The sequence below is a fragment of the Brevibacterium marinum genome (genome assembly GCF_011927955.1).
GTDB classification, from domain to species: domain Bacteria; phylum Actinomycetota; class Actinomycetes; order Actinomycetales; family Brevibacteriaceae; genus Brevibacterium; species Brevibacterium marinum.
The window spans coordinates 2,819,750-3,281,122 of the sequence record NZ_JAATJN010000001.1 but is presented as its reverse complement, the minus strand read 5'-3'; the positions used below and the strand labels follow the sequence as shown (position 1 = coordinate 3,281,122).

The window sequence follows — 461,373 nt, the reverse complement described above, 5'->3', positions numbered from 1 at the left end:
TTCGCCGCCGAGGACAGGGAGCGAGTGCTGCTGTCATTCACCGACGACGTCGCAGACCGCGTGTTGGCCAACAACTACTCCCAGAACGTCGTCCTCGGAGAAGCTCGGGAACAGACCGAATCCATGTCGGGCACCTACGGTCGCATGCTCAGCTACTTGGAGAAGCACGCCGACCTCGATCGTCAGGTCGAATTCCTGCCGGATGCGCTGGAGCTGTCCAAACGCGAGTTCAGCGCCTATGTGTCCCCGGAGCTGGCGGTGCTGCTCGCCTACGCGAAGATGCACGCGGCCGATGAGATCCTCGACAGCGTCGTTCCCGACGAGGAATGGATGAAGCGGGAACTGACCTCATACTTCCCCGACTCCCTCGTCGAGAAGTACGGAGGGCTGATCCCCGAGCATCCGCTGCATCGGGAGATCGCCACGGCCAAGCTCGTCAACCGGATGATCGACCGTGGCGGTCTCACCTACGTCTACCGCATGTTGGAGGAGACGCCCGCTTCGGTTCCGCAGATCGCCCGCGTCTTCGTCGTGGTCTCGGAGATCTTCGAACTCGACGAGTACTTCGACGCGGTGTGCGCGCTCGACAACAAGGTCCCGACCGCTGTGCAGGTTCAGCTGCAGCACGCGTACGTGCGTCTGCTCGATCGGTCCTCACGCTGGCTGGTGCAGCAGGCGCCGGACACCCTCGATGTCGACTCCGGCATCGACACGTACGGCACGGTCGTGGCAGCGCTGAGGGAGAGGGTGCCCGACCTCGTCGACGGCTTCGACGCCGCGAGCATGAGGGCCACGGCGCAGGGCTATATCGACGAAGGCGTACCCAGCGACCTGGCGTGGAGGGCGGCTGCCATGCTCGACGAGTTCGTCCTCCTCGATGTCGCGCAGCTGGCAGCCCGCGCCGGGGAATCCGCCGAGGACGTCGCCGAGGTGTACTACGCCGTCAACGACAAGTTCTCCGGTTCGCAGGTGCTCACGCTCATCGGTGACCTCGACCGCAGCGACCGATGGTCGGCCCTGGCCCGCGGCTCACTGCGCGATGACTTCTACTCGGCCATCCTGTCCGTGGCCGGAACGGTCCTCGCAGCCACCGACTCGCCGATCTCCGGGACGCCGGACGAGCGTGCCGGTCAGCGACTGAGCGAATGGCTCGATCGCAATGAGACGGTTGCAGGCCGGGTGTTGGAGACGACCGAGACGATCCTCGGACTCGACGAAGTCACCCAGGCTCCGCTGTCGGTGCTGCTGCGCATGATGCGCGGAGTGGTCCGCTCCTCGGCGTGGGAATCCGAGCACGGCGTCTGAGAAGTGGCCATGCCAGATCAGTGATAGCGTCAGATGACTGACAACGTCGACAGGCTTCGCGGGCCCTGAACCTGCGGGTCTGTCGGCGTCTGGGCCGCCATCATCGGCCTGTGCCGCTGCCCATCCGGAAGAAGAACACAGTGCTCAACGAACTCCTGGCCGCTGAAGGCATCACCGACGAGACAGACGTCGAATACATTCACCTGCTGGTGGGGGACTGGCAGCTCATCGCCGACCTGTCCTTCGCCGATCTCGTCCTCTGGGTGCCGTCGGCCAGCGGGGCGTATACGGTCGTTGCGCATTCGCGGCCGACCACCGGCGTGACCCTGTTCAACCGTGACCTCATCGGCGCCCGGGCGACCGGGCTCGAACGGGAGATTCTCGACACGGCTGCCAGCTCACACGAGATGGAGACTCAGAGGGCGCAGGCGAAGCCCTTGGGCGTCAATGCCGGCACCGATGACACGGAGGTCTCCATCGAGGCGGTTCCACTCGTGCGACACAACGAGACGATCGCCATCATGATCCGGTACTCCGAAGAGGTCCGTCGCCGAGGCTCCTCACGTCTCGAGAAGTTCTACACCCAGTCGGCGATGTCCCTGCTGACCATGATCGAGCAGGGCGCCTTCCCGGATCGGGAGGCTCCCAGCGGGGCTCGGCACGGCGAACCGCGTGTCGGGGACGGCATCTTCATCCTCGACCGCGATTCGCACGTCCAATACGCGTCCCCGAACGCGGTCTCCCTCATGCACAGGATCGGACACAGCGGCGACATCGAAGGGGACTACCTCGCCGAGGTGGTCTCGAGTCTGAGCGAGGATCTGCGTCAGGTGGATGAGACCCTGCCCTTGGTGCTCACCGGTCGGGCACCGTGGCGGACCGAGCTCGAGGTCGGTCGGACGAGCGTGTCCCTGCGTGCGATTCCGCTGACCGATGAGGGCACACGGATCGGAGCCATCGTCCTGGCCCGGGACGTGTCCGAGATCAGACGGCGCAAGCGCGAGCTCCTCTCACGTGATGCCATGATCAAGGAGATGCACCACCGGGTGAAGAACAACCTGCAGACCGTTTCGGCACTGCTGCGGCTGCAGACTCGCCGCATCGACAACCCCGAGGCGAAAGGCGCGCTGACGGAGGCGATGCGACGAGTCTCGATCATCGCCGTCGTCCACGACGTGCTCAGCCAGGGAGTCGAATCCGAAGTGGACTTCGACGAGGTCGTCGACAAGGGGCTGCGACTGACCCCGGAACTGACGAGTCCGCTCGTGCAGGTGACCCTCCAACGCTGCGGCAGCTTCGGCAACATCTCCTCCGCGGACGCGACCTCTCTGGCGCTGGCGATCACCGAACTGATCACGAACGCGATCGAGCACGGCTTCCCCCTCTCGGAACAGGAGAGCCTGGCTCCCGGGGAGACGCTCAACGGCCATGTGTGGGTGTCCCCGGAGCGCGACGGCGACCACCTGCATGTCACTATCTCCGACGATGGTGTCGGCCTGGGGGAGCACCACAGCCCCGGCAACGGGCTGGGCACGCAGATCGTGAAGACCTTGGTCTCCGCCGATCTGGCGGGATCGATTCAGTGGGAGGAGCGAGAAGGCGGCGGAACCGTGGCGCTCCTCGACGTGCCGCTGCGCCCGGATTCCTACGACTGATGCTGCGTCTCAGCGGCTGATCCGCATAACGCCTACATGTGCCCGCAAATCGACTCTTTGCAGGCAGCCGATTCGGCGCTGCCGGTGCGGGGTGGGCCGGCAACGGTACGGATCGCCACCATAGGGGTGAGCAGGAGCCAGCGGTAGGAATTGCGCGCCCGCAGGTTGAATTGTGCACCTGACAAAGAGGGACAGTATGCATTGTGCGGCAGGTTGAATTGTGCGCCGCGCGGCAATATGAATTGCGCGCCGAGGTATGAGGAGCTCGGCCTTACGCAGACATGATTGAGTCCCTTGCTCGTAATACGAATGTCTCGTACTACGAGCAAGGGACTCAATGTGCGACCGAGCGTCTCTGGCCGCTGAAGGCCTCAGTCGGCGTGAAGGACTCAGCCGGCCCGACGGGCACGTGCGGCGCGGCGCTTGAGTGCGCGGCGCTCATCCTCGCTGAGCCCACCCCAGACGCCTGCATCCTGGCCGGATTCCAGTGCCCACTGCAGGCAGGTCTCGACTACTTCACAGCGGCGACAGACAGTCTTGGCCTCTTCGATCTGGAGCAGAGCGGGACCGGTGTTTCCGATCGGGAAGAACAGTTCTGGGTCCTCATTGAGGCATGCTGCACGATGTCGCCAATCCATGGTGACCTTTCGACGAATTAAGTGAACGCGGTGTGCAACGCCCGAATTCCAGACGCGCAACTCTCTTACCCAAGGTTCACATAACCGTTTTGGGCACACAAGGGTAATGCAGTGTGAAATTTCTGACAAATATTTTTCTCATTGTCCTGCTATAGGCCCAGTGACGCAAATTCGTCCACCATGCGTCCTGCACGTCGCAGCGACAGGCCTGCAGCATGGCCGGGCCACCGTCTCAAGAGGTGCGGGGTCATGGCTAGACTGACGATGAAGAGACCGGTCGCCCCGGTGTCGGTTTGCCGACGCCGGGGACCAGGTCGGTCTCGAGAACGGGAACACCACGAACCAACCACGAGAATCAATCACGAGAACCAATGGAGGGCTCATGACCACGGACAACCTTTCCCGGGCGCGCATCATCTCGGTCGGCGGGCACACCCCGCAGGTCGATCCCGGTGCTTTCATCGCCGCCGGTGCCACCTTGGTGGGCAATGTCGTCGTGAAGAAGGGCGCCAGCGTCTTCTACGGGTGTGTGCTGCGGGCAGAGACCGCTCCGATCACCATCGGCGAGGATACGAACGTGCAGGACAACACCGTGATGCACACCGACGAAGGCAAGCCCGTCGTCATCGGGTCCCGGGTCTCGGTGGGCCACCAGGCGCTGGTTCATGGAGCAGAAGTCGACGACGACGTCCTCATCGGCATGCATGCCACGGTCCTCAATGATGCCCACGTCGGCGCCGAGTCGCTCGTGGCTGCCGGCGCCATCGTCCTCGAGGGCACCGAGATTCCTCCGCGGTCGCTGGTCGCCGGGGTTCCGGCCAAGGTGCGTCGGGAGATGAACGACGAGGGCGTCGAGAAGGTGCGCCAGAACGCCCGGTCCTACCTGCGTCTCTCGGCCCTCCATCGGGACACGGCCGAGGTCCTCGACGACCTCTGACCCACGGTCTCGGCTCACAAGGACAGGGGGCGGAGCAGGGACCTGGAGCCGACGCGTCGCAGCCCCGCGCGACGGCGGATCATTCGCCCTGTCGTCTGCTATTTGAGAGGATTGCTCTGTGAACACTGATTTTGAATCCACTGCAGATCGAGTCGTCATCATCGGCGGTGGACCAGGCGGGTACGAAGCCGCACTGGTCGCTGCCCAACTGGGTGCCGACGTCATGCTCATCGAGCGCAACCGCTGCGGTGGGGCGGCTGTCCTCACCGATGTGGTTCCGTCGAAATCACTCATCGCCACGGCTGAGATGATGGATGAGATCACCCGGTCCGACGGGCTGGGCATCCGCATCTACGACAGCGAGGGCGATGACAGCGAGACCGTCGTGGCTGACCTCGAGGCTGTCAACAAGCGCATCCTCGCCCTGGCCGACGCCCAGGCCAATGACATCTACGCCTCATTGGTCCGCTCAGGCGTCAAGGTGATCCAGGGAACCGCGACCCTGGCCGACCGTGACCATGTCGACGTCGTCGAGGACGGAGGCACCGAGTACACGCTCGAGGCCTCGACGATTCTGCTGTCTGTGGGGTCGCACCCGCGTGAACTCGACTCGGCGAAGCCGGACGGCGAACGCATCCTCACGTGGACTCAGCTCTACGATCTCGATGAGCTGCCCGAGCACCTGATCGTCGTCGGGTCCGGTGTCACGGGAGCTGAGTTCGCCTCGGCATATTGCGCGCTGGGCACCGACGTCACTCTCGTCTCGTCCCGCAACAAGGTGCTGCCCGGTCAGGACGAGGACGCCGCCGATGTGCTCGAGTTCGTCTTCCGCAATAAGGGAATGAACGTCCTCTCCCGTTCTCGTGCCGACTCGGTCACTCGGACGGAGAACGGCGTCGAGGTGACCCTGTCCGACGGCCGCCGGGTCGAAGGCTCACACTGCCTCATGGCGGTCGGCTCCATCCCGAACACCGAGGAGCTGGGGTTGGAGGCCGCGAAGATCAAGGTCAGAGACTCCGGGCATATCAAGGTCGACGGCGTCTCCCGCACATCACGCTCGGGCGTCTATGCGGCCGGCGACTGCACCGGCGTGCTCCCACTGGCATCGGTAGCCGCGATGCAGGGGCGAATCGCGATGTTCCATGCCCTCGGTGATGCCGTGCAGCCCCTCAAGCTGCGTCATGTCGCATCGAACGTGTTCACGGCCCCGGAGATTGCGACCGTCGGTTTCACCCAGCAGGACTACCGGGAGAACTCGACGGACATCGACACGGTGATGCTGCCGCTGGACACAAATCCGCGCGCCAAGATGCTGGGCATCAAGGACGGCTTCGTCAAGCTCTTCGCCCGTCGAGGTTCGGGCTCGATCCTGGGTGGCGTCGTCGTCGGTCCCCGGGCCAGCGAACTCATCCTGCCGATCACGATGGCCGTGGAGAACCGTCTGACCGTCGATCAGCTCTCCGCCTCGTTCGTCGTCTACCCGTCCGTGAGCGGATCGCTGACCGAAGCGTCACGGCAGCTGCACCGCCACCTGTAGAAAAGTTTTCCGACCCAACTGTCGATATCGCTCTCGCTCACCCGTCAGTATAGTGTCAAGCGCCTTCGCTTGACGTGACCAGCACAGGCTGGCCACACCTGACGCAAGGAGAGAGAAATGAAATACGCACTTCTGCTCATGGGAAATGTCGCCGATGCCGAATGCGGTGCTGATGAGGGTCCGGATCCCAGTGATTTCATGGCCTTCGACCAGGAGATCAACGAGGCCGGAATCGTCGTCGGAGGATTCGCCCTCGACGGGGCCGAGAACGGTGTGAGGGTCAGCAATACGGGCACCGACGCGGTCGTGACATCGGGTCCGTTCGCTGAGAGCGGGGAATTCGTCGGCGGCAGCTACGTCATCGACGTCACCGATATCGATGAAGCGATCGCCTGGGCGAAGAAGAGTCCGGGCGCCTCGTTCGGGCACATCGAGATTCGGCCGGTGGCCGATTACTGATGGACTCCGACGCCGACCCGCAGGCGACCGCCCGACTCCTCCACACAATCGATGTGGAGGATGGCGGGCGTCTGCTGGCGGCTCTGGCGAACAGATTCCACGACCTCGATCTCGCCGAGGATGCTCTCCAGGAGGCCTTGGCCAGAGCCCTTGAGACGTGGACCGAACGGGGTGTGCCGAGCAACCCTCAGGCCTGGCTGATGACCGCGGCGAAGCATCGGGCACTCGACGTCCTCCGATCTGATGCCGTCAGAGCACGCCGGCTCGCCCGACTCAGAATCGAGTCCGCTTCCAGCGGCGGTGATCACATCGACCATGCGGACCGCCTCGGCGAGGAGCTGAGCACCGCGAGCATACCGGACGAACGCCTGGGTCTGTTCTTCACTTGCTCCCACCCGACGTTGGAGGAGCGCGAGAGGATTGCCCTCATCCTGCGCTGTCTGGCCGGTCTGAGCACGGTCGAGGTCGCGGCTGTCTTCCTCGTCGGCACGGCGACGATGCAGCAGCGGATCGTCAGGGCCAAGAGGCGGATCTCGGCGACGGGGATCCCCTTCGGCGCGCCCACTCACGAGCAGCTGCCCGAGCGTCTGCCCGGCGTCCTGCGCGTCGTCTACCTCATCTTCACCCAGGGATTCATTCCCACGGGTGGAGGCGAGCACAATCGGACCGATCTGCAGGAGGAGGCGGTGCGGTTGGCGCGTCTGCTCGTCGGTCTCCTGCCCGATGAGACCGAGGCCAGGGGACTGCTGTCGCTGCTCCTGCTCACGCAGGCGCGCGCAGGGGCACGCACCGACACCGATGGGACACCGGTGCCCTTGGCCGAGCAGGACCGAAGGCTGTGGGATTCGATGCTCATCGCCGAAGGGCTCGGACTGGCGCTCACCGCCGCGGGGGAAGCAGGGGCAGGCCCCTACACCGTGCAGGCGACGATAGCGGCACTGCACGCCGAGGCAGCGACCTACGCGGAAACGGACTGGAAGCAGATCCTGGCGCTCTACGGCATCCTCGCACGAATGGACCCGAGCCCCGTGGTGGCATTGAATCGGGCCGTCGCGACCGGGAAGGCGAAGGGGCCGAGGGCCGGGCTCGCCGCCCTTGACCACCTGATGACGGACCCGTGGCTGGAAGGATACCGTCCCTTCCACATCGCACGGGCCATCACGCTGCGGGAGTCAGGGATGCCCAGCGACGCCGAGGCGGCTTTCCGACAGGCTCTGGAGTGCCCGGGAAACGACGCGGAGTCGGATTACATCGAAACCCGGATCAGGGAACTCTTCACCTGAACCGGACTCCCTCCGGCCTCAGGCGGCGAAGCGGACGATCGGCTCTCCCGACCGCACGGAGGTGCCGGTGTCGACGAGCACTTCGGAGACCGTGCCGGAATGACCGGCTTTGAGAGGCTGCTCCATCTTCATCGCCTCGATCACGGCCAGGGTGTCGCCGGCCTCGACGGTGTCACCGGCGGAGACGGCTACGGACACGATCGTGCCCTGCATCGGAGCATTGAGCGAGTTCGAGTCGTCGGCCAGCTGCGCACCTCTGCGGCTGAGGCTGCGCTTTCGCCGCGGCACACTCGGGCTGGGAACATGTCCCAGGTCGGAGATGACGTCCTTGGGGACCGAAACGGTCATCCGGCGGCCATCGACCTCGACCACCACACTGAAGCTGTCGGTTGCTGTGCTCATGTGATCTCCTGATTGCGGTTCGGCGAGTGGATTGACGAAGGTGGTCTCGAGCCAGTCGGTCCAGACCTCGAAGTCTTCGGCGAAGGCCTTCTCTGCGACGAGTACGCGGTGGAGGGGGAGCAGGGTCGATACCCCCTCGATGCGATATTCGTCCAGGGCACGCCGAGCGCGCGCCAGCGCCTGGTTCCGGTCGGCTCCTGTGATGATGAGTTTGGCGAGCATCGGGTCGAAGTCGGTTCCGACGACGCTGCCCTCGCCGATTCCCGAGTCCAGGCGCACGCCGGGCCCCGCAGGAGCACGGTGGTTCTTCACGGTGCCGGTGGCAGGAAAGTAGGTGCTCGGGTCTTCGGCATTGATCCGGAACTGGATCGAGTGACCGCGCACCGGAGGGAAGGATTCCGGCAGCTGGCCTCCCGACGCGATCCGCAGCTGCCAGGCCACCAGGTCGACTCCTGTGACCTCTTCGGTCACGGTGTGCTCGACCTGGATCCGCGCGTTGGCCTCCATGAAGATGATCGTCCCGTCGGTGCCGAGGAGGAACTCACATGTGGCTGCGCCGACATACCCGACATGAGCCAGAATCCGGACGGAGGCTTCGGAGACGATGCGCTCCTGTTCGGTGCTGAGGAACGGCGCCGGCGCTTCTTCGACGATCTTCTGGTTCCGACGCTGCAGGGTGCAGTCACGGGTGGAGAGGACCCGCACATCGCCGTGGGCGTCGGCCAGGCACTGGGTCTCGATGTGGCGGGGCCGCACGATCTGCTTCTCTATGAGGCATTCGCCGCGTCCGAAGGCGCTCTGCGCCTCACGGGTCGCAGCGGTGTAGGCGCCCTCGAGGTCATCGGCCGAGGCACAGGCGCGGAAACCGCGTCCACCGCCTCCGTGGACGGCCTTGATGACGATGGGATAGCCGACCCGCTGGGCCACCTCAGCGGCCTCCGCCAGATCCGCGACGGCACCGTCGGACCCGGGGGCGACGGGAGCGGAGACGTCCTCGGCGACCTCACGTGCTCCGGACTTGTCTCCGAGGAGCTCGATCGCCGACGGGGGAGGGCCGATCCAGGTGAGCTCGGCATCGATGACCGCCTGAGCGAACAATGCGTTCTCGGCCAGATAGCCGTACCCGGGGTGGATCGCATCGGCTCCCGAGCGCTTCGCCAGGGCGAGGATCTTGTCGATGTCGAGGTAGGTCTCCCCGGGGCCGTTGCCGTCGAGGAGCCAGGCGTCATCGGCGAGGCTGACGAAATCGGCATCCGAATCCGCACGCGTGTAGATGGCGACGGCCTTGACTCCCAGGTCGTGGGCCGCGCGGATGATGCGCAGGGCGATCTCACCGCGATTGGCGATGAGGACGCGGCGCACGGCAGCCGTGGGGACACTGGTGTGCAACGGTGCTGTCGACGGTACGGGGAGAACTGTGGTCATGACGCTCCTTTGTATGATCACAGAACAATTTAGAGATCGACACCAAGCGTTTGTCGATAAGCGACAAAAACTTCGGCAGGAAACTTCAAAGGTATCGGGCGTGTCCGCTCGCCCTGATCGATTCTACTCGCGTGGAGACCACAGATCGGGCCAGAACAGGCCCGCCTCTCGAACGAGATCACGGACCACCGGCAGGCTGAGCCCGAGAACGGTGAGATGGTCGCCCTCGAGACGATCGACGAACGCTCCGCCATAGCCGTCGATCGTCAGGGCACCCGCGACGTGGAAGGGCTCCTCGGTCGCGATGTAGGCCTCGAGCTCCTCGGGCGTCGGCGTCCCGATGAGCACCGAAGTCGTCGAGCGCTTGGATCGGATGTCGACGAGCTCGAGGTTCGCCGACGGCCCGTCGGTGCGCTGGAGAACGGCCAGCGTGTGCCCCGAGTGCAGAGAGGTCCAGTCGCCGGCGATGGACGCCCAGACCTCACGGGTGCGTTCGGCGGTGCCCGGTTTACCGATCGGCCGACCGGCGTGTTCGAGCAGTGAGTCCCCGGCGAGGACGACGACTGTGTCTGCCTCGTCCAGCGTCGGCGGCGGCGAGGTGAGAGTCCGGTCGACGACCGCGCGAGCCTTGGCCTCCGACAGGTTCGTGGTGAGATCGGCGACCGTGCCGGAGAAGGCGGTTTCGATCGCGTGCTCGTCGACCTTCGAGACGACGATGAGGGGATCGATGCCGGATGCTGTGAGGATCTGTCTGCGGGCAGGCGACTGCGAGGCCAGGACGACCGGGATCACGAGGCGCCCTCGGTCTCCAGGGCGGCTGAGTGCCCGGACTCTGTTTCGGCGCCGGGTGCAAGACCTGTCTCGGGCCCGGGTGCAAGATCGGTTCTGCGGGCGCTTTCCCCCTTTTCGGGGATGTCGAGGCTGCGGTCGACCTCGACCGGGGCTTCGATGCGATCGGCGATTGCGGCCAGGACGGTCGAGGACAGCTGCGCGTAGCCGAGGGTGCTGGGGAAGCGGCCGGACTCGTTGAGCAGGGACTTCCTGGTGGTCCCGGTCAGCGCACCGGTCGCCCGCAGCGGCGTGGCGCGGGAGGACAGCGCGGCCAGCCACTGTGATCCGGCAAGCACCCGCGAAGTCCGACGCAGGGAGGTCTTGAGCGGATCCCGCAGACCCGGCAGGCCGCCGAGGTTGGGGCAGACGAGGACGAACACCGTGTACCGCCCTTCGCGCTGCAGACGATTGATCGCCTGAGTGAGTACGGGGATGCCGATGGTCCCGTGGATGGGGTGGATGATGTCGCCGGTGCCGATGGAGATGATCGCGAACCGGCGTTCATCGGTCCAGGACTCGGAGAGCTGACGGGACAGCCACGCGGAGCGCAGGATCTCGTCGACCTGGCGCGGCAGATCCTCCGACAGCGCCGAAGGCCGCGCAGTGGATTGGACCCGAACGGTAGTGCCGAGGATGCGCCCGAGCCCTCGTGCGATGAGGTTCGGAGGAGCCGAAGCGGGGTCCTCGACGTCGATTCCGCACAGCCAGGAATCGCCGATGATCGCAAGCGTGGCGGAGTCCTCATCGTCGTGATTGCGTGGGGGAGCGACCGCCTCGGCGAAGGTGGAATACGAACGCTGGGCGTCATCGTCGAACGCTCTGCGCAGAGCACCGGCCTGATGACGGAGGAGACCGACGGCCGATGCTCCGACACCCAGGGCCGTTCCGGTCATGGTGGCCAGGGTGTACAACATGCGCTTTCCCACGAAATTCCCTCCTTTTAGCGTCATCATTGCACTGATACGAGTCCCGCAACAACTATTGTTGAGTCATGTCCGACAATGAGAAGAAGCAATCCCCGAGCCGCTTCCGTGGTGCCTGGAACGCGTTCCGCAGGGGTCGTGAAGACAGCCGCCCCGAGACCTCCGACCAGACTGAGCCCAAACGGCACGCCAGCGCCGAGGAGATCGCACACAGCCGCATCGAAGCCGAAGCGGTGCCGTATGTCTCACCCGGCCTCAAACTCGCCGCCGCCTGGTCCTGGCGTTCGATTGTGGTGCTCGTCGCCATCGGCGTCGCCTTCTGGCTGCTGGCGAAGATCTCGAGCGTCGTCCTGCCGGTGCTCATCGCCCTTCTGCTCGCCGCGCTCCTGGCGCCGTTCACGAACTGGATGGCCAAGAGGGGCGTGCCGCGAGTGGTCGCCGCTCTCATCGCCTTCCTCGGATTCCTCATCATCGTCTCCGGTCTCTTCACCCTCGTCGGGCAGCAGATCTATTCCGGGATGCCGGACCTCGTCGATCAGGTGATCGCAGGCGTGTCGGGAATCAGCGATTGGTTGGCCACGAGGCCCTTCGGCCTCGACTCCACGACGCTCTCGGGCTACATGAAAGAATCGATCGATGCCGCGACGAACTTCTTCCAGAACAACAGCTCCCAACTGCTCGGCGGCGCCTGGCAGGCGACTTCATCGGTCGGCACCTTCCTCACAGGCGCAGCGGTGTGCCTGTTCGCGACCTTCTTCTTCCTCTACGACGGTGAGAAGATCTTCCGCTGGGCGATGCGCCTGCTGCCCCTCCCCGCTCAGCCCATCGCCACCGGAGCTTCGGAGCGCGGATGGACCACGCTCGTCCAGTACGTGCGTGTGCAGGTCCTCGTGGCGGCCGTCGACGCCATCGGCATCGGCATCGGTGCCGCGTTCCTCGGCATGCCGCTGGTCATCCCGATGACGGTGCTCGTGTTCCTGGCCTCGTTCGTCCCCGTCGTCGGTGCGATCGCCTCGGGCGTCGTGGCCGTGCTCGTCGCACTGGTCTCGAACGGACTGGTCAGCGCCATCATCATGCTGGCCGTGGTCATCGGCGTCCAGCAGATCGAGAGCCAGATCCTGCAGCCCTTCCTCATGGGCAAGGCCGTCTCGGTCCATCCTCTGGCAGTGATCCTGGCGGTGACCGGCGGCGGTTTCCTGTTCGGCATCGTCGGCGCCCTGTTCGCGGTCCCGATGGTCGCTGTCCTCAATACGGTCGTCACCTACGTCTCGCGGGCCAAGGGGCCGCACGGCTCGGACGACGAGGACGCGGACGAAGCCTCGGCCGTGCTGGAGCGAGCCAAGGGGAAACTCGACACCGCCATCGACGAATCGGCGGTCGAGGAGTCCGATGACTCCGCGGAGCGGGGCAGACCGGATTGATTCCGGCGCAGTGAATGACGAAGTGGGCGGGTGATGATCACCCGCCCACTTCGTCATTCATGGCTGCGACTTCGCCCCGCGCGGGGCTGGAGGATCAGCCGGAGAACGGTTCGATGTCCTTGACCTCGACCGTGATCTCCTTGCCGTTGGGCGCCTCGTAGCTCGTCTTCTCGCCGACGGAGACGCCGATCACGGCGTCACCCAACGGGGACTTCTCCGAGAAGACGTCGATGTCCGAATCGCCGGCGATCTCACGACTGCCCAGCAGGAAGCGCATCTCGTTTCCGGCGACCTTCGCGGTCACGACGGAGCCGGGGGACACGGTCTTGCCGTCGCTGTCGCTGGACCCGACCTTCGCGGAACGCAGCAGCACCTCGAGCTGGCGGATGCGTGCCTCCTGCTTGCCCTGTTCCTCGCGCGCCGCGTGGTAGCCGCCGTTCTCCTTCAAGTCACCCTCGTCCCGGGCGGCTTCGATCTTCTCAGCAATCTCTGCCCGTCCCGGTCCGGAGAGGTGTTCAAGTTCCTGCGACAGTCGGTCGAAGGCTTCCTGGGTCAACCATGTCTCTTCCTGAGTGACATCCTCGGTCATGACTTCTCCTTCTTCGGTTCGGTGCACTGACAGGCGCGTCAGGCAACGAAAAACCGGGCGTTGGGTACGCCCGGATGTTGAATGAACCTACAGTCTAACGCATCTGCACGCGAAAACGATGATCTCTGTCACGCGTGTCTACATCCGTTGTCGCCGCCGGGCTGTTCCGCCGGGCATCGTGTCGCCGGTGCAGCCTATTCGAACCAACAGGAATCGGCGTGGCCGGACGCGGCGAGCTGAGTCGTGGCCAGGTCGATGTTCATCTTCTTGGGGGAGTGGGGGTCTGCGTCCGAGTCGGCGGGCAGAGTGACCTCGGTGAAGCCGACCACGGCCTCGTACTCGTTCGTCGCCTGGACGATGCAGTGAACATCTCGATCCCGGTCGGGAAATAATGCCACTGTGACCTGTGTTGACGAAGAGTCGACAACTGAATAATCGAGGGTCTTGGGAGTCGTGGGGGTGGTCTGCGGGCGGAAGGCCACGAACGCAATCGCGACGATCAGGGCAGCGATGATGACTCCGGCGATGATCTTGGCGTTGCGACCCAGACGCCGTTTGGGTTCGCGGATCCGACCGTATCGATCATCGTGCAGTGGTCTGTCCACTGTTACCTCAGTCATTGAATTCCTCATCTACGTACATCGCGCACTAATCTAGAGTAGTCGATCCGTCTCCTGCGATCATTTCAGCCATCGTGCAGGAAGCGGAACGTCACCAGGCTGAATCGAAAGGGACATACGAAACATGACTTCGCTTCCGTACCATGGACTGCGTCTGCTGACGGTGCACGCTCATCCGGACGACGAATCCTCGAAAGGTGCGGCCACGAGCGCGAAGTACGCCTCCCTCGGGGCGCGTGTCCTCATCGCCTCCATGACCGGTGGCGAAGCCGGAGACATCCTCAACCCGGCACTTCTGCAGAGCCCGAAGGCCACCCGCGACATCGCGGGCCTGCGCCGCGAGGAGATGGCGACGGCCGCGGCCGCCCTCGGCGCCGAGCACGTGTGGGTCGGTCACGTCGATTCGGGTCTGCCGGACGGAGACTTCGACAATCAGACCCCTCCCGGATGTTTCTACCGTGTGCCCGATGAGGTCGCCATGCTGCCGCTGGTCCACATCATCCGCACCTTCCGCCCGCAGGTCGTGACGACCTATGACGAACTGGGCGGCTACCCCCATCCCGATCACATCAAGAACCATGCCGTGACCATGGCTGCGGTCGATGTCGCCGGCGATCCGGATCGGTACCCGGAACTCGGCGAACCCTGGCGCGTCGAGAAGGTCTACTACAATCAGGACCTGTCGGCGAAGAAGTGGGTGACGATCCACGAGAAGATGACCGAAGCCGGCCTCGAATCTCCCTTCGCCGACCACATCGAGGACTTCAAGAAGCGCGATGCGCAGCGAGTGAACTGGTTGAGCACGCGGATCGACTGCGGAGAGTTCTTCGCCTCCCGTGACCGTGCACTCCTGTCCCATGCCACTCAGATCGACCCCGAGGGGGGATTCTTCTCGGCTTCGCGGAAGGCCGCGAGAACGTACTGGCCGACAGAGGAGTTCGAGCTCGCGATCGACAACACCGGTCGGACTCCGCTCACGCCCGGCGTCGACTTCCAAGAGACCGATCTCTTCGCTTCGGTGACCATGGACGACGGCCGCAAGGTGCCTGCTCAGGGCATGCTGCCTGCGGCACCCGACAACGACGACGAGGGAGCGGCAGGTGAGAGCGCATGATTCTGGCAGCGGCGCAGGGTGCGACTCCGAGCGAAGGGCCCGATCCCGACCTCGTGACCCCGGGTACGATCGGCTTCTTGGCGACCCTGCTGATCGTCATCATCGTCGTCTTCCTCATCCGTGACGCTCTCAGGCGAGTGCGTCGAGTCCGTGCACGCTCTCAGGCCGATGACGCCTATCCGATCCCGCTGCGCAAGCACGCGGTGCCCAATCAGTCGAAGCTCTCGGGGGAGTCCGCGCAGAGCGGCGAAAAGACGTCGACGACATCCGAAACCGATGCCTCCGGCGCCCAGCCGGCCGAGTCCGACGCCTCCGGGTCTGTGCCCGACGACTCCGAGCAGACCGGACGGGCCCGGTCGCAGGACTGAGTCGACCCGGTCAGTAGGCGGCCACCGCCGCGACGAGGAGGGCCGCGAGGTGGCAGCCGTAGCCTCCGATGGTCAGGATATGGAAGATCTCATGGAAGCCGAGCCATTTCGGTGACGGATTCGGTTTCTTGATCCCGTAGATCACTGCTCCGGCGATGTAGAAGATACCGCCGGTCACTACGAGGATGCCCACGGCGGGGTAGCTCGCCCAGATCTGGGGGATGTATCCGACGCCTGCGATGCCGAAGCCCACGTAGATGGGAACGAAGAGCCACCTCGGCGCGGTTGTGAAGATGGTGCGGAAGGCGGCTCCCAGGATCGCCGCGCCCCAAAGCACGGACAGCAGGAGGATCGTCTGGTCCGGACGCAGGGTGAGCACGGCCAGAGGCGTATAGGTTCCCGCGGTGATGAGGAAGATGTTGGCGTGGTCGAGCCGTCGCAGAATCAGTCGGGCCCGCGTCCGCCAGCGACCGCGATGGTAGACGGCGGAGGTTCCGAAGAGCAGCATGCCTGTGACGGCGAAGATCGCTGCGGCGATCCGGGACTCGATCGTGGGTGAGATGATGACGAGCGCCAGGCCCCCGAGCATTGCGAGGGGAAAGGCAAAGGCGTGGAACCAACCACGCAGTTTGGGCTTGACCTGCCCGGCCAGTTTGCTCAGCTCGCGCCTCAGTGCGGAGCGCCTGCGGGCGATGTGGACAGGGTAGCTCGCGCGCGGTTCCGCAATCGGTTCGGAGTCGACTGACCTCTGACCTTCGGAACCGGCTGAGGATGGTTCAGTGACTGATGCATTCATGGTCTCAGGATATCGACCTCAGCTGAGGGATCATTCAAAGTGCTGTGAAATGGTGATGACAGCGATACGGGCCTGAGGCTTCGGGACGCCGCAGGCAACACGGGGTCGTCGGGATAGTACTCTGTATGGTGTTCGGACCGACCGGCAGATGAATGTGTGAAAGAGGACAGTGTGGCGCGACCGGTGAGCCTGCTCTACCGACTCTATGAGCGGCGACTCCTGCGCGAGCTCGACAAATCGGTTCCAGTGCCGCGGCACGTGGGCGTCATCACCGACGGGAACCGGCGCTGGGCGAAGGAGTTCGGGGCCACCACTGCCGACGGCCATCGCGCCGGCGCCGAGAAGATCGTCGAGTTCCTGGGCTGGTGCGATGAGATCGACGTCGACATCGTCACGCTCTACGTCCTGTCCAAGGAGAACCTTGCCAGGTCCGCCGAGGAGGTCGCTGTCCTCATCGAGATCATCTCCGACCTCGTCGAGAAGATCGCAGCCCTCAAAGGCGTTCGGGTCCAACTGGTCGGTGACCTCGACATCCTGCCTCCGGGTCTGCGGGCCCGGCTGGAAGCGGTCACGTCGGTGGGAGACTGTGCGATGCGCGTCAACGTCGCCGTCGGCTACGGGGGACGACAGGAGATCGTCAATGCCGTGAAGTCGCTGCTGCGCACACGCACCGACGACGGCACCGACCTGGAGACGATCATCTCCGAACTCTCACCGCAGCAGATCGGCGAGCATCTCTACACCAAAGGGCAGCCGGACCCCGATCTCATCATCCGCTCCTCGGGCGAGCAGCGGCTGTCGGGCTTCCTCATGTGGCAGAGCGCCTACTCGGAGTTCTACTTCTGCGAAGCGTACTGGCCGGATTTCCGGCGCACGGACTTCCTGCGCGCGGTTCGCGACTACGGACTGCGGCAGCGACGCTTCGGCAAATAGATTCACCGCTGTCGGCCATTCACACGAAGTTCACGGCGACGACTTCCCCGGACGCGCGTGCCGTTGCCCACGGCACGCTGTTTGCGGGTTAGGTTGGCAGTAGTTGGTCGACACCAACCCGAGATCGGGGGATGTCAGGACTCGGATCTCGGCGGTACTCACGCCACAGGGGTCCTCATGACCGCACATGTTCACACCTACGTTCTCGACACCTCGGTGCTTCTGTCCGATCCGGGTGCTTTGTTGAGGTTCGCAGAACACCATCTCGTCATTCCGCTGGTCGTCGTCTCGGAGCTGGAAGCCAAACGCAACCATTCGGAGCTCGGCTTCACTGCACGCAAAGCCCTCCACATCCTCGACGACTTCCGTTCCGACTACGACCGGCTCGACGAGCCGATCCCCGTCGGAAATTCCGGTGGGACGCTGCGGGTCGAGCTCAACCACGTCGACGCATCGACGATGCCGATCGGCTTCGACCGCACGGAGAATGACACGCGCATCCTCGCGGTCGCCAGGAATCTCGCCGCCGAAGGCCATGATGTGGTGGTCGTGACCAAAGATGTGCCGATGCGCGTGAAGGCGTCGGCGCTGGGGCTCCAGGCCGAGGAGTACTTGGCCGAACTCGCCACGGAATCGGGTTTCACCGGTATGAGCGAGCTGTCACTCGACGAGGAGGAGATGTCAGAGTTCTACGACCAGGGATGGGCGCGGACTTCGGCCGTGGCCGATGAGATCGTCAACACCGGAGTCGTCATCACCTCACCGCGTGGTTCGGCGCTCGGCCGTGTCCGGTCCGGCAACAGGGTGTCTCTGGTGCGCGGTGATCGGGACATCTTCGGCGTTCACGGACGGTCTGCCGAGCAGCGAGTGGCCATCGATATGCTCCTCGACGATGCGCTGGGAATCGTGTCCATGGGAGGGCGAGCCGGAACGGGGAAGTCCGCACTCGCTCTCATGGCGGGATTGCAGAAGGTGCTCGAGGAGAACAAGCACTCGAAGATCATGGTCTTCCGCCCGCTCTACGCCGTCGGCGGCCAGAACCTCGGATACCTGCCGGGCAGCGAGGGCGAGAAGATGAACCCCTGGGGCGAGGCGGTCTTCGACACCCTCGGAGCGCTGGTCAGCAAGAACGTCATCGACGAGGTGGTCGACCGGGGCCTGCTCGAGGTGCTTCCCCTCACCCACATCCGGGGCAGGTCTCTGCACGACGCGTTCGTCATCGTCGATGAGGCGCAGTCCCTGGAGCGCAATGTGCTGCTGACCGTGCTCTCACGCATCGGCATGAATTCGAAGGTAGTGCTCACACACGATGTGGCTCAGCGCGACAACCTCCGAGTGTCTCGCCACGACGGTGTCGCGGCGGTGATCGAGAAGCTCAAGGGACACGACCTCTTCGCCCATGTGACGCTGACCAGGTCGGAGCGCTCGGAGATCGCGGCGCTGGTCACCGATGTGCTCGAGGAGTTCGATCCCTTCCGTTCCTGACCCCCGCGCCATCGGCGAGAGCGAAAGGGCCCGGTCGCAGGATGATATCTCCTGCGACCGGGCCCTTCTCCGGTGAGTCTTACCTGTAGTCACCGATCATCGTGGTGACATCGAGCGCCTTGTCGAGGTCAGCCTCGGAGATGGAACCGTCCGAGACGAAGCCGAGGTCGATCGTGGCTTCCTTGACCGTCATCTTGTTGGCTACGGCGTGCTTGGCGATCTTCGCCGCCGATTCGTAGCCGATGACCTTGTTCAGCGGCGTCACGATGGAGGGGCTCGCCTCGGCGAGGAAGCGGGCACGTTCCTCATTGGCCTGGAGCCCGTCGATCATCTTCTCCGCCATCACCGTCGACGAGTTCGCGAGCAGGCGGATGGATTCGAGCAGGTTCGAGGCCATGACGGGGATGCCGACGTTGAGTTCGAAGGCGCCGTTGGTCGAGGACAGCGCCACTGTCGTGTCGTTGCCGACGACCTGCGCCGCGACCTGGATCGTGGCCTCGCAGATGACGGGGTTGACCTTGCCGGGCATGATCGAGGATCCGGGCTGCAGATCCGGAATGGCGATTTCGCCGAGGCCGGTATTCGGTCCCGAGCCCATCCATCGCAGATCGTTGCAGATCTTCATGTAGCCGTAGGCGATCGTGCGCAGCTGGCCCGAGGCCTCGATGAGCCCGTCGCGGTTGGCCTGCGCCTCGAAGTGATTGCGTGCCTCGGTGATGGGAAGGTCGGTCTCGTCGGCGAGCAGCGAGATGACGCGCCCGGAGAACCCATCCGGCGTGTTGATGCCGGTGCCGACGGCCGTCCCGCCCTGAGGTACCTCGGCCACGCGCGGCAGGGAGGCCAGGATGCGTTCGACGCCGTGGCGGACCTGCGCGGCGTAACCGCCGAATTCCTGACCCAAGGTCACGGGAGTCGCATCCATGAGGTGGGTACGACCGGACTTGACGACCGAGGAGAACTCCTCGGCCTTCTTCTCCAGCGAGGACGCCAGCGTCTCCATTGCCGGGACCAATGTGTTGACCAGGGCTTTGGTGACGGCGACGTGGACAGAGGTGGGGAAGACGTCGTTCGAGGACTGCGAGGCGTTGACATGGTCATTGGGGTGAACGTCGATGCCCTTGGCTTCGAGCGCCTGGCTCGCCAGGGAAGCGAGAACCTCATTGGTGTTCATGTTCGACGAGGTGCCCGACCCGGTCTGGAACACGTCGATGGGGAAGTGCGCATCGTATTCACCGGCGATGACGGAGTCGGCGGCGGTCTGGATGGCTTCGGCCCGGTCGGAGTCGAGGACGCCGAGTTCGTGATTGGCCTTCGCCGCGGCCTTCTTCACCTGTGCCAAGGCGGCGATGTGCGCCGACTCGAGAGTCTTGCCCGAGATCGGGAAGTTCTGCACTGCGCGCTGAGTCTGTGCGCTGTACAGGGCATCTTTGGGAACCTTGACCTCTCCCATGGTGTCGTGCTCGATGCGGAATTCTTCGCTCATGGTTGTCCTTTCCGACATGGTGTGTCTGGGGGTGTCTGTCACTGTGTCTGTGGTTGCCGCGGGAGGCGTGCCGGTGTCGGCCGAATCGGGCCGGGCTCGGGCGGCCTCGATTCAGGAGGCGTAGGTCGAGACCGCGTCCTCATCGCCTCCGTGCTGTGCGACGACCGTGGTCCGGCCGTCGTGGAGCTGGTAGGTCAGCCCGACGATGATGAGGCGGCCCTCGTCGACCGCGCGGGAGATGATGGCTGAGAGCTGCATGATCTTCTCGACAGTGTCCATCGTGTTCTGGGCGACGGTCGCATTGACGGTCGTGCGGTCGTTCTTCCGGGCTCTGGCCACGGTGGGCAGGATCCGCGCCACGACGTCGGAGATGAATCCCGGGGGCGTCTCTCCGGAGTCGTAGGAGTCGTATGCGGCAGTCACCGCTCCGCAGCTGTCGTGACCGAGCACGACCAGCAGCGGTGTGCCGAGGATCTCGACGCCGTACTCGAGTGACCCGAGCGTCACGGGATCGACGACCTGTCCGGCGTTGCGGACGACGAACATGTCGCCGAGGCCGACGTCGAAGATCATCTCCGCCGCGACTCGCGAGTCGGAGCAGCCGAAGAGCGAGACGAACGGTGTCTGGGTATTCGACAGCGCCTCACGACGGGCAGTGTCCTGGTTCGGATGGTGCGGGGTATCCTCGACGAATCGACGGTTGCCTTCCAACAGACGGTTCCATGCCTGATTGGGCATCAGCGAACTACCTACTTCCGGTTGACGAGGCCAAGGGGCCGAAATCGGCGGAATCCGAATTCGACCGCGATCGGCCGTGGCTATCAGAGGGCTGGACTCAGATGAGCCCGCGGCGGGCAGCCTCCTCAGCGGCTTCCACGTACGAATGGGTCTTCGCTGCCTGATGTTCGGCGAAGACGGAGCGCACGGTCCCGGACTTCGAGCGCATCACCAGTGAGTGAGTGGTGACGTGGCCGCCGTCGAACTTCACTCCGTGGAGCAGGTCGCCGTTGGTGATGCCCGTGGCCACGAAATAGCTGTTGTCGCCGGTGACGAGGTCGTCGGTGTTGAGCACTTGGTCGATGTCGAGTCCGGCCGCGGCTGCGGCTTCGCGTTCGGAGTCGTCCTGTGGCCACAGCCGGCCCTGGATGACGCCGCCCAGCGCCTTGATCGCGCATGCGGTGATGATGCCTTCGGGAGTGCCGCCGATGCCCATGAGCATGTCGACTCCGGTTCCGGGGCGGCAGGCGGCGATGGCACCGGCGACATCGCCGTCGGAGATGAGCTGGATGCGGGCTCCTGCGGCGCGGATCTCATCGATCATCTTCTGGTGGCGCGGGCGGTCGAGGATCATCACGGTGACAGAGGCCGGATCGTTCGTGCCCTTGCCCTTGGCGACACGGCGGATGTTCTCCGCAATGGGCAGGCGCAGATCGACAGCGTCGGCGGCAGCGGGGCCGGTGACGAGCTTCTCCATGTAGAACACTGCTGACGGGTCGTACATGGCACCGTCTTCGGTGACGGCCATGACCGAGATCGCATTCGGCATGCCGAGAGCAGTGAGGCGAGTTCCGTCGATCGGATCGACGGCGACATCGCAGTGGGGGCCTTCACCGTCGCCGATCTGCTCACCGTTGAAGAGCATCGGCGCCTCATCCTTCTCGCCTTCGCCGATGACGACTCGTCCGGCCATGCGGACGGTGGAGATGACATTGCGCATCGCTGCGACCGCCGCTCCATCGGCGGCGTTCTTGTCGCCGCGGCCGACCCATGGGGCAGCGGCGATGGCGGCCGCCTCGGTGACTCTGACGAGCTCGAGTGCAAGGTTGCGGTCGGGAGCGTCGGCTCCGACCTGCGCCTTCTGGGACCAGATATCCGTCACGGCAACGGGAGGAGCCTCGGCGTCCACTCGGCCACGGTCATGATGAGATTTCACGTCAGCAGATTCATTGGGGTCGCTCATGAGTCCAATTGTGCCACCCCGCACGTTCGGCGCGAACATCGGGACGAATCCGAGTCGTCGCGGCGTCCTGCCGCATAGCCCTGCGCCCAGGATTGGCCCTCGGAGCCAACCACGAGGACAATAGCGATGTGAATGTCCAATCCGATACCGACGTTGTGGGAACGCAGGCGCCTGTGACAGACGCGGATGCCCGTACCAAGGGAGAGCCAATGGCCGACGAGTCCGGAGTGATGCTCCCGGGATCCAGGGAAGAGATGCGCTTCCTGCGGAAGAACTCGAATTGGGTCAATATGATCATTGCGATTCTGGCCTGCCTTGCCGTCGTCGTGGTGGTTCTGCTGATCGCTCCGCAACCCGAGGTCGACTCCGAACGCGTGGTCGACTATCAGGCGATCGCGGAACAGTCCCAGGACAGCGCCGACTTCGACCTCGTCGTGCCCGAGATTCCGAGCGGGTGGACCTCCAATGAGGCGGGTCTGGACCGCGTGGGCGATTCCGACTACGTCTCCTGGTACATGTCCTTCGTCGGCACGGAACGCCAATGGGTGAGCATCGATCAGGCCAAGGCAAGCGAGAACTGGGCAGAGAACCAGGTCGACGAGGCGGTTGCTGCGGAGACAGTGACCGTCGGCGGTTCCGACTTCCAGATCTATCGCACCGAAGACGCCAAGGAATACTGGGTGACCGGAAAAGGCGACACGTTCGTCGTCATCACCGCGATCGCAACTCCTGAGGCCATCAACTCATTCGCCCAGCAGGTGGCAGAGCAGCTGAACTGACTCAGCTGACGATCGTGTCACTCCTCGTCATCTGAGGATTCGTCTCGTGCCTGATCGAGACGTTCGCGTGCGCCATCGAGCCAGCCCTGGCACCGATCGGCCAGGGCTTCGCCCCGCTCCCACATGCTCAGTGACTCTTCGAGGGGCAGGTTGCCCGCCTCGAGGCGTTTGACGATTCCGACCAGCTCTTCACGAGCCTGCTCATAGCTGAGAGAGCTGATGTCGGCTTGGTTCTGCTGGGTTGCTGGCTCTGTCATGATTGCGTCCTTAGTGAGATTGATCGAGTATGTCTGGGTCTGGAACTGGTGGAGGCCCGGCAGTCAGGCACTGTCGGTGCTGTGCTGTACTGATGTCACCTCGGCGTCGAAGCGTCCTTGAGCGACACGGATGTGGACACCGGCGCCGGTGCTGACGTCGGCCGAGTCTCTGATGGCATGACCGTCATCGCTTTGGACCACGGCATAACCACGTTCAAGGGTGCGCAGGGGAGAGAGCGAGCGGGCCTGCGACCGCAGATGGTTGATCTCGGTCTGTCCCTGCATGACGTGTGTGGTGGTGGCCTGGAGGCTGCGGCGCCGGATCAGACGGAGCTGATCCTCGTGTGCGGCCACCATGGTCTGGGGTTCGGCGAGGACGGGGCGTGATCTCACTGCGGTGAGCATTTCCTGCTCCCGGTCGATGATCCGATTGACGGCGGCCTCGAGCTCCGCGCGTGCACGCAGCACGTTCATCGACTCTTCGGCGACATCGGGCACGATGCGCTTGGCAGCGTCTGTGGGTGTCGAGGCCCGCATGTCCGCGACCTCATCGAGGATCGGACGGTCGGCTTCGTGCCCGATTGCGGAGACGACGGCTGTGTTGGCCTCGGAAACGGCTCTCACCAGTGCCTCATTGGAGAACGGCAGCAGGTCCTCCATGCTGCCGCCGCCTCGGGCGATGACGATGAGGTCGATCTGCGGATCGTCGTCGAGCTCGGCCAGTTTCTTCATCACCCCAGGAACGGCATCCGGCCCTTGGACCGCGCAATTGCGGATCTCGAAATCGGCGGCCGGCCAACGCAGGTGGACGTTGCGCACGACGTCCTTCTGCGCGTCGGAGTCCCTGCCGGTGATGAGTCCGATGCGGTTGGGCAGGAACGGCAGGCGCTTCTTGCGGCCGGGATCGAACAGACCCTCCGCACCGAGTTGCTTCTTCAGCCGTTCGAGCCGGGCGAGGAGTTCGCCGAGGCCGACAGCGCGGATATCGTTGGCGCGCATGGTCAGGCGCCCGGTCTTCGCCCAGAAATCAGCCTTGAGATTGGCCACGACATGGCTGCCTTCGGACAATGGCGCACCGGTGCGCTCGAGGACGTTCTTCCAGATCTGAACCGGCAGCGACATCTCGACGTCGGAGTCGCGCAGGGTCAGATAGCTTGCCTTGCCACGATGATTGAGCTCGACGACCTGGCCTTCGATCCAGACGCTCGACATGCGATCGATATAGGATTTCATCTTGCTCGACAGCAGGCTCAGGGGCCACGGGTTCTCCGCAGTCGTCTCCGCTGCCGTCGGGGCCAGCTCCTGAGCATCGACCGCTTCGCCGAGGGTCCCGGGAGTGCCGGAAATTCGTTGCGCCATGTTGTGTCCCCTTCCAAACCACCACCTTAACGAACGGTGGTGACATAGCATCTCATCGCCTCGCAGGTGCGTCGAACCCCAAAACTGTGCTGTGGAATGCTTCACCTTTCTAGCCGTCGTCGAGGTCTTCGGCCTAAACTGGGCCTGTGACTGCCGTATCTGTTCCCACGCCCACGATTCCGCGCAAACGTGTTGCTCCGGAGGACATCCGGACGCCCGAGGACGCTGACCAGAAGGTGCTTCTGGCCGCCCCGCGCGGATACTGCGCCGGTGTCGATCGCGCAGTGATCGCCGTCGAGCGCGCTCTCGAGCACTACGGTGCTCCCGTCTATGTGCGCAAGGAGATTGTGCACAACCGGCATGTTGTCGACACTCTGTCCGAGCGCGGTGCCGTGTTCGTCAACGAGACGGATGAAGTCCCTGAAGGCGCTCGTGTCGTGTTCTCCGCACACGGCGTGTCCCCGGCCGTCCACGCCGAGGCGGCCGCGCGTGAGCTCTCCACGATCGACGCCACCTGTCCCTTGGTGACGAAGGTCCATCGCGAGGCCGTTCGCTTCGCCCGTGACGGCTACCGGATCCTTCTCGTGGGTCACGCCGGACACGAAGAGGTCGAAGGCACGATGGGTGAGGCACCCGACGACATCACACTGATCCAGAACCCGGAGGAAGCGAAGACCGTCGAAATCGACGAGGCAGAGAGCCTGGTCTGGATCTCGCAGACAACGTTGAGCGTCGACGAAACGATGGCCACGGTCGACATTCTGCGTCAGCGATTCCCACACCTGCAGGACCCTCCGAGCGATGACATCTGCTATGCCACTTCGAACCGCCAGGCGGCTGTGAAGGAGATCGCTCCGCAGTCCGATCTGGTTCTGGTCGTGGGCTCGGCGAATTCGTCGAACTCCGTGCGTCTGGTCGAAGTTGCTCTGGAGCACGGAGCCAAGGACGCTCATCGTGTCGACTTTGCGCGTGAGGTCGATGAAACCTGGTTCCACGAAGTCTCGACGGTCGGGGTGACCTCCGGAGCCAGCGTGCCCGACGGGCTGGTCCAGGACCTCCTGCAACTGCTGGCCGATTATGGATTCGGGAGCGTCGAGGAAGTCGTCACAGCGGAGGAGGACGTCATCTTCTCCATGCCGAGTCAGCTGCGCAAGGACCTCAAAGCCGCAGGCAAGAAGACGTCGAACAAGCGCGATGGTGCCGATCGGAATCACGACCTCGTCTAGCGCGTGTCCTGTAAGTGTCATCTGAGGCGGAGGACGAGGCTGGCGATGATGATCTCACTGGTGTAATAAGCGGCACGTTTGGCATAACGAGTCGCCAGGTCACGGAACTGCTTGAACCGGTTGAAGCACCTCTCAACCAGGTTCCGACGCTTGTATTCCTCCCGGTCGAAGGCAGGTGGGCGGCCACCGGCCGGGCCTTTCGCCTGACGACGGCCGATCTGATCCGACCGCTCCGGACAGGTGAACCTCACTCTCTTTGCCCGCATCGCCGCTCTGGTCGACGGGTGCGAATACGCCTTATCGGCCAGTACCGCATCCGGGACAGTGCGTGCCCGGCCCGGACCTTGGCGGCGAACACTGATCTTGTTCAGCAACGGCAGCAGTTGCGGGTTGTCTCCGACTTGGCCGTCGGTGAGGATGATGCTCAGCGGTATCCCCGCTCCATCAACGGCCAGGTGGATCTTCGAGGTCAGTCCTCCGCGGGATCGGCCGAGGCATTCTCCGGCCACAGCGAGGGCCTCGACCGGATCAGTGCAGCCCCCTTTTTCCGGGCACCAGCCGCGTGCTGGTGTGCCCGAACGGAGGTCGAGTCCACTGACAGCACCCACTCGAGGTCGCCGGTAGCGTCGTCCTTGACGACGGCTTCGTCGAGGATCTTTGCCCAGGTGCCGTTCATGGTCCAGATCCTCAACCGCTCGTGACAGGTCTTCCACGGCCCGTACCTGTCGGGGACATCTCGCCACGGTGCTCCGGTGCGCAGTTTCCACAGGATTCCATTGATCACCTGGCGGTGGTCGCGCCACCTGCGGCCTCTACCGTTGGCCGGTAGCAGTGGAGCGATGGCCTCCCATGCCTTGTCCGTGAGTTCTCCGCGTCCAACCATGTCCTCTAGGTGAGCAGAAATCAGGACCCATGAATAGCAGCCACGCCGCCGGTCCGAACACTTACAGGACACGCGCTAGGCGGTGCCCGTATGGCGCCCTCTCAGATCGGTCGGGCTCTCCGACGTGAAGGGATCCTGACCCGCGGAGGACGGTCGTATGAGCTCTTCTGCGCTGACCCCGCGACTGCGCGAATCCAATTGCGCAACCGCATCGAGTTCGGTGTCGACGATCCCCGTGGACGGGAATTTTCGCGCAGTGACGAGGAATCGTGACTCCAAAGAGGCGACGAATCGATTGTAGTCGTCGACAGACCGGTCGAGACTCGACCCCATTCGCGTCACATGACTGACCAGAGTGCCGATGCGTTCGTAGAGTTCTGTGCCGAGCCTGAGGACTTCAGTGGCAGACGTGCTCATATCCGCCTGCCGCCAATTGAGGGCTACCGTCTTGAGCAGAACGAGAAGAGTCGCCGGGGAAGCGAGGACGACGTTCTTGCCCAAAGCATGGTCGATCATCTTCGGGTAGGTGGCCGCCGCCGACGACAGCAGTCCGTCCGTGGGCACGAAGCAGACCACGAAGTCCGGAGCCGCTTCGAACGACTTCCAATATTCCTTGGATGCGAGGGAGTCGACATGGCGCAGCAGTGCGCGAGCATGATCCTCGTCGGTGGCGTCAGCAGATTCCATCCGCGCCGACAGTGGAGTCTTGGCATCGATGATGATCGTCCCGCCGCCGGGCAGATTGACCGTCATATCCGGACGGTGACTCCTGCCGTCTCGGGTGCTGCTGACCTGAGTGTCGAAGTCGACGTGGGGGAGGAGCCCTGAGTATTCGACGATGCGTCGCAGCTGAACCTCGCCCCAGTCTCCTCGCTGAGTCGTCGAGTTGAGCGCACCGGCCAGTGAGCCCGTCTGCTCCTGCAGGCGGAGATTCTGTTGGCTGAGCTGACCGATCTGTGTGTTGAGGCGGGTGATCTGCTCCAGCTGTGTGCGGTCCTGGTCCTGAAGATTCTCCTGGAGGTGGTTGACGCTTGCGGCCAATGGCCCGATGGCGGCCGTGATCTCACCGGCCATCTGCGCATCGGCTTCCAGATCCTCGGTCCTGTCGGTGAGAATGCGAGACGTGGTTTCTGCGCGGGTGAGTCGCTCGATATAGCGGGAACGGGTGAGTGCACGCCCGAGGAGGAAGCCGAGGGCGGCGCTGATGACGATCGCCAGAATGAAGCCGGTGATGAGTCCTGCGGCGGGGAAAGAAATCATGACCCAAGCGTGACAGACGGCACTGACGTAGAGAATGTTAAAGACAGATTTCCGGTGTGACCCGGGCACTGACTGCCCCACCAATGTGGTGTCCTTCTCGTGATCAGTCCACCGGAGACTCTGTCACCCACCGAAGAGAACCAGCCGGTGGGGACATGACCTCATAGGAGCGTGACTCCGCGACCACGGAGTCTCGTCTACGTCCTGTCTGCCCGACCGACTGGCCCTCGCCCCACCAGTCCAATGGAAGAGGCAGACACCATCATGACAGCACCACGACCGAATGTGTACGCAGGCATCGACACCCACCAGAACACGAACCACGTCGGCATCATCAACGAAGTCGGCAAGAAACTCGGTGATCAGGAGTTCCCCACCACCGGCATCGGCTATCAGTCACTGCTCGACTTCGTCCTCACCTTCGGCACCATCATCGCCATCGGCATCGAAGGCACCGCCTCCTACGGGGCCGGAATCACCGCCTACCTGCGCACCCACAACATCACCGTCAAAGAAGTCATCCGCCCCAACAGGCAGACCCGACGCGGCGGGAAGTCCGACCCCATCGACGCCTATTCCGCGGCGAAGACCGTCGCTGCCGACGCCGATGACCTCCCAGTCCCGAAACTCCTCGGCGGAGCCATCGACGGCATCCGCATGCTGTTGAAGGCCCGGACGACGGCGATCAAGGCTCGCACGGCCGCCACCACGCAGATCATCCATTTCCTCACCACCGCGCCCGCTGCCGTCCGGGAGCAGTACGCCGGACTCAACAGTGATGACCTCCACGCGGCTCTCCTCGCAACCCCACCGGCAGCAGATGACCATCTCGAAATCGTCCTGCACCGACTGGCTCGTCGTATCGAGTTCCTCACCGACGAGATCGACACCGCTTACGACCAGCTCGCCGCCCTCACCAAGGACATCGCTCCAGCACTGGCAGCGGCCAAGGGCATCGGCCCGGTCTCCGCTGCGAAGCTATTGGTCACTGCGGGAGAGAACCCGGAGCGGATCACGTCGAAGGCCGCGTTCGCGGCACTCTGTGGGGCCAGCCCTTTGCAGGCATCATCGGGCAAGACGAACCGGCACAGACTCAACCGGGGTGGTGACCGACAAGCAAACAGTGCGCTCTACGACATCGTGAAAGTCCGAATGGCCCGCGATCCACGCACCAAAAGGTATGTGGCGCGTCGGACAGCAGAGGGGAAGTCGAAGAAAGAGATCATGCGGTGTTTGAAGCGTTACGTCGCCAACGAGGTGTATTCCCTGATCACCAACCCACCAGCCGTGCCTGCTATTGACGATCTACGACCTTTTCGGCAATCGAAGAAGATGACTCTCAAAACCGTTGCCGAGCATTTCAGCACATGGGTCATCACGATCTCACGACTCGAACGCGGGCTGGCTCGCAATGACGAATTCGCCGATGAGTACCGCAAATACCTGCTCGAATCCGTTTGACATCTATAGGAGCATCATGCCAATTCGAGGACCACCTCGGCGGCGGGATAGACTTGGCTACCGTGGCTCTAACTATCGGAATCGTGGGACTGCCCAACGTCGGCAAGTCGACCATGTTTAATGCATTGACCAAGAATCAAGTTCTCTCTGCGAACTACCCGTTCGCGACGATCGAACCGAACGTAGGCGTCGTGCCGCTGCCCGACGCGCGACTGACTCGGCTGGCGGAGCTCTTCAACTCCGAACGCATCCTCAACGCAACCGTCGACTTCGTCGATATCGCGGGAATCGTCCGCGGCGCCTCCGAAGGCGAGGGGTTGGGGAATCAGTTCCTCGCCAATATCCGAGAGGCAGACGCGATCTGCCAGGTCATCCGCGGATTCGTCGATGACGATGTCGTCCATGTCGACGGCAAGATCAGTCCTGCCGACGACATCGGCACGATCAACACCGAACTCATCCTCGCCGATCTTCAGACCCTGGAGAAAGCACGACCGAGGATCGAGAAAGAGGTCAAAGGCAAGCGTGCCCCTGCCGAGCAGCTGACCGCGATCGACTCAGCCGTCGAGATTCTCGAGGGCGGGAAGACCCTCTATCAGGCGATGCAGGCCGACGACTTCGACGTCACTGCGCTGCACGAACTTCAGCTGATGACCGTCAAGCCCTTCCTCTATGTCTTCAACGTCGACGACGATGTCCTCGCTGATGAGGAGAAGAAGGCTCAGATGCGCGACCTGGTGGCGCCCGTCGAAGCGATCTTCCTCGATGCCAAATTCGAATCGGAGCTCGCCGAGCTCGACGAAGAGGAGGCCCGTGAGATGTTGGAATCGACCGGCCAGGAGGAAGCGGGCCTGGACCAGTTGGCCCGGGTCGGGTTCGACACCTTGGGACTGCAGACCTACCTGACCGCCGGCCCCAAGGAATCCCGGGCGTGGACGATTCCGAAGGGCGCAACTGCCCCCGAGGCGGCCGGCGTCATCCACACCGACTTCCAGAAGGGCTTCATCAAGGCAGAGGTCGTCTCCTTCGAAGACCTGGATGTCAATGGCACCATGGCTGCCGCCAAATCCGCCGGCAAGGTCCGGATGGAAGGCAAAGAGTATGTGATGGTCGACGGCGACGTGGTGGAGTTCCGGTTCAATGTGTAAGTAGCTGGGACTTGCTCCAGGGGCCGGCGTTCCCGGTTCATGGATTCGCGACAAATGCTCGTCCTTGGTGTATCGAGAAGAATGTGTCGGGATGCCGTCGCATTGGATCTGAGCAAGATCGGTCGGGTGCGGGACCCACAAGTCTGGGCATACTGGTCAGGTGAACAAGGTTAGAAGCGGGCGTGACCGGATCCGACAGTTACTCGACGTGGTGCTTGCTGACCACGAGGGTGAAAGTGCCGTCCTTGGCCAGATGGCCGGATCGTCGTACTCCTCGCCGTTCCATTTCACACGTCAAGTGCGCAGCGCGGCGGGGGAGTCGCCCGTGGCGATCCGGCGGCGAGTGTTGTTGGAGCGAGCTGCCTGGGAGTTGCGGCGCGGAAGCTCCGTGACGGACACAGCGTTCTCGGCAGGATACGACTCGGCCGATGGGTTCTCGCGTGCGTTCTCCCGTGCGTTCGGGTGTGCTCCGAGTGCGTGGCCGACCCAGGGCGAACGGACGCACTGGTTGCCCGCACCGAACGGCATCCATTTCCATTCTCCGACGGTGCTCTATATCGACGCCGAGGAGGAACAGTTCGCAGGCGACGTGGTGGCGTTGATGATCCGGCACGATCTGGACGACACCGACGATTTGCTCGCGGCCGCGACGTCTGTCGACGACCAGGAATACCGGCGCGTACGGATGCCAGGACATCAGGTTCTGTCGTGGGTAGGGACGGAGACCACGCTCGCTGACGTACTCCGTCATCTCGCACTTGACAAGCTTCCATGGCTTGCCAGCATTGACGGCGAGGACTCGCCGGACCTCGGAGGCAGGGACGACGCGGTGACGTTACGTCGACGACATGACGAGATCGCCGCCCGGTGGCTCGCGACGACCCGAGCGATCGAACGCCGCGGCGCCTGGGGTGACCGGGTGATCGACGCGCTGTGCGACCCGCCTGAGTCCTTCTTGTTCTCTCAGATCGTCGCACATGTCCTCACGTTCTCGGCACACCGACGCCAAATCGTCCGCTGGATGCTGACGCAGTCCGGAACTGATGTCAATCATCTCGATCCCGACCCGATCATATGGCACCGCCACATGTCAGGAGGCCTGTAATGACAAACACAAATCGCTACCGCTACTACACCGCCACCACCTTGGACGGCTTCCTGGCCGACGAGCACGACTCGCTCGCCTGGCTGTTCAAACAGGATATCGACGTAGACGGCCCAGGCAGCGCCGACGCCCTCATAGCGGACGTCGGTGCGCAGGTAATGGGAGCGACGACCTATCGGTGGGTGCTCGAGAACCATCCTGATTGGTTGCCGCAGATGCCGACCTTCGTATTCACCCACCGTGGCCTGAAACCAGCGAACGAGCATGTCATATTCCTCGCCGGGGAACCGACTGATCATCGTGCGGCCATCGAGGAGGCTGCTGGCGAAAAGGACGTGTGGATGATGGGCGGCGGCAATCTGGCCGGGTCCTTCGCATCCGCCGGGATGCTGGACGAAATCAAGGTCTCCATTGCGCCAGTGATGCTCGGCTCAGGGAGACCGCTGTTCGATGGAGCATTCGATCTCTCATTACGGAACTGCGAGCGCAATCGGGACTTCTTGACGGCCACTTTTGATGTAGTCGGCCCACTGGGATCCCGCTGAGCGAAGCAGGGAGAGCCGCTCGCTGAGGCTGTTCAGCTGCAGAACGTAGTGGAGTTCAGATTCTCGGTACGACATGACTGCCCCCATGGTGCGACCAATCGTCTGACCGAAGAGGTCCTTACATCATGTCCATCAGTAACAGCAAGGTGTGCACAACCATGTTGCCGCTGATCGAGTGCGTGAACGAGGACCATGTCGCCGTCGAGGTCTACGACCTTGAATGGCAGATGAAGCACGGAGCGCAGGGTCCGTGGTCGCGGCGCATCACCGACGATCGATGGCTGGTGTACCTGTGGACGTCGATGGTCTCGTGATCCTGCAGGCGCACTACCACTGCTGAGTGAGATTGCCCCACGTGTGGGCATGTGGTGGAATTCCAGTTTAACGTCTAGCGTTATTGACGACTCGCGTTATATGCTGGTTTCGTGATCAGATCGTTCGGGAGCAAGGACACTGAACGCATCTGGCATGAGCAGTACGTCAAGCGCGTCGATCGGACGGTGCAGCGGGTGACCATGCGGAAGCTCGGGCTGATCCATGCGGCCAAGGATGTGGAGGATCTTCGGATTCCTCCGGGGAACCGGTTGGAACGGCTGGTGGGCGACCGTCGCGGCCAGCACCGCATCCGGGTGAACGCGCAATGGCGTTTCTGCTTCGTCTGGAGAGAGGGAGGTGCAGACAATGTCGAACTCGTCGACTACCCCTGAGGCCGACCTGATCGAGCCGATCCACCCGGGAGAGATCCTGATGGAGGATTTCATAGAGGGCTTCGCGATCACGCAGAACAAGCTGGCCGTGTCCATCGACGTGCCGCCGCGGCGGATCAACGAGATCGTGCACGGCAAGCGCGGTATCACCGCGGACACAGCGATCCGTCTGGCACGGTACTTCGGGACGTCCGAGGAATTCTGGATGAACCTGCAGTCGAACTATGAGCTGCGGCTCGAGCGCCGGGCGCTACGCGACAAGGTCGCCGCGATCACGCCGTTGAGCGTCGGGTGAAAGCTGCGCCCCCGGCATTGCGCCGGCTTCGTCGTGCTGATGCGCCCTCCGTTCTCGCTGCCTTCATGTCTAACCCCGACATGGCTCGCCAGGGCGACGTGTCAACGCTAGCTGAGGCTGAGCGCTATGTGAGCCGCTTGGTGAAGTCGGACTCGCGCCACGATGCGTGGGCCATCGTTGCCGACCACGCGCTGGTCGGCCTGGTGTGCGTGAGTGTTGACGACGAGAATCGCAGCGGCTGGTTCTGGTATTGGATGACCGATGCCGCTCGCGGACGCGGATGGACCGCCGCGGCTGCGGCCACCATCGCTCGGTGGGCGCTGACGACAGGCGAGCTGGCGCGCCTGGAACTCGGTCATCGGGTGAACAACCCAGCATCTGGAGCGGTAGCGAGGCGTGCGGGGTTCGTGAAAGAGGGAACCGAGCGCGAGAAGTTCCTCGTGGGCGGGCAGCGGATCGACGTGGACACCTACGGGAGGCTGAGATCCGATCCTTCACCATCGTTGGATCCCATCCCGATGATCGACGGGTAACTGTGGGGTCAGATGGCCCTACGCGCCGAAACTCGGTTGAATTCTGGTTTAACGTATAGCGGTCGGAGCGGGGAGGGGCTCCGGAACCGCCAGTTCCGGACCCCGGCGTCGTTGCTGCTGCGCTCGCGTCACCCAGCGGTCGTCATCTCCTCTCACTCGATGGCACGGCCAGCAGTATGTTGTCCCCTGCGAAACTGCGCCCTCGCGATGCTGAGATAGAACGGCGCGGGGAATGGCGGCCTGGACCCCCTGACGACTGACTTCCTTGCCGCCCGCAGCCAGTCAGTCTCACAACTGACTCCGGTAAAGAAGACGTACATCGTGCTGCGGTCTTCGTCGGTGTCGCCGTATTGGGCCGAGGGGCCCACAACGCCGTTGGCGTACCAGTCCGCGGCGGCGGAATCGACCTCGAGGATCGGGAGGGGTTCGTGTGACCAATCTGTCCGGTTGCCTGACGGAACCTGCGATGAGAGCCACCACAAGCCCTGGGTTGGGAAGGCGGATGCGCCGGAGAGGTTGCCGCTGCGGCAGGTCACCATCTCGTATCCATCGGTACTCGGATTCACGACAGCATCGAAGTATCCCTCGTCTGTGGAGAACAGCACCCGGGGCGGGCTCCAGTTGGTTATACCGTCCTCGCTTTCGACGTAACGGATCTGGTAGATCGGGGGCGTCCTCTTACCGGCCACTCGGGGTGTGGTTGCGTACCACATTCGCCACTTGCCTTGGAGATAGCGCACCTTCGGCTCGAGCACGCTCGCAAACTCGGAGGTGCCGACGAGAACCGGCCGCGGGTACCGTACCCAGCCTCGTGGAGTCTTTTCGAGGACGCCGATAGAAATCGGTTTGCTGTTGTCGATGATGCTCGGCGAGTTTCGTCCCGCGTAGTAGATGCGCTCGCAAGCATAGAATTGTCCGGAGTCATCCACCCCGGTGCCGATGGCGTAGCTTGGTGTGTGGAGACCGGTGGCATCCCAACTTCCTCGCCGGGGCTGAGCCACCAACGGAGCTGCACGTCGGGGTTTGTTCTTCTGGGTGGTGATCGCCCATTGGTCGCTGCTCAGCGGTGCACCTGCGGGCAGACTCGCACTGAACAGATTGTTCTTGAACCCGGTGTGGAAACCACCGAAGAACATCCACCATCGGTCGCCGATCTTCTGTACATCTGGGTCGCCGATACCAAGCAGGTTGGTGATCGGAGCGAAGCGTTCCCTCATGTCGAACAGCTTCCTCGGATTCGGCTCGATTGACTCGTCCAGGATCAGACTTTGCGCGGTTCCGTCAGAGTCCGGGGACATATGCTTCGGTTTCCTTTCACGGCGGAACTATCCGGACGGTCATCGATGTCCACATGGTATACGTTTCCGCGTTTCGTTTCGGGCACGAGTATGCCGTTACTCGGAAACGGAGTGAGTTGTCTCAGTCACCGGCCCTGATCGGGCATCGATGATCGGTTCGATGGCTGGTGTGCCCAGGTGAGGGCGGCGTTTCGGTTTGCACGCAGCACGTGAGTCGACCCCGTACTGGAGGCAAATGAAACAGCACGGTCGTCCACCGTGTCGAATCGATCTTCGCGGAGCACTGCGCGGCTCAGCGGTCCGCGCGGCGTGGAGCACCTCCCACAGCGCACTCCTGCATGACTGACCAGCGTGCCAGAGGCAACGCCGAGGATCTCGGACTGGTTCTCCGCTGTTGTATGTCGAATGCGGCTCAGGCCACTGCGTTATAGTGACCACTGCCGTCAGCATATGATCGCAACGACGAGATCTGATGTGGGTGGAGAGTCAACCTGGAAGATCGAAAGTTGAGGATTGAAGATGGCCGACAGCGAGAGTTCGTTACGGCATTCGGAACGAGGCGGCGTCGCGAAAGCATTCCGCGTAGTGGTGCTCATCCTCGCGCTTGGGCTGGGCGTGATTGCCGCGATCATCGGTCTCGCATCGCTCCTTCCCGGGCTTGGGCCTCTCAGCACAGGTGCGGCCAAGTTGGCGCCCACCGTGGCGCCGATAGTGGCTCTGGTGGGGCTGATCGTGCTCCTCGTCGGAATCCTCGCTGTGCGCAGGGGGCGTCGGCGCACCGGTGCAATCGCAACAGTGCTCGGCGGTATCGGCGCGGTCGCGAACATCGCTGTGGTCGTAGTTCTCGTCAGCGCCATTACCTCGGCCGGTGGCTCGGTGAATCTGTTCACCGCGACGTTCGGGCTGTCCGCAATAGACGCGGCTGCGCCCGACCGTCAGGAGGTGTACGAGAAGACGAGCTCGGGGGATGACCTCTCCCTGTCGATCTATGAACCGGCGGAGGCGAAAGGCCCGGCACCGACGATCATGTTCGTCCACGGTGGCGGTTGGATCGCGGGCGAACCAAACGCAGCGAGCTCAGAGCTTCGCACACTCGCGGACCACGGCTACGTGGTCGTGTCGGTCGAGTACGAACTTGCCACCAAGGAAAACGCGACCTGGCAGAAGGCGCCCTCCCAGGTTGCGTGCGCAGCGACCTGGATTCAGGCCCATGCCGACACGCTCGGTGCCGATATGGAGCGTCTCGCATTTTGGGGTGAGAGTTCCGGCAGCAACATGGTTGCCAACACCGCCGGTGCCGCAGCGGAGGGCACCGCCGAATCGTCGTGCGGGGGGAAAGTTCCCGCCCCGTCTGCAATTGTCGCCGACTACCCCGCGTTCGACGTGAGGAGCCTCTACGAGAACGCACCTGCAGGTCCGGGTGCGGGAACGGGTACCCGCATCTTCGCGACCAGTTACACGGGCGGCACCCCCGAGGAATTCCCGAAACGTTACGCCACAGTGAATTCCGCCACGCACCTCACTGCTTCCGCCCCGCCGACGCTTATGATGACCGCGATGCGTGATGACGTCATCACGCCCGCTGACCAGTTCGCATGGGCCGACGCGGCCCGAGGCCGCGGAGCCGACGTCCAGACGGTGCAGATTCCGCTCGCGAACCACGCCTACACGCAGGCAGCGAAGAACTCCCTCGGCAGCCAGGGACACCTCAGCATCGCAGAGGCATACCTATCCGAACGACTTCGATAACCACGCGGCAGCGGCTCGACGAGCACCTCGTCAATCGAGCGATGCCGTCGGCGGACCGCCCCGGGTCGGAGTCGGCGAGACCGCCGGTGAGCATGTCCGGGACGCGGCTGAGGTCTGCTGCCTGCAGTGCTATCGTGCCGTATGACCACTATCAGAGCCAACGGCGTCGACCTCGGTGTTGAGAGCTTCGGCCGCGAAGAAGATCCTCTCGTATTGCTCACGGGCGGAACCACGATGTTGTCATGGCCCGATTCGCTGTGCAGACGAGTGGCCGGGGGCGGCCGGAGAGTCGTTCGCTACGACCTGCGCGACTCTGGGGAATCGTCCACCGGTGACCCGGAGGATCCGACTTACAATCTTCGTGACCTCGCCGATGACGCTTCGAAACTCATCTGCGCGCTCGGTTCGGAGACCGCTCACCTCGGTGGGGTCGGAGTCGGGGGAATGGCCGCCCAGGTTGCGGCACTTGATCACCCGGAGGTCGTATCGGCACTGACGCTGGTGAGCACCAGGCCGGTCGCGCCGGGCCCAGTCGACGATGACCTGCCGGACCACGACCAGTCGGCGATGTCGGCCGTGCTCTCGCGCCCACAACCGGACTGGACCGACCGTCGAGCCGTCGCCCAATATGCCGCCGAGGGCGCGACCACTCTGGGCAACGATCCCGAACAGGCGAGAGCCACCGCCGCTCGGATCTGGGACCGAACCCCAACGCCGGAGACTTCGGTCCACCAGGCGAATCAGCTGGGCAAGGTCTTCTCTCGGATCGACTGTTCACCCCGCTGGCGAGAGCGCCTCGGCGACCTGCGCATACCAAGTCTGGTCATCCACGGTCGAGCCGACCCGTTCTTTCCCGTCGGCAATGGTGAGGTGCTTGCCGCAGAGATCCCTGACGCGCAGCTGCTGATCCAAGAGGGTATGGGAACGCAGATGCCGGAAAGGGCGACCGAAGACATCGCGACTGCAATGCTTCGCCTCTGAGCAGGTGAACGTCACAGACATCTGAGCGTGAAAGGAATCCATTGCGCGTCCTGCTTCCCGAATCGATCATCCCTGTCTATCTCAGGGTCACACGGGCCAATCGTCCGTTTATGACCGCAGAAGGTGCCCGTCAGCGTATCGGTGAGCGCTTTCTTCGGCCCGCCTCTTACGCTCCGCCCTCGAGACTGCAGGGTGTGCGTGTGGATCGTCGGCTGCCCGGCCCGAAGGGGTGGCCGGTCTATGATGTTGAACCTTCGACTCCGGCAGCCCACGGGACGCGGTCGGAGGCCGTCGTAGTCTATGTCCACGGCGGAGGCTGGGTCAACGAGATCGCACCTCAGCACTGGACGCTCATCGCCCGCATCGCTCGAGAGACCGATCAACGCGTCATCGTACCGATCTACCCGCTGCTGCCCTTCGGCACGGCTCGCGGAGCACGCGACGGCGTCATCGACCTGATTCGCACAGAACTCGGCTGCGGCCATCAGGTGCGGCTGGCAGGAGATTCCGCCGGCGGCCAGATCTCGCTTTCTGCGACCCTGCAGCTGCGAGACGAAGGCGTGCAGCTGCCGGCCACGACCCTGCTGTCGCCTGCCTTGGATCTGACCTGGACGAATCCGCAGATCGATGTCGTTCAACCCTACGACCCTTGGCTGGGCCGTCCCGGCGGTCGGTTTCTGGCCCAAGAATGGCGCGGTGAAGATGACCTGGACGATCCGGTCGTCAGCCCGCTGTTCGGCGAGATGGGAGGCCTCGGTCCGCTGACGATTCTCACCGGCACACGTGACGTGCTCAACCCCGACGCACATGTGCTGCGGGGCAGAGCCCACGACGCGGACGTATCAGTGGCGTGGCACGAAGGAGAGGGCCAGCTGCACGTCTACGCCCTCCTGCCGACGAAAGCAGGAGACCAGGCAGCGAGCACCATGGTCGATAGCCTGAGACCGAGCACCTGACGATCAGCCGACGAACCCGTATGCGGACAGAGCACGTACGGGGCAGAGGCCCTAACCGGTGACGGCACCTGCGGCATAGGCGGCCTGACCGACGTGCACGGCTGCATCGTCGATGATTGAGGTCAGTCGCACTCCGCGTGTGACCGGGGGAGACCAGTTCTCGTCGATGATCTCGCCGAGGTCGTTCTCCGACAGCTCACTGACGTAGCGCACCAGAGAGCCCAGCGTGGTTTCCAGGTAGTCGACGAGCAGACGCTGATCATCAACCTGGATCGCGGCCGCCTCCTCGGGCGTGTGACCGAGGCCGACGGTGTCGCCGAGCTGTCCCAATCCGAACCGGTCTCTGAAGCTCTCCCACAGCGCTTCGTCACCGGTGAGGTCGGACAGTTGTGCGTCGACCTCGCGTCCACTGTGCCACAGCAGCCAGGCAACCGAATTGGGGTGCTCGCCGGGATGGGCGTTGAGCTGTTCGGGTGTGAGCGCGGGAAGGCGCTTGGCTGCCTCGACAGGCCGCTGCGCCAGATCGGTGAGTATCTCAATGCTGTTCATATGGCCCATTGTGCTCTTCGTTGCCACTCATGTCATTCGTCGTCACCTCACGCGACATCACTCGCCTTACCCGAATGAAAACGTCAGTCCGGTCGAGGTCGTCGCCGATTCTGTTTGATCTCGGATCGCCGCCGCTCGGCTCTGACTCTCCGGCGCCGGGAGTTGCGTGAGGGTGTGGTCGCTTTGCGCTCCACTGGTGGAGCCAGTGCGCCTCGGAGGAGTTCGGCGATACGCGCTCTGGCGGCATTGCGATTCCTCAGCTGAGAGCGCTGTTGGTCCGAACTGACCGTGAGCACGGTACCGGAGAGCCTGGCGGCAAGTCGTGCGATGACTCGCTGTCGCTGGACCTCGTTCAGCACCGTCGTCGATCCGAGGTCGATGCTCAGCTGCACTCGCGAGTCGGAGGTGTTGACATGTTGTCCCCCGGGGCCCGAGGAGCGTGAGAACTGTTCGGACAGTTCGCTGCCCGGCACGACGAGCCCATGGGGTATCCCAGGTCCGGCAGGCACACGCAGGTCATCCACGAAATACGTCTCCTCAGCTGCAGATCAGCGGTCGTGGCCGGAGACCATCCGGTTGAGAGAGTCGACGAAGGCGCGAGCGTGCTTTTCCGCGTCGTACCCCATGCGAATGCGTCTGCCGTCGCGAGAACTGACGATGACCTTGCCGAAGAACATGTTCACCTTCAGGCTCGCGCCCGAGACATCGCCGGCGGCGATCTCGTCGAGTCTGCTCCAGAACCCGAACACGCCCCTGCGAAGAAGCAGGACGCGCCGATCGGTTGCCAGTATCAAGGGGTCGACCCACGTCCATCCGTTGCCCTCGAGTGCGAGATGAACGACTTCGTCCTTGTCGAGGAAGCGGTCGATGACCACTTTGAATGCGCTCAGAGGAGCAGGTTTCTCCCGCTGTCGGCTGAGTGCGGCAAGCAGAGTGGAGGCAGGTTCGGTCGAATCGCGCATGATCTCATTCTAGGGTCCGCATTCCTCGCGCAGTCGCGGCTCAACCTGTTTCTCAGGCCGGATACCGCACTTATCGGCGTAGAAGGTGCGGATTCGATCCATATCGGCGGAGAGGTCACCGGTGATGTCGATCGTCGGCCCGAGCCCAGTGGTCATCGTGGTCCGATCGACATAGCCGAGTGTCACCGGCATGCCGGTCTTCTGAGCAATCCGATAGAAGCCGGACTTCCAATGGGTGTGGCCACCGCGGGTGCCATCGGGGGTGACGACGAGGCCGAAGACTTCACCGGCATGGACACGGTCGATCACCTCGGCGACAATGCGGCTGGGGTCGGTTCTGTCGACAGGAATGCCGCCGAGCCCGCGCATGATCGGGCCGCGCCAACCCTCGAACAGGCTGTGTTTGCCCAGCCAATGCACCTCGATGCGCTGACTCCAGGCGATCGCGAGCATGAGTGCGAAGTCCCAGTTGGACGTATGAGGGGCACCGATGAGCACGGTGGGGCGGTTCGGGGCGGGTTGGGTGACCAACTTCCACCGTCCGAATGCCCAAAACGCGCGGGCAGCAAGGCGTCGAAGCATACTGACTACGTTAGACGACGATGGCGGCGATCGTGCACAGGGGGAATGGCAGCCTTCGCTGCATCGCCTGACTCATCAGACGTCGACCACGGTGCCGTTGCTGGGAATATTGCCGGAGAAGGACAGTCGGACCGCACGGGCAGACGCAGGTTCACGACCGTCCATGGCCTGCAGGTGGACGTGGGGTTCTGTGCTGTTCCCGGAATTTCCGCAACGGCCCAAGAGGTCGCCGATGCGCACTTCTTGTCCGTTTCTGACTGCGATGCTGTCGCGCTGCAGGTGACAGATGGCGACAACAATGCCTGAAGATTCGATCAGGACATGATTGCCGGCGGCTGACGTCCAGCTTCCACCGATTCGGCTGCGCTGGCTCAGCGCATACCGGACTGAAGGCAGGCCCCGATGAGCCGAGTGATCGGCCGCAGACTGCTGGGTGGCCACAACGATCCCGTCTATCGGCGCCAGCACCGACTGGCCAAACCCGGGGAATATGTTCGGAGATTCTGACCGGAAGACCGATGCCACAGTGTAAGGGGCCGACCGTCCGGTCCCATCGACGGGAACGAAGTCGATGGCGAGTGCAGAGGCGAACATTGTCGTTCCGTGGCTGGGTACGCGATCAGCTGGACTGTTCTGGACCAGCCAACGGCCCGTGAATGGGTAGCTGACATCGAGCGACGGTGTCTTCGGGTCCATGGTCATTCACGTCATCGGACCTGCCGCGCATAGCGCGCATGCGCGGTTGACAGGAGGTCGAACAGTTGCGGGTGTCGCAGTTCGTAACCCGTGCGGAGCATGACTCGCTGGGCGAAGGGGCCTTTGTGGCCGCGGCCCATGGTGTGCAGGGCAGCAGCGATGTGCGGAGACCTCGACATGACGATGAGAATACCCGGTGTGGAATAAAACGCAGCCATTTGGGGCTGTTGCCAATGTCAGAGCCACCAGCACACCGATGAAGGAGCAATTTATGTCTGAGGCAGACCGCGTAGTCATTCTCGGAGGTCACGGCAAGATCGCGCTCATGGCCGCGCCGAAGCTCAAGGAAGCCGGATACTCGGTGGACTCCGTCATCCGCAACCCGGATCAGACCGCCGAGGTGGAGGCTGCGGGCGCCACTCCGGTCGTCCTCGACATCGAATCGGCCGATACGGACAAGCTCGAAGAACTCTTCACCGGAGCCAAGGCCGTGGTGTTCTCGGCAGGCGCCGGTGGCGGCAACCCGGATCGGACTCGCGCCGTCGATTTCGAAGCGGCCAAGCGTTCGATCGATGCCAGTGCGAAGGCCGGTGTCGACCGCTACGTCATCGTCTCCTATGCGACCGCCGGCGTCGATCTCGACCGAGTCGATCCCGACAGTTCGTTCTACCCCTACGTGCAGGCCAAGCACGGTGCGGACGAGCACCTGCGGGCGAGCTCGCTCGATTACACGATCCTGGGACCCGGCGGACTGACGCTGGAGCCGTCGAAGGGCAGCGTGCTGTTGGCCGATGAGAACGGAGACGTCGACGGAGTGACACCCGACGGCGACACGAAGGTCACCTCGCGCGAGCTCGTCGCCGATGTCATGACCTACGTCATCGACAAGAACGCCGCAGTGCGTCAGACCGTGAACTTCTACGACGGAAGCACTCCGATCGCAGATGCCATCAAGTGATCGAAGCATTCGCGAATAGCCGAACCTGAAGAGGTCGACCGTTCGCCGGCGGTCTCTCGGCTCAACAGGATCGGGTGGGTTCAGGCCGAACCCACCCGATCCTTCCTGTTCCACAGCTGATGCGTCAGTCCGCTCGAGGAACCGATCGTTTCGATGGTGAAGCGGTCTTCGACCCCACCGATTCCCTCCCACAGGCGCGTCCCGTGCCCCAGCGTGACCGGAACGATTGCCACGTGCATGAATTCGATGAGATCAGCGGCGAGGAACTGCCGGATCGTCGATGGGCCACCGCCGATGCGGACATCCAGACCCTTCGCCGCCTCCTGGGCACGCTCCAGGACCTGCGTCGGCTCGGCATCGATGAATTCGAAGCTCGTCCCATTGGGGAAGCGCAGAGGCTCGTGGGGATGGTGTGTGAGGACGAAGCACGGTGTCTTGAATGGCGGCTCCTCGCCCCACCAGCCACGCCAACCGTCATCGGGCCACGGCCCGTGCTGCGGCCCGAACTTCTTTCGCCCCATGATCTCGGCACCGACACCCTGACCCCACATTGCGAAGAGAGCCCGGTCCACGGTCACTGGAGCTTCGACGTCACCGATGCCTTCGATGCCACGCCCGTCGAACCACCCGAAGAGTGCTTGGGCATCACCGATCGGTTTGTCGAAGGTGACATGATCGCCGGCGGAGAAGCCGTCGAGGGAAACGAACTGGCTGTGCACGCGAGCACGAAACATGATCACTCCGATGTGATTGTCAGCGATGGTTGCCTCAAGCGTAGAATGCAGTGATTGTGCAATGCAACCACTTGGGAGGAAGAAGTGAGAAATGAGCCCCGCTCCGGTTGCGCGATCAATGCCGCCGTCGAAGTGCTGGGGGACTCCTGGAGTCTCATCGTCCTCCGCGACATCGTATTCGGCGGACGGCGACATTTCCGTGAGCTTCTGACTCTCAACGACGAGGGAATCGCATCGAACATGTTGGCCGCGCGTCTGCACAGACTCGTCGACGAAGGCCTGCTCACCCGCGCGGACACGGTCAGAGGGCAGAAGGCGACCTATACCCTCACCGAGGCGGGAATCCAGGTCGTGCCGGTCATGGTCGCGCTCGGCACCTGGGGCATGAACCACCGAACCACCTCGCCGGAACTGACGGTGCGCGCCCGCATCCTCGCCGAGTCCCCTGAACTCGTCGACGACCTCATGGACGAGCTGCGAGAGACCCACCTCGGCGCGGCGCTGCGTGATCCGACGCGACCCCGAGCCTCGCAGCGACTGCAGGCCGAGTACGAGGCCGCGCTGGGCGGCACCGGCTCCGAATGATAGGTCGGTTCGATCGGCCGGCCAGCGGCTGACCGTTTTCAGGATGCTTGTCCGGCCCGGAACTCTGTGGTTGCATCGTGGGTGGTTGCAAACAGCAACTACCCACAATGCGATCACCTGGAACATTCGATTTCGAGGGAGCAATCATGTTCATCGGTCTGCTGACCGATACCGAGGACGGCAACCACAGCGTCTTCTCCGGCGGGTGAAGGGGGCTGACGATGCATCCGCTGCTCGAATTCTCTGCCGCGATGTCCTATATCTGCATCGAGGAGGGATCGTATGCGGTCTGCACCGATACCGTGTGGTCAGGCCAAGACCTGCTCGGCACGGCCCTGATCACGTGGACCTTCTCCGACGTCCCCGCGGGGACGCGGGTTTCGATCGTCGATCAGGTCGTGTCATTCGTCGGTCCGGACATGATCGAGGGCAGTCGCAACGGACACCGAATCGTCCTCGAGCAGTTAGGCGCCCTCTTCGCTGGCCCAGGGGAGGTCGGCGCCCGCGCGAGAAACCGTGACGGCGGCACGTCGTGAGGCATTCTCGCCGAGTTGATTGAGCTCGCTCTCGCTCATGGCATCGAACTGTGAGCGTGAGTCCTGCAGGTCGTGCACTAATGACGACATGAAGGAATCTCCTGCACCTATCGTGTCCGCGACGTCGACCGTGCGCACCGGAGCTCTCACCCTCGCCGAGGCGGTGGCGATGATGGCGTCCTCCGATCCGCGTGTCAGTGCCACCAGTGAGGCACCGAGGTCGAGGATCCGCTCGATCTGGGATTCGCGGTTTGACTCCGGGTAGAGCCAATCCGCATCGACATCGCTGAGTTTGACCACGTCGACTCGTGAGGCGAGGACCTCGAACCGGGTGAGGGCCGACTCGTGTGCTCCGATGATGGTCGGGCGGATGTTGGGATCGAAGCACAGGAGAGCCGAGGACGCCTGCCCCCGCTCCAGGAGAGCGTCGACGGCCGCGGCACCGGGGGACAGGAAGGCCGCGATCGAGCCGGCGTGGATCGCCGACCACTCTCCGTCGTCGACCAATGAGGCATCAGGTGCCCACCGAAGCGAGAAATCGTATTCGGCCGATCCGTCCGGCGACAGCACGGCTCGTGCCGTCGAGGTCGAACCCGTCGGCCGTGCATGCACGCTGACACCCGACTCCCGCAGGTGGGCCAGCAGAAACCCGCCGTGGAAATCATCACCGACGTCGGTGAGCAGATCGACCGTCGAGCCGAGACGCCCCAGGCCGAGGGCGACATTGGCCGGAGCCCCACCCGGCGCATAGCGATCCGGCGATCCGGCTGCACTGACGATGTCGATGAGAGCCTCACCAATGACAAGAATGCTCATGGACCCGATTCTATGCGCAACCGGATGCCGAGTGTCTGAACAGGCAGAATAGTACATATATCGGTCACATGAGCACTTTGGGATAAGTCCGTGTCAGTGCCGTCTGGAACCGTGGCCTCATGGACGAAGACATCATGGAATCAGAAGTCAGAACCGTCGTCGATGCGGCCTCCGCCCGGATCCTCACTCCGCGGGCGGGGGAGTGCTTGGTCTGCTACGTCTTCCGCCAGCTCGGCGAGTTCGGATGCGATGGAACACACCGCTTCGCGCTGACGTTCCGCGATCGAACCGCGCCGCGGGCCACCGCGCTGCTGGAGAGGTTGGGAAGCATGGGCGCCTGCTGCTGCGACTGCGAGATGTTCAGAAATGCGTATTGGGTGTCCTCTCACCCGTGGTTCACCGGGGCGGAATGGGGAGAGGTCATCGGTACGGGATTCAGATCGGAGGAGCCCATCGACCTGCGCAATGCCTTCGGAATCGACGAACCACCGGCGAAGACGATCTACCTGTGCTGCCAGTTGGTGAGACGAGGATCGACCCAGCCCTGCGGAAACTGGACACGCAAGAGCCGGTGGTGAGGAAGCGGCGCGATTCCGGCAGAATGGAGCGCATGCCATCCAGACTGCCTCTGTTCCTCGACTGCGATCCCGGAATCGACGACGCCATCGCGCTGGGATATCTGCTGTGCCAAGACGACGTGGACATCATCGGCATCGCAGCCTCAGGCGGAAACGTGCCTACAGCGCAGGTCGCGGCAAATGCCCGAGGCTGGCTCGAGCTCGCCGGGCGCGAGGACATCGCCCTCCACGCGGGCAGCGACCTGCCCACGATCTGGCAGGCGGGACGTTGCGGGAAGGACCCTGCCGACCCGCTCGCGACCGGACCCGAATATGGCGACCTCACCCACGGGCCCACTGGGGCCGGTTACGCTCGACTGCCGCGGCCGCGATCACCGATGAGCACGATCAGCGCAGCCCAGGCCTGGGTCGATGCGGCACGGGCCCATCCCGGTGAACTCATCGGCGTCGTCATCGGACCTGCGACGAACCTCGCTCTGGCACTCGATATCGAACCAGATCTGCCCAACCTGATGAGGCGGCTGTTCATCATGGGCGGGGCATTCAACTATCGCGGCAACACCCGACCGACCACCGAATGGAACGTCAGCTTCGACCCGGAGTCGACTGCGGCCGTCATCTCCGCCTTCGATCGAGCTGAGCACGAGGCCACATTGCCGCACCTGCCCGTCATCGCACCGATCGAGGCCACCGAAGCGCTCGAGATGACACCCGAACGCCTCAGCGACATCCTCACCGCCGGCCGCACGTCAGAATCTCCGTGGCCCGGCTGGCTGACCCAGATGGCCGAGGCCCTGCGGTTCTACTTCGAATTCCACGACTCGGACGGGCTTGGCTACGTCGCCCACATCCACGACCCCTTCGTCCTCGCCTGTGCAATCGAATGGGCACGCGGAGGCCGTGGAGGGCCCACCTCAGCGAGGGACGGGGTCGTCCCGAACGGAACGACGGGCATTCTGCCCTGGGCGATGACGGTGTGCGCGCCGATCGACGTCGAACTCACGGGTACACTCACACGAGGCGAAACCGTCGCCGATTGGCTGGGACGGTGGGGCAAGGACAGCAACGCTGAGATCATCCGCACGATCGATGCACGGAACTTCCTCGACCACCTCGGCGAAACACTCAACAGAGGACCACACACATCATGACAACGACACCCCGACAGTCTGGGCAGGGGCCGACGCACACCGTCGGTCCCGCACAAAACCGGAGCAATGGCAATCGAATTCCCCTCGCGCTGACCTTCCTCGGCACCCTCGTCATCCTCGGCACCTACATCGCCGTCCTGCTCACACAGCCGGCCAACCTCGGCACCGATCTCGGTCACACCACCCTGTGGGTGATGCTCGGCTACCTCGTCGGAGGAATCCTCCTCGCCGCCGGCACCCTGCCGCTCATTCCACGGCGAATCATCGCCCTCATCCCCGTCGCCCTCGCCGCCAACATCGTCATCGGACAGATCGTCGGCAATGTCACCCCCATCCCGCTCTATCTCGACTCGATCGGGACCGTGATGATCGGCGTCCTCGCCGGCCCCGCAGCCGGAGCATTCACCGGCATCATCTCCAACCTCATCTGGGGAGTGACGCTGAGCCCCAGCGTGATCGCCTTCAGCTCGGGAGCGGCATTCATCGGCGCAGCAGCCGGTTGGGCCGCACGTCTCGGCGCCTTCCGCACCCCCTGGTTCGCCATCATCACCGGAGCCGTGGCAGGGATTCCGGCCGGAGCGCTCGGCGCCCCCGTCGCCGCCTACGTCTTCGGCGGGGGCCTGGGCTCGGGCACCGGAGGAGTCGTCGCCATTCTGCAGGCGGCGGGCCTCGAAATGCTCAATGCGACCTTGGCACAGAGCCTGTTCTCCGACATCGTCGACAAGGCGCTCATCTTCGCTCTCGCCTATGTCGTGGTCAGAACCCTGCCGCGTCGCATTCTCGACCGGTACCCATTCACCGACCACAGTCTGCCCCGCAAGAAGCGCGTCGGGCCGGCCCGGATCAGCTGAATGACCACGACTGTTCTCGACCGGGAACAGCAGAGCACACGCCGTTGGCACCCAGCAACAGAGATCATCGTCCTTGCCTGCTCCCTGCTGCTCGTGTTCGGCATTCCCTCCCCGGTCGTGCCCATCGCCATCATGATCGCCACATTCGTCTCCGCGGCGGTCGCACCGACCGTGCGCCTGCGTACCTGGTTGATCGGCGTCGGTGTGCTGTGCCTGCCGACGCTGCTCGTCCTCAGCATCGTGCAGGGACTGTTCTATCCCGGCACCGAAGTCAGCGTGCTGTGGGAATTCGGACCCGCCAGACTCACCGTCGAAGGACTGGCGATCGCCGTCCAGATCTGGCTGCGAGTCAGCGCACTCGTATCCCTGTGCGCGCTCTTCGGCCTCGGAACCGACTCGGCGCGACTCTTCGACGGGCTGAGGACTCTTCGGCTGCCCTCGTCGGTCGCCTATATCTGTGCCTCGGCAATCGGACTCATCCCACTCATCCGCGCCCGCACCGGACAGATCCTCGAAGCCCGAGCCAGTCGCGGATGGAATGTCGGCAGCTGGCTGATCCGCACACGCCTGCTCCCGAGCATCGTGACGGGTCTGTTCACCTCCATCCTCATCGAGGTCGAACAGCGCCACGACGTCCTCGCCCAGCGCGGACTCGACGAATCGACTCGGCCCTCGTCGCTGCAGGACCACCGTGACGGCCGGGGACAGAGACTCCTGCGCCGAGGCGCTCCCGTCCTCACCTGCGTCCTCATCGTCTGTTCCGTGACCGGTCTTCTGCCCCTGCCCACCGCCGAACAGGTGCTCGGCGGTGCTTGAGACCATGACCCTCGAACTCGACAGAGCAGGGTTCACCTACAGAGGCGCCTCCTTCGCCGCACTCACCGAGATCGACCTCAGCCTGGCCCCGGGGCAGATGCACGCGATCCTCGGCGCATCGCAGGCCGGGACATCCACACTTGGTCGCCTGATCACAGGCCTGCTGGATGAGAGCGGAACCTCGGCCGGCACCGTCCACGTCGCGGGGACCGCGGTGATGCTCGGCGACGACCCGGAGGCTCAGCTGAGCGGAATGACGAGCCGCGTCGGCGATGAGGTGCAGCTGCCCGGACGATTGCACGGACACGAGAGCCGACTTGCCGAACACCGTGCACGGAAGGCCCTCGCATCCCTGGGAATCGCCGAGCTGTGGGACAGACGCCTCGAAACGCTCTCCGGAGGCCAACGGCAGCTCGTGGCGCTGTCAGGTCTGCTCTCCCTGCGACCGTCCCTGCTGATCCTCGACCAGCCCTCGCTGTCGCTCGACCCCGACACCAGGCGCCTCGTGGCCACGGTGCTGCTCGAATTCTGCTCGACCGGGGGCAGCGTCCTCACGACCGGACACCAGTTCGACGAAGTGGCCGCTGCCAGCCATCGACTGAGCATCCTCGCCTCCGGCCGCCTGCACCCGCGCGGCACCGACGTCTCGAGCACGGACTGGCAGCGGCACGGGATCTGGGACACTCGGCCCCGCGAGCCATTCGCCCCCGCCAGCACCGAGACGAACTCGCCCACGATCGCGGTGCCCTCGCCGACGACGCCCAGCGCACTCGCCGTCCGAGACCTCACCGTCTCCCGTGGATCGATCACCGTCATCGACGGCATCGACCTCGACGTCGGCGCCGGCGAACTCGTCACGATCATGGGGTCAAACGGAGCCGGCAAGTCCACCTTGCTGCGCAGCCTCGTCGGCCTCCTCGACACGCGCACCCAAACCCCGAACACGATCACGGTCGACGACTGTGGCGGGAGACTGGATCTCGGGGGAACTCCTGCGCACCGACGCGCACCTCACCTCGGGTGGGTGGGGCAGGACCCGGGAAGCCAACTGTTCGCAGCGACGGTCCGCGAGGAACTCACGCGAGCGGCGCCCCTGCCGCAGCATCGGCGCCGCGATCGCGCCAAGGTCCGTGCCCAGCGACAGGAGGCGGTCGCCTCGGCGATGGTGGAGACCGGGCTGAGCGCGGTGAGCGAGACGCATCCGTACGACCTGAGCATCGATCGCCGCAAAGATCTTGTGCTGGCTTCGGCACTCATTCCCGGCCCCCAAATCATCGTCCTCGACGAGCCGACACTTGGAAGGGACCACACGGCCATCCGTCGGCTGAACATGTTCATCGACGGGTTTCTCGGCCGCGGCGGGGCGATTCTGACGACCACCCACGACTGGCGGTGGGCGACAGAGAAGTCGGATCGGATCCTGCGTCTGTGCGGGGGACGGCTGTGAGTGGACCCGGAACCGTCATCGCGTAGTGAGAGCCGGCATGCCGAGGCAGTGCACCGCTTGGGCTCGACACCGGGATCGGGCGCTGTCGATCGCGGCCGCAATCACCAACCGGTCGACGGCATGAGCCGTGGTTCGTTCAGAAGTCGTATGTGGCGTCCGTGGTCGGTGTCTCAGGTCCGCGGATCCTCTGCAGATGCACGTGTCGGGCGAGGCGGATCACCGGTCGAATGAGCATCTCCACGCTGCCGATGACGAACAGGCAGGTACCCGCGAACACCCACTCGTCGGAGAAGAACATGAAGCTGCCGATGAGGAACCAGACGCCGATGAGGACGTCGTTGACGATGCTCAGCACCTGATAGCGCTGACGGATGATGAGCTCGTCATGGCCGATGCGGATAGTCAGATTGTGATTGTCATCGGTCATGTCTTCCTCCTGAGGACAGCTTGCCGGTGCGGACTGGCATCGACATTGTTCTTCGATGCTAGGCCCGCAGGGTCCACCGTGACCATTCCAGGCATCGGCGGCTATGTCAGTGCCGGGTCCTAGCGTAAGGACATGGACAAGAACGTGAACTCGTTTGACGCACTGTACGCCGAGGCCGGCAGCCACAGATCCGTGATCGCCTGGGACGAGCTGCTCGCCTTCGTTCGCCGATTCCCTCACATCGCCGCGTTCAATGCGGCGCTGCTGGCGCAACAGAACGCCGGCGCCATCTTCGTGGAGACGGAGCGCGCATGGCAGGACAAGCACGACCGTCTGCTCAATGACGATGCCGAAGTGCTTGTCGTCCTGCATCCCTTCGCGCCGGTGCGCTTCGTCTACGATGTCGCCGACACTCACGGACCACCGGTTCCGGACGCAGCGATGAACCCGTTCACAGCCGCTGGAGCGCCCACCTGGGACGGGCATCGCCTCGTCATGGACGTGCTGCGGCGAAAGGGTCTTTCCATCGCAGGACTGCCGACGACGCAGAGCCCCACGGTGATGCTGGCCCGTGTGCTCTTCGAACTGGCGCTCATCTACGCCGGGCACCGTGGGGCGCGCCCGGACCTGGGCGTAGCGGCCAGCGATGCCGATCTGGACGGCAGACAGGCTCGCTTCGAAGCGGAGTGCATCACCTGGCTGATCGCCGGTCGCATCGGTCTGAAGATGGCGGCGACCGGGTCATTGAAAGGATATCTCAAACACGGTGAACTCATGCCTCCGGTGTCCCGGGACCGAGTTCTGCACTCAGTGAATGCGATCGAGAAGCTCTTCGGCGGGGCACTGCGACTCGGAGAGACCGTGCGTGAGGACGTGCCGAGTCTGTTTCCGCTGTCCGGGCAGCTGTCCGCACCGTAGACCCGCTTTGGTCAGATGTCGAAACGAATCGTCCAATTGATAGGTACCCTTGAAGCAACCGTCTCAATGAGGAGAAGCAATGAGCCGAGCAGTGCAGATCACCTTCGACTGTCACGATCCGGTCGCGCAGGCCACCTTCTGGGCCGCGGCGCTTGGATACGTCATACCTGGCCCGCCCGGGGTGCGGCTCGAGCCCGACGATGATCCCTTCGAAGCCTGGCGGTCGTTCGTCGAGGACCTGGACATTGACATACCGGAAGAGAAGTTCCGCGCCGCGATCGAGGACCCGCAGGGTCGCGGACCGCGGCTGTTCTTCCAGATCGTGCCCGAAGGCAAGATCGTCAAGAACAGGGTGCATCTCGATGTGCGTGCGGCCCCGGGGCTGCAGGGCGAGGAGAGGATGGAGGCCCTGGAAGCCGAGTGCGATCGTCTGCTGGATGCGGGCGCACGACGACTCGAGCGAGTCGACCCGAACCCGCCGATGGAGACTTGATTCATCGTCATGGCAGACCCCGAGGGAAATGAGTTCTGTCTGGACTGATCGATGATCATCGTCGACGGTTGTGTGCTGTCGGGACCGGCCGCGGCGTAGGCTGTGAGCATGCCTGTGCATCCCCTCGCCTCGCCCCGCCCGGCGGGCCGACTCGAAGTCATCGCCGGTCCCATGTTCTCCGGGAAGTCCGAGGAGCTCATGCGTCGGGTCCGACGCGCGAAGATCGCCGGGGTCAAAGTGCTCGTGGTCAGCCACTCGCTCGACACCGGCTCCGACCTGTCCGCGATCACCTCTCACATCGGAGTCAACATTCCTTCTGTGCCCGTCGGTGATGTCGAGTCCCTCGCCGAGGTGGCCCGAGACGAGGACTGGGGCCTCGTCGCCATCGATGAGGCCCAATTCTTCGGCCCCGATCTTGTGCCGGTCGTCCTCGACCTGATGACACGCGGCACCACGGTCATCGTCGAAGGTCTGTGCGTGACATTCGACGGCGGGCCCTTTGAACCGATGCCGACATTCATGGCCGGTGCAGAGGACGTCCTCAAGCTCACTGCGGTGTGCACGATCTGCGGCAGGGACGCCGTGTTCCACCAACGAGTGGGGTCACCCGCCCGGACGAACGGGCAGATGGCTACGAACGGGCAGATGGCTACGAACGGGCAGATAGGTGATGCGGTGGACCAGACACCATTCGAACCCCGCGCCACGGACATCGACGCCAGTCATATCGGCGGTCTCGAATCCTACGTCGCACGCTGCCGCGAGCATTTCGCACCACCTCACTGAACCGTCCCCGTCCTCGGGCCGAGTGGGTCAGTCTTCGATGCTGCCCCAGACCTCGCGCCATATCCGGGCCAGGTCCGCCACCTGATAGTGGGCATTGAGGCCACTGGGCTGGGGCACGACATGGAGAGCGATGTCGTCCGGCCATCCGTCGATGAGAGACGGATCCTGCTGTCCGAGCTGGGTCTTCGGCTGTGAGTATCCGGTCCGGAACGAGGTGATACCGGCGATCGCGACCGCACGTGGCCGGATCTCGGCGAGGCGGTGCACGAGGTGAGCGGCACCGTCCTTCAGCTCCTGCTTGCCCAGCTCATCGGCACGAGTCGTCGCCCGGCCGACGAGGTTCGTGATGCCGATGCCATGTGAGAGCAGGTGCGCTTCGTCGTCGACGGAGAGCCCGAGCGAGGCATCGACGAGGTGATCGGTCAGACCCGCCTGATGCAACGAGGGCCAGAAACGATTGCCCGGCCGGGCAAAGGGCGCGTTGACCGCGGCTGTCCACAAACCCGGGTTGATCCCGACGATGAGCATCGACAGCTCACCCGGTCGCCCGGGCAGGACATCGTCGATGGCGTCGGGGTCGTCGGTGGCGAACTCGGCAAGATCGTCCTTCGTCGGCTTGCGTCCTCCCAGGGGCGAGGGTCGGCGGGAGCTGATGAAACTTTCCTCAATCACGTTCTCCACACTACCGTCGAAGCCAGGCGGTCGACTCAGCGCCCGTCACGGCTGAACCCAGGGGAGTCCCATGACGCATGAACAGGCTCATCAGCATGTGCGACCGCGATCCGATGAGTCCGCCTACTTCCACTTCGAGAACCGCTGGAGGGTCAACGCCTCGGCGGCAGACGTCTGGACCGTGCTCACCGAGATCAGATCGTGGCCGCAGTGGTGGCCCGGCCTGTCCATGGCGGTGCCCATCGATGACACGCTTGTGCCCGGCAGCCGAGCCGACATCCAGGTCGACAGCCCCATCGGTCTGAAGCTGAGGTTCGGCATCGAACTCGAGGACGCGGACCCACCGAACTCCGTGTCCTTCTTCGCCGACGGAGACCTGCGGGGGACGGGCACCTGGTCGGTTCAGCAGACGGGACCGATCACCACGATCCTCTTCGTCTGGTGTGTCACCACCCGACGCAGGTCCATCAGGATGATGCGGCCGGTGGCGTCGAGGATGCACTCAGGTGTCATGAGAGCCGGCCAGCAGGGACTGTCCAGGCGCATGAACCGTCTCGTGTCCTGACGCAGCCCAGGCGTCGATGCCACCGGCCAGAGATCGCAGACGCGAAGCCGGTGGTGCCACATCCCGGAGCAGCTTCACGGCCTGAGCGGATCGTGCCCCCGACTTGCAGTGGACGACGATGTCGAGCGATGTCGGTTCGTGCCCGGTCGGCGGCAGGTCAAGGGCCGTGTGGAGGGCGCTCCACCCCGAGGAGCGAATGGCCTCGAAGGGGACATGAACGGATTCGGGGATGCAGGAGATCTGCCGTTCCCACTCCTCCCGCACATCGACGAGAACGCTCGGCCCGGACTCGTCCAGATATTCGTCGATGCCGATCTCGTTCTCACCGACGATGCCGAGACCGCCTGCTCGGGGCCCGGCAGCGGCACAGGCCACAGCCACCTCGGCGAGGTCGGTCACCGGTGGACGGTCCGGATCCGGTGAGAATCGCAGCGTGGAGTAGTCGGAGGCCAGCGCGTCATAGCGCAGCAGCCGTCCGATCAGCGGTGTGCCGATGCCGCAGATGAGTTTCACAGCCTCGGTGGCCATCGCCGAGCCGACGGTGCCGCACAGGACCCCGAGCACACCGCCTTCGGCACAGTTCGGCACTGAATCGGCTTCGGGGATGTCGGGAAACAGGTCACGCAGCATCGGCCCGTGGCCGGGGACGAAGGTGCTCACCTGACCCGCGAAGCGGAAGATGGTGCCCCAGACCAACGGGGTGTCGGTGAGCTCGGCGGCATCGTTGGACAGGTAGCGGGTCGCGAAGTTGTCGGCACCGTCGAGGACCAGATCGTGGGAGCCGAAGAGTTCGAGCGCATTGTCGGGGCTCAGCCGTTCACTGATCGCGGCGACCTCGAGCTCGGGATCGAGTCGCAGCAGGGCATCGCGTGCGGAGTCGACCTTTGCTCGCCCGATATCGGTGTCGCGGTGGAGGACCTGACGCTGCAGGTTCGAGGCTTCGACCACGTCATCGTCGATGATCGTGATCTGGCCGATCCCGGCCGCCGCCAGGTACTGCAGGACCGGAGCACCCAGTCCTCCGGCACCGATGACCAGCGCCGAGGCGGCCCGGAGTCGGCGCTGTCCCTCGTCTTCGAAGCCCGGCAGGCTCAGGTGGCGGGCGTAGCGGCCGAGCTCCCGTGGACTCAGGGACTCGATCGGCTCGAGAAGCGGGCCAGGAGCGGTCTGCGGGCTCATGCCGGGGTCACCATCCCGTCGAACGTCGAGGAGGCCAGGGCCAGCGGTCGCTTCGGAATCCGTCCGGCGTGGGCGGCGAGGTGTCCCGATTCGACGGCCAGCGACATGGCGCGAGCCATTGCTCCGGCATCATGGGCCCGGGTGACGGCCGAGGCCAGAAGCACAGCCGTGCAGCCGAGCTCCATTGCCAGTGCCGCATCGGAGGCGGTGCCGATGCCGGCGTCGAGGATCACCGGAACCTGCGCCCGGTTCACGATCGTCTCGATGTTGTGGGGGTTGAGGATTCCCAGACCGCTGCCGATCGGTGCACCTGCCGGCATGACCGCCGCGACTCCGGCATCTTCGAGCCGCTTGGCCAGGGCCGGATCGTCGTTCGTGTAGGCGAAGACCGTGAACCCGTCGAGGACGAGCTCCTCCGTCGCTTTGAACAGTTCGATCGGGTCGGGCAGCAGGGTCTCCTCATCGGCGATGACCTCGAGCTTCACCCAGTCAGTCTCGAGGGCCTCGCGAGCCAATCGAGCGGTCAGCACCGCATCGCGGGCCGTGTAGCAGCCGGCGGTGTTGGGCAGGATCCGGATGCCCAGGCGCTGCAGGAGCGCGAACACCGAATCCTGGGCATTGCCGTCATAGCGGCGCAGAGCGACCGTCGTCAGCTCGGTGCCCGATGCCTGCAGCGCCTGGTCGAGGATGCTCAGTGAGCTGGCACCTCCGGTGCCCATGACGAGTCGGGATTGCAGGGTCACATTGTTGATCGTCCAGGTCATGTCAGCCTCCCTGCACGGCGGTGACGACGTCGACGCTGTGTCCCTGGGCCAGTGCGAACTCGGCCCACCGTCCGCGCCTGACGACCTCGCCGTCGACGGCGACGGCGAGGCCCAGACGGGTCCCGTCGACGGGGGTGCCGTCGGTTCCGATCTCCTTGTCGACGATGCCGGAGACGAGCTGCCGGGCGGTCGTGGGGTGGGCGAGTTCGCGGGCCTCGCCGTTGAGCGTGATGGTGATCGTGTCGGTCACGGATGACTCCCTGCTGGTTGCTGGATCGGTTCGGTGCGCTGGGCGTGCTGTGTGCAGCCGGGCGGGCGCTGTGCGTCGAAGCGTTCGGGCCCCACCGCAGCGAGCGTTCCGGCCGGCGCCCAGGATGATTCGCTGCCGCACGCGAGATCGGCCGTGAGACGGGACCCCAAAGGGGCGAGGAGGATGCCGTGGCGGAAGAAGCCGGTGGCCACGAGGCAGCCGGGATCGGTGCGTCCGATGATCGGCACGTCATCGGGTGAACCGGGTCGGGCGCGAGTGGTGATATCGGTGATCTCGCAATCGAGGATGGCCGGAATGATGCGCTCGGCATCCCGCAGCAGCCGGTGGACCCCACCGGCGTTGATCCCCGAGTTCCCGTCCTCGCGGATCGTGGCACCGAGGACGAGCTCACCATCGGGCCGGGCCACGATGTAGACGGGCCGAGCATTGACCAGACCACGGATCGTGTGCGTGAGCAGCGGAGCCAGGGACTCTGGGGCGCGGAGCCTGATCACTTCGCCCCAGACCTCACGCAGGGGCAGCGTCGGCACCCCTGCGATCTCATTGCAGGCACCGCCTGCCGCGACGATGACCTGATCGGCACTGATCGTCGTCCCGTCGGTGAGCTCGACCCCGACGGTTCGGCCCTGCCCGCTGAGCAGACGGGACACCCGAGCCCGGACGATGTCAACGCCGAGCACGTCGATGAGAGCGGCGGTCACCCGACGGGGATCGATCGAATGATCTCCGGGGATCGTCACACAACCGCTGACCCCCGGGGCCAGGGAGGGTTCGAGATTCCGAGCGGCGGAACCGGCGATCAGGGAGACATCGAAACCGGCCGATCGCTGCAGCTCGGTGAGTTCACGCAGCGACGCGAGATCGGCACGATCACCGGCGCAGACGAACGTCTCGGCGCTCGAGTACCCCAGATCGCGGCCGGATTCGGCGGCGAGGTCGGCGGCGAAGTCGGGGTAGAGATCTGCCGAGGCGCGCATGAGCGGATACAGAGGCGACTGCCCCCACACCACCTCGGCGGCCGGGGCCAGCATTCCAGCCGCCGCATGGGAGGCACCCGTGGCAGGATCAGGATCGACGACGCTGACCCGGACACCGCGACGGCGCAGATTCCAGGCAGTGGACAGGCCGATGATTCCTGCCCCGATGACAATGGCGTGCACGTGCTTCTCCCTCCGGCGGCATCATCCGCATCAGGTTGAACGGTCGGCACAAAGCCCTCTCAGCCTCTTTACGAGGCTCCCGCGAACTCCTCTACTCTAGGATCATGGCCGCAGATATGACAATGGACACCGCAGTTCGAGATGAGACCCGAGCCACCCGACTCGCCCGACTTCGCGATGCCGCACTGTATGTGTGCACCGATGCTCGCACCGATCAGGGCGATCTTCCCGAGTTCCTCGACGCCGCCTACGCCGGTGGCGTCGACATCATCCAACTGCGCGACAAGAGCCTCGAGGCCCGAGCCGAGATCGAAGCCCTCGAAGTGCTCAGGGACGCAGCCCACCGCCACGGCAAACTCTTCTCGGTCAACGACCGGGCCGACGTCGCCCTCCTCGTCGGAGCCGATGTCTTCCACGTCGGCCAGGGTGATCTCACGAGTGAGCAGGCACGGGCGGTGGTGGGCCCGGATGTGATCCTCGGCCGCTCGACCCACTCCATCGCACAGGCGAAGGCTGCCGAGGCAGACCCCGAGATCGACTATTTCTGCCTCGGTCCCGTGTGGGAGACCCCGACCAAACCCGGCCGCCCCGCCATCGGCCCCGAACCTCTGACCGCGCTCGCCCTCACCGGCAGAAAGCCCTGGTTCGCGATCGGCGGGATCGCCGCCGGGAGACGACTCGACGAGGTGAAAACTGCAGGCGCGCAGCGGATCGTCGTCGTGAGAGCGGTGACAGCCGCAGCCGATCCGACGGCTGCAGCCGCGGAACTCAAGAACGAATTGTGAGCACGAGCTTGGTGAAGACGGCAGCTGATCTCGGTGTGCCCACCCCGCTGCTCGACCTCACACTTGTGCAGCTGCGGGCTGGAGAGTGGCTGCGGCGGGGCTGATGGGCACCGCGGCGTCAACCGTCGACACCGAGTTGACCTCATCGACGCCGAGCCGCAGCATATTCAGATACGGCTCGCCCGGGACAGTGTGGGTGACCGAATCCGATCCGTGCGCCGAGGTGAACGTGACCATGGGGATCGAATCCCTGCGATCGAGGACCAGCAGGGTCTCATAGCCGCCGGGGCCCACCGAGTGGGAGGATCCGACGGGCAGCTGTGAGGCCAGCGTCTCCAACGGGTTCTCGGATGACGGTGCCCGGTTCATCTCCTGATCAGCGACGTCGGCGAACTGCTCAGCAGTGATGAGATAGGCCTTGGCAGGTGTCGGGCCCGGCACATGATGGTCGTAGAAGGCCATTCCTCCACCGCCCCACACTGTCGAGCTGCCGGCGAAGTAGATGGATCCGGGAAGCTCGACGCCCATCTCCGCCACGGGCGGCGCAGGATTCCTCGCGCCGGGATAGGTGACGAAGGCACCCGGGGGACGGCCGCCCTGCAGATAACAGGCGAGCCTGTCACGAAACATGTTCGAACCGTAGCTGACATACCACACAAGTGCTTGAGACATCCCTTTCATGATGCCACGCCGACGCTCCAAGCTGTCCAATTCGAACGGCCTCGGTGCGCCGCATCGATGCCCTCTGCCCGGGCCCTCCTCCTGGCCAGGGCGTTGCGCGTGATTTCAGCAACACCGGTGATCACGAGGGCGATGCCGACGCCCAGAGCCGCTGCGAGCAATGGCTGATCGTCGAAGATCACACCGCCGAGCAGACCGATCCCCGTCGAATACAGTGCCCAGGTCAGGCATCCGGCAGCGTCGAAGGCCAGGAAACGTGCGCGCGGATACCTCAAGATCCCCGAGGCGAGGGTTGCAGCCGTGCGACCACCGGGAACGAAGCGCCCGCTGATCAACATCGCCCCACCTCGGCGGGCGAAGATCTCCTCTGAACGCTCAACCATGCGCCGTACTCGCGGGGACCGGGTCCACCGATGCACCAGAGAACCCCCTCCGCGTCCCACCAGGTGCGCCGCGAAATCGCCGACCAGCGCGCCCGATGCCGCCACCAGAACGAGCCCGACCGGATTCGGGATGCCTGCGGCAGCATAGGCGGCGGCAGCGATGAGGATCGTTTCGGAGGGGACGACCGGGATCAGGGAATCGAAGCCGGCGATGACGAAGACGAGGAGATACACCCACGGGGATTCGATCGTCGTGCGGAGGATGTCAAGAACGAGGTCCATGCTCACCCACGCTATCGACGGGCATTCGACGAGGGAACGCGGTGCAGTGCACACTCGAACCCGGAGAGCCGGGCCAGATTGTGCGGAAACCCGGAAGACGGGAATGCGGTCAATCCCCAGGGCGTTCGCGTGCGGCGTTGCTACGATCGACTCATGCCCTGGCCGACATCGCTGACCGCGCGGATTCCTCGAGAATCCCGCATGTTCGCCGTCCGCTGGAGCGCCTCAGTCGTGGGAATCCTGTGGGGCGTGCTGCTGTGTGTGCCGCTCATCCTCGCCGCTGCCTTTCCTCCCGCGTCGAGCCTGCGCCGCAGAGTCCTCGGCTGGGAGCGATCTCGGCAGAAGAGGTGCTTCGGCATCCTGCTCGGCGACGATCCGCGGAGACGAGCCTTCTTCGTCCTCAACGGCGGGGTCGCGGGTCTCATCGCCATCCCCGCGGTCAATCTGGCCACGGGGTTCCTCTTCGTGACCCTCGGATCCCTCATCCAGGGCCTGTTCCTCGGCGGCAGCATCAGCATCGGCTTCGATGCCTGGACCATCACCCAGCCGACGTTGTTCGTCGGCGTGCTCTACGGTGCCGCGAACCTCATCGGAGTCATCGTCCTCGCCGAGGTGGCCAACTGGCTGACCGGCAGAATCGACTCCTCGTTCACTGAGGTCAGCCGCCCCAATGCGCCCCACACCCGAATCACCCAGCTCCTCATCACACGTCACGGAGTGGTCATGGCCATCGACGAGGAGAGACGTCGGATCGAACGCGACCTCCACGACGGGGTGCAGCAGAACGTCGTCTCCCTGTCCGTTCTCATCGCCCGTGCCCAGCGTGCGAAGGACCCGGACAAGATCAGCGGACTTCTCGAAGACGCCCTGGACCAATCACAGGACCTCATCGACGAGATGCGTGAAGTGGCGTGGCGGGTCTATCCCACGGCGCTGGACGAACACGGCTTGGGGACCGTCCTCGACCGGGTCGCCGACCACTGCCCGATTCCGGTCACACTCACCGCCGTCCCCTCTCGACGAGTTTCCCAAGCCACAGAATCGGCTGCCTACTTCGTCGTCAGGGAGGCGGTGACCAACGTCGTCAAGCATGCGAACGCCACAGGTATTCGCATCAGCGTCGTCGACGAAGACCGGGCGCTGATCGCCGAGGTGGTCGATGACGGTTCGGGCGGAGCCGACCTTTCCGGCGGTGGTCTGAAGGGACTGACCCGTCGGGTCGGAGCATTGGACGGAACCATGACAGTAGAGAGCACAGAAGCCATCGGAACCACTGTGAGAGCGGAGATCCCCTATGTCTGAGCCCACCGACATGCCCGAGTCCACCGACATGCCCGAGCCCACCGACATGCCCGAACCCACCGACGTGTCCGAACCCCGTGGTGAAGCGTCGAGCGACGATCCCATGAGAGTGGCTTTGGCCGACGACTCCGTGCTGCTGCGCGAGGGTGTCCGGAGCCTGCTCGAGGACGAGGGCATCTCCGTCGTCGCCTCGGTCGATGACGGACGGCAGCTGCTCACGGAGGTCGCCGCCAAGCGCCCGAATCTGGCGATCGTCGACGTGAGGATGCCGCCGACCCACACCACCGAAGGCCTCGAGGCCGCGCTGGCGATCAAACGGCGCTTTCCCGACATCGGGGTGCTCGTCCTCAGCCAATACGTTCTGCGCGAATACGCCACCGAGCTGCTGAGCACCGAAACCGTGGGAGTCGGCTACCTGCTCAAGAACCGGGTGACCGACATCGACCGCTTCCTCGAGTCCGTCAACCGCATCGCTGAGGGCGGGACCGTCATCGACCCGGAGGTCGTCAGACAGCTGCTGAGCACCTCCGAGCAGAGGAACTCGCTGTCGACTCTCACCCCCAGGGAGAACGAGGTGCTTGAAACCATGGCCGAGGGGCTGTCGAACCGCGGCATCGCCCAACGCCTCTATGTCTCCATCAGCTCGGTGGAGAAGGCCATCAGCACCATCTTCGACAAGCTCGGTCTGCACGCCGGGGAGACCACGAGTCGGCGCGTCGCTGCAGTGCTGCACTATCTGGACCAGTCCTGATCGTCGGCAGCATCCATTCGCCATCAGAGCTCGGAGCGAGCCCGTGCCCCGATCCGCAGGTTGAGATCCTCGAGTTCAGCCAGGACGTCGCCAGCACCCCAGATCTGATTGCGCTTCCGGCTGGTCAGCCCGCGCAGGATGCCTGCTTCGGTCAGCGCGGAGACTGCTCTGCTCGCGGAGGTGCTGGGCAGGCCCAAGGAGTCCTCGAGATCCTCGATGGTGAATACGGGGTCGGCTGCGAGAGAGCTGAGGATGCGGGCCGCGGCGCTGTTGTTCCGAGGGTGGCCGAGACTCTCGGCCCACTCGGCCGGCAGGAAGGCCAGCCGATGCGCCGTCAGCTGCGACTCCTCCGCGGCGATCATCGACGACTTCGACCACAGCGAGATGACGGGCTCGGCATCGCCCGCATGATAAGAGTTCAGTGCTGCGAAGTAGCGGCCTCGAACCTCGACGAGGGCAGCCGCGATGGGAATCGTGATTCCACTCGTGACTCCTCTCGACTGGAGGATTCCGGCCGCCAGAGCACGCCCGATGCGCCCATTGCCATCGGTGAAGGGGTGGATCGCTTCGAACTGTGAATGTGCGACGGCGGCCTGCGCGATGACGGGCAGGTCATCGCGCTGAGCGAATGCCAACAGATCATCCATGAGTTCGGGAACCGACTCCGGGGGCGGTGGAACGTAGAGCGCGCCGCGGGGCGAGTGATCAGATCCGCCGATCCAGTTCTGCATGGGCCGGTGGCGTCCGGCAAGATGGGCCTCGCTGATGTCGTCCTCGAGCAGCAGCCGATGGGCACGCGAAACGGAATCGGCGCTGATCGTGCCCGAGGTCAGCAGATCGAGTGCGCCCGTTGCGGCTGCCATCGCTGTGGCCGAAGAGTTGGATTTCGACCCGTGCAGGGCTCTGACGAAGTCATCGATCGGGGCCTCTTCCGATTCGATCTTCGACGACGCGATCGACTCGCTGCGCAGCAGCAGGTATGACAGTGGAATCAGGGTTCGACTGTGATCGGCGTCGAGACGGGAGATCGCACGGATCGCGGCTTCGGACAGTGCGGCGATCTCCGAGGGCAGGTGGAGATCGACGACTCGGATCCGGGCGGGGACGGACACCGTCACCTCGGCGAACTTTCGATCGTCGATCGTGCCTCCGCGAAACTCCTGACGCCACGGCCGGGTCTCGCTGTGCGCCGCGGGTACAGGTACGGAAGAGTTCGACATGGGAACATCGTAGGCGATACAGCCGGTTATATGAATAAGTGGGAATATCTCTCATGGTGATCCCACTTCCTAGCGAGGCTTTCGCCTCGCTAGACTCGCAGTCCAAGGAAGCCAGAGGTCCGAGTGAGTCGGACTCCGGGTTTCGAAGAGTTTCAGTGACGAACCAGAGGAGAACAATGAAGCGGCAGCTGCCCGACGTCAGAGAACTTGCCCCACTGCTGCAATTCGGTCTGCCTCGTCTCGACAGGGTCGCCGCGCGGCTCGATTCCGCGGCCGATGTCTGGGATCTGCGCCGGATCGCCAAGCGCGTCACGCCCAAAGCTCCCTTCGACTACGTCGACGGCGGCGCGCTCGATGAGCACACGCTGCGCAAGAACCGACAGGCCTTCGCCGACGTCGAGCTCCTCCCACGGATCCTTCACGGGGTCGACGCCCCGAACACATCGACGACGATTGCAGGCCAGAGCGTCTCGCTCCCATTCGGCATCGCCCCGACCGGGTATACGCGGATGATGCAGTCCGAGGGCGAGGTCGGGGGAGTCCGGGCCGCGGCGAAGGCCGACATCCCCTTCTCACTGTCGACCATGGGCACGACGTCGGTCGAAGAGGTCGCACAGGCCGCTCCCAACTCCACCCGCTGGTTCCAGCTCTACCTGTGGAAGGACCGCGAGCGCAGCCTCGATCTGCTCCAGCGCGCTCAGGCCAGCGGCTACGAAACCCTGCTGGTCACCGTCGACACCCCGATCGCCGGTCAGCGGCTGCGTGACAACCGCAACGGTCTGTCGATCCCGCCGAAGCTGACTTTGAAGACGATCCTCGATGCCTCCTACCGGCCCGGCTGGTGGTTCAACTTCATCACCACCGAGCCCCCGCGCTACGCCTCGCTGTCGAACACCTCGCAGTCTCTGGCGGAGATGACCCGGTCGATGTTCGATCCGACGCTGGATCTCGATGACCTCAAGTGGATTCGCGAACAGTGGAAGGGCCGGCTCTTCGTCAAAGGGGTGCTCACCGCCGAGGATGCCGACCGGTCACGTTCGATCGGTGCCGACGGTCTCGTGGTGTCCAACCACGGGGGTCGCCAGCTCGACAGGGCTCCCGACTCGCTGACTGCGCTGGCCGAGGTGCGCGCGGCGGTCGGTGAGGACATGGAGCTCATCCTCGACTCCGGGATCATGTCCGGCACCGATGTCGTCGCCGCACTGTGCGCCGGCGCGGACTTCGTGCTCGTCGGCCGGGCCTACCTCTATGGGCTCATGGCCGGTGGGCAGCGTGGCGTGGAGAAGGCCATCGACCTGATTCGCGCAGAGATACTGACTGCCATGGGATTGATGGGTGCGCGGAACATCTCCGACCTCGGGCCACGGCTCACGAGGGGTCTGCCGGCTGCCCCCGGCGGGCAGGCTGAACCCTCGGCCGCGTCCCTCATGCCTGGAGAAGGCGCCTGAGCAGGCGGAACTGATGGTCGGCGGAGGCCCCGAAGTCGGCAGTGCGAGGTTCGGCCTCGGTCTGACGAAGGGCCCATTCGTCGAAGACGGCCAGCAGGGTCGACGCCGCCAGTGCCTGCAGATCGGCCGGGCAGTCCTGATCGATCGCGCCCGATTCCCGTCCGTTCTCCAGCACCGCTGAGATCCATGTCTCGTAGGCGTGTGCAAGCTCGCTGACTCCGGGGTCGGCCCGGTTGGCATGAACGATCCGCCACAGCAGCCCCAGTGCCCGACTCCTCGGCCATACCCGCAGCGCGTCATCGAACACGCGTACCGCAGTGGCCCAGAAGTCCGAGGCGAATTCGTCCGGTTCCGGTGGTGTCCAGTCCCGAGCCGCGTCCTGACGCAGGTGGGAGACCACGAGTGTCAACAGGGACTCCTTGGAGTCGATGACGTGGTAGAAGGAGCTCTTGCTCATCCGGCAGCTCGCGATGATGCGGTTGAGAGACGCCTGTTCGAAGGATCGGGACGCGAACTCCTCGGCCGCGGCGGCGACGAGGGCCTGGCGTTTGGCGGCGGGCATTCGGGCGAATGCAGTCTGTGACACGATCTCTTCCCCTGCTCTCTGGACTCCCTGGTCCAGTCAATGCTACCGTCGTTGGACCAGGCGGTCCAAACGCGGTGGGCCGCAGATGACGGTCCGCAGGCAGTGGTCCGCAGGCAGTGGGCCGATTCAGGCTGTGCAGGCGATCGAAGGCGACTACGAGGCAAGGAGAAGCGATGATCACGTGGGTACCGTTCGAGCAGCAGTTCGATTCCGCCGGTTCCGACGACCTGCGCATCCTCGTCGTCGGGGCCGGCATCGCCGGAATCAGCGTCGCCCAGCTGCTGCGCCGGCAGGGCAGGCACCCCGTGCTCATCGAACGCTCGCGCGACCCGGAGACCATGACCGATGACGACCATGCCGGCTATATGCTCGCGCTCATGCCGATGGTCGACTCCGTCTTCGACGACCTGGGTGTGCGGGAGGACTACCGTGAGGCCAGCGTGCCCATCGACCGCTACGCCCTCCACTCCCACACCGGCAAGACGCTTCGCAGCGATCGCCTCGGCGCTCTCCTGGCCGAGTACGGGGAGTACAGGGGAATCTCCCGAGGAGAACTCATCACCGTGCTCTCGAGCGCACCGTGTCCCGTCACATTCGACACATCTCTCGTCGCTCTCAGCGGTGCCGGCGACGGCGCAGAATCCGGCCCGACGCGGGTGCAGGTGGCCACCGGCGTCCACAGCCGCGCACGAGTGCCTCACGAAGCCGAATTCGACCTCGTCATCATCGCCGACGGGCTCGGCTCCCACACCCGGCAGCTCGTGCCCGGCGGTGGGTCCGAAAGTTCCGTCGACACAGCCTGGGGCGGGTGGGTCGCCTGGGCGCCCGCCGATGCGGACACCGATCAGGTCGACGAACTCTGGGGCGACGGCTTCTTCCTCGGTGCCTACCCGGTCAAGGACCGGATCGGCATCTTCCTCGGCGGCCCCGACTCCAGGGAACCGCTCGGCGCCCGTCGCTTCGCCGAGGAGGTCCGCAGCAAACTCGCCACTCTGACACCGAGGATCGACGCCGCACTGACCGCCGTCTCCGAGGCGGACGATCCCTACTTCTGGGCGCTGCGAGACTTCCGCAGCTCCCAGTGGGCCACGGGCAGCACCGTCCTCCTCGGCGACGCCGCCGCAGGTTTCCTGCCCACGGCCGGCATCGGCGCCGGAATGTCGATGGAATCGGCTCGGATGCTCGCTGCCTCCCTGGAGACCGCCTCGCGCAGGCAGCTGCCCGGCGCACTGCGAGGCTTCGAGACGGCTCAGCGGCCCCGGGTTGAACAGGCTCAGACGACCTCGCGTCAGTTGGCGGAAGTCATGTTCCACTTGCCCAGGTTCCTAGTGGGCCTACGCGGAATGCTCTTTTGTCTGGTGAGCGTCAAAACGGCGCTGGGCCCGATCATCGACCTCCTCAAGCACCCTGCCAGGCCGGACGAGGTGCGCAGCCCCGAGGTCTGAGTGTGGTAAGAATGGCCGGGGCCCGAACGGGAGCCCAGCCGTACGACACGCAAGGAACACGATGGACGCAGCAGCCACCTCGGCGGGCCGGAGAGAACTCACACGAGGGCTGAAGTCACGGCACTTGCAGATGATCGCCATCGGCGGTGCCATCGGCACCGGACTCTTCCTCGGTTCCGGCGGAACGATCTCCCAGGCAGGGCCCGGCGGCGCCTTGCTGGCTTATGCCGCGATCGGGATCATGGTCCTCTTCGTCATGCAGTCCTTGGGCGAGATGTCGACCCACCTGCCCGTGGCCGGGTCCTTCCACACCTACGGCACGAAATACGTCAGCCCCTCCTTCGGCTTCGCCATGGGCTGGAACTACTGGTTCAACTGGGCCATCACCCTCGCGGCCGAACTCGTCGCGGCCGGGGTCATCATGTCCTTCTGGCTGCCCGATGTCCCGGCCTGGGTGTGGGCCGCAATCTTCCTCGCCCTGCTCACCGGGCTGAACTTCCTGTCGGCAAGGGCCTTCGGCGAGGGCGAATTCTGGTTCGCCGCCATCAAGGTCACTGCGGTCCTGGCGTTCCTCGTCCTCGGCGTGCTCATGATCGCAGGCATCATCGGCGGCGACTCACCCGGCATGAGCAACTGGACGAACGGTCAGGCGCCCTTCGTCGGCGGCTGGGTCTCGATCGTCAGCGTGTTCATGATCGCCGGGTTCTCCTTCCAGGGCACCGAACTCGTCGGAGTCACCGCAGGGGAGTCCGCCGACCCACGCCGAGACATGCCGCGGGCCATCCGCACCGTGTTCTGGCGCATCATGCTCTTCTACATCGGCGCGATCGTCATCATCGGCTTCCTCCTGCCCTATACCGATCCCTCGCTGCTGGCCTCGGCGAACGACGAGGACGTCACCGCCTCGCCCTTCACCCTCGTCTTCGAACGCGCCGGAATCGCCGTGGCGGCGTCGGTGATGAATGCCGTCATCCTCACCGCGATCCTCTCGGCCGGCAACTCCGGTCTCTACGCCTCGACCCGCATGCTCTACGCGATGGCCAAGGAGGGAACCGCGCCGAGGCTGTTCGCCCGACTCAACGACCGCGGAGTCCCGGTCATGGCACTGCTGGCCACCGCGGTCATCGGGCTCTTCGGCTTCCTCTCCGAGGTGATGGGCGACGGCGGTGCCTACACCTGGCTGATCAATGTCTCCGGCCTGTCGGGATTCATCGTCTGGGTCGGCATCTCATGGTGCCACTTCCGGTTCCGGCGCGCCTACATCAGACAGGGCGGCAAGGTCGCTGACCTGCCGTACCGGGCACCGCTGTTTCCCATCGGGCCGATCATTGCGCTCATCATGCTCGTCATCGTCATCATCGGCCAGAACGTCCAAGCCATCGCCAATGGCCATGTCCTCGAGGTGGCTTCTGCCTACATCGGACTGCCCGCCTTCCTGCTGCTGTGGCTCGGCCACCGAGCAGCCACCGGGCGTCGCTCACGCACTGTGGGTCTGGACGAGATGGATGTCGAAGGACTGACGATCACACCGCAAACTGGGCCAGCATGACCCTGTGCGGATCGAAATGATCCCGCAGGGAACGCAACCGTGTCAGATCATCGGGCTCGAACGCTGAGGCGATCTCTTTGGCGTCCAAAGACCGGAAGGTGAAATTGAGTGAGCGCCCCAGGAGCACGTCTCCGATCTCGGATGCTCCCAGCTCGCCGGCAATGGTGAGGTGGTGGGGCAGCGGAGTCTCCTCGCTCTCGTTCAAAGGCGACAATACAGAAAACAGCCATGTGGCCTCGCGATGTCCGAGTGCGTTCGCGGTCTCGGGCGCTTTGGCCATGGCGCCACCGAGCAGGCGCAGACCGATGACGGTGAAGGTTGGCACCCTGTCCGGGGTACTCGCTTCAATGAGGTCCACCATAGTCTGCTCGCCGAGCTCGGGAAGGAAGAACGCTTCACTGCCATATGAGTGGGGCTCGTCCGGTTCGGCAAAGATCTCGCCGGTCCTCGCAAAAGGCACGACATCGATGCTCGAGGCGAATTCCGCCCCGGCAGCCACCAGGGCATGCTCCAGGCGTGCGACTTCGGCCCGACCGAGTTCAGTCCCACCCGACCATGCGACCTGTATCCGCAACTGATGGATTCCGCGCAGGAAGGCAGGCAGGTCTTCGGCACTGGTCGGCGCCGAGCAGATGGCAGCGGCAGTCATCATGTCCCGGCCCTGCTGCATCGCCCACTCCCGCCAAACCTGGCCGGCTTGGGGAGAGACTCGCAGATCGATCTCGATAGAGCCACCGAGCACTTCCACAATGGGGAATACTCGCATCGTCAACGAAGTCACGACGCCGAAATTCGAACCAGCCCCGCGCAGGGCCCAGAACAGCTCCGGGTTCTCCTGTGCGGATGCCATCCTGATTTCGCCATCCGGGGTGACGATTTCTGCGCTGAGGACATTGTCGGCAGCAAATCCGTATTTTCGTGACAGAAGGCCAACGCCGCCGCTCAAGCTGTATCCGGCAATGCCGACTCCGGGAAAACTTCCCGACAACGGGGCTAGCCCATGGGGTGCGGTGGCTGCCATCACCTCTGCGAAACGGGCACCGGCTCCGGCGGTCACCGTGCAAGTGGAGGGGTCGACGGCGACATCATTCATTCTCGAGGTGTCGATGAGTGTTCCCGAACGCATCCCCGCAGTCCGGCCGTGGCCGGTCGATTGCACGGCGATCAGGGGTGAACGGGAGCTCAGCTCGGAGCGTACAGCGGCGGCCACCTCGGTGGCGGTCAGGGGGCTGGCGATGCGGTCGGGCGAGTGCGGATGGTCAATTTGGAATCCTGTGATCGAGTTCATGCCCTCACAGTAGAATTTATTGTGGACCGAACCTGACCACAATAGAATTGACTTGTGTCCAGTCGAACTCCGAGCGGCGATATGCCCGGCAGGCTGCTGCGTCTACTCTCGCTCCTCCAATCGCGAGGGTGGTGGCGGGCCGGGGAACTGAGCGAACACCTGGGTGTGGAGTCTCGTACTCTGCGCAGAGACATCGAGAGATTGAAGTCACTCGACTATCCGGTTCGCAGTCGGACCGGCCGTGATGGGGGATACAGCCTGGGGGAGTCGTCGAATCTGCCGCCCCTGCAATTCGATGACGAGGAAGCCGTGGCGATTGCAGTGAGTCTGTCGACCGCCAGTCGCCAGGGGCGCGGCCAATCCGTTTCGGGTGGTGTGCAGGTCGCAACCGACAGCGCGAGGATCAAGCTCGAACGAATGCTGCCTACGCGCCTCCGCCGTCGCTATCACCGACTGGTCCAATCGATTGAGGCCGGGCCTGATCCCGATCCCGGTGGTGAAGCCGGGCTGCCGGATACCGAGGTGTTGCTCGAACTCTCCGATGCGTGTGCTGATCATCAAGCGTTGTCATTCATACACGTCAAGCGCGATGGCTCCCGTACGCTCCGGCGTGTGCAACCGCATAAACTCGTCACGATGTCAGGGTATTGGTATCTGGTCGCTTTCGACTCCGATCGCGACGATTGGCGTTCCTTCAAGGTCGAACGCATCAGCTCGGTCAAGCACCGTCATGAACGGTTCGAGCCCCAAGCGCTCGACGCCTGGTCCTTTGTGACCCAGTCTTTCGCCGAGGCACGCTATCGGTTCAGCGCCACCGTGACTTTTGAGATCTCGGCCCAACAGCTGAGGTCGAAGCACCATGGCACGATCTTCGGTGTCGTAACGGAGCTGACGCACCAACGTTGCGAGGTGAGGCTGAGCGCTGATGCGCTCGATCTTGTCGTCGAGTACCTGTGTGCCTTGCTCAGCGTCGATGCCGACTTCCAAATTGCCGCCGATCGCGAAGTGCTCAATCGGCTCGAGGCTATTCGTGCGCGACTGGGAACTGTGGGTTAAGCTAGGCTCGCCTAATTACTTAAGAAGGAACCCATGCACCGTATTCTCGCCCCACTGCTCGCCTCCGTACTCGTTCTCTCCGCCTGCGGCGGCGGAGGAGGGACGGAGGAGTCTGCATCCGGGCCGAGCGTCGATACGAAGTTCGGCTCCGTCGAGGTCCCGCAGGATCCGCAGACGGTCGTGGCCCTGGGCTGGGGCGACGCGGAGACCGCACTGGCCCTCGGGGTGCAGCCGGTCGGAGCCTCCGACTGGGTGGAGTTCGGCGGCAAGGGCGTCGGCCCGTGGGCCGAGGACCTCTACGACCAGGCTCCGGAGATCATCTCGACGATGGAACCCGACTTCGAGAAGATCGCTGCCCTCGAACCCGACCTCATCCTCGACACGAAGAGCTCCGGAGAGCAGGAGCGCTATGACCGGCTGTCGGAGATCGCTCCGACCGTGGGTGCGCCCGAGGGCGGCGACAATTACCTGACCACGATGGACCAGCAGGTCGATCTCGTCTCCCAGGCCCTGGGCAAGGAGGACGAAGGAGAGAAGCTGCTCGAGGATCTCGATGCGAAGTACGAGGCCGCACGTGAGGCACATCCGGAGTTCGACGGAAAATCCGTGAGCGTGGCTGCCAAGACCTCCGAAGGCTGGGGCGCCTACGTCGAGGGATCCGAACGCGTCCAGTTCATGGAACAGCTCGGGTTCGAACAGTCGGAGAAGGTTGCAGCACTCGAACCTTCGGGCTTCACCGCCACCGTGTCGGAGGAGAAGCTCGACGAGCTCGACGCGGATCTGCTCGTCGCCTTCCCGATCTACATCCCCGATGCGGAGATCACCGAGAACGCCGCCTTCAAACGGATTCCGGCAGTCGAGGACGGTCACAGCCTGGTGCTGACGAAGGACCTCAACGACGTCCGACAGGCATTCTCCCTCAACTCGGTTCTCTCGGCTTCCTTCGCAGCGGAGAAGATGCCAGACCTCCTCGCCGACACTCTCAAGTAGCCGATCGGCCGCTCACGCCACCGTTCGCCACGCCTCCAGGCCGATGTCGATGATGCGCGCATGCCGGATGCCTGTCAGCGAGTCGATGGCCAGCCACTCGGCCCGATCGGTGGTGCCGTCGACTTCGAGGGTTCCGAGAATGCCCCCGGTGATGCGGGCCTGATAGACGACGCGCACGCCCTTGAACGGACGCGGTGCCGACCTGCGCCGAGAAGCATTGCTGCGGTTCTCCGTGAACGTGTGCGTCGTCAGCGGCCGCACCAGTTCTGCGTCGAAGCCCGTCTCCTCCTTGATCTCGCGGATCGTGCCGACCTCGATGCTCTCGTGGAACTCGATCCCACCACCGGGCAGAGTCCACAGCGCATGCGCCGGTTCCTTCCCGCCGTTGAACCAGCTGAGCAGGATTTCCCTGTCCTCATTGACGATCACCGCATACCCGGCGAGTCGTGTGTCGTAATCGGAGAAGTGCATGGACTCACCCTACCCGGGAGCACCTTCTGCCAGACCCTTCCCAAGCCGGACCGGTGTCAATAGGCTGATGGCATGGCTGAAGCAGCGAAGTACCCGAACGAACACATCATCCGCACACGCACGATCGATGCCCCCGCCTCGGCGATCTTCGCCGTGCTCAGCGATCCCACCCGACATCGGGACACCGAACCCACCGACTGGGTGCGAGACGCAATCGATCCCGACCCGATCACCCGCACCGGGCAGATATTCTCCATGAACATGCACGTCGACGCCGAAAACGGCGACTACCGGATCGACAACACCGTGACCACGTTCGACCCCGACCGTGCCATCGCCTGGGATCCCGGCCAAGCCGATGAGGACGGACACGTCGACCCGGGCGGCTGGCGGTGGCGCTATGACCTCGAGGAGACGACGAGCGGGACGACGGTGACGCTGACCTACGACTGGTCCCGAACGACCCAGGAGGTCCGCGAGCTCTTCGGCGGCTTCCCGGTCGTCAGCCCCGAATTCATCGATCAGTCGCTGCAGGCTCTGGAGCAGGCGGTCACCGGCGCCCGGTGAGCCGGTCATGCGTCCCGGGTAGGCTGGGAGCGTGACTGACATCGCCACCAGACTCATCGGCAGCTCCGGTGAACGCATCGTGTTCCTCCACGGCCTCTTCGGCCGCGGCAAGAACTTCACTTCGATCGCCAAGGCCCTCGAACCCGAGTTCTCGAGCCTGCTCGTCGACCTGCCCAACCACGGAGACTCCGAGTGGACCGAGGACTTCAGCTACGTGGACATGGCCGATTCCGTAGCCTCGACGATCGCCGAGGTGACCGATCCCGATGACCTGCCCGTCCACCTGGTGGGCCATTCCCTGGGCGGCAAGGTCGCCATGGTCCTGGCCCTGCGCCACCCCGAGCTCATCGACCGACTCGCCGTCGTCGACATCGCACCGACCGCGGGCGGTTCGCTCGGTGTGTTCGAACACCTGCTCTCCAGCCTCGCCGAACTCGACCTCGAGCAGATCGAATCCCGCAGCGCAGCCGACGAAGCCCTGCAGGAGAAGATCCCCGAGGACGCGATCAGAGGATTCCTGCTGCAGAATCTGCGCACCACCTCTGCGGGATACGCCTGGCAGCCGAACCTGACGCTGCTGCATGCGAGTCTGCCGACGATCGGGGACTTCCCCGCGACGGGGGAGGCGACCTTCGACGGACCCGTGCTGTGGATCGCCGGTGAGAAATCGGACTACGTCTCGCGCGAAGACCTTCCGCTCATGCGTTCTCTCTTCCCGCGCGCAACGCTGCTCACGGTCAAGGGGTCCGGCCACTGGGTGCACTCCGAGAAGCCGCAGATCTTCGTCTCCGCTCTGCAGACGTTCCTCACCCGCCGATGACGCCCCGGCTCACGTGTGATGCGCCGGGTCCCACGTGTGACGCCCCGTCGACAGTCCACCCGGTGAGAGGAATATGCTGGTGGGCAGTGTCGTTGAACCGCAACGAGGCACAATTCCACCAACCTTTGAGGAGGAGCGAGTGAGCACAGCGATCCCGGCCGATTCCACGGCCAAATTCGCCGAATACGCAGACGGATCACGACTGGTCAGCACCGAATGGGTGGCCGAGCACGCGGGTGAGCCCGGTCTGGTCATCGTCGAAAGCGATGAGGACGTCCTCCTCTACGAGACCGGGCACATCCCCGGCGCGGTGAAGGTCGACTGGCACACCGAACTCAATGACTCCGTGACCCGCGACTACGTCGACGGCGAAGGATTCGCCGCCCTCATGTCCGCCAAGGGAATCGCGCGCAATGACACGATCGTCTTCTACGGCGACAAATCCAATTGGTGGGCCGCCTACGCGCTTTGGGTCTTCTCCCTCTTCGGGCACGAGGACGTGCGCCTCATGGACGGCGGACGCGCCAAATGGCAGGCCGAAGACCGTGAGCTGAGCACCGAGAAGCCGCGCCCCGAACCGAGCGAATACCCCATCGTCGACCGCGACGACTCCACCCTGCGGGCGTTCCTGCCCGAGGTCAGGGACAGCCTCGGCAAGCGCCCGCTCATCGATGTGCGCAGCCCCGAGGAGTACACCGGAGAGCGCACCCACATGCCGGCATACCCCGAAGAGGGCGCACTGCGCGGTGGACACATCCCCAGCGCAGCATCGGTGCCGTGGGCCAAGGCCGCGAACGAGGACGGCACGTTCAAATCAGCCGATGAGCTCAAGGCCATCTACACCGACGAGGCCGGGCTCGGCCGCTCCGACGAGGTCATCGCCTACTGCCGCATCGGTGAACGCTCCAGCCACACCTGGTTCGTCCTCCAACACCTGCTCGGCTACGACAACGTCCGCAACTACGACGGTTCCTGGACCGAATGGGGCAACGTCGTCGGCGTTCCCATCACCACCGGACCCGAAGCGGGCGAGGCGCCCAAGCGCTGATGAGTGCCGACACGGACGCAGTCAGGGCCGACAACTCGGACCTGCCGCAGAGCCTGACCGAGATCATCGCCGACTTCGCGGAGACGGAACCCGGGGAACGATTGCAGGTGCTGCTCGAATTCGCCTCGGACCTGCCGGATCTGCCGGCGCGCTACAGTGACCATCCCGAGCTGCTCGAGCAGGTGCCCGAATGCCAGTCGCCGATCTTCCTCGTCACCGAGGTCGAGAACCCCGAGAAGGGCGGCGAGTCGATCGTGAAATTGCATTTCTCGGCACCGCCGGAGGCACCGACGACGCGGGGCTTCGCGGGCATCCTCCACGAGGGGCTCGATGGCCAGAGCGCCGAGGTGGTGCTCTCCATCCCGGCCGACCTGCCCCTGAGGCTGTCGATGACGGACATCGTCAGCCCGCTGCGGTTGCGCGGAATGAGTGGGATGCTGTCCCGGATTCAGCGTCAGACCTCGGAGAGGATCGGCAAGATCACAGGGAACTGACCGAAGAATCGTTTGGATGCTCGGACGATATCGACTAGATTGTGGTTAGCCTGCCCTTAATTAGCCGATACTAAGGAACCCTCCGATGACCGGTCTCGCCACCACCACCTCGGCGACTCCATCTCAGAGGAACGGACAGCAGACGACACGGGCGCTGATGATCAAGCGCGTCGTCGGACTCGTCGTCGCGATCATCGCATTGCTCGCCGTGGTGCTGGCCTCATTGGCCATCGGCGCCCGTGACATGGCGATCTCGGAGGTCCTCGGAGCCTTCTTCGCACCCAGCGGCAGCGACGACCAACTGGTCGTGTTGGACCTGCGGCTGCCCCGGACCGTGCTCGGCATCCTCGTCGGCATGGGCCTGGGGCTGGCCGGCGGGCTGATCCAAGCGCTGACCCGCAACCCCCTGGCCGACCCGGGCATCCTCGGCGTCAACGCCGGGGCCTCACTGGCCGTGGCCATCGGTGTCGGATTCTTCGGAATCACGTCGATCAACGGCTACATCTGGTTCGCCTTCCTCGGTGCCCTCGTGGCGACGACAGGCGTGTACATCATCGGTTCCTCCGGCCGGAACCACAGCGTCGACCCGATCCGACTCACCCTCGCCGGCGTCGCCGTGGCCGCAGTGCTGACGGGGCTGACGAAGGGGATCCTGCTCACGAACGAGAGGGCCTTCGACGCCTTCCGCTCCTGGGACGTCGGCGCCATCGCCGGCCGCGGCTTCGACACGATCACTGCAGTCGCACCATTCATCATCGGCGGCATCGTCCTCGCGCTGATCCTGGCTCACTCGCTCAATGCCGTCGCACTCGGCGACGATCTGGCCGCCAGTCTGGGCACCTCGGTCAACCGCACACGCATCCTCACCATCCTCACGGTCACGCTTCTGGCCGGCGGAGCCACGGCCGCGGCCGGACCGATCGGCTTCATCGGACTGATGATTCCGCATATCGCCCGCTGGATCGTCGGCCCGGACCAGAGATGGATTCTCAGCTACTCGGTCATCCTCTCGCCCATTCTGCTCCTCGTCTCCGACGTGCTCGGGCGGGTGGTGATGAAGCCCGGCGAACTGCAGGTCGGGGTCGTCACCGCCTTCGTCGGCGCACCGGTGCTCATCGCGCTCGTGCGCAGGAAGAAGGCGAGCGGACTGTGAGATCGTCGCACTCACCGATCGACGGCCCGGCCGAAACGGCGTCGGGGCACCGGGCGCTGCCGGGACGACGGGCACTGCCGGGGGAGCGGATCAACTTCGGCCGGCCCATGCTGCGCGTCTTCGGCTTCCGTATCGACCTGCGGGTGGTCATCACTTCGGGCCTCGTCGCCCTCGCGGCCCTGGGCTGCGGATTCACGGCCCTGCTGCTCGGAGAGTTCTCCCTGACACCCGGCGAGGTCTTCCAGGGGCTGTTCGGTCAGGCCGACAGGCGGATCGTCAACACCGTCGTGGCGGAGTGGCGCGCGCCGCGCGTCATCGCCGGTATCGTCCTCGGCGCGGGGCTGGGAGTCTCGGGTGCAGTGTTCCAATCGCTGACGCGCAACCCCCTGGGCAGCCCGGACATCATCGGCTTCTCCACCGGTGCCTACACCGGCGGGATCGTGACCATCATCGTCTTCGGCACGAGCTTCGTCTCCACCGCCTTCGGGGCGATCGTCGGCGGCATCCTCACCGCCCTCATCGTCTATCTCCTCACGTGGAAAGGAGGGGTCCAGGGCTTCCGTCTGATCATCGTCGGCATCGCCCTGACCGCAATGCTCAACGCCTTCAACACCTGGCTGATCATGCGCGCCGACCTCGACCTCGCCATGGCCGCAGCCACCTGGGGCGCCGGCTCGCTCAACGGAATGGGGTGGTCGACCCTGCTTCCTGCGGCCATCGGCACAGTGATCCTGGGCCTGGGCTGCGGACTCTTCTCCCGTGACCTGGGCACTCTCGAACTCGGCGACGACACGTCCAAGGCCCTCGGCGTCCGCAACGAACCCGTCCGTGCCGCACTCATCCTCGTGGCGGTGGCGCTCGTCGCCGTCGTCACCGCCGCGGCCGGGCCCATCGCCTTCGTCGCACTGGCCGCACCGCAGATCGGTCGCCGGATCGCCAAGGCTCAGGGCACCAGCCTGCTCTCGGCCGCCGCGGTCGGTGCTCTTCTGCTGGTCGCCGCCGACCTCATCGCTCAGCACGGCCTGGGCGAGACCCAACTTCCCGTCGGAGTAGTCACCGTGTGCATCGGCGGCATCTACCTGATCTGGCTCCTCATCCAAGAAGCTCGGAAGGCACAATGAGCATCTCAGCCGAAACGACCACGAACGCGACGTCGACAGCGGCTCCGCTGGCGGCCCACGATCTCGACCTCGCCTATGACCACCGGCAGGTCATCAGCGACCTCGACGTCGAGATCGCTCCGGGCAGATTCACTGTCATCGTCGGGCCCAACGCCTGCGGCAAGTCGACCCTGCTGCGCTCACTGGCGCGCCTGATGACCCCGGTCAAAGGCAGCGTGCTCCTCGACGGCGGCAACATCGCAAAGATGAAGACGAAGCACATCGCCAAGCGCTTGGGCCTGCTTCCGCAGACCTCGATCGCCCCCGACGGCATCACGGTAGGTGAGCTCGTAGCGCGGGGGCGCCACCCGCACCAGTCTTTTCTCAAGCAGTGGACGGACCAGGACGAAACCGCCGTGCTCTCGGCCCTGCGAGCCACGAACACCGAGGAGCTCTCCGCACGCCAGGTCGACGAACTCTCCGGCGGTCAGCGCCAGAGAGTCTGGGTGGCCATGGTCCTGGCGCAGGAGACGCCGCTGATGCTGCTCGACGAGCCCACAACATTCCTCGATCTGGCCTTCCAGATCGAACTGCTCGACTTGTTCTCCCAGCTCAACAGCGAACACGGACACACACTTGTCGCCGTGCTCCACGACCTCAACCAGGCATGCCGCTACGCCGATGAGATCATCGCGATGAAAGACGGCGGCATCGTGGCTCAGGGCGCGCCGGCCGAGATCGTCACCACAGAACTGGTCCATCAGGTCTTCGGCATCGACTGCACCGTCATCGACGACCCGGTCACAGGAGCACCCATGATCGTTCCCGGCAAACCGAAGAAGACCGTCGCGGATCGCTGACAGGTCAACCGACTGCACGCCTAACTGCGGTCTCCGGGACACGCGTATCCGGGGTGTGCTGCACCGATCGGGCTCAGGTCGCTGAGGAGCCTCTGCCTTCATCGGGGTCTTCTGCTGTGGCGTCGTCCTTGTGCCCGGAATTCATCAGCGCGGTGATGCCGATGGCGATTCCTGCCACGATGCTTCCCCAGATGGCACCGAGGATGAGCGAGAAGAACGTGTTGACCAGCCAGCCGAGGAAACCACCGACGGCCGGGACCGCGGCCACGGGCTGTTCCAGATGGTGGACGAAGTCGTAGAGGACGTGGAGACCGAGTTCGTCTGTGCCGACGAGGACGATGTGTCCGCCGACCCACAGCATGGCGAAAGTGCCGACGACTGCCAGCCCGCCGAGCAGCTTGGGCATCGCCTTGACGAGGAACCGGCCGAATTTCTGCGTGCCCGGCTTCTCCTTCTTCGCCATGTGCAGGCCGATGTCGTCCATCTTGACGATGAGGGCGACGGTTCCGTAGACACCGATTGTGATCGCCAGGGCGATGATGACGAGGATGATGGCGCGGGGGAGCAGAGCCTCGTTGGCCACTTCATTGAGTGAGATCACCATGATTTCGCAGCTGAGCACGAAGTCGGTGGTGATGGCGGAGCGGACGATCTTCTTCTCGTCCTTGCCGTCGTCCTTCCTGCCGTGCTTGGATTCCTTCTTCGGCTCTTCGTGGTGTTCGATCCACCCGAACTTCTCGAAGATCTTCTCCGCGCCCTCGAAGCACAGATAGGTCCCGCCGACCATGAGCAGGGGCGTCAGCAGCCACGGAAGGAATTCGCTGAGCAGCAGAATGATCGGCAGAATGATGACGATCTTGTTGAACAACGACCCGAAGGCGATGCGTTTGATGATCGGCAGTTCCCGCTTGGGGTTGACGCCTTCGACGAACTTGGGAGTGACCGCGGCATCGTCGACGACGACGCCCGCAGCCTTGACTCCTGCCCGTGATGCGCCCGCGGCGACATCATCGAGGCTGGCCGCTGAGAGCCTGACGAGAGCTGCCACATCGTCGAGGAGTGCGAAAAGACCGCCGGCCATCTATCGTCCTTCGTCGGGTTCGTCAGCATCGGCGTCCCGCATCAGGACGCCGAGGTGGTTGCCGGCTTGGTCGAAGGCCTTGAGTTCCTCGCCGTCGGCTTCGACCCGGTGTGTCCGGCCCACCCATCTCTCCATTCCCTGTACCGCGCGTTGAGTGGTGAGGAACGAATCGATGACTGCGCCTGAATCATCGGCCATCCACGTGGTGGATATGCGGTTGGCTCCATCGCTGCCCGAAACTGATCCGTCGTCCGTGAACTTGAGAAATGCGGTGGATCCGGGCTTGGAGCTGACCCAGCTGCCGTTGACTGAATTGGTCATTGGTCTTCCTTCTCCAATCCTCCGACGACGTCCCCGCCGGAGTCGGCGATCTTCATGACGTCGCCTTCGATGGTCGCCGACGACGCCTCGGACAGCCACATGTCCACTCCCGCGCAGGCCTTTTGGGTCGTGGTGAAGGGGGTGATGAGGATCTTGTCTCCGTCGACCTCCCATGTCGTCTCGATGCGGTTGCATCCGTCGGAGCCCTTGACCTGTCCGTCTTCGGAGAACTCGAGGAACGGGTCCCCGGCCTCCGGTGAGGACCAGCGGCCGGTGGGATCGGGTGCCGCAGAGTCCGCCGAATCCGAGGGAGTGCTGGGCTCCGCTGCTGTGGAGCTGGTGGGCTCGCTCGGTTCGGAACCCGTTCCACAGGCAGCGAGGGGCAGGGCAAGGCCGAGGACAGCGACTCCGAGCACACGTCTGAGCGCATTCGAAGGCCTTTTGTCAGTGTCGATAGGCATGCACCGATCATAACGGTCAGGCGTGGCAGCTTCCTGGAGAAGACAGCGTATTGCAGGCCAATTCAGGTTTTGTAAATTGTGTTCACCGGCAAGACCCATTGTGGTTGCTTCCGATCGTTGCCAAACCGTAACCTTTCACGTGGCTGAAAGACTGTTCTCAGAAACGTCCGCACAAGAGTTGCACCGCGGGTCGAAGAGAGCACAGGCAGACGCAACAGTGAATCCGATCAAGGGAACCAAAGAGTATGCAGAAGAAACTCGTTCAGAGTTCGCTGGCACTGACCGCCGCCACGGCGCTCGGTCTGGGCAGCGCGTTCGTCGCATCCCCTGCAATGGCCGACAGCGGCCCGCAGAAGCTGGATGTGCAGAACGACGCACATGTGCAGAAGGCGCTCTCCGGCCTCGAAGGCGTCAATGCCTACGGCGAGTCCGACGGAAAGCTCAACCTCGGTGTTGAGAAGAAGACCGATGAGATCAAGGACCTTGCGGAGAAGTACGACAACATCAACGTTGTCGACGGCATCAAGGAACTCAAGCCTTATGCAAAGAAGGACCTCGTCGGCGGTGCCGGCTACCTGGCTGAGGAGCCTGCGGGCAAAAGCGTTTGCTCCACCGGATTCTCCGGGTGGGACGGCGACGGCAATCCGATTGTCCTGACCGCAGGACACTGCTCGAAGGTCATCGATGACGCCTCGGGCGAGATCGACGGTGACACCAAGATCGCTGACACCGAGCAGCCGTCCACCGCAGAAGCCAATGGCGGCGAAGGATTCCAGCCCAACAACGTCGGTGCCATCGGCGAGTGGGGATACCACAGCTACGGCAGCGGCGACCTGCTTGAAGGGCCCGAAGACGACTGGACGGATCCGAAGCCCTCCGACATCGACTTCGCAGTGATCAACGTCGACAAGGACAAGTACAACGTCAAGAACGGTGTCACCGACTGGTCGAGCGCAGACTCCGACGACCTGTCGACGAGCCTCGCCACCGACATCACCGAGGTCGGCGAGCACAAAGACGGCACCGTTGAGAAGTCCGGTCGTACGACCGGACACACCGAGGGTGAAGTCATTCCCTTCGAAGAGTACCCATTCGAGTACTCGAACGTCGGCGGACGCTGGGTCCACGGCTTCGGCGTGTCCTCACCTTCGTCTGATCCGTTCTCGCAGCCGGGTGACTCGGGCGGCGCCGTCTTCCAGGGCGACACCGCAGTCGGCGTCATCTCCGGCGGTGGACCTGATTCTGACGGCGGCGAGTTCGGCTGGGTTGCCGACCTGGACTACTCCCTTGAGCAGTCCGGTGTCGACTTCAACCTCGAGAAGCCGGGCGAAGAGACTCCCGAGGCTCCGGCCGCACCGAAGGCCGAGGACCAGACCATCGAGCCCAAGGGCGACGTCACCGGCAAGGCCGAGGCCGGCGCCGAGGTCGAGGTCAAATGGGAGCCTGCCAAGGGCACCCAAGCCAAACCACAAGACGGATCCGAGACGGTCAAGGCCGACGAGGACGGCAACTTCACGGTCGAGGGCCCCGAGGCCGCAGGTGAATACGACTTCACCGCTACCGCAGCGGTTGATGGTGAAGACTCCAAGCCCGTCGAGTTCCAGGTCACGGTTGAGGAAGAAGAGACCGAGGCTCCTGCTCCCGACGAGCGCGAGATCAACGTCGACCCCAAGGAAATCGTTGCTTCCGAGTTCGTGAAGGAAGATGAGGGCGTCACGGTCTCGGTCAACGGCTTCGAAGAGGGAGAGAAGGTGACCCTCGAGGTTGCTTCCGGTCCCGAGAACGTCGAAGGCATCACCCTCGACGAGACCGCCAATGAGAACGGCGCAGCGGCCTTCTCGATCTACGGCACGAGCGAGACCGATCCCTCGGTCTACCTCGGCAAGTACGACGTGAAGGTCACCGGAGCCAACGACACCGATGAAGAGAAGGCTCTCAACGGGTCCTTCAACGTTGTCGAGGACGAAGACGGCAACGGCGGCGGCGGAAACGACGACGGCGGTAATGGCGACGACGGTAACGATGACGGAGACAACGGCAACAAGGACGATGACGGCAATGGTGCCGGTGGAGATGGCGGATCTGACCTGCCTCGCACCGGTGCTGAGCTGACCGGCCTGGCTGCCGGTGCCGGACTCCTCGTTGTCGGTGGAGCCGCAGTTGTCCTGACCATGCGTCGGAACAAGAAGAACTGAATATGACTCACACGGTCATCGAATGACTGTCTGAGAGTCCACAGAGCGCCCCTGGTCTTCGGACCAGGGGCGCTCTGCTTATCTGTGTGCAGGAACCGAGCGAATGGGCTGGCCTCCATTCCCGGTTCGTTTTAGCAACGTTTGTTGTTTCGGTCATTTAGTTCACGGTTTCATGCGCACTTTCTTGGTAGTTCCTGTATCAGCCCGTAACCTGTTCGTGACCAAGGTCATTAACTCGTTATCGACTCCTGTCCTCGGAACTCGAAGTGCCAGAGCTGTGGCGAGTGTTGTGAATCCTCCCGAATGAGAGAACAGGAAGTATGCAGAAGAAACTCGCGCAGAGTTCGCTGGCGCTTACAGCGGCAGCGGCGCTGGGATTGGGCAGCGCGTTCGTCGCCGGTCCCGCTGCCGCAGCAGATAAGCCAGACCTGAACGTACAAACCGATGCTGCTCTGCAGACCGCGGTGCACAAGAACCTCGCGGACGACAACGGCGACCTGGCTTCTGAAGTCGGCCGCTTCGGAGTCAAGGGCGACACTCTTGTGCTGGGAGTGTCGGCAAAGACAGACAAGGTCGCGGAGCTGGCCTCGAAGTATGACAACGTCGAGGTCATCGTAGACTCGAAATACAAAGAGGCTCAGCCACAGGGCGCCAAAGACCTCGTCGGAGGCGCCGGGTATCTGATGAGCGTCCCGTCGAACGCAGACTCGATCGGTGCGTGCTCGACCGGATTCGCTGGTTGGGATTCCAGCGGCAACCAGGTTGTTCTGACCGCTGGTCACTGCGCGGTCGATGCGACGACCGGTGCCGAAGACAGGATCATCGATCTTGAGAAGCCGTCCACGGCTGAAGCAGCCGGCGGCGACGGCTTCCAGCCGGCCGGCACTGGAGCTCCGGGCACCTGGGGATTCCACCAGTACGGCTCCGAGATCACCGATGACGATCAGGTTGCCGATGAGGACAAAGCCATTGACTTCGCAGTCATCGATGTGGCGGACGGCTTCACCAGCAAGGCGGAAGTGACCGACTGGACCACAGCCGAAGACGACGACCTGTCCAAGAGCACGACGAAGATCTCGCAGATCGGCACCGAAACGCCCGGAGCTTCGATCAATAAGTCCGGTCGTACGACTGGTGTCACCGAAGGCACAGTGCTGGACGACCCTGAAGCGTTCGAATACCAGAACATCGGTGGCCGTGCAGTCCACGGCTTCGAAGTGACATCGGACGCGGGTCCATTCTCCGACCATGGTGACTCGGGCGGCGCCGTCTACCAGGGAGACACCGCGGTTGGTGTCATCTCGGGTGGCCCCGAAGACCTCGCTTGGACCTGGGTCGCCGATCTGGACAATTCACTCGAAAAGTCGGGCGAGACCTTCACCTTTGAAGATCCGAATGAGGCCCCCGAGGCACCGGCTGCTCCCACAGTCGAGGACCAGGTCATCGAGCCCGAGGGTGCGATCAGCGGTAAGGCTGCGGCAAACGCCGAGGTGAAAGTTACGTGGACGGGGACGGCTGACGGTGAAGCAACCGCCACGGCCGATAACGACGGCAACTTCACAGTTGCCGGGCCTTCCGCAGAAGGCACATACGACGCAACGGCAGTTGCGACCGTCGACGGCCAGACCTCCGAAGCCGCTGCCTTCAAGTTGACCGTCGAGGCTGCTGAAGCACCAGACGCACCTGAAGAACCCACGGCTGAGGACCAGACTGTCGACGAAGGTGGACAGATCACCGGGCAGGCTGTGCCCAATGCTGACGTGAAGCTGTCGTGGGCACCTGCGGAGGACGCAGGCGCTCAGTCAGGAAACGAGGCTCAGGCCGCTACTGATGACTCGACCACCGTCACCGCCGATGACAGTGGTAAATTCACTGCCAAGGCTCCTGCTGAAACCGGCGAATACGCATACACCGCGACCACTGTCGTGGACGGTGTGGAGTCGGACGCAACCGAATTCATCGTCACCGTGCAAGAAGCCGACGACGCTGCTGAAGCCGCCGACGGCACTGATGCTGACGCCGACGGCAGCGACTCCGATGCCGCTGCAGACGCCAAGAATGCAGAGTCCAATGCTGACTCCGACGGCTCGAAGGACGGCGAGGCTCCGGACGAGCGCACGATCTCCATTGAGCCCAAGGAAGTTGCCGCATCTGACTTCGTGAAGGAGGACAAGGGCGTGCAGATCACGGTCGAGGGCTTCGATGAGGGCGAAAACGTCTCCCTGGAAGTTGTCGCCGGTCCGGAGAACGTTGAGGGCATCACCCTCGATGAGACCGCGAATGAGGACGGCGTTGCCGCCTTCTCGATCTACGGAACCAACGCATCCGACCCTTCGGCCTACCTGGGCAAGTACGACGTGCAGGTGACCGGAGCCAACGATACGGACGATGAGAAGGCGCTGACCGGGTCGTTCAGCGTTGTTGCCGATGAGGATGGCAACGGCGGCGGCGACAATGGTGACGGTGGAGACGGCGGGTCCGATCTGCCTCGCACCGGTGCTGAGTTGACCGGCCTGGCTGCCGGTGCCGGACTCCTCGTTGTCGGTGGAGCCGCAGTTGTCCTGACCATGCGTCGGAACAAGAAGAACTGAGCATAGCTCACCCGATCAGCCACTGATCTTCTGAGAGTTCACGAGAGCACCCCTGGTTTTTGGACCAGGGGTGCTCTCGTCGTCATCGGAACTTCACAAAGGCCCGAACTTCCGAGCCGTCGGACTCGGATACTTCGCTGAACCCCAACGATTGGTAGAACCGTTTCTGGCCGGGACCGGTATCCGTGAGCAGAACCTTCTGCCGGACTCCCACGAACGACTTGAGGACGCTGGTGACGAGTTCCCGACCGATACCTCGGGTCTGGTGATCGGGCCGGACGAGCACGTCCTGCAGGTACACGATCGAACCGAAGTCGCTGACAGCTCGTGCCAAGCCGATCAGCTCGCCGTCACGGCGAGCGGACACAACATGTGTCGATGACATCACGCTGGAGTGCAGTGAGGCCGGGTCCCGGGTATACGCCGTCCAACCCACTGCCCGATAGAGTTCGAGGAGCTCACCGGCCTCGGGAACAGAATTCGACGTGTATTCCACGTCTTCTTCGATCTGGGGAGGGAACATCGGGAGATCGTGCCAGTGGACATCGACGGACGCCCCGAACTTCCATTCCTCGCGCAGAATGGCATAGGCGACTGAGTCTTTGGGCGTCTGCCCCGGTACGGGCCAGGCTCGTCGATAGTGAGCTTCCTTCGACCAGCCTGCGCGGAGGAAGGTGGACCGCATAGCGATGTTGTCATCGCGGGTATGACCTTCGAAGCGGTCGACGTTCATGGTCGCGAAAACATGATCGGTGACAGCCCGCAAACATGAGGCGCCGAGTCCTCGTCCGCGATACTCCGTGGCCAAACGCAGGTCGAAGACGGGGGTGTCATCAGCGAGGTCCTCGAGTCGCACGCACCCGAGGGTGCCCAGATTGTCATCGTGGAGCCAGAAGGTGTCGTTGTCGTCACTGCGAAAGGCACCCGAGTCGATCATCTCCTCAACCTGGCTGACGGGCCATTGCTCCGAGCGCACGTGGAAAGGGAAGTCGTTGTTGGTGAAGAAACCGATGAGACTCTGACGATCGGCACCATCGGGATCGAGGCGTGACAGGGATATGCTCATGAGCACCAGGCTAATCGGAAGCAACGGGAGAGGGGAGTGGCGACGTCGAGCGTTGAATGCGAACGGCACTGACCGGACGATTGTTCAGCACTTGGTAATGTGAACCACATGAGTCAAACGAATGTGAGCGAATCACACCTGAGCGAATTTGCCTCCGCCACCGCAGTCGAACGTCAATCGGAGACCTCATTCACCGCCGAACTTCGCGAGGACTGGTCCGTCGCCGGAGCAGTGAACGGCGGATACCTCCTCAGCGTAGCGGCACAGGCTCTGCGCGCGAACAGCCCGAACGCGATCGACCCGCTGGTCCTGTCCACCCACTATCTGGGCCCCAGCCAGGGAGGCCGAGCCGACATCACCACCCGCTTGATCCGCGAAGGCCGGTCCAGCGCCACACTCGCCGTCGACCTGGCCCAGAACGGCGCACCGAAGATCACTGCATTGGCCACGATGGGCAACCTTGCAGACCTGCCGGACGATGTGGCGACGACGGCGGCTCCGCCCGATGTCCCGGATCCGGACCAGTGCATCACCATCGCCGAGGCGCCCATCGACTTCGTCGAATCCGCCCCTATCGTCCATCGCTACGACATGAGGCTCGATCCTGGCACGGCGGGTTTCGCCTCCGGTCAGCCCAGCGGTCGAGGATTGCTGCAGGGGTGGATTCGACTCGCCGACGACGCCGAACCCGACCCCCTGTCCCTGCTCGCCTTCCTCGACGCCTTCCCACCGGTGATGTTCGATCTGGGACGCTTCAACTGGGCACCGACGATGGAGCTCACAGCGCATGTGCGAGCCATCCCGGCCCCGGGCTGGATCAAGGTCAGACTCCAGACGCGCAACATCGCCGGTGGCATGTTCGAGGAGGACTGCGATCTCTGGGACTCGGAGGGCCGACTCGTCGCCCAGTCCCGACAGTTGGCGCGCCAGCCACGGGACTGACCGTCATGGTTTCAGGTGAAGACACCTGCGCGTCAGGGTGTGCGTCTAGAGTGTGAGATCAAGAAGAGACCATTACGAAAGGACCACCAGCCATGGCGTCCCTGTCATCACTGAGCATCACCTTCGACTGCAAAGACGTCGAAACCCAATCGATCTTCTGGTCCGAACTCCTCAAGGTCGACCTCGATGACGGTGCGAACGAATTCGTCGCCAGCATCGGAGGTGTCCACAACGCCGAGTCGACGACTCCTGGCATGCTCTTCCTCCAAGTCGATGAGCGCGGCGAGGGCAAGAACCCGCTGCACATCGATCTCGATGACCCGAACTATCCTGCCGATGTCGAACGTGCTGTGGCATTGGGCGCGGAAAAGGTGGCGTCCTTCGAAGAGTTCGGCATCGAATGGACCACTCTGAAAGACCCTGAGGGCAATGTCTTCGACATCGGCCGGAAGACACCGCCACCGCAGGAGTCGATCCAGTGACTTCGACCCCATTCTTGGGACATGGGAGTGTCAATCTCGTAGGCTGAAGACACTATGACGAATCCCAACTCCGAGGTGTCCGTTCGCGAAGCCTCCACCCGCTCCAGGGCACTGATTCCCCTCGATCTGCTGCGCGGTTTTCTGATCGGGGCCGCCGAACTCGTCCCCGGAGTCTCTGGCGGTACGATCGCCCTCGTGACCGGGGTCTACGACCAGCTCATCGACTCTGCCGCTCATGTCGTCAAGGCAGCCAAAACCGTGATCACCGGCCCGGACCGATGGCGAGGGGCAGTCGCAGAGCTGCGCCGGACGGATTGGCTCCTCGTCATCCCGGTCCTCCTGGGCATGGCGGCCGCGGTCCTCAGCATCGCCGGAGTGATGGAAGCCTTCGTCACCGCCAACCCCGAAATGGCTCGCGGACTGTTCTTCGGCCTCGTCGCGGCCAGCATCGCTGTTCCGTTGCGGATGCTGCCTCCACGCTCGGGACAACCGCTGCTGCTCGGCATACTCGTCTTTCTTGCCGCTGCCGCACTGGCATTCTGGATGACCGGATTGGCCGGAGGATCCGACATTGCCGATCCACCGCTGATCGCCGTCTTCTTCGTCGCCTCCATCGCCATCTGTGCCCTCGTCGTTCCCGGAGTCTCCGGGTCATTCTTCCTCCTCGCGGTCGGTCTCTACGCCACCACGCTGGGCGCGGTCAACGACCGCGACCTCGTCTACCTCGGCGTGTTCATGCTCGGCGCGATCCTCGGCCTGGCGGTCTTCGTCAACATCCTGCGCTATTTCCTGCACAACCACCGGTGGTGGACTCTGGTCGCGATGGCAGGCCTGATGCTCGGCTCTCTGCGTGCACTCTGGCCGTGGCAGTCCTCCGGGGAAGCCGGGGATCTGCTCGCTCCGTTCGATCCGATCTGGATGCCGATCGTCCTCGCCGTCGTCGGAGCGATCATCGTGGTTGTTCTCATCGTCATCGAGTCCGCGTTCGCGTCGAAGACCGCGAAGGACAACCTTCACGAGCAATAGGGCCAACACAGTTTGTGCATATTTTGCTCAGGGTTCGCTCAGATTCGGGGTATTTCGGACTAGAGTGGGAGATCTGAATCACAACGATCTCTGGAGACTCATGCGCTTGCGAACCCTGGCCTCGTCCACACTGGCACTGACGCTCATCGTTGCAGGACCAGCCGCCGCCTCGGCGACGGGGCTGGGCAGCGGGCCACCGGACGAGGAGCAGGAAGCGGACACCGGTGAACTCACCCTTCTGGCGACGACCGATGTCCATGGCCACGTCCTCAACTGGGACTACTTCGCCGATGCGCCCTATCCGGATGGGGAAGAGCTGGGCATGTCGCGGGCATCGACCCTGATCAACGGTGTGAAAGAGACGAAAGGTGAGGACTCGGTGCTCCTCGTCGACAACGGTGACACGATCCAGGGCACCCCACTGACCTACTACTACGCACAACAGGAACGCATCACCGAGACCGGTGAGACGCACCCGATGGCCAAGACCTACAACCACGTCGGCTACGACGCCCAGGTAGTGGGCAACCACGAGTTCAACTACGGTCTCGATCTGCTCGCGAAGTACACGCAGCAGGTCGACTTCCCAGTCCTGGGCGCGAACGTCATCAATGACGATGACGGCAGGGCCCACCTCGATCCCTACACGCTCGTGGAGAAGAACGTCTCCGGTCAGGAGATCACCATCGGCGTCTTGGGCGTGACGACTCCCGGCAGCCGCATCTGGGACAAGAACAACCTCTCCGGCGAGGTCCACTTCGACGATCCCGTCGAGACCGCGAAGAAGTACGTCCCGGAGATGAAGGACGCCGGCGCCGACATCGTCGTCGTACTCTCACACTCGGGCAAAGACCCCGACGGCCAGACCTGGGACCCCTCGAAGCTGCAGGAGAACGTCAGCACCTCCGTCGCGAAGGTCCCCGGCGTCGACGTCCTCGTCGCCGGGCACACCCACCAGAACGAGCCGAGCGAGGTCGTGACTCGCGCTGACGGCACGAAGGCTCTCATCACCCAGCCCAACTACTGGGCTCGGTCCGTCTCCGAGGTGGACCTGCCCATCGATGTCGCGGATATGAGCATCGACTGGGGGAGTGCCGAACCCGAAGCCATTTCCCTGGCCACGCAGGGCGATGTGGCCGAGGATCCGCAGATCGCAGACCTCATCGACTCTCAGCACCGGAAGACGATCGACTACGTCAACACGACGATCGGGTCGGTGACCGAGACCATGAGCGCCTCGACCTCGTACTATGAGGACACTGCGATCCTCGACTTCATCTCGAATGTGCAGTCCGAGACGGTCGAAGCCGCCATGGCAGACACCGAATACGAGGACGTTCCCGTCATCTCCCAAGCTTCGCCGTTCAGTCGAACTGCGGAATTCCCCGCCGGCGACATCACCATCCGCGACGTCGCCGGACTCTACGTCTTCGACAATACGCTCGGCGGAGTCGAGATCAGCGGATCACAGCTGCGTGACTACCTCGAGTACTCCGCCCGCTACTTCAAACAGACAGAAGAAGGCGCCGACTTCGACCCGGCCACCGGCACCAACGCCATCGACGAGGAACTGGACCGTCCGATACCCGACTACAACTACGACGCACTCTCGGGCATCGACTACGACATCAACGTGTCCAAACCGGTCGGAGAACGCATCGAGAACCTCACCGACGAAGACGGCAAGACGGTCGGCGACGACGATACGTTCATCCTGGCGATCAACAACTACCGGCAGTCGGGAGGCGGCGACTACCCGGTGGACGATCTGAACGAGGTCTACAACGAACAGGTCGAGGTGCGTCAGGCACTCATCGATTGGGTGAAAGACAACGAGGTTGTCGATCCCCATGACTTCTACGACGAGAACTGGCGCGTGGTCACAAGTACCCAGGGCCCCGGTGGCGATGATGAAACCGGGGCTGAAGCGCAGGCCGAAGCCGATGCTCAAGCAGAATCCGAGGCCGACGGCACATCAGACGGCGGCGACGGCGCCGACGGCGCGATGGCCGATGAGACCGCTGACGTCTCAGCCGATGCCGACGGTGGGACCACCTCGGCGAATGGATCCGACGCGTCCAACGGAGCCGACTCGGCGAACGGGTCCGACCCGTCCGACGGCAGCGGTGATGCGAACGCCGGTGGCGAGCTCCCGCGCACCGGTGAGGAACTGGCGAGCACGATCGGGATTGCGGCAGCCATCATCGCGTTGGGCGCAGGACTGGTCTGGTTCGCACGGCGTCGTCGGACCTGAACGACCGATTCTCGCGTCCGCCATCTCACGTAGGGTGGGGACCGACAGGGATGATCACGATCGAAAGTGAGAACGAAGCATGGCCAATACAGCATTCCAGGGCACGCCGGTCAAGACCGTCGGCGAGCTTCCGGACAAGGGCGCGCAGGCACCGGCGTTCAGCCTCGTGGGCAATGATCTCGGTGAAATCAATTCCGCGGACACCTCGGGCAAACGCGTTGTGCTCAACATCTTCCCGAGCCTGGACACGGGTGTGTGTGCCAATTCCGTACGCAAGTTCAATGAGCTCGCCGCGGGCCTGGAGAACACCACAGTCCTGTGCGTGTCCAATGACCTTCCCTTCGCGCAGGCGCGCTTCTGCGGGGCAGAGGGCATCGACAACGTCACCACCGCATCAGGCTTCCGCAGCGCCTTCGGCAAGGAATTCGGCGTGACGATGGTCGATGGTCCTCTCGCCGGACTGCTGGCCCGCTCCGTCGTCGTGCTCGACGAAAAGGGCACCGTGGTCCACAAACAGCTCGTCGATGATATCGGCACCGAACCCGACTACGACTCGGCAATCGCCGCACTCGGCGCCTGAACACCACGGTTCCCGGCCGCCGAGGCGGTGGACCGGGAGCTACATATCGAAGACCTGCACGGGCAGCGCGTACTTCACGCCTGCCCGTGCTCCGGCTTCAGAGGTGATGCCGGGGATCATCTCATGGGGAGCCGGGTGGTCAGAGAGTGCCTCGAGGTAGACGGTGTGAGCCTCCAAGGAGCGCACCGCCCGATCGACATGATCGTCATCGACGACCACCGCATGGGTGGCGTCGGCGCCGTTGACCAGCAGCTTCCCGGCCTTCCATGCCTCCAGCCCCTCGTCCTTGAGGTCGGTGAAGACCCACGGATTGTCGGCATCGCGGATCGCATCGACTGTGGCGATGCCGGCAGCGCGATGGTCGACGTGGTTGAGGCCCCACGGCATCCTGAGCTCCCAACTGGTGACCATGACGGCATCAGGTTCGAACCGACGGATCTTCTTCGCGATCGCGTGCCTGAGATCGAGACTCGGTTCGAGGAGCCCATCCGGGAAGTCGAGGATCTCGAGGTCGTCGACGCCGACGATGGTGCATGCTTCCCGCTGTTCGGACTCTCGCAGGGGTGCCACTCGATCGGGACTCATATCACGGATTCCCGCTTCGCCTCGGGTCAGAAGAAGGTAGGAGACCTCCTTGCCCTGGTCGGTCCATTTGGCCACGGCCGCCGAGGCGCCGTATTCCATGTCGTCTGGATGGGCGACGATGCACAGGATTCGGGTGACATCCCCGTCGTCGAAGATCGGAAGCTCAGTCATAGACCCAGGCTAAGCTCCGCCGGCGACTTGTGCCAGAGAACGACAAGACTCAGATAAGCAGCCCGGATGCCACCCTCGGTGCCTCATATACTTTTGCCCGCGAAATGGTGGATCCTCGGAAGCTATGGGGAGTGAACTGTCGATGGCGACTCGTACAGAGATCACCACGAAATACGCCAGGCAATACAAGAAGGCTTCGAAGAAGAACAAGGGAGCCGTGCTCGACGAAGTCGTGGCAGTCACGGGGTGGACCCGCGACAACGCTCGACGGCGTCTGACTCAGGCAGCTAAACATCCGCCAGGGCCCGGCCGGCAGGTCGCCAAACAGCCTCGGAAGCCGCGTGCGAGGAAATACTCCTACGACGCGGTCAAGGTTCTCCAGCGCGTGTGGGCGATCTCGGGCGGCCAGTGCGGCAAATACCTTCACGCCACGATGCGCATCCTCCTTGACCTCCTCGAAGCCCACAACGAGCTCACCACCGGCCAGGACCGCTACGACAAGCACGTGCGCAAGGAGCTATTGGCGATGAGTCCGGCCACGATCGACCGGTACCTCAAACCTATGCGAGCCAGGGACGCGATCAATGGGATCTCAACAACGAAGCCGGGTTCTTTGCTACGCTCGGCGATCACGATTCGGCGGGCCGGTGACGAGGTCGAAGACGAACCCGGGGGGATGAACCCTGAGTGGTGGACACGCTGAGACTGGCCCATAATGGGCCGGAGAATGCGAGTAGAAACCATGCCGAAGAAGAAGTACTCGGACGAGTTCAAAGCCGACGCCGTCGCGCTCTACGAGACTCATCCCGATATGTCCTATTCCCAAGTCGCGACCGACCTCGGCGTCTCGCGTGGCGCGATCAAGTCCTGGGTGCATCAGGCCCGGAAGGCCGCCGGAACAGTCCCGACAACCGCGGCAGGCCATCCGGAGTCGGCTGAGGAAGAGCTGGCGCGTCTGCGGGGCGAGAACGCTGATCTGATCGATCGGGCCAAGCGTCTGCGAGCTGAGAACGACAAGCTCGCCGAGGAGCGAGCTATCTTGCGGAAGGCCACGAAGTATTTCGCGGCCGAGACGACCTGGTGATCCGCTTCCAGTTCGTTGACGACCACCGGAACACCTATGAGGTGAAGCGGATGTGTTCCGTGCTGGGTATCCAGCGTTCGAGCTTTTACAAGTGGTGTGCCTCCCGGTCGGCACGGGCGGCCAGGCAGGCTGCTGATGATGCTCTGTGCGAGCGGATTGAGCACCACTTCGAATTCTGGGACCACACGTACGGGTACCGACGGATCACGGCCGAACTCACCGATGACCCGCACGTGGACGAACCGGTCAACCGTAAGCGGGTTGCCCGCCTGACGCGGGAGAACGGCATGGTCGGTATCCACTTGCGTAAGCCGAAGACTACGACGATCTCGGACCCAGGTGCTCAGGTGTTTGCCGACCTGGTGGGCAGGGACTTCTCGGCCGCTGAGTTGGGCACGACCTACGTCGGCGACATCACCTACTTACCCTATGGTAATGAAGGGAAGTTCTTGTATTTGGCCACGGTCATCGACTTGTACTCGCGGCGGATCGTGGGCTGGTCGATCGCCGATCACATGCGGTCCAGTCTCGTCGAGGACGCGTTGCAGAATGTAACAAACAACCGAGAAACACTGAAAGGTACGATTTTTCATAGCGACCATGGACGTCAATATACGTCCTCGTCGTTTCAGGCGATGTGTCGTCGGTTCGGGGTGGTCCAGTCGATGGGCAAGATCGGGTCGAGTGCTGATAACGCCTTGGCGGAGTCGGTTAACGCTGCATTGAAGCGGGAGACGCTGCAGGGAGCGAAACGATGGTCTTGTGAATTCCAGTGTCGGCGGGAGGTGTTTCGGTGGTTAGTTCGTTATAACTCGAGGCGTCGGCACTCGGCTTTGGGGTATCGAGCACCGGTTGACTTCGAGGTCGATTATACGTCTATGATGGATTTTGCTGCCTGATAGTACACATTGATGTGTCCACTTCACGGGGTTCACGCCCCGGCTTCTTCGAAGGCGATACCGTCGCCCACTGTGGTCCTGTCGAGTCTGGGGAATTCGCACGCACGCTCAACCTCACCGATTTCCATACCGGGTGGACGTTCTCGCGCACGGTGCGTAACAACGCGCATACGAACATTCTGGCCGGATTGAAGACTGCGGCTCGTGAGATTCCGTTTGAGATTACTGGTCTGGACTTCGATAACGGGTCGGAGTTCCTCAACCAATACGTCATCGAGTGGGCCGGATCGAAGGGTATCTACTTCACCAGGTCCAGGCCGTATAAGAAGAACGATCAGGCCACCATCGAGTCGAAGAACAATCACGTCGTGCGCCGGTACGGATTTTACTATCGCTACGACACTGATCTGGAGCGACGAGCATTGAACCGGTTATGGCATCTGGTCAATGATCGGGTGAATTATCTGATGCCCACGGTCAAACCGACTGGGTATGGGTCGACGAAGAATGGGCGGCGTAAACGGATCTATGATGCTCCGCGAACACCGTTCGACAGGCTCCTCGATGCCGGCGTGCTCTCGCCAAAACAGGTCGAGGAGATGACGGCGTATCGCGATGGTCTCAATCCGGCGAAGATCGCTGCTGAGATCGCTCGGGTCCAGGACCGGTTGCTGGTGCTATCGAGCAAGAAGACTGAGCAGCTCTATCTAGCGTCGTTCCCGTCAGCGTTGCCGGATGTGCGCAAGGGTGTGCGAGTCAAGACGGGGTAAGTTTCGCGGGCAAATCTATGTGAGGCATCGGAAACTTTTCGCGGGCATATTGACATGAGGCATTACGGAGAACGAAGACACTGAGATGGGTACGATGTGAGTATCTTGCCTGGTCAAGATCGATCCACCAGATCATGCATCGCAGTCTCCTACGGGCAGCTGTGTTGGTGCTGGGTTTGTGCCTGACCGCTTGTTCGGCGATGAAGGTCGACACGACGGAAGGCGAATCACAACCGGTCAGCGTCGAGATGGTCACCACCGCCGATGACCAGGCCACCGCCGAACTCTACGCGCAGATTCTGCCCACGGTCAGCTTCGACCATCAGGTGCTCGAATCGCCGACGCTCTCATAGGCTCGTTTGCGTATCGGATCATCTCTGCGGCGCTTGAGCAGCTCTCTGGCGGCTATTCGTCCGGCCCGGGTGGCCCCGACGGTTGAGCTCGCCGAACCGTATCCGACGAGGAAGACCCGCCTGTCGTCCTTGACCGAGACCTCCGTCTCCATCGAGATGCCACCGTCGGGTGTGCGCAGACGCAGCGGGGCCAAATGATTCAGAGCGGCACGGAACCCGGTGTTCCAGAAGATGACATCGACGTCTTCGACCCGCTCGTCGTAGAAGGGCTGCCAGGACTCTGGCAGGGCCAGATGATCGCTTGCCGAGGGACCAAGTCCCTCCGAAGTGGTCTGTTCCCGACCCGCTCGTCCGGGAAAGTGGACTCCGTGGGGCAGGATCGCATCGAACATTCCCCGCGAGACGAGCACCCCGGAGTCGACGCCGTCGCGGAAGTCCCCGCGGATCGGCAGCCCCGTGGTGCGCACGACACTGGCCGGGGCAAGGCCGGCCAAGGTGCGGGCGCGGACGGCGCGCTCGACCTCGAGACCCCAATTGCCGTCGAACTCGCGCGAAGTGAAGTTCGGAGGTCTGCGCGTGGCCCACAGAGTCTCGGTCACCTCGGCGAGTTCGAGCAGAAACTGCGTCGCGGAGATCCCACCGCCGACGACCAAGGTCCGCAGACCCCGGAAGTCCTCGACGTCACGGAAGTTCGCAGTGTGCAGCTGGCGGCCTTCGAACTCGGCGATGCCGGGGACGAACGGAACGTAGGGCTGAGTCCACGTACCGGTTGCATTGATGAGGAACCGAGCCGTCAGTTGAACACGTTCAGCATCGATTTCCGCGGTGATCTGCAGAGGTCCGGTACCAGGGACCGCAGAATCGACGGTGACCACTTCAGCGGGACGGACGACGCAGAGTTCCAGCTCGCGTTCGAACCGCGAATAATAGTCGGAGACGACCGCCGAGGCGGGCACGGAGGGATCCGGCGTGCCCAGAGGAAACCCGGGCAGGTCAGCCACATGGTTCGTCGATCCCAGCGTGAGAGAGTCCCACCGGTTGCGCCAGGCGCCACCCGGACCGGCCCCGGAGTCGAGGATGATGAAGTCCTTGCCGGGCACCAGCCCATCGCGCCAGAGATAGTGGGCGGCTGACAGGCCGGCCTGGCCTGCGCCGATGATGACGATCGGCCAATGAGAGTCGACGAGCAACTCCGAAATTCGGCACACCATACGCTCATTGTTTCAGGTTCCCGAGCTCTTCGCTTCATCGCGGTTGACCAGGCAGGTGCACGTGGCCGTCGAGACGGAACCGATGACGGTACGAGCTGAGATTCAATTGCAGTCGGGTCCTCGCGGGTTCGTGTAGCAATCCCCGTCGACGAGGTACCGATGGAAACGGTAGACATCGATCGAGATCTCGTTGCTGGCCACGTGTGCGAATCCGTCGATCGGCAACCAGGGGCCACCATCGACAGAGAACTCTCCGCTGAATGTCGCCGTCATGCCAACCGTCTTGGCACCGGTCTTCTGGTAGTCATGTCCGATCTCGGGTTCATCTCCCGGTTGCGGCTTCGAGCCGGTCTTCGACGTCGTTCCACCAGTGCCGTCGCCGAAATCCCAATAGTATTTCTCCGGGGTGACTTTCACCGTGACTGCGTAGGTCAGCAGTGTCATGTCGATATAACTGGTGTCCGCATCGGTCCAGAACGCAGCCGGCTTGCCGATGACAGCCCAATCGGTGGGCCAGGCATGGATCGTCGGAGCGGGAATGTCGAAGGTCTGGAACTGAGATTCGGGAATGCGCGTGGGCGGCTCCGGTCGAACCGGTGCTCCGCCACCGCCCGGGCCGGGTGCCGGGCCAGGACCTGGCAGGTCCGCGCAGATGTGCCCGACCTCTTCGAACACGCAATCGGGCTGACCTCCACCGCCCGAGCCTCCGCCACCGGAGCCTCCGCCGCCCGAGCCGCCTGAGCCGCCACCGGAACCCCCTTCGGAGCCACCGTCGCCACCTCCGCCGGGGTCTGGTGGGGGAGGAGCGGGTGTTGGGGGCTCGATGATCGTGCAGTTCCCGGTGTTCTTGTCTAGCCAGTAGCACGCGTGTGCTGGCGTGTCGGCAACGACTACTAGTCCAACCATCATGATGGCAGTGAAAGAAGCTAGGGTTAGGATCCTCAGGAAGCGCATTCTTCCCTTACCCAAGTCTGCTTTGCCACTTTCCACGAACTGTCTCTGAAGAGAACTTGAAACTCGAATTCGGGATTGCTCGTATCCTCGCGTATTGGAGCGGTGTCACTCGGAGTCACAAAGTGATAAGTCTCTGATGGGCTGCAGGCTCTAATGGATACAGCATTTTCCTGGCCCTCCAAATCGATTTCGCTGACCGAGCGACGTTCTACGGTAACTTGGCCGACCATGGTTTGAGATTGATCGAGCATAGTCTCAGCGGCCGCATTCACTTCTTCTAAAGATTCTCCAGCAGCTATCGTCTCTACACCTGCAATCTTCGCCCCGCCAGATTCATAAAGTCGATTTGTGAACTCGACAAACCTATCCAACGCAACCAACGCACCCTCAACAGCCTCCGTCTCCTCGGCGTTCAGGTCGAGGTCGGTCTCGTACGGGGGTATCGTCGGCTCTGCATCAGCTGGGGAGCCCGACGAATCTTTTGCTTGCCGTGTCGATGTCGGTGCAGCCACAGGGGAGTGGTCTTCGCATCCGGACAGCACAAGTGGCAGTGCAAGTGCGGCTGTCAGTGCAATGCCTGCCGTCGCACGGTGGCGAGTACGCGTGCCAAGTCCAGTCTTCATTCCACGCCTCTGTGGTCGAGAGCTGTGGCGCGGTTGGAAAAATCGCGCCCGGAATGTCTACGTTATGCGAGAACTGCGACTTTGAGAACAGGCGAAGTTGAATCTGTGGATAACCCGCCCGTGAGTGGGCGCGCTTACTTCTTGGCGGCTTTCGCTGCCGCCTTCTGCTGTTTCTTGAACGCCCGGACCTCCAGCAGGGTGTCTTCATCGACCACATCGGCGATCGAGCGACGTGCATCTTCGGCACCGTAGTCACCGGCGGCTTCGCGCCATCCATCAGCATCGAAGTGGAACTGCTTGCCGAGCAGGGCCAGAAAGATCTTGGCCTTCTGGTCACCGAACCCGGGAAGCTTCTTCAACCGTTTGAGAACCTCTGGACCAGTCGGCTCACCCGAGGTCCAGATCGCGGAGGTCTCGCCATCGTATTCATCGACGATTTCTGCTGCGAGCTTCTGCACCCGAGCCGCCATCGACTTCGGGAAACGATGCACCGCAGGCTTGATCGAGAACATCTCCAGAAACTCATCGGGATTCATTTCGGCGATCTCGGACACATCGAGCCCATCCAGACGTTCGGCCAGCTTCGCAGGACCTGCGAAGGCCACTTCCATCGGTACCTGCTGGTCGAGCAGCATCCCCATCAGCAGGGCAAAGGAGTCATCGGCAAGCAGGGCGTCGGCGTCGGCATCGCCCGAGAGGAAAACTGAACTCATGCGTCCATATTGGCATGCAAGCAGTAATCAAGCATCTCCGAGATACCATCGACTGATGATCTGCCCATGTTCTGGAAATCCACCCGGCACCGACTACGAGCATTGCTGCCAGCCCGCCCTCGACGGAGAGAGGTGGCCCTCCACCGCCGAGGCTCTGATGCGGTCCCGGTACACCGCGTTCGCCCGTAACAACGAAGACCACCTCTTCCGCACCTGGCACCCGAAGACCCGACCTGCCGACATCGGCCCCGACGCGGGCGTCACGTGGCTTGGCCTCGAAATCCTCGACACGGTCGACGGCATGGAACCGGACTCCACAGGAACGGTCCATTTCCGAACGACATTCAGAGACCACCTCGGCGAGCACACCCTTGAAGAGAACTCCTCGTTCGTACGCAGAGCCGGCAGGTGGGTCTACCTTGACGGCTGATCGGAGCAGCGACGTCCGTCATCGGCACTTTCTGGCTATACTGGTCGAAGCGGCGCATCCATCGCCCAGCCACGGTCGGGTTCCCAGCACACCGACGTTGCGGCGAAGGGGAGAAGATCCTCGGGCGAACCTGTCACGGTGAACTCCAGGCCAGGTTTCGTGCTGGGGGAGACTTGGTCGACGAGGACCGAACACCATGACCAAGAACAAGGACTTCAAGAATCTCGTCCGCGAACGCATGAGAACGACAGGCGAGAATTTCACCTCCGCCCGTGCGGCCCTGTTGGGCGACACAACACCATCTGGCCCCGAGACGACTCTCAGTCGCAAAAATGCTGTTCCAGCCCCAGCCGAATCAAAGGCCGAGGCCTTCAGAGCGAAGACGTTGAAGACCTTCATGCCGACAGGGGAAATGGTTTCCATCCCCACAAAACGCAAGGCGCTCGTCGTCATCCTGCTCGACATCCTCACCGCATTCGAAGCCGAGCGGATCTACTCGGAGAAGGACGTCAATGCAGTCCTCAGCGCCTACCACCCCGACTTCGCACGCTTGCGTCGGGAGCTCATCGACTATGGGTATCTGGCTCGAAATGCACACACCGGGCAGTACTGGGTGAACCCTTCGCGGCCCGCCCGCACCGGGAATCATATCCAAGAGGCAGGAGTCCTCGAAGCATTTCTGTGCTGAGTCGGCGACCGCGTATCCTTGAAGCTCGGGTAAACAACGGGCAGTCAAAAGGAGACTTCATGGGCCAGGCATACCACGCCGATTCGAGCGACCTCGATGACAAGGAGATCCTCACCTGGGACACATTCGGCACGTCGGCCAGGGAGATGGCGCAGACCATCGCCGACTCCGATTATGACCCTGAGATCGTCATCGCCATCGCTCGCGGCGGTCTGCTGCCGGCCGGGGCCCTCGCCTACGCACTCGGACTCAAACTCTCCGACGCGATCAACGTCGAGTTCTACACCGACGTCCACGAGACACTGCCCGACCCGATTCTCCTGGCCCCGATGCTCGACATCGACGCGATCAAGGGCAAGAACCTCCTCGTCGTCGATGACGTCGCCGACTCGGGCCGCACCCTCGCCCTCGTCCTCGAGCTGCTCAAGAAGCACGGCGCCGAGGCGCAGTCCGCTGTGATCTACGCGAAGTCTGCTTCGATCATCGACCCTGACTTCGTGTGGAAGCGCACGGATCAGTGGATCGTCTTCCCCTGGTCCGCCGAACCCCCGGTCGAGGCTGCCAAATAGGCAACTGCCGATGAATGCCTGGCAGAATGTCGATGCACCGTGCGGTCGGGTCAGAACATATGTCGACGGCAATGTGATCCGTGCCCGCGGCATCCGCTATGCCCGTGCGCAGCGATTCGCCCATCCCGTCGATGAGCCGCCCGTAGATTTCATCGATGGCGACGAACCCGGGCCTGCAAACCCGCAGCGCCGACGTGACCCGAATGCAGGAATGACCTTCGACCAGCTCGGTGGACTGCCGACCAGCGAAGACTGTCTGCGTGTGAGCGTGACGACTCCGCTCTCGGCTGCCGATCACAGTTCCTCGCTGCCGGTGCTCGTGTGGATCCACGGCGGCGCATACGTCGCGGGTGCCGGCGATGCGGAGATCTACGATCCTCACACACTCGTCGAAGAGCAGAACATCATCGTCGTCTCCGTCACGTACCGTCTCGGTGTCTTGGGCTACCTGGGCACGGGCAGCTCCGAACACTCCAACCTCGGGCTGCTCGACCAGATCTCCGCCCTGCGGTGGGTCCAACGCAATGTCGCAGCGTTCGGGGGAGACCCGGGCAATGTCACGATCGCCGGTCAGAGTGCCGGTGCCGACGCCTGTGCACATCTCATGATCGCCGAGGCGACCGATGACCTCTTCCATCGCGTGATCCTGGCATCTGCGCCACTGGGACTGGCCGGTGGCACCGAACCGATGAACTGGGCGATGGCGAAGGTCGCCGAGAAGATCGACCCCGAATCCAGCGTCGACGAGATCCTTGCGGCCCAGGAAGAGGTCCACAGAGCGGCACTGGTCGGAGGACTGCACGCGGGCATGTGCTTCGGCGTCCACTACGGCGACTACCCTCTGCCTGCGAAATCAGAGACGGACGACGCGTGGTCGCGGGCCGCACGCAGATACGACGTGCTCATGACCCGCACCGAAAGGGAGATCGCCTTCTTCGCCGGATTCGTACCGGCCTTCCGCCGTCTTCATAGTCGGCGTCTGACCTCTCCGATGCTGGAATCGCTGATCTCCGGAATCACCTCGGCGGTCTATACACGTGCATCGAAGGAGTTCTACGACCGGCACCGAATGGCAGGTGGCCAGGGCACGCGTCTGCTCATCGTCTCTCGCGGTGACGGGAGCTTCTTCGACGCGGCTCACTCAGGGGACCTTCCGCTGCTGTTTCCGGGCGACGTCTGGCACGACAGCTTCCTCGACTACGGGGCGGCCACCGCGATCGCCGGCCCCGAGCTGCGCAGAATCTGGGGGCGGTTCGCCGGCACAGGTGAGTTGCCGCGAGTGCTCGTCCCTGGGCTCATCGACATTTTGGGCTGAGCACGCCGGCCTGATGGGCCATTCCCGTGTCAGCCCTGTGGACTATCGTGAGTCCATGGACTCACTCCACGCCTCAGCTGCTCGATTGATTGCCCAAGGACTCGTCGCGTCACCGGACTCGACCATAGGCACCGCTGAGTCAGTCGTCGAACACCTCGGATGTGTGCAGGCGCAGTCCCTCGGCGGTGCACTGGTGTCGATCGCGCTGCGCACCGGGACCTCAGTTGCCGCTGTCCGGGCCGCCATGGATTCCGGTGAAATCGTCAGAACCTGGACCCAACGGGGCACCATCCACCTCACCACGGCCAAGGACCTCGGATGGATACTCAGCCTGACCGGGCAGCGAACCCTGAAATCCGTGGCCAAACGTCGCGAAGTCTTCGGCATCGACGATGCGATGGTCGACGCCGCCGCCGAACTGGCCGAGGACGCGATCCGCGACCGCGGACCGCTGACGCGTCAGGAACTGCTCGATGCCTTCGAACCTCTGCGCGCGGGCGAGGAATACGGGCACGAACGCTACCTCATCACCACCCTGGCGCTGCGGAACATCATCGTCCAAGGACCGATGGTCGAGAGCAAGGACGACATGAAATACGTTCTCACCGCCGACTGGATACCGTCACCGGTCGAGCACGATGCCGAGACCGGTCTGCACGAATGGATGCGACGCTACGTCCTCAGCCACGGTCCGGTCACGGTCGACGACGCCGCACGCTGGACCGCACTGCCTAAAACACAGGTGCGCCCCGCCATCGCCGAGGCTGCGTCCGCCGGGGAGATCATCGCGGTCAGCATCGACGGACGTGAGCACTTTCAGGCCCCCGACCTCGAGGACCGCCTGCACGAAGGACAGGCACGAGCCGGTGCGCTCATGCTGCTGCCGGGATTCGATGAGATGATCCTCGGATACAAGGACCGCAGTGCCACCTTGGATCCGGCCCATGAGAAGCGTGTGGTGCCCGGCGGCAACGGCATGTTCAAGAACACCCTCATCGACGGCTCACGGGCACGCGCGACGTGGAAGCGCTCACCGAGGAAGACAGGTCCATTGCTGACTGTGGAGCCGTTCGCCGGCGAGCCGGTCGACGTCGAACGCGCCGAGGCCGTCGCCGCCTCCCATCCTGCCTTCGCCTGAGGCCGCGATGAGGCTCGGAATCATCGTCAATCCCAGGCACGCCCGAACCACATACGCCTATGCCCATCTCGTCGAGGTCCTCAGGCGGGAGAAGATTCGCTATCGCAGCGCCACGACGACTCGAGGGTGGCCGGGTGCCCAACAGACGAACGAACTCCTCGACTGGGCCGCGGACCTCATCATCGTGCTCGGCGGAGACGGCACGCTGCGTTCGATCGCCCCGGTTCTGTCAGCCGCAGCGGTGCCGGTGCTCATCATTCCGACCGGCACCGCGAACGTCCTGTCCCGGCACATCGGAATCCGGTCGGCCGAGCACGCTCTCCGCCTGGTCGAGTCGCACCTGAGATCCCGCCCCGCGCGTATGTGCGCAGTTCCCGTCAACACAGCCGACTGCCTCACCGCCGACGGTTTCCGACGCGAACACTTCCTGTCTCTGGCCGGGATCGGTGGAGACGCGAGAGCCGTCGCAGGGCGCACCGGTCTGCCGGGATTAATGGGAGCCGAACTCCTCGGGTATGTCTGCGGTGCTGCTCGTGCACTGTTCTCCCCACTCATCAACGCGAAGGTGGAAGATGGGGGTGCGACGACGGTCCCCACAGCAATCAGTCAGGTGTGGTCGGTGATGGCATCGAAGACGGCCAAACCCGCCGGCCCGATCCCGGTCTTCCCCCCACGCCGAGGCGGCCGCCGGAGAGTTCGAGTTCCTCGCCGTCACCCTGACCACGACGAGACCCGGGGACCGCCTCGGCGAGTGGGCACGGACTGGGTGGGACTGCGTGAACCGACGTCCAAGAGCCAACCGGTCGATGTGCTACTGGCGAGGGACCGAAGCCCGCATCAGTGTCGACGAACCCGCTCCGGTCCAGCTCGACGGTGACCTCATCGGTGACTGTCGGCAGCTGGAGCTGCGCGCCGGAAGTCAGATGCTCCTCGTCTTGGGGCCCGACTAGCGACGATTCCTCGTTGCACGCTCGCCCCGAGACTGTGAAGGAATCCTTCGTGGACCCTGGCGTCGGTTCCGAGCTCGGGGTGGAAGCTTGCACCCCAGACGGTGCCCTGCCGCACCAACACAGGTGTCCCGGCGTGGGTGCCGAGCACTTCCACGCCCTCACCGAGTCCCACGATCTGTGGAGCGCGAATGAAGGTCGCCGGGAAGTCCGCGTCGTCTCCGGTCATCGCCACGGGGGCACAGAACGACTCCCGCTGTCGACCGTAGGCATTCCGGGAGACCGTGACGTCGAGTCCGCCGAGGCGGTCGAAACCTTCGAGCGAATCATCCGTGAGCCGATCGGCGAGGAGGATGAGGCCCGCGCAGGTGCCGAAGACCGGCAGACCCGTATGGATCCGTGCGCGAAGGGCGGGGAAGAGCCCGGTGCCGGCGGCGATGCGCACCATGGCAGACGATTCGCCGCCGGGCAGGATGATCGAGTCGAGACCGTCGAGGTGTTCCGGCCGAGTGACCGTTCGGGAGGCCAACCCCAGTGAGCCGAGCACGGTGAGATGCTCCCGAAATGCTCCCTGAAGACCGAGGACTCCGACGATCACCAGCCGCGCTCCGCCAGGCGGTGGGGTGCGGGAACATCGGCGACGTTGATGCCGACCATCGCGTCGCCGAGTCCACGGGAGGCCTTCGCAACGGCGGCCGGATCGTCGAAGTGGGTGGTCGCCTCGACGATGGCGGTGGCGCGGGATTCGGGATTGCCGGATTTGAAGATGCCCGAGCCGACGAAGACTCCGTCGGCGCCCAGCTGCATCATCATGGCGGCGTCGGCGGGGGAGGCGATGCCACCGGCGACGAAGGTCACGACGGGCAGGCGGCCCAGGCCGGCGACCTGCTTGATCAGGTGGTACGGAGCGGCGTGCTCCTTGGCCGCGACGTAGAGCTCGTCCTCGCTCTTGGCGCCCAGCGCCCTGATCTCGGAGTTGATCGTCCGCAGGTGCCGCATCGCCTCGGACACGTCACCGGTGCCGGCCTCACCTTTCGAGCGGATCATCGACGCGCCCTCTGTGATGCGGCGCAGAGCCTCGCCGAGGTTGGTCGCACCGCAGACGAACGGGACCTTGAAGACGGACTTGTCGATGTGGTTGACGTAGTCGGCGGGGGAGAGGACCTCGGATTCGTCGATGTAGTCGACGCCGAGGGTCTCGAGGATCTGTGCCTCGACGAAGTGCCCGATCCGGGCCTTGGCCATGACCGGGATCGACACGGCAGAGGTGATGCCGTCGATGAGGTCCGGGTCGCTCATGCGAGCGACGCCGCCCTGGGCGCGGATGTCGGCGGGGACGCGTTCGAGCGCCATGACCGCCGAGGCGCCGGACGCTTCGGCGATGCGTGCCTGCTCCTCGTTGACGACGTCCATGATGACGCCGCCCTTGAGCATCTGCGCCAGGCCGGTGTTGAGCAGGGTCTGTGTCTGTGTCATTGTCGTGCTTTCCGTTCGTGGTGAGCCCGATGGTGTGGGCGAGTTGATCGGTGAGAACGGCCGTTCACCCCAAGACTAGAACGATATGTGGCTCAAGTTCAGGGCCAGAAAAAGTGAAAAGTTTTGGGCCAGTATGATCGAGGCATGTCATCAGCACAGTCCGCAGACGAACCCGCGGCTATGGCGGGAACGACCCTGCCGCGGGCAGACGGGATCGCGCTGCCCATCGGCATCGACCGAGACGTGTCGACTCCGTTGCCCGATCAATTGGTGGCAGAGATCAGACGACTCATCGCCGCCGGGGCGATTCGTCCCGGCGAACCGGTGCCCGCCAGCAGACGTCTGGCCGCTCATCTGCAGGTATCGCGCGGGACCATCGAAACCGCATACGCCCAGCTCGTCGTCGAGGGCTTCCTCATCACCGTTGAACGCTCGGCCACCCGGGTGAACCCTGACCTGCCGAGCACACCTCGCACACGGAATCCAGGCATGCGCCCACCGCAGGCTCCACGGCGCAGGCTGCGCAGCTTCGTCGATCTGCGTCCCGGATTCGGCGGCGACAACCCTCTGCGGGAGCCCGCCTTCCGCAGAGCGTGGCGCGACTCCCTCGACATCGACCCCGGTCCGATCGATCCTCTGGGCCAGCCGCAGTCCAGATGGGCTATCGCCGATCACCTGCGATTGACGCGGGGAATGAGCGTCGACCCCGACGACATCATCCTCACCAGCGGGTCCCGTGATGGGCTGCGTCTGCTTCTGGCAGCGGGTGTCGAAGGTGCGATCGGCGTCGAGAACCCGGGGTTTCCGGGACTGCGCCAAGCCATGTCCGACCGTGAACTCATCCCCATCGACACGACGCACCTGCCCGATGTCATCTCTGACCGCCTCGGCGCCGTCGTCGTCACCCCCAACCATCAGTTCCCGCACGGGACGACCATGCCCATCGACCGGCGGGTGAAGCTCCTGGAATGGGCACAGACCGAGGGCGTCGTCGTCATCGAGGACGATTACGACAGTGAGGCCCGTTATGCTCGCACGGTGGTGCCCACCCTCTACGACCTCGCGGTCTCGACGAATGCCCCGGCACAGGTGGTCCACATCGGCACCTTCTCGACGCTGTTGACCTCCGCTGTATCGACCGGGTACATCATCGCCCACGGGGACCTCGGCCAGCGGTTGGGCACAATGCGCACGGCCCTGGGTCCGGCGTTCTCCCCGGTCATGCAGACAGCCATCGCGTCCTATCTCAACTCAGGAGGGCTGCGTCGCAGAATCTCGCGCGGACGGCGCAGACTCAGAGCCGCCGAGGCGGTCGTTGCCGATGCGGGCGAGATTCCCGGGCTCGCCCATGAAGGTCGGACCCTCGTCATCGAAACGACCGAATCCACCGCCGCCCGACTGCGCGCCGACCTGGCTGACCGGGGGATCCTCGTGGCCTCCTTGGCAGCGGGCTGGAGTGCCGACAGCGATGTCAGACACGGCATCGTCATCGCGCACTCGAACGTCGAAGCCGCTGTGCTGCATGAGGCGTTGGAGACCGTGCAGTCCCTGTTGGGCAAGACTGACCGGAGGTGATCGGACAGGGTCGATTGAGTAGGATCGGGGCATGATGAAATTCGGGTTCGTCGCCGACGGCGTCGTCAAAATGCTCGTCGCGGTCGCACTCTGCATCTTTCTTCCCGCAGCCGAATCATTCCTGCTCGCGCCCAGGTGGTTGGCGATCGCTGCCATCGTCCTGCTTTTCCTCAGCGGCGCCACGGAGATCTCCTACGGTGCCCGCAAAGGGCAGAAGAGCTACGTGAAGTACCTGGCGATCTTCGACTCGCTGTGGGTGGTCTCAACGATCGCGGCCGTGATCGTCGCCCTCGTCGGCAGTCCGGCAGCAGGCTATATCTGGTTCGGCTTCACGGGACTCGGTTCGCTGGGCATCGCCGTGATATTCACCACCGGCGCGAACGGTCCCGACTTCGCCGAGGACGAGCATTCTGACGGGGCTTCAGCAACGAGAGACTGAAGGCCGACGTTCACCGGTTGAACGCAATGGCAGCGTGGTAGCCCTCCGGCAGCCCCGACTCCAGGTCGAAGATCTCGATATCCGGATGCGGAGAATCGGGAGAAGCTCCTGTGCCGATGTAGTCCATACCGGGGTCGCGGGCCAAGCCGGTGCTCAGGGCCTTGAGGAAGGCTTCCTTCCGCGCCCAGACACGCACGAAGTCGGTGGCCAAATCGGACTGTGGGCCCTGTTCGAGTTCGGACCGCTCCTTCGGGTGCAGCAGCGACATCGCCTCGGCAGCGACGGCGTGTTCGGGCACCGCTTCGAGATCGACTCCGATCGGATCGTCGGCGACGGCCACGAGGACCAGGCGCCGGGCCCGGGTGACGGAGAATTCGCATTCGTCGACCCGCGGCTTGCCTGCCGAGTCGAGGCGGATCTCGATGTCGTCCGGCTCGCGGTCCAGGTGCGTGCCGAGGACGTGACGGAGGATGACGCGGCCCGCAGCCCAGGTGGCTGCGGCATCGGGGTCGAATTCCGTGGCATAGTTCATCTCCTGCTTCGTCAGCGAGGAGAAGTCGATGCGCGCCCATTCGGCCTCGGCATCGGTGTCGGCGAGGACGATGGTGGAATCGAGCTGAGTGGGCAGACGTGTGAAGCCGGTGTGGGACTGCATGTATCAGCGACCCAGAGCCTTCTTGATCTTCTTGAGTCGGCGGCTGAGCACGAAGATGCGCACGGATCCGATGATGCCGGCGATGAAGATGCCGCCGATCGCGGCGAAGAGCATGGCAACGCCCAAAGGCAGCTGGAACTGCCAGCCGAAGTACTGGAAGTCGGCGGGGACGTTGTTCTGCAGAATGAAGATGAGCAGGAGGACGACGATCACGGCGCCGAGGATGAGAGAGATCCACATCCCGGCGGACATCCCAGAACCGCCCTTGATCTGTGACAGCTCGGAGTCCTTGCCGGCAGGCGTCGGTTCCTGACGCTGAGCCGGGTCGGCCTGCTGCGCCGGGTCAACTCCCTGACTCGGATCGGCCTGCTGGCTCGGTTCGACTTCTCGGGTGTCCCCGGTGGCCGAATCATCGTCGCCGAGCAGGGACTGCGTCTCGGCCAGCAGCTCATCGGGCGATTGGGATTCGTCCCGGGGGTCTTGAGTAGTCATGCGCCCATCATAGTCGCTGATGGGCGCATGAGTGAGATGTTGCGGCATCTGACCTTGAGAGTTGAGATCAGATCGGTGTGTCGGCCGGATCAGACCTTCGCGCTCAGCGAGGAGATGATCTCATTGAGCGTCGATGACGGGCGCATCGCCGAGTCGAGCTTGGTCTCGTCCGGGTAGTAGTAGCCGCCGAGTTCGACAGGACTGCCCTGGACGTCGATGAGCTCGGCCGCGATCGTCTCGCCGTTGGCTTCAAGAGCCTCGGCGACCGGCGTGATGGCCTCGGCCAGCGGCTCGTCCGTGCTCTGCTGGGCCAGTTCCTGTGCCCAGTAGAGAGTGAGGTAGAAGTGGCTGCCGCGGTTGTCGATCTCGCCGACCTTGCGCGACGGCGACTTGTTCTCCTCGAGGAACTTGCCGGTGGCGGCATCGAGCGTGTCGGCGAGGACTCCTGCGCGGGCATTGCCGTGGACGTTGAACTCGTGACGGAACGATTCGGCCAGGGCGAGGAATTCGCCGAGCGAGTCCCACCGCAGGTGATTCTCCTCGATCAGCTGCTGGACGTGCTTCGGAGCAGAACCGCCGGCACCGGTTTCGAACAGTCCGCCGCCGGCGATGAGGGGAACCACGGAGAGCATCTTCGCCGAGGTGCCCAGTTCCAGGATCGGGAACAGGTCGGTGTTGTAGTCACGCAGGACGTTGCCCGTCACCGAGATGGTGTCCTTGCCCTCGCGCATGCGGTCGATCGAGAACTGGGTCGCCTCGACAGGGTTCATGATCCTGATGTCGAGGCCTTCTGTGTCATGATCGCCCAGGTACTCTTCGACCTTGGCCTTGAGGTTGCGGTCGTGGGCACGGGTCTCGTCGAGCCAGAACACTGCGGGGGTCTCGGAGAGACGGGCACGGGTGACGGCCAGTTTGACCCAGTCGCGGACCGGGACGTCCTTGGTCTGGCAGGCCCGCCAGATGTCGCCGGCGGCGACCTCGTGCGAGAGCAGGACCTCACCGGCGGAGTCGACGACCTCGACAATGCCGTCCTGCGCGATCTCGAAGGTCTTGTCGTGGCTGCCGTACTCCTCGGCCTTCTGCGCCATGAGCCCGACGTTGGGAACGGTGCCCATCGTGGTCGGGTCGAAGGCGCCCTTGGCGCGGCAGTCCTCGATCACGGTCTGGTAGACGCCGGCGTAGGAGGAGTCCGGGATCACGGCCAGGGTGTCTTGGGTCGCATCGTCCTCGTTCCACATCTTGCCGCCCACGCGGATCATGGCCGGCATCGATGCATCGACGATGACATCGGACGGCACGTGGAGGTTCGTGATGCCCTTGTGGGAGTCGACCATCGCCAGGGACGGGCCTTCTTCCAGACCCTTCTCGAATCCGGACTTCACGCCGGCGGCGACATCGGCCGGGAGGGCGTCGAGCCCGCCGAGGATGGCGGCCAGACCGTTGTCGGAGGTCAGGCCCGCCTCGGCGAGGGCTGCACCGTATTCGGCGTAGACCTCGGGGAAGAACGCCTCGATGACGTGGCCGAAGAGGATCGGGTCCGAGACCTTCATCATCGTGGCCTTGAGGTGAACGGAGAACAGGATGCCCTCGTCCTTGGCCCGGGCGATCTGGGTCTTGAGGAACTTGTGGAGCTCGGCCACATTCATCTTCGTCGCATCGACGACCTCGTCGGCGAGGACCGGCAGGGATTCCTTGAGCACGACGGTCTCACCGGCAGCGGGACGCAGGCGGATCTGCAGGGTGTCGTCGGCCGGGATGACGACGGACTTCTCATTGTCCCGGAAGTCACCGGCGGCCATGGTCGCGACGTTGGTCTTCGAGTCCGATGACCAGTCGCCCATCGAGTGGGGGTGGGCCTTGGCGAAGTTCTTCACCGCCTGAGGAGCACGACGGTCCGAGTTGCCCTCGCGCAGGACCGGGTTGACGGCCGAGCCCTTGGCCTTGTCATAGCGAGCCTTGACGTCGCGTTCGACATCGGTCGACGGCTCGTCCGGGTAATCGGGCAGCTGATAGCCCTGCGACTGGAGTTCGGCGATGGCGGCCTTGAGCTGCGGGACGGATGCCGAGATGTTGGGCAGCTTGATGATGTTGGCATCCGGGGTCTTGGCCAGCTCACCCAGCTCCGAGAGCGAATCGGGGACCTGCTGGTCGGCAGGGAGGCGATCAGTGAACTGCGCCAGAACACGCGCGGCGAGAGAGATGTCTCGGGTCTCGACATCGACGCCCGCCGAGGTGGCGAAGGCTTCGATGATCGGCTTGAGCGAGTAGGTCGCCAGAAGTGGCGCCTCATCGGTGCGCGTATAAATGATTGTGGCCATGGTGATGGACTGCTCCGCATCGTCTTGGGGTTTGACCCCACCATCCTACCGTTGCCGGTGACAGGCTCTGGTTCCCGGTAGGGTTCTGTCTCGTCACAGACAACAGGTGAATGGTCAGAATCATCACCGACGACAGAGAGAGGACGACGGTGGCCAAGCTGTACTTCCGTTACGGGGCGATGAATTCCGGAAAATCGACCGCTCTGCTCCAGGCCGCCTTCAACTACGAGGAGCGCGGCCAACGAGTGCTGCTGGCCAAACCCGACACCGACACGAAGGGCGCCGGCGAGATCGTCTCCCGTCTGGGCGTCACCCGGGCTGTCGACTTCCTCATCCCCGTCGGCTCGGACGTCGAGACCATCTACCGCGAGCACGCGGACTTCGTCGACCACGATGCCCTGCTCGAATCCATCGACACCCCCAAACCTCCCGTTGCGTGCCTGCTCATCGACGAGGCACAGTTCCTCGAACCGGCACAGGTGGAGTCCCTCATGCGGATCGCAACCGACGCCTCGGTGCCGGTGATGTGCTACGGAATCCGCACAGACTTCCGGACCAAGGCCTTTCCCGGTTCGGGACGTCTGCTGGAGATCGCTCACACCCTGGAGGAGCTCAAGACCATCTGCCGCTGCGGCCGCAAGGCCATGTTCAACGGCCGCCTCGTCGACGGCGAATTCATCTTCGACGGTGATCAGGTCGCCATCGACGGACACGCGGTCACCTATGAGTCACTGTGTGCGCGCTGTTATCTCGACTATTCGGGCGGTAGGCTGAGTGCGGTGGTGTCCTGACCTTCGACCCTTCTGAGGAGTACTCTTGCGCATCTCGGTTCACCCCCTCAACGACAATCCGGGCTCTCCGGTCATCGTGTTCGGAAACGCCCTCGGCACGAGGGTCTCGCTGTGGTCAGCGGTTGCGGGCAGACTGGCCGACGACTATCAGATCTATCTCTCCGACCTGCCCGGCCACACCCATCCATTGACCGGTGACGAGCCGGACTTCACGATCTCCGAACTCGCTGCAGGCCTCGTCACGAGTTTGGCAGAGCAGGGCGTGGAGAAGTTCACGTACTGCGGAGTCTCGATCTCCGGCGCGATCGGCCTGACCCTGGCGCTTGAGCACCCGGACTCGCTGACGGGACTCATCGCCTGCTCGACGGCGGCGAAGTTCGCCACGGCCGAAACCTGGGCGGAGCGCATCAAAGACGTCGAGGAGGACGGCACCCGCGGCCAGCTCGACGACACCGCAGATCGCTGGTTCGCCGCCGGATTCCTCACCGAGGACGTGGCGACGGGCCCCGCCATCCTCACCGACCTCGCGATGGTCGACGATTCCGCCTACATCGCGTGTGCACGGGCCCTGACCCGATACGATCTGACCGGGCGCCTGGAGGCCATCTCGACACCGACGCTGTTCCTCGCCGGAGCCCAGGACCCCAGCTGCACGCCGGAGGCGATGACGCAGCTCTCGGACCAGGTGGCGGACTCCACGATCGCCGTGATCCCCGATGCGGCCCATCTGTCGATGGCCGAGCATCCGGACATCGTCTCCGACCACATCGAAGGGTTCTTGGGTAGGCTGTAGACGCAGTCCAGCATCCCACTCTGCTCGATGAGGAGCGCAGATGACGCAGGAGAAGCACTCGCCGGCCGACCGTTCGACCGAACTCGCCGAACTGTCACCAGGTGAGAGGGAACCGGGGTTCACCAGGCAGACCGTCCGCATCCGATGGACCGGCCTCCTCCTCGGACTCATCCTCTCGGCCCTCGTCTATGCCATCATGCCCGCCGAGGTGGACCACGGAGCCAAGCTGACGGCCGCGGTCGCCGTGCTCATGGCGGTGTGGTGGATGACGGAGGCCCTGCCGATCGCCGCAACCTCCCTGCTGCCGCTCGTCGCCTTCCCCGTCTTCGGCACGGACGTCGAGATGGAAGCCGTCGGCGCCTCCTACGGAAACCCGATCATCTTCCTGTTCCTCGGCGGCTTCCTCATCGCCTTGGCGATGCAGCGATGGAACCTGCACCGTCGGATCGCCCTCATCACGCTGTCCATCATGGGCAACAAGCCCGGTCCGATGATCGCGGGCTTCATGATCGCCACCGGCTTCATCTCGATGTGGGTCTCGAACACCGCCACAGCCGTGATGATGCTGCCCATCGGGATCTCGGTGCTGATGATCGTGAGCAAGGTCGTCGGCGGAGCCATCACCGATGCTGCGGGCTCGGACACCGAGGGCACAGGCGCCGAGACCCCGGACACAGAGGAGGACGACACCGGCGCGTCCACGACCGAGGAGGACGACACCGGACTCGGAGCGGTGGTCAAATCCAACTTCGGCACCGCCCTCATGCTCGGCATCGCCTACTCCGCCTCGATCGGGTCACTCGGCACCATCATCGGCACGCCGCCCAACCTCTTCCTCGTCGGCTATCTCAAGGACAACCACGACATCTCCATCGGCTTCGCCCAATGGATGCTCGTGGGTGTGCCGCTGGCGATCGTCATGATGGTCATCGCCTGGTTCCTGCTCGTCAAGGTCCTATTCAAACCGGAGATCGACGAGATCCCCGGCGGTCGAGAACTCATCCGCGACGAACTGCAGAAACTCGGTCCGATGTCGACCGGCGAGAAGCTGGTGCTGAGCATGTTCGTCCTCGCCGCCGTCTGCTGGATCTCCCTGCCGCTGATCTTCGACGAACCGCCGATCACGGACGAAGGCATCGCTATGGCCATCGGGCTCCTGCTGTTCCTCATCCCCGGCGGCGCCAACCGCGGAGTCCGCCTCCTCGACTGGGAGACCGCGGAGAAGCTGCCGTGGGGCGTGCTGCTCCTCTTCGGCGGTGGTCTGGCGCTGTCCGCCCAGTTCTCCTCCTCGGGACTGACCGAATGGATCGGCGAATCGACGAGCGGCTTGGGTGCCCTGCCCACGATCTTCGTCGTCGCGATCTTCGCCGCGATCATCCTCTTCCTCACGGAGCTGACCTCCAACACAGCCACAGCGGCGACCTTCGTGCCCGTCGTCGGCGGCGTGGCACTGGGCCTCGACCTCGATCCGCTGCTCCTGACCATACCCGTGGCTCTGGCCGCGACCTGCGCCTTCATGCTTCCCGTCGCCACACCGCCCAATGCCGTCGCCTATGGCTCCGGGTACGTGACCGTGGCCCAGATGGTCAAGGGCGGCCTCTGGCTCAACATCATCGGAATCGTGCTCACCACGGCGACGGTCTATCTGCTGGCCGTACCAGTATTCAACATCGTGCTCTGAACGGTGACGAACCTTGGCAGACTGAGGACATGACACATCTCTTCTCACCCATGACACTGCGCGGCACCGAGATCGCCAACCGCATCTGGCTCGCCCCGATGTGCCAGTACTCCTGCGAAGCCGAGGACGGAATGCCCGGCACCTGGCATCTCGTCCACCTGGGAGCCCGGGCACAGGGCGGCTTCGGCCTCATCCTCACTGAGGCCTCCGCGGTTCTGCCCGAAGGGCGGATCTCTCCACAGGACGCCGGCATCTGGAACGACGACCAGGCCCGTGCCTGGTCGTCGGTGACCGAATTCGTCCACTCCCAGGGCAGCCGAATCGGTATGCAGTTGGCGCACGCCGGCCGCAAAGCGAGCACCTACCGCCCCTTCGAAGGCAACCCCCGCGGCAGCGTGCCCGAATCAGCGGGCGGGTGGGCCACGCTCGGGGCCAGTGCGATCGCCTATCCCGGATATGAAGCGCCGCAGGAGATGTCGAAGGCCGACATCGCCGAGGTGATCGAGGCCTTCGCCTCGGCCGCAGTCCGAGCCGTCGACGCCGGCTTCGACCTCGTCGAACTCCACGCCGCCCACGGCTACCTGCTCCATTCGTTCCTGTCTCCGCTGTCGAACGAACGCGACGACGAGTATGGCGGCGGCCTCACCGGACGCTCGCGACTGCTGACCGAGACCTACCGGGCCGTTCGCGCGGCAGTGGGGGAGGATGTGCCCGTCTTCGTCCGTCTCTCGTCCAGTGAGTGGCGCGAGGGCGGCTTCGACATCGCCGAGGCGGTCGAGGTCTCCCGTGATCTGCGCGAGCGCGGGGTCGACCTCATCGATGTCTCCTCGGGAGGGAACTTCCCCGTCAAGGTCCCCGTCGGACCCGGGTATCAGGTGCCGCTGTCGGCGGCGATCCACGCGGAGGGCGTTAACACCGGAACCGTGGGGCTCATCACCGATCCGGAGCAGGCGGAGACGATTCTGCGCTCGGAGCAGGCGGACGCGATCTTCCTGGCCCGAGCGGCGCTGCGCGAACCGGCCTGGCCGCAGCGGGCAGCCCACGATCTCGGTGTCGAACCGGGACCGTATCCACCGCAGTACACAAGAGGAGCATGGTGAACAGACAATGGTGAACACAATCGAAACCCAGCACGTCGTCGTCCGCAGCATCGCCGTGTCCGAGATGGCGAACAACGTCTACCTGATCACGGCCAAGGAATCGGGGTCCCAGGTCCTCATCGACGCCGCCGCCGACGCCGATGCCATCAAGGGCCTCATCGACTCGGGGGCCGAAGACACCTCGGCGGTCCCGAGCCTGCAGGCGATCATCACGACCCATCAGCACTGGGATCACATCCGGGCGCTGGCGGCGACCTCGGCGGCATATCCCGATGCGATGACGATCGCCGGCAGCGACGATGCGGATGCGATCACGCAGGCCGAAGGCGTGGAGATCGCTCGCGCGGTCGACCACCTCGACGTCGGAGACTTCGGCGGCTTCGTCCTGCAGGCGATCGGCCTGCGCGGGCACACCCCGGGCTCTGTCGCCCTTCTGCTGCGCGATGGGGGAGAGACCATTCTGTTCTCCGGCGATTCGCTGTTCCCCGGCGGACCCGGCAAAACCTGGAGCAAGGCGGACTTCACCTCACTCATGGACGATCTCGAGGAGCGGATCTTCGGTCAGCTGCCCGACGAAACACGCGTGTTGCCCGGACACGGTGACGGCACCACGCTGGGCGAGGAGTGTCCGAAACTGGGCGAATGGCGCGATCGCGGCTGGTGATCCTGATCAGCCCGGCAGAGCGGCGAAGCCGATGGCAGCCCAGACGGCGGCCGCCACGAGTGCGGCGATGATGCCGAGATTCCACCTGGTGGTGATGGTGCGTTCGCCGCAGGGGTTCGACAGCTCCTCATCGCCCAGGCCCGAATAGCGATCGAGCACGGTGTCCACAGCGGGATTCGGATTGTCCCTGAGCCTGCGGACGCCGTGCTCGTCCTTCTCCATCTTCTTTCCCCTGCCGGCCAGGGGCCAGGAGGAGAAGACCTTCTCATGGGTGCGGACCCCTAGCCCGAAGTGGGTGTCGAATCCATCGACGAGATTCCAGGGGATGCGCACCGACTGCAGCGGATTGATCAGTGCCAGCTCGTTGTGGGCGAGCTCGACGCGGGGAAACCGGTAGAGGACGTAGACGATCGTGACCACGGCGATCGGGATGCCCGCCACGGCGAGCCCCCGCAGGGTGAAGTCACCGACGGCGATGGACCCGACACCGACCACGCAGAGTGCTGCGATGACGAAGAAGAGCACGGTCGAGCTCGTCGTCCGCACGACCGTCGGCTGATCGTTCCCTGAATTGCGACCTATCTCACTGTTAACCACCTCAACATCCTATCCATTGAGACTGCAGGTTGTGTGCATGTTTCCTTGATCTCGAAACGGTAACGATTGTGAAATTCGCTCAGTATGTGGACTCAGTCACAGTGGCGCGTGAATTAGCTTTGAGGCATTCCATGTGACAAACATGAACGCGGTCACAGTCCCACCTGGGGAAGACGTGGCCAACTGCACTCCGGAAGTGGAATGCAAACTTGAGGGTGACTCGCCCTATGACAACAAGGAGAGAACGTGAATAAACGCTTCCTCGCAGCCGGGGCATCGGTCGCCGCGGCAGCAATGGTGCTCACCGCCTGCACCCCTCCCGGCGGTGGCGACGACAGTGAGAACAGTTCCGAAGGCTCCGTGCTCAACGTCGGCTGGAACGAGGCGTTCCGCTCGATGAACACACAGACGACGAACGGCAATGCCGTCGCGAACGCGATCGTCACCTACATGATGAACGACAATTTCGGGTTCTACGACGATGAGCTCGAGGTCCAGGACGGAGACCTCGGCAGCGTCGAGAGGGTGTCTGAGGATCCCTTCAAGGTGAAGTACACCTTCAACGACGATGCGAAGTGGTCGGACGGAACCCCTGTCGACGCAGCCGACCTCGCACTGACTTGGGCGGCGACCTCGAGCCACTTCAACACGGTGGAGTCGAACGCCAACGACGACGGAACGCTCAAGGAGAACAGCTCCGACACCGTCTACTTCGATTCCTCGGTCATCTCCAGCCAGCTCATCGAGGACTTCCCCGAGATGTCGGACGACGGCAAGTCGATCACATTCACCTATACGAAACCCTTCGCGGACTGGAAGACGGCCTTCGGCATGGGTGCCGACGGTGTTGGTCTGCCGGCGCACATCGTTGCGGAGGAGGCCCTGGGTGTCGAGGATCCTGCGAAGGCCAAGGACGCCATCGTCAAGGCTCTCAAGGACGAGGACACCGAGAAGCTGTCGAAGGTCTCGAACACGTGGAACACCGGATTCGACTTCACCTCGATGCCCAAGAACGAGGATCTCCTGGTCCACACCGGTCCGTACAAGATGACTGACTACAAGGAAGGACAGTACCTGACCCTGTCCCTCGATGAGAACTACACGGGTCCCAAGAAGCCGAAGGTCGAGACCGTGACGATTCGCTACAACGGCGATCCCATGGCCATGGTCCAGGCGATCGAGAACGGAGAGGTCGACTTCACCCAGCCGCAGGCCACTGCGGATGTGCTCTCGGCGGCCGAGGAGCTCGACGGTGTCACGGTCGACTCCGCCGATGGCGCGACCTATGAGCACGTCGACTTCACATTCGACAACGGAGGTCCCTTCGATCCCGAGAGCTACGGCGGTGACAAGGAGACGGCGAACAAGGTCCGCACGGCCTTCATGAAGACCGTGCCGAGGCAGGACATCGTCGACAAGATCATCAAACCGCTCAACCCTGACGCGGTCGTCCGCGATTCCTACAACCAGGTGCCCGGTTCGCCGATGTACGACCAGATCGTCGAAGGGTCGGGCGTCAAGGACTTCGAGGACGTCGATCTTGACGGTGCGAAGAAGCTTCTCGACGAGGCCGGGGCAGATGCTCCGACGGTGCGCATCATGTATGACAACACGAACTCGCGTCGTCAGCAGGAGGTTCAGCTGATCAAGGAATCGGCAGAGAAGGCCGGCTTCAAGATCAAGGACGTCGGCGACGTCAACTGGGGCAGCCGCCTCGGCGACGGCACCTATGACGTCTCCCTCTTCGGCTGGCAGTCGGAGTCCACGGGCATCACCGATTCGGACTCGAACTACCGGACGGGCTCGCAGAACAACTACGGTGGCTACTCGGACAAGAAGACGGAGAAGATCCTCGATCAGATCCTCGTCGCACCCGAGGACAAGCAGGCGGATCTTTCGACGAAACTCGAGAAGCAGCTGCTCGATGATGCCTTCGGTATCCCGATCTTCCAGCATCCTTCGCTCGTCATCCATCGCGATAGCCTGAAGAACGCTTCGACGACGACCGTGACGCCGACCATCTTCTGGAACTACTGGGAGTGGGAAGTCGACTGAACCGCGATTGACGCGGTCAGTCCTTCTCCACACCATCCGCTGTGGGGATCACTGTGTGATCCCCACAGCGGCGTTTTCGGAAGTTTGAAACGGACACCACACTATGATCAGATTTATCCTCAGACGGCTCCTGTCGACAGCCCTCGTGCTCCTCGTCGTCACCTTCGTCCTCTACCTGCTCCTCAATGCAGCATTGGACTTCTTCTGGGATCTGCGGGCCTCGACCTCGCCGAACATCGAGGACCTCTTCGCCTCACGGCGGCGCCTGCTCGAGCTCGACACCCCTGTCGTCATCCGCTACTTCTCTTGGCTCTCCGGCGCTGCGGGCTGCGTCATCGGACACTGTGATCTGGGCACCGCCTGGTATCAGAATCAGGAGGTCACCGACCAGCTCAAGGGCGCCATCGTCAACACGGTCAAGCTCATCACCGCGTCGACAGTGCTGGCCATCGTGCTCGGCATCGCCGTCGGCGTCGTGTCGGCCATTCGCCAGTACACGGGGTTCGACTACTTCATCACATTCCTCTCGTTCCTCCTCTATTCGCTGCCTGTGTTCTGGGTCGCGGTGCTGCTCAAACAGTTCGGCGCGATCGAGATCAACAACTTCATCAATGAACCCCAGCTGTCGAGCTGGTGGCCGATCATCGTCGCATGTCTGGCGATGGGTCTGTTCTGGATGGGGGCGATCGGCGGCGACGGGCGTCGCAGGATCATCACCTTCTCCGCCGCAACGGTGATCTCCTTCGCCACGATCTACTACATCCTTGCCAGCGGCTGGGTGCAGTCTCCGTCGATCGGCTTCATCGGCGTGGTCCTCATCGGTGCGGGCGCGGCTGTCGTCATGACCTACCTGTCGACGGGGCTGAAGAACCGGCGGGTCCTGTTGGCAAGTTTCGCCATCGTCGTCATCGGCGCCCTGCTCTATATGCCGTTGCAGTACCTCTTCTACTACCAGGAGATGAACTGGCTGTGGATGTTCGGGCTGCTCGTCTTGGCCTGCGCGGTCTGCATCGGGGTGGGACTCGCCTTCCGCGGACCCGACCCGTGGGACACCGCACGGACGACGGTCTACACCGGGCTCATCGTCTCAGTGCTCATCTTCAGTGACAGGGTGCTCCAGGAATGGGACGAGTACTCGAACCATCCGGCCATCAACGGCCGACCGATCGCGACGATCGGGGCCAGCGCCCCGAATATCGACGGCGGATTCTGGATGGGGAACCTCGACACCTTCACCCATCTGCTTCTGCCGTCGATCGCCCTCGTGCTCATCTCGTTCGCCTCCTACACCCGCTACACTCGCGGATCGATGCTCGAGGTGATGAGCCAGGACTATATCCGCACGGCGCGGGCAAAGGGCCTCAACGAGCGCACCGTTGTGATGCGTCATGCACTGCGCAACGGTCTGCTTCCACTGGCGTCGATCGTTCCGGTCGACATCATCACGATGATCGGCGGTGCCGTGATCACGGAGACCATCTTCGGCTGGAACGGCATGGGCCGACTCTTCATCGATTCGATGAACCGCGCCGAGATCGATCCGGTCATGGCCTACATCGTCATCACCGGACTGCTCGCAATCGTCGCCAACCTGGTCGCGGACTTCCTCTACGCCGTCCTCGACCCGAGAATTCGAGTCAACGCATGAGTACCAACAGAGACACCGACACCAGCGCCGATCTCGAAGAGGTGGGCGACAACGCGATCGAGGCGAAAGAGACCGAAGGACAGTCGCAGGGCAAGATCGTCTTCCGGAAGTTCCTTCGCCACAAGGGAGCGATGGGCGGACTCATCGTCCTCGTCGGGATCGCGGTCTTCGCCTTCAGTTCCCTCGGCATCTTCGGTCTGCCGGGCTGGTGGATACACAATCACACGGCTTCGGGGCAGATCGTCAATCCCGGCGGAGGGCCCACCTGGTCGCTGTCGAATCCGTTCAACCTCGGCGAACACCCCTTCGGTCAGGACGAAATCGGCCGCGACAACTTCGCCAGGGTGATGAAGGGCACCCAGATCTCGATCATGGTGATGGCCATCATCGGCGGTGTGGCTCTGGTGATCGGCACCATCGTCGGTGCCCTCGCCGGCTACTACCGCGGATGGGTCGACGCGATCCTCATGCGCGTCACCGACGGCTTCATCATTCTGCCGACCATCGTCGTCGGAGCGATTCTGGGACGTCTCGTCTCGGGCACGAACGGAGCGGTGCTCGGGCTCGTGCTCGGAGCGATTCTCTGGACGGGGCTGGCACGTCTCGTCCGCGGCGACTTCCTGTCTCTGCGTGAACGGGAGTTCGTCGATTCGGCTCGAGTCGCGGGGGCCGGCGACATCCGGATCATGTTCAAGCACATGCTGCCCAACGCGATGGGCGTCATCATCGTCAACACCACTCTGCTGATGAGCCAGGCGATCGTCCTCGAAGCCGCTCTGAGCTTCCTCGGCTTCGGCATCCAGCCGCCGGACGTATCCCTGGGCCAGCTCATCAGCGAATACCAGTCGTCCTTCGCCACACGTCCGTGGCTGTTCTGGTGGCCGGGCCTGTTCATCGTCGCCATCGCCCTGAGCATCAACTTCATCGGCGACGGTCTGCGCGATGCATTCGACCCGCGGATGAAGACGATCCCCAGCTGGCGGAAGATGAAGAAAGCCGAGCGCATGACGAAGAAAGGGGCGAAGTGATGGCAGAGAAGACTGACACAGCCAAATCACCGGTCCTCGACGTCAAGGACCTGGGAGTCAACTTCTGGGTCAACGACGAATGGTGGATGGCCGCCGAAGACCTCACCTACACGGTCAACGCCGGCGAGGTGCTGGCGATCGTCGGCGAATCCGGATCGGGCAAATCACAGTCGAGCATGTCGCTGCTCGGGCTGCTGCCCAGCAACGGTCGCGCCACGGGTTCGGCCGTCATGGGTGAGACCGAGCTCATCGGCATGCCTGTCGAGAAGATGCAGGAGGTGCGCGGCAACGAGATCTCCGTCATCTTCCAGGAGCCGATGACCGCGCTCAACCCGGTCTACACGGCAGGCTTCCAGATCGTGGAGACACTGCGCGTGCACCTGGACGTGGGCCCGAATGAGGCCAAGGAGAGGGCGCTGGAGCTGATGCGTCTGGTCGAGATCCCCGATCCCGAGGATCGCTTCCACTCGTTCCCGCACCAGCTATCGGGCGGACAGCGCCAACGCATCATGATCGCTCAGGCTCTGGCCTGTCAGCCCAAGCTGCTCATCGCCGATGAGCCGACCACTGCGCTCGACGTCACGGTTCAGGCCGAGATCCTCAAACTCATGCGCCAGCTGAAGTCGAAGCTCGATGCCGGCATCATCCTCATCACCCACGACATGGGCGTCGTCGCCGATATGGCCGACCGCATCATCGTGATGAAGGCGGGGCGAGTCGTCGAATCGGGTGACGCGAGCGAGATCTTCTACAACCCGCAGCACCCGTACACGAAACAGCTCCTCGAGGCCGTGCCCCATCTGGGCACGGGCATCGAGGGCGACGTCTTCGGTGCCGAGCTCTCCGACGTGGAGGAGGGAGCGAGACTCGAGAGGTCAGACGAGCACGTCGACCCTCACTCCGACGCCGGACGACGACCGGTCGGCACGGAGGACCCCGGGGCGGCGACCGTCGCCGAAGGCGGCGCGAATCGGACCGACGACCTCGCCGTCGAGGCCAAAGAGCTCGCCGAGTCCGAACGTGCCGGTGCCGACATCGATGTGGGCTCGACCGAGACCTACTACCATCCCGGTTCACAGGCCGACTTCTCGAAGCCCTCGGCTCTGCAGCTGCGCGATGCGGCGATCGAGTACCCGGCGGTCGGCCGGAAGAAGGCGTTCCGGGCCGCTCACCACATCAATCTCATGATCGCTCCGGGCGAGGTCGTGGGACTGGTCGGCGAGTCCGGTTCGGGCAAGACGACCATCGGCCGTGCCGCACTGGGCCTCCTGCCCACCGTCGAAGGCGATATGGTCGTCAACGGCAAGAGCATCAAGGGCCTGAAGAACAAGCAGATGCGACCGCTGCGCAGGGAGGTCGGCATCGTGTTCCAGGATCCCGGTTCCTCGCTCAACCCGCGACTGCCCGTCGGAGAGTCCATCGGCGAGCCTCTGTACCTCCATGAGGGGATGAAGGGGCCCGAACTGAGCAGACGAGTCGAAGGACTGCTCACCTCGGTCGAACTGCCCACCTCGATGCGCAACCGCTACCCGCACGAACTCTCGGGCGGTCAGCGACAGAGGATCGGCATCGCTCGGGCTCTGACCCTGCGGCCGAAGCTGCTCATCGCCGATGAGCCGACCTCGGCACTCGACGTCTCGGTGCAGGCGAAGGTCCTCGACCTGTTCGAAGGTCTGCAGCAGGAGTACGGGTTCGCCTGCCTATTCATCAGCCACGACCTCGCCGTCATCGAACGCATCGCCTCCCGGATCGCCGTGATGCGTCACGGCTACCTGGTGGAGATCGGCAAGAGCTCGCAGGTGGTGGCCAACCCGGTCCACCCCTACACGCAGCGTCTGCTTTCCGCCGTGCCGGTTCCCGATCCGCGGGAACAGCGCAAGCGGCGCGAGGCCAGGGACGCTGTCTTGGAGGCCACGACGGAGGCCTGAGCTGTTTCGGTGGTCGCTCGCGGTGGTCGAGTCCGATTCGCAGCTGATGCGCATTCGGACTCGGCCGCTGCGACCACCTTTTGCATGCCCGTGAGCATTCCATTTGCGCTTTCTTGAACACCAGCTGTCATTTCGGGCAGGCCGGTGGTGCGTATAATGGTCTGTTGGGTCCGCACCGGACCAATCTCTCTAGCTCAAAAGGTTCTTGATGACTGAAGCCATCACGCGTCGGGAAAACCGCCGCAACGTAGCAATCGTCGCCCACGTCGACCATGGCAAGACCACCCTGGTCGATGCCATGCTCCGCCAGACAGGTGTGTTCAGCGAACACGGTGATTTTGCTGAACGCGTCATGGACTCCGGAGACCTCGAACGCGAGAAGGGCATCACCATTCTCGCAAAGAACACCTCGGTCCTCTACAACGGACCGTCCGCCGGTGACGACCACATCGTCATCAATGTCATCGACACACCGGGTCACGCCGACTTCGGAGGCGAAGTCGAACGCGGCCTGTCCATGGTCGACGGCGTCGTCCTCCTCGTCGACGCCTCCGAGGGGCCGCTGCCCCAGACGCGCTTCGTGCTGCGCAAGGCTCTGGCCGCGAAGCTGCCGGTCATCCTGCTGATCAACAAGACCGACCGTGCCGATGCCCGCATCGACGGAGTCGTCGAAGAGGCCCAGGATCTGCTCCTCGGCCTGGCCTCCGATCTCGCTGAGGAGGTTCCCGACCTCGACGTCGACTCGGTGCTCAACGTACCCACCGTCTACGCCGCAGCGAAGGTCGGCGCCGCCTCCCTCGAACAGCCCCCCGACGGTGAGGCTCCGTCCAATCCGGACCTCGAGCCGCTGTTCAAGACGATCCTCGAGACCATTCCGGCCCCGGAGATCAATGACGACGACGTCCTCCAGGCACATGTGACCAACCTCGACGCCTCGCCGTTCCTCGGCCGTCTGGCCCTGCTGCGCATCTTCGGCGGCACCCTGCGCAAGGGTCAGCAGGTGGCATGGGCCCGCGGTGACGACATCAGCTCGGTCAAGATCACCGAACTCCTCGAGACCCAGGGCCTCGACCGGGTCCCGGCCACCGAAGCCTCGGCCGGTGACATCGTGGCAGTGGCGGGAATCCCCGACATCATGATCGGCGACACGCTGACCGATATCAACAACCCGAAGCCCATGCCCGCGATCGTGATCGACGACCCCGCGATCTCGATGACCGTCGGCATCAACACCTCGCCGCTGGCCGGCCGGGAGAAGGGCACCAAGGTCACAGCGCGCATGGTCAAGGACCGCCTCGACCAGGAGCTCGTCGGCAACGTCTCACTCAAGGTTCTGCCCACCGAGCGCCCCGACGCCTGGGAGGTCCAGGGACGCGGCGAGCTCGCGCTGGCCATCCTCGTCGAGCAGATGCGACGCGAGGGCTTCGAACTCACCGTCGGCAAGCCCCAGGTCGTGACGAAGGACATCGACGGCAAGATCCACGAGCCCCTCGAAGAGCTCACGATCGACGTTCCGGAGGACTACCTCGGCGCGGTCACCCAGCTCATGGCCAGCCGCAAGGGCGTCATGTCGACCATGACGAACCACGGCACCGGCTGGGTCCGGATGGAATTCACCGTCCCCGCACGTGGACTCATCGGGTTCCGCACCCAGTTCCTCACCGAAACCCGGGGCACCGGCATCGCGAACTCCTTCTCCGCCGGATACGGTCCCTGGGCCGGCAGCATCGAACTGCGCATCAGCGGATCCCTCGTTGCCGACCGCCCCGGCACCGTGACACCGTACGCAATGATCAACCTGCAGGAGCGCGGCAGCTTCTTCGTCGAGCCGACCTCCGAGGTCTATGCGGGTCAGATCGTCGGCGAGAACTCCCGCGCCGACGATATGGAGGTCAACATCACGAAGGAGAAGAAGCTGACGAACATGCGCTCAGCCTCGGCGGACTCCTTCGAGAACCTCACCCCGCCGCGCAAGCTGACCCTCGAAGAGAGCCTCGAATTCGCCCGCGAGGACGAATGCGTCGAGGTCACTCCGGGTGCAGTGCGCATCCGCAAGGTCGAACTCGATTCGAAGGAACGCGCTAAGACCACCGCCAAGCTGCGTCGCCAGAACGCGTGAGTTCGAACTCCACAGCATGACCACGAACACTCAGGACTCCATGACCGTCGTTCCCCGCATCCTCTTCGTGCACGCTCATCCCGACGATGAGACGATCACGACCGGCGGCACGATCGCCGCGCTGGTGGCGCAGGGCGCGCAGGTGACGGTCCTGAGTGCCACTCGTGGTGAGGGCGGCGAGGTCATCCCCACCGACCTCAAGGGACTCGAAGGGGACCGGGCCGGTTTCGCCCGCGTCCGTGAGGCCGAGATCGCCGAGGCGATGGCGGCCCTGGGCGTACGCGAGCACATGTTCCTCGGCGGCACCGCGCACAGATTCGAGGACTCGGGCATGGAATGGGGCCCCGACAGTCACGCCGTCGCCGCTTCGTCCATGCCGGCCAATGCCCTCTGCGCGACCGAACTGCCGACCGTGGCCCGCTACATCGCCGCGGTCATCGACGAGGTCCGCCCGCACGTGGTGATCACCTACGCCGCCAACGGCGGCTACGGTCATCCCGACCACGTTCGGGTCCATGACGCCACCGTGGCCGCCGTCGATACGGCTGCCTGGACGACCGGCCGTCTGCTGTTCGTCGATGTCCCCACCGAGGTGGCCCGCGAGATGTTCGACGCGAACCAGGCAGGGTTCTCCGAAACCGGGTTCGCAGCGGCCGAGACGATCCCCACCAAACCACCCGTGAGTGAGATCGTCGTCGCCCAGGACATCTCATCGGTACTGGCCGCCAAACGTGCGGCACTTTCGGCCCACCGGACCCAGGTCGCCGTCGCCGGGGGATTCTTCGCTCTGTCGAACGGCATCGGCCAGAAGATCGTCGACCACGAGTACTACTCCATCGGTGCCGGCGCGCCCATCTCGTCGGAGACCTTGGCCGCGGGCGCCGCACCGCACGTGCTGACCGACCTCGACATCGATGCCTGCGAATCCCAGAGTCCCGCAGCACCGTCCGCGGCCACACTGCGTCGCTCACGTCGGGAACCGAAGAAGCCCGGCTTCTTCGCCTACGCCCACGCAGTGCTGCTGGCACTGCTGATCGGCTTCCTCGGCGCAATGCAGCACATGAATGTGTCCGTCTTCGACCTGGGGGGAGCCACGGTCATCCTGCCCTGGGGCGTGGGGCTGTCGCTCCTTCTCGTCGTCTGCGGTCTCTGGCATCTCAAGACCATGTATCTGAGTTCGGCGCCGATGCTCGTCGCCGCCGTCGTCATCGTCATCGGATCCTATGTCCTCGGCCAGCCGCAGTGGTTGCCCGGCTCGGACATCATCGTGACCGGGACCTTTCGGTCGGCAGCCTGGCTGATCGGTCCCATGTTCATCGCCGCGATCTTCGCGTTCGTCAAGGTGCGGCGGCCCGAAGCAGCCCGGTAGAATCGGGAGAACCATGCCGACCCAGACCTCGTCCCACCCCTCACCGAACCCCGGCGGAGACCCGACCGGCGCCACGGAGACTCCGAAAACGCGGAGACCGTGGCTGATCGCCGTGCTCGTCCTCATGGTCCTGGCCGTCATCTACCTGGCGGTCGGCTTCCTCAGCGGACGCATGCTCAGCCCCGGGACGACGGTCGCCGGCGTCGACATCGGTGGCGAGAGCACCTCCGAGGCCAAGGTGACTCTGCGCGAGGAACTCGGCGACAAAGCGGCGGAGAAGATCGAACTCAGGGCCGGAAAGCCCACCGCAGCACTCGACCCCGAGGAAGCCGGCGTCGGCTTCGACATCCCCGAGACCATCAGCCGTGTCAGCGGCTTCACCCTCGACCCGACCGTGCTGTGGGACCGCGTCTTCGGCGATGACGAGATCGAACCGGTCATCATCATCGACGACGAGAAGTTCGAGGACGCGACGGGCAAGGTCACCGAATCCCTGGAAGTCGAACCCGTCGATGCCGAAGTCAGCTACGAGAAGTCGAAGCCCAAGCTGAAAGACGGTGCGAACGGACAGACCGTGAGCACCGAGCAGGTCCGAACGTCCGTCGAAGACTCCTGGCTGCGCGCGGACGGCGCCCTGCCGGTCAAGGCCGCCGAGGTGGAGCCCGACATCACCACCGCCGAAGCCAAGGACGTCGCCGAGGGGTTCGCCGCAGACGCCGTGGCCAAGGATCTCAGCGTCACGGCCGAACCTGCGAAGGATGTCGCATCCGATGTCGACGGCGGCGAGCTGACGATCGATCCGACGACCATCGCGAAGACCCTTACCTTCGAACCGAAGGACTCGAAGCTCGTCCCCGTCTTCGACGAAGAGGAGCTGCAGAAACGAGTGCTGGCGGTCAACGACGATGTCGGCAGACCGGCGAAGGACGCGAGCTTCACGATCAAGGACGGCAGACCCGAGGTCGTGGAGTCGAAGGCGGGAATCGGCATCGAGCAGGACGAACTGACGGAGGCCGTCACCGGCGTCATCGAGGGGAACACCGACACGCCCACCGTAACCCTCGCCTCGGTGAAACCGGACTTCACGACCAAGGACGCGAAGAAGGCCGATGTCTCGGACGTGATATCCGAGTTCTCCACCGGCTACAGCTCACAGCCCAACCGCGACACCAACCTCAAGGTCGCGGCGAAGAAGGTCTCCGGAACCGTCATCCAGCCGGGGGAGCAGTTCTCCCTCAACGAGACCATCGGGCAGCGGACAGCGGCCAACGGGTACAAACCCGCCGGAGTCATCTCCGACGGACAGATGAAGGAGGACTACGGCGGGGGAGTGTCACAGGTGTCGACGACCCTGTTCAACGCGGCCTTCTTCGCCGGATTCGACCTCGACGAGCACCAAGCCCACTCGCGCTACATCTCCCGATACCCGGAAGGGCGTGAAGCGACACTCGACTGGTCGTCGATCGACATGAAGTTCACGAACACCTCGAAGACTCCGGTCGTGCTCGACATGTATCTCTCCGGGGGAGAGGTCCATGCGAAGGTGTTCGGGGTCAAGAAGCTCAAGGTGGACTCTCATTCCTCCGGCCGGTACGACTACAGCTCGCCGGGCTCGATCACCGAATCGGGGTCCGAGTGCTCACCGCAGTCGCCCAAGAAGGGGTGGTCAATCAAGATCACCCGGACGATGGAGGACATCGAATCGGGCGCCGCCTCGAAGGACTCCTTCGTCACCGTCTATCGCCCCGTGAACGAGGTCGAATGCGAGGACTAGGTCGAGTGCGAGGTCTGGGGCGAGTGCGAGGACTGGGGCGTCTCGGACTCGAGGCACATACCGTCTATCCTCGAGTCGCGTACCAGGAGCGATGCCGGACGGTGGCGCCGAGAGATGTGAAGAGATTGAGCGAGGCCTCATTGGCGGCGTCGATGTCGACGAGGTAGGAACGCACTCCTCGGCGCGACAGGAGCACCGCCGCTGCCCGTGCCACGGACCGCCCGGCTCCTCGGCGACGCAGATCCGGATGGGTGACGAGATTCGTCACCACACCCCACTTGCTGCGTTCGACGACACGGCAGCCGGCCACCATGGACCTGCTCCCGTCGGGATGGTCGGCATAGGCCGTGACGAACTCACACGGGTCCGAAGCTTCGATGAGCCCACGGAAAGCCTCCAGTGAACCCGGGTCCCGCTCACTTGTCCACGCTGCGTAGTGCACGTCGCTCGGGTGCTCGCTCACGTCGATCGACAGGCCAGGCGCAGCCACATCACCGGGGTGCTGGGCCCCAGCGGCCGCCTCGGCGGTGGAGCCGGCCAGGAGGAGGACCGGCTGGGACGGAGTGTAGCCGCGGGCCGAGAGCAGCGGAGCGAGCCCTTCACACGCGGGGGCCAGCGAGCTGGAATCATCCGTCGAGTAGATCTGGACGCGGCTGGGCTTCTGTCTGGCCGCATACCAGGCTTCGACCGCGTCGAGGCTCTGCTCCCAGTCCATCCCGGTCTCGGTGACGGGCAGGCAGCTGTTGGCGCGTCTGTGCACGGTCTCGGAGCTGCGCAACAGCCAGCCCTTCTGCAGCAGACTCAGATCCTCATCACTATCGGCGCTCTCGTTGCGCAGATTCTCCACATGCAGCCAGGAGATGTCCTCGGGCAGCCAGGCAGCGGCCGAGATCCTGCGCAGATCGAGCGCGGAGACGATTTCGTGTGTCCGACCCGATCTGGTCGGCGCCGGAGGGACCTCGTGGACGAGCATGATCTGGTCGCGAGGGATGCGTATCGGTCCGCGTTTGGTGCCGATCTCCACCAAGGACTCGTCGGCGCTGTTGACGACGCCGAGGGCGTCCGAAGTCGAGTGCGTGTCACCGGGTGCGAGCGAATATCGTACGACCACTCTCTTGCCGGGCTGCAGATCGTTCACTTGTGGCCTTCCGCTGAAACATCTCGGGTCCTTCAGCCTCCACCCTAATCCAGGCAGCAGCACTCCCGCGGAAGGTGTGAGCGAGGACACCATCCTGAGTCCGGGATCACCTCCAGCGGGTGGGACCCCGCGACGGCATAAGGCGTAGTCTTAGGGTAGATACGTGCAATCTCGTTGAGTCTTAATAGGAGTCGAACTCGTGACGTACATCATTGCCCAGCCTTGCGTCGATCTGAAGGACAAGGCCTGCATCGACGAATGTCCGGTCGACTGCATCTACGAGGGCGAGCGGAGCCTCTACATCCACCCGGACGAATGCGTCGACTGCGGCGCCTGCGAGCCCGTCTGTCCGGTCGAGGCGATCTTCTACGAGGACGACACTCCCGAGGAGTGGGAGGAGTACTACAAGGCGAACGTCGAGTTCTTCGATGAGCTCGGCTCGCCCGGCGGTGCCGCAAAGCTGGGTAACACCGGCCGTGACCACCCGATCATCGCCGCCCTGCCTCCGCAGCAGCACGACTGATCCATGTCTGTTCGCCTCGGCCTCAACCTGCCCGACTACCCCTGGGACCGGCTCACCGAAGTTCGGAACCGGGCCGCGGAGCACCCCGACGGAGTCTGTGACCTGTCCATCGGCACCCCGGTCGACCCCACGCCACAGGTGATCCGGTCTGCGCTGGCAGCCGCCGGCGACGCCCACGGCTACCCGTCGACTGCAGGCACAGATGAGCTGCGAGAGGCGATCGCCTGGTGGTACCGGAGCTGGCACGGGGTCGTCCTCGATCCGTCCGCCGAGGTGCTGCCCACGATCGGGTCGAAGGAAATGGTCGCGTGGCTGCCCACCCTGCTCGGCCTGCGCCGGGCCGAGCTTGCCGTGGCCTGCCCGTCTGCGGCCTACCCGACCTACGAGATGGGTGCCACGATCGCCGGCGTCGAGTGCCGACGCATCGACGCCGCCGACGTCGCCGCCGGAGCTTCCCTCGATGGGATCGGTCTGCTGTGGATCAACACCCCCGGCAACCCCACGGGCGAGGTCCTCGACACCGACACCCTCGCCGAGGTCGTTCGTCGCACCAGGGCGGAGGGAGTCGTTCTCGCCTCCGACGAATGCTACGGCCTGCTCAACTGGGCCTCCGATGCCCCGGCGCCGAGCATCCTCAACGCCACCGGCGGAGACCACAGTGGTGTGCTCAGCGTGTATTCGATGTCGAAGCAGTCGAACCTCGCCGGCTATCGCGCGGCGTTCGTCACCGGCGACAGGCAGCTCATCGGCGACCTCACACGTTCGCGCAAGCATGCGGGCATGATCGTTCCGTTCCCGATTCAAGCTGCGATGATCGCCGGACTGCGTGACACTGCCCACATATTCGAGCAGAAGGAACGCTACCGCTCCCGTAGGGAACTGCTGCGTGAAGGACTCGAAGCCTACGGATTCCGCATCGACCACTCGAGCGCGGGACTCTATCTGTGGTCGAGCGCGGACGTCAACTGCTGGCAGTCGCTGTCGCAGCTGGCCGAGCTGGGCATCATCGCTGGTCCCGGCGAGTTCTATGGTGAGGCGGCCACCGACCACATTCGCATTGCACTCACCGCCGACGACGGGCGCATCGCAGCGGCAGCGGAACGGCTCCACGACGCGGCCGTCTGAGCACTCAGAGCAGGCGGTTCGGACACATTACCGTGCAGTATGTGCAGGCTGCTGTGATTTTCTGAATCTGTGAGTTATCGGTAGTCTTTGAGGGAATTGTGCAAGACGCCTCAGGAAGTTCTTGGGGTGGGTAAAGGCTGAGGAGAACATATGCCATCGGATGCGAGTCTGCGGATCGCGGACACGGAGCTGTCACTGCCCGAGGTGCCTTCGTCCGCGGGCAACAACGGATATCGCATCGGCTCTCTGCTGAATGAGACCGGCGCCGTGACCTACGACCCGGGATTCGCCAATACGGCATCGAGCTCCTCGGCGATCACCTACATCGACGGCGACGCGGGCGTCCTGCAGTATCGCGGGTACCCCATCGAGCAGCTCGCCGAACATTCCAACTTCGTCGAAGTCAGCTACCTCCTCATCCACGGTGAATTGCCGACCCAGGAGCAGTACGACGCATTCGACGCCCGACTGCGCGGACACACCATCGTCCATGAGGACCTGCGGCGCTTCTTCCGGGCGTTCCCCTACGATGCGCATCCGATGCCCATGGTGGCAGCCGCGGTCGCCGCTTTGTCGACTTTCTACCAAGATGACCTCGATGTCTTTGACGAAGGTCAGGTCGACACCTCGACGTTCCGTCTGCTTGCGAAGATGCCGACGATCGCTGCTCTGGCCCATCGCAAGAACATGGGACTGCCCGTCATCCACCCCGACAACTCCCTGAGCCTGGTCGAGAACTTCCTGCGAGTGAACTTCGGCGTTCCCGCAGAGGAGTACGAGCCGGACCCGTTGGCGGTCAGGGCCATGGACCAGCTCTTCATCCTCCACGCAGATCACGAACAGAACTGCTCGACTTCGACGGTCCGCCTCGTCGGCTCATCGCAGGCCAATCTCTTCCAGTCGATCTCCGCCGGCGTCAACGCCCTGGCCGGACCGCTGCACGGCGGTGCGAACTCCGCCGTCCTCGAGATGCTGCAGGGAATCTCCGCCTCCGACGACGGACCGGAGAAGTTCATGGAGCGCGTGAAGAACAAAGAGGACGGCGTCCGTCTCATGGGCTTCGGCCACCGCGTGTACAAGAACTACGACCCTCGAGCGAAGATCATCAAAAAGACCGCCGACGAGGTCCTGGCCCGCTCCGGCGGCGACCCGCTGCTCGAGGTCGCTCAGAAGCTCGAGGAGATCGCTCTGGCGGACGACTACTTCGTCGAGCGCAAGCTCTACCCGAACGTGGACTTCTACACGGGTCTGATCTACAAGGCCCTCGGATTCCCCACGAACATGTTCACGGTGCTCTTCTCGGTCGGACGCCTGCCCGGTTGGATCGCCCAGTGGCGCGAGATGATCAACGACCCGGAGACGAGGATCGGCCGTCCGCGCCAGATCTACACGGGCGCACACTCGCGCGACTACACGGACATCGACAACCGCTGATCGGATAGCCGGGTCGTAACTCGCTCCGCTGACTGCAACTCGCGCAGCCGAGCCGTGGCCGGCACCGCTGGGTCGCGACCGGCACCGTTGGCCGCAACTCGCACAGCCGGGCCGTAACCGGCACCGTTGGCCGCAACTCGCACCGTCGGCGATACGTCCTATACTTACAAAATACGCCCTACACGCAGCTGCTAATCACCGTTCTGCAACGGGATGAAGCAGTGCTGAGTGTAGGACGTATTTTCATCTCAGCCCGGACCGCGGGTTCCAGCAGACCATCTCGCACCCGCTGACCATTCCCACTCTCAAGCGGGCCATCCGGGGCGTTCAGACGCTGCGACACAACGAGGGCGCGTCCTCTTTCGGGGACGCGCCCTCTTGTGGCATTTGATGGCAAGCTCAGTCGACCGCCACTCAGCCGATCGTCACTCAGTGCGGACACTCAGCGCCGCCTGACGTCCAGTGCCGCCTGACGTCCAGTGCCGCCCGGGACTCAGTACCGGCCGCAGCTCAGTACCGGCTGCAGCTCAGCGCCAACCGACGTTGAGTGCCGCCCGACGCTCAGTGCAGATCGGGGTTGAGCTCGATGCCCTTGGACGAGCGTGAGATCGCCTCGACGGCGCCGGTGACCGAGTTGCGGCGGAACAGGATGTTGTTCTGTCCGCTGAGTTCGGAGGCCTTGACGACAGTCTCTTCCTCGCCGGGGACGCTGATGCGGGTGCCGGCGGTGATGTAGAGACCGGCCTCGACGATGCAGTCGTCGCCGATGGAGATGCCCACTCCCGAATTCGCGCCCAGCAGGCTGCCGTTGCCGATCGAGATGCGGTGCGTTCCGCCGCCGGAGAGGGTGCCCATGATCGAGGCACCTCCGCCGATGTCGGAGCCGTCGCCGACGACGACGCCCTGGGAGATGCGTCCCTCGATCATCGCCGATCCGAGTGTGCCGGCGTTGAAGTTGACGAATCCTTCGTGCATGACGGTCGTGCCCGCGGCGAGGTGGGCGCCGAGGCGGACCCGGTCCGCGTCGGCGATGCGCACACCGGCGGGGATGACGAAGTCGGTCATGCGAGGGAATTTGTCGAGGCCGTAGACGGCGACCGAGCCGGAGGCCAGCAGCCGTGCCCGGGTCGCTTCGAAGTCCTCGGGGGAGCAGGCGCCGGCCGAGGTCCACACGATGTTGGCGAGGTGACCGAAGATTCCGTCGAGGTTGACGTCGTTGGGGGCGACCACACGGTGGGAGAGCGCGTGCAGACGCAGGTAGGCATCGGCCGCCGAGGCGGGACCGGCGTCGAGGTCGATCGTCGTGGTCACGACCTGGGCATTTGTGCCTCGCGCCTCGTCGGGGCCGACGAGGGCATCGAGGCCGTCTTTGTGGGCCAGCGAGGTGGCGGCCGCCTCTGCGGCATCATGGGTCTCGCCTGTGCTCAGGGTCGGATACCAGACGGCGAGGACCGTGTCGGTGTGGACGGTGGCCAAGCCACGTGCGGAAACTATGCGTTCTGTCATGCCACCAAGACTAGTCGGTGGCGGCAGTACTAGGCTAAGCGGTATGACTGCCGATCCATCTGCTGAGACCGATTCCGAATTCACCCCCACGGGTGACCTCGCCGATTACCTGTTCGAGGCCCTCGACGACACGGCCGAGCTCACGGGCCGTCTCTGCGCGATCGAGTCGGTTTCGGGCAATGAGAGAACGATCACCGACGCCGTCGCCGAGGTGCTGGACCGGATCAGCGGCGGGCCCGGCCCCGACCTCGAGATCCTCAGGGACGCAGACACGATCGTGGCCCGTACCCAGCTGGGGCATGCCGAACGCATCGTCGTCGCCGGCCACCTGGACACAGTCCCGGTCGAGGACAATCTTCCGCCTCGACGCACACACCTCACCGGTGACGACTACACGGACGAGCAGGTCATCTGGGGCCGGGGAGCCTGCGATATGAAGGCAGGGGTCGCGATGGCGCTGGTCACCGCGGCGGCCGTGCGCGAACCCAACCGCGACGTCACCTGGGTCTTCTACGACCACGAGGAGGTCGACGCCTCACTCAACGGCCTCGGCCGCGTCGCCTGCAGCCATCCCGACTGGCTCAGCGGCGACTTCGCCATCCTCGGCGAACCATCGAATGCCTCCGTCGAGGGCGGATGCAACGGCACCATCCGCGTCGACGTCTCGACGACCGGGGTCCGCGCCCACTCGGCACGGGCGTTCATGGGAGTCAACGCGATCCATTCCGCCGCCGAGGTGCTCCGCCGTCTGGCCGAGCACGAAACCGGCACCGTGAGCGTCGACGGCCTCGACTACCGGGAGTCGCTGTCGGCCGTGTCGATCACCGGCGGGGTCGCCGGCAATGTCGTACCCGACGCATGCACCGTGGCCGTGAACTACCGCTTCGCCCCGACCAGATCCGCCGCCGAGGCAGAAGGGTTCCTCCGGGAATTCTTCTCCGGCTTCGACGTCGTCGTCACCGATGCCGCAGAAGGGGCCAGACCCGGTCTGGACCGAGCCATCGCCCAGGACTTCATCGACACACTCGGACTTTCGCCGGCGCCGAAGTTGGGTTGGACCGATGTCTCCCGATTCAGCGCCCTGGGGGTCCCTGCCGTGAACTTCGGTCCGGGCAACCCCCTCTACGCCCACAAGTCGGACGAGCATGTCCGGGTCACCGAAGTCGAATGGGCCACTTCGGCACTGCACAGCTACCTCGAGGGGCAGTGAGAAGCATGCCCCACGATGATCAGAGTGCTGAGACGGACTTCTACAGCAAGGGACCCCTGCGCCTGCGCGGGTCACAGGTGCCGTCGACGACCACCGACCAGCGTCTGCTGGACTCCCGGGGAACCTCCGACTGGGTTCATCAGGACCCGTGGCGCGTGCTGCGGATCCAAGCCGAATTCATCGAAGGCTTCGATTCGCTGGCGACGATCGGCCCGGCAGTGGCGATGTTCGGCTCCGCTCGACTGGGCGCCCACACTCAGGGATACCGGGATGCCTGTGAGATCTCGCGGCGCCTCGTCGATGCCGGCAATGCGATCATCACCGGCGGCGGTCCGGGCATCATGGAAGCCGGCAACCTGGGTGCCGGTGAGGCCGGGGGAGTGTCGATCGGGCTCGGCATCGAGCTGCCCTTCGAATCCGGTCTCAACGACCATGTCGAACTCGGCGTGAACTTCCGCTACTTCTTCGTGCGCAAGACGATGTTCCTCAAATACTCGCGCGGCTTCGTGGTCATGCCCGGCGGTCTGGGCACCCTCGACGAGTTCTTCGAAGCCCTCACGATGGTCCAGACCGGCAAGGTCACATCCTTCCCGATCATCCTCTTCGGCACCGCCTACTGGCAGGGCCTCATCGACTGGATGACGACGACCCTGCTCGCCGAAGGCACCATCAGCGAGCGGGATATGAGTCTATTCACCCTCACCGATGACATCGACGAGGTCGTCGACATCATCAGCACCGCGGTCGACGCCGATGAGGAGGGTGGGCTGAAGTGAGGGACGCAGCACAGCCGCAGCCCGACCTGGGCGGTTTCACACTGGCACACGCCCGACCCGGGAACCCGGCGATCATGGCCGTGGTCAATCGGACCACGGACTCCTTCTACGAATCGGCGGTGACCGCAGAACAGGCCATCGCCGCCGTCGAGACCGCGGTCGACGAGGGCGCGAACATCGTCGACATCGGCGGTGTGCGGGCCGGACGGGGTCGGGACATCTCCATCGCCGAGGAGATCGACCGTGTCTGCCCCGTCATCGAAGCCGTCGCGCGCAGTCATCCAGACGTGCTGATCAGCGTCGACACCTGGCGTCATGAGGTCGCCGAGGCGGCGTGCGCGGCCGGTGCGGGCATGCTCAACGACACCTGGGCCGGGGTCGACCCCGAACTGGCCCGCGTCGCTGCCGGTCACGACGCGGGCATCGTCTGCTCGCACACGGGGGGTCTCCCCCCGCGTACCGACGCCCACCGCAACCGCTACGGCCTGAGCGCTGGAGAAGTCGTCGACCGAACCCTGGAAGGAGTCATCGGACTGGCAGAGGCCGCACGGAACGCCGGTGTCGCGGCCGAGAAGATCATCATCGACCCGACACCCGACTTCGGCAAGAACTCCTACCAGTCGCTGCGGCTGCTGCGCGGACTCGAAGCCTTCGTCCAGACCGGCTTCCGGGTGCTGCTGGCCATCTCTCGGAAGGACTTCGTCGGAGAGGCCATCGGCGATGTGGCACCGGACGAGCGGCTCAGCGGCACGATCGCCGCCACGGCGCTGTCCGTGGCGAAAGGCGCGGCGATGATCCGCACCCACGATGTGAGGGCGACCGCGGACGCGATCGACGTGGCCCTGGCGATCACCGGTGACGCAGCACCCAAACACACCGTGCGCGGCCTGCGCTGAGCGGGCCGGTCCACTGTGAGAAAATGACGCTATGCCATTGTGGATTGTGATCGGAGTCGCCGCGGCGATCTTCGTGCTCGTGATCGTGCTGGCGGCGACCTTCAACGTCTTCTCCGCCGAGTCCGCCGAGGAGACCGAAGCCGGCTGGGACCCGCTGCCCGAGAACTTCACCGCCGAGGACCTCGACGGACTCTCCTTCCGACCGGCGCTGCGCGGCTATCGCATGGACGACGTCGATGGGACACTCGCACGCCTGCGCACCCGCATCCACGAGTTGGAAGCCGCACACAGGCAGCGATGAGCAGAACCCGCGACCTCCCCGGAATCGTCCTCGCCCCAGAAGTCTTCAACTCCTCCAGAGCCTCCCGTTGGGCAGCGCTGTTCCTCACCCTGCCCGTATGGGTGCAGGCCATCGCCGTGTACTTCGCCTCACGGGTCGTGAGCATCTCCATCTTCGCCGCCGTCCTCAAACGCCAGGACCCGGCCAACTGGTCCTCGAGCCCGGTCACCACCACCCTCAACGACTTCCTCAACTTCTGGGACGGAGGCTGGTACGGACGCGTCGCAGAAGAGGGATATCCGAGCATGCTCCCGGTCGATGAGGCGGGGGCGGTGACGGAGAATCAGTGGGCGTTCTACCCGCTGCATCCGGCCGTCGTGGGCAATCTGTCGAGTGTGACCGGGCTGAGCTATGAGGTGATCTCGCCGCTCGTATCGACTGTTGCGGCAGGTCTGGCCGCCATCGTCATCCTGGCGCTGTTCCGCAAGTACACGGAACCGGGGCAGGCCCTGACCGGACTGGCGCTGGTCATGTTCTTCCCGCCGGCTGCGATCTTCTCCACCGGGTACGCGGAGTCCCTGACGCTGCTGCTCCAGGCCACGGCCCTCTTCCTTCTGGTCGAGCGTCGCTATCTGATGGCGATCCCCGTCGTGTTCCTCATGGATCTGTCGCGGCCCATCGGCGTCGCCTTCGCCTTCTTCATGCTGCTTCACCTCATCGACCGGTTCCTCTCCCGCAGGCATGATCCGTATCCCGGCGCCGAGGTGGTCCGTTCGTGGACCTTGGGTGTTCTGTCGTGCGCCGCGGCATTGGTCCACCCCGCCCATGCGTGGCTGGTGACGGGATCGATCACCGCGTACACCGACACCGAGGCGGCCTGGCACACGGGCGAGTCGACCTACGTCGTGCAGTGGGTGGCCCAGGCGAACAGTCTGCTCGGGCCGCTGGGGCCGCTGGTCCTCCTGCTCGTCATCGCCGGAATGCTCGCGCTCATCTTCTCCCCGGCAGGGGCCAGGATGGGGCGGACCTTGCAGCACTTCTGCCTGGCCTACGGGATCTACCTGCTGATCTTCTTCACCCCGCAGACGTCGACGCTGCGACTGCTGCTGCCGTTGTTCCCGATGGCGCTGACCTTGTCCTTGGTTCGGTCGCGCGGATACCGGGCGGTGCTGCTGTGCGCATTCATCCTGCTCCAGATCGTGTGGATCGCCTACCTGTGGCACTTCACACCACCGGCCGATCTGCCACCCTAGTCGTCGGTTTCCGGTCGGGTTACCCGTCGGTGACCGGATCGTGGAATAATCGCAGGTACAACTGTCGGTCCATCGAACGTGAACCGTCTTTGCAGAATCAACGGAAGGAAGAGCCCACATGGCAGCCCAGAAACCCCGCACCGGCGATGGACCTCTGGAAGTGACCAAAGAAGGTCGAGGCATGGTGATGCGGCTTCCAGTCGAGGGCGGAGGCCGTCTCGTGATCGAACTCAGCAGTGACGAAGCCACCGACCTGCACGACACCTTGGCACAGACGCTGGGCCTCTGAGCGCAGCCGAACTTCGCCGCCGAACGAACGGCCTGGGACGTGGGACGAGCACGGCCAGCTGAACAGACAGGCCAGCTGAACAGACAGCAGAGACTTCGCAGAGTCTCTGCTGTTTCTGCATCAGCAGACGGGCTGTTTCTGCTTCGGCAGAAGGCTCAGCGCTGAGTCTTCTGCAGCAGCAACAGACCTTGGCCGATGGGCAGGAGGACTCGTTCGAGACGGTCCTGACCGGCGAGTCGGTTGAGCATTCCGCGCGCGGCCTGCGTCCGCGGGGAACGATCGACGGGATCGGCCACGCCGCCCTTGAGCAGGGTCTGATGGATGACGAGCAGACCGTGTGTGTCCAACAGACGCAGCGCCGGTTCGATCATGCGTTCGAGGTTCGTCGGCTCCGAATCGATGAACACCATGTCATAGGCACTCGGCGCCAGGCGTTGGAGAACGTCCTCGGCGCGTCCGTTCATCAGACGCAGGCGACTGTGACGGATCCCGGCCATGTCGATGAGGTCACGGGCAGCTGCCTGAGCCGTGGAATTCGTGTCGATCGAAGTCAGGATCCCCGCTGTGGGCATTCCTCGCAGCAGCGCCAGCGTCGCGGTCCCGGCACCGGTGCCGACTTCGACCGCGGCGACGGGGCTGAGCACCCGAGCCAGGAGGGTCAGCGTCGCCGCGGTCGTCTGCGACACCGGGGCCAAGCCGTTCTCATGCGACAGCGCTCGCGCCGCATCCAAGAGCGGATCGGGCCCGTTGTACTGCTCGGAGAAGGTGAGATCACCTGCATTCTCACGTGACAAACGACCCTCGCTTTCGGCTGACATGTGGTCTCAAGTCTAACGGCACTCCGGGTCGATTCCGCGGGTTTGCCACAGCGCCTGAAGCTCATCGACGTCGACGAATGCGGATCTGTGCGCCTTCTCGTGCGAATGCGGCGTGCCCTCATCGTCCCAACGTTCGCGTGCGGCGGGCAGCAGCGACTCGGGGAGCACCCCTGCGGCGTTGACGACCCTCCACCAGGTGACGTTCGAACCGAACTCCTTCATCACCCGTCCGACAAAGCGTGGTGAGCGGGAGGCCACGAGCCCGACGGTGCCGTAGCTGACGACTCGGGCCTCGGGCACGAGCTCGACGATGCGCAGCACCCGTTCGACGGTGATCTCGTCCATATCTGTCCAACTCCCCTTCGTGCCCAGCTGCCGGTCTGTGCTCGGTGACGGTTCCTGTGTCGACCGTGAGTCGAGCATACTGCCGTCCACGGTAGACTTGATCCCATGTTGGGTATCAACGGCACCGAGATGTTGATCCTGGTGGTAGTGGCACTGGTCGTCATCGGGCCCAAACGCCTGCCCGAATACGCACAGAAGCTGCGCGAGCTCGTGCGGCAGATGCGTCGAATGGCCGAAGGGGCGAAGGACACCGTGCGTCGCGACTTCGGGGACGAATTCAACGACGTCGACTGGCAGAAGCTCGATCCACGGCAGTACGACCCACGACGGATCGTGCGCGAGGCCCTCGTCGAAGAGGACTCGGCCATCCGCCAATCCAAGCGCCAGGAGCAGTCGTCTGCCGCAGATGACCAGCCAACCGGCGCGAACGACGCCGACGGTGAGGGCGCTGGTGATGCCGAGGTTCGCCCCAATGTGCTGTCACCGATCGAACGGTTCCAATCGCAGGCCGTTCTGCGTGATCGCTCCGCCACGGCGCCCTTCGACACCGAAGCGACCTGAGTCGCCGCGCCGGAGCCGACCCCGAGTCGCCGCAAGGGTGCTGATCCCCAGTCGCCGCGACGGAACCGAACATGGTCCGGGGTGGTCAGCGGCGGAACCGATCGCAACACGACCGAAGCCGGTCGTGGTCCGGAGGGCTCAGACCGGGCTGAGGCCGAGCGAACGGCCGGACAGGCCGCGCGAGCGGTGTGCCAGGCTCGATGCCAATGAGGAGAATGACTGGGCGGCGGGAGAGCCGGGATGGGCCAGCACCACCGGCATGCCGACGTCCGATCCTTCGCGCACCTGCGTGTCGAGAGGCACCTGGGCCAGGAGCTCGACCTGCGAACCGAGTGATTCGGACAGGTTCTCAGCGACCCGTGCTCCGCCTCCTGAGCCGAAGATCTCCATCTGCGTGCCATCGGGCATCTCCATCCAGGACATGTTCTCGATGACTCCGGCCAGTCGCTGATCGGTCTGCGTCGAGATCGATCCAGCCCGCTCCGCGACCTGTGCGGCCGCCTGCTGGGGGGTCGTGACGACGAGCAGCTCGGAGTTCGGCAGCAGCTGGGCAACGGAGATCGCAATGTCGCCGGTGCCCGGTGGAAGGTCGAGCAGAAGGACGTCGAGGTCGCCCCAGAAGACATCGGTGAGGAACTGCTGGAGGGCACGGTGGAGCATCGGACCACGCCACACCACGGCCTGGTTCGGGGGCACGAACATGCCGATGCTCATGACCTTCACATCATGGGCGACCTGGGGAATGATCATGTCGTCGACTCGTGTCGGTTTGCCGCTGAGCCCGAGCATTCCCGGGATCGAGAATCCGTAGATGTCGGCATCGACGACGCCGACCCGCAGCCCGCTCTGAGCCAGTGACACGGCGAGATTCGCGGTGACCGAGGACTTGCCCACACCGCCCTTGCCGGACGCGACGGCGTAGACCTTGGTGAGGGAATCCGGACGATTGAACGGAACGTCACGGCTTGTGCCGCTGCCCTGGAGCTTCTCGCGCATCGCGGTGCGCTGCTCGGGTGTCATGGTGCCCAGGATCACGGACACATCGGTGACACCGTCGACCTTGGACACCGCTTCGGTGGTGTCCCTGGTGATGGTGTCCTTGAGCGGACAGCCGGAGATCGTGAGGAGGACGGTGACGGTGACCGTCCCCCCGTCGATGCTGACTGACTCGACCATGTCGAGTTCGACGATGCTGCGGCGGATCTCCGGGTCGATGACTCCTGTGAGGGCTTCCCTGACAGCGTCCTCGGATGGACCACTCATGTTCACGTCCTTTCTCCTCCCGATCACTCGTCTCGGGGCCTCCAGCCTACCTGTTCGGGGTCGGCCCGGTCACCCCGTTCGTCCTCGTCAGCGGTCCCCTGTGCATCCTCCTCGAGTTCCTTGAGCAGGTCCTTGAGCTCGGAGCGGATGAAGTCGCGGGTGGCGACCTCTCGCATCGCAATCCGCAGTGCCGCGACCTCACGGGCCAGGTATTCGGTGTCGGCGAGGTTGCGTTCGGCCCGCTGCCTGTCATGCTCGAACTCGACCCGGTCACGGTCGGTGCTGCGGTTCTCCGCGAGCAGGATCAGCGGTGCGGCGTAGGAGGCCTGCAGGGACAGAATCAGGGTCAGAAGCGTGAAGTTCAGCGACCGAGGGTCGAACTGCCAGGATTCGGGCAGAACTGTGTTCCACAGCAGCCAGACGGCACAGAACACGGTCATGCCGACGAGGAAGGCGGGAGTGCCCATGAAGCGGGCGAACCCCTCGGCGCCGCGGCCGAAGGTCTCCGGAGACATGGCGATGTTGGGCAGCCTGCGTCGGCTCGTGCGGGGAATGTCGAAATCGTCGGTAGCCATGTTTATCTGCTCCTGTGATCATCGCGGCCGTTGACCCGCCAGTCATCGGGCAGCAGTTCGTCGAGGACGTCATCGACGGTGACCACGCCGATGAGGTGGTCGTTCTCGTCGGCGATCGGCACCGACACCAGATTGTACGCCGCCAGCAGTTTGGTGACTTCACCGAGCGGTGAGTCGGGCGGCAGCGGCTCGACCTCGGTGTCGAGCATGATGCCGACGGCTTCGTGTGGCGGATGGCGCAGCATCTCCTGGATGTGGACGATGCCCAGATACTTGCCGGTGGGGGTCTCGATCGGCTGCCGACAGACGAAGACGGCCGCCGCCAACGCTGCGGGGAGGTCCTCTCTGCGGACATGGGCGAGCGCCTCGGCGACGGTGGTCTCTGGAGTCAGGATCACCGGTTCTGTGGTCATCAGCCCGCCGGCGGTGTCATCATCGTAGGACAGCAGGGTCCGCACATCCTCGGCGTCGTCGGGTTCCATGAGCGTGAGGAACCGTTCGGCCTGCTCATCGCTGAGCTCACCGAGGAGGTCGGCCGCGTCGTCGGGCTCCATCTCTTCGAGCACGGTCACAGCGCGCTGAGTGTCGAGGGCGGTCAGTAGCTCGACCCGGGTCTCATCGGGCAGTTCCTCGAGGACATCGGCGAGGCGCTCGTCGTCGAGGGCCCGAGCGACCTGGAGACGGCGTTCGGGCTTCATCTCGAACAGGACGTCGGCCAGGTCGGCCGGCTTCGTGTCCTGGTAGGCCGCGATCAGCTGGGTGGCTTCCTGGTCGTCGTCGGAATCGACCGGGTGCTCGGTGTCGGTCCAGGAGATCTGCATCGTCTCACCGCGACGGCGGAAGGCCGAGAACGCACTGCGCTCCTGGACCCTGCGGACGAAGAGACGGGTCACCTCCCAGTCCTTGTTCACCTGCTGCTCGATCCCGACGTCCTCGATCTGGACGGGAGAGTCGTCCTCGCGCAGCCGCAGGCGACGGTCGAGGAGGTCGTTGACGACCAGAGTCTCCGAGCGCCGCTGTTCGAAGCGGCGCATGTTCACCAGCCCCGTGGTGATGACCTGACCGGAGTCGATCGACGTCACCCGGCCCATGGGGACGAAGACGCGTCGTCGGCCCGGAACTTCGACGACGAGCCCGATGACTCTGGGGAACTGCCGCATGGTGGCGCGGTAGACGATGACGGCGTCTCGGACGCGTCCGACCTGGTCTCCGAGGGGGTCGAAGACGGGGACGGCGATGAGGCGTGCGACGAAGACTCGTTTCGGTGGACCACTCATGCGCTCCAGCCTACGCGGGTCATGGTCTCCAGGGGTGGAAAGCGAGGCTGAGCGGGACGGCCGAACCCCGCCATTCCGACATCACTTGTTGTTCATTGAGGGGTCGTGCGGCTGTCACACAGCTGTCTCTCAGTCTCCCTAATGTCTCTTCTCGGCAGCACCACCGACTACCGAGAACAAGGAGACATCCATGTCCCCAAGACGACTCCGACCGAGCGCGGTGACCGGGCTGAGCGCCTGCGCCGTCCTCGCCATGATGGCCCCGTTCGCGGGAGCGAGCTCCGCACAGGCGGCCGAGGCACCCGCCGAACTCTATGAAGGTCACGTACAGGTAGACCGCGGTCAGGCGGACGATCCGCAGACCCTGCAGGGGCAGGTGTTCGACGACGTCAATGAGAACTCGAAGCTCGACGGGGACGAGACCGGTGTTCCCGGCGTCGCCGTGACCAACGGCATCGATGTCGCCCAGACCGACGGAGACGGCACCTATGAACTTCCCGTCCGCGACAATATGACGGTCTCGGTCACCCAGCCCGCGGGCTGGCAGGTGCCCGTCGACTCGGACAATTTCGCGCAGTTCAGCTACAACCACATGCCGGAGGGGTCGCCGGGCGACTTCAAGTACGGCGGCATCGAACCCACGGGCGAGACGCCCAAGGCCGTGAACTTCCCGATGATCGAGTCGGAATCGACAGCCTCGGCGAAGCAGGACTGCGCGATCGCCTCGGACACGCAGGCCTATGACAAGACCGAGATGGGCTACGCCCGTGACGGTGCCGTCGGTGATCTTGCCGACCGCAACGACTACAAGGGCTGCGGAGTCCTCCTCCTCGGCGACAACGTCGGTGATGACCTCAGCCTCAACGACGAACTACGCGACATCTACTCGAGCATGAACGGGCCTGTCAGGGCGGCCCCGGGCAACCACGACCAGGACTACGACTCGCCCGACGATGCCCACGCGCTCGACACCTTCCGTGACCAGTTCGGTCCCTCGCACTTCTCCTACGATGTCGGCAAGACCCATTTCGTCGTCCTCGACAGCATCGAGTACTCGGGCGACGAGTCGACGAAGAAGTACAAGGAGAACATCGGTGAGGAGCAGCTCGACTGGTTGGCCAATGATCTGAAGAACGTGCCGAAGAGCGCACATGTGGTCATCGCCACGCACGCTCCGATCGTCGACCACCAGCAGGTTATCGTCGATGATGCGACCGATCTCTACGACGTCATCGCCGACTACCCGAATGCGGTGACCATCGGCGGGCACACGCACACGCAGGAGAACCTCATCGCCGGCGAACAGCGTGAGGAATGGGCCGCCGAAGGCATCGACGAACTCTCTCACACCCAGATCGTCGCGGGCGCCGTCTCCGGTGACTGGTATTCGGGCGGGCTCAACGCGGACGGCCTTCCCTACGCCTTCACCCGCGACGGATCGGAGCCGGGCGTGCTCACCCTCGGCTTCGACGGTGCCGATCGCAGCGAGCGCTACACAGTCCGCAACGAATCCGCCGATCACCAGCTGCTGCTGGGGGTGAACTCACCCGCATGGCGAGAATGGGCGCAGACGGCACAGGATTGGCAGGACGCCGACAAGGCCGGCACGGAACCCGAGTCGATCTCCTCACGCGTCGTCACCCGTGAGGACCTCGAACAGGGTGATACCTGGCTGACCTCGAGCTTCCTCGCCGGCACCTCAGATGCCCGGGCCGAGGTCAGCTTCGACGGCAAGCAGAACGTCGTCGCCGAGCACACACAGCCCGGCGAGGGTGAGGCGCTGCAGAAGGGCTGGGAGTACACCGACCCGTACACGGCCTCTCAGAACCTGCGGACCTCGGGCAGCGTCGGCCAGACGAGCTCGCACCTGTGGCGCGCTCAGCTGCCTGATGACCTCGGACTCGGCACGCACAGCGCCGAGGTGACCGGCACCGACCGCTACGGCCGCGAGTACACGCAGACGCTGCGGTTCACGGTCGTCGAGGACGAGGAAGCCGCGGAGACACAGTCGGCGAAGCTGCTGAACAGCGACGGCTTCGACACCCAGCAGGAGAAGAAGGTCGAGGACCCCGAGGGACTTGACTCCGACGAGGCGCGCCAGGCCGAGTCGAACTGATCGATGTACACCTGACGGGCGCCGACATCATCGATGTCGGCGCCCGGTCTCGTCTGCGCGTGCTGCCTCAGGGCAGCGCGCTGAAAGCCTCCGCGAAGTCGGGGGAGACGTCGCGCAGCGTCGGCGGCTGACCCCATGCATCGGGAACGGGTGCGGCCGCGGCATGGGCGTCGATGATCGCCAAGCTCAGAACGTCGGCGGCGGCGGCCGTGATCGCGACCAGATCGCGTGTGGAGTCGGCGAATCCCTCCGACAGGCCCACCTCTCCGGTCGCGATGCCGAAGACGGTGTCGCCGTCGAAGAGAGTGTGCGAGGGATGGACCGCGCGGGCGATTCCGGCATGTGCGCCCGAGGCCATTCGGGTGACCTGGGCGGGGTCGAGTGCCGCGTCGGTGGCGACGACGGCGATGGTCGTGTTCTTCGCCGAGGCGGCCCGGTCCTCTGTCGCGGGCGGTGCGGGCAAGGTCGCGACCCGCGGCAGATCGAATCCGAACGAACGCAGCAGGGGATGCGCCCAGAGGCCGCCCTCTGCGGTTCCGATAGTGCCCAGAGGGTTCGCCGCCACGAGGGCGGCGACGGTGTGACCGCTGGGCAGCCGGATCGCAGAGGATCCGAGCGAGCTGCGCATACTCTGCATTCCCGAACGAGCTCCCAGACCCGCGCCGAGGCTGCCCCTGACCTCCGTCGTCTGCTCGGCTTCGCTCACGGACCGCAGCGCGGCCCGGGCCGCTGCGGCGCCGTCGTCGGCCGTGGGCGGACGGGGGATCCCATCGCCTCTGCCCAGGTCGAAGATCGCGGCGGCGGGGACGAGCGGGATGTGAGTGCCCTCGAGCCCGGCGGCGGGAAAACCACGGCCCGCCTCGGCGAGGGTGCCGACGACTCCGGTCACACTCGCCAGTCCCAGGGCGGACCCGCCGGTGAGGACGATCGCATCGGCGCCGTGGGAATGGGTCCCTGGGGCGATGACATCGGTCTCATGGGTGGCCGGGCCGCCGCCGCGGACGTCGACGCCGGCCCGTGCCCCCGATGGTGGCAGGACAGCGGTGAGTCCGGTCAGCCGATCCGAGTCGAGTCGACCGGCGTGGCCCACAGCGATCCCGGGGATCTCGAGGATCCCCCGGCCCCGGAACGGCTGCGGAGTCATCGTCGCTGCACCCAGGCCTCGACCTCGTCCCGGGTGCGGGGGAAGTCCGCGGAGAGGTTCTCCACGCCTTCGGCAGTCACGAGGACGTCGTCTTCGATGCGCACGCCGTTGCCGCGGAACTCCTCGGGCAGGAGCAGATCGTCGAGCTTGAAGTACAGGCCCGGTTCGATCGTGAAGACCATACCGGGCTCGATTACCGCATCGAGGTACATGTCCGCCCGGGCCTGCGCACAGTCGTGGACGTCGAGGCCCAGATGGTGGCTGGTGCCGTGGACCATCCAGCGGCGGTGCTGCTGCCCTTCGGGCGAGAGCGACTGGGCAGCTGAGACCGGGAGGATCCCGAACTCCTCGAGGCGAGCGGCGATGATCTCCATCGCGGCGTCGTGGACCTCGCGGAACTTCACCTGACGGTTGACGTGGTCGGCGGCGACCGCGAAGGCCGCGTCCGAGGCGTCGAGAACCGCATCGTAGATCTTCGCCTGGACATCGGTGAAGGCACCCGAGACCGGCAGGGTGCGGGTGATGTCGGCCGTGTAGAGGGAATCCGCCTCCGCCCCGGCATCGACGAGAACGAGGTCACCCTCGCGGACGACACCGTCATTGCGGATCCAGTGCAGGGTGCAGGCGTGATTGCCGGAGGCCGCGATCGTGTCATAGCCGACGCCGTTGCCGTCGGAGCGGGCCGCGGTCTCGAAGGCGGTCTCGATGACGCGTTCGCCGCGCCGGTGCGTCAGCGCGTCTGGCAGAGAGGCGACGACGTTGTCGAAGCCGGACCGGGTGATGGCCACGGCCTCGCGCAGGGCATCGATTTCGTGGTCGTCCTTGATCAGACGCAGTTCCGACAGCAGCTGAGCCAGTTCCGCATCGCCGGCCTCGGAGGTTTCAAGGTCGGCCTGCACCTGGGTGCGGGCGAGATCGATGACCGAGTCGATGCGGACATCGGCCTGACGCACGAGTCGGACCGAGATCGCCCCGAGGTCCTTGGTGACGGCGTCGTCGACGGTTGCTGAGCTCTCCGTGGCGATCCCCGTCATCGTCGACATCGCCTCAAGATCGGCGCGGGGTCCGACCCAGTACTCTCCATATCTGGAGTCGGAGAAGAACTCGACGGTGTCCGAACCGGCACGGGGACGGAAGTAGAGGGTCACACTGTGGGTGTCGTCCTCCGGTTCGAAGACGAGGACGGCGTCGGGTTCGGAATCCGTTTCGAGCCCGGTGAGGTGGATGAACGCCGAGTGGGCGCGGAACCGGTAGTCGGTGTCGTTGGACCGGACCTTGAGGCCGCCGGCGGGGATGACGAGTCGCTCACCGGGGAAGGCGGCGGAGACCTTCGCCCGTCGTGCCGGGGTGAAACCGGCTGCTGCCAGAGCCTGCGCATCGAGTGGGGTCCGGTCCCAGCCTTCGGCTACGAAATCGCGGAACGCTTGGGAGTTGGGTCGGTGAGAACGGTTATTCACGCGGTCGTCCAAGGCCTGGGTGGACTCTGAGCTGCCTGCAGTCTGGTCTGTCATAGTCCCATTCTATGCACCGGCCAGAGTCCGTACGAATATCCGAGGTGACTGCGGATAGACTGGGTGCATGGTCATAGATCTCCATGTGCACACTGCATTCTCGGACGGGACTCAGACCCCGTCCGAACTCATGTCCGAGGCGTCGATGGAAGGCATCGATGTGGTCGGCATCACGGACCATGACACCACGGCCGGGTGGGCTCCCGCGGAGGCCGCCGCCAGGGTCTACGGCCTGGGCCTGGTCCGCGGAATGGAGATCTCGTGCCGCCATGAGGGAATCAGCGTACACCTGCTGTCCTACCTCCACGACCCCTATGACACCGGCTTGGCCGAGGTGGTCGAAGAGACCCGACGCGCCCGTCTCGATCGCACGCACCTGATCATCGACCGCCTTGCGGAGGACTATCCCATCGACATGGATGCGGTCCTCGCCGTCTCCGGTGAGGACGCGACGATCGGCAGGCCCCACATCGCCGACGCGCTGGTGGCCGCGGACATCGTCGAATCACGCACCGAAGCATTCGCTTCGATCCTCTCCAGTCGCGGCAAATATCACGTGAGTCTGCCGACGATCGATCCGATCACCGCGATTGCTCTGATCAGGGAGGCCGGGGGAGTCTCGATCTTCGCCCACCCGCGTGCCGCGATGCGCGGCCTGGTGGTCCCCGACACCGCGATGACGGAGTTCATCACCGCGGGACTCGACGGACTCGAGGTCGACCATCGAGACAACCCGCCGGCGGAGCGTGAGGTCATGCGCAGGCTCGCCCATGAACACGAGCTCATCATCACGGGCTCGAGCGACTATCACGGCACAGGCAAGCCCAATCGGCTCGGTGAGCACACGACGACCGACCACATGTTCTCGCAGCTGCTCGAGCGGGCCGGCACCCGTCATGGGGGAGTCGACTTCATCCAGGGGTGAGAACGAGGTGCCTCCGCAGACGGACGAACGGCCCCGACCATCGTGGTCGGGGCCGTTCGTCCGTCTGCGCGGTGACTCACTCCGCGCTGGGCCGGCTGTCGTTGTGCGAGCGTGAGCCGCGCGTCACGGGCCGGCCACCGCGGGTGCGTCGCCGTTCGCGGTTCCGGCGGGGCTTCTTCCGGCCCTCATCACCTGTCGACGATCCTGCCGAGGAGGAACCGCCTCGGCGCTGTTCGGAACTCTTGGACCCCGAACTCTCATTCGCGTCCTCTGCCTGCTGTCGGGGCAGACGGCCCTTCGTTCCCTTCGGAATCCCGAGGTCGGCGAAGAAGTGCGGAGACGTCGAATAGGTCTCGGCCGGTTCGTCGTGGTCGAGGCCCAGAGCCTTGTTGATCAGTCGCCACCGGGGCATGTCGTCCCAGTCGACCAATGTCACGGCGATGCCCGTGTTGCCGGCACGACCGGTGCGGCCGATGCGGTGGACATAGGTCTTCTCATCGTCGGGGCACTGGTAGTTCACGACATGGGTGACGTCGTCGATGTCGATGCCGCGTGCGGCGACATCGGTGGCGACGAGGACATCGACGGCACCATCGCGGAAGGCCTTCAGCGCCTTCTCCCGCTGAACCTGACCGAGGTCGCCGTGCAGGGGCCTGACCTGGAAGCCGCGGTCGCCGAGTTCGGCGGCGAGCTTGTCTGCGGTCCGCTTGGTGCGGGTGAAGATGATGGTCCGCCCGCGTCCCTCGGCCTGCAGCATGCGTGCGACGAGCTCGCTCTTGTCCATCGAGTGTGCGCGGTAGACGAACTGAGTCGTGTTCTTGCCCAGCAGCGAGAGGTCTTCGTTGTCGTGGGCGCGAATGTGCGTGGGCCGGCTCATGTAGCGGCGGGCCAGGGTGATGACGGCACCCGGCATGGTGGCGGAGAAGAGCATCGTCTGACGGTGCGCGGGAACGGCGTTGATGATCTTCTCCACGTCGGGCAGGAACCCGAGGTCGAGCATCTCATCGGCCTCGTCGAGGACGACCGTGCGCACCTTGTGCAGTCTGAGGACCTTGCGGCCGTGAAGATCGAGGAGTCGGCCGGGGGTGCCCACGACGACATCGACACCGGACTTGAGGCGCTTGATCTGCGGGTCGAAGTCCATGCCGCCGTAGATGGTCATGACGTCGATGTCACGCTGCGATGACGCGGTGACGAGATCGGCGGCGACCTGCTTGGCCAACTCACGTGTGGGCACGACGACCAGGGCCTGTGGCAGGCGGGTCTCGCCCGTGCCGGAGACCATATCGGGGGTGGCCTCCGGATCGGCCGGTGCGGCACCGTCCTCATCCTTGCCGACGACGCGTTGGAGAAGCGGGATGCCGAAGCCCAGGGTCTTGCCCGTTCCGGTCTTCGCCTGGCCGATGATGTCGGCTCCGGACAGCGCCACGGGCAGCGTCATCGCCTGGATCGGGAAGGGATGGGTGATGCCTGAGGCGGCCAGGGAGGCCACGATCGGTCCAGCGACTCCCAGTTCAGCGAAATCTGGTTCTGTCTCCGCCATGTTTCAAACTCCTTTTAGCGCCCTCGCGCTCGTCATGGTCGTGAACCGGTACCCTTGTCGTATGCCCGATTCTGCCCCATTGGCCGGTAATGATGCTGCGACTCTCGCACTTCTGGCGTTCGGCGAGCTGACCGCTTTCGAACGAATGGCCACCAACGCGACCACCGCTGTGCACATGGACGATAAAGTCACTTTGGCGCGGTTGGCCTCTCTGTCCTTTGCGAACTTCGAAGAGCTCTCGCAGCACATCAGTCGATTGGGCCAGGATGCGGTCGAGCTCTGTCGGCATTTCGAGCCGACGTTCACCGTGCTGGCTGAACGGACGCGTCCTCGTGACTGGCACGAAAGCCTCATGAAGGGATTCGTCTTCGACGGAATCATGAATGACTTCTACCGCACGGCAGTGGAGGAGCTCAGTGAGCCCGGATACAGCCTGGCAATTACAATTCTCGATGATACACGTGCGACTGAATATGTGCGCAATCGCCTGAACGTCGACGTCTCCGATGACACCCAGCTGGCCTCACGTCTGGCACTGTGGGGACGCAAACTCGTGGCCGAGACCCTCGGCCGTGCCCGCAACCTCCTGACCGATCCGGTCCTCGGCATCGACGAAGAGCTCGTCGTAGCGGCCATCCCCGCGGTCACGGCCAACCACTCCAAGCGGATGTCGGCTCTGGGGCTCGTGGCCTGAGTCGGCCGAACGGTGCGTCAATGACCCCACTGTGAGTGACGGGCGCTGTCAGTGACGGACGTGGAAGCGGTGCGTGAATGATCTGGAGGCCCGGTCGGAAACCGGGCCTCCAGATCATTCACGACGACTGCGCCACTGGCCGACGTCCACGGATGATCACGCGATGGCGATGGCGATGGCGCGTCCGTGTCGGCGCTCTCGCTTAGGCGCCGAAGCCGACCCGACGTGCAGTCTCGGTTCCGACCTCGACATAAGCGAGGGCAGCGGCCGGGACGAACACCTGACGGCCCTTCGCATCGGTGAAGGACAGCAGTGACTCGGCCTTGACGGACTCTTCGACGCGTGCGGCGAGATCCTTGGGGGACTCATTCGAATCCATGACGATTTCGCGCTGTGACTGCTTGACGCCGATCTTGATTTCCATTGTGCTCCTTGTACGGATCGTGGTTTGAGTCGTGTTCAGCTTAACGTCAGCGCGGTGGTGATTTCTTCCCGCCCGACGGCCGTCGTCCTACCTCACTTCGTGGTGAACGATTGGAGGCCTCCCCAGCTCATCTGCGTGAGCAGCCCGACGGCCGCATCGAAATCGAGCTGCTTGGTCGAATCGAGCTGCTTGACGATCATCTCGGCGGTGCCGATGAGCGTCCGGCACAGCAGCTTCGCGTCGGTGTCGTTGAGATCGGTGAAGCTCTGCAAGGCCGCGACGATGCGGAAGGCGGAGCGATCGCGGAGACTGCGGATCCTCCGCTGAGCCTCCGGTTCGTAGACATCCGAGTTGAAGAGGATGATGAATTCCTCCCGATGGGAGATGACGAATTCGAAGTAGGAGCGATAGGTCACCCTGACCTGTTCGTGCGGATCATCGGTGGAGCCGAGCGCAGCCTCGAGGACCGAGTCGAGATGTGCGGCGGAGTCGTCGATGAGCGCGAGATAGAGGTCCTGCTTCGAGGCGAAGTGCTGGTAGAGGACCGGCTTCGACACACCGGCGGCCTCGGCGATCGTGTCCATCGAGGTGGTCCGGTATCCGCGAGTCGCGAACACCGATAGTGCCACCCCGACCAATTGGTCACGGCGCTGTTCACGGGGCAGTCTCTGTTGGGGGCTCGACATTCTTCAATGCTACGCGAAAACCAGGACGAGATTTCGTCAACGCGCTGGGCGACGGTGACTGCAGCCCCATGTCAGCGGCTCATGATGGAATACGTATATGGATGATGTGTCTGAGAGGATCTGCGCGAACCTGATCGCGGGGGAGTCGGCGACGGTCGTCGGGCGTCCCGGGTCGGGCAAGACGAGGATGCTCGAGTCCGTGTATGCCCGGCTCATGTCGGGGACCTCACCGGCCTCGGTTCTCGTGCTGACGCCCGATCGCGATCACGCCGATGTGCTGCGCAATCGGCTGGCCGTGCCGAAGGACGGCGTGCTGTCGTCGGCACCGGCGAGGAGCATCTCGTCGTTCGCCTACGGCATCGCTCGTGCGGCTCACACCACGCAGACAGGAGATGACCTCGAATTCATCTCGGGTGCCGATCAGGACGTGTTCCTCGCCGATCTCCTCGCCGGCCACGAACTCGGACACGGTCGCGGCCCTGCTTGGCCTGCGGAGATCACGGCAGAGGTGCGATCGACATCGGCATTCCGGACGGAGGTCCGCGATGTCCTCAACCGAGTGATGGAGTTCGACTTCGGCGTTCGGGTGCCGGCACCCGTCAACGGGGACGGGAACCAGCCTCCGGAGCATGTGTTCGACTTCGGACGCAGCGCACTGGCCCGCGTCCTCGACAGACATCGGGATCCCCGGTGGGAGGCCGTGGCCGAGGTCCTCGACGAATACCTCGACATCATGAGCATGCCCGGCTACGGCGGCACGGACTCGGCCACAGTCCTTGCCCGTGCGGCGTTCGAGATTCTGCGCGAACCCGCCGAGGTGACCGCCGGACGACGGTGGACCTTCGCCCCCGATGAGGTTCCTACCGTGGTCTTGGCGGATGCGGTTCAGGATTTCCCCGCCGCGAGTTGGGGGCTCCTGCAGCAGCTGCGTGAGCGTGGAAGCGCACTGGCGCTGTTCGGCAGCCCGGAGACGGTGACCGGGCGCTTCCACGGAGCCGATGCCTCGATCATCGACCGCAGCGCCGCCGACGACGACTTCGCCACCGTGGTCCTGCCTGAGGTCGGGAACACCGACCCCGAGGTCGTCGATGTCAGCGATGACTTCGGCCGACGCATCACCGCGCGCTGGGGTTTGGGCCATATGCCGCGTCCCAGCGTTGCCTTATCCCCCTCGGCCGAGGACGGCCCCGTTGAGGACGCGGTCGCGGACGAGACACAGGAGAGGGTGGAGACCCATGTGTTCGAGGGAGCTGCCTCGAGCTACCGGTATCTGGCACGCAGAGTGACGAATTTCGTCGAAGACGGGCACACCTGGTCGGATGTGGCGGTGCTGTGCAGGAACACGTCCACGGCACGGGTCGTCGCAAACGAGCTGAGGGCCTCTGGTGTGGCGACCGCGGACATCGTGCAGCCTCTGAGCATCGACCCCGCGACCGCCCCTCTGCTCGAGCTGCTCTCGCACCCCCCGAACTTCGACGATGACGAGGCGCTGGCCGCTCAGGCCCTGTCCCTGGCCGGGAGCATCTACGTCCGCCTCGACCCGGTGCAGATCCGGCGTTTCAAACGCGTGGTGAGGAAGGCCTTCCCCGCAGCCGACAGTGCGACCTCGCTGGCACGGGCGCTGCGCAGCGATGTCGATGAATCATCTCCTCCGGGGCTCGCCCCGATCTCTGCCATGCTGCACGCCGCGGCCGCGGTCGGGTCGCTCGACCCACACCAGGCGCTCTGGACGATCTGGGACGCCGCGGGAGTGGCCGCGCAGTGGCAGAGGGAGGCCCTGCGCGAGCCCGATTCGGATGCGAACACGGCTCTGGACTCGGTGCTGCGGCTGTTCACCCTGGCGGAGAAGATCTCCGACCGAGGCGGATTCACGGCTCGATCGTTCGCGGGGATCGTAGCAGAACAGGACATCGCCCAGGACTCGCTGGCCGAGCAGGCCGGCGCGGATGACCATGTGCATGTGGGAACTCCCTCTTCCCTGGCACATCTGCGGGTGCCGCTGGTCATCATCGCCGAGGTGAACGACGGCGTGTGGCCGAATCCGAAGATCCGCGGCGGCATCCTCGGGATCGACGATCTCAACGCCGTGCTGTCGACAGGGGAGACGGTGACGAACGATCCCGGATACCACACCCACGCCAAACGGAAGAACCTGCGTGAAGAGGGTGAGCTCTTCTACACGGCTCTGACCCGCGCCGAAGAGCACATCATCGTCACCGCCATCTCCGATGCGGATAGGAACCCGTCACCGTTCTTCGACGTCCTCGCAGCGCGAACGGCGCGCGGCACCGAGGATGCGGACGGCTATGCGATCACACACGAGGACGAACTCCTGCCGTTGTCCCTGTCGGAGATGGCGGCACACACTCGTGCACGACTCTTGGCAGCCGCCTCCGCTCCCGAGGCGGAGACTCCGGAGGAGGACGTGGGCGAGTGGGCACAGCTGATGGCGGCTCTGACCGCCACCGGATCCACGATCGAGAGCCCCGAGCGATGGCGTGAGGCCGAAGACATCACCTCGTCGCAGCCTCTCTACACCCCGGAGGACACGGTCAGGGTCTCACCGTCTCAGGTGGAGTCCTTCACCGACTGCGCGCTGCGCTGGTTCCTCACGCGCAATGGGGGAGATCGGCCGGGTTCGCTCGCACAGAGTCTGGGAACCATCGTCCACGCTGCAGCGGAGAACTATCCACAGGGGCCCGCGTCGGCGATCCGCGAATACGTCGACCGAGAATTCACAACACTCGAGTTCGACGCCGAATGGGAACGGGACCGCGAGCACGCGCTGGCGATGAAGATGGCCGACCGCCTCGGCGAGTACATCAAGACGGCACCGGGCGAACCCATCGGCGTCGAGGTACAGGTCTACGCCACGGGGGTCGACGAGTCCGGTCAGGAATGGAAGGTCACCGGGCGCCTCGACCGGGTCGAGCAGGGTGCAGACGGCATCCGGATCGTCGACTTCAAAACCGGAAAGAACGCGCCCACGGGCCAAGACATGCCTCGCCACGCCCAGCTCGGCGTGTATCAGGAGGCGATCAACTCCGGCACGATCACCATCGGTGACGATCAGGTGATCGAGGCCAAAGCCTACGGTGCCGAACTCGTCTTCCTGCGATACACGAAGCAGAAGAAGAGGGAGCAGTCGGCGCTCGAGATCGATGAGGATCCCGGTTGGGCCAGAGATCTCATCAATGACGTGTCCGGTCGCATGCGGGCCGCCGAATTCCAGGCACGAGTCGAACCCCAGAAATGCCTGAGCTGTCCCGTCCGTACCTCCTGCCCGGCAATCGGGCCCCAGATATTGGAAGAGTCCTGATGCGCTTCACCGCCGAACAGCTTGCCCGTCTCACCGCGGCCGACCCCGCTCAGGCATTTCCGCCGAGCGAGGAGCAGAGAGTCATCATCGAGGCCGACCCGCAGCAGTCGATGAAGGTCACCGCGGGCGCGGGCTCCGGAAAGACGACGGTGATCTCGCAGCGCGTCGTCTGGCTCGTGGCCAACGGCTTCGTCGCACCCGAGGAGATCCTGGGCCTCACCTTCACCAAGAAGGCCGTGGGTGAGCTGGGCGGACGGATCAGGGTGCTCCTGGCCCGACTGCGGCACAGTCTCGGGGTCGGTACGGAGATGATTCTGCCCGGTCTCGACAACCCGACGGTGTCCACATACAACTCCTATGCCGCATCGATCGTCAGCGAACACGGGGTGAGCATCGGCATCGAACCCGAGACGGTGCTGCTCGATGAGGCCGCCGCCCACACGATCGCCGGAGACATCATCGACTCCGCCGGACCGGAGGACATCCCCGGCGACAATGCCCGAGAGACGATGATCTCCGACATCATTTCGTTGTCCGCAGCGATGAACGACCACGGTCGTGACGTCGAAGAGGTCACCGACTATCTCGACGAGTGTCTGCGGGCGCTGGTCTCGAGCAAGGGCAAGCCCGTCGACCCCAATGGTCGCAGGGCGAAGCTCGAAGCCAAGATCAGGACAGCGAAGCTCGCCGGTGAGTACATGCTCGCCAAACGTCGCAACCTGGCCATGGACTTCTCGGACCAGGTCCGGTTCGCTCAGCGCATTCTCGACCAGGTGCCCTCGGTCCGCAGCGCCGAACAGCACAGGTGGAAGATCGTTCTCCTCGACGAGTTCCAGGACACCTCGGTTGCACAGCTGAAGCTGCTGCAAGACCTGTTCCACTCCACCGCGGTGACCGCTGTTGGCGACCCCCGACAGGCCATCTATGGCTGGCGAGGAGCCAGCGCCGACAACATGATCCGCTTCTCCGCGGACTTCCAGGACGTTTCGGCCCTGACGCTGAGCACCAGCTGGCGCAATGACCATACGATTCTCAAGGTCGCCAATCGCACGGCGAGCGGGCTGGCCGGCGGTCAGGAGAAGCCGCTGTCGGCACGTGCAGGAGCAGGCGCGGGAGACGTGATCGCCGACATCAGCTCGGGAGCCCACGACTCGGACTACCTCACCGTCGGACTCAGATCACTGACCGAATGGGTCGACGGACTCCCCGAGGGGGCGACGAAGGCGGTTCTATGCCGAAAACGAACGCATTTCGCGCCCGTGGCGGCAGCCTTGGAGACAGCCGGCTACGCCGTCCACGTCCACGGCACCTCCGGTCTCCTGAGCGATCCCTTCGTCGCCGACCTGCGCGCCGTGCTCACGACCGCAGTCGATCCGATGGCAGGGAACAGCCTCATGCGGTTGGTCAGTGGGCGTCTGCTGGGTTTGGGCGCGGCAGACATCGCCGCACTGCAGACGTTCACACGTAAGCAGAACGATTCGCGCCTGAGCGAATTCCTGGGGGAGAACCCGGGAGAGGCCGGAGTCGTCCCCGAGGCCATCGACCAGCCGACGATCGTAGAGGGACTCGATGAGCTCGTCGATCTCTCCGATGCGCTTTCGGGCAGCGCGAATCTCCCCGGGGCACGGACCATGATCAACAACTTCCGCAGCTCGGGACTGAGCACTACCGCCCTCGAACGTTTGGCGAGACTGGCCCGTGCCCTGCGCAATGTTCGCTCCGGCTCCGGCACGATCGCCTCGATCATCCGCACCGCCATGACCGAGACGGGCGTCGACACCGACATCTGGGCTCTCAACGATTCGCTGCGCAACCTTCATCGTTCTGCGATCGATTCGTTCCTCTCCGCGGCGAGCCAGTATTCGACGGGGGCCGACCAGCCGTCTGTGCCGGGATTCCTCGAATGGCTGAGTCTGATGGAGGAGAAAGACGCCCTCAGCGTGGCCGAACCGAACTCCGCCGCCGATGCCATCGACATCATGACAGTGCACGCCTCGAAGGGCCTCGAATTCGACGCAGTCGCCGTACCGTCCCTCGTGGTCAAGGACTTCCCGACGGAACCGCGGAGCAAGGAAGGATGGATGGACAGGACCTCACTGCCCTACCCGCTGCGAGGAGACCGCGCCCATCTGGTCGACTACGACCTGCGCACCGCCGAGTTCGACACCAAGAAGGAGCTCGACGATTGGGTCAACGAGTTCATCAAGCCGGCGATCGCCGAAGCACACGAGGAAGAGGAACGTCGGCTCGCCTACGTGGCGTTCACACGCGCCAAGCACCACCTGTGGCTGGGCGCCGAACTGGTGGGCGCTCGTGCCAATCCCGATGCCCCGTCCCCGTTCCTCACCGAAGCGATCGAAGCGCTCGACATGGACGTCGACATTCCCGAGCCCGCCGATGAGTCCGCCGAGGACCGGATCGAGACCAGCATCTGGCCCGTCCCGCGAACGGAGCGTGTCTCGGCCGCCCGTCGCGCGGCCGAATGGGTCGGCGCCGCCGCACCGGCCGGCCTCGACGAACTCGCACAGAGACCGAACCTCGTCGGTGAATATGCGCGTCAGGCTCTGCGCATCAGCGCACGACCGGGGTCCCGCGGCACGGGCAGCGTCCCGGAACGTCTCTCGGCCACCGCCCTCGTCTCGTGGCGTCGTGACCCGCAGGAATTCATGACCCAGACACTGCGGCCGGTTCCGCACCCACCGAGTCGGGCTGCTGAGATCGGGACCACCTTCCACTCATGGGTCGAGCAGCACTTCGGGCAGGCGAGCATCGACATCGACGGGGACCAGCAGGTCCGTGCCATCGACTCGGCGACGATCGAACGGCTGCAGCAGACGTTCATCGGCTCGGAGTTCGCGACCCGGCACGCCGACCACATCGAGATGTCGTTCGAACTCGTCCTCGGGCGCTTCAGAGTCCCCGGCAAGATCGACGCGGTCTTCATCACCGGTGACCACGCGGAGGTCGTCGACTGGAAGACGTCGAAACGGCCGGATGAGAAAACGCTGGAGGTGATGAAATGGCAGTTGGCGCTCTATCGCTTCGCCATCCGACGAGCTCACCCCGAGATCACCGAGGTGACCGGAACCTTCTACTTCGTCGGCAGTGACGACATCGTCAGGTTCGAGCATCTGCCGGAGGAGGCCGACATCATCGAGTGGCTGGAGGCCAATGACGGCACGTGAATCATTGCGCGGCCGAAGTGTGACGTCACCGACCCACCATGGTCGTCGCTGACGTCGGGGTCAGGAGCGAGTCGAAGCCGGGGTCAGGAACGAGGGGTCCCATCCGGCGGATCGTCGCTCTCGTCGGCGTTCTTATCCGGTTCAGCGTCCTCAGCCGGTTCGGAGGCTTCATTCGGTTCGGAGGCTTCATTCGGTTCGGCGGACACAGCCGGTTCGGCGGTCTCATCCGGTTCGGCGGACACAGCTGTTCCGACGGGGTCGTCCGGGACTTCGGGTGCGGTGCTGTCGGGGCGGGGATCGGCCTGCTGTGTCGTCTCCTTCGAGAAGAGGACGTCATTGAACGAGGACAGCAGATCACCGGCGTCCTGAATGGCTTCCTTGTCCCCGGAGTCCACAGCCTCGAGCAGCCAGTCGAGGACCGCGAATTCAGCCAAGAGTTCGGCGCGGGTGACCACGTGTTCATCGGCGTGTGGGCGGGAGTTCCGGTACTCGTCATAGAACGTCGACACCGCCGCCGGGTCGATGAGCGCCGAGGCAGCGGCCAGATCGATTGCCGGGTCGGCGACGCGCAGACGCTCGATTCCCGACAGTGCAAGGACACGCTCCTGATCGGTGTAGACACTCGTCTCGTCGATCGCTCCGTGGATAGGCGTGGCGAGGAAGCGCCAGAGGGAGACCTTCTCGAACTCCTCTTCCCAGTGTTGGAGCAGCGCTGCCGGCACTCGACCCGTCCCTGCGGCCTGATCGAGTCGCTCAAGGATCTGGAATTGGTACCGGGAGGGGTCATCGACGGGGAAGCCTGCCTCGGAGATCGACTCGGGTGCCGCGGAGTGAAGGGTTGCGAGAGCCTGAGCCAAGGAGCTCGCCCGAGCAGTGTCGGCGATGGGTTGGTCGCCGACCGGTGCACCCGGCAGGGGATCGATGAGAGTCACCGTGGTCGAAGAGGACGTGTCGAAGTACTCGGCGTCGACGTCGGTGATGGCGCGCAGATGAGGCCAGGCGAACCCGGCGTGCGGGTACATCGTGTCATAGATCCGGCCCGCTTCTGCTGCGGAACCGGTGTCGGCGGTCCGATCGAGGCCGGTCTGTGCCGTCGCCACCAACTGCTGCTGACCGTCACTGACGAGAACTCTGACTCCCAGCCCCAGCGAGGGAAGGGGAGCCCAGGACGTCGGGGCGAAATCCTCGAGCATCGTAGCTGCGACAGCTGCCAACTTGAGTGCCTTGGTATTCACCCTCCCCAATCTACCGTCTGCGACGGCCTCTGGCATGAGATTGGGCCATTGAGCGTGTCAGCTTCCGCACTTCCGGCGTCAGAGCCCTGCGTTATCGTGGAGGGCATGAAGCCACTGCCACCCGTGAAGCCGATCAGCCTTGCCCGTCATGGAATCGATCGGGACCACCTCTGCCGCGTTCGGGACGGTGACCTGAGCGCGCTGTGGACCGCAGGTGCCAGACCCGTCTTCGAACATCGAGGATCCCTTCTCGTCGCGGCCGGGGGGCTGCTCTTCGGCGACCGGGACATGGTGCCCGCGAAACAGACCGAAGTCTACCTCGGTCGTGATCCCGACGGCACGCAGTACATCGGTGTCTCTCTCGACGATTCCGGTCGCAGTGAGCTCGACACCGGGTTGGCGACGGCTCGGGCCCGTGACGCAACGGACCTGCTGACCGCACCTGGGGACGGCATCGACAGCGCCGAACCGGTGTGGCTGCCCCTGCGTCAGCTGGCCGAGTCCCTCGACGATGTGCAGGTGTCCCTGGCCTGCGAGGTCGTCGGACTCGGCAACTGGCACAGAGCTCACCGGTTCTCCCCGCGCACCGGAGGACCGACCCACCCCACCCTCGGCGGTTGGGTGCGAACGGACCCCGAGACCGGCAGCGAGCATTTCCCCCGCACGGATCCCGCCGTGATCGTCCTCATCATCAACACCGACGACGAGGGAATCGAACGGGTGCTGCTGGGCAACAACGCCGCCTGGGAGGCGGACCGGTTCTCTCTGCTGGCTGGATTCGTCGAGCCGGGTGAGACCTTGGAACACGCCGTCATTCGAGAGGTCTTCGAAGAGGCGCACGTCGACGTGGTCAACCCACAGTACCTCGGCTCCCAGCCGTGGCCGTTCCCGTGCTCTCTCATGCTCGGATTCTGCGCGGAGGCTCCGAGTCTCGGATTCGCGGCCGATGAGGCAGAGATCGCCTCGTTGAAGTGGTTCACCCGAGAGGAGCTGAGAGCGGCCATCGAGGGTGGGAGTGTGCGTTCCCCCGGTCTGGTCTCCATCGCGGGACAGCTGCTCCACAGCTGGTTGGACAACGGTTGATCGCGCACGCCGCACCGCTGCTCGAAGGCCTCGACGACGAACAGAGAGAGGTCGCCACACAGTTCTCCACGCCGATGATCGTCCTCGCCGGTGCCGGGACCGGCAAGACCCGGGCGATGACCCACCGCATCGCCTACGGCATCGCCACGGAGGTCTTCCCTCCCAACCATGTGCTCGCCCTGACATTCACGGCCAAAGCAGCAGGGGAGATGCGGTCGCGACTGCGCGATCTCGGAGTCCCCGCGGTACAGGCTCGGACCTTCCACTCAGCCGCACTTCGCCAACTCCGATTCTTCTGGGACCGGTTCGCTGAGGGCGATTTCCCTCGGATCATCGACAACAAGACCGGGATCCTCGGGTCCGTGCTCCAGGGGATGGGAATCGAGACGAGCCGCGAGATGAATCGCGATGTGGCCTCCGAACTCGAATTCGCCGCGGCCTCCCTCCTGGGCGTCGACGAATACGCCGCCAAAGCCGCCGCCCGCGATCTGCCGGGAGATCTGGGCGTCGAGGACATGGTGCGCATCTTCGAGGCCTACAGCGAAGCGAAGACACGCGGTCGGCTGATGGATTTCGACGATGTGCTGCTCGTTCTCGACGGGGTCCTCGCAGAGTATCCTGCCATTGCGGCCGAGATCCGCGACCAGTACAGGCACTTCGTCGTCGACGAATTCCAAGACGTGTCCCCGCTGCAGTACGACGTCCTCTCACGCTGGCTGGGCCCTCGCGACAACCTGTGCGTGGTCGGCGACCCGGCACAGACCATCTACTCGTTCGCCGGCGCCGACTCCTCACTGCTGAGCACCCTCGGAGCCTCGCTGCCGACGTCGACGACGGTCCGGCTGGTCCGCAACTACCGGTCGTCGAAGGCGATCGTCTCGACTGCCAACAACCTGCTCCGACACACGTCTCGATCCGCACTGACCCTGCGCACCGACAATGCGGAGGGTCAGCAGCCGGCGATGACCGAGTACCCGACCGACGACGCCGAGGCCACCGGCGTGGTCCGAGCGATCTCGGCCGAAATCAATGCCGGTCGTCGACCGCGCAGCATCGCTGTCCTGTTCCGGACCAACGGTCAGAGCCCCGCCTACGAGCAGGCTCTCGCAGCGGCCGACATCCCCTACGTGCTGCGCGGAGGGGAGAGGTTCTTCGCTCGCAAGGAGGTGAAAGAGGCCGTGCTCATGCTCAAAGCGGCCCGGGCCACCTCCGGCGGCAGACCCCTGCCCGAGATCGTCTCCGAAGTCCTCGTCTCCCTGGGGTACTCGAGCAAACCTCCGGCGGCGGGAGCCGGCCGGCAGAAATGGGAGTCCCTGAAGGCGCTGGTCGATCTGGCCGAGAAACTCCAATCGGGGTCCGAGCTGCCCGTCCCGCTCGAGGCGTTCCTCGCCGACCTCAATGACCGAGCCGAACACCAATTCGCCCCCGACATCGAAGGCGTGACCCTGGCGTCGTTCCACGCAGCCAAGGGCCTCGAATGGGACAGTGTGCATCTCGTCGGTCTCAGCGAAGGTCTCCTGCCGATCAGCTATGCCCAGTCGCCGCGAGCGGTCTCGGAGGAACGCCGACTGTTCTATGTGGCCCTGACCCGAGCCGGTCGAGATCTCAGCATGAGCTGGTCGCTGTCCCGTCACGAATCCAAACAGCGCCCCCGCAAACCCTCGCGATTCCTCAGCGAACTCGGGCGGGTCGAGCAGTCGACGGGGCACGGCAGTCGGACCGCGACCTCGGTGGCGATGAATCGCTGTCGCTCCTGCGGCGCGGTGCTCGTGTCCCAGGTCGACCGGGCGCTGTCCCGGTGCGCGAACTGCCCGGCGGATCTCGATCTCGATCTCCTTGACCGGCTGCGGCGATGGCGAGCACGAGTGGGCTTGGAACAGGGACTGCCGCCGTACCTGGTTCTCACCGACACCTCGATCTCTGCGATCGCGGAGATCAGGCCGAAGGACATGACGTCTTTGGCGAAGATCCCGGGCGTCGGCGCGACGAAGCTCGAACTCTACGGATCGGGTCTACTGAGCCTGCTCACCGACTAGGTCGAAGTGCGGGACGGGGACCTGGCACTGACACCGAGAGTGAAATCGGAGCGGGCCGTCCGTGCCGACTCCGGTCGCCAGCGATACGGTCCGGCGAACCGGATCGGTGTCGGGTTCGAGCAGTGCCCGTCTGAGGATCTGAACGACGTTGAGCGCGCCGAGGCTCCGCGACAGGGGGTCGGCCAGGCTCTCACGGTTGGGCAGAGCGCGAATGTGAGGATACTGGTCCAGCCAGGACGCATCGGCGTCCTTCTTCTGCAGGCAGGCGCAGATCGCGCAGGGTGTGAGACCGGGGCGGATCAGGCCGGTGGCCTCGAGTGAGTACTCGCCGATGACGACCTGGCAGTGGGCGACCTCGCGGTCGGTGAGCCAGGTTGCGGTGTGCAGGTCGGGGACGAGATATGAGGTTGTGATCACGAGCGGGGAAGACAGCAGATCGAGGTCCTCCACCCGCCTCTGACCGGTGACGGCGAAGCCGGAGGCGGACAGATGCTGCTCAGTGATCGTCTTCAACGGACCCATGACCATGATCGGAACGTCGCCGAGGCGGTTCGCGACGCGGTCCGGGGAGAGGCCGAAGATCTGCCCGGTCGCCAGCAGGGGAGAGCCGGCCGTGACCGTCGCCGTATCGGAATCATCGGGAATCATGACTCCGGCTTCGTCCAAGAGAGTGATCAGAGAACTCGCTCTGCCGAGGTCCGCGCCCAGATCCTGTGCGTGCGAATAGTACTGTGCCGAACCGATTCCCATCTGAAGGTCCTCGACGAGAGCGACGTCGGCCGATACGAGTCCGTCAATCAGAACGGGGTCGTCGACGCCGAACTGCACACATGATGCGGACCGCCATGTGATCGGCACACTGGGAAAGATTCTGAACATGTCTTCTCCACCTCGTCTCGAACAGCCAGGACTTCCACAGTAGTGAAGGTGGAGGGCATGCGCCATGGGCGAACCGAAAGTGTGGATAACCCTGTGGAAAACGATTGAGGACAAGCCGAAAGCTGTGTTCCGACGTGCCCTCAATCGCTTTGTGCCCCCAGGCGCTCGCGAAGACTCGTGCGGCTTCCCCTTCCGCACGCATCTCCGGGTTTTCCGGGGTCATCATAGAACCTATTCTCCATTTGCGGCTCCGTCAACGTCGGTTCGTGCACAGACCGATCAACAGCATGTGGATAACCTGTGGATATGTCGCGATGAGCTGTGGAGGAAAGGTGCCTTGATAGCCGTTTCGTGTGGTCCTGAGGACCTGAAACCGTAGGTCACTTCCGCTGCTGCGACGCTGAGGAGCGCGGCCGGGTCTGTGGACGACCGGCACGGTTGGAAAAAAATCGGGATACTCAGCGAACTCACAACAGATGGAGGGCGAAATGTTGTCGCCCGTGTTTCCTATGATGGGACTGTGGCAACTCAACAGGGCTGGACCGAAGATGACGTGCTGCGGGCGATCGCCCGCGGGGAGATCGAAGTGCGCCGCTCGGCGCGACGGAAGAAGACCATCTCGGTCTCGAAGGAGGTCGATACGTACGTCCTCAGCACGCCTGTGAGATACAGCGTGGAACTCAACATCCGGTCACTGACCGACCTGTTCAACCGCCTTGCCGCCAGGGATCATTCCTCTGCCGCCGACCTTGTGGGCCTGGCGGAAGAGATGAGCGAGCGATACTTCGGGGGCCGTCTGCGTCCGCAGTCGATCAGATGGGTGACGAATCAGAATGTGAGCCGCTGGGCCTCCACGACGACTTCGACGGGCGACATCCGCGTCTCCCACCGTCTGCAGACGGTGCCGCGCTGGGTCCTGGAGACCGTGGTCGTCCATGAGCTCGCACATCTGCAGATCGGCCCGCATTCCAAGGAATTCCACGCGCTGGCGGACCGGCATCCACGACAGGCAGATGCGAAACTCTATCTTGACGGCTTCAGCGCGGGGGAGCACTTCCGTCGGGATCGGTGAGGCCCCACACATCGACGCTCGTCCGGTAGAGTTCCGGCAGCCTCAGTGTGAGATCGGGCATGAGCGAGTTCGGCAGCTGGGTGAGCTGGAACCAACCCACCGCCAGCGACTCTTCGGATGCGACCGGGGTCTGTCCCACGTCCGCGACTGCCGCGTAGACGACGTCGAAGTGACGCCGACAGGCTCCGAACGACGTCGAGAGATCGTGGACGTGGAGGTCGATCGGCGCGGGAGAGAACCACCTCAGCTCCCGCAGTCCGCTCTCCTCCATTGCCTCCCGATGGGCAGCCGCGCGCAGGCTGACGTCCTCGGCCTCGAGATGGCCGCCGAATTGGCCCCAGAGCCCTGCTTTGCGGTGATGGTTGAGCAACACGGTCTCCGTGACCGGATCGACGATGAGGCAACTGGCGGTGACGTGCTCCGCACCCGCCTCGCGCCGCAGCGCTGCCTCGTCGGCAGTGAAGAAGAGCCGCTCGAACTCATCAGTGTAATCGGACCCGGCCGAAGTGCGAGCGATCTCGGCCCGGGCAGTGTCGAGAGAGATCATTCAGCTCGCGTCGCGACCGTCCACGCCGTCGCTGTCGGTCCCACCGCCGTCGTTGTCGTCGGTCTCATCGTTGTTGTCGCCGTCGGTCTCACCATCGGCGCTGTCGGCTTCGTCTTTCGACTTCGCCTCCGAGTCCGCGCCGGATTCGGTGCCTTCGAGCCCTTCGTCGAGGATGCGGCTCAGCGCCTCATCGAGCGAGGATTCGCTGGTCCATTCGGCATGCCTGCGCTCGGAATAGCCGAGGGGATCGTCGAGATCCTGTGTCGTCGGCAGGAGATCCGGGTGGGAGAAGACCTTGTCTCTGGCCTCGGTCCCTCCCTGCTTCTCGAGATAGGCGAACAGTGCCGCGGCGTCGCGCAGGCGCCGGGGATTGAACTCCAGCCCGACGAGGGTCGAGAAGGTCTTCTCTGCGGGACCGGCAGTGGCGCGGCGCCGACGCAGAGCCTCTCGGATCTGTTCGCGGCCGGGGAGATGCTCGCACGCGGAGTAGACGACGACATCGACCCATCCGGCGATGACGGCGAGAAGGTTCTCCAAGGTCGTCAGTGCCTTCTTCTGCTCATCGGTCGTCGGTGGATTGAACAGGCCCTGACGGATGTTGTCGCTGAGATCCGAGATGTTGGAGGGATCGATCTGCGAGGCCATGTCCTCGATCTGCGAGGTGTCGACCTTGAGGCCCTGCGCATAGCGGGTCAGCGCCGTCTCGACCTGAGCGCTCAGCCAGGGAGCGCGCTCGAACAGGGCCAGATGGGCAAGCTCCTGTGCGGCGAGATAGATGCGGACCTCAGAGGGATCGACATCGATCTCCGAGGCGAACGTCTCCACATTGGATTCCACTAGCACCGCGGTGTCCTGGGGGAGGAGGGGGAGGCCCACCTCGGTGCCGGTGAGCACGCTCTCCGACAGGGCACCCACGGCCTGACCGATCTGCATCGCGAACATCGAGTCGCTCATCGACCCGAACATCGACGAGGCGCCGGCGAGGATCCCCTTCATCTCTGCAGGCACCTGCGTCTCAAGGGTCTCGGTCAGAGCCGAGGACATGTTCTCCTTGATCGGCAGCACGAACTTCTGCCATCCGGGCATCGTCTCGCTGACCCACTCGGCACGGGTGATCGTGCGTGCCGAACGGTTGGCGACGGAGAGCTCGGTGGCTTCGGCCAGCCACAGTTCGGCCAGACGGAAGGCATCCGTGGTCGCCTTCGCCGATTCCTCGCTGATGGCGGGGTCGGGAGTCGGGACCGCCTTCTGGGCGATCGACGTCGCCTGCGCCTGGGCATCCCCGCCCTGACCGAAGAGACCCTGCATCTGATTCATGATGGTCGACATCATCGCCGGATCGATCTGGAACCCCTGAGGGCCGGAGCTGCCGTCCTGGCCATCGCCCTGATCGGCGCCGGGGCCGTTGGCTCCGAAGAGCATTCCGAAGATCTGCTCGAACGGATTCTGCTCGTTGTTGTTGTCATCGCTCATTTTCTCAAAGCCCCCAAGAATTGGTTTGTCTTACACGTTAACGGTTCTGTATGTGGGAAGCTTCCCAATTCCGGGAGGTTTCGCAGGATGTTCGCACCCGGCGAAAGGAGTCTGTGAAACTCACAGTCAGGTTTCAACTAGACTGGTCGGGCGGTGCAGCGAAAGGAATATATGACAGCGAATGACCCTCGGGGCGTGCCGGTGCCCGAAGCACCGTCAGGTGGCGAGAAACGACGACGCGCTCCACGTCTGACCACGACCTCAGGGGTCATGACCTACGTCCTAATCGCCCTGGCCGTTCTGCTCCCGGTGCCGTACATGCTGCAGCTGCCCGGACCGGTATTCAACACCCTCGGCGATCATGAGGGCAAGCCCATGATCGACGTCTCCGGTGCCAAGACCTATCCGACCGACGGTCGCATCGACATGCTCACCGTAGCCGTGAGCGGCGGGCCGGGGCGTGACACCTATGCCTCGCAGGCGCTCGGTGCGCTCTTCGCCGGCAAGGAAACAGTCATCCCCACCGAAGCCTATTATCCGATCGACACCACTCGGGAAGATGTGGCGGAGACCAATTCCGTTGAGATGTCGTCCAGTCAGGACGTGGCCGTGGCCGCTGCGATGGAGCAGCTGGACGAACCCTACGAGGTCCACCTCCTCGTCGACGGGGTCGTGCCCGACTCGCCCGCCGAGGGGCAGCTGCGCAAGGGCGACCGGATCATATCCGTGAACGGGGAGAAGCTGGATTCCGAACCGGACGCTGCGAAGATCCTGAGCCGGACGGTGCAGTCTTCGCAGAACGTCGATCTCGTCGTCGAGCGCGGTGACGAAGACGTCGACGTCGCACTCGACCCCGCGACTATCGAGGGACGCCACGCCATCGGAATCACCATGAAGCAGGATTTCGAGTTCCCCGTCGACGTGGCATTCAACGTCGAAGGAATCGGCGGCCCCTCCGCCGGCACCATGTTCGCTCTCGCCATCATCGACGAACTCACCCCGGGTGCCATGACCGGAGGCAAGCACGTGGCAGGAACGGGCGAGATCGACCCTGCAGGCAAAGTGGGCCCCATCGGCGGGGCTCGACAGAAGGTGGCGGCCTCGACTGCACAGGGGGCGGAGCTCTTCATGTCGCCCGCAGAGAACTGTGCAGAGGTCATCCAGGCCGCCGATCAGTCCAAGATCACGGTGGCACGCATCGACACGCTCGATGATGCGCAGAACGCCGTGGAGCAATACGCAGCCGGAGACACCTCGGACCTCAAGAAGTGTCCAGCCGGCGGCGCCGACAACAATGAGAAAGGGCAGTAGTGAGCTCTCCGTCCTCACCAACCTCAGCACGCATGCCGGCGAACCGGCCCAGACGTTCGCCCCTATTGCTCACGCTCGTGTCAGTGGCGATCCTCCTCGTCGCCTTCATCGCATTCACGCAGGTCTACACCGAAGTCCTGTGGTTCAAGCAGATCGGCGTCTCACAGGTGTTCCGCACCATGTGGTTCGCCCGCGGACTGTTGTTCCTGGCCGGATTCGTGGTCATGGCCGTCCCGGTCTGGTTGAGCCTGCATCTGGCCTTCCGCAATCGTCCGGTCTACGCACCGACGACTCCGCGCCAGGAGAACCTCGACCGTTACCGCGAGGCCATCGAACCGCTACGCAAGGTTGCGACCATCGCGATTCCCGCGGTCATCGGCTTGCTCAGCGGCATCACCGCCTCGGCGAATTGGAACACCGTCCTGGAGTGGATGAACTCGACGCCGTTCGGGTCGGATGACGCCCAGTTCGGCATGGACAAGTCGTTCTTCGTCTTCGTCCTTCCCGGCCTGCGCCTCATCGGCGATCAGATCGGCATGGCGATTCTGCTGTCGCTCATCGCAGCGCTGGTCGCCCACTACCTGTTCGGCGGCATCCGACCCGGCGAGCAGAAGGGCGTCACCCTCACCAAGACCGCTCAGTGGCAGCTGGGCATCACGATCGGGCTGCTGATCCTCGTGCAAGCCGGTCGTCTGTGGCTGGCCCGGTACGACCGGATGATGTCGACCGGCGGCATCGTCCCCGGTGTGACCTACACCGACGACAGGGCGGCACTGCCGGCGATGGCCATCGTTGCGATCGCTGCCGTGCTCGTGGCCCTGCTGTTCGTCTACACCGCGTGGAAGGGCAATTGGCGGATCTCGATCATCGCGACCATCACCCTCATCGTCCTCGGCGGCATCTCGATCATCGCCTACCCTGCGATGGTTCAGCAGTTCCAGGTCAACCCTTCGCAGCAGAGTCTGGAATCGGACTACATCCAGCACAACATCGATGCGACTCGTGATGCATTCGACTTCGAAGACATCGATGTCACTCCGTACGAACCGAGCACCAGCGGTGAGAAGGGTGCACTGCGCGAAGACGCAGAGACCACTGCATCGATCCGCCTGCTCGATCCCAATCTGGTGTCGGACACATTCCGGCAGCTGCAACAGGTCAGGCCCTACTATTCGTTCCCACAGCAGCTCGACGTCGATCGGTACAACATCGACGGGGATATGCGCGACACGGTGATCGCGGTCCGCGAGCTCAGCCCCGACTCGGTCAACAACCAGAGCTGGTACAACCGTGCGATCGTCTACACCCACGGCTTCGGCGTCGTCGCAGCCAACGGCAACCAGCGTAACCCCGACGGGGAGCCGACATTCATGGAATCGGACATCCCGCCGAATGGCGAATTCCCCGATTACGAGCCGCGCGTCTACTTCGGTGAGAGCTCACCGGACTACTCGATCGTCGGTGGTGAGGAGGGGGCGAGCCCTCGCGAACTCGACTACCCCTCGGACGAGGACAGCGGTTCCGGCCAGGTGAACAACACGTTCAGCGGCGACGGCGGTCCATCGGTCGGCGGTCTGTTCAACCGGCTCGCCTACGCGCTCAAATACCAGGACGAACAGATCCTGCTCTCCGACGCGGTCAATGAGAACTCTCAGATCCTCTACGAACGCCACCCCCGTGAGCGCGTGCAGAAGATGGCACCGTTCCTCAAGATCGACGGCGATCCGTACCCCGCAGTCGTCGACGGCAAGATCAAGTGGATCCTCGACGGCTACACCACCGCCGAAGACTATCCGTATTCGACACCGCAGGTGCTGCAGGAGGCGACTGAGGACTCGGTCACCGAATCCTCGCCGAACACGGTGGCGACTCTTCCGGACGAAGAGGTCAACTACATCCGGAACTCGGTCAAGATCACGGTCGATGCCTATGACGGCAGCGTCGACATGTACCAGTGGGACAAGGACGATCCTGTCCTCAATACGTGGATGAAGATCTTCCCCGACCTCATCAAGCCCGCATCGGAGATGTCCGGAGACCTGATGAGCCACGTGCGGTACCCGGAGGACCTGTTCAAGGTCCAGCGTGATCTGCTGACGCAGTACCATGTGACCTCCGCCAGCGAGTTCTACACCGGTCAGGACTTCTGGACGCTTCCGACGGACCCGACGAAGCAGGCCAACAGCGGACTGACTCAGCCGCCGTTCTACATGACTCTGCAGATGCCGGGGCAGAAGAACTCGTCGTTCTCACTGACGAGCTCCTACATCCCGGCGCGGTCGTCCGAGGGGCAATCGCGGAACAACCTGACCGGGTTCCTGTCGGCGGATGCGGATGCGGGCGATTCGAAGGGTGAGGTCGCAGACAGCTACGGCCAGCTTCGGCTCCTCCAACTGCCGCGCAACACGACGGTGCCCGGACCCGGGCAGGCGCAGAACAACTTCAACACCGCCCCGGACGTGCAGCGCAACCTCAACCTGCTGCGGCAGGGTGAGTCCGAGGTCCAGAACGGCAACCTGCTCACGCTGCCGGTCGGTGGCGGACTGCTCTACGTGCAGCCCGTCTATGTCCGGTCCGCCGGTGAAACGTCCTACCCGCTGCTCCAGCACGTTCTGGTGGCATTCGGCGAGGACATCGGCTTCGCGCCGACGCTGGACGAGGCACTCGACCAGGTCTTCGGCGGTGACTCCGGTGCCACGGCGGGAGACGCCGGCACAGAGGACAGCGGTGGCGGTGAGGCCGGCGGTTCGAACGGCGGCGGCGACTCAGGCTCCGGCGCTGACGATCAGTCGCTCAACGAAGCGCTGGAGGAAGCCAAGAAGGCGATGGAGGACTCCGACGCAGCGCTCAAGGAAGGTGACTTCGAGAAGTACGGCAAGGCACAGGACCGTCTGAAGAACGCTATCGAGGACGCGGTGGCAGCCGACCCCTCGATCGCCGAGGACGGATCGCAGGGCGGTGCGTCTGCTCCCGCTACGGCCCCGGCCGACGAGGGCGGAGGGAACTGACCCGGCCGCTGGTCGAACGCGAAAGAGGCGGGCCCCTGCGATCCGATCAGGATCGCAGGGGCCCGCCTCTTTGTTGGCTTCCTCGGCCGTCAGGCCACCCGGTCGTCCGGCGTGGCCCCCGGTCGTCCGGCGTGGCCGTTTTCTCGATCGCGGGCAGACACTCAAATTCTCGTGATCGCCGGTCCTCCCCATGATCGTGGATGAATGAGAAGAACCCCAGTCAGAAGAACTGACTGGGGTTCTGCCACCTTGGTGGCGGGGGGAGGATTTGAACCTCCGACCTCCGGGTTATGAGCCCGGCGAGCTACCGAACTGCTCCACCCCGCGGCGTGGTACCCACATTACACGAGGCGATTCCGGCAGACCAAATCGATATCGAGTGACCTCGACCACATGGCGGCCTGTCCCTTGCTTCGAGTCAGTCGGGGTGGAGATCGGGTTGACTTGCATATAGTTGAAAGTGAAACTATAGTGATTCTTGTACTTCAAAGTTCAACTAAAAGGAGACGCCATGACCGCTCTTCCACAGGGACTCACCACCGGTACCTGGAACATCGATCCCGTCCACTCCGAGTTCACCTTCACCGCACGCCATGCCGGCGTTTCGAAGGTCCGCGGACACTTCGAGGACATCGCGGGCAGCGTCAGCGTCGCCGAGAGTCTCGAGGACAGCACGGTGACGGCCGAGGCCGACGTCGAATCGATCACCACTCGCAACCCTCAGCGTGACGGTCACCTCAAGAGCGGTGACTTCTTCGAGTCCGAGCAGAATCCCAAGCTGACGTTCACCTCGACAGGCATCAACGCGAAGTCCGCCGATGAGTTCGAGCTCGTCGGCGACCTCACGATGCGCGGCGTGACCAAGGAAGTCGTCTTCGCCACCGAGTTCAGCGGTGTCGCCACCGATCCAAATGAGAACCAGGTCGCGGGCTTGTCGGCAGCCGCCACTGTCGACCGCAAGGACTTCGGCATGGAGTTCGACGCCGTCCTCGGCGGCGGCGAGCTGCTCGTATCCAACAAGATCAAGATCGAGCTGGAGCTCGAACTCGTCAAGGTCTGAGCCAAAGGCCCGAAACAGCAGGAGCTGGCACAACAGGGGGCGGATCGCAGACTTGCGATCCGCCCCCTGGGCTTGCCTGCTGTCCAGGCGAGATCAGCTGGGTCCAGTGCGTCGGATGAGCTCAGCTCTCGCCGCGCAGGGCATCGGGGTCCCGTCGCAGCTCTGCCGCGAGTTCGTCGAACAGCTGCGCTCCACGGTCGACGTCGGCCACCGACTTGCAGAACGAATATCGGATCGAGGATCTGTACGCCGCGTGTGCCGACGATCCTGCCCGACACAGCGCAGGAACGGGAATTCCGACGAGTGAGTACCGCCGTGCCAGGAGATCGTTGAGCTCGAACGCATCGAGGTCCGTCAGTGCGGAGAAATCCACGACGGTGAAGTACCCGGCCGCGGGCGTCGACGCGATCGCTCCGGGCAGTCCGCGGCATGCCGGGACCAGAATCTCGGCGCGTTCACGCAGAGACCGCCGGTTCTCGGCCGCGAAGTCGCCCGCGCCGTCCAGTGCGCGGGCCATGCCGATCTGCAGCGGTCCGCCGGCGGTGTAGGTGAGGAACTGCTTGACTGCCTGGACGGCCTCGCGGACCGCGGGTTCGGCGATCACCCAGCCGATCTTCCATCCGGTCGCGTTCCAGGTCTTGCCCGCCGAGGAGACTGTCACGACCCGCGCTTCGTCGTCGATGGCCGTTGCCGGTGCCACGTGCGTCGTGTCGGAGAGGACGAGCTGTTCGTAGACTTCGTCCGTGAGCACCCAGGCGTCTGCGGCGACGGCCGCGTCACCGATGTGCGCCAGATCCTCGGTGTTGAACATGAAGCCCGTGGGATTGTGCGGTGTGTTGACGAGGATGAGGGATGGGGGAGCGTCCGCATCGGCGGCCGCCGTGTCGAACCGCTCCCAATCGGGTTCGAATCCGCCCTCTGCCGTCGGGAGTATCGGCACAGTGACCAGCGATCCGCCGGCAGCGGCGATGGCGGCCGGATAGGAGTCGTAGAACGGTTCGAAGGCGAGTACGGTGCCGCCGCGTGGCAGGAGGGCGAGGATCGCGGCGGTGAGGCCCTCTGTGGCTCCACAGGTGTAGAGCACGTCGTCGGACGAAATCTCTTGGCCGAAGTCCCGCCGACGCTGCCCGGCAACGGCTTCTCGCAGCGCGGGGAATCCCTGCCCCGGAGCGTACTGATTGTACCCTTCGCGCATCGCGTCGGCCGCGGCCTCGATGAGCTCTGGGGGTGGATCGGTCCCCGGGGCGCCCTGCCCCAGGTTCACGGCTCCGGTCCGCGCGGCCAACGCGGTCATCTGACCGTAGACGGTCTCACCGATCGTCCCGTCTCCATTGATCAGCCCGGCCGCTTCGGCCATCGAATGCCACAGCTCGGCACGCATCACATCGGGCAACTGTCTGCCTCCATCGTCGAATTGGTCCGTGGTGTCTTCTTGCCTCATGCCCCGGTCCTGGCCGGAGCGACCCTGCCCAGACGATCGAGAGCAAGTTCGTGCAGTCGGGAATTGCTCGCGACGGCGTTGCCGCCGAAGGGGCCGGGAACTCCGGCCGTGTTCGTGAATGTCCCGCCCGCTTCGATGACGATCGGGACGAGGGCACCCATGTCGTAGAGCTCGAGTTCGGGCTCGCAGGCGAGGTCGACCGCGCCTTCGGCCAGCAGCATGTAGGAATAGAAGTCTCCATAGCCGCGGGTCCGCCATAGGGACGCGCACAGAGCGAGGAACCCGTCGAGGACGCCGATCTCCTTCCATCCGCTCAAAGAGGCGTACGACAAGGAGGCGTCCTCGAGCGCGTCGACGTCGGAGACGTGGATCCGTCTGGCCGGTTCCCCCAACGCCGAGGCGAACGCCCCGTGACCGGATTCGGCCCACCACCGGCGGCCGAGGGCAGGTGCGGAGACCACACCGAGAATCGGGTCCTGTCCCTCGTACAGAGAGATGAGTGTGGCCCAGATCGGTACGCCCCGGACGAAGTTCTTCGTGCCGTCGATGGGATCGACGATCCACCGCCTCGGCGAGGTTCCATGGGAGCCGAACTCCTCGCCGATCACGCTGTCCTCGGGACGGTCGCGGCGAAGCCTGTCCGCGATCGCGGATTCGACAGCACGGTCGCATTCGGTCACGGGTGTCAGGTCGGGTTTCGTCTCGACGGTGAAGTCCTGAGCCGTGAAATGACGGAAGCTGATGGAATCGGCGAGATCGGCGAGTTCGGTCGCGAGGTCGAGATCGTTCATGCCTCCACCCTATCCAGCCCCGAGCAGCAGCCTGCGCAGGGACTCCAAGCGTGAGACTCCACCGGGGCCCGCATGGCCCGCGGCCACCCAGGCGTCGAGTCGACACCCAGGAGCATCTGCGAGATGGGTGCAGCCGCGCGCGCATTCGGCGGTGGCTTCGACGAGTTCGGGGAACGCGGAGATCAGCGTCTCCCGGTCGACGTGGGCCAGTCCGAAGCTGCGGACGCCGGGAGTGTCGACGAGCCAACCGCCGCCCTCGAGGCGAAGACCGATCGCCGAGGAGGAGGTGTGCCGACCCCGTCCGGTGACGTCGTTGACGTGCCCGGTCGCTCTTTCCGCCCGAGGGACGAGAGCATTCATCAGCGTCGACTTGCCCACTCCCGAATGCCCGATGAGAACGCTCATCCGACCCCGTAGGCGGTCGAAGACCGTGGCGTCGGTCAGTCTTCCCTCGGGATCGAGTCCGGAGGAGACGATCTCGACACCGGAGAGTGAGAACCGCTCGATGATGTCGTCGGCCGGCTTGAGATCCGTCTTGGTGACGATGAGCAGGGGAGCGATGCCCGCGTCGAAGGCCGCAGCCAGGGCGCGATCGATGAGTCCGTAGGAGGGTTCGGGATCCTCGGTGGCGGTGACGATGCCCATGACATCGATGTTGGCGACGATCACGCGTTCGCTCGGATCGGTGTCATCGGCGCTGCGGCGCAGCAGGGTTCGTCTGTCCGAGATCTCGACCAGCCGGGCCAGAGAGCCCCGTTTGCCGGAGGTGTCGCCGACGAGTTTGACGATGTCGCCGGGAACTACCGCATCCTTGCGCAGGTGGGAGGCCCGGACGGCGGTGACATCGCCGAGGAAGCTGCCTGACCGGTCGGCGAGCACCACACGATACCGTCCTCGATCGACAGCGGTGACGAGGCCGTCGAGCGCGGCATCGTGGTTCGGTCTGTTCTTCGTCCGGGGTCGGGACCCGCGCTTGTTCGGGCGAGGGCGGTAGTCCTCGTCACGGTAGATGCGCGCCATCTCAGGTGCCGCGATTCAGCATGGCTTCCCAGAGCTGGGTGAATTCGGGCAGAGTCTTCGCTACGGTGTCGGCGTTCTCGATGATGAGTCCGTCGACCCTCAGCGCGAGGACAGCCCCGGCCATGACCATGCGGTGGTCGTTGTACGTGTGCCAGGTGCGGGCGCGCAGCTGTGAACCGGTGATGGTCAGAGCCGTGGCATGCTCTTCGACCTCCACACCGACCGCGCCGAGTTCGCGGCGCAGAGCCGAGAGTCGATCGGTCTCATGACCGCGGAGGTGCCCGATGCCGGTGAGAGTGGATGTGCCGTCTGCGAGTGCCGCCAGAGCGGCCACCACGGGGGTGAGTTCGCCGACCGCCGAAAGATCGAGGTCGACGGCTCGCAGAACCTCTGGCCCCTGGACTCTCAGCCCGTTCCTGTCGAGGGACACGGCGGCTCCGAAAGCCTCTGCGATGGCCCGGAAACCGTCGCCGGCCTGCGTCGTGTGGACCGGCCAATCGAGGATGGTGACATCACCGTTGGTGGCCAGCGAGGCGGCGGCGAACGCCGCGGCGTTCGACAGGTCGGGTTCGACGTGGACGTCGAGGCCGCGGGGGAGGCCCGGTTCGACGATCCAGCGCTCGGGCTCGGGCTCCGTGACGTCGACTCCCGCATCGGCGAGCACCTCGAGCGTCATATCGACGTGCGCGCGACTGGGGACGGGCTCACCGCGATTGACGAGCTCGATGCCCAGAGGCATGACGGGAGCGGTCAGCAGCAGGCCCGAGACGAATTGGCTGGATGCGCTGGCATCGACCTCGAGATGACCGCCTCGCAGCCGGGACTCCGCACGGATCGTGATCGGAAGCAGCCCGTTCTCCGCCGAAACGGAGGCGCCGAGGTCGGTCAGCGCATCGATGATGACCGACATCGGTCTCACCCGGGCCTGTTCGTCACCGTCGAGGACGACCTCTCGACCGGTCGCGGCGGCCAGTGGGGGGATGAAGCGCATGACGGTCCCGGCCAAGCCGCAGTCGATGGAGGCTGCGGCTGTGTGGTCTCCGGAAGAGAAGTCGATGGGGGTGATGCGCAGGTCGCCGTGGCTCTCCTCGATCCCGGCACCGAGGGCTCTCAGGGCCTCGACCATCAGCGCAGTGTCGCGACTGTGCAGCCATCCGCGCACCAGCGAGTCGGATTCGGCCAGCGCTGCGAGGAGGAGGTAGCGGTTGGTCAGGGACTTCGAACCGGGAACGCCGACATTCGCGGTGACGCCGCGACCGGCGACGGGCGCGAGCCAGTCACCGGTCACGGGCGCAGTGCTGCCAGGTGTGTCAGTCAACGCCGAGTGCACTCATCGCCTGTTTGGAGGTCCCTTCGACAGACGACCACAGATCTTCGGCGGCATGTTGGGTCCGCCACCACAGTCCCGGCTTGCCCGCGGTGTCGACGCTGGCCAGAAGGGCGCCTCCGAGCATCGAGGTGCGAATCAGGGTGCGCTCGGTGCGTTCGCGCTTCTCATCCTTCGACGTGGCCTTATCCGCGGCGATCCGCTCGCCGACGGTGTCAAGCAGGTAGGTGCCGACGAGGATCGTCGCGCTCACGCGGGGGAACCTGCCGATGGCCAGCAGCGAACCCGCAGCGACCTGCGCCGCTCCGGTCGCGCGGGCCAAGGTCGGGGCGTCAAGGGGCACGTCGACCTGCTTGCGTGCCATGTTCAGCAGTGGTGCGATGGAAGCGGCCGCTGCATCCGGGCGACGCAGACGGTCGACTCCGTTGGCGATGTAGCCGGCGGCCAGCATGGGCCGTGCGAGGAATCTGATTGGAGACACTGTGGTCCTTCCTACGTGTCGGGCATCTCACTGGCAAGCATAACGGTTGTCCGGGAATAGTGGGGCCTCGCCCCGGTGTTGGAATGGACAACACGTGCCGGTGGCGATGATCGACCGGTGCTGAGTCGAAAGGCAGAAGGAGAAGTCTGTGAACGCCACTGCCGTCCTCGAGAGAACGGGCGTACCATTGACGGTGATGACCGAATCAGTCAAAGAAGTCCCCGAGACGCAGGCCGAACGTTCGGCCCGTTTCGAGCGTGACGCTCTGGAGTATCTCAATCAGCTCTACGCAGCTGCCCTGCGAATGACCCGAAATCCAGCCGATGCGGAGGACCTGGTCCAAGAGGCCTATGCGAAAGCCTACGCCGCATTCCATCAGTACAAGCCGGGAACCAACCTCAAGGCGTGGCTGTACCGGATCCTGACGAACACCTTCATCAACAACTATCGGAAGAAGCAGCGCCAGCCGCAGGAGCACGGCAGCGAAGACATCGAAGACTGGCAGATCGCGCAGGCCGCGAGCCATTCGTCCTCGGGCGGTCGCTCCGCGGAGCTCGAAGCCCTCGACCACCTGCCCGACTCCGACGTCAAGGACGCTCTGTCGGCGCTGCCCGAGGATTTCCGCATGGTCGTCTACTACGCGGACGTCGAAGGTCTTCCCTACAAGGAGATCGCAGAAATCATGGATACTCCGATCGGCACCGTGATGTCACGTCTGCACCGCGGGCGCCGTCAGCTGCGCGACATGCTGGCCGATTACGCCGCGGATCGTGGCTTCTCCCAGGCTGCGGGAGGTGCGAAATGAGCGACGAATGCTGCGAGAACGTGCGCGCGGAATCCCTGACGCGCATCTACCATTACCTGGACGGGGAGTTGACGACGACGGAGATCCGCGAGATCTCGGTCCACCTCGAACACTGCCCGTCGTGCCATGACGAATACGAGATCGAAGCGCTGCTCAAGGAGCTGGTCCGCAGATCGTGCAGCCGCGAAGAGGCGCCGATGGGCCTGCGCGAGAAGATCCGCCAGAGGATCGCCACGGAACAGGCCGTCTGGCCGGGGGCCGGTGCCTGAGTCGCCGAACCGAGCGAAGGAACGACCGAGCATAGAAAAGTGGGCGGGAAGAGTATGACTCTTTCCGCCCACTTTCGTGTGCTCGCGTGATTCGAAAGAATCAGCCGAGCGGACGCTTTCCGTGGTTCGCCTTGTTGCGGCGGCGGTCGTGACGCTTACGGCTGCGTTTGCTCATGATTGCACTCCTTCGCTAGACATTCCATTCTTTCATGACCATCGTGCCGGGGCAAAGCGCCGCCGGCGGGAGAGGGTCACACGTCACCCATGACGTCCTGGACGCCCAGCCACGGGAACCACCCGCGATGCAGCACCAACCAGGCAAGGAGACCGTAGCCCTCCTGAGCGGGAAGATGGTCTCGTGACGATGCGATCTCACGCTGCCAGACGGGATGACCGAGCAGCGGGGTGAACGTGTCGACGTATGCGATGCCGCGGCGCTTGGCCACGTCCGAGAAGCTCGTATTGAGTTCGGAGATCGCACGGTTGCGATCGGAGTTGTACTCCGGAGGCGGCCCGATGACGAAGGTCGAGACCTTGCGCGCCAGTGCTTCGTCGAGCACATTCGCGACGTCGAGGCGCGCTCGAGCCACCGATCGAGCGGAGTCGAGGTCGCCCGAGCCCAGGGCCAGGACCAGTCGATTGTCACCGTCGGAGGTGAATCGCAACGATGCCTCGGTGATGGTGCGGGCATGCAGTCCGGCCGAGTCCTCATGCGGGACCGCCAGGGGGAAGACTCTCAGATCCGGCACGCTCGGAAGCGTCCTGGCGGTGACGCGCCCGACCCACCCCAGGCCACGACCATCGCCGTGGCCGGCGACCAGGGGGCCACCGACCACGGCGACGGTCATCGGGTTCACTGAGCTCACCGGCGGAGGACCCTGTCGATGAGTTCCTTCTGCTGGACTTCATGGACGTGCTTGAGGCCGGTGGCGGTCGCAGCCGAGGCGGGGCGAGTGACCGGGGTGAGCTCACGGTCGCCGAGCAGCTCAGGCATGTTCATCGCCATGAACGGCCACGCACCTTGGTTCTCCGGCTCCTCCTGTGCCCAGACCAGCTGTGCACTGGACGGGTAGCGGTCGAGGAGGGCCGCGATGGCGTCTTCGTCGAGCGGGTAGAGCTGCTCGACGCGGACGAGGGCCGTCGTGGTGTCGCCGTTCTTCTCACGCTGAGCCTTCAGCTCCCAGTAGAGCTTGCCGGAGACCAGCACGACACGGTCGACCTGATCGGGATCGACGGAGGCATCGTCGATGACGGGTTCGAATGTGCCTGTGGTGAAGTCCTCGGGCACATTCGCTGCGGCCTTGAGGCGCAGCATCGACTTCGGGGTGATGACGATGAGCGGACGTTTGTTCGTCGTCATCGCGTGTCGGCGCAGGAGGTGGAAGTATGACGCGCCGTTGGACGGCAGGGCCACCGTCATGTTCGACTCCGCGCACAGCTGCAGGTAGCGCTCGATGCGGGCCGAGGAATGGTCGGGGCCCTGACCTTCGTACCCGTGGGGGAGGAGCATGACGATGCCGGAGTTCTGCTGCCACTTCTGCTCCGAAGACGAGATGAATTCGTCGATGACGGTCTGGGCACCCTGAGCGAAGTCACCGAACTGGGCTTCCCAGGCGACCAGGGCGTCCTTGCGTTGAACGGAGTAGCCGTATTCGAAGCCGACCGCCGCGTACTCGCTCAGCAGCGAATCGTAGACCCAGAAGCGGGCCTGCTCATCGCTGAGGTTCTGCAGGGGCGTCCATTCGTTTCCGTTGACGGCGTCGATGAGCACCGAATGACGCTGCACGAAGGTTCCGCGGCGGGAATCCTGACCCGAGAGGCGAACCGGAATTCCGTCCATGAGCAGTGAACCGAAGGCGAGGAGCTCCGCGAAGGCCCAGTCGATGCCGCCGGAGAGCGCCATCTCCTTGCGCTTCTCCAGGAGCGCGCGCAGCTTCTTATGGATCGTGAAGTTCTCCGGAATCTCGGCGAAGGCCTCCCCGATGCGCTGCAACGCCTCCGTGCTGATCGCGGTTTCGGCATTGTTGAATGCTTCGATGTCGCTGGGCACGTGCGGAGCGTTGAAGGCGTCCCCATCGGAGGAGCCGGTCTCGGCTTCCTTGGTTTCGGCGAACGCCGATTCCAGCTTCGACTGGTAGTCCTTGAGCGCTTCGCTGGCTTCCTCGTCGGTGATGCACTTCCTGCCGACGAGCGATTCGGTGTAGAGCTTGCGCACCGACCCCTTCTTCTCGATGAGCGAGTACATCAGCGGCTGCGTCATCGACGGGTCGTCGCCCTCGTTGTGACCGCGGCGGCGGTAGCAGACGAGGTCGATGACGACGTCGCGGTTGAATTCCTGACGGTATTCGAAGGCGAGTCGCGCGGCCCTGACGACGGCTTCGGGGTCGTCCCCGTTGACGTGGAAGATCGGGGCGTTGATCGACTTAGCGACATCCGTGCAGTAGAACGACGAACGGGCCGAGGCCGGCGGTGTGGTGAATCCGACCTGGTTGTTGATGATGATGTGGACGGTTCCGCCGGTCCTGTAGCCGCGCAGCTCCGAGAGGTTGAGCGTCTCGGTCACGACGCCCTGCCCTGCGAATGCCGCGTCACCGTGGACGAGTACCGGCAGAACGGTGAAGCCGGCCTCACCCTGGTCGATGGAGTCCTGCTTGGCGCGCACGACGCCTTCGAGGATCGGGTTGACCGTCTCGAGGTGGCTGGGGTTGGCCGCGACGTAGACATCGGTCGAGTTGCCGGCCGGCGAGGTGAAGGACCCCTCGGTGCCCAGGTGGTACTTGACGTCGCCGGAGCCCTGGACGCTGTCCGGGGACATCGTCCCATCGAACTCACGGAACATCTGCGCATAGGACTTGCCTGCGATGTTGGTGAGCACGTTGAGGCGTCCACGGTGAGCCATGCCGATGGCAACCTGGTCCATGCCGGTGTCCGCCGACTGGTTGAGGACCTCGTCGAGGAGGACGATGGCCGACTCGCCGCCTTCGAGGCTGAAGCGCTTCTGTCCGATGTACTTCGTCTGCAGGAAGGTCTCGAAAGCCTCCGCCGCATTGAGACGACCGAGGATGTGCCCCTGCTCCGAACGTGTCAGCTCCTGATGCGGGACCTCGATCTTGGCCTGGAACCAGCGTCGCTGCAGTGGATCGGCGATGTGCATGTACTCGAAGCCGATCGTGCGGCAGTAGCTCTCACGCAGAAGTCCGAGGATATTGCGGAAGGGCATCATCGGCTTGGCGCCGAAGCCGCCGGTGGGGAACTCACGTTCGAGGTCCCACAGGGTCAGCCCGTGCTGGTTGATGTCGAGGTCCGGGTGTGAACGCTGTCGATAGACGAGCGGATCGATGTTGGCCATGAGATGGCCCCGAGTGCGGTAGGAATCGATGAGTTCGATGACGCGAGCGGTCTTGTTGACGTCGTCCTGGTCTTCGGCGGAGACGTCGGGCACCCAGCGCACGGGCTCGTAGGGCAGACGCAGCGACTCGAAGACGTCGTCGTAGAAGCCGTCCTCGCCGAGGAGGTAGCTGTGGACGAGCTTGAGGAACTCACCGGATCCTGCGCCCTGGATGACTCGGTGATCGTAGGTTGAGGTCAGTGTCAGGACCTTCGAGACCGCCAGCTTGTTGATCGTGTGCTGGCTGGCGCCCTGGAACTCGGCAGGATAGTCGAGTGCGCCGACGCCGATGATGCAGCCCTGACCCTTCGTCAGGCGCGGCACCGAGTGCACGGTGCCGATTCCGCCGGGGTTGGTCAGGGAAACCGTGGTGCCCGCGAAGTCGTCGGCCGTGAGCTTGCCCTGTCGGGCCTTGTCGACGAGTCCGTCGTAGGCATCGACGAACTGGCGGAAGGTCAGCGTGTCGGCCTTCTTGACGTTGGGCACCAGGAGTGTGCGTGATCCGTCCTTCTTCGGGACGTCGATCGCGAGTCCGAAGTTGACGTGGGCGGGCGAGATCATGACGGGTTTGCCGTCGCGGACGTCATAGGAGACGTTCTGCGAGGGGATGTTCTGCAGCGCCCGGATGACCGCGTAGCCGATCAGGTGGGTGAAGGAGACCTTTCCACCGCGGGTCCGTTTGAGATGGGAGTTGATGACGATGCGATTGTCGATGAGGGCCTTGGCGGGCAGCGCACGCACGGAGGTGGCCGTGGGAACCTCGATCGAGTCATCCATGTTCTTGGCGATGAGCTTCGCCGGTCCCCGCAGCGGGGTGACCGTCTCTTCGGGCTCCGGTTTGGGCTCGGTGTCCTTGACGGCGACCTTGGGCACTGATTTGGTCTCGGCCTTCAGCGTCTCTGACTGAGCCGAGGACGGGGAGACTCCGCGCGGACTCTCGTCCGGCTCGGAGTCCGCGCCGGACTTGTTCGTGGCCGATTTGTCCTTCGCGGCCTTGTCGGTGGACTTCGCCGGAGCCTTCGGCGCTGACTCGGTGGTGGGTTTCGCAGCCGTCTTGGAGTCGGTCTTCGCCCCCGTATTGGAGCCGGAGTTCGCGGCGGACGAGGACTCGTCGGACTTCTGTGTCGCCCCGCCCTGGTTCTTCTCGTACTTGTCGAAGAACGGCCACCACGATTTATCGACCGAGTTCTTATCGGACTTGTACTGCTCATACAATTCCTCGACCAACCACTCATTCGACCCGAAGTCGTCGATGGTGCGGTTCGGAGTATTGACGGACACGGCGTTGATCGCCTACTTCCTGATTCAAGAATTGCTGCTTAACGACACCACCAGCCTAACGCGATGTGCCCGAGTATGTCCGCATAGGGGACAATAGTGTTATGCGTTTCATCTCAAATGACCCGAATAATGATCTGACGTACTCGGATGTCTTCCTGGTTCCCAACTCTTCGGCGCTGACCTCCCGGTTCGACGTCGACCTGTCCACGACCGACCCATCGGCCTCGACCACGCCGATCGTGGCTGCGAACATGACAGCCGTGTCCGGTCGCCGAATGGCCGAGACCATGGCCCGCCGAGGCGGCCTCGCCGTACTGCCGCAGGACATCCCCCTGACTGCGGCTCGGGACACGATCGCGTGGGTCAAGAGCCGCGATCGCGTCTTCGAATCCGCTCTGCGGTTCTCTCCTGACGACACCGTCCTCAATGCTCTGCATGTACTGGCCAAACGTTCCCACGGATTCGGCGTCGTCGTCGACGGAGCCGGCATGCTCGAAGGCGTCATCGATGCGAACAACCTCAGAGGCGTCGATCGCTTCACCGCGGTGTCCGAACTTCTCGAGCCGTCCCCGCATGTCGTCAGGGCCTCTGAAGTCGACTGGTCCGACGATGCGCAGCTGGAGTCCCTGTTCGAGACCATGAACGAAGCCCGTACGCCATTCGCCGCGGTCGTCGATGACAGCGGCAAGCTGCTCGGGTCCCTGACCCCCAATTCGCTGCTGCGGTCATCGATCTACGCTCCGAACCTCGACGACGGGGGGAGGCTGAAGATCGCCGTGGCCGTGGGAGTCAACGGCAATGCCGTCGATCGGGCCTCGGCCCTCGTCGAGGCGGGTGCCGATGTGCTCGTCGTCGACACTGCCCACGGTCATCAGATGAAGATGCTCGACACGCTGAGTTCGATCGCCTCGGCGGACCTCGGTGTTCCGATCGTGGCCGGCAATGTCGTCACGGCCGATGGGGTCCGCGACCTCGTGTCGGCCGGAGCTCAGATCATCAAGGTCGGGGTCGGGCCCGGTGCCATGTGCACGACCCGCATGATGACGGCAGTCGGTCGCCCGCAGTTCTCGGCGGTTCGCGAATGCGCCGAGGCGGCCAAGGCGTTGGGCGCCCACGTCTGGGCCGATGGGGGAGTCCGCTACCCCCGAGATGTGGCCCTGGCCCTGGCGGCGGGGGCCTCGCAGGTGATGGTCGGCTCATGGTTCGCCGGCACCCACGAGTCGCCCGGCGACCTCCTCATCGACGGCGAGGGCCGGAAGTACAAGGAGAGCTTCGGCATGGCCTCTGCGCGCGCGGTAGCTAACCGGACCCGGACGGAGTCAGCATTCTCTCGCGCGCGCAAGGGTCTGTTCGAAGAGGGGATCTCATCGTCGACTATGTACATTGACCCTGAATCTCCTGGGGTCGAAGACCTGCTCGACGGCATCACCTCGGGTGTGCGCAGTTCCTTCACCTACGCCGGTGCCCGCGATCTCGCGGAATTCGCGGAGATCGCGACGGTCGGCGTCCAAAGTGCGGCCGGATACGACGAGGGCCGCCCCCTGTCCCGGAGTTGGTAAGCTCTTCTCATGCACAGTGACAGTCCCGGCCGGCGGGAAGCCGGCGACCCAGATGACGAACCCCACCCTGCGAGGTTCGCACGCAGAACAGACGGTGATCTCCTGAGAGAGAACGGCAGGGATCGTCACTGATGGAATGGCTGTACCTTGCCTTAGCCCTCATCCTCATCTGCGGCACCGGCGTCTTCGTCGCCGCAGAGTTCTCGCTCCTCACGCTCGATCGCCACACCGCTGACAAGGCGGTGGAGGACGGCGTCGTCGGCGCGAAGACGCTGCGCCGGTCGATGACTCACCTGTCCACGCAGCTGTCTGCGGCTCAGGTAGGCATCACGATCACGACTCTTCTCACCGGTTATCTCATGGAGCCCTCGTTGGGCAAGCTCCTGGCGCCGGTGTTCGAGTCGATGGGAGCCGGCCCCGGTCTGGCAGCCCCGATCGCGCTGACGATCGCGCTCATCGTCTCGACCGTCCTGTCGATGATCTTCGGGGAGCTCGTCCCCAAGAATCTGGCCATCGCCGTGCCCTTGGCCACCGGACGCATCGCGGCGCCCATGCAATACGTGTTCTCCATCGCCTTCAAGCCGGTGATCAGTGTGCTCAACGGCACCGCGAACAAGATCCTGCTGTCCGTGGGTATCGAGCCCCAGGAAGAGGGCTCGGTCGGCCGCTCGCCGGAGGAGCTGACCTCTCTGGTGCGTCACTCCGCCGACGAGGGAATGCTCGACGAGCAGACGGCCGATCTGCTAGAGCGTACGCTGAGCTTCTCGGAGCGCAGCGCCGAGGACGTGATGACCCCGCGGACCCGGATGTCGTCCGTGGTCAAGGACACGACCGCGCGGCAGATCATCGAACAGGCGCGTGAGACCGGATTCTCCCGATTCCCCGTGGCAGGGGAGGACAAGGACCATATCGTCGGAGTCGTCCACGTCAAACAGGCGTTCGCCGTGCCGCTGGCCAATCGCGACGACGCCTATGCCGGGGGACTGATGACGGAGGTGACCGAGATTCCCGAAACCCTGAGACTCGACCCGCTGCTCATGGAGCTCCGGTCGAAGGGGCTGCAGATGGCTGTCGTCGTCGACGAATTCGGAGGGACGGCCGGCGTGGTGACCCTTGAGGACGTCGTCGAAGAACTGGTGGGCGAGGTCGCCGACGAACACGATCGCATGCGTGTGGCGGCACGTCCCGCCCGGGACGGAACGTGGATCGTGCCGGGCCAGCTTCGTCCCGATGAGGTGTCTTCGACCACCGGCCTCGAGATCCCCGAAGATTCCGATTATGAGACCCTGGCCGGCTTCGTGCTCAAAGAACTCGGCCGGATCCCGGAGCCCGGAGACCAGATCCGCACCGAAGACGCACTGATCCGCGTCGAACGCATGCACGGACGCCGAGTCGAGAGACTGCGAATACTGATGCGCGCCACCGACTCGGCCGGCTACGAACAGGGAGGTGAAGTCTGATGAGCACTGATTGGTTCGGCCTCGTCTGGCTCGTCGTCCTGCTTCTGGGCAATTCCTTCTTCGTCGCCGCGGAGTTCGCTGTGGTCGCGGCCAAACGCTCACAGCTCGAGCCTCGGGCACAGGAGGGATCGTCGGCGGCGAAGACCGCCCTCTACGCCATGGAGCACGTTTCGCTGATGCTGGCGATCTGTCAGCTGGGCATCACCGTCTGCTCGCTCCTGTTGGGAAACGTCGCGGAGCCGGCGATCCATCACCTGCTCTCGGGCCCGCTCGAGGGACTGGGGATCCCCGCGGGTCTGTCCTCGACGATCTCCTTCGTCCTGGCCCTCGGCGTCGTGACCTATCTGCACGTGGTGATCGGGGAGATGGTGCCCAAGAACATGGCACTGGCGACCTCGGCCCGTGCAGTCATGCTGCTCGCGCCCCCACTCGTCTTCCTTTCCCGAGTGTTCGGGTTCGTCATCAGACCCCTCAACGGGCTGGCCAACTCGATCCTGCACCTGTTCAAGATCGAGGCCCGCGATGAGGTCAATGAGGCGTTCACGATCGAACAGGTCGAGTCCATCGTCGCCGAGTCCAAGCGCGAAGGTCTGCTCACCGATGACACCGGACTGCTCAAGGGGGCGTTGGAGTTCAGCGACAAGAGCGCCGTCGACATCATGGTCCCTATGTCCGAATTGATCACGATCACCGAGGATGTCACTCCCGATGAGCTTGTCACCCTCGTGGGCAAGACGGGCTTCTCCCGGTACTTCGTCGTGGATTCGGACGGCTACCCGCAGGACTACCTGCACATCAAGGACGTCCTCTACGCCGACAGCGGCGTCGAATACGGTGCCCCGGTGCCTGGCAAGCGCTTCCGGCCCCTGTTCACCGTGACCGAGAGTGATGAAGTCGAAGAAGCGTTGGCACAGATGCAGCGAGCCGGCATCCACGTGGCCAGGGTCCTCTCTGCGGAGGGCGACGTCCTGGGGCTCCTCTTCCTCGAGGACGTCCTGGAGGAGCTCGTCGGCGAAGTTCAGGATGCGATGCAGCGGCGTCGCTTCGAATGACGCGCATGAATCAGGCGCGAATCTGTGACACGCGTCATCAGAGCGCCCGCTCGTTTGTAACGATATGTTACCTATGGAGGGATCGGACGGTCGCGAACTAGGGTTCTGCGGCCGTCCCGCATGCCGAAATACGAGCATCTGCCCACGTCACACGCTGTGCATGAACACAAAGTGACATTCTGTAACGATGTCGTTATAGTGTTGTGACATCAGGTTTTCGTTCGCCCGGATACATGGCGGCCGAAATACGGACAACAGTACGGAGTAATATGTCGAGTGAGTCCTCGACCGCAGAGGCGATGCCGGTTCGCCGACGCGATCTGCGCAAGCAGCACACCTCTTCACACGTTCCATCTGTCTTCTCCAAGCAGAACGCGACATCGGCGTCACCGTTCTTGGATTCGAACTCATCAGCTGTCTCGCCCCGTCGCGCCGCGATGGCGGCCGAGGCCAGGGCGGCAGCAGGTTCTCCGCGCCGGGCCGCGATGGCCAAGGAGGCCGAAGCCCGGCCTGAGCGCGGCGGCTCCGCATTCGTCGCCGCGTCGATGGGCAGTCGCGGATCGGATGGCTCCCTTCTGCGCTCGGTGCGTCGTCGCCGTGTCACCACCTTCTCCGCACTGGCGACCGTGTCCGTGACGGGCACTGCGATCGCCGCTGTGATGGTCGCGGGCAATATGAGCGGCAACCAGGAAGTGAAGGTCGACGAGACCGCGGCCGATACGCAGACCCGCGCCATCAACTCGGAGTCCGTCTCCGCCGACGTCAAGGCAGATGACGAGAAGACCTCCATGGCCATCGGCGCACCGAGCGCCAAGCAGACCAAGGTGGAAGCTGCGTCGCGCGCCATCACCAAGACCGTTCTGCCCGGCTGCGACGGTGAAGCACCCGAAGAGAAGGCCTCCAACGGTGAGCTGCCCGAAGACACGTTGTGCAAGCTCGGCGTCGGCAATCACAAACTGCGTGCGGATGCCGCTGTCTCGTTTGCCAAGATGAATGCCGCGTTCAAGAAGGACACCGGCAAAGAGCTCGCCATCACCGACTCCTACCGTTCGCTCGAATCCCAGATCTCCGTTGCCGAGCGCAAGCCGGGCTTCGCCGCCCGGCCCGGCACGTCGAATCACGGGTGGGGAATCGCTCTCGACCTCGGTGGCGGCACTCAGAACGGAACCGGTGTCCAGTACGACTGGCTGGTCGCCCACGGTGAGGAATACGGCTGGGAGAACCCGGACTGGGCCAAGCGCAACGCCTATGAACTCTGGCACTGGGAATACGTTCCTGCCCGGAAGGACATGAAGGGCGCCTGACACTTTCGACCGCGTGCAATCGAGACTCGATTGCACGCGGTTTCGTTTTGGGAAGCATCACCGGTCGGTGATAGCATTGCATCCGTTGCCCGCGTAGCTCAGTGGATAGAGCGTCTGCCTCCGGAGCAGAAGGTCGTAGGTTCGAATCCTGTCGCGGGCACCACATGCCGCCCTCCTCATCGCTTGAGGTGGGCGGTTTTTGCGCTCACCGATTAGGGTGGTCGGTGAACCCCAATCCAGCTGATGAAGGCGCGAGATGTCGAATCCTGCGGAAATGACCAGCACCGATGTCGTGCTCAGAGCGCAGTCGGTGTGCAAGTCCTTCGGCAGAGCCGACACCGCGGTGACGGCACTGGACGGCATCAGCGTGGACTTCGAAGCAGGCCGCTTCACCGCGATCATGGGCCCGTCCGGGTCGGGAAAGTCCACCTTCATGCATGTCCTCGCAGGCCTTGACAGGGTGGACTCCGGAGCGATCACCATGCGCGGGCAGGACATCACCGGGCTCAACGACAAGGAGCTCACCCGGCTGCGTCGGGACCGGGTCGGATTCATCTTCCAGGCGTTCAACCTCGTACCGACTCTGAGCGCCGAGGCGAACATCGAACTGCCGGTGTCTCTGGCCCGCAAGCGCATCGATCCGGATTGGAAGGCGGAAGTCGTCGACAGGCTCGACCTGGGTGACAGGCTGAGGCATCGCCCGCACGAGCTCTCGGGCGGGCAGCAGCAGCGTGTGGCCGTCGCCCGTGCCCTGTTGACCAGACCTGATGTGATCTTCGCGGACGAGCCGACGGGTAACCTCGACTCGCAGTCGGGAGCCGAGGTGCTGGCTCTGCTGCACGGTGCGACCACTCGCTACGGGCAGACGATCATCCTCGTCACCCACGATCCCAAGGCCGCATCGCACGCGGACCGAGTCGTGCTGCTCAAGGACGGTCGCGCCAGTGGGGAAGTCCAGCAGCCGACCAGGGAAACCGTGGTGAGCGCACTGAGCCAATTGAGCGATCTGTGATCTCAGTCGCACTGGCGGAGATCCGGATCCATTGGGCGCGTTTCATCGCGGTGGGACTCGGCATCGCCCTGGCTGCGGGGTTCGTTGCCTCGACCCTGATCATCAACTCTTCGCTGCAGGCGAGTCTGAAGGAGGCCGTCGGGCACACATTCTCACGGTCCGACCTCGTCGTCGTCCCGGCCGAGGACGTCTTCGTCAACGGTCACGAAACCGCCTCGCTGACGGAGGAACTGGGAGACGTCGACGGGGTTCGGACGGCCGCAGTCAACGCTCGCACCACGACGACGGGGCGAGGACAGGAATTCTCGGAGAGCACGTTCGCCATCACCCCGACTCCGGCCGATCCGCGCCTGGACACATTCTCGATCGCCAGCGGTTCCCGCCCGGAGTCGATCACCGACCTGGTCCTCGATGAGGCGACCGCTGCCGATCTGGGCGTGGGCATCGGCGATGAGATCCGCTTCTCCGTCGATTCGGTGACCGTCGACCCTGCCGATGAGGACATGCCCGTCTACCGTGGTCCGGGACAGAGCAACACCATGTTCACCGTCGTCGGTCTCGCCTCGATGGGCGGCAGCCCGGCGACGGCGGGCACACACCGTGCGATGACCACCTCGGCGAGTTATCAGGAGTACTTCGCCCAGCAGGGTGACGTCATCGCAATCCAGATCGCGCTCGAGGACGGCGCCGACCCCAACGCTGTTCGGGCGGGTCTGCAGGCCACGATCGAGTCGTCCGAACTGCAGGGAAGCCTCGAGGCCATGGCCGTCGACGATGCGATCGACGCCAAAGCCGAACGCCTCTCCGGCGGCAATGAGGCGATCACCTCGCTGCTGCTCGTCTTCGCCGGCATCTCGGTCATCGTGGCGATCCTCGTCGTGTCGAACACGTTCTCCGTCATCGTGGCCGGGCGCAGACGCGAACTTGCCCTGCTGCGCTGCCTGGGAGCCTCAAGGATGCAGCTCTACGGCTCGGTCGTCGCCGAGGGAGCGTTCGTCGGACTGTTGGGTTCGATCCTCGGAGCTGCAGCCGGAGCCGGTCTCAGCTTCTGTCTGGCTGCCGGAGCGAAGCGTGTCTGGCCCAATGACTTCGAGTATGTGAATCTGAGCATTCCGGTCTCGGCACTGGCGATCGGCATCGCCGTCGGGGTGCTGCTGACGGTGCTGGCCACGATCCGGCCGGCTCGCAGCGCAATCGCGGTCACCCCGCTCGAGGCCCTGCAGCCGTTCGACGAATCCTTCACTCCGTCGCGGCACAGCCGGGTCCGGCATGTGCTCGGGTGGGTGAGCATCGGACTCGGGGCACTGCTGCTGTTCGTCTCCCCCGTCGAAGTCCACAGCGCCGAGTCGTGGGTCCTCGGCGGGGCGATCGGAGGGGCGCTTCTCGTCTTCGGGCTCGTCATGTGCTCCACTGTGATCATTCCGCCCGTCGTCGCGGCGATCGGCGATCTCATCCTTACCCCGTTCGGACTGCCGGGACAGTTGGCGACCTTGAACACCCTGCGCAATCGGCGACGCACGGCCGCGACTGCTACCGCGCTCATCATCGGCGTCACCCTGGTCTCCACCATCCTCGTCGGGGGACTGTCGACGAAGGCAACGTTGGGTCACGGTCTCGACCAGCGCTATCCGGTCGACATCGCGGTCCCGCTCGAGACCACCGTCGGCCAGGACGAGATCGACGAGGTGCGTGAGATCACAGGAGTGGACACCGTCGTTGCGGCTCATCGGGCACAGGTCGTCGGTGATGACACGCCCCCTGACCTCTACGTCATCGACCCGGAGTCCGCCAAGACGGTGCTCGGCGACGGGGCAGCACCGCTGGTGCGTGGCAAGATCCTCGTGCCCAGCGACTTCGCGGACGAGACCATCCGCGTCAAAGGACTCGCTGAGAGGACGCTGCCGGTCCAGAAGGCGGGCGAATCGAGCCTGGTGTACTTCACCACCCCGGACGTCGGCAACGAACTGGGGGTGTCCGCCACGTCGACCTCGGTGCTGGTGAAGGTGGATGCGGACGCCGAGGTGGCGGACATCTTCCGGATCCAACACGATGTGGCTGCAGCCCTCGACGTGACCAGCGACGAGGTGGTCGGCTCGGCAGTCGCGCGGGGGCAGTACTCCGAATTCATCGACATCCTGCTGTCGGTCGCGGTGGCCCTGCTGCTCGTGGCGGTCCTCATCGCCCTGATCGGAGTCTCCAACACGGTGAGCCTGTCGGTGATCGAACGGCGGCGGGAGAACTCTCTGCTCCGGGCATTGGGGCTGAGCATCTCCCAGCTGCGGGCTCTGCTCGCGCTCGAGGCGGTTCTCATCTCCTCGGTGGCGGCATTGATCGGCCTCGTCCTCGGCGGCGGCCTCGGAATCATCGGCACCCGGCTGATCACGACGGACTATTCGGACCAGCTGATCGTCGATTGGTCGCTGCCTGGCACTCTGGGGATCCTCGTTGCGGCGGTCCTCGCCGGCCTGCTCTCCGCGCTTGCTCCCGCCCGTCGCGCCGCGCGGCTGTCTCCGGTCGAAGGACTCAAACAGGAGAACTGACCCCTCCGAGATCCGCGCGATCGCCGGGATGATAGAAATGCAATCATGAAATCTGCGTGGACATCCGTTCTGGTCGTCATCGAGATCGTTGTCGCCGCATTCAACCTTCGCCCGGGCGTGACCGGACTCTCACCTCTGCTGGACGCGATGGGCGAGGAGATCCACCTCAGCGCGGTCTTCCTCGCATTCATCGGAATGCTGCCACCGCTGCTGTACGGACTCAGCGGATTCATCACTCCGCGTCTGTACAACCGCTTCTCTGGTTTGACCATCACCCTGGCGGCGATGGTCATGATCACCGTGGGTCTGGGTGTGCGAGCGGTCATCGACTCCCCGACGATCTTCCTCGTCCTCAGCGTCCTCGCGCTGCTGGGCATGGGCATCGGAAACGTGGTCGTACCGCCCGTCGTGAAGTCCTACTTCCCCAATCGTGTCGCACTGATGTCGACGGTGCACGTGGGCCTGCTGCAGCTGGGCACGTTCATTCCGCCGCTCGTGGCGGTTCCGCTGGCCGCGCGATTCGAGTGGCGAGGGTCTCTGCTCGTGTGGGCCGCCTCAGCCGCTGCGGCGATCGCCGTATGGGTTGTGATCGCGGTGCTCAGGCCTGCCCCCAGAGCACAGGTGTCCGCCACCGTCGTCGGCGGCAGCGAACTCCTGCGGCTGGTGAAGACACGGCGTGCCTGGGCGCTGATGACGATGACCGGACTGACCTCCTTCAACAACTTCATCCTCTTCACCTGGCTGCCGACCCTGCTGACGCGTTCGGGCTTCGATGCGGCTTTCGCCGGAGCGATGCTCGCACTCGTGACCGCGATTCCACTGGTGCTCGGCTTCGTCCTGCCGCTGCTGGCGCAGAAGCTGCGCACCGCCTCGCCGATCGTCGTGGCATTCTGCCTGTGCCTGGCCGTCGGATACCTCGGGCTGTGGCTCATACCCCAAGCCGCGCCCGTGCTGTGGACGGTTCTGTTGGGCATCGGAATCTCCACATTCCCGCTGGCTCTGACTCTGATCACCCTGCGCTCACGCAGCGCCGAGGCCTCCGCAGCTCTCTCCGGCTTCGTCCAGGGAGGCGGCTATCTGATGGCCGCAACCGGGCCCCTGATCTTCGCATTCCTGATCCAGAGCTTCGATGTGATGTGGCCCGCGTTCGCGGTGGTGCTGGCCTCCACCGCGGTCAAACTCGCCGTCAGCTTCTCCGCCTGTCGGCCCGGCTCCATCTGAGTCCGAGACGAGCGCCGACAATGCCGATGCCGCGGAGTGCGAGGATGCCGATGACGCAGAATGTGACGTCGGATTCGCCGTCGACAACCGGTGACGAGTAATCTGAGCACGTGACTCCGGAACTTCTGCAGACCGCTCTGTCGCGTGCACTGGCGAACGTCGCCGCCGCACGGGGAATCGACGGCAACTCCGCTCCGGATCCCGAACTTCGCCGTCCGAAGCATGCCGGGAGGGGAGACTGGAGCTCGACCATCGCGCTGCGCTGCGCACGGATGCTCGGCACCGATCCCAGAAGCCTGGCCGATGAACTCGCCGATGAGCTGCGCAGCAGCACCGCAGTGGCAGCTGTCGACGTCTCGGGTCCCGGATTCCTCAACATCACCGTGTCTGCCCAACGTCTGACTCGGACAGCTGCGGACATCGCCGCCGCCGGCAGGACATTCGGCCCCGACGCGGAGACGGCGACGAGGATCGAGGTCGCAGTCACTGAGCGGATCGCGTCGAGACCGGAGCTGCAGTCGCTGTGCCGGCAGGCCGGCTCGGACGCGCTGCGTTTTCTCGCTGCGAGCGGTGCACCGGCGTCCTCGCCTCAGGCACAGCCGAGCCTTCTGCGCGCGGCCGCCCCGGACAATCCCGTGTACTTCGTCCAATCGGTCCACGCGGCAGCGTGCCGCATCGAGCGCCGGGCGGCCTCCGCTCAGGTTCCCGATGCCGGCCCGGAGCCGCTGACGTTGACCGATCCCGCGGAGACGGCACTGCTGTCGGCACTTGCCGACTTCCTGCCCACCGCAGAACGGTCGGCCTCGCGAGGAGAGCCCCGGCGCATCACCGACTACCTCACGGCTGCTGCTCGGCTGTTTGTCGTCTGGATGCGCACATGCACGGTGACCCCCACCGTCGATGAGGACATCACGAGCCTGCATGGTTCCCGGCTGGTCCTCGACCGAGCCGCCATCAACGTCCTGGCCACGGGACTTCGACTACTGGGCGTTTCCGCCCCGGAGAGGATGTAATGCCTGCACATATCGCCGGCACGATGCACGCCACCCCCGCGCCCGTGTGGCTGCCCTACCCCGATGACGTCAACGCGCTGCTGCCCAGCCTGTGGGCCGACAACGTCGTGAAGTCCGAGTCCGGAGTCCTCGCCATCGCCGGGCACGCGGTCACCGATCTGGCCGAGGCCTATGGCACTCCCACCCTGGTCATGGATGTCGATGACTTCAGGAGAAGAGCCGAGACCTATCTGAGTGCCTACTCCAGCGCGTTCTCCACGGCGAGGGGCCTGGCCGGCGTCGATGTCTTCTACGCGGGGAAGGCCTTCCTGTGCACCGCCGTCGCCCGGTGGGTCCATGCAGCCGGGCTGGGTCTCGACACCTGTTCGCTGGGGGAGATGATGGTCGCCCGCGCCGCCGGGGTCCCGGGGGAGAGGGTCGGGCTGCACGGCAACAACAAGTCGACCGCCGAACTCGAATACGCCCTCGACTACAGTGTCGGGCGGATCTTCGTCGACAGCCTCGACGAGATCTCCCTCCTCGAATCGATCGCGGCCGCGAAGGGCACCATCGCCCCGGTGATGCTGCGCGTGACCGTCGGGGTCGAGGCTCACACACACGACTTCATCGCCACGGCACACGAAGACCAGAAGTTCGGTCTCTCCGTGTCCGCGGGCACCGCAGCCAGGGCCGCCGCCGCGGTGGCCGACTCCGCTCATCTTCGCTTCGACGGTCTGCACTCGCACATCGGTTCGCAGATCTTCGACATCTCCGGTTTCCAGGTCGCCGCGGCCCGTGTGCTCGCACTGAGGGCCGAGATCATGGCCGAACACGGCGTCGACCTGCCCGATGTCGACCTGGGCGGCGGTTTCGGCATCCGCTACACCTCGCAGGACACACCGATCCCGGTGGCAGAGATGGCCCAGGAGCTCGCGGAGGTCGTCGCCAAGGAATGCCGGGGGCTGGGCACGAACGTGCCCCGGATCTCCATCGAGCCCGGTCGTGCGATCGTGTCGCCGTCCATGTTCACCCTCTATCGTGTCGGCACGGTCAAAGAGGTCAGCACCGACAATGGGATCCGCACCTACGTCGCCGTCGACGGCGGGATGAGCGACAACATCCGGACAGCACTCTACGATGCGGATTATTCGTGTAGCTTGGCCAATCGGAACTCCGCGGCAGAACCCGCCATCGTGCGTGTGGTGGGCAAGCACTGCGAATCCGGGGACATCATCGTCCGCGACGAATACATGGGCGCCGATGTGTCCTCCGGTGACCTCGTCGCCGTCCCGAGCACCGGTGCGTACTGCCGTTCCCTGGCGAACAACTACAACCACGTGCCGAAACCCGGGGTCCTGGCCGTGACAGCGGATAAGGTTGAGTGGATCGTCACGCCCGAGGCCTATTCCCAGATGCTGCGCAGCGATCCGGGGATGAGCGCGGAAGGCAGCGCGTAAGTGCCATCGAAGACAGTGAAAAGGTGAACATATGCAGGCCCTGAAAGTCGCCATGCTCGGTTGTGGAGTCGTCGGCACCGAAGTCGCCGCACGCATCCAGAACCGGAGCGAGGCCCTGGCCGAACGGATCGGAGCACCCCTTCGGCTCAGCGCGATCGTCGTCCGAGACGCTTCGAAGCAGCGCCCCGGGATCGACCCGAACCTGCTGACGACCGATGCGGATTCGGCCATCGGCGACGCCGATATCGTCATCGAGCTGATGGGTGGCATCGAGCCCGCCAAATCACTCATCCGCACGGCCCTCGACCACGGTTCGTCCGTGGTCACCGCGAACAAGGCGCTGCTGGCCGCCAACTACGGTGAGCTCACGTCCGCCGCTGACACCGCCGGCGTCCGACTCGAACACGAGGCGGCCGTGGCCGGGGCGATCCCGATCATCCGTCCCGTCGGCGATTCTCTCGCCGGGGACCGGATCGATCGCATCATGGGCATCGTCAACGGCACGACGAACTACATCCTCGACCAGATGGACTCCGAAGGCTGGGACTTCGACGATGCACTGACGACGGCCCAGCAGCTGGGCTTCGCCGAGGCGGATCCGACCGCTGACATCGGCGGCCACGACGCCGCGGCCAAGGCCGCCATCCTCTCGTCCCTGGCCTTCCACGCTCCGGTCTCGATCGACGAGGTCCATGTCGAAGGCATCGAGCACATCACCCCCGACATGGTGGCCACGGCCAGAGACCAGGGGTTCGTCATCAAACTCCTCGCCGTCTGCGAACGGGTCGGCCATTCACCTGCAGGGCCGGGACTCTCCGCTCGCGTCTATCCGGCCCTGCTGGGGCGCAGCCACCCCCTCGCGACCGTGCGCGGCGCCTTCAATGCTGTCTTCATCGAGGCCGAGGCCGCAGGCTCGCTCATGTTCTACGGGCAGGGTGCCGGCGGCGAACCGACGGCGTCGGCCGTCCTCGGCGATGTGGTCTCCGTGGCCCGTCGCAAGGTGCTGGGCGGCCGTGGTCAGTACGAGCGTCCGTTCCACGAGGATTCGACGATCCTGCCGATCTCGGCCATCACCACCCGATACCACATCACGCTCGACGTCGTCGATCGTCCCGGCGTCCTGGCCGCCGTCTCCGAGGTCTTCGCCGACGAGGGCGCATCGATCGAACTCATGCGCCAGACCGTGGGCGAGGTCGACGACGACGGCACTCAGCACGCAAAGCTCGTGCTCGCCACCCATTCGAACACCGACGCGATACTGCGGGGCACGGTCGACCGCCTCGAGGAGCTCGCGGTGGTCCGTGCCGTCAAATCCGTGATCCGTGTAGAAGGACAGTGAGAATGAGCGAATTTCCCAAGCAGCAGTGGCGCGGCGTCGTCGAGGAGTATCGCAGCCTCCTCGACGTCTCCGAGTCCATACCGGCCGTGAGCCTGGGTGAGGGCGGAACCCCGCTCATCCACGCGGACACGCTCAGTGAGCTCACCGGCGCCGAGGTGTGGGTCAAATACGAAGGGCTCAATCCGACCGCGTCCTTCAAGGACCGGGGCATGACGATGGCCATCACGAAGGCCGCAGCCCACGGCGCGAAGGCCGTCATCTGCGCTTCCACCGGCAATACATCGGCCTCGGCGGCGGCGTATGCGACCAAGGCCGGACTGACCTGTGCCGTGCTCGTGCCCTCGGGCAAGATCGCCCCGGGCAAGATGAGCCAGGCCATCGCCCACGGGGCCACGCTGCTCGAGGTCGACGGCAACTTCGATGACTGCCTGACCCTGTGCCGGAAGCTGTCCGAATCCTATCCCGTCCATCTCGTCAACTCGGTCAACCCTGATCGGATCGAGGGACAGAAGACAGCGTCCTTCGAGGTCGTCGACGTCCTCGGCGACGCCCCCGACATCCATGTGCTGCCCGTCGGCAATGCCGGCAACATCACCGCGTACTGGAAGGGCTACCGTCAGTACCGTGAGACCGGCGTCTCGACCCGACTGCCGCAGATGTGGGGTTTCCAGGCCGCGGGATCGGCCCCGATCGTGCTCGGACACCCCGTCGACGAACCCGATACGATCGCGACGGCGATCCGGATCGGCAACCCGGCCAGCTGGCAGCTGGCCATCGAGGCCCGTGATGCCTCAGGTGGAGTCATCGACTCGGTCAGCGATGAGGAGATCCTGCGAGCCCACAAGATCCTGTCCCGCGACGAGGGGATCTTCGTCGAACCCGGATCGGCCTCCTCGGTGGCGGGTCTGCTGAAGATGGCGGAGGCCGGCAAGGTTCCGGCGGGGGCGACGATCGCGGTCACCGTGACCGGACACGGACTCAAAGATCCCGGCTGGGCGCTGCACACAGCGGACGGCTCCGAGATCGAGCCGAAGCGGGTCTCCGTCGACGCCGTCAGCGCTGCCCGCGCACTCGGACTCGAAGACAGGTGAGTGTGCGGATCGAGATCCAGGTTCCGGCCACCTCGGCGAATCTGGGCCCCGGATACGACGCGTTCGGCCTGGCGTTGGGAATCTGTGATTCTCTGATTCTGACGATCCACGACGACCCCGTCGATGCCGGCAGCTGCGTCAGTGTGACGGGGGAGAGCGCGGAGACCCTGCCGACCGACCGTTCGCATCTCATCATGCGCGTGATCGGCGATGTGCTCGGCGCCGAGTACCCGCATATTGCCGGGGACGTGGTCGGCAGGATGAGCCTGGAATGCGTGAATCGGATACCGCATTCGCGCGGACTCGGCTCCTCCGCGGCCGCGATCGTGGGTGCGATTGCACTCGCAGGGGAGGTCGGCGCGTCAGCCGGCAGCCGACGTCTGAGCCGTCAGAGAGTTCTCGAGCTCGCCTCCGAACTCGAAGGGCACCCCGACAATGCGGCACCGGCGGTGTACGGAGGACTGACGATCGCACTTGGGAATCCGGCCCGTTCGTGGCAGATTCCGGCTCAGACCGTCGGCGAGGTCACGGTACTGGTGCCCGATGTGCGTCTGGACACGGACATCGCCCGCAGCGTGATCCCCGCAGCGATCGAGCACGAGGTCGCGGCGGAGAACTCCGCTCGGGCCGCGCTGCTCGTCCACGGTTTCGTCACCGACGGCTCCGTCCTGCTCGAGGCGACCGCGGATCGCCTGCATCAGGAGTACCGACAAGACGCGTATCCCGACTCGATGGCACTGGTCGACGCACTGCGGACCAACGGTCTGCCGGCTGTGATCTCGGGGGCCGGACCGAGCGTCCTCGTGCTCGAGGGCTCGGTCCCACCGTCTTTGGTCCCCGACGCGGTCACAACGATCCGCACCTCGATTGATCTCGGAGGATATCGGGTATCGGAAAAGAAATCAGCCTCGGATTCGCATGATCGGCGTTGAGCACGTAAACTGAGGGTGTTCCGTCAGTGAGCGGGGTGTGCGATACGTATCGCGAACCCGCTGTCAACTTCACACATTCTGGAACGTCTCCTGCTCATTCTTAGGCAGGTTATCTTTCACAATGCACCGTCAACGGTGTTTCCGTCGCCGTGAGTAAACGGCTCTTGCCGCACGGCCGAAAGAGGGAGAAGGACCTTCGTGTCTGAAACCACTACTCAAGATTCCACGCCGCGCACCGGCAGTCTGACAGCTTTGCGTCTGCCCCAGCTGCAGGAAATGGCAGCGGGACTCGGGATCAAAGGGTACCGTCGACTTCGCAAAGGCGAATTGATCGACGCCATCAACAACCACAATGGATCACAGAGCGACTCGGGCCAGCCTCAGGCTGCTGCCAAGTCCGCACCGGCCGCTCCCAAGTCTTCCGAGAAGGAGACGAAGGACGAGCCCAAGCGTCGGTCCTCACGTCGCAGTGCCGCCCCGGCGGCCAAGGACGAATCGAGCGATTCACAGGCCGTCGAAACCGCAGCGTCGTCGCCGGAGTCGGCTTCTGCAGAGACCTCTGCCCCCGAGGCTTCGGGCGCAAACACCGCTGCGGCCGCGGACGAGAGCTCGAGCCAGACCTCAGGTGATCCCGACAAGCAGCGTTCGCGTCGCAGTCGTTCGCGTTCGGGCGGTTCGGATGCGCAGCATGAGGACAACGGGCGCAGCTCGGATGACTCCGCCGACGGTGCGGACCGCAATGACCGGGACAACGGTCGCAGCAACGATCGCAATCGCCATAGCGACGACAACGACCGCAATGATCGCGGAAGCGATCGCAACGACCGTGGCGGCGACCGGAACGACGACCGCGCGGATGACCGGCGCAACCGCCACGGCGACGACAACGACCGTGGCAGCGACCGGAACAACGACCGCGGCAACGACCGCAACGATCGTGGCAGCGACCGCAACAACGACCGCGGCAACGACCGGAACGACCGCAACAACGATCGCGGCAATGACCGGAACGACCGGAACAACGACCGCGGCAACGACCGGAACGACCGCAACAACGATCGCAACAACGATCGTCGGGGTCGCCAGAACGACGACAACAACCGTCGCGGTCGCAACCACAACGATGATGACGATCGCGGCAACCGTCGCGGACGGGGCCGTGACCGTAAGCGTCGCGGACGCGGCAACGACGAGCCCGAGATCCGCAATGACGACGTGCTCATTCCCGTCGGGGGCATCCTCGACGTCCACGACAACTACGCCTTCCTGCGCACTTCCGGCTACCTGTCCGGGCCCAACGACGTCTACGTCTCGGCCTCCATGGTGCGCAAGAACAAGCTGCGCAAGGGCGACGCCGTCGCCGGCGCCATCCGCCAGCCGCGAGAGAACGAACGCAACGGCAAGCGTGAGAAGTTCGATGCGCTGGTGCGCCTCGACTCCGTCAACGGCCTGACCGTCGATGATGCCCGCAGCCGTGTCGAATTCTCCAAGCTGACACCGCTCTACCCACAGGAGCGGCTGCGTCTCGAGACGACCTCGAAGCTTCATTCGACGCGACTCATCGATCTCGTCACGCCCATCGGAAAGGGCCAGCGCGGTCTCATCGTGGCTCCTCCGAAGGCGGGAAAGACGATGATCATGCAGCAGGTCGCCAATGCGATCACCGAGAACAATCCGGAAGTCCACCTGATGGTCGTCCTCGTCGATGAGCGCCCCGAGGAAGTCACGGATATGCAGCGCGCGGTCAAGGGCGAAGTCATCGCTTCGACCTTCGACCGTCCCGCCGATGACCACACGACGATCGCCGAACTCGCCATCGAACGCGCCAAGCGTCTCGTGGAGATGGGCTCCGACGTCGTCGTCCTCCTCGACAACATCACGCGTCTCGGCCGCGCCTACAACATCGCTCAGCCCGCATCGGGCCGGATCCTCTCCGGCGGTGTCGACGCGAACGCACTCTATCCGCCGAAGCGCTTCTTCGGTGCGGCCCGCAACATCGAAGACGGCGGGTCGCTGACCATCCTGGCCACGGCACTCGTCGAAACCGGCTCGAAGATGGACGAGGTCATCTTCGAGGAGTTCAAGGGCACCGGCAACATGGAGCTGCGCCTCTCGCGTCAGCTCGCCGACAAGCGGATCTTCCCGGCCGTCGACGTCAACGCGTCGAGCACCCGCCGAGAGGAGATGCTGATGACGTCCGAGGAGACCAAGGTGATGTGGCAGCTGCGCCGTCTGCTGGCCGGACTCGAACAGCAGCAGGCCGTCGAGCTGCTCATGTCGAAGCTGAAGGAAACCGGTTCCAACGTCGAGTTCCTCATGCAGGTGCAGAAGACGACTCCACTGCAGAAGTCTTCCACCGACGCCAACTGAGATGGCCGACGATGACACCCTGAAGGCCAGCGTCAGCGCACTGCTCGATGAACACGCACGACTGGAGGCGGAGCTCTCCGATCCCGCCGTGCACGCTGATGCTGGCCGGGCCAAGAAGCTGACCAGGCGATACGCGGAGCTCGAAAAGGTGGCGGTCACCGCCCGGCGTTTCTCCGAACTCGAAGACGACGCCGCCGCCGCCGAAGATCTCGCGGCCGACGACGCTGATTTCGCGGCCGAGGCCGCACGCCTGAATGAGGAGGCTTCGCAGGTCGAAGCCGAACTCAAAGATCTCTTGGTGCCCAGCGATCCCGACGATGCCCGTGACGCGATCATCGAGATCAAAGCCGGTGAGGGTGGGGACGAATCCGCGCTGTTCGCAGGAGACCTTCTGCGCATGTACCAGCGGTGGATCGACTCGCACGGGTGGTCCTCGCAGATCCTCGATGCCACGCACTCCGACCTCGGGGGGTACAAGGACGTGACCATAGCCGTCAAGGCCAAAGACACCGGTGCCTATGGGTGGGTGAAGTTCGAGGGCGGCGTGCACCGAGTCCAACGTGTTCCCGTGACCGAATCCCAAGGACGCATCCACACCTCGGCCGCCGGAGTTCTCGTGTTCCCCGAAGTGGACGAACCCGAGGAGGTCGCCCTTGAGGACAACGACCTGCGCATCGACGTCTATCGGTCCTCGGGCCCGGGAGGGCAGTCCGTGAACACGACGGACTCCGCCGTGCGCATCACTCATGTGCCCACGGGCATCACTGCGAGCTGCCAGAACGAGAAGTCACAGCTGCAGAACAAGGAAGCGGCCATGCGCATGCTGCGTGCACGAATCCTTGCCAAGCAGGCAGAGGAAGCCGCGGCAGAGGCCGCGGACATCCGTCGCTCGCAGGTGCGCACGGTCGACCGCTCCGAGCGGATCCGGACCTACAACTTCCCGGAGAACCGGATCACCGACCATCGGACGGGCTACAAGGCCTACAACCTGGACCATGTCCTGGCCGGAGACCTCGACGCCGTGATCGGCTCCTGCCGCGACGCAGACAAAGCGGCCCGGCTCGATGCGCTGGGAGACTGATCTGAATCCGCAGGCGCCCGTAAGCGGGGGAGACGTGTCGACCGTCCTGCGCGGGGCAGACCGGCTGCTCGCCGACGCCGACGTGCCCGGTCCAGCTCCCGACTCGACGGCGCTGCTCGCCCACGCCTGGGGCATCGATCCCTCCGAGCTGGCCCGCAGGCGACTCCTCGGCGAGGCCGTTCCGGTTGAAGTCACGCAGGAATTCGCGCAGCTCGTCGAACAGCGGCGACAGCGCATTCCACTGCAGCACCTCATCGGCTCGGCTGCCTTCCGCCACATCGAACTGCAGGTGGGGCCCGGAGTGTTCGTGCCTCGCCCGGAGACCGAACTCCTCGTGACCGAGGTCCTCGAAGAGCTGGACAGACAGCAGAACACGACCACGCCCTTCGTCATCGACCTGTGTTCGGGTTCCGGGGCCATCGCCCTGTCACTGGCCGCCGAGCATCCTCAGCTGCGCATCATCGGCGTCGAGCGGGAGCTCGAGGCCCTCGCCTGGTCACAGAAGAACCTGCGCAGACTCGACCTCGGTGGCTCCACCGTCGAACTGGTTCCCGGCGATGCAACGACGTTCGTCGACGAGAACCCGCACCTTCGCGGCAGTGCGGATGTCGTCGCGAGCAACCCTCCCTACGTGCCCGATACCGCTGTTCCCCACGACCCGGAGGTCCGTGATCACGATCCGGTCGCTGCTCTCTACGGCGGTTCGACAGGTCTGGAGATTCCCGGACTCATCATCGTCCAGGCCGAGAAGCTGCTGCGCCCCGGCGGATTCTTCATCATGGAGCACTCGGAAGAGCAGGGACAGACCGTCCGCGAACTCATCACGTCGACGGCCAGTCTCAGACAGGCCGCCACCTTCCCGGACTACACTGGACGCGACCGCTACACGGTGGCTCACCGTGTGGGCCGGGTCAACCCGTGACCACGGACCGCTCGGTTCCGGCCACCGACCATCACGATTCGAAACGGAGAATGTGTGTCGAGACGATTCGACGTCACCCAGAGCGACATCCGTGATCTGGTCCTTGACGAATGCGCCAGGGTCAGTGAGGCAGGCAGCCTGCTCGTCATTCCCACGGACACCGTCTACGGGATCGCCGCAGACGCGTTCAGCGCCTCGGCTGTGTCTGCGCTGCTGGCTGCGAAGGGGCGCGGACGCGATATGCCCCCACCTGTCCTCGTGCCGCGTGCAGAGACGGTCTTCGGCCTCGTCGACGGGGTCGACGAGACGATTCTGGCGCTGACCTCGCGGTTCTGGCCCGGTCCGCTCACTATCATCGCCAACGCTCAGCCCTCGCTCGACTGGGACCTCGGCGACACGCACGGGACCGTTGCTGTGCGAATGCCCGATGACGAATACGCTCTGGCTCTGCTGGGGCGGACGGGGCCACTGGCCGTCTCCAGCGCCAACGTCTCCGGCCAACCGGCGGCCACCTCGGCGGACGCGGCCATGGAGATGCTCGGTGATGACGTCGACATCTACATCGACGGGGGAGTCCGCAGCTCCGGTGTCTCGTCAACCATCGTCGACCTTACCGCCGATGTTCCGCGGATCGTGCGCGAGGGCCCCGTCTCGACCGAGGATCTGCGCGAGATCGTTCCCGACATCATCGACCTGGACGGCTGAGTGCGCGCCTACCTCTTCATCCTCCTCATCTCGGCCCTCGTGGCCTACCTGCTGACCCCGATGGTCAAGCGGGTCGCCGAGCGCGGACTGATCTTCTCGCCCCTGCGTGAGCGGGACGTGCATTCCGTGCCGACGCCGAGGCTGGGCGGAGTCGCGATGTTCGGTGCCGTGATCGTCGCCCTCTTCTTCGCCTCCCAGACCCCGTTCCTGCAGCGGATCTTCGTCGACATGGCCCCAATCATCGGCATCGCGGGAGCAGCGACTGTGCTGTGTGTGCTGGGCATCATCGACGACATCTGGGATCTGCACTGGATCACCAAGCTGGCCGGCCAGGCGCTGGCCGCAGGGTTCATGGCGATCAACGGGGTGGCTCTGCTGTCGATCCCGTTCGGCGGCGTCATCATCGGCTCACCGCGGATGTCGATCATCATCACCATTCTGGTCGTCCTGGTCACGATCAATGCCGTGAACTTCGTCGATGGCCTCGACGGCCTCGCTGCAGGTGTCGTCGCCATCGGCGGCAGTGCCTTCTTCATCTACTCCTACGGACTCGCCCGGGACGCCTCACCCGATTCCTATGCCAACCTCGCGTCCCTGATCACCGCGATACTCGTCGGTGCCTGCGTCGGCTTCCTGCCGCACAACTTCAATCCCGCTCGCATCTTCATGGGCGATTCCGGATCGATGCTGATCGGACTGCTGCTCGCAGCCTCGACGATCCGCGTCACCGGACAGGTCGACCCGGCGCTGATCGGCGAAGAGCGCGTCTTCGCGACCTTCCTGCCGATCATCCTGCCGATCGCTGTGATGTTCCTGCCGCTGCTGGATCTGGGCCTGGCCGTCGTCCGTCGGCTCCTGGCAGGTCAGTCGCCGTTCTCCGCCGACGCCAAACATCTCCATCACAGAATGCTCAGTCTGGGACATTCTCACGTTCGAGCCGTGCTCATCCTCTACACCTGGACCGCACTCATCGCATTCGGGTCCGTGATGCTCTTGCTGATGCCGTGGATCTACGTGGTCTGCATCGTGGGTGCACTGTTCGCCGTCACCCTCGTCTTCACCTTCTACCCCCTGCGGGTCCGTCAGAAAGCCAGAGAGGAAATCTCATGACCGATGAGTCTGCCCACAAGGAAACGTATGTCCAGGCCGCGTGGACGCGGGTGTGGCGGACCATGCTGGTCCGAGGCATCGTCCTGGTCGTTGCGGTCGCGGTGCTCGGCATGGGCATCGGCTACCTGGTGTCCGGGACCGCGGGCCTCAACGGCGGAGCCGTCGGCGGGGGATTGGCCGCGATCTTCATCATCATCACTCTGGTGATCATGTATGCGGGCCGCAATATGGGGCTGACAGCGATCGGCGGATTCTTGGGCATGGGTTTCCTGTTCAAGGCGTTCATCTTCATGATCGTGATCTGGCGGCTCAAAGACGCAAGCTGGCTGGACGGAACCGTGGCCTTCTTCACGATCGTCGTCGCCGTGATCGGCTCCTCGCTCGTCGAAGCCCTGACCGTCGTCAAAGGGCGAGTTCCCTACGTCGACCCGGACGCGAAATAGGCGTCGCCGGTCAGTGCGAAAACCCCTGCCAGAAGATGTACAGTCAAAGGTGATGAATTTGTCGGCAGCTCTCTACGATTGGTAGAGTAGTTGCGGTGCTGGAGCCATTTGTCGCTCCATGTCGCTCCTGAACCTAAAGCCACACACCTGATGTGTGGATAAGGCCAGGCCATCAAGGCTTTTGACCATGGGAGAGTAAAGGAAACGTGGGAACACTCAACGCCGCGAACACAATGATCCAAGCCGCTGAAAGTGGTTATCACGCCCCGTCCATGGCGGAGTTCTTCCCCGCTGCGTTCCTGTTCGAAGGCACTCCCTTTGAGATGAACCGCGTGATGCTCATTCGCGTCCTCGCCACTGTGGCAGTCGTTGTTCTGCTCGCTGTGTGGGCCAAGCGGATGAAGCTCGTTCCCAGCCGCTTCCAGTCGGCAATGGAGCTGGCCATGGAGTTCGTCACCGTCGGCATCGCCGAGGACACCATGGGCAAGAAGCGCGCCAAGAAGTTCATGCCGCTGATCGTGGCGATCTTCTTCGGCATCCTGTTCTGGAACGTCACGAAGCTCATTCCGTTCCTCAACATGCCGGGCACCGGCGTCATCGGTCTCCCGATCGTCCTCACACTCACGGTCTACGTCACCTATCACTGGGCCGGCATCGCCGAGAAGGGACTCGGCGGCTACCTCAAGGATTCTCTGATCCTGCCCGGCGTCCCATGGCCGATGCACATTCTGCTCATCCCGATCGAATTCATCACGAAGTTCGTCACTCAGCCGTTCACGCTGGCGATCCGACTCTTCGCCAACATGATGGTCGGCCACCTCCTCCTCGTGCTCTGCTTCTCCGCGACGAGCTTCTTCCTGCTCGACGCGGCGAACGGATTCCAGTTCTTCTCGATCGTGACCTTCGCCGGCGGCTTCTTCGTCTTCATCCTCGAGACGCTGATCGTCGTCCTGCAGGCCTACATCTTCGCCTTGCTCTCCTGCGTCTACATCAACGCCGCAGTCTCAGACGAACACTGACTCAACACCCAGAACCGTAACTCACGAGTTGCACGGTCGGGCCAACCACCCGGCTTCATTATGAAAGGAAAAGCATCCTATGGATATGCTCGCCGCAGTTGAAGGTAGCGTTTCGACAATCGGTTACGGCCTCGCCGCAATCGGACCGGGCGTCGGTGTCGGTATCGTCATCGGCAAGACCATCGAGGGAACCGCACGTCAGCCTGAGATGGCCGGCGCACTGCGGGGAAACATGTTCCTCGGCATCGCGCTGATCGAGGCCCTGGCCCTGATCGGCATCGCCACCCCGTTCTTCCTGCCCTGATCACGAAGAGGACTAATCGATGACTCCGGTACACATTCTTGCCTCGGCTGAGAACCCGCTTCTCCCAGCCTGGTACGACATCATCTGGAGTGCCATCTGTCTGCTGATCGTCTTCCTGGTTGTCTGGAAGTACGTCCTCCCGGCCTTCAACAAGACCCTCGACGAGCGCGCACAGCGCATTCAGGGTGGAATTGAGAAGGCTGAGAAGGTGCAGGCCGAAGCCGATGAGGCTCTGGCCGAGTATCAGAAGCAGCTCGCCGACGGCCGTGCAGAAGCTGCACGACTGCGTGCCGAGGCTCAGGAAGAAGGCGCCCAGATCATCGCCAACATGAAGACCCAGGCTCATGCGGAGTCGGAGCGCATCGTCGCTCAGGCTCAAACGCAGATCGAAGCCGAGCGTCAGTCCGCCATGGTGCAGCTGCGTTCGGAAGTCGGGACGCTCGCCACCGATCTGGCATCGCGCATCGTCGGTGAGTCTCTCACCGATGATCAGCGTTCTGCCAACGTGGTCGACCGCTTCATCTCAGATCTTGAGTCGCAGTCGTCGGCACAGCCGGTCAAGGGGGCGTGATGCTCCAGTCGAGCAGACTGTCCCTGCAGGTCGTTCTTGAAAGCGCCAATGCCGAAATCTCGAACGGCGACGCGCGGGAGTTCGGTAAGGGCGAACTGGCCGTCGTCGCCGTTCTCGCGGAGAACGTGACGCTGCGCAAGGCCTTGGCGGACTCGTCCGAGTCGGCCGAGAAGAAGCAGCAGCTGCTGCGGACTCTGTTCTCGACTCGGACCACTGAACCCGTTCTGCGTTCGAGCGAAGTGGCCGTCGGCCAGCGCTGGGCCAGAACTCAGGACTTGGTGACCAGCCTCGAAGTCGCCGGTGTGACAGCCATCGCCGCTGCCGCACAGGCGACCGGTCGACTCGGTCAGGTGGAGGAGGAAGTCTTCCGCTTCGCCCGTCTGTGCGAAAGCGAACACGAACTGGCTCGCGCCTTGGACTCCGATGCGTCAGCCCAGTCGAAGCGTGAGCTCATTGCAGACTTGCTGGCAGGTAAGGCTGAGGCCGACACCATCACTCTGATCGAGCAGGCGGCCGTGTATCCGCGCGGGCTGCGGGTGGCCACCGCTCTCGACCAGTACAGCGACATCCTCGCGGCCAGGCAGCAGCGTTCGGTCGCGGATGTGACCGTCGCCAGACCGCTGAGCGAAGCACAGACCGAGAAACTCGCGGCCGCTCTTTCATCCAGTTACGGGCGTGACCTCGTTCTCAACGTCCAGGTCGATCCCGAGGTGATCGGGGGCGTCCGCGTACAGGTCGGTGATGAGATGATGAGTTCCACAGTGGCTGATCGCCTGGCCGATGTGAAGCGCAAGCTCACACGTTAATTCGAGGGGCCGGTCAGTCCGGCCGCACAGGCGGCCCACCGGTCGTCGGACACAAGTTTTGAGTAAAGGAAGCAGGGAAACCAGATGGCGGAACTGACAATTCGCCCGGAAGAGATCCGGGACGCTCTCGGGAAGTTCGTTGACTCGTACAACCCCGAGAGTTCGGTAAAGAGCGAGGTCGGCAAGGTCGTCACCGCCGGTGACGGAATTGCCCACGTCTCGGGCCTGCCGGGGACCATGGCCAACGAACTCCTTCGGTTCGAAGACGGCACTTTGGGCCTGGCACAGAACCTGGACGAGCGGGAGATCGGCGTTGTCGTACTCGGCGAATTCTCCGGAATCGCCGAGGAGCAGAACGTCTACCGGACCGGTGAGGTCCTGTCGATTCCCGTCGGTGACGGATACCTCGGTCGCGTGGTCGACCCGCTGGGGCGTCCCGTCGATGGGCTCGGAGACGTCGACACCGTCGGCAGCCGTGAGCTCGAGCTCCAGGCCGCAGGCGTGATGGATCGCCAGGAGGTCCGCGAACCTCTGCAGACCGGTTACAAGAGCATCGACGCCATGATCCCGGTCGGACGTGGCCAGCGTCAGCTTGTCATCGGTGACCGCAAGACGGGTAAGACCGCTCTCGCGATCGACACGATCATCAACCAGAAGGCCAACTGGGAGACCGGCGACCCGACGAAGCAGGTCCGCTGCATCTACGTCGCCGTCGGCCAGAAGGGCTCGACCATCGCAGGTGTGCGCCGGTCGCTCGAAGAAGCCGGCGCACTGGAATACACCACGATCGTGTCCTCCCCGGCCTCCGACCCGGCCGGCTTCAAGTACCTCGCACCGTACTCCGGATCGGCCATCGGTCAGCACTGGATGTACGACGGCAAGCACGTCCTCGTGGTCTTCGATGACCTGTCGAAGCAGGCCGAGGCCTACCGCGCCGTCTCTCTTCTCCTGCGTCGTCCGCCGGGCCGTGAGGCCTTCCCCGGCGACGTGTTCTACCTCCACTCACGCCTGCTCGAACGCTGTGCGAAGCTGTCCGACGAGCTGGGCGGCGGATCGATGACGGGGCTGCCGATCATCGAGACCAAGGCCAATGACGTCGGTGCGTTCATTCCCACCAACGTCATCTCGATCACGGATGGTCAGATCTTCCTCCAGTCGGATCTGTTCAACGCCGGTCAGCGTCCCGCTGTCGACGTCGGTGTATCCGTGTCGCGGGTGGGCGGTTCGGCTCAGACGAAGGCGCTCAAGAGCGTCTCGGGCACTTTGAAGATCTCCTTGGCACAGTATCGTTCACTCGAGGCATTCGCGATGTTCGCCTCGGACCTCGACGATGCGACCAAGCGTGATCTGGCCCGCGGCGCCCGCCTGACGGAACTGCTCAAACAGTCTCAGTACACTCCGATGCCCTTCGAGAAGCAGACTGTGTCGATCTTCGCCGGCACCCACGGCTATCTCGATGAGATCGAGGTCTCCGACGTGCTGAAGTTCGAAACTCAGCTCCACGACCACATTGAGCGCAAGACCGGCATCTTCACGACCATTCGTGAGACGCTCAAGCTCGATGACGACACTTCGGCCGAGCTCGACAGCGTGCTGGAGGAGTTCACCAAGAACTTCGTCAGCACGGACTCGAACGGATCCAAGGTCGGCAGTGAGGACACTGCCACCGCGTCCTCCGAAGAGGTCGAGCAGGAGCAGATCGTTCGGCAGAAGCGTTGAACCTGATCCGTAACAGCGAAAGGAAGAACTGATGGGAGCCCAGCAGAGGGTCTTCAAACAGAAGATCCGCTCTACGTCGTCCTTGAGGAAGATCTTCAAGGCCATGGAGCTCATCGCTGCTTCGCGGATTCAGAAGGCCATCGCCCGGTCTCAGGCTGCCAGCCCCTATGCCAACGCTCTGACCCGCGCGGTGTCGGCAGTGGCAAGCGAGTCCAATGTCGACCATGTGTTGACGACGGAACCGGAGACAGTCAGCCGGGCGGCCGTGCTGGTGGTCGGTCCCGACCGCGGATTCGCGGGAGCCTATTCGGCGAACCTGCTGCGGGAGGCCGAGGAGCTCGTCCGCCTGCTGCACAGCGAGGGCAAGGACGTCGCACTGTTCACCGTCGGTGGCAAGGCCGAGAACTACTACACGTTCCGCGACCGTGCGATCGAGCGGTCTTGGACGGGTTTCTCCGAGACCCCGACGCCCGAGAACGCCCGCGAGATCGGGGAGGCCCTGCTGCAGAGCTTCAACGCGGAGTCCGCAGAGAACGGTGTCGATGAGATCTACATCGTCTTCACGAAGTTCGTCTCCAGCGTCAAGCACGACCCGGAATACCGGCGTCTGCTTCCGCTGGAGGTCGTCGACGCGGACGAAGTCGCCACCGGCGGCGGTTCCGCACCGGCAGCCCCTGCAGCCGCGTTCCCACTCTATGAGTTCGAACCCAGTGCAGAGGCCGTGTTGGACTCGTTGCTGCCGCGTTACATCGATTCGCGGATCCTGTCCGCGCTGCTCAGCGCTTCGGCCTCCGAGCAGGCTTCGCGACAGGCTGCGATGAAGACGGCGACCGACAATGCGGATGATCTCATCAAGACCTACACCCGGTTGGCCAATTCGGCTCGCCAGGCGGAAATCACCCAGGAACTCACCGAGATCGTCGGTGGGGCCGATGCCCTTGCGGCATCATCAGCCGGCGACTGACCGGCGAGAGCAGAGAAGAAAGAGACCATGACTGCCACAGCTACGGATACCTCCCCGGCGCAGGGCACAGCCCTCGGCCGGATTTCCCGAGTCATTGGCCCGGTTGTCGACATCGAGTTTCCGCTCGACTCCGTGCCAGAGATCTACAACTCCCTGTCCACCTCGGTGGAACTCTCCGAGGGCACGCGCAAGCTGACCTTCGAGACCGCGCTGCACCTGGGCAACGGCATCGTGCGTGCCGTGTCGCTGCAGCCGACCGACGGACTCGTCCGGGGGCAGGAAGTCGTCGATTCCGGCGCACCCATCACAGTGCCCGTCGGCGAAATCACGAAGAACCACGTGTGGAACACCACCGGCGACTGCCTCAACCTCGAAGACGGCGAACAGCTCGAGATCGGTGAACGCTGGCCGATCCACCGCAGCGCCCCCGCGTTCGACGAGCTCGAGTCGAAGACCGAGATGCTCGAGGTCGGAATCAAGAGCATCGACCTCCTCACCCCGTATGTCCAGGGTGGAAAGATCGGTCTCTTCGGTGGTGCCGGTGTCGGCAAGACCGTCCTCATCCAGGAGATGATCTACCGCATCGCCCACAACCACAGCGGCACCTCCGTGTTCGCAGGTGTGGGAGAGCGCACCCGTGAGGGCAACGACCTCATCATGGAGATGGACGAAGCAGGAGTGTTCAAGGACACCGCGCTCGTCTTCGGTCAGATGGATGAGCCACCAGGCACCCGACTGCGTGTGGCCCTGTCGGCTCTGACCATGGCGGAGTACTTCCGCGATGTGCAGAACCAGGACGTGCTGTTGTTCATCGACAACATCTTCCGTTTCACCCAAGCCGGTTCCGAGGTGTCGACCCTGCTGGGCCGCATGCCCTCGGCCGTGGGCTACCAGCCGAACCTGGCCGATGAGATGGGCCTGCTGCAGGAGCGCATCACCTCGACTCGTGGTCACTCGATCACTTCGATGCAGGCGATCTACGTTCCCGCCGACGACTACACCGACCCGGCACCGGCGACGACGTTCGCGCACCTGGACGCGACGACCGAGCTCAGCCGTGACATCGCCTCACGTGGTCTGTACCCGGCCATCGATCCGCTGACCTCGACCTCGCGCATCCTCGATCCGCTGATCGTCGGCGACGAGCACTACCGGGTGGCCAACGAGGTCAAGGCGATTCTGCAGAAGAACAAGGAGCTGCAGGACATCATCGCCATCCTCGGCGTCGACGAGCTCGGTGAGGAGGACAAGCTGGTCGTCCACCGCGCCCGCCGCATCGAACAGTTCCTCTCGCAGAACACCTACACCGCCGAGAAGTTCACCCAGGTGCCCGGCTCGACGGTTCCGCTGTCCGACACGATCGAAGGCTTCTCGAAGCTGTGCTCCGGCGAGGTCGACCACATTCCCGAACAGGCATTCTTCAACGTGGGTGGGCTTGACGACGTCATGCGCAACTACGAAGAGATGCAGAAGTAAGCCATGGCTGCACTCGATGTGAACGTCGTAGCAGCCGACCGTGAGGTATGGGTCGGTGAGGCCAAGCGCGTCATCGCCCGTACCTCGGACGGCGAGATCGGCATCCTGCCAGGTCACGAGCCCGTGCTGGGTGTTGTAGCCGATGGTGAGGCCCGTATTCTCACTCCTGCGGATGAGACCATCCGGGTTCAGGCCGATGGTGGTTTCCTATCGGTGGAGAATAATCGCGTCATCATTGCCGCTGATCAGGCCGAACTTCTCTGATCCGTCAATTACACTGGCAACCGTGAACCCTTCCGTCCTGCTGATCGTTCTGCTCTCGTTAGTGGGACTCGCTCTTGCGCTGATCGTCGTGGTGACGATCCGTCGCAGGTCGATTTCGAAGCTCTCCGGTGCTTTTGACTGTTCCATCAACGTGGGCGAGGAATCCTCTTCTCGCCCACGTTGGCGTTTGGGTGTCGCCGTGTTCTCGGTGGCCTCACTGGACTGGTATCCGGTATTCGCGTTGACTCGACGCGCCGCGGTGCGTCTGCCGCGCGCCGACCTCGATATCCTCGTCCGGCGCAAACCCACGTCTGGCGAGCAGTACTCCGTGCTGCCGGACGCGGTGGTGGTTGACTGTTCTTACGGCAAGGCCGACGGTCGGCCCCGCTCCGTATCACTGGCCATGGACACCGAGTCGCTGTCGACGATGGCATCATGGTTGGAGTCCTCGCCACCTGGATTCAATCCGACGATGGGAAGGTTCACCTGATGGATGTGTTCCGTTTGACCGGCCCGAGTCGTCTGCTCGGCGACGTCGATATCAGGGGGGCGAAGAACAGCGTCCTCAAGCTCATGGCCGCCAGTCTTCTCGCCGTCGGTCGGACGATCATCACCAACGTCCCGGCGATCCTCGACGTCAGAATCATGGTCCAGCTCCTGACCCGGCTCGGCTGTGACGTCGAATACGACGCGGACCGCGGCATCGTCAGCATCGACGTGCCGGAGGCCGTGGGCATCCAGGCCGATTACGAACTCGTCCGCGCGATGCGGGCATCCATCTCAGTGCTCGGTCCGCTGACGGCCCGGATGCGCTCTGCGCATGTGGCGCTGCCCGGCGGCGATGCGATCGGCTCACGTGGCCTCGACATGCATCAGGCCGGCCTCGAAGCCCTGGGCGCGACGGTGCACCTCGACCACGGGTATTTCGTCGCCGATGCGCCCGGTGGTCTTCGCGGAACGGACATCTCCCTTGAGTTCCCCTCCGTCGGAGCCACGGAGAACCTCGTCATGGCAGCGACTCTCGCCCATGGCGTGACGACGATCTCGAACGCGGCCAAGGAGCCGGAGATCGTCGACATCTGCACGATGCTCGTGGACATGGGAGCACGGATCGACGGCATCGGCACGTCCGAGATCACGGTCACCGGAGTCGACTCGCTCCATCCCGCCGAGCACCGCACGGTCGGTGACCGGATCGTGGCCGGCACCTACGCCTTCGGTGCAGCGTTGTCGGGCGGCGACGTGACTGTCAAGGGCGTCGGCCTCGAACTGATGCCGAATATCGCGATCAAGCTCCGCGACGCTGGGTCGAGAGTCGATGACCTCGGTGAGATCGAGTTGAGCGACGGCACACGCGGCGGCGGGTTCCGAGTCATAGGGTCCGAACGTCCGCTCGCGATTCGTGTCGCAACGATGCCGTTTCCCGGCTTCCCGACCGACCTGCAGCCCTTCGTCATCGCCCTCAACTCCGTATCGGACGGGGTGGGTCTGCTCTCGGAGAACCTCTTCGAGGCCCGGTGGAGGTTCGTTCAGGAGATCGCTCGGCTGGGTGCGAAGGTCCGAGTGGACGGCAATCATGCGCTGATCACCGGCGTCGAGGGACTATCCGGCGCCGAGGTGGAGGCTTCGGACATCCGTGCCGGTGCCGGTCTCGTCATGGCCGGTCTGCGTGCGGTCGGCATCACCGAGGTCTCGGGCATCGATCACATCGAACGCGGTTACGAGAACTTCGTGTCCAATCTGCGTCGGCTCGGTGCCAACATCGAACGTGTGGAGAAGGCCGACATTCTCAGCTTCGAATAGCGTTCGGCGCTTACGTCAGCGCTCAGAACAGCCTCGAATCGGGATCGTCCATGCCGCGAAGCGCGTCGTAGTCGAGGACGACGCAGCGAATCCCACGGTCTTCGGCCAAGGTGCGTGCCTGCGGTTTGATCTCCTGCGCGGCAAAGACGCCCTGCACCGGGGTGAGCAGCGGATCACGGTTCATCAGCTCCAGGTACCTGGTCAGCTGCTCGACGCCGTCGATGTCTCCACGTCGCTTGATCTCGACGGCGACCGACTGGTGTCCATGATCGCGGGCGAGGAGATCGACGGGCCCGATAGCCGTCATATACTCACGTCGGACGAGGCTGTAGCCATCCCCGAGCGTTTCGATGTGTTCAGCCAACAATTCCTGCAGATGGGACTCCACGCCGTCCTTGACCAGTCCGGGGTCCACTCCGAGCTCATGCCGATCATCGGCGATCACCTCGGCGATGGAGATGACCAATCGGTCTCCGGTCTTGGCTTGGGACACCGTCCAGATCTCCGACAGGCCCGCTTCCGTCTGATCTTCGCTCGGCTTCGTGACTGTGATCGAGCACGGGGGAGTCATCCAGTTCAGCGGTTTGTAGGATCCGCCATCCGAATGGATGAGGATCGAGCCATCGGCCTTGAGCATGATGAGACGGGTGGCCATGGGCAGGTGGGCGGTCAGACGACCGGCATAATCAACGGAGCATTCAGCAATGACGAGACGCACGCGTTTCACCCTACGTGAGACAATGAGCAGATGCCACGATCTACCTCCTCGCGTCGCAAGAACAAATGGCAGCGCAGCCCACGTGAACTCTCCGACTCCGTGAGCGGGCTGCGCACGAGCCGCCAGCTGTCCGACGGAACCTGGTCGGTGCAGAACGTCGCCGGCAATACGCAGGGCAAAGTGTATGTCTGTCCCGGGTGCGGACAGGACGTGGCCTCATCGACGGCACATATCGTCGCGTGGAGGCAGAGCGCCGGTCACGGGACCGAGATCGGCGTTGAGTCTCGACGACACTGGCACACGAGATGTTTTCAGAGATTCCGGTGAGCGCGGCGGGTGCCCGGGCATGAGGAAGGGGCCAGTTCGATGCGAACTGGCCCCTTCCTCGATGTGGCCGACCGGCGATCGGCGTGAACCTCAGCGCAGCGAATTCTTCGAGCGCGAAGCCTGGGCGTTATTGTCCTTCGATCCTGACACCTGAGCGTCGATGGCGATCGTATCGGCGTCGGTGGCCCCGTTGGGCAGCTCGGAGTCATCGACCGACTCCTCGGCACCATCGTCGTCTTCCGACTCGGCTGCCTCGGCTGTATCCTCCTCGTCCGAAGTCGTCGACGCGTTCGTGGATTCCGACGCGCCGTCAGCATTCGCAGCAGAGTCGGAATCGGCTGGGTCGGAGGAATCCGTCGCCGCCGAGTCGGTCGCAGTCGCCTCGGCATCGCCCGTCACGTCGGTGCCGTCGGGGTCTTCGGCCAACAGGTCGGCGAGCTCATCGTTGCCGGCGATCTGCTCGGTGGCATGCGACGCCGACTCGGCCTTGTCAGGATCGACCGAGTCGCCGTCCATGACGCCGGGCATGGCGAAGAGCGAACGGAGCTGGTCGAGCTGGGCTGTGATCGTCTTGCGCTGTTTGGTCAGCAGATCGACCTGGGACTGGGCCGAGGCCACATTGCGTTTGGCTTCGGCAGCCGATTCCTCGATCGTGGCCTCGGCCGTGGCACGGGCCTCGCTGATGAGGGTCTGTGCGCGGGTCTTGCCGTCGGCGATGATCTCGTCGGCCTTCTTCACGGCGTCTTCGCGGGTCGTCTCCGCCCGTTCGGCTGCTTCCTTGGCCTCCCCGTCTGCCTTGGCTGCGCGCGCCTGTGCTTCGTCGATGACCTTCTTGTTCTCGGCCTGGGCGGCGTCGTAGCGCTTCTTGCGATCGGCCTCGTCGGCTTGGCGCTTACCGGCGAGTTCGACGTCGAGTTCGTCCGCAGCCTTCGTCGAAGCCTCATCGCGGGCCTTGGCCGCGGCGAGCAGCTCATCGGCCTGGGCCTGAGCGGCCGCAATCGACTCATCGGCCTCGGTCTTGGCCTCGGCGCGAAGATCTGCGGCCTGTTTCTCGGCAGTGGCCTTGAGCTCGGAGAGTTCGTGATCGAGACTCTCACGAGCTTCCTTCGTGGCCGCCTCGTTGGCCTCAGTGGCCTGGTTGTACTCTCGCTCGGCGGTGGCCTTGAGCTCGGACGCGCGCTTCTCTGCGGCCTTGACGGTCTCATCGGCACGCATCTCGGCCGAGCTGATGATCGCATCTGCCTCCGAACGGGCATTCGACAGGGTGTCGTTGCTCTCGGTGTGCATCCGGGCGCGGGCCGATGCTGCTTCGGCCCGGGCCTTGTTGCGAATGGTCTCGGCATCGGAGTTCGCCTGGGTCAGGGTTTCGCGGGCCTGGGACTCGGCGATCTTGAGAAGGTGGTCGATGCGACTGCCGGGAGGACCCGCAGCCTCGGCGCTGTCGTTGGCGGCCTTCTTCAGCTGAGCTTTCGCTTCGGACAGTTCCCCTGCAATCTGGAGCTTCGCGCGATCGGCGTTGATGACCTGGCTGCGCGCGTCGGAAAGGGCCTTGCGAACGGACTCGACCTCGGTGCGCAGCTGCTGCAGGCGAGAATCAACTTCACTTTTTTCGTAGCCGCGCATCGCTGTGCGGAATTCTTCGGTGGGCGTCACTGAAGTGGACTCCTGTCATGTCAAGGGATGTGGTCAAATCGTCCGTCGTCCAGTCTAACGGACACACCATGAGTGTTGGGTGCGAATGCTCTCCATGTGGACACCTCCGGGTATGAGGCGACCCAGGCCCCGTGATGGGGCCACAGACACCTGGACTATCCTGGAGGCGGAAAGCACTTCATCGATTCCCGGCACTCGAACGCCGGCTCGAACACCTGAGGAGGAAACATGGCTGATGCAGTGATCGTCGCGGGTTCCCGCACGCCGTTCGGGCGTCTGCAGGGAGGCCTGTCGTCTTTGTCGGCAGTGCAGCTCGGCGCGGCTGCGATGACAGGCGCACTGACTCGCGCAGGCATCAAGGGCGAGGACGTCGACTACGTCATCATGGGGCAGGTTCTGCAGGCCGGACTCGGCCAGGGCCCTGCGCGACAGGCGGCCGTCGAAGCGGGCATCCCGATGAGCGTTCCGGGCGTGACCGTGAACAAACTGTGCCTGTCGGGGATGAACGCGATCACGCAGGCCGCGCAGCTCGTCCGGGCCGGAGAGTACGACGTCGTCGTCGCCGGCGGGCAGGAATCGATGAGCCTGGCACCCCATCTGTTGGAGAAGTCGCGTTCGGGCTACAAGTACGGCGACGTCATCGTCAAGGACCACATGGACTATGACGGACTCTGGGACGCCTTCACCGACCAGGCCATGGGAGGCCTGACCGAAGAGGCCAATGCCGGTGACTTCGAGTTCTCCCGTGAGGATCAGGATGCCTTCGCCGCCCGCTCCCACCAGCGAGCCGCCCGGGCGTGGGAATCCGGCTCCTTCGGCGACGAGGTCGAGCCCGTCACGATCCCCGGCCGCAAGGGCGATGTCACCGTGTCAGCCGATGAGGGGGTGCGCTCCGAAACCACAGCGGAGTCGATGGGGAAGCTGCGCCCGGCCTTCCGCAAGGACGGTACGATCACGGCCGGGAATGCCTCGCAGATCTCTGACGGGGCGTGTGCGGTCGTCGTCATGTCCCGCGAGAAGGCTCAGGAGCTCGGCGCGCCCATCCTCGCCGAGATCCGCTCCCACGCCTGGACTGCCGGCCCCGACTCGACCCTGCAGCATCAGCCTTCACAGGCGATCAAGGCCGCCGCCGAACGTGAGGGGGTCGCGGCCGACTCCTTCGACCTCTACGAGATCAACGAGGCATTCGCCGCAGTCGGGCTCGCGAGCTCGAAGGACCTGGGCGTCGACCCGGACAAGGTCAACGTCAACGGCGGAGCGGTCGCACTCGGGCACCCCATCGGTGCATCGGGTGCGCGCCTCGTGCTGACCCTGGCCTTGGAACTCCGGCGCCGAGGCGGAGGCACGGGCGTCGCCGCTCTCTGCGGTGGCGGTGGACAGGGCGATTCGCTCATCGTGGACGTGCCCTCGCCGAACTGACACCGTTGAGGAAACAGAACTGACACCGTTCAGGAAGGAGAGCACCATGCTCGTCGCATTCTCCATCGCTCCCAGTGGCGGGGACAACAGGGACGCATCCGTCCACGACGCTGTCGCCGCGGCCGTGGAAGTCGTCCGACGCTCCGGGCTGCCACACCGCACCGATTCGATGTTCACCACGCTCGAAGGCGAATGGGATGAGGTCTTCGCTGTGGTGAAGGAGGCCACGGAGGCCGTCGGCGAATTCGGCTCACGTGTGGCCCTGGTCCTCAAGGCCGATATCCGCCCCGGGTATTCCGGCGAGATCGATGGCAAGCTCGAGCGCCTGGAAGACGCCGTCGATTCACGCAGTCAGGACTGACCGGGTCCTGCCGGAGCAGGCGGTCGACATCGGTCGACAAGCTCAGGGCCGCAGGAAACTCTCGGCCGATTCCTAGTGACTTACGTCTCGTTTGGGTTTACTCTTTTTCTAAGGAAGAAGGAGATGAATAATGAACGGTTCCACGTACTTCACCACAGCCACCGCACTGACGATGGTCGCCCTGCTCGGCTTCATGGCAGCCGGCTTCTTTCCGGTCATAGTCGACTTCGCCTTCGCCATCGAGGCAGTAGCGGTCATCCTGGCGCTCATCGGAGTCGTCATGGTCGCATTCGTGACCGTGCGCAAGTCACTGGAGCGAGCCGCTCGCCTCTACTGATCCATGAGCTTCGCCTCGTGATGTGAGAGGCCATGCGGCCACACAGCCACAGCGGTCCTCGCCGGTGTTTCGGACTCAAAACCCCGAGCCGCCGGCGAGGACCGCTTTCTGTTCTGTGTGCAGCATCAGATAGGATATTTGAGCCTCCGTAGCTCAGTTGGATAGAGCAACCGCCTTCTAAGCGGTAGGTCGCGGGTTCGAGCCCCGCCGGGGGTACTCGTCATCCCGAGCGGTCTGCAAACGCCCTCCATAGCGCCCCCGCAGGGAGCAATTACCTTCCGTCACGGCGTGGCAATTGGTGCAGAGCTGGGAAAACGTAGAGAGTGGATGCGTGATGACAGACAGCAAGAGTGCCGTGACGCCACCAGTGGGAGGGGCGCTGAGCGATATCGCGAAGCGAGTCTCCGAAACCCGCTTCACCCTCCAGACCGATGACTCGGCCGACGGTCGCGAACTGCACCGTCAGCTCTCCTCGGAGCTGACGGACTACCTCCTGCCGAGAATCAATCGGACACCGGCTCCGTTCATGATCGCCGTCGGCGGTTCGACCGGGGCCGGGAAGTCCACGCTCGTGAATTCTTTGGTGGGACGGTCCGTGAGCCCGTCCGGCGTACGCAGACCGACGACGGGCAACCCGATCGTCATCCACAACCCCGCAGACTCCAAGTTCTTCGAATCGCAGTCGTTCCTGTCCGATCTGCCGCGAAGCTCGACATCCGAGGCGACCACGCCCTCCGTGGTGCTCACTCCCGATGAGGGAGTGGAGCCGGGAACCGCGATCCTCGACTGCCCGGACATCGATTCCATTGCCGAGTCGAACCGTGAGCTGGCTCGCCGCATTCTGATGAGCGCGGACCTGTGGATGTTCGTGACCACGGCCAACCGCTATGCCGATGCGGCCCCCTGGGGGCTGCTCAAAGAGGCGGCGGTCCGGAACACCTCGGTTGCTATCGTCCTCGACCGCGTGCCGCCGCAGGCGAACCGCGAAGTCAGGCACCACCTCTCCAGTCTGCTGTCGGAGTCCGGACTCGCGAACTCGCCGATCTTCGCCGTTGCCGAACTCGAACTCGAGGGTGGTCTTCTGCCGCATTCGGCGATCTACCCGATCCGTTCGTGGATCAGTCAAGTGAGTTCGGAGGGCCGGTCGCAGGATCGAATTCGGCAACGAACTTTGTCCGGTTCGATCAGCGCTCTGCCCAGTCAGGTGCGTTCTCTGGCCGACTTCGCCGAGTCGCAGGAGTCGACCTTCGGTGGACTGCAGCAGAGCGTCGAGCAGACCTTCGACGGTGCCCAAGAGGGCCTGACCGAGGTCTTCTCCGATGGCCGAGTCCTGCACGGTGAAGTCAATGCCAGGTGGCAGGATTTCGTCGGCACAGGTCAGCTCTTCCGTGGGCTCGAACCCACAATGGCTCGCATGCGCGATCGGATCTCGGCGGCGGTCACCGGCAAACACGATGCGGCCTCGCCGCTGCACATCGCGATCCTGCGCAGCGCGGCGATCTCCTTGCGCGAACAGGCGATCGCAGCAGTCGACGAGGTCGGCACCGACTGGCTGCGCGACCCTGCCGGGGCGGAGCTGATGGAAGCCCACCCGGAACTGAGGCATGCTGCGAAAGATCTCGAGGACTCGGTCAAGTCCGCGGTCAGCGGCTGGTCGAACGAGGTCAATGCCCTGGTTCGGGAGATCGGGCAGGGCAGAAAGTCCAAGGCCCGGATCCTGTCGTTCGGGGTCGGCGGGGTGTGCGCTGTCATCGAATACGCCGCGTTCTGGGACCCGAAGTATGCGAAGTCCGGCGATCAGGCATCAGCCAATGACGCGAACGTGGCCCTCGGCCTGGCCGGTACGATCTTCGGCGAGCAGGAAGCCGTCAACCTCATCGCATCGGTCAGAGACCGGTTTCTGACTGCAGCTGCCGGTATCGTCGGCGACTGTCGGGCGCCTTTTGACAACGTACTACAACTATCCGCGGTACCGGCGCGGCAATCGGGTGCCCTGCGCGCCTCCGGTGATCGACTCGAGGTGGCATTGTGAACGATTCTGCACAGTCCGAGATCAGGCGCCGCGCGGACGGCATCAAATCGACCCTGTCCCTGGGGGGCGACAAGCTCAGTCCGGAAGTTCGCGCCGATGCACAGACTCTGCTCGAACGCGCCGAGGACCGACTCGGGCTGGGGGAGGAGTTCACTGTGGTGGCCTTCGCCGGGTCCACCGGTTCAGGCAAGTCGTCATTGTTCAACGCCGTTGCCGGGCTCGACATCGCCCGGGTCGGAGTCCGACGGCCGACCACGTCGAGGCCGACGGCGTGCGTCTGGGGCGAAGGCGGAAACGACATCCTCAACTGGCTGCATGTCCCCGAACGCAGCCGGACCTGGCGCGAATCCGCGCTCGACGGGGACGATCAGCGAAAGCTCCACGGCCTCATTCTGCTCGATCTTCCCGATCATGATTCGACCGCTGTCAAACACCGCGTCGAATCCGATCGACTCGTCGGCCTCGTCGATGTCGTGTTCTGGGTCGTCGACCCCCAGAAGTACGCCGACTTCTCTCTGCACTCCGAGTACCTTGCCAAACTGGCGGAGAACAGTTCGAACATGGTCGTCGTCCTCAACCAGATCGATAAACTCAGCGACGAGGAAAAGCGGGCCGCAACCGACCATCTGCAGCAGCTCCTCGTTGAGGACGGTCTCACCGACACGAAGGTGCACGTATCCTCGGCGATGACCCGAGAGGGGGTCCCTCAGATCCGGTCGATCCTGGCCGACACGGTCGATTCGAAGGAAGCCGCTGCGGAGAGGCTGCTGGCGGACATGCAGGCCATGGCCAAGCGGATGCAGACCGAGCTCGGCGAACCCGTGGCCGAGCCCGATGAACTGCCCGGGGCATCACGTCTGGTGGAGACGATGTCCGATGCCGCAGGCGTCGAGGCCGTCGCGCAGACCGTTCATGACGACTATATTCGCCGGGCCTATCGCAAGACAGGCTACCCGGTGCTCGCCTGGATGCAGCGCAATGCCCCCGACCCGTTGGGTTCCAAGCACGGGCAGGGCCGGGACGAGCTGGTGCAGGCCTCTGTGCCGGCGACCAGCAAAACCCAGAGCTCGCAGGTGCGGCTGATGGCCCACGAACTTATCACCGAGTCCGTCTCGTCGATGCCCAGATCGTGGCAGGCCGCGGCCGCTGAGGCCGAGAAGGCGAGCACGACCGAACTGTCCGAAACTCTCGACTCTGCCGTCACCGCTGTGGATATCCAACGTCAGACTCCCGGCTGGTGGTCGATCGCGAACGTTCTCCAGATCATCTTCTTTGCTGCGACGATCCTCGGTCTGCTGGGTGTCATCGCCACCGCGGTCTTCGCGATCGCAGCCCCGGGGCTGCTTCCCGGGTGGAGCTGGATCGTCAGCATCGGTGTCCTGGCAGTGGGCATCATCGGCTCCGTCATCACTTCGGTGATCGCGAAATCGGCCCGCAGCAAGGGCGCGAGCGAGGCGGCCAGCGACGTCGATCGCCGTCTGCGCGATGCTGTGGGCAGTGTGGCACAGAGCTCGTATCTGCGTCCGGTCAAGGCCGTGATCGACGAGCACCGGAAGGCGTACGAAACTCTCAACTGAGACTCCTGTGCACAGGAGCCGCGACTCATGTGCCGATGTCCTGTGGACGCCCACGACGCGTCCACAGGGCATTTCTCATGCCTGGACACCAGAGCGGCCGCAGGCGCTGACTGGGAGTTCACGTGATGGGCCGCATCAGACCGTAACGTCTCCGCAGGCGTTGCGCCGGGACCGTCACGAGACCTTCCAAGAGATGAGGTAACACGATGTCCATCATTCCGATCAACCTCAGCGGCACTTTGGCCGCCGACCCGCAGAGCCGGACCCTGCCCTCGGGCAGAGCCTGCGCCTCGTTCCGACTCGCGGTCAACCACTGGCGACTGGACAAGACGACGGGCGAGTACTCCGCCGACACCACGTCATGGTTCGGCGTCGACTGCTATGGTCCTCTGGCCGGCAACTGTTCTATGAGCCTTCGACAGGGCATGTCCGTCGTCGTACAGGGGACATTGAAGATCCGTGAGTGGTCGACGGACGAGAAGTCCGGAATCGCCCCGACAGTGGTGGCCGAGCACATTGGACCGGATCTGCGCTATGGCACCGCGAACTATCAGAAGGCCAACAGCGCCAACCGTCAGCAGAACAGCCAGACGCAGGCCGAGTCCGGTTCCGACTCGGCGTGGGCCGGTCTCGACCGGGACGGTGCAGGCCCCCTGCCCACGGCGGGCGATGGTTCGGGCATCGACATCCAGGTGGAGTCGGGGGCGACCGAAAGCGAGGCCGACGCGAATGCTGAGGGTGGCGAGTCCGGCGATGTGGACGAGGCAGTGGTCGCCGACACGGTGAGAGCGGCGGCCCCGTTCTGAGGAGGCCACGGGAAATCCTGTCGGCGGCACCGGGGAGCTGCCCGCGATCGGGCGCGTGATCAGCTAGGGTGAGACTGTTAATCGTTCCCTCCCCGCCGAGGTTGTTGATGCGTCTCGTCCCCCTCCTGAGTCTTGGAGTCCTGACCTTAGCTCTGTCGGGCTGTTCACTGCTGGGGATCGGAGGTGATGACTCACAATCGGTGCCCGATCGAACTCCCACCGAACAGGTTGCGGAGGTAGATAAAGTGGTCAAGGCGCTCGAACCACTGACGGGGAAGGAGGATTCGGTTCCGTCGACGAAGAAGTTCTTCAACACGATGATCGATGCCGGCTACGAACCCGAGCAACTCGAGGCCACGATCGACGATTCGCCCCTGGGCAATGATGTCCCTGCGAAGATGTTCGGCGTCAAAACCGACAAGGGATGCGTCATCGGCGAGATCCGAAAAGGCAAAGCGACAGCGGAGCTGATGCAGCCGACGGAATCGACAGGCTCGTGCCTGTTTGGCGAGGTCGAACGCCCCAAGGGCGTTAAAGCTCCCGCAGGGGACAAGCGTGATGAAGACGGTGAGGGCAACGGTGCCGGCCACCTGCCCGGTGAGGACATCAACGGCAAGGACGGGCCTCCTGCGAGCCCATCGCCGTCCGACGAGGGACCGGGGGGCGCGTCGTCTGCGTCCGAGGGCGGCTCCGACTCGGAAAGCTCTGCGTCCGACGGGTCTTCGAACGAGGCCTCATCCGAGGGAGCGTCGGAGGGAACGTCGTCGGACGGAGGAACCTCTGAGGGGTCCTCGGCCGAGGGCGACGCGTCCGGCGAAGCTCCTTCGCTCGGCGGAGGCTGATCGCGAAATCCGAGCGACGTGCCAATTGGCACTCGAGCATGCTGTAGCGATAGCCTGAGGATATTATGGCCGAATTCATTTACACCATGCACAAGGCGCGGAAAGCGCACGGTGACAAAGTCATCCTCGATGACGTGTCGATGTCCTTCTACCCAGGGGCGAAGATCGGCATGGTCGGCCCGAACGGCGCCGGCAAATCGACGATCCTCAAGATCATGGCTGGACTCGAACAGCCCTCCAACGGTGAGGCCCGGCTCAGCCCCGGCTTCAGCGTCGGCATCCTGTTGCAGGAACCGCCGCTGAACGAGGAGAAGACCGTCCTCGGCAACGTCGAAGAAGGCGTCGGCGAGATCAAGGCCAAACTCGATCGCTTCAACGCGATCTCCGAAGAGATGGCTGCGCCCGACGCGGACTTCGACGCTCTGATGGAAGAGATGGGCAAGCTGCAGGAGGCGATCGACGCCGCAGACGCGTGGGACCTCGATTCCCAGCTTGAGCAGGCGATGGACGCCTTGCGCTGTCCACCGCCGGACGCCGACGTCAAAGTGCTCTCCGGCGGAGAGCGTCGCCGAGTGGCGCTGTGCAAGCTGCTGCTCGAGAAGCCCGATCTGCTTCTGCTCGACGAGCCCACGAACCACCTCGATGCGGAGTCCGTGCTGTGGTTGGAGGAGCATCTGCGCTCGTATCCCGGAGCTGTCATCGCGATCACTCACGATAGGTACTTCCTCGACCATGTGGCGGAGTGGATCGCCGAGGTCGACCGCGGGCACCTCTATCCCTATGAGGGCAACTACTCGACGTATCTTGAGAAGAAGCAGGAGCGCCTGCAGGTTCAGGGCAAGAAGGACGCGAAGCTGTCGAGGCGCCTCAAGGACGAACTCGAATGGGTCCGTTCGAATCCCAAGGCCAAACAGACCAAGTCGAAGGCCCGCCTGGCTCGGTACGAAGAGATGGCGGCCGAGGCGGAGAAGACCAAGAAGCTCGACTTCGAGGAGATCCAGATCCCTGCCGGTCCCCGCCTGGGCGATGTCGTCATCGAGGCCGATGATCTGAAGAAGGGCTACGATGATCGTCTCCTCATCGACGATCTCAGCTTCTCCCTCCCGCGCAACGGCATCGTCGGAGTCATCGGCCCCAACGGCGTCGGCAAGACCACGCTGTTCAAGACCATCGTCGGACTCGAAGAGCCTGACGGGGGAGACCTCAAGGTCGGCGACAGCGTGAAGATCTCCTACGTCGATCAGTCCCGCGGCGGAATCGATCCCAACAAGAACCTGTGGGAAGTCGTCTCCGATGGACTCGACTTCATCCAAGTGGGCAATGTGGAGATGCCATCACGGGCCTATGTCTCGGCATTCGGGTTCAAAGGTCCGGATCAGCAGAAGAAGGCCGGCGTGCTCTCCGGTGGTGAGCGCAACCGTCTCAATCTCGCCCTGACTCTCAAACAGGGCGGAAACCTGCTGCTGCTCGACGAGCCGACCAACGACCTCGACGTCGAAACACTCGGCTCGCTGGAGAACGCACTGCTGGAATTCCCCGGCTGCGCCGTCGTCGTCTCTCACGATCGTTGGTTCCTCGATCGAGTCGCGACGCACATCCTCGCCTGGGAAGGCACGGAGGAAGACCCGGCTAAGTGGTACTGGTTCGAAGGCAACTTCGAATCCTATGAGCAGAACAAGGTCGACAGATTGGGTGAAGACGCGGCCCGTCCGCATCGTGTGACCCACCGTCGCCTCACCCGCGACTGAACAGGTCTCGTACGGTCCGTGCTGACTCACCCGGCCCCTGTGTTTCCGAGCACTCAACGCTGCCCCGGCCTTCTGGCCGGGGCAGCGTGCGTATGCACGAGCCTCGGGGAGTCGGGTCGCCGGACGAGCTCAGGAGAACAGATCGCCGACTGAGTGCAGCAGCCTGAACAGGTATCTGAGCGCAATCGTGCCCACAACCCCGATGACGGCCGAGATGAGTGCGAGCAGCGCCAGATCCAAGGTCAGCGACTCGCGCAGGAAGACGAGTGCGAGAAGAGCGATGACGATGAACAGCGCGACACTGACCAGCCGGCTGAGTATCCTGCCCAGGATATCGATCATCGCGGTGTCCCGGTTCATCGTCGTTCCTTGAGGCGGACCATGCCCTCCTGTGCGACGGTTGCGAGCAGTTGTCCGCTTCGGGAGAAGATGCGGCCGTATCCCAGGCCGCGACCGCCTTGGGCTGCGGGAGACTCCTGAACGTAGAGCATCCACTCATCGACCAGGACTCGACGGTGCCACCACATCGCATGATCGAGGCTGGCCACACGCAGTCGCGGGTCGGTCCAGGTCAGACCCTGCCGGCGCAGGACCGGTTCGAGGAGATTGAAATCACTGGCGTAGGCCAGGGCCGCGGCATTGAGCACAGGATCGTCACCGAACGGGGAGCTGGCACGGAACCACACATGCTGTTCTTCGCGCTCTCGATCATTCGTGGAGTCGAGATACAGGGAGGCTTCGACCGGACGGATCTCGAAGGGACGTTTGTTGAGCCATTCGGTCACCTGTGGGGTATCCATGCCCACCAGAATGTCGCGCAGCTCCCGGCACTCCTCAGGATCCGGCAGACCCGTCGGCATGGCTTCGGCATGTTCGAAGCCCTCCTGCTCGTTCTGGAACGAAGCGATCAGAGACATGATCGGCTGGTCCTTCTGATAGGCGTGAACCCTGCGAGCCGAGAACGACCGACCGTCCCGGAGGCGTTCGACGCCGAATTCGATGGGCCTGCTGACATCCCCGGCGCGAAGAAAGTAGCCGTGGAGCGAGTGGATGAGACGGTCGTCGGGCAGCGTCGCGGCAGCGGCCACAACCGACTGCGCCACCACCTGGCCGCCGAAGACGCGGCCATCGGGTTTGTACTGATTCTGTCCGATGAAGAAGTCGCTTTCCCGCGAGGCCGAGGTGAAACTGAGGCTCTCGAGCTCGAGGACTCTGCGCAGAGTCTCGACGTTGGTGGGGTCTGCATCGCTCATATGGGCCTCCAGCCTGGGAATACGATTCTCGTACTTGTGTTCACGATCCTATCGTGAGCGCCACCGGCACGCTGAAAGTGGCATGATGGGCCATATGCATTCAGGCGCCACCGACCCCCATCTGAACGAATTCACCCGAGTACTGCTGGAGCTGAGATGGGGTGACATGGATGCCTATGGCCATGTCAACAACGTCACTCAGCTGCGCCTGCTCGAAGAGGCACGAGTGCGAGCTCTCGGCTCCCCGACCTTCGGCACCGACGCCCCGACGACGCCGGGGCGACTGGGTGTGGCAGAGACGGTGTCAGGAATCCGGATACCGACGATCTTCGCCGAGGCCTCGACGAGCACCGAGCTGCTCGTCGCCTCGCACGCGATCGAGTATCGCCAGCCGATCCCGTACCGGGCGGGGCCCCTTGCCATCGACCTTGTGATCAGCGAGGTGAAGCCCGCGTCAGTGACGATCGGTTACGTCATCGCCGAACCGGATGGTTCGGTCGGCTATACCCTGGCCGAGACGGTCATCGTCTTCGTCGACATCGCAAGTTCGAAACCACGGCGTCTGAGCCAGAAGGAGGCAGAAGTCATGGAAGAAGTCATCCGACCAGCCGTTCCGATGCGAGGACGTCGCCGGTGACGGAACTCGAGATCGCCGATCCGCTGGCGATGAAGGACCTGGCCGCATTCACGGGCCTGGCTCACCGGCTGGACCCGGACGGAGCAATGCGTCTGCACGTGTCAGCGACTGTGCTCGTCGTCACCGTCGCACCGCTGTATCCACACGGACTCGGCGATACGACGCCATTGGTGCTGGCCATGCGCATGCTGCGGCTGACGGGGCCGGAGAACGACGGGCTCGACGAGGTGGTGCCGCTGGCCAACCTCAAGGATCGCTTCGCCAGAGAGGAAAACGCCACCCGTCTGCCCGTCCCGCCGAACTCGGTGCTGGTGTCCTGGACCGGAATCGCTCCGCCCAAGGGCCAATGGACGGCTCGCGACAGGATCCGCGGTGATGTGCTGCGTTCGAGCGCCGAGGCGGGGATCTCAGAGGTCAGTGCGGGAGCTCCGGAGGGCTCTGGCTCACATGCGGTCAAGGCGCTGCGTTCGAAGGTGTGGTCGAAGCCGATGACCGCTCTGGGAGGCACCGAGCTGCCCAGCGGCCTCGCTTTCGCTGCGGATGCACTTCGATTCGTGCCCGAGACGGCGACCGCCTCGGGGAGTGAGTCCGAGGACTACGAGGTCTTCGAATCCTCCGGTTGGCTGCGGATCGCAACACCGGGCGGTCATCTGCTCACCCGCGGGCGGTGAGACTTCAGCTCGTACGGTGAGGTCTCAGCCCGTCGGGTGAGACTTCAGCCCGTCGGGTGCGGTTTCAGACCGGATTGCTGTTGGTGTTGACCATGGCCGTGGCTGCACGCTGGAAGTAGTCCCAGAAGATCTCGTCGTAGAGCGGCGGCAGCGCTACATCGTCGAGAGCCGCGCGCATGCTGGCCAGCCACCGGTCACGAGCATCGAAGTCGATGGGGAATGGGAAATGTCGCATCCGCAGTCGCGGATGCCCCCTCTCCTCCTGATAGGTCGACGGACCGCCGAAGTACTGTTCGAGGAACGACTGGAGCCGGTGCTTGGCCCCGGTCAGTTCGTGTCCGTCCGGATACATGGCGATGAGGACTTCGTCTCTGTCGACATGGTCGTAGAAGACGTCGACGAGCCTGGTGAAGGTGGGTCGACCACCGACGGCTTCGAAGATGGTCTCGTTCGACGTCTGAGTCACGTTCACCCCTCTCCATCTCCGGAATCGACGGCGGTTTCATCGGTCGTCGCTCGGATCTCGTCATCGCTGGGCAGCGGTGACGGCGCAGTGTCGGTACGCTGCGGCTGCTTCCCCCCGGCCTCTGGACGGTTGTCGTCGTCGGACCCGAGCGGACCGGACATACCCGGAAGCGACCTGAGTACGGTCTCCTGGACGATCGGGAAGTCGATTCCCCGTTTGTCGAACTCGTTCGTGAGCTCGGCACGGAACGCACGTTCGACCATCCACTGAAGGTTCGGCTTCGTCTTGATCATCGTCCTGATGACCCTGTACTCGGCGGACAGGGACTGGACACCCGAGATCTCCGGGGTCTCGAGGACGGCCGCTGCCACATCCGGGTTCGCAGACAGGGACGAGGTCACGGCCTCGGTGATCTCACTGTAGGTCTCCATCGAGGTGGTGTATTTGACAGGGATCTCGAGGACTGCGCGAGCCCAGCCCTGCGACAGGTTTCCGACGCGCATGATCTCGCCATTGCGCACATGCCACAGCGTTCCGGTGAGATCGCGGACCGCGGTCTTGCGCAGACCGAAGTCCTCGACTTCGCCGACGGCCTCGCCGAGATCGACGGTGTCACCGATGCCGTACTGGTCCTCGATGACCATGAAGAACCCGGACAGGTAGTCCTTGACGAGTTCCTGTGCACCGAAGGCCAGTGCCACACCGACGATGCCGGCCGAAGCCAGAATCGGCGCGATGTTGAAGTTCATCTGGTCGAGCACCATGAGTACGGCGATGACGCTGATGAGGATCGTCGTCACCGATGAGAGCATCCGGCCGACGGTCTTCGCGCGTTGCGCACGCCGTTCGCGAATGACGGTGGGCTCGATGCCGGTGCGCTGGGATTCGAGGACCGTGCTCGAGAACTTGCTGTGCTCCGACTTCTTCTCGCTGCCGACTGTGCCCTTGGCGACAGCGGCGGAGAAGCGTCGAATGACGAGACGCATCACGATGTTCAGCACGATGGCGCCGAGGATGATGATGACGATCCTCAGTGGAGCGTCGAGAAGGAAATCCCAATCGAGCTTGGGCGCGGACAGGAGGTCGGATTGCAGAGCTTCCAAAGTCATGATGACACGAGTCTAACGACCGAAGGTCAATGCACCCTTGGAAGTGCTGGACACTTCCTGAGCGGTCAGAGCCCGCTTCGCTTCGGCAAGATTCTCTTCGATGAGGCGGATGAGTCCCTTGGGCGCCGCGGGATGGTCGTTCAGCCACTGCCGGGCCGCTTGGACCGTGTGCTCATTGACCGGGGGGAACAGCCGCAGGGTCATGGTCTGCGCCATCTCGAGGGTCCGTGTCTCCCACCACCCGGAGACCCGTTGGAAGTACTCCGTCGAAAAGTCCTGCAGCGGCGCTTCCGAGGCGATGACCTCCCCGGTCTGTGTCTGCAGGCCGGAGGCGAAGCCCAGTGCCAGGGCACCGAGTTCCGAGTTCGGCAGGTCCGCATCGTCGAGGATCCGGGTCAGGGCCTTCGACTTCGCCGCCGAGGTGGGTCGTGAGGCTCGAGCGGTCGCCGCCTGCCGAGTCCCGGTCGCCGAGGGGTCGGTTCTGGACATCTCGGTGATGATCGAGTCATCGATGGCATCGTGTCCTGCCAGGGCGATGATGATCTCCCACGTCAGATCCGTGTCGATGCTGATGTCGAAGATGCTGGTCCCGGCCTTCTCCAACCAGGTCCGCAGCTGATCGAGCTGCTGCTCACTGCTCGCGTGCTTGATGAAGCCGCGGACGAACTGGAACGCCTGATCGGTGCCGCCGGGCACCGACTCAAGGAGTTCGAGGAACCGTGCTGCGAGGGTGGTGCGCGCTTCGGTCCTGTCCGCCGGAGGCAGGTAGGACCCGACCGCGGTCTCCAGCTGACGCATCTGCGTGAGCAGACCGGAGGAGTGTGTGATGGACGCGCAGTTGTCCAAGACCGTGGCGATGTAGTCCTGGGCCGGACGCTGACCGTCGCGGACCGTGTCCCAGAGCGTGCCGAGAACGATGAGCTGGGCCAGCGAATCATCGAAGTCTGCCAGCCGCGCCGCGGCGACATCCATGCTCTCGCGATCGAAGCGGACCTTCGCGTAGGTCAGGTCCGAATCATTGACGATGATCACATCGGGCTTGACCGCACCGCGAGCCTCGTCGACGGTGGCCGACTCCGAATCGATGTCGAGGGAGAAGCTGTCGGTGCGCACGAGCCGACCCTGTCCGTCGTCGGAGTAGAACCCGATGGCCAGGCGGTGGGGCCGCAGGGACGGGACCGGCTGCCCGTCGATGATCCAGGGGTTCTGTGTCACACGCAGCTCGGAGACCACCTCGGCGTCGGCGGTCCCATCCGGCTCGGTGTCCAGCTCGGTCTCGATGAGGTTGACCCCGGACTCCTCGAGCCACAGCCTCGACCAGGTTCCCAAGTCGCGACCGCTGGTGGCCTCAAGTTCGCCGAGGAGGTCGGACAGCTCCGTGTTCGACCAGGCATGCTTGTCGAAATAGTGTTTGAGCCCGGAGAAGAACTCCGCGCGGCCGACCCACGCCACCAGCTGCTTGAGCACCGAGGCGCCCTTGGCATAGGTGATGCCGTCGAAGTTGACCTCGACATCGGCGAGGTCTTCGATGCTCGCGACGATCGGGTGCGTGCTCGGCAGCTGATCCTGGCGGTAGGCCCATGACTTCTCGATGGTGGCGAACGTCGTCCAGGCCTGGGAGTACTTCGTCGCCTCGGCCGTGGCCAGCGTCGACATGAACTCGGCGAAGGACTCGTTGAGCCACAGATCGTTCCACCACTTCATGGTGACCAGGTCCCCGAACCACATGTGGGCGAGTTCGTGCAGAACGGTCACGGCACGACGTTCGACCAGCGCTTCGGTGGGCCGGGACCGGAAGACGTAGTTCTCCAGAATGGTCACAGCACCGGCGTTCTCCATCGCCCCGGCGTTGAACTCGGGGACGAAGAGCTGGTCGTATTTCTCGAACGGGTAGGAGACTTGGAATTCGCGTTCGTAGAACTCGAAGCCGGCGCGGGTGATTGCGAACAGGTTGTCGGCATCGAGATGTTCGAACAGGGAGTCGCGGCAGTACAGGCCCAGGGGGACGAGGGAGCCGTCGGAGGAGGTCAGTTGGGAATGCACGCTGCGGTAGGGTCCGGCGATGATCGCCGTGATGTAGGACGAGATCGGCGTCGTCGGGGCGAACTGCCACACCGCGGTGTCGTCGACCGGGGCTTCGTCGAGTTCGGCGAAGACTTCGGCGGGGCCGCTCGGACTCGGAGTGGGTGAGTTGGACACGACCGTCCAACGATCGGGGGCGACGACGGTGAAGGAGAACGGAGCCTTGAGGTCGGGCTGCTCGAACACGGGGAAGACGCGGCGGGCGTCGGGGACCTCGAACTGCGAGTAGAGGTAGACCTCATCGTCGATGGGGTCGACGAAGCGGTGCAGGCCCTCTCCGGTGTTCATGTAGAAGAAGTGGGCATCGATGACGAGTTCGTTCTCAGCGGCGAGCCCGGGCAGGGCGATCCGGGACTCCGAGACGACCTCGGCGGCTTCGAGGTCGAGGCCGTTGAGACGGATGCGCTCGACGCTGGCGGTGATGGCGTCGATGAATGTCGTCGACTCCGGTGCTGCGGTGAAGCGGATGCGGGAGCGAACGCGGAAGCTCTCACCCTCTCCTGTGAGAATCAGAGTGTTCTCATAGCTCGAGACGTCGACGAGCGATGAACGCCTGCGAGCTTCCTCGCGAGTGAGGTTGTGTTGGGGCACTTTGGGGTGACCTCCGCTTCGGGTCCGGGTGTACTCGCCCATTCTTTCATGGACGCATTCCTCTCAGATGCGAAGCCTTGATAAATTGGCCTCGAAGAAGGGGGGCGTGCCGCACCCGCCCCCGCCCAATCTAGCGAGGAGAGAAAATGAGCAGAGAGACACTTGACCTGTGGTTCGACACGGCCTGCCCCTGGGCCTGGATGACGTCGCGCTGGGGGCTCGAGGTCGCCAAGGTCCGCGACGTCGATGTGAGATTCCACGTCATGAGCCTGAACATCCTCAACCGCGACAAGGACATCCCCGACGACTACCGGAAACTGATGGACCGGGCCCTTGCCCCCATGCGCATCGTCACCGCAGCCATCGCCGAACACGGCGAGGAGATCGCCGAACCTCTCTACACCGCCATCGGCTCACGGATCCATCCGGGCGGGGAGAAGGACTTCGACAAGGCCGTCGCCGAGGCGCTCGACGAGGTGGGGCTGCCCGCCGACCTGATGAAGTACGGCACGCGTGATGACTACGACGCGGCCCTGCAGAAATCTCACGATGAGGCGCTGTCGCTCGTCGGCGACGAAGTGGGCACCCCCGTCTGCCGTGCGGCGGGCACCGCCTTCTTCGGCCCCGTCGTCACACCGGCGCCGAAGGGAGAGGACGCGGGCCGCCTCTACGACGGTGTCCTCGCCGTCGCCTCGACACCGGGGTTCTTCGAACTCAAGCGCACCCGCGATCAGGATCCTGACTTCTCCTGAGAGACTGGTTGCGACTCAGATGTCACCCACACCACCCAGACACTCCCGGGCGTCTCGTCCCGGTCACTTCGAAGGAGTCAGACCATGAAGGTCCATCTCGGCACCGACCACGCAGGATTCGATTTCAAGGAGATGCTCAAGGCCCACCTCGGCGACTCAGGCCATGAGGTCGTCGACCACGGTGCCCACGAATACGATGCGCTCGATGACTATCCGGCTTTCTGCATCGCCGCCGCCCAGGGCGTGGTCGACGACCAGGCGGCAGGTGTCGAGGCTCTCGGCGTCGTGATCGGCGGTTCCGGCAACGGCGAGCAGATGGCGGCGAACAAGGTGAAGGGAGCTCGCACAGCGCTGGCCTGGAACCCGGACATCGCCAAGCTCGCCCGCGAGCACAACAACGCTCAGATCGTCTCGGTCGGGGCCAGGCAGCATCCGGAGACCGAGACACTGGCCATCATCGACGCCTTCCTGGCGGAGCCCTTCTCCGGGGAGGACCGTCACGAACGTCGCATTCGAATCATGGACGAATACGAGTCCACGGGCCGCGCGGCCCTGTGATCTCAACGGCCCGTGACGGGCTCGGGTGAGGAAGCAATGACAGTGGGAACGGGAGACGAGCCGTGAAGATCCGTGGAGCTGTGCTGCGAGATATGGGCGCTCGACGCCCATACGCGACGACCGGGCCGATGTCGATCGAGGAACTCGACCTCGACGGGCCCGGACCGGGAGAGGTGCGGCTGAGCATGACCGCCGCCGGAGTCTGCCATTCCGACCTGTCCGTCGTCGACGGGAACCGACCACGACCTCTGCCGATGCTGCTCGGCCATGAAGGTGCCGGCATCGTCGAGGAACTCGGCGAGGGAGTCGAGGACCTCGCCGTCGGCGACCAGGTGGTGACCGTGTTCCTGCCCCGATGCGGAGAGTGCGCGAACTGTCGCACCGACGGCAAGTTGCCGTGCACGCCGGGCAGTGCGACGAACGGTGCTGGAACGCTGCCCTTCGACGGACACAAGATCCGACTCCACGACGGCACCGGCGCCGAGGTGCTCCACCACCTCGGCGCGTCGGTGTTCGCCTCTCACGCTGTGGTCAATCGTGCCTCCGTCGTCCCGGTGGCCTCCGACGTTCCCCCGTCGGTCGCGGCCGTGCTCGGCTGCGCGGTCCTCACCGGTGGGGGAGCGATCCTGAACGCGGGAGCTCCGGGGCCTGAGGACGAGATCATGATCGTCGGATTGGGAGGAGTCGGGATGGCTGCCCTGATCACGGCACTGTCCATTGAGACCGCAGGAGTGATCGGCGTGGACTCGAACCCGGACAAACTGGTCAGGGCAAGGGAACTGGGCGCTGCCGAGGTCTACACTCCCGAACAGCTCGGACAGCGTCGGGCTCCGATCGTCATCGAATGCGTCGGCCATCCCCGCGCCTTCGAGACCGCGTTCTCCGCGACTCAGGTCGGCGGGACGACGGTCACGGTGGGTCTGCCCGCACCCGATGCCCAGTCGCACATCACACCGGTCACCCTCACGACAGAGGCACGCACCGTCATCGGCTCCTATCTGGGCTCGGCGGTGCCCAGCCGCGACATTCCCCTCTACGCCGACCTCTGGCGTGAAGGAAAGCTGCCGGTCGAAGAACTGGTCTCCGACACGATCGGCCTCGAGGACATCAACGCCGCATTCGACGCGTTGGCCGACGGCACCGTGGTGCGACAGATCATCGACTTCCAACGCTGAGCTCGGTCTCGACCGGGCGTCTTCAGCCTCCAGCGCTGAGGTCGGAGGGGATGCGAAGGATGCGATCGTCGTCCGCACCCGGATCACCGCGTCCGTCCGTATTGTTCGTCAGGAACCATACGTCGCCGCTCGGCGTCGTCACCACATCGCGCAGGCGACCGAACTCACCGGCATAGGCGACCTCGGAGTCGGCGACATCCGATAATGGCACGGTCCGCAGCACTTCTCCGCGAAGGTTGGCCACGAGAATCCTGTCCCCGCTGATCGCGATTCCACTCGGGCTGGCCTGGTCGGGACTCCATTGCTGCACCGGATCGATGAATTCCTCGTCATCGGCGGCACTCTCTGAGATCCCTTCGACCTCCGGCCACCCGAAGTTGCCGCCGGCCTCGATGATGTTGAGCTCATCCCAGGTGTCCTGGCCGAACTCACTGGCATACATGGTTCCGCCGTCGTCCCAGTCCAGTCCCTGCGGATTGCGGTGCCCATAGGAGTAGACCAGGGAACCGTCGAACGGATTGTCCTCCGGCACGCTGCCGTCGGGATTCATCCGCAGGATCGAGCCGGACAGCGACTCACGGTCCTGCGCGGCCTGCCGGTCGCCGGCGTCACCCACCGTTGCGTAGAGCATGCCATCGGGACCGAAGGCGAGCCGGCCGCCATTGTGGAATCCCGCCTTGGGGATTCCCTCGAGGATGGTCTTCGGCATACCGACCTCAACGCCTTCGCCGCCGTCGCTGAGAGGAAAGCGCTGTATCCGATTGTCTGCTTCGGATGTGAAGTACGCATAGAGACTGTCCCCACGGACGGCGATCCCCAATAGACCGCCCTCGCCCGAGGCGGCGACATCGGTGACCGTTGTGACCTCCCTGGCCTCCGCGGGGCCCTGTCGGTCGATTTCAAGGATGCGACCGGAATCTCGTTCACTGATGAGGGCCCGTCCCTCGTAGAAGGCCACCGACCAGGGCACGTCGAGGTCCTCGGCCACCACCTCCGGCTCTGCGACGGAACCGTCTGCGGCTGTGGACTCCGTCTCGGTGCCCGACGTGGGCCCGGCGGAGTCGTCCTCCGGAGCGTCGGTCTCGAAGACGCAGCCGCTCAGAACCACCATCAGGCTGAATGCGATCGCACCGCATGGCAGAATGCTGCCGTATCGTCGGGTCGTCATGATTGCCGCACCTCTCGGCCTCGTCATCGGGGTCAGGACCTCCATTGTCTCCTCTGGGGCCGAATCCCGCTGGGCACGAAGGCGGCAGACGAAGTTGGCAGACATGGAGCCGAGTGGCCGTGAATGCGAAAGAAGCCACTCGGAACGGAGTCCGAGCGGCTTCACGATCGTCGGGATGACAGGATTTGAACCTGCGACCCTCTGTTCCCAAAACAGATGCGCTACCAAGCTGCGCCACATCCCGCGACGAAGACAATCTAACCACATGCCGGGCTCCGGATGCACATCCGTCTCGACCGACTTCCTGAATGGGATGCAGCTCACCTCCCCGGGATCTCGGAAGGATGTGACGGGGGTCATCTTCTATCGATTTGGCGGCGGGTGCGAATGTCGACTATAGTCATTAACGCAACACGGGGATGTAGCTCAATGGTAGAGCCTCAGTCTTCCAAACTGATGGTGCGGGTTCGATTCCCGTCATCCCCTCCACCGTGTCGCCGCTGGTCACAGCGGCGACACAGTCATTTGTAGGGAAGAAACCAACACCCTCAATCACCCCAGCGTGACCTAAAATGACCTAACTCGACTGGCCGGGTTCGGAAAGAACACGCCATGTCCACCGCGCACAGAGCGTTCAACGTCACGAACCTCTACACCGGACGATCATTCACCTACGTCCCCGGCGACGGTCCCTGCCTGACCGCTCAGTATCCCGAAGCCACCGACAACACCCTCTACGCGCTCGAAACTGTCACCGATGCACTTGATGCCGGATACCTGCCCGACACCGACACACTGGCATTCCTCACACTGATCATCACCCCCGAAGATGACACCGACGTTTGTGGGGGTGTGTTGTGACGGCCCGGGCAGTGTTCGGGGCGATTGATCGGTTGCCGTCGGGGCGGTTTCGGGTCCGCTACACCGCTCCCGACGGCACCCGCCATAAAGTGCCGGGTACGTTCGCCACCCGGCAAGAGGCCGAAGCCGTGCGCGTGCGGGTCCATGCCGAAGTGCTGGGCAACAATCCCGTCATCGCGAAGCCGTCGGCAATCACCGTCGGTCAGTACCTGGCCGACTACCTCGACCACGCTCAGGCGACGCTGCGCCCGCGCACCCTCGACCTGTACCGGCGTACCGCCGATTCGTGGATTCTGTGCCCGGTCGGGACGACGACCCCGGTCGATATCTCGACGGTGACCATCCAAGCCCTGACCCCGGGATTCGTCCGCACCTGGTACGTCGCGCTGCTCGACGGCACCCGCGCTGCTGCCCTCGATCAGTCGGGCACGTCCCGACGCGGCCCGCATCCGGCCCGGGCCTGGGCGATGAGCCACGGATTCGACGTGGCCCCGACCGGCAAGCTGCCGACCGATGTGCTCGACGCATGGACTGCCGCCGGTTCACCGGCCCCGACGATGCCGACCACGGCGGGGGAGTACCCGGGCCGGACCGCTGCCGCCGGTGCCTACCGACTGCTGCGGACCGTGCTCATGCAAGCCGTGCGCGATGGTCTGATCACCGCGAACCCGGTCCACGTCAAAGGGGCGGGCACAGCACCGCACCCCGAACGCCGACCCCTGACCGCGCCCGAAGTGGAGGCCCTGGCCGATGCGATGCCCGACCGCTACCGTGCCGCCGTGCTCATCGCCGCCTGGTCGGGACTACGCCCCGGCGAAGCATTCGCCCTGCGCCGGGGCGACCTCGACCTGCACGCCGCGACTGTCACCGTCGCCCGCACCCTGGTCGAAGTCCCGGGCCAACCCGTCGCCTATGGTCCGCCAAAGTCCGCCGCTGGCCGACGCACCGTGAACCTGCCGCGTTCAATCCTGCCGGTCCTGGCCGACCACCTCGACCAGCACACCGGCACCGACCCCGATGCGCTGATGTTCACCACCGGCCACGGCAACCCCGTCACCGCGTCTACCCGGTCCGGGGTGATGCGCAGGGCACGACTGGCCATTGACCGGCCCGATATCGCCTGGCATCACCTGCGCCACACCGGGGCGACGCTGGCTGCGCAAGCCGGGGCGACTCAGGCTGAACTGCAAGCCCGGATTGGTCACTCCACGGCCCGGGCGGCTGCGATCTATCAGCACGCCGGAAACGACCGCGACCGTGCATTAGCCGACCGGCTCGACCAACTCACGAACACGACCGGGACCACCCCGAATCCGAGTCCGACGGACCCGACCCCGACCGGGCCGAGCACCCCAGCGGCTGACCCCGAACCGTTGCCGAATGACCGAGCCGACACGGACACTGCTGGTGCTCATCATCGCCGGGCACCGGCCCGGCTGGCATTCGGCACCCGACGCGGCCACCTCGCCGCGATCAGCTAACCCCACCACCAACCGAACGGAAGTCACCATGCCCAACAACCGCTATCCCTGGAGACTTGAGCTGCGTCGAGTCCCGCTCGACCGGCTCGAATCCCACAGGGACTATCTCGCCCACCGACTCGACCACATCACCGGCGACGACTACACCGCACTAGCCACCGAGTACCGCGCCACCACCGTCGAAATCCGCCGCCGGTACCGCACCACCGAGATTGAACGCGCCCAAAGGACCGAACGATACCGCCCCGACCACTACCAACCGCCTGAACACCGCCCCCGGCGCGGATGCAAACGCCGTCGCCGATTCAATCGCAACCTGCCGCACTGACCACAACAACCACGAAGAGAACACAACCCATGACACACCGCAGACCCCACCCCCGAGGACTCTCCGCGCAGGGGCTGCGCACAGCCACGACCACCGCACTGCTCGCGCACCTGCAACGACTCAAGGCCGCCGACTTCCCCGCCGGACACCACCGCCGCGACCGAGAAGCCCGCACCGTCGCCGACGAACTCGCCCGCCGCCACCGGGCCGACCTCGACGCTCGCCCCCGCCACAGCGTGCCCGGTTCCTCGCCACTCGATCCCGAATCCATCCGCTTGGCCGCTGCCCTCGACACCGAACCACCGCGCCCAGTGGACTCGTCATCGATGCCTGACACCGATTCGTGACCGCAGCCGACACGGCGTGACCTAACATGACCGAACCCTCTAGAACTCAGTGTGTATAGTTAGGTCATATAAGGTCACGTTTGGTCCGAATACAAACACAGGACCCGGCCTGACCTGGGGCGACACAGAGGGCAACAGGAATCTTCCAAACTGATGGTGCGGGTTCGATTCCCGTCATCCCCTCCGCGAGCCGGTCGGACCGATGGTCCGGCCGGTTTTTCACTGCCTCGAAGCGGTGATGCCCCCACCGGATCGACGGCTGCCGACCGGCCGATGCCTGATTGCGCTCCTCGCGAACTCCTGTCGCCGCAAGCATCGTCTATTTCGTGTTTTCTTCCGTGTTTCGCGTAATATAGGTGACTGCGTCTTGCGGACGTGCGCGATCTCATCGTGGACTTTCGCTCCCTCCAGGTCACCAGATGACCGAATATGCATGACTGTCGAATTTGAAAGGTCACACTGTGAAGAGCTCCGTCGAGCAACTCGACCCCACGCGGGTCAAGATCAGCGTGGATGTCCCATACGCCGAACTCAAGCCGAGCGTCGACGAGGCATACAAGACCATCGGTGCCCAGGTCACCGTTCCGGGCTTCCGTCAGGGCAAGGTCCCTGCGCAGATCATCGATCAGCGCATCGGCCGGCCGGCAGTTATCCAGGAGGCCGTCAACAACGGTCTCGACGGGTTCTACCGCGATGCCGTCGAGGAGAACGACCTCAAGCCGATGGGTCAGCCCGAGGTCGAGATCTCCGAGGTCCCCGGCCTGGACGGCACTGAAGACGGCGACCTGACCTTCACGGTCGAGGTCGATGTGCGCCCCGAGATCACACTGCCCGCCTACGACTCCATCAGCGTCGAGGTCGACCCGATCGAGGTCACCGAAGAAGACGTCGATGCCGAACTCGAGCAGCTGCGCACCCGCTTCGGAACCCTGAGCTCCGTCGACCGCCCCGCAGCCAAGGACGACTTCGTGACCCTCGACCTCGTCGCCACCATCGACGGAGAGGAGATCGACACCGCGTCCGACATCTCCTACCAGGTCGGTGCCGGAACGATGCTCGAAGGCATGGACGAGGCCCTCGACGGCCTGTCCGCGGAAGAGACGACGACGTTCGAAACCACTTTCGCCGGTGGAGAGCACGCCGGTGAGACCGGCTCCGTGTCGATCACTCTCAGCGCCGTCAAGGTCCGGGAGCTTCCGGAGGCCGACGACGACTTCGCCCAGTTGGCCAGCGAGTTCGACACGATCGCCGAGCTGCGCGAGGATCTGCGCGAGCAGGCCGGGAAGCAGAAGGAGACCGATCAGGGGGAACAGGCACGCGACAAGGTCCTCGAATCCCTGACCGAGACCCTCGACGTGCCCGTTCCCGAGAAGATCGTCGCCGACGAGGTCGAGCGTCACCTCGAGTCGGAGAGCCGCGTCGACGACGATGAGCACCGCAAGGAGGTCACCGAGGAGACTGAGCGCAATCTGCGCACCCAGTTCATCCTCGATGCGATCTCCGAGGCCGAGGAGGTCGAGGTGACTCAGCCGGAACTCATCGAGTACCTCATCTCCGCCTCGCAGCAGTACGGAATGAACCCGAACGAGTTCGCGCAGATGCTGGACAACTCCGGGCAGGTCAACGCACTGGTCGGAGAGGTCACACGTCGCAAGGCGCTGGCCGCCGCCCTCGCGGGCGCCATCGTCAAGGACACCAACGGCAATGTCATCGACATGGAGGAATTCACCTCCCCGCCGGAGGACGAAGCGCCCGAGGATGCCGAGGGCTCCGAGAGCGTCGTCGTGACCGACGCCGAAGTCGACGACAAGAACTGACGTCGGACCGCCTCGGCGGCGGATCATCGTCGAACGGTGGGTACGGATGGATTCCGTGCCCACCGTTCGGCATTCACGCAACCTGCTCGCCGCAGGTGCCGCCTCGCTCGTTCCTCGCCGCGGACGTTCCTCCGTGCGGACCGGGGAATCCCGGACGCGATCACGCTGATGGCGAACACGGGCGCTTCGGCGGACTAAAACCGACCGGTGAGCAGTTAGAGTCCATATCAAGCCAATCAAAGACCAACAGGAGTGAAACGTGAGCGCACACGACATGACAGCGCCCGTCGGCCTCGACGCAGGTGGGGCAATGGGTCTCGACGACCATATCTTCAATCGTCTGCTCAAAGAGCGCATCATCTGGCTCGGTTCGGAAGTGCGTGACTCCAACGCCAATGCGATCTGTGCACAGATGATGCTGCTGGCGGCGGAGGATCCCGACGCGGACATCTCGCTGTACATCAATTCGCCGGGCGGTTCTGTCACCGCGGGAATGGCGATCTACGACACGATGCAGTACATCAATCCGGACGTATCGACGGTTGCCATGGGAATGGCCGCCTCGATGGGGCAGTTCCTGCTGTCGTCCGGTGCACCGGGGAAACGGTACGCCACCCCGCACGCCCGCATCCTCATGCACCAGCCGCTCGGCGGCATCGGCGGTACAGCCACCGACATCAAGATCCAGGCAGAGCTGATTCTGCACATGAAGAAGCAGATGGCAGAGCTCACGGCCGAACAGACGGGCAAGTCTCTGGAGCAGATCCTCAAGGACAACGACCGCGACCACTGGTTCACCGCCGAGGAAGCCCTCGATTACGGCTTCATCGACAAGATGGTGACCCGTTCGTCCGACGTCACCGACAACTGAGTGGGAGTCAAGGAAGAATGAATTCAATGAACTTTATGCCAGGATCAACCGCCGGGAACATGCCGCAGTCGCGCTATGTGATGCCGCAGTTCGAGGAGCGGACTCCCTACGGCTTCAAACGCCAGGACCCCTACACGAAGCTCTTCGACGACCGCGTCATCTTCCTGGGCGTCCAGGTCGACGACACGAGCGCCGATGACGTCATGGCCCAGTTGCTGGTCCTCGAATCGCAGGATCCGGACCGCGACATCACGCTCTACATCAATTCACCGGGCGGCTCGTTCACGGCCATGACCGCGATCTACGACACGATGCAGTACATCAAGCCGGAGATCCAGACGGTCTGCCTCGGTCAGGCCGCCTCGGCAGCTGCGGTTCTGCTCGCCGCCGGCGCACCCGGCAAGCGTCTGGCGCTGCCCAACGCTCGAGTCCTCATCCACCAGCCGGCGATGGAGGGCCAGGGGCAGGGGCAGGCCTCGGACATCGAGATCCAGGCCGCTGAGGTCTTCCGCATGCGCCAGTGGTTGGAGACGACCCTGTCCGACCACTCCGACAAGTCGCCGGAACAGGTTTCGAACGACATCGAGCGCGACCTCTTCCTGACAGCCGAGCAGGCGAAGGACTACGGTCTCGTCGACCAGGTGCTGACCTCTCGCAAAGACGTCTGAGACCGACGTCGACGATCGGGCCCGGACGGCGCAGCGCCGTCCGGGCTCGTTTGCGTCCACGACTCCGAGTTGCCTCCCGATGCGGCGCCGAGTAGTTTGGGCACCCTCGACGGCTTCGCTGTGCTCACCTTCTGCGACACACCGAACGGCGGGTCTGATCACTCGTGTCAGTCTCGTATGGGAAGCTATTGAGGTACAGGAAACACGAGCGGTAGAGTTGGGGTCAGATGCCCCGGCGGAAGGTTGTGACAGTGGCTCGCAGTGCGGACGGAGCAGACCTGCTCAAATGTAACTTCTGTGGGAAGTCGCAGAAGCAGGTTCGGAAACTCATCGCCGGACCAGGCGTTTACATCTGCGATGAGTGCATCGGTCTGTGCAATGAGATCATCGAAGAAGAGCTGAGCGAAGGCACCGCCGAGCACGCCGAGATCGAACTGCCCAAACCACGCGAGATCTTCGACTTCCTCCAGGAATACGTGGTCGGGCAGGAGCCTGCGAAGACAGCACTGTCCGTGGCCGTGTACAACCACTACAAGCGCATCCGCTCCTTGGAGGGCGACGAGGAGACGAAGACCCTGGGCTCGGACGAATCCGAGGTCGAGATCGCGAAGTCGAACATCCTGCTCGTCGGTCCCACCGGATCGGGCAAGACCTACCTCGCGCAGTCGCTGGCGAGGCGCCTCGACGTTCCCTTCGCTGTCGCCGATGCGACTGCACTGACCGAAGCGGGCTATGTCGGCGAAGACGTCGAGAACATTCTGCTCAAACTGATCCAGGCCGCGGACTTCGACATCCAGAAGGCCGAACGCGGCATCATCTACATCGACGAGATCGACAAGATCGCCCGCAAGTCGGAGAACCCCTCGATCACCCGCGACGTGTCCGGTGAAGGAGTGCAGCAGGCTCTGCTGAAGATCCTCGAGGGCACCCAGGCCGCCGTGCCTCCGCAGGGCGGTCGCAAACATCCGCATCAGGACTTCCTGCAGATCGATACGACGAATGTGCTCTTCATCGTCGCCGGGGCCTTCGCGGGAATGGAAGAGATCGTCGCCGGTCGCAAGGGCAAGCACGGCATCGGATTCGGTGCTCTGCTGCAGTCGAAGAACGACGAAGAGGACCTCTACGCAGATATCCTCCCCGAGGATTTGCTGAAGTTCGGTCTCATCCCCGAGTTCATCGGACGTGTCCCGGTGCTGGCCACGGTCTCCACGCTCGACCGTGCCGCGTTGATGTCGATCCTGACCGAACCGAAGAACGCGCTCGTCAAGCAGTATCAACGAATGTTCGAGTTCGACAACGTCGAGCTGCGCTTCGAAACGGAAGCCCTCGAGGCGATCTCGGACCTTGCACTGCTGCGGGGAACCGGTGCACGTGGACTCCGGTCGATCATGGAGGAAGTCCTGCAGCCGGTCATGTTCGATGTTCCATCGCGCGAGGACATCGCCGAGGTGGTCGTGACCAAGGACGTCGTGGACAAGAACGTCGCCCCCACGCTGGTGCCGCGCGAGCAGTCCCGGACGTCCAAGAAATCCGCCTGACGCTCCTGCGTCGATGAGGCTCTTTGCGGACACCGGACCGCTGAGGGCAGGGACTGGCCGTCGTCGTGGTGCTGAAGGGCCTCGGACTCGGCGGGGGAGCGGACATCATCCCCTCCGCGTTCCGGTCGAACATGCTGCAGGACGCCGCCAGCGACGACATGCGCGGACGCATGCAGGGTGTCTTCATCGTCGTCGCAGGGGGTCTCCGAATACCGGTTGTGCTGCACGGATCCGTCGCGGAGGTGACGAACACGACTGTCGCCGCCGCCGGCGGAGGGGCCCTCGTCACCGTGCTCGTCAGCGTCCGGGCGCTGATCTTTCCGACGTTCGAGCGCTATCGAGCCGAGCGCGGGGACTCGGACCATCCGCGGACTCCCGTGAGCTGATGTGTTGCAGCGGGCCTCTACGCCTGGGCGGAATAGACGGCGTTCTCGGCCGGCTGGACGACGACGAAACCGGGCCCGTGGAAGGCGAGTTGGACAGATTCCCCCGAGCCCCGGCCGAAGAAGGTTCCGACGCTGACGTCGGTCTTGATCTGAGGGGCCAGGGCCGAAGACCAGCACACGGCGGCCTGCGGGTCGACGAAGGTCGGCTGCTGTGAGCAGTCGAGGACCATCGGAGCGCCCTTGCAACAGATGGCGGCGGTGCCCACACCGTTGAGCTCGAGGTTGAACAGTCCCGAGCCGCTGACCATGGCGCCGACTCCGCCCTTGATGCGTTTGATCTCCCAGTTGAGGGCATCGTCGAAGGCCAACAGATTCGAGGTGTTGACCGTCAGTGCGTCCTGCTGGCCCTCCAGCGCCATCATGAAGATGTTCGAGGCCTCACGGGCGAAGAACACCTCCCCGTGGCCCTCGGCCTTCATCACATTGCCGCCCTCGCCGGTGGCGGCCTTCTTCATGAACTGGCCCACCGACTTCGAGCCCTGGTGGGTGAAGTGCACATCGCCCTGATAGGCGACCATGGCGCCCTTCGTGGCGATCATCGGCGCATTGGGGGTGATCACAGTGCGCAGCATCTTGTTCGACTGCAGGGTCCAGCGTTCCCGGTTCTGAATCTCCGCGTTCCGCTGCGAAAAGAGTTCACTTCTCATGGTTCAAGAGCCTTTCCTCCGCGAAGAAGTCCTGTACTTCTTCGGCTGACGAGTCCATCGTATGTGCCCGGGCGGTGAGGGGGCCGGAGATTCGTGTTCTCAACTTGGAACAGGTGTGCGTCCTCAGACCTGTTCGGCGAAATCGATGGCGGCGACGGTGATCCCCTCACCCTGCTCCGCAGTCTCGAGGTGCTGGACCCGCCCAGCCGCGGTGAGGTCCGTCCGAGCGCTGTCGATGGCTGCGACGACGGCAGCCGGTGACTGAATCGTCAGGCTGCGCACCTGCGTCTTCTGCGAGACCTTCGCCTCGGTCTTCGCCCTGCGGATCTCGCTGAGCACCGCGGCGACCGAACCCAGAAGATCCGGATCCACAGACGAACCCGGATGGGCCAGCTGCTCGTCCTGCGGCCACTCGGCCCTGTGCACGGAGCCGGTCCGCCACCACGACCACACCTCTTCGGTCACGAAGGGCATGATCGGGGCGAACAGACGCAGGAGCACATCGAGAGCCGTTGCGAGTGTGACGTGAGCCGAGAGCTGATCGGCCTCGCTCGTGGCGCCGTAGGTCCGGTCCTTGACGAGTTCGACATAGTCGTCGGTGAACTCCCAGAAGAAGCTCTCCGCAGATCGCAGAGCGTGCGCATAGTCGTAGGCGGACATGTGGGTCGAAGCGGTCTCGACCACCCCGGCAAGCTTTGTGAGCAATGCCCGGTCGAGATCGTGGCCGACGGATCCGAGCTGCCCGATGAGGCCGGAGTGGACTCCCTGCGCCAGTGCGAACTTCGAAGCGTTGAGCAGCTTCATGGCCAGCCGGCGCCCGATCTGCATCTGCGTCACGTCGTAGGCGGTATCGGCGCCGAGCTTGGCGCTGGCGGCCCAGTAGCGTACGGCATCGGGGCCGAATCCCGGCTTGGCCTCGCTGAGGATATCGGACGGAACGACGACGTTGCCCTTGGACTTCGACATCTTCTTCCGGTCCGGATCGAGAATCCACCCCGACAGGCCGGCGTGCTTCCACGGAGCCGTGTCATTGAGCGAGTTCGCCCGGACCACGGTGGAGAACAGCCAGGTGCGGATGATGTCGTGGCCTTGAGGGCGCAGGTCGAAGGGGAAGACCTTGGCGAAGAAATCCTCATCTCGGCTCCAGCCGCCCAGCAGCTGCGGAGTCAGCGACGACGTCGCCCAGGTGTCGAGGACATCGGGATCGGCGGTGAAGCCACCGGCAACGTCACGCTGCTCGGCGGTGAAGCCTGCCGGCACCTCGGCGACGGGATCGACGGGCAGAGATTCGGGGATGATCGGGTCCGAATAGTCGGGCTCGCCCACAGCGTCGAGGCGATACCACAGTGGGATCGGAACCCCGAAGTAGCGCTGGCGCGAGACCAGCCAGTCACCGTTGAGGTTCTCCACCCAGTTCTCGTAGCGCGAGCGCATGAATGTCGGATGCCATTCGATCTCACGCCCCCGGGCGATGAGCGCATCACGCAGCTCGGCCGAGCGACCGCCGTTGCGGATGTACCACTGGCGTGAGGTGACCACTTCGAGGGGCTTGTCGCCCTTTTCGTAGAACGGGACAGGGTGGGTGATCGCTTCGATCTCACCGATGAGGTCACCGGACTCGGTGAGCATCTCGGCGATCTCCTTGCGGGCGGTGAAGGTCGTCTTGCCTGCCAGCTTTTCGTAGTTGGCGACGGCGTCGGTCTTCGGCGACGCGGCGATCCATTCGGGGACCTCGCGGTTGAGGCGACCGCCGCGATTGATCACCGCACGTGTGGGAAGGTCGAGTTCGCGCCACCAGGTGACGTCGGTGAGGTCGCCGAAGGTGCACACCATGGCGATTCCCGTGCCCTTGTCGGACTTGGCCAACTCATGGGCCCGAACCTCAATGCTGACGCCGAACAGGGGCGAGACGACGTTGGTGCCGAAGTAGGGGGCGTAGCGCTCGTCCTCGGGATGAGCGACCAATGCCACGACCGCCGGGATGAGTTCAGGCCGGGAGGTGAGGATGACGATCGGCTCCGCAGAGATGTCGGCCAGGCCGTCCGCGCCCTGTGGGTAGAAGTTGACCTTGTGGTAGCCGCCGTCCTTCTCACGATCTTCGAGTTCGGCCTGCGCCACTGCGGTGCCGAACGTCACATCCCACATCGTGGGGGCGTCCTGAGAATAGGCGTGCCCGTTCGACAGGTCGGCCAGGAAGGCCCTCTGGCTGACCGAGCGAGAGGTGTCGTCGATCGTGCGGTACGTGTAGTTCCAGTCCACCGACAGACCTGTGGATCGGAAGAGATCTTCGAAGACGCGCTCGTCCTCGGCCGACAGCGTCTCACAGAGTTCGATGAAGTTCCGGCGAGAGATCTTGACGAAGTCTCGGGAGTTCTTCGCCGGCTTGGCCGGCGGCTGGAAGCCGGGGTCGTAGCTCTGCGTCGGGTCACAGGTCACGCCGTAGTAGTTCTGGACCCGTCGCTCGGTCGGAAGGCCGTTGTCGTCCCACCCCAGCGGATAGAACACGTTCTTGCCCTGCATACGCTGATAACGGGCGATGATGTCCGTCTGCGTATAGGAGAAGACATGGCCGACATGCAGAGAGCCCGAGGCAGTGGGCGGGGGAGTGTCGATGGAGTAGACCTGCTCGCGATCGGTGTCGACGTCGAAGGCATAGACTCCGTTCTCGCTCCATGCGGCGTCCCACTTGTCCCGAAGTCCTTCAAGAGCCGGCTTGTCCGGCAGGTTCACTGACTCATGCGTCGAGTCCGAAAAGGCAGGTGTGTTCATAATTGTTGATTTTCTCACCCGGGAGGCCTGCGACCAAACCGATCGAGGCCGGTGAGACGACTTCGAGGCCGACCGCATGTGAGACGCACCCTTAACGCAGCGTGAGACGGTTCGCCGCGCGAAAATGAGAATATTGGACCATGGCGCCCTTGGACAGAATCGGATCACAGAACCTGCCGCCCACGTCGACGGCGTGGATGAACCCGGCCCGTGTGATCGCGATCGTGGCGGTCGTCGCCATCCATTCGCTGGGGACCGTCGTCGAAGAGAACTACGCCGCAATGGGACCCGACTGGTGGGTGGCCAACGGATTCGACTCCGCGGCTCGCTGGTCGGTTCCGGTCTTCATCATGATCTCGGGTGCGCTGGCGTTGGACCCGGCACGGGGGAACAAGCCACGCAGGTTCCTCAGCAAACGCGTGTGGCGCATCGGCATTCCGCTCGTATTCTGGACCGCCGTCTATGTCATCTTCCGGCGCTTCTACCTGCTCCCCTCCGACGACGGTTGGAACCCCGGCCTCGCCATCCTCACCGGCTCGCCGTTCGTTCAGCTGTATTTCCTCTATGTGCTCGCCGGGCTGACTCTTCTGACTCCGTTCTTCAGGCTCCTCAGCGTCCACGGATCGCGTCGTCTGCAATGGGGGACCGGTCTCATCTTCCTGGGGATCGGCATGCTCGACCAATGGGTGAGCATCGTCTTCGACGTCGGTGAGGCCAATATCGCCACTCGGTTCCTGCCCATGGCCGGCTTCTACATCCTCGGCTGGGTCCTGCGCGACGTGGTGCTCTCCGCCCGCGGCGTGGCTGCGGCATGGACGGCTCTGCTGGGCTCGATCGCGCTGACGATCGTGTGGGCGGGGCTCGGCCCCGGGGACAAGCCCTGGATCTTCCCCTACGAATACCTTGCCCCGGGCGTCGTCGCTGCCTCCCTGGCGGCCTACCTTCTGCTGCATCATCATATGAACACCGGATTCCGGGTCCTGCACTGGCTGTACCCGTACTCCTTCGGAGTCTTCCTCCTCCATCCGCTCGTGCTCTATCCGATCCGCAACGAGATGGGCCTGCCCACGACCGTTCCCGGCGTCCTCGTGCATGGGATCGTCATGCCGATCGTCTACGCGATCATCTGCGTCGCCGTCACATGGTTGGCGGTCAAGATCCCCGCCGTACGTGCGGTCTTCGGGGAAGGGGGACCGCGCAATCCCCATGCGAAGCCCGCTGCGAAACCCGCACCGTCGGCGGAATCGGCCCGAACCCCGAAACCGGATCGCTCTCCGGACCCGGAAGCCACTGGCACCTGACCGCGGGACTGCCCTGTCGCGTCGGTGTTCCGTAGACTGAGAGCCGACCTCGATGATCGTGACAGCGATCGAACGCAGCGACCCCAGGGAGCATGGAGATGGAAACACTCAGAGCAGTTGTCACCGGAGCGAGTTCGGGAATCGGCGCGGCCACGGTGCGACGGCTTCGCGAGCAGGGCTGGGACGTCGTTGCCGTGGCACGGCGGGAGGAGAAGCTGCGTGCCCTCTCCGATGAGACCGGGGCCGGCTACGTCGTGGCCGACCTCACCGACGATGCCGCCGTCGACGCTCTCGCCGCCGAGGTGCTGGCCGACGGGCCCGTGCACTCCCTGGTCGCCAATGCCGGTGCCGCCTACGGCACCGACACCGTCGCCGAGGCATCGGTCGAGGGGTGGCGCGACATGTTCGACGTCAACGTCCTCGGCGTGTTGCGCGTCGTCAAGGCGTTCCTGCCCGCCCTCATCGAATCCGGACGCGGAGACATCGCGGTCATGTCCTCAACCGCCGGCCACCAGGCATATGAAGGCGGCGGCGGTTACGTCGCGGCCAAGCACGGCACACATTCGATCGCGGCGACCCTGCGACTCGAGCTCGCCGGTGAACCGGTGCGAGTGATCGAAATCGCCCCTGGAATGGTCGCCACCGACGAATTCACGCTCAAACGAGTCGGAGGCAGCCAGGAGCAGGCCGACAAGGTCTACGCCGGCGTGGAGAATCCACTCACCGCCGAAGACGTCGCCGACGCCGTCGTCTACACCCTGACCCGACCGCACCACTTCAACGTGGACCTGATGGTGATCAGGCCGATCGCACAGGCCGCTCAGCACAAGGTCGCGCGCAACAAGGGGCTCTGAGATCCCACCGGCACGACGCGACGGCTCGGGTGGTGGGCACCCCCGGGCAAGGTATACGATTGACGGTGCAGCGATCCGGCCATCACCGGGGAGCATCCGGAAGAACGGTGACCTCATCAGCCGTCGACAGCCTCGGCGGCATGAAGCACCCAGTAGAACCGGACGGTTGGACCCGTCATCACTCCGGCTATGAGCGATCCGCTGATCGTCCGTCGGCATCCGACGGACGATCGGAGCGGATAAGCGAGGTGGTACCGCGGCAGTCTTGTCGTCCTCGTGACCGTGACCGCAGTGACTCAGAAGGACGCTCATGACGCAACCGTTGTATCCCAAGGTGTCGACCTCAGCCTTCGGCCTCAGCGCCTCGCCGAACTTCCCGGCGATCGAGGACGCCGTGCTCGAATACTGGAAGCGCGACGACACGTTCCAAGCCTCGATCGATCAGCGCGACGCCGGCGAAGACGGGGAGAACGAGTTCGTCTTCTATGATGGCCCTCCCTTCGCCAACGGACTGCCCCACTACGGTCACCTCCTGACCGGATACGTCAAGGACGTCGTTCCCCGCTACCAGACGATGCGCGGAAAGAAAGTCGATCGTCGCTTCGGTTGGGACACACACGGTCTCCCTGCAGAACTCGAGGCCGAACGTCAGCTCGGCATCACCGACAAGTCCGAGATCAGCGGCATGGGCCTGGCCGCATTCAACGATGCCTGCCGTGCCTCTGTGCTCAAGTACACGCAGGAATGGGAAGAGTACGTCACCCGGCAGGGCCGGTGGGTCGACTTCGACAACGACTACAAGACGCTCAACGTCGAATACATGGAAAGCGTCATCTGGGCGTTCAAACAGCTCTGGGACAAGGGACTGGTCTACGAAGGCTACCGGGTCCTGCCGTACTGCTGGAAGGACCAGACGCCGCTGTCGAACCACGAGCTGCGCATGGACGAGGACGTCTACAAGTCCCGTCAGGACCCGGCGGTGACCATCGGCTACAAACTCAGGGACTCCGAGGAATGGGTCCTCATCTGGACCACGACTCCGTGGACTGTGCCTTCGAACCAGGCGGTCGCTGTCAATCCGGAGATTCCCCTCGTCGCCGTCGTCGCCGGTGAGGACGGCGCGCAGGAGCTTCAGGGCAAGACCTTGATCCTCGCCGAGGCTCGTCTCGGCGCCTACGCGCGTGAGCTCGGCGAGAAACCCGAAGTGCTGCGCACCTTCTCCGGAAGCGAGCTCCTGGGACGTTCGTACGAGCCCCCGTTCCCCTACTTCGAGGGTCGTCAGGAGGAGTTCGGGGAGCGGATGCACACGATCCTCGAAGCCGAGTTCGTCACCACCGACGAAGGCACCGGCATCGTCCACCAGTCACCGGCCTTCGGTGAAGAGGACAAGGAACTCACCGACTCATACGGCATCACCGCGACCCGCCCCGTCGACGACGCCGGCTGCTTCGACACCACAGTGCCCGACTATGCGGGACAGCAGGTCTTCGACGCCAACAGGGCCATCACCAAAGACCTGCGCAACGGCACCGGTCCGATGACCGGACGCTCGGTTCTGCTGGTGCGCCACGAATCCTATGAGCACTCCTACCCGCACTGCTGGCGCTGCCGGAACCCACTGATCTATCGGGCCGTGTCCTCCTGGTTCGTGCGAGTCACCGAATTCAAGGACCGCATGGTCGAGGTCAACGAGCAGATCAACTGGGTTCCCGACAACGTCAAGCACGGACAGTTCGGCAAGTGGTTGGAGAATGCCCGCGACTGGTCGATCTCCCGCAACCGGTTCTGGGGATCACCGATCCCGGTGTGGACATCGGATGACCCCGCCTACCCCCGGACCGACGTCTACGGCTCCCTGGCCGACATCGAAGCCGACTTCGGTCGCCTCCCGATCAACGACCACGGTGAGGTCGACCTGCACCGCCCCTGGGTCGACGACCTCGCCCGCCCCAACCCCGACGATCCGAGCGGCCGGTCCATGATGCGGCGCATCCCCGAGATCTTCGACGTCTGGTTCGACTCCGGGTCGATGAGCTACGCCCAGGTCCACTACCCGTTCGAGAACTCCGAGTGGTTCGACAACCATTTCCCGGCCGACTTCATCGTCGAATACGTGGGACAGACACGCGGCTGGTTCTACCTCCTGCACGTGCTGGCCACCGCGATCTTCGACAGGCCCGCATTCACCAACTGCATCTCCCACGGCATCGTGCTCGGTTCCGACGGTCAGAAGATGTCGAAGTCGCTGCGTAACTATCCGGACGTCAACGAGGTCTTCGACCGCGATGGCTCCGATGCGATGCGCTGGTTCCTCATGGCCTCGTCCATCCTGCGCGGGGGCAACCTCGTCGTCACCGAGCAGGGGATCCGCGACGGCGTCCGGCAAGTGGTTCTGCCCCTGTGGAACACCTGGCAGTTCTTCGCCACCTATTCCAATACCGCCGACGGGGACCTGGGGGAGAAGGCCGGATACCAAGCCCAGGAGCGTTACGACTCGTCACAGGTCCTCGACCGATACCTGCTGGCGAAGACCCATGACCTGATCGTCGAGTTCTCCGAGGCGATGGACGGCCTCGATATCTGGGCCGCCTGCGAACTCGTGCGCAGCTACCTCGACATGCTCACCAACTGGTATGTGCGCCGCTCCCGGCGCCGCTTCTGGGACGGCGCCGAGGAGACCCACGAATCCTTCGACGTCTTCTCCACCTGCCTCGAAGCCTTCTGCCGAGTCGCAGCTCCGCTGCTGCCATTCACCGTCGAAGAGATCTACCGTGGACTCACCGGTCAGCGGTCGGTGCACCTGGCCGACTACCCGGCCGCGGACCTCTTCCCGGCCGATGCCGACCTTGTGGCCGCGATGGACCTGACCCGAGACATCTGCTCGACGGCGTCCTCGGTCCGCAAGGCCAACCGACTGCGGGTCCGCCTTCCGCTGTCCAAACTGACGGTGGCCAATGACACGGACTTGGGAGGCGACTTCACGTCCATCATCTCCGATGAGCTCAACGTCCGCGAGGTCGAAGTCCTCGACGTGGCCGAGGCCGAAGCCGCGGGCTTCTCCCTGGCGCAGAACCTGGTGGTCAATGCCCGCGTCGCGGGTCCCCGTCTGGGCAAACAGGTCCAGCAGGTGATCAAGGCTTCGAAGACCGGCGACTGGTCGGTGGCCGAGGACGGCACCGTCACCAGCGGCGGGATCGACCTCGTCGACGGCGAGTACACCCTCGAATCCATTGCCGAATCCGGCACCGAGGGGATGGAGCTGGCCGCACTCGACGACGGCTTCCTGGCCCTCGACACACGTGTCACCCCCGAGCTCGAAGCCGAAGGCGTCGCCCGTGACACCGTGCGGGCGATCCAGGGCATCCGCAAACAGTTGGATCTGCACATCTCGGACCGGATCACCGTCGTCATCGAGGCGGATGACCGGCTGGCAGCCGCATTGGGAGAGCATCGGGATCTCATCGCCGGGGAGACCCTGGCCACCTCGCTGGACTTCGCACCGATCGACGCCGGGGCACAGGTCTTCACCCCCGACGAGCTGCCGACCGGCACCCAGCTCTCGGTGAGCCCAGCATGAGCGCCGAGGACCGCGATGAGAATTCGCAGACCCAACTCGCCCGCGCATACGCGGCTCTGCTCGCCCGCGCGGGCGAGACCCAGATCGAGGTCCGGCTCGATGCGACCCGTCGCGCCTGCGAACTCCTCGGCGACATCCATCACGCGGCCCCGGTCATCACCGTCACGGGGACCAACGGCAAGACCTCGACGGCGCGCATGATCGACTCGATCGTCTCTGCTCACGACCTGCGTGTGGGCCGCTTCACCAGCCCGCACCTGCATTCGGTGACCGAGCGCATCTCCGTTGACGGGGGACCGGTCGAGGCGGAGACCTTCGTGCGCATCCACGATGAGATCGCACCGTACCTCGACATCGTCGACGCGCAGCTCGTCGCCGAGGGGCGGGGACGGCTGACCTTCTTCGAGGCGCTGACGATCCTGGCGTTCGCGGTGTTCGCCGACGCCCCCGTGGATGTCGTGGTCACCGAAGTGGGCATGGGCGGCGAATGGGATTCGACGAACGTGGCCGACGCCGCAGTCTGCGTCTTCACGAAGATCGGGCTCGACCATCAGAAGTTCCTCGGCGACACGCTCACGGAGATCGCGGCCACGAAGGCCGGAATCCTCAACCGGAGCCTCGATCCGTCCCCGGCCCCCGAGCCGGTGGCCGTCATCGCCGCTCAAGCCGAAGAGGCCCAGACGGCGTTGGATGCCGAGATCGAGGCGCGTGACGTCCACGCGGTGACCGAGGACCGTGGCTTCCGGCTCCTCGACCGGCAGCGCGCCGTCGACGGACAGCTCATCACCGTCCAGGGCGTCCGCGACGTCTATACGGACATCTTCCTGCCGCTGCACGGGCTGCATCAGGCTCACAATGCGGCCGTGGCTCTGGTCGCCGCGGAGGCGTTCCTGGCCGACGAAGACAAGCCGCTCGTCCTCGACACGGTCGCCGACGGCCTGTCGCGTGTGACGTCGCCGGGCCGGGCCGAGCTGGTCCGCACGGGCCCGGCCGTGGTCGTCGACGGTGCCCACAACCCCGACGCCGCCCATGTGCTGGCCGAGACCGTCACCGAGGCATTCGACTTCGACTACACCGTGATGGTCCTGGCCATGTTCGGCGACAAGGACGTGCACGGTGTGCTCGAGGAGCTCCACCGCAGGGCGGACGCGTTCGTCATCAGCCAGGCGCTGTCATCACGTGCGATGGACACACATGAACTGGCCGAGGCCGTCCGTGAGTGGGTGGATGAGGACTCGGTGCTAGAAGCTCCGGATCTCAATGCGGCCCTGATGAAGGCCATAGACCTCACCAACCGCTCCGGCGCGCAGAGCCCGGGGATCGTGGTCACAGGCTCCCTGTTCACCGTCGCCGAGGCACGCCTGCTGCTGGGCAAGGAGGACTGAGACATGAAATCGAAGTTCCCCGTGCTGTGCGGATCGATTCTCATCTGCGAACTCTTCATCGTCTACTTCGCCGTTCTCACCGCCTACGGCCTCGAGGTGAAGTCTGCAGGTTCGCTGTCTCTGACCCAGCTTCTGCTCGGCGCGTCCGTCATCGCGGTTCTGGCGATCGTGTCCGTGGTGCTGCTTCCACGGCGGATCGGTCAGAAGAGGCCCGGAGTGGTCCTCGGCTGGCTCGTGCAGATTCTGCTGCTGGCATCGGGGTTCATCATCGGTTCGATGTTCTTCGTCGCTGCGATCTTCATCGCCATGTGGGCGGTGACGGTGTACTGGTCGGCGAGGATCGACCGGGAAGTGGCAGAACGCGCCTGAGTCGCCTCGGCGATGGACATCAGCGCACACAGTGGCGGGTAAGCTGTGACCGCCGATCATGGAACAAACGGAAGGACCGGAATGGAACGTACTCTCATCCTCATCAAGCCCGATGGGCTGGCACGAGGACTTGTGGGACAGATCCTCGCTCGGATCGAAGCCAAGGGATATGCCATCGACGCACTGTCGCTGCGGACCGCGACCGCGGATGAGCTGGCCGCTCACTACGCCGAGCACGAAGGCAAGCCCTTCTATCAGCCGCTCGTCGAGTTCATGTCCGAAGGACCGATCGTCTCGATCATCGCCTCCGGTCAGGGAGTGATCCCGGGCTTCCGCGCACTCGCGGGCGCCACCGACCCGACGGCGGCGGCACCGGGCACGATTCGCGGCGATCTCGGCCGCGACTGGGGTGAGCAGGTGCAGAAGAACCTCGTCCACGGATCCGATTCGGTCGAATCGGCCGAACGCGAGATCGGAATCTGGTTCCCCGCCTGAGCTCCGGTTCACAGCGCGGGTGCCGTGGTGCGGTTCTCCTTGCCGAGAGAATCTGCGACACGACACCCGCGCTTGTCCTATTCACTGACCGTTCGTGAGGGTCAGAACAGGGTCGAGAAGAAGGTCCAGAACTGGACGACGATGCAGGCCGTGATGATGAGCATCCACAAGACGGAAAGGGCGACATTCTCCTTCGCCAGGACGCGGGCGATCGGGTTCTGGGCGATCCTGACACCGACGTTGCCGGCGAGGACATTGTGGGCAGACACGGCGACGAACATCGGAATCGTCATCGTCCACACCACCATGCACCAGGGGCAGCCCACGCCGATGACATAGATCGACACGTAGAAGAGGAACATGACGAGCACGGTGCCGAGGGCGAGGCCGATGTTGAGCCCGATCATGATCCATCCCGGAATCTTCGCCCCGGCCATGAGCAGCACGCCGAGGAGCAGCGGGAAGATGAATGCTCCGATGCCCAGGAGCTGATTGGGAAAGCCGAACAGCTGACTCTCGGGATACTCCATGACCGATCCGCAGGAGAAGAAGGGATTGAGATCGCAGGAGAGCACTGCGTTCGGGTCCTCGAGCTTCTCGTACTTCTCGACGGCGAGGGCGAACGAAGCGAGGAAGCCCACGACCGAGGCGACGATGAGGAAAAGCCCGATCGCCGTCGGGCGCAGCACCCAGGAGCGTGTCTGCAACACGATGCCGATGTCGTCGTCAGGGAGCGCGTCTGCGGTATTCACAGTTCAAGAATGCCTGCCCGGACACCGTGCGGCAAACGGGGACACCTGGGAATCGGCCCGATCTCAGAGTGATCGAGGGCACATTGCGACGGTCGGGTCCGAAGCAGTTCCCGCGATCTGTGACATAATGGCGTGACGGATACTTGTTCTCACACCGAACAAGAGAAGTGCCTCCACCGAGTCGAGGGTATGACCTCGCAGGTCGACACCAAGAAGAGGCAGCACCGAAGGCCTACGCGCTGAGCGCGAGCTGGACGTGCCATCCACAAGTTTCGGTCCATAGGGACCATGCAAGGATCCGAAGATCCGTGAGGTGTGGACGGAGTCTTCGGACTGGGAGAGATCATGAACGATACGTCGAACGACGGAAACGAAGCAACAGAGGGCATCCTCGCGGACCTCGCCAACCTGAAGCAGTCGGCAAGCTCCGCCGACTCGGCCCAGGAGGATGTCGACGAGAGCGTGAGAGAGAAGCTCGACCACATCGCCGAGGCCGCCGAGTCCCTGCGCCTGCCCGAGCCGGACGAGGACTCCCACGATTCAGATGAGGACTCCGAGGGGCCAGAGGACTCACCCGAGCCGAAGCGCACCGGGCCGAAGAAGGCACGCGATGCGGTGGCCAACAGGGGTCTCGTCTTCGAGCAGTTCGTCCGCGAACCGGGCGATGGACCGCAGGACCCTTCCGACTCCGACCCTGATTCCGAGGACGAGGTCGAGAGCGAATCGACGGGTTCCTCGGCGGCACCGGCGCCGGCCTTCGACCCTCGAAACCCCTTCGCCCCACCGATCACGGAGTCGGCACCGGCACCTCGCAGTGCGCCCTCCGTGCCACACGACGGCGGCCTCGTCTTCCAGGTGCCCAAGGCGGAAATGGCGCAGCCGGTGCAGACCGATGACGATTCCGACGACGATGATGAGTCGGACTACTCTGATGCGGGCTCGGATTCCGACGATCGCAGTTCCTCCGGCGGCGGAGGTGACCGCTCCGGCAGCGGCGACGATTCCGAGGACGGTGACTCGAACGACAACGGGGGCCGCCGTCGCCGTCGCGGAGGTCGCGGACGTCGGTCCCGGGGGCGCGAGGACAGCGGTCACGCTTCGGACTCCGATGACGCCTCGGACTCTGCGGACGTTTCCTCCGGCGGCGACTCCGAGCAGGGATCGAACGATTCGGGATCGAACGGTCGTCAGGCACGTTCCGGCAGCCGCTCGGACAAGAAGAACCAGTCCGCGGACTCGAACAAGTCCGGCGATGCCAAGTCCGGTGACGACAAGTCCTCCGGCTCGCAGTCGGAGAAGTCCCACGATGACGACGACGATGACGACGACAACGGATCGCGCCGCCGGCGCCGCCGCCGGTCTCGCTCCCGTTCATCGGACAATGACGAGGTGACATCGCTCAAGGGCTCGACCCGTCTCGAGGCCAAGCGACAGCGCCGCAAGGAGGGCCGAGAGGCCGGCCGCCGCCGACCGGTGATCACCGAGGCAGAGTTCCTCGCCCGTCGCGAATCCGTCGACCGGACGATGCTGGTGCGCGAGACCGGTGAGCAGACTCAGCTGGTCGTGGTCGAAGACGGCATCACCGTCGAGCACTACCTCAAGGAGAGCCGCCAGCAGTCCTCCCTCATCGGCAACATCTACCTGGGCAAGGTCCAGAACGTCCTGCCGAGCATGGAAGCCGCCTTCATCGACATCGGCAAGGGCCGCAACGCAGTCCTCTACGCCGGTGAAGTCAATTGGGATGCCCTCGGGATGGACGGCAAGGCGCGCAGGATCGAGGTCGCGCTCAGCCCCGGCGACGCCGTCCTCGTCCAGGTCACCAAGGACCCTATCGGTCACAAGGGCGCCCGCCTGACCAGTCAGATCTCACTGCCGGGACGCTTCCTCGTCTACGTGCCGGGCAACTCGATGACGGGCATCTCCCGAAAGCTGCCCGACGTCGAGCGCAACCGTCTGAAGAAGCTGCTGAAAGAACTCGTCGGCGACTCGAACGGCGTCATCGTGCGCACAGCGGCCGAAGGCGCGACCGATACGGATCTCGGCAGGGACGTCGAGCGCCTGGCCAATCGCTGGGAGAGCATCGAGAAGAAGTCGAAGTCAACGAAGGTCCTGGCCCCGCAGCTGCTCTACAGCGAACCGGACATGATCGTGCGCATCATCCGCGATGTCTTCAACGAGGACTTCTCCTCCCTCGTCATCGACGGTGACGGTGCATGGAACACGATCCACGAATACGTCGAGGCCGTCGCCCCCGACCTGCTCGACCGCGTCCACCGCTACAGCGAGGATGAGGACATCTTCGACCACTACCGTGTCGAGGAGCAGGTGCAGAAGGCGCTGCAGCGTACCGTCAATCTGCCCTCCGGCGGTTCGCTGGTCATCGACCGGACGGAAGCGATGACGGTCATCGATGTCAACACCGGCAAGTTCACGGGCTCGGGCGGAAACCTCGAGGAGACCGTGACACGCAACAACCTCGAAGCCGCAGAGGAAGTCATCCGCCAGGTGCGCCTGCGCGACATCGGCGGCATCATCGTCGTCGACTTCATCGACATGGTGCTCGAATCGAACCGGGACCTCGTCGTGCGGCGACTCGTCGAGTGCCTCGGACGCGACAGGACGAAGCACCAGGTCGCCGAGGTGACCTCGCTGGGTCTCGTCCAGATGACGCGCAAGCGCATCGGCACCGGGCTCGCCGAGTCGCTGGTCAGCGCCGGGGCTGACCTGTCCGGCCGCGGGCTGCTGCTGCCGGGTTCGGAAGAGGACGGGTCGAAGGCCCATCACGGCAGTCGTCCCTCACACAACGACAATTCGCACGGCAAGCGCGATCGGAAACGGCGCGGCGACAACAGACAGTCGAAGTCCAATGACTCGGATGCCCAGACCGATCCCGTGACGAACGACGCCTCGCGATCGGCCGTGGCCGCCATTGCCAAGGCCACGCTGAAGAAGGATGACAACGAGTCCAAGGACGGCGGGAAGTCCACGGACTCGTCTGAGTCGAACAGCGCCGAGGCGTCATCGAGTGCCGTCTCCTCCAAGGAATCGCATGGCAGCGACTCCGCCGATTCGCATGGCAGCGACTCCGCCGGCACTAAAGACAGCGGCAAAGCCGGTCGGTCCCGTGGACGCAACAGCAGGAAGCGGACGAACGCGAAGTCTGCGGAAACGTCTGAACCGACGCAGGACGAACCGGGCCAGGGCAAACCAGCACAGCAGGAGGAACAGCCTGAAGCTCCTGCTGCTGATCTGCCGCTGATGATCGGAGCCGACACGGCGACCAAGGTGGCTGCCGCCGAACCGGCCAAGGCCGCACCACGGCAGAAGCCGGCTGCCAAGACCGAACCGACTCCCGAGTCGGACCAGCAGTCGAAGCCGTCCTCGTTCGTCATCATCGGCGAAGACTGAGGAGCTCAGGCATCTGAGTGATGCCACCGGGCCACGAGGGGGCGTGCCGCAGACGGTCGACATGATCATCTGCGGCACGCCCCCTCGACCCATTCAACGACGGTCTCGACCCTGCCGACTGTCACTTCGCCGACGGCGGCGACACCGACGGCGACGGCGGCGACACCGACGGCGGAGACCGCGACGATGGCGACGAAGGCGGCTGCCTGCCGGGGCTGCAGCAAGCCCCGGAGCCCGAGACACAGAGTGAGACGTGAATCTCATCTAAGGCTCCTGATGTGATGTACGTAACAGTTGGATAACTGTATTCGAGTGGCGCGCCTCAGTCCTTGCTACCCGCATGGGGGTACGGCAGGTTATTGCACCATGGACACATTGTTATTAGCAGCAAATGCCCCTGAATCGCCCGTCGACGACGCCATCAACTCGTGGTTCGATCCCATCGCCACGTTCTTCGGCGGGATCATCTTCGCCCCACTGACCATCGGGGACCTTTCGTTTCCCTTCGTCGTTCTCTGGCTGATCGCCGCGGCACTTATCTTCACCATCTACTTCGGCTTCATCCAGGCACGCGGATTCAAGGTCTCCCTCGAAGTCATCCGCGGCAAATACTCGTCGAAGGACGATCCGGGCGAGATCACTCACTTTCAGGCGTTGGCCTCCGCACTGTCGGGCACGGTGGGTCTCGGCAACATCGCCGGTGTCGGTGTGGCCATCGCACTCGGCGGCCCCGGTGCCACATTCTGGATGATCGTCGCCGGTCTCCTGGGCATGTGCACGAAATTCGTCGAGTGCACCCTCGGCGTCAAATACCGCGAGATCGACGACAACGGCGTCGTCTACGGCGGCCCCTTCAAGTATCTGCCCATCGCGTTCCGCAAATTCTCCAAGCCGGTGGCCGGCCTGCTCACCGGAATCTTCGCAGTCTCCATCCTCGTCTTCGGCGTCGTCGGCGGCGGAATGTTCCAGGCCAACCAGACCTTCGCTCAGGTGCGCACCGCCACAGGTGGTGCTGACGGCTTCCTGGCGGGCCAGTGGGCATCACTGATCTTCGGCATCATCTTCGCAGCACTGGTCGCGCTCGTCATTCTCGGCGGAATCCGTTCGATCGCGCACGTCACCGACAAGCTCGTCCCCGCCATGGGAATCTTCTACGTGGTCTCCTGCCTTCTCGTGCTGGGCATCAACTTCGCCCAGATCCCACAGGCCTTCGGCGAGATCTTCCAGGGTGCGTTCGCGCCACAGGGAATCGCCGGCGGCATCATCGGCGTCATGGTCATCGGCTTCCAGCGTTCGGCCTTCTCCAACGAGGCCGGCATAGGTTCGGCGGCCATCGCGCACTCGGCAGTCAAGACACGTCGTCCCATCTCCGAGGGCTTCGTCGCCCTGCTCGAGCCATTCGTGGACACGGTCATCGTCTGCACCATGACCGCACTGACCATCATCGTCGCCAACCAGCCCTCCTACACCAATGACCTCGGGGAGGGGGAGATCGGCGGCGTAGCCCTGGCCTCGGATGCCTTCTCCACGGTCGTCGGATGGTATCCCATCCTCCTGGCCATCGCGGTGGCGCTCTTCGCCTTCTCCACCCTCATCACCTGGGCTTACTACGGTGAACGGGCCTGGAGCTACCTCTTCGGCAAGTCGAAGGGCGCGGTCACCATCTTCCGCGTCCTCGTCTGCGTGTTCGTCGTCATCGGCTGCATCGCCAGCTTCAGCAAGGTCGTCGAGTTCGCCGATGCCGCACTGTTCCTCTGTGCGTTCATCAACATCCTCGGCCTCTACATGCTGATGCCGGTGGTGAAGAAGGAGATGAAGAAGTACCTGGCAGATCGCAAGGCCGGTACCCTGAACGATCCCGATACGCTCGACGCCGATCCCGTGGATCAGCCGGCCTGAGCGCGACGGCACTGACGCCGATCCCGCGACGTCGTGCGGGGTCGGCGTCAGCGCGGCAGCTGATGAAACGGGCAAGTCTCGCTAGACTGGTGCACGTGGATCAGATCAACGACAAGACACGTGCCCAGGACCGACTGATGGAACTGCGCGGAAGCATCGACAACATCGACGCGGCGCTCATCCATCTGCTGGCCGAACGGTTCAAGCTCACAGAGACGGTCGGCGAGCTCAAGGCCGATCACGGACTGCCTCCCGCGGACCCGGCGCGGGAGGCGAGGCAGGTGGAGCACCTTCGCACACTGGCCGAAGACGCCCACTTGGACCCGGAGTTCGCGGAGAAGTTCCTGACCTTCATCGTCGCCGAGGTGATCCGCCATCACGAGCGGATCGCGGAGACCAGAGAGGCCTGAGTTCGCGGGCTCGTGCGGTTTGCCGAACCGGGCCCGGATCCACTAGAGTGGTTCGTCGGTGCTGTGAGCACCACGGCTGGTGATTCCTCTCAATGGGACACCCGGTGAGTTCCTCTCCGGGGGCCAAGGGATCAACCGCCGTTCGTTTGTGTATGAACAGAAAGGGTTCGACCATGGTCTACGCCATTGTCCGTGCCGGTGGCCACCAGGAAAAGGTCAGCGTCGGCGACATCATCACAGTCAACCGCATGAAGGCGAAGGCCGGTGAGAGCGTCGAACTCGATGCCGTCCTCCTCGTCGACGGTGAAGCTGTCACGACAGACGCAGATGCCCTCTCGAAGGTCGCGGTCAGCGCCGAGGTTGTCAATGAACTCCGCGGTCCCAAGATCGTGATTCAGAAATACAAGAACAAGACCGGTTACAAGAAGCGTCAGGGCCATCGCCAGGACCTCACCCGTCTGAAGATCACGAACATCAAGTAAGAGGAGACTTCTCATATGTCAAGCAAAAAGGGAGTCAGCTCGTCCCGCAACGGTCGCGACTCGAACCCGCAGTACCTCGGCGTGAAGCGATTCGGCGGACAGGCTGTCAAAGCCGGAGAGATCATCGTTCGCCAGCGCGGAACCAAGTTCCACCCGGGTGCCAATGTCGGACGCGGCGGAGACGACACGCTCTTCGCGCTCTCCGCGGGTGCCGTGGAGTTCGGCACGCGCAAGGGTCGCAAGATCGTCAACATCGTCGGCGCTTGATCGACTAGTTCTGTTTTTTCCCCACGTTGGGGTCCATGAAGGGTGAGTCTCAGGACTCACCCTTCATCTGATATAAGGACATTATGGCCACCGAGTTCATAGACCGTGTCACCGTCCATCTTGCTGCCGGCGACGGTGGCGACGGGTGCGCCTCGATCAGGCGCGAGAAGTTCAAGCCCCTGGGCGGCCCGGACGGCGCCGACGGAGGTCAGGGCGGCGACATCAAGTTCGTCGTCGACTCGCAGACCACGACGCTGCTGCCGCTGCACCATCGACCGCACCTGACCGCCGACGGTGGGGGCATCGGCAAGGGCGATCTGAAACATGGTGCCGATGGCGGCGACCTCGTCGTCGCGGTCCCCGACGGGACAGTGGTGAAGACCAAGGGCGGTGACGTCATCGCCGACCTCGTCGGTGCTGGAACCGAGTACGTTGCGGCCGCCGGAGGCCGCGGGGGGCTGGGCAACGCTGCTTTGGCGTCGAACAAGCGCAAGGCCCCCGGCTTCGCCCTGCTCGGCGAGCCCGGTGAGTCGCTGAGCCTGGTACTCGAACTCAAGACCATCGCGGACATCGCCCTGCTGGGCTATCCCTCGGCCGGCAAATCGAGCCTCATCGCCGCGCTGTCGGAGGCGAAGCCGAAGATCGCGGACTATCCGTTCACCACACTCGTGCCCAACCTCGGCGTGGTTCAAGCCGGCGACGTACGTTATACGGTCGCCGATGTTCCCGGGCTCATCCCCGGCGCCTCCGAGGGCAAAGGGTTGGGGCTGGAGTTCCTCCGCCACGTCGAGCGCTGTGCGGCCCTCGTCCACGTCATCGACATGGCGACCTGGGAACCGGGGCGCGATCCGGTCTCCGACCTCACGATCATCGAATCCGAGCTCGCCGCCTACGCCGTCGACCTCGACGACGGGAGCGGACTCCTGCCGCTGACGGACCGTCCGAAGCTCGTGGCACTGAACAAGGTCGACATCCCCGACGGACATGATCTGGCCGACATCGTCCGTCCCGACCTCGAAGCCGCCGGCTACCGGGTCTTCGAGATCTCCGCGGTCAGCCACGCAGGACTGCGGGAGCTGTCCTTCGCGATGGCCGAACTCGTCGCGGCCGAACGCGAACGTCGGGCCGAGCTCGAGGCGATTCCCCAGCGCGTCGTCATCCGCCCGAAGGCCGTCGACGACCGTGGGTTCGAGGTTCGCGTCGAAAGCGATGCCGATGGCCCCGTCTTCCGTGTTCTGGGCACGAAACCCGAACGCTGGGTGAGGCAGACGGACTTCGCCAACGACGAGGCGGTCGGCTACCTGGCTGATCGTCTCGATCGCCTCGGCGTCGAAGACACCCTGTTCAAATCCGGTGCGAAGCCGGGGGACACGATCGTCATCGGTCCGGACGACGGCGTCGTCTTCGACTGGGACCCCACGAGCGTCGGGGGAGCGGAGCTGCTGGGCTCACGTGGGACGGACATGCGACTCGAAGACGACGCCCGATCCACACGCAAAGAACGTAAAGCCGCCTTCCACGACCGTATGGACGCGAAGGCCGCCGTCCGCGCCGAATTCGAAGCCGAACGCGTCGCCGAGAACGGGCAGCGCGGTCGCGAGGCATCGGGCCGGGACACGAGCGAACCCGAAGCCGGTCGGGAATGATCGGGAGTCACCCCGCTGCCTCCGAACCCGCGTCCGCCTGCACAGACATCGCCACCGCCCGGCGCATCGTGGTCAAGGTCGGTTCCTCTTCCCTGACCAGCCTCGACGGGGGTCTCGATGAGGCGAAGCTGATCGCACTGACCGATGTCATCGGTGCCCATCGGGCCGCGGGACACGAGGTCATCCTGGTGTCCTCCGGCGCCATCGCCGCCGGACTCGAGCCGATGGGGCTGAACAAGCGTCCACGCGACCTCGCTACCCAGCAGGCCGCGGCCGGTGTCGGTCAGGGTCTGCTCATGGCCGCCTACACCCGTGCGCTGGGGCGTTACGACCTGGTGCCCGGACAGGTGCTGCTGTCGGCGGACGACCTGATCAGACGCACTCAGTACAAGAACGCCCAGCGGGCCATCGACAAGCTCCTGGCCCTGGGCACGATGCCCATCGTCAACGAGAACGACGCCGTGGCGACCGAAGAGATCCGCTTCGGGGACAACGATCGGCTGGCCGCCCTCGTCGCCCACCTTTCGCACGCCGATGCGTTGGTCCTGCTCTCCGACATCGATGCCCTGTACTCGGGCCCGCCGAACCTTCCGGATTCGGTGCGGATCGAAACCGTGGCAAGCATCGACGACCTCGGCGACATCGCCATCGGGGGAGTCGGGACTGCCGGCACCGGTACCGGGGGCATGGCCACGAAGGTCGAAGCCGCTCTCATGGTCGCCGATTCCGGCATACCGGCGGTGCTGACCTCGGCGGAGAAGGTCGCCTCGGTGCTCGGCGGCGACCAGGTGGGGACATGGTTCTCCGTCACCCACAAACGCCGCGGGACCAGACTGCTGTGGCTGCGCCACCTCGCGCGGACCTTCGGTTCGGTGACCATCGACGGGGGAGCCGAGACCGCCGTGCTCTCACGCGGCACGTCACTGCTGGCGGCGGGAGTGTCGGGGGTCTCAGGCGACTTCGAGGCCGGCGACCCCATCGAGATCAGGAATTCGGACGGCGAGGTCATCGCTCGCGGAATGACCAACTTCTCGTCCGACGAGCTTCCCGCGATGTTCGGACACTCCACCGACGAACTTGGCGCTCGGCTGGGAAATGATTACCGTAAAGAAGTCATCCATCGAAATGATCTCGTACTCACTCATGTGAGCGGGGGGAGATAGCACATGACCGCTGTATCCGAGATTCACCCGAAGACGGTTCGCGGTGTCACCCGAGTCGTGAGGAACGCCAAAAGCGCTGCCGCTCATCTGGCGACCTCGTCGACTGCGGAGAAGGACGCGGGACTGCAGGCGATCGCAGACGCGCTGCGGGAGAACTCCGCACGGATCGTCAAAGCCAACGAAGCCGATATCGCCGCCGGCGTCGAGAACGGAATGAGCGAGGCTCTGCTCGACCGGCTCCGCCTCGACGAGGATCGCATCGATGCCATCGCCTCGTCGGTGGGGTCGGTCATCGACCTCGACGACCCGGTCGGCAACGTCGTGGTCGGTCGCGTACTGCCCAACGGCATCCGACTGACCCAGAACCGCGTCCCCATGGGCGTGATCGGTGCGATCTACGAAGCGCGCCCGAACGTCACCGTCGACATCGCGATCCTTGCTCTCAAGGCCGGCAATGCGGTGGTTCTGCGCGGGGGCTCGGCAGCGCAGCAGTCGAATACCGAGATCATCTCCGTCCTGCGCAAGGCTGTGGAGTCCGTCGGCCTTCCGGCGGACTCGGTCAGCGGCATCGACCAGTACGGACGCGATGGCGCCAGCGTGCTCATGAACGCCCGCGACTACGTGGACCTGCTGATCCCCCGAGGCGGTGCCGAACTCATCAACACCGTCGTCCAGCAGTCACTGGTGCCCGTCATCGAGACCGGAATCGGCAACGTGCACATGTTCATCGACTCTTCCGCCACGGTCAAGAGCTCGGTGGACCTGGTGGTCAACTCGAAGACGCACCGTCCCAGTGTGTGCAACTCCCTGGAGACGCTGCTGGTCCATGAGAAGGCGGCGAAGCGGGTTCTGCCCAAGATCCTCGACCGCCTCGACAAGGCGGGGGTCGTTCTGCACGCCGACACCACCGTGACTGCCCTGGCCCCGGAATCGATGAAGGTCAAACGCGTCTCCCGGCGCGACTGGGCGAAGGAATACCTCGATCTCGAGATCGCGGTCAAGCTCGTCTCCGGCATCGATGAGGCCATAGAGCACATTCGCGCCTATTCCTCGGGCCACACCGAGGTCATCGTGACCAAGGACATCGACAACGCGGAGACATTCGTCACAGCCATCGATGCCGCTGCTGTCGGTGTCAACGTCTCCACGCGATTCACGGACGGGGGCGAACTCGGGTTCGGCGCCGAGGTCGGAATCTCGACTCAGAAGCTCCATGCCCGTGGTCCCATGGGAGTCGAGCAGCTGACGACCACGAAATGGGTCATGATGGGCAACGGACAGATCCGACACTGAGACTTCAGCCGACCGCGGAGGGCAGATGGGGCCTTGAAAGGGATGAAAAGCGATGTCGATGCCCATTTGTCTCATCGTTCATGAGAAACTGAAGCCATAAGCACCGTGACGCAGACAGACGGCGTCCCCAGCACTGAGTAGGAGAGTACACGTGAATGCAGCCCTGATGACCACCGTGGCCGAAGGCGCGGAGAAGGCCGTCCACCACACCGAGATTCCGATGGATCCGATCTACTTCGGGCTCATCACACTTGCCATCTTCCTCTCGATGGCCGCTGTCACCCGGTCGTGGAAGGGCATCTCCAACCGCCACTGATATGGCAGAGAACAAACGCAGGGTCGGTGTCATGGGTGGCACCTTCGACCCCATTCATCACGGGCACCTCGTCGCAGCCAGCGAAGTGCAGTCGACCTTCGACCTCGACGAGGTCGTCTTCGTGCCCACCGGTCGCCCCTACCAGAAGGAAGCCGGAGACGTCACCAGCGCCGAGCACAGGTACCTGATGACAGTCATCGCAACGGCGTCCAACCCGCGCTTCACGGTCTCTCGAGCGGATGTCGAGCGCCCGGGCCCCACCTACACGATCGACACGCTGCGGGACCTCGCCAGAAACTACGGGCCCGATACGGAGATGTTCTTCATCACCGGCGCGGACGCTTTGGCTCAGATCCTGTCGTGGAAGAATGTAGACGAGCTGTTTTCCTTGGCCCACTTCGTCGGAGTGAGCCGGCCGGGGCACGAACTTCGCGGTGAGGGCCTTCCGGTGGACCGGTTGAGCTTGGTGCAGATCCCCGCACTGTCGATCTCGTCCACGGATTGCAGACTACGGGTGATGGATGGGGCGCCTGTCTGGTATCTCGTGCCGGACGGGGTGGTCCAGTACATCGCGAAATACGAGTTGTACAGGAGTGAAAATGGCTGAGGAGCAGTTCACATCACGTCGTGCCAGGCGAGAAGCCGAACGATTGGCTGCGGAACAGGCGTTCGAAGCACAGGCGACACCTGAGCAGCCGAGCGAGCCCTCATCGACCGAGCCGGCCGATTCGCCCCGCCCGCAGACAGATGCCACCGAGACCTCCGAACCCCGATCCGAAACGCCCGCAGCCGGGACCGACGTGGACGAACCGGCGCCGGCCGATTCTGAACCCGACCTCGACCCGCAGCGGGCCCCGCTGCCCCACTTCGACACACGCACCGGCCGCAAACATTACCTGCGCGAGAACGGTCTGTCTCTCGAAGGTGACTTATCCACCGGAGCGACCCCAGTCGTCGCAGGACCGCAGGAGACCTCGGTCCCGGATTCAGATGAGGAATCATCCTCTGAACACGAGTCCTTCGATGCAGCGGGCTTCGGCGGTTCCGCCGACGAAGTCGCCGCGCGAGACTTCGAATCGCCGGTCACGACCGGATCGGCACCACGACCGACACCCCTCGACGAGGAACCGAGGGACGCGCTTTCGCGCCCCCTCGACGAAGAACCGCGGGACGCCCTTTCGCGCCCCCTCGACGGGGGCATCTCTCCCGCCTCAGACCCAGGCCCCGAGGGCCGTGGACCCGGGGCCGAGACCGCCGAACCGAACGACGGCTCCCGAACCGGGGATGGCGAGAGCGAAGCTTCTCGCTCACGTCGCATGCCCATCGTGCAGCCCCCGGGTACCTCGGGGGTCAGAGTCGTGACGGCCGCATCCGCCCAGATCCCCGAAGTCGATGACTCCGAACCCGCCACCGCGACTGGCAGTCGATCCACCGCCGCCGACGGTCGATCCACCGAAGACCGCAGTGGACCCGGAACAGTCCCCGAGCCGAGGGCCGAGACACCGGCCCCGGCCGATTCGCTTGGGACCGAGGCCCGTGCCGAACCTGCGGCCGGTTCCCCTGCGACCGAATCCGAAACAGACACCGGCGCGGCGGCACCGTCGGGTTCCTCAGACGATGCGGCACGCGCCCTCGCAGCCAATCCCGAGACGCGTCCGATGGAAGCCGTGCCAGAGGCCTGGGCGCTTCCCAACCCCGACTACGAGGACGAAGAGACCGAGAACCCGCCGGGCACCCGCGTCCGCGCCAGCGCCGTAACCGGCCAGGACGGACGGATTCTTGTTGGCGAAGAACCATCCAAAGTACCCTATGTAGTGCTGGGCGTCGCCGCGCTTTTCGCGGTCGCACTCATCGTCATTGCACTGGTCATGTTGCTGTAATCACCTGAAAGGCTCTTGTGAGCGAGATCGCTGATTCAACCCAATTGCTGAGGACGGCCGCCCGTGCGGCGGACGAGAAGCTCGGCACCGATCTGGTGGCCCTCGACGTGAGCGGCACCCTGTACATCACTGACGCCTTTCTCATCGTCTCGGCCGAGAACGACCGACAGATCGCCTCGATCATCGACGCGGTCGAAGAAGCCCTGCAGACGACCCACGAACGCACGCCGCTGCGTCGCGAAGGACGGGGCAGCGGCGACTGGGTCCTGCTCGACTTCGGTGACATCGTCGTCCACGTCTTCTCCATCGAACAGCGTGAGTACTACGCGCTCGAGCGTCTGTGGAAGGACTGCCCGACCATCGACTTGGAACTGCCGACGCGCACCGAAGCGACGCAGCCTGGTGCCGAAGACGCTCAATGACCAAGACCGTCATCTTCTGGCGCCACGGCGAGACCGACTACAACGTCGAACGTCGCTTCCAGGGCCAGAGCGACATTCCGCTCAATCGACGGGGACGACGGCAGGCGGCGCAGTCCGCTGCCTACCTCAGCGAGCTGCGCCCCGACCTCATCGTCTCCTCGGACCTGTCCCGCGCCGCCGACACCGCCGACGCTCTGGCCTCACTGCTCGACACCCAGGTTGTGCGGGACGACCGTCTGCGTGAGACGGCCTTCGGCCGGTGGGAGGGTCGCACACGCGATGAGATCAGCGCTGCCTGGCCACAGGAACTCCACGAATGGCTGCGCGGAGCCGATATGAACCCGCCGGGAGGCGAATCGCGCATCGAGTCCGGACAGCGCGTGGCCTCCGCGATCGCTGGCATCGTCGACGGCTCGGACTCCAGGACCATCGCGATCGTCGCCCACGGGGCCGTGCTGCGAGCCGCTGCAGAGCTGCTGTTGGGTATGGACGGCCCCGGCAGGCTGGCGGCCTTGGGCAACTGCGGTCACGGCGAGTTCGGCTTCACCGGAAGCAACTGGATCCTCCGCAGCTGGGGTACGATCCCCTCGCAATGAGCCCGGAGGGCGCGAACGGTCGGGGATCCTCAGCCTCGTGACCGTCAGCCTCGTGCTCGGTGGACCGAACGAATCATCTCCAGCAGCGCCCGAGCAGACGAATCCCAGTCGAAGGACTGCGCCTGCCTCCGTCCTGCCGCCGCGAACTCGGACCACAGCGTCTCATCGGTGAGACGCTCGACCGCGGTGGCCACGGAACGAGGGTCGTCGGGATCGAAGTACAGGGCAGCCTCGGCGGCGATTTCGTGGAAGATCGGAATGTCCGAGACCGCGACCGGCACACCTCGCGCCATCGCCTCGACGACGGGCAGTCCGAATCCCTCCTCCTGAGTGGCCGTCACCAGAGCGGTGGCGCCGTCGAGCAGGTCCGTGTATTCCTCCTCGGAGACGCCGCGGTGGAAGATCACCTTCGCCCGATCGGGGATGAGCGCCCGCAGTGCGGCCTCCCGCCTGCCCTCGATCCGACTGGCGATGTGCAGGGTCCAGCCCGGAAGATGCTCCAACGCCCGGATGAGCGTCTCGACGTTCTTGTACGGCAGGAAGGCCCCCATGTAGACCAGCGACTTCGCATCATGCCGATTCTGCGCGCGCGCCGAGGCGACCGGCACCTCGGCGGCATTGGACACCACGGTCACCGGCTTCGAGGACAGACGGTGCTTCGCGATGAGGTCCTTCGTCGTGTCGCTTACGGCGGCGATCGCATCGGCACGACCCAGCAGCAGCCGCTGCGGGGTGAAGCTGAGGTGATAGGCCCGCCACAGCAGTCGAACGGCCGCGGGAAGGTCGGCCGGGGGGAGCGGATGCGAATAGTAGATGAGGTCATGGACCGTGAGGATGAGGCCGTACCGGCGGCCGGTCGAGCCCATCACCTGCATGGTCGAGAAGACCACATCGGCGCCGAGCGCATTGAGCTTGCCCGCGATGACGACCTCCTGTGGGGAGGTGGGGGAGTTGAGCTTGACCCACCGGCACTCGGGGAGGAGTTCGAGCTGCGCTTCGTCGCTGATGATGGCGGTGACGTCGATCTCGGTGCCCTCCACGGCTCTGAGCAGTGCCTCGAGCAGGCACGAACCATAGCGGGAGATTCCGTCATGGTGTCGCGTGCGGGTGAAGCGGGCGTCGAAGAAGACGCGAACGCTCCCGCCCGTCTGAGGGGTGTCTGTGCTTTTGCTCATGGAACTCCGAATCGATAGTGTGATCATCTGTACATCTGTGTTCATCCGAGATTGCGTTCATCGCGACGAAGGGTCTGTGAGTGAAGGAAGCATCACCTGTGCCCGGGGCCATGGGGCCTCGGTCATGATCCTAACGGCTGTCGCCCTCGCCGCACTCATCATCCTCACTCCGTTCATCACCCGCTTGTTCGGCAGAGCCAGCGGATGGCTGCTGGCAGCCGCCTATATCGGCGTCGCCGTCGCCTTCACCCCCACCGCCGCCGAGGTGATGGCCGGGGGAGCACCGGAGGCGAGCTACCGCTGGATTCCCTCCCTCGGCGTTGATCTGGCCCTGCGCGGTGACGGCATCGGCGTCATCTTCACATACATCGCGCTGATCATCGGCGCGATCGTCTTCGTCTACTCGACCGGGTACCTGTCGCCGGGCCGGAACACGAGCTTCTACTGGCTGATGGTGATCTTCACGTTCTCCATGGTCATGCTCGTCCTCAGCAATGATCTCCTGGTGCTGTTCGTCTGCTGGGAGCTGACCTCCCTGGCCTCCTTCTTCCTCATCGCCCGATCCGGCTCACCCGGGCAGGCGCCCTCGCTGCGCACCATGTTCATCACCTTCCTCGGCGGTCTCTCCCTGCTCGTGGCCATCGGAGTGATCATCGCGGTCACCGGAACGACGGACGTCCATGAGGCCCTGAGCTCACCCTATTGGTCGGGCGAAGCACCGGCGACGACGCTGGTGGCGATCCTCATCGCTGTCGCGGCCATGACGAAGTCCGCGCAGTTCCCGTTCCATTCCTGGCTGCCCGACGCGATGGCCGCTGCGACCCCGGTCTCGGCCTATCTGCATGCCGCCGCGGTGGTCAAGGCCGGCATCTTCCTCATGCTGCGGTTCACACCTGCCTTCCACGCCACCCCCGCGTGGAACCTCCTGCTCGTCGTCGCGGGTCTGGTCACCGCCTGCATCGGCGGATGGTTCGCCCTCAACCAGTCCGACGTCAAGAAGCTCATGGCCTATTCGACGGTCTCGCAGCTGGGTCTCATCACCGCGGTGATCGGCGTCGGCTCCGAAGCCGCAATCGCCGCCGCGACCCTGCACGTCATCGCGCACGCACTGTTCAAATCCGGCCTGTTCATGATGGTCGGAGTCGTCGACCACCTGACGGGGACACGGGAACTCACGCGCATTCCACGTCTCATGCGCGCGGCCCCGGCCTCCTTCATCGTGATGATTGTCGGCTGCGCCTCCATGGCGGGGATACCGCCGCTGCTCGGCTTCGTGTCGAAGGAATCGCTGTTCGCCGCCTTCACCGACACCCCAGGGGCGGCATGGACCGGGTGGGCCGCACTGCTGGTGGCCGTCGCGGCCTCGGTGCTCACCTTCGCCTACTGCGCGAAGACCGTCTGGGGGGCATTCATCGACGGCAAACCCGTGCACCGGGCACGGCTGAGCCACGGATCACCCGTCATGCTTGTCTCGGCGGCGGTTCCGATCCTTGCCTCGATCCCGCTCAGCTTCGTCCTGTTCGCCTTGGACAATCCGCTCGACCAAACGGTTCGTGCGGCCCTGCCGGAGGCCACGGGCGCGGTCGAGCTGGGACTGTGGCACGGGCTGAACATGGAGTTGCTCGCCTCGCTGCTCATCATCGCCATCGGCGTGATCATCATCGTCAACCGCTCCCGCGTCTTCGTCTTCTTCCACCGTGCCGCCCTCGGATTCGACGGGGCCGATGTCATGGCGGGTCTCGGTGTGGTGCTGCGCCGGATCGGACGGGGCCTGTCCGTCTTCGCACGCCCCATGAATTCCGGACCGTACCTGGCGATGTCCCTGGGTGGGCTCTGCGTCCTCGCCTTCTCCGCCGTTCCGGTGATCTATTCCGATCTCCCACCGCTGCAGGACGGACTGTGGCACCCGATCGACATCGTTCTCCTCGTCCTCATCACCGTGGCCGTCCTCGTCGTCTGCACCTCGCACTCCCGACTGACTACGGTCGTCGCACTCTCCGGAGTCGGTATCCTCGCCACGGTGCAGATCCTGGCGCTGGGAGCTCCCGACGTCACTCTGACCCAGCTGCTGGTCGAAGCGATGACGATCATCGTCATCATGCTGGTGCTGCAGAAGCTGCCGCGGTCATTCTGGCGATACCCGAAGCGCGTGCAGGGCACGCGCTTGCTCTTCGCCGTCCTCATCGGGGGCGCAGCGACCGTGCTGACCCTGGCGCTCAACGGTCGGCGCGAACGCTCAGACCTGGGCCTGTACTATATCGAGAACGCCCCCGACATCAGCGGCGGTGACAATATCGTCAACACCATCCTCGTCGAATTCCGTGCCCTGGACACCCTCGGTGAGCTCACGGTCCTGGGCATGGCCGGAATCGCCATCGTAGCGGTGATGTCGACGGTCAAGGACAAGTTCATCGACCCGCCGGCAGAGAACATCCCCGAACCGCCGAAGAAGGCCTGGGTCTCGATCCGACCCCGGGGCACCACAGCTTATCGTGGTGTCCACGAAGCATGGCCGAACGTGATTCCGCTGCAGCTGACGATCAGGGTCCTCGGTCCGCTGCTGGCGATCACCTCGCTCGTGATCTTCTGGCGCGGGCACAACGAGCCCGGCGGTGGATTCATCGCCGCCCTGGTCGGTTCGGCGATCATCGGCCTCATCTACATGTCCACGGCCAAGGATCGGGCAATCGGACCGCCGCGAGCTCCCCTGTACCTCATCGGTTCGGGTGTGGCCACGGCAGTTGTGACCGGTCTCATCGGTCTCATCTTCGCCGGGTCGTTCCTCGAGCCGCTGCACGGATATTTCCTCGGGCAGCATTTCACCACGTCGATGATCTTCGACCTGGGCGTGTACCTAGCGGTGCTGGGTCTCATCCTCGCCTCATTCAACCTCCTCGGCGTCTCGGATTCCGCAGCCACCCCCGCCGGGGACGACGTGCTGACCAACGGCATCATCCGCCGCGACGTCGAACGCACGCGTGAGCGTGCCGATGAGCTGCTCTACGGCGAGCTGAGCGGACCGATGGAAGCGATCAGGGGAGAGCGCCCGTCACTCGACGGTCGCGCACGGATTGCCGATCGGGATGCGAAGGTGCGGGCATCGTCGACCCACATCCTCCACGGCGATGCGCCCATCGAACGCTCGACCGGTGAGGGGCGGCAGCACTCGGCCGCAGTCGATGAGGAGGGAATGCGATGATCCTGGCTCTCACGATCGGCGTGCTGACCGCCGGCGGGGTGTATCTGATGATGCAGCGGTCGATGGTCAGAGGCGTCTTCGGTCTGACGCTGATCTCCCACGCCGCGAATTTCATCCTCCTCTCCGCAGGAGTCGGCGCGTGGCGCGTGGAGCCGCTGAGCAATCGCGGCGATCAGAGCATGGCCGCCGATCCGCTGCCGCAGGCCTTCGTCCTCACCGCCATCGTCATCACCTTGGCCGTGACGATCTTCATGCTGGCCCTGGCCGTGCTCGGCCACGACGACGATCAGAAACGTGCCCCCGAGACCGGTGAGGGGCGAGACTCATGAATCCTGCATTCCTGCTTCTGCTCATCGGCGTGCCGCTCCTGTCGTCGGCGCTGAGCGTGCTCATCACCTCCCGCACTTTCGACCGCATCCTGCTGCTGGCAGGCCCGAGCTTCGTCGGCATCTCCGGCATCATCCTGCTCGTCGTCCATCAGCGGCAGCCTGTCATCGCCCATTCCGTCGGCGGCTATGTCCCCGGTCTGGCGATCCCCTTCGTCTCCGATGCATTCACCGCACTGATGTTGGTCCTGACCTCCCTCACGGCCCTCATCAGCTGCATCTTCCTGATCACGACAGGGGAGGACCAGTACCGATTCGTCCCCGCACTGATCCTGATGATGCTCACCGGCGTCTACGGTGCGCTGCTGACCGGGGACCTCTTCAACTTCTTCGTCTTCGTCGAGGTCATGGTCCTGCCGGCCTATGCACTCATCGCGGTGACCGGAACGTGGCGCCGCCTCGGCGTGGGGCGTATGTACGTCATGGTCAATCTGCTCACCTCGACGATCCTGCTCATCGGGGTCGGCTTCGTCTACGGGGCCCGCGGAACCGTCAACATCGCCCTCCTCGCTCAGATGGGAGCCCCGAACGGACAGGGGGCTCTGGCGATCGGCGTCGTTCTCCTCGCCCTGATCATCAAGGCCGGCGGCGCCCCGTTCCACGGTTGGCTGGCTCGCAGCTATCCGAACACCTCGGCGGGAATGATGTCACTGTTCTCCGGGCTGCACTCCAAGGTCGCGATGTATGCGATCTACCGGATCTACACCTCGGTGTACGGGGAACCCGCGGCCTGGGTCGATGTCATCGCCGTCATCGCCATCATCAGCATCCTCATCGGTGCTCTGTCCGGTTTCGGCCAGAACCGGGTCCGCAATGTCCTCGCCTTCCAGATGACCTCGGGCATCGGGCACATCCTACTCGGTGTCGTGCTGCTGACGTCGACGGCACTGGGCGCCGGCACCTTCTACATGGTCCATCACATGATCACGATGTCGGGACTTCTGCTCATCATGGCCGCCATCGAACAGACCTACGGCACCGGCTCATTCAAGAAGCTGACGGGCCTGGCCAAGCGGGAGAGATGGACGACGATACTGATGATCCTCGGCCTGTTTTCGCTCATCGGCCTGCCCCCGACCTCCGGGCTGTGGGGGAAGGTCGGGCTCATCACGGCCGCGACCGCCAGCGGTGATCCCCTCGGCGGGTGGCTGGTCATCGCCATCGTGGTCGGCGCACTCATCAGTCTGCTGGCACTCCAGCGCACGTGGCGCAACACGTTCTGGGGCCCGCCCATGCAGACCTACCGCCCCGATTCCGCGGACACGGGCAGGGCTCCGGCCGAGCCCATCCTCAGAAGTGTGCGGATTCCCGCCCGGCTGCTTGTGCCGGGAACGATCCTCATCGGCGTGTCCGTGGCCATCTTCGCCTATCCGGAGCCCCTGCTGGCGGTTACAACTCAGGCCGCGGACGGTCTCCTCGACCCCAGCGCCTACATCGAGGCGGTGACAAGACGATGATGCACCTCATCCACGGAATCTCCTACCTCTTCTACATCGGCTGGGCGATCCTGACGGGTTCGGCCACGATCGTGGGGCGACTGTTCCTGCCCGGGCAGGAGTATGCGCGTCCGATGATCGTGGAGGTTCCGCTCCGGTGCGTCACCGATATGGAGGTGGCCATGTTCGCCTCGTCGATCACGATCACGCCCGGCACACTGGTCACGGCCATCGCCTCCGGCACCTCGACACAGCCGCCTGTCCTCTTCGTCCACGCCCTGTTCGAGGAGTCGGAGGAGTCCGCGCTGGAGGGCCTGTACGACATGGAATCCCGGTTGCTGGCGATGACGCGGGGCCGGGCCCCGTCGACCGCCGCGAAATCAGTCACCGAACTCGAGCAGGAGGAAGGACGAGAATGACCATCGTCGTCAGCATCTGCATCGTGATCCTCGCCGGAGCCGTCATCGTCGGCCTGATCAGGGTCCTCACCGCCAAAGACCTGGGCTCCCGGGCGATCGTCAGTGACCTCATGTACTTCTCCGCCATCGGCATCCTGACGATGTTCGGCATCCTCGTCTCGTCGTCGATCGTCCTCGATGCCGTCTTCCTCTCCTCCATGGTCGGCATCCTCGCCACCATCGCCCTGTCCCGGATCCTCACCAGGGGGCTGCGCTGATGAACGACGCCGTGGCGACCACCCTGGTCGGTGTCTTCGGGATCTCCGGGTCCCTGCTCATGCTCTTCTCCGCGATGGCGATGTTCCGGGTCCGCGACGCGTTCTCCCGGATCAACGTCTTCTCCCCGTCGACCGGGGTGGGGATGCCGCTGATCGTGGTCGCCGCCTACGTCTATGACCTGCACAGCGCCGGTTTCAGCTGGGGGTCCCTGCTCATGGCCGTCGTCGCCGTGCTGTGCCTCATCATCGTGTCCTCGGTGGCCAGCAATACGCTCTCGCGAGCGAGCGTGCTCTCCGGACAGCCGGTCTACCGCAAGACTTCGCCGAACCGATTGGCTCGGCCGCCGGCGGGAACCATCGATGTCGATCCGGGCTCCGCGCAGGATCCCACGCGCGAGGACTGAGAACCCGGACCTGGGATTTTCGCCGGCTATTGTCTGCCGGTGGTGCGCATCGTGATGTTGATCCGGCCCCCGCCGAGGTGGTCGAGACGACCGTGCTCCGGTGCGGTGTCCTGGCTGATCTTCGTCACTCCGTGATAGGCGAAGCGAGCCGGTCCGCCGAAGACGAAGGCATCACCCGAGGCGAGGCGGATGTCTTCGAAGGGTCTGTTGCGGTTGTCGGTGTTTCCGAACCGGAAGACACAGGTGTCGCCGAGTGAGAGGGAGACCACGGGCGCGGGGTCGAACTCGTCCTTGTCCTGATGCATGCCCATCTTCGCATGGGCATCGTAGTAGTTCACGAGCGCGACGTCGGGGGAGTAGAGGTGGGGGACCAGCCCCCACTGCTGTGCGGCATGGTCCGGGAACATCGAATCCTCGGCCACCACCTCGGCGGCCTCGGTGAGTACTTGGCGACCCAGGCGAGTCATCCAGTCGGGAAACGACAGCACGTGCGCGCCGTTGACATCGCGGGCCCGGCGATCGTAGCGACCCGGCTGCCAATGCCAGCCCAGGCCGATTGTCTTCACACTCATCGGATGTCCGGCGATCGATGTGGCATGGGCGGGAACGGGACCTGCCCGCCACTTCGCGTACTGCCTGATGATCCAGGACTGAGCTGCCTCATCGAGAAAGCCGGGGAGCCAGACCGCCCCCTGTGCGATGACGCGGGGGCGGCGGTCGAAGGCCTCGTCGGCGAACAGTGACTCCATGGCGGGGCGGTACCGAGCTCAGAGTTCCGTGAGCTCTATGGACTCGTCCTGCAGGCGTGCGGCCGAGACGTCCTTGCCGATGAGGGCGCGAAGCTCGTCACCGACATCCCAGATGTTGACGTTCATCGCGGCGATGACGGTTCCGCCGCGAGTCCAGAACACGATGAACTCGCCGCTCGACTTGTCGCCGCGGATGACGACATCATCGTCACTCGTCCCGTGGCCGACGTATTCCATGCCGAGATCGAACTGGTCCGTGTAGAAGTACGGCTGCCAGTCGTATGTCTTGTCGCCGGTGGTCATCTCGCCGCCGGTGATGGTCGCGGCTGCGACTTCGGCCTGGCGCACGGCGTTGTCCCAGTGTTCGACGCGCAGTCGCCGGTTCAACAGTGTGTTCCGGGCCTCGGCGATGTCGCCGATGGCGAGGATGCTCGGATCGCTCGAGCGCATGTGCTCATCGACGATGATCCCACCGTCCGTGTCCAGCTCCGCGGCCTCGGCCAGGGCGATGCTCGGATTGGCCCCGATTCCCACGACGACGAGGTCGGCGGACAAGTCGCCGACGGTGGTCTGGACGGATTCGACGGCCTTCGACCCGGAGAAGCCTGTCGCTTCCGCATCGGAGACGAACGAGATGCCGTTGGCCCGGTGCAGGTCTTCGAAGTAGGCTCCGATCTCTTCGCCGAGGACCGATCTGAGCGGGGGAGCCGAGCGCACGACGACGGTGACCTCGCACCCGGCGTTCTTGGCCGCTGCCGCCACCTCGAGGCCGACCCAGCCGCCGCCGATGATGACGACCTTGCTGCCCTGTCCGAACTGCGAGCGGATGGCCACGGCGTCACCGGCGTCTCGAAGCGTGTGGATGTTTCCCAGGTCGGCGCCCGGGACATCCAGGGTCCGTGGCGTCGAGCCGGTGGCCAAAATGGCCTGCCCGTAATTGAGGCTGTTTCCGTCGTCCAGAGTGATGCTCCGATTCTTCGCATCGAGTTCTGTCACGGTGGTGCCGAAGAACGTCGTCACATCGTGGGCCGGATACCATTCCTCGCCCCGCAGCGCCGACTCGGCAGGGTCCGATCCTTCGAGCATGACCTTCTTGGACAGATCCGGACGATAGTACGGAGCGGCCGGGTCGGCACCGACGAGCGCGATCGTTGCGGAGTATCCCTCGTCGCGAAGTGTCTCGACCACGGTTCCACCGCCGATGCCGGCGCCGATGATGACAGTTCCGAACTCCTGAGCCATTGCCAGTCCTTCCACGAGGGGATTTCTTCCACCCTGTACCGCCAGTCACGGAGAGTCAACTGGAATGAGGTGCTGTACGTGCTCGTTTTGTGCAGTTCGGGGACTTCGGCGTAAAGTGAGGGCGGAAGGGGCTTTAGCTCAGTTGGTAGAGCGTTTCGTTCGCAATGAAAAGGTCAGGGGTTCGATTCCCCTAAGCTCCACAAGGGATGTAGAGGGTTTGAGTCAGTCGGCGCGGGCCCCATATGGACCCCCATTCGAAAACCCTCATGAGTTGAGCTTCTTCAGAGCCGCCTGATCTGCTGTGGTCCCCAGGTGGTGGAGGTAGTGGGGGTAGAGATTCGTCGTCGCTACCGACGCATGACCCAGCCACGCTTTCAATGTGGACAGGTCGACTTCTTCTGTCAGCCAGATGCACGCGGCAGAGTGTCGCAGGTCGTGCAGCGTTCGGCCCATGCCCACCTCTTCATAGTGTGTTGAGATGAGGCAGGACTGTCGCCACAGCTTCCCGCCCTTCGGGCCGGTGAAGACGAGATCGTCCAGACCTGTGTCTTCCAGCAGCTCCCTGACGAACGGCAGGACCTCATCAACGATCGGAACCGTCCGGGAGGTCCTGCCCTTGGTCGACTTGAGCTTGCGCGTCTCTGTCTGAGAGCGCGTCACCCGCTTGTAGGGCATCCCGTCGAGGATGACATCGCGTACAGGCAGTGCCCACGCCTCGCCCCAACGCAGTCCTGTCCAGCCGAGTATGTAGATGATCTTCGCATTGTGCTCACTAAAGCGTGAGCACCGATCGAAGATAGTCTTGAGCTCGCCTCGGGAGAACGGGTGCATCTCGTTGGGAGGATCGACCACCGCCGGCAGTTTCGACCGGCGGACGGGATTGTCTCCGCGTCTGTTGTCATCGACCGTCCACTTGAAGAACGAGGACAGCGACTCGCGGTAGCGTTTGAGGGATCCGTCGCCGAGGTCATGCTTCTTGCGCAGGTGGATGTACCACTTCTCGAGGTCACTCGGGGTGATCGACGCGATCGCGCGAGCCTTGAGGGTCGGGGTCAGCTTCGCCTGGACTATGAGGTCGACAGCGAAGGTACCCTCGACAACCCAATCTCGGCGTACCTCGATCCACTCCTTCATGAGGGCCTTGACTTTTGCCTGACCACCATGGACATCGAGTCCGCCGCCAGCGGCTGTCTCTAGCCTCGTCGCCCAGGCGATCGCAGCGTTCTTCTTGTCAAAGGTCTTTCGACCCAGGATCACTCGACCCCGCTTGGCAACTCCACGCGATCGGCCACTGGGGAGCTTGGTTGCATACGCCATGATGTGTCACAGTCCTTTAAAGTAATCAACAACGCCCCCTTCGGGTATCGAGGGGAGCCTTCGGAGAGGTAGACGCACTCGGGCCCGACTCCGTCTCGGGACCAGCGGCAGAGTGTCGATACGCTCACGCGTAGAAGCTCGGTGACTTCAGAGCGGAGCATCAATACCAGGTAGGCAGACAGAAGCGAGTCCATCGTCATCTTCCCCATCCTCGTCATCAGGAGCGAACGGATCGGCGGCATCGGGAATGCCGCTCATGCCCTTGACAAACTCGGCGGGGATCGACTCCTCGGCATCCGACAAGATCTGCGGGGCGATGTCCCCGCCGGCAGCGAAGTCACCCCTCGCTGACGCTGAACTCGACGTACTCCTCCAGCCCCTCGGTGGTGTTGAGGAGGTTGCTTAGCGTCTGATGCGGCGCATCGAGTGGATGGATGAGCGTGATCCCGCCTTCGGCGAAACTGAAGTTGGTCAGCGTGATCGTGTCACGCTCTCTGGTACGCACCAGTGGCATATGTCTCCTCTTTCATGTGAATAGCTTGGGATCGACGACGCGATCGCGTGCGATCGCCTCGAAGCCCCCGATAAAGCCGTCGCCGATCTTGACGAACGTGGTGTTGCCGATGTCGGTGAACATCAGATCCATGTACGGCGTCTTGTCTCTGACCTTGGTGAATCTCTTGATCGCCTCCAAGCACATCGCGAAGTATGTTCGCGCTGTCGCTTCGGCCTGACCGAGGGTGTCGAGCTCCTCGTTTATGGCATCGATGTCGTCCTCCCCTGCCTCAACAGACGTCATAGCCGCCAGCGACTCATTGCCGTAGGCGACCATCAGGTGGCAGTCGCTGATCTCGACCCAGACCGTGGAATCTTTCGCCTTCGTTGGTTGCTGTGTCGTTCATTTCTCTCCTTGAATACAATTCGACCCCCTGTACATTGGGCACAGAGGGTCGTTGTGGGGTTTGTTCAAACGATGGAGCTCACGGTTTGTTGAGCACTTGGTCAGGGTCAATACCGAGTCGTTCAGCATCAAACTTGAACTCGGATTCCCTGATTCGTGCGGATTCTAATGGGTCGCGTGGACCAAACATGTCATCGAAGACGCTTTCGAATTCGCCTCCATTATCGCGTTTGGTCGCTCTGAAGTCGGCTGGGCTCGCTTCCCAATGCTCTTGTCTTTGCGTAATGTGAGCTGGAATTAAATGGGAAGTTGAATGCCGAAAATGAGCAACTGCTGCACCACGCTTCCGCGATCGAGATGTTTCTAACAATCTGCAACCAAGTTTCGGCTGCATCCTCGGGGAAGTTGGTGCCGTCGACACCTTCCGCGAATCTGATGATCTCCCGAACCTCTTCGATGTTCATTTCAACCCTCCGTAGCGCACTGTGATTGGCGAATCGACTGTCGTGCTCGGCTCAGCTTAAAGACCTTCGAGCTTTCCGGTTCGGCTCTGGAACTCATCCAGGAGCTTTCGGCTGGACGGGACGGAGACAATGAGTCGTCTCATCTCGTCAGAGCTCAAACTCTTCGATGTACCGTGTGAACACAAGTTTGTTTGAGGGTCGATGATTTCATCGAAGGCGTTGAGTAGTTCTGCCAGGTCTTCCGAGGTAGCCCAAGATTTTCCACGGATCTGGAAAAGCCAGTCGAGCATTTTCGCCGAAGTTCGGCATGTGTCGAGCTCGACTTCATAACCCTTTGTGTGCTCCAGGTATCCATCTTTGATGTGCAAGGACCAATTTCCCCATGTCAAATGGCTCATCCTATTCCTGTTCGGTGAGATGTTGAACCCGGACTCGCGACACTTTCAGCACTGATTTCCTTAGCGGCAACAATATGTATCGGCGTTCTGACTATGCGGTAGCTCGGGATGCGATGAGATTGCCGAGAAGGTTCATTCGACGCTGAAGATAGCGCTGGTGCGACCCGAACCAGATTGGCGCCCAGAACCAGGCAATGCCGGGAGAAACCTTGTCCGCCGAGCCGTGGCTTTGGATCGCATCGCCGAGGCGGATTGCGGTGTGGTGTAAGCCGACGAGCCCATAGAACGGGATGATCTGGCTCCACCACTGGCCCCAGCCGTCATGAGGCTTGCCGGTGACTGTCGCCAGCTCACGATTGATCTTGCCGTACCAGACAAAGTAGTAGATCCCGAGGGTGATGAGGATCAGCCACCACCCTCCCCAGGGGCTGCGCTTCTGGATTAGCGGCGCGCGCGTGGCTACTGTGGTCATGATTTCCTCCGAGGTTCGTTAACGTTAGCTGTCGCTGAGTTGAGTACATCACCGGGTGTAGTTAAAACCCAAATTAAAAGTAGGAATTTGGGTCATTCGTTATCGAACCGCAAGCGAAGTGTCAGACACCTCCTCAGTTTCAGTCGCTTTTAACCTCGATTTTTCATGGTTGGCCGATCGGTCGTGATTCGGGCTCTATGGCCGCGTACTGAAACTGATTCTCGCAGTCGGATATGACACGGCACCGTGTCTGGCCACAGTTGAAGCGGGGACTCCGATCCCAGGGTTCTTCTCTCGCGTTCGGACATGGACAACAGCAACGTCAACCTGGGGCCGGTCCCGGCAGTGCCCGTAATCTGTCCAACCCGGCCACGATGGCGCTAGCCCAGGTAGCGGTGGCTTTCTCATATGCACGACTACTCGGCGCGCTGTCCTCGCGATCGTCGCTGGCACCGCGTAGACGTGCATTCGCAGCTTCTTTGGCTCCCACCTGCGGATCTCGTGGTCGGGAAACGCCAGCAACGACTTCCATGCTTCGATCTCACCTGCCAAAGCAACAACAGCTAACCAGTTCTGGTTCTGATCGAATCCTTTCAACGGAAGATTGCGCAACCCGGATTCCTTCGCGATGCGGATCCGATCCTCACAACGGGCTCTGGATCGGTGACGGACTTCCAGATCCGCCAACTGGTGGCCCTTCGTGTTCGTGACGAACGCGGTGAGCCGGTACCCGTCGACATCATCGAAGCGTAACTGTGCGCCCGGATGAGGATGCTCACGGCGGACAATCACTCGCATTCCTTCGGGCCAGTCGGCCAGGTCGAGTGCCCCGGTCAGTTCGGCCACATCAGCGCCATCGCGGGGCTCACCGTTGGTGTCATAGGCCGTTTCCCACGCACCGAGGTCCGTAAGCTGTCGATACAGTTCGGGAGTGTTCTCGGGCAACATCCATCCCACCGAGTAGGACAGACGCCGCTTCGTGAGGAACTCAACGAAATCGTGTGTTCCACCGGCAGTGTCGGTGCGGATGAGGACGCTCTTGCCCGGACGAGGACTGCGACTGGGCAATTGGTCGAGGATGAGTTTGACCAACTTGATGTGATCAGCTGCGGTGTTCGACCCCGCGTTTCCTGGCCGCAGGATCTCGGCAACGGGGTCGCCGCTACCGGCGTGGCCGTGGTCGATGAAGGCGAGCAGGGGGTGGAACCCGAACCCTTTCTTGTAGGTGGGTTTCGCGTTCTCCTTCTCACTGTGGGAGGTCACGAGGCTAGCATCGATGTCGATGATCAACGGATCCTGGGCATTCGCGTCGTGGTTCGGGGCGTGTTGACCGGCCAGTTCCCACACGCGGGTCCGGGTCGCTGCCCGCGCTTGGTTGATCGCTGCCAGGCTCCGGTCGACGTCGGCGGCCAGGGTTTGAATGATCTTGGTGATCGTCGCCTTCGATGCCACCGGTCCGTAGAGGTCGGGTTCGTCCCGGAGTGCGGTGGAGTCTGACAGGGCGTCACCGCCGAGAGCGAGAGTGATCGCGAGGTCGAGAAGAATCTTTGCCGGATCGTGAACGGCGAAGGGCTTCTTCCATGGTGCCAGCGCCGTTTTCAGGTGGTGTCCCAGGCCGCTGGCATGCACGGTTTCGGTGAGCAAGAGCCCACCGGGATGGCCCACAGCATTGCTGGGTGCGGTATCGATGTGCAGGCGGGGATAGGTGCGGGTAAGCTTCACTCTGAGAGTGCTCCTTTTCAGTGGACTGATGTTGTCTTCGCAAACACCATTATCCCTGGTCAGGAGCACTTTTTCTGGTCAGTCCAGCATCTGACCGCGCCTAATCATGAAACGCTGAGGTTAACTTCCGCCTATTCTAGTGGTGTGTCTCGTAAATGATTATACCGTTGGGCGATAGAATGAGGGCATGTCAGCTCCAGCAGCCCCGTTGACCATGACCGACACCGATCGAGAAGTCCTCGAGATCATCGCTCGGTCATCGACAGCCGCGCACCGGGAAGTCGTCCGCGCCAGAGTCCTCCTCGCCTCCGCCGATGGTGTGGGCATCCGCACCGTCTCCGGCGACCATGGTGTGTCGGCGATGACGGTGCGCGCCTGGCGCGAGGCGTTCACAGCCGAGGGACTCACGCAGTGGGGCACGGTGAAGAAAGGACGCGGACGCAAACCCTCGATCCCTGAGGACACAATCGCTGAGATCGTACGTCTGACGACGACCGAGACTCCTGAAGCCGAAACCCACTGGTCGGTGCGGTCGATGGCCAAGAAGGTCGGCGTCTCCCGCTCGACCGTCCACAGGGTCTGGTCCGAACTCGGGCTCAAACCCCACCGGCACGATACGTTCAAAGTCTCGAACGATCCGAACTTCGATGCCAAGGTCATCGATGTCGTCGGTCTCTACCTCAACCCACCGGAGAAGGCGGTGGTGTTGTGCATGGACGAGAAGTCTTCCATCCAGGCACTCGATCGCACTCAGGCATCGTTGCCGATGGTTCCCGGTCGGGCCGGGACGATGACGCATGACTACAAACGAAACGGCACGACGACGCTCTTCGCCGCACTGGATGTCCTCACGGGTAAAGTCATCGGGCAGTGTCTTCCCAAGCATCGGCATGAGGAGTTCCTGACTTTCCTCAAAACCGTTGATTCGCAGGTGCCCAAGGGTCTGCAGGTCCACCTCGTGCTTGATAACTATGCCACGCACAAACATGCCGTGATCAAGCACTGGCTGGCCAACCACAAACGCTTTCACCTGCACTTCACGCCGACATCATCGTCGTGGCTGAATCAGGTCGAGAGGTGGTTTCGCGATCTGACGGAGAAGAATCTGCGTCGGGGGATCTTCGACTCGGTGCCCGATCTCATCGACAGCATCGAGGCTTATATCGATGCCAATAATGATGACCCGAAACCGTATGTGTGGACGGCGACAGCCGAGTCGATCCTGGAGAAAGTCGCCCGAGCGCGCACCACCCTGACCGAACGAGCAAGCTAATACAGAGACACACCACTAGGTCTGCAGAAGCCATGAACCCCATGATGCCGTCGGCTGAGGGTCGTCTTCCGGGTTGAGATCCGGTGCAGCCGGGACTGAGGTATGCCTGTCGCACCCACGTCGGACGGAGACTTCGGCAGCAAGCGAGCATGCGCCCACCGGCCCTCACATGACTCATGTGAGTGGACGAGTGCACCCGTAGGTTGCACATATTGTTTCCTCACAGTTACTATCGTCTCGTGACAGTGGAAATACTGATCACCACATGCCATTTGCGGAGGATGAGATGAATGCTGCGGACGTTTCTGCCGGCGACACCGCCTGGGTGCTGATCAGCGCCGCGCTCGTGCTGCTGATGACGGTGGGATTGGCCTTCTTCTACGGAGGCATGGTGCGAGCCAAGAGCGTGCTCAATATGGTCATGATGTCGGTGGTGACCATGGGCCTCATCGGGGTCTTGTGGGTGCTCGTCGGGTTCTCGCTGGTCTTTGGAGAATCGATCGGCGGGTTTATCGGCAACCCGATGGACTTCGCCGGGCTGACCGCCCTCCTGAACGAGGACGCAGTCGTGGACGGGACCCCGACACTGATCTTCGCGGGCTTTCAAGCGGCTTTCGCGATCATCGCTGTGGCACTGGTCAGCGGTGCGGTCGCCGATCGGATGCGGTTCTCCGCATGGGTCGTGTTCGCCGTGGTGTGGGCGCTGCTCGTGTACTTCCCCGCTGCGCACTGGGTGTTCGCATTCAACGGATCCGTGTCGGAGAACGGGGGGTTCATCGCGAACAACCTGGGAGCCGTCGACTTCGCCGGCGGGACCGCGATCCACATCAACGCCGGTGCCGCGGCGCTTGCGCTGGCCCTCGTGCTCCGACCGCGCATCGGATTCAGAAGGGCCCCGATGCGACCTCACAATCTGCCCCTCGTGATGCTCGGCGCAGGGCTGCTCTGGTTCGGGTGGTTCGGGTTTAACGCCGGGTCGGCACTCGGGGCGAACCACACCGCGGCATTCGCCTGGATCAACACCCTCGCAGCGCCGGCGGCCGCCATGCTCGCGTGGCTGATCGTCGAGCGGATCCGCGACGGGCGTCCGACCTCGCTCGGTGCCGCCTCCGGCGTCGTCGCAGGCCTAGTGGGCATCACCCCTGCTGCAGCCGCGGTCAGTCCCCTCGGCGCGATCGCGATCGGCACCCTGGCCGGGATCGGCTCAGCCCTGGCCATCGGGCTCAAGACGAAGCTCGGCTACGACGACTCCCTCGATGTCGTCGGTGTGCACCTCGTCGCCGGTCTGATCGGGACCCTGGCGATCGGCGTCCTGGCGAATCCTGCATCGCCCGCCGGCGAAGCCGGTCTGCTCCACGGCGGCGGTCTTCATCTGCTCGGGGTGGAGGCACTCAGCGCAGCGATCGTGCTGGTCTACAGCTTCGTCGTGACCACAGTGATCGCCCTTGTCCTCAGATCCATGATGGGCGGCATACGAGTCACCAGCCACGAGGAGTCCTTCGGCATCGATGTCTCTGCTCACGCAGAGTCGGGCTACGAGTTCTCACAGGTGCCCTACACGTCGCAGAACATCACGCGCAGCATCGTCATCCCCGCTCCAGAACAGCAGGAGGCCCGCCCATGAGACTCGTCACCGCAATCCTTCAACCCATCGTCCTCGACCGGGTCCAGGTCGCTCTCGCTCGACATGGCATCAGCGGAATGACCGTGAGCGAGTGCTCGGGCTATGGACGCCAGAACGGTCACCGTGAGGTCTACCGAGGCGCGGAGCTCACCATCGATTACATCGGCAAGGCCCGATTGGAGATCCTCGTCGCCGACTCCGACGCGGACACAGTGATCGAGGTCATTGCACAGTCGGCCCGCACCGACGAGGTCGGCGACGGCAAGATCTGGTCGACGCCAGTCGACGAGGTCGTCCGGATCCGCACCGGAGAACGAGGGCCAGCTGCCCTGTAGCCCCCTTCGACCGGATAGCGGCTTCAGAAGGGCAATCCCCGGCCGACAACAGGCTTCAACCCCAGTGACCGTCACTTCTCAGTGAAAACCCCACTGGAGTCGGATCCCGCTCGCAGGGTCGGTCCCGGTCAGTGTGACAAGGTGTCCGGGCGGTCACCGAGGGAATCCGCCGGGCGCTCCTGTGTCACGAACACTGACAGGAAGCGGACCGGTGCCGCTATGATGCGGGCAGGGCCGTGGACGCCCTCGCTGTCGAAGAGCAAGCTGTCGCCGGTCTCCATGCGGAACGTCGACTGCTGGTGCTGATAGTCCATGACCCCTTCGAAGACGTACACGAACTCCGAACCCATGTGCTGGAACAGCGGGAACGGCTGACTGTCCTCCGTCAGCGTCACAAGGAGAGGTTCGAAGAGGCCATGGTGACGGGCGAGCTGTCCGAGTAACTGATAGTGATGGCCCAGGTTGCTTCCCCGGCGCACCGTCTCAGGCGCCCTACCCGCCTTCGCGAACACCGCCTGCGTCTCGTAATCAGCGGCGCGGAAGAGGCTGGTGACAGGAAGCTCCAGTCCCTTCGCCAGCGCATCCACCGTCTCAAGGCTCGCCGACGTCTGAGCGTTCTCGATCTTCGACAGCATCTGTCGACTGATCCCGACGCGAGACGCCAGCTCTGAAAGCGTCAGCCCGCGCGCACTCCGCATCTGCCGGGTGCTCTCAGCGATCGACTGCTCAAGCGACTTCGGTGGAGGAGACAGCGGCCGCCCGCCCTCGACCTGTGGGCTCAGCTCAAGCCCCGGCGGTTCGTCGTTGATTTCCACGGCCTCACACTTTCAGATGACGTCGAATGCCGCTGACACGGAGCCGGCGGGCTGCATACGGTCCCCGCGCAGGGCGCAGGACGGGCTGGAGTCGCTTCGATACATCGTAGCGCAGTGTGCCAAGAGAAATACATTCAGCGTGCTTGTCTCACACCAGTGGCGCTGCGTACGCTACAGTGGACACCGCTCACATTCTCCTCGCCTCCGGAAAGGACGCCGATGATCGAATCAACGCTCCAGGACACCTACGACACGGTGATGCAGCGCAACCCCGGCGAACCCGAATTCCACCAAGCGGTGAAGGAGGTCTTCGAATCCCTCGAAGCCCTCCAGGGTCGACACCCCGAGTACGCGGCCAACGGCATTCTGATGCGGCTGTGCGAACCAGAACGTCAGCTCATCTTCCGGGTGCCCTGGGTGGATGACGCGGGCACCGTGCAGATCAACCGCGGATTCCGCGTCGAGTACAACTCTGCGCTGGGCCCCTACAAAGGGGGGCTGCGCTTTCACCCCTCGGTCAATCTGGGCATCGTGAAATTCCTCGGTTTCGAGCAGATCTTCAAGAACTCCCTGACCGGACTGCCCATCGGCGGCGGCAAGGGTGGCGCGGACTTCGATCCCCACGGTCGTTCCGACGCCGAGATCATGCGCTTCTGCCAGTCGTTCATGACCGAGCTGCATCGCCACATGGGCGAGTACACCGATGTCCCCGCCGGTGACATCGGCGTAGGTGCCCGCGAGATCGGATACCTGTTCGGCCAGTACAAGCGCCTGACCAACAGATACGAAGCCGGAGTGCTGACTGGCAAGGGCCTGGACTGGGGCGGATCCCTCGTCCGCACGGAGGCCACGGGGTATGGCGCCGCGATCTTCGCTGACGAGATGCTCAAGGCACGCGGCTCGTCCTTCGAGGGCCGCCGGGTGGGTGTATCCGGTTCCGGCAATGTGGCGATCTACTCGATCGAGAAGGCGAAGCAGCTCGGCGGAATCCCGGTGACGGCCTCGGATTCCGGGGGCTATGTCGTGGACGAGAACGGCATCGACCTCGAACTGCTCCAGCAGATCAAGGAGGTCGAGCGCGGACGTATCCATGAGTACGCCGAACGTCGCGGGGGAGATGCCCGCTATGTCACGGGCGGCAGCGTGTGGGACGTTCCGGTGGCGATCGCTCTGCCCAGCGCCACCCAGAACGAACTCGACACCGATGCCGCCCGCGCCCTGGTCTCGAACGGGGTGGAGGCGGTCTCGGAAGGCGCGAACATGCCCTGCAACCCCGAGGCGGTCGAGATCTTCCGTGAAGCCGGGGTCGCCTTCGGTCCCGGCAAGGCGGCGAATGCCGGCGGTGTCGCCACCAGTGCGCTGGAAATGCAACAGAACGCCAGCCGCGACACCTGGAGCTTCGAGTACACCGAGGGACGGCTCACCGAGATCATGAAGAACATCCACACCACCTGCCTGGAGACGGCTGAGGACGTCGGTCGTCCGGGAGACTACGTTGTGGGCGCGAACGTGGCCGGCTTCCGCAGGGTCGCCGACGCCATGATCGCCCTCGGCGTGGTCTGAACAGGTCCCGCTGCCGAGTGACCCCGCCCCAGGCCCCCTGCCTGTGCCCGTGCCAACGGGGGCTTGGGAGTCGGGCGTTGTGCTCAAGGGTGACGCTAACGACACCGCCGACCTGTGGCAATTCCATATCGATGCCGACGCCCAACCCAAAGTTGCCTCCCGGCCATCGACCACCTCGGGTGGCCCCATGATCTGGCCGGTTTGGCTCAGGGGTTGCGGGCCGGGGCCCACCTCACAAAAAATCGTGGGTTACCGGACACGAAGCCCCGTGCCCGGCCTATCCAACATTTGTGGCAGGCCCCGGTGTTCACCGAGCGTACAACCATCGGACTCGACGTGCACGCTCGAAGCGTCATCGCAGCAGCACTCGACACGCACACAGGCGAACTCGTCCAACGCAGACTCACCCCCGACTTCACCGACATCACCACATTCATCACCCACCAACCCCAACCAGCCGCCGTCGTCTACGAAGCCGGCCCCGCCGGATTCGGCCTGGTCAGACACCTGACTGACGCCGGTATCCGATGCGTAGTGGCGGCGCTATCGAAACTCCAACGCCCTGCGGGCGATCGAGTCAAGACCGATAAAAACGAAGCCCTGCACCTGGCGAAACTCTTACGCCTTGATGAAGTCACACCCGTGGACGTGCCCTCCCTGGTCCAGGAATCAGCTCGGGACCTCGTTCGTACCCGTGAAGACGCGTGTGGGGATCTCATGTCGGCACGCCACCGACTCTCGAAGCTGCTGCTGCGCCACGGCATCGTCTACTACGGCGGCAGCGCCTGGACAGGCAAACACGACCAATGGCTCCACACCGATGCCCTGCCTCGCCTACCGGACACAGCGACCCGCCTGGGCTTCGACGCCGCCTACGATGCGGTATTGACGGTCACCGCGCGCAGAGATCGACTGGATGCCGAGATTGAGAAGATCGCCCGAGATTCCGAGTTCACTGCCGTCGTCGATCGGCTCGGGTGCCTGCGCGGGATAGGCACCTTGACCGGGTTCGGGCTGGCTGTCGAGATCGGCGACTGGACCCGGTTCACCGGCCGAACGATCGGGTCCTACGTGGGGCTGGCCCCCACGGAATACTCGTCTGGATCGTCACGGTCCCAGGGAGGAGTGATGAAGACCGGCAACGGGCATGTGCGTCGCCTGTTGATCGAGGTAGCGTGGCACCACCGTCGCCAATACCGGAAGTCCAAGGCTCTGCAAGCCCGATTCGACCGGGCACCGGCGGCAGCGCGAGCCCGGGGAGATGAGGGCAACAGGAGACTCCACAACCACGAACCTTTCAGTAACTAACGACACGCGACGCTAGTGGTGTGTCTCTGTATTAGCTTGCTCGTTCGGTCAGGGTGGTGCGCGCTCGGGCGACTTTCTCCAGGATCGACTCGGCTGTCGCCGTCCACACATACGGTTTCGGGTCATCATTATTGGCATCGATATAAGCCTCGATGCTGTCGATGAGATCGGGCACCGAGTCGAAGATCCCCCGACGCAGATTCTTCTCCGTCAGATCGCGAAACCACCTCTCGACCTGATTCAGCCACGACGATGATGTCGGCGTGAAGTGCAGGTGAAAGCGTTTGTGGTTGGCCAGCCAGTGCTTGATCACGGCATGTTTGTGCGTGGCATAGTTATCAAGCACGAGGTGGACCTGCAGACCCTTGGGCACCTGCGAATCAACGGTTTTGAGGAAAGTCAGGAACTCCTCATGCCGATGCTTGGGAAGACACTGCCCGATGACTTTACCCGTGAGGACATCCAGTGCGGCGAAGAGCGTCGTCGTGCCGTTTCGTTTGTAGTCATGCGTCATCGTCCCGGCCCGACCGGGAACCATCGGCAACGATGCCTGAGTGCGATCGAGTGCCTGGATGGAAGACTTCTCGTCCATGCACAACACCACCGCCTTCTCCGGTGGGTTGAGGTAGAGACCGACGACATCGATGACCTTGGCATCGAAGTTCGGATCGTTCGAGACTTTGAACGTATCGTGCCGGTGGGGTTTGAGCCCGAGTTCGGACCAGACCCTGTGGACGGTCGAGCGGGAGACGCCGACCTTCTTGGCCATCGACCGCACCGACCAGTGGGTTTCGGCTTCAGGAGTCTCGGTCGTCGTCAGACGTACGATCTCAGCGATTGTGTCCTCAGGGATCGAGGGTTTGCGTCCGCGTCCTTTCTTCACCGTGCCCCACTGCGTGAGTCCCTCGGCTGTGAACGCCTCGCGCCAGGCGCGCACCGTCATCGCCGACACACCATGGTCGCCGGCGACGGTGCGGATGCCCACACCATCGGCGGAGGCGAGGAGGACTCTGGCGCGGACGACTTCCCGGTGCGCGGCTGTCGATGACCGAGCGATGATCTCGAGGACTTCTCGATCGGTGTCGGTCATGGTCAACGGGGCTGCTGGAGCTGACATGCCCTCATTCTATCGCCCAACGGTATAATCATTTACGAGACACACCACTAGCGTGTATACGCCCGCCGCCTGCGACAGTATTTCCGCCTGTGCGTACGGCGTTGCCAGGCCAGTGAGGCTCGTACGCGCGGTTGTCGTGACTGTGTGATCGTAATCGAGCACAACCCACAGGTCGTCTCGGTCAGTGCCGTTTCGCCTGCTTTCCCAAACCCGGGCGGGGGAGGACACCCTGAGTACAGGGAAGAAGAATGGTGCACCCGGAATGTCGCTCGCCTGGCTAGCGAAAATGAGGAGCGGATAGAATACTTCTATCGTGTCCTGCCTCAACTCGTGTGAGGTTGGCCTAGAGAGTCGGAAGGTGACCGAAACGTGTGGAGATCATCGCCTGGATATGAGGGCGAGTACCTGATTCGATCGCGCGGCCAAAGAATGGCAACGAAGACACGATCTCGATCAGGGCATGAAGGTCAGTACAATCCTCGGCCTCCCGGATCAAGGAAATCTCCACATGGACATCGATGGCAACGCCAGGAATTTCCGCGTCGATATTCACTGTCGATGCGTCATCACTCTCGGACACGGGCTCGGAGCTTATGTTCTGGACAACTTTGGCATCGGCACCTAGGAAACTCTGTGCCGTGGCAGGCAGCTGGTCGCGTGCTAAAGGCATCGTGGCCGTCAATTGAAGCCCGTCGGCTCGGCCCGACAGGATCTCCACGCTCGCTCCATCTGCACGCCAAGTGTCCTCATCGGCGAGCACATCGAGAATCTGCGCTGGCCCCAATGCTACTTTGCGTTTCAGCTCCGCTCGTTGCATAGGCGCAAGTATGTCATGCCGAGTATGACCGATCGATGCCGCTGTTGTGCTTCCACACGGCAGGGACCAACCAGCATCGGGGGCCGTTCACTGAGGCGCAACTATGGTTGGCATGTGCCCTATGCTTTCAGTATGTCTCAGGCGAGGTGGCAGGCCCGATGATTGCTGGTGATGCACAGCAACTCTCTGCCCATGATCGGATGATTCTCGATGTCGAGTGTGGTTCACCCACTCCTGCCGCTCGACGCCTCTTGTGTGATCGCATTGATTTGGCCCCTGAACGCTACGACACTGTGCTGAACGGTTTAGCTGATACTGACGCGGCATATTCGTATGCTCCTGAGGTCGTTCGCACAGTCAGGCACTCACGAGCTGAACGATTTCGCTTCTACCGGCGGGCGCGCCGCTGGACGACCTGGGACCACATTGTCGAAAAAGGAGACCCCACGTGAGAGACAAATCGCTGCCAGACGAGTTCATTCCTCACACACAGCACCCCAGTCAGGTTTTGGTCTTGGGGGCGACCGGGTACGTCGGTGGACGTTTAGTTCCGCGGCTTCTCCAGGCCGGTCATACAGTCAGTGTTGCCGTACGCTCTCCCGACAAGCTCGAGACAGTACCCTGGGCCAGCGATGTCACGATCTTCCGGGTGGATCTTGATGACGGGCACGGTTTGGTCGAAGCCATGGCCGATATCGACGTCGTCTTTTACCTGGTTCATTCAATGAATTCCGGGAGTGATTTCGAGTCTCGTGAGGCACGGGCTGCCACTCGTGTCGCTGCCGCTGCAGAGTCCGCCGACGTCGGGCGAATCGTGTATCTGGGTGGACTTCACCCGGACTCGGATTCGTTGTCTGCTCATATGCGCTCACGGGCCAAGGTGGGCCGGATTTTCCTCAATTCTTCTGTTGCCACGATCGTGTTCCAAGCTGGGATCATCATTGGATCAGGATCGGCATCGTTCGAGATGGTTCGTCACTTGGCCGACGAACTACGGTGGATGCCGGCACCGAATTGGGTCTCGAATCGAGTCGAACCTCTCTCGATTCGAGATGTCCTCTATTACTTGGTGTCAGCCGTTGGTGTCACAGCGCAGGTGAATAGGTCTTTTGACATTGGTTCACGTGACGTTTTGACCTACGCCGACATTATGAAGACTTTTAGTCGGATCGCTGGTCTGAAACCACGGCACGTGTTGGAACTACCGCTTCCTGCCCCCACGTTGTCAGGAATCTGGGTAGGGTTGGTCACGCCTTTGCCGTTAAATTTAACGTTGCCGCTGGTGCAATCGCTGCAAGAAGATGCGGTGACACAAAATCGGGCGATTGACTCGGTCATTCCTGTCCCAGCAGACGGGCTTCTCACCTACGAACAAGCTGTGAGATTGGCTCTTTACAGAGAACAGGAAGGGGCAGTCGATACGAACTGGGATGCCGATACCGGTGACCTGAGCCGCGCGGCCAGTGCCCTTCCCAACGATCCGCAGTGGGCGGGACGACGCATGTATGAAGATGATCGCACATTCTACTTTTCCGATCTTCGTGCCGATCAATTGTGGAAAATTGTTGTCGCCATCGGTGGCGACCATGGGTGGTACTCCTGGCCCCTGGCGTGGAAGATCCGAGGCCAGTTAGACAAAATCGTCGGAGGCGCTGGTCTCAACCGTGGTCGCCGCCTTCCCGACAGTCTCAGGGTGGGAGACCCGGTCGATTGGTGGAGAGTCGTGGAAATGGAACCGTCTTCGCGGTTGCTGTTGCGTGCGGAGATGAAGGTCTCCGGTGAAGCCTGGCTCGAGTTCACGATGGCAGACGATGAAGATGGTTGCTCGTTCCGACAGCGAGCCATGTTCATCCCTTCAGGGATACGTGGGCGCCTCTATTGGGCGTCTGTGTCGCCGTTCCATAGGGGCATTTTCCCCAATATGGCCAACAACATTGCGCAGGCAGCGAGACGATTCGCATGACAGGCAACGAATCTTTCCGCGACAATAGGGTGAGCAAGGTTGGCGCAGATGCTCAGTGGTGGACATACAGTGTCGGTGGTGGCCGCTGTGTCCTCACCGATTCCGTGGAAAGCATTCTTCGCCGGCATATTCAGGCCGGCACAAGATGCCGATCGTGGTCGATCTCGGCCAGCGGCCTGCCCGCCATATTCCGGGCCAGGATCAGGGTCGGAATGCCGGCCGCGACGACGATGACGGTCGCATAGATCGCCGGTGCCAGTGTGAGACCGGTGGAACTCATCAACGCGGTCGCAATCAGCGGTGAGAGTCCGCCGAAGAGGACCGTGGCCACGTTGTAGCCGATCGCCATTCCGGAAAAGCGGCTGGTTCCGGTGAACTGCTCGGGGACCATGGCCGCCGCCACGGCGCTCCAGCCGGCAGCGGGCACAGCCAGGAACGCAGCGCCGGAGACGGCGATCCCGGGGTTCGCGTTCGCCAGCAGGGCGTAGGCGGGAATGGTGGTGAGGATGAAGACGGTCATGAGGACGGCCAAGGTCCTCTTTCTCCCGAACCGGTCAGAGGCGATGCCGAAGAACGGGGTGATGACGATTGCGACGACGGCCGCGATGGTGCCCAGTGCGAGGGACCCGGAGTTCTTCACGTCTGAGACCTCTTCGATGTAGGTCGGCACGTAGGTGATGTTGAGGAAGTAGCTGACCGAGCCGATCGATGAGATGAGGAAGGCGACGAGGATGGCGCGGGGCTGCTGGAGGAAGGCGATGAGCAACGGGGAACGACTGTGCTTGACGACCGGTTTCTTCTTCTCCGTCTCCTGCAGGCGCTTGAAAGTGTCGGTCTCCTCCATCATCCGTCGCAGCGGGATCATCAGCGCGGCCAGCAGAGCGCCCAGGACGAACAGCATCCGCCAGCCCCAGGAGCTCATCGCTTCGGCAGACAGCGTGGCGGCCAGGAACGCTCCCGACCCGACCGCGAGCAGGGCACCGACCTCACTGTTGGCGGCGGCCCAGCTGGCCGCGAGTCCGCGCCGTTTGCTGCCGGCCGACTCCATGAGAAAGACCATGATCCCGGTGTACTCGGCACCAACGGAGAAGCCCGACAGACAGCGGAAGAAGACCATGCCGACGCCGGCCCAGATGCCGATGGTGTCATAGGTCGGCATGACGGCGATGCCGAGCATCGCAATGGCCATGAGCACGGCGGACACGACCAGCGCGGACTTCCGGCCGACCCTGTCGCCGAGATGGCCGAAGACCATGGCCCCGAGCGGCCGGAACAGGAACCCGGCAGCTCCGACGCCGAGGGTCAGCAGCAGGGAATCGGTGCGATCGCCGAAGAACTCGGTGGTCAGGATGGTCGCAACGTAGAAGAAGATCGAGAAGTCATACCACTCGACGACGGTGCCAAACGCAGCGACGAGCATGGATCGACGGCGCCCCTTCTCACGCTGAGGGTTGCTGGTTGCTGCCGGGTCCGACTGGGCCTGCGGTTCGACTTCTGACATCGACAATTCCATTTCGTAGGGAATACTGCGATTGTATTGTCTGAGGTGACTCCGACTTTTGGATTCACAAGGAAAAACCTACAGTACTCCCGCATGAAAGTCGGGTTGCATCTGGAGTCGTGAAGAAGTGACTGATCAATCCTCCGATGCCTGTCTTATCAAGGATCGTCTGTGCATTAAGTGAGGCACGAAAACCTTCAGCTCAAGAAGCAGCAACCGAGGTGGAAGGGTAAACCGGCTCATCCCAATCGGGGGTGTAGGAGTTGGGGTCTGAAGCCGCCGGTCTCGAGCAGGCTTCGGGCGATGTAGTTGGTCAGGTTGCGGAACCCGAGTGCGGAGCCGCGCAGGTGTTCGAGCCGTCCGTTGAGTGCCTCGGTCGGCCCGTTGCTGGTGCCGGGTCGTTCGAAGTAGGCGAGCACGTCGGCGGCTCGCTTCTTCAGGGTCCGGCCCAGGGTGGTGAGCTCGGTGAGCACCTTGGGGACGCCGGCGCTGAGGTCGGTGATCAGCTTCTCCATGAGCTCGCGGCCACGTTGCCGGTCCTCGTGGCGATAGGCGGCGATCATCCGCTGGTAGACACCCCAGGTCGCCTCGACCTCGACGTGAGCGTCATCAACGAACAGCGCGCGTAGCCTGTCGCTTTGCTTGTCGGTGAGCAGGTCCGAGCCGGTGTGCAGCGTGCGCCGCGACTTGTAGAGCGGATCGTCCCTGAACCCACGGTGCCCGTGGATCGCGAGTTGGACCCGGCGCCGGCACCTGTCGAGGGCTTCACCGGCCAGGCGCACGACGTGGAAGGGATCCATCACCGTGACCGCGTCCGGGATCTCCTCCGCAGCGGCGGTCTTGAACCCGGTGAAGCCGTCCATCGCGACCACCTCGACCGCGTCACGGAAGGCGTCGTCGCGGTCGGCGAGCCAGGTCTTGAACGCCGCCTTCGACCGGCCCTCGACCATGTCCAGCAGCCTTGCTGGGCCGGCGCCATCGCGGACCGGGGTGAGGTCGATGATCACGGTGACGTACTTGTCGCCACGCCTGGTGTGGCGCCAGACGTGCTCATCGACGCCAATCACCTTCACGCCCTCGAACCGCGTGGGGTCGTTGATCAGCAGCCGCTTGCCTTCGGCCAGGACCGCGTTGTTGGCGGTGTCCGACGCGACCCCGAGTCCCTCGGCGACACGGGCGACGGTGAGGTGTGCGACCACGATCCCTTCCAGCGCCCACCGCAGCCCGGTGCGCGAGAGCTTCGCGCGTGGCTCCGCCGCGGCGCTGGTGTCTTGGCGCCACACGTGTCCGCAGTCTGCACAGCGGTAGCGGCGCACTACAACTTCCAGCACGGTCGGTCGCCAGCCCAGCGGCTCGTGGGCCAACCGCCGGATCACGGTGTCACGAGCGGCGCCTTCGCTGCCGCACCGTCGGCACCACTGATCTGGTTCCACCACGCGGCACGCGAGGACCGCACGATCCGGTTCAAGTCGTTGCCCGATCACGCTCAGACCGAGGCCGTCGAGTCGAGCGAAGGCGGTCAGGTCAGGGCGGCCGAAGCCGGGCGGCGGGGTAGCGTCGGGCACGTCGAGGTCTTTCCGATGGATGGCGTAGGAACCTCCATCGTCGGGAGACCTCGACGTCTATCTGCGGACCGACTCGGCGGGCCCGATCGTCTCGTGCGTTGGCGGACTACGGGAGCTTGGACGCGAGGACGTCGGCCGCCAGGATCTCGGGTGCTGCGCTGAGGAGGTGCTGATTGTCCGTCAGGGCTGCGACAATGGCGCCGTTGGCGTGGGCGTCGCGAGCGGCCTCGTCGTGGAATGCATCGAAGATCCAGAAGGTGTCGGCGTGGGTCCTGACCGCGAACCAGACAATCGTTCCTACTTCTTCGTTGGCGAGTGCGACAGCGCCGGCGAGCAGATCGGCGACCGCGTCGTGCTGTCCATCGGCCGCGACGATCTTGGCGACGAAGGCATACGGAAGTGATGCGGGTGTTGACATGAGGGACTCTCCTTGAAGTCGTGATTCTTCGTGTGACGAGTTCAGCGTATGACGAGCGAGGGCCGGTGAGTAGTGGCGTATACGGCAGTATTGCTATTGTTTACGTCATGCGTATCGGACTGATCGCGATCGACGGCTGCTTCGGTTCGGCTATCGCGTCGATCATCGACATCGTGCGGGTGGCCGACGGAGCCCGCGGCGATGTCGACCCGCGGATCGACCCGATCGAACTCGCCATCCTCGGACCGAAACGGCGAGTGACCACGACGGCATCGATGACCCTGTCGGTGGACCACCCGCTGTCGGAGTCCGCAGAGTTCGACGTGGTCGTCGTCCCTGCGCTTGGAACCCTTACGGCCGCCGCTACCAACGACGCCCTCCAGAGCCGAGATGCTCGTTCGGTCATCGCCTCGCTCGGGCGCCTCGACGAGGCGACCACCCGGATCGCCGCGGCGTGCACCGGCGTGTTCGCTGTCGCCGAGACCGGACGGATGCATCATCGGCGGGCGACGACCAGCTGGTTCCTGGGGCCGGAGTTCCTGAAGCGCTATCCGACCGTCGCCCTCGATCTCGACACCATGGTCGTGGTCGACGGGAACCTCGTCACCGCCGGCGCCGCGTTCGCCCACATCGACCTCGCGCTCTCACTCGTGCGATCGATCAGCCCCGACCTGGCCCAACATGTCGCCAAGCTCCTCATCATCGACGAGCGCCCGTCGCAGGCGGCTTTCGTCGCCTACGAACATCTCCGGCACGAGGACCCGATCGTCGTCGAGTTCGAACGCTTCGTGCGCGCCCGCCTGGACGAACCGTTCAACGTCGCCTTCGTCGCGCAGTCGCTCGGCACCAGCCGGCGCACCCTCGAACGACGAGTTCGTGCGGCGCTCAACCTCACTCCGCTCGGCTTCGTCCAACGGCTTCGCATCGAACGAGCTCGGCACCTCTCAGCAACCACGGACCTCACCTCCGCCGAGATCGCGCTACGGGTCGGCTACGCGAACGCCGAGACTCTGCGCTCCCTCCTGCGTAGGGAGCGACGCCGTTCCTGACCTATCGCCATGCCTGTAGCTTGTGTCCTAGCGCTCGGTTGGAACCACCTCTCAGCACGTCGCGTCGACGCTCCTGCGTCGCCCCTGGACTACCCACTCGACACGCCCGCAGCACAGCCCATGTGACGTGCCCCGGCTTCCCGGACGGTCGGGGTTGGGTGGCTGTGATGTCGCTGCGTTCTCGTCGAGAGGGTCAGCAGACCCGATCAGAGCCGATTGGGATGAGCCGCGAAGGCGGTTAGGTCAGGGCGGCCGAAGCCGGCCGGCGGGGTAGCGTCGGGCACGTCGAGGTCTTTCGGATGGATGGCGTAGGAACCTCCATCGTCGGGAGACCTCGACGTCTATCTGCGGACCGACGCGCCCGGCCGACCTACACCTTCATCTGGGAAGAGCCGGTAAACCAGAGAGCCCCGAGTCCTTCAGCGAAGCCCTGCTTGTTGTATTGGGTGATCGCGACGGTGTCGCTCGAACGTCGCAACGCACGGTCAGTCATCTCCAAAGCCACAGCCTGAGACGGAAGGCGCTTCCGGACACCGCGACCTGTTAAGTTTTGGCCTCCGTCGCTTGCCTGAGTGTCGACGGGCTTCAATCAGTGAGGGGCGTAATGCCTCATGTCAATATGCCCGCGAAAAGTTTCCGATGCCTCACATAGATTTGCCCGCGAAACTTACCCCGTCTTGACTCGCACACCCTTGCGCACATCCGGCAACGCTGACGGGAACGACGCTAGTGGTGTGTCTCTGTATTAGCTTGCTCGTTCGGTCAGGGTGGTGCGCGCTCGGGCGACTTTCTCCAGGATCGACTCGGCTGTCGCCGTCCACACATACGGTTTCGGGTCATCATTATTGGCATCGATATAAGCCTCGATGCTGTCGATGAGATCGGGCACCGAGTCGAAGATCCCCCGACGCAGATTCTTCTCCGTCAGATCGCGAAACCACCTCTCGACCTGATTCAGCCACGACGATGATGTCGGCGTGAAGTGCAGGTGAAAGCGTTTGTGGTTGGCCAGCCAGTGCTTGATCACGGCATGTTTGTGCGTGGCATAGTTATCAAGCACGAGGTGGACCTGCAGACCCTTGGGCACCTGCGAATCAACGGTTTTGAGGAAAGTCAGGAACTCCTCATGCCGATGCTTGGGAAGACACTGCCCGATGACTTTACCCGTGAGGACATCCAGTGCGGCGAAGAGCGTCGTCGTGCCGTTTCGTTTGTAGTCATGCGTCATCGTCCCGGCCCGACCGGGAACCATCGGCAACGATGCCTGAGTGCGATCGAGTGCCTGGATGGAAGACTTCTCGTCCATGCACAACACCACCGCCTTCTCCGGTGGGTTGAGGTAGAGACCGACGACATCGATGACCTTGGCATCGAAGTTCGGATCGTTCGAGACTTTGAACGTATCGTGCCGGTGGGGTTTGAGCCCGAGTTCGGACCAGACCCTGTGGACGGTCGAGCGGGAGACGCCGACCTTCTTGGCCATCGACCGCACCGACCAGTGGGTTTCGGCTTCAGGAGTCTCGGTCGTCGTCAGACGTACGATCTCAGCGATTGTGTCCTCAGGGATCGAGGGTTTGCGTCCGCGTCCTTTCTTCACCGTGCCCCACTGCGTGAGTCCCTCGGCTGTGAACGCCTCGCGCCAGGCGCGCACCGTCATCGCCGACACACCATGGTCGCCGGCGACGGTGCGGATGCCCACACCATCGGCGGAGGCGAGGAGGACTCTGGCGCGGACGACTTCCCGGTGCGCGGCTGTCGATGACCGAGCGATGGTCTCGAGGACTTCTCGATCGGTGTCGGTCATGGTCAACGGGGCTGCTGGAGCTGACATGCCCTCATTCTATCGCCCAACGGTATAATCATTTACGAGACACACCACTAGATAGAGCTGCTCGGTCTTCTTGCTCGATAGCACCAGCAACCGGTCCTGGACCCGAGCGATCTCAGCAGCGATCTTCGCCGGATTGAGACCATCGCGATACGCCGTCATCTCCTCGACCTGTTTTGGCGAGAGCACGCCGGCCTCGAGGAGCCTGTCGAACGGTGTTCGCGGAGCATCATAGATCCGTTTACGCCGCCCATTCTTCGTCGACCCATACCCAGTCGGTTTGACCGTGGGCATCAGATAATTCACCCGATCATTGACCAGATGCCATAACCGGTTCAATGCTCGTCGCTCCAGATCAGTGTCGTAGCGATAGTAAAATCCGTACCGGCGCACGACGTGATTGTTCTTCGACTCGATGGTGGCCTGATCGTTCTTCTTATACGGCCTGGACCTGGTGAAGTAGATACCCTTCGATCCGGCCCACTCGATGACGTATTGGTTGAGGAACTCCGACCCGTTATCGAAGTCCAGACCAGTAATCTCAAACGGAATCTCACGAGCCGCAGTCTTCAATCCGGCCAGAATGTTCGTATGCGCGTTGTTACGCACCGTGCGCGAGAACGTCCACCCGGTATGGAAATCGGTGAGGTTGAGCGTGCGTGCGAATTCCCCAGACTCGACAGGACCACAGTGGGCGACGGTATCGCCTTCGAAGAAGCCGGGTTCGTCTTCGACCTCGTCACCGGCCCGCCGAATCGTGATCGCCGAGCGTAGCAAAGAACCCGGCTTCGTTGTTGAGATCCCATTGATCGCGTCCCTGGCTCGCATAGGTTTGAGGTACCGGTCGATCGTGGCCGGACTCATCGCCAATAGCTCCTTGCGCACGTGCTTGTCGTAGCGGTCCTGGCCGGTGGTGAGCTCGTTGTGGGCTTCGAGGAGGTCAAGGAGGATGCGCATCGTGGCGTGAAGGTATTTGCCGCACTGGCCGCCCGAGATCGCCCACACGCGCTGGAGAACCTTGACCGCGTCGTAGGAGTATTTCCTCGCACGCGGCTTCCGAGGCTGTTTGGCGACCTGCCGGCCGGGCCCTGGCGGATGTTTAGCTGCCTGAGTCAGACGCCGTCGAGCGTTGTCGCGGGTCCACCCCGTGACTGCCACGACTTCGTCGAGCACGGCGCCCTTGTTCTTCTTCGAAGCCTTCTTGTATTGCCTGGCGTATTTCGTGGTGATCTCTGTACGAGTCGCCATCGACAGTTCACTCCCCATAGCTTCCGAGGATCCACCATTTCGCGGGCAAAAGTATATGAGGCACCGAGGGTGGCATCCGGGCTGTTTATCTGAGTCTTGTCGTGTCCTTGACGACGGCAGTCGACCTCCGGCATGCTTGTCGCGACACATTCCCGGCGAAAGACAGTCGCTTCGTGAAGTAACTCCTCATTTCCGACTTGCGGGTGAAACGGACCGGCAGCGCACATCTGTGCACGAAATGAGGTCATCACATGACTGCCGCCATATCCATCTCCGATCTCGGATACCGCCTCGGCGATGACACCGAGATCTTCACTCACCTCAGCGCCTCGATTCCTGCCGCTGTCGTCGGGCTCGTCGGCGAGAACGGGGTGGGCAAGTCCACCCTCGCCAGAATCATCGCCGGCACCCTCAGCCCGACCGCGGGCAGCGTCACCGGCGCTGAAGCAGCCGTCTACATCGATCAGCTCCTGCCGTACAGCGAGGACAGCGTCGCCTCGGCGATGGGAATCACCACTGTCCGAACCGCTCTGGCCAAGGCTCTGTCCGGTGACGCCGAGCCCGCCGACTTCGAGGCCATCGGTGACGACTGGGATATCGAGGAGCGGGCACTCGGCACTCTGGCCGAGCTCGATCTGAAACTCGACGCCAACTCCCTGGACCGTCCGTTGAGCACCTTCTCGGGCGGGCAGGCCGTGCGGATCGGTCTTGCCCGTGCCGCGATGGCAGGCGAGCGCTGGCTGATCCTCGACGAACCCAGCAACAACCTCGACGAGGCGGGGCGGGGCCGGCTGGTCTCCCTGCTCGAGCAGAGAAGGGGGCCGACGCTCGTGATCTCCCACGACCGAGCGCTGTTGGCGACGGTGACGACGATCGTCGAGATGACGGACGGGCTGCAGGTCTACGGGGGCGACTTCGAGGACTACGAGACCATGGTCGCCGCTGAGGAAGAGGCGAAGCTGGCCCGAGTGGTCGACGCGAAGAAGTCTCTGGCAATCGAGAAGCGGCAGCGCATCGAACTCGAGACGAAGCTGGCTCGGGCCGAGCGGAAGGCGGCCAAGGACAAGGAGAACAAGAGGCGTCCGAAGATCGTGATGAACGGGCTGACCGGCTTCGCCCAGAAGAGCGCTGCGAAGAGGCGTGGCGACAAGGCCGCGGACGAAGCGGCAGCCCGGTCGTCGGTGCAGTCGGCCAAGGACGCTCTGCGCAGGGACTCGAGCATCCGCCTGGATCTGCCGGAGACCGTGGTCCACTCCGGCAAGAGGGTCCTCGACATCGAAGGGCCGCCTCTGCTGCTGCCGCGTTCCCTCGTCGGTCCCGAGCGGATCCGGCTGACCGGTGCCAACGGCTCCGGGAAATCGACGCTGCTGGCCGCTCTCACAGGCCGTGCCGATACAGGGGCCCCGGTCGAAGGGCTGTTCCCCGGTCTGCGGATCAACACCCCGGTCCCGATCGGCTACCTCGACCAGCAGTACCGGCTGCCGTCGGCGCTGACCGTCATGGCCGCTGTCAGGGAGGGCAATCCTGATCTCGGCCCGCACCGTGTCCACGAGGTGCTGGCCGCGATGGGGCTGCGGGCAGGACGGACCGATCAGCTCTGTTCGACCCTGTCGGGAGGGGAGAGGTTCCGCGTGGCGCTGGCCGCGACCCTGCTCCAGGATCCCGCACCGCAGCTTCTGGTCCTCGACGAACCGGGCAACAACCTCGACCTGCCCTCGCTGAGGGCCCTGGTGACCGCCCTCGACGGATTCGGCGGCGCGATGATCGTGGTCACCCACGATGATCGTCTCGCACGAGAGCTGCGACTCGACGTCGAATGGGGCATCCGGGAATTTCTGGTCCCGGAACGGGTTGATATGGATAGAGAAGGCAGCGAGATGGAGGGATCACATGCGCAACCGTGACAGGGCAGCGTCTGCTCGTGCAGATGCTCCATCATTTGACGGGTCGGGGACAATGGCATGGTGAGTGTCATGAGTCCTGCCCCAGAATCCGTCTCCTCGGCCACCGTCGAGCCCCTGCGCATCGGCCCGATCGAGCTGTCGTCGCCGGTGGTGCTCGCGCCGATGGCCGGAATCACCAACACCGCGTTCCGGCGGCTGTGCCGCGAATACGGGGCCGGTCTCTATGTGACGGAGATGGTGACTTCGCGGGCATTGGTCGAGCGCAGCCCCAAGAGCATGCGCATCATCCAACACGAGCCGTTCGAGACTCCGCGTTCGGTCCAGCTCTACGGTGTCGACCCGGTGACGGTCGGGCAGGCCGTGCGGATGATCGTCGAAGAAGACCGTGCCGATCACATCGACCTCAACTTCGGCTGCCCCGTGCCCAAGGTCACTCGGAAGGGCGGCGGCTCCGCCCTGCCATGGAAGCAGGACCTGTTCGAGGCCATCGTCACCACGGCGGTGAACGAGGCGGACCGCGGTGGCATTCCCCTGACGGTGAAGATGCGCAAGGGCATCGACAAGGACCATCAGACCTTCCTCGATGCCGGTGAGATGGCCCGCAATGCTGGAGTCGCCGCTGTCGCCCTCCACGGTCGCTCCGCTGCGGACCTGTACTCCGGGCAGGCGGACTGGGACGCCATCGCCCGACTCAAGGACCACCTCGGCGACAGTGTCCCGGTTCTGGGCAACGGCGACATCTTCGCGGCAGAGGACGCGCTCGAGATGATGCGCACGACCGGATGCGACGGTGTCGTCATCGGCCGCGGATGCCAGGGGCGGCCCTGGCTCTTCGGCGACCTCGCGAATGCGCTGAACGGCAGTGACGAACGTTTCCGTCCCGGCCTCGCCGAGGTGGCCCGTGCCGTGTACAAGCACGCCGAATACCTCGCCGAATACTATGAGGACGAATTCTACGGCGTTCGTGACCTGCGCAAGCACATCGCCTGGTACTTCAAGGGGTACCCAGTGGGGGGAGACCTGCGGAGTCAGCTGGCGATGGTCTCCTCGCTGGAGGAGCTCGAGGGCCTGCTCGGCCGACTCGACCACGACGCCCCGTATCCTGGTAGTCCCGCGGAAGGCTCCCGTGGACGGACCACCCGCCCGAAGAAGCCGCATCTGCCCGAAGGGTGGCTCGACTCGCGCATCTTCGATGCCAGCGGGAAGTCCCTGCTCTCCGAGGCGGAACTCGACATCTCGGGAGGATGACGATGCCAATCGACTCTCACCCACCCGCCATGGTGCGCTCGGGATCCGTGGCGGTCTACTCGCCGAGAGACGAAGAACGGTGGGTGAGCGAACCGGCGAAGAATCCGCGTCGATCGGCCTTCCAACGCGACCGTGCCCGGGTTCTGCACTCCGCCGGCCTGCGCCGGCTCGGCGCCAAGACCCAAGTCGTTTCACCGGGCACCGACGATTTCGTCCGCACCCGACTCACCCACTCCCTCGAAGTGGCCCAGGTCGGACGCGAGCTCGCCCGCTACCTCGGCTGCGACCCCGACATCGTCGACACCGCGTGCCTGAGCCACGACCTCGGCCACCCACCCTTCGGCCACCACGGGGAGACGATCCTCGATGCCCTGTGCGCGGACATCGGCGGCTTCGAGGGCAATGCGCAGACGCTGCGTCTGGTCACGAGGATCGAACCGAAGGTGATCGCCGCCGACGGCCGGCCTGCCGGGCTCAACCTGACTCGGGCCAGTCTCGATGCCCTGACCAAATACCCGTGGACGCGGAACGAGGCAGCACTCGGTCGGCATGGTTCCGTCGTCCGGAAGTTCGGCGTCTACGATGACGACACGGGAGTCTTCGACTTCTACCGCGAGGGCGTCGAGAACGGGACTCGTTGCATCGAGGCCCAGGTGATGGACCTCGCCGATGACATCTCCTACTCGGTCCATGACGTCGAAGACGCCATCGCCGGCGGTCACCTGCATCTGTCGGAATTCGCTGATGAGCGCTCACGCGGCGACCTCTTCGACATCACCCGCAAGTGGTATCTGCCCAATACGAGTGATGACGAGATGGACAGCGCCCTGACACGGCTGCAGGGCGCGGCGTACTGGCCCGCGGAGACCTATGACGGATCCAGGCGGGCCCAAGCGACGCTGAAGCATATGACGAGTCAGCTCATCGGGCGATTCGTCGGCGCCGCCGAGGCCCAGACCCGCGAGGAATACGGCTGGGAGCCCCTGATCCGGTATGCGGCATCCCTGGTGGTTCCGGAGCAGACCGCCGTCGAGGTCGCCGTCCTCAAAGGAATGGCGACTCTGACCGTGATGGTCGCCGAGGACCGCCTGCGTCTGCATGACATCCAATCCGCCGTCATCACCGAACTGGCCCATTGGTTCTCCGAATCACCGGCCGATCTCGATCCGATGTTCAGGGCGGACTACTTCGACGCCGCCGACGATGCGGCCAGGCTGCGCGTCATCGTCGACCAGATCGCCTCTCTGACCGACCATTCGGCCTGGGCCCTCTATCACCAGCTCAAAGCAGGAGCGGAGGATCGTCTCTAGACCATGGCCGGACTGATCAAACGCGAGGACATCGACGAGCTTCGCAGCCGCACCCGCATCGACGAGGTGGTCGGCGAGTTCGTCACACTCAGAACCGCCGGCATCGGTTCACTCAAGGGGCTGTGTCCCTTCCACGATGAGAAGACCCCCTCGTTCACCGTCCGACCTCAGGTGGGGATGTACCACTGCTTCGGTTGCGGGGAATCCGGCGACGTCTTCTCCTTCCTCCAGAACATCGAGCAGCTCAGCTTCGTCGAAGCCGTCGAGTCTCTGGCGGGTCGGAGCGGCATGCATCTGCGCTATGAGGACGGCAAGGGACCTGATCGCGAACAGGCCAGCCGACGGCAGCGACTGTTGGAGATGCATGAAGTCGCACAGAACTTCTTCACCCAATCCCTCGAAGGGGAACAGGGCCAGATCGCTCGCGAGTTCCTCGAGGGCCGCGGCTTCCCGGCAGACTCCAGCCGTGGATTCGGCCTCGGCTTCGCACCGAAGTCCTGGGACGCGCTGACCAGTCGGTTGAAGCGGGCGGGGTTCAGCGAAGAGGAGATCCTGGCCGGAGGCTTGGCCAGCGAAGGCGGTCGCGGCATCTACGACAGATTCCGTGGTCGGGTCGTCTGGCCCATCAAGGACATGACCTCGCGGACCATCGGCTTCGGTGCCCGACGTCTGTTCGACGACGACCAGGGGCCGAAATACCTCAACACTCCGGAAACCGCCCTCTACCACAAGAACCAGGTCCTCTACGGCCTGGACCTCGCGAAGAGGGACATTGCGAAGACCAAGCGCGTGGTCATCGTCGAAGGCTACACGGACGTCATGGCCGCACATCTGGCCGGAGTCACTCAGGCGGTGGCGACCTGCGGGACGGCCTTCGGCCCCGAACACGTCAAGATCGTACGCCGACTCCTCGGCGACGACCCGACGGGACAGGTGATCTTCACCTTCGACGGTGATGCCGCCGGGCAGAACGCAGCATTGCGGGCATTCGAATTCGAGAGCGAGTTCACCGCGCAGACGTTTGTGGCGGTCGAACCCGAGGGGCTCGACCCGTGCGATCTGCGCATGCAGAAGGGGGATGGTGCGCTGCGCGAGCTCATCGAGAGGCGCAAGCCGCTCTTCGAGTTCGTCATCACCACCGCGGTCTCACGCTATGACCTCGATTCCGTAGAAGGCCGGATCTCCGCCGTCAAGGCCAGCGCCGAGGTGCTCGCCGACATCCGCGACAGGAACAGTCTCAGCCACTATTACCGGTTCGTGGCCGGACGTATCGGCGTCGACATCGATGAAGTCGAGTCGGCGGTCAGGTCGGCCAGGAAACGGCCGAGGAAGTCGCAGCCCAACCAGGGACGTCAGCCTCAGGCGGGACCTCGACACGGCCCGCCCGGCACCCCGCCGGGTCAACAGGGCCCACCCGGTGTTCCGCAGGGTCCGACGGCGTTCGACCAGGGATCGCGTGGTCAGCAGCCGATGGCCGGGCCTGTCGCCGAGCCGGCCGGGCACACAGGGGGAGGACCCACTGGCGAGGACGGAGCTCTCGAATACGTCTACGACGAGCGTCCCGACGTGTCGAACCTGTCGGCACCGATCAGTCCCGCGCGCCTCAAGACGGAGAAGGGCGCCCTGATGGTCGCACTGCAACATCCTGAGCTCGTCAATGCCAAACTCTTCGATTCGCTGTCGGCGCGGGCATTCGAACATCCCGGGTACCGACGGATCCAGTCGGCGGTCAAGGCCGCCGGCGGGCTGAAGGCCGCTGGAGCAGATGCCACGCGCTGGGCAGAGGCCGTCTTGGCCTCCGGCTCCGAGGACCTCAGGCCCTATATCACGCAGCTGCTTGTGACTCCGCTGCCGGTGGCGGACGGGGACGGTGCGGAGGGATTCGCCCGGGGCATCGTGGCCCGGCTCTTCGACTACGACCTCGAACGTATCGCCAAGGAACTCCATTCGCGGCTGCAGCGTCAGGACACCGCAGACACCGACGCACAGACGACGCTGCTGGGCCAGCTGCAGGTTCTCGAACAGCATCGGGCACGCCTGAAAACGCTCATGTGACGGCCCGGTCTTCGGCCCCGAACGTGAAATAGTGCACAATTGCAATTTTGCAGTTGGTGAAAAGTTGCGTGGGATGCAAAACTGACATCATGGCCGAAAGCGAATCCCTCCGCTCCAAAAAAGCGCGTCTGACACGACATGCGCTGCATGAGGCAGCGATCACGAGGGTCCTCGACGACGGCCTCGAATGCGCCACCGTAGCGAACATCGCCGCGGACGTGGGCGTCTCTACGCGAACCTTCTTCAACTACTACGCGACGAAGGAGGACGCCATCGTCGGACTCGACGAGTCCAATATCGATGAGCACGTCATCGAGGCCTATGTCCACGCGGACTCGGGAATCGAGGAGTTGGCTGCGGACACGTCCCGGTTCGTCCGCGAAGCGCTGCTGATGGGATCGGTCGATCCCGATATGCCGGCGAGGCGGAGGAAGCTCTTCGCCCTCTACCCGGAGCTGGTCAGCAAGCGCTTCGACCGGGCCGAGGCCCTGGAGGAGCTCGTGGCCGAGCATGTGCTCGCCCGCCTGCGTTTTCTGGGTCAGGAGTTCTCCACCGAGGAATCCGCCTGGCGCAGCGCCCGGATGCTCACGCAACTGTGCAGAGTGCCTCTCAACCACGCGGGTCAGACGGTCAAGAGATCGCCCGAGCTCGTAGACGAAAAGGGCGGCACGAAGGAAATCTACGAAGAATCGCTGGGGCTCTTCCTCAAGGTTCTGAACCGACTATGACAAAGGCTGTGATGAGAAGCGACCAAGGGCTGAGGACCGGAGAAATGACCCGAACCGCAGATGACGACACCGACGCCGAGGCGATGAAGACATCGGCGATCATCCTGCTCTTCGTGGGCCTGATGATCGCCATGTTCATGTTCTCCCTCAACCAGACCGTGCTGGCGACCGCCCTGCCGACGATCGTCGGTGAACTCGACGGCGTCGACCAGATGCTGTGGGTGTCCACAGCGTTCATGCTCGCCTCGACGATCATGATGCCCATCTACGGCAAGGTGGGCGACCTGTTCGGCCGCAAACCGCTCTTCATGTTCGCGATCTGCTGCTTCCTGGCGGGGTCGGTCTTCGCGCTCATCGCGAACGATATGTCCATGCTCATCTTCGGCCGTGTGCTCCAGGGCATCGGCGGTGGCGGCATGATGATCCTGTCCCAGTCCATCATCGCCTCCGTGGTCCCGGCCCGCGAACGTGGGAAGTACATGGGCATCATGGGCTCCGCCTTCGCGGTGTCCTCGGTAGCCGGGCCGCTGATCGGCGGCTGGCTGACAGAGGGACCCGGTTGGCGCTGGGCCTTCGCCATCAACTTTCCCCTCGGCATCATCGCCCTCATCGCCGCAGCCATATTCCTCAAAGTGCCCAAGCACTCCAGCGCAAGACGGCCGAAGATCGACGTCGGAGGAATGGCGCTGGTCTCGGTCGTCACTTCCTGCATCGTCCTCGTCTCCGCGTGGGGAGGGCACGACTACGATTGGGGCTCATGGCAGATCAACGGCCTCATCGTCATCGGCGCCCTGGCGATCGCCGGCTTCATCCTCGTTGAGCTCAATGTCAGCGAACCGGTCATTCCGATGTACCTGTTCAAGAACCGCGACTTCCTGCTGTGCACCGTTGCCGGCCTATTCATCGGCGTCGGAATGTTCGGCGTCCTCTCCTACATGCCCACATATCTGCAGATGGTCCACGGCATCGACGCCACAGTGGCGGGACTGATGATGGTTCCGATGATGGGCACCATGCTCATCTCCTCGACGCTCATCGGCTTCGTCGTCTCGCGCACCGGCAAGTACAAGAAATACCCACTCATCGGCGTGCTGATCATCGCCGCCTCACTGGTTCTGCTCTCGCAGCTCAGGGCCGAGAGCTCCGCGTGGGAGACCATGGGGTGCTTGGCCATGCTGGGGCTCGGACTGGGACTGAGCATGCAGACCCTCGTCCTCGTCGTCCAGAACGCCTTCCCCGTGGCCATGGTCGGAACAGCCACGGCATCGAACAACTACTTCCGTCAGGTCGGTGCGACCCTGGGTATGGCCTTCATCGGGTCCGTCTTCACACAGCGGCTCCTCGACAACATCAAGGACGGGATGGGCGAGCTGGCCAAGGCCGCTCCTTCACATCAGCTGCCCGAGGTGTCCGCGACCGGACTGACACCGCAGGTCGTCTCCGAGATGCCCGAGCCTCTGCACACCCTCATCATCACCTCCTACAACGACGCTTTGGTTCCCTTGTACCTCTGGGTCGCACCTCTTGTCGTCCTCGGGTTCATCTTCCTGTGCTTCCTGCCCAACACGGCCTTGGCACAGACGCTGAAGAACGAGCCCGCGAAACGCGAAGTCGTGCCCGTCGCTGGCGGGTCATCGGTTAGTCTGACAGGACAGACCACGAGTCTGACAGGACGAACCACGAGTCTGACAGGACAGACCACGCTGAAGGAGTCGACTGATGACGGTACTGACATTGCTCAACGCCCCCGGGACGGAGATTCCCGACCAGCTGGCTGACCTCGGTCGCAGAGAAGGTGTCGAACTTCGGGTCGTCGAGGCCGATGAGCTCGGTTCAGCGCTGCCCGGCACCGATGTTCTCCTCCTCTGGGATTTCTTCTCCAGGGCGCTGCGCAGCGAATTCTCACGCGCGGACAGTCTGAAGTGGATCCATGCGGCAGCGGCCGGCGTCGATTCCCTTCTGTTCGATGAGCTCGCGGCCTCGGACGTCGTCGTCACCAATGCCCGTGGGATCTTCAACCGCCCGATCGCGGAATTCGTGCTCAACTACATCCTCATCCATGCGAAGAATTCGCTGCGTTCGCTCGAGGATCAGCGTACGTCCACCTGGAACCGTCGGCCGACGAAGAATCTTGCCGGATCGAACGCCATGATCGTGGGCACCGGTTCGATCGGTCGGGAGATCGCCGGGGTGCTCAGCGCCCTCGACGTCAACGTCGCCGGTGCGGGCAGCCATGGGAGGACCGGGGATGCGGACTTCGGCAACGTCATCGACTCGGCACAGCTGAGCTCGCATCTGACCGGGGTGGACTGGGTGATCAACATCGCACCGCTGACCGAGGAGACGACGAATCTCATCGACGCCGAGGTGTTCGCCGCCATGGAGTCGAGCGCCTTCTTCGTGAACGTCGGTCGCGGCGAGAGCGTGGTCACGTCCGACCTCGTCAGCGCCCTGGAAACGGGTCAGATCTCGGGCGCCGGCCTCGACGTCTTCGATGAGGAGCCCCTTCCGTCCGACCACCCGCTGTGGCAAGCCGACAATGTCATCGTCACTCCGCACATGAGCGGAGACACGGACGGATGGCGCACGCGCCTGGCCGATCAGTTCGTCGAGCTGTTCGATAAGCACACCGCTGGTGAGGCATTCCCGCACACGGTCGACAAGGCCGTCGGATACGTACGATGAGCGAGCAGTCAGAGCATGCTGCTCAGCGGGCGCTGCTGGCCCAAGTCCTCAGCGAACTCATCGCGGTGCGCAGAGCGCGACTTCTGAGCATGCTGGTGCTTGCCCTCGCCATGCTCGTCGCCGGTCTCGGAGCGGCGATGCAGGCGCAGGGGACTCGAGTCGACACGGTGCTGCTGTTCTCCGCATTCAGCCTGATCATGATCGGAATCGTGTGTGCGCTGGGGGCGATCATCGCCTGGACGCGGATCAACCGCGACGTCCTCGACTCCATTGCGTCCGCCCGGCCGGCACGCGCCCGTGCCCCCAGAACCCGCAATGCGGGCATGGCCGTGGCGATCGGCTTCGCAGTGCTCGGACTCCTGTTCGGATGGATGCTGTACTCGACGACTCCCATCCTGGCAGTCGCGGTCGTCCTCGCCTGTGCCCTCTTGGCCTGCCTGGGACCGATTTGGGCGAATGAACTCTCGAGCGGTGATGACAGATTCGCCGTGATCCTCGACAGCGATGACGAATTGGCTCGACGATTCCACCGCTTCACCCCGATCTGGCTCCATGACGCGATGGAGCGGGAACGCAGCGACGAGGACAGGACCTAGCCCAGATCGGGATCGGGCCGGAGAGCGGCCGTGCTCGTGCAGTCGGCCACGCGCGACGAACCCGAAAGTGAAGCGCCCGCCGGACAGCGAAGCGCCCGCGGCCGTTGGGCCGCGGGCGCTTCTGCAGACGATCAGGAGATAAGGTCTCCGAGCTCAGGGGAAGGCGGGGACGTCGACCTCGGCCATCTTCGCCACGCAGCGGATGACCTGGCAGCTGTAGCCGAACTCGTTGTCATACCAGACGTAGACGACGACACGGTCGTCGTCGACGATGGTGGCCAGTCCGTCGACGACGCCGGCGCGCTTCGATCCGACGAGGTCGGTGGAGACGAGCTCGGGGGAGGAGATGTAGTCGATCTGGTTGCGCAGCGACGAATTCATCGAGGTCTCGCGGAGGAATGCGTTGAGCTCTTCGACGGTCGTGGTCGCGTCCAGGTTGAGATTGAGGATCGCCATCGACACATTCGGTGTGGGAACGCGGATGGCATTGCCCGAGAGCTTGCCCTTGAGTTCGGGCAGGGCCTTCGCCACCGCTTTGGCGGCTCCGGTCTCCGTGAGCACCATGTTCAGGCCGGCGGCGCGGCCACGCCGCGAGCCCTTGTGGAAGTTGTCGATGAGGTTCTGGTCGTTGGTGAACGAGTGGACCGTCTCGACGTGACCGTTGCGGACTCCGTATTTGTCATGGAGAGCCTTGAGCACCGGTGTGATCGCGTTCGTGGTGCACGATGCGGCGGACATCACGGTGTCGGACTCGAGGATGGCCGCGTCGTTGACACCGTAGACGATGTTCTTGACCTCGCCCTTGCCCGGAGCGGTGAGGATCACCTTCGAAGCGCCGGGGCAGGCCAGGTGCTTCGACAGTCCCTCCTCGTCGCGCCACTTTCCGGTGTTGTCGACGATGATCGCATCGTCGATGCCGTACTCCGTGTAGTCGACCTGTGAGGGATCATCGGAATAGATGACCTGGATCAGAGTGCCATTGGCTTGGATCGTGTCAGCCTCCTCATCGACGACGATGCTGCCGTCGAACTTGCCGTGCACGGAATCACGTCGCAACAGGGAGGCACGCTTGACGATATCGTCCTCACTGCCCTTGCGGACGACGACCGCACGCAGCCGCATGCCGGTGCCACCGGCGCGATCGATGAGGATACGGGCGAGCAGCCGGCCGATGCGGCCGAAACCGTAGAGGACGATGTCGCGGACGGCGCCTTCTTCGGCATTGGCACCGGCGATCGAGGTCAGCTCCGTGGAGACGAAGTCCTCGACGGATGCGGACTGCTCGTCGAGCTTCTGGATGAGGCGGCCCAGGTCGATGCGGGCCGCGCCGAGATCGAGCTCGCTCAGAGCGCGGACGACCTTGAGTGTCACCTCGATGTCGAGGTCCTCACCGAGGAAATGGCGGGCGTAGCGGTGAGCCTTGATCATTCCGGTCACCGACTTATTCAGCAGCGAACGGCCGAACAGGGTCAGCAGCACGTCGTTTTCACGGTACAGTCGGCCGGTCAGTGGGATGAGTTCTTCGGCGGCAGTCTGCTTCTTCGCCCATTCGTTCAGGCGAGCCGTCGTTGCATCAGTCAAAGGTCGTGTCTCCTCGATCAGTTGGCGAATTCCCGCCCAGTCTAACGCGTCGCCTACCCGCGATCTGTCCGGCTCTCGTCGAAGCGCCGGAATCCGAGCAGCGTGAGAGTGATGATGCCGGCACCGGCCAACAATGCGCCGAGGCTCTGGGCCTGGACCTTCGGTTCGACGAAACGATATTCGGGGGAGGGCTCCTCCTGCGGACGCGGTGGGGTCGCGGTGCCGATCCAAGCCGCGACGAAGAGGATGATGCGCGCGAAGATGTTCATCGTCAGCATGATCGCGATGATCGATCCGAACACCCCGGCCGCCTTGTTGCCGGAGAAGATGTCGACGAGGACGGTGGCGAGATTGAGGAGGATGGTGAAGGCCACGGCGCCGATGAGCGCACCTCTGATCTTCGCTCTCTTCCCGACCGGGTGATCGGGCAGCATGGTGAACAGGAACATGAAGATCAGCCATGCGGCGCCGAGGGTGATGATGAAGGGCACGACTCTGATGACCAGCGAACCGAAACCGCCGAGGTTGAGCTCGTCGGTGATGATCGAGCCCAGTCCGGTGCCGACGATGGTCAGGGCCACTGTGAGCAGCAGCCCGATGATGAGTCCCAGGAGCGTGGCAACGTTGTTGAGGATCTTCTTGACGAACGACTTATCGGGGACGACATCGTCGAAGTCCGCGTGCAGCTGAGCGCGCACCGCGGCGCCGAGGTTGCCGATGAATCCCTGCCCCGTGTAGAGAGCCGCAAGAATGGCGATGATCCCGACCGACTGCCAGCTGGTGAGGAAGCTCTCCAGCTGTTCTGTCAGCGAGGAGTTTCCGCCGACCTGGGTCTCGATCTGATCGACGACGACAGGGAGGAGCTCCGGCTTGAGGACATCGAGGACGAATCCCAGACTTGCGAAGGTGAACATCGCAATGGGCATCACCGCCAGGACCAGGAAATAGGTGATGGCCGCGCCGAACTGGTTGCCCAGTCGCTCGCCGAAGCGCTTGACGGCGCGCATGAGATGGGCGGGTCCCGGCTGAGTGATGGCAGAATGGCCGACTTCTGCGACCGTGTTGCGTGAGGCCAGTACTTTGGCTGGTGCCACTTCGTGCTCCTTCGATCTTGACCCGCGGGTGACTGTTTCAACACTAACCGCTGGGAGGGTGCTGAAAGGGGTGGGCCGCGCCCCTGATCCAGACTTTTGAATCTAGACTTTTGACTATGCCGACTCCATTCTCGACAGCCCAGTCCGCCGATCTGATGCTCTCCGCGGGTTCCGGAGCCGGCGCGACGCTCGGCGGATTCTCCGGTTGGGCCGTGGCACTCATGGAGACACTGGGACCGCTGGGAGTCGGATTCCTCGTCTTCATGGACAACATCTTCCCGCCGATTCCCAGTGAGCTGGTGCTTCCCTTGGCAGGCTTCACCTCCAGCCAGGGGAGCATGAATATCTTCATTGCGATCCTCTTCGCCACCATCGGCTCCGTCGTCGGTGCCATCCTGCTGTGGGCGCTGGGAAAGTGGATCGGTCTCGAGCGCATCGCCCGCATCGCCGTGAAGATGCCCCTGGTCGATGTCGATGACGTGCACAAGACGGTCGCATGGTTCGACAGACACGGTGACAAAGCCGTGTTCTTCGGGCGGATGGTCCCGATCTTCCGTTCACTGATCTCCATACCCGCCGGCATGCGGGACATGTCGATCGTGAAGTTCGTGCTGCTCACGACCGCAGGAAGTGCGATCTGGAACAGCATCCTCATCGTTGCCGGCTTCTTCCTGGGGGAGAACTGGTCGATCGTCGAGACCTATGCCGGCTACTTCCAGCAGGTCGTCATCGCTGCGGTGATCGTCTTCGTCATCGCGTGGATCGTGCTCAAGGTGCGCAAGCGTCGTCGGCGGAAAGCCGCGGGCACCGCCGACAGCGCAGCGGATCGGACCGACGGTCGGACCGATTCCGGCGAGAGCTGAGGCTCAGCCCTCGCATCGGGCCGACTGATCCAGCCACGCCGCCGCGGTGTGCTCCTTCGGAACCTCTTCACCGGCTCGGACAGGCCCGGGAGCGGTGCCTTCGCCGAAGGGCGAACCGCCCAGCTTCTCTCGGCCGTGGGCCGTGAGCCAGCCAGAGAGGTCGGGGCCCTCGGGAACGATCTGCGTCGGATTCACATCGGTGTGCACGATGTAGTAGTGCTGTTTGATCTGAGTGAAGTCCACCGTGTCACCGAAGCCGGGCGTCTGGTACAGCTCCCGCGCATAGCCCCACAGGTTCTCGAAGTCCCTCAGCGTCTGTCGATTGCATTTGAAGTGCCCGAAATAGACAGGATCGAAGCGGACGAGAGTGGTGAACAGCCGGACGTCCGCCTCGGTGATGGAGTCTCCCATGAGGAAGCGGGAATGGCTCAGACGCTCCTCAATGGTGTCGAGCGCTGTGAACAGACGGTCGAAGGCGGCCTCGTAGGCCTCCTGCGAGCCGGCGAAGCCGCAGCGGTAGACGCCGTTGTTGATCTCGGTGTAGATCAGGCGCATCACCCTGTCCATCTCGTCCCGGGACTCCTCGGGCCAGAGATCAGGAGCGCCCTCGCGGTGATGCTGCTTCCATTGGGTGAAGAAGTCCTCGGTGATCTGCGGGAAGTCGTTCGTCACAACAGCACCGCTGGCGATGTCGACCATGGCGGGAACGGTGATTCCGCGCGGATAGTCCGGGAACCGGGCGAAGAAGGCCTGCTGCAGCCGCTCGATGCCCAGCACCGGATCGACGCCGCCGGGATCGAGGTCGAAGGTCCAGGACCGCGCATCGTGCGTCGGTCCCGGCATGCCGATCGAGATGACGTCCTCGAGGCCCAGCAGTCTGCGGACGATGATCGTGCGATTCGCCCATGGGCAGGCGCGGGCGGCGATGAGCCTGTAGCGGCCGGGCTCGACCGGCCAGCGTGAGTCGGAGTCGTCGAGGATCCGATCGTCGATGTAGTTCGTGTCCCGGTCGAAAGCCTCGCCCTTGGCCACGTAGCTGTTCATCTGACTGCTGTCATCGGACATTGTGATCTCCTTAGGAAAGTTCTATTTTCAACTATCTAAGTGCCAGTTTACGTCTTGACGGAAATCACAGGAAGCCGGTGGGGGCGCTGGGTTCAGATGCTGTTGACGAGATCGCGTTGATGCCTCGGCCGGATCACCGGCCGAGCGCCGATCGACTCGCGGGCCGATCAGCCCAGCAGCAGCGGTCAGTCGGCATAGAGGGCGTCGATTTCGTCGGCAAAGTCCTTGCCGACGATGTGGCGCTTGACCGACTGCTTCGCCGACAGGTACCCGTTGTCCTCGGTGAGCTCGACGGGCAGGATTGTGAACCTCTTGATGCCCTCCGCTCGCGACACCGTCTTGTTGACGTTTTCGACTGCTTTCTCGATGGCGGCTCTCACCGTCTCGTCGGCCGACGCCTGGCGCAGGTCCATCTCCGGCAGTCCGTTGTTCTTCAGCCAGGTCGGCAGCATCTCCGAGTCGAGGAAGACGAGCGCCGAGATGTACTTCCGGTTGTCGCCGACGACGACCGGCTGGCCGACGAGAGGGTGGCGGCGCAGAGCATCCTCCAGAGGTGCCGGAGCGATGTTCTTCCCGCTTGACGTGACGATGAGTTCTTTCTTGCGACCGCTGATCGTGAGATATCCGTCCTCATCGAGCGAACCGAGATCGCCGGTGGCGAACCAGCCGTCGTGGAACTCCTTCTCGGTGGCCTTCGGGTTGTTCCAGTACTCGGTGAAGACCGGGACGCCCTTGGCGAGGATCTCTCCGTCGGGTGCGATCGACACGCTCACACCGGGCAGGGGGATGCCGACGGTGCCGATCTTGGCCTTCTCCGGAACATTCACGGTGATCGGGGCCGTCGTCTCCGTCAGGCCGTAGCCCTCGAGCACGACGAGGCCGACCCCCCGGTAGAAATGGCCGAGGTGAGCACCCAAGGGCCCGCCTCCTGAGACGGCGGCGCTGACGTTGTTGCCCATGATCGACCGGAGCTTCGAATAGACCAGCTTGTCGAAGACCGCATGCTGCAGTTTGAGCGAAGCCGGGATCTTGTCCGCGTCCATGGCCTTGGAATAGGCGACCGCGACCTGTTCGGCTTTGCGGAATATCTTCTCTTTGCCGCCCGATTCGGCCAGAGCGAGTGCGGAGTTGAAGACCTTCTCGAAAACGCGGGGAACTCCGAGGATGAATGACGGGCGGAAGCTGCTGAGCGCATCTGTGAGCTTCGTGAGGTCGGACTGGTGGGCCAGAAGAGCCCCGGAGCTGACGGAGAGGACCTCGATGAAGCGGGCGAAGACGTGTGCCTGCGGCAGGAACAGCAGGGCGCGCATGCCTTCGGTGAAGATGTCTGGGATCTGCTCCTGTGCGGCCTGAACGGTCTGGACGAAATTTCCATGCGTGAGGACGCAGCCCTTGGGTTTGCCCGTCGTTCCGGAGGTGTAGATGATCGTGGCGACCGATTCGCCCGTGACCTGGCAACGCTGAGCTTCGAGGGTCTCGTCGCTGATCTCCCGACCGGTGGCCTCGAGATCGGCGAAGGCGCCCTGGTCCCAGATCCACAGCTGCGGGGCGGCCACACCTGCGGAGGCTGCGGCGGCTTCGACCCGGTCGGCATGCTCACGGGTGCTGACGAGACCGCGCCCGACGGCTGCGTCCTTGATCATCCACGCCAGCTGATCCTCCGAGGACGTGTCATAGAACGGCACGGAGATCCCACCGGCGAACCACACCGCGTAGTCGCTGAGAGTCCATTCGTAGGAGGTGGGGCCGAAGATGGCGATGCGGTCTCCGACCTCGACTCCGGAGGCGATGAGTCCTTTGGCAGCCGTCCTGGCCTGGGTGCGGAACTCGCCGGCGCTCACCTCTGTCCACGCGTCTTCGGCCGGATTGGCCAGCAGCGGCAGATTCGGATCTTCGGCGGCCTTCGCGAGGAAGACATCGGTCGTCGACGACGTCGTGTCGACCTCGAAGCCGACGACGGGAGTTGTTGACTGGGGCATGGTCGCTGGGCTCATGAGGTCTCCTTCGGGTCATAAGTTACTGCCCGGTTATCCTACTGGTCATGCGTTGAGAGGTGAAATCGCTCACGTTTGCAAGCTCAGACCCTCCTCGGGGCTCTGTCTGGCAGTCTAACCAAGTCGAAGCGGACAGTGTTCAGAGTACGATGGTCGAAACCCGCTCACGCCCAGTCAGTGAAGGAAGGTAATGACGACGAACCCTGAGGAGACCGGTTTCCGCTACGACGCGGTGCTGGCCGAGAAGATCGAGAAGTCATGGCAGGAGACATGGGAACGGGCGGGAACATTCCACGCCCCGAACCCCACCGGTGATCTGAGCCAGGCTGCTGGAGGTCTCGGCCGAGAAGACGCGGAATCCTCATACGGTCCGCCACCGGACCTCAGCGAGCGTGAGTCCCTCTACATCATGGACATGTTCCCCTACCCCTCGGGTGCGGGACTGCACGTCGGTCACCCGCTGGGATATCTGGGCACCGACGTCTACGGCCGGTACCAGCGGATGCGCGGACACAACGTCATGCATGCTCTGTCCTACGACGCCTTCGGCCTGCCCGCGGACCTGTACGCGGTTCAGACAGGACAGCACCCGCGGATCACCACGGATGCGAACATCGCGAACATGACACGACAGCTGCGTCGGCTGGGACTGGCCCACGACGCGCGCCGCAGCTTCGCGACCACCGACGACGACTTCGTCCGGTGGACCCAGTGGATCTTCCTGCAGATCTTCAACTCCTGGTACGACCCGACGGCCACCACGGCAGGGGAGTCCTCCGTCGGTGCCGCACGTCCGATCGCCACCCTCATCGACCAGTTCGCGCAGGGGTCCAAGCCGACTCCCGACGGTCGCCCCTGGGCCCAGCTGAGCCCGGCCGAGCAGGAGGACGTCCTGCAAGACTACCGGCTGGCCTATGTCTCGGAGTCCCCGGTCAACTGGTGCCCGGGGCTGGGTACCGTACTCGCGAACGAGGAAGTCACCGCCGAAGGGCTGTCGGAACGCGGCAACCTCCCGGTCTACACCCGGCGCCTGCGACAGTGGAACATGCGCATCACCGCCTATTCCGACCGGCTCATCGATGACTTGGACTCGCTCGACTGGCCCAGCGCCGTGCGCAGCATGCAGATCAATTGGATCGGCCGGTCCAAAGGCGCTCTGCTGCGCCTGCCGGTGGCCGACTCCGAGGCGCAGGTCGAGGTCTACACGACCCGACCGGACACCCTGTTCGGTGCCACATACCTCGTACTCAGTCCCGAGCATCCGCAGGTGACCGAGCTCACCGGTGCCCGGTGGAGCGCGGACACGCCCGACTCCTGGCGAGGCGGCGGATCCACCCCCGCCGAGGCGATCGCCGCCTACCAGCGTGAGGCGGCGGCGAAGACCGACGCGGATCGTCAGCAGAGCAAGGACAAGACGGGCATCTTCACCGGTTCCTTCGCGGTCAACCCCGCAACCGGTGAGCAGATCCCGGTGTTCATCGCCGACTACGTGCTGATGGGCTACGGCACCGGTGCGATCATGGCCGTTCCGGCCGAAGACGCCCGTGACTGGGACTTCGCGAAGTCCTTCGGGCTGCCTTATGTGCGCACGGTTCAGCCTCCGGCCGACCACGATGAGGACGCCCCCTTCACCGGCACCGGTGTGATGATCAACTCCGCCAACGACGAGATCGACATCAACGGACTCGACGTCGACGCGGCGAAGGCGACGATCACCTCGTGGCTGGCCGACAGGGGACTGGCAGTCGAATCGACGCAGTACCGCCTGCGGGACTGGCTGTTCTCACGACAGCGCTACTGGGGCGAACCGTTCCCGATCGTCTACAACGAAGCCGGTACGCCGATAGCGCTGCCGGACTCGATGCTGCCCGTGCAGCTGCCCGAGGTCGATGACTTCGCCCCTCGGACGTTCGCCGCCGACGACGCCGACAGTCAGCCGGAACCGGCCCTGGGCCGCAACCGGGACTGGGTCGAAGTCGAGCTCGACCTCGGTGACGGACCGCAGAAGTACTACCGTGAGACGAACACGATGCCCAATTGGGCCGGGTCGTCCTGGTACCAGCTGCGCTACGCCGATCCGCACAACCACGACCGCCTCGTGGACCCGGTCAACGAGAAGTACTGGATGGGGCCGCGAGAATCCAAACCTCGCGGCGGTGCCGACCTCTACGTCGGCGGTGCCGAGCATTCGGTCCTGCACCTGCTCTACGCCAGGTTCTGGCACAAGATCCTCTTCGACCTGGGCCACGTGTCCTCGTCCGAGCCGTTCCACCGGCTGGTCAACCAGGGCTACATCCAGGCCTATGCCTACACCGATTCGCGTGGTGTCTATGTGCCCGCCGCCGAGGTGGAGGAACGCACCGATGGAGACGGCCGCACCAGCTACTGGTACGACGGCGCCGAGGTCGACCGCGAGTACGGAAAGATCGGCAAGTCGCTGAAGAACTCGGTCATGCCCGATGAGATCTACGACGCCTACGGTGCGGACACGTTCCGCGTCTATGAGATGTCCATGGGCCCGATCGAGCAGGCCCGCCCCTGGGAGACGCGCGCCGTCGTCGGTGCGCAGAGATTCCTGCAGCGGGTGTGGCGCCTCTTCGTCGACGAGACCACGGGCGAGTCCGTGATCCGGGACGGCACCGCCGACTCCGAGACACTCAGAGTTCTCCACCAGGTCATCGACGGTGTGCGTGAGGACATGGATCATCTGCGGTTCAACACCGCGATCTCCAAGCTGATCGTGCTCACCAACCACGCCACCAAACAGGGCGGAGCGACGGCAGACGTCCTCGAACCGTTGGTCATCATGCTCTCGCCCTTCGCTCCGCATCTGGCGGAAGAACTGTGGGCGAAGCTCGGCCACACGACCACGCTGACCTACGGCACCTTCCCCACAGCCGACCCACAGCACCTCATCGCCGACCGGGTCACCTGTGTCGTTCAGGTCAAGGGCAAGGTGCGTGCTCGGCTCGAAGTCGACCCCGACATCTCGGACGAGGACCTGGAGAAGCTGGCGCTGGAATCGCCGAACGCCGTCAGAGCGCTCGACGGAGCCGGTGTGCGCAAGGTCATCGTCCGTGCGCCCAAACTGGTCAACATCGTTCCCGTCGCCTGAGACACGGCGCCCTGCCCGGAAGGGTCGAATGCACATGACAACGGAAGCCAGCCAGGACGAGATCCGCCATACCCTGGGGGTGAGACCGACGATCGATGCGGCGACCGAGGTCGCCCGACGGGTCGAATTCCTCGCCGACTACATTCTGACCACCGGAGTCAGAGGACTGACGCTTGGCATCAGCGGAGGGCAGGACTCGACCCTGGCCGGGCGACTGTGCCAAATGGCGGTCGCAGAGCTGCGTCGGCGCGGAGCCGCGGCCGAGTTCTGGGCGATCCGCCTGCCGCATCATGTCCAGACCGATGAGACCGATGCCCAGGACGCCATGAGATTCATCGGTGCCGATCACGAGGTCGTCATCAACATCGGCGCGGCCACGGACGCCGCCGCCGCGGAGTACTCCTCGGCCATGGGGCAGGACATCTCCGACTTCGGCAAGGGCAACGTCAAAGCACGGATGCGGATGATCGCGCAGTTCGAGCTGGCGGGTGAGAAGAGACTCCTCGTGGCGGGCACCGACCACGCCGCCGAGGCGGTGACCGGCTTCTTCACGAAATTCGGCGACGGTGCTGCCGACGTCGTGCCTCTGGCGGGGCTGAACAAGCGACAGGGACGAGCGTTGCTGGGCCACCTCGGCGCCCCCGAGCACCTTGTGCGCAAGGTCCCGACAGCGGATCTGCTCGATGACGAACCGGGTCAGACCGATGAGTCGTCCTTGGGGCTCAGCTATGATCAGATCGATGACTTCCTCGAGGGCAGACCAGTCGACGAGACCGCCGCTGCGCTGCTGGTCGAGAAGTACCGTGCCTCCGAGCACAAACGCCGGACTCCGGTGACCCCGACCGACAGCTGGTGGATCCGCCACTGACCCCGTCGCCCTCTGTCCTGCTCGAGGGCTCCGGGCACTGTCGGCCCCGCGAATTTGCGGTATCAGGCCGGACGTGCGGTATCAGGGCTCCGGTCTCCGGAGCTGTCCGGGCTCCAGAGTTGGCGTCTCAGGCGACGAGTCCGAGCTCGAGGGCCGCCTGTTTGAAGTCCCAGCGTGCCGAGACGAACCGGTCGCCGAGGTTCTCACCGCGCCCTCGCGCCTCGGTGTACTCTCGCCACCCGCCCTTGCGGGAGTCGCCGGGACTGATCTCTCGCTTCGTCGTGTCGGCGGCGAGCGGACGTGTCTCCTCGTTGACCCAGATGGACAGGGCCTCGGCCGATCGATAGAGATTCATGAAGGCGGTATGCGAGCGCGGATTGTCGAAGCTGGACTTCGCGAACTCATCCCGGAAGGTGTGCAGGGGGTCGAGCTCGTCGACGTCGAGGGTCCCGAACGTCGCATCCAGGCGGAGGGACTGAACGAGACCGCTGGAGTCGGGCAGCAGACTCAGGATCCGCTGCGCCCGCTCCTCGTCGGGCAGCTGTGTGACCTCCTCCTCTTCGTCGACGGGCGTGAGCCCCATGGTGTCGAGTCTCCCGCGCTCGGTGCTCAGAAGCTGGCGCAGAGAGTCGATCTGGATCTGCGCCCGCCGCCATTCGCCATGGAACATGAGCAGAGCCGCGATGACTCCCAAGCTCAGGATCAGTCCGATGATCCAGGCGAACGCGTGCAGCCCGGGCACGAGGAAAAGTACGATGCCCAGCACGCTGAGCACCGCGAATGTCACCGCTGCCGGTGAGTTGGTCAAGAAATCCAAGAAACGCTTCACATTTCCAAGGGTACTGTTTCAACCTGCAGATATCGTGCATCTGGGTGGCATATAGTGTGCCTGAAATGCATGGACGAAGCAGGGAGAACACGGATTGAAGATTTCAGTCATCGGGTGCGGCTATCTGGGCGCAGTGCATGCGGCGGCCATGGCATCGCTGGGCCACGAGGTCGTCGGCGTCGATGTCGATGCGGACAAGGTTGCGGCCCTGATGTCGGGGCGCCCGCCCTTCTTCGAACCCGGCCTGAGTGAATTGCTGGTGAAGGGTCAGGACCTCGGGAGCCTCGAATTCACCACCGATGTCTCGCGTGTCGCGGACTCACGCGTCCATTTCGTGTGTGTCGGGACTCCGCAGAAGCCGGGCGAGTTCGCCGCCGATGTCACTTATGTCGATGCCGCCGTGGATTCGCTCGTGCCTCATCTGACTTCGACGTCGGTGATTGTGGGCAAATCCACCGTTCCCGTCGGGACCGCCGAGCGTTTGGCCGATCTGGTGCGGCCCTCGGGAGCCTCGCTGATGTGGAATCCGGAGTTCCTGCGCGAGGGCCATGCCGTCGAGGACACACTGCATCCGAATCGCCTGGTCTACGGCGTCGCCGAGGGTGGGGCCGGAGAGAGCGCCACAGCCGCGCTCGACGAGGTGTATGCGACGATGCTGGATGAGGCGACCCCGCGGATGATCACGGACTTCGCGACGGCCGAATTGGTCAAGACGGCGGCGAACTCCTTCCTGGCCACGAAGATCTCGTTCATCAACGCGATGGCTGAGCTGTGTGAGGCATCCGGAGCGGACGTGACCCAGCTGGCCGATGCGATCGGGATCGATGACCGCATCGGCCGGAAGTTCCTCAACGCCGGTCTGGGATTCGGCGGCGGATGTCTGCCCAAGGACATTCGTGCGTTCATGGCCCGCGCCGGTGAGCTGGGTGCCGATCAGGCGGTGGCATTCCTCAAGGAGATCGATTCGATCAACATGCGTCGGCGTGTGCGAATGGTCGACATCGCCCGTGACACTCTGGACGGGTCGTTCATCGGGAAGAAGATCACTGTGCTCGGTGCCGCGTTCAAACCCGACAGCGATGATGTCCGGGACTCGCCGGCGCTGGCGGTGGCGCGTCTGATCGCGACCCAAGGCGGTGTGGTGACGGTGACGGACCCGCAGGCGATCGACAATGCGGCGAAGGCGTTTCCCGAGTTGAACTACGTCGCCGATGCGTCGCAGGCTCTGGCCGGTGCCGATGCTGTGCTGCTGCTGACCGAATGGCAGGAGTATCGGGATTTGGATCCGGTGGCTACGGCGTCGCTGGTGACGGGCAAGGTGCTCATCGATGGCAGGAATGTGCTGACCCCCGAGGTGTGGCGCTCGGCCGGATGGACATATCGGGCTCTGGGTCGCCCATGAGGGTCGGCCTGGTCACCGACTCGACGGCACAGCTGTCCGCAGACGAGGAATCGGCGCTGCGTGAGGTGACCGGGGATCTCTTCGCGGTGGTGCCGCTGGCGGTCCTCGTCTCAGGAGTCGCCTTCGCCGATGGGGAGCTCGAACCCGCCCACCTGCGTCAGAAGATGAACGACGGTGCCGAGGTCTCGACCTCGATGGCGACACCTGCCCAGTTCAGCAACGCCTACTCGACGCTCTTCGACCACGGCGCCGAGGCCATCATCACCGTGACCATGTCGGGAGAGCTGTCCGGGACACGGGACTCGGCCGTGGCCGCCGCCCGCAACGAGGAATCGCTGGTCAACGTCGTCGACTCCCGGACTACCTCGGCGGGATTGGCCGGTGCACTGGCGATCGCAGGCGCAGGCATCGGGCAGGGCCATGACGTGGGGTCGGTCGCGGGCACGGTCGCCGACTGGTGCGCAGCGGAGACCCGCACCGCATTCGCTCCCGAAACGCTCGAACACCTCCGCCGAGGCGGTCGCATCGGCGCCGCGTCCTCAATCATGGGGCGTGCGCTGCAGATCGTGCCCGTGCTGGGTCTCAGCGCTGGTGCCGTGGCTCCTCTCGCCCGAGTCCGCACCCGGGCGAAGGCGCTCGACCGCATGGTCGCCCTGGCCGGTGAGGCCGCGGCCGACATCGCCTCCGACGAGCAGCAGGCATATGTGGAGATCCAACACGCGGACGGTCAGCCGAACCACCCGGACGTGATCACGCTGCGGGACAAGCTCGAAGGGATCGGCCTCGAGACGACATTCCGCACCCTCTCGGCCATCATCACCGCCCACGTCGGCTCGGGCACCATCGGAATCACGGTCCAGACCAGACCCTGACGTTGCTCCCCGCCCACTCATGCTCCTGAGACCGGGGACGGCGATTCGACTCATGTGCGTCAGAGCTGTGGACGCCGACACGGTATCCACAGGGGGCGATTCCGGCCTGGCGCGAGCGCGGTGCCGGGCCCTAGCTTGTCGACATGGCTGTCTCTCCCGATGATCGCTTCGCGGGTCTCATCAACTCCAGTGCCGAACGCGGCGGATGGGTGCCGGGAGACGTCTTCGGAAGCGACACGGATGGGAAGGACGAACCGGTCGAGCCGCGCCGGATCCGTGTGCCGATCCTCGTGGCTGTGGCAGTGGCGACCGCGGCGGTGCTCGTCGTCGCCTTCCTCATCTTCCGGCCCGCCCAGCAGCATGCTGCCTCCGAGGAACCGGTGGGCTCCGCCGACGACCGCGGGCCAAACGGCGCCGAAGACAGCGCCGCAGGCTCCGGTCATGGCTCCGAGACCGGTGATGAAGCCGCCATGAATGGCGGGGACGGCTCGGACGAGGGCACAGCCGACAGCTCGGTCGAGGGCACAGCAGGGTCCACAGACGTCGTCGTGCACGTGACCGGGCAGGTCAACACCCCGTCGGTCGTGACACTGGCGGCGGGGGCACGGGTCCAGGACGCGGTGAAGGCCGCGGGCGGGCTGCAGGAAGAGGCGGATGCGGAGGCGATCAACCTCGCCCGGGTCCTCCAGGACGGTGAGCAGATCCACATCCCCGCTCGTGGAGAGGAACCCGAAGCCGGCCGGCCCGGCCCAGGCGGTGCCGGTCCCGGCTCGGACTCGGCCGACGGCACCGGTGGCTCCGATGGCGCTGGTGGATCCGGGAATGCGGGCGCGGATCCGAACGCGGCCGGCACGGTCGATCTCAATACGGCCGACCTGGCCACCCTGGAGACCCTTCCGGGCGTCGGACCGGTGACTGCGAAGGCGATCATCGACCAGCGTGAACAGCAGCCGTTCGGCAGCGTCGACGATCTGCTGCTGGTTACGGGGATCGGCCCCAAGACCTTCGAGAGTCTCAAAGACCGTGTCTCGGTCGGATAGATCCCGCAGGGCGACCATACGGAACCGACTGGGAGCCGCCGTGACCCTCTGGCCCGGGTCCGTCCGCCTACTCGCGTGCGCAGTGGGACTGTGGGCCACCGCGCTGTTGGCTCCCGGACCGGTGGCACTCTGCGCCATCCCGATCATCATCGGCCTCGGGTTCCTCTGCCTGCGCAGGCATCACCACCTCGGCGTGCTCCTCATCCTCTTCTCCTGCCTGCTCACCGTTCAGATCACCATGCACAACGCAGCACAGGGACCCGTGGGAAACAGCGATGTGGACGGCATCGTCGTCGGACACAGCCAACCGAGCGCCTCAGGATGGACACGACTGACCGTGCTGTCGCCAACCGGGTTCTCCGAGGTGCTCAGCCCCTCCGCCCCACCCGACGGCTCGCACGTGAGAATGCACACCGAATCCCTCGACGGCATCCGCCTCAGCCAGGACGACCCCGAGATCCACCGCCGACCCAACACGGTGTGGCAGTGGCGCGCCGAGCTGCGCATGCAGCTGCGACACGACTCCCTCGCTGCGGGCCACAGCGGGGGACAGCTGCTGCCGGGACTCGTCGTCGGCGACACCGAACCCCAGGATGCGCGGATGGAGGACGACATGCGCGTCGTTTCCCTGACCCACATATCCGCCGTCTCAGGCAGCAACGTCACGATCGTCAGCCTCGGCGCCGGTCTGCTCGCCGGAGCATGCCGGGCCGGTCCGCGTGTCCGTGTCGGCGTCGGGGTGCTCACCTGTGTCGGGTATGTGTTCATCGTCGGATTCGAACCCAGTGCCATCCGCGCAGCGGGCATGTCGATCGCCGTGGCTCTCGTCTTCCTGCGCGGAGGCGGGATCTCACCGGTGGCGGTGATGTCGTCGACCGTGTGCGTCCTGCTCAGCCTGGTCCCGGTGCTGGCTGCCTCGGTGGGCTTCGTGCTGTCCGTGGTGTCGACGGCCGCGATCATGTTCCTCGTTCCCCTCATCCACCGGCGACTGAGTCTTCACCTGTCCATGGTCCCGTCGGTCCTCATCAGCGCGGTCCTCGTGCCACTGGTCGCCCAATTGGCGTGCACACCCGTGCTCGTGGCGATCGACCCGCGTATCGGTCTGTGGTCGGTGGCGGCGAACGCCCTGGCAGCACCCGCGGTCCTGCCGGCCACGGTCCTCGGATTCCTTTCGCTGGTCTGCGGGGGACTGGGACTCATCGGTGTGCCCGGCCTGCTGTGGTGCGCACAGCTTCCGGCGTGGCTCGGCTCGCTGTGCGCATGGTGGATCGTCGGCGTGGCCAGGGTCTGTGCCGGTCTGCCCGGTGCCGCACTCGACTGGCCCGACCCGCCCTGGGGGACGCTGGCGGCGCTCGCCCTGCTCATGCTGCTGGGCGTCGGCCTGTGGCTGCTGGCATACAGGCGTGAGTGGGGCATTCCCGCTGTCGTCCTCTGCATCTGTCTGACTGCGATGATCATCGTGCTGGGACGGTCGAAGCCACCGGCTGAGGACTGGGTGGTGATGATCTGCGACGTGGGACAGGGCTCTGCTGCCCTGATCAACCTCGGCGCAGGCAGGGGGCTCGTCATCGACACCGGCGAGGACCCCAAACCCATCGACGTCTGCCTCGACGAGGGCGGGATCGAAGACTTCGATCTGTTCATCTCCCACTTCGACGCCGACCACAGCGCCGGATATGCCGGCACCACCTGGTCACGGACCCTGCACCGGCTGTGGGTGTCGGCCAATGCCGCCGACCGACCGGAGACCCGTGCGATCGCAGCCGACACCGGCGCCGAGGTGCTCACCACCCGACGCGGTGGCACGCTCACCATCGGTCGGGCCAGAATCCAGGTGCTGTGGCCACCGGCGCAGCCGGGCCGATCGTCCCGTTCGGTAACGGCACCGGAGGGGATGCCATCGGAAGGGACGGCACCGAAGGGGACGTCGCCGGAGGACGCCGATGACGGGACCGAGGTCCGCAACGAGGACTCATTGGTCCTCCGGGTGGAGCAGAACGGGCTGAGCTACCTGATCCCCGGCGACATCGGCGAGGACGAACAGTACATCGTCGCACAGAGCCTCGAACCCGTCGACGTGCTCATCGCACCGCATCACGGATCGTCCGACCTGTCCGAGGACTTCTTCACCGCGGCCGGCGCTCGCCTCGGAGTGGTCTCCGTAGGTGAGAACAGCTACGGCCACCCCACAACGCGGGCGCTGCAGGCCTTCGGCCCCGTCCCCGTGCTGCGCACCGATCTCTGCGGCTCCATCGCCGTCTACGCAGACGCCCGATACAGCACGGCACACGGCTGCGAGAATGCCGAGGAAACGGCATTGTCACAGGACGGAGGGGACGCGGCTGCGAAGGCGGCAGGAGTCAGCGGTGGGGTGTGCGCGAACCGGTCGAGAGCGGCCGCGCATCGCGTCAGCACCAGACGATAGGCTGGGTCCATGGCAGTGAAGAAGACCCTGATCCCGTGGAGCTCCGCGAAGCCCGCGCCCGTCGTGATGATCTCCGGGAACGAGCCGGTGCTCATCCGCATGGCCAAGGATCGGATCATCAGCGCCGCACGGAAGGACGATCCCGAGGAGATCGAATTCGACGCCGCCGGATACCAGGGCGGAGAACTGCCCATGGCCGCGTCACCGTCCCTGTTCTCGACCTCGAAGCTCATCGTCGTCGACAGTGTGGAGAAATGCTCGGAGGCCTTCCTCTCCGATGCGCTCGCCTACCTCGACGAGCCCAATGACGATGCCGTCGTCCTGCTCCTGCACGGCGGGGGCAACCGCGGGGCGAAACTGGTCAAGAAGATTGAAACCGCCGGATTCCCCCGCGTCGATGCGGCGGCGCTGAAGAATGAGAGCGACCGGGCGAAATTCGCCCAGGGACGGTTCAAAGCAGCGAAGAGGCAGATCGACGAATCCGGGATGGCGGCACTCATGTCCGCTCTGGGTTCGGACCTGTCCGAACTCAACGCCGGTGTCGAACAGCTCATCGAAGACACGCAGGGAACCATCACCGCTCAGATCGTCGACCAGTACTACGGCGGCCGGGTCGAGGCCACGGGCTTCAAGGTCGCAGACGCCGCAGTCGGGGGAGACGTGAAGAACGCCCTGAGCCTGCTTCGTCATGCGCTCTCGACCGGTTCCGATCCGGTGCCGCTGGTTGCGGCGGTCGCGATGAAGCTGCGGTCGATGGCTAAGGTCCAGGGCTTCTCGGGGGGCAGCGGTGAGCTCGCGGCGGAGCTGAAGATGGCTCCGTGGCAGGTCGATCGTGCCAGGCGCGAGGTCCGACGTTGGAACGAAGTCGCGCTGGGTCAGTCGCTGATCGCTGCGGCCGAAGCCGATGAGGCGGTCAAAGGCGGGGGACGCGACCCGGTCTATGCCGTCGAATGGTTCGTCTCGGAAGTCTGCCGTCTGGCTCGTCAGCGGTGAGCGGTGAATGCACGAGGGGCCCGATCCAAACGGATCGGGCCCCTCGAAGCTACAGCCTCAGTGATCGTCTCAGAGAGCGTTGATCTGCGTGGACATCCTCGACTTGCGGTTCGCAGCGTTGTTCTTGTGCAGAACACCCTTCGACACAGCCTTGTCGAGCTTACGGGCGGCAACAGCATAGGCCTGCTGTGCCTCGTCCTTGTTGCCGGCAGCAATGTTCTCGCGGACGACGCGGATGTGTGACCGAACTTCGGACCGCACAGCCTTGTTGCGCCGGCGAGCCTTCTCGTTGGTTTCGATCCGCTTGATCTGTGACTTGATATTAGCCAATTTCAACACTCTTCCGTGTTAGTGGAACATGGTCGTGAGGGCACATCTGATCGACATAATCATCTCCGCGGGGAAACACATCGATGACATCGAATCCGATGGCATCTTCACCCGACCTCGGCGAGACACACGCCTCGATGAAGATACAGGAGTCAACGATACAGGTTCCGGGGCCCAGGCAGAAATCCTCGGACCGGGCAGGACCGGTGCTCAGCTCTCAGCTCGCGTCGACGTTCCTCGCGACCTGGTCGAAGATCTCCCGGGGCAGGACCGCCCCCTCGCGACGGATGGACTGCGGATCGAGTCGGATCACACGATCGAGGCGGATCTCGGAGGGTCTGCCTTGGGAGTCCCAGTCCCCGCTGCCGATATTCATCCACCGGGCATGACGATCCTCACGCACCTCGCCGACCCCGCCCGGAATATGATCCTGGCTGGTGAGCATGAGTGCGAGCACCCAACGGCCGTCCTTGCCGACGACGAGTGAGGGCCGATCCTTGCCCCGCGAATGGTCTTCCTCGTAGGGGATCCAGCCCCAGACGACCTCGCCCGGGTCGGCGTCGCCGTCGAGGTCGGGCGCATAGGAGACTTTGACCTGACCGCGGTAGTCACCCGGATAGTTCCCTCTCTGCGCCGAGGTGGTCCCCGACTCCCGCGCGTCGCCTTGCGGAGGGGCGCTCGGACGAGGCACCTGACCCCGGGACCCCGATCTGTTCTTCGCCTGCGATTCCCGGAAGTATTTGACCCCTTGGGTGAGGCCGACCTTGACGACACGGGTGACCAATGATTTCCAACTCATGTCCGCCAATCCTAATCGACGCGGCGCAGAACAGCCTCCACCGGGAAGTGATCGGAGGGATACTCGCCTCGGACGCAGAACGTGTTGATCCGTGTGGATACGGTGCGCAGCCTCGGCGTCGTCAGGATCCAGTCGATCCGCGGGTCTCCTGCCTGCGGACCCCTGTACCGGTGGAACGTGCCGATGTCCTCGCCCGGGACGGCAGCGGCGGTGTCGGTGAGGCCGAGCTCGGTGCAGAAATAGTCGTAGACGGGTGAACCCGTGGCGACATTGAAGTCGCCGGTGACCACCGCCGGGCCGTGCGCCTCGGCGAGGTGGTCGGCCATGATCTTGGCCGACTGGAGGCGAGCACGTTCGGATCTGTGATCGAGGTGGGTGTTGAGCAGCCGCAGCCCGGACCCGGTGTCCAGGTCGCGGAAATCGACGACCGTCAGCGTTCGGGCATGGGAGACTCCCCACGACTCCGAGGCCACCGTCTCCGGCCGCTCCGAGAGCCAACTGATGTCGACCGCGTCGACGTCGAAGCGGGACGAGTCATAGAACACCGCGGTGAATTCCCCCGCATTGCCGCCGGCATGTCCCTCGCCCAGCCAGACGTATTCCTCGGGAAGCAGCCCGATGAGTGCCTCCAGCTGGTCGAGCTCTCCCTCCTGGGTGCCGATGATATGGGGATGAGCTTCGGTGATGAGCTCGCCGGCGATGGGCAGACGTGTGGCCACGGGATGCCCGTCCATCGCCGGATACCTGAGATTGAAGCTCATGATCGAGAATTCCCTCATAGCCCCATCGTGACCGATCACAGAGGAGATGGGCCACCGGTGACCGGATTCTCAGGCACAGGGGACAGTGACACGGCGGTGGACAAAGATGTACCGGGAGAGCGGCGGACGCGTCCACGTGCTCATCGAGGATTCCAATAAGGTGCGCAACCCATGGAACAATGGAGATTCTGGTCTGTCGAAGGAAGGGCGTTCATGTCACCTCAGGTGAAGCCGCAAGCACTCGAACGGATTTCTCCGTCCGCAACATCACCCGAGTTGATCCGAAATTTCTGCATCATCGCACATATCGATCACGGCAAGTCGACCCTGGCCGACAGGATGCTCCAGGTCACCGGGGCCGTCCAGCCACGCGATATGCGAGCTCAGTACCTCGACCGGATGGACATCGAACGCGAACGCGGAATCACGATCAAGTCCCAGGCCGTGCGCATGTCGTGGGAGAACGAAGCCGCCCCCTACGCGCTCAACATGATCGACACCCCCGGTCACGTCGACTTCAGCTACGAAGTCTCCCGATCGCTGGCAGCCTGCGAAGGTGCGCTGCTCCTCGTCGACGCCGCACAGGGCATCGAAGCCCAGACTCTGGCCAACCTCTATCTGGCCATGGAGAACGATCTGGCGATCATCCCCGTTCTCAACAAGATCGACCTGCCGGCCGCGCAGCCCGACAAGTATGCGGAGGAGCTCGCCAACCTCATCGGCTGCGAGCCCGAGGACTGCCTGCTCGTGTCGGGCAAGACCGGCGAAGGAGTCGAAGAGGTCCTCGACCGCATCGTCTCGGACATTCCCCCACCGCTCGGCGATGCCGAGGCCCCGCCTCGAGCCATGATCTTCGACTCCGTGTACGACACGTACAGGGGAGTCGTGACTTATGTTCGCCTCGTCGACGGTGCGCTGCATCCCCGTGAGAAGCTGACGATGATGTCGACGGGAAGCTCGCACGAGCTCCTCGAGATCGGAGTCTCCTCCCCGGAACCGCGCGCCACGAAGGGGCTCGGCGTCGGCGAGGTCGGATACCTCATCACCGGCGTCAAGGACGTCCGCCTGTCCAAGGTCGGCGATACCGTCACCTTGGCCTCCGCTCCGGCCGAAAAGCCGCTCGAAGGCTACCAAGAGCCCAAACCCATGGTGTACTCCGGCCTGTTCCCGATCGACGGATCCGACTACCCCGTACTGCGTGACGCGCTCGACAAGATCAAGCTCAACGACGCGTCCTTGGCCTATGAGCCGGAGACCTCGACCGCGTTGGGCTTCGGCTTCCGCTGCGGGTTCCTCGGGCTCCTCCACCTCGAGGTCCTGCGGGATCGTCTCGAGCGCGAATACGACCTCGATCTCATTTCCACCGCGCCCAGCGTGATCTACGACGTCACCATGGAGGACGGATCGGAGTTGGAGGTCACGAACCCCAGCGAGTATCCGACCGGGAAGATCAAAGAGGTCAGAGAGCCCATGGTCCGCGCCACGATCCTCACCCCGAGCGACTACATCGGTGCCGTGATGGAACTGTGCCAGGCTCGTCGCGGCAACCTCGAGGGCATGGACTATCTGTCCTCGGACCGGGTCGAGATCCGCTACCGTCTGCCCCTGGCCGAAATCGTCTTCGACTTCTTCGATCAGCTGAAGTCGAAGACCAAAGGGTACGCGACCCTCGACTACTCGGAGGACGGCGAGGACGCAGCGGACCTGGTCAAGGTCGACATCCTGCTCCACGGCGACCAGGTCGACGCCTTCTCCGCGATCGTCCACCGCGACAACGCCTACTCCTACGGTGTGCTCATGGCCGGCAAGCTGCGCAAGCTGATTCCGCGCCAGCAGTTCGAGGTGCCGATCCAGGCCGCCATCGGCTCGCGCATCATCGCTCGGGAGACCATCCGCGCCATCCGCAAGGACGTGCTGAGCAAGTGCTACGGCGGCGACATTAGCCGCAAGAGGAAACTGCTCGAGAAGCAGAAGGAAGGCAAGAAGCGGATGAAGACGGTCGGCAATGTCGAAATTCCGCAGGAGGCGTTCATCACCGCACTCTCGTCCGAGGAGCCTGACACCAAGAAGGAGCCCAAGAAGTAAGTGCCGGCACAACCGACTGGTGAGACTCCACCGCTCGACGGTTCGCTGCCGACCTCGGCCGGCAGCGGGGCGGCCTCTCGCGGGCTGAGCCTCTACATCCACGTCCCGTACTGCCGGGTTCGATGCGGCTACTGCGACTTCAACACCTACACGGCAGAGGACCTGGGTCCAGGTGCCTCCCGTGATGACTACCGCAGCAATCTGGCCAGAGAGCTCGACCTCTCGATTCGCGTCCTCGCCGAGGTAGGGGCGGGCAAACGTGAGGTCTCGACGATCTTCTTCGGCGGGGGCACACCCACCTTGCTGTCCGCCGAGGTGCTGGCCGGGGTGATGGACGACATCCGGGACCGCTACCGGCTCGCCCCCGACGTCGAAGTCACGACTGAGGCGAACCCGGACACCCTCGATCCCACCTACATCGCGACCTTGGCAGCCGCCGGGTTCACCCGAATCTCTCTGGGCATGCAGTCGGCCGTGCCCCACGTGCTCGCGACCCTGGACCGCACACACGATCCGGAGAAGATCCCCGATGTTGCCAAGTGGATCAAGGAGGCCGGTCTCGAACTCAGCCTCGACCTCATCTACGGCACTCCGGGGGAATCCATCGACGATTGGCGTCGGTCACTCGAGGTGGCGCTGAGCAACGACGTCGACCACATTTCGGCATACTCGCTCATCATCGAGCCCGGGACGAAGATGGGTGCCATGGTCCGCCGCGGTGAGCTGCCGATGCCCGACGAAGACGACCTCGCCGACAAATACGAGATCGCCGATACCGCCATGGAAGCGGCCGGTCTGCACTGGTACGAGGTGAGTAACTGGTCGACCTCGGTCGAAACCCGCTGCGATCACAACATGGCCTACTGGCTGGACGCCGACTGGTGGGGCTTCGGCCCCGGTGCCCACTCCCACATCGGGGGAGTGAGGTTCTGGAACGCCAAGCACCCCCGCGCCTGGTCGGAGCGCCTGCTCGCCGGTGATTCCCCGACCATCGGACGCGAGGTGCTGGACGAGACGACCCAGGAGATCGAGAGGATCATGCTTGCGGCGCGGATCGATTCGGAGCTGCCGCTCGATTCGCTGGCCCCGGGCAGCGAATCGGCGATCAGAGGGTTCGTCAAGCAGGGGCTCCTCGACGGGGACGCCGTCGACGAAGGTCGGTTCGAGCCCACTCTGCAGGGTCGCCTGCTGGCCGACTACATGGTCCGCATCCTCACCGACTACGTGGCCTGAGCCGAGACTCCGTGCACTGGGCCGAGATTGAGTGCGCTGAACCGAGATAGAGTGCACTGAGCCGAACGCAGAGAAGCCGCTGTCATCGAATGCGATGACAGCGGCTTCTCCGTGGTGGCGTTCGACCTGATTATCTGCGAAGTTCGATCACTTCACGAAGTCGAACACGAGGGGGAAGGTGTAGCCCTCACCCTTGTTCGCTGCGACAGCGGCGATGATGTAGAGCACCGTGTAGACCAGCGGTACGCAGAACGCGAGGAAGTAGACGAAGAAGCCGAGGCCGAAGGTGACAACGGCCAGGACGATGCCGATCACCATGAACACGATGACGGCCGCGAAGGTGGCGATGCAGTTCGTGATCATCGCATTGAGGCCCTGTCGGCTGTGCTCTCGGACGAAGGGCGACTCGTCCTTCTTCACGAGGAACATGATGATCGGCAGGAACCACACGAAGATGGTTCCGATGTGCGTCCACAGCGCCGTCGTCCTCTCGGACTCGCTGGCCTGCCAGAACTGTCCGGAACCCGGCCCGAAGGCACTGTCCGGCAGGGCCTGAGAATGGAACATCGCCGGATTCCACCCCTGCGGAGCTCCGTAGCCATAGGAATGGGGGCCCGCGTACTGCTGCTGGGATCCGTAGCCCGGCTGATAGACGTTGCCCGGAGGCTGCTGTGAACCATACCCCTGCTGCCCATACTGCTGCGAACCATAGCCCGGCTGCTGGCCGTACTGCTGCGATCCGTAGTTCTGCTGGCTGTACGGCTGCTGGCTGTACGGCTGCTGGGGCCCGGAGGCCTGGGAGTAGTTCGGCGGCATCGGCCGAGACTGGTTGGAGCCGTAGGCCGGCTGCTGGGGGTTGTCAGACATGCGGATCCTTTCAGAGCTTCTGGCCATTCACACTATCGGAAATGCCGGTGCGCCGAACTGGGGAAATCCCCCAAGGCTGTACCAGATCGATCACATCCTCTGACCCGCACTGTGGATCTCCGAGTCGGCGGCCCGATTCGGCCGGGTCCGATTCGGCCGGGTCCGGTTCAGCCGACGGTGACGAAGTCGATGAGCTCTTCGACTCGACCCGAGAGCGTGGGTTCGACGTCGGCGATGGTGCTGACCTTGCCCAGTATGCGCACCCAGCCTCGTGCGACGTCCCTGTGATCGGCGTGCGGCCAGCCGATGCGAGCCAAGATGCCGGTCTTCCAGTCCTCTCCGCGGGGGACGTTCGGCCACTGTCTGATGCCGACGACATGGGGTTTGACCGCCTGCCAGATGTCGACATAGGGGTGACCGATGATGTGGACGACGTCGCGGTAGCGAGGATCGGCGCGCACCGCCTCTGCGATCTTGGACTCCTTGGTCCCCGATACGAGGTGGTCGGCGAGCACCCCCACACGGTGGTCCTTGTCCGGACCGAACGCGGCGAGCTTGTCAGCGACGTCATCCAGACCTCCCAGGGGCTCGACGACGACGCCTTCGATCCGCAGATCGTCGCCCCAGATCTTCTCGACCAGCTCCGCATCATGTTTGCCCTCGACCCAGATGCGAGACCCGCGGGCCACCCGTGCCCGCGCCCCCGCGACCGCGCGTGAGCCAGAAGCGGTACGACCGGGAGCGGACTTCTTCTTCGCCGGCAGCCTGAGATCGACCGGCTTCCCCTCGAGGAGGAAGCCGGGGCCGAGGGGGAACGCACGGACCTTTCCCACACGGTCCTCGAGGTTGACGACGATCCCCGCAGTGGTCTTCTCGGCACCGACGACGGCTCCGACGTAACCGCTCATGGCGTCCTCGAGGACCATTCCCAGCCCCAGCTCGACGGGCGTGGACTTCTTGGGGCGGTGCGAGGACGGGGAGGACCCTGACAGCACATCGGCCCCGTAGCGATCAAAGGTATTCACGGACAACCACCCTAATCAAGGATGCGCGGTCTCGGGCGCAGACCCGCTGGAGAGGGGCCGAAAGTGAAATCAGACTGCAAGAGGCGTAGAATTGGCACTCAAAGGATACGAGTGCCAAATGCAGGTGCCGAACGTGAAGGAGGGGACGAATGAGCGACAGCAGGCGAGCGCAGGTTCTGCGTGCGATCGTCGAAGACTTCGTCGCCACCAACGAGCCTGTCGGATCGAAGGCCATCGTCCAGCGCCATACCCTCGGCGTCTCTCCGGCCACGATCCGCAATGACATGGCCCACCTGGAGCAGGAGGGCTACATCGCGCAGCCGCACACCTCGGCCGGTCGCATTCCCACCGATCTCGGGTACCGTATGTTCGTCGATCGCATCGACGACTTCAAGCCGCTCACGCACGCCGAACGCCGTGCGATCTTCCAGCTCGTCGACGGCAACGGCGACCTCGACGACATGCTCGACCGCACCGTGCGAGTGCTCTCGGGTCTGACTCATCAGGTCGCTCTGATCCAGTATCCGACCGTGTCTCAAGCCACGATCAAGCACGTCGAGATCGTCGGCCTGGGACCCAGCCGGATCCTTGTCGTCCTCATCACCGACGCCGGCCAGGTCGAACAGAAGATCGTGACCACGACCGGTCCCACCGACGACGAGCTGATGCGGGCGATCCGCGATGAGATCAACACGGAATTCGCCGGTTCGAAGCTGTCGCGAGTCATGGCCACGATCACCCCGACCAGCGCGGGGGATGTCGCGGACGGAGCTCAGCCCGAGGCCGCGGCAGGAGCCGGCCCCGTCGGAGCCGACGCGGCCGCGGTGCTGACGCAGATCCGTTCGGCCGTAACAGATCTCGTCATCGCCACCCGCGAGGAGCGCATCATCATGGCGGGCACGGCCAACCTGGCTCGCTCCGGCCGGGAGTTCGGTGAGAAGATGGCACCGATCCTCGAAGCGTTCGAAGAGCAGGTGGTTCTGCTCAAGCTCTTGACGTCGATGGCGGAGGATCAGGAGGAGATCAGCGTGCGGATCGGTCGTGAGAATACTCACGAGTCATTCAGCTCGACATCTCTCGTGGCCGCCGAATATGGTCATGAGGCGGGATCCTCCGCGCGATTGGCCGTGCTCGGGCCGACCCGGATGGACTATCCGACGACGATCTCAGCTGTGCGGGCCGTGGCGAAGTACGTCTCCTCCGTCCTCGACCAGGGGTAGAGGCCGAAATGACAGCAATGAGCAGACACGGCAGACTGCCCGACACGCACCAGCACGACAACGTGAACAATGCACACCACCAGGGAGAGAGAAGTTTCTGTGGCCGATCACTATGAAACACTCGGAGTGTCCAAGGACGCTTCGGCGGCTGAAATCAAATCGTCGTACCGAAAGCTGGCACGGAAGTATCACCCCGATGTGAACCCCGGGCACGAGGACGAATTCAAAGCCATTTCCCTGGCCTACGACGTCCTCGCCGACTCGGAGAAGCGCCGGAACTACGATATGGGCGGCGGCGAGAACGGACAGGGCTTCCCCGCCGGCGGTGGCGGCTTCGGCGGCTTCGGCGACATCTTCGAGACCTTCTTCGGTGGAGGAGGCGGTTCCGCCGGTGGCCCGATGCCGCGTACCCAGCGAGGCAAGGACGCCCTCGTCGGTGTCAACATCGATCTCGAGACCGCAGCCTTCGGCGGCAACATCGACCTCGATGTCACCACTGCCGTCGTCTGCGACACATGCTCGGGTGAGGGCACTCAGAAGGGCACCTCCATCGAGACCTGCTCCCTGTGCCACGGCGCCGGCAGCGTCCAGCGCATGACCCGGACGCTCCTGGGCCAGATGGTGACCAACCAGACGTGCAACTCCTGTCACGGCTTCGGCACCGTCATCCCCAACCCCTGTCTCAACTGCCAGGGAGACGGGCGCGTGCGCAAACAGCGGACCATGAAGATCCGCATCCCCGCCGGCGTCTCCGACGGGACCCGCATCCAGCTCTCCGCGCAGGGGGAGGTCGGCCCCGGCGGCGGACCTGCCGGCGATCTCTTCGTCGAGGTCATGGTCGCCCGTCACGAGGTCTTCCAGCGCGACGGCGACAACCTGCGAGCCTCCGTGTCCGTGCCGATGACCGCGGCCGCTCTGGGTGCGTCGATCCCGTTCGACACCTTCGACGGTTCCCAGGAGCTCTCGATCGAGCCCGGAACCCAGTCGGGCACCGTCGTCAAGCTCCCCGGGCTCGGCGCCACCAGACTGCGCTCCGAGACCCGCGGCGACCTGCTCATCACGGTCGACGTGATGACCCCCGACAAACTCGACGACGAGCAGATGGACCTGCTGTCACAGTTGGCGAAGCTGCGCGATGAGGAGACCCCTCGCGCTCAGATCACCACCCAGAACCGCGGAATGTTCTCCCGCATGCGTGAGAAGTTCGCCGGTCGGTGACCCTCCCCGTCTTCTTCTCGTCCCGGGCCGCCGATGCGGTCGTCTCTCAGGTGCTGACCTTCGGTGAGGACGTGGCCGGGCACGCGGTGAGAGTTCGCAGACTCGGCCCCGGGGACGTGCTCGAAGTCGTCGACGGATCCGGCACCCGTGTGTGCGGGACGGTGTCGAGAGCCTCGGCGGACGAACTGGACCTCGACGTCGCCTCGGTGACGCGGACGGATGAGGAGCTGCCTCATCTGGTGCTGGTGCAGGCCCTGGCGAAGGGCGACCGCGACCTGCAGGCGATCGAGGCCGCCACGGAGATCGGGGTCGACGAGGTGATTCCTTGGGCCGCCGAACGCTCGATCGCCGACTGGCCCGCGAAGAAGCGCGACAAGCTCGCCGCCAAATGGGACAACGTGCTGCGGTCAGCATCGCTGCAGGCCCGCCGGTCCCGCTTCCCCCTGCTCCACGATTTGGTCCGCGGCACCGGACTGACTTCGTCGCTGAGCGAGACCGACACCGTCTTCGTCCTGCACGAGACCGCCGATCTGAAGCTGTCTCAGGCACTGGATGCCTCTGCCGCTGCGAACGATTCGGCGCTCGAGGACTCTTCGACGCCGGCCGCCGGCCGCATCGTCCTGGTCGTCGGCCCCGAAGGCGGCGTCAGCGACGCAGAGCTTGACGCGCTGGAGTCCATCGGTGCCGAAGCCGTGCTCCTGGGCCCCACGGTCCTGCGCTCGTCCTCGGCCGGGGCGGCCGGACTCGTCATGACACAGAATTCATTGGGCCGTTGGTGAGGAAGCGGACTACGATGGAAGCACGCAATTGCAGCACTCGTCCGAACACGTACAGTCACTAAGGATCATTCTGGACACCTCCACACACCCCGCGAACTCTGTGAACCCCACCTCTTCCGACCAGACACCATCGGACACAGTGCGTCTCGTGATCCCCGACTCCATCGATCTGGTCGAATTCTTCGGCCCGGGGGAGTCGAACCTGCGGAAGCTCGAACGAGTCTTCTCCGATCTCGACCTGCATGTGCGCGCCAACCAGGTTCAGGCGAGCGGCGAACCCGAGCGCGTCGAAGCGTTCGTCTCCGTCATCGGCGAACTCAAGAAGCTGCACTCCTCCGGCCACCGCATCAACGATGAGACGATCGACCGGGTGGCGTCGTTCTCCTCCGAAGGCACGGCCGCCTCGGCGGTGATGGGCACGAACATCCTGTCCACCCGCGGAAAGTCCATCCGACCCAAGACCATGGGGCAGCACGACTACGTCAAGGCCATCCGCAATCACACGATCACCTTCGGGATCGGACCTGCGGGCACGGGCAAGACCTATCTGGCCATGGCCATGGCCATCAACGCCCTGCAGCAGAAAGAGGTCACACGCATCATCCTCACCCGTCCGGCCGTCGAAGCCGGCGAGAGCCTGGGGTTTCTGCCGGGATCGCTGAACGAGAAGATCGACCCGTACGTCCGGCCCCTCTACGACGCCCTGCACGACATGGTCGATCCCGAGTCGATCCCCCTGCTCATCGAGACGGGGACGATCGAGGTCGCGCCGCTGGCCTACATGCGCGGCCGCACCCTCAACGACGCGTTCATCATCCTCGACGAGGCACAGAACACGACCGGCGAGCAGATGAAGATGTTCCTCACCCGTTTGGGCTTCGGGGCGCGGATGGTCGTGACCGGCGACGTCTCCCAGATCGATCTGCCCGGCAAGACCCGCAGCGGTCTCAACGTCGTCCAGGACATCCTGACCGGAATCGAAGACCTGGAATTCTGCCACCTGGGCAGCAAGGACGTCGTCCGCCACTCGCTGGTGACGAAGATCGTCGACGCCTACGACCTGTGGGGAAGCAGCGAGTGAATACCGAGATCTCAGACGAGACCGACGCCGGAATCGACCTCGACGAGGTCGTGGCCCTGACCGAATACCTGGGCCAGGCCCTGCACATGCACCCCGGTGCGGAACTCGCGGTGACGATGGTCGACGCGCAGGCGATGGAGGAGCTCCACATCACCTGGATGGACCTCGCCGGGCCCACCGACGTGATGTCGTTTCCCATGGACCAGCTCACGCAGGGCAGCGCCGATTCTCCCAGCGAAGGAGAGATGGGCGACATCATCATCTGCCCCGAGGTGGCGGCCGCTCAGGCGGCGTCCTCGGGACATTCGACGATGGACGAAGTGCTCCTGCTGACCGTCCACGGGTTCCTGCACCTGCTCGGCTACGACCATCAGCAGCCGGAGGAGAAGGAGGAGATGTTCGCCCTGCAGCGACATCTGCTGCTGACGTTCTTCGCCGCCCGCTACGACGGTCGCACCGACATCCCCAACCCCACCGAGGTCTGAGCCGTGCTCTGGCTGTTCCTCGGAGCCGCACTGTGCCTCGTGATCTCGGCGACGCTGTCCGCCGTCGACGCCGCTCTGATGAGCGTGTCCCACCAGGCGATCCAGGATGCGAAGGACGACGGTTCGAAGGCGGCGTTCCGCGTCGAGAAGATCCTCACCTCCCTGCCCACCAACATCAACGTCATCATCTTCGTCCGCAACTTCCTCGAAGCTCTGGCCACGGTCTTCATCGCTCTGGCCTATGACTCGATCTACTCGGTCGGCCCGCTCATGGTCGTGCTCACCGTCCTGACCGCCTCGATCGCGGTCTTCGTCGTCGCCGGCGTCTCCCCGCGGACCATCGGTCGGCGCCGCTCCCTGGCGGTGTGCCTCAACCTCAGCTGGGTCGTCGGTGCGGCGCTCGTCGTGCTCAAACCGCTGACGAAGATCCTCGTCCTCCTCGGCAACCTGCTGACCCCCGACCGGGTGTACAAGGACGGGCCCTTCGTCACATCGGACCAGCTGCGCGACCTCGTCGAGCGGGCCAGTGAGTCCGATGTCATCGAGGACGGCGAACGCGAAATGATCCAATCCGTGTTCAACCTCTCGGACACCTCGGCAAACGAGGTCATGGTCCCGCGCACCGACCTCGTGACGGTCAACGCCGGAACGTCGCTGGCCAAGGTGATGAACCTCTTCCTCCGCTCCGGATACTCACGGATCCCCGTCAGCGGTGCCGACCTCGACGACATCCGCGGCGTCGCCTACCTCAAGGACGTCGCGAGACGACTCCACCTCCACCCCGAGGACAGCGAGCGCCCGGTCGACATCCTGGCCCGCAGCGTACTCTTCGTCCCCGAGACCAAGGCCGCCGACGACCTGATGGAGCAGATGCAGCTGGATTCGACGCATCTGGCGATCCTCATCGACGAATACGGAGGCACCGCCGGACTGGTCACGATCGAGGACATCGTCGAGGAGATCGTCGGCGAGATCGAAGACGAATACGACTCCAGCGACGACGAACTCGTCGAGGTCGAGGACGGCTCATTCGTCATCAGCACCCGAATGTCGATCTCCGATTTCGCCGAATACTTCGATATCAAGATCGACGAAGACGACGTCAACAGCGTCGGCGGCCTGCTCACGAAGCTCATCGGCCGCGTGCCCATCGACGAATCGAGCGCACAGATCGCGGGGCTGAACATCGAAGCGATGCAGGGCCAGGGGCGCAGACACCGCATCACCCATGTCAGCGTCACGAAGGAAGAGAACTGAAATGGAATTTCGCACGGACTACCCCGAGGACTACCGCGCGGGCTTCGCCTGCTTCGTGGGCCGACCGAACACAGGCAAGTCGACGCTGACGAACGCTCTGGTGGGGGAGAAGGTGGCGATCACCTCGGCGAAGCCCCAGACCACCCGCCATACGATTCGCGGCATCGTCCACAAAGAGGATCATCAGCTCATCCTCGTCGACACCCCCGGGCTCCACAAACCGCGGACCCTGCTGGGTTCTCGTCTCAACGATCTCGTCGCCTCGACCCTGAGCGAGGTCGACGTCATCGGCTTCTGCCTGCCCGCCGACGAGCCGATCGGACCCGGTGACAGGTACATCGCTTCCCAGCTGGAGCTCCTCGACGGGCGCACCCCGGTCGTGGCTCTGGTGACGAAGACCGACAGAGTCTCCCAGGACAAGGTCGCCGAGGCGCTGCTGGCCGCCGGTGCCCTCGCCGATTTCGCCGATGTGGTCCCGGTCTCCGCCGTCGACGGGTTCCAAGTCGACACGGTCGATTCCGTACTCGCCGAACATCTCCCGGTCTCCCCGCCGCTCTACCCCGAGGGCGAGCTGTCCGACGAGCCGGAGGAGAAGATGATCGCCGAGCTCGTCCGCGAGGCGGCACTGGAAGGGGTCCGCGACGAGCTTCCGCATTCGCTGGCGGTGCAGGTCGAGGAGATGTACCCACGCGAGGGGCGCAGCGAAGACAACCCGCTGTGGAACGTCCACGTCAACCTCTTCGTCGAACGGTCCAGCCAGAAGGCGATTATCATCGGCAGAGGCGGCAGCCGTCTCAAGGAGATCGGAAGCGAGTCCAGGCGCGGCATCGAAGCGCTGCTCGGGACCAAGGTCTACCTCGACCTGCACGTGAAGATCGCCAAGGACTGGCAGCGCGACCCGAAGCAGCTGGGACGCCTCGGCTTCGACTTCAGCTGAGAGGACTCTCACGTCCGCGGCGATTGATTCCGCGAGTGTTGCCTGCAATAGACTGGGCCGAGTGAATGCCGAGCAGACTCTGGTCGCACTGAGCGACCGTTCCCCCCAGGTTGCACCCGATGAACTCATTGCGGGCCTCGTCCCGCCACCGCAGTTCCAGGACGTGTCCTTCGCCGGCTACCGCACGGATGATGCGGAGCCCTCGCAGGCTCAGGCGCGGAACAGGCTGGAGGAGTTCACAGCCTCCGCACCGACGCAGGGGTTCCTGAGCAAGCTGTTCAAGAAGGGCAGGTCAGGACCCAGGGGCGTCTACCTCGACGGCGGCTACGGCGTCGGCAAGACCCACCTCCTGGCGGCGGCCTGGCATGCGAACGACAAGCCCGCGACCTTCGGCACCTTCGTCGAGTACACGAACCTCGTCGGTGCTCTCGGATTCGCGCGGGCCCGTGATGATCTGTCACAGATGAAGCTCGTCTGCGTCGACGAATTCGAACTCGACGATCCCGGTGACACCGTTCTCATGTCGCGTCTCATGCGTGAACTCACCGACGCCGGAGTCAAGATCATCGCCACGTCGAACACCCTGCCGGGGGCACTGGGGGAGGGGCGCTTCGCAGCCCAGGACTTCCTCCGTGAGATCCAGGCGCTGGCGGACCAGTTCGACGTCTATCGGATCGAGGGCAAGGACTATCGGCACCGGGGGCTGAGCGAGCCCGCAGACCCGATCCCCGCCGGGCAGCTCGAGGCCGCGGCCGAGCGGCTGGAGGGCACCGTGGCACGCGATGACTTCGCGACACTGCTGAAGCATCTCTCCACCGTCCACCCCTCCCGGTACGGGCGCATGGTCGACGGTGTGGACGCCGCCGTGTGGGAGGACGTGTCCACGATCGACAACGAGAGCGTGGCGCTGCGGTTCGTCGCGCTCGTCGACAGACTCTACGACCGGAACGTGAAGATCATCAACTCCGGACAGGCGCTCGATGAGGTCTTCACCGAAGAATCGCTGGCCGGAGGCTATCGAAAGAAGTACATGCGCAGCCTCTCGCGTCTGACCGCTCTCTCGTCACAGTAGCGGGCACCGCACTGGGGTGTGTCCTCCGTGTCATTGCAGCTCGAGGTATTCGAGCACTTCGAGCTCGGGCACCCACGGGGGAAGCCCGATGATCCTGAATACGGCCCATACGACGACGGCGACGAACGCCGCGGTCACTGCACCGACCGTCCATCGCACCCACAAGGGCTGCGCCATGATCCAGTGCGTCCACTTCTCCACGTTCACCCGGACGAAGCGGAGAATCCGCTGTGCCCAGCGGAACTCGCTGGAGATGATGAACAGGCCGATGATGACGATGAGCCAGCCCGGCCCAGGCAGGGGAACGGCCACGAGGCCGACGAGCACGATGAGCGTCCCGACTCCGCCGACGATGATCCGATACAGCCGTGCGGCATGCGGGTTGGACAGGACCGTGCCGCGCCAGCGCAGAAAGCTCAACCGCAGTCTGCGCCATGGGCGTACGCCGTGCTTGTGGTGGCGCGACAGCCATCCCTTGGGGCGGTGGTCCGGGGCATCGTCGTTCACCCTTCCAATATAAGTGGATGAGTCTGAAAGCTCGATTTGTGCGTGTGAGCACGATCACTCGAATCCGATTTTGCATGGACCGCCACCGGCGTATAGAGTTGTATTCCGTTGCCAGGGAAACCCGGCAGCGAGAAATGCGGATGTGGCTCAGCTGGTAGAGCATCACCTTGCCAAGGTGAGGGTCGCGGGTTCGAATCCCGTCATCCGCTCGGAGGCGTCATGGCACTGCCTTGGCGGTGGCGTGGCCGAGAGGCGAGGCAGCGGCCTGCAAAGCCGTATACACGGGTTCGAATCCCGTCGCCACCTCGGATTCGCCCAACGGCTTGCTGTTGGTGAGTCGGCGCGATTGGCGCAGCGGTAGCGCGCTTCCTTCACACGGAAGAGGTCACTGGTTCGATCCCAGTATCGCGCACAGGGGCCTTGTGTCCCGGTGCAACAAATGAATAGGGCGCGATTGGCGCAGCGGTAGCGCGCTTCCCTGACACGGAAGAGGTCACTGGTTCGATCCCAGTATCGCGCACAGACTTCGAGGTCGATGCGGCCCGAGTTCGTGCAGAGGAAGCCCGCTCTCTCAGATTCGAGAGAGCGGGCTTCCTCTGCTGTGCCCTCCCAGCATCTGGAGGTGCGGGGGGGGGGTTGTAACCCCCGCCTTCGGGGCACTCATCCGCGCGGTGCTCGCGTCGTGTAGTCGGGGCGGACGCGACCACCGTGTGTCAGGTGTGTGTCAGGACTGCCACGCCGCCGACATGGGGGATGGGGCGCATTTACTAGTACGCTGGTGACAGTAATCATCGAACAAGACTTCGGAGCACTCATGTCTACTCCTCAGAACCCGTATGAACCGAACAGCGGTTCGGGAAATCAGAATTCCAACGGCCCGAACCCCAACGACCAGGGCCCAGACAGCCAGTCGCCCTACGCGCCCGACTTCGGGGGAGACCAGAACGGCGGCCAACAGCCACCTCAATACGGTTCTCAGCCGCAGTACGGTTCACAGAGCAACGGCCAGCAGCCGCCCCAGCCGCAGTACGGCTCGCAGAACGATCCGAATCAGCAGCCGCCCGAGTACGGCGCACAGCCACCCCAGTACGGCGCACAGCCGCAGTACGGCTCTCAGCCCCAGTACGGTCAGCCCGATGGCACCGGCGCTCCCGGCTATGACCCGAACCAGGGCGGCTATGGTCAGCCGTACGCCCAGAACCCGTACGGCCAGAACCCTTACGGCCAGGACCAGAACTACGACCCCAATGCGCAGGGCTATGACCCCAACCAGTACGGTCAGCAGCCGGCCTATGCGGGAGCCGACGGTTCGTCGGACCAGTTCATACCTGCCAACCCCAATGCCTCCTACGGGTCGTACTCGGCCGGTTCCGGCGGCGGCAGCTCGAAGAACATCTGGGGGATCCTGGCGCTGATCGGCGGCATCGTCGGCATCGTCCTCTCGATCTTCTTCGGCATCGGGATCATCTTCGGCATCGCCGGTGCGATCTTCGCGTTCATCGGCATGTCCTCGATCAAGAAGGGGCTTGCGAACAACAAGGGCCTGACGATCACCGGCATGATCCTGAGCTTCGTCGCAATCCTGTTCTCGATCGTATCGATCATCCTCACACTGATCTTCGGCGGACTGTTCATCACCGCGATCAACGAGGCTTCCCAAGAGCAGTCCTCGTCGGCAGCACCGGCGGGCCCCGCCGCACCGGCTCAGGACCCCAGCCAGGGTTCGGGCGAGGGCGCGCCTGAAGGCGGCGAAGAGGCGCCTCCGGTCGAGGGCGGAGGGGTCGAGATCGGCACCGACCTGACCGCTGCCGTTGCCGTGCAGTCGGACACCACCACCGATTCGGCCATGGGGGCGGAGTCCTCCAACGGCGAGATCGCGGTCGTGACGGTCACGCTCAAGAACAGTGGGAGCAGTGACGCCGACCTGAGTCTGGCCAGCCTTGACGCAGATGACGGTGCGGGCAAGGAGTACGAGCCCGTCTTCGAAGGCAGCAAGTTCAAGAGCAACCTCGTGTTCAACGACCCGGTCCCGGCCGGCGGTGAGAACACGGTTCAGCTTGCCTACGGCGTCCCCTCGGCCGAGCTCGACAAACTCCATCTCACGCTGACCCTGAGTGAGGACCTCGGCAAAGGCAAGAAGTTCGAATTCAGCAAGGCCGCGTGATTCGCGTCGGGACGTCGCTCCGATCCCGACCGGCATGAACGCTGACCGCGCAGACATCGACGACTGCGTATAATTTACCTGTTGGGTGGCAGTCTCACGACTGCCACCCAACTGATTTGGCAGCGCCGGATCCGTACTAGACTCTAGTCGCGAGGCAACCCAACACAGACGAACGGAGAAGATCAGTGGCAGACAGCATTGACTGCGCGGGTGAGACCATTCCTTGGAAACAGGGACTGACCGGTACGGAGATCTTCTCCACGGACCGCACGGTCGTTGCAATGTGGCTCGATGGGCAGCCCGTCGACCTCAGCCGCGAGCTCGCCGCGGGCGATTCGATCGCTCCCATCACCATCGACTCTCCGGCAGGACTCGACATCCTGCGCCACTCGACCGCCCACGTCACGGCTCAGGCGGTCCAGGACCTGTTCCCCGATGCCAAGCTGGGCATCGGCCCCTACATCACCGACGGCTACTACTTCGACTTCGACGTGGCCGAACCGTTCACCCCCGACGATCTCAAGGCGATTCAGAAGCGGGCCGCTCAGATCGTCAAGGCCGGCCAGACCTTCAATCGCGTCGTCGTGGACGAGGCGGAAGCGCGCGAGCGCATGGCGCACGAGCCCTACAAGCTCGAACTCATCGACGACAAGGGCGCCGGCGCGGACGACTCGGCCTCCGTCGAAATCGGAGCCGGTGAGCTCACCGTCTACGAGAACGTCGATCGCAAGGGCGATGTCCTGTGGCAGGATCTCTGCCGCGGACCGCACCTGCCCACCACCAAGCTCATCGGCAACGGGTTCGCCGTCACCCGCTCCTCTGCCGCCTACTGGCGCGGCGATCAGGCCAATGCGAGCCTGCAGCGGGTCTACGGCACGGCCTGGGCGTCGAAAGACGACCTCAAAGCCCACCAGGAACGCCTCGCCGAGGCGGAGCGCCGCGACCACCGCAAGCTCGGTGCCGAACTCGACCTGTTCTCGTTCCCCGAAGAGCTCGGTTCCGGTCTGCCCGTCTTCCATCCCAAGGGCGGTGTCATCAAGCGCGAGATGGAGGACTACGTCCGCGCCCGCCACATCGAAGAGGGCTTCGAGTACGTCGGGACTCCGCACATCTCGAAGGAGACCCTCTACTACACCTCGGGACACCTGCCGTACTACGGGGAGAACATGTTCGCCCCGATCTCCGTCGACGAGGTCCGGGACGATTCCGGGGAGATCGTCAAGGAGGGCACCCCCTATCGCCTCAAAGCGATGAACTGCCCGATGCACAACCTCATCTTCCGCTCACGCGGCCGTTCCTACCGTGAACTTCCGCTGCGACTCTTCGAGTTCGGCACCGTGTACCGCGACGAGGCTTCCGGCGTCGTCCACGGGCTCACTCGCGTGCGCGCACTGACCCAGGACGATTCCCACTCCTATGTGGCGCAGGAGGACGCTGCGAAGGAGATCCGGCACCTGCTCGAGTTCGTCCTCAGCCTGCTCCGTGACTTCGGTCTCGACGACTTCTACCTCGAGCTGTCCACCCGAGGTGATGACGAGAAGAAGCAGGACAAGTTCATCGGCTCCGACGAGCAGTGGGCCGAAGCCACGCAGGTCCTCGAAGAGGTCGCGCGGGAGACCGGCCTCGAACTCGTTCCCGACCCCGGGGGAGCCGCGTTCTACGGTCCCAAGGTCTCCGTCCAGGCCCGCGACGCCATCGGCCGGACCTGGCAGATGTCGACCGTGCAGCTCGACTTCAACCAGCCCGAACGCTTCGACCTCGAGTACCAGGCCGCCGATGGAACCCGCAAACGCCCCGTCATGATCCATTCGGCGAAGTTCGGCTCGATCGAGCGGTTCCTGGGCGTGCTCACCGAGCACTACGCGGGCGCCTACCCGGTGTGGCTGTCCCCGGTCCAGGTCACCTGCATCCCCGTGGCCGAGGAATTCAACGACTACCTCGCCGAGGTCGCCGCACAGCTGAGGGCAGCGGGTGCCCGCGTCGAGATCGATGACAGCGACGATCGGTTCCCGAAGAAGATCCGCAACGCCTCGAAGTCGAAGGTGCCCTTCGTGCTCATCGCCGGCGGGGAGGATCGCGATGCGAACGCTGTGTCGTTCCGCTTCCGCAATGGTGAGCAGGACAACGGCGTGTCCGTCGCCGAGGCGGTCACCAGGATCGTCGACTCCATCGAAACGAAGGCCCAAGTATGACGGAGGCCGCAGACAGCCGCCTCGGCGAGGGCGGTCCCGAACACCTCGAGGGCATTCCGGAGCCCGAAGCTGCCGCGGGCTTCCCCGGCGAGCCCGACGGCTTCCAGCGGTTGTGGACACCGCACCGGATGGTCTACATCGACGGCCAGGACAAGCCCAAGAACACCGGTGTCTCCGAATGCCCGTTCTGCACGGCGCCGTCGAAGTCCGACGAAGAGGGCCTGATCGTCGCCCGCGGTGACGAAGTGTACGCGGTGCTCAACCTGTACCCCTACAATCCGGGCCACCTCCTCATCTGTCCCTACCGCCACGTCGCGGACTACACGGACCTGACGGAGTCGGAGACCATGGAGCTCGCCCGGTTCTCCCAGAAGGCGATGTCCGTGGTCCGGGCCGTGTCGTCTCCTGACGGATTCAACCTGGGCATGAACCAAGGACCTGTGGCAGGTGCAGGAATCGCCGCGCACCTGCATCAGCACATCGTGCCCAGGTGGAGCGGGGACTCGAACTTCCTGCCCGTCGTGGCGCAGACCAAGGCTCTGCCGCAGGTGCACGCCGACGTGCAGGCAGCGCTGTCGAAGGAATGGAACTCATGAACCCCGAAGACCTCGACTCCCTCGCCGAGTACTCATCCCCACTGCTGCGCGGCAGCGAAGCCGTCATCACCATCACCCGTCCCGACCTCGAGTCGAACAGCTACCTCTCGCAGCTGTTCGCGCTGCAGGAGAAGTCCTCGACACGGCTGACCCACAATTGGCGCGACTACGCGCCCGAGGTCAGCCGCGACTGGTCCGGATACCTGAGCGCAGCCAAGAAGGAACCCGCTCAGCTCTTCGTCGGCCCCAGCCTCGAAACGGCTCACCGGGTCACCGACAACCACCTCGGCGTCTCCGAATTCGCACTCGACGACGAAGGTGCGCGGGCACTCTACGTCGCGCGGGTGGCCGAACCCGGACGCTGCGGACAGGACGAGGACATTCCGGCAGGGGAGGAAGCACCGCGTCGAATCACCTCGGCGGCGTACCTGAGTAACGGAGTCGGCTACGTCGACGATCGTCCTGCACGGGCATTCCTCGTCGACCTCGTCGAACCCGGATTGGGCAAGTCCGGAATCACAGGCGGAGCCGAGGTGCCGCTGTCGACACTTCTCAAGACCCCCGAATCCGATGTCCACGACCCACAGTTCTCACCCGGCGGGGAGCGGATCAGCGTTCTCGCCCCACTGGAGCCCGACCACGGTGAGCCCGACCTCCGCTCGACCGTATGGCTGCTCGGCGGCCAGGATCCGGAAGCTGTGGAACTGCCGCGGATGAGCGTGGACATGCACCGATGGATCGACGACGAGACGCTGCTGATGGTCGGCAATGAACTCACGCGTGACGAATTGGACTTCGTCGGGCAGATGCCCGGCCTCTTCGTCCATGAGCTGCGAACGGGGAAGACGCGACGTCTGACCGACCCTGAGACCGTCTCGATCGCAGCGATCAGGCCCCGGATCGCCGGCACCGGTGCAGACGGCTCCGCCGCGCCCCAGGGATCCGGACCGACAGGCGCTGCCGTCATCGCTGCCGTCGACACCGACGGCGCCACCCGTATCGCGGCGATCGACGTGACCGCGCAGATGGTCGGGCTCGACGAACTGGACTTCCTCACCGATGACACCACCGTGGTCAACGGCTTCGACGTCGCCGGAGATTCCGTGGTCTTCACCGCACAGACTCCGACGAGCGGGGCCGTGCTGGCACGGACCAGGCTCGCCACACGCACAGGGGCACTCGCGAAAGAGGGAGCTGCCGGCCCACACGCACCGACGGTCCTCAGACAGCATCCCGCCCCTGCCAACTCGGTCCTCCCGCAGCTGCTGCGAGTCGACGGAGAAGACGGCACCATCACCGGCTGGCTCGCGAAACCCAGCGGCCCGGGACCGTTTCCCGTCATTCTCAACATCCACGGTGGACCCTTCGCCCAGTACACTCACGGCTGGTTCGACGAAACCCAGGTGCTCGCCTCGGCGGGATACGCCGTCGTCTACGCGAACCCCCGGGGCTCGGGCGGACGCACCCGGACATGGGGGACCGCGGTGCGAGGGAACATGGCAGAGCCCGCGATGGCCGATGTCCTCGCTGTCCTCGACAGCGCACTGGCAGCCGATCCCGACCTCGATTCGAGTCGCCTGGGCGTCCAAGGCGGTTCCTACGGCGGCTACCTCACCGCGATGATCACCACAGACGACCACCGCTTCGAAGCGGCCATCGTCGAACGCGGCTACCTGGACCCGACCAGCTTCGTCGGCACCTCCGACATCGGTCGTTTCTTCTCCGAGGAATACACCACACGAGACCCGCGGGCCATCGCGGCGCAGTCACCGTTGGCCCACGCCTGGCAGGTGCGCACGCCCAGCCTGGTGATGCATTCCGAACTCGACTTCCGTTGCCCGCTCGAACAGGCGCAGCAGTACTACGCCGCACTGCAGCGGGCCGGCACGGACACCGAGATGCTCATCTTCCCGGGGGAGAACCATGAGCTCTCACGCTCGGGCCAGCCGCGGCATCGGCAGCAGCGGTTCGAAGCGATGCTCGACTGGTGGGACCGGCATCTGGGCGACGACGTCGACGCGGATGTCGACGATCAGACGACCTCGGCGACTCGCTGAGCCGATGGTCGACACCACCGCCGCAGAGGCGTGCTCCTCACCCCTGACATCCCCGACCGTCGCGCGCTCGCTCCGAACGCGGTGGAACCTCACTGCGCGCGGACGGCATCACCGCGCCCTACCCGTGATGATGCGTGCCGACGATGGGCATCGACTTGGCCGCGTGATCTCTTCCCGATATCGTTCAGTCGGTTACGATAGCGGTCTTGCTGAATGCTCGCCGCTTCACTATTCTGCACAAACTGCGTCAGTTCATCGTCAACCCCTGGAGAAGCATGAAACCTCGTAAAGCCTCACGGGTCGTATTACTCAACGAGCGCGACGAGGTTCTCCTGATTCGAGCGCAGGATCTGCTCATGCCCACTCATCAGTGGTGGATGACATGCGGCGGCGGTTCCGAGATGGGAGAGACCCCCGCACAGACCGCAGCTCGCGAAGTCGCCGAGGAGACGGGGCTCGAATGCGAACCCGCCGAACTCATCGGCCCCCTGGCCACCCGCGATGAGATCTTCGAATTCACGGAGAGATCGCTGCATCAGATCGAGACGTACTTCGCGTTCCGCACAAGCGAGGACATCGAGCTCGAGGACGCCGTGTGGACGGACATCGAAAAGCGCAGTCTGCTCGAATTTCGCTGGTGGTCCCGCACGGAGCTGATGGCCACGACCGAAACGATCTACCCGAAGAACCTGCTCAGCCTCATGGATCTCGTCACGGCGGGCTCGGTGCCCGAGAATCCCCTCGTCATCGACTGAGGGACGCGTATAGACTCTGAAGGCTGTATCTATAGGAAGGAACACCAGTGTCAGGTCATTCCAAATGGGCAACGACTAAACACAAGAAAGCTGCCATCGATTCGAAGCGCGGCAAACTCTTCGCCAAGCTGATCAAGAACATCGAGGTTGCCGCTCGAAACGGTGGTCCTGATCCCGAAGGCAATCCGACGCTGTTCGATGCGATCCAGAAGGCGAAGAAGAACTCGGTCCCGGCCGACAACATCTCTCGCGCGGTCAAACGCGGAGGCGGCCTCGACGGTTCTGCGGTCAACTACGAGAACATTCTCTACGAAGGCTATGCGGCCGGCGGCGTCGCCCTGCTCATCGAATGCCTGACCGACAACCGCAACCGAGCGGCCTCGGAGGTCCGCGTGGCGGTGACGCGCAACGGCGGGTCCATGGCAGACCCCGGTTCGGTGACCTACAACTTCAATCGCAAGGGCGTCATCATCGTCTCGGCCGAAGGCACCGATGAGGACGCGATCGTCCTCGCCACCTTGGACGCCGGCGCGGAAGAGGTCAAGAGCGAGGGAGAGACCTTCGAGATCATCTGCGAGGCGACCGACCTCGTCGATGTGCGCACGGCGCTCGTCGACGCGGGAATCGACTACAACTCGGCAGAGGCGTCCTTCGTCCCCGAGTTGGAGGTCAGCCTGGACGCAGACACCGCCCGGAAGGTCTTCAATCTCATCGACGCCCTCGAGGACAGTGATGAGGTCCAGAATGTCTACTCCAACGCCGATGTCAGCGACGAGGTCCTCGCCGAACTCGATGCCTGATGAGAATTCTCGGTGTTGATCCCGGCCTGACCAGGTGCGGGCTGGGTGTCATCGATACCCTGCCCGCCCGCAAGGCCACGATGGTGGCGGTGGATGTTCTGCGGACGCCGTCCTCGGACTCCGTGGACCTGCGTCTGGGCGCCCTCGCCGAGGCGTTCGACAGCTGGCTGGACACCTACCGTCCCGATGTCGTGGCCATCGAGCGCGTCTTCGCTCGCAACGATGTCTCCACGATCATGGGCACCGCTCAGGTTTCGGGCCTGACCATGGGCCTGGCCGCCAGGCGGGGGCTGCCCGTGGCCATGCACACCCCCTCCGAGGTCAAAGCCGCGATCACCGGCTCGGGCCGCGCGGACAAGAAGCAGGTCACGAACATGGTGGCCCGCATCCTCGAACTGGATGCGCCCCCGAAACCCGCGGATGCCGCGGACGCACTCGCCATTTCGATCTGCCACTCGTGGCGTGGGGCTCTGAGCGCGCAGTCGACGCCCGGAGCCAAGAAGGACCTCACCGAGCGCAAGGGAGGCGGACGTCAGGGCTCGGGCCTGACCAAGGCACAGGCGCAGTGGGCCAAGGCCCTGCGCAACGCGAAATGAGCTCGGCGATTGATACCGTCGGTATGTCGAGTCTGTGGGACGGGGAAGTCCTGCTAGCCTGGATTCGTACAAGTGTTCCCACACGAAAGGCACGCCGTGATCAGTTTTCTCAGCGGTACGGTCCACCGCATCGCAGCTGACCACCTCGTCATTCTCACCTACGGTGTGGGACGCAGGGTCAACGTCACGCCGGACACGCTGTCGAAGACTCGCCACGGTGGCGACATCGAGCTTGTGACCACACTGGTCGTACGGGAAGACTCCATGACGCTCTTCGGCTTCACCACCGAAGACGAGAACCGCACCTTCGAAGTGCTCTTGTCGATCTCCGGCATCGGACCCCGCCTGGCGATGGCCATCCTCTCGGTGCTGGAGCCGGACGAACTGGCGGCGGCGATCTCTGAGCAGGACGCCAATCTGCTGACTCGCGTTCCCGGCATCGGCAAGAAGGGTGCTTCCCGGATCATCCTCGAACTCGAGAACAAGCTGCCGAAGCCGGCCGCATCGGAGCCGGGCCAACAGCTGTCGTTCGGCGGTTCGAACCAGCAGGTCGTCGAGGCGCTTGTCGGGCTCGGGTGGAAAGAGGCTCAAGCTGCAGACGTCGTGCAAGAGGTGGTCAAGGATCTCGGACCGGACGCCGGGACGTCGACGCTGCTCAAGGCGGCGCTGAAGGTTCTGGGTGCGCGGAAGTGACGAGTTCAGCCGCATTCGGCGATTCGGCCGACGCCTCCCGAAGCAAGGCGACCGCCGCTGACGAGGGGGCATCCCATGTCGGTGGGGCCTCTTCGTACGAGATGGACTTCGGCGACCAGGACCTGACCGGGGCCGAAGAAGAGCGTCTGGTCTCGGGGCGAGCGGAGACTGCCGAGCGTGATGCGGAAGCCGCACTGCGGCCCAAGGGGCTCCAGGACTTCATCGGCCAGCCGCAGGTCCGTGAGCAGCTGTCCTTGGTCCTCGACGCGGCCAAGGCGCGCAACGGTGCTCCTGACCATGTGCTGCTCTCAGGTCCTCCCGGATTGGGCAAGACGACATTGGCGATGATCATCGCGCACGAAATGCAATCGAGCCTGCGCGTGACATCCGGTCCGGCAGTCCAACATGCCGGTGATCTGGCGGCGATTCTGTCGTCCCTGGAAGAGGGCGAGGTCCTCTTCATCGATGAGATCCATCGCATGGCACGCGCCGCAGAGGAGATGCTCTATGTCGCGATGGAGGACTTCCGCGTCGATGTCATCGTCGGCAAGGGGCCCGGTGCCACCGCCATCCCGCTCGACCTGCCCCAGTTCACGATGGTCGGGGCCACCACGCGATCCGGGCTCCTTCCCGCACCGCTGCGTGATCGCTTCGGCTTCACCGGGCTTCTCGACTTCTACTCGAGTGCTGACCTGCTCACGGTCCTGCGGCGGTCGGCCGACATGCTGGGAATCGAAGCGGAACCGGCAGGTCTGCAGGAGATCTCGACGCGTTCTCGCGGCACTCCCCGTGTTGCGAACCGTCTGCTCAGGCGAGTCCGCGACTGGGCCCAGGTGCGGGGAACCGGGGTCATCGACGAGGCCGCGGCGCTGAAGGCACTCAAGGTCTACGAAGTCGACGAACGCGGCCTCGACCGCCTCGACCGTTCCGTGCTGGAGGTGCTGTGCAAGCGCTTCGCCGGGGGGCCGGTGGGACTGGGCACGATCGCGGTATCCGTCGGTGAGGAGGCCGATACCGTCGAAACCGTATCGGAACCGTATCTTGTGCGAGAGGGGCTGATCAGCCGGACACCGCGCGGCCGGGTCGCGACCTCGGCGGCATGGAAGCACCTGGGAATGCAGATCCCAGCAAACTATGAGTTCTGATTCCGGCAATTGAGTTCGCCTTGAGTACTCGGTACGAACTAAGCTGGTTGACTGGTTCGTTCTTATGAAAGGTAGATACCTGTGGATTTATTGATCCCTCTTGCGCTTGCTGCGCTGCTTATTTTTTTCCTATTCAATTCTCGCCGTAAGCAGAAGGCGCGCGCAGAGCAGATCAAATCGGGACTCGTGCCCGGGGCGACCGTGATGACGACGTTCGGCGTCTTCGGCACCGTCCTGTCGATCGACGACGAGAACAACCAGGTCACCCTCGAGTCGGGTCCCGGCACCGTCCTGCGCGTGCATCGGCAGGCGATCGGGCAGGTCAACAACCCTGAGGGCGAAGTCGCCGCAGCCGATGGAGCCGCTGCCGCGCCTGCCGAGCCTGCAGACAAGACCAAGAGCGGGGAAACCCCTGCCATCACCGATGCAGAACTCGATGCGATGAACGAGCGCAAGCGCGCCGAGACCGGCTCTGCCGATGCAGATCTCGGCACGGACGAAGTCGACGGCGCCGACGCCGGAGCGACTGCAGATGCTGAGCCTGCCGACGAAGCAGGATCCGCGGTCGACGAGGACGCCTCCGGTTCCACGGATGCCGACGAAGTCGCGGGCGACTCCGGTGACACCGATTCTGACACGTCGGACGCCGATTCTTCGGACTCTGAGAACAACAAGAAGAACTGACTTCGCTCACTGCACTCAATCGAAAGCTGAAACGTGTCCGATATTGAAGATAAACCACGTCCTGGTTTGCGTTTTCTGTGGCTGTCGATCATCACCGCACTGCTCCTCGGCGTCATCGCCGGCGGTGTCGTGTTCTCCGATGCCACGACCTCTCCGAAGCTCGCTCTGGACCTCGAGGGTGGAACGTCGATCATCCTGGAGCCGCAGGTTTCAGAGGACACGGATATCAGCCAAGAGCAGCTTGACCAGGCTGTAGCGATCATCCGGCAGCGTGTGGATTCGACCGGTGTGTCCGAAGCCGAGATCACGACGCAGGGCGATCGCAACATCGTTGTGAACCTGCCGGGCAATCCGGACGAGGAGACACGCGAACTGGTTCGCTCATCCGCCCAGCTCGTCTTCCGACGGGTTGCCCTCGTCGGCGACCCCCGTTCCCAGGAACAGGTCCAGAAGGAACAGGAAGAGAGCGGCGGGGGAGAGCAGCAGGATCCCTCCGAGGGCCTCACCGACGAGGAGAAGGAGCGTCTCAAGGATCTCACCGGTGGCGACGGTGCCCAGGGTCAGGAAGGCGGAGACGCTCCTGCCGGAGGCGGCGAAGTCGCCGAAGCAGGTGGCAGCGTTCCCGGCAAGGACGCCGAGAAATCCGGGGATACGAGCGGATCTCAGGCAGCCGGAGAGAAGGCCTCCGGAGACGGCGAAGACACGAAGGTCACCGATTCGACCCCGCGTCCGCTGTTCGATCCCGAAAAGGACACCGACGAATGGCAGACGGACAAGATCATCAAGAAGTACTCGGAGCTTGACTGCACCGATCCGAAGAACCGGTCCGGTGGACAGCAGCAGCCCGCGGACGAGCCTGTCGTCTCCTGTGGCAAGGACGGCGAGGCCAAGTACATCCTCGGTCCTGTCGAGCTCTCGGGGGAACACTTGGCAGATGCCAATGCCGGCTACAAAGCCGGAGCCAACGGAGTCCAGACCAACCAGCCTGCGGTGAACCTCGAGTTCGACAGTACCGGGCGTGAGATCTTCAAGCAGATCACTTCGGACATCACCGGAAAGCAGCAGCCCTACAACCAGTTCGCCATCGCGCTTGACGGAAACGTGTTGTCAGCACCTTCATCGAATACACCCATCACCGATGGCAATGCTCAGATCACAGGCAACTTCACCCTCGATGAAGCGGAAACGCTGGCCGACCAGCTCAAAAACGGTTCTCTGCCGCTGAGTTTCCAAGTGCAGAGCGAGGACCAGATCTCGCCGACCTTGGGAACGAACTACCTCAACATCGGTCTGCTCACGGGCCTCGCCGGGCTCATCCTCGTCGTCGTCTACTCCCTCCTGCAATACCGCGTGCTCGGACTCGTGACGGTCTCGAGCCTCGTCGTCGTAGGTGTGCTCACCTACCTCCTGTTGCTGGTGTCGTCCTGGCGATACGGATATCGCCTGTCCTTGGCGGGCCTGGCCGGTATCATCATCGGCATCGGCATGGCAGCCGACTCGTTCATCGTCTACTTCGAACGTGTGAGAGACGAATTGCGCAGTGGACGGAATCTGTTGTCCGCCGTCGAGGTCGGCTGGGACCGTGCCAAACGCACGATCTACGCCTCGAAGGGCGTGAATATGCTCGCCGCGGTCATCCTCTACATCCTGGCCGTGGGATCGGTGCGAGGATTTGCCTTCACCTTCGGCCTGGCGGTGATCGTCGACGTGATCGTCGTCTTCCTCTTCACCCATCCGATTCTCGAAGTCCTCTCACGGACGAAGTTCTTCGGCCAGGGACATCCGATGTCCGGTATGGACCCGCGTATGCTCGGTGTCAAACCCGCGGCCTACCGTGGTGCCCTCAACCTCAGCATCGACGACTCGGAGAAGTCGCCAGAGGGACGACGACGGGAGAAGGCTCGAGCCCGGAAGGCGGGAATGTCCTCCACGGACGAAGAGGAGGCACCCGAGACTTCGACCGTCGAGTCATCGGCCGAATCTGACGAGTCGTCTGCTTCTGCAGCGTCCGCCGAGGGCTCGGCGGTTACAGATGATGCAGCAGAGTCGAAGGCTTCGAAGCCTGCCAAAGCTGAGAAGAAGTCGAAGAAGAAGGTCAAGGACCCGGGCAGCTCGGGACGAACCGGCGGCACGATCGCAGAGCGGAAGGCGGCTGCGAAGAGGGCCGCCGAAGAATCTGCCGACGAGGGCAAGGAGGCAGACAAGTGAAACGGTTCTTTGCCTGGGGCAACCGCCTCCACAATGGTGAAACCTCGATCCCCTTCGTCGGCAAGGCGAAGCTGTGGTTGGGAATCTCCGGAGTCCTTGTGGTTCTGTCCCTGCTCGTCCCGCTCATCGCCGGGTTCAACTTCGGCATCGCCTTCGAAGGCGGTTCGCAGTTCCAGATCGACCATGTCAGCGACACATCGGAGAAGAAGGGCCGGGACATCGTCACCGATGTGGTCCCCGAATCCGAACCGCGGCTGACTCCGACGAGCGACACTGCGGTGCAGGTTGAGACGAATCAGCTCAGCGACCCCCAGATGCAGGAAGTCCGCGATGCCCTCGTCGCCGGCTACGACGTCAAAGCCGAAGACGTCACATCGACGTTCGTCGGTCCCGAATGGGGTCAGGACGTGACCGAGAAGATGATTCGAGCCCTGGTGATCTTCGTCGGTATCGCGATGATCGTGATGGCCCTGTACTTCCGGACCTGGAAGATGTCGCTGGCTGCGATCATCGGTCTGGTCGTTGTCATGGTCGTGACTATGGGCATCTACTCGGCTACTGGAATCGAAGTCACACCGGAAGCGGTCATCGGATTCCTCACCGTTTTGAGCTTCTCTCTCTACGACACCGTGGTGGTCTTCGACAAGATCAGGGAGAATACGACCCGCTTCAAGGACAGACGCAACCTGAAGTTCTCCGAGCTGGTCAACCTCGGCGTCAACCAGACTACGGTTCGTTCGATCAACACGACGGTCGTGTCCGTGCTGCCCGTTGCTTCGATTCTCTTCATCGGCGTCCTGGCTCTGAATGCTGGAACTCTGATCGACATCTCCTTGTCCCTGTTCATCGGTATGATTGTGGCAGCGTCATCGACGTTGTTCGTCGCCAGCCCGCTCTATGCGCTCCTGCGATCCAATGAACCCGCGGTCAAGGAACAGGAAGAGGCCGTGCGTGAACTACGCTTGAAGGATGGAGCAGAGGATGTTCCACCGGTGATTCACTCCGAAGTCTGAGCAGAAAGGGGATGTCATGGCTTCTTCCGCCGATTCGCGCCGTCCGCGAGGCATCTCCCGTCTAGCGTGGTGGGCAGCCAGGGCACAGAACAACCCCGGCTACCCACGCGTGCTCGGCCCGATGATCCGGGCGCTGCAGTCGAACCATCCGAAAGCCGATATCGACCAGGTGGTGCGCGCCTACAAGATCGCTGAGCAGGCACACCGCGGTCAGACCCGGAAGTCGGGCGACGACTACATCACACATCCCGTGGCCGTTGCCACGATCCTCGCCGAGATCGGCATGCTTCCGGTGACCCTGGCAGCGGCACTGCTGCACGACACCGTCGAAGACACGTCCTACTCGCTGAAGGAGCTGACCGAGGAGTTCGGTCCCGAAGTCGCGGCAATGGTCGACGGCGTCACCAAGCTCGACAAGCTCACCTACGGCCAGGCGGCGCAGTCTGAGACGGTGCGGAAGATGATCGTGGCGATGGCCAAGGACATCCGCGTCCTCGTCATCAAACTCGCCGACCGTCTTCACAATGCCCGCACCTGGCGGTTCGTCCCTGCCTCCTCGAGTGCGAAGAAGGCACGGGAGACCCTCGAGATCTACGCTCCGCTGGCTCACCGCCTGGGTATGAACACGATCAAATGGGAACTCGAGGACCTGTCCTTCCAAGTGCTCCATCCCAAGGTCTATGACGAAGTGGTCCGCCTCGTCGCCGATCGTGCCCCGGAACGTGAGAAGTACCTGGCCACGGTCTCGAACGAGCTCCAATCGGAGCTCGTGGAGTCAGGGATCGAAGCCGCGATCACCGGGCGGCCGAAGCACTATTACTCGATCTACCAGAAGATGGTCGTCCGCGGACACGAGTTCGCCGACATCTATGACCTCGTCGGTGTGCGAGTGCTCGTCGAGACTGTGCGCGAATGCTATGCGACCCTCGGCATCGTCCATGCTCGGTGGAACCCGGTTCCGGGACGGTTCAAGGACTACATCGCGATGCCGAAGTACAACATGTACCAGAGCCTGCACACGACGGTGATCGGTCCCAATGGGAAGCCCGTCGAAATCCAGATCCGGACCCACGAGATGGACCGTCGGGCCGAGTTCGGTGTGGCCGCGCACTGGAAGTACAAGGATCGGCGGAGTGCGTCGAAGGCCGTCACCTCGAACACCGCCCGTTCGGTCAAGGTCTCCGACGCAGGCGCGGTCGATGACGCAGCGTGGTTGCGTCAGCTGCTGGAATGGCAGCGGGAGGTCAGCGACCCCGACGAGTTCCTCGACAACCTCCGCTACGAGGTCAACTCGAAGGAAGTCTACGTCTTCACTCCCAAAGGCGACGTGATGAGCCTGCCGGCGGGAGCGACGCCCGTGGACTTCTCCTATGCGGTGCACACCGAGGTCGGACACAAGACCATGGGTGCTCGGGTGAACGGACGCCTGGTTGCGCTCGACACCGAGCTCAAGAACGGCGACTCCGTCGAGGTCTTCACCTCGAAGGACGAGAACGCGGGCCCCAGCCGCGACTGGTTGGGCTTCGTCAAGAGTCCGCGCGCCCGCAGCAAGATCCGTCAATGGTTCTCGAAGGAGCGCCGCGAAGAGGCGATCGAGAACGGTCGCGAACAGCTGGCACGCGCCATGCGCAGGCACACCCTGTCGGCGTCGGCACTGATGAGCCAGGAAGCCCTGCAGGTCGTCGCCACTGAGCTGCGCCTGCCCGATGTCACCGCGCTGTATGCCGCGATCGGCAACGGCGTGAGTTCGGCGGCCCATGTGGTCGATCTTCTCGCCAAGGAGGTCGGCGAGGAGGATGACGAACCGGTCCTGCCGCCATCGCCGCGCAACCGCACCGGCCAGTCATCGGGGCATCATTCCTCACCCGAGGGTGTGACCGTCAAGGGCGTCGACGACGTTCTGGTCAAACTCGCCCGCTGCTGCACCCCTGTGCCCGGAGACGAGATACTCGGATTCGTCACTCGCGGTTCCGGCGTGTCCGTCCACCGTGTCGACTGTCCCAACGTGAAGTCACTCGAACGTGAACCCGAGCGGATGGTCGAAGTCTCCTGGGGCGAGACCACCAGCGGCATCTATCTCGTCCAGATCCAGGTCGAGGCCCTCGACCGCTCCGGTCTGCTCTCGGACATCACCAAGGTGCTGACCGAAACCCACGTCAACATCCTCTCCGCCACGGTCGGGACCTCAAGGGCGCGGGTGGCGCAGTCGAAGTTCGTCTTCGAGATGAGCGACGCGAGCCACCTCGACACCGTGCTGTCCGCCGTTCGAAAGGTCGAAGGGGTCTTCGACGTCTATCGCATCGCCGGCGGCTGACGAGCCCACACGCCGAACGGTCGACGCGCTCGGGGTGCAGGACGGCTGACGAGCCCGGGAGTGGGTCATCAGTTGATCAGCGCAGGCGGCGGTCGGCGGTGGCACAGGCGCGTTCGAAGACGGACCGCATATGTGCCACATAGGGTCTGCGGGTGACCTCATCGAGATACAGGCGGAACCGCTGTCTGGCTCTGTTGGGCAGTTCGTCGATGAGGTTGCCCACGCTCTGGGCCGATCGGTCGTCGGGGCAGCGCAGATGTGGAAGCAGCAGGTCGTAGAGGGTCCGCTCCTCCGTGGTGATGGGCTGGCCGTCGATGAGCTGCCACTCGTTCTCGGCAATCGTGAGTTCGTGGACGATGACATCGTTGCCGTCGACGTAGCGTCGCCGCGGATAGGTGATGAACGTCAGCGGGCTCGGCGCCCGTCCGAGCCCGCTGTGGACCCACCAGGCCACGGCGTGGGAGAGGACGAGATGCGGTGGGATCTGCGCATGCAGCGCCGCCATGCGGTCCTCCGGGCCGAGAACGGCGCCCTTGCGCACCCAGGCTGTTTCGGTCAGTCGGGTCAGCAGGCCATCGAGCGTGAGCTCCGTGAGATGCTCGTAGCTGTAGTCCCGCAGGTGAAACATCGCCTCCATACAGCCACTATTGCGCTGCCTGGAGGCGTGTTCAAGACCGCTGCCCCAATCTGTGGATAAGTCCCGACTCGTGTCCGACGGGCTGTGGAGGGACGAGGCAGTCGTGTCCGGTCGTTGTCCGGCCGCAGTGGGGCCGACGGGCGCTGCCGGAGACGTCAGTCCAGTTCGGCCGCCGTCTGAGTCAACTGATCCCGCCAGGCGCGACGCGCATCCAGCGCGCTCTGTGCCTCGGCGACGGCCTTGTCATCGCCGCTGGACTTGGCCCTCTCGAATGTCTGCTCCAGTTCCGCGATCGAATCGTCGAGCTGGCTCAGCGCGCCGGACGTCCGTGCCTTTGTCTCCGGGTTGCTGCGCTTCCATTCGGCGTCCTCGGCCTCGGAGAGCGCACGTTCGACATCACGCAGACCGCCTTCCATCCGGGACATGTCCGCACGAGGAACCTTCCCGGCGGCCTCCCACTCGTCCTGAATGACGCGCAGCTCCTTCTTCGCGACCGCGATGTCTCGGATAGGCAGCAGAGCCTGCGCTCTGGTCAGGATCTCCTCCTTGACCGCAAGATTTCCCCTGTACTCCTCGTCGATCGCAGCATTCTCGGCATCACGGGCGGAGAAGAACACGTCCTGCGCGGCCCGGAAGCGTGCCCAGAGGGCATCATCGTCCTTGCGGGAGGCCCGCGGGGCCTTCTTCCACTGACTCATGAGTTCTTTGTACTTCTGGGACACGGTGCGGAAATCGGTCGAGTCCGACAGTGATTCCGCCTCGGCGACGATCTTCTCCTTGATCCGCTTGCCCTCGGAATTGAGCTTGTCGAGCTCTGCGAAGAATTCCTTCCGCTTGTGCTCGAAGGTGTTCCGAGCCTGCGAGAATCGGCCCCACAGCTCCTGGTCCACGGCACGGGGGAGCCTGGGACCGTTGCGCTGCATCTCCTTCCACTGGCCGAAGAGCTCACGCAGACGCGCTCCCGACTGCTTCCACTGGATCTTCGCGGGATCGCGCTTCGCCAGCGCTTCTGCCTCGGCGACGATCTCCTCGCGCTCCTGGGCCGCATCGAGCTTCGCGGCCTCGGCCTTGGCCGCCTGCCTCGATTCCGTGTCCTGAGCATCGGAGATCAGGGTGTCCAAGGTCGCAGACAGCCCCCTGAGGTCCCCGACGACATTGGCATCGGGCACCGACTCCTGCAGGGTCTTCGCGGCCGAAGCCACCTCGCGGCCCGGGGCTCCGGCGGACAGGCGGTTGCGCAGGTGAACCGCGTGTTCGACGAGTTCGACATACTTCTTGGCGAAGTACTCCAAGGCGTCCTCAGGACTGGCATCCGGATACTGCCCGACCGCCCGCTCGCCCTCAGCGGTGACGACGAAGACGTTGCCCTCCTGGTCGGCGCGGCCGTGATCCGCTGCTCGTCGAACTTCCGCATCATGATCAACGGTCGTGCCGACCACGGTCTGAGGCGTCTGCGGGCGGGGCAGGGATGACGGGCGCGGGACCGGCTTCGGCGTCGGGGTCGACATGATTCTCACCTTGTTTCCATCGGTCGAACCTGCGGGGCACTGTGCCTGCAGATCACTCGATTTCCTGATTGACGTTATCCCAGCATAACCAAGCACCGGGCTCTCGATAGACTTTGAGCATGGATGTATTTTCGACCACCGCCGAATTCCTCGATGTCAACTGCTATGCCGTCCGAGCAGAGGGCGAAGACGACTGCGTCTTCATCGACTCGGGATTCGACTGCGCACCCGGCCTCGCCGAAATCGTCGAGGAGGAGAATCTCGTGCCCCGTGCCGTGCTGCTGACCCACGGCCACCCCGACCATGTCCTCGGGCTGACCGATGTGCTGTCCCGGTGGAATGTGCCGGTCCACCTCGGCGACCCCGACCGCTACCGCCTGGACAAACCCGCCGAGACGCTGAGCCCGCAGTTCGCGCAGATGCTCGAGCCCCTCGTCAGGGGGTGGTCGGCGCCCGAGGTCAACGCCCTCGTCGACGCCCAGACCCTCGAGGTCGCCGGCCTGACCATCACGGCCCTGGCCGCTCCGGGACACACGGAGGGATCCACGCTCCTGCGCGTACACGCCGACGGTGAGGAGATCATCTTCACCGGCGACGTGGTCTTCGCCGGAGCGATCGGACGGGTCGACCTGCCGGGAGGAGACGCCTCGGCGATGGCGCAATCGCTGCGGGCCTTCACCACGCTGCCCGACGTTCCCATCTATCCTGGACACGGCCCGAGGTCACGAGTTGGACACGAATCGGCGACGAACCCGTTCCTCTAGCGCACACGAGCACAGCCGGCACCGGCGAACCACCATCAGAGACGAAGAACACCAAGGAGAACAATGGCGAAGTCAGCCCGACTGTCCGGATTCCCGGAACGACTGCCTGCCGAACGCGTAATCGAGAAGTCCGTCATCGACGTCCTCGACCACACCTTCGCACTGCATGGGTATTCGGCACTCAACCACCGGGCGGTCGAGCCGATCAGCCACCTGGCCAAGGACGGGGAGATCGACAAGGAGATCTTCGCCGTCAGCCGTCTCCACTCCGAAGGCACGGAGCGCAATCCGCTGGGTCTGCACTTCGACCTCACCGTGCCGCTGGCCCGCTACATCGCCGACAATGCGAACGAACTCAGCTTCCCGTTCAGGGCCGCACGCATCCAACCCGTGTGGCGCGGGGAGCGTCCGCAGCAGGGCCGGTACCGGGAGTTCATCCAAGCCGACATCGACGTCATCGCCGAGGCGGAGCTGCCCGGGCACTTCGAGGTCGAGATTCCGCTGGCCGTCGCAGACGCCTTCAGCCGACTGGCACCCTTGGGTGTGCCACCGATCAGGATCGTCGTCAACGACCGCAGACTGCTCGAAGGCTTCGCCCGAGGCATCGGGTTGAGCAACATCCAGGCGGTGCTGCGCTGCCTCGACAAGTACGACAAGGTCGGTCCCGCCGAGGTGGGCAAGCTGTTGGCCGCCGAAGCCGGAGCCGATGACGAGCAGCAGCGACTGTGCCTGGAGCTGGCCGCCATCGAATCCGACTCGCCTGCCTTCGCCGAGGAGGTGCGCGGGCTCGGAGTCGAGCACCCGCTGCTCGACGAAGGCCTCGAGTCCCTGACCACGATGCTGCGTGCGGCCCATGACAGGGCCCCCGGCGTCGTCGTGGCGCAGCTGAAGATCGCACGCGGACTCGACTACTACACGGGTGCTGTCTACGAGACGCAGCTGATCGGATACGAGGAGCTCGGCTCCGTCGCCTCGGGCGGTCGCTACGACTCCCTCGTCACGGTGGGCAAGAAGAGCTACCCGGGCGTGGGAATGTCGATCGGCGTCTCACGGCTCATGGCCTTCATCCTCGATCCGGACAGCGGCATCGGCGCCACCCGCGGAACACCGTCGGTCGCCGTCGTCGCCGTGACCGATGAGTCCAAGCGTGCCGAAGCTGATGCCGTCGCCGCCGCTCTGCGCGCCCGCGACATCGCCTGCGAGGTCTCACCGAGCGCGGCGAAGTTCGGCAAGCAGATACGATACGCCGAACGTCGGCAGATCCCCTTCGTGTGGTTCACCGATGGCGAGAGCGGCCACGAGATCAAGGACATCCGCACCGGTGAGCAGACCGCGGCCGATCCCCAGACCTGGGAACCGGTCGACGCCGACCGCCGACCGCGAGTGTACCGGGACTGAGGAGACGCAGGATCGGAGGCTGCCCCAGGATCCGAGACCCGGCTCAGGTGCCCGTCGCGGGCGGATCAGGGGCCAGCGAACCGTCCGGGGCGATGTGATCGAAGATCTCGCGCACCATCGAGACCACGTGAGGGTCGTCGACGGTGTAGAAGATCCGGCGCCCGTCCCGGCGGGAGGAGATGAGCCCGGCCAACCTCATCTTCGCCAGATGCTGACTCACGGTGGGCACTGCCGCACCGATCGCCTCGGCGAGTGAGGACACATCGAGTTCCTGATTCACCAGGGTCCAGACCAGACGCAGACGTGTGCCCGAGGCGAGCATGCGGAAGGTCTCCGCCGCCACCTCGACCTGTGCCGAAGTGGGGTCGGTTCCCGCATCCGCCTCGGAACCGTCCGTGCCCATGTCCTCTGTCTCCATGTCATCCTCTTCCTCGTCACAGCCGAATGTCATCCTCTTCCTCGTCACAGCCGACGACTTGGTCGGCCACGGCCGTGTCAGCAATCGGGCGGCGAGCGACTATCATTGTTCACGCGCTGCCACATAAACATCGTAAAGGAGCCCTTGGTGCTGAGAAGCCACGAAACCGGAAGCCTGCGAGCCTCACATGCAGGACAAACCGTCACCCTCACAGGGTGGGTCGACCGTCGTCGCGATCACGGAGGTGTCGCCTTCATCGATCTGCGTGAGGCTTCTGGAATCGTCCAGGTCGTAGTCCGCGAAGACGATGCACACGCACTGCGCAACGAAACCGTCGTCAAGGTCACCGGCACCGTGTCCCAGCGACCGGAGGGCAACACCAACCCGAGCCTGCCCACCGGTGAGATCGAAGTCGTCGACACCACCGTCGAGGTCCTCAGCCCCGCCGAAGCGCTGCCCTTCCAGGTCTCCGACCACGCCGAAGACGCCGGAACCGTAGGAGAGGAGACCCGACTGCGCTACCGCTACCTCGACCTGCGGCGCTCGGGACCGGCGAAGACCCTGCGTCTGCGCTCGGCCGCGAACAAGGCGGCCCGCGCGGTCCTCGACGAGCAGGAATACCTCGAGATCGAGACCCCGACCCTGACGAAGTCTACCCCGGAAGGCGCCCGCGACTTCCTGGTGCCCGCACGCCTGCAGCCCGGCTCCTGGTACGCCCTGCCGCAGTCCCCGCAGCTGTTCAAACAGCTCCTGCAGGTGGCAGGCATGGAACGCTACTACCAGTTGGCCCGCTGCTACCGTGACGAGGACTTCCGCGCCGACCGTCAGCCCGAGTTCACCCAGCTCGACATCGAAGCCTCCTTCGTCGAGCAGGACGACATCATCGAGTTGGCCGAGAAGATCCTCGTGGCGCTGTGGAAGCTCATCGGCCACGAGATCACCACGCCGATCCCGCACATCACCTACGCCGAGGCGATGGAGAAGTACGGCACCGACAAGCCCGACCTGCGCTTCGACCTCGAACTGCACAATCTCACCGACTTCTTCTCCGAGACTCCGTTCCGGGTCTTCCAGTCCGACTACGTCGGCTCCGTCGTCTACCCGGGCGGCGGCTCCCTGCCCCGACGTCAGCTCGACGCCTGGCAGGACTGGGCCAAACAGCGCGGCGCCAAGGGCCTGGCCTATGTGCTCGTGGCCGAAGACGGGACCCTGACCGGTCCCGTGGCCAAGAACATCTCCGATGCCGAGAAGGCCGGGCTCGTCGCAGCCGCAGGAGCGGCCCCCGGGGACGCGATCTTCTTCGCCGCCGGTGACCGATCGAGCTCGCGGGCCCTCCTCGGTGCTGCTCGCAACGAGATCGCCGAACGTACCGGACTCATCAAGGACGGCGATTGGGCCTTCGTATGGGTCGTCGACGCACCGATGTTCGAGTCCGCCGCCGATGCACAGGCCGCGGGCGACGTGGCCGTCGGCGGGGGAGCCTGGACAGCGGTCCATCACGCCTTCACCGCGCCCAAGCCCGAATTCCTCGACACCCTGGAATCGGACCCGGGTGCGGCATTGGCCTACGCCTACGACATCGTCTGCAACGGCAACGAGATCGGCGGAGGCTCGATCCGCATCCACCGCAAGGACGTCCAGGAACGCGTGTTCACGATCATGGGCATCAGCGAAGAGGAGGCGCAGGAGAAGTTCGGCTTCCTCCTCGAAGCCTTCAAGTTCGGCGCACCTCCGCACGGCGGCATCGCCTTCGGTTGGGACCGCATCGTGTCCCTGCTCGCCGATGTCGATTCGATTCGCGAAGTCATCGCCTTCCCGAAGTCCGGCGGAGGATACGATCCGCTCACCCAGGCACCCGCACCGATCACCGACGCCCAGCGTGCCGAGGCAGGCGTGGACTTCGAGCCGGAAGCCGACGTCGTCGAGGCCTGATGACCGACGGTCCCGACCTCTTCTCCTCCGACAGCCCGGATCAGGGATCTCCTGGCCCGGGCGTCGGCGGTTCTTCCGCCGGTGCGGGGCGTGCCCTCGATCCGCTGGCGGTGCGCATGCGTCCGCGCACCATCGCCGAGGTGGTCGGCCAGGACCATCTCACGTTCCCCGGCTCACCGCTGAACCAACTCGTCGAAGCCAGCGGGGGAGACCGGGCCGGAGCCTCCTCGGTGATCCTGTGGGGCCCTCCCGGGGTCGGCAAGACCACCTTGGCGCACGTGATCTCCCACGCACCGGGACGCACCTTCGTCGAACTCTCCGCCATCACCGCCGGTGTCAAGGACGTGCGTCAGGTGATCGAGAACGCCAGGCGCGAACGTGACATGTACCAGCGTACGACCGTGCTGTTCCTCGACGAGATCCACCGGTTCTCGAAGGCTCAGCAGGACGCGCTGCTGCCGGCGGTGGAGAATCGCCTCGTCGTGCTCGTGGCGGCGACGACGGAGAACCCCTCGTTCTCGGTCATCTCCCCGCTCCTGTCCCGCTCCCTTCTGCTCACGCTGCGGCCACTCGACGATGCCGCGGTCGCCGACCTGATCGACAGTGCTGTGGTCAGCGAACGTGGTCTGGCCGGGCAGTTCGAACTCGAACCGGCCGCGAAGGACTTCATCGTCCGCATCGCCGGCGCCGACGCCAGGCGATCCCTGACGATCCTCGAAGCGGCCGCCGGGATCGCGACCGCGCAGGCGGAGTTCGCCGACGGCTCGACCGCCGCCCATTCCGACTTCGACGGCGAATCGGACACCGACTCCGACGAGTCGGAGGAGGTCGGCGAAACCGGCGAGTCGAAAGCAGAGGACGAGAACCGACCGATCCTCATCACCGAGGCCGCCTGCGCCGAGGCCAGCTCCGAGACGGTGCTGCGCTACGACAGAAACGGCGATCAGCACTACGACGTGGTCTCCGCATTCATCAAGTCCATCCGCGGCTCCGATGTCGATGCCGCACTGCACTATCTGGCCCGGATGATCGTCGCCGGTGAGGACCCCCGGTTCATCGCCAGGCGAATCGTCATCTCCGCGGCAGAGGACATCGGCATGGCCGACCCACAGGCGCTGCCGATTGCGGTGGCCGCCTCGACCGCAGTGCAGAACATCGGCATGCCGGAAGGTCGGATCCCCCTCGCCGAGGCGGTCACCTACCTGGCGATGGCCCCGAAGTCGAACGCGAGCTACATGGCCTTGGACCAGGCGATCGCCGACGTCAAGAACGGATTCGCCGGACAGGTCCCGGCCCACCTGAGGGACGCGCACTATCCCGGGGCGAAGGAGCTCGGCCACGGTGAGGGGTACAGATACTCGCACAGCTATCCGCATGGTGTCGCGGCCCAGGAGTACCTGCCCGAGACGCTGCGCGGCAAACGCTACTACGAACCGACCGGCAACGGGATGGAGCGCTCCATGTCCGAGCGCCTCGAAATGTTGCAGAGGCTCCTCCGACCCTGAGGCAGATTCGACCCTGACGCAGAGGGATTTCGGCATACGATCGCCGATTTCTGCCTCCCATCTCCACCTTGTGATCCTGAGACACGGTATTTTTGTGCACAGGATGAATGAGCGCGGCGGCCACGGTGGGCCTGTCGGCGCCGGATCGGCTGAGGAGGGTCGCTGTGGAGGACATCATCGTCACCATCGCGGTCGCCCTGGCACTCGGCCTGATCGCCTACGAAGGTCGGATTCCTCGGCGCAGGATTTCTCCTCCACTCCCTCGACGTCACCGCCTTCGCCGGACTCGAGCAGGTCTCCGACCTCGGAGTGATTCTTCTGCTCTTCACGATCGGACTGAAGTTCGATCTGCGCTCGCTGCTTCAGCCCGAGGCCTTCGGCACTGCCGCACTCCATATGCTCACGAGCGTTGTCGTCGGCGCCGGCACGATCGGACTCGCTGCGGTCATCGGGCTCGTGACCTTGGGCGGCGGTCTGGGCACGGTGGGGCTGCTGGGGTTCGCACTCTCGTTCTCGTCGACGGTGCTCGTGGTCAAGGTGCTCGAGGACCGCTCCGACGACGGCTCGTACTATGGTCAGATCGCCATCGCCATCCTCGTCATCCAAGACATCGCGGCGGTCGCGTTCATCACCGTTGCGGGGGAGGAGCCGCCGAGCCCGTGGGGCTTCGCTCTGGTTCTCGTGGTTCCCGCGGCATGGGTGCTGCGCCGCATCCTCGATCGCATCGGGCGAGGCGAGCTGCTCGTGCTGTTCGGCGTGGTCATGGCGCTGGGGCCGGGCTACCTCGCCTTCGAGTCCGTGGGCATCCACGGCGACCTCGGCGCACTCGCCATGGGACTGCTCTTCGCCAGCCATCCCAGATCCACCGAACTGTCCAAGTCCCTGTTCAGCGTTAAGGAGCTCTTCCTCGTCGCCTTCTTCGTGACCATCGGCCTCCAGGCGATTCCGACCTGGGCCGATCTGGCCCTGGCGCTGATCCTGTGCGCAGTCCTCATCCCCTTCAACTTCCTCAGCTTCTACCTGATGGGGCGTCTCTTCGGCCTGCGCAACCGGACGAGCGTCCGCACCAGCCTGGCATTGAGCAACTTCTCCGAATTCGCGCTCATCGTCGTCGCGGTCGGAGTGGCCAACGGGGTGTTCGCAGACAATTGGCTGACCGTGACCGCATTGGCCGTGGCGATCGGCATGATCATCTCCTCACTGGCCAATGCCTACAGCCTGCAGATCGTGGCCCGCCTCGACGAGGTCCTGCCGGACGAGAACGAGGCCCGTCTGCGACCGACGGACCGTCCGATAGACACCGGTGCCGCCGAGGTGGTCGTGCTGGGTATGGGGCGCATCGGCGTCGGCGCCTACCAACGGCTCGTCGATCGGGGTGGCCTGTCGGTCATCGGCATCGACAACGACCACCTGGTGGTGGAGGAGCTCAAGCGCGATGAGTTCAATGTGCTGGAAGGCGACGCCACCGACCATGAGTTCTGGCACCGTCTGGTGGTAGGAGGAACGGCCCGCACGGTCATCCTGGCCATGGCAATCCACGACTCGAACACGTTCGCCCTCGACCAGCTGCGGATCGCCGGCTTCGACGGCACCATCGCCGCGGTCGTGCAGCGCCAAGGCCAAGTCGGTCATTTCACCGAGGCCGGGGTCCACGCAGTCGTCAACATCTACAGCGGCTCAGGCGCGGCAGTCGCCGATGCTGCGATGAATCCGCCGACCGGCCGAAGGCCCGATGGCGACGCCAGCCACACCGAAGGCTGACCGTCGGCGGTTGCGTTGCACCGGGGCAGCGAACTCCGCTAAGATGGGCTGCTGTTGTGCCTGCAAGCTAAAGGCGGTCGGTGCGAGCGGATCTCGACGCTCAATCCCTCCTTCCCATCCGGGGAAACAGCCGTTTCGACCAGGGCGAGAACCGATGGCCTGTCGAGACACACCATCATGATGAAAGGTAATACAGTGCCAGCACCAGCACGTAACCGCCGGATGACGCGCGTCTCGCGCGCTCTCGGCATGCCGCTGACCCCCAAGGCGGAGAAATACTTCGAACGTCGCCCCTATCCTCCGGGCGAGCACGGCCGGGCCCGCCGTCGCAACGACAGCGACTACTCGGTGCGTCTCAAGGAGAAGCAGCGTCTTCGCGCCCAGTACGGCATCCGCGAAGCTCAGATGCTCAAGATCTACAAGGAGTCCAGCCGCCTGTCCGGTCTGACCGGTGAGACCATGGTCGAACTCCTGGAATCGCGTCTCGACGCGCTGGTGCTGCGTTCGGGCTTCGCTCGGACCATCGCCCAGGCACGTCAGTTCGTCGTGCACCGTCACATCACCGTCGACGGTCAGCGGGTCGATCGTCCGTCCTTCCGCGTGAAGGAAGGACAGACCATCCAGGTCCACCCCCGCAGCGCATCGATGGATCCGTTCCAGGTCGCCGCCGCCGGTGGACACAAGGATGTCCTCCCTGCAGTTCCGGGCTACCTCAACGTCAACCTCGAAGGTCTGCAGGCCACCCTGCTTCGTCGCCCCAAGCGCGAAGAGGTTCCAGTGACCGTCGAGGTTCAGCTGGTCGTCGAGCACTACTCGCGCTGATCACCCTCCCGAGGGATCGCACGACATCAACTGCCCGGAACTCGATGTTCCGGGCAGTTGTGCATTCACCCCGCGGGTCGTCTGCGCGCAGCGTGGGCACCTCGCATAGTGTGGATGAGCCACTAAACTAACGACTGATGAGCGCACGAGTGCACGAGCAACATGTGAAAGGCCTTGGATGAAGACGGCAGAGATCAAACAGCGCTGGTTGGACTACTTCGAAGCGAATGGGCACGCGGTCGTCCCCTCGGCGTCGGTGATCAGCTCGGATCCATCGATTCTGTTCAACATCGCCGGGATGGTCCAGTTCATCCCGTATCTCACCGGACGGGAGCCCGCCCCGTTCAACCGTGCCACGAGCGTGCAGAAGTGCGTGCGCACCGGTGACATCGAAGAGGTCGGCCAAACCACACGCCATGGCACGTTCTTCCAGATGAACGGTAATTTCTCCTTCGGCGACTACTTCAAACGCGAAGCCATCCGCTTCGCCTGGGGCCTGCTCACGAACGCCGTCGCCGACGGCGGATTCGGCTTCGACAAGGACCGGCTGTGGGCGACCGTCCACGCCGACGACATCGAGACGATCGACCTGTGGCTCGAGGAGACCACTGTTCCGCGCGAGCGCATCCAGCCGCGCGGCAATGAGGACAACTTCTGGCATACGGGGCAGCCAGGCCCCGGCGGCTACTGCTCCGAGATCTACTTCGATCGCGGCCCCGAGTACGGCGTCGACGGGGGGCCCGTGGCCGATGAGGACCGCTATATCGAGATCTGGAACCTCGTGTTCATGGAATTCGAACTCAGCGAGGTCCGGTCCAAGGTCGACTTCGACATCGCCGGTGAGCTTCCCGCGAAGAACATCGACACCGGCATGGGCCTCGAACGTGTCGCGTTCCTGCTCCAGGGCGTCGAGAACATGTACGAGATCGACGAGGTGTTCCCCGTCATCGCCGCCGCCAGCCGACTCTCGGGACACACATATGGCGTCGATCATGAGCCGGATGTGCAGATGCGCGTCGTCGCCGATCACGTCCGCTCCTCGCTCATCATCATCGGCGACGGAGTCAGGCCCGGAAACGAAGGCCGCGGCTACATCCTCCGTCGCCTGCTGCGCCGGGCCGTGCGCGCGATGCGCCTCCTCGGCGTCAAGGACGAGGTCCTGCCGGAGCTGCTGCCCGTGTCCATGGAGGCCATGAAGCTGTCCTACCCCGAGCTGGAAGTGGAATTCGATCGCATCTCCCGCATCGCCTATGCCGAGGAGAAGGCCTTCCTGCGGACCCTGGAATCGGGCACGCAGCTGTTCCAGAACGCGGCCGACTCGCTGTCGGGTTCAGACAGCACCATCAGCGGCGACGTCGCCTTCGCCCTCCACGACACACACGGCTTCCCGATCGACCTCACGCTCGAAATGGCCTCCGAACAGGGCGTGCACGTCGACGAAGAGGGCTTCCGGACACTCATGGACGAGCAGCGCACGCGTGCCAAGGCCGATGCGAAGGCCAAGAAGGGCGGCGGACACACCGACCTCTCGGCCTATTCGGCGCTGCTCGAGGACGGAACATCCGAATTCGTCGGCTATGACAGGCTCGAAGCCGACTCCCGGGTGCGCGGAATCGTCGTCGACGGCCTCGCCCAGGAAGTCCTGACCCCAGGACAGAGTGCCGACCTCATCCTCGACCTGACCCCGTTCTACGCCGAGGCGGGCGGACAGCGCGCCGACATCGGACTCATCAAAGGCCATGGGTTCACCGCCCGTGTCCTCGACGTGCAGAACCCGGTCAAGGGCCTGCCCGCACATAGGGTCGAAGTCATCGACGGTGAGATCCGCGTCGGGGCAGAGGTCCTGGCCGTCGTCGACCACGACCACAGATTCCAAGGCTCACAGGCCCACACCGCCACCCACCTCGTCCATGCCGCGCTCCGGGAGATCCTCGGCACGCACGCCGTGCAGGCCGGATCGATGAACCAACCCGGCTACATGCGCTTCGACTATTCGTTCCCTGAGGCTCCGAGTCAGCAGATGCGCGCGGAGATCGAGGACGTCGCCAACCTCGCCGTGCGTTCGAACTATGAGGTCGGCACCGAATACCTGCCGTTCGAGGACGCCAGGAAGTCCGGCGCGATGGCGCTCTTCGGCGAGAAGTACCCGAACGTCGTGCGCGTCGTCGACATCGGCGGACCGTTCTCCCGTGAGCTCTGCGGCGGCACCCACGTCGGTGCGTCTTCGGAGGTCGGACCGATCTCCGTGCTCTCCGAAGCCTCCGTGGGGTCGGGAGTGCGCCGCATCGAAGCCGCCGTGGGCATGGACGCCTTCCGCTCCCTGGCCGCCGAACGCACCATCGTCTCCTCGCTCTCGGACATGCTCAAGGTGCCCGGGACCGATGTGAGAGAGCGCGTCGCCGAGCTGATGGGCAAGCTCAAGGACGCGGAGAAGGAGATCGCACGGTTGAACTCCCAGCAGCTGCTGGCCTCGGCGGGGAAGTTCCTCGACAGCGCCGAGACCGTGGGATCGACGCTGTTCGTCGTCGCCGAGCTCGGCGACGTGTCCAACGCAGGAGACATCCGCACGGTCGTGACCGACCTGCGGGCCCGCGTGTCCGAACGCTCCGCCGTGGTCCTGGGCATCGGAACCAGCAATGGAAAACCGGTCGTCGTGGTCGCCACGACCGCGGCCTCACGCGAGGACGGCCGCCAGGCCGGGAAACTCGTGTCCCTGGCCTGTGGCGAGCTCGGCGGCGGTGGCGGCGGCAAACCCGATCTCGCGCAGGGCGGCGGCAGCGACGCGGCCGCGATTCCCGCTGCCATCGCAGCGGTCAAGGCAGCCCTCCAGTGAGCTTCCGCCGAGGCCGACGTCTGGGCCTCGACATCGGTTCGGTACGCATCGGGGTGGCCGCCTGCGACCCCGATGGCATCCTCGCCACACCGCTGAGCGTCATCCGACGCAGCGACGAACCTGCAGCGCTGCGGCAGCTGCGTGAGATCGTCGGCGAATACGAACCGATCGAGCTGCTCATCGGCGACCCGAAGTCCCTCGACGGGGCGGCCCGTGCTGCGGCCGTGAGCGCACTGGAGTTCGCCAGGCGGATCAGCCTCGCCACCGCGACGGCGATCCGGCTCGTCGACGAGCGCTTCACCACGGTCGAGGCCCATCATGCTCTCGCCGCGGCGGGGAAGAACTCCCGGCAGAGACGCGAGATCGTCGATGCCCAGGCCGCCGTGATCATTCTGCAGAACGCCCTCGAATTCGAACACAACACCGGTGCACCCGCCGGTCGAGCAATGCCCGACGAGGAGAGTGACCTATGAGCCCGTTCCCAGGTGAGTTCTCAGAGGACGAAGGGCTGACCCGGGCCGACCTCAAAGCCAAGAAGCACAGGCGAATGCTGCGCAGACGTCGCACGACTGCCATCGTCGTCATCTGTGTCCTCGTATTCGGCATCGGAGGGTTCTTCGGCGTCCGGGCCGCGGGCGGGGTCTTCGATGACCTGTTCGGGCCCAAGGGCGACTACGACGGCGCGGGCACCAGCGAGGTGTCCGTCGAGATTCCACCGGGTGCGTCTGCACGGTCCGTGGCCAACCAGCTCGTCGAAGCAGGTGTGATCATGAACTCCGAGCCGTTCCTCGACGAGGTCGAACGGCGCGATATCACGATCCAGGCCGGCCCGATCATCCTGCGCGAGAAGATGAGTTCCGAAGCGGCAGTGGAGGCATTCGTCAATCCGATCAAACCGCCCAGGATCACCATCGCAGAAGGTCGCCAGATCGACCAGATCAAGGCCGCGATGGTCGAGTCGGGCATGAAGGCCGAAGAGGTCGACAAGGCCATCGACGACAAGACTCCGAAGGACTACGGTCTCGACGTCGATGCCCCCAGCCTCGAGGGATATCTGTATCCGGCCACCTACGACCTCGACAAGGACAGGACCGCCGAGGACATCGTGTCCCGGATGGTCGACAAGACGAAGCTCGAGATCGAGGAGGCCGACATCGACCCCGACGAGGTGAATCGGGTCATGACTCTGGCCAGCCTCGTCGAAATCGAGTCCCCCGGTGACGAAGAGGTCAGGAAGAAGGTCGCCCGCGTCTTCCTCAATCGCATCTCCGCTGAGTCGAAGACCGGCCAGCTGCTCCAGTCGGACGCGACCGTGGCCTACATCCATGGTGCTCGCGGTGACCTGACGACGACGAAGGAGGAACGCGAGTCGGACAGTCCGTACAACACCTACAAGAAGAAGGGGCTGCCTCCGGGCCCGATCAATTCGCCCAGCTCCGGCGCCGTCGAAGCGGCACTCCATCCGACGAAGGGCGACTGGCAGTTCTTCGTCGCCACGAACCCCGACACGGGGGAGACCAAGTTCGCGGAAACCTTCGACGAGCACAAGAAGAACGTCGAGATCTACCGGAAATGGCTCAAAGAGCACGACGGCGGGGGAGAATGACGATCTCGGCTGCCGTGCTCGGACGACCGATCACCCATTCCAAATCACCGCTGCTCCACCGCGCGGCGTTCCGGGCGCTCGGCCTCGATGAAGCCCAATATCGCAGCTTCGACCTCGGCGTCGACGAGCTCGACTCCTTCCTCGCCTCTCATCGGGACCAGATCGGGTTCTCGCTGACGATGCCGTTGAAGGAACGACTCGTCGAACTCGCGCACATCCACGGTTGGGAACTCGATGACACGGCAGGCCTGACCGGAGTGGCGAACACGCTCGTGCGCAGGGACACGACGACGCTGGTGTCGAACACCGACGTACAGGGAATCGTCCGAGCCCTCGAACCGAGCCTGGGCTCGCGCAGGCGCCCCGCCGAGGCCAGCGACCGGGCCACCGTCCTCGGTGCCGGGGCCACCGCGGCCTCGGCGCTGCTGGCCTGCCGTGAGCTGGGAATGACCACGGTGGAATTCCTGGTCAGGAACCCTGATCGCGCCGACCACGTCCTCGAACTCGGCCGAGGGCTCGGAATGTCGGTGAGCACCGCGCCCCTGTCCCTGATCGCCCCCTCGGCCCTCGTCATCTCGACACTGCCCGCCGAGGCGGTTCCCGAGCTCCGTTGGTCGCCCGGCCGCGACGGTGGTGTGGCCCTCGACGTGGCCTACGCATCGGAATCGAGCTTCCTGCGTGCCGCCGAAACACATGGGCTCACGCCGATCGAAGGGACCATGATGCTGGTCGAACAGGCCGTCGCCCAGTCCGCAATGTTCGTCGCCGCAGCCGGGGACCGGGCCACGAGCGGGAACGACCCCGAGGATGAGAACCTGCGCAGCATCATCGCGGAGGCCATGTATCGGGCGCTGGACGGGCAGAGCGCCTCGGCGCACGGCTGAGGAGGAAGACGCAGCGTGGTCGACGCAGAGGTTCTGCACGGCATGCTCATCGGGCTGACGACTCTCATCAGCGCCGCCACGGGCCTGCTGCTGGAGAAGACGAGAGCCTGGTGGCTCGCCGACGATGCCCACTTCGGGGTCGTCTCTCGGGCACGCTCGGCGCGGGGGCCCGTGCTGGTGATCGCCGGCATCCTCATCGCCGCCGGCGCCGTGCTGCTCTTTCCCTTCAGCCATGTCATACCCGTCGACTCGGGAACGGGTGCCTTTGCGCCCGGCAGCGCAGGTACCGTCGACCCCGGGACACCGAATTCGGCAGACATCATCCTGCTCGGTCTCATCCTCGGCATCGTCGCGGCGGCGACTCCGTTCCTCATCACCGCCGACACACTCGTCCGCCGTCTGCCGGATCGGCTCGTCTACCCGCTCATCGTCGTCTGTCTGCTCACCCTTGTCCTCGGATCGCTGATCGGGGAGCCGAGGATCTGGTTCTTCGGCCTCATCGCCGGCAGCGGTGCCGCTGGGGTCTTCGCCGCCCTCCACCTCGTCGGCAAGGTCCTGCACGTGCGCACCATGGGCCCAGGCGACGTCAAACTCGCCTTCGTCGTCTTCTCCGCTGCGGGCCTGTTCGACGCCTGGGCGCCGGCTCTCGTCCTCATCGCCATGATGCTCATCGCCGGGATATGGGCGCTCATCGCGGTCGCAGTCCAACGCCGGATGAGGGGGATCACGATCGCATTCGGGCCCGCCATGCTATCCGGAATGTGGTTGGGGTCGGTCCTAGCCCCGATCCTTTTGTAGAATCGGTTGAATGTTGAGATGGCTGACTGCAGGCGAATCCCACGGCGAAGCGCTGACCGGGATCATTGAAGGGCTTCCCGCCCATGTTCCGATCACCAGGGACGACATCCGCGCGCGCCTGGCTCGGCGCCGGTTGGGCTACGGCCGCGGGGCGCGAATGAAGTTCGAAGCGGACGAGGTCCGTCTGCTCGGCGGAGTGCGACACGGACTCACGCTCGGGTCGCCCGTGGCGGTCGAGGTGGGGAACACGGAATGGCCCAAATGGGAGACCGTGATGAGTCCCGACCCGATCGACGAGGCCGAACTCGCCGGTCAGGCCAGGAACGCCCCGCTGACCCGCCCTCGCCCGGGCCATGCGGACGTCGTCGGAATGCAGAAGTACGGCTTCGATGAGGCGCGGCCGATCCTCGAACGGGCCTCGGCCCGGGAGACGGCGATGCGCGTCGCGCTGGGCACCGTAGCCGCGAACTTCCTGGCCGAACTCGGCATCACGCTCGTCTCCCACACGGTGGCGATCGGGGGAGCGGAGAACTCGGCCGAATCGGCTGCCGAAGCCCCTCTGCCTCTGTCCTCCGACGTGGACGCGCTCGACGCCGACCCCGTCCGCTGCTTCGACCCCGATCTGTCGGCGCGCATGGTGGCCGAGATCGACACGGCGAAGAAGGCCGGTGACACCCTCGGCGGAGTCGTCGAGGTCCTCGTCTACGATCTGCCGCCCGGCCTGGGCTCACACGTGCACTGGGACCGCCGCCTCGACGGACGGCTCGCCGGAGCCCTGATGGGCATCCAGGCGATCAAGGGCGTCGAAGTCGGCGACGGCTTCCTCACTGCGAAGCGTCCGGGGTCGGCCGCCCACGACGAACTGGCCGTCGGCGACGACGGCTTCCACCGCGTGAGCAACCGGGCCGGTGGAACCGAGGGCGGCATGTCCACTGGCTCCCCGCTGCGCGTGCGTGCGGGCATGAAGCCCATCGCCACGGTCCCACGCGCCTTGGCGACCGTCGACGTCGCCACCGGTGAACCCGCGAAGGCCAACCATCAGCGCTCGGATGTGTGCGCGGTTCCGGCGTCCGGGGTCGTCGCGGAGGCGATGGTCGCGCTCGTCCTTGCCGAGGCCGTGGTGGAGAAGTTCGGCGGCGACTCCGTGGCCGAGACCAAACGGAACCTGGACGCCTATGCGGCCTCCATTCCGGAGAACCTCCACATCGACCGATGACACAACGCCCGCACCCGAAACCGGTTCCGCCACTGGAGCCGGTCCCGGCCGCGCAGTCGCGCATCGTCCTCACCGGCCCGCCCGCCGCCGGCAAATCCACGATCGGCCGCCTCCTCGCCGACCGCCTCGATCTGCCGCTCATCGACACGGACGCGAACATCGTCGACAAGTACGGCGTCATCGGCGAGATCTTCGTCGAGCGCGGTGAGGACCACTTCCGACGCATCGAACGCGAGGTCGTCCGCCGTGCCCTGCGGCGACTGCTCGACCGGCCGGGCATCGTCTCCCTCGGCGGGGGAGCGATCCTCAACTCGGGGACCCGCGCCCAATTGGGCCACCACGCGATCAAGGTCGTGCACATCGACATCGATGTCGACACGGTCATCACCCGGCTCAACTCCCCGCACCGGCCACTGCTGCGCGGTGCCGGCACTCCGGTGGAGAATTGGCTGGCATTGGTCAAGGAGCGTGAGCCCCTCTACGATCAGGTCGCGACCTTCCGCGTCCACGCCTCGAACTCACATCCCTCGACGATCGTCAACCGCGTCGTCGATGTCCTCACCGGCCTGCAGCGGGCCGAGGAGTATGCCAAGTACTCGGGCCGCGAAGTCGAGAGTTAGGCTTGAGGACGCAACGGTTACAGCGCTCGGTAGCCGCCCGGCCGTCATGCCCGGCGGCAGCAAAGGGGAAAGTGCACGAATGACTCTCACACGCATCAACGTCGAAGCCGGCGGGAACTACCCGGTTCTCGTGGGGCAGGGACTCATGGGCGAGCTGCCCGAGCTCCTCGGCCCCCGGGCGGAGAAGGTGCTCGTCATCCACCCTCGGGCTCTGCGGGCCACGGGAGAGACCGTCCGTGACGACCTGCGCGCCACCGGCCTCGACGCGATCGTCGCGGAGATCCCCGATGCCGAAGAGGCCAAGCACGTCCAGGTGGCCGCTTTCTGCTGGCAGGTGCTTGGCCAGAGCGACTTCACCCGCACCGACGCCATCATCACCGTCGGCGGGGGAGCGGTCTCCGACCTCGGCGGATTCGTCGCCGCCACCTGGCTGCGCGGCATCTCCGTCATCCACATCCCCACAACGGTGCTGGGCATGGTCGATGCCTCGATCGGCGGCAAGACCGGCATCAACACGGCAGAGGGCAAGAACCTCGTCGGCTCCTTCCATGCCCCGTCCGGCGTCCTCGTCGACCTCGACACCCTGCAGACCCTGCCGGAGAACGAACTCTTCACCGGACTCGCCGAGGTCGTCAAGACCGGATTCATCGCCGACCCCGGAATCCTCGACCTCGTGAGCAGCCACTCGAAGGACGAGATCGCCCAGGTGGACGGTCCCGTCCTGCGTGAGCTCATCGAACGCTCCATCACGGTCAAGGCCGAGGTCGTCGCCGACGACTTCGAAGAGTCCGGACGCCGGGAGATCCTCAACTACGGCCACACCCTCGCCCACGCGATCGAACACAAGGAGCGCTACCAGTGGCGCCACGGTGCCGCCGTGTCCGTGGGCATGGTCTTCGCCGCGGAGGTGGCCGCGATGGTCAAGAGCCTTCCGATCGAGACCGTCGACCTCCACCGTGAGCTGCTGAGCAAGCTCGGTCTGCCCACCACCTATCGGGCCGATGTCTGGCCCCAGCTGCTGGAGACGATGAAGCGGGACAAGAAGGCGCGCGGATCCATGCTGCGCATGGTCCTCCTCGGCGACGTGGCAGCGCCCGCGACGGTGGAGATCCCCGACATCTCCATCCTGCACACCGCCTATCAGGAGATCGGAGTGGATTCGCCGCGGGTCATGCTCGGCACGGACCTCACCTGAGGGGCCTGAGGTGCACCGTCATGGACGAGCTTGCTAGAATTGCTGTTTGGCGAAACTGCCAGACACATCTGATCACCTCGCGGTGGCCAAGACTGACACGAAGAAGGACGGATTAGTGGCGACAACCAACGACCTGAAGAACGGCCTTGTGCTCAACATCGACAAGCAGCTGTGGCAGGTGCTGGAGTTCCAGCACGTCAAGCCCGGAAAGGGACCGGCCTTCGTCCGGACCAAGCTCAAGAACGTGCTCTCCGGCAAAAGCATCGACAAGACGTTCAACGCCGGCACCAAGGTCGAGACAGCCAATGTCGACCGTCGCGATATGCAGTACCTCTACAATGACGGCACCGACTTCATCTTCATGGATGCCGAGGACTACGACCAGGTCGCGCTGTCTCCCGAGCTCGTCGGCGACGCCGCCCACTACATGCTCGAGAACCAGAATCTGCAGGTCTCCTTCCACGAGGGAACCGCGCTGTCGGTGGAGCTGCCACCCTCGGTAGAGCTCGTCATCACGCACACCGAACCCGGCCTGCAGGGCGACCGCTCGACGGGCGGATCGAAGTCGGCGACCCTGGAGACCGGCTACGACATCCAGGTGCCGCTGTTCCTCGAAGAGGGCACCAAGGTCAAGGTCGATACCCGCAGCGGCGACTACCTGGGCCGCGTCAAGTAAGTGTCAGCGCGCACGCGGGCTCGCCGCAGGGCCCTGGAGCTGATGTTCGAGGCCGGACAGCGGCGTCTCGACATCGATCAGGTCGTGACCATGCGGTCCAACGACCCCGAATACCCGATGAAGGCCTACGCGGTGGAGATCGTCGACGGAATCACGAGCCACCGCGAGGAGATCGATGAGATCATCGCCACCTATGCTCAGGGGTGGACCTTGGAGCGGATGCCGGCCGTCGACCTGGCTCTGCTCCAGATCGGGACCTGGGAGATCCTCTTCAACGACGAGGTGCCCGACAAGGCCGCGATCGATGAGGCGGTCTCCCTGGCCAAACAGTTCTCGACGGATGACTCGCCCGGTTTCGTCTCGGGGCTGCTCTCGCGCATCCTCGACGTCAAGCCGACGCTGATCTGAGGCACGACCTCAAGTCGGACATCGCGAGTCCGGAATCCGGACTCGCGGATCGATCTCGCCCATCGGGGCTACAATCGAATCGAACCACTCCTTTAACCACCGTCCGGAGAGGCGGAGAAGGGGAAGCATGACGCAGCGAACAGTGCTCGATGCTCCAGACATGAAGCGGGCGACGACCCGCATCGCCCATGAGATCATCGAGTCGAACAAGGGCAGCGACGACCTCGTGCTCCTCGGCATCCCGCGACGCGGGGTCCCCCTGGCCAGGCGCCTGGCCGAGCAGATCGCGGCCATCTCGGTCCCCGAGAAGGTGGGCGAACTCGCCGGAAGCCTCGACATCACGATGTATCGCGATGACCTGCGCAGCGGCGCATACCGAGCCCCCGAACCCACTGCGATACCGGCCGGGGGCATCGACTCGAAGACCGTCGTCCTCGTCGACGACGTGCTCTTCTCCGGTCGGACGATCCGCGCCGCGCTCGACGCCCTGTCCGACCTGGGCCGTCCGGCGAAGGTCCGCCTCGCCGTCCTCGTCGACCGGGGACACCGCGACCTGCCGATCCGCGCCGACCACGTCGGGAAGAACCTGCCCACCTCGAGCAGCGAACGTGTCAACGTCTCCCTGGCCGAAATCGACGGTGAGGACCTGGTCGCCATCTCGGGAGGCCGCGATTGAAGCACCTCCTCGACACCGCCTCCCTGAGCCGAGAGGAGGCCATCGCGATCCTCGACATCGCCGAGGAGATGACCCAGGTCTCCGAACGCGAGGTCAAGAAGCTGCCGGTCCTGCGCGGACGCACCGTGGTCAACCTGTTCTTCGAGGACTCGACGCGGACCCGCCTGTCCTTCGAGGCAGCGGCGAAACGGCTCTCCGCCGATGTCCTCAACTTCTCCGCGAAGGGCTCATCCGTGTCCAAGGGGGAGAGCCTGCAGGACACCATCCAGACGATCTCCGCCATGGGCGCCGATGCTCTCGTCGTCCGACACGCCGGCTCGGGCACACCGCATCGTCTCGCCCACACCGGTTGGATCGACGTTCCCGTCGTCAACGCCGGCGACGGCACCCACGAACACCCCACCCAGGCTCTGCTCGACGCCTTCACCCTGCGCCGCGCCCTCGGCGGCTTCTCCGGCTCGGGCGTCGTCAAGGACGGCCCGCGGGGACGGGGGCTCGACGGCGCGAAGATCGCCATCGTCGGTGACGTCCTTCACTCACGAGTGGCCCGTTCGAACGTCCACCTGCTGGCCCACCTCGGTGCCGAAGTCCACCTCGTCGCGCCCCCGACGCTCCTGCCCTGGGGTGTTGAGACGTGGCCGGTGACATTGCACTACGACCTCGACGAGGCTCTGCACAGCGGCGACTATGCGGCAGTGATGATGCTGCGAGTCCAGCACGAGCGCATGCACGAATCGTTCTTCCCCAACGAACGCGAATACGCCCGACTGTGGGGCCTGTCAGCGGCCCGGCTCGCCGGACTGCCGAAGGAGACATTCATCATGCACCCAGGGCCGATGAACCGCGGCTTCGAGATCTCAGCGGCAGCCGCCGACTCACCGCGCGCCCTCATCCTCGACCAGGTCGAGAACGGAGTGAGCGTGCGAATGGCGGTCCTGTACCGTCTCTTGACAGGTCAGGAGGAGACCAATGACTGATTATCTGATCCGCGGCGCCGATGTGCTGGGCCGAGGAGTCGCCGATATCGCGATCAAGGACTCGACGATCGTCGACCCCGATCTGCTCGATCCCGAAGACAGCAGCATCGAAGTCGTCTCCGCCACCGGGCTCATCGCCCTGCCCGGCCTCGTCGACATGCACACACACCTGCGGGAGCCCGGCAAAGAGGACGCCGAGACGATCCTGAGCGGATCGCGCTCGGCGGCCTCGGGCGGGTTCACATGCGTCCATGCCATGGCGAACACAGCCCCCGTCGCGGACACCGCCGGCGTCGTCGAACAGGTCCACCGGCTCGGCCGCACCGCCGGCTACACCGAGGTCGTGCCCATCGGGGCCGTGACCGTCGGACTGGCTGGTCAGAACCTCGCCGAGATCGGAGCCATGGCCCGGTCCGCGGCTCGAGTCCGGATCTTCTCCGATGACGGAATCTGCGTCTCGGACCCGCTGCTCATGCGCAGGGCACTCGAATACGTCAAGACCTTCGACGGAGTCATCGCCCAACACGCCCAGGAGCCGCGCCTGACCGAGGGCGCGCAGATGAACGAAGGCGTCGTCTCGGCCGAGCTGGGACTGCCGGGCTGGCCCGCCGTGGCGGAGGAATCGATCATCGCCCGGGACGTGCTCCTGGCCGAACACGTCGGCTCGCGCCTGCACATCTGCCACGTGTCCACCAAGGGCAGCGTCGACATCATCAGATGGGCGAAGGCCAGAGGCGTGGAGATCACAGCGGAGGTCACACCGCATCACCTGATGCTCACCGACGAACTCGTGCGCAGCTTCGACCCCGTCTACAAGGTCAACCCGCCGCTGCGCACAGAAGCCGACGTCACCGCCCTGCGCGAGGCCCTGGCCGACGGCACGATCGACATCATCGGCACCGACCACGCCCCGCACACCGCCGAGCACAAATGCAGCGAATGGACGGCGGCGGCCATGGGAATGGTGGGCATGGAGACGGCGCTGCCCATCGTCGTCGAAGCGATGCGCGACTATGACTTCGACTTCGGCGATCTGGCCCGCGTCATGTCCGCGAGCCCGGCACGGATCACCGGAGCGACGGGACACGGCAGCCTCGAGATCGGCGCCAGCGCGAACATCGTCCTCGTCGATCCCGACTCGTCGCACACCATCGTGCCCGACGAGCATGCGACGAAGGGCCGCAACAGCCCGTTCGCCGGACTCGAGGTCGCCACCTCGATCACGGACACCTTCTTCTACGGCCACCGGGTGCTCTCCGGCGGCCGACTCAGCACACCCCACCCGGCAGGAGCATCATGGACAGACCAGTGAGCGTCATCATCATCGCAGTCGTCTTCGTCCTCCTGATCCTCGCGATCACCTGGGGCTGGAGCCGACGGAAGAAGAACCAGGCCGAGGTGCCGCAGCCGGCGAAGCCGCACATGGGCATCAAACCCCTCGCCGACCCCGTCGAAGGCTCCTATGTGTCGACGACCCTGGCCGGATCCCCGCTCGAACGAGTGGCCGTCCACGGCCTGGGCATCCGGACCACCGGCGAGATCGTCATCACCGACGGGGGAGTGGTCATGGATCTGGCGGGCCGCGAGGACTTCCTGATCCCCAGGCGCGACATCGTCTCCGTCGACACCACCGCCGGCATGATCGGCAAATTCGTCGAACGCGGCGGCATCGTGCGCATCACGTGGCGACTGGGGGAGACCCTCGTCGACACCGGCTTCCGCGCCCGCTACGCCGCCAGCACCACCCCCACCGTCGACCGCATCCGCGAAATGATCGAAGAGGCACAATGAGACTGTCCACCACCCCCGCCGTCCTCGTCCTCGAAGACGGACGCACCTTCCGCGGCTCCGCCTACGGCGCCATCGGCGAGACCCTCGGCGAAGCGGTCTTCGTCACCGCGATGTCGGGCTACCAGGAGACCCTCACCGATCCCTCCTACCATCGTCAGATCGTCATTCAGACCGCGCCGCACATCGGCAATACGGGCATCACCGATGACGACGACGAATCGGCGAAGATCTGGGTCGCCGGCTACGTCGTCCGTGACGCCTCCCGCATCTCCTCGAACTGGCGCTCCATCGGAGACCTGTCCACCCGCCTCGAACACTCGGGCATCGTCGGCATCAGCGACGTCGACACCCGCGCCCTGACCCGGCACCTGCGCGAAGCAGGAGCCATGCGCATGGGCATCTTCTCCGGACCAGCCGCCGACGCCGCTGCCGACGAGCTGCTGGCCAAAGTACAGGGATCGCCGCACATGGCGGGGGCGAAACTGGCCGAAGAGGTCTCGATCACTCAACCGAAGCTGATCCCTGCAGTGGGCGAGAAGAGGTTCAGCGTCGCCGCCGTGGACCTGGGCATCAAATCGATGACTCCCGAACGGCTGAGCGAACGCGGCATCGACGTCCACCTTCTGCCCGCGACGACGAGCTTCGCCGAGATCCAGGCGTTGGGAGTCGACGGGGTCTTCTTCTCGAACGGCCCCGGCGACCCGGCAACCGCCGACGCACAGGTCGAACTCCTGCGCGAGGTGCTCGCTGCCGAGGTCCCGTTCTTCGGAATCTGCTTCGGCAATCAGCTCCTGGGCCGGGCGCTGGGATTCGGGACGTACAAACTGCCCTTCGGTCACCGCGGCATCAACGTCCCCGTCATGGACCGCACCACCGACAAGGTCGAGATCACCTCGCAGAACCACGGCTTCGCCGTCGACGCACCTCTGGAGGGCGAGACGCAGGCCCCACACGATGCGAGCTACGGGCGGGTCACCGTCTCCCACGTGTGTCTCAACGACAACGTGGTCGAAGGCCTCCAGTGCCTCGACACTCCCGCCTTCTCGGTGCAGTTCCACCCTGAAGCCGCCGCCGGACCCCACGATTCGAGCTACCTGTTCGATCGTTTCATCGACCTCATGTCCGCTTCCCAGGTCACACAGGCCTAAGGAGAGAACCCATGCCACTCAGACAAGACCTCTCATCCGTTCTCGTGATCGGCTCCGGTCCCATCGTGATCGGTCAGGCCTGCGAATTCGACTATTCGGGCACCCAGGCATGCCGTGTTCTGCGGGCCGAGGGCCTGCGCGTCATCCTCATCAACTCCAACCCGGCGACGATCATGACCGATCCCGATGTCGCCGACGCCACCTATGTCGAACCGATCGATCCCGACATCATCGAATCGATCATCGTCAAGGAGCGCCCCGACGCGCTCCTGCCGACCCTGGGCGGTCAGACGGCGCTCAACGCGGCCATCGCCCTCCACGATGCGGGAATCCTCGAGAAGCACGGTGTCGAGCTCATCGGCGCCGACGTCGACGCCATCCAGCGCGGCGAAGATCGGCAGAAGTACAAGGACATCGCCGAGGAATGCGGCGCCGAGGTGGCCAAGTCCGTCATCTGCCACAGCCTCGACGAGGCGATCGCCGGGGCCGAGGACCTCGGCTACCCTCTCGTCGTGCGTCCCTCCTTCACCATGGGCGGCCTCGGCTCCGGCTTGGCCTATGACGAAGCCGACCTGCGTCGCATCGCCGGTGCGGGCCTGTCCGACTCGATCACGCACGAGGTGCTCCTCGAGGAGTCGATCCTCGGCTGGAAGGAGTACGAGCTCGAACTCATGCGCGATCACAGGGACAATGTGGTCGTCGTCTGCTCGATCGAGAACGTCGACCCAGTCGGCGTGCACACCGGCGATTCGATCACGGTGGCCCCGGCTCTGACCCTGACCGACCGCGAATACCAGTCGATGCGCGACATCGGCATATCCATCATCCGCGCCGTCGGCGTCGACACCGGCGGCTGCAACATCCAGTTCGCCGTCGACCCGAAGACGGGACGCATCATCACCATCGAGATGAACCCGCGTGTCTCCCGCTCGTCGGCCCTGGCGTCGAAGGCGACCGGGTTCCCGATCGCCAAGATGGCCGCGAAGCTGGCCGTGGGGTACTCGCTCGATGAGATTCCCAACGACATCACGAAGATCACACCGGCCAGCTTCGAGCCGACGCTGGACTACGTGGTGGTCAAGATCCCACGGTTCACGTTCGAGAAGTTCCCCGCAGCGGACCCGACTCTGACCACGACCATGAAATCCGTCGGCGAGGTCATGGCCCTGGGGCGCAACTTCACCACCGCCCTGCAGAAGGCCATGCGGTCGATGGAGCAGCACGATGCCTCATTCGGCTGGACCGATCTGCCTGACATCAGCGACGTGGACGTGAAGGAATCCGTCCTCGAATCGATCTCGCACCCGACTGCCGACCGCATCCACTTCGTGCAGCGCGGATTGGCGGCCGGACTGAGCAGGACCGAGGTCTTCGACGCCTGCGAGATCGATCCGTGGTACCTCGATCAGATCGAACTCATCAACGAAGTCGCAGAATTCGTCTCCACTGCCGAGGAGCTCGACGCCCAGGTGCTGGAGGTCGCGAAGAACCATGGTTTCTCTGATGAGCAGATCGCTGCCCTGCGCAGCCTCGAGACCGGAGTCGTCACCGGGGTCCGTCACGCCCTGCGCATCCGCCCGGTGTTCAAGACCGTGGACACCTGCGCCGGTGAGTTCGCCGCCCACACCCCATACCACTACTCGAGCTACGACCAGGAGACCGAGGTCGAAGCCCGCGAGAAGCCCGCGGTGATCATCCTCGGCTCGGGACCGAACCGGATCGGGCAGGGCATCGAGTTCGACTATTCGTGTGTGCACGCGACGATGGCCATCGCCGATGCGGGCTTCGAGACGATTATGGTCAACTGCAACCCGGAGACCGTCTCGACGGACTACGACACGGCTGATCGCCTCTACTTCGAGCCTCTGACCTTCGAAGACGTGATGGAGGTCTACCACGCCGAGGCGGCCGCCGGCCCCGTGCTCGGCGTCGTGTGCACCCTGGGCGGTCAGACCCCGCTGGGTCTGGCCGACAAGCTCAAGGCCGCAGGTGTCCCGGTCCTGGGCACACAGCCCGAGGCCATCGACCTCGCCGAGGACCGCGGCGAATTCGGCACCGTCCTCGACCGTGGTGGACTCACCGCACCGAAGCACGGCACCGCGGTGACGTATGCGGAAGCCGAGCGGATCGCCGAGGACATAGGCTACCCGGTCCTCGTCCGCCCCTCCTACGTGCTCGGCGGCCGCGGCATGCAGATCGTCTACGACCGCACCCAGCTGGTCGACTACATGGCCACCGCCACAGAGATCTCGGTGGACCGCCCCGTCCTCGTCGACCGGTTCCTCGAAGACGCCATCGAAATCGACGTCGACGCCCTCTACGACGGCACCGACATCTTCATCGGCGGGATCATGGAGCACATCGAGGAAGCGGGCATCCACTCGGGCGACTCCGCCTGCGTGCTGCCCTCGCTGACCCTCGGAGACGACGTGCTCGAGCGTGTCCGGGCCGCGACCCTGGCCATCGCCGAGGGCACGAACGTACGTGGACTGCTCAACATCCAGTTCGCCATCACCGCCGACGTCCTCCACGTCATCGAAGCCAATCCCCGCGCCTCGCGGACCGTGCCGTTCGTCTCGAAGGCCACATCCACGCAGCTGGCGAAGGCCGCGGCGCTCATCGCCGTCGGACGCACGATCGCCGATATGCGCGCCGGTCTGCTTCCCGAGTCCGGCGACGGTTCGACCCTGTCCTTGGACCACCCCATCGCGGTCAAGGAAGCGGTGCTGCCGTTCCGTCGCTTCCGCACGGTCGAGGGCAAGGTCGTCGACTCGGTCCTCGGGCCCGAGATGCGCTCGACCGGAGAGGTCATGGGCATCGACCACGACTTCCCGACGGCCTTCGCGAAGGGGCTCCTCGCGGCCTCCATCGAACTGCCGACGTCCGGCACGGTCTTCGTCTCCGTCGCCGATCGGGACAAGCGCGCCATGGTCCTGCCGGTCAAGGAGCTCGTCGACATGGGATTCGATGTGGTCGCCACGACGGGCACCGCCGCGGTGCTCTCCCGCTACGGCATCAAGACGACACAGGTGCACAAGCACTTCGAGGCCGATGCCGAGGACCGGACGGTGCTCGACTACCTGAGCGCCGGCACGATCGACATGGTCATCAACGTGCCGTCGGGGCGGCAGGAGCGGGCGGACGGCTACGAGATCCGCGCCTCGGCGACAGCGAACTCCGTGCCGTTGATCACCACGCTCGCGGAATTCGCCGCCGCAGTCACCTCGCTCGAGGTCGTCCGTGACAACAGGTTCAAGGTGCGCAGCCTGCAGGATTGGAGCGCGTGATGTTCGGCGCCCGCCTGCAGGCGGCAATGGCCGAACGCGGACCGCTGTGTGTCGGCATCGACCCCCATGACCATCTCCTCGATGCCTGGGGGTTGCCGCGCACAGCCGCCGGGGTGCGCGAATTCTCGCTGCGCACGGTCTCCCAGCTCGCCGGCAGTGTCGCCGCGGTCAAACCGCAGTCGGCGTTCTACGAACAGTACGGGTCGGCCGGGATCGCGGTTCTCGAAGAGACTCTCGCGGCCTGCCGGGACCAGGGACTCATCAGCGTCCTCGACGTCAAACGCGGGGACATCGGTTCGACGATGGGGGCCTACGCCCGGGCCTATCTGGATCCTGCCTCGACCCTGGCCGCGGATTCGATCACGGTGTCTGCCTACCTCGGATTCGGCGCGCTCGAACCGGCCTTCGAACTCGCCGAGGCCCATGATCGGGGAGTGTTCGTCCTCGCCCTGACATCGAACCCAGAGGGGGCGGAGATTCAGCACGCCGGGCGCGAACAGTCCATGCCCGGGTTCGGCGACTCCGTGGCCGGCTCGATCGTCGCCCAGGTCGCCGCCCGCAACGCGGAGGCTCGGCCGGGCCGGTTCGGTCTGGTCGTCGGCGCGACCATCGGCTCCGCGGCACGTGAGCTCGGATTCGAGCCGACGGCGTGCAACGGCCCGATCCTGGCACCGGGCGTCGGTGCCCAAGGGGCCGGCATCGATGAACTGATCGAGGTCTTCGGTGCCGATGCCATCGCCTCCGATCAGATCCTGGCCACGACCTCTCGTGCCGTGCTCAGCGCCGGCCCCGACGGCGTGCGCGCCGCAGCGCAGGCGCTCAACGAGTCCCTGACACAGGTGCGGTGAGGACGCCATGCGGGGACCGAAAGCATCGCCGACAGCGACGAGTTTTACCGACTCGTGAGTTTTCTTGCTCACTTTGTGCCTCTCACGAGGGTTTTTGTTTTAGACTGAAGCAACTTCCCTACCTGCCCGTTCATGGTGACAGAGGAGATAATGTGGCACTCGAACCTTTGACCCCGCAGCAGCGTTCGGCCGCTCTTGACAAGGCGTTCAAAGCGCGTCAGGCCCGAGCCGAGGTCAAAACTGCATTGAAGAATGGTCAAACCGATCTCGCGGCCGTACTCGATAAGGCTGACGCGGATGAGGCACTCGCGAAGATGCGGGTCGTCGATCTGCTGCGGTCGCTGCCCGGCGTCGGAGACCGCCGTGCGGAAGCGGCCATGGATGACGTCGGGATCGCATCATCCAGACGCATCAAGGGCCTCGGCGTGCACCAGAAGGACGCCCTGTTGGAGAAATACTCCTGAATGTGTGAACAATAGATCTGTGAATAATCGACTGACCGTCCTCGCGGGCCCCACCGCGGTCGGAAAAGGCACCATCAGCGCGTACATCAGAGATCATCATCCCGAGGTCTGGTTCTCCGTCTCCGCGACCACGCGGCCGCGGCGACCCGGCGAGACCGATGGTGTTCATTATCACTTCATCAGCGATGATGAGTTCGATTCACTCATCGCTCGAGGCGAGCTGCTCGAGTACGCGGTCGTCCACGGTCGGCATCGATACGGCACACCCTCGGCCCAGGTTCGGCAGAAGCTGGACCAGGGGATCCCGTCCCTGCTCGAGATCGATCTTCAGGGAGCGCGGCAGGTCAAGGAGAAGATGCCCGATGCTCTGTTCGTCTTCCTGGCCCCGCCCAGCTGGGAGGAACTCGTATCGCGACTCACGGGGCGGGGCACGGAATCGGCTGCCGAACAGGAGCGTCGACTGACCACGGCCGAGCAGGAGCTGCGGGCCGAATCCGAGTTCGACGTCACCATCGTCAATGGCCACGTTCGCACTGCGGCCGAAGAACTCATATCATTGATGGGTATATCCATTTCCGATTAGATTGGACAATCATTGCCTGCACAGCCCGAAGGCATCACCAATCCTCCGATTGATGAACTGCTGACCGTGACCGGTTCGAAGTACGAACTGGTCTCCATCGCCGCTCAGAGAGCGCGCCAGATCAACTCCTACTACGCTCAGCTCCAAGAGGGACTGCTCGAGAACGTCGGTCCGCTCGTGACGCCGGGCACCCACGAGAAGCCGCTGTCGATCGCGCTCCGCGAGATCAACGAAGGCAAGATCGTGGCCCGCGAGGTCACCGAAGCCGACTTCGGTGCCATCGCCGCTGAAGAGCCTGCGCAGCCGGCTGTCAGCAACGACGGCGCACTGGACTTCAGCGACCAGTGAGAACCGTACTCGGCGTCGCCGGTGGAATCGCGGCCTATAAGGCGTGCCATGTCATCCGGCGGCTCCGGGAACTCGGGCACAGCGTCAAGGTCGTGCCCACCGCCAGTGCACTGAACTTCGTCGGCGCGGCCACCTTCGAGGCACTGTCCTCGCAGTCGGTGACCACCGACGTCTTCGACGAGGTGGAATCGGTCAACCATGTCCGCATCGGACAGGACGCCGAACTCGTCGTCATCGCCCCGGCCACGGCCAACACCGTGGCCAAACTCGCCGCAGGCATCGCCGATGACCTCCTGACTGCCACGGTCCTGACCACGACCGCCGAGGTGGTCATCGCCCCGGCCATGCACTCCGAGATGTGGCAGAATCCAGCCACCGTCGCCAACATCGCGACTCTGAAGCAGCGTGGCATCCATGTCCTCGACCCCGCAGTCGGGCGCCTCACCGGGCCGGACTCCGGTCCCGGTCGGCTGCCCGAGCCCGAGGCCATCATCGACTTCGCCCTGTCCGCAGCCGCCTCCGCGGAGCGGGTGTCGGCCGAGCCCGCTCCGCTGGCGGGCAGACACATCGTCATCAGCGCCGGCGGGACCAGGGAGCCGCTCGATCCGGTCCGATTCCTCGGCAACCGCTCCTCGGGAAAACAGGGGATCGCCCTGGCACGAGCAGCGGCCGCCGCGGGAGCCCGGACCCACCTCGTGGCCGCGAACGTCGATTCGGGCCTGCTGGCGGGCCTGCCCGAGGCCATCAGCGTCACCGAGGTCGAATCGACGCTCGACCTGCAGTCCGTGATGCAGACTGCTCAGCCCGACGCCGATGCCATCATCATGTCCGCCGCCGTCGCCGACTACCGCCCGGCAGATCGCACCGACTCGAAGATGAAGAAGTCGGGCGACGAGGGGATGACCCTGAGGCTGATCCAGAACCCCGACGTGCTCGTCGGGCTCGTGGGAGCACGTCGGCGGGGACAGCACATCATCGGGTTCGCCGCCGAGACCGGAGACTCCGATCACAGCGCCCTCGACTACGCGAAGGCCAAATTCCGCCGCAAGGGCGTTGACCTCCTCGTGTTCAACGACGTCTCCGAGGACCGAGCCTTCGGCCACGACGACACCGCCGTCCAGATTCTCTCCGCCGACGGAGATCGGGTCATCGCCGGCGAGGAATTTCGGGGCAGCAAGGACGATGTTTCGGAAAAGGTCATCGCGGCTCTCGCCGATCGCCTGGAATGCGTAGAATCGTCGGCGTGAGTCAATCTAATCTGCGCTTCTTCTCGTCCGAATCCGTCACCGAGGGCCACCCCGACAAGATCTGCGACCAGATCAGCGACGCCGTCCTCGACGACCTGCTCAGTCAGGACCCGAGCGCCAAAGTCGCCGTCGAGACGATGGTGACCACCGGCCTCGTCCATGTCGCCGGAGAGGTCAACACCGCTGCCTATGCCGATGTGGCCGGCATCGTCCGCAGACTCATCACCGGGACCGGCTACGACTCTTCGGACACGGGCTTCGACGGCCATTCCTGCGGAGTCTCCGTCTCCATCGGCAGTCAGTCCACCGACATCCACTCGGGTGTGACGAATCCCCTCGACTTCCGCGAAGCGGTCGAATCCGATCACGGTTCCAGCCTGGGCGCCGGTGACCAGGGGCTGATGTTCGGCTACGCGGACAACGCCACCGACGTGCTCATGCCGGTGCCGATCCACCTGGCTTCGCGCATGGCCGAGAAGCTCTCCGAGGTGCGCAAGACCGGGGCGCTGGACTACCTGCGCCCCGACGGCAAGACGCAGCTGACACTCGGCTACGATCGCAACGAAGCGGTTTCGATCGAGAACATCGTCGTGTCGACCCAGCACGCCGGGCACGTCGACCAGAACCAGCTCCATGCCGAGATCAAGGACTTCGTCATCGACCCGGTCATCGCCGGATCGGGACTCGACGACAGCCATGCGAACATCCACATCAACCCGGCCGGCCCATTCGTCACCGGCGGACCGATGGGCGACGCCGGACTGACGGGACGCAAGATCATCGTCGACACCTACGGCGGATACTCCCGCCACGGTGGGGGAGCCTTCTCCGGGAAGGACCCGTCGAAGGTCGACCGCTCCGCCGCCTACGCCATGCGGTGGGTGGCGAAGAACGTCGTCGCCGCAGGACTGGCCGACCGTGCCGAGGTCCAGGTCTCCTACGCGATCGGCCGAGTCGACCCGATGGGACTCTACGTCGAGACGTTCGGCACCGAGAAGGTCGACCCGAACGCGATCTCGAGGGCCATCCGTGAGGTCTTCGACCTCCGCCCGGCCATGATCATCCAGGAGCTGGACCTTCTGCGCCCGATCTATTCCCAGACATCGACCTACGGACACTTCGGCCGTGAGCTCCCCGAATTCACTTGGGAGGTCACGGACCGCGCCGACGATCTGCTGCGTGCAGTATCCTCGGCTTGATGGACGAACCTCTTCCCATCGACACAGGCACTTCGGCCATCGGGCAGGTGCCGCTGGCGCCGGAGGACCCCGTGGCACAGGTGCTCATCGATCACCCGGTCCCGCACCTGGCCCGGGCCTTCGACTACGCCGTGCCGGAGAAGTTCGCCGCCACAGCACGACCGGGCGTGCGTGTTCGAGTCAAGTTCGCCGGCAAGTTGAGAGACGGATTCCTCCTCGAACGGGTCGAGGAGACCGAACACATCGGACCGCTGGCCACCATCGAACGCATCACCAGCCCCGTCGTCGTGCTCACCCCCGAACTGCTGCGACTTGGCGAAGCCACTGCACGCCGCTACGCCGGTACTCTCTCAGACGTCCTTCGCCTGGCCATCCCACCTCGCCACGCGCGGGCCGAAAAAGCGGTGCTCAAGGCTGAGAAGGCGGCGAGCCAGGACTCGGTCCCATCGCGCCGACCGAAGGCTGACGTGAATGCAGTCGGCGACAGCGCAGCCGACGATTCTGCGGATACGATCGAGCGCCTCGGCGATTGGATCGTCGGACAGGCTCCTGCCGACGAATCTGACCCGTTTCCAGCCGCCGAGCACCCACGGGTCGCCCTCACCTGCGTCCCCGGCTCCACCCCGGGACTGAGCTGGATCACTGCCGGCCTCACCGCAGCCCGAGCGACCCTGGCCGCAGGGGAATCGGTGCTGTGGCTGGTTCCCGACCATCGTGAGCTCGCCGTGCTCTCGGCGGCCCTCGACGCGAGCACGGACCTTCCCGCGTACTCCGTGCTCAGCGCCGACCAGTCTCCCGAGCAGCGGTGGACGGCATGGCTGCATGGCCTGCTCGGCCGGACCCGGGTCACGATCGGCACCAGAGCGGCCGCCTTCGCCCCGATCCGGGGACTCGGGCTCATCATCTGCTTCGACGACTCGAACTCGAACTACCTCGACCAGCACGCTCCCTACCCCCATGCCAGGGAAGTGTGCCTGCTGCGTTCGACGATCGAATCCACCGGACTCCTGTTCGTGTCCACTGACCGCAGCGCCGAGATCCAACGACTCGTCGAAATCGGCTGGCTGCGCGAGTCCAGCCCTACCGGTCCCGACCGACGTGAGGGCGCCCCACGGGTCTTCGTCCCGGACGAGGAACGCGACCCCTTCGCCCGGCAGCGCATCCCCTCACGCGCCTGGCAGCTCATGCGCGCAGCGCTGCGTCCCGGGCCCAAGGACACGAACGCTCTCGGCCCCGTCCTCGTCCAAGTCCCACGTTCGGGCTACTACCCCGTGTTCGCGTGCGCACGATGCCAGGAAGTCGCCCGCTGCCCGCGCTGCTCCGCTACCCTGACCACCCAGTCGGAGGTCGGGCCCTTCGCCTGCCGTGCCTGCGGATACCATTCCGATTCGTTCTCGTGCGGACGCTGCCGCTCGAATCAGGTTCGCTCGATCGTGCGCGGCCGGGGCCGTACCGTCGAGGAGCTGCGCAGGGCCCTGCCGGGCATCGAGATCCTCGAATCCGGTGGCGACGACATCCCCGTCGCCATCGATGACAGCCCCCGCCTCGTCGTGGCCACCACGGGTGCCGAACCCTATGCCCTGGGCGGATACGCGTGCGCCGTGCTGCTGGACTCCCTATGGCCGGGGCCGTGGATGCGCTCGACCGATGAAGGGGTCAGCCGACGACTGCGCGCGGCGGTCCTCGTCAGGCCGCGCACGGCCGGGGGAGTCGTCTACCTCGGCGATGACGACGAGACGATCCGGACCACTGTGACCACCTTCGATCCGGTGACCACCATGTCCAGGTCGCTGCGCGACCGGAGGGAACTCGGTTTCCCGCCCTACCGTCGCATCGTCGAACTCACCGGTGCGGGCGCCGACATCGACTCCGTGCTCACCGCCGTTCCGGAACTGAGCGAACTCATCCGCGACGACGACGGCGACGATCAGAAGGCGGTCGCGGCATACCCGATCTCAGCAGGTGACTCGGTCGGCGAACAGCTGACGCACCTGTCCGCCTCACGTTCCGCGAAGAAGCTGCCCCAGGTCCGCATCCGCATCGACGACCCGCAGTCTCTGTGAGCCTCATGATGCCCGATGGCCGCGACCGGTGTGTGAACAAGTAGAATTCCTCGAGTGGATATCGTCTTCGCCGGAACCCCGGATGCCGCAGTGCCCGCCCTCGAGGCCTTCGCCGAATCCAGGCACCGCATCCGCGCCGTCCTCACCCGCCCCGACGCCCCGGTCGGACGCAAGCGCGTTCTCACCCCATCGCCGGTCAAAGCCCGCGCCCTCGAACTCGGACTCGACGTCATCGAAGCGAGCCGGCTGCGCGGCGAGGTCATCTCCGAACTCCGAGCCCTCGACGTCGATGCCGTCGCCGTCGTCGCCTACGGGGCCATCGCCGGACCCGCGGCCCTGGCGACCGCGAAGCTGGGCTGGTTCAACCTCCATTTCTCCCTCCTCCCGGCCCACCGCGGAGCCGCACCCGTCCAACGGGCGCTCATCGCGGGACAGACGCGCAGCGGCGTCAGCGTGTTCAAGATCGAGGAGGGCATGGACTCCGGTCCCGTCCTGCGCCGACTCGAACTGCCGCTGGACCATGCCGATGTCGCCGAAGCACTCGACGACTACGCGCACAGGGGTGCTCCCGAGCTGGTCGCCGCCTTCGACGAGCTCGAAGACGGAACCGCGGTCCTGACCCAGCAGTCCGGAGAACCCACCCACGCGGACAAGATCGACATCGGCGACGCCCGCCTCGACTTCACCCACACAGCACGCGCCGTCATCGACCGCTCCCGCGGAGTCAGCCCCAGTCCCGGCCCCTGGGCGGAGATCGACGGGAAGCGGACGAAGCTCTTCGGCCTCCGGATGGCCCCTGAGGTCTCGTCACCGGTGGTGCCCGGCCTGCTGACGACCTGGCAGAAGACGGCGGTCCTCGGCTGCGGCGACGGCTGGGTCCGCGTCGAGCAGGTCCAACCCTTCGGCAAGCCGCGGATGGCGGCGGCCGACTATCTGCGTGGACACGGTGACATCCGTTTCGACCCGCGCGAGTCCCACCCCGAGCAAGGAGCCTGAGACCTATGCCTGCGAAGAACCTGCCCCGCCGCATCGCCTGGGAGGTCCTCGTCGACGTCGCGACGAAGGACTCCTATGCGAACCTCCTCCTGCCCGCCAAGCTCGCTCGCACGCACATGGATCCCCAGGACGCGGCATTCACGACAGAACTTACCTACGGGGCTCTGCGCCAACAGGAGTTCTACGATGCGATCATCGCCTCCGCCGCCAACCGTCCGATCGAGCGCATCGACGCAGAGCCTCTGGCCGGAATGCGGCTCGGCACCCACCAGATTCTGTCCATGCGAGTACCCGACCATGCCGCACTGTCCGAGACCGTGGCCGTGATCAAGTCCTACGCCCCGAAGACCGCCGGGTTCGTCAACGCCGTCCTGCGGCGGGTCTCCGAGATCGACCGGACCGACTGGCTGCGTCGTGTCACCGACGGAACCACCGAGGTGGGGGCGCAGGCGATCGAATACTCCCACCCCGAATGGATCGTCCGTGCCCTGACGCAGGCCCTCAAGGGCCACGGACGGCAGACTGTCGAACTCGAAGCCCTCCTTGCCGCCGACAATGCGGCGGCGAAGGTGAGCGTTTCGGCCCTGCCCGGGCTCGTCGACCGCGACGAGCTGCCCGGCCAGCCGACTGAGCTCTCACCCATCGGCGTTACACTCGACACCGCCGTGCCCAAGGACGTCGACGCCGTCGCGGCCGGCCGGGCACGCGTACAGGACGAAGGATCGGCTCTCGTGGCACTCGCTCTGGCCCACGTCGCAGCCCCGTCAGGCACCTGGGCAGACCTGTGCGCCGGTCCCGGCGGCAAGGCCGCGGTCCTCGCCGCGATCGCGAAGCAGTCGGGGACGGGCCTCGACGCCTTCGACTCGAGCGAGCACCGGGTCGAACTCGTGAGGTCCTCCACTCAGGCACTCGACAACGTCGTCAGCGAAGTCCGCGACGCCCGCGAGGCCACGGGTCCCTATGCGAAAGTCCTCGTCGACGTCCCCTGCTCCGGCATGGGCGCCCTGCGACGTCGCCCCGAAGCACGCTACCGACGCAGACCTGAGGACATCAACGCCTTGGCCGGACTGCAGCGCGACCTGCTGCGGGCGGCCCTGGACGCGTGCGCCCCGGGCGGAGTCGTCGCCTACGCGACCTGCTCGCCCCACTACGCGGAGACCGTTCTCGTCGTCGACGACGTCCTGCGCGTCCGCGCGAGGGACGAGGACGTCGAGATCCTCGACGCCCCGACCGTCCTCGCCGAGGTCACCGGCACCGAAGCAGAGAGTTTCACCTCGGTGAGTCGGGGAGCGGGGCGATACGCTCAGCTGTGGCCACACATCCACGGCACCGATGGAATGTTCTTGGCCCTGATGCGGAAGGCGAACTGAAATGGCGATCGAGATCAATCCCAGCATCCTCAGCTCCGATTTCTCGGACCTGCGCGGTGAGCTGGCCAAGATCAGCACGGCCGACATGGCGCACATCGACGTGATGGACAACCATTTCGTCCCGAACCTGACCTTCGGCCCACCCGTTCTCGAACGGATCCATGCGATCAGCCCGATCCCGCTCGACGCGCACCTGATGATCGCCGAGGCGGATCGGCACGCCCCCGTCTATGCCGAACTCGGCTGCTCCTCGGTGACCTTCCACGCCGAGGCGGCCGCAGCCCCCGTGCGCCTGGCCCGGGAGATTCGGAAGCTGGGGGCCAGGGCCAGCCTCGCGCTCAAGCCGGCGACCCCGATCGAACCCTTCATCGACCTCCTCGGCGAGTTCGACCAGATCCTCATCATGACCGTCGAGCCCGGCTTCGGCGGACAGAAGTTCCTCGACGTCTGCCTGCCGAAGATCCGGCGGACCCGGGAGGCGATCTCGGCCGCGGGACTTGAGATCAGACTGCAGGTCGACGGGGGAGTGTCGACGTCGACGATCGAACGCGTCGTCGACGCCGGAGCCGACGTGCTTGTGGCCGGTTCCGCCGTCTACGGTGCCGAGGACGCCGCCACCGCGATAACAGGGCTGCGCGAACTCGCAGCCGCCCACGTGCACTGAAGAGAGTCGCTATGGAACTGCTCGACTGGCTGAACACCCCGGCATTCGAACTGCTGGGCAAACCGGTGCCGTACTCCGACCTGTTCGGCAACATCTGCGCCCTGGCCACGGTGGTCCTCGCGCTGCGCCGCAACATCCTGTCATGGCCGGTCCAGATAACGGGTTCCATCCTCCTCTTCTCCGCAAGCATCTCCGCTGGGCTGGGAGGAAATGCTTCCCGCCAGGTGGTCATCATCGTCGCCGCGATATGGGGCTGGACGCAGTGGAAGAAGTCCCGCGAGGCCGCGGGCGAGGTCATCGTGCGCTGGGCGAGCTGGAAGGAGCGTCTGCTGCTGATCGCCGCCCTCCTGCTGGGCACAGGCGTATTCGGCTACGTCCTGGCCCTGGGCGGCTGGTCCTGGAATCCCTACCCGGACGCCTATATCTTCATCGGCTCGCTCGTGGCGATGTACGCGCAGGGGCGGGCCATCGTCGAGTTCTGGTTCGTGTGGCTGGCCGTCGACCTCGTCGGCATTCCCCTGGCTGTGGCCGGTGGGCTCGTGTTCTCCGGAGCGGTCTACCTCATCTTCCTCGTCATGGTCGTCATCGGCTTCATCGATTGGTCGAAGAGATCACGGCAGACGATCTCCGCGCCGCACCTCGGCGCCACCGACATCAATCGCCGTCCCGACGACTGAATCCGTCGTCGCGACCGAGACCGTCCTGACGACCGAGACCCCGTGTGAGCCCGATGACGTCGATGTATTAGGCTGGATTCGTGAAGACCTTTGACTCGCTCTACGCCGAACTCCTGCAGAAGTCCCACGATCGCCCGGAGGGCTCGAAGACCGTGGCCGAACTCGATGCCGGAGTCCATGCGATCGGGAAGAAGGTCGTCGAAGAGGCCGCAGAGGTCTGGATGGCGGCCGAATACGAGACCAAGGACGAACTTGCGGAGGAGATCTCGCAGCTGCTCTACCACCTGCAGGTGCTCATGCTCGCCAAGGACCTCAGCCTCGACGACGTCAACTCGCACCTGTAGACGACCGTTCCGACCCAGCCGCCGACGCTGACTCGGCCGCTGACGTTGACTCAGCCGCACATTCCAAGAGCCCGCCTCAGACGATGAAACACAAAAGGACACCATGCTGCGTGTAGCCGTGCCGAACAAGGGCGCACTGTCCGAAGCCGCCTCCGAGATGCTCGGCGAAGCCGGATACTCCACCCGCCGGGGAAGCAAGACCCTCGTCCATCAGGACGAAGTCAACGACGTCGAATTCTTCTACCTTCGGCCCCGTGACATCGCCGTCTACGTCGGATCCGGGATCCTCGACGCCGGCATCACCGGTCGCGACCTGCTGCTCGAGTCGCAGGCCGAGGCCCAGGAGGTCATGGGACTCGGATTCGGAGCCTCCCGCTTCTTCTATGCCGGCGTCACGGGCTCCTTCTCCTCACCAGCCCAGCTGGAGGGCGCGCGAATCGCCACCAGCTTTCCCAACCTCGTCGACTCGGACCTGCAGGCCCGGGGCATCGACGCGAAGACCGTGCAGCTCGACGGTGCCATCGAGGTCTCCATCCAGCTCGGCGTCGCCGATGCCATCGCCGACGTCGTCGAGACGGGCAGCACCCTGCGTGCCGCAGGGCTCGAGACGTTCGGCGAACCACTGCTCGAGTCCGAGGCCGTCCTCGTCCAGAGGGATGGAGCGGCAGCCTCGATCGAGGTGCTGCGGCGGCGACTCGAATCCGTCATGGTGGCCCGGCAGTACGTCCTCGTCGACTACAACATCGAAGAGCGCCTCCTGCCCGAAGCCCTCGGACTCACACCCGGCCTCGAATCTCCGACTATCTCCCCTCTGCAGGAGACGGGATGGGTCGCGGCCCGGGTCATGGTCGAGTCCAAAGAGGTCAACAATGTCATGGACCGTCTCTACGCGGTCGGTGCCCGTGCGATTCTGGTGACGAACATTGGCGCCTGCCGAATCTGACTTCCGCGTCTTCAGACCCCGCCAGGTGCGCGTGATCAGCATCGTCGGCTCCGTGGCGCTGTTCATCGGCTTCGCGATCCTGTCCGTCGCCCTGCTCGTCGTGGACTGGGAACCCTGGACTCCGCTCGACGTGATATGGATGAACGTACTGGGCGTCATCTTCGCGGCCGCACTGCTGCGAGTGGCCGACATCCAGGCGAGACCGAGCCGAGCGGGCCTGGTCGTCAAGAACATGGTGAGGACGCGGACCTTCGCCTGGGGGCAGATCCTCGGGGTCGCCTTCTCACCGGAGGGCGACGATCCGTGGCCGACACTCGATCTCACGGACGGCACCACGTACGCCGTGATGGCGATCCAACACGCGGATGGACCGAAGGCTCACGAGGAATGTCGGCGACTGCGCATGCTCATCGCCGAATGGACCCACTTCAAGGAGGAATAGGAATGTCGAACGACACAGACACCGGGGTCGACGGCCCACTGACCGGATACACGGTCATCGACCTCTCCCGCGCATTGGCGGGCCCACACGCGGGAATGATGTTCGGCGACCTCGGCGCCCGAGTGATCAAGGTCGAGAACCCGGGCAGGGGCGACGACTCCCGGTCATGGGGTCCTCCGTTCGTCGGTCCCGAGGACGATCCGCAGGCCACGTACTTCTTCTCCTGCAACCGCAACAAGGAGTCCATCGCCCTCGACCTCAAGTCCGACACCGGCACCGACACGCTGCGTGAGCTCATCTCCCGGGCCGACGTGCTCATCGAGAACTTCCGCTCCGGCGTCCTCGACCGCCTCGGCTTCTCCACCGCCGTGTGCATGGAGATCAACCCCCGCCTCGTGATCCTGTCCATCACCGGCTTCGGACACGACGGCCCCGAGTCCTCCCGCGCCGGCTACGACCAGATCGCCCAGGGCGAGGCAGGACTCATGTCTCTGACGGGATCCGGCCCCGACGACATGCAGCGTGTCGGAGTTCCCATCGCCGACCTCCTCGCCGGCATCTACGGTTCCTACGGCGTCCTCGCGGCCCTCCTCGAACGCGAACGCACCGGCAAGGGCAAGGTGGTCCGCACCTCCCTCATCGCCGGCATGGTCGGTGTCCACGCCTTCCAGGGCACACGCGCCACCGTGGCCGGACAGAATCCCGCACCCGGCGGCAACCACCACCCCTCGCTCTCGCCCTACGGTCTCTTCAGATGCCACGAAGGTGCCGTGCAGATCTCCGTGGGCAACGAGAACCTGTGGCAGAAGTTCTGCGCCGCCTTCGACATCGATCCGGCGACCGAGGGCATGGCCGACAACTCCTCACGTGTGGCGAACCGTCCCGCCGTCATCGAACTCATCGAAAGTCGATTCGCCGAGTACGGTCCGGACGATCTGCTCGCGAAGCTCGCAGACGCCGGAATCCCCTCCGGCACGGTCCGCACCCTCGAGGAGGTCTATTCCTGGGATCAGGCGCTCAGTCAGGGACTCAAGGTCTCCGTCGACCACCCCGTGCTCGGCGATATCGATCTGCCGGGGCCGCCCCTGCGGTTCTTCGACGCCGATGGTGAGACCGAGGTCGAGACCACACGGACCGCCCACGACGCGCCGCCTCTGCTCAACGAGGACGCCGAGGCGATCGTGTCCTGGCTCGACTCCGACGATTGAGACACCCGGCCGGCGGATCCGGCGCGGCACCGCAGGGATGATCCGCAGACCCTGATCCCCGTCAGTCACATCCGAAACAGGAGATAAGCACGTGGCACGGTTGAACGCACATGAACTCGTCGACATCGTCGTGGACGACGGATCCTTCGGATCCTGGGACACGACGCCGATCACGCCTGCCGGAGGCGTGTCCGCGGAGTACGCGGCCGAACTCGCCGCGGCTCGGGAGAAGTCCGGAGTTGACGAGGCCGTCATCACCGGAGAGGGCACCATCGAGGGCCGCCGCGTGGCCATCGTCGCCGGAGAGTTCCGGTTCCTCGCAGGATCCATCGGCGTCGCCGCCGCCCAACGACTCGTCGACGCGATCGAACGCGCCACCCTCGAAGGGCTGCCGCTGCTGGCCGGTCCGGCCTCGGGCGGGACGAGGATGCAGGAAGGCACGATCGCCTTCCTGTCGATGGTCAAGATCACGAACGCCGTCATGGCCCACCGACGAGCCGCTCTGCCGTACCTGGTCTACCTGCGCCATCCGACCACAGGCGGCGTCTTCGCCTCCTGGGGGTCGATGGGCCATGTCACCGTCGCCGAGGCGGGATCGCTCATCGGGTTCCTCGGTCCCCGTGTCTTCGAAGCGATCTACGACGAGAAGTTCCCGGAGAACGTGCAGACGGGTGAGAACCTGCACAAGCACGGCATCATCGACGCCGTGATCGGCCCCGAGCGGATCCAGGCCACCGTCGCTCGCGTCCTCGACGTTCTCATGGGCGCCAAGGAGATCCCGCCCCGCGTGCCGGACCCGGAGACCCGACCTGGGGTAGTCGACCCGAACTCCGAGGCCTGGCAGGCGATCACCCGGTCCCGCAATCCCGACCGGCCTGGGGTCCGAGACCTGCTGCGCACGGCCGCCAACACCGTGCTTCCGCTCAACGGAACCGGCCAGGGAGAGAAGGACCCCGGGCTTCTGCTCGCGCTGGCGAAGTTCGGTTCCGCCCCGTGCATCGTCCTCGGTCAGGATCGGTTCCGGCAGGATTCCCGGGCGCCGCTCGGGCCCGCGGCGCTGCGGGAGGCCCGGCGCGGCATGCGCTTGGCCGCCGAGCTCGACCTGCCGCTCGTGACCGTCATCGACACGCCCGGAGCCGCTCTGTCGAAGTCCGCCGAGGAGGGCGGAATCGCCGGCGAGATCGCTCGCAGCCTCGCCGATCTCGCGAACCTCGATGCCCCCTCGGTCTCCCTCATCCTCGGTGAGGGCTCGGGCGGGGGAGCGCTGGCGCTGATCCCCGCAGACAGGGTGCTCAGCGCCGAGAACGGGTGGCTCTCACCGCTGCCGCCGGAAGGAGCATCGGCGATCGTGCACCGCACGACCGATCGGGCACCCGAGATGGCGCAGAGCCAGGGCGTGCACGCACCGATGCTCAAGGCCACCCGCGTCGTCGACCGCATCATCGCCGAACATCCAGATGCGAGTGAGGAGCCGTTGGACTTCGTGTCCAGGGTCGGTGCGACACTTGAGTACGAACTCATCGAACTCATGCGCGAGCCCTCCGACCGGCGTTCGGCACGTCGGATGGAGCGGTATCGGATGCTGGGAATCTAGGAGGGCCCACATGGTTGCCATCAGAGTCATCCCGTGCCTCGACGTCGACGAGGGACGTGTCGTCAAAGGTGTGAAGTTCGCCGACCTCAAGGACGCCGGCGATCCCGTCGAACTGGCCCGACGCTACGGAGAATCCGGGGCCGACGAACTGACGTTCCTCGACGTCACCGCCAGCAGCGGCGATCGGGAGACCGTCCACGACATCGTCCGCGCCTGTGCCGAAGAGGTCTTCATCCCGCTGACCGTCGGCGGCGGGATCCGCAGCGTCGCCGACGTCGACCGGCTCCTGCGCGACGGCGCCGACAAGGTCTCCGTCAACACCTCCGCGGTGGCCGACCCGGAGCTCATCAGCGAGATCGCCCACCACTTCGGCAACCAGGTGCTCGTCCTGTCCCTCGACGCGAGGCGCACGCAGGGCGGGCAGACGCCTTCGGGGTTCGAAGTCACGACCCGCGGAGGCCGCGAGGGAACCGGACGCTGCGCGATCGACTGGGTCACCGAGGCGGCCGAACGAGGTGTGGGTGAGATCCTGCTCAACTCCATCGACGCCGACGGCACCCGTGACGGCTTCGACCTCGAACTCATCGCGGCCGCCCGCGCAGCCGTCGACGTCCCACTGATCGCCTCCGGAGGCGCAGGACGAGTCGAGCACTTCGCCCCGGCGGTGGCCGCCGGCGCCGATGCCCTGCTGGCGGCAAGCGTCTTCCATTTCGGGACGTTGAGCATCGCCGAAGTCAAAGACGCTCTGCGTGCCGAGGGGATGGAAGTTCGATGAACGCACAGGACACGCGCGCACAGAACACGAGCGCACAGGGAGCCGGAGGCCGGACCGATGCGAATCCGGAGAACTGGCGCGAGCTGATCACGGTCGACGCCGACGGGCTCATCCCCGTCATCGTGCAGGAGGCCACCAGCCGGCAGGTCCTGATGATGGCCTGGATGGACGTCGAAGCGGTCGAACGGACTCTGAACGGCGGTCGTGCCGTGTACTGGTCACGGTCGAGGCAGGAATACTGGGTCAAGGGCGAGACCTCCGGGCACATCCAGAGACTGGTGTCCCTGAGCCTCGACTGCGATGCCGACGCCCTGCTCATGGAGGTCGACCAGACCGGCCCCGCCTGCCACACCCTGACCCCGACGTGCTTCACCGGAAGGACCATCAGTGCCGACTGACCCAGTGACCACGAACTCTGCGACACCGCCTGCCGCAACGACAGGAGCCGCTGCCGCGGATGCGGGCCTGACGATCCGACCCAGCCTTGAGGAGTTCCGTGCTTCGGGGGCCGATCACCGTCTGGTCCCCGTCCACGCGGAGGTCCTTGCCGATGCGGAGACGCCCCTGAGTCTGTACCGCAAGCTCACCGACGGCGGACCCGGCAGCTTTCTCTTCGAATCCGCCGTGTCCGGAGCCTGGGCACGATACTCATTCATCGGCTCCGCACCCGTGGCGACGCTGTTCTCCGACGGTGACGGCTTCCGGTGGGAAGGCACACCGCCGGTGGGAATCCCCACCGAAGGCAGTGTGCTGGACGCCGTGACCGCGACCCTCGAACTGCTGGCAGTCGATGAGGCGGAGTCGGTTCTGCCGCCCATGGTCTCGAGCTTCGTCGGATACTTCGGTTGGGACATCGTGCGTGAGTTCGAGAACCTCGGCCCCGGGCTGGCCAATGAACACCATCTGCCGACCGTGCAGCTGATGATTCCCGGCGACATCGCCGTCTACGACCACTACTCGGGAACGCTGACGCTCGTGGCCAACGTCTTCAACGTCAACGGCGCCGACACCGGCATCGACGAGGCGTACTCCGCAGGAGTCGACCGGATCGAAGCGATGCTCGAGAGGATCAGCGCGCCCAGCTCCGCCGAGATCTCGAGCACGCACTTCGTCACCCCCGAGGTTCGGCCTCGCACTCAACCGCAGTCCTACCTCGACAGCGTCGAACGGGCCAAACGCGACATCGTCGACGGAGAGGTCTTCCAGGTCGTCCTCGGTCAGAGGTTCGACACCGAGTGCGACGCCGACCCGCTCGCCGTCTACCGGATGCTCCGGCATTCGAACCCGAGCCCATTCATGTACCTGCTCAATCTCCATGACGACCAGGACCGCCCCGTCAGCATCATCGGCTCCTCGCCGGAGGCTCTGGTCACGGTTCGTTCCGGCGACATCGTCACCCACCCCATCGCAGGCTCGCGTCCCCGAGGAGCCACCCCCGAAGAGGACTCGGCTCTCGCCCGGGACCTGATCAGCGACGAGAAGGAACGCGCCGAGCATCTCATGCTCGTCGACCTCGCCCGCAACGACCTCGCGAAGGTCAGCCGCGCTGGGACGGTCGATGTCAGCGAGTTCATGGACATCGTCCGCTACAGCCACATCATGCACATCTCGTCGACAGTCCGCGGTGAGCTCGCCCCCGGGCACGATGCGGTCGACGTGCTCCGCGCCACCTTCCCCGCAGGTACGCTCTCCGGAGCCCCGAAGCCTCGCGCCCTGCAGATCATCGACGAGCTCGAGGTCATCGGACGTGGGATCTACGGAGGAGTCGTCGGTTACATGTCATTCACCGGCGACCTCGACCTGGCGATCGCCATTCGCACCGGGGTCCTGCGCGACTCGGTCATGAGCGTCTACGCCGGCGGTGGCCTCGTCGCCGATTCGGTGCCCGAAACCGAATACCAGGAGTCGCAGAACAAAGCGGCTGCGGTCCTCGGCGCGGCGGCAGCGGCCGGTGCGGTGGAGGCGATCGGATCCCGGGAAACCGCGCGAACAGCATCCGAGAGCCGAGGCTGAGATGAGCAAATCACGCGGAGTCCTCCTGGTCCTCATCCTCGCCGGCGCTCTGTGGGCGATCAGCCTCGCCACATGGCAGGCGGGTGCGGCCGGAGACACCCTCGGCCCCACCGGGGTCGCCGATGTCACAGACGAATCGAGCACTCAGGCCTCGCCGGTCGCGACCGCCTGCGTCGCGATCATCGCCGTCACGGGGCTCCTCTCGGCCATGCTCGGTCGGATCGGACGATTCGTCGTCCTCGGCTTCGCCGGCCTGGCCGCAGCCGGGTACGGCATCACCGCCCTGCAGTCGGTCGCGTCTCCGGGCGCCACGAGTTGGCCGATCGTGGGTCTGTGCGCCGCTGCCATCGCACTCGTCCTCATCGTCTGGGTGGCATTCGCCTCGGCGGGATGGGCGAACTCCAACCGCTACGCGAGGACTGCCGAGCCCGGAGGCGAGGAATTCGATTCGGCGGCGACCTGGGACGCGCTCTCACGCGGTGACGATCCCGAGCCCGGTGACGGTGATTCCGACTCAGTCGAGCCAGGTGACGGTGAACCCGACTCAGCCGAGCCCGGTGCCGATGACCCCTCCGCCGACGGCGGCACCGATCCCAAGGCTGGTGGGACCGATGACGAATCGAAATGACCTGGACACCGGGCCGGTGCCGCGCCCCGAGTCGAAGCGTGACACAATGGAGGCACCAAATCATCACGCGTGCCACGCCCGCACCTCTAAGGAGCACAATGTCGCAATCCGTCGCTCGTAATGGCGCAACCGATCTCGACAAGTCGACGATCGACTATGCAGCCATCGCCGATCCCGGGCACGGAAACTCCGTGGCCGGCTGGACCGGCGTCATCATCATTCTCCTCGGCGTCACCGTCGGCTGCGTCGGCTTCACCATCCACATCGCGACCATCACCTACATCGGTGTCGGAATCGTCGTGCTCGGTCTCATCGTCGGCATGGTCCTGCGCGCCGTCGGACTGGGCAACAAGCCGAAGAAATGACGGTTCTCGACGACATCGTCGCCGGTGTGCGCGAGGACCTCGCCGAACGCCGGCGACGGACACCGCTGACAGACGTCATCGAACGCGCGCACGCCGCTGCGCCTGCGCGCGCGTTCGACCTCGACCCCGAATTCGGCGTCATCGCCGAGGTGAAGCGACGTTCACCCTCCCGTGGCGACCTCGCCCACATCCCCGATCCCGGAACCCTGGCCGGTCTCTATGCCGCCGGGGGAGCCCGGGCGATCAGCGTCCTCACCGAAGGACGTCGGTTCTCCGGCAGCCTCGAGGATCTCGACACCGTGCGTGCCGCGGTCGACATCCCTGTGCTGCGCAAGGACTTCATGGTCGACGAATATCAGTTCCACGAGGCACGCGCCCATGGTGCAGACATCGTTCTCCTCATCGTCGCAGCCCTCGACGTCGGGCAGCTGCACGAATTCCACAATCTCGCCCGCGAACTGGGCATGACCGCGCTCGTTGAGACCCACAGTGCGGACGAACTTGCGACCGCGGCCGAACTCGAGGCCCCTCTGATCGGAATCAACACCCGCAACCTCAAGGACCTCAGCGTCGATACGGCCCGCTTCGCGCCCCTGGCCGATCTCGCACCTGCGAACTGCACACTCGTCGCGGAATCCGGCGTCACCGGCCCGGAGGACGTGGGCATCTACGCCGCGGCCGGTGCCGATCTCGCGCTCGTCGGCGAGGCGCTCGTCACCGGCGGTGATGCCCGGTCCGCTGTGGCCACCTTCACCTCGGCGGGGCGGGAGCGCCGGGCGCCGAAGGCGTCCTGATCCAGCCGAACTCCAACCCGAACCACGAAGGACTGCAATGACCGATCTGAGCCAGGAGAACGGACCCTACTTCGGTTCGTTCGGAGGCAGGTTTTTCCCGGAAGCGCTGATCCCCGCTCTCGATGAGATCGAGGAGACCTGGCGCAAATCAGAGGTCGATCCGGAATTCACCGAACAGCTCGTCGATCTGCAGAAGAATTACATCGGCCGGCCCAGCCTGCTCACCGAGGCGACTCGGTTCGCCGCTGAATGCGGCGGCGCGAGGGTCTTCCTCAAACGCGAGGACCTCAACCACACCGGCAGTCACAAGATCAACAACGCTCTGGGCCAGGCGCTGCTGGCCAAACGCATGGGCAAGACCCGCATCATCGCTGAGACCGGAGCCGGACAGCACGGCGTCGCCACCGCCACAGCCGCCGCTCTCCTCGACATGGAGTGCGAGGTCTACATGGGTGAAGAGGACACCCAGCGACAGGCACTCAACGTCGCTCGGATGCGCCTGCTCGGGGCGAAGGTCAGCTCCGTGACCAACGGCACCCGCACGCTCAAGGATGCGATGAACGAAGCGATGCGCGACTGGGTCGCCAATGTGGAGCGCACCCACTACGTCATCGGCACCGTCGCCGGTCCGCACCCCTTCCCGGCCATGGTCCGCTCCTTCCAGGACGTCATCGGCCACGAAGCCCGCGAGCAGATCCTGGCAGCCACCGGTCGACTGCCCGACGCCGTCTGCGCCTGCGTCGGCGGCGGGTCCAACGCCATGGGCCTCTTCGCTGCCTTCCTCGAGGATGCGAAGGTGAAGGTCTTCGGCTTCGAAGCCGGAGGAGAAGGCATCGACAGCGGGCACCACGCCGCGCGGTTCTCGGGCGGACGACCCGGGGTCCTCCACGGCTCCGCAACCTACATCCTCCAGGACGAGGACGGACAGACCCGCGGCTCCCACTCGATCTCGGCCGGACTCGACTACCCCTCTGTCGGCCCCGAGCACTCCCACCTCCACGACACCGGGCGCGTGACCTACGAGCCGGTCGGAGACGCGGAGGCGATGGAGGCGATGCGGCTGCTGTCGCGGACCGAGGGCATCATTCCCGCGATCGAATCCGCGCACGCCCTCGCCGGTGCGATGCGCGTGGGACGCGAACTCGGCAGCGATGCGGTTCTGCTCGTCAACCTCTCCGGCCGCGGCGACAAGGACATGACGACCGCCGCCAAATGGTTCGACTACATCGACGAAGGAGCTGTGCAGGAATGACGAGATCAGGATCCCGAGCCGGCACCACCCTCGACGCCCTCGCCCAGGACGGGCGCAAGTCCGCCCTCATCGGCTACCTTCCGGTCGGATTCCCCACCGTCGAAGGCTCCATCGAAGCGATGGTCGAACTCGTGAAGTCCGGAGTCGACATCGTCGAGGTCGGTATGCCCTACTCCGATCCTGGAATGGACGGGCCTGTCATTCAGCGCGCCGCCGAGGCCGGCCTGGACGCAGGAGTCCGGACCAAAGACGTCCTCACCGCGGTCTCGGCCGTCGCCGAGGCCGGCGGCACCGCCGTCGTGATGAGCTACTGGAACCTCGTGCTGCAGTACGGCGTCTCCGCCTTCGCCCGCGACCTCGACTCCGCCGGCGGGGGAGGGATCATCACCCCGGACCTCATCCCCGATGAGGCGGCGGACTGGATGAGCGCCTCGGACGAGTACGATCTCGATCGCATCTTCCTCGCAGCTCCCTCGTCCACGCCCGAACGCATCGCTACGATCGTCGATGCCAGCCGCGGATTCGTCTACGCCGCCTCGACCATGGGCGTGACCGGAGTCCGCTCCGAAGTCGACGACCACGCCCGTGACCTCGTCTCCCGGCTCAAAGAAGGAGGAGCGGCCCATGCCTGCGTCGGCCTCGGAGTCTCGACACGTGAGCAGGCGGCGGAGGTCGCCGAATACGCCGACGGCGTCATCGTCGGCTCCGCCCTCGTCCGTGCCCTCGACAGCGGTGGGGTGAGCGCAATCGCGAACCTGGCCGCAGAGCTCGCCGAGGGCTGTGCATGAGCCGGATTCAGCAGCTGGCCGCCCAAGGGCTTGAGGTCGGGTCGGTCACGATCCCGGTCTGGGTCCTCTGGGTGCTCGCGCTGGTCGTGGTCCTCATCATCGTGGGTGTCATCGTCGTCGGGCTGGCTCGCCGCGCCCGGAAGATCGCGCGAGCCTCCGCCGACGCCTCGGACTCGGGAGAGGACGGCCGATCACACGGCTTCGGATTCTACGGAGCGGTCACCTCGGCGATCTCGATCACTCCCGATGTGAAGCCGAGATCTCGGAGAAACGACGGTTCGAAGTCCGACGACTGAGACCTTTTGGTCCGATTTACGGTCCTTTCTCAGTGACCGCCTGAACCACGGATGGGTGTAGGTTGGGTATCCGACCGTGAGAACCACGTCACATTCGTGTCCGAGGACGACCTCCGAACGGCACCGCGACACCGACGAGAGACAGCGCCGTCTTCAACGTGAACTCCTACACCCCGTGAAGGCAGCGATGCACAGTGAACAGTCAGCCCCGCGTCGACCAGTTCGTCCCGGACTCTACGATCCCGCACTCGAGCACGACGCATGTGGACTGGCGCTCATCGTCCGCTACCGGGGCCCGGCCGACCACGAAGTCGTCGAACAGGCCCTGAGCGCCCTGCGCAAGCTCGAGCACCGAGGCGGCATCGGCTCCGACGAAGGCACCGGAGACGGCGCGGGAATCACCTTGCAGATGCCCCACGACTACTTCGCCGAGGTGCTGCGAGCCGAGGGCGTCGACCTCCCGGAAGCGGGCGCCTACACTGCGGGGATCGGCTTCTTCGCCCAGGACTACCGACAAGATCTCATCCCCGACGTGGCTTTCCCCACGGACACCGGGGATGACCCGGATGCCGACGCGAGGATCGACTCGCCCGCGGATCAGGAACACCTCGTCGAACGCATCGCCGCCGAGGAGGGACTGCAGGTGCTGGCTTTCCGCGACGTTGACCACGACGCGAGCGTGCTCGGTGAGACGGCGCGGGGTACGATGCCGCGGATGCGCCAGCTCTTCCTCACCATCGACGAGCGGTTCCCCTCCCTGGACGCACAGGATCTCAGCTGCCGGTCCTACATCGTGAGGAAGCGCCTGGACCATGCGGGGATCTACTTCCCCTCGCTGAACCCGGGCACCATCACCTACAAGGGCATGCTCTCGACCGGCCAGCTCTCCGCCTTCTACACCGAGCTGCTCGACGAACGGATGACCTCACGGATCGCGCTCGTGCACTCACGGTTCTCGACGAACACGTTCCCGTCCTGGCAGCTGGCCCAGCCCTTCGGCACGATCGCGCACAACGGTGAGATCAACACGGTGCGCGGCAATCGCAACTGGATGCAGGCCAGGGAATCCGCATTGGACTCTGAGCTGCTCAAGTCCCCGGTGCCCGGCACCTCGACGAGCCTGGAGCGGCTGTGCCCGATCGTGCCGCCCGGGGCCTCCGACTCGGCCTCCTTCAACTCGGTGCTCGAACTCATGGTCGCCTCTGGCAGATCGCTGCCGCAGGCGATGCTCATGATGATCCCGGAGGCCTGGGAGAACAACCCCGGCATGGGCGAATCCCGCAAGGCGTTCTACGAATACCACTCTCTGCTGATGGAGCCGTGGGACGGACCCGCGTGCGTGGCATTCACCGACGGGAAGCTCGCCGGAGCGGTCCTCGACCGCAATGGTCTCAGGCCCGCTCGCTACGTCATGACCTCCGACACGGTGGTCCTCGCCAGTGAGGTCGGTGTCGTCGACCTGCCCGAGGCCGACATCGTGGGCCGGGGTCGACTGACCCCGGGGCGCATGTTCCTCGTCGACACCGACGCCGAACGCATCATCTCCGACACGGAGATCAAAAACCAGCTCGCCACCGAGCGCCCCTATGCGGAATGGGTCAAGAGCTGTTCGCGCCGACTCGCAGATCTGCCCACCCGGGTCCACGTCACCCACCCGCAGTCGTCCGTGCGACGACGCCAGCGCACCTTCGGCTACACCGAGGAGGAGCTGCGGGTCCTCATCGCGCCCATGGCCGAGACCGGGGCAGAGCCCCTGGGCGCCATGGGCACCGACACCGCGATCGCGGCCCTGAGCCAACGACCCAGACTGCTCTTCGACTACTTCCACCAGAACTTCGCGCAGGTGACGAATCCGCCCCTGGACTCCATCCGCGAAGACATCGTCACCAGCATGTCCTCGGGAATCGGGCGTGAGGGCAACCTTCTGCAGTCGGAGCACCCGGACTCCGCGCACATCCTGCTCGACCGGCCCGTCATCGACAACGACGAGCTGACGACGATCTCACACGTCCAGGGCCACCACCTCGGCGTCGATGATGGTCGACCGAGCGTGACCCTGATGGGCCTGTACTCGGTGAATGCGGGACCCGAGGCCATGGCGAAGCGTCTCGAGGAACTGTGCCGGGAGGCCGGCGCGGCCGTCGACGCCGGAGCCGTGTTCATCATCCTCAGCGATCGGGACTCGACGGCGGATCTCGCGCCGATCCCGTCCTTGCTGCTGACCTCGGCACTTCACCACCATCTGGTGAGGCAGCGGTCGCGCACCCGAGTGTCCATCATCGTCGAGGCCGGTGACGTCCGGGAAGTCCACCACGTGGCCGCACTGGTGGCCTTCGGCGCCTCCGCGGTCAACCCCTATCTGGTCATGGAATCGGCCGAGGCACTCGTGCGTTCGGAACGGATCCGCGGCGTCAGCGAATCAGCTGCGGTGGGGAACGTGCTCACGGCGCTGAACAAGGGTCTGCTCAAGATCATGTCGAAGATGGGGATCTCGACCGTTCAGTCCTACCACGGTGCGCAGACCTTCGAAGCCCTCGGACTGTCGAACGAGTTCATCGACGACCATTTCACTTCCACCCCGCACCAGCTCGGAGGCAAGGGGATCATCGAGATCACCGCGGAATCGAGTGCTCGGCACGCCGATGCCTACCGCGACGACCATCCGAGGCCCTCGCACCGGAACCTGCCGGTCGGCGGCGAGTACCAATGGCGGCGGGAAGGACCGGGCCACCTATTCAATCCGGAGACGATCTTCAAGCTCCAGCACTCCACAGCCACCGGACGCTTCGACATCTTCGGCGAGTACACGCAGGCCGTCGACGAGCAGTCGCGTGAACTCATGACCCTGCGCGGCCTGTTCGACCTCGTGCCGACGGAGTCGGGACCGATCGACATCGACCAGGTGGAGCCGGCGAGTGAGATCATGAAGCGCTTCTCGACGGGAGCCATGAGCTACGGTTCACTGTCGCAGGAGGCCCACGAGACTCTGGCCATCGCCATGAACCGCATCGGCGGCAAGTCCAACACCGGTGAGGGCGGAGAAGACACCGAACGCCTCGTCGATCCCGAACGCCGGTCGGCGATCAAGCAGATCGCCAGCGGACGCTTCGGGGTCACCAGCCACTACCTCACCGAGGCCGATGACCTCCAGATCAAGATGGCACAAGGAGCGAAGCCGGGGGAGGGCGGGCAGCTTCCCGGAGCCAAGGTCTACCCGTGGATCGCGAAGACCCGCCACGCCACTCCCGGCGTCGGGCTCATCTCCCCGCCGCCGCATCACGACATCTATTCGATCGAGGATCTCGCTCAGCTCATCCACGACCTCGGCCGGGCCAACGCCTCCGCTCGCGTGCACGTCAAACTCGTGTCCGGGATCGGCGTCGGCACGGTGGCCGCGGGCGTGGCCAAGGCCGGAGCCGACGTCGTCCTCATCTCCGGACACGACGGAGGCACGGGCGCCAGCCCCCTCAACTCCCTCAAACATGCCGGCACACCCTGGGAGCTCGGCCTGGCCGAGGCTCAGCAGACGCTGGTGCTCAATGGGCTGCGGGACAAGGTCAGCGTCCAGGTCGACGGCCAGCTCAAGACCGGTCGCGACGTCATCGTCGCCGCCCTGCTCGGCGGCGAGGAGTTCGGGTTCGCGACCACGGCCCTCGTCGTCTCGGGCTGCATCATGATGCGCGTGTGCCACAAAGACACGTGCCCTGTGGGAGTGGCCACCCAGAACCCGAAGCTGCGCGAACGGTTCCACGGACAGGCCGATCACGTCGTGAACTTCTTCACCTTCATCGCCGAGGAGGTCCGCGGCTACCTCGCACAGCTGGGCCTGCGTACGCTCGACGAAGCCATCGGTGCGGTCGAGCGACTGCGCATCGATGAGACGCGGGTCCAGGCCTCGGGCCTCGACCTCGACCTGGCCTCGATCCTCACCGTGCCCGAGGACATCCATGGGAACGCCGAGGCGGCCCGCAGACGCACCACCGAGGTCCACCGAGACTTCGCGGGCGAACTCGACCTGCGGCTGCTGGACGAGGCCGGAGAATCGATCGGGCACGGGACCGAGGTCACGATCACCTCGGCGATCGAGAACACGGACCGCAGCGTCGGCACCCTGCTCGGCCACCACGTGACCCTCCACCACGCGGAGGCGGGCCTGCCCGAACACACGATCAGACTCGAGCTGTACGGCACCGCCGGACAGTCGCTGGGTGCCTTCCTGCCCCGCGGAGTCAGCATCGACCTGCACGGTGACGCCAACGACTACGTCGGCAAGGGCCTGTCCGGAGGGACGATCAGCGTGCACCCGCACCCTGAGAGCCCGACCCGACCCGAACACGACGTCATCGCCGGCAACGTTCTGGGCTACGGTGCGACGGCCGGCAAGCTGTTCGTGTCCGGCCAGGTGGGGGAGCGGTTCATGGTGCGGAACTCCGGCGCCGAGGCGGTCGTCGAAGGAATCGGCGACCACGGTCTCGAATACATGACCGGAGGAATCGCCGTGATCCTCGGACCCACCGGCCGCAACTTCGCCGCCGGAATGTCGGGCGGCACAGGGTATGTCCTCGACTTCAACCCCGCCAAGCTCAACCCCGAGGAACGCGCCGCCGGAGTGTTCCGGTTCACCGGGGTGGGAAGCACCGATATGGACCTCCTCCGACGTCTGCTGGATGAACACGTTCAGTGGACCGGTTCGCCTCTGGCGACGCAGCTGCTGGACGGGCTGCGCCGCGGAGAGGACGTCCTCTCCCGCTTCACGAAGATCATTCCCGTCGCCTATGCGTCGGTCAAAGGCATCCAGGACGAACTGGCCGCGGACGGTCAGCCGCCGGATTCCGACGAGGCCTGGCACACTATTCTGGAGGTCGCCAATGGCTGATCCACATGGATTCCTCACCATCGACCAGCGGGAGCTGCCACGACGGCGGCCGGTTCCCATCCGACTGATGGACTACCGCGAGGTCCACAAAGCAGGCGACCCCGAGCAGCTGCGCAGACAGGCCTCACGATGCATGGACTGCGGAGTTCCCTTCTGCCACCAGGGCTGCCCCCTGGGCAACCTGATTCCCGAATTCAACGACGCGATGTACCGCGGTGAGCTGCCGCGAGCCGTCGAACTGCTGCACGCGACGAACAACTTCCCGGAATTCACCGGACGCGCCTGCCCGGCACCGTGTGAGAACGCCTGCGTGCTCGGAATCAACCAGCCCGCAGTCACGATCAAGCAGGTCGAGGTCTCGATCGTCGACCAGGGCTTCGCCGCTGGACTCATCCAGCCGGTGGTCCCCGACCGCATCACCGGTCACACCGTGGCCGTCATCGGTTCGGGACCGACCGGGCTCGCGGCCGCCCAACAGCTGACCCGGGCTGGTCACACCGTCGTCGTCCACGAACGCGACGACCGCCTCGGCGGGCTCCTGCGCTATGGGATACCGGACTTCAAGCTCGAGAAGCAGCACATCGATCGCCGTCTCGACCAGATGCGGGCCGAGGGCACCCGGTTCAAAACCTCGGTCGAGATCGGCAGGGACATCGGTCTCGAAGAGCTGCGGTCGAGCTTCGACGCTGTCATCGTGTGCACGGGAGCCACCGTGCCCCGGGACATGAGCATCGGCGGCCGGGACCTCGCCGGGATCGAGTTCGCCATGGACTACCTGGTGCCCTCGAATCGGGTGCAGGCCGGCCAGCGGCTCGGGCACGAAGGGGCGGAGAGGCACATCGACGCTTGCGGAAAGCACGTCGTCATCATCGGCGGCGGCGACACCGGCGCCGACTGCCTGGGCACGGCCCTGCGGCAGAAGGCCGCAACGGTGACGACCCTGGCGATCGGAGCTCAGCCGCCGACCGGGCGAGACGAGGCCGATCCGTGGCCGACGGTGCCCCGGATCTTCGAGGTCCAGTCCTCCCATGAGGAGGGCGGAACCAGACGCTACCTGGCGTCGACGACCGGGTTCGCCGGAGACGATGCGGGAAGGGTGGTCGGCATCGACGTGGCCCAGACGCAGTTCGTCGACGGTCGCCGCGTGCCGACTCCCGGCACCGAGCACCGCCTCGAAGCGGATCTCGTGCTCCTGGCCCTCGGCTTCTCGGGGCCCGAATCACAGGCCCTCGGGCTGGAGGTGACCGACAGTGGAGCATTCGGCCGCGACGATTCCTATGCCGGTTCGACACCCGGCATCTTCATCGCCGGCGACGCGGGACGCGGTCAGTCGCTCATCGTCTGGGCGATCGCCGAGGGGCGGTCCGTCGCGGCCGCGGTCGACCGATTCCTCACCGGCTCCTCACGATTGCCCGAACCGGTCCGACCACACGACCAGGCATTTTAAATGCTAAGATGGTTCGTGTCATTTAATGAGAATCATGCACATCGATGTGCGTAATTCTCCTCCGACGAACAGAGGTGACGGGCGGCTCACACCGTCCCTCACGCTACAGGTAGGGTGGTGCGCATGAGGCGTGCAAAGATAGTCGCAACACTAGGTCCGAATCAGAATTCCTATGAAGAGATCCGCGCGCTTGTCGACGAGGGCGTCAATGTGGCCAGATTCAATCTCAGCCACGGCAAGCGGGAAGAGCACGAAGAGAAGTTCGCCTGGGTCCGCCAGGCCGCACTCGACACGGGACGGCCCATCGCCGTGCTGCTCGATCTGCAGGGGCCCAAGATCAGGGTCGGCAATTTCGCCAACGGCAGCGAAGACCTCGTCGAGGGTGCGACGTTCACCATCACCAGCCGCGATGTCGCCGGCTCTGCGGAGGTCGTGAGCACGACGCTGTCGACGCTGCCGGGCGACGTCTCCGTCGGCGACCCGCTGCTCATCGATGACGGTCGGCTGCGTCTGCGCGCCACCGAGGTCACCGACACCGACGTGGTCACCGAGGTCGAGATCGGCGGAACCATCTCGAATCACAAGGGCATCAACCTCCCCGGAGTCCCGGTCTCCGTACCGGCGCTGTCCGAGAAGGACGTCGAGGACCTCAAATGGGGCCTCGAGCTCGGGTTCGACTGGGTGGCGCTGTCCTTCGTCCGCAGCCCCGAGGACATGGACGATGTCAGGGCGGTCATGGACGAGGTCGGCATCACGGCTCCCGTCATCGCCAAGCTCGAGAAGCCACAGGCGGTCGAGCAGCTCGATGCCGTCATCGATGCGTTCGACGGCATCATGGTCGCCCGCGGCGACCTCGGCGTGGAGCTGCCCCTCGAGCAGGTGCCGATCGTGCAGAAGCGCGCGGTCGAGATCGCCCGTCAGCAGGCCAAGCCCGTCATCGTTGCGACCCAGATGCTGGAGACGATGATCGATGAGTCCCGGCCGACCCGCGCCGAGGCGAGCGACTGCGCCAACGCGGTTCTCGACGGTGCCGATGCCTTGATGCTCTCCGGTGAGACCTCGGTCGGGGCCCATTGGGTCGATGCGATTCGCACGATGAGTCGCATCATCGAATCCACCGAGGAGCACGGGATGGAGCGCATCCCGCTGCTGGGGACCGTGCCGCACACCAAGGGCGGAGCGGTCACCGCGGCCGCCGTCCAGATCGCCGAGCAGCTCGACATCGATCTGCTGTGCACCTTCTCTCAGACCGGTGATTCGGTGCGACGGATGTCTCGGCTGCGTCCGGCTTGGCCGATCCTGGGCTTCACTCCGGATCCTCAGGTCCGTCACCAGCTGGCCCTGACGTGGGGCGTGCGACCCTATCTGGTCAAGCCCGTCCGGCACACGGATCAGATGGCCAGGCAGGTCGATGCCGTTCTGTTGGCCGACGGAACCGCGCACGAGGGGGACCAGAGCATCCTCGTAGCCGGTTCGCCTCCCGGGATCCCGGGGTCGACGAACGCGCTGCGCATCCACACGATGGGCGATGCCGCCAAGGGTGTCGCCGCGGCCTACGAGGACTCCTCGGACGACGAGGAAGACCCGCTGGCCGGGTACGGCATCGTGGCCGAAGCTCCGAACACGCGCGAGGTTCCGATCGTCAAGGACGACGGCGCACCACGTCACTGAGCCGTTCATCACCTTCGGCGCACAAGCGGCCGTCCCGATCGTTCGGGGCGGCCGTTCGCCTTTGCCGGAGGTCGGGCGCGCCGAACCGAGACTTCGACGGTCCTCGGTCTCTCACGAGCGGTGAGAGACACGTCACTCCAACTTGCGGAATTTCCCAAATTGCTCAACAGTTGTGTTCTGTGCTGAGCGGCGACGAATGAGTCGGACACCGCTCGATAACCGATCGTCGAAGAACAGGAATGGCATGAGATTGCCCAAGTGGAGCAGATCATTCGGGGTGCAGGTCACCATCGCCCTCATCGCGGGTGTGATCCTCGGACTGGTCGCCCGGTCCTGGGGTCCGGTCAGTGAGGGGCAGGACAACTGGCTCGGACAGACGCTGGACACCATCGGATCCTCGTACGTGACTCTGCTCAAGGCGGCCGTCGTGCCATTGGTGATCACCGCGATCATCGCCAGCATCGGCAACCTGCGCAAGGTCACGAATGCCGCCAGACTTGCAGGATCGACTCTTCTGTGGTTCGCATTCACAGCACTCATCGCCGTCCTCATCGGGCTCATCCTCGGCGTCGTCATCCAACCGGGCATGCACGCTGACGCCGCATCGTTGAGCGGTTCCACTCCCGATTCCGAAGGCAGCTGGGTCGGATTCCTCACCGGCCTCGTACCCGTGAACTTCCTCGGCCTCGAGGTCGCCACCTCGCCCGACGAAGCCGGCGGACTGGTCTCCGAGGTCGACTTCAACATCCTTCAACTCATCATCGTCTCCGGCGCGATCGGCATCGCCGCGGTCAAGGTCGGCAAGGCCGCTGAGCCCTTCCTCGAGTTCACCGAGGCGGCGCTGGCCGTCGTGCAGAAGGTCGTGTGGTGGATCGTGCGCATCGCACCGATCGGCACCCTCGGACTCATCGGCAACGCAGTGAACTCCTACGGCTGGTCGACCATGGGGTCGCTGCTGTGGTTCGTCATCGCCGTCTACGTGGGTCTGGCCATCGTCTTCTTCATCGTCTATCCGACGCTGGCCAAGCTCAACGGCCTGTCTGTTCGCCAGTACTTCTCCGGCGTCTGGCCGGCCGCCCAGATGGGCTTCGTGTCGCGGTCGTCGATCGGGACCATGCCTGTGACTCAGAAGGTCGCAACCGACAACTTCGGAGTTCCCCAGAGTTACGCGGCCTTCGCCGTGCCCTTCGGTGCGACGACGAAGATGGATGGCTGCGCCGCCATCTACCCGGCGATCGCCGCCGTGTTCGTGGCCCAGTTCTTCGGCATCGATCTCACGATCGTGCAGTACTTCCTCATCGTGTTCGTCTCCGTCATCGGTTCGGCGGCAACGGCCGGAACCACCGGGGCGACCGTGATGCTGACGCTGACCCTGTCGACACTGGGGCTTCCCCTCGAAGGCGTGGGACTGCTTCTCGCCATCGAGCCGATCGTCGACATGGGGCGCACGGCGCTCAACGTATCAGGACAGGCCCTCGTCCCCGCGATCGTCGCCAAGCGCCAGGGAATCCTCGACGCGGCTCGGTACGATTCGGCCCGCATCGACGGCTATGTTCCGATTGATGAGGACGCGGCCACAGCCGAGGACGCGACCGCAGACGAGGACGCAGTTGCACACGCCGGAGAGCCTGCACGGAAACTCTCCGCCGACGGCAGCCGCAGCTGAAGCGATGAGGCCCGACGTCTGAGACGATGAGCCCTGAAGGCTGAGGTCCGAACCGCAGGCGCAGGCAGAGAAGGCCAGACGCGAAGAACCCCCGAACGATCGTTCGGGGGTTTTTCGCACGTGACTCGACGAGAGTACCGGATGTGGGACTCGAACCCACACGTCTTTCGACAATGCATTTTGAGTGCACCGCGTCTACCGATTCCGCCAATCCGGCTTGAGCGCAGACCGAATCTGCGACCGGTTCGATTTTACGACAGCTTTCACCTGATTGCACAATCGCTTCACGCGATCGTGCAATGGGCGGCGGTTGCTGAAGAATTCGCTCGATGCGGTCCCGTTCCCGGTGGCGGCCGTCACACGCGTGGCTACCATCACAGAAGAAACTTCGGTGCCGGCGTCGGTGCAATGGCGGGCCCTGGTTTAGACTGGTCACGTGCTTTCAAACAGCGAACAACCAACTTCAGATGAGTCCGCGCCGGTTCGTCGCGTCGTAGTGGCCGAAGACGAGGCAGTGATTCGTCTCGACATCGTCGAAATGCTGCGCGAGGTCGGATACGACGTCGTCGGCGAAGCCGCAGACGGAGAGTCCGCGATCCGCCTGGCAGAGGAGCTGCGCCCGGACCTTGTCGTGATGGACATCAAGATGCCCATTCTCGACGGAATCTCGGCGGCAGAGAGGATCGCTCGGGCGCGCATCGCTCCGGTGGTCCTGCTCACGGCCTTCTCGCAGAAGGAGCTCGTCGAACGAGCCCGTGATGCGGGAGCCATGGCCTATGTGGTCAAGCCCTTCACCGCGGCGGATCTCATTCCGGCCCTCGAGATCGCCCTCTCGCGTCATGCGGAGATCAGCTCACTCGAGAGCGAGATCTCGGACCTGACCGAGCGGTTCGAGACCCGCAAGCTCGTCGAGCGCGCCAAGAGCCTGCTGCAGTCCTCGATGGGGCTGAGCGAGCCCGAGGCCTTCCGTTGGATCCAGAAGACCTCGATGGACCGCCGCCTGACCATGCGCGAGGTCGCCGACACCGTTCTCAAGCAGATCGGCTCGGACAAGTAGGTTCGAACCCACCTGAACAGACACCGAGGCCGGCGAATCCGATGTGGATTCCCGGCCTCCTCCATGTGTTTCAGCTGTTTGCAGCCCGCGCCCGATCGAGGCTCACTTGGGCTCGGTCCTGAGGATCATGTTGGTGATCCGCACGATCGAGAGGAGACGACCGGCCTCATCGGTCATCTTCACCTCATGGGACACGATGGTGCGTCCCTGATGGAGCACCTCGGCGCGACCGGTCACGACGCCCTCTCGAGCCGCACGCAGATGTGTGGCATTGAGGTCGACTCCGACGACGTTCTTTCCTCCCGAGATGAGGAAGGAGTGCATCGACGCCAAAGATTCTGCGAGCACGACGTGACCGCCGCCGTGGAAGAGCCCCATCGGCTGGGTGTTGCCCGACACCGGTGCCGTCGCGCTGACGTGACCGGGAGCCAGGTCGACGAACTCGATGCCCATCTTGTCGGCCAGCTCACCGCCCGCCTGCGGGCCGTTGAGCTGGCTGAGCAGCGTTCGGCATTCGTCGTCGGTGGTCTGTGCCGTCAGCGAGGCTCCCGGTCTGAACATCGTTCTCCTTCATGTCAGTTTTGAACGATAGGCTATGCCATGTGACTCAAGTAAACGAATCCCTCCTGCTCATCGACGGACACTCACTGGCGTACCGCGCATTCCACGCACTGCCCGTGGAGAACTTCGCAACCACCACCGGTCAGTCGACGAACGCCATCTACGGCTTCATCTCGATGCTCATCAACGTCCTCAGGGACGAGTCACCCAGCCACGTGGCCGTGGCCTTCGACCTGGGACGGGAGACCTTCCGGCTCGAAGAGTACGCCGAGTACAAGGCTGGCCGGGCCAAGACCCCGCCGGAGTTCCACCCTCAGATCGATCTCATCAAGGACATCGTCGCGGCCATGGGGATCACCGTTGTGGTGAAGGAGGGCTTCGAAGCCGACGACGCTCTGGCGACCATGGCGCGCATGGGCACCGAGGCGGGCGCGCGGGTGGAAGTGATGAGCGGGGACAAGGACTCGTTCCAGCTCTCGAACGAGATCGTGACTATTCTCTACCCGAAGCGAGGGGTCAGCGACCTCAACCGGATGACACCGGAATCGATCGAGGAGAAGTACGGGGTCAGCCCCTCGAACTATCGTGGACTCGCCGCATTGGTCGGGGAGAAGGCCGACAACCTGCCCGGGGTCCCCGGGGTCGGTGACAAGACCGCGGCGAAGTGGCTGACGACCTATGGCGACCTGCCCGGTGTGCTCGAGAACGCGGGAGCGATCAAGGGCAAGGTCGGGGAGAAGCTGCGCGACCACGTTGCCGACGTCGAACGCAACTTCAAGCTCAACCGCCTCCTCGACGACGTCGACCTCGGACTCGGCTACGCCGACCTGAAATGGGGCGACGGCGACCCTGCGGAGCTGTCGAGCCTGTTCGACCAGCTCGAATTCCAGGCATTGGGCAAACGGCTGAGCGCGATCTTCGGCGAGGAAGCGGTGCCGGAAGGAGCCGATCGTCGCGTACGAGAGGTCTCCGTCGACGCGCTCGACGTGCCCGGACTGCTCGGGAAGATCGCGGATGCCGATGTGCTCGCTCTCGACTCCGACGCCCGGTACGAACTCGGCCGTGGGGATGTCAGAGTCCTCGCCGTCTCTGCGACACCCGACGAGGCATGGGTCGTCGACCTCGCCGAGGCGGGCCCCTCGGCCATTGCAGATCTGAACTCGGCGCTGCGGGCGAGGACGCTCATCGTGCACAGTGCGAAGACTCAGATCAAGGCCTGGCGCTCACTGGGGCTCGAGGTCGACGGCGTCGCCGGTGACACGGCACTGGCCGCGTATCTGCTGGTGCCCGACCAGCGCAGCTACGAGCTGTCACAGATCGCGCTCGATCGCACAGGCGTCGAACTCAGCGAGGGCGGTGAGGCCAGTGGGCAGCTGACGTTCGACCTCGAATCCGAACAGACCGCACACACCCACGGTCAGCGGGCGGCCGCGCTGCTCGACGTCCACGCGGTGCTGGCCAAGGCCATCGACGAGGCCGATATGGGCCTCGTCTACCGCGACATCGAACTGCCCTTGGTGCCGGTGCTGGCCCGGATGGAACTCGCCGGAATCGCCGTCGACGAAGCGGGCCTGTCCGGGCTCATCGACGAGTTTACGAAGCAGGCGGAGACCAGCGCAGAGCTCGCCTATGAGGCAATCGGGCACGAGGTCAATCTGGGTTCTCCCAAACAGCTGCAGGCCGTGCTGTTCGAGGAGCTCGACATGCCCAAGACCAAGCGCACCAAGACCGGCTACACGACCGACGCCGAGGCGCTGGCGGAGCTGTTCATCAAGACCGAGCACCCTTTCCTGCAACACCTTTTGGCCTACCGTGATTCGACGAAGCTCAAGCAGACCGTCGTCGGGCTGCTCAAGACCGTGGCCGAGGACGGTCGCATCCACACGACCTATCAGCAGACGGTCGCCGCGACCGGACGTCTGTCCTCGCTCGACCCGAATCTGCAGAACATCCCGGTCCGCACCGAATCGGGACGCCGGATCCGTGAGATCTTCATCGCCGATCCTCAGGTCGAGGACTCTCGGCTGCTGACCGCCGACTACTCCCAGATCGAAATGCGCATCATGGCCCACCTCTCCGGGGACGCCGCACTGATCCAGGCCTTCAAGGACGGCGAGGATCTGCACTCCTACGTCGGTTCGAAGGTCTTCGGAGTCGGCATCGACGAGGTGGACTCCGCAATGCGCTCAAAGGTCAAGGCCATGTCGTACGGGTTGGTCTACGGACTCTCCGCCTACGGACTCTCACGCCAGCTGGCTATCGGCGTCGACGAGGCGAAGAACCTCATGGAGCAGTACTTCGAACGGTTCGGCGCGGTCAAGGATTATCTCGACGAGATCGTCGAACAGGCCCGGGCCAAGGGCTACACGGAGACCATCATGGGGCGCAGGCGCTACCTTCCGGCACTGCACAGCGATCGGCGGCAGCTGCGGGACATGGCCGAGCGGGCGGCACTCAACGCTCCGATCCAAGGATCGGCGGCCGACATCATGAAGATCGCGATGCTCAGGGTCAGCCACCGCCTCGGCGATCTCAAGTCCACCGTCCTGCTGCAGGTCCATGACGAGATCATCGTCGACGTCCGTCCCGAGGAGACCGAGGCCGTCGCGAAGATCGTCACCGAAGAGATGGGCTCCGCCTACGAGCTGGAGGTGCCCCTCGACGTCAACGTCGGCACCGGCATCTCCTGGCACGCCGCCGCCCACTGAATCGGCCGCCGCCCACCGAAACAGCCGCCGGCGGACGGCGACGAGGGTGAATCCTCGTTCATTGTGGGCGCGCGGTCGAAGAATCGCGGGAAACCGACCGGGCGCCCACAATGAATGTCCGTTCACTGATGACCACGAACGCCCCTTCATGGATGAAGGAGCGAGTCAGTTCGTGGCGACAGAAGTCGGTACGGTGTCTCAGTCCTTGTTCAAGGTGGTGGAGAAGATCGCGGTGCCGGGCATGAGCGAGCCGCGCAGAGGCGACCACCCGCCCCAGGCCGTCTGATTGGATTCGGGCCACTCCGGCTCGGTCACCGAGTCGATCGTGAATCCCGCGGTGACGAGCATGCTCACCCAATCGCCCATGGTGCGGTGGTGCTCGGCGTAGACCGGTTGTCCGTCGGAGGAGATCTCGACATACGGAGTTCGGTCGAAGTAGGAGTATTCGACGGTCAGGCCCGATTCGCCGGGCACGTCCGGAAACATCCACCGCAACGGGTGCGTCGTCGAGAACGCCCAGCGACCGCCCGGACGCAGGACACGGGCCACCTCGGCGAAGACGACGTCGGCGTCCTTGACGAAGGGCAGCGCGCCGTACGAGGAGAACGCGACGTCGAAGCTGTTCGACGCAAAGGGCAGCTGACGAGCGTCGGCATGCAGGAACGTCGGGGGAGTGGCGCCGGTGCTGAGCGGGTGCTCCCTCTGCAGTCGGGAAGCCTGCTCGAGCATGCCGGCGGAGACGTCGACTCCCGTGGCGATGGCGCCTTCCTCGGCCAGCCAACGCGAGCACTGACCGGCACCGCAGCCCACTTCGAGTATCTGGCGCCGATTGACGTCACCGAGCAGATTGACATCGGATTCGTGGATGCCCTCAGGGCACCACATGAACTCCGAGGCGCCCAGGAAGCTGCCGTGTTCGGCCAGGTACTCTTCCGCGGAGTTGTCCCAATAGCTTCGGTTCGCACGGACCGATGCCTCCTCATCGATGGGCAGATAGCCACCGCTGATGACCTCGGCTCGATAACTTCCGTCGCTCATCATTCCTCCGTGGCTCCGACCGTGACTGCGGCCATGATTCTTTTCCGATTTCGGTGTGCATTCCCACCGTGGGTGATGCTAGTATTGACAACCGTATGCGCGTATGCATACATGACCAAAATCGTAATCGAGACCGGATGCGGTTCTCAGGGCCGATGCGCAACATTGCCCAGAGTATCGGATCTGGACCACAATTCCATCGGAGCCCCAACCTATATGACCACCACCACGCCGGAATCGGTGCAGCCGAAGCAGGTCGCTGTCAACGACATCGGAACCGCTGAGGACTTTCTCGCCGCCGTCGATGAGACGATCAAGTACTTCAACGATGGAGACATCGTCGAAGGAACCGTCGTCAAGGTCGACCGCGACGAAGTGCTCGTCGACATCGGATACAAGACGGAAGGCGTCGTCCTTTCGCGAGAACTCTCCATCAAGCACGATGTCGATCCCGGCGAAGTCGTCGAGGTCGGCGACGAAATCGAAGCCCTCGTTCTTCAGAAGGAAGACAAAGAAGGCCGACTCATGCTGTCCAAGAAGCGCGCGCAGTACGAGCGTGCCTGGGGCGACATCGAGAAGATCAAGGAAGACGACGGCGTCGTCACCGGCACCGTCATCGAGGTCGTCAAGGGCGGCCTGATCGTCGACATCGGGCTGCGCGGCTTCCTGCCCGCCTCGCTCGTCGAGATGCGTCGTGTCCGCGACCTCGCTCCCTACATCGGCCAGCAGGTCGAAGCCAAGATCATCGAACTGGACAAGAACCGCAACAACGTCGTTCTGTCCCGTCGCGCCTGGCTCGAGCAGACCCAGTCCGAGGTCCGCCACACCTTCCTGCAGACCCTGCAGAAGGGCCAGGTCCGTCCCGGCGTCGTCTCCTCGATCGTCAACTTCGGTGCCTTCGTCGACCTCGGTGGTGTCGACGGGCTCGTGCACGTCTCCGAACTGTCCTGGAAGCACATCGATCACCCGGGCGAGGTCGTCACCGTCGGTGACGAGGTCACCGTTGAGGTGCTCGACGTCGACATGGATCGCGAGCGCGTCTCTTTGTCGCTCAAGGCAACTCAGGAAGATCCCTGGCAGCACTTCGCCCGCACCCATGTCATCGGCCAGATCGTGCCCGGCAAGGTCACGAAGCTGGTTCCCTTCGGTGCGTTCGTGCGCGTCGAAGACGGCATCGAGGGCCTCGTGCACATCTCGGAACTCGCGGTTCGTCACGTGGATCTGCCGGAACAGGTCGTCTCCGTCGACGAGACCATCTACGTCAAGGTCATCGACATCGACCTCGAGCGTCGCCGCATCTCGCTGTCGCTGAAGCAGGCCAACGAGGGCGTCGACCCCGAGGCCGACGAATTCCTCGACCCTGCCCTCTACGGCATGCCGCAGGAGTACGACGAAGACGGCAACTACAAGTACCCAGAGGGCTTCGACCCGGAAACCAACGAATGGGTCGAGGGCTACGAAGCACAGCGCGAGACCTGGGAGCAGCAGTACGCCGCCGCTCAGGAACGCTGGGAAGAGCACAAGAAGCAGGTCGCCAAGGCCATCGCCGCCGACGCGGAGGCAGGCTCCGCCGAGACCGGTGCCGCTCCTGCTGAAGCCGCTCCGGCCACCGGGTCGTTCTCCTCGGAAGAGGCTGACGACGAAGGAACGCTGGCCAGCGACGAAGCTCTCGCAGCACTGCGTGAGAAGCTTGCAGGCAGCTGATAACAGCACTCACAGGGGCTCCCGGTCGGTTGGCCGGGAGCCCTTTGTGTTTGCCCACTCGCTTCGGCGGCGGATCCGACCCTGGCTGTGGTTCACCGTGCTGCTCACAGCCGCCAGCATCTGTGTGTTCGGCCAGGTCGCGGCCGACCCCGGTGGGCAGGTCGTCGCCGGAAACGACGACTCCTCGCTCTTCATCTGGTGGCTCGGACACGCAGCGGATGTCGTCGCCGGTCGACTGGGCTTCGCCCCCGACGGCGATCAGGCGGGAACGGCGGACGGACTCCTCTACACAGAGGCGATGAATACCCTCGGCGGGGGAGTCAACGGCGCCTGGAACACCTCTCTGGCCGGCCTGGCCCTGATCCTGACCCCTCTCACCTGGGTCGCCGGTCCGATCATCAGCTACAACCTGCTCATCATCTCCACCCCGGTGCTGGTCAGCCTGGCTACGGCCGTCCTCTTCACCCGCTTCCTCCGGCGGCTTCCGGCGTTCGCAGCCTCCGGCGGGGTCGGCTTCTCCAGCTATGTCATCGCCCAGTCCTCGGGCCACCCCAACCTCGCGTTCGCCGTGACCCCGCCGCTCGTCGCCGCGATCATCATCACCCTGCTCGTTCGCGCACCTGCACCGGCGCTGAACTCGCGCGGATTCTGGATTCCGACGATCGGGCTCGGTCTGATCCTCGGATTCCAGTTCTACGTCTCGACCGAAGTCCTCGCCGGAACCTTCATCGCCGCGCTGTGCCTGCTGGTCTCCATCGCCGTCTTCGGTCGGAGGCTGACCACCGCAGCCGGTTGGCAGCGACTGGCGGCAGGCGGCGTTCTCGGGGCGCTTCTGGCGCTGTTCATCGCCCTCCCGCTGCTGCTGACGATGCGCGGCCCGAACGCCCCCGAGAGGGCCATCAGACCCCACGGTGTATGGAACACCGACCTGCTCGATCCCATCATTCCCGCCGCCCCGACCCTCATCGGGTCCGGAACCTCACCGATTCCCCGGGTTTTGGACATCGATTCGGCCGAGCTCGGCGCCTACGTCGGTGTGCCCGCGCTCATCGCCTGCGTCGTCATCGTCGTCTGCCTCGCCCGCACCCGCCGGTACCGGGCGATCCTCGGCATCGCCTCGGCGACGGGAGTGCTGGTCTTCGCGTTCTCGCTGGGGTCCCCGGTGCTGTTCAACGGCCGCGTCGCCGTCGAGACGGGACCTTTCGCCCTCGTCGAGGCGGTGCCGGTGCTCGACAACATCCTGCCCATGCGCCTGGTCCTGCATTCGACGATCGCCCTGTACGCGATCCTCGGCTGCGGCCTGCAGTGGGCGCTCGACTGTTCGCAGAAGCGTTCGGCCCAGGCCCTGCTGGGGCTTCTCCTGGTCTCCGCTGTGTGTGTCATCCCCGGTGTCCAGACCTCGCGCGAGGTCTTCGTCCCCGAGTTCTACACCGAATCCATCGCCGAGGTGATCCCTGCAGGCTCCGTGGTCAAGACCGTTCCGCGTCCCCTGGCCTGGGCCGAACCGCATGCCGACGAAGCGATGGTGTGGCAGTCGGTGAGCGGGTTCGACTACCGGGAGACCGGCGGATACTTCATCGGTTCGAGCCCCGACTCCGCAGTCACCTTCTCGGCACCCGAGGACCCATTCGACGAGCTGTTGCGTGGCTCACTGTTCTCCGGCGAGCCCCTGCCTGACCCGGACTCGGCCGAGCTCGGCGCCGCGATCGACGAGCTGCGCGCCGATGGCGTCGACTACGTGGTCCTCGCACCGGACGCGCCGTTGCTGCCGGGCGGCGACGGAGAGTACGAGGACTTCCTCACCGCCGGCCTCGGGCCGCCCGTCTTCGCCGAGGAAGGAGTTCGGGTCTACTCACTGAGCCGCTGAACGGCTGCGTGTGGCCCGGCAGAGCCCGTACAGGCGGTGTGCCGTCGGAATCGCTAGGCTGGAGCCATGCTGAGAATAGGACTGACCGGTGGAATCGGCGCAGGAAAGTCGACCGTCTCCGAGATCCTCACCGCTCACGGTGCGGTGATCATCGACGCCGATACGATCGCCCGCGAGGTCGTCGCCCCCGGCGAGCCGCTGCTTCACGAGCTGGCGGCGAGATTCGGGCCCGACGTCATCGCCGTCGACGGGGGACTGGACCGGGCGCAGCTGGCGGCCGCCGCATTCGTCGACGAGGAGTCGACCGCGGCCCTCAACGCCCTCATGCACCCCGCGATCCGTGACCGCACGGCCAAGCACTTCGCCGACCACTCCGACGCCGAGGTGGTCGTCCACGACGTGCCACTCCTCGTCGAAAACCAGATGACCCCCGCCTACCACCTCAACCTCCTCGTCGACGTCCCTGCCGAACTGCGGCTGGAGCGACTGATGGATGCCCGAGGCATGGACCGCTCGGACGCCGAAGCCCGCATCGCCCGTCAGGCCACGGACGAGCAGAGATACGCCGTCTGTGATGTGGTCATCGACAATGCTGGTCCGGTCGACGGGACACGGGAGCGCGTTGCCCGTCTCGTCGACGACCGCATCCTCCCGTTCGCGGCCAACCTCGCGGACGAACGCCGCGCAGATCGCGGACCGGTCGAACTCATCGACCCGGCGGGCGCGAACTGGCCGATCCAGGCTCAGCGGATCATCGCCAAGCTCCACCACGGCCTCGGCGAACGCTTCGACATCGACCACATCGGATCGACCGCGGTCCCGGGGATGATCGCCAAGGACGTCATCGACCTGCAGCTGCTCGTACCCGATCAGGACACCGCACGCGAACTCGCACCCCGCTTGGCCGAGCTGGGATATCCGGGGCACGAGGGGGCCGACAACCTCGGCGAGGACAAGACGGAACCCAAACGGTTCCACGCGAACGCCGATCCGGGCCGCGCCGTCAACCTCCATGTGCGGACCCAGGGCTCCGTCGGGGCCCACTTCGCCCGCGAATTCCTGCGCCTGCTGCGCAGCGACGAGGGCGAACGGGAAGGATATGCGCAGCTGAAGCGAACACTCGCCCACGAGCACGGCGGATCCGGGCAGTCCGAGGCCTATGCCGAGGCGAAGGAACCGCACTTCCTGAGACTGCGCAGACGACTCGTCCCGGACAGCTTCGTCTGACGCCTGCTGTTCTCTGTGTCAGCCTCGGCGGCTAGTGTTGGACCATGACCACAGCACGTCCCCTGCCAGCCATCGGCCACAGGCCGGATGTCACACGTACAGTCGCTCCGTTCGAAGTCGTCTCCGAATACTCCCCTTCCGGTGACCAGCCGACGGCGATCACCGAGATCTCGGACCGCCTCGACCAAGGGGAGCGCGACATCGTCCTGCTCGGCGCCACCGGCACAGGCAAGTCGGCGACCACGGCGTGGCTGATCGAGCAGGTTCAGCGACCGACCCTGATCATGGCACCGAACAAGACCCTGGCCGCGCAGCTGGCCAATGAATTCCGGCAGCTGCTGCCCCACAACGCGGTCGAATACTTCGTCTCCTATTACGACTACTACCAGCCCGAGGCCTACGTTCCGCAGACCGACACCTTCATCGAGAAGGACTCCTCGGTCAACGATGAGGTCGAACGGCTGCGCCACTCTGCGACGAACTCGCTGCTGACGCGTCGTGATGTCGTCGTCGTCTCGACCGTGTCCTGCATCTACGGTCTGGGCACTCCTGAGGAGTACGTCGATCGGATGGTGACCCTGCAGCGCGGTCAGCAGTGCGACCGGGACGAACTGCTCAAGCGCTTCGTGTCGATGCAGTACGCCCGCAACGACATGGCCTTCACCCGCGGCACCTTCCGCGTCCGCGGCGACACCGTCGAGATCATCCCGCAGTACGAGGAGCTGGCTCTGCGGATCGAGTTCTTCGGTGACGAGATCGAGACCCTTCAGACGCTGCACCCCCTGACCGGCGAGATCGTCCGTGAGGAGGAGACGATCCATGTCTTCCCCGCGTCGCACTATGTTGCCGGTGAGAACCGGATGGGACGAGCCGTCAGCGAGATCGAGGAGGAGCTGCAGACGCGGCTGAGCGAATTCGAAACCCAGAACAAACTCCTCGAGGCGCAGCGTCTGAAGATGCGCACGACCTACGACCTCGAGATGATGGAGTCGATGGGATTCACCTCGGGCATCGAGAACTACTCCCGCCACATCGACGGTCGCCCCGCCGGATCCGCGCCGAACTGCCTGCTCGACTACTTCCCCGAGGACTTCCTGCTCGTCGTCGACGAATCCCACGTCACTGTGCCGCAGATCGGCGGCATGTACGAAGGCGACATGTCGCGCAAGCGCACCCTGGTCGAACACGGCTTCCGGCTGCCCAGCGCCATGGACAACCGGCCCCTGAAATTCGACGAGTTCCGCGAACGCGTCGGGCAGGCCGTGTACCTGTCGGCGACCCCCGGCAATTTCGAACTGGGGAACTCGAACGGATACGTCCAGCAGATCATCAGGCCCACCGGGCTCGTGGACCCGGAGATCGTCGTCAAGCCGACCAAGGGGCAGATCGACGACCTGCTCGATGAGATCCGGACCCGCGTCGACTCCCAGGAACGTGTCCTCGTCACCACTCTGACGAAGAAGATGGCCGAGGACCTCACGGACTACCTCCTCGAGCACGAGGTCCGGGTCCAGTACCTCCACTCCGACGTCGACACCCTGCGCCGCGTCGAGCTCCTGACAGAGCTGAGAGCCGGCGAATTCGACGTGCTCGTCGGCATCAACCTCCTCCGTGAGGGCCTCGACCTTCCGGAAGTCTCCCTGGTCGCCATCCTCGACGCGGACAAGGAGGGATTCCTCCGGTCGACGACCTCCCTGATCCAGACGGTCGGGCGCGCGGCCCGCAATATCCACGGCCAGGTCCACATGTACGCCGACACCATGACCCGCTCCATGCGAGAGGCCATCGATGAGACCGATCGGCGGCGCGAGATCCAGGTCGCCTACAACGAGGAGCACGGCATCGACCCCGCACCTCTGGTCAAACAGATCGCAGACATCACCGAACGCCTGCAGCGAGAGGACGCGGACACCCGCGAGCTGCTCACCGAGTTCGACTACGGCAAGGGCAAGCGCGGATACAACTCGACGATGACCGACGAGCAGCGGCAGGGCGCCGGCCAAGCCGGGTCGCTGCGACCGCCGGCAGCAGACCTCACGGAGCTCATCGACTCGCTGACCTCGCAGATGCACACCGCGGCAGCAGAACTGCAATTCGAGCTCGCCGCCCGCCTGAGGGATGAGCTCTCCGATCTCAAGCAGGAACTGCGGCAGATGAAGGAGGCCGGGCACGCCTGACCGGCCCCGCGTGCAGGTGTGCGAGCACCCGCACGACTATACTGGGAAGGCTGGCGAAAGGGAGTATCCCGCCCATCCGTGCTCGTCACCACGATCCGTCAGAGGGTCCGGGCGCGGAGCGCACGCCGCCACTGCCTCAGTGGTCACAGCGTGGGAGAGACTTTCGGCACGGATACATCACCGACAGCTTTGAAAGGCATCCATGGATATCCTGTCCTCCACGCTCGCAGCAGGCGGAAACGCCGCCGCTGGGAGCGAGTCTCCGATCCCCGTGTGGTTCATGATCACCTCGGGCATCGTCGTCGTCGCAATCCTCGTCTTCGACCTGCTCCTCGTCGTCAAGCGTCCCCACACCCCGTCGATGAAGGAAGCGGGCATCTGGGTCGCCTTCTACGTCACTCTGGCTCTCATCTTCGCCGGGGCGCTCTTCGCCATCGGCGATGCCCAGCACGGCAGTGAGTTCCTCACCGGCTGGCTGCTCGAGTACTCGCTGAGCATCGACAACCTGTTCGTGTTCATCATCATCATGGGCAGCTTCTCGGTCCCGCGGAAGTATCAGCAGGAAGTCCTCATGGTGGGCATCATCATCGCCATCATCTTCCGCGGCATCTTCATCCTGGCCGGTTCCGCCATCATCACCGCATTCGTCGAAGTCTTCTTCATCTTCGGCATCTTCCTCCTCATCGTCGCCTACCGACAGGCATTCAGCGATGACGACGACGGCGACGGAGAGAACGCGTTCATCCGCTTCCTGCGCAAACGGATCAACGTCGTCGACGAATACCACGGCAACAGCCTCCGGGTGACGATCGAGGGCAAGAAGTTCTGGACGCCCATGTTCATCGTCTTCATCGCGATCGGGTCGACGGACGTCATGTTCGCACTCGACTCGATTCCCGCGATCTTCGGCGTCACGCAGAACACGTTCCTCGTCTTCACCGCGAACGTCTTCGCTCTGATGGGCCTGCGCCAGCTCTACTTCCTGCTCGGCGGACTCGTCGACAAGCTCGTCTATCTCCACTACGGAATCGCGGCGATCCTCGCCTTCATCGGTGTCAAGCTCTTCATCCACGCTCTGCACGAATCGGATTGGGAATTCCTGTCCTGGGGCTCCGCGGTTCCCGAGGTGCCGACGTGGCTGTCCCTGGGCTTCATCGTCTTCGCCATGGCGGTGGCGACGATCGCCTCGCTGCTGAAGATGAAGAAGGACGGCGTGTCACTGCGGGAGCTCGGTTCCCAGGAGTCGGACGACTCACAGGCGTGATCGGACCGGTGCCCCCTTCGGCGGCGTGACGGTGCGCGGGTGCCTCTCACAGCGAAAGACACCCGCGCACGAACGCTCAGGACACGGCGAAGGGACCGAAGACCGGAGTCCACTCCCGGACGTGCGTCTCATCGATGACACCGACCGAGGCATAGGGGTCTCTCGCCAGGAGTCGGTTGATCTCCTCGCGGTCGGAAGCCTGCATCAACAGCAGACCACCGGGCACCGGGTCGTCGTCCAGGGGGCCCGACGCCAGGACCGTTCCGGCTTCGTAGAGCTCGGACTGCCACGCCCGATGGGCCGGCCGGGCCTCCATGCGGGTATCGGTATCGGGACCATAGACATAGTTGACGGCGAAAACCGGCATCTGAAACTCCTGAGGTTCGAACAATAGGATGGACATCAGTCTAAACGGAAAGGTCTGTGCATAGCTGTGGTGCGATTGCAGGAGATCCCAGCGGAATTCGCTGACGAAGACGCAGTCTACGAAGCCTTCGGGCAGTACTGCGAGGAGCTGGGAATCGAACCATACCCCGCTCAGGACGAGGCCATCCTCAGCATTCTGGCCGGCGACAACACGATCCTCGCCACCCCGACGGGGTCGGGCAAGTCACTCGTGGCCCTGTTCGCCCTCTACCAATCTTTCACCCGGGGGATCCGGGCCTACTACACGGCTCCGCTCAAGGCGCTGGTGAGTGAGAAGTTCTTCTCCCTCATCGATGCCTTCGGCCCGGAGAACGTCGGCATGATCACCGGCGACTCCACGGTCAACGGTGACGCCCCCGTCATCTGCGCAACGGCGGAGATCCTCGCCAACCAGGCGCTGCGCGAGGGAGGCCTGCTCGACGCCGGCATGGTCGTCATGGACGAGTTCCACTATGTCGCCGATCCCTCACGCGGGTGGGCATGGCAGGTGCCGCTGCTCGAGATGCCCCAAGCACAGTTCGTGCTCATGTCGGCCACGCTCGGCGACACGAGCGAGATCTGCCGCACCATGGAGGACACGACCGGCCGCGACAGTTCGGTCGTGACATCGGCGACTCGTCCGGTCCCACTCGACTACGAGTACTCGACCGAGATGCTCTCCGACACTCTGCGCTCCCTGGTGCGCAACGACAAGGCGCCCGTCTACGTCGTGTCCTACTCCCAGGCCGGTGCCATCGAGCTGGCCACCGGTCTGCTGTCGGTCGATCTCGCTTCGAAGGAGCAGAAGGCCGCGGTCGCGGCGGCCATCAAGGGCTTCACCTTCGGGAAGGGCTTCGGACAGAGCCTGCGGAAACTGCTCCTGCACGGAGTCGGCGTCCACCACGCCGGCATGCTGCCGAAGTATCGCCGGCTGGTCGAACAGCTCGCGCTCAAGGGGCTCCTGCTCGTCATCTCGGGCACCGACACCCTCGGAGTCGGCATCAACGTTCCGATCCGGTCCGTGCTGCTGACCGGGCTGACGAAGTTCGACGGCAGGAAGATGCGCAAACTCAGTGTCCGCGAGTTCCAGCAGCTGGCCGGACGCGCCGGACGCGCGGGATTCGACACCCGCGGGCATGTCATCGCCCAGGCGCCCGAGCACGTCATCGAGAATCTGCGGGCCGAGGCCAAGGCGGCCAACGCGGAGAAGAAAAAGAAGAAGGTCAAGAAGAAGGCCCCACCGGCCGGGTTCGTCGGGTGGTCGGAGGAGACCTTCACCAAACTCATCGAGTCCCAGGCCGAGTCCCTGCGCTCCCGCATGAAGATCGACCACTCCACGATCCTCAACCTCGTCGCCCGGTCCGGGTCGGACGTGGCCACCATCAGCCGATTCATCGACAAGACCCACGAGAGTCGGGAACGTCACCTCGACCTCAAACTCACCGCCCTGAGCATCGGCCGATCGCTCATCGACGCCGGTCTCATCGAGTTCAAGGGCGACGAGCTGGTGCCGACCACGGACCTCGGACCCCAGTTCGCACTCAACCAGCCGCTGGCCCCCTTCGTGCTTGCGGGGCTGGAGCTGTTCGATGCGGAGGCCGAGACCTACGCCCTCGACGTGGTCTCGCTCGTCGAATCCACCACACCGGTGCCGTTCCCCGTGCTCAAGGGCCAGATCGACCGGATCAAACAGGACACCCTCGCCGAGCTCAAAGCCGAGGGCGTCGAATACGCCGAACGCATGACGATCCTCGACGAGATCGAAGGGCCGAAACCCCTCGCTGAGATCCTCGAGCCCGCGTTCGAGCACTTCATCGCCGCCCACCCGTGGCTGCGAGCAGGCGACTTCGAACCGAAGTCGATCGTGCGCGACATGATCGAACAGGCCATGGGCTTCACCCAGTTCGTCGGGTACTACAGCCTCACCCGGGTCGAGGGCAGCCTCCTGCGCTACCTCACCGATGTGTTCCGGGCACTGACGCACAATGTGCCCGCCGACGACAGAACAGAGGAGCTCTCGACCATCATCGAATGGCTGGGGGAGACGATCGCCCGCACCGACTCCTCCCTGCTCGATGAGTGGCGGACCCTGCAGGGCCTGTCTCCGACGGACTTCGCGGACGAAGAGCTGCCCGAGCTCGATCGCAGGTTCTCCGACAATACGCGGGTCTTCACCGCCGAGGTGCGCAACGCCCTGTTCCATCGGGTGCTGCTGGCCGAACGCGCCGACTACGCGGAACTGGGGCGCCTCGACGCCGACAGCGGCTTCGACGCCGGAGCCTGGGAGGACGCGATCGAGGACTTCTACGAGGAGTACGGCGACCTCCTCGTCGACGGCAGGGCCAGGGGCGGGGAATATATCTCGATCGAACCTGGTTCACAGTCGTGGACCGTCCGTCAGACCTTGGCCGATCCCGACGACAACAGGGACTGGGCCATCGACGCCGAGGTGGACGTTCGCGCCAGTGACGAAGCCGGAGACATCGTATTGCGAGTCCTCGCCGTCGGAGAGATCAGCGCCCGTCCCCGTTCGAGCAATGTCAGTGCCGAGTAATACAGTGGTCAGGTGATGAAAACTAACAGCGGTCAGCAGTCGGCAGGCGTGTCACATCTCGACACCCTGTGGGTCAAGGGCGCGCGTGCCCACAACCTGAAGAACGTGGACATCTCCCTGCCGCGTGACTCCATGGTCGTCTTCACCGGCCTGTCCGGGTCGGGCAAATCCTCCCTGGCCTTCGACACGATCTTCGCCGAGGGCCAACGCCGCTACGTCGAGTCCCTCTCCTCCTACGCGAGGATGTTCCTGGGGCAGATGGACAAACCCGATGTCGACTTCATCGAAGGTCTCTCGCCGGCGGTGTCGATCGATCAGAAGTCGACCTCGCGCAACCCCCGCTCCACGGTCGGCACCATCACCGAAGTCCACGACTTCCTCCGCCTCCTGTGGGCGCGGATCGGCATCCCGCACTGCCCCGTGTGCGGCGAGGTCATCACGAAGCAGACTCCGCAGCAGATCGTCGATCAGCTCCTCGAACTCGAAGAGCGGACGAAGTTCCTTGTGCTGGCTCCCATCGTCCGCTCCCGCAAGGGCGAATTCGTCGACCTATTCACCGAACTGCAGGCCAAGGGCTTCGCCCGCGCCATCGTCGACGGTGAGCAGATCAGCCTCAGCGAACCGCCGAGCCTCGAGAAGCAGTACAAGCACACGATCTCCGTCGTCGTCGACCGCCTCGTCTCCAAATCCGGCCTGCGCCCGCGCCTGACGGACTCCGTCGAAACGGCGCTCGGCCTCGCCGACGGCCGCATCGACGTCGAAATGGTCGACGAGGGTGTGACACGGACCTTCTCCGAGCACATGTCGTGCCCGAACGAGCACCCGCTGGCGATCGACGAGATCGAGCCCCGGGCATTCTCCTTCAACTCTCCCTTCGGCGCCTGCCCCACCTGCGACGGAATCGGAACCCGACTCCAAGTCGACGAGACGCTCGTCGTCCCGGATGAGGACCTCAGCCTCGGCGAAGGAGCGATCGCCCCCTGGTCGGGCGGAAAACAGGTGACCAAGTACTTCAACCGTCTCCTCAAGGGCCTCGGCGATGAAATCGGCTTCGACATGGGCACGGCCTGGAAGGACCTGCGAAAGGCGGACAAGTCGGCGATCCTGACGGGCAAGGATTACAAAGTCCACGTCAAATACAAGAACCGCTTCGGACGCGAACGCACCTACTCGACCGGCTTCGAAGGCGTGTACCAGTACATTCAGCGCAAACACGAAGAGACCGAGTCGGACTGGTCGCGGGAACGCTACGAGTCCTACATGCGTGAGATCCCCTGCGCCAGCTGCCACGGCGCCCGCCTCAAACCGGAGATCCTCGCCGTCAAGGTCGGCGGCAAGTCCATCGCCGAGGTGTCCGAACTCGCCCTCGACGAATCTGCACAGTTCCTCTCCCAGCTCGAACTCAGCGCACGCGACGCGGCCGTGGCGGCCCAGGTGATGAAGGAGATCAACGCACGTCTGGGCTTCCTCCTCGACGTCGGACTCGACTACCTCAGCCTCAATCGACCCGCCGGCTCCCTGTCCGGTGGTGAGGCCCAGCGCATTCGCCTGGCGACCCAGATCGGCTCGGGCCTCGTCGGGGTCCTCTACGTCCTGGACGAACCTTCGATCGGTCTCCACCAGCGCGACAACAGACGACTCATCGAAACCCTGAACAAGCTCAAGGAGCTCGGCAACACCCTCATCGTCGTCGAACACGATGAGGACACGATCGCCTCGGCGGATTGGATCGTCGACATCGGTCCCGGCGCCGGCGAACACGGGGGAGAGGTCATCTACTCCGGTCCGGTGCCCGGACTCAAGGACGCCGAACGCTCCATCACCGGCGACTATCTCGCCGGGCGCAGAGCCATCCAGATGCCGACGACTCGTCGCCCGGTGGACGAGGAGCGCGTCGTCACTGTGGAAAAGGCCGTCGAGAACAACCTGCGCGACGTCACGGTCTCGTTCCCGCTCGGTGTGCTCACCGCCATCACCGGAGTCTCGGGCTCGGGCAAATCGACCCTCGTCAACGAGATCCTCTACACGCAGATGGCGAACGTCCTCAACGGCGCCTCACGGGTGCCGGGACGACACAAGCGAATCACCGGACTCGACAGTCTCGACAAGGTCGTCCACGTCGATCAGTCGCCGATCGGCCGCACCCCGCGGTCCAACCCGGCGACCTACACAGGGGTCTTCGACCATATCCGCCGCCTGTTTGCGGAGACCGAATCGGCGAAGGTGCGCGGCTACCAACCGGGACGTTTCTCCTTCAACGTCAAGGGCGGACGCTGTGAGAACTGCAGCGGCGACGGCACGATCAAGATCGAGATGAACTTCCTGCCGGACGTCTTCGTCCCCTGCGAGGTCTGCGGGGGAGCCCGGTACAACCGGGAGACGCTCGAAGTCACGTTCAAGGGCAAGTCCATCGCCGAGGTGCTGGAGATGCCCATCGAACAGTCGGCCGAGTTCTTCGCCGCGATCCCGGCGATCTCCCGGCACCTGAACACGCTCGTCGAGGTCGGCCTGGGCTACGTGCGTCTCGGCCAGCCCGCCACGACCCTCTCAGGTGGTGAGGCGCAGCGAGTCAAGCTCGCCGCCGAACTCCAGAAGCGCTCGCGCGGCCGAACCGTCTACGTGCTCGACGAACCGACCACGGGCCTGCACTTCGAAGACATCTCGAAGCTGCTGCACGTTCTGCAGGGTCTCGTCGACAAGGGCAACACGGTCATCGTCATCGAACACAACCTCGATGTCATCGCCAATGCCGACCACGTCATCGACCTCGGCCCCGAAGGCGGTCGGGGCGGTGGTGAGATCATCGCCCAGGGCACTCCCGAAGAGGTGTCGACCGACTCGGCGAGCCATACCGGACGGTTCCTCAAAGCGATGCTCGATGGCTGATCCGGCCTCCTATCGTCCGGCGACGGGCAGCATCCCGACCTCCGCCGGGGTCTACAAATTCCGTGACCCCGACCGGCGCGTCATCTACGTCGGGAAGGCGAAGAACCTCCGCAACCGTCTGAATTCGTACTTCTCGAATCCGGTTCAGCTGCACCAGCGCACCTCGACGATGGTCCACACTGCGGTATCGGTGGAGTGGACCGTCGTCGACACAGAGGTCGAGGCGCTGCAGCTCGAATGGACGTGGATCAACGAATTCAATCCGCGATTCAACGTCATGTTCCGCGACGACAAGTCCTACCCGTACCTCGCGATCACGATGAACGACGAAGTCCCGCGGGCCTTCATCACCCGCGGCAGACGCCGCAAGGGAATCAAATACTTCGGGCCCTTCGCCCAGGTGTGGGCGATCAAGGACACCCTCGACCTGCTGCTGCGGGCCTTCCCGATGCGCACCTGCACCGCAGGCGTGTACAGGCGGGCCGTGCGCAGCGGCCGCCCCTGCCTGCTCGGCTACATCGACAAATGCGCCGCACCCTGCGTCGGCGACATCAGCGTGGAGGACCATAAGGACCTCGCCCGCAGCATCTCCGACTTCATGTCCGGCAACACCGGACGGTTCATCAGCTACCGGCAGAAAGAGATGGCGACCGCGTCCGAAGAGCTCGACTACGAGCGTGCCGCCCGCCTGCGGGACGAAGTCGCGGCGCTGCAGAAGGTGCTCGACAAATCAGCGGTCGTCCTCTCCGTCAACGCCGACTGTGATGTGTTCGCCCTCGTCACCGAGGAGCTCGAAGCCTCCGTCCAGGTCTTCCACGTCCGCCAGGGACGGATCCGCGGACAGCGCGGATGGATCATCGAACGCTCCGACGACCACACACCGGCCGAGCTCACCACCGATTACCTGAGACAGGCGTACACCGGACTCGACGCCGAGGCGATTCCCCGCGAGATCCTCGTCGACACCGTCCCCGCCGACATCGCCTCACTCGAGAGCTGGCTGAGCGAACGGCGCGGATCCCGAGTCACCGTCCGGGTGCCCGAACGTGGGGAGAAGAAGGCCGTTCTCGAAACGGTGACGAAGAACGCGAAGGAAGCTCTGCTCCAGCACAAGCTCAAACGCTCCTCGGACCTGACCACTCGCAGCACGGCATTGAAGGAGATCCAGGAGCACCTGTCGCTGCCGGAAGCGCCCCTGCGCATCGAATGCATCGACATCTCGCACACGCAGGGCTCGAACGTCGTGGCCTCCCTCGTGGTGTTCGAGGACGGGCTCGTGAAGAAGCGCGACTACCGTCACTTCGCCATCCACGGCGAAGCTGCCGCCGACGACACGGCCTCGATGTACGACGTCGTCTCCCGCCGGTTCAGCCGCTACCTCGAACAGCTGGTCTCCGAGGAGCCCGATGAACGCTTCGGGTACCGCCCCAGCCTCCTCGTCGTCGACGGCGCAGGACCGCAGGTGGCGGCGGCCACGAGGGCGCTGCACGACCTCGGCATCGTCGACATCTCGGTCGTCGGCCTCGCCAAACGCCTTGAAGAGGTATGGATGCCCGACGACCCGTTCCCCGTCATCCTGCCCCGGAACTCCGAGGGTCTGTTCCTCATGCAGCGGCTGCGCGACGAAGCCCACCGGTTCGCCATCAGCTACCATCGCTCGAAGCGGGCGAAGGCGATGACCAGCTCCGTCCTCGATGACATCTCGGGGCTCGGCGAGTCCAAGCGGACCGCGCTCCTGCGTCATTTCGGCTCGGTCAAGAAGGTTCGAGCCGCGAGCGTCGAAGAGCTGTGCGAGGTCCAGGGCATCGGTCCGGCGCTGGCGGAGAAGGTCGCGGCAGCCCTCGCGGACTGACCTCGCGAACCGACCCGGCGGCAGGCGCCGAGCCCACTGCTCGACATCTGCTCTAGAGTAGTCCTCGACAGCTGTCTTCAACCGCGCAGCCCAAGGAGGACATGTGAGCACACAGGCCGAATCGAACGGTGCCGACCATCCCATCGAGGTCGTCCTCGTGACGGGAATGTCCGGAGCAGGACGGACCACCGCGGCCAATGTGCTCGAGGACTTGGACTGGTACGTCGTCGACAATCTGCCTCCGCAGATGATGCGGCCCCTCGTCGAACTCGTCGCCCGCGCCGACGGTGCACTGCCGAAGATCGCCATCGTCACCGACTCGAAGGGACGGGCGAAGTACACGGAGCTCGAGGACACGATCAGCGACTTCATCGATCAGGGGCTCTCGCTGCGCATCCTCTACCTCGATGCCGCCGACGAGGTCCTCGTCCGACGCTTCGAATCCACACGTCGTCCGCACCCGCTGCAGGGTGAGGGAACGCTGCTGGAGGGCATCGAAGCCGAACGCTCCTCACTGGAATCCCTCAAACACCGTGCCGACATCATCATCGACACCTCCGAACTCAACGTCCACCAGCTCTCCACCCAGGTCCGCAAACGCTTCAGCACCGGCGACACCCCGCTGCTGCGACTGACCGTGATGAGCTTCGGGTTCAAATACGGACTGCCGAAGGACGCCGACCACGTCGCCGATGTCCGCTTCCTGCCCAACCCGTACTGGATCCCGCACCTGCGCGGACACAACGGACTCGACTCGGACGTGGCCGACTTCGTGCTCGGCCAGAACGGAGCCGAGGAGTTCATAGAACGCTACGCGGCCACCTTGGACACGGTCTCTCAGGGCTATCTCCACGAAGGCCGCGGCTACGCGATGATCGGCATCGGGTGCACCGGAGGCAAGCACCGTTCGGTCGCGATCAGCGAACGCATCGCCAAGAGCCTGGCCGCCCAGACCGGAATCCCGGTCACAGTCCGTCACCGTGATCTGGGGAGAGAGTGAGATGGAGACCGAAGACCTCCCGCAGATCATCCCCGCGGCGAAGGACAAGGGCCCCAAGATCGTCTCCTTCGGCGGTGGCCACGGCCTCTATTCCGCGCTGCGTGCCTTTCGCCTGCTCACCGAGTCGCTGACGGCCGTCGTCACCGTCGCCGACGACGGCGGGTCCTCCGGCAGACTCCGTGACGAGCTCGGCGGTCTGCCGCCCGGCGACCTGCGGATGGCTCTGGCCGCTCTCTGCGACGACGGGAACTGGGGCCAGACCTGGCGCGACGTCATCCAGCACCGCTTCGACTCCGAAGGAGAGCTCAGCGGGCATTCGGTGGGCAATCTGCTCATCTCCGCACTGTGGCAGATCCACGGCGACCATGTCGCCGGTCTCGACTGGATGGCCAAACTCCTGCGTGCCCACGGCCGTGTGCTGCCCATGTCCTCGATCCCGCTGACGATCGAGGCCGATGTGAAGTTCCCCGGATCCTTCCAGGTCGTGCGCGGTCAGTCCGTGCTCGCCTCGACTCTGGGCCATGTCGAGACCGTGCGCCTCGACCCGCCCGTGCCTCCGGCCCGACATGAGACGATCGAGGCCGTCGCCGAGGCGGATGTGCTCAACCTCGGGCCCGGCTCCTGGTACACCTCGGTGATGCCGCATCTGCTCGTGCCCTCACTCGCGGAGGCGATCGGGAATTCCTCGGCGGTGAAGTCCCTCACCCTCAACCTCAGCTCGAGTGACGGCGAAACACGAGATCTCAGTCTCAGCGAACACCTCGCTTCACTGCACAGACATGCGCCCTCGCTCGAGCTGAGCTACGTCCTCGTCGACGAGGCGGCAACCCGCGTGGAACCTGATCTCGAGCGGTGTGCGCGGGAGATGTTCGATGCCAAACTGTGGGCCGGTCCGCTGCGCTCACGACGGGCAGGACAGCATGACAGTCTCAAGTTGGCCGCGTGTTACCGTGACATGTTGGTGGACGCCGGGATCGGCGTGGACGAGCAGTGGTAGGAAAATCATTTGCAGGAGGACGAACAATGGCACTGACCTCTCAGGTCAAGGATGAGTTGGCACGGGTGAAGATCACTCGCACTTCTGCTCGCAAAGCCGAAGTGTCCGCGATCTTCCGTTTCTCATCCGCACTTCACCTCGTCAACGGTTCGATCGTGCTCGAAGCCGAACTCGACACCGCGCAAGCGGCCAAGCGTCTCCGCAGCGAGATCAAGGACCTCTACGGCCAGTACGCCGACATCGTCGTCATCAACGCCGCCGGGATCCGCCGTTCCAACCGGTACCTGCTGAGGGTCACCCGCGATGGCGGCGCACTGGCTCGGCAGACCGGTCTCGTCGACAACCGGGGCCGTCCCGTCCGGGGACTTCCCTCGGCCATCGTCAACGGGTCCGTCGCCGATGCCGAAGCCGCCTGGCGCGGAGCCTTCCTCGCCCACGGTTCGCTGACCGAACCCGGTCGCTCCTCGGCCCTCGAAGTCACCTGCCCGGGTCCCGAAGCCGCCCTCGCACTCGTCGGCGCCGCCAGACGTCTGGGACTGAGTGCGAAGGCGCGCGAGGTCCGTGGGGTCGATCGCGTCGTCATCCGCGACGGAGACGACATCGCGGCCCTGCTCACCCGCATGGGGTCCCACAGCGCCGTCCTCGTCTGGGAGGAGCGCCGGATGCGGCGAGAGGTCCGGGCGACCGCGAACCGTCTGGCCAACTTCGACGATGCGAACCTGCGCCGCTCCGCCAGGGCGGCGGTGGCCGCCGGAGCCCGCGTGGAGAGAGCCCTCGAGATCCTCGGCGACGAGGTCCCCGAACATCTGCGCTATGCCGGATCGCTGCGGGTGACGCACAAACAGGCGTCTTTGGAAGAACTCGGCCAACTCGCCGATCCGCCGATGACCAAGGACGCGGTCGCCGGCCGAATCCGCCGCCTGCTGTCGACGGCCGACAAATATGCCGAAGATCTGGGAATTCCCGGCACAGAGTCCAGTCTCACCCCGGAAATGCTCGAAGATCGTTAAGATCGAGGTATGAGACGAATAGCCATCAACGGCTTCGGCCGTATCGGACGTGCCCTGTATCGCCTATCGCTCGAGCCCTCATCGGACTTCGAGGTCGTCGCCATCAATGACCTCACCGACACGCAGACCTTAGCTCACCTGCTGGCCTACGACTCCGTGTGGCCGCGCTTCGAGCATCCGGTCGAGGCCGGCGAGGACTTGCTGACCATCGGTGACAAGACCATCACCGTACTCAGCCAGGCCGAGCCGTCCGAGATCGACTGGTCGGCCCATGAGGTCGAGCTCGTCGTCGAATCCACGGGCATATTCACCCGACGTGATCAGGCCGAGGTCCACCTCGGTGGGACTGTGAAGACCGTCGTCCTGTCCGCACCGGGTAAGGACGTCGACGGCACCTTCGTCATGGGCGTCAACGAAGCCGACTTCGACCCGGCCCAGCACACCGTCGTCTCGAACGCCTCCTGCACGACGAACTGCATGGCCACCGTCGTCAGAGCCGTCGACGACGCGATCGGCGTGGAATCGGGACTGCTCAACACCGTCCACGCCTACACCGGCGACCAGATGCTCGTCGACGGCCCGCACCGCGATCTCCGCCGTGCCCGCGCCGCCGCCGTCAACATCGTCCCGACCACCACCGGGGCCGCACGCACCGTCGGCAGGGTGATGCCGCACCTGGCCGGCAAACTCGACGGGTTGGCCATCCGAGTGCCCGTCCCGGCCGGATCGATCATCGACTTCACCTTCACCCCGAAGCGCGACGCCACCACCGACGAGGTCAATGAGATCCTCGCCAAGGCCGCCGAGTCCTCGCCCTACCTCGACTACAGCACGGCACCGTTGGTCTCGACCGACATCGTCGGCACCACCGCCTCGGCGATCGTCGATTCCCAGCTCACGATGACACTCGGCAATCAGATCAAGGTCGTGGCCTGGTACGACAACGAATGGGGCTACACGAATCGCCTCAAGGACATGGTCAGCTACATCCTCGGAGAAAGGGACACATGAGGACCTACGACGACCCGCAGATCTTCTCCCACCGCACGGTCCTCGTCCGCAGCGACCTCAACGTCCCGATGGACGACGGCACGATCACCGACAGCGGTCGCATCCTGGCCTCGGCCGCAACGATCAGAGAGCTGGCCGAAGCGGGAGCGCGGGTGGTCGTCATGTCTCATCTGGGACGCCCCAAGGGTGAGCCCGATCCACAGTTCTCCCTCCATCCGTTGGCACCGGAACTCGCCGAGGCGATCGGACGAGACGTCGAGTTCTCGGCCGACACCGTCGGCGAGGAGGCGAAGACAAAGGCAGCGGGGCTTGACGACGGCGAGGTGCTGCTGCTCGAGAATCTCCGCTTCAACCCCGGCGAGACCTCGAAGAACGATGACGAGCGCAGGGCCTTCGCCGCGCAGCTGGCCGAGCTGGCAGACGATTTCGTCTCCGACGGCTTCGGCGTCGTTCACCGCAAACAGGCCTCCGTGTACGACATCGCGGCTCTGCTGCCGCATTATGCCGGATCACTCGTCCGCGACGAGGTGGAAGTCAGCGACCGTCTGCTCAACGATCCACAGGCCCCGTTCACGGTTGTCCTGGGCGGATCGAAGGTCTCGGACAAACTCGGCGTCATCGACAACCTCATCGACCGCGCCGACAATCTGCTCATCGGCGGTGGAATGGTCTTCACCTTCCTCGCCGCACTCGGCCACGACATCGGCGCCAGCCTCGTCGAGAAGGACCGGATCGACGACGTCAAGGGCTATCTCGACCGCGCCGAGGCCGGGGGAGCGAGAATCGTCCTGCCCACGGACATCGTGATGGCCGCCTCCTTCGCCGCCGACGCCGAGAACTGGGAGCGTCCGGTCGCCGAACTCGAGTCGACACCGGCCGGAGCCCAGGGCCTGGGCCTCGACATCGGCCCCGAATCGGCCGATACCTATGCGAAGATCATCGCCGAATCCACGACCGTGTTCTGGAACGGCCCCATGGGCGTCTTCGAGTTCCCCGCCTTCGCCGCGGGCACGAAGGCCATCGCAGCGGCCCTGACCGATCCGCCCGAGACCAGTAACCGTCTGACGGTCGTCGGCGGCGGTGACTCGGCCGCGGCCGTGCGCTCCCTCGGTTTCGCCGATGACGAATTCGGCCACATCTCCACCGGGGGCGGTGCCAGCCTCGAATACCTCGAAGGCAAGACCCTGCCCGGACTCGAAGCACTCGCGTGAGAAAGAAGACGACAATGAGCGAACGCACCCTGCTCCTGGCCGGCAACTGGAAGATGAATCACGATCATCTCGAAGCGATCTCGAGCGTGCAGAGACTGGCCTGGGCGCTCGAGGACGCGAAACTCGACGAGACGATATGCGATGTCGTCGTCATCCCGCCGTTCACCGACATCCGCTCGGTGCAGACCCTCGTCCAAGGCGACAAACTGTGGCTGAACTACGGCGCACAGGACGTCTCCCAACACGAACCCGGCGCACACACCGGGGAGATCGCCGCCTCGTTCCTATCGCGGCTGGGCTGCACCTACGTCGTCGTCGGCCACAGCGAACGCCGGGCGAACAACCACGAGACCAACGACATCGTCGCGGCCAAGGTCAAGGCGGCGCTGGCGCAGGAGATCACGCCCATCCTGTGCACCGGAGAATCTCTGGAACAGCGTCAGGAGAAGACCCATGTGGACTTCACCCTCACCCAGCTCGAGGAATCACTGGAGGGCCTCGACGCCGCCGCACTCGAAGGACTCGTCATCGCCTACGAACCGGTCTGGGCGATCGGCACGGGCGAGACTGCGACGGCGGCCGACGCGGCCGAGATGGCAACGGCCATCAGGGCGCGACTCGAAGACCGGCACGGGTCCTCACTGGCCGGGTCCACCCGAATCCTCTACGGCGGTTCGGTGAAGACGGACAATGTGGCCGAGATTCTGGCCTCCGACGACATCGACGGTGCCCTGGTCGGTGGCGCCAGCCTCAACGGACCCGACTTCGCCGCTTTGTGCAAGGCCGCGGCGGCACAGTAGACTGATCACCAAATCCTCTGACGAAATATAGGTTGAACTCGACGTGGAAATCCTCGAAATCGTACTCATCGCGCTGCTCGTGCTCACGAGCATCTTCCTGACCCTCCTCATCCTCATGCACAAGGGCAAGGGTGGAGGCATGTCGGACATGTTCGGCGGCGGGATGTCCTCGTCGCTGGGATCGTCGGGCGTGGCTGAGCGCAACCTCAACCGCTTCACCACACTGATGGCGATCGTCTGGGGCGCCTGCATCATCCTGCTCGGCCTCATCACCCGCTTCAACGCCTGACAGGGCCTCCCGGACGACCACCATGACAGAAGGGCCCCGACCGATCGGTCGGGGCCCTGACTCATGCGCTTGGCACGATCAGTCGACACCGAAATGGTGGCGGGGCTCCACCTCGGCGATCACAGCTCGCAGCTGCTCAAGCCCCCGGGCACGGTCGAGCAGATGGATCCGCAGCACGGGACGGCCCTTCTCCTCCAGCGCCGCGGCATCGCCGAGAGCCTGCGCCCGCTGCAGCTGGGTGAAGCCATAGGCGCGACCGGGCACCAGCAGATCCGTTCGGGGCTCAGCGGTGATCTGCAGGAAGACCCCGTTGGGGCGCCCGCCCTTGTGGTACTGGCCCGTCGAATGCAGATATCGCGGCCCGAAGCCGAATGTCGTCTGCACCCCCGAATGCTGTGAGACCAGGGCACGCAGATCCTCGGCATCGGCCTCCGCCAGACGATCGAGGAACGCCTGCACGCCGATGTAACCGTACTCGTCGACCTGGGCGAACAGACCGGCGACGGCACCGACGAGATCGGTCGCCTCGTCGAACTCACCGAAGACCTCGATCTGATCCTCGCGGAACGCCGGCTGATCCGGTGCAGTCGAGGAACCGTGGGACAGCGCCTGCCTGGCGTGCTCCTTGGCCGACTCGACATCCGGCTGGTCGAAGGGATCGACGGCGAGGCTGTAGCCGGCGATCGCGGTGGCGTACTCCCAGAACACGAAGAGTTCGCCGAGTTCGCCGTCGATCGTCGATTCGAACCCGGAGGGGGCCTCGACGTCCGTGGCGGGACCCTGGGTGCACAGCATCGCATCGGCCCTGGCATCGCAGAATCCGATGTCTGAGGGGCCGTCGACGACGACGGGCAGGATCCCCTGACCGTCCTTGCCCAAGGATTCGGCGATGAGCTGTTCGACCCATCTGCTCAATCCGGACAGTGCCGGTGACGTCTCTGCGAGCACGAGTTTCTCCGTCGTCCTGGCGTGGCCGATGCCCAACCAGGTCCCGAACTGCAGCGCAGGATTGTCCGAGGCATCGGCTCCGAGGCCGTCGACGGCCGCTGCCGCCGAGGAAACGATCTCGCGGACGTCGACGCCCGCGAGGCCGGCCGGGACGAGACCGAAGGCCGATAGGGCGCTGTAGCGTCCGCCGACGGTCTCATCGGCGTGGAACGCAGCCAGGAATCCTTCTTCGGCGGCCAGCGTATCGAGTTCCGTCCCCGGATCGGTGATCGCGATCATGCGTGAGGCCGGGTCGATGTCGACCGATTCGAACGCCGCGGCGAAGGCCCGCCGGATCGCGTCGGTCTCGATCGTCGTCCCCGACTTGGAAGCGACGATGAGCACTGTGTGGGAGAGATCGGTCCCGATCGCCTCGGCGACCTGATTGGGATCCGTGGAGTCCACGACCTCGAGCCTGACGCCGGCGGCCTGGGCCATGACCTCCGGGGCCAGGGACGAACCGCCCATGCCGGTGAGGGTGATCGATCGCAGCCCCTGCACATCGAGGACCGAACGCAGCGACTCGATGTCATCGAGCAGGCCCGAGGCCCTCTGCGGCAGGTCCACCCATCCCATGCGGGACGCAGACGCTGCGTGGTCTGGGAACAATGTCGCATCTTCGGCCGCCAGACGTGAGGGCACGTGCGCGTCGAGGAGTCGGTCCACCTCGGCGGTGTAGTCCTCCGTGACCGGGACATTCAGCTGCAGTCTCATGATCGGTCCAGGGCTGTGCGAATCGTGTCCTGAAGTTCGGCCCAGCTGACGTCGAACTTCTCGAGTCCCTGAGTCTCGAGCACGGTCATCACCTCCGCATAGTCGATTCCGAGACGGGCGATGCGGTCGTAGACCTCATCGGCGGCCCGGTAGTTCTCCGGCGAGATCTCACCGGTGACCTCGCCGTGGTCGGCGAAGGCCTCCATCGTGGGTTCGGGCATCGTGTTCACGGTGTTCTCGGCCACGAGCCCGGTCACGTACATCGTGTCCGGGTAGTCGGGGTTCTTGACTCCGGTCGACGCCCACAGCAGCCGTTGGGGCCTGGCTCCGGCGAGCTCGAGGACCCGGAAGCGTTCGGACGTGAACAGCTGCGAGTGGATCTCATGGGCCAGCACGCAGTTGGCGATGCCCGCTCGGCCCTTGAGGTCGGCGGCGGCAGGATCGTCGAGACTGTCCAGACGGGAGTCGATCTCCGCATCCACGCGAGAGACGAAGATCGACGCCACCGACCGGATCCGGTTGAGGTCGTGCCCGGCCGCACGGGCCTTCTCGAGTCCCTGGAGGAACGCCTCGACGACGTGGCGGTAGCGGGTGAGCGAGAACACCAGGGTCACATTGACGCTGATGCCGGCCGCGATGGTCTCCGAGATCGCACGCAGTCCCGCTTCGGTGGCCGGGATCTTGATCATCGCATTGGGTTCTCCGACTCGCTCCCAGAGTGCCTTGGCCGCCGCGACGGTGGCCTCGGCATCATGGGCCAGCGGGGGGGCGACCTCGATCGACACGCGACCGTCATCGGCGTTCGTGGCGTCGAAGACGGGACGGAGGAGCCGGGCAGCGGCCGCGACGTCCGAGGTCGTCAGAGATTCGATCGCCTCATCGGCGGAGGCCCGGTCCGTCGCGAGTCCGGTCAGAGCGGAATCGTAGCTGTCGGATCCGGCGATCGCATTCGCGAAGATCGTCGGATTCGTCGTCACTCCGGTGACGCCGGAGTCTTCGATGAGTCGTGCCAGGTCACCGGATTCGAGGCGCGTCCGCGAGAGGTCGTCGAGCCAGATGGAGACACCGTGTTCGCTGAGCTGTTCAAGATTGCTGTTCATGCTTCCGCCTTCGCTGCCGTGATGGATTCCTGGGCAGCCGTGACGACGGCCGCCGAGGTGATTCCGAACTTCTCGTACAGAGTGGCGTAGTCGGCCGATGCGCCGAAGTGCTCGATCGACACGGCACGGCCGGCATCGCCGAGGTATCTGTGCCAGCTCATCGCGGACGCGGCTTCGATGCTCACACGTGCCTTGAGGCCGCGGGGGAGCACCGCCCGTCGATAATCCTCGGGCTGGGCGTCGAACCATTCCTGGCACGGCATCGAGATGACACGTGCGGCCGTGCCTGCCGCCTGCAGCTCTTCCGCCGCGGCGATCGCGATGGCGACTTCCGAACCGCTGGCGAGGATCGCGACCTCGGGTTCACCGGCGGTGTCGAAGAGGACATATCCGCCGCGGGCTGCTTCGGAGGCGGGAGCGCACTTGTCACGGTCGAGGATCGGCACGGCCTGGCGGGTGAGCACGAGGCCGCTGGGCCCATCCGTGCGGTCGAGGATCTTGCGCCACACGACCGAGGTCTCATTCGCGTCGGCCGGTCGCACGAGGTCGAGGCCGGGGATCGCACGCAGCGCGGAGAGGTGCTCGATCGGCTGGTGGGTGGGACCGTCCTCGCCGAGGCCGATCGAGTCGTGGGTCCACACGAACACGTTCGGCACCTGCTGCAGGGCGGCCAGACGGATTGCGGGCCGCTGGTAGTCGCTGAAGATGAGGAAGGTGCCCGTGTAGGGGCGGGTGCCCCCGTGCAGGGCGATGCCGTTGCCGATGAGTCCGGCGGAGAACTCCCGGACGCCGAAGTGGATGTTGCGACCGTATTCGTTGCCGGAGAACGCCTCGGTCGAACGATGCTCGGGCAGGAAACTCGGCTCGGCCTTGATCAGGGTGTTGTTCGACCCGGCGAGATCGGCCGACCCTCCCCACAGCTCGGGCATCGTTGCGGCGATGGCGTTGATGACCTTGCCGGAGGCCGCGCGCGTGGCGATGCCCTTCTCGTCGGCGTCGAAGACGGGGAATTCGCTGTCGATGCCGGCGGGCAGCTCACGCTTGGCCAGACGGTCGAAGAGTTCGGCATTGGCGGGATTCGCCTCGCGCCAGGCGGTGTAGGCCCTGTCCCATTCGATGTGGGCCCCACGGCCCCGGTCCATGGCCGAGCGGGTGTGGTTGAGCACCTCGGCAGGGACGGCGAAGGTCTCATCGGGGTCGAAGCCGAGGATCCGCTTGGTCGCTGCGACCTCTTCGGCACCGAGGGCGGAACCGTGCGAACCCCCGGTGTTCCGCGCGTTCGGGGCGGGCCAGGCGATGACCGTCGAGAGGCGGATGAAGGAGGGGCGGGAGTCGGCCTTGGCGGCCTCCATGGCCCGGTGGAAGGCATCGACGTCTTCCGTGTACTCCTCGCCGGCTCTGAAGTCCACGTGTTGGACGTGCCACCCGTAGGCGGCGTAGCGGGCAGCCGTGTCCTCGCCGAAGGCGATCGCCGTGTCGTCTTCGATGGAGATCCGGTTGTCGTCCCAGACGACGATCAGATTGGACAGCTCCTGGGTTCCGGCGAGGGAGGAGGCTTCGCCGGAGACGCCTTCCTCGAGGTCACCGTCGGAGGCGAGCACCACGATCGAGTGATCGAACGGGGAGGACCCCGGTGCCGCATCGGGATCGAAGAGTCCGCGTTCACGGCGGGAGGCCATGGCCATTCCAACCGCCGAGGCGAGACCCGAACCCAGCGGGCCCGTGGTGATCTCGACGCCTGCGGTATGCCCGACCTCGGGATGGCCCGGGGTCAGCGAACCCCAGGTGCGCAGCGCCTTGAGGTCGTCGAGTTCGAGCCCGAAGCCGGACAGGTAGAGCTGCACGTACTGGGTCAGCGAGCTGTGTCCGCACGAGAGGACGAACCGGTCGCGGCCGATCCAGCTCGGATCGGCGGGATCATGCTTGAGACCGTACTGGTAGAGGTAATGAGCGATGGGAGCAAGACTCATCGCGGTTCCGGGGTGGCCGTGACCCGCCTTCTGAACCGCGTCGGCGGCGAGGAGACGGGCGGTGTCGACTGCGCGGTTGTCGAGCTCTGTCCAGGACAGGGAGTTCATGTCTTCGAGCGATCCTTCGTTCGGCTGAGAAGCGTGCACTCAAACTCTACCGCGCCGGACCCCGAACGCCAGGGGCCGACCGTCCCCACCGTGCCGGTGCGCAGAGTTTGTGAGGATCCGAACAGCACCGAAACGCAGCATCATCGGACTGGCAAAATATTCGACAGCGGGTAGAATCGGTCACGTGAGTGAACTTCGTCAGAACCAGGGCACGCAGAGTGAACGTCCTCTGCAGAGATCAATCGACGAGGAGGGGCTCGCAAAACGTCCTCGCTCGATCATCGGTGCCTACATCGCACTGACCAAGCCCCGGGTGATCGAACTCCTGTTGGTGACCACCGCCCCGGTGATGTTCCTCGCCGCGCAGGGCATGCCGAACATCTGGCTGGTCATCAACACTCTCATCGGCGGCGCCGCGGCCGCCGCCTCGGCATCGGTGTTCAACTGCTATGTCGACCGTGACATCGACGCGAAGATGGAGCGGACCAAGCACCGCCCGCTCGTCACCGGCGAGATCACACCGCGCGCCGCACTCATCTTCGCCTTCGTCCTCGGGCTGGGCTCGATCTTCTGGCTCGGCGGAACCACCAACTGGGTGACCGCGGGCCTGACCGCCTGCGCCATCCTGCTCTACGCGGTCTTCTACACCCTGATCCTCAAACGTCGCACGTCTCAGAACATCGTCTGGGGCGGCGCCGCCGGCTGTATGCCCGTGCTCATCGGCTGGTCGGCCGTGACCGGTGGCCTGTCCTGGGAAGCGCTCCTGCTCTTCCTCGTCGTCTTCTTCTGGACGCCGCCGCACTACTGGCCGCTGGCGATCAAGTACAAGGCCGACTACGACGCCGCAGACGTTCCGATGCTGCCCTCGAAAGTGCCGCCGACGAACGTCGGCCGCCAGATGATCGCCTACACCTGGGCGATGGTGCTCTGCTCACTGGCCCTGATCCCGCTGGCCCCGATGGGCCCCGTCTACACGGGCGTGGCAGTCCTCGCCGGTGTGTGGTTCCTGTGGTCGTGCTATTCCCTCGTCTCTCGTGCGAAGAAGGGCAGGAACGGCACCTCGCTGCGGGCGATGAAGGTCTTCCACGGCTCGATCACCTACCTGTCGCTGCTGTTCCTCGCGGTGGCGATCGACCCGTTCGTCCTCCCCGGCTTCTGGTGACACCCTGCCCCCTGGCATGCGCCGCGCCCGCCAGGGGCTGACCCCGGCTGGCACTGATTCCGGCAGACCCTGAGTGGGCTGGCCTCAAACCGAGCTCGTCGATGACGATCTTCTACCTCAGGTCCTGACCCGAGCGCCTCTGCTCGTCAGTTCGCCGAGGTGGGCCCGCACGATCTGCCGGCCGATCCCGTACACGTCGTTGACAGCCGCACTGTGCGCTGTCCGACACGGCCGCCAGCGATGACCAGCGTAACTCCACGGCCTCCTCGGCGTGGTCAGCGAATCGCAGGCACGGCGTGATCGGTGCTGTCATGAGTGGTCCTCCGGTATGCGCTGTCGACGACGGCAACGCTTGCCGCGACCGTGGCCGAGATCCCGATCATATGGAGGGCCACAAGTACGATCGGCACACCGGTGAAGTACTGGATGTAGCCGATGACGCCCTGTGCGAGTTCGATGATGAGCAGCACGACGAGGGGCCGGACCATGGCGCTGTGCTTCTTATGGGCGAGGACGAGGGAGACGACGGTTGCGATGACCAGGAGCCATACCGGGAAGGCGTGCGCCCGGGCGATCCACAGGGTGTCCAGGCCGTTGCGCGTCGACATCGTCGACCCCGAGTGTGGGCCCGCACCTGTCGTCAGCACTCCCAGGATCACGACGATCGCGGTCAGACCGAGGATGGTCCACGCCAGGGCCGGCAGGGGGGCCGGTGCCTTCCGCCCCGTGCGCACTCCCGTGTCGTAGGTGCGCCGGACGAAGTAGGCGGCGACGCCGACGGCGATGGCCGAGGGCACGAAATGCCCGGCCACGACCCAGGGGTTGAGTTTCGTCCACACGGTGATCCCGCCGACGATGGCCTGGACCGGGACGATGGCGAGGAGTCCGAGGTTGAGCCAGAACAGATCGGGACGCCGCTTGCGGTCCTTCCACAGCATGAGGAAGATGACGACGCCGAGCAGGGCCAGCAGCACCGCCAATGTGCGGTTGCCGAACTCGATGAGGCCGTGGATGCCCATCTCCGGCGTCGTCACCAACGAATCGGGGGTGCATTTGGGCCAGTCGGTGCAGCCGAGCCCGGAGCCGGTGAGACGGACGATGGCGCCGCTCAGAATGATGCCGGCCTGTGCGATGAGCATGATCCAGGCGGCGACACGGATCTTGGTTGTGACCATTTCTCTCCTCATTCGAATCGGAACCACCTGCGTGCCGCAAGCGTTCCCAGCAGCCCCCACACGAGGAGCACGATCAGAGCTTTGACGTCGAAGCCGGCACCGCCGACGGCCGCGCGCATGGCATCGCCGAGGGCACCGGAGGGCAGATACCCGACTACGGTGCCCCACTCACCCGGGTGGGCGAGGACGAGCCCGCCGACACCGGCCATGACCACCCAGATCAGATTGGCACCGGCCAGCGTGGCCTCCGCGCGCACGGTCCCCGCCATGAGCAAGCCTAGGGACAGGAGCGCAGCGGTGCCAAGCAATGTGGTCACCAGCAGCGAAAGAACGTCGACCGGGCCCTCGAAGCCGAGTCCGAGGGCGATGGCGAAGGCGAGCAGGAACTGGATGATGACGACCGCGACGACCGCGCCGAGTTTGCCGAAGATGAGGCCATTGGTGCCCAGCGGCGTCGTCGCCAGCTGGCGCAGCACCCCGTAGCGGCGGTCGAAGGCGGTGGCGATCGCCTGGCCCGTGAAAGCCGTCGAGGCCAGGCACAGGCTCAGCGCACCGGGCAGCGCCACGGTGAGCGGATCCCTCCCGTCGGCAACGACCCTGAGAGCGCCGAGCAGGGGAGTCTTCGCGAGGAACACGAGCATGCCCAGCGGCAGGATGAGGGAGAGCAGCAGCTGCTCACCGTTGCGCAGAACCGAGACGGTCTCGAACCTCGTCTGCGCCATGAGGCGTTTCGCTCTCATCGGCGGCGTCGTGCTCATCGCAGCGGCCTGCC

The 461,373-nt window shown here is 64.4% G+C and carries 420 protein-coding genes, 11 tRNA genes, 4 pseudogenes and 1 riboswitch (2 of these 436 only partly in view); of the genes and pseudogenes, 306 read left to right on the top strand and 129 right to left on the bottom strand.

The genetic code is table 11. The features are described from left to right. Positions 1 to 1,305, top strand: the final stretch of a protein-coding gene (locus BKA07_RS14695; RefSeq protein ID WP_167951543.1) for an NAD-glutamate dehydrogenase. It extends 3,585 nt beyond the left edge of the window; only the last 1,305 of its 4,890 coding nucleotides appear in the window; its start codon lies beyond the left edge, outside the window; the stop codon is at positions 1,303 to 1,305. A 140-nt stretch (positions 1,306 to 1,445) separates the two neighbouring features. Continuing rightward, positions 1,446 to 2,960 carry a histidine kinase N-terminal domain-containing protein gene (locus tag BKA07_RS14690; RefSeq protein WP_167953262.1) on the top strand — a complete coding sequence of 505 codons (1,515 nt, stop codon included), beginning with the start codon at positions 1,446 to 1,448 and terminating at the stop codon, positions 2,958 to 2,960. Positions 2,961 to 3,349: 389 nt separating this feature from the next. Here the strand turns inward: BKA07_RS14690 and BKA07_RS14685 are convergent, their stop codons facing one another. Further along, the gene (locus tag BKA07_RS14685; protein WP_009884680.1) at positions 3,350 to 3,598 is read right to left on the bottom strand and encodes a WhiB family transcriptional regulator; all 249 of its coding nucleotides are present in this window, start codon (positions 3,596 to 3,598) and stop codon (positions 3,350 to 3,352) included. A 382-nt stretch (positions 3,599 to 3,980) separates the two neighbouring features. On the opposite strand from BKA07_RS14685, the gene BKA07_RS14680 reads away from it, so the two are divergent. The 4 genes from BKA07_RS14680 (at position 3,981) to BKA07_RS14665 (ending at position 7,814) form a co-directional block, all read left to right on the top strand. After that, positions 3,981 to 4,535, top strand: coding sequence for a gamma carbonic anhydrase family protein (locus tag BKA07_RS14680; RefSeq protein WP_167951542.1), 555 nt, complete (start codon positions 3,981 to 3,983; stop codon positions 4,533 to 4,535). A 118-nt stretch (positions 4,536 to 4,653) separates the two neighbouring features. Next, positions 4,654 to 6,072, top strand: a complete 1,419-nt coding sequence (locus BKA07_RS14675; RefSeq protein WP_167951541.1) for an NAD(P)H-quinone dehydrogenase — start codon at positions 4,654 to 4,656, stop codon at positions 6,070 to 6,072. A gap of 117 nt (positions 6,073 to 6,189) precedes the next feature. Further along, positions 6,190 to 6,531 (top strand): YciI family protein, encoded by a 342-nt coding sequence (locus BKA07_RS14670; protein WP_167951540.1) that lies wholly within the window; start codon positions 6,190 to 6,192, stop codon positions 6,529 to 6,531. Next, positions 6,531 to 7,814 (top strand): RNA polymerase sigma factor, encoded by a 1,284-nt coding sequence (locus BKA07_RS14665; protein WP_167951539.1) that lies wholly within the window; start codon positions 6,531 to 6,533, stop codon positions 7,812 to 7,814. Before BKA07_RS14670 ends, BKA07_RS14665 begins: the two co-directional genes overlap by 1 nt. 18 nt (positions 7,815 to 7,832) lie before the next feature. Here the strand turns inward: BKA07_RS14665 and BKA07_RS14660 are convergent, their stop codons facing one another. The 3 genes from BKA07_RS14660 to BKA07_RS14650 form a co-directional block, all read right to left on the bottom strand. Continuing rightward, entirely contained in the window at positions 7,833 to 9,641 is a 1,809-nt protein-coding gene (locus BKA07_RS14660) for an acetyl/propionyl/methylcrotonyl-CoA carboxylase subunit alpha (protein ID WP_167951538.1), read from the bottom strand. A 123-nt stretch (positions 9,642 to 9,764) separates the two neighbouring features. Beyond that, the gene (locus BKA07_RS14655; RefSeq protein ID WP_167951537.1) at positions 9,765 to 10,433 is read right to left on the bottom strand and encodes a Maf family protein; all 669 of its coding nucleotides are present in this window, start codon (positions 10,431 to 10,433) and stop codon (positions 9,765 to 9,767) included. Next, on the bottom strand, positions 10,430 to 11,398 hold the full coding sequence (locus tag BKA07_RS14650) for an SGNH/GDSL hydrolase family protein (RefSeq protein WP_342449084.1): 969 nt from the start codon (positions 11,396 to 11,398) through the stop codon (positions 10,430 to 10,432). The genes BKA07_RS14655 and BKA07_RS14650 overlap by 4 nt, the downstream gene beginning before the upstream one ends. Before the next feature lie 65 nt (positions 11,399 to 11,463). Between BKA07_RS14650 and BKA07_RS14645 the strand changes: the two genes are divergently transcribed. Then, positions 11,464 to 12,816 carry an AI-2E family transporter gene (locus BKA07_RS14645; protein WP_167951536.1) on the top strand — a complete coding sequence of 451 codons (1,353 nt, stop codon included), beginning with the start codon at positions 11,464 to 11,466 and terminating at the stop codon, positions 12,814 to 12,816. Between the two features lie 94 nt (positions 12,817 to 12,910). Here the strand turns inward: BKA07_RS14645 and greA are convergent, their stop codons facing one another. Beyond that, positions 12,911 to 13,405, bottom strand: a complete 495-nt coding sequence (gene greA, locus BKA07_RS14640) for a transcription elongation factor GreA (protein ID WP_167951535.1) — start codon at positions 13,403 to 13,405, stop codon at positions 12,911 to 12,913. Positions 13,406 to 13,599: 194 nt separating this feature from the next. After that, positions 13,600 to 14,025: a DUF4307 domain-containing protein gene (locus BKA07_RS14635; protein ID WP_209043986.1), complete on the bottom strand. Its 426-nt coding sequence runs from the start codon at positions 14,023 to 14,025 to the stop codon at positions 13,600 to 13,602. A gap of 124 nt (positions 14,026 to 14,149) precedes the next feature. Between BKA07_RS14635 and mca the strand changes: the two genes are divergently transcribed. Next, complete coding sequence (gene mca / locus BKA07_RS14630) at positions 14,150 to 15,139, top strand: mycothiol conjugate amidase Mca (protein WP_167951534.1); 990 nt, start codon at positions 14,150 to 14,152, stop codon at positions 15,137 to 15,139. Further along, positions 15,136 to 15,507, top strand: a complete 372-nt coding sequence (locus BKA07_RS14625) for a hypothetical protein (RefSeq protein WP_245161964.1) — start codon at positions 15,136 to 15,138, stop codon at positions 15,505 to 15,507. Before mca ends, BKA07_RS14625 begins: the two co-directional genes overlap by 4 nt. Positions 15,508 to 15,517: 10 nt before the next feature. On the opposite strand, the gene trhA is transcribed toward BKA07_RS14625, so the two are convergent. Then, on the bottom strand, positions 15,518 to 16,303 hold the full coding sequence (gene trhA, locus BKA07_RS14620) for a PAQR family membrane homeostasis protein TrhA (protein ID WP_167951533.1): 786 nt from the start codon (positions 16,301 to 16,303) through the stop codon (positions 15,518 to 15,520). 171 nt (positions 16,304 to 16,474) lie between these two features. Here trhA and BKA07_RS14615 point away from each other — a divergent pair, with 171 nt between their 5' ends. Together BKA07_RS14615 and phoH2 are read left to right on the top strand one after the other, a co-directional pair. Further along, positions 16,475 to 17,236: an isoprenyl transferase gene (locus BKA07_RS14615; protein ID WP_167953258.1), complete on the top strand. Its 762-nt coding sequence runs from the start codon at positions 16,475 to 16,477 to the stop codon at positions 17,234 to 17,236. Positions 17,237 to 17,413: 177 nt separating this feature from the next. Then, positions 17,414 to 18,721: an RNA 5'-3' helicase PhoH2 gene (gene phoH2 / locus BKA07_RS14610; protein ID WP_167951532.1), complete on the top strand. Its 1,308-nt coding sequence runs from the start codon at positions 17,414 to 17,416 to the stop codon at positions 18,719 to 18,721. Between the two features lie 79 nt (positions 18,722 to 18,800). Here the strand turns inward: phoH2 and BKA07_RS14605 are convergent, their stop codons facing one another. The 3 genes from BKA07_RS14605 to glpX form a co-directional block, all read right to left on the bottom strand. Continuing rightward, the gene (locus BKA07_RS14605; protein ID WP_245161963.1) at positions 18,801 to 20,204 is read right to left on the bottom strand and encodes a class II fumarate hydratase; all 1,404 of its coding nucleotides are present in this window, start codon (positions 20,202 to 20,204) and stop codon (positions 18,801 to 18,803) included. Positions 20,205 to 20,315: 111 nt separating this feature from the next. Then, positions 20,316 to 20,942, bottom strand: a complete 627-nt coding sequence (locus BKA07_RS14600) for a carbonic anhydrase (protein WP_167951530.1) — start codon at positions 20,940 to 20,942, stop codon at positions 20,316 to 20,318. 97 nt (positions 20,943 to 21,039) lie between these two features. Continuing rightward, positions 21,040 to 22,164: a class II fructose-bisphosphatase gene (glpX, locus tag BKA07_RS14595; protein ID WP_167951529.1), complete on the bottom strand. Its 1,125-nt coding sequence runs from the start codon at positions 22,162 to 22,164 to the stop codon at positions 21,040 to 21,042. A 209-nt stretch (positions 22,165 to 22,373) separates the two neighbouring features. Here glpX and BKA07_RS14590 point away from each other — a divergent pair, with 209 nt between their 5' ends. Next, positions 22,374 to 22,943, top strand: a complete 570-nt coding sequence (locus BKA07_RS14590) for a DUF4245 family protein (protein WP_245161962.1) — start codon at positions 22,374 to 22,376, stop codon at positions 22,941 to 22,943. A 17-nt stretch (positions 22,944 to 22,960) separates the two neighbouring features. Here the strand turns inward: BKA07_RS14590 and BKA07_RS14585 are convergent, their stop codons facing one another. Together BKA07_RS14585 and xseA are read right to left on the bottom strand one after the other, a co-directional pair. Continuing rightward, a complete protein-coding gene (locus BKA07_RS14585) occupies positions 22,961 to 23,200 on the bottom strand; it encodes an exodeoxyribonuclease VII small subunit (protein WP_167951527.1) in 240 nt (79 codons plus the stop codon). A gap of 63 nt (positions 23,201 to 23,263) precedes the next feature. After that, the gene (xseA, locus tag BKA07_RS14580; RefSeq protein WP_167951526.1) at positions 23,264 to 24,559 is read right to left on the bottom strand and encodes an exodeoxyribonuclease VII large subunit; all 1,296 of its coding nucleotides are present in this window, start codon (positions 24,557 to 24,559) and stop codon (positions 23,264 to 23,266) included. Positions 24,560 to 24,705: 146 nt separating this feature from the next. On the opposite strand from xseA, the gene BKA07_RS14575 reads away from it, so the two are divergent. Further along, positions 24,706 to 25,785 (top strand): 4-hydroxy-3-methylbut-2-enyl diphosphate reductase, encoded by a 1,080-nt coding sequence (locus BKA07_RS14575; protein WP_167951525.1) that lies wholly within the window; start codon positions 24,706 to 24,708, stop codon positions 25,783 to 25,785. 17 nt (positions 25,786 to 25,802) lie between these two features. Here BKA07_RS14575 and BKA07_RS14570 read toward each other — a convergent pair. Both BKA07_RS14570 and BKA07_RS14565 read right to left on the bottom strand, forming a co-directional pair. Then, positions 25,803 to 26,668, bottom strand: a pseudogene (locus tag BKA07_RS14570) (IS5 family transposase). Between the two features lie 75 nt (positions 26,669 to 26,743). Next, a complete protein-coding gene (locus BKA07_RS14565; RefSeq protein ID WP_167951524.1) occupies positions 26,744 to 27,928 on the bottom strand; it encodes a DNA recombination protein RmuC in 1,185 nt (394 codons plus the stop codon). A gap of 264 nt (positions 27,929 to 28,192) precedes the next feature. Here BKA07_RS14565 and BKA07_RS14560 point away from each other — a divergent pair, with 264 nt between their 5' ends. The 9 genes and pseudogenes from BKA07_RS14560 (at position 28,193) to BKA07_RS14525 (ending at position 33,722) form a co-directional block, all read left to right on the top strand. Further along, positions 28,193 to 29,389, top strand: coding sequence for an IS110 family RNA-guided transposase (locus tag BKA07_RS14560; RefSeq protein WP_167951523.1), 1,197 nt, complete (start codon positions 28,193 to 28,195; stop codon positions 29,387 to 29,389). A 62-nt stretch (positions 29,390 to 29,451) separates the two neighbouring features. Further along, a complete protein-coding gene (gene ychF / locus BKA07_RS14555; RefSeq protein WP_167951522.1) occupies positions 29,452 to 30,537 on the top strand; it encodes a redox-regulated ATPase YchF in 1,086 nt (361 codons plus the stop codon). Between the two features lie 253 nt (positions 30,538 to 30,790). Next, positions 30,791 to 30,958 (top strand): annotated as a pseudogene (locus tag BKA07_RS19835) (helix-turn-helix domain-containing protein); the annotation flags it as partial. 126 nt (positions 30,959 to 31,084) lie between these two features. Next, positions 31,085 to 31,642: a DinB family protein gene (locus tag BKA07_RS14550; protein ID WP_342449153.1), complete on the top strand. Its 558-nt coding sequence runs from the start codon at positions 31,085 to 31,087 to the stop codon at positions 31,640 to 31,642. Beyond that, complete coding sequence (locus tag BKA07_RS14545) at positions 31,642 to 32,187, top strand: dihydrofolate reductase family protein (protein ID WP_167951520.1); 546 nt, start codon at positions 31,642 to 31,644, stop codon at positions 32,185 to 32,187. The genes BKA07_RS14550 and BKA07_RS14545 overlap by 1 nt, the downstream gene beginning before the upstream one ends. 158 nt (positions 32,188 to 32,345) lie before the next feature. Continuing rightward, entirely contained in the window at positions 32,346 to 32,501 is a 156-nt protein-coding gene (locus BKA07_RS14540; RefSeq protein WP_167951519.1) for a hypothetical protein, read from the top strand. 111 nt (positions 32,502 to 32,612) lie between these two features. Next, positions 32,613 to 32,894, top strand: coding sequence for a type II toxin-antitoxin system RelE/ParE family toxin (locus BKA07_RS14535; RefSeq protein WP_167951518.1), 282 nt, complete (start codon positions 32,613 to 32,615; stop codon positions 32,892 to 32,894). Beyond that, positions 32,869 to 33,189, top strand: a complete 321-nt coding sequence (locus BKA07_RS14530) for a HigA family addiction module antitoxin (protein ID WP_167951517.1) — start codon at positions 32,869 to 32,871, stop codon at positions 33,187 to 33,189. Before BKA07_RS14535 ends, BKA07_RS14530 begins: the two co-directional genes overlap by 26 nt. Continuing rightward, the gene (locus BKA07_RS14525) at positions 33,186 to 33,722 is read left to right on the top strand and encodes a GNAT family N-acetyltransferase (protein ID WP_167951516.1); all 537 of its coding nucleotides are present in this window, start codon (positions 33,186 to 33,188) and stop codon (positions 33,720 to 33,722) included. Before BKA07_RS14530 ends, BKA07_RS14525 begins: the two co-directional genes overlap by 4 nt. A gap of 152 nt (positions 33,723 to 33,874) precedes the next feature. On the opposite strand, the gene BKA07_RS14520 is transcribed toward BKA07_RS14525, so the two are convergent. Next, positions 33,875 to 34,939, bottom strand: a complete 1,065-nt coding sequence (locus BKA07_RS14520; RefSeq protein ID WP_167951515.1) for a hypothetical protein — start codon at positions 34,937 to 34,939, stop codon at positions 33,875 to 33,877. A gap of 600 nt (positions 34,940 to 35,539) precedes the next feature. On the opposite strand from BKA07_RS14520, the gene BKA07_RS14515 reads away from it, so the two are divergent. The 3 genes from BKA07_RS14515 (at position 35,540) to BKA07_RS14505 (ending at position 38,706) form a co-directional block, all read left to right on the top strand. After that, a complete protein-coding gene (locus BKA07_RS14515; protein ID WP_167951514.1) occupies positions 35,540 to 36,769 on the top strand; it encodes an alpha/beta hydrolase in 1,230 nt (409 codons plus the stop codon). 141 nt (positions 36,770 to 36,910) lie between these two features. Beyond that, positions 36,911 to 37,750 (top strand): alpha/beta fold hydrolase, encoded by an 840-nt coding sequence (locus BKA07_RS14510; protein ID WP_167951513.1) that lies wholly within the window; start codon positions 36,911 to 36,913, stop codon positions 37,748 to 37,750. Positions 37,751 to 37,944: 194 nt separating this feature from the next. Further along, positions 37,945 to 38,706: an alpha/beta hydrolase fold domain-containing protein gene (locus tag BKA07_RS14505; protein ID WP_342449083.1), complete on the top strand. Its 762-nt coding sequence runs from the start codon at positions 37,945 to 37,947 to the stop codon at positions 38,704 to 38,706. Between the two features lie 51 nt (positions 38,707 to 38,757). Here BKA07_RS14505 and BKA07_RS14500 read toward each other — a convergent pair whose 3' ends face one another. From BKA07_RS14500 to BKA07_RS14475, 6 genes are all read right to left on the bottom strand, one after another. Next, positions 38,758 to 39,255: a mycothiol transferase gene (locus tag BKA07_RS14500; RefSeq protein ID WP_167951511.1), complete on the bottom strand. Its 498-nt coding sequence runs from the start codon at positions 39,253 to 39,255 to the stop codon at positions 38,758 to 38,760. 83 nt (positions 39,256 to 39,338) lie between these two features. Further along, the gene (arfB, locus tag BKA07_RS14495; protein ID WP_167951510.1) at positions 39,339 to 39,779 is read right to left on the bottom strand and encodes an alternative ribosome rescue aminoacyl-tRNA hydrolase ArfB; all 441 of its coding nucleotides are present in this window, start codon (positions 39,777 to 39,779) and stop codon (positions 39,339 to 39,341) included. Between the two features lie 24 nt (positions 39,780 to 39,803). Beyond that, positions 39,804 to 40,217: a PH domain-containing protein gene (locus BKA07_RS14490; RefSeq protein ID WP_167951509.1), complete on the bottom strand. Its 414-nt coding sequence runs from the start codon at positions 40,215 to 40,217 to the stop codon at positions 39,804 to 39,806. Positions 40,218 to 40,226: 9 nt separating this feature from the next. Beyond that, a complete protein-coding gene (locus tag BKA07_RS14485) occupies positions 40,227 to 40,799 on the bottom strand; it encodes a 1-acyl-sn-glycerol-3-phosphate acyltransferase (protein WP_167951508.1) in 573 nt (190 codons plus the stop codon). Between the two features lie 75 nt (positions 40,800 to 40,874). Then, complete coding sequence (locus tag BKA07_RS14480; RefSeq protein ID WP_245161961.1) at positions 40,875 to 41,393, bottom strand: M23 family metallopeptidase; 519 nt, start codon at positions 41,391 to 41,393, stop codon at positions 40,875 to 40,877. Between the two features lie 113 nt (positions 41,394 to 41,506). Continuing rightward, positions 41,507 to 41,674 carry a hypothetical protein gene (locus tag BKA07_RS14475; protein ID WP_167951507.1) on the bottom strand — a complete coding sequence of 56 codons (168 nt, stop codon included), beginning with the start codon at positions 41,672 to 41,674 and terminating at the stop codon, positions 41,507 to 41,509. Between the two features lie 92 nt (positions 41,675 to 41,766). Between BKA07_RS14475 and BKA07_RS14470 the strand changes: the two genes are divergently transcribed. Further along, positions 41,767 to 42,453 (top strand): SDR family oxidoreductase, encoded by a 687-nt coding sequence (locus BKA07_RS14470; protein WP_167951506.1) that lies wholly within the window; start codon positions 41,767 to 41,769, stop codon positions 42,451 to 42,453. Positions 42,454 to 42,533: 80 nt separating this feature from the next. Here BKA07_RS14470 and BKA07_RS14465 read toward each other — a convergent pair whose 3' ends face one another. After that, positions 42,534 to 43,187, bottom strand: coding sequence for a dihydrofolate reductase family protein (locus BKA07_RS14465; RefSeq protein WP_167951505.1), 654 nt, complete (start codon positions 43,185 to 43,187; stop codon positions 42,534 to 42,536). Positions 43,188 to 43,271: 84 nt separating this feature from the next. On the opposite strand from BKA07_RS14465, the gene BKA07_RS14460 reads away from it, so the two are divergent. Beyond that, positions 43,272 to 43,772 carry a winged helix-turn-helix transcriptional regulator gene (locus tag BKA07_RS14460; protein ID WP_167951504.1) on the top strand — a complete coding sequence of 167 codons (501 nt, stop codon included), beginning with the start codon at positions 43,272 to 43,274 and terminating at the stop codon, positions 43,770 to 43,772. 221 nt (positions 43,773 to 43,993) lie between these two features. Further along, positions 43,994 to 44,308: an SRPBCC family protein gene (locus tag BKA07_RS14455; RefSeq protein WP_167951503.1), complete on the top strand. Its 315-nt coding sequence runs from the start codon at positions 43,994 to 43,996 to the stop codon at positions 44,306 to 44,308. Here BKA07_RS14455 and BKA07_RS14450 read toward each other — a convergent pair. Continuing rightward, positions 44,237 to 45,124 carry a carbohydrate kinase family protein gene (locus BKA07_RS14450; RefSeq protein WP_167951502.1) on the bottom strand — a complete coding sequence of 296 codons (888 nt, stop codon included), beginning with the start codon at positions 45,122 to 45,124 and terminating at the stop codon, positions 44,237 to 44,239. The genes BKA07_RS14455 and BKA07_RS14450 overlap by 72 nt on opposite strands. 119 nt (positions 45,125 to 45,243) lie before the next feature. Here BKA07_RS14450 and BKA07_RS14445 point away from each other — a divergent pair, with 119 nt between their 5' ends. From BKA07_RS14445 to BKA07_RS14425, 5 genes are read left to right on the top strand one after another with little or no spacing between them, the layout of a single operon-like run. Continuing rightward, complete coding sequence (locus tag BKA07_RS14445; protein ID WP_167951501.1) at positions 45,244 to 45,702, top strand: DUF2695 domain-containing protein; 459 nt, start codon at positions 45,244 to 45,246, stop codon at positions 45,700 to 45,702. A gap of 32 nt (positions 45,703 to 45,734) precedes the next feature. Next, entirely contained in the window at positions 45,735 to 46,853 is a 1,119-nt protein-coding gene (locus BKA07_RS14440) for a nucleoside hydrolase (RefSeq protein ID WP_167951500.1), read from the top strand. Continuing rightward, the gene (locus BKA07_RS14435; RefSeq protein WP_167951499.1) at positions 46,850 to 47,704 is read left to right on the top strand and encodes a histidine kinase; all 855 of its coding nucleotides are present in this window, start codon (positions 46,850 to 46,852) and stop codon (positions 47,702 to 47,704) included. Before BKA07_RS14440 ends, BKA07_RS14435 begins: the two co-directional genes overlap by 4 nt. Next, on the top strand, positions 47,705 to 48,520 hold the full coding sequence (locus BKA07_RS14430) for an energy-coupling factor transporter transmembrane component T family protein (RefSeq protein WP_167951498.1): 816 nt from the start codon (positions 47,705 to 47,707) through the stop codon (positions 48,518 to 48,520). Continuing rightward, positions 48,513 to 49,967, top strand: a complete 1,455-nt coding sequence (locus BKA07_RS14425) for an ATP-binding cassette domain-containing protein (protein ID WP_167951497.1) — start codon at positions 48,513 to 48,515, stop codon at positions 49,965 to 49,967. The genes BKA07_RS14430 and BKA07_RS14425 overlap by 8 nt, the downstream gene beginning before the upstream one ends. Positions 49,968 to 50,103: 136 nt before the next feature. Here BKA07_RS14425 and BKA07_RS14420 read toward each other — a convergent pair whose 3' ends face one another. Then, positions 50,104 to 50,394: a YrhK family protein gene (locus BKA07_RS14420; RefSeq protein ID WP_167951496.1), complete on the bottom strand. Its 291-nt coding sequence runs from the start codon at positions 50,392 to 50,394 to the stop codon at positions 50,104 to 50,106. A gap of 132 nt (positions 50,395 to 50,526) precedes the next feature. Between BKA07_RS14420 and BKA07_RS14415 the strand changes: the two genes are divergently transcribed. From BKA07_RS14415 to BKA07_RS14405, 3 genes are all read left to right on the top strand, one after another. Further along, positions 50,527 to 51,312, top strand: a complete 786-nt coding sequence (locus BKA07_RS14415) for an HAD family hydrolase (protein ID WP_167951495.1) — start codon at positions 50,527 to 50,529, stop codon at positions 51,310 to 51,312. A gap of 79 nt (positions 51,313 to 51,391) precedes the next feature. Continuing rightward, a complete protein-coding gene (locus tag BKA07_RS14410; RefSeq protein ID WP_167951494.1) occupies positions 51,392 to 51,805 on the top strand; it encodes a VOC family protein in 414 nt (137 codons plus the stop codon). Between the two features lie 108 nt (positions 51,806 to 51,913). After that, a complete protein-coding gene (locus tag BKA07_RS14405) occupies positions 51,914 to 52,591 on the top strand; it encodes a thymidine kinase (RefSeq protein ID WP_167951493.1) in 678 nt (225 codons plus the stop codon). Between the two features lie 27 nt (positions 52,592 to 52,618). Here BKA07_RS14405 and BKA07_RS14400 read toward each other — a convergent pair whose 3' ends face one another. Continuing rightward, positions 52,619 to 53,263, bottom strand: coding sequence for a mismatch-specific DNA-glycosylase (locus BKA07_RS14400; RefSeq protein WP_342449082.1), 645 nt, complete (start codon positions 53,261 to 53,263; stop codon positions 52,619 to 52,621). 70 nt (positions 53,264 to 53,333) lie between these two features. On the opposite strand from BKA07_RS14400, the gene BKA07_RS14395 reads away from it, so the two are divergent. Then, on the top strand, positions 53,334 to 53,828 hold the full coding sequence (locus BKA07_RS14395; protein WP_167951492.1) for an SRPBCC family protein: 495 nt from the start codon (positions 53,334 to 53,336) through the stop codon (positions 53,826 to 53,828). Here BKA07_RS14395 and moeB read toward each other — a convergent pair. The 4 genes from moeB to thiO form a co-directional block, all read right to left on the bottom strand. Then, a complete protein-coding gene (moeB, locus tag BKA07_RS14390; protein WP_167951491.1) occupies positions 53,766 to 55,007 on the bottom strand; it encodes a molybdopterin-synthase adenylyltransferase MoeB in 1,242 nt (413 codons plus the stop codon). The genes BKA07_RS14395 and moeB overlap by 63 nt on opposite strands. Continuing rightward, positions 55,004 to 55,771 (bottom strand): thiazole synthase, encoded by a 768-nt coding sequence (locus BKA07_RS14385; protein WP_167951490.1) that lies wholly within the window; start codon positions 55,769 to 55,771, stop codon positions 55,004 to 55,006. The genes moeB and BKA07_RS14385 overlap by 4 nt, the downstream gene beginning before the upstream one ends. Position 55,772: 1 nt before the next feature. Beyond that, positions 55,773 to 56,021 (bottom strand): sulfur carrier protein ThiS, encoded by a 249-nt coding sequence (gene thiS / locus BKA07_RS14380; protein ID WP_167951489.1) that lies wholly within the window; start codon positions 56,019 to 56,021, stop codon positions 55,773 to 55,775. After that, complete coding sequence (gene thiO / locus BKA07_RS14375) at positions 56,018 to 57,202, bottom strand: glycine oxidase ThiO (protein WP_167951488.1); 1,185 nt, start codon at positions 57,200 to 57,202, stop codon at positions 56,018 to 56,020. The genes thiS and thiO overlap by 4 nt, the downstream gene beginning before the upstream one ends. Next, positions 57,193 to 57,295, bottom strand: a riboswitch (TPP riboswitch). It overlaps the preceding gene by 10 nt. 11 nt (positions 57,296 to 57,306) lie before the next feature. Between thiO and thiE the strand changes: the two genes are divergently transcribed. Next, positions 57,307 to 57,987, top strand: a complete 681-nt coding sequence (gene thiE / locus BKA07_RS14370) for a thiamine phosphate synthase (RefSeq protein WP_425339339.1) — start codon at positions 57,307 to 57,309, stop codon at positions 57,985 to 57,987. A gap of 57 nt (positions 57,988 to 58,044) precedes the next feature. Here thiE and BKA07_RS14365 read toward each other — a convergent pair whose 3' ends face one another. Both BKA07_RS14365 and BKA07_RS14360 read right to left on the bottom strand, forming a co-directional pair. After that, on the bottom strand, positions 58,045 to 58,659 hold the full coding sequence (locus BKA07_RS14365) for a histone deacetylase (protein WP_167951487.1): 615 nt from the start codon (positions 58,657 to 58,659) through the stop codon (positions 58,045 to 58,047). A gap of 5 nt (positions 58,660 to 58,664) precedes the next feature. Beyond that, positions 58,665 to 59,333, bottom strand: a complete 669-nt coding sequence (locus tag BKA07_RS14360; RefSeq protein ID WP_167951486.1) for a DedA family protein — start codon at positions 59,331 to 59,333, stop codon at positions 58,665 to 58,667. A 153-nt stretch (positions 59,334 to 59,486) separates the two neighbouring features. On the opposite strand from BKA07_RS14360, the gene BKA07_RS14355 reads away from it, so the two are divergent. Further along, positions 59,487 to 60,635 carry a sensor histidine kinase gene (locus BKA07_RS14355; RefSeq protein ID WP_167951485.1) on the top strand — a complete coding sequence of 383 codons (1,149 nt, stop codon included), beginning with the start codon at positions 59,487 to 59,489 and terminating at the stop codon, positions 60,633 to 60,635. A 103-nt stretch (positions 60,636 to 60,738) separates the two neighbouring features. Then, positions 60,739 to 61,386 carry a response regulator transcription factor gene (locus BKA07_RS14350; protein ID WP_167953250.1) on the top strand — a complete coding sequence of 216 codons (648 nt, stop codon included), beginning with the start codon at positions 60,739 to 60,741 and terminating at the stop codon, positions 61,384 to 61,386. Between the two features lie 23 nt (positions 61,387 to 61,409). Here the strand turns inward: BKA07_RS14350 and BKA07_RS14345 are convergent, their stop codons facing one another. Further along, positions 61,410 to 62,606: a Fic family protein gene (locus BKA07_RS14345; protein ID WP_167951484.1), complete on the bottom strand. Its 1,197-nt coding sequence runs from the start codon at positions 62,604 to 62,606 to the stop codon at positions 61,410 to 61,412. Between the two features lie 176 nt (positions 62,607 to 62,782). Here BKA07_RS14345 and BKA07_RS14340 point away from each other — a divergent pair, with 176 nt between their 5' ends. Then, positions 62,783 to 64,054: an alpha-hydroxy acid oxidase gene (locus BKA07_RS14340; RefSeq protein WP_245161960.1), complete on the top strand. Its 1,272-nt coding sequence runs from the start codon at positions 62,783 to 62,785 to the stop codon at positions 64,052 to 64,054. On the opposite strand, the gene BKA07_RS14335 is transcribed toward BKA07_RS14340, so the two are convergent. After that, positions 64,032 to 64,640 carry a TetR family transcriptional regulator gene (locus tag BKA07_RS14335; protein ID WP_167951483.1) on the bottom strand — a complete coding sequence of 203 codons (609 nt, stop codon included), beginning with the start codon at positions 64,638 to 64,640 and terminating at the stop codon, positions 64,032 to 64,034. The genes BKA07_RS14340 and BKA07_RS14335 overlap by 23 nt on opposite strands. A gap of 173 nt (positions 64,641 to 64,813) precedes the next feature. Here BKA07_RS14335 and BKA07_RS14330 point away from each other — a divergent pair, with 173 nt between their 5' ends. Both BKA07_RS14330 and BKA07_RS14325 read left to right on the top strand, forming a co-directional pair. After that, complete coding sequence (locus tag BKA07_RS14330) at positions 64,814 to 66,085, top strand: FAD-dependent oxidoreductase (RefSeq protein ID WP_167951482.1); 1,272 nt, start codon at positions 64,814 to 64,816, stop codon at positions 66,083 to 66,085. Between the two features lie 61 nt (positions 66,086 to 66,146). Then, a complete protein-coding gene (locus BKA07_RS14325) occupies positions 66,147 to 67,634 on the top strand; it encodes an amino acid permease (protein ID WP_167951481.1) in 1,488 nt (495 codons plus the stop codon). Here BKA07_RS14325 and BKA07_RS14320 read toward each other — a convergent pair. After that, positions 67,609 to 68,922: an FAD-binding oxidoreductase gene (locus tag BKA07_RS14320; protein WP_167951480.1), complete on the bottom strand. Its 1,314-nt coding sequence runs from the start codon at positions 68,920 to 68,922 to the stop codon at positions 67,609 to 67,611. The genes BKA07_RS14325 and BKA07_RS14320 overlap by 26 nt on opposite strands. Positions 68,923 to 69,003: 81 nt before the next feature. On the opposite strand from BKA07_RS14320, the gene BKA07_RS14315 reads away from it, so the two are divergent. Further along, entirely contained in the window at positions 69,004 to 69,978 is a 975-nt protein-coding gene (locus BKA07_RS14315; RefSeq protein WP_167951479.1) for a helix-turn-helix transcriptional regulator, read from the top strand. 33 nt (positions 69,979 to 70,011) lie between these two features. Then, positions 70,012 to 70,968, top strand: coding sequence for an iron-siderophore ABC transporter substrate-binding protein (locus BKA07_RS14310; protein ID WP_167951478.1), 957 nt, complete (start codon positions 70,012 to 70,014; stop codon positions 70,966 to 70,968). Between the two features lie 12 nt (positions 70,969 to 70,980). Here BKA07_RS14310 and BKA07_RS14305 read toward each other — a convergent pair whose 3' ends face one another. Beyond that, positions 70,981 to 71,439 carry an NUDIX hydrolase gene (locus BKA07_RS14305; protein ID WP_167951477.1) on the bottom strand — a complete coding sequence of 153 codons (459 nt, stop codon included), beginning with the start codon at positions 71,437 to 71,439 and terminating at the stop codon, positions 70,981 to 70,983. Between the two features lie 72 nt (positions 71,440 to 71,511). Between BKA07_RS14305 and BKA07_RS14300 the strand changes: the two genes are divergently transcribed. The 7 genes from BKA07_RS14300 (at position 71,512) to BKA07_RS14270 (ending at position 77,481) form a co-directional block, all read left to right on the top strand. After that, entirely contained in the window at positions 71,512 to 72,006 is a 495-nt protein-coding gene (locus BKA07_RS14300) for an SRPBCC domain-containing protein (RefSeq protein ID WP_167951476.1), read from the top strand. A gap of 31 nt (positions 72,007 to 72,037) precedes the next feature. Further along, the gene (locus BKA07_RS14295) at positions 72,038 to 72,826 is read left to right on the top strand and encodes an alpha/beta fold hydrolase (protein ID WP_167951475.1); all 789 of its coding nucleotides are present in this window, start codon (positions 72,038 to 72,040) and stop codon (positions 72,824 to 72,826) included. Between the two features lie 139 nt (positions 72,827 to 72,965). Beyond that, a complete protein-coding gene (locus tag BKA07_RS14290) occupies positions 72,966 to 73,874 on the top strand; it encodes a sulfurtransferase (protein ID WP_342449081.1) in 909 nt (302 codons plus the stop codon). Beyond that, complete coding sequence (locus tag BKA07_RS14285; RefSeq protein ID WP_167951474.1) at positions 73,874 to 74,368, top strand: SufE family protein; 495 nt, start codon at positions 73,874 to 73,876, stop codon at positions 74,366 to 74,368. The genes BKA07_RS14290 and BKA07_RS14285 overlap by 1 nt, the downstream gene beginning before the upstream one ends. Before the next feature lie 85 nt (positions 74,369 to 74,453). Next, complete coding sequence (locus tag BKA07_RS14280) at positions 74,454 to 75,521, top strand: iron chelate uptake ABC transporter family permease subunit (RefSeq protein ID WP_209043982.1); 1,068 nt, start codon at positions 74,454 to 74,456, stop codon at positions 75,519 to 75,521. Then, on the top strand, positions 75,518 to 76,642 hold the full coding sequence (locus BKA07_RS14275; RefSeq protein ID WP_342449080.1) for a FecCD family ABC transporter permease: 1,125 nt from the start codon (positions 75,518 to 75,520) through the stop codon (positions 76,640 to 76,642). Before BKA07_RS14280 ends, BKA07_RS14275 begins: the two co-directional genes overlap by 4 nt. Next, the gene (locus tag BKA07_RS14270; RefSeq protein ID WP_167951473.1) at positions 76,639 to 77,481 is read left to right on the top strand and encodes an ABC transporter ATP-binding protein; all 843 of its coding nucleotides are present in this window, start codon (positions 76,639 to 76,641) and stop codon (positions 77,479 to 77,481) included. The genes BKA07_RS14275 and BKA07_RS14270 overlap by 4 nt, the downstream gene beginning before the upstream one ends. A 73-nt stretch (positions 77,482 to 77,554) precedes the next feature. On the opposite strand, the gene BKA07_RS14265 is transcribed toward BKA07_RS14270, so the two are convergent. From BKA07_RS14265 to BKA07_RS14255, 3 genes are read right to left on the bottom strand one after another with little or no spacing between them, the layout of a single operon-like run. Beyond that, positions 77,555 to 78,562: a DUF808 domain-containing protein gene (locus BKA07_RS14265; RefSeq protein WP_167951472.1), complete on the bottom strand. Its 1,008-nt coding sequence runs from the start codon at positions 78,560 to 78,562 to the stop codon at positions 77,555 to 77,557. After that, on the bottom strand, positions 78,563 to 78,883 hold the full coding sequence (locus tag BKA07_RS14260; RefSeq protein WP_167951471.1) for an META domain-containing protein: 321 nt from the start codon (positions 78,881 to 78,883) through the stop codon (positions 78,563 to 78,565). After that, positions 78,880 to 79,344 (bottom strand): META domain-containing protein, encoded by a 465-nt coding sequence (locus BKA07_RS14255; RefSeq protein ID WP_167951470.1) that lies wholly within the window; start codon positions 79,342 to 79,344, stop codon positions 78,880 to 78,882. The genes BKA07_RS14260 and BKA07_RS14255 overlap by 4 nt, the downstream gene beginning before the upstream one ends. 245 nt (positions 79,345 to 79,589) lie before the next feature. On the opposite strand from BKA07_RS14255, the gene BKA07_RS14250 reads away from it, so the two are divergent. Both BKA07_RS14250 and BKA07_RS14245 read left to right on the top strand, forming a co-directional pair. Next, positions 79,590 to 81,539 carry an LPXTG cell wall anchor domain-containing protein gene (locus tag BKA07_RS14250; RefSeq protein WP_167951469.1) on the top strand — a complete coding sequence of 650 codons (1,950 nt, stop codon included), beginning with the start codon at positions 79,590 to 79,592 and terminating at the stop codon, positions 81,537 to 81,539. Between the two features lie 320 nt (positions 81,540 to 81,859). Continuing rightward, positions 81,860 to 84,130: an LPXTG cell wall anchor domain-containing protein gene (locus BKA07_RS14245; protein WP_167951468.1), complete on the top strand. Its 2,271-nt coding sequence runs from the start codon at positions 81,860 to 81,862 to the stop codon at positions 84,128 to 84,130. Between the two features lie 82 nt (positions 84,131 to 84,212). Here BKA07_RS14245 and BKA07_RS19830 read toward each other — a convergent pair whose 3' ends face one another. Next, positions 84,213 to 85,196, bottom strand: a complete 984-nt coding sequence (locus BKA07_RS19830; RefSeq protein WP_342449079.1) for a GNAT family N-acetyltransferase — start codon at positions 85,194 to 85,196, stop codon at positions 84,213 to 84,215. A 108-nt stretch (positions 85,197 to 85,304) separates the two neighbouring features. On the opposite strand from BKA07_RS19830, the gene BKA07_RS14230 reads away from it, so the two are divergent. The 5 genes from BKA07_RS14230 (at position 85,305) to tpx (ending at position 90,480) form a co-directional block, all read left to right on the top strand. After that, a complete protein-coding gene (locus tag BKA07_RS14230; RefSeq protein ID WP_167951467.1) occupies positions 85,305 to 86,138 on the top strand; it encodes a thioesterase family protein in 834 nt (277 codons plus the stop codon). 92 nt (positions 86,139 to 86,230) lie between these two features. Next, a complete protein-coding gene (locus BKA07_RS14225) occupies positions 86,231 to 86,620 on the top strand; it encodes a VOC family protein (RefSeq protein WP_167951466.1) in 390 nt (129 codons plus the stop codon). 54 nt (positions 86,621 to 86,674) lie between these two features. Beyond that, positions 86,675 to 87,646, top strand: a complete 972-nt coding sequence (locus BKA07_RS14220) for a DUF368 domain-containing protein (protein WP_167951465.1) — start codon at positions 86,675 to 86,677, stop codon at positions 87,644 to 87,646. 100 nt (positions 87,647 to 87,746) lie between these two features. Next, positions 87,747 to 89,900: a bifunctional metallophosphatase/5'-nucleotidase gene (locus tag BKA07_RS14215; protein WP_167951464.1), complete on the top strand. Its 2,154-nt coding sequence runs from the start codon at positions 87,747 to 87,749 to the stop codon at positions 89,898 to 89,900. 79 nt (positions 89,901 to 89,979) lie between these two features. Beyond that, positions 89,980 to 90,480, top strand: a complete 501-nt coding sequence (gene tpx, locus BKA07_RS14210; RefSeq protein WP_167951463.1) for a thiol peroxidase — start codon at positions 89,980 to 89,982, stop codon at positions 90,478 to 90,480. Positions 90,481 to 90,519: 39 nt separating this feature from the next. On the opposite strand, the gene BKA07_RS14205 is transcribed toward tpx, so the two are convergent. Further along, complete coding sequence (locus BKA07_RS14205; protein ID WP_167951462.1) at positions 90,520 to 91,236, bottom strand: PIG-L deacetylase family protein; 717 nt, start codon at positions 91,234 to 91,236, stop codon at positions 90,520 to 90,522. Positions 91,237 to 91,378: 142 nt separating this feature from the next. Between BKA07_RS14205 and BKA07_RS14200 the strand changes: the two genes are divergently transcribed. From BKA07_RS14200 to BKA07_RS14185, 4 genes are all read left to right on the top strand, one after another. Beyond that, on the top strand, positions 91,379 to 91,939 hold the full coding sequence (locus BKA07_RS14200) for a hypothetical protein (RefSeq protein ID WP_167951461.1): 561 nt from the start codon (positions 91,379 to 91,381) through the stop codon (positions 91,937 to 91,939). Between the two features lie 39 nt (positions 91,940 to 91,978). Next, a protein-coding gene (locus BKA07_RS14195; RefSeq protein WP_425339338.1) for an IS3 family transposase occupies positions 91,979 to 93,219 on the top strand; the annotation gives its coding sequence in 2 pieces (ribosomal slippage) (positions 91,979 to 92,306 and positions 92,306 to 93,219; 1,242 coding nt in all). 14 nt (positions 93,220 to 93,233) lie between these two features. After that, positions 93,234 to 93,989 (top strand): integrase catalytic domain-containing protein, encoded by a 756-nt coding sequence (locus BKA07_RS14190; RefSeq protein WP_167951459.1) that lies wholly within the window; start codon positions 93,234 to 93,236, stop codon positions 93,987 to 93,989. Positions 93,990 to 94,189: 200 nt separating this feature from the next. Beyond that, positions 94,190 to 94,342: a hypothetical protein gene (locus BKA07_RS14185; protein WP_167951458.1), complete on the top strand. Its 153-nt coding sequence runs from the start codon at positions 94,190 to 94,192 to the stop codon at positions 94,340 to 94,342. Here the strand turns inward: BKA07_RS14185 and BKA07_RS14180 are convergent. The 4 genes from BKA07_RS14180 to BKA07_RS14165 all read right to left on the bottom strand — a co-directional run bounded on the left by BKA07_RS14180 (position 94,312) and on the right by BKA07_RS14165 (position 97,843). After that, complete coding sequence (locus tag BKA07_RS14180) at positions 94,312 to 95,553, bottom strand: oleate hydratase (protein WP_167951457.1); 1,242 nt, start codon at positions 95,551 to 95,553, stop codon at positions 94,312 to 94,314. The genes BKA07_RS14185 and BKA07_RS14180 overlap by 31 nt on opposite strands. Before the next feature lie 102 nt (positions 95,554 to 95,655). Continuing rightward, on the bottom strand, positions 95,656 to 96,228 hold the full coding sequence (locus BKA07_RS14175) for a hypothetical protein (RefSeq protein ID WP_167949063.1): 573 nt from the start codon (positions 96,226 to 96,228) through the stop codon (positions 95,656 to 95,658). Positions 96,229 to 96,494: 266 nt separating this feature from the next. Then, the gene (locus BKA07_RS14170) at positions 96,495 to 97,130 is read right to left on the bottom strand and encodes a hypothetical protein (RefSeq protein ID WP_167951456.1); all 636 of its coding nucleotides are present in this window, start codon (positions 97,128 to 97,130) and stop codon (positions 96,495 to 96,497) included. A gap of 134 nt (positions 97,131 to 97,264) precedes the next feature. Then, the gene (locus tag BKA07_RS14165) at positions 97,265 to 97,843 is read right to left on the bottom strand and encodes an HhH-GPD-type base excision DNA repair protein (protein WP_167951455.1); all 579 of its coding nucleotides are present in this window, start codon (positions 97,841 to 97,843) and stop codon (positions 97,265 to 97,267) included. Between the two features lie 55 nt (positions 97,844 to 97,898). Between BKA07_RS14165 and BKA07_RS14160 the strand changes: the two genes are divergently transcribed. The 6 genes from BKA07_RS14160 (at position 97,899) to BKA07_RS14135 (ending at position 102,860) form a co-directional block, all read left to right on the top strand. After that, entirely contained in the window at positions 97,899 to 98,273 is a 375-nt protein-coding gene (locus BKA07_RS14160) for a YchJ family protein (protein WP_167951454.1), read from the top strand. A gap of 196 nt (positions 98,274 to 98,469) precedes the next feature. Continuing rightward, a complete protein-coding gene (locus tag BKA07_RS14155; RefSeq protein WP_167951453.1) occupies positions 98,470 to 98,961 on the top strand; it encodes a DUF2087 domain-containing protein in 492 nt (163 codons plus the stop codon). Between the two features lie 59 nt (positions 98,962 to 99,020). Next, positions 99,021 to 99,530 (top strand): phosphoribosyltransferase, encoded by a 510-nt coding sequence (locus BKA07_RS14150; RefSeq protein ID WP_167951452.1) that lies wholly within the window; start codon positions 99,021 to 99,023, stop codon positions 99,528 to 99,530. 10 nt (positions 99,531 to 99,540) lie between these two features. Next, positions 99,541 to 100,845: a carboxylesterase family protein gene (locus BKA07_RS14145; protein ID WP_167951451.1), complete on the top strand. Its 1,305-nt coding sequence runs from the start codon at positions 99,541 to 99,543 to the stop codon at positions 100,843 to 100,845. A gap of 55 nt (positions 100,846 to 100,900) precedes the next feature. Then, complete coding sequence (locus tag BKA07_RS14140; RefSeq protein ID WP_167951450.1) at positions 100,901 to 101,983, top strand: winged helix DNA-binding domain-containing protein; 1,083 nt, start codon at positions 100,901 to 100,903, stop codon at positions 101,981 to 101,983. A 7-nt stretch (positions 101,984 to 101,990) separates the two neighbouring features. Beyond that, complete coding sequence (locus BKA07_RS14135) at positions 101,991 to 102,860, top strand: diacylglycerol/lipid kinase family protein (RefSeq protein WP_167951449.1); 870 nt, start codon at positions 101,991 to 101,993, stop codon at positions 102,858 to 102,860. 2 nt (positions 102,861 to 102,862) lie between these two features. Here BKA07_RS14135 and pdxT read toward each other — a convergent pair whose 3' ends face one another. Together pdxT and pdxS are read right to left on the bottom strand one after the other, a co-directional pair. After that, the gene (gene pdxT / locus BKA07_RS14130) at positions 102,863 to 103,528 is read right to left on the bottom strand and encodes a pyridoxal 5'-phosphate synthase glutaminase subunit PdxT (RefSeq protein WP_167951448.1); all 666 of its coding nucleotides are present in this window, start codon (positions 103,526 to 103,528) and stop codon (positions 102,863 to 102,865) included. Next, the gene (gene pdxS, locus BKA07_RS14125) at positions 103,525 to 104,406 is read right to left on the bottom strand and encodes a pyridoxal 5'-phosphate synthase lyase subunit PdxS (RefSeq protein WP_167951447.1); all 882 of its coding nucleotides are present in this window, start codon (positions 104,404 to 104,406) and stop codon (positions 103,525 to 103,527) included. Before pdxS ends, pdxT begins: the two co-directional genes overlap by 4 nt. Before the next feature lie 144 nt (positions 104,407 to 104,550). On the opposite strand from pdxS, the gene pdxR reads away from it, so the two are divergent. Further along, on the top strand, positions 104,551 to 105,981 hold the full coding sequence (gene pdxR / locus BKA07_RS14120; RefSeq protein ID WP_167951446.1) for a MocR-like pyridoxine biosynthesis transcription factor PdxR: 1,431 nt from the start codon (positions 104,551 to 104,553) through the stop codon (positions 105,979 to 105,981). A 31-nt stretch (positions 105,982 to 106,012) separates the two neighbouring features. Then, positions 106,013 to 106,420: a hypothetical protein gene (locus BKA07_RS14115; RefSeq protein ID WP_167951445.1), complete on the top strand. Its 408-nt coding sequence runs from the start codon at positions 106,013 to 106,015 to the stop codon at positions 106,418 to 106,420. 10 nt (positions 106,421 to 106,430) lie between these two features. Here the strand turns inward: BKA07_RS14115 and BKA07_RS14110 are convergent, their stop codons facing one another. The 3 genes from BKA07_RS14110 to BKA07_RS14100 all read right to left on the bottom strand — a co-directional run bounded on the left by BKA07_RS14110 (position 106,431) and on the right by BKA07_RS14100 (position 109,885). After that, complete coding sequence (locus BKA07_RS14110) at positions 106,431 to 107,075, bottom strand: 4'-phosphopantetheinyl transferase family protein (protein WP_167951444.1); 645 nt, start codon at positions 107,073 to 107,075, stop codon at positions 106,431 to 106,433. Between the two features lie 3 nt (positions 107,076 to 107,078). Beyond that, positions 107,079 to 107,567 (bottom strand): LapA family protein, encoded by a 489-nt coding sequence (locus tag BKA07_RS14105; RefSeq protein WP_167951443.1) that lies wholly within the window; start codon positions 107,565 to 107,567, stop codon positions 107,079 to 107,081. Positions 107,568 to 107,656: 89 nt separating this feature from the next. After that, complete coding sequence (locus BKA07_RS14100) at positions 107,657 to 109,885, bottom strand: NADP-dependent isocitrate dehydrogenase (protein WP_167951442.1); 2,229 nt, start codon at positions 109,883 to 109,885, stop codon at positions 107,657 to 107,659. A 149-nt stretch (positions 109,886 to 110,034) separates the two neighbouring features. Between BKA07_RS14100 and BKA07_RS14095 the strand changes: the two genes are divergently transcribed. The 5 genes from BKA07_RS14095 to BKA07_RS14075 are packed head-to-tail and all read left to right on the top strand — an operon-like array spanning position 110,035 to position 114,914. Further along, positions 110,035 to 110,676 carry a thymidine kinase gene (locus BKA07_RS14095; RefSeq protein WP_167953240.1) on the top strand — a complete coding sequence of 214 codons (642 nt, stop codon included), beginning with the start codon at positions 110,035 to 110,037 and terminating at the stop codon, positions 110,674 to 110,676. Positions 110,677 to 110,701: 25 nt separating this feature from the next. Next, positions 110,702 to 111,469, top strand: a complete 768-nt coding sequence (locus tag BKA07_RS14090; protein ID WP_167951441.1) for an alpha/beta fold hydrolase — start codon at positions 110,702 to 110,704, stop codon at positions 111,467 to 111,469. Between the two features lie 40 nt (positions 111,470 to 111,509). Next, positions 111,510 to 113,150, top strand: a complete 1,641-nt coding sequence (locus BKA07_RS14085) for an SLC13 family permease (protein ID WP_167951440.1) — start codon at positions 111,510 to 111,512, stop codon at positions 113,148 to 113,150. A gap of 29 nt (positions 113,151 to 113,179) precedes the next feature. After that, positions 113,180 to 114,250 (top strand): NADH:flavin oxidoreductase/NADH oxidase, encoded by a 1,071-nt coding sequence (locus tag BKA07_RS14080; protein WP_167951439.1) that lies wholly within the window; start codon positions 113,180 to 113,182, stop codon positions 114,248 to 114,250. A 7-nt stretch (positions 114,251 to 114,257) separates the two neighbouring features. After that, complete coding sequence (locus tag BKA07_RS14075; protein ID WP_167951438.1) at positions 114,258 to 114,914, top strand: MBL fold metallo-hydrolase; 657 nt, start codon at positions 114,258 to 114,260, stop codon at positions 114,912 to 114,914. Positions 114,915 to 114,920: 6 nt separating this feature from the next. Here the strand turns inward: BKA07_RS14075 and BKA07_RS14070 are convergent, their stop codons facing one another. Next, a complete protein-coding gene (locus BKA07_RS14070; protein ID WP_245161958.1) occupies positions 114,921 to 115,511 on the bottom strand; it encodes a hypothetical protein in 591 nt (196 codons plus the stop codon). A gap of 246 nt (positions 115,512 to 115,757) precedes the next feature. Here BKA07_RS14070 and BKA07_RS14065 point away from each other — a divergent pair, with 246 nt between their 5' ends. The 7 genes from BKA07_RS14065 (at position 115,758) to BKA07_RS14035 (ending at position 127,432) form a co-directional block, all read left to right on the top strand. Then, positions 115,758 to 117,566 carry an ABC transporter substrate-binding protein gene (locus BKA07_RS14065; protein WP_167951437.1) on the top strand — a complete coding sequence of 603 codons (1,809 nt, stop codon included), beginning with the start codon at positions 115,758 to 115,760 and terminating at the stop codon, positions 117,564 to 117,566. 103 nt (positions 117,567 to 117,669) lie between these two features. Next, on the top strand, positions 117,670 to 119,214 hold the full coding sequence (locus BKA07_RS14060) for an ABC transporter permease (protein ID WP_167951436.1): 1,545 nt from the start codon (positions 117,670 to 117,672) through the stop codon (positions 119,212 to 119,214). Then, positions 119,211 to 120,242, top strand: a complete 1,032-nt coding sequence (locus BKA07_RS14055; RefSeq protein WP_167951435.1) for an ABC transporter permease — start codon at positions 119,211 to 119,213, stop codon at positions 120,240 to 120,242. The genes BKA07_RS14060 and BKA07_RS14055 overlap by 4 nt, the downstream gene beginning before the upstream one ends. Next, positions 120,242 to 122,170, top strand: a complete 1,929-nt coding sequence (locus BKA07_RS14050) for an ABC transporter ATP-binding protein (RefSeq protein WP_167951434.1) — start codon at positions 120,242 to 120,244, stop codon at positions 122,168 to 122,170. The genes BKA07_RS14055 and BKA07_RS14050 overlap by 1 nt, the downstream gene beginning before the upstream one ends. 208 nt (positions 122,171 to 122,378) lie before the next feature. Next, on the top strand, positions 122,379 to 124,289 hold the full coding sequence (gene typA / locus BKA07_RS14045; protein WP_167951433.1) for a translational GTPase TypA: 1,911 nt from the start codon (positions 122,379 to 122,381) through the stop codon (positions 124,287 to 124,289). A gap of 16 nt (positions 124,290 to 124,305) precedes the next feature. Continuing rightward, complete coding sequence (locus BKA07_RS14040) at positions 124,306 to 125,658, top strand: PIG-L family deacetylase (RefSeq protein WP_245161957.1); 1,353 nt, start codon at positions 124,306 to 124,308, stop codon at positions 125,656 to 125,658. A 13-nt stretch (positions 125,659 to 125,671) separates the two neighbouring features. Then, on the top strand, positions 125,672 to 127,432 hold the full coding sequence (locus BKA07_RS14035) for a VanW family protein (RefSeq protein ID WP_167951432.1): 1,761 nt from the start codon (positions 125,672 to 125,674) through the stop codon (positions 127,430 to 127,432). Between the two features lie 64 nt (positions 127,433 to 127,496). Here the strand turns inward: BKA07_RS14035 and BKA07_RS14030 are convergent, their stop codons facing one another. Further along, positions 127,497 to 128,570, bottom strand: a complete 1,074-nt coding sequence (locus BKA07_RS14030) for a GNAT family N-acetyltransferase (protein ID WP_167951431.1) — start codon at positions 128,568 to 128,570, stop codon at positions 127,497 to 127,499. Between the two features lie 199 nt (positions 128,571 to 128,769). Here BKA07_RS14030 and fdxA point away from each other — a divergent pair, with 199 nt between their 5' ends. The 3 genes from fdxA (at position 128,770) to BKA07_RS14015 (ending at position 131,652) form a co-directional block, all read left to right on the top strand. Further along, entirely contained in the window at positions 128,770 to 129,093 is a 324-nt protein-coding gene (gene fdxA / locus BKA07_RS14025; RefSeq protein ID WP_167951430.1) for a ferredoxin, read from the top strand. 3 nt (positions 129,094 to 129,096) lie between these two features. Beyond that, positions 129,097 to 130,218 carry a succinyldiaminopimelate transaminase gene (gene dapC, locus BKA07_RS14020; RefSeq protein ID WP_167951429.1) on the top strand — a complete coding sequence of 374 codons (1,122 nt, stop codon included), beginning with the start codon at positions 129,097 to 129,099 and terminating at the stop codon, positions 130,216 to 130,218. 150 nt (positions 130,219 to 130,368) lie between these two features. After that, positions 130,369 to 131,652 carry a citrate synthase gene (locus tag BKA07_RS14015; protein WP_167951428.1) on the top strand — a complete coding sequence of 428 codons (1,284 nt, stop codon included), beginning with the start codon at positions 130,369 to 130,371 and terminating at the stop codon, positions 131,650 to 131,652. Positions 131,653 to 132,213: 561 nt separating this feature from the next. On the opposite strand, the gene dapD is transcribed toward BKA07_RS14015, so the two are convergent. Next, complete coding sequence (gene dapD, locus BKA07_RS14010; protein WP_167951427.1) at positions 132,214 to 133,158, bottom strand: 2,3,4,5-tetrahydropyridine-2,6-dicarboxylate N-succinyltransferase; 945 nt, start codon at positions 133,156 to 133,158, stop codon at positions 132,214 to 132,216. Positions 133,159 to 133,201: 43 nt separating this feature from the next. Here dapD and dapE point away from each other — a divergent pair, with 43 nt between their 5' ends. The 6 genes from dapE to BKA07_RS13980 all read left to right on the top strand — a co-directional run bounded on the left by dapE (position 133,202) and on the right by BKA07_RS13980 (position 137,862). After that, positions 133,202 to 134,368, top strand: a complete 1,167-nt coding sequence (gene dapE, locus BKA07_RS14005) for a succinyl-diaminopimelate desuccinylase (protein WP_167951426.1) — start codon at positions 133,202 to 133,204, stop codon at positions 134,366 to 134,368. Between the two features lie 5 nt (positions 134,369 to 134,373). Further along, positions 134,374 to 135,144 carry an LOG family protein gene (locus BKA07_RS14000; protein ID WP_245161956.1) on the top strand — a complete coding sequence of 257 codons (771 nt, stop codon included), beginning with the start codon at positions 134,374 to 134,376 and terminating at the stop codon, positions 135,142 to 135,144. After that, positions 135,141 to 136,040, top strand: a complete 900-nt coding sequence (gene folP / locus BKA07_RS13995) for a dihydropteroate synthase (RefSeq protein WP_342449078.1) — start codon at positions 135,141 to 135,143, stop codon at positions 136,038 to 136,040. Before BKA07_RS14000 ends, folP begins: the two co-directional genes overlap by 4 nt. A 31-nt stretch (positions 136,041 to 136,071) precedes the next feature. After that, positions 136,072 to 136,341: a DivIVA domain-containing protein gene (locus BKA07_RS13990; RefSeq protein WP_167951424.1), complete on the top strand. Its 270-nt coding sequence runs from the start codon at positions 136,072 to 136,074 to the stop codon at positions 136,339 to 136,341. Continuing rightward, positions 136,338 to 137,573, top strand: coding sequence for a hypothetical protein (locus tag BKA07_RS13985; RefSeq protein WP_167951423.1), 1,236 nt, complete (start codon positions 136,338 to 136,340; stop codon positions 137,571 to 137,573). Before BKA07_RS13990 ends, BKA07_RS13985 begins: the two co-directional genes overlap by 4 nt. A gap of 118 nt (positions 137,574 to 137,691) precedes the next feature. After that, positions 137,692 to 137,862 (top strand): DUF3117 domain-containing protein, encoded by a 171-nt coding sequence (locus tag BKA07_RS13980; protein WP_167951422.1) that lies wholly within the window; start codon positions 137,692 to 137,694, stop codon positions 137,860 to 137,862. Positions 137,863 to 138,017: 155 nt separating this feature from the next. On the opposite strand, the gene BKA07_RS13975 is transcribed toward BKA07_RS13980, so the two are convergent. After that, positions 138,018 to 138,680 carry an O-methyltransferase gene (locus BKA07_RS13975; protein WP_245161955.1) on the bottom strand — a complete coding sequence of 221 codons (663 nt, stop codon included), beginning with the start codon at positions 138,678 to 138,680 and terminating at the stop codon, positions 138,018 to 138,020. A 12-nt stretch (positions 138,681 to 138,692) separates the two neighbouring features. After that, on the bottom strand, positions 138,693 to 139,025 hold the full coding sequence (locus BKA07_RS13970; protein ID WP_167951421.1) for an MGMT family protein: 333 nt from the start codon (positions 139,023 to 139,025) through the stop codon (positions 138,693 to 138,695). A gap of 105 nt (positions 139,026 to 139,130) precedes the next feature. On the opposite strand from BKA07_RS13970, the gene BKA07_RS13965 reads away from it, so the two are divergent. After that, the gene (locus BKA07_RS13965; RefSeq protein ID WP_167951420.1) at positions 139,131 to 139,586 is read left to right on the top strand and encodes a twin-arginine translocase TatA/TatE family subunit; all 456 of its coding nucleotides are present in this window, start codon (positions 139,131 to 139,133) and stop codon (positions 139,584 to 139,586) included. Between the two features lie 138 nt (positions 139,587 to 139,724). Here BKA07_RS13965 and BKA07_RS13960 read toward each other — a convergent pair whose 3' ends face one another. The 3 genes from BKA07_RS13960 to BKA07_RS13950 are packed head-to-tail and all read right to left on the bottom strand — an operon-like array spanning position 139,725 to position 142,701. After that, entirely contained in the window at positions 139,725 to 140,849 is a 1,125-nt protein-coding gene (locus BKA07_RS13960) for an Mrp/NBP35 family ATP-binding protein (RefSeq protein ID WP_167951419.1), read from the bottom strand. 23 nt (positions 140,850 to 140,872) lie between these two features. Next, positions 140,873 to 141,424: a DUF1003 domain-containing protein gene (locus BKA07_RS13955; RefSeq protein WP_167951418.1), complete on the bottom strand. Its 552-nt coding sequence runs from the start codon at positions 141,422 to 141,424 to the stop codon at positions 140,873 to 140,875. Positions 141,425 to 141,426: 2 nt separating this feature from the next. Then, on the bottom strand, positions 141,427 to 142,701 hold the full coding sequence (locus BKA07_RS13950; protein WP_167951417.1) for a magnesium transporter MgtE N-terminal domain-containing protein: 1,275 nt from the start codon (positions 142,699 to 142,701) through the stop codon (positions 141,427 to 141,429). Positions 142,702 to 142,891: 190 nt separating this feature from the next. Between BKA07_RS13950 and BKA07_RS13945 the strand changes: the two genes are divergently transcribed. Further along, complete coding sequence (locus BKA07_RS13945) at positions 142,892 to 144,817, top strand: calcineurin-like phosphoesterase C-terminal domain-containing protein (protein WP_167951416.1); 1,926 nt, start codon at positions 142,892 to 142,894, stop codon at positions 144,815 to 144,817. Positions 144,818 to 144,884: 67 nt separating this feature from the next. On the opposite strand, the gene BKA07_RS13940 is transcribed toward BKA07_RS13945, so the two are convergent. After that, positions 144,885 to 145,961, bottom strand: a complete 1,077-nt coding sequence (locus BKA07_RS13940) for a P1 family peptidase (protein WP_167951415.1) — start codon at positions 145,959 to 145,961, stop codon at positions 144,885 to 144,887. Continuing rightward, on the bottom strand, positions 145,958 to 147,472 hold the full coding sequence (locus BKA07_RS13935) for an aminopeptidase P family protein (protein ID WP_167951414.1): 1,515 nt from the start codon (positions 147,470 to 147,472) through the stop codon (positions 145,958 to 145,960). The genes BKA07_RS13940 and BKA07_RS13935 overlap by 4 nt, the downstream gene beginning before the upstream one ends. Before the next feature lie 67 nt (positions 147,473 to 147,539). Here BKA07_RS13935 and BKA07_RS13930 point away from each other — a divergent pair, with 67 nt between their 5' ends. Then, entirely contained in the window at positions 147,540 to 148,397 is an 858-nt protein-coding gene (locus tag BKA07_RS13930; protein WP_167951413.1) for a PHP domain-containing protein, read from the top strand. 76 nt (positions 148,398 to 148,473) lie between these two features. Here BKA07_RS13930 and BKA07_RS13925 read toward each other — a convergent pair whose 3' ends face one another. Beyond that, on the bottom strand, positions 148,474 to 149,940 hold the full coding sequence (locus tag BKA07_RS13925; RefSeq protein ID WP_167951412.1) for a DEAD/DEAH box helicase: 1,467 nt from the start codon (positions 149,938 to 149,940) through the stop codon (positions 148,474 to 148,476). Between the two features lie 61 nt (positions 149,941 to 150,001). Between BKA07_RS13925 and BKA07_RS13920 the strand changes: the two genes are divergently transcribed. Further along, positions 150,002 to 150,634 (top strand): ferritin-like fold-containing protein, encoded by a 633-nt coding sequence (locus tag BKA07_RS13920; protein WP_167951411.1) that lies wholly within the window; start codon positions 150,002 to 150,004, stop codon positions 150,632 to 150,634. Between the two features lie 202 nt (positions 150,635 to 150,836). Here the strand turns inward: BKA07_RS13920 and BKA07_RS13915 are convergent, their stop codons facing one another. Further along, the gene (locus BKA07_RS13915; RefSeq protein WP_167951410.1) at positions 150,837 to 151,058 is read right to left on the bottom strand and encodes a DUF3107 domain-containing protein; all 222 of its coding nucleotides are present in this window, start codon (positions 151,056 to 151,058) and stop codon (positions 150,837 to 150,839) included. A gap of 92 nt (positions 151,059 to 151,150) precedes the next feature. Continuing rightward, entirely contained in the window at positions 151,151 to 151,744 is a 594-nt protein-coding gene (locus tag BKA07_RS13910; RefSeq protein ID WP_167951409.1) for a TetR/AcrR family transcriptional regulator, read from the bottom strand. Between the two features lie 97 nt (positions 151,745 to 151,841). Here BKA07_RS13910 and BKA07_RS13905 point away from each other — a divergent pair, with 97 nt between their 5' ends. Further along, complete coding sequence (locus BKA07_RS13905) at positions 151,842 to 155,063, top strand: PD-(D/E)XK nuclease family protein (protein ID WP_167951408.1); 3,222 nt, start codon at positions 151,842 to 151,844, stop codon at positions 155,061 to 155,063. Then, positions 154,997 to 158,248 (top strand): ATP-dependent helicase, encoded by a 3,252-nt coding sequence (locus BKA07_RS13900; protein ID WP_245161954.1) that lies wholly within the window; start codon positions 154,997 to 154,999, stop codon positions 158,246 to 158,248. Before BKA07_RS13905 ends, BKA07_RS13900 begins: the two co-directional genes overlap by 67 nt. An 83-nt stretch (positions 158,249 to 158,331) precedes the next feature. Here the strand turns inward: BKA07_RS13900 and BKA07_RS13895 are convergent, their stop codons facing one another. After that, complete coding sequence (locus tag BKA07_RS13895; RefSeq protein ID WP_342449077.1) at positions 158,332 to 159,483, bottom strand: aminoglycoside phosphotransferase; 1,152 nt, start codon at positions 159,481 to 159,483, stop codon at positions 158,332 to 158,334. Positions 159,484 to 159,588: 105 nt separating this feature from the next. Between BKA07_RS13895 and nudC the strand changes: the two genes are divergently transcribed. Together nudC and BKA07_RS13885 are read left to right on the top strand one after the other, a co-directional pair. Further along, the gene (gene nudC, locus BKA07_RS13890; protein WP_167951407.1) at positions 159,589 to 160,566 is read left to right on the top strand and encodes an NAD(+) diphosphatase; all 978 of its coding nucleotides are present in this window, start codon (positions 159,589 to 159,591) and stop codon (positions 160,564 to 160,566) included. Then, positions 160,563 to 162,602, top strand: a complete 2,040-nt coding sequence (locus BKA07_RS13885; RefSeq protein ID WP_167951406.1) for a UvrD-helicase domain-containing protein — start codon at positions 160,563 to 160,565, stop codon at positions 162,600 to 162,602. The genes nudC and BKA07_RS13885 overlap by 4 nt, the downstream gene beginning before the upstream one ends. On the opposite strand, the gene BKA07_RS13880 is transcribed toward BKA07_RS13885, so the two are convergent. Beyond that, the gene (locus tag BKA07_RS13880) at positions 162,579 to 163,481 is read right to left on the bottom strand and encodes a hypothetical protein (protein ID WP_167951405.1); all 903 of its coding nucleotides are present in this window, start codon (positions 163,479 to 163,481) and stop codon (positions 162,579 to 162,581) included. The genes BKA07_RS13885 and BKA07_RS13880 overlap by 24 nt on opposite strands. A 520-nt stretch (positions 163,482 to 164,001) precedes the next feature. Here BKA07_RS13880 and BKA07_RS13875 point away from each other — a divergent pair. Next, complete coding sequence (locus BKA07_RS13875; protein ID WP_167951404.1) at positions 164,002 to 164,553, top strand: YgjP-like metallopeptidase domain-containing protein; 552 nt, start codon at positions 164,002 to 164,004, stop codon at positions 164,551 to 164,553. Here BKA07_RS13875 and BKA07_RS13870 read toward each other — a convergent pair. Next, on the bottom strand, positions 164,519 to 165,100 hold the full coding sequence (locus BKA07_RS13870) for an NUDIX hydrolase (RefSeq protein WP_167951403.1): 582 nt from the start codon (positions 165,098 to 165,100) through the stop codon (positions 164,519 to 164,521). The genes BKA07_RS13875 and BKA07_RS13870 overlap by 35 nt on opposite strands. Further along, positions 165,101 to 166,573, bottom strand: a complete 1,473-nt coding sequence (locus BKA07_RS13865) for a zinc-dependent metalloprotease (protein ID WP_167951402.1) — start codon at positions 166,571 to 166,573, stop codon at positions 165,101 to 165,103. Positions 166,574 to 166,744: 171 nt separating this feature from the next. Here BKA07_RS13865 and BKA07_RS13860 point away from each other — a divergent pair, with 171 nt between their 5' ends. Beyond that, complete coding sequence (locus tag BKA07_RS13860; protein ID WP_167951401.1) at positions 166,745 to 167,884, top strand: YlbL family protein; 1,140 nt, start codon at positions 166,745 to 166,747, stop codon at positions 167,882 to 167,884. Then, the gene (locus BKA07_RS13855) at positions 167,884 to 170,892 is read left to right on the top strand and encodes a UPF0182 family membrane protein (protein ID WP_167951400.1); all 3,009 of its coding nucleotides are present in this window, start codon (positions 167,884 to 167,886) and stop codon (positions 170,890 to 170,892) included. Before BKA07_RS13860 ends, BKA07_RS13855 begins: the two co-directional genes overlap by 1 nt. 250 nt (positions 170,893 to 171,142) lie before the next feature. On the opposite strand, the gene BKA07_RS13850 is transcribed toward BKA07_RS13855, so the two are convergent. Then, positions 171,143 to 171,219, bottom strand: a tRNA-Met gene (locus BKA07_RS13850). Positions 171,220 to 171,403: 184 nt separating this feature from the next. Between BKA07_RS13850 and BKA07_RS13845 the strand changes: the two genes are divergently transcribed. Beyond that, positions 171,404 to 171,952 carry a YceI family protein gene (locus tag BKA07_RS13845; RefSeq protein ID WP_167951399.1) on the top strand — a complete coding sequence of 183 codons (549 nt, stop codon included), beginning with the start codon at positions 171,404 to 171,406 and terminating at the stop codon, positions 171,950 to 171,952. 121 nt (positions 171,953 to 172,073) lie between these two features. Here the strand turns inward: BKA07_RS13845 and BKA07_RS13840 are convergent, their stop codons facing one another. Genes BKA07_RS13840 through BKA07_RS13820 form a run of 5 tightly spaced genes read right to left on the bottom strand, consistent with a single transcriptional unit; the run spans position 172,074 to position 177,012 of the window. Further along, positions 172,074 to 173,393, bottom strand: coding sequence for an aminotransferase class I/II-fold pyridoxal phosphate-dependent enzyme (locus BKA07_RS13840; protein WP_245161953.1), 1,320 nt, complete (start codon positions 173,391 to 173,393; stop codon positions 172,074 to 172,076). After that, positions 173,390 to 174,184, bottom strand: a complete 795-nt coding sequence (gene hisN / locus BKA07_RS13835) for a histidinol-phosphatase (protein WP_167951398.1) — start codon at positions 174,182 to 174,184, stop codon at positions 173,390 to 173,392. Before hisN ends, BKA07_RS13840 begins: the two co-directional genes overlap by 4 nt. A 9-nt stretch (positions 174,185 to 174,193) precedes the next feature. Continuing rightward, positions 174,194 to 175,204: a ribosome small subunit-dependent GTPase A gene (gene rsgA / locus BKA07_RS13830; RefSeq protein WP_167951397.1), complete on the bottom strand. Its 1,011-nt coding sequence runs from the start codon at positions 175,202 to 175,204 to the stop codon at positions 174,194 to 174,196. A 1-nt stretch (position 175,205) separates the two neighbouring features. After that, a complete protein-coding gene (gene aroA / locus BKA07_RS13825; RefSeq protein WP_167951396.1) occupies positions 175,206 to 176,522 on the bottom strand; it encodes a 3-phosphoshikimate 1-carboxyvinyltransferase in 1,317 nt (438 codons plus the stop codon). Then, positions 176,515 to 177,012, bottom strand: a complete 498-nt coding sequence (locus BKA07_RS13820; RefSeq protein WP_167951395.1) for a DoxX family membrane protein — start codon at positions 177,010 to 177,012, stop codon at positions 176,515 to 176,517. Before BKA07_RS13820 ends, aroA begins: the two co-directional genes overlap by 8 nt. A gap of 196 nt (positions 177,013 to 177,208) precedes the next feature. Here BKA07_RS13820 and BKA07_RS13815 point away from each other — a divergent pair, with 196 nt between their 5' ends. Together BKA07_RS13815 and rsrA are read left to right on the top strand one after the other, a co-directional pair. Next, positions 177,209 to 177,817, top strand: a complete 609-nt coding sequence (locus BKA07_RS13815; protein ID WP_167953226.1) for a sigma-70 family RNA polymerase sigma factor — start codon at positions 177,209 to 177,211, stop codon at positions 177,815 to 177,817. After that, positions 177,814 to 178,086, top strand: coding sequence for a mycothiol system anti-sigma-R factor (gene rsrA / locus BKA07_RS13810; RefSeq protein WP_167951394.1), 273 nt, complete (start codon positions 177,814 to 177,816; stop codon positions 178,084 to 178,086). The genes BKA07_RS13815 and rsrA overlap by 4 nt, the downstream gene beginning before the upstream one ends. 100 nt (positions 178,087 to 178,186) lie before the next feature. On the opposite strand, the gene BKA07_RS19960 is transcribed toward rsrA, so the two are convergent. The 3 genes from BKA07_RS19960 to BKA07_RS13800 all read right to left on the bottom strand — a co-directional run bounded on the left by BKA07_RS19960 (position 178,187) and on the right by BKA07_RS13800 (position 182,755). Beyond that, entirely contained in the window at positions 178,187 to 178,261 is a 75-nt protein-coding gene (locus BKA07_RS19960; protein WP_371860662.1) for a 50S ribosomal protein bL37, read from the bottom strand. 76 nt (positions 178,262 to 178,337) lie between these two features. Next, positions 178,338 to 178,952, bottom strand: a complete 615-nt coding sequence (locus BKA07_RS13805) for a GDSL-type esterase/lipase family protein (protein ID WP_342449076.1) — start codon at positions 178,950 to 178,952, stop codon at positions 178,338 to 178,340. Further along, on the bottom strand, positions 178,949 to 182,755 hold the full coding sequence (locus BKA07_RS13800; protein ID WP_167951393.1) for a multifunctional oxoglutarate decarboxylase/oxoglutarate dehydrogenase thiamine pyrophosphate-binding subunit/dihydrolipoyllysine-residue succinyltransferase subunit: 3,807 nt from the start codon (positions 182,753 to 182,755) through the stop codon (positions 178,949 to 178,951). The genes BKA07_RS13805 and BKA07_RS13800 overlap by 4 nt, the downstream gene beginning before the upstream one ends. A 101-nt stretch (positions 182,756 to 182,856) precedes the next feature. Here BKA07_RS13800 and guaB1 point away from each other — a divergent pair, with 101 nt between their 5' ends. The 29 genes from guaB1 (at position 182,857) to murA (ending at position 214,271) form a co-directional block, all read left to right on the top strand. Then, positions 182,857 to 184,314 carry a GMP reductase gene (gene guaB1, locus BKA07_RS13795; protein WP_167951392.1) on the top strand — a complete coding sequence of 486 codons (1,458 nt, stop codon included), beginning with the start codon at positions 182,857 to 182,859 and terminating at the stop codon, positions 184,312 to 184,314. Between the two features lie 131 nt (positions 184,315 to 184,445). Further along, positions 184,446 to 185,774 (top strand): hemolysin family protein, encoded by a 1,329-nt coding sequence (locus BKA07_RS13790; RefSeq protein ID WP_167951391.1) that lies wholly within the window; start codon positions 184,446 to 184,448, stop codon positions 185,772 to 185,774. Next, positions 185,774 to 186,826, top strand: coding sequence for a hemolysin family protein (locus tag BKA07_RS13785; protein ID WP_167951390.1), 1,053 nt, complete (start codon positions 185,774 to 185,776; stop codon positions 186,824 to 186,826). The genes BKA07_RS13790 and BKA07_RS13785 overlap by 1 nt, the downstream gene beginning before the upstream one ends. Positions 186,827 to 187,095: 269 nt before the next feature. Continuing rightward, on the top strand, positions 187,096 to 188,130 hold the full coding sequence (locus BKA07_RS13780; protein WP_167951389.1) for a M15 family metallopeptidase: 1,035 nt from the start codon (positions 187,096 to 187,098) through the stop codon (positions 188,128 to 188,130). 87 nt (positions 188,131 to 188,217) lie between these two features. After that, positions 188,218 to 188,293: transfer RNA gene (locus tag BKA07_RS13775), tRNA-Arg, on the top strand. A 111-nt stretch (positions 188,294 to 188,404) separates the two neighbouring features. Further along, the gene (locus BKA07_RS13770; RefSeq protein ID WP_245161952.1) at positions 188,405 to 189,142 is read left to right on the top strand and encodes an ABC transporter ATP-binding protein; all 738 of its coding nucleotides are present in this window, start codon (positions 188,405 to 188,407) and stop codon (positions 189,140 to 189,142) included. After that, the gene (locus BKA07_RS13765) at positions 189,139 to 191,682 is read left to right on the top strand and encodes an FtsX-like permease family protein (RefSeq protein ID WP_167951387.1); all 2,544 of its coding nucleotides are present in this window, start codon (positions 189,139 to 189,141) and stop codon (positions 191,680 to 191,682) included. Before BKA07_RS13770 ends, BKA07_RS13765 begins: the two co-directional genes overlap by 4 nt. A gap of 45 nt (positions 191,683 to 191,727) precedes the next feature. Further along, positions 191,728 to 192,903: an MFS transporter gene (locus tag BKA07_RS13760; RefSeq protein WP_167951386.1), complete on the top strand. Its 1,176-nt coding sequence runs from the start codon at positions 191,728 to 191,730 to the stop codon at positions 192,901 to 192,903. A gap of 110 nt (positions 192,904 to 193,013) precedes the next feature. Then, positions 193,014 to 193,916, top strand: coding sequence for a DALR anticodon-binding domain-containing protein (locus BKA07_RS13755; RefSeq protein ID WP_167951385.1), 903 nt, complete (start codon positions 193,014 to 193,016; stop codon positions 193,914 to 193,916). Further along, a complete protein-coding gene (gene lysA, locus BKA07_RS13750; protein ID WP_167951384.1) occupies positions 193,916 to 195,352 on the top strand; it encodes a diaminopimelate decarboxylase in 1,437 nt (478 codons plus the stop codon). Before BKA07_RS13755 ends, lysA begins: the two co-directional genes overlap by 1 nt. A gap of 31 nt (positions 195,353 to 195,383) precedes the next feature. After that, positions 195,384 to 196,691, top strand: a complete 1,308-nt coding sequence (locus tag BKA07_RS13745) for a homoserine dehydrogenase (RefSeq protein WP_167951383.1) — start codon at positions 195,384 to 195,386, stop codon at positions 196,689 to 196,691. A 2-nt stretch (positions 196,692 to 196,693) separates the two neighbouring features. Further along, positions 196,694 to 197,782, top strand: coding sequence for a threonine synthase (thrC, locus tag BKA07_RS13740; RefSeq protein WP_167951382.1), 1,089 nt, complete (start codon positions 196,694 to 196,696; stop codon positions 197,780 to 197,782). A gap of 2 nt (positions 197,783 to 197,784) precedes the next feature. Further along, the gene (gene thrB, locus BKA07_RS13735; RefSeq protein WP_167951381.1) at positions 197,785 to 198,714 is read left to right on the top strand and encodes a homoserine kinase; all 930 of its coding nucleotides are present in this window, start codon (positions 197,785 to 197,787) and stop codon (positions 198,712 to 198,714) included. 198 nt (positions 198,715 to 198,912) lie between these two features. Continuing rightward, positions 198,913 to 201,084: a transcription termination factor Rho gene (rho, locus tag BKA07_RS13730; protein WP_167951380.1), complete on the top strand. Its 2,172-nt coding sequence runs from the start codon at positions 198,913 to 198,915 to the stop codon at positions 201,082 to 201,084. 1 nt (position 201,085) lies between these two features. Beyond that, positions 201,086 to 202,165 (top strand): peptide chain release factor 1, encoded by a 1,080-nt coding sequence (gene prfA, locus BKA07_RS13725; protein WP_167951379.1) that lies wholly within the window; start codon positions 201,086 to 201,088, stop codon positions 202,163 to 202,165. Positions 202,166 to 202,199: 34 nt separating this feature from the next. Beyond that, a complete protein-coding gene (gene prmC / locus BKA07_RS13720; RefSeq protein ID WP_342449075.1) occupies positions 202,200 to 203,087 on the top strand; it encodes a peptide chain release factor N(5)-glutamine methyltransferase in 888 nt (295 codons plus the stop codon). 54 nt (positions 203,088 to 203,141) lie between these two features. Beyond that, positions 203,142 to 203,792, top strand: coding sequence for an L-threonylcarbamoyladenylate synthase (locus BKA07_RS13715; protein ID WP_167951377.1), 651 nt, complete (start codon positions 203,142 to 203,144; stop codon positions 203,790 to 203,792). After that, positions 203,793 to 204,902 carry an MraY family glycosyltransferase gene (locus tag BKA07_RS13710; protein WP_167951376.1) on the top strand — a complete coding sequence of 370 codons (1,110 nt, stop codon included), beginning with the start codon at positions 203,793 to 203,795 and terminating at the stop codon, positions 204,900 to 204,902. Continuing rightward, the gene (locus BKA07_RS13705) at positions 204,899 to 205,345 is read left to right on the top strand and encodes a Cg1360 family ATP-synthase-associated protein (protein WP_167951375.1); all 447 of its coding nucleotides are present in this window, start codon (positions 204,899 to 204,901) and stop codon (positions 205,343 to 205,345) included. Before BKA07_RS13710 ends, BKA07_RS13705 begins: the two co-directional genes overlap by 4 nt. A 206-nt stretch (positions 205,346 to 205,551) precedes the next feature. After that, entirely contained in the window at positions 205,552 to 206,364 is an 813-nt protein-coding gene (gene atpB / locus BKA07_RS13700; protein ID WP_342449074.1) for a F0F1 ATP synthase subunit A, read from the top strand. A gap of 79 nt (positions 206,365 to 206,443) precedes the next feature. Then, positions 206,444 to 206,668 carry a F0F1 ATP synthase subunit C gene (atpE, locus tag BKA07_RS13695; protein ID WP_039210675.1) on the top strand — a complete coding sequence of 75 codons (225 nt, stop codon included), beginning with the start codon at positions 206,444 to 206,446 and terminating at the stop codon, positions 206,666 to 206,668. 19 nt (positions 206,669 to 206,687) lie between these two features. Beyond that, a complete protein-coding gene (locus BKA07_RS13690; RefSeq protein ID WP_167951374.1) occupies positions 206,688 to 207,239 on the top strand; it encodes a F0F1 ATP synthase subunit B in 552 nt (183 codons plus the stop codon). Continuing rightward, a complete protein-coding gene (locus tag BKA07_RS13685) occupies positions 207,239 to 208,045 on the top strand; it encodes a F0F1 ATP synthase subunit delta (protein ID WP_167951373.1) in 807 nt (268 codons plus the stop codon). Before BKA07_RS13690 ends, BKA07_RS13685 begins: the two co-directional genes overlap by 1 nt. An 84-nt stretch (positions 208,046 to 208,129) precedes the next feature. Beyond that, entirely contained in the window at positions 208,130 to 209,764 is a 1,635-nt protein-coding gene (atpA, locus tag BKA07_RS13680; protein ID WP_167951372.1) for a F0F1 ATP synthase subunit alpha, read from the top strand. A gap of 31 nt (positions 209,765 to 209,795) precedes the next feature. Continuing rightward, positions 209,796 to 210,728 carry a F0F1 ATP synthase subunit gamma gene (locus BKA07_RS13675; protein ID WP_167951371.1) on the top strand — a complete coding sequence of 311 codons (933 nt, stop codon included), beginning with the start codon at positions 209,796 to 209,798 and terminating at the stop codon, positions 210,726 to 210,728. Between the two features lie 27 nt (positions 210,729 to 210,755). Then, positions 210,756 to 212,204 carry a F0F1 ATP synthase subunit beta gene (gene atpD, locus BKA07_RS13670; RefSeq protein ID WP_167951370.1) on the top strand — a complete coding sequence of 483 codons (1,449 nt, stop codon included), beginning with the start codon at positions 210,756 to 210,758 and terminating at the stop codon, positions 212,202 to 212,204. Positions 212,205 to 212,207: 3 nt separating this feature from the next. Further along, on the top strand, positions 212,208 to 212,468 hold the full coding sequence (locus BKA07_RS13665) for a F0F1 ATP synthase subunit epsilon (protein WP_167951369.1): 261 nt from the start codon (positions 212,208 to 212,210) through the stop codon (positions 212,466 to 212,468). Then, positions 212,440 to 212,958: a DUF2550 domain-containing protein gene (locus tag BKA07_RS13660; RefSeq protein WP_245161951.1), complete on the top strand. Its 519-nt coding sequence runs from the start codon at positions 212,440 to 212,442 to the stop codon at positions 212,956 to 212,958. Before BKA07_RS13665 ends, BKA07_RS13660 begins: the two co-directional genes overlap by 29 nt. Beyond that, the gene (gene murA, locus BKA07_RS13655) at positions 212,958 to 214,271 is read left to right on the top strand and encodes a UDP-N-acetylglucosamine 1-carboxyvinyltransferase (RefSeq protein ID WP_167951368.1); all 1,314 of its coding nucleotides are present in this window, start codon (positions 212,958 to 212,960) and stop codon (positions 214,269 to 214,271) included. The genes BKA07_RS13660 and murA overlap by 1 nt, the downstream gene beginning before the upstream one ends. A gap of 22 nt (positions 214,272 to 214,293) precedes the next feature. Here the strand turns inward: murA and nucS are convergent, their stop codons facing one another. Both nucS and BKA07_RS13645 read right to left on the bottom strand, forming a co-directional pair. Continuing rightward, positions 214,294 to 214,989, bottom strand: a complete 696-nt coding sequence (gene nucS / locus BKA07_RS13650) for an endonuclease NucS (RefSeq protein WP_167951367.1) — start codon at positions 214,987 to 214,989, stop codon at positions 214,294 to 214,296. Between the two features lie 417 nt (positions 214,990 to 215,406). Next, positions 215,407 to 216,969 (bottom strand): cell division protein, encoded by a 1,563-nt coding sequence (locus BKA07_RS13645; RefSeq protein WP_167951366.1) that lies wholly within the window; start codon positions 216,967 to 216,969, stop codon positions 215,407 to 215,409. Between the two features lie 228 nt (positions 216,970 to 217,197). On the opposite strand from BKA07_RS13645, the gene BKA07_RS13640 reads away from it, so the two are divergent. The 9 genes from BKA07_RS13640 (at position 217,198) to ettA (ending at position 226,091) form a co-directional block, all read left to right on the top strand. Next, positions 217,198 to 218,388, top strand: a complete 1,191-nt coding sequence (locus BKA07_RS13640; protein ID WP_167951365.1) for an acetyl-CoA C-acetyltransferase — start codon at positions 217,198 to 217,200, stop codon at positions 218,386 to 218,388. Between the two features lie 46 nt (positions 218,389 to 218,434). Continuing rightward, positions 218,435 to 218,749: a thiamine-binding protein gene (locus BKA07_RS13635; protein WP_167951364.1), complete on the top strand. Its 315-nt coding sequence runs from the start codon at positions 218,435 to 218,437 to the stop codon at positions 218,747 to 218,749. Between the two features lie 130 nt (positions 218,750 to 218,879). After that, on the top strand, positions 218,880 to 219,086 hold the full coding sequence (locus tag BKA07_RS13630) for a hypothetical protein (protein ID WP_167951363.1): 207 nt from the start codon (positions 218,880 to 218,882) through the stop codon (positions 219,084 to 219,086). A gap of 142 nt (positions 219,087 to 219,228) precedes the next feature. Continuing rightward, a tRNA-Arg gene (locus BKA07_RS13625) sits at positions 219,229 to 219,302 on the top strand. 118 nt (positions 219,303 to 219,420) lie between these two features. Continuing rightward, complete coding sequence (locus tag BKA07_RS13620; RefSeq protein ID WP_209043977.1) at positions 219,421 to 221,118, top strand: dynamin family protein; 1,698 nt, start codon at positions 219,421 to 219,423, stop codon at positions 221,116 to 221,118. After that, positions 221,115 to 222,695, top strand: a complete 1,581-nt coding sequence (locus BKA07_RS13615) for a GTPase (protein WP_167951362.1) — start codon at positions 221,115 to 221,117, stop codon at positions 222,693 to 222,695. The genes BKA07_RS13620 and BKA07_RS13615 overlap by 4 nt, the downstream gene beginning before the upstream one ends. A gap of 206 nt (positions 222,696 to 222,901) precedes the next feature. Next, on the top strand, positions 222,902 to 223,501 hold the full coding sequence (locus BKA07_RS13610; RefSeq protein ID WP_167951361.1) for a single-stranded DNA-binding protein: 600 nt from the start codon (positions 222,902 to 222,904) through the stop codon (positions 223,499 to 223,501). Positions 223,502 to 223,701: 200 nt separating this feature from the next. After that, the gene (locus tag BKA07_RS13605; protein ID WP_342449072.1) at positions 223,702 to 224,343 is read left to right on the top strand and encodes a DUF6993 domain-containing protein; all 642 of its coding nucleotides are present in this window, start codon (positions 223,702 to 223,704) and stop codon (positions 224,341 to 224,343) included. 65 nt (positions 224,344 to 224,408) lie between these two features. Next, a complete protein-coding gene (ettA, locus tag BKA07_RS13600; RefSeq protein ID WP_167951359.1) occupies positions 224,409 to 226,091 on the top strand; it encodes an energy-dependent translational throttle protein EttA in 1,683 nt (560 codons plus the stop codon). 129 nt (positions 226,092 to 226,220) lie between these two features. Here the strand turns inward: ettA and BKA07_RS13595 are convergent, their stop codons facing one another. Then, the gene (locus BKA07_RS13595; RefSeq protein ID WP_245161950.1) at positions 226,221 to 226,451 is read right to left on the bottom strand and encodes a hypothetical protein; all 231 of its coding nucleotides are present in this window, start codon (positions 226,449 to 226,451) and stop codon (positions 226,221 to 226,223) included. After that, on the bottom strand, positions 226,448 to 227,344 hold the full coding sequence (locus BKA07_RS13590) for an acyl-CoA thioesterase (RefSeq protein WP_167951358.1): 897 nt from the start codon (positions 227,342 to 227,344) through the stop codon (positions 226,448 to 226,450). Before BKA07_RS13590 ends, BKA07_RS13595 begins: the two co-directional genes overlap by 4 nt. 94 nt (positions 227,345 to 227,438) lie before the next feature. On the opposite strand from BKA07_RS13590, the gene BKA07_RS13585 reads away from it, so the two are divergent. Beyond that, positions 227,439 to 227,981: an acyl-CoA thioesterase gene (locus BKA07_RS13585; protein ID WP_167951357.1), complete on the top strand. Its 543-nt coding sequence runs from the start codon at positions 227,439 to 227,441 to the stop codon at positions 227,979 to 227,981. Further along, complete coding sequence (locus BKA07_RS13580) at positions 227,978 to 228,652, top strand: DUF8185 domain-containing protein (protein WP_167951356.1); 675 nt, start codon at positions 227,978 to 227,980, stop codon at positions 228,650 to 228,652. The genes BKA07_RS13585 and BKA07_RS13580 overlap by 4 nt, the downstream gene beginning before the upstream one ends. A gap of 64 nt (positions 228,653 to 228,716) precedes the next feature. On the opposite strand, the gene BKA07_RS13575 is transcribed toward BKA07_RS13580, so the two are convergent. From BKA07_RS13575 to pepN, 3 genes are read right to left on the bottom strand one after another with little or no spacing between them, the layout of a single operon-like run. Then, complete coding sequence (locus tag BKA07_RS13575) at positions 228,717 to 229,118, bottom strand: globin domain-containing protein (protein WP_167951355.1); 402 nt, start codon at positions 229,116 to 229,118, stop codon at positions 228,717 to 228,719. Between the two features lie 2 nt (positions 229,119 to 229,120). Then, on the bottom strand, positions 229,121 to 230,227 hold the full coding sequence (locus BKA07_RS13570) for a mechanosensitive ion channel family protein (protein ID WP_167951354.1): 1,107 nt from the start codon (positions 230,225 to 230,227) through the stop codon (positions 229,121 to 229,123). 12 nt (positions 230,228 to 230,239) lie between these two features. Further along, the gene (gene pepN / locus BKA07_RS13565) at positions 230,240 to 232,942 is read right to left on the bottom strand and encodes an aminopeptidase N (protein ID WP_167951353.1); all 2,703 of its coding nucleotides are present in this window, start codon (positions 232,940 to 232,942) and stop codon (positions 230,240 to 230,242) included. 104 nt (positions 232,943 to 233,046) lie between these two features. Between pepN and BKA07_RS13560 the strand changes: the two genes are divergently transcribed. The 3 genes from BKA07_RS13560 (at position 233,047) to BKA07_RS13550 (ending at position 235,385) form a co-directional block, all read left to right on the top strand. Next, complete coding sequence (locus BKA07_RS13560) at positions 233,047 to 233,652, top strand: mycothiol-dependent nitroreductase Rv2466c family protein (protein WP_167951352.1); 606 nt, start codon at positions 233,047 to 233,049, stop codon at positions 233,650 to 233,652. Between the two features lie 84 nt (positions 233,653 to 233,736). Beyond that, the gene (locus BKA07_RS13555; protein WP_167951351.1) at positions 233,737 to 234,210 is read left to right on the top strand and encodes a ribose-5-phosphate isomerase; all 474 of its coding nucleotides are present in this window, start codon (positions 233,737 to 233,739) and stop codon (positions 234,208 to 234,210) included. A 62-nt stretch (positions 234,211 to 234,272) separates the two neighbouring features. Then, complete coding sequence (locus tag BKA07_RS13550) at positions 234,273 to 235,385, top strand: alcohol dehydrogenase catalytic domain-containing protein (RefSeq protein WP_167951350.1); 1,113 nt, start codon at positions 234,273 to 234,275, stop codon at positions 235,383 to 235,385. Between the two features lie 22 nt (positions 235,386 to 235,407). On the opposite strand, the gene BKA07_RS13545 is transcribed toward BKA07_RS13550, so the two are convergent. Continuing rightward, entirely contained in the window at positions 235,408 to 236,553 is a 1,146-nt protein-coding gene (locus tag BKA07_RS13545; RefSeq protein ID WP_167951349.1) for a PQQ-dependent sugar dehydrogenase, read from the bottom strand. Positions 236,554 to 236,723: 170 nt separating this feature from the next. Continuing rightward, positions 236,724 to 236,797: transfer RNA gene (locus tag BKA07_RS13540), tRNA-Pro, on the bottom strand. A 171-nt stretch (positions 236,798 to 236,968) separates the two neighbouring features. On the opposite strand from BKA07_RS13540, the gene BKA07_RS13535 reads away from it, so the two are divergent. From BKA07_RS13535 to BKA07_RS13490, 10 genes are all read left to right on the top strand, one after another. After that, positions 236,969 to 237,042 (top strand) — tRNA-Gly (locus BKA07_RS13535). A 123-nt stretch (positions 237,043 to 237,165) separates the two neighbouring features. Continuing rightward, positions 237,166 to 237,414, top strand: a complete 249-nt coding sequence (locus BKA07_RS13530) for a hypothetical protein (RefSeq protein ID WP_167951348.1) — start codon at positions 237,166 to 237,168, stop codon at positions 237,412 to 237,414. Next, a complete protein-coding gene (locus tag BKA07_RS13525) occupies positions 237,411 to 238,895 on the top strand; it encodes a tyrosine-type recombinase/integrase (RefSeq protein WP_483413667.1) in 1,485 nt (494 codons plus the stop codon). Before BKA07_RS13530 ends, BKA07_RS13525 begins: the two co-directional genes overlap by 4 nt. Positions 238,896 to 238,923: 28 nt before the next feature. After that, positions 238,924 to 239,223 carry a hypothetical protein gene (locus BKA07_RS13520; RefSeq protein ID WP_167951346.1) on the top strand — a complete coding sequence of 100 codons (300 nt, stop codon included), beginning with the start codon at positions 238,924 to 238,926 and terminating at the stop codon, positions 239,221 to 239,223. A gap of 29 nt (positions 239,224 to 239,252) precedes the next feature. Further along, a complete protein-coding gene (locus tag BKA07_RS13515; RefSeq protein WP_167951345.1) occupies positions 239,253 to 239,570 on the top strand; it encodes a hypothetical protein in 318 nt (105 codons plus the stop codon). Between the two features lie 461 nt (positions 239,571 to 240,031). Next, a complete protein-coding gene (gene tig, locus BKA07_RS13510) occupies positions 240,032 to 241,387 on the top strand; it encodes a trigger factor (protein WP_167951344.1) in 1,356 nt (451 codons plus the stop codon). A 274-nt stretch (positions 241,388 to 241,661) separates the two neighbouring features. Then, a complete protein-coding gene (locus tag BKA07_RS13505; RefSeq protein WP_167953216.1) occupies positions 241,662 to 242,258 on the top strand; it encodes an ATP-dependent Clp protease proteolytic subunit in 597 nt (198 codons plus the stop codon). A 26-nt stretch (positions 242,259 to 242,284) separates the two neighbouring features. Continuing rightward, positions 242,285 to 242,926 (top strand): ATP-dependent Clp protease proteolytic subunit, encoded by a 642-nt coding sequence (locus BKA07_RS13500; protein WP_167951343.1) that lies wholly within the window; start codon positions 242,285 to 242,287, stop codon positions 242,924 to 242,926. Between the two features lie 251 nt (positions 242,927 to 243,177). After that, on the top strand, positions 243,178 to 244,464 hold the full coding sequence (clpX, locus tag BKA07_RS13495) for an ATP-dependent Clp protease ATP-binding subunit ClpX (protein WP_342449070.1): 1,287 nt from the start codon (positions 243,178 to 243,180) through the stop codon (positions 244,462 to 244,464). A 65-nt stretch (positions 244,465 to 244,529) separates the two neighbouring features. Beyond that, the gene (locus BKA07_RS13490) at positions 244,530 to 244,850 is read left to right on the top strand and encodes a hypothetical protein (RefSeq protein ID WP_209043975.1); all 321 of its coding nucleotides are present in this window, start codon (positions 244,530 to 244,532) and stop codon (positions 244,848 to 244,850) included. Between the two features lie 17 nt (positions 244,851 to 244,867). Here BKA07_RS13490 and BKA07_RS13485 read toward each other — a convergent pair whose 3' ends face one another. Then, positions 244,868 to 245,557 (bottom strand): AIM24 family protein, encoded by a 690-nt coding sequence (locus BKA07_RS13485; RefSeq protein ID WP_167951341.1) that lies wholly within the window; start codon positions 245,555 to 245,557, stop codon positions 244,868 to 244,870. Between the two features lie 123 nt (positions 245,558 to 245,680). Further along, entirely contained in the window at positions 245,681 to 248,326 is a 2,646-nt protein-coding gene (gene valS, locus BKA07_RS13480) for a valine--tRNA ligase (protein WP_167951340.1), read from the bottom strand. A 140-nt stretch (positions 248,327 to 248,466) separates the two neighbouring features. Between valS and BKA07_RS13475 the strand changes: the two genes are divergently transcribed. The 6 genes from BKA07_RS13475 to ndk all read left to right on the top strand — a co-directional run bounded on the left by BKA07_RS13475 (position 248,467) and on the right by ndk (position 256,307). Next, on the top strand, positions 248,467 to 249,627 hold the full coding sequence (locus BKA07_RS13475) for an acyltransferase (protein ID WP_245161949.1): 1,161 nt from the start codon (positions 248,467 to 248,469) through the stop codon (positions 249,625 to 249,627). A gap of 98 nt (positions 249,628 to 249,725) precedes the next feature. Then, positions 249,726 to 250,481, top strand: a complete 756-nt coding sequence (locus tag BKA07_RS13470) for an SDR family oxidoreductase (RefSeq protein ID WP_167951339.1) — start codon at positions 249,726 to 249,728, stop codon at positions 250,479 to 250,481. A 310-nt stretch (positions 250,482 to 250,791) separates the two neighbouring features. Next, complete coding sequence (gene ileS, locus BKA07_RS13465) at positions 250,792 to 254,058, top strand: isoleucine--tRNA ligase (RefSeq protein ID WP_167951338.1); 3,267 nt, start codon at positions 250,792 to 250,794, stop codon at positions 254,056 to 254,058. Then, on the top strand, positions 254,055 to 255,443 hold the full coding sequence (locus BKA07_RS13460; RefSeq protein WP_167951337.1) for a bifunctional folylpolyglutamate synthase/dihydrofolate synthase: 1,389 nt from the start codon (positions 254,055 to 254,057) through the stop codon (positions 255,441 to 255,443). Before ileS ends, BKA07_RS13460 begins: the two co-directional genes overlap by 4 nt. Before the next feature lie 3 nt (positions 255,444 to 255,446). Then, on the top strand, positions 255,447 to 255,812 hold the full coding sequence (locus BKA07_RS13455) for a DUF4233 domain-containing protein (protein WP_167951336.1): 366 nt from the start codon (positions 255,447 to 255,449) through the stop codon (positions 255,810 to 255,812). An 81-nt stretch (positions 255,813 to 255,893) separates the two neighbouring features. After that, a complete protein-coding gene (gene ndk, locus BKA07_RS13450) occupies positions 255,894 to 256,307 on the top strand; it encodes a nucleoside-diphosphate kinase (RefSeq protein ID WP_167951335.1) in 414 nt (137 codons plus the stop codon). 101 nt (positions 256,308 to 256,408) lie between these two features. On the opposite strand, the gene BKA07_RS13445 is transcribed toward ndk, so the two are convergent. Further along, complete coding sequence (locus BKA07_RS13445; RefSeq protein ID WP_167951334.1) at positions 256,409 to 257,059, bottom strand: vitamin K epoxide reductase family protein; 651 nt, start codon at positions 257,057 to 257,059, stop codon at positions 256,409 to 256,411. Positions 257,060 to 257,404: 345 nt separating this feature from the next. Between BKA07_RS13445 and BKA07_RS13440 the strand changes: the two genes are divergently transcribed. After that, entirely contained in the window at positions 257,405 to 260,467 is a 3,063-nt protein-coding gene (locus tag BKA07_RS13440) for an Rne/Rng family ribonuclease (RefSeq protein ID WP_167951333.1), read from the top strand. A gap of 65 nt (positions 260,468 to 260,532) precedes the next feature. Here BKA07_RS13440 and BKA07_RS13435 read toward each other — a convergent pair whose 3' ends face one another. Then, entirely contained in the window at positions 260,533 to 260,691 is a 159-nt protein-coding gene (locus BKA07_RS13435) for a hypothetical protein (protein WP_167951332.1), read from the bottom strand. A gap of 142 nt (positions 260,692 to 260,833) precedes the next feature. Here BKA07_RS13435 and BKA07_RS13430 point away from each other — a divergent pair, with 142 nt between their 5' ends. From BKA07_RS13430 to BKA07_RS13375, 12 genes are all read left to right on the top strand, one after another. After that, a complete protein-coding gene (locus tag BKA07_RS13430; protein ID WP_167951331.1) occupies positions 260,834 to 262,366 on the top strand; it encodes an alanine/glycine:cation symporter family protein in 1,533 nt (510 codons plus the stop codon). A 95-nt stretch (positions 262,367 to 262,461) separates the two neighbouring features. After that, positions 262,462 to 262,776, top strand: a complete 315-nt coding sequence (locus BKA07_RS13425) for a chorismate mutase (protein WP_342449069.1) — start codon at positions 262,462 to 262,464, stop codon at positions 262,774 to 262,776. A 173-nt stretch (positions 262,777 to 262,949) separates the two neighbouring features. Then, entirely contained in the window at positions 262,950 to 263,258 is a 309-nt protein-coding gene (gene rplU / locus BKA07_RS13420; protein ID WP_167951329.1) for a 50S ribosomal protein L21, read from the top strand. Between the two features lie 15 nt (positions 263,259 to 263,273). Further along, positions 263,274 to 263,525: a 50S ribosomal protein L27 gene (rpmA, locus tag BKA07_RS13415; protein WP_167951328.1), complete on the top strand. Its 252-nt coding sequence runs from the start codon at positions 263,274 to 263,276 to the stop codon at positions 263,523 to 263,525. Between the two features lie 83 nt (positions 263,526 to 263,608). Beyond that, positions 263,609 to 265,171, top strand: coding sequence for a GTPase ObgE (obgE, locus tag BKA07_RS13410; protein ID WP_167951327.1), 1,563 nt, complete (start codon positions 263,609 to 263,611; stop codon positions 265,169 to 265,171). Next, the gene (gene proB, locus BKA07_RS13405; RefSeq protein ID WP_167951326.1) at positions 265,168 to 266,334 is read left to right on the top strand and encodes a glutamate 5-kinase; all 1,167 of its coding nucleotides are present in this window, start codon (positions 265,168 to 265,170) and stop codon (positions 266,332 to 266,334) included. Before obgE ends, proB begins: the two co-directional genes overlap by 4 nt. 3 nt (positions 266,335 to 266,337) lie before the next feature. Next, positions 266,338 to 267,627 carry a glutamate-5-semialdehyde dehydrogenase gene (locus BKA07_RS13400; RefSeq protein WP_167951325.1) on the top strand — a complete coding sequence of 430 codons (1,290 nt, stop codon included), beginning with the start codon at positions 266,338 to 266,340 and terminating at the stop codon, positions 267,625 to 267,627. Between the two features lie 151 nt (positions 267,628 to 267,778). Further along, positions 267,779 to 267,943: a hypothetical protein gene (locus BKA07_RS13395; RefSeq protein ID WP_167949062.1), complete on the top strand. Its 165-nt coding sequence runs from the start codon at positions 267,779 to 267,781 to the stop codon at positions 267,941 to 267,943. A 1-nt stretch (position 267,944) separates the two neighbouring features. Continuing rightward, entirely contained in the window at positions 267,945 to 268,550 is a 606-nt protein-coding gene (nadD, locus tag BKA07_RS13390) for a nicotinate-nucleotide adenylyltransferase (RefSeq protein WP_167951324.1), read from the top strand. Further along, complete coding sequence (locus tag BKA07_RS13385) at positions 268,543 to 269,823, top strand: hypothetical protein (protein ID WP_167951323.1); 1,281 nt, start codon at positions 268,543 to 268,545, stop codon at positions 269,821 to 269,823. The genes nadD and BKA07_RS13385 overlap by 8 nt, the downstream gene beginning before the upstream one ends. Positions 269,824 to 269,840: 17 nt before the next feature. After that, entirely contained in the window at positions 269,841 to 270,245 is a 405-nt protein-coding gene (gene rsfS, locus BKA07_RS13380) for a ribosome silencing factor (protein ID WP_167951322.1), read from the top strand. After that, positions 270,242 to 270,841 (top strand): histidine phosphatase family protein, encoded by a 600-nt coding sequence (locus BKA07_RS13375; protein WP_167951321.1) that lies wholly within the window; start codon positions 270,242 to 270,244, stop codon positions 270,839 to 270,841. Before rsfS ends, BKA07_RS13375 begins: the two co-directional genes overlap by 4 nt. Positions 270,842 to 270,885: 44 nt before the next feature. Here BKA07_RS13375 and BKA07_RS13370 read toward each other — a convergent pair whose 3' ends face one another. Next, positions 270,886 to 272,016 carry a glycosyltransferase family 4 protein gene (locus BKA07_RS13370; protein ID WP_167951320.1) on the bottom strand — a complete coding sequence of 377 codons (1,131 nt, stop codon included), beginning with the start codon at positions 272,014 to 272,016 and terminating at the stop codon, positions 270,886 to 270,888. Positions 272,017 to 272,140: 124 nt separating this feature from the next. On the opposite strand from BKA07_RS13370, the gene BKA07_RS13365 reads away from it, so the two are divergent. The 6 genes from BKA07_RS13365 to BKA07_RS13340 are packed head-to-tail and all read left to right on the top strand — an operon-like array spanning position 272,141 to position 278,117. Continuing rightward, entirely contained in the window at positions 272,141 to 275,215 is a 3,075-nt protein-coding gene (locus tag BKA07_RS13365; protein ID WP_167951319.1) for a DUF4040 family protein, read from the top strand. After that, a complete protein-coding gene (locus BKA07_RS13360) occupies positions 275,212 to 275,544 on the top strand; it encodes a sodium:proton antiporter (protein WP_167951318.1) in 333 nt (110 codons plus the stop codon). The genes BKA07_RS13365 and BKA07_RS13360 overlap by 4 nt, the downstream gene beginning before the upstream one ends. Next, a complete protein-coding gene (locus BKA07_RS13355) occupies positions 275,541 to 277,058 on the top strand; it encodes a monovalent cation/H+ antiporter subunit D family protein (RefSeq protein ID WP_167951317.1) in 1,518 nt (505 codons plus the stop codon). The genes BKA07_RS13360 and BKA07_RS13355 overlap by 4 nt, the downstream gene beginning before the upstream one ends. Next, the gene (locus BKA07_RS13350) at positions 277,055 to 277,456 is read left to right on the top strand and encodes a Na+/H+ antiporter subunit E (RefSeq protein ID WP_245161948.1); all 402 of its coding nucleotides are present in this window, start codon (positions 277,055 to 277,057) and stop codon (positions 277,454 to 277,456) included. The genes BKA07_RS13355 and BKA07_RS13350 overlap by 4 nt, the downstream gene beginning before the upstream one ends. Then, positions 277,453 to 277,713 carry a monovalent cation/H+ antiporter complex subunit F gene (locus tag BKA07_RS13345; protein WP_167951316.1) on the top strand — a complete coding sequence of 87 codons (261 nt, stop codon included), beginning with the start codon at positions 277,453 to 277,455 and terminating at the stop codon, positions 277,711 to 277,713. The genes BKA07_RS13350 and BKA07_RS13345 overlap by 4 nt, the downstream gene beginning before the upstream one ends. Then, positions 277,713 to 278,117, top strand: a complete 405-nt coding sequence (locus BKA07_RS13340; RefSeq protein ID WP_167951315.1) for a cation:proton antiporter — start codon at positions 277,713 to 277,715, stop codon at positions 278,115 to 278,117. The genes BKA07_RS13345 and BKA07_RS13340 overlap by 1 nt, the downstream gene beginning before the upstream one ends. A gap of 26 nt (positions 278,118 to 278,143) precedes the next feature. Here the strand turns inward: BKA07_RS13340 and BKA07_RS13335 are convergent, their stop codons facing one another. Both BKA07_RS13335 and BKA07_RS13330 read right to left on the bottom strand, forming a co-directional pair. Then, the gene (locus BKA07_RS13335) at positions 278,144 to 278,866 is read right to left on the bottom strand and encodes an alpha-ketoglutarate-dependent dioxygenase AlkB (protein WP_167951314.1); all 723 of its coding nucleotides are present in this window, start codon (positions 278,864 to 278,866) and stop codon (positions 278,144 to 278,146) included. 18 nt (positions 278,867 to 278,884) lie between these two features. Then, positions 278,885 to 280,108, bottom strand: a complete 1,224-nt coding sequence (locus BKA07_RS13330) for an NAD(P)/FAD-dependent oxidoreductase (protein ID WP_167951313.1) — start codon at positions 280,106 to 280,108, stop codon at positions 278,885 to 278,887. Between the two features lie 127 nt (positions 280,109 to 280,235). On the opposite strand from BKA07_RS13330, the gene BKA07_RS13325 reads away from it, so the two are divergent. Continuing rightward, positions 280,236 to 280,308: transfer RNA gene (locus BKA07_RS13325), tRNA-Ala, on the top strand. A 64-nt stretch (positions 280,309 to 280,372) separates the two neighbouring features. Here the strand turns inward: BKA07_RS13325 and BKA07_RS13320 are convergent. The 6 genes and pseudogenes from BKA07_RS13320 to BKA07_RS13300 form a co-directional block, all read right to left on the bottom strand. Further along, positions 280,373 to 281,425 carry a tyrosine-type recombinase/integrase gene (locus tag BKA07_RS13320; protein ID WP_167951312.1) on the bottom strand — a complete coding sequence of 351 codons (1,053 nt, stop codon included), beginning with the start codon at positions 281,423 to 281,425 and terminating at the stop codon, positions 280,373 to 280,375. A 147-nt stretch (positions 281,426 to 281,572) separates the two neighbouring features. Further along, positions 281,573 to 281,728 carry a hypothetical protein gene (locus BKA07_RS19025; protein ID WP_209043974.1) on the bottom strand — a complete coding sequence of 52 codons (156 nt, stop codon included), beginning with the start codon at positions 281,726 to 281,728 and terminating at the stop codon, positions 281,573 to 281,575. A gap of 34 nt (positions 281,729 to 281,762) precedes the next feature. Next, positions 281,763 to 281,939, bottom strand: coding sequence for a hypothetical protein (locus tag BKA07_RS13315; protein WP_167951311.1), 177 nt, complete (start codon positions 281,937 to 281,939; stop codon positions 281,763 to 281,765). A 12-nt stretch (positions 281,940 to 281,951) separates the two neighbouring features. Continuing rightward, on the bottom strand, positions 281,952 to 282,224 hold the full coding sequence (locus BKA07_RS13310) for a hypothetical protein (protein ID WP_167951310.1): 273 nt from the start codon (positions 282,222 to 282,224) through the stop codon (positions 281,952 to 281,954). Between the two features lie 1,055 nt (positions 282,225 to 283,279). Next, the gene (locus BKA07_RS13305; RefSeq protein ID WP_167951309.1) at positions 283,280 to 283,660 is read right to left on the bottom strand and encodes a DUF4234 domain-containing protein; all 381 of its coding nucleotides are present in this window, start codon (positions 283,658 to 283,660) and stop codon (positions 283,280 to 283,282) included. A 322-nt stretch (positions 283,661 to 283,982) separates the two neighbouring features. Continuing rightward, positions 283,983 to 285,382 (bottom strand): annotated as a pseudogene (locus tag BKA07_RS13300) (IS1380 family transposase). Positions 285,383 to 285,569: 187 nt separating this feature from the next. Here BKA07_RS13300 and BKA07_RS13295 point away from each other — a divergent pair. From BKA07_RS13295 to BKA07_RS13285, 3 genes are all read left to right on the top strand, one after another. Next, a complete protein-coding gene (locus BKA07_RS13295) occupies positions 285,570 to 286,655 on the top strand; it encodes an IS630 family transposase (RefSeq protein WP_167951308.1) in 1,086 nt (361 codons plus the stop codon). 265 nt (positions 286,656 to 286,920) lie between these two features. Further along, positions 286,921 to 288,279: an ammonium transporter gene (locus BKA07_RS13290; RefSeq protein WP_245161947.1), complete on the top strand. Its 1,359-nt coding sequence runs from the start codon at positions 286,921 to 286,923 to the stop codon at positions 288,277 to 288,279. Next, positions 288,276 to 288,614, top strand: a complete 339-nt coding sequence (locus BKA07_RS13285; RefSeq protein ID WP_167951307.1) for a P-II family nitrogen regulator — start codon at positions 288,276 to 288,278, stop codon at positions 288,612 to 288,614. The genes BKA07_RS13290 and BKA07_RS13285 overlap by 4 nt, the downstream gene beginning before the upstream one ends. A 128-nt stretch (positions 288,615 to 288,742) precedes the next feature. Here BKA07_RS13285 and BKA07_RS13280 read toward each other — a convergent pair whose 3' ends face one another. Continuing rightward, on the bottom strand, positions 288,743 to 289,429 hold the full coding sequence (locus BKA07_RS13280; protein WP_342449068.1) for a helix-turn-helix domain-containing protein: 687 nt from the start codon (positions 289,427 to 289,429) through the stop codon (positions 288,743 to 288,745). 219 nt (positions 289,430 to 289,648) lie between these two features. Between BKA07_RS13280 and gdhA the strand changes: the two genes are divergently transcribed. Together gdhA and BKA07_RS13270 are read left to right on the top strand one after the other, a co-directional pair. Then, positions 289,649 to 290,992, top strand: a complete 1,344-nt coding sequence (gdhA, locus tag BKA07_RS13275; protein ID WP_167951306.1) for an NADP-specific glutamate dehydrogenase — start codon at positions 289,649 to 289,651, stop codon at positions 290,990 to 290,992. Between the two features lie 303 nt (positions 290,993 to 291,295). Beyond that, positions 291,296 to 292,300, top strand: coding sequence for an IS110 family RNA-guided transposase (locus tag BKA07_RS13270; RefSeq protein WP_342449067.1), 1,005 nt, complete (start codon positions 291,296 to 291,298; stop codon positions 292,298 to 292,300). Positions 292,301 to 292,331: 31 nt separating this feature from the next. On the opposite strand, the gene BKA07_RS13265 is transcribed toward BKA07_RS13270, so the two are convergent. Together BKA07_RS13265 and BKA07_RS13260 are read right to left on the bottom strand one after the other, a co-directional pair. Further along, on the bottom strand, positions 292,332 to 293,417 hold the full coding sequence (locus BKA07_RS13265; RefSeq protein ID WP_167951000.1) for an IS630 family transposase: 1,086 nt from the start codon (positions 293,415 to 293,417) through the stop codon (positions 292,332 to 292,334). Positions 293,418 to 293,760: 343 nt separating this feature from the next. Next, positions 293,761 to 294,234 carry a DUF2505 domain-containing protein gene (locus tag BKA07_RS13260; protein WP_167951305.1) on the bottom strand — a complete coding sequence of 158 codons (474 nt, stop codon included), beginning with the start codon at positions 294,232 to 294,234 and terminating at the stop codon, positions 293,761 to 293,763. A gap of 35 nt (positions 294,235 to 294,269) precedes the next feature. On the opposite strand from BKA07_RS13260, the gene BKA07_RS13255 reads away from it, so the two are divergent. Beyond that, positions 294,270 to 294,686: a DUF3263 domain-containing protein gene (locus BKA07_RS13255; protein WP_342449066.1), complete on the top strand. Its 417-nt coding sequence runs from the start codon at positions 294,270 to 294,272 to the stop codon at positions 294,684 to 294,686. Next, on the top strand, positions 294,683 to 296,197 hold the full coding sequence (locus BKA07_RS13250; RefSeq protein ID WP_342449065.1) for an SDR family oxidoreductase: 1,515 nt from the start codon (positions 294,683 to 294,685) through the stop codon (positions 296,195 to 296,197). The genes BKA07_RS13255 and BKA07_RS13250 overlap by 4 nt, the downstream gene beginning before the upstream one ends. 130 nt (positions 296,198 to 296,327) lie before the next feature. On the opposite strand, the gene BKA07_RS13245 is transcribed toward BKA07_RS13250, so the two are convergent. The 3 genes from BKA07_RS13245 to BKA07_RS13235 all read right to left on the bottom strand — a co-directional run bounded on the left by BKA07_RS13245 (position 296,328) and on the right by BKA07_RS13235 (position 299,681). Continuing rightward, positions 296,328 to 297,698: an MFS transporter gene (locus BKA07_RS13245; RefSeq protein WP_167951303.1), complete on the bottom strand. Its 1,371-nt coding sequence runs from the start codon at positions 297,696 to 297,698 to the stop codon at positions 296,328 to 296,330. A 239-nt stretch (positions 297,699 to 297,937) separates the two neighbouring features. Next, positions 297,938 to 299,263: an ISL3-like element ISPfr2 family transposase gene (locus BKA07_RS13240; protein WP_167951302.1), complete on the bottom strand. Its 1,326-nt coding sequence runs from the start codon at positions 299,261 to 299,263 to the stop codon at positions 297,938 to 297,940. Positions 299,264 to 299,369: 106 nt separating this feature from the next. Further along, entirely contained in the window at positions 299,370 to 299,681 is a 312-nt protein-coding gene (locus BKA07_RS13235; protein ID WP_167951301.1) for a putative quinol monooxygenase, read from the bottom strand. Between the two features lie 107 nt (positions 299,682 to 299,788). On the opposite strand from BKA07_RS13235, the gene BKA07_RS13230 reads away from it, so the two are divergent. After that, the gene (locus BKA07_RS13230; protein WP_062244175.1) at positions 299,789 to 300,730 is read left to right on the top strand and encodes a GlxA family transcriptional regulator; all 942 of its coding nucleotides are present in this window, start codon (positions 299,789 to 299,791) and stop codon (positions 300,728 to 300,730) included. Positions 300,731 to 301,475: 745 nt separating this feature from the next. Here BKA07_RS13230 and BKA07_RS13225 read toward each other — a convergent pair. Both BKA07_RS13225 and BKA07_RS13220 read right to left on the bottom strand, forming a co-directional pair. Continuing rightward, positions 301,476 to 302,561 (bottom strand): IS630 family transposase, encoded by a 1,086-nt coding sequence (locus BKA07_RS13225; protein ID WP_167951300.1) that lies wholly within the window; start codon positions 302,559 to 302,561, stop codon positions 301,476 to 301,478. Positions 302,562 to 302,570: 9 nt separating this feature from the next. Continuing rightward, entirely contained in the window at positions 302,571 to 303,806 is a 1,236-nt protein-coding gene (locus BKA07_RS13220; RefSeq protein WP_209043973.1) for an integrase catalytic domain-containing protein, read from the bottom strand. 251 nt (positions 303,807 to 304,057) lie between these two features. Between BKA07_RS13220 and BKA07_RS13215 the strand changes: the two genes are divergently transcribed. The 8 genes from BKA07_RS13215 (at position 304,058) to BKA07_RS13180 (ending at position 314,332) form a co-directional block, all read left to right on the top strand. Continuing rightward, complete coding sequence (locus tag BKA07_RS13215) at positions 304,058 to 305,710, top strand: ABC-F family ATP-binding cassette domain-containing protein (protein ID WP_167951299.1); 1,653 nt, start codon at positions 304,058 to 304,060, stop codon at positions 305,708 to 305,710. 69 nt (positions 305,711 to 305,779) lie between these two features. Next, positions 305,780 to 306,958 (top strand): tRNA dihydrouridine synthase DusB, encoded by a 1,179-nt coding sequence (gene dusB / locus BKA07_RS13210; RefSeq protein ID WP_167951298.1) that lies wholly within the window; start codon positions 305,780 to 305,782, stop codon positions 306,956 to 306,958. 2 nt (positions 306,959 to 306,960) lie between these two features. Next, the gene (locus tag BKA07_RS13205) at positions 306,961 to 308,268 is read left to right on the top strand and encodes a deoxyguanosinetriphosphate triphosphohydrolase (protein WP_167951297.1); all 1,308 of its coding nucleotides are present in this window, start codon (positions 306,961 to 306,963) and stop codon (positions 308,266 to 308,268) included. A 3-nt stretch (positions 308,269 to 308,271) separates the two neighbouring features. Further along, on the top strand, positions 308,272 to 310,323 hold the full coding sequence (gene dnaG, locus BKA07_RS13200) for a DNA primase (RefSeq protein ID WP_167951296.1): 2,052 nt from the start codon (positions 308,272 to 308,274) through the stop codon (positions 310,321 to 310,323). 89 nt (positions 310,324 to 310,412) lie between these two features. Continuing rightward, positions 310,413 to 311,051 (top strand): TetR/AcrR family transcriptional regulator, encoded by a 639-nt coding sequence (locus BKA07_RS13195; protein WP_167951295.1) that lies wholly within the window; start codon positions 310,413 to 310,415, stop codon positions 311,049 to 311,051. Next, positions 311,048 to 312,829 carry a DHA2 family efflux MFS transporter permease subunit gene (locus tag BKA07_RS13190; RefSeq protein ID WP_342449064.1) on the top strand — a complete coding sequence of 594 codons (1,782 nt, stop codon included), beginning with the start codon at positions 311,048 to 311,050 and terminating at the stop codon, positions 312,827 to 312,829. Before BKA07_RS13195 ends, BKA07_RS13190 begins: the two co-directional genes overlap by 4 nt. Beyond that, complete coding sequence (locus BKA07_RS13185; protein WP_167951293.1) at positions 312,771 to 313,736, top strand: D-2-hydroxyacid dehydrogenase; 966 nt, start codon at positions 312,771 to 312,773, stop codon at positions 313,734 to 313,736. The genes BKA07_RS13190 and BKA07_RS13185 overlap by 59 nt, the downstream gene beginning before the upstream one ends. Then, positions 313,733 to 314,332 carry a hypothetical protein gene (locus BKA07_RS13180; RefSeq protein WP_167951292.1) on the top strand — a complete coding sequence of 200 codons (600 nt, stop codon included), beginning with the start codon at positions 313,733 to 313,735 and terminating at the stop codon, positions 314,330 to 314,332. The genes BKA07_RS13185 and BKA07_RS13180 overlap by 4 nt, the downstream gene beginning before the upstream one ends. Positions 314,333 to 314,485: 153 nt before the next feature. Here BKA07_RS13180 and BKA07_RS13175 read toward each other — a convergent pair whose 3' ends face one another. Beyond that, on the bottom strand, positions 314,486 to 315,913 hold the full coding sequence (locus BKA07_RS13175) for a glyceraldehyde-3-phosphate dehydrogenase (protein WP_167951291.1): 1,428 nt from the start codon (positions 315,911 to 315,913) through the stop codon (positions 314,486 to 314,488). Positions 315,914 to 315,966: 53 nt separating this feature from the next. Then, on the bottom strand, positions 315,967 to 317,007 hold the full coding sequence (locus BKA07_RS13170) for a YhjD/YihY/BrkB family envelope integrity protein (protein WP_167951290.1): 1,041 nt from the start codon (positions 317,005 to 317,007) through the stop codon (positions 315,967 to 315,969). Positions 317,008 to 317,123: 116 nt separating this feature from the next. Here BKA07_RS13170 and BKA07_RS13165 point away from each other — a divergent pair, with 116 nt between their 5' ends. Beyond that, positions 317,124 to 317,870: a DedA family protein gene (locus tag BKA07_RS13165; RefSeq protein ID WP_342449063.1), complete on the top strand. Its 747-nt coding sequence runs from the start codon at positions 317,124 to 317,126 to the stop codon at positions 317,868 to 317,870. Between the two features lie 3 nt (positions 317,871 to 317,873). Here BKA07_RS13165 and BKA07_RS13160 read toward each other — a convergent pair whose 3' ends face one another. Both BKA07_RS13160 and BKA07_RS13155 read right to left on the bottom strand, forming a co-directional pair. Further along, entirely contained in the window at positions 317,874 to 318,935 is a 1,062-nt protein-coding gene (locus tag BKA07_RS13160; RefSeq protein WP_167951289.1) for a glutathione S-transferase family protein, read from the bottom strand. Between the two features lie 185 nt (positions 318,936 to 319,120). Next, positions 319,121 to 320,929, bottom strand: a complete 1,809-nt coding sequence (locus tag BKA07_RS13155; protein ID WP_209043971.1) for an AMP-dependent synthetase/ligase — start codon at positions 320,927 to 320,929, stop codon at positions 319,121 to 319,123. Between the two features lie 190 nt (positions 320,930 to 321,119). Here BKA07_RS13155 and leuS point away from each other — a divergent pair, with 190 nt between their 5' ends. Both leuS and nadE read left to right on the top strand, forming a co-directional pair. Further along, positions 321,120 to 324,044 (top strand): leucine--tRNA ligase, encoded by a 2,925-nt coding sequence (leuS, locus tag BKA07_RS13150; protein ID WP_167951288.1) that lies wholly within the window; start codon positions 321,120 to 321,122, stop codon positions 324,042 to 324,044. A gap of 34 nt (positions 324,045 to 324,078) precedes the next feature. Continuing rightward, positions 324,079 to 324,912: an ammonia-dependent NAD(+) synthetase gene (gene nadE, locus BKA07_RS13145; protein ID WP_167951287.1), complete on the top strand. Its 834-nt coding sequence runs from the start codon at positions 324,079 to 324,081 to the stop codon at positions 324,910 to 324,912. A 127-nt stretch (positions 324,913 to 325,039) separates the two neighbouring features. On the opposite strand, the gene BKA07_RS13140 is transcribed toward nadE, so the two are convergent. Beyond that, entirely contained in the window at positions 325,040 to 325,729 is a 690-nt protein-coding gene (locus BKA07_RS13140) for a hypothetical protein (protein WP_167951286.1), read from the bottom strand. Between the two features lie 106 nt (positions 325,730 to 325,835). On the opposite strand from BKA07_RS13140, the gene BKA07_RS13135 reads away from it, so the two are divergent. The 5 genes from BKA07_RS13135 to holA all read left to right on the top strand — a co-directional run bounded on the left by BKA07_RS13135 (position 325,836) and on the right by holA (position 332,473). After that, positions 325,836 to 327,143 carry a UDP-glucose dehydrogenase family protein gene (locus BKA07_RS13135; protein ID WP_167951285.1) on the top strand — a complete coding sequence of 436 codons (1,308 nt, stop codon included), beginning with the start codon at positions 325,836 to 325,838 and terminating at the stop codon, positions 327,141 to 327,143. Further along, positions 327,140 to 328,015 carry a DegV family protein gene (locus BKA07_RS13130; protein ID WP_209043969.1) on the top strand — a complete coding sequence of 292 codons (876 nt, stop codon included), beginning with the start codon at positions 327,140 to 327,142 and terminating at the stop codon, positions 328,013 to 328,015. The genes BKA07_RS13135 and BKA07_RS13130 overlap by 4 nt, the downstream gene beginning before the upstream one ends. A 143-nt stretch (positions 328,016 to 328,158) precedes the next feature. After that, positions 328,159 to 329,055, top strand: coding sequence for a ComEA family DNA-binding protein (locus BKA07_RS13125; RefSeq protein WP_167951283.1), 897 nt, complete (start codon positions 328,159 to 328,161; stop codon positions 329,053 to 329,055). A 40-nt stretch (positions 329,056 to 329,095) separates the two neighbouring features. After that, positions 329,096 to 331,480, top strand: coding sequence for a ComEC/Rec2 family competence protein (locus BKA07_RS13120; RefSeq protein WP_342449062.1), 2,385 nt, complete (start codon positions 329,096 to 329,098; stop codon positions 331,478 to 331,480). 9 nt (positions 331,481 to 331,489) lie between these two features. Then, positions 331,490 to 332,473, top strand: a complete 984-nt coding sequence (holA, locus tag BKA07_RS13115) for a DNA polymerase III subunit delta (protein WP_167951282.1) — start codon at positions 331,490 to 331,492, stop codon at positions 332,471 to 332,473. A gap of 69 nt (positions 332,474 to 332,542) precedes the next feature. On the opposite strand, the gene rpsT is transcribed toward holA, so the two are convergent. From rpsT to BKA07_RS13100, 3 genes are all read right to left on the bottom strand, one after another. Next, positions 332,543 to 332,803: a 30S ribosomal protein S20 gene (rpsT, locus tag BKA07_RS13110; RefSeq protein ID WP_167951281.1), complete on the bottom strand. Its 261-nt coding sequence runs from the start codon at positions 332,801 to 332,803 to the stop codon at positions 332,543 to 332,545. A 217-nt stretch (positions 332,804 to 333,020) separates the two neighbouring features. After that, entirely contained in the window at positions 333,021 to 333,602 is a 582-nt protein-coding gene (locus tag BKA07_RS13105) for a type II toxin-antitoxin system PemK/MazF family toxin (protein WP_167951280.1), read from the bottom strand. A gap of 11 nt (positions 333,603 to 333,613) precedes the next feature. Further along, positions 333,614 to 334,381, bottom strand: coding sequence for an endonuclease/exonuclease/phosphatase family protein (locus BKA07_RS13100; RefSeq protein WP_167951279.1), 768 nt, complete (start codon positions 334,379 to 334,381; stop codon positions 333,614 to 333,616). Positions 334,382 to 334,576: 195 nt separating this feature from the next. On the opposite strand from BKA07_RS13100, the gene lepA reads away from it, so the two are divergent. Together lepA and hemW are read left to right on the top strand one after the other, a co-directional pair. Next, positions 334,577 to 336,448, top strand: coding sequence for a translation elongation factor 4 (gene lepA / locus BKA07_RS13095; RefSeq protein WP_167951278.1), 1,872 nt, complete (start codon positions 334,577 to 334,579; stop codon positions 336,446 to 336,448). Continuing rightward, the gene (hemW, locus tag BKA07_RS13090; protein WP_167951277.1) at positions 336,449 to 337,681 is read left to right on the top strand and encodes a radical SAM family heme chaperone HemW; all 1,233 of its coding nucleotides are present in this window, start codon (positions 336,449 to 336,451) and stop codon (positions 337,679 to 337,681) included. Between the two features lie 147 nt (positions 337,682 to 337,828). Here hemW and BKA07_RS13085 read toward each other — a convergent pair whose 3' ends face one another. Next, a complete protein-coding gene (locus tag BKA07_RS13085; protein WP_167951276.1) occupies positions 337,829 to 338,548 on the bottom strand; it encodes a DUF4870 domain-containing protein in 720 nt (239 codons plus the stop codon). Between the two features lie 167 nt (positions 338,549 to 338,715). Continuing rightward, positions 338,716 to 339,579 (bottom strand): DUF3097 family protein, encoded by an 864-nt coding sequence (locus tag BKA07_RS13080; RefSeq protein WP_167951275.1) that lies wholly within the window; start codon positions 339,577 to 339,579, stop codon positions 338,716 to 338,718. 143 nt (positions 339,580 to 339,722) lie between these two features. On the opposite strand from BKA07_RS13080, the gene hrcA reads away from it, so the two are divergent. From hrcA to zapE, 8 genes are all read left to right on the top strand, one after another. Continuing rightward, positions 339,723 to 340,793, top strand: a complete 1,071-nt coding sequence (gene hrcA / locus BKA07_RS13075) for a heat-inducible transcriptional repressor HrcA (RefSeq protein WP_167951274.1) — start codon at positions 339,723 to 339,725, stop codon at positions 340,791 to 340,793. Positions 340,794 to 340,892: 99 nt separating this feature from the next. Continuing rightward, positions 340,893 to 342,011: a molecular chaperone DnaJ gene (gene dnaJ, locus BKA07_RS13070; RefSeq protein WP_342449061.1), complete on the top strand. Its 1,119-nt coding sequence runs from the start codon at positions 340,893 to 340,895 to the stop codon at positions 342,009 to 342,011. Then, positions 342,008 to 342,790, top strand: coding sequence for a 16S rRNA (uracil(1498)-N(3))-methyltransferase (locus tag BKA07_RS13065; RefSeq protein WP_167951272.1), 783 nt, complete (start codon positions 342,008 to 342,010; stop codon positions 342,788 to 342,790). Before dnaJ ends, BKA07_RS13065 begins: the two co-directional genes overlap by 4 nt. Positions 342,791 to 342,854: 64 nt before the next feature. Then, positions 342,855 to 343,871, top strand: coding sequence for a PhoH family protein (locus BKA07_RS13060; RefSeq protein ID WP_425339355.1), 1,017 nt, complete (start codon positions 342,855 to 342,857; stop codon positions 343,869 to 343,871). Then, entirely contained in the window at positions 343,868 to 344,356 is a 489-nt protein-coding gene (gene ybeY, locus BKA07_RS13055; RefSeq protein WP_167951270.1) for an rRNA maturation RNase YbeY, read from the top strand. The genes BKA07_RS13060 and ybeY overlap by 4 nt, the downstream gene beginning before the upstream one ends. Positions 344,357 to 344,359: 3 nt before the next feature. Continuing rightward, positions 344,360 to 345,613, top strand: a complete 1,254-nt coding sequence (locus BKA07_RS13050; protein ID WP_167951269.1) for a CNNM domain-containing protein — start codon at positions 344,360 to 344,362, stop codon at positions 345,611 to 345,613. Position 345,614: 1 nt separating this feature from the next. Then, positions 345,615 to 346,550, top strand: a complete 936-nt coding sequence (gene era, locus BKA07_RS13045) for a GTPase Era (protein WP_167951268.1) — start codon at positions 345,615 to 345,617, stop codon at positions 346,548 to 346,550. A 61-nt stretch (positions 346,551 to 346,611) separates the two neighbouring features. Further along, positions 346,612 to 347,622, top strand: a complete 1,011-nt coding sequence (gene zapE, locus BKA07_RS13040; protein WP_167951267.1) for a cell division protein ZapE — start codon at positions 346,612 to 346,614, stop codon at positions 347,620 to 347,622. A 30-nt stretch (positions 347,623 to 347,652) separates the two neighbouring features. Here the strand turns inward: zapE and BKA07_RS13035 are convergent, their stop codons facing one another. Then, positions 347,653 to 348,129 carry a TIGR02611 family protein gene (locus BKA07_RS13035; protein WP_342449060.1) on the bottom strand — a complete coding sequence of 159 codons (477 nt, stop codon included), beginning with the start codon at positions 348,127 to 348,129 and terminating at the stop codon, positions 347,653 to 347,655. A gap of 136 nt (positions 348,130 to 348,265) precedes the next feature. Here BKA07_RS13035 and BKA07_RS13030 point away from each other — a divergent pair. The 17 genes from BKA07_RS13030 to BKA07_RS12950 all read left to right on the top strand — a co-directional run bounded on the left by BKA07_RS13030 (position 348,266) and on the right by BKA07_RS12950 (position 365,346). Next, positions 348,266 to 348,338 (top strand) — tRNA-Gly (locus BKA07_RS13030). Between the two features lie 26 nt (positions 348,339 to 348,364). Beyond that, a tRNA-Cys gene (locus tag BKA07_RS13025) sits at positions 348,365 to 348,435 on the top strand. Positions 348,436 to 348,469: 34 nt separating this feature from the next. Continuing rightward, positions 348,470 to 348,541: transfer RNA gene (locus BKA07_RS13020), tRNA-Val, on the top strand. 36 nt (positions 348,542 to 348,577) lie between these two features. Further along, positions 348,578 to 348,649: transfer RNA gene (locus BKA07_RS13015), tRNA-Val, on the top strand. A 294-nt stretch (positions 348,650 to 348,943) separates the two neighbouring features. Next, the gene (locus tag BKA07_RS13010) at positions 348,944 to 350,293 is read left to right on the top strand and encodes a DUF4352 domain-containing protein (RefSeq protein ID WP_209043967.1); all 1,350 of its coding nucleotides are present in this window, start codon (positions 348,944 to 348,946) and stop codon (positions 350,291 to 350,293) included. Positions 350,294 to 350,478: 185 nt separating this feature from the next. Further along, the gene (thrS, locus tag BKA07_RS13005) at positions 350,479 to 352,485 is read left to right on the top strand and encodes a threonine--tRNA ligase (RefSeq protein ID WP_167951265.1); all 2,007 of its coding nucleotides are present in this window, start codon (positions 350,479 to 350,481) and stop codon (positions 352,483 to 352,485) included. Then, positions 352,482 to 353,081: an HIT family protein gene (locus tag BKA07_RS13000; protein WP_167951264.1), complete on the top strand. Its 600-nt coding sequence runs from the start codon at positions 352,482 to 352,484 to the stop codon at positions 353,079 to 353,081. Before thrS ends, BKA07_RS13000 begins: the two co-directional genes overlap by 4 nt. After that, positions 353,078 to 355,138: an alpha/beta hydrolase family protein gene (locus BKA07_RS12995; protein ID WP_167951263.1), complete on the top strand. Its 2,061-nt coding sequence runs from the start codon at positions 353,078 to 353,080 to the stop codon at positions 355,136 to 355,138. Before BKA07_RS13000 ends, BKA07_RS12995 begins: the two co-directional genes overlap by 4 nt. A gap of 275 nt (positions 355,139 to 355,413) precedes the next feature. After that, positions 355,414 to 355,893 (top strand): NUDIX hydrolase, encoded by a 480-nt coding sequence (locus BKA07_RS12990; protein WP_167951262.1) that lies wholly within the window; start codon positions 355,414 to 355,416, stop codon positions 355,891 to 355,893. 47 nt (positions 355,894 to 355,940) lie between these two features. Beyond that, on the top strand, positions 355,941 to 356,693 hold the full coding sequence (locus BKA07_RS12985) for a YebC/PmpR family DNA-binding transcriptional regulator (RefSeq protein ID WP_167951261.1): 753 nt from the start codon (positions 355,941 to 355,943) through the stop codon (positions 356,691 to 356,693). Then, complete coding sequence (gene ruvC / locus BKA07_RS12980; protein ID WP_167951260.1) at positions 356,693 to 357,289, top strand: crossover junction endodeoxyribonuclease RuvC; 597 nt, start codon at positions 356,693 to 356,695, stop codon at positions 357,287 to 357,289. Before BKA07_RS12985 ends, ruvC begins: the two co-directional genes overlap by 1 nt. A gap of 96 nt (positions 357,290 to 357,385) precedes the next feature. Beyond that, entirely contained in the window at positions 357,386 to 357,982 is a 597-nt protein-coding gene (gene ruvA / locus BKA07_RS12975; RefSeq protein WP_167951259.1) for a Holliday junction branch migration protein RuvA, read from the top strand. Between the two features lie 101 nt (positions 357,983 to 358,083). Beyond that, the gene (ruvB, locus tag BKA07_RS12970) at positions 358,084 to 359,127 is read left to right on the top strand and encodes a Holliday junction branch migration DNA helicase RuvB (RefSeq protein WP_167953196.1); all 1,044 of its coding nucleotides are present in this window, start codon (positions 358,084 to 358,086) and stop codon (positions 359,125 to 359,127) included. Between the two features lie 81 nt (positions 359,128 to 359,208). Further along, positions 359,209 to 359,811 (top strand): preprotein translocase subunit YajC, encoded by a 603-nt coding sequence (locus tag BKA07_RS12965; protein ID WP_342449059.1) that lies wholly within the window; start codon positions 359,209 to 359,211, stop codon positions 359,809 to 359,811. Between the two features lie 66 nt (positions 359,812 to 359,877). After that, entirely contained in the window at positions 359,878 to 362,019 is a 2,142-nt protein-coding gene (gene secD, locus BKA07_RS12960; protein ID WP_167951258.1) for a protein translocase subunit SecD, read from the top strand. Continuing rightward, positions 362,016 to 363,032: a protein translocase subunit SecF gene (gene secF / locus BKA07_RS12955; RefSeq protein ID WP_167951257.1), complete on the top strand. Its 1,017-nt coding sequence runs from the start codon at positions 362,016 to 362,018 to the stop codon at positions 363,030 to 363,032. Before secD ends, secF begins: the two co-directional genes overlap by 4 nt. Positions 363,033 to 363,048: 16 nt before the next feature. Further along, positions 363,049 to 365,346 (top strand): RelA/SpoT family protein, encoded by a 2,298-nt coding sequence (locus tag BKA07_RS12950; protein WP_167951256.1) that lies wholly within the window; start codon positions 363,049 to 363,051, stop codon positions 365,344 to 365,346. A 76-nt stretch (positions 365,347 to 365,422) separates the two neighbouring features. Here BKA07_RS12950 and BKA07_RS12945 read toward each other — a convergent pair whose 3' ends face one another. Next, on the bottom strand, positions 365,423 to 365,983 hold the full coding sequence (locus BKA07_RS12945; RefSeq protein ID WP_245161944.1) for a hypothetical protein: 561 nt from the start codon (positions 365,981 to 365,983) through the stop codon (positions 365,423 to 365,425). A gap of 155 nt (positions 365,984 to 366,138) precedes the next feature. Beyond that, positions 366,139 to 367,491: a DUF349 domain-containing protein gene (locus BKA07_RS12940; RefSeq protein ID WP_167951255.1), complete on the bottom strand. Its 1,353-nt coding sequence runs from the start codon at positions 367,489 to 367,491 to the stop codon at positions 366,139 to 366,141. A gap of 119 nt (positions 367,492 to 367,610) precedes the next feature. Between BKA07_RS12940 and BKA07_RS12935 the strand changes: the two genes are divergently transcribed. Both BKA07_RS12935 and hisS read left to right on the top strand, forming a co-directional pair. Next, positions 367,611 to 368,255 (top strand): MBL fold metallo-hydrolase, encoded by a 645-nt coding sequence (locus BKA07_RS12935; protein ID WP_167951254.1) that lies wholly within the window; start codon positions 367,611 to 367,613, stop codon positions 368,253 to 368,255. A 63-nt stretch (positions 368,256 to 368,318) separates the two neighbouring features. Then, positions 368,319 to 369,653, top strand: a complete 1,335-nt coding sequence (gene hisS / locus BKA07_RS12930) for a histidine--tRNA ligase (RefSeq protein ID WP_167951253.1) — start codon at positions 368,319 to 368,321, stop codon at positions 369,651 to 369,653. 43 nt (positions 369,654 to 369,696) lie between these two features. On the opposite strand, the gene BKA07_RS12925 is transcribed toward hisS, so the two are convergent. Then, positions 369,697 to 370,056: an ArsR/SmtB family transcription factor gene (locus BKA07_RS12925; protein WP_167953190.1), complete on the bottom strand. Its 360-nt coding sequence runs from the start codon at positions 370,054 to 370,056 to the stop codon at positions 369,697 to 369,699. 162 nt (positions 370,057 to 370,218) lie between these two features. Between BKA07_RS12925 and aspS the strand changes: the two genes are divergently transcribed. The 50 genes and pseudogenes from aspS to BKA07_RS12680 all read left to right on the top strand — a co-directional run bounded on the left by aspS (position 370,219) and on the right by BKA07_RS12680 (position 425,767). Further along, the gene (aspS, locus tag BKA07_RS12920; protein WP_167953188.1) at positions 370,219 to 372,003 is read left to right on the top strand and encodes an aspartate--tRNA ligase; all 1,785 of its coding nucleotides are present in this window, start codon (positions 370,219 to 370,221) and stop codon (positions 372,001 to 372,003) included. After that, positions 372,003 to 373,508, top strand: coding sequence for a replication-associated recombination protein A (locus BKA07_RS12915; protein WP_167951252.1), 1,506 nt, complete (start codon positions 372,003 to 372,005; stop codon positions 373,506 to 373,508). The genes aspS and BKA07_RS12915 overlap by 1 nt, the downstream gene beginning before the upstream one ends. A 291-nt stretch (positions 373,509 to 373,799) precedes the next feature. Continuing rightward, positions 373,800 to 374,645 (top strand): annotated as a pseudogene (locus BKA07_RS19825) (cation:proton antiporter domain-containing protein); the annotation flags it as partial. 48 nt (positions 374,646 to 374,693) lie between these two features. Next, positions 374,694 to 375,269: an NAD(P)-binding protein gene (locus BKA07_RS19820; protein ID WP_342449147.1), complete on the top strand. Its 576-nt coding sequence runs from the start codon at positions 374,694 to 374,696 to the stop codon at positions 375,267 to 375,269. Between the two features lie 222 nt (positions 375,270 to 375,491). Further along, complete coding sequence (gene rpsD, locus BKA07_RS12905; RefSeq protein WP_209044276.1) at positions 375,492 to 376,091, top strand: 30S ribosomal protein S4; 600 nt, start codon at positions 375,492 to 375,494, stop codon at positions 376,089 to 376,091. A gap of 178 nt (positions 376,092 to 376,269) precedes the next feature. Then, positions 376,270 to 378,924 carry an alanine--tRNA ligase gene (alaS, locus tag BKA07_RS12900; RefSeq protein WP_167951249.1) on the top strand — a complete coding sequence of 885 codons (2,655 nt, stop codon included), beginning with the start codon at positions 376,270 to 376,272 and terminating at the stop codon, positions 378,922 to 378,924. After that, positions 378,921 to 379,397 (top strand): Holliday junction resolvase RuvX, encoded by a 477-nt coding sequence (gene ruvX / locus BKA07_RS12895; RefSeq protein WP_167951248.1) that lies wholly within the window; start codon positions 378,921 to 378,923, stop codon positions 379,395 to 379,397. Before alaS ends, ruvX begins: the two co-directional genes overlap by 4 nt. Further along, entirely contained in the window at positions 379,394 to 380,530 is a 1,137-nt protein-coding gene (gene mltG / locus BKA07_RS12890) for an endolytic transglycosylase MltG (RefSeq protein WP_167951247.1), read from the top strand. The genes ruvX and mltG overlap by 4 nt, the downstream gene beginning before the upstream one ends. Next, a complete protein-coding gene (locus tag BKA07_RS12885) occupies positions 380,527 to 381,414 on the top strand; it encodes a shikimate dehydrogenase family protein (protein ID WP_167951246.1) in 888 nt (295 codons plus the stop codon). Before mltG ends, BKA07_RS12885 begins: the two co-directional genes overlap by 4 nt. A 15-nt stretch (positions 381,415 to 381,429) precedes the next feature. After that, positions 381,430 to 382,212, top strand: a complete 783-nt coding sequence (locus BKA07_RS12880; protein ID WP_167951245.1) for an A24 family peptidase — start codon at positions 381,430 to 381,432, stop codon at positions 382,210 to 382,212. A 10-nt stretch (positions 382,213 to 382,222) separates the two neighbouring features. Next, positions 382,223 to 383,428 carry a chorismate synthase gene (gene aroC, locus BKA07_RS12875; RefSeq protein WP_167951244.1) on the top strand — a complete coding sequence of 402 codons (1,206 nt, stop codon included), beginning with the start codon at positions 382,223 to 382,225 and terminating at the stop codon, positions 383,426 to 383,428. After that, positions 383,425 to 384,048 (top strand): shikimate kinase, encoded by a 624-nt coding sequence (locus tag BKA07_RS12870; RefSeq protein ID WP_167951243.1) that lies wholly within the window; start codon positions 383,425 to 383,427, stop codon positions 384,046 to 384,048. Before aroC ends, BKA07_RS12870 begins: the two co-directional genes overlap by 4 nt. A 79-nt stretch (positions 384,049 to 384,127) precedes the next feature. Further along, positions 384,128 to 385,243 carry a 3-dehydroquinate synthase gene (gene aroB / locus BKA07_RS12865; RefSeq protein ID WP_167951242.1) on the top strand — a complete coding sequence of 372 codons (1,116 nt, stop codon included), beginning with the start codon at positions 384,128 to 384,130 and terminating at the stop codon, positions 385,241 to 385,243. A 115-nt stretch (positions 385,244 to 385,358) separates the two neighbouring features. Further along, on the top strand, positions 385,359 to 385,919 hold the full coding sequence (gene efp, locus BKA07_RS12860) for an elongation factor P (protein WP_167953186.1): 561 nt from the start codon (positions 385,359 to 385,361) through the stop codon (positions 385,917 to 385,919). After that, positions 385,920 to 386,327, top strand: coding sequence for a transcription antitermination factor NusB (gene nusB, locus BKA07_RS12855; RefSeq protein ID WP_167951241.1), 408 nt, complete (start codon positions 385,920 to 385,922; stop codon positions 386,325 to 386,327). 127 nt (positions 386,328 to 386,454) lie between these two features. After that, positions 386,455 to 387,003, top strand: a complete 549-nt coding sequence (pyrR, locus tag BKA07_RS12850) for a bifunctional pyr operon transcriptional regulator/uracil phosphoribosyltransferase PyrR (protein WP_167951240.1) — start codon at positions 386,455 to 386,457, stop codon at positions 387,001 to 387,003. Continuing rightward, complete coding sequence (locus BKA07_RS12845) at positions 387,000 to 387,980, top strand: aspartate carbamoyltransferase catalytic subunit (protein WP_167951239.1); 981 nt, start codon at positions 387,000 to 387,002, stop codon at positions 387,978 to 387,980. Before pyrR ends, BKA07_RS12845 begins: the two co-directional genes overlap by 4 nt. Beyond that, positions 387,973 to 389,292, top strand: coding sequence for a dihydroorotase (locus BKA07_RS12840; protein WP_167951238.1), 1,320 nt, complete (start codon positions 387,973 to 387,975; stop codon positions 389,290 to 389,292). The genes BKA07_RS12845 and BKA07_RS12840 overlap by 8 nt, the downstream gene beginning before the upstream one ends. Next, complete coding sequence (locus BKA07_RS12835; protein ID WP_167951237.1) at positions 389,277 to 389,771, top strand: PH-like domain-containing protein; 495 nt, start codon at positions 389,277 to 389,279, stop codon at positions 389,769 to 389,771. The genes BKA07_RS12840 and BKA07_RS12835 overlap by 16 nt, the downstream gene beginning before the upstream one ends. Continuing rightward, positions 389,768 to 390,919 (top strand): glutamine-hydrolyzing carbamoyl-phosphate synthase small subunit, encoded by a 1,152-nt coding sequence (carA, locus tag BKA07_RS12830; protein WP_167951236.1) that lies wholly within the window; start codon positions 389,768 to 389,770, stop codon positions 390,917 to 390,919. The genes BKA07_RS12835 and carA overlap by 4 nt, the downstream gene beginning before the upstream one ends. An 11-nt stretch (positions 390,920 to 390,930) precedes the next feature. Further along, positions 390,931 to 394,206: a carbamoyl-phosphate synthase large subunit gene (carB, locus tag BKA07_RS12825; RefSeq protein WP_167951235.1), complete on the top strand. Its 3,276-nt coding sequence runs from the start codon at positions 390,931 to 390,933 to the stop codon at positions 394,204 to 394,206. Beyond that, positions 394,206 to 395,054, top strand: coding sequence for an orotidine-5'-phosphate decarboxylase (gene pyrF, locus BKA07_RS12820; protein WP_167953184.1), 849 nt, complete (start codon positions 394,206 to 394,208; stop codon positions 395,052 to 395,054). Before carB ends, pyrF begins: the two co-directional genes overlap by 1 nt. 152 nt (positions 395,055 to 395,206) lie before the next feature. Next, positions 395,207 to 395,518: an integration host factor, actinobacterial type gene (gene mihF, locus BKA07_RS12815; RefSeq protein WP_167951234.1), complete on the top strand. Its 312-nt coding sequence runs from the start codon at positions 395,207 to 395,209 to the stop codon at positions 395,516 to 395,518. A gap of 19 nt (positions 395,519 to 395,537) precedes the next feature. Continuing rightward, a complete protein-coding gene (gene gmk, locus BKA07_RS12810; protein WP_167951233.1) occupies positions 395,538 to 396,101 on the top strand; it encodes a guanylate kinase in 564 nt (187 codons plus the stop codon). Positions 396,102 to 396,113: 12 nt separating this feature from the next. Beyond that, on the top strand, positions 396,114 to 396,449 hold the full coding sequence (rpoZ, locus tag BKA07_RS12805) for a DNA-directed RNA polymerase subunit omega (protein WP_167951232.1): 336 nt from the start codon (positions 396,114 to 396,116) through the stop codon (positions 396,447 to 396,449). Then, the gene (coaBC, locus tag BKA07_RS12800; protein WP_167951231.1) at positions 396,446 to 397,696 is read left to right on the top strand and encodes a bifunctional phosphopantothenoylcysteine decarboxylase/phosphopantothenate--cysteine ligase CoaBC; all 1,251 of its coding nucleotides are present in this window, start codon (positions 396,446 to 396,448) and stop codon (positions 397,694 to 397,696) included. The genes rpoZ and coaBC overlap by 4 nt, the downstream gene beginning before the upstream one ends. Next, the gene (gene metK, locus BKA07_RS12795; RefSeq protein ID WP_342449058.1) at positions 397,693 to 398,895 is read left to right on the top strand and encodes a methionine adenosyltransferase; all 1,203 of its coding nucleotides are present in this window, start codon (positions 397,693 to 397,695) and stop codon (positions 398,893 to 398,895) included. The genes coaBC and metK overlap by 4 nt, the downstream gene beginning before the upstream one ends. Further along, on the top strand, positions 398,895 to 400,958 hold the full coding sequence (locus BKA07_RS12790) for a primosomal protein N' family DNA-binding protein (RefSeq protein ID WP_167951229.1): 2,064 nt from the start codon (positions 398,895 to 398,897) through the stop codon (positions 400,956 to 400,958). Before metK ends, BKA07_RS12790 begins: the two co-directional genes overlap by 1 nt. Positions 400,959 to 401,012: 54 nt before the next feature. Next, positions 401,013 to 401,954, top strand: a complete 942-nt coding sequence (locus BKA07_RS12785) for a formyltransferase family protein (RefSeq protein WP_167951228.1) — start codon at positions 401,013 to 401,015, stop codon at positions 401,952 to 401,954. Between the two features lie 5 nt (positions 401,955 to 401,959). Beyond that, the gene (locus BKA07_RS12780) at positions 401,960 to 403,324 is read left to right on the top strand and encodes an RsmB/NOP family class I SAM-dependent RNA methyltransferase (protein ID WP_167951227.1); all 1,365 of its coding nucleotides are present in this window, start codon (positions 401,960 to 401,962) and stop codon (positions 403,322 to 403,324) included. 1 nt (position 403,325) lies between these two features. Next, positions 403,326 to 403,988: a ribulose-phosphate 3-epimerase gene (gene rpe, locus BKA07_RS12775; protein WP_167951226.1), complete on the top strand. Its 663-nt coding sequence runs from the start codon at positions 403,326 to 403,328 to the stop codon at positions 403,986 to 403,988. A gap of 11 nt (positions 403,989 to 403,999) precedes the next feature. After that, positions 404,000 to 404,665: a nicotinamide mononucleotide transporter family protein gene (locus tag BKA07_RS12770; RefSeq protein ID WP_167951225.1), complete on the top strand. Its 666-nt coding sequence runs from the start codon at positions 404,000 to 404,002 to the stop codon at positions 404,663 to 404,665. An 80-nt stretch (positions 404,666 to 404,745) separates the two neighbouring features. After that, complete coding sequence (locus tag BKA07_RS12765) at positions 404,746 to 405,009, top strand: phosphoribosyl-ATP diphosphatase (RefSeq protein ID WP_167951224.1); 264 nt, start codon at positions 404,746 to 404,748, stop codon at positions 405,007 to 405,009. A 103-nt stretch (positions 405,010 to 405,112) separates the two neighbouring features. Further along, complete coding sequence (hisG, locus tag BKA07_RS12760) at positions 405,113 to 405,952, top strand: ATP phosphoribosyltransferase (protein WP_167951223.1); 840 nt, start codon at positions 405,113 to 405,115, stop codon at positions 405,950 to 405,952. Between the two features lie 31 nt (positions 405,953 to 405,983). After that, the gene (locus BKA07_RS12755; protein ID WP_342449057.1) at positions 405,984 to 406,394 is read left to right on the top strand and encodes a PH domain-containing protein; all 411 of its coding nucleotides are present in this window, start codon (positions 405,984 to 405,986) and stop codon (positions 406,392 to 406,394) included. A gap of 2 nt (positions 406,395 to 406,396) precedes the next feature. Continuing rightward, the gene (locus BKA07_RS12750; RefSeq protein ID WP_167951221.1) at positions 406,397 to 407,602 is read left to right on the top strand and encodes a CaiB/BaiF CoA transferase family protein; all 1,206 of its coding nucleotides are present in this window, start codon (positions 406,397 to 406,399) and stop codon (positions 407,600 to 407,602) included. A 91-nt stretch (positions 407,603 to 407,693) separates the two neighbouring features. Beyond that, entirely contained in the window at positions 407,694 to 409,196 is a 1,503-nt protein-coding gene (locus BKA07_RS12745; protein ID WP_167951220.1) for a carboxyl transferase domain-containing protein, read from the top strand. Positions 409,197 to 409,206: 10 nt separating this feature from the next. Beyond that, a complete protein-coding gene (gene hisF, locus BKA07_RS12740; RefSeq protein ID WP_167951219.1) occupies positions 409,207 to 409,971 on the top strand; it encodes an imidazole glycerol phosphate synthase subunit HisF in 765 nt (254 codons plus the stop codon). Continuing rightward, positions 409,968 to 410,369 (top strand): phosphoribosyl-AMP cyclohydrolase, encoded by a 402-nt coding sequence (gene hisI, locus BKA07_RS12735; protein ID WP_167951218.1) that lies wholly within the window; start codon positions 409,968 to 409,970, stop codon positions 410,367 to 410,369. Before hisF ends, hisI begins: the two co-directional genes overlap by 4 nt. Before the next feature lie 67 nt (positions 410,370 to 410,436). Further along, the gene (locus BKA07_RS12730; RefSeq protein ID WP_167953183.1) at positions 410,437 to 411,984 is read left to right on the top strand and encodes a chorismate-binding protein; all 1,548 of its coding nucleotides are present in this window, start codon (positions 410,437 to 410,439) and stop codon (positions 411,982 to 411,984) included. A gap of 1 nt (position 411,985) precedes the next feature. Further along, positions 411,986 to 412,612 carry a Trp biosynthesis-associated membrane protein gene (locus BKA07_RS12725; protein ID WP_167951217.1) on the top strand — a complete coding sequence of 209 codons (627 nt, stop codon included), beginning with the start codon at positions 411,986 to 411,988 and terminating at the stop codon, positions 412,610 to 412,612. A gap of 98 nt (positions 412,613 to 412,710) precedes the next feature. Then, positions 412,711 to 412,977 (top strand): HGxxPAAW family protein, encoded by a 267-nt coding sequence (locus BKA07_RS12720; protein WP_167951216.1) that lies wholly within the window; start codon positions 412,711 to 412,713, stop codon positions 412,975 to 412,977. Next, on the top strand, positions 412,974 to 413,771 hold the full coding sequence (trpC, locus tag BKA07_RS12715; RefSeq protein WP_167951215.1) for an indole-3-glycerol phosphate synthase TrpC: 798 nt from the start codon (positions 412,974 to 412,976) through the stop codon (positions 413,769 to 413,771). Before BKA07_RS12720 ends, trpC begins: the two co-directional genes overlap by 4 nt. Before the next feature lie 37 nt (positions 413,772 to 413,808). Beyond that, positions 413,809 to 415,023, top strand: coding sequence for a tryptophan synthase subunit beta (trpB, locus tag BKA07_RS12710; RefSeq protein WP_167951214.1), 1,215 nt, complete (start codon positions 413,809 to 413,811; stop codon positions 415,021 to 415,023). Beyond that, positions 415,020 to 415,811 carry a tryptophan synthase subunit alpha gene (gene trpA, locus BKA07_RS12705; protein ID WP_167951213.1) on the top strand — a complete coding sequence of 264 codons (792 nt, stop codon included), beginning with the start codon at positions 415,020 to 415,022 and terminating at the stop codon, positions 415,809 to 415,811. Before trpB ends, trpA begins: the two co-directional genes overlap by 4 nt. After that, entirely contained in the window at positions 415,808 to 416,107 is a 300-nt protein-coding gene (locus BKA07_RS12700; protein ID WP_167951212.1) for a hypothetical protein, read from the top strand. Before trpA ends, BKA07_RS12700 begins: the two co-directional genes overlap by 4 nt. Positions 416,108 to 416,294: 187 nt before the next feature. Beyond that, positions 416,295 to 420,983 carry a glutamate synthase large subunit gene (gene gltB / locus BKA07_RS12695; protein WP_167951211.1) on the top strand — a complete coding sequence of 1,563 codons (4,689 nt, stop codon included), beginning with the start codon at positions 416,295 to 416,297 and terminating at the stop codon, positions 420,981 to 420,983. Next, positions 420,976 to 422,430, top strand: coding sequence for a glutamate synthase subunit beta (locus BKA07_RS12690; protein ID WP_167951210.1), 1,455 nt, complete (start codon positions 420,976 to 420,978; stop codon positions 422,428 to 422,430). Before gltB ends, BKA07_RS12690 begins: the two co-directional genes overlap by 8 nt. 123 nt (positions 422,431 to 422,553) lie before the next feature. Further along, on the top strand, positions 422,554 to 424,101 hold the full coding sequence (gene pyk, locus BKA07_RS12685; RefSeq protein WP_167951209.1) for a pyruvate kinase: 1,548 nt from the start codon (positions 422,554 to 422,556) through the stop codon (positions 424,099 to 424,101). A 244-nt stretch (positions 424,102 to 424,345) separates the two neighbouring features. After that, positions 424,346 to 425,767, top strand: a complete 1,422-nt coding sequence (locus BKA07_RS12680) for a dicarboxylate/amino acid:cation symporter (RefSeq protein ID WP_209043965.1) — start codon at positions 424,346 to 424,348, stop codon at positions 425,765 to 425,767. A gap of 135 nt (positions 425,768 to 425,902) precedes the next feature. Here BKA07_RS12680 and BKA07_RS12675 read toward each other — a convergent pair. Further along, a tRNA-Leu gene (locus BKA07_RS12675) sits at positions 425,903 to 425,984 on the bottom strand. Between the two features lie 219 nt (positions 425,985 to 426,203). Here BKA07_RS12675 and BKA07_RS12670 point away from each other — a divergent pair. Then, a complete protein-coding gene (locus BKA07_RS12670; protein ID WP_167951207.1) occupies positions 426,204 to 426,824 on the top strand; it encodes a response regulator in 621 nt (206 codons plus the stop codon). Between the two features lie 102 nt (positions 426,825 to 426,926). Here BKA07_RS12670 and BKA07_RS12665 read toward each other — a convergent pair whose 3' ends face one another. Then, entirely contained in the window at positions 426,927 to 427,385 is a 459-nt protein-coding gene (locus BKA07_RS12665; protein ID WP_167951206.1) for a PaaI family thioesterase, read from the bottom strand. A gap of 41 nt (positions 427,386 to 427,426) precedes the next feature. Between BKA07_RS12665 and polA the strand changes: the two genes are divergently transcribed. Beyond that, positions 427,427 to 430,093 carry a DNA polymerase I gene (gene polA, locus BKA07_RS12660; protein WP_167951205.1) on the top strand — a complete coding sequence of 889 codons (2,667 nt, stop codon included), beginning with the start codon at positions 427,427 to 427,429 and terminating at the stop codon, positions 430,091 to 430,093. Between the two features lie 198 nt (positions 430,094 to 430,291). On the opposite strand, the gene BKA07_RS12655 is transcribed toward polA, so the two are convergent. Next, positions 430,292 to 431,131, bottom strand: a complete 840-nt coding sequence (locus BKA07_RS12655; RefSeq protein ID WP_167951204.1) for a class I SAM-dependent methyltransferase — start codon at positions 431,129 to 431,131, stop codon at positions 430,292 to 430,294. Positions 431,132 to 431,347: 216 nt separating this feature from the next. Here BKA07_RS12655 and rpsA point away from each other — a divergent pair, with 216 nt between their 5' ends. The 5 genes from rpsA to BKA07_RS12630 all read left to right on the top strand — a co-directional run bounded on the left by rpsA (position 431,348) and on the right by BKA07_RS12630 (position 439,370). Beyond that, complete coding sequence (gene rpsA, locus BKA07_RS12650) at positions 431,348 to 432,835, top strand: 30S ribosomal protein S1 (protein ID WP_167951203.1); 1,488 nt, start codon at positions 431,348 to 431,350, stop codon at positions 432,833 to 432,835. Positions 432,836 to 432,881: 46 nt separating this feature from the next. Continuing rightward, a complete protein-coding gene (locus tag BKA07_RS12645) occupies positions 432,882 to 434,702 on the top strand; it encodes a glycosyltransferase family protein (protein ID WP_167951202.1) in 1,821 nt (606 codons plus the stop codon). A 66-nt stretch (positions 434,703 to 434,768) separates the two neighbouring features. After that, the gene (gene coaE, locus BKA07_RS12640; RefSeq protein ID WP_167951201.1) at positions 434,769 to 435,929 is read left to right on the top strand and encodes a dephospho-CoA kinase; all 1,161 of its coding nucleotides are present in this window, start codon (positions 434,769 to 434,771) and stop codon (positions 435,927 to 435,929) included. Between the two features lie 44 nt (positions 435,930 to 435,973). Beyond that, complete coding sequence (gene uvrB, locus BKA07_RS12635; RefSeq protein WP_167951200.1) at positions 435,974 to 438,106, top strand: excinuclease ABC subunit UvrB; 2,133 nt, start codon at positions 435,974 to 435,976, stop codon at positions 438,104 to 438,106. A 202-nt stretch (positions 438,107 to 438,308) separates the two neighbouring features. Beyond that, positions 438,309 to 439,370 carry a TerC/Alx family metal homeostasis membrane protein gene (locus BKA07_RS12630; protein WP_167951199.1) on the top strand — a complete coding sequence of 354 codons (1,062 nt, stop codon included), beginning with the start codon at positions 438,309 to 438,311 and terminating at the stop codon, positions 439,368 to 439,370. 76 nt (positions 439,371 to 439,446) lie between these two features. Here the strand turns inward: BKA07_RS12630 and BKA07_RS12625 are convergent, their stop codons facing one another. Further along, the gene (locus BKA07_RS12625; protein WP_167951198.1) at positions 439,447 to 439,737 is read right to left on the bottom strand and encodes a YciI family protein; all 291 of its coding nucleotides are present in this window, start codon (positions 439,735 to 439,737) and stop codon (positions 439,447 to 439,449) included. Positions 439,738 to 439,803: 66 nt separating this feature from the next. On the opposite strand from BKA07_RS12625, the gene BKA07_RS12620 reads away from it, so the two are divergent. The 10 genes from BKA07_RS12620 to secG all read left to right on the top strand — a co-directional run bounded on the left by BKA07_RS12620 (position 439,804) and on the right by secG (position 453,385). Then, positions 439,804 to 442,329, top strand: a complete 2,526-nt coding sequence (locus tag BKA07_RS12620) for a DUF3516 domain-containing protein (RefSeq protein WP_167951197.1) — start codon at positions 439,804 to 439,806, stop codon at positions 442,327 to 442,329. A gap of 15 nt (positions 442,330 to 442,344) precedes the next feature. Beyond that, entirely contained in the window at positions 442,345 to 445,215 is a 2,871-nt protein-coding gene (uvrA, locus tag BKA07_RS12615; RefSeq protein ID WP_167953181.1) for an excinuclease ABC subunit UvrA, read from the top strand. After that, complete coding sequence (uvrC, locus tag BKA07_RS12610) at positions 445,208 to 447,067, top strand: excinuclease ABC subunit UvrC (protein ID WP_167951196.1); 1,860 nt, start codon at positions 445,208 to 445,210, stop codon at positions 447,065 to 447,067. The genes uvrA and uvrC overlap by 8 nt, the downstream gene beginning before the upstream one ends. A 103-nt stretch (positions 447,068 to 447,170) precedes the next feature. Beyond that, positions 447,171 to 448,067, top strand: a complete 897-nt coding sequence (gene rapZ, locus BKA07_RS12605; RefSeq protein WP_167951195.1) for an RNase adapter RapZ — start codon at positions 447,171 to 447,173, stop codon at positions 448,065 to 448,067. Between the two features lies 1 nt (position 448,068). Next, the gene (locus tag BKA07_RS12600) at positions 448,069 to 449,064 is read left to right on the top strand and encodes a gluconeogenesis factor YvcK family protein (protein WP_167951194.1); all 996 of its coding nucleotides are present in this window, start codon (positions 448,069 to 448,071) and stop codon (positions 449,062 to 449,064) included. Positions 449,065 to 449,090: 26 nt separating this feature from the next. Continuing rightward, positions 449,091 to 450,074: a DNA-binding protein WhiA gene (gene whiA, locus BKA07_RS12595; protein ID WP_167951193.1), complete on the top strand. Its 984-nt coding sequence runs from the start codon at positions 449,091 to 449,093 to the stop codon at positions 450,072 to 450,074. Positions 450,075 to 450,083: 9 nt separating this feature from the next. Next, positions 450,084 to 451,085, top strand: coding sequence for a type I glyceraldehyde-3-phosphate dehydrogenase (gene gap / locus BKA07_RS12590; protein WP_167951192.1), 1,002 nt, complete (start codon positions 450,084 to 450,086; stop codon positions 451,083 to 451,085). After that, positions 451,082 to 452,296, top strand: coding sequence for a phosphoglycerate kinase (locus BKA07_RS12585; RefSeq protein ID WP_167951191.1), 1,215 nt, complete (start codon positions 451,082 to 451,084; stop codon positions 452,294 to 452,296). Before gap ends, BKA07_RS12585 begins: the two co-directional genes overlap by 4 nt. 14 nt (positions 452,297 to 452,310) lie before the next feature. Further along, positions 452,311 to 453,096: a triose-phosphate isomerase gene (tpiA, locus tag BKA07_RS12580; RefSeq protein WP_167951190.1), complete on the top strand. Its 786-nt coding sequence runs from the start codon at positions 452,311 to 452,313 to the stop codon at positions 453,094 to 453,096. Between the two features lie 43 nt (positions 453,097 to 453,139). After that, positions 453,140 to 453,385, top strand: a complete 246-nt coding sequence (secG, locus tag BKA07_RS12575) for a preprotein translocase subunit SecG (protein WP_167951189.1) — start codon at positions 453,140 to 453,142, stop codon at positions 453,383 to 453,385. Positions 453,386 to 453,463: 78 nt separating this feature from the next. Here the strand turns inward: secG and BKA07_RS12570 are convergent, their stop codons facing one another. From BKA07_RS12570 to tkt, 3 genes are read right to left on the bottom strand one after another with little or no spacing between them, the layout of a single operon-like run. Further along, complete coding sequence (locus BKA07_RS12570; RefSeq protein ID WP_167951188.1) at positions 453,464 to 455,086, bottom strand: glucose-6-phosphate isomerase; 1,623 nt, start codon at positions 455,084 to 455,086, stop codon at positions 453,464 to 453,466. Next, the gene (tal, locus tag BKA07_RS12565) at positions 455,083 to 456,186 is read right to left on the bottom strand and encodes a transaldolase (protein WP_167951187.1); all 1,104 of its coding nucleotides are present in this window, start codon (positions 456,184 to 456,186) and stop codon (positions 455,083 to 455,085) included. The genes BKA07_RS12570 and tal overlap by 4 nt, the downstream gene beginning before the upstream one ends. Further along, positions 456,183 to 458,264 (bottom strand): transketolase, encoded by a 2,082-nt coding sequence (gene tkt, locus BKA07_RS12560; protein WP_167951186.1) that lies wholly within the window; start codon positions 458,262 to 458,264, stop codon positions 456,183 to 456,185. The genes tal and tkt overlap by 4 nt, the downstream gene beginning before the upstream one ends. Positions 458,265 to 458,448: 184 nt before the next feature. Here tkt and BKA07_RS12555 point away from each other — a divergent pair, with 184 nt between their 5' ends. After that, positions 458,449 to 459,426 carry a heme o synthase gene (locus BKA07_RS12555; RefSeq protein ID WP_167951185.1) on the top strand — a complete coding sequence of 326 codons (978 nt, stop codon included), beginning with the start codon at positions 458,449 to 458,451 and terminating at the stop codon, positions 459,424 to 459,426. Between the two features lie 275 nt (positions 459,427 to 459,701). Here the strand turns inward: BKA07_RS12555 and BKA07_RS12550 are convergent, their stop codons facing one another. The 3 genes in view from BKA07_RS12550 to BKA07_RS12540 are tightly spaced (at most 8 nt apart) and all read right to left on the bottom strand, a layout consistent with a single transcriptional unit that may run on beyond the window. Further along, positions 459,702 to 460,601 carry a COX15/CtaA family protein gene (locus BKA07_RS12550; RefSeq protein WP_167951184.1) on the bottom strand — a complete coding sequence of 300 codons (900 nt, stop codon included), beginning with the start codon at positions 460,599 to 460,601 and terminating at the stop codon, positions 459,702 to 459,704. An 8-nt stretch (positions 460,602 to 460,609) separates the two neighbouring features. After that, on the bottom strand, positions 460,610 to 461,359 hold the full coding sequence (locus tag BKA07_RS12545) for an ABC transporter permease (RefSeq protein ID WP_245161943.1): 750 nt from the start codon (positions 461,357 to 461,359) through the stop codon (positions 460,610 to 460,612). Then, positions 461,356 to 461,373 carry the 3' end of an ATP-binding cassette domain-containing protein gene (locus BKA07_RS12540; RefSeq protein ID WP_167951182.1) on the bottom strand. 909 nt of this gene lie beyond the right edge of the window, so the window shows 18 of its 927 coding nt (coding positions 910-927); its start codon lies beyond the right edge, outside the window — the gene reads right to left on this strand; it ends in the stop codon at positions 461,356 to 461,358. The genes BKA07_RS12545 and BKA07_RS12540 overlap by 4 nt, the downstream gene beginning before the upstream one ends.

What these genes read in the sequence shown, in the direction of transcription:
- BKA07_RS14685 (WP_009884680.1), bottom strand. Translation starts at nt 3,598, where the DNA reads ATGGATTGGCGACATCGTGCAGCATGCCTCAATGAGGACCCAGAACTG.
- BKA07_RS14680 (WP_167951542.1), top strand. Translation starts at nt 3,981, where the DNA reads ATGACCACGGACAACCTTTCCCGGGCGCGCATCATCTCGGTCGGCGGG.
- BKA07_RS14670 (WP_167951540.1), top strand. Translation starts at nt 6,190, where the DNA reads ATGAAATACGCACTTCTGCTCATGGGAAATGTCGCCGATGCCGAATGC.
- BKA07_RS14665 (WP_167951539.1), top strand. Translation starts at nt 6,531, where the DNA reads ATGGACTCCGACGCCGACCCGCAGGCGACCGCCCGACTCCTCCACACA.
- BKA07_RS14660 (WP_167951538.1), bottom strand. Translation starts at nt 9,641, where the DNA reads ATGACCACAGTTCTCCCCGTACCGTCGACAGCACCGTTGCACACCAGT.
- BKA07_RS14645 (WP_167951536.1), top strand. Translation starts at nt 11,464, where the DNA reads ATGTCCGACAATGAGAAGAAGCAATCCCCGAGCCGCTTCCGTGGTGCC.
- greA (WP_167951535.1), bottom strand. Translation starts at nt 13,405, where the DNA reads ATGACCGAGGATGTCACTCAGGAAGAGACATGGTTGACCCAGGAAGCC.
- BKA07_RS14635 (WP_209043986.1), bottom strand. Translation starts at nt 14,025, where the DNA reads ATGACTGAGGTAACAGTGGACAGACCACTGCACGATGATCGATACGGT.
- mca (WP_167951534.1), top strand. Translation starts at nt 14,150, where the DNA reads ATGACTTCGCTTCCGTACCATGGACTGCGTCTGCTGACGGTGCACGCT.
- BKA07_RS14625 (WP_245161964.1), top strand. Translation starts at nt 15,136, where the DNA reads ATGATTCTGGCAGCGGCGCAGGGTGCGACTCCGAGCGAAGGGCCCGAT.
- trhA (WP_167951533.1), bottom strand. Translation starts at nt 16,303, where the DNA reads ATGAATGCATCAGTCACTGAACCATCCTCAGCCGGTTCCGAAGGTCAG.
- phoH2 (WP_167951532.1), top strand. Translation starts at nt 17,414, where the DNA reads ATGACCGCACATGTTCACACCTACGTTCTCGACACCTCGGTGCTTCTG.
- BKA07_RS14605 (WP_245161963.1), bottom strand. Translation starts at nt 20,204, where the DNA reads ATGAGCGAAGAATTCCGCATCGAGCACGACACCATGGGAGAGGTCAAG.
- BKA07_RS14600 (WP_167951530.1), bottom strand. Translation starts at nt 20,942, where the DNA reads ATGCCCAATCAGGCATGGAACCGTCTGTTGGAAGGCAACCGTCGATTC.
- glpX (WP_167951529.1), bottom strand. Translation starts at nt 22,164, where the DNA reads ATGAGCGACCCCAATGAATCTGCTGACGTGAAATCTCATCATGACCGT.
- BKA07_RS14590 (WP_245161962.1), top strand. Translation starts at nt 22,374, where the DNA reads ATGGCCGACGAGTCCGGAGTGATGCTCCCGGGATCCAGGGAAGAGATG.
- BKA07_RS14585 (WP_167951527.1), bottom strand. Translation starts at nt 23,200, where the DNA reads ATGACAGAGCCAGCAACCCAGCAGAACCAAGCCGACATCAGCTCTCTC.
- xseA (WP_167951526.1), bottom strand. Translation starts at nt 24,559, where the DNA reads ATGGCGCAACGAATTTCCGGCACTCCCGGGACCCTCGGCGAAGCGGTC.
- BKA07_RS14565 (WP_167951524.1), bottom strand. Translation starts at nt 27,928, where the DNA reads ATGATTTCTTTCCCCGCCGCAGGACTCATCACCGGCTTCATTCTGGCG.
- BKA07_RS14560 (WP_167951523.1), top strand. Translation starts at nt 28,193, where the DNA reads ATGACAGCACCACGACCGAATGTGTACGCAGGCATCGACACCCACCAG.
- BKA07_RS14545 (WP_167951520.1), top strand. Translation starts at nt 31,642, where the DNA reads ATGACAAACACAAATCGCTACCGCTACTACACCGCCACCACCTTGGAC.
- BKA07_RS14540 (WP_167951519.1), top strand. Translation starts at nt 32,346, where the DNA reads ATGTTGCCGCTGATCGAGTGCGTGAACGAGGACCATGTCGCCGTCGAG.
- BKA07_RS14530 (WP_167951517.1), top strand. Translation starts at nt 32,869, where the DNA reads ATGTCGAACTCGTCGACTACCCCTGAGGCCGACCTGATCGAGCCGATC.
- BKA07_RS14520 (WP_167951515.1), bottom strand. Translation starts at nt 34,939, where the DNA reads ATGAGGGAACGCTTCGCTCCGATCACCAACCTGCTTGGTATCGGCGAC.
- BKA07_RS14515 (WP_167951514.1), top strand. Translation starts at nt 35,540, where the DNA reads ATGGCCGACAGCGAGAGTTCGTTACGGCATTCGGAACGAGGCGGCGTC.
- BKA07_RS14510 (WP_167951513.1), top strand. Translation starts at nt 36,911, where the DNA reads ATGACCACTATCAGAGCCAACGGCGTCGACCTCGGTGTTGAGAGCTTC.
- BKA07_RS14500 (WP_167951511.1), bottom strand. Translation starts at nt 39,255, where the DNA reads ATGAACAGCATTGAGATACTCACCGATCTGGCGCAGCGGCCTGTCGAG.
- BKA07_RS14490 (WP_167951509.1), bottom strand. Translation starts at nt 40,217, where the DNA reads ATGCGCGATTCGACCGAACCTGCCTCCACTCTGCTTGCCGCACTCAGC.
- BKA07_RS14485 (WP_167951508.1), bottom strand. Translation starts at nt 40,799, where the DNA reads ATGCTTCGACGCCTTGCTGCCCGCGCGTTTTGGGCATTCGGACGGTGG.
- BKA07_RS14480 (WP_245161961.1), bottom strand. Translation starts at nt 41,393, where the DNA reads ATGTTCGCCTCTGCACTCGCCATCGACTTCGTTCCCGTCGATGGGACC.
- BKA07_RS14475 (WP_167951507.1), bottom strand. Translation starts at nt 41,674, where the DNA reads ATGTCGAGGTCTCCGCACATCGCTGCTGCCCTGCACACCATGGGCCGC.
- BKA07_RS14470 (WP_167951506.1), top strand. Translation starts at nt 41,767, where the DNA reads ATGTCTGAGGCAGACCGCGTAGTCATTCTCGGAGGTCACGGCAAGATC.
- BKA07_RS14465 (WP_167951505.1), bottom strand. Translation starts at nt 43,187, where the DNA reads ATGTTTCGTGCTCGCGTGCACAGCCAGTTCGTTTCCCTCGACGGCTTC.
- BKA07_RS14455 (WP_167951503.1), top strand. Translation starts at nt 43,994, where the DNA reads ATGCATCCGCTGCTCGAATTCTCTGCCGCGATGTCCTATATCTGCATC.
- BKA07_RS14450 (WP_167951502.1), bottom strand. Translation starts at nt 45,124, where the DNA reads ATGAGCATTCTTGTCATTGGTGAGGCTCTCATCGACATCGTCAGTGCA.
- BKA07_RS14445 (WP_167951501.1), top strand. Translation starts at nt 45,244, where the DNA reads ATGGACGAAGACATCATGGAATCAGAAGTCAGAACCGTCGTCGATGCG.
- BKA07_RS14440 (WP_167951500.1), top strand. Translation starts at nt 45,735, where the DNA reads ATGCCATCCAGACTGCCTCTGTTCCTCGACTGCGATCCCGGAATCGAC.
- BKA07_RS14435 (WP_167951499.1), top strand. Translation starts at nt 46,850, where the DNA reads ATGACAACGACACCCCGACAGTCTGGGCAGGGGCCGACGCACACCGTC.
- BKA07_RS14430 (WP_167951498.1), top strand. Translation starts at nt 47,705, where the DNA reads ATGACCACGACTGTTCTCGACCGGGAACAGCAGAGCACACGCCGTTGG.
- BKA07_RS14420 (WP_167951496.1), bottom strand. Translation starts at nt 50,394, where the DNA reads ATGACCGATGACAATCACAATCTGACTATCCGCATCGGCCATGACGAG.
- BKA07_RS14415 (WP_167951495.1), top strand. Translation starts at nt 50,527, where the DNA reads ATGGACAAGAACGTGAACTCGTTTGACGCACTGTACGCCGAGGCCGGC.
- BKA07_RS14410 (WP_167951494.1), top strand. Translation starts at nt 51,392, where the DNA reads ATGAGCCGAGCAGTGCAGATCACCTTCGACTGTCACGATCCGGTCGCG.
- BKA07_RS14405 (WP_167951493.1), top strand. Translation starts at nt 51,914, where the DNA reads ATGCCTGTGCATCCCCTCGCCTCGCCCCGCCCGGCGGGCCGACTCGAA.
- BKA07_RS14395 (WP_167951492.1), top strand. Translation starts at nt 53,334, where the DNA reads ATGACGCATGAACAGGCTCATCAGCATGTGCGACCGCGATCCGATGAG.
- moeB (WP_167951491.1), bottom strand. Translation starts at nt 55,007, where the DNA reads ATGAGCCCGCAGACCGCTCCTGGCCCGCTTCTCGAGCCGATCGAGTCC.
- BKA07_RS14385 (WP_167951490.1), bottom strand. Translation starts at nt 55,771, where the DNA reads ATGACCTGGACGATCAACAATGTGACCCTGCAATCCCGACTCGTCATG.
- thiE (WP_425339339.1), top strand. Translation starts at nt 57,307, where the DNA reads ATGGCCGCAGATATGACAATGGACACCGCAGTTCGAGATGAGACCCGA.
- BKA07_RS14365 (WP_167951487.1), bottom strand. Translation starts at nt 58,659, where the DNA reads ATGTCTCAAGCACTTGTGTGGTATGTCAGCTACGGTTCGAACATGTTT.
- BKA07_RS14360 (WP_167951486.1), bottom strand. Translation starts at nt 59,333, where the DNA reads ATGGACCTCGTTCTTGACATCCTCCGCACGACGATCGAATCCCCGTGG.
- BKA07_RS14355 (WP_167951485.1), top strand. Translation starts at nt 59,487, where the DNA reads ATGCCCTGGCCGACATCGCTGACCGCGCGGATTCCTCGAGAATCCCGC.
- BKA07_RS14350 (WP_167953250.1), top strand. Translation starts at nt 60,739, where the DNA reads ATGAGAGTGGCTTTGGCCGACGACTCCGTGCTGCTGCGCGAGGGTGTC.
- BKA07_RS14345 (WP_167951484.1), bottom strand. Translation starts at nt 62,606, where the DNA reads ATGTCGAACTCTTCCGTACCTGTACCCGCGGCGCACAGCGAGACCCGG.
- BKA07_RS14340 (WP_245161960.1), top strand. Translation starts at nt 62,783, where the DNA reads ATGAAGCGGCAGCTGCCCGACGTCAGAGAACTTGCCCCACTGCTGCAA.
- BKA07_RS14330 (WP_167951482.1), top strand. Translation starts at nt 64,814, where the DNA reads ATGATCACGTGGGTACCGTTCGAGCAGCAGTTCGATTCCGCCGGTTCC.
- BKA07_RS14325 (WP_167951481.1), top strand. Translation starts at nt 66,147, where the DNA reads ATGGACGCAGCAGCCACCTCGGCGGGCCGGAGAGAACTCACACGAGGG.
- BKA07_RS14320 (WP_167951480.1), bottom strand. Translation starts at nt 68,922, where the DNA reads ATGAACTCGATCACAGGATTCCAAATTGACCATCCGCACTCGCCCGAC.
- BKA07_RS14315 (WP_167951479.1), top strand. Translation starts at nt 69,004, where the DNA reads ATGCCCGGCAGGCTGCTGCGTCTACTCTCGCTCCTCCAATCGCGAGGG.
- BKA07_RS14310 (WP_167951478.1), top strand. Translation starts at nt 70,012, where the DNA reads ATGCACCGTATTCTCGCCCCACTGCTCGCCTCCGTACTCGTTCTCTCC.
- BKA07_RS14305 (WP_167951477.1), bottom strand. Translation starts at nt 71,439, where the DNA reads ATGCACTTCTCCGATTACGACACACGACTCGCCGGGTATGCGGTGATC.
- BKA07_RS14300 (WP_167951476.1), top strand. Translation starts at nt 71,512, where the DNA reads ATGGCTGAAGCAGCGAAGTACCCGAACGAACACATCATCCGCACACGC.
- BKA07_RS14285 (WP_167951474.1), top strand. Translation starts at nt 73,874, where the DNA reads ATGAGTGCCGACACGGACGCAGTCAGGGCCGACAACTCGGACCTGCCG.
- BKA07_RS14280 (WP_209043982.1), top strand. Translation starts at nt 74,454, where the DNA reads ATGACCGGTCTCGCCACCACCACCTCGGCGACTCCATCTCAGAGGAAC.
- BKA07_RS14270 (WP_167951473.1), top strand. Translation starts at nt 76,639, where the DNA reads ATGAGCATCTCAGCCGAAACGACCACGAACGCGACGTCGACAGCGGCT.
- BKA07_RS14265 (WP_167951472.1), bottom strand. Translation starts at nt 78,562, where the DNA reads ATGGCCGGCGGTCTTTTCGCACTCCTCGACGATGTGGCAGCTCTCGTC.
- BKA07_RS14260 (WP_167951471.1), bottom strand. Translation starts at nt 78,883, where the DNA reads ATGACCAATTCAGTCAACGGCAGCTGGGTCAGCTCCAAGCCCGGATCC.
- BKA07_RS14255 (WP_167951470.1), bottom strand. Translation starts at nt 79,344, where the DNA reads ATGCCTATCGACACTGACAAAAGGCCTTCGAATGCGCTCAGACGTGTG.
- BKA07_RS14250 (WP_167951469.1), top strand. Translation starts at nt 79,590, where the DNA reads ATGCAGAAGAAACTCGTTCAGAGTTCGCTGGCACTGACCGCCGCCACG.
- BKA07_RS14245 (WP_167951468.1), top strand. Translation starts at nt 81,860, where the DNA reads ATGCAGAAGAAACTCGCGCAGAGTTCGCTGGCGCTTACAGCGGCAGCG.
- BKA07_RS19830 (WP_342449079.1), bottom strand. Translation starts at nt 85,196, where the DNA reads ATGAGCATATCCCTGTCACGCCTCGATCCCGATGGTGCCGATCGTCAG.
- BKA07_RS14230 (WP_167951467.1), top strand. Translation starts at nt 85,305, where the DNA reads ATGAGTCAAACGAATGTGAGCGAATCACACCTGAGCGAATTTGCCTCC.
- BKA07_RS14225 (WP_167951466.1), top strand. Translation starts at nt 86,231, where the DNA reads ATGGCGTCCCTGTCATCACTGAGCATCACCTTCGACTGCAAAGACGTC.
- BKA07_RS14220 (WP_167951465.1), top strand. Translation starts at nt 86,675, where the DNA reads ATGACGAATCCCAACTCCGAGGTGTCCGTTCGCGAAGCCTCCACCCGC.
- BKA07_RS14215 (WP_167951464.1), top strand. Translation starts at nt 87,747, where the DNA reads ATGCGCTTGCGAACCCTGGCCTCGTCCACACTGGCACTGACGCTCATC.
- tpx (WP_167951463.1), top strand. Translation starts at nt 89,980, where the DNA reads ATGGCCAATACAGCATTCCAGGGCACGCCGGTCAAGACCGTCGGCGAG.
- BKA07_RS14205 (WP_167951462.1), bottom strand. Translation starts at nt 91,236, where the DNA reads ATGACTGAGCTTCCGATCTTCGACGACGGGGATGTCACCCGAATCCTG.
- BKA07_RS14200 (WP_167951461.1), top strand. Translation starts at nt 91,379, where the DNA reads ATGGCGACTCGTACAGAGATCACCACGAAATACGCCAGGCAATACAAG.
- BKA07_RS14185 (WP_167951458.1), top strand. Translation starts at nt 94,190, where the DNA reads ATGAAGGTCGACACGACGGAAGGCGAATCACAACCGGTCAGCGTCGAG.
- BKA07_RS14180 (WP_167951457.1), bottom strand. Translation starts at nt 95,553, where the DNA reads ATGGTGTGCCGAATTTCGGAGTTGCTCGTCGACTCTCATTGGCCGATC.
- BKA07_RS14170 (WP_167951456.1), bottom strand. Translation starts at nt 97,130, where the DNA reads ATGAAGACTGGACTTGGCACGCGTACTCGCCACCGTGCGACGGCAGGC.
- BKA07_RS14165 (WP_167951455.1), bottom strand. Translation starts at nt 97,843, where the DNA reads ATGAGTTCAGTTTTCCTCTCGGGCGATGCCGACGCCGACGCCCTGCTT.
- BKA07_RS14160 (WP_167951454.1), top strand. Translation starts at nt 97,899, where the DNA reads ATGATCTGCCCATGTTCTGGAAATCCACCCGGCACCGACTACGAGCAT.
- BKA07_RS14155 (WP_167951453.1), top strand. Translation starts at nt 98,470, where the DNA reads ATGACCAAGAACAAGGACTTCAAGAATCTCGTCCGCGAACGCATGAGA.
- BKA07_RS14150 (WP_167951452.1), top strand. Translation starts at nt 99,021, where the DNA reads ATGGGCCAGGCATACCACGCCGATTCGAGCGACCTCGATGACAAGGAG.
- BKA07_RS14145 (WP_167951451.1), top strand. Translation starts at nt 99,541, where the DNA reads ATGAATGCCTGGCAGAATGTCGATGCACCGTGCGGTCGGGTCAGAACA.
- BKA07_RS14140 (WP_167951450.1), top strand. Translation starts at nt 100,901, where the DNA reads ATGGACTCACTCCACGCCTCAGCTGCTCGATTGATTGCCCAAGGACTC.
- BKA07_RS14135 (WP_167951449.1), top strand. Translation starts at nt 101,991, where the DNA reads ATGAGGCTCGGAATCATCGTCAATCCCAGGCACGCCCGAACCACATAC.
- pdxS (WP_167951447.1), bottom strand. Translation starts at nt 104,406, where the DNA reads ATGACACAGACACAGACCCTGCTCAACACCGGCCTGGCGCAGATGCTC.
- pdxR (WP_167951446.1), top strand. Translation starts at nt 104,551, where the DNA reads ATGTCATCAGCACAGTCCGCAGACGAACCCGCGGCTATGGCGGGAACG.
- BKA07_RS14115 (WP_167951445.1), top strand. Translation starts at nt 106,013, where the DNA reads ATGATGAAATTCGGGTTCGTCGCCGACGGCGTCGTCAAAATGCTCGTC.
- BKA07_RS14110 (WP_167951444.1), bottom strand. Translation starts at nt 107,075, where the DNA reads ATGCAGTCCCACACCGGCTTCACACGTCTGCCCACTCAGCTCGATTCC.
- BKA07_RS14105 (WP_167951443.1), bottom strand. Translation starts at nt 107,567, where the DNA reads ATGACTACTCAAGACCCCCGGGACGAATCCCAATCGCCCGATGAGCTG.
- BKA07_RS14100 (WP_167951442.1), bottom strand. Translation starts at nt 109,885, where the DNA reads ATGGCCACAATCATTTATACGCGCACCGATGAGGCGCCACTTCTGGCG.
- BKA07_RS14085 (WP_167951440.1), top strand. Translation starts at nt 111,510, where the DNA reads ATGACGCAGGAGAAGCACTCGCCGGCCGACCGTTCGACCGAACTCGCC.
- BKA07_RS14080 (WP_167951439.1), top strand. Translation starts at nt 113,180, where the DNA reads ATGACACATCTCTTCTCACCCATGACACTGCGCGGCACCGAGATCGCC.
- BKA07_RS14075 (WP_167951438.1), top strand. Translation starts at nt 114,258, where the DNA reads ATGGTGAACACAATCGAAACCCAGCACGTCGTCGTCCGCAGCATCGCC.
- BKA07_RS14060 (WP_167951436.1), top strand. Translation starts at nt 117,670, where the DNA reads ATGATCAGATTTATCCTCAGACGGCTCCTGTCGACAGCCCTCGTGCTC.
- BKA07_RS14055 (WP_167951435.1), top strand. Translation starts at nt 119,211, where the DNA reads ATGAGTACCAACAGAGACACCGACACCAGCGCCGATCTCGAAGAGGTG.
- BKA07_RS14050 (WP_167951434.1), top strand. Translation starts at nt 120,242, where the DNA reads ATGGCAGAGAAGACTGACACAGCCAAATCACCGGTCCTCGACGTCAAG.
- typA (WP_167951433.1), top strand. Translation starts at nt 122,379, where the DNA reads ATGACTGAAGCCATCACGCGTCGGGAAAACCGCCGCAACGTAGCAATC.
- BKA07_RS14040 (WP_245161957.1), top strand. Translation starts at nt 124,306, where the DNA reads ATGACCACGAACACTCAGGACTCCATGACCGTCGTTCCCCGCATCCTC.
- BKA07_RS14035 (WP_167951432.1), top strand. Translation starts at nt 125,672, where the DNA reads ATGCCGACCCAGACCTCGTCCCACCCCTCACCGAACCCCGGCGGAGAC.
- dapC (WP_167951429.1), top strand. Translation starts at nt 129,097, where the DNA reads ATGTCTGTTCGCCTCGGCCTCAACCTGCCCGACTACCCCTGGGACCGG.
- BKA07_RS14015 (WP_167951428.1), top strand. Translation starts at nt 130,369, where the DNA reads ATGCCATCGGATGCGAGTCTGCGGATCGCGGACACGGAGCTGTCACTG.
- dapD (WP_167951427.1), bottom strand. Translation starts at nt 133,158, where the DNA reads ATGACAGAACGCATAGTTTCCGCACGTGGCTTGGCCACCGTCCACACC.
- dapE (WP_167951426.1), top strand. Translation starts at nt 133,202, where the DNA reads ATGACTGCCGATCCATCTGCTGAGACCGATTCCGAATTCACCCCCACG.
- BKA07_RS14000 (WP_245161956.1), top strand. Translation starts at nt 134,374, where the DNA reads ATGCCCCACGATGATCAGAGTGCTGAGACGGACTTCTACAGCAAGGGA.
- BKA07_RS13990 (WP_167951424.1), top strand. Translation starts at nt 136,072, where the DNA reads ATGCCATTGTGGATTGTGATCGGAGTCGCCGCGGCGATCTTCGTGCTC.
- BKA07_RS13985 (WP_167951423.1), top strand. Translation starts at nt 136,338, where the DNA reads ATGAGCAGAACCCGCGACCTCCCCGGAATCGTCCTCGCCCCAGAAGTC.
- BKA07_RS13980 (WP_167951422.1), top strand. Translation starts at nt 137,692, where the DNA reads ATGGCAGCCCAGAAACCCCGCACCGGCGATGGACCTCTGGAAGTGACC.
- BKA07_RS13975 (WP_245161955.1), bottom strand. Translation starts at nt 138,680, where the DNA reads ATGTCAGCCGAAAGCGAGGGTCGTTTGTCACGTGAGAATGCAGGTGAT.
- BKA07_RS13970 (WP_167951421.1), bottom strand. Translation starts at nt 139,025, where the DNA reads ATGGACGAGATCACCGTCGAACGGGTGCTGCGCATCGTCGAGCTCGTG.
- BKA07_RS13965 (WP_167951420.1), top strand. Translation starts at nt 139,131, where the DNA reads ATGTTGGGTATCAACGGCACCGAGATGTTGATCCTGGTGGTAGTGGCA.
- BKA07_RS13960 (WP_167951419.1), bottom strand. Translation starts at nt 140,849, where the DNA reads ATGAGTGGTCCATCCGAGGACGCTGTCAGGGAAGCCCTCACAGGAGTC.
- BKA07_RS13955 (WP_167951418.1), bottom strand. Translation starts at nt 141,424, where the DNA reads ATGGCTACCGACGATTTCGACATTCCCCGCACGAGCCGACGCAGGCTG.
- BKA07_RS13950 (WP_167951417.1), bottom strand. Translation starts at nt 142,701, where the DNA reads ATGAGTGGTCCACCGAAACGAGTCTTCGTCGCACGCCTCATCGCCGTC.
- BKA07_RS13945 (WP_167951416.1), top strand. Translation starts at nt 142,892, where the DNA reads ATGTCCCCAAGACGACTCCGACCGAGCGCGGTGACCGGGCTGAGCGCC.
- BKA07_RS13940 (WP_167951415.1), bottom strand. Translation starts at nt 145,961, where the DNA reads ATGACTCCGCAGCCGTTCCGGGGCCGGGGGATCCTCGAGATCCCCGGG.
- BKA07_RS13935 (WP_167951414.1), bottom strand. Translation starts at nt 147,472, where the DNA reads ATGACAGACCAGACTGCAGGCAGCTCAGAGTCCACCCAGGCCTTGGAC.
- BKA07_RS13930 (WP_167951413.1), top strand. Translation starts at nt 147,540, where the DNA reads ATGGTCATAGATCTCCATGTGCACACTGCATTCTCGGACGGGACTCAG.
- BKA07_RS13925 (WP_167951412.1), bottom strand. Translation starts at nt 149,940, where the DNA reads ATGGCGGAGACAGAACCAGATTTCGCTGAACTGGGAGTCGCTGGACCG.
- BKA07_RS13920 (WP_167951411.1), top strand. Translation starts at nt 150,002, where the DNA reads ATGCCCGATTCTGCCCCATTGGCCGGTAATGATGCTGCGACTCTCGCA.
- BKA07_RS13915 (WP_167951410.1), bottom strand. Translation starts at nt 151,058, where the DNA reads ATGGAAATCAAGATCGGCGTCAAGCAGTCACAGCGCGAAATCGTCATG.
- BKA07_RS13910 (WP_167951409.1), bottom strand. Translation starts at nt 151,744, where the DNA reads ATGTCGAGCCCCCAACAGAGACTGCCCCGTGAACAGCGCCGTGACCAA.
- BKA07_RS13905 (WP_167951408.1), top strand. Translation starts at nt 151,842, where the DNA reads ATGGATGATGTGTCTGAGAGGATCTGCGCGAACCTGATCGCGGGGGAG.
- BKA07_RS13900 (WP_245161954.1), top strand. Translation starts at nt 154,997, where the DNA reads ATGCCTGAGCTGTCCCGTCCGTACCTCCTGCCCGGCAATCGGGCCCCA.
- nudC (WP_167951407.1), top strand. Translation starts at nt 159,589, where the DNA reads ATGAAGCCACTGCCACCCGTGAAGCCGATCAGCCTTGCCCGTCATGGA.
- BKA07_RS13880 (WP_167951405.1), bottom strand. Translation starts at nt 163,481, where the DNA reads ATGTTCAGAATCTTTCCCAGTGTGCCGATCACATGGCGGTCCGCATCA.
- BKA07_RS13870 (WP_167951403.1), bottom strand. Translation starts at nt 165,100, where the DNA reads ATGATCTCTCTCGACACTGCCCGGGCCGAGATCGCTCGCACTTCGGCC.
- BKA07_RS13865 (WP_167951402.1), bottom strand. Translation starts at nt 166,573, where the DNA reads ATGAGCGATGACAACAACAACGAGCAGAATCCGTTCGAGCAGATCTTC.
- BKA07_RS13860 (WP_167951401.1), top strand. Translation starts at nt 166,745, where the DNA reads ATGACAGCGAATGACCCTCGGGGCGTGCCGGTGCCCGAAGCACCGTCA.
- BKA07_RS13845 (WP_167951399.1), top strand. Translation starts at nt 171,404, where the DNA reads ATGACCGCTCTTCCACAGGGACTCACCACCGGTACCTGGAACATCGAT.
- BKA07_RS13840 (WP_245161953.1), bottom strand. Translation starts at nt 173,393, where the DNA reads ATGAGGCAAGAAGACACCACGGACCAATTCGACGATGGAGGCAGACAG.
- hisN (WP_167951398.1), bottom strand. Translation starts at nt 174,184, where the DNA reads ATGAACGATCTCGACCTCGCGACCGAACTCGCCGATCTCGCCGATTCC.
- rsgA (WP_167951397.1), bottom strand. Translation starts at nt 175,204, where the DNA reads ATGGCGCGCATCTACCGTGACGAGGACTACCGCCCTCGCCCGAACAAG.
- BKA07_RS13815 (WP_167953226.1), top strand. Translation starts at nt 177,209, where the DNA reads ATGACCGAATCAGTCAAAGAAGTCCCCGAGACGCAGGCCGAACGTTCG.
- rsrA (WP_167951394.1), top strand. Translation starts at nt 177,814, where the DNA reads ATGAGCGACGAATGCTGCGAGAACGTGCGCGCGGAATCCCTGACGCGC.
- guaB1 (WP_167951392.1), top strand. Translation starts at nt 182,857, where the DNA reads ATGCGTTTCATCTCAAATGACCCGAATAATGATCTGACGTACTCGGAT.
- BKA07_RS13790 (WP_167951391.1), top strand. Translation starts at nt 184,446, where the DNA reads ATGGAATGGCTGTACCTTGCCTTAGCCCTCATCCTCATCTGCGGCACC.
- BKA07_RS13785 (WP_167951390.1), top strand. Translation starts at nt 185,774, where the DNA reads ATGAGCACTGATTGGTTCGGCCTCGTCTGGCTCGTCGTCCTGCTTCTG.
- BKA07_RS13780 (WP_167951389.1), top strand. Translation starts at nt 187,096, where the DNA reads ATGTCGAGTGAGTCCTCGACCGCAGAGGCGATGCCGGTTCGCCGACGC.
- BKA07_RS13770 (WP_245161952.1), top strand. Translation starts at nt 188,405, where the DNA reads ATGACCAGCACCGATGTCGTGCTCAGAGCGCAGTCGGTGTGCAAGTCC.
- BKA07_RS13760 (WP_167951386.1), top strand. Translation starts at nt 191,728, where the DNA reads ATGAAATCTGCGTGGACATCCGTTCTGGTCGTCATCGAGATCGTTGTC.
- lysA (WP_167951384.1), top strand. Translation starts at nt 193,916, where the DNA reads ATGCCTGCACATATCGCCGGCACGATGCACGCCACCCCCGCGCCCGTG.
- BKA07_RS13745 (WP_167951383.1), top strand. Translation starts at nt 195,384, where the DNA reads ATGCAGGCCCTGAAAGTCGCCATGCTCGGTTGTGGAGTCGTCGGCACC.
- thrC (WP_167951382.1), top strand. Translation starts at nt 196,694, where the DNA reads ATGAGCGAATTTCCCAAGCAGCAGTGGCGCGGCGTCGTCGAGGAGTAT.
- prfA (WP_167951379.1), top strand. Translation starts at nt 201,086, where the DNA reads ATGGCCGACGATGACACCCTGAAGGCCAGCGTCAGCGCACTGCTCGAT.
- BKA07_RS13705 (WP_167951375.1), top strand. Translation starts at nt 204,899, where the DNA reads ATGACCGATGAGTCTGCCCACAAGGAAACGTATGTCCAGGCCGCGTGG.
- atpE (WP_039210675.1), top strand. Translation starts at nt 206,444, where the DNA reads ATGGATATGCTCGCCGCAGTTGAAGGTAGCGTTTCGACAATCGGTTAC.
- BKA07_RS13690 (WP_167951374.1), top strand. Translation starts at nt 206,688, where the DNA reads ATGACTCCGGTACACATTCTTGCCTCGGCTGAGAACCCGCTTCTCCCA.
- BKA07_RS13685 (WP_167951373.1), top strand. Translation starts at nt 207,239, where the DNA reads ATGCTCCAGTCGAGCAGACTGTCCCTGCAGGTCGTTCTTGAAAGCGCC.
- atpA (WP_167951372.1), top strand. Translation starts at nt 208,130, where the DNA reads ATGGCGGAACTGACAATTCGCCCGGAAGAGATCCGGGACGCTCTCGGG.
- BKA07_RS13675 (WP_167951371.1), top strand. Translation starts at nt 209,796, where the DNA reads ATGGGAGCCCAGCAGAGGGTCTTCAAACAGAAGATCCGCTCTACGTCG.
- atpD (WP_167951370.1), top strand. Translation starts at nt 210,756, where the DNA reads ATGACTGCCACAGCTACGGATACCTCCCCGGCGCAGGGCACAGCCCTC.
- BKA07_RS13665 (WP_167951369.1), top strand. Translation starts at nt 212,208, where the DNA reads ATGGCTGCACTCGATGTGAACGTCGTAGCAGCCGACCGTGAGGTATGG.
- murA (WP_167951368.1), top strand. Translation starts at nt 212,958, where the DNA reads ATGGATGTGTTCCGTTTGACCGGCCCGAGTCGTCTGCTCGGCGACGTC.
- BKA07_RS13640 (WP_167951365.1), top strand. Translation starts at nt 217,198, where the DNA reads ATGGCTGATGCAGTGATCGTCGCGGGTTCCCGCACGCCGTTCGGGCGT.
- BKA07_RS13635 (WP_167951364.1), top strand. Translation starts at nt 218,435, where the DNA reads ATGCTCGTCGCATTCTCCATCGCTCCCAGTGGCGGGGACAACAGGGAC.
- BKA07_RS13630 (WP_167951363.1), top strand. Translation starts at nt 218,880, where the DNA reads ATGAACGGTTCCACGTACTTCACCACAGCCACCGCACTGACGATGGTC.
- BKA07_RS13620 (WP_209043977.1), top strand. Translation starts at nt 219,421, where the DNA reads ATGACAGACAGCAAGAGTGCCGTGACGCCACCAGTGGGAGGGGCGCTG.
- BKA07_RS13610 (WP_167951361.1), top strand. Translation starts at nt 222,902, where the DNA reads ATGTCCATCATTCCGATCAACCTCAGCGGCACTTTGGCCGCCGACCCG.
- ettA (WP_167951359.1), top strand. Translation starts at nt 224,409, where the DNA reads ATGGCCGAATTCATTTACACCATGCACAAGGCGCGGAAAGCGCACGGT.
- BKA07_RS13595 (WP_245161950.1), bottom strand. Translation starts at nt 226,451, where the DNA reads ATGAACCGGGACACCGCGATGATCGATATCCTGGGCAGGATACTCAGC.
- BKA07_RS13590 (WP_167951358.1), bottom strand. Translation starts at nt 227,344, where the DNA reads ATGAGCGATGCAGACCCCACCAACGTCGAGACTCTGCGCAGAGTCCTC.
- BKA07_RS13585 (WP_167951357.1), top strand. Translation starts at nt 227,439, where the DNA reads ATGCATTCAGGCGCCACCGACCCCCATCTGAACGAATTCACCCGAGTA.
- BKA07_RS13570 (WP_167951354.1), bottom strand. Translation starts at nt 230,227, where the DNA reads ATGACTTTGGAAGCTCTGCAATCCGACCTCCTGTCCGCGCCCAAGCTC.
- pepN (WP_167951353.1), bottom strand. Translation starts at nt 232,942, where the DNA reads ATGGGCGAGTACACCCGGACCCGAAGCGGAGGTCACCCCAAAGTGCCC.
- BKA07_RS13560 (WP_167951352.1), top strand. Translation starts at nt 233,047, where the DNA reads ATGAGCAGAGAGACACTTGACCTGTGGTTCGACACGGCCTGCCCCTGG.
- BKA07_RS13555 (WP_167951351.1), top strand. Translation starts at nt 233,737, where the DNA reads ATGAAGGTCCATCTCGGCACCGACCACGCAGGATTCGATTTCAAGGAG.
- BKA07_RS13545 (WP_167951349.1), bottom strand. Translation starts at nt 236,553, where the DNA reads ATGACGACCCGACGATACGGCAGCATTCTGCCATGCGGTGCGATCGCA.
- BKA07_RS13530 (WP_167951348.1), top strand. Translation starts at nt 237,166, where the DNA reads ATGTCCACCGCGCACAGAGCGTTCAACGTCACGAACCTCTACACCGGA.
- BKA07_RS13520 (WP_167951346.1), top strand. Translation starts at nt 238,924, where the DNA reads ATGCCCAACAACCGCTATCCCTGGAGACTTGAGCTGCGTCGAGTCCCG.
- BKA07_RS13515 (WP_167951345.1), top strand. Translation starts at nt 239,253, where the DNA reads ATGACACACCGCAGACCCCACCCCCGAGGACTCTCCGCGCAGGGGCTG.
- BKA07_RS13505 (WP_167953216.1), top strand. Translation starts at nt 241,662, where the DNA reads ATGACAGCGCCCGTCGGCCTCGACGCAGGTGGGGCAATGGGTCTCGAC.
- BKA07_RS13500 (WP_167951343.1), top strand. Translation starts at nt 242,285, where the DNA reads ATGAACTTTATGCCAGGATCAACCGCCGGGAACATGCCGCAGTCGCGC.
- BKA07_RS13485 (WP_167951341.1), bottom strand. Translation starts at nt 245,557, where the DNA reads ATGAGAAGTGAACTCTTTTCGCAGCGGAACGCGGAGATTCAGAACCGG.
- valS (WP_167951340.1), bottom strand. Translation starts at nt 248,326, where the DNA reads ATGAACACACCTGCCTTTTCGGACTCGACGCATGAGTCAGTGAACCTG.
- BKA07_RS13475 (WP_245161949.1), top strand. Translation starts at nt 248,467, where the DNA reads ATGGCGCCCTTGGACAGAATCGGATCACAGAACCTGCCGCCCACGTCG.
- BKA07_RS13470 (WP_167951339.1), top strand. Translation starts at nt 249,726, where the DNA reads ATGGAAACACTCAGAGCAGTTGTCACCGGAGCGAGTTCGGGAATCGGC.
- ileS (WP_167951338.1), top strand. Translation starts at nt 250,792, where the DNA reads ATGACGCAACCGTTGTATCCCAAGGTGTCGACCTCAGCCTTCGGCCTC.
- BKA07_RS13460 (WP_167951337.1), top strand. Translation starts at nt 254,055, where the DNA reads ATGAGCGCCGAGGACCGCGATGAGAATTCGCAGACCCAACTCGCCCGC.
- BKA07_RS13455 (WP_167951336.1), top strand. Translation starts at nt 255,447, where the DNA reads ATGAAATCGAAGTTCCCCGTGCTGTGCGGATCGATTCTCATCTGCGAA.
- ndk (WP_167951335.1), top strand. Translation starts at nt 255,894, where the DNA reads ATGGAACGTACTCTCATCCTCATCAAGCCCGATGGGCTGGCACGAGGA.
- BKA07_RS13440 (WP_167951333.1), top strand. Translation starts at nt 257,405, where the DNA reads ATGAACGATACGTCGAACGACGGAAACGAAGCAACAGAGGGCATCCTC.
- BKA07_RS13430 (WP_167951331.1), top strand. Translation starts at nt 260,834, where the DNA reads ATGGACACATTGTTATTAGCAGCAAATGCCCCTGAATCGCCCGTCGAC.
- rplU (WP_167951329.1), top strand. Translation starts at nt 262,950, where the DNA reads ATGGTCTACGCCATTGTCCGTGCCGGTGGCCACCAGGAAAAGGTCAGC.
- rpmA (WP_167951328.1), top strand. Translation starts at nt 263,274, where the DNA reads ATGTCAAGCAAAAAGGGAGTCAGCTCGTCCCGCAACGGTCGCGACTCG.
- obgE (WP_167951327.1), top strand. Translation starts at nt 263,609, where the DNA reads ATGGCCACCGAGTTCATAGACCGTGTCACCGTCCATCTTGCTGCCGGC.
- proB (WP_167951326.1), top strand. Translation starts at nt 265,168, where the DNA reads ATGATCGGGAGTCACCCCGCTGCCTCCGAACCCGCGTCCGCCTGCACA.
- BKA07_RS13400 (WP_167951325.1), top strand. Translation starts at nt 266,338, where the DNA reads ATGACCGCTGTATCCGAGATTCACCCGAAGACGGTTCGCGGTGTCACC.
- nadD (WP_167951324.1), top strand. Translation starts at nt 267,945, where the DNA reads ATGGCAGAGAACAAACGCAGGGTCGGTGTCATGGGTGGCACCTTCGAC.
- BKA07_RS13385 (WP_167951323.1), top strand. Translation starts at nt 268,543, where the DNA reads ATGGCTGAGGAGCAGTTCACATCACGTCGTGCCAGGCGAGAAGCCGAA.
- BKA07_RS13375 (WP_167951321.1), top strand. Translation starts at nt 270,242, where the DNA reads ATGACCAAGACCGTCATCTTCTGGCGCCACGGCGAGACCGACTACAAC.
- BKA07_RS13370 (WP_167951320.1), bottom strand. Translation starts at nt 272,016, where the DNA reads ATGAGCAAAAGCACAGACACCCCTCAGACGGGCGGGAGCGTTCGCGTC.
- BKA07_RS13365 (WP_167951319.1), top strand. Translation starts at nt 272,141, where the DNA reads ATGATCCTAACGGCTGTCGCCCTCGCCGCACTCATCATCCTCACTCCG.
- BKA07_RS13360 (WP_167951318.1), top strand. Translation starts at nt 275,212, where the DNA reads ATGATCCTGGCTCTCACGATCGGCGTGCTGACCGCCGGCGGGGTGTAT.
- BKA07_RS13355 (WP_167951317.1), top strand. Translation starts at nt 275,541, where the DNA reads ATGAATCCTGCATTCCTGCTTCTGCTCATCGGCGTGCCGCTCCTGTCG.
- BKA07_RS13350 (WP_245161948.1), top strand. Translation starts at nt 277,055, where the DNA reads ATGATGCACCTCATCCACGGAATCTCCTACCTCTTCTACATCGGCTGG.
- BKA07_RS13345 (WP_167951316.1), top strand. Translation starts at nt 277,453, where the DNA reads ATGACCATCGTCGTCAGCATCTGCATCGTGATCCTCGCCGGAGCCGTC.
- BKA07_RS13340 (WP_167951315.1), top strand. Translation starts at nt 277,713, where the DNA reads ATGAACGACGCCGTGGCGACCACCCTGGTCGGTGTCTTCGGGATCTCC.
- BKA07_RS13335 (WP_167951314.1), bottom strand. Translation starts at nt 278,866, where the DNA reads ATGGAGTCACTGTTCGCCGACGAGGCCTTCGACCGCCGCCCCCGCGTC.
- BKA07_RS13330 (WP_167951313.1), bottom strand. Translation starts at nt 280,108, where the DNA reads ATGGCTCAGGAGTTCGGAACTGTCATCATCGGCGCCGGCATCGGCGGT.
- BKA07_RS13320 (WP_167951312.1), bottom strand. Translation starts at nt 281,425, where the DNA reads ATGGCGTATGCAACCAAGCTCCCCAGTGGCCGATCGCGTGGAGTTGCC.
- BKA07_RS13315 (WP_167951311.1), bottom strand. Translation starts at nt 281,939, where the DNA reads ATGCCACTGGTGCGTACCAGAGAGCGTGACACGATCACGCTGACCAAC.
- BKA07_RS13310 (WP_167951310.1), bottom strand. Translation starts at nt 282,224, where the DNA reads ATGACGTCTGTTGAGGCAGGGGAGGACGACATCGATGCCATAAACGAG.
- BKA07_RS13305 (WP_167951309.1), bottom strand. Translation starts at nt 283,660, where the DNA reads ATGACCACAGTAGCCACGCGCGCGCCGCTAATCCAGAAGCGCAGCCCC.
- BKA07_RS13295 (WP_167951308.1), top strand. Translation starts at nt 285,570, where the DNA reads ATGTCAGCTCCAGCAGCCCCGTTGACCATGACCGACACCGATCGAGAA.
- BKA07_RS13290 (WP_245161947.1), top strand. Translation starts at nt 286,921, where the DNA reads ATGCCATTTGCGGAGGATGAGATGAATGCTGCGGACGTTTCTGCCGGC.
- BKA07_RS13285 (WP_167951307.1), top strand. Translation starts at nt 288,276, where the DNA reads ATGAGACTCGTCACCGCAATCCTTCAACCCATCGTCCTCGACCGGGTC.
- gdhA (WP_167951306.1), top strand. Translation starts at nt 289,649, where the DNA reads ATGATCGAATCAACGCTCCAGGACACCTACGACACGGTGATGCAGCGC.
- BKA07_RS13265 (WP_167951000.1), bottom strand. Translation starts at nt 293,417, where the DNA reads ATGTCAGCTCCAGCAGCCCCGTTGACCATGACCGACACCGATCGAGAA.
- BKA07_RS13260 (WP_167951305.1), bottom strand. Translation starts at nt 294,234, where the DNA reads ATGCAACGAGCGGAGCTGAAACGCAAAGTAGCATTGGGGCCAGCGCAG.
- BKA07_RS13255 (WP_342449066.1), top strand. Translation starts at nt 294,270, where the DNA reads ATGCCGCTGTTGTGCTTCCACACGGCAGGGACCAACCAGCATCGGGGG.
- BKA07_RS13245 (WP_167951303.1), bottom strand. Translation starts at nt 297,698, where the DNA reads ATGTCAGAAGTCGAACCGCAGGCCCAGTCGGACCCGGCAGCAACCAGC.
- BKA07_RS13235 (WP_167951301.1), bottom strand. Translation starts at nt 299,681, where the DNA reads ATGTCAACACCCGCATCACTTCCGTATGCCTTCGTCGCCAAGATCGTC.
- BKA07_RS13230 (WP_062244175.1), top strand. Translation starts at nt 299,789, where the DNA reads ATGCGTATCGGACTGATCGCGATCGACGGCTGCTTCGGTTCGGCTATC.
- BKA07_RS13225 (WP_167951300.1), bottom strand. Translation starts at nt 302,561, where the DNA reads ATGTCAGCTCCAGCAGCCCCGTTGACCATGACCGACACCGATCGAGAA.
- BKA07_RS13220 (WP_209043973.1), bottom strand. Translation starts at nt 303,806, where the DNA reads ATGGCGACTCGTACAGAGATCACCACGAAATACGCCAGGCAATACAAG.
- BKA07_RS13215 (WP_167951299.1), top strand. Translation starts at nt 304,058, where the DNA reads ATGACTGCCGCCATATCCATCTCCGATCTCGGATACCGCCTCGGCGAT.
- dusB (WP_167951298.1), top strand. Translation starts at nt 305,780, where the DNA reads ATGAGTCCTGCCCCAGAATCCGTCTCCTCGGCCACCGTCGAGCCCCTG.
- BKA07_RS13205 (WP_167951297.1), top strand. Translation starts at nt 306,961, where the DNA reads ATGCCAATCGACTCTCACCCACCCGCCATGGTGCGCTCGGGATCCGTG.
- dnaG (WP_167951296.1), top strand. Translation starts at nt 308,272, where the DNA reads ATGGCCGGACTGATCAAACGCGAGGACATCGACGAGCTTCGCAGCCGC.
- BKA07_RS13195 (WP_167951295.1), top strand. Translation starts at nt 310,413, where the DNA reads ATGGCCGAAAGCGAATCCCTCCGCTCCAAAAAAGCGCGTCTGACACGA.
- BKA07_RS13190 (WP_342449064.1), top strand. Translation starts at nt 311,048, where the DNA reads ATGACAAAGGCTGTGATGAGAAGCGACCAAGGGCTGAGGACCGGAGAA.
- BKA07_RS13185 (WP_167951293.1), top strand. Translation starts at nt 312,771, where the DNA reads ATGACGGTACTGACATTGCTCAACGCCCCCGGGACGGAGATTCCCGAC.
- BKA07_RS13180 (WP_167951292.1), top strand. Translation starts at nt 313,733, where the DNA reads ATGAGCGAGCAGTCAGAGCATGCTGCTCAGCGGGCGCTGCTGGCCCAA.
- BKA07_RS13165 (WP_342449063.1), top strand. Translation starts at nt 317,124, where the DNA reads ATGCCGACTCCATTCTCGACAGCCCAGTCCGCCGATCTGATGCTCTCC.
- BKA07_RS13160 (WP_167951289.1), bottom strand. Translation starts at nt 318,935, where the DNA reads ATGTCCGATGACAGCAGTCAGATGAACAGCTACGTGGCCAAGGGCGAG.
- BKA07_RS13155 (WP_209043971.1), bottom strand. Translation starts at nt 320,929, where the DNA reads ATGAGCCCAGCGACCATGCCCCAGTCAACAACTCCCGTCGTCGGCTTC.
- leuS (WP_167951288.1), top strand. Translation starts at nt 321,120, where the DNA reads ATGACGACGAACCCTGAGGAGACCGGTTTCCGCTACGACGCGGTGCTG.
- nadE (WP_167951287.1), top strand. Translation starts at nt 324,079, where the DNA reads ATGACAACGGAAGCCAGCCAGGACGAGATCCGCCATACCCTGGGGGTG.
- BKA07_RS13130 (WP_209043969.1), top strand. Translation starts at nt 327,140, where the DNA reads ATGAGGGTCGGCCTGGTCACCGACTCGACGGCACAGCTGTCCGCAGAC.
- BKA07_RS13125 (WP_167951283.1), top strand. Translation starts at nt 328,159, where the DNA reads ATGGCTGTCTCTCCCGATGATCGCTTCGCGGGTCTCATCAACTCCAGT.
- holA (WP_167951282.1), top strand. Translation starts at nt 331,490, where the DNA reads ATGGCAGTGAAGAAGACCCTGATCCCGTGGAGCTCCGCGAAGCCCGCG.
- BKA07_RS13105 (WP_167951280.1), bottom strand. Translation starts at nt 333,602, where the DNA reads ATGAGTTGGAAATCATTGGTCACCCGTGTCGTCAAGGTCGGCCTCACC.
- BKA07_RS13100 (WP_167951279.1), bottom strand. Translation starts at nt 334,381, where the DNA reads ATGAGGGAATTCTCGATCATGAGCTTCAATCTCAGGTATCCGGCGATG.
- lepA (WP_167951278.1), top strand. Translation starts at nt 334,577, where the DNA reads ATGTCACCTCAGGTGAAGCCGCAAGCACTCGAACGGATTTCTCCGTCC.
- BKA07_RS13085 (WP_167951276.1), bottom strand. Translation starts at nt 338,548, where the DNA reads ATGTCTGACAACCCCCAGCAGCCGGCCTACGGCTCCAACCAGTCTCGG.
- hrcA (WP_167951274.1), top strand. Translation starts at nt 339,723, where the DNA reads ATGAGCGACAGCAGGCGAGCGCAGGTTCTGCGTGCGATCGTCGAAGAC.
- era (WP_167951268.1), top strand. Translation starts at nt 345,615, where the DNA reads ATGGAATTTCGCACGGACTACCCCGAGGACTACCGCGCGGGCTTCGCC.
- BKA07_RS13010 (WP_209043967.1), top strand. Translation starts at nt 348,944, where the DNA reads ATGTCTACTCCTCAGAACCCGTATGAACCGAACAGCGGTTCGGGAAAT.
- BKA07_RS13000 (WP_167951264.1), top strand. Translation starts at nt 352,482, where the DNA reads ATGACGGAGGCCGCAGACAGCCGCCTCGGCGAGGGCGGTCCCGAACAC.
- BKA07_RS12995 (WP_167951263.1), top strand. Translation starts at nt 353,078, where the DNA reads ATGAACCCCGAAGACCTCGACTCCCTCGCCGAGTACTCATCCCCACTG.
- BKA07_RS12990 (WP_167951262.1), top strand. Translation starts at nt 355,414, where the DNA reads ATGAAACCTCGTAAAGCCTCACGGGTCGTATTACTCAACGAGCGCGAC.
- ruvC (WP_167951260.1), top strand. Translation starts at nt 356,693, where the DNA reads ATGAGAATTCTCGGTGTTGATCCCGGCCTGACCAGGTGCGGGCTGGGT.
- ruvB (WP_167953196.1), top strand. Translation starts at nt 358,084, where the DNA reads ATGGACTTCGGCGACCAGGACCTGACCGGGGCCGAAGAAGAGCGTCTG.
- BKA07_RS12950 (WP_167951256.1), top strand. Translation starts at nt 363,049, where the DNA reads ATGGCTTCTTCCGCCGATTCGCGCCGTCCGCGAGGCATCTCCCGTCTA.
- BKA07_RS12945 (WP_245161944.1), bottom strand. Translation starts at nt 365,983, where the DNA reads ATGGAGGCGATGTTTCACCTGCGGGACTACAGCTACGAGCATCTCACG.
- BKA07_RS12940 (WP_167951255.1), bottom strand. Translation starts at nt 367,491, where the DNA reads ATGTCGACCCCGACGCCGAAGCCGGTCCCGCGCCCGTCATCCCTGCCC.
- BKA07_RS12935 (WP_167951254.1), top strand. Translation starts at nt 367,611, where the DNA reads ATGGATGTATTTTCGACCACCGCCGAATTCCTCGATGTCAACTGCTAT.
- hisS (WP_167951253.1), top strand. Translation starts at nt 368,319, where the DNA reads ATGGCGAAGTCAGCCCGACTGTCCGGATTCCCGGAACGACTGCCTGCC.
- BKA07_RS12925 (WP_167953190.1), bottom strand. Translation starts at nt 370,056, where the DNA reads ATGGGCACGGACGGTTCCGAGGCGGATGCGGGAACCGACCCCACTTCG.
- BKA07_RS12915 (WP_167951252.1), top strand. Translation starts at nt 372,003, where the DNA reads ATGACCGACGGTCCCGACCTCTTCTCCTCCGACAGCCCGGATCAGGGA.
- BKA07_RS19820 (WP_342449147.1), top strand. Translation starts at nt 374,694, where the DNA reads ATGATCATCTCCTCACTGGCCAATGCCTACAGCCTGCAGATCGTGGCC.
- rpsD (WP_209044276.1), top strand. Translation starts at nt 375,492, where the DNA reads ATGACGCGCGTCTCGCGCGCTCTCGGCATGCCGCTGACCCCCAAGGCG.
- alaS (WP_167951249.1), top strand. Translation starts at nt 376,270, where the DNA reads ATGAAGACGGCAGAGATCAAACAGCGCTGGTTGGACTACTTCGAAGCG.
- mltG (WP_167951247.1), top strand. Translation starts at nt 379,394, where the DNA reads ATGAGCCCGTTCCCAGGTGAGTTCTCAGAGGACGAAGGGCTGACCCGG.
- BKA07_RS12885 (WP_167951246.1), top strand. Translation starts at nt 380,527, where the DNA reads ATGACGATCTCGGCTGCCGTGCTCGGACGACCGATCACCCATTCCAAA.
- aroC (WP_167951244.1), top strand. Translation starts at nt 382,223, where the DNA reads ATGTTGAGATGGCTGACTGCAGGCGAATCCCACGGCGAAGCGCTGACC.
- BKA07_RS12870 (WP_167951243.1), top strand. Translation starts at nt 383,425, where the DNA reads ATGACACAACGCCCGCACCCGAAACCGGTTCCGCCACTGGAGCCGGTC.
- aroB (WP_167951242.1), top strand. Translation starts at nt 384,128, where the DNA reads ATGACTCTCACACGCATCAACGTCGAAGCCGGCGGGAACTACCCGGTT.
- pyrR (WP_167951240.1), top strand. Translation starts at nt 386,455, where the DNA reads ATGACGCAGCGAACAGTGCTCGATGCTCCAGACATGAAGCGGGCGACG.
- BKA07_RS12840 (WP_167951238.1), top strand. Translation starts at nt 387,973, where the DNA reads ATGACTGATTATCTGATCCGCGGCGCCGATGTGCTGGGCCGAGGAGTC.
- BKA07_RS12835 (WP_167951237.1), top strand. Translation starts at nt 389,277, where the DNA reads ATGGACAGACCAGTGAGCGTCATCATCATCGCAGTCGTCTTCGTCCTC.
- carA (WP_167951236.1), top strand. Translation starts at nt 389,768, where the DNA reads ATGAGACTGTCCACCACCCCCGCCGTCCTCGTCCTCGAAGACGGACGC.
- carB (WP_167951235.1), top strand. Translation starts at nt 390,931, where the DNA reads ATGCCACTCAGACAAGACCTCTCATCCGTTCTCGTGATCGGCTCCGGT.
- pyrF (WP_167953184.1), top strand. Translation starts at nt 394,206, where the DNA reads ATGTTCGGCGCCCGCCTGCAGGCGGCAATGGCCGAACGCGGACCGCTG.
- BKA07_RS12790 (WP_167951229.1), top strand. Translation starts at nt 398,895, where the DNA reads ATGGACGAACCTCTTCCCATCGACACAGGCACTTCGGCCATCGGGCAG.
- BKA07_RS12780 (WP_167951227.1), top strand. Translation starts at nt 401,960, where the DNA reads ATGCCTGCGAAGAACCTGCCCCGCCGCATCGCCTGGGAGGTCCTCGTC.
- rpe (WP_167951226.1), top strand. Translation starts at nt 403,326, where the DNA reads ATGGCGATCGAGATCAATCCCAGCATCCTCAGCTCCGATTTCTCGGAC.
- BKA07_RS12770 (WP_167951225.1), top strand. Translation starts at nt 404,000, where the DNA reads ATGGAACTGCTCGACTGGCTGAACACCCCGGCATTCGAACTGCTGGGC.
- hisG (WP_167951223.1), top strand. Translation starts at nt 405,113, where the DNA reads ATGCTGCGTGTAGCCGTGCCGAACAAGGGCGCACTGTCCGAAGCCGCC.
- BKA07_RS12750 (WP_167951221.1), top strand. Translation starts at nt 406,397, where the DNA reads ATGTCGAACGACACAGACACCGGGGTCGACGGCCCACTGACCGGATAC.
- hisF (WP_167951219.1), top strand. Translation starts at nt 409,207, where the DNA reads ATGGTTGCCATCAGAGTCATCCCGTGCCTCGACGTCGACGAGGGACGT.
- hisI (WP_167951218.1), top strand. Translation starts at nt 409,968, where the DNA reads ATGAACGCACAGGACACGCGCGCACAGAACACGAGCGCACAGGGAGCC.
- BKA07_RS12725 (WP_167951217.1), top strand. Translation starts at nt 411,986, where the DNA reads ATGAGCAAATCACGCGGAGTCCTCCTGGTCCTCATCCTCGCCGGCGCT.
- BKA07_RS12720 (WP_167951216.1), top strand. Translation starts at nt 412,711, where the DNA reads ATGTCGCAATCCGTCGCTCGTAATGGCGCAACCGATCTCGACAAGTCG.
- trpC (WP_167951215.1), top strand. Translation starts at nt 412,974, where the DNA reads ATGACGGTTCTCGACGACATCGTCGCCGGTGTGCGCGAGGACCTCGCC.
- trpB (WP_167951214.1), top strand. Translation starts at nt 413,809, where the DNA reads ATGACCGATCTGAGCCAGGAGAACGGACCCTACTTCGGTTCGTTCGGA.
- trpA (WP_167951213.1), top strand. Translation starts at nt 415,020, where the DNA reads ATGACGAGATCAGGATCCCGAGCCGGCACCACCCTCGACGCCCTCGCC.
- BKA07_RS12700 (WP_167951212.1), top strand. Translation starts at nt 415,808, where the DNA reads ATGAGCCGGATTCAGCAGCTGGCCGCCCAAGGGCTTGAGGTCGGGTCG.
- gltB (WP_167951211.1), top strand. Translation starts at nt 416,295, where the DNA reads ATGCACAGTGAACAGTCAGCCCCGCGTCGACCAGTTCGTCCCGGACTC.
- BKA07_RS12690 (WP_167951210.1), top strand. Translation starts at nt 420,976, where the DNA reads ATGGCTGATCCACATGGATTCCTCACCATCGACCAGCGGGAGCTGCCA.
- pyk (WP_167951209.1), top strand. Translation starts at nt 422,554, where the DNA reads ATGAGGCGTGCAAAGATAGTCGCAACACTAGGTCCGAATCAGAATTCC.
- BKA07_RS12680 (WP_209043965.1), top strand. Translation starts at nt 424,346, where the DNA reads ATGAGATTGCCCAAGTGGAGCAGATCATTCGGGGTGCAGGTCACCATC.
- BKA07_RS12665 (WP_167951206.1), bottom strand. Translation starts at nt 427,385, where the DNA reads ATGTTCAGACCGGGAGCCTCGCTGACGGCACAGACCACCGACGACGAA.
- BKA07_RS12655 (WP_167951204.1), bottom strand. Translation starts at nt 431,131, where the DNA reads ATGAGCGACGGAAGTTATCGAGCCGAGGTCATCAGCGGTGGCTATCTG.
- rpsA (WP_167951203.1), top strand. Translation starts at nt 431,348, where the DNA reads ATGACCACCACCACGCCGGAATCGGTGCAGCCGAAGCAGGTCGCTGTC.
- coaE (WP_167951201.1), top strand. Translation starts at nt 434,769, where the DNA reads ATGCTGAGAATAGGACTGACCGGTGGAATCGGCGCAGGAAAGTCGACC.
- uvrB (WP_167951200.1), top strand. Translation starts at nt 435,974, where the DNA reads ATGACCACAGCACGTCCCCTGCCAGCCATCGGCCACAGGCCGGATGTC.
- BKA07_RS12630 (WP_167951199.1), top strand. Translation starts at nt 438,309, where the DNA reads ATGGATATCCTGTCCTCCACGCTCGCAGCAGGCGGAAACGCCGCCGCT.
- BKA07_RS12625 (WP_167951198.1), bottom strand. Translation starts at nt 439,737, where the DNA reads ATGCCGGTTTTCGCCGTCAACTATGTCTATGGTCCCGATACCGATACC.
- uvrA (WP_167953181.1), top strand. Translation starts at nt 442,345, where the DNA reads ATGAAAACTAACAGCGGTCAGCAGTCGGCAGGCGTGTCACATCTCGAC.
- uvrC (WP_167951196.1), top strand. Translation starts at nt 445,208, where the DNA reads ATGGCTGATCCGGCCTCCTATCGTCCGGCGACGGGCAGCATCCCGACC.
- BKA07_RS12600 (WP_167951194.1), top strand. Translation starts at nt 448,069, where the DNA reads ATGGAGACCGAAGACCTCCCGCAGATCATCCCCGCGGCGAAGGACAAG.
- whiA (WP_167951193.1), top strand. Translation starts at nt 449,091, where the DNA reads ATGGCACTGACCTCTCAGGTCAAGGATGAGTTGGCACGGGTGAAGATC.
- gap (WP_167951192.1), top strand. Translation starts at nt 450,084, where the DNA reads ATGAGACGAATAGCCATCAACGGCTTCGGCCGTATCGGACGTGCCCTG.
- BKA07_RS12585 (WP_167951191.1), top strand. Translation starts at nt 451,082, where the DNA reads ATGAGGACCTACGACGACCCGCAGATCTTCTCCCACCGCACGGTCCTC.
- tpiA (WP_167951190.1), top strand. Translation starts at nt 452,311, where the DNA reads ATGAGCGAACGCACCCTGCTCCTGGCCGGCAACTGGAAGATGAATCAC.
- BKA07_RS12570 (WP_167951188.1), bottom strand. Translation starts at nt 455,086, where the DNA reads ATGAGACTGCAGCTGAATGTCCCGGTCACGGAGGACTACACCGCCGAG.
- tal (WP_167951187.1), bottom strand. Translation starts at nt 456,186, where the DNA reads ATGAACAGCAATCTTGAACAGCTCAGCGAACACGGTGTCTCCATCTGG.
- tkt (WP_167951186.1), bottom strand. Translation starts at nt 458,264, where the DNA reads ATGAACTCCCTGTCCTGGACAGAGCTCGACAACCGCGCAGTCGACACC.
- BKA07_RS12550 (WP_167951184.1), bottom strand. Translation starts at nt 460,601, where the DNA reads ATGGTCACAACCAAGATCCGTGTCGCCGCCTGGATCATGCTCATCGCA.
- BKA07_RS12545 (WP_245161943.1), bottom strand. Translation starts at nt 461,359, where the DNA reads ATGAGCACGACGCCGCCGATGAGAGCGAAACGCCTCATGGCGCAGACG.